Genomic DNA, 461,373 nt, shown 5'->3' with positions numbered 1-461,373 from the left:
CAGCGGCTGCGGGTCGGCGACGCGGTGACCATCGCGCCCGGCGTGGTGCACTGGCACGGCGCGGCCTCCGACAGCCTCTTTACCCACTTGGCCATCAACCCCAACGTCAGCCAAGGGGTAGCCAACTGGCTGGAACCCGTCACGGACGAAGAATACCAAGCCGCGCACGGCTAACAGACGCTCGCCTCTGCTGCTGGTCATCTTTTGTGCTTACTCACCTTGGCTTTATGAGGCGTACCCTTCTTCGGGCAGTAGCTTTCACCGCCGTCGAGCCGATGCTATAGGGGAATATGGGCATGGGCCTGCACATCGGGCTGACGGAGGCGCAGCTTCGGCAGATCGTGGCGCTGGACGAGGCAGGCGTCGGGAAGAAGGAGGCGGGCGCAGCTCGCGCCGTGCTGGCGAAGGCACTGGATACAAGAGGGAAGTAACCGTAAATATTTGTGTATGAACAACTTATGTTATGATTATTGGCGCTCGCGTATAGGTTTCGATAAGAAGCAAATTGGCCTTGCCACAGTCCGCAGCATCCGCCGTGGCATAGTGCTGCTGATTGGCGTGGTTGTATTAATCCTTCTGGCGGGCGCGCCCGCGGCGGCCCAGACCAACGGCCAAGTTGTGCGGTTGGCAAAACTCGACATCTATCCGGCGCAGCTCGAAAGCTACAAAGCCGCTTTGCGGGAAGGCATTACCACGGCGTTGCGCGTCGAGCCGGGCGTTTTGACACTGTACGCGGTGGTTGAGAAAGACCATCCTACCCGCATCACAATTCTGGAAATATACGCGAGCGAAGAGGCGTACCGAGCGCACGTGCAAACGCCTCACTTTCTCAAGTATAAAACCAGCACCCAGAGCATGATCAAATCCCTGGAGCTCATCGATACCGTTCCCTTGGTGCCGGGCGTGAAGGTAAAGTAGCGCTGCTTCCGCTGTCTGCCCACAATGTACTGTGCCACCAAGCATGCGGTGCACGTCATCTCCAGAGGCCTGCGCCAGCATGAGGGCGTGGACTTCAACGAAATCCTGTGCCGCCCTACCGGTCAGGTCCTGTAAAGCGACCCTTCTACAATTCAGTAAAAGTATTCATGGAGCCTCAACCCAGAACCATATTTGAGCGGGAATTGGCCGGCGAAGTCATTTCACTCGACGACCCGGACTACCCGCAGATTTACGCCATCATCCGCAAGGCCATTCGCATCACTTCGGAGCTGAACGCCATGCGAGTAGACGACAACGAGCAGGTGAACCGCGTGTTCAGCGAGCTGATCAACAAGCCCGTCGACGACACGTTTTTCATGATTCCGCCCTTTTACACCGACTTCGGCCACAACATCCACATCGGCAAGAACGTGTTCGTGAACCACGCCTGCACCTTTATGGATCGGGGTGGTATTGTATTGGAAGACAATGTATTAGTGGGGCCAAAGGTGAACCTCATCACGTCCAACCACCCTACTGAGGCCGGGCAGCGCCGCAGCACCATTTCTAAGCCCATCATCGTGAAGCGGGGCGCGTGGCTGGGGGCCAACGCAACGGTGATGCCCGGCGTCACCATTGGGGAAAATGCCATCGTGGGAGCTGGCGCGGTCGTGACCAAAGACGTACCCGCCAACAGCATTGTGGCGGGCGTACCGGCGCGGGTAGTGAAACACCTATAGTTCTGTGCAAGTCTCCTTGTGTGAGTGTAATTACTTAACCTTCAAGTACTTGACATGACGCGCTTTGCTCTGCTTACCGCTACGCTAGCCGTTGGAGTTGGCTTGGCCAGCTTTGCCCAGACCACTCCGAAAGCATTGCCTGTTGCTAAAACTGCTTCGGCGCCAGGCGCCATCTTTCCGAAGGGTGACCGGGCGCCGTCCCAGAATTTTACCGGCGAGGTGTACGGCTACTTGTTGGTGAAGGATGATCCGGCCTTCAACTGCGTGAGTGGCAACGTGACGTTTGCACCGGGGGCGCGCTCAAACTGGCACACCCACGCCGCCGGCCAGATTCTGATGGTGACGGCGGGCCTGGGCTATTACCAAGAAAAAGGCCAACCCATCCGGCTGCTGCGCAAGGGCGAAGTGGTGAAAGCGTTGCCCGGCGTGGAGCATTGGCACGGTGCCTCGCCCAAGCAAGGCATGACGCACATCTCACTCAACGTCAACACTGAGAAGGGCATTGTGACCTGGGGCCGGCCCGTGACCGACCAAGAATACAACAGCTATAAGTGACTGCCCGACCCCAATAAGCGATCGATGGAAGCAGCGAAACCTTACACAGTCCATTCGCCTTTATGTCTGCAACAAAACTCCGGCTCCCCGCGTCTGTTATAGGCTTACAGCAGCGCCGCCTCTTGGCCAAAGCGCTGAGCAACCCGATGACTAGCTCACGTGCCTTTTCCCAGCCTGTCACGGACTTTCCCGACGGAGACGTCGAAGTGATGACCATGCTGGAAGCCCGGTGCGGTATGGGCAACTTCGACCGCCGCGACCTGTTTAAGGTGGTGCTGGTGGTGGAAGGGGCCAATGAGTTGCACTACACCACCCGCAGCTACGCCGTCAACCAGCCCGCGTTGGTATTCACCAACCGGCTGATTCCTTACGCTTAGGAAGTGGTCGAGGGCTCCGGCGAACAGTAAGGGTACCTGTGCTGCTTTTCCGAGTCGTTTCTGCACTCGGCTATGCGGGGCGTCAGCCTGAAAGATACGGTGCTCTACAAGGTAGAAGGCAACCCCGTGTACTTCCTTGACCCGGAGCAGGTCCGCTACTTCACCGACGCCTTCACCCGGATGCGGCGGGATTTGGAGTCGGATTACGCCCACAAGGACGATTTGCTGCGCAACCAGCTTTCCATTATCATCCACGAAGCCGCCCGCCTGCAGCCGGCTTCGGCCCAACACGCGCCTGCTAACGCGGCCGAGCGCATCACGTCGTTGTTTCTGAACTTGCTGGAGGTGCAGTTTCCCGTCACGGCGCAGCTACGGGAGCCCGTGCTGAAATCGGCGAGTGACTACGCCGACCACATGGCTATCCATGTCAACCACCTGAATGCCATGGTGAAGGAAGTAACCGGCAAGTCTACCACGGCCCACATCAACGAGCGACTGGTGACGGAAGCCAAGTTGCTGCTAGCTCACACCGACTGGAGTGTAGGCGAAGTGGCCTACAGCTTGGGGTTTGAGTATCCCACGTATTTCAACAACTCCTTCAAGAAGCACACCGGCACTACGCCGCTAACCTTCCGCCGCGCGCATGTAGCGGTTGCATAGCGAGTTAGGAGGAAGGTAACGGTGAGCATAACGGCTGCTTAGCAAGCCAGCCAGCAACAGTCGTCGTCATGGTCAAGCCGGTGAGCAGACCAAACCACGCTTGATGGATAATCTCCTTTGCTAAAAGCGCTACTCAAGTGAGTAGCGCTTTCTATTTTAAAGGAAGTTGAACAAAAGCAAGCTTACCAAGGGGGGTTTTATACATCCCATATTATCACTTTGTTAACATAGATTATTCGCATAAACATTATCACTATTGCCGAAAATCTCATTGCATTCAGTGTAGGGAGGACTTTTGCCGTTTGGCAGAAGATGTCGTTCGGCTAGTAATAATTATAGTTTAGATAGAACCTGGAAACCGGGTTTTCTTCGTGCGGTAAGTTTGAAGGATAGTTGAGCTAGGGTATAGTTCAAACTATCCTTTTCAGCACATACTTCACGACACACTTAGTACATGAGAACACGCTTACGATTAGCAAGCTTCTTGCTGGTTTGGTTAGCAGTCGGAACGGCGACTGTGCACGCCGCAACGGCCCCAGCGATTATTACGCCTACTATTACCAACCCCAACCTGCCCGGCAATAACGGCATCACGTTGCTGGTTTCGTCCGTCACGGCTACGCTGTTTAACGATGCCGACGGCAACACAAGCCTATCATCTTATCGTTTTACCACTTTGCCTACGGCAGGGGTATTGTATGCTTACAACATCTCAAGTGGCGAAAAGGTAGCCGTTACGTCTACTGCTCAGACGTTCAGCCCTTTTCAGTATCCTAGCATCGCCTACGACCCAGCGACAGTAGCCGCCACTACTACCTATTCCTTTCAGTATCAGGCAACTGACGAAACGGGGCTGACTTCGGCCACGGGCACGTACAACATTCCGGTAACTACCGCGGCACGCGTCAACCAAGTACCCGCCACCCGCGAGGTGACCAACCAAGTGGTAGCCAAAGGCTTCGGCGCCAGCACTTTGGCGCCGGGTCTGTTTGGCGTGGATACCGACGGCAGCGTTGATAGCTACCTGATCACTGCAGTGCCGAATGCTGCCACCGTCGGCGTGCTTCGCATTGGTGCCACCGGAACGCAGCTTGCGGCCAACGCAACGGTTACCGCTGCCGAAGCGGCCCAGCTTACTTTCGATCCGGTGGCTTCGTTCTTTGGTACGGCTATCATTCAATACAAAGCAGTCGACAACAACGGGATCGCGGATGCTACTGCGGCTAACTATGCTATTCCGGTATCCAACGTAGGAAGTACCTTCGGCTCCGTGCTGGATTTCACTACCCGGCCGATAATGGAAGACTGGAGCAGTACTTCGCAGTCGCTCGTGGTCAATGGCACCACCGTTTCGATCAGCAACTACACAGGCAGCGGCCCCGAAACTAACCTGCACATCGAAGACAACCCGACTATGCCCGGCCGGGCGCTCACTTGGACCGCTGACTACATCAACGGCAAAGCCGCCGCGGCGCAAACGGCTAGCGTTACTTTTTCTTTCAGCAAAGCCGTCAGTGGGTTCAGCGCCAGTTTCGGCGATATCGACTTGAGCGCCGGCGCCTGGACCGACCAGCTCATCGTGACCGGGAAGCGGGCCGACGGAACAACCGTGGCTCTTACCGCCGCCAACTTCGCCTTGGGTACGGTGGTTACGTTCAGTGGCAACAATACCCTGACCGGCAATGCGGGCTCTTCGACGGCCGATGATAACACTGTGGTTACGTTTCCCGAGCCAATTGTCAGCGTAACCTTTGCATACGCCAACGTTGCGGGAGCGGCCAATCCGGCTCAGCAGCTGATGACTTTTGAGTCATTTGCCTGGTATACGCCAGACGTAGTGACGACGCTTACGGGCCCCGCGCGCGTAAATCCTAACACCGCAGTGACGTACGTTGCCAGCGTCAACAACAACGGTCCTTACACCGCCACCAGCGTCGCCCCGACGGTCCAGCTTATCGCGGGACTGACCAACGTGACCGTCAACGGTGCGGCCGCAGGCACAAGTTATAGCTCGGCCAGTGGCCTCCTGACGCTGCCCGTCTCGGCTAATATTGCCAGTGGTGCCACCGTCACCTACAACGTAGGTTTCACGATCGGCACGAGTACCGTAACCGGTACTGCCCGTAGCACAGCGACCTCCTCGGACGAAGTGCCAAGCAATAACAACGGCACGCAAAGCGACGCGCAAGTAACCACGGTGGTCAATCAAGTGCCCGTAGCGCAGAATGTTACGGCCCCCACGATGAGCAATACCAATAATGCTACTGCTATTCCGGCGCTGGTTGCTTCTGACCCCGACGGCGACAACACGATTGCCAGCTTTCTGCTGACCAACCTGCCCGCGACCACCCAAGGTGTAGTCACCTACACGCGGGCTGGCGCCACCATAACGCTCGCTGCCGGCAACACTTCCTCCGTTACCAACCGGACGCTGACGCCCGCGGAAATGGCGACTCTGCAATTTGACCCGGCTGCCACCGCCGTAGCAGGCAGCACCCCGTCATTCAACTACGCTGCTACGGATGATCTGGGCTTGTCCTCTGCGGCTGCTACCTACAAGCTTCCGATTGCGGCTACGGGCCTTACGGCTACAGATCTGTCTGTTACACAGCAGGTTAACCTAGGTCCCTACCAGGTTGGCGACCAAGTGACCTTCACCGTTACGGCCGGCAACACGGGCGTCGCGGCTACGGGGGTGCAAGTAACTGATGCGTTGCCCGCCGGCCTGACCTTCGTGAGCGCTACCCCGTCCACGGGCACCTACGATAACACCACCGGCATCTGGACGATTGTGTCGGGCGTCAACACCTTTGCTAGCGGCAGCAGTGCTACGCTTAGCATTACGGCCACGATCGCGAAGGAAGGCACGTTCACCAACGTTTCGACCATCACGGCAAGCAACCCCGACTCCAACCCTCTTAACAACGAAGCAAGCCAGAAGGTAAACCCCGGCACGGCTGCTTATGCACAGGACTTTGAAGGCCGCACCGCCACGGATTACTGCGAAATCTATACGGGCATGAGCCTGTCGAATACCAGCGTCCTGAGTGACAATAACTCATTGATCACCAACGCGGTACTTAGCACAACGGCCGCTGGTTACGCCACGCCCCTCCTGCGGATGAGCGGTTCGACTACGGTGACTTTTCTGGCCCGCGTAACTGCTACCACCAACACTGCACGCTACCGCCTCGCGCTGCTGGATGCGGCGGGTACCCGCACGGTACTCACGGCTTTTACCGCTTTTGGCAACACAGCTGCTACGAGCATCATGGCTACCATCAGCCAAGTAGGCGTGTACCGGGTAGAAATTTCTTTTGATGCTCAAACCAACGGCGGAAGCAACGGCACGGCCATTTTAGACGATTTGGCTGTCAGCAATGCTACGGTAGCCACGCAGTCGAAAAACGGCTCGGACTGCACCGCCAACACGTTGCCCGTCGCAAATGATGTGACGTTTCGCATCGCCAACGGCGCCGCTGCCACCACCATTCCTTCCCTTGCCGGCACAGATACTGCCCCCGGCGTAATCGACTCATACGTATTCGAGTCGGTACTGGACCCCAACACGCAAGGCTCGCTGACGCTGAATGGTGTGCTGGTGAAAATTGGCCAGATCGTAACGGTTGCCGAAGCGGCTGCGCTAAAGTTTGATCCGGTAGCTGGCTATGTGGGTTCGGCTGCCTTCCAGTTCAGCGCCCTCGACAACAGCAACGAACAGAGCGCCGCTCCGGCCACCTACACCATTTCGGTGGAAAACAGCACAACCATTGCCGGCCGCGTGTATGACGACGTAAACTATGGCGGCGGCGCAGGCCGTGACTATGCTACCGCCAATGCCGCGGCTACCGGTTCGGGCTTTACGGCCAACGCCATCAGCCGGAGTGGAGCAGTGCTCGAACTCTATGACCTTGACTCGGGTAAGCTCATCAACACCGTGGCTACCGGCACCGACGGGACCTATACTTTCCCACTTGTAGTAAGCGGCAATTACGACGTTCGTGTCGTCAACTCTACGGTAACTTCTGTGCGCAACGCCACTGCTGCTGGAGTAGTGCCGGTGCAGACGTATGTGAACGGCGACGTCAACCGGATTGGCGGGGAAAATCCTTTGCTAATCGATGCAGCCCAGAACACCGGAACGCAACTGCTGCCCGCTCTGACCTTGGGCAATCGCACGCCTCAATCGCTTGCCGGTGTTACCATATCCTCGGCGCTCGTTGCCGCCACCAACGTTGATTTCGGCTTTAACTTCGATGCAGTGGTCAATACCAACGACGCGGGCCAGGGATCTCTGCGACAGTTTATTGTCAACGCTAACGCATTGCCTAACAATAACTTAAACCAAGTGGCTTTCAACGGCACCGCGGCGAGTGGCACCACGGCCATCGACCCGGCCGCGGGCGTAGAAACGGCGATCTTCATGCTAAACGATAACCGCACCACGGGCGTCCCAGCAGGCTTGCGCACCGGCGTCACTGCCGCGGGCTATAGCGCCACCACGAAGCAGTTTACCATCACCCTGGCTTCGGCTTTGCCAACTCTGATCGATGCCAGTACGGCCATTGACGGCAAGGAGCAAACGGTCGTGACCGGCAACAACGTAGCCGCTGGCGCGGAAACTACTACCGGCCCGGAAGTAGTTATTGACTTCAATTCTTTCAAAGGCCTGGAGATCACGGGCGCTTCTACTCGCATTGCGTCGCTGGGTTTGACAAATGCCAAAGGTGACGGCAGCGTCACGCAAGGTGCGGCCGTGTACGTAAACGGCGCAGCCACGTCGGTAATCACCGACGTGACGGCCACGGGCAACGACACCGGAGGCATTCGCCTGAATGCTGCTACCACTGCTTCGGTGACCAACAACGTCATCTTAGGTACCGCCACGCAGAATGCTAGCGCCGACGGTATTCAAGTGTTGGGCGGCACAACTGGGGCCTCTATCACCGGCAATACCCTGAGCAGCAACCGCGGCTACGGCCTCGAATTCATCAGCGGTGCCAACACCAGCAACACGGTGAGCGGCAACATTATCCGGAGCAACGGCGCGGGCATTGCCATCGCAGCAGGCAGCGGTAATACGTTCAGCACCAACACGATAACCGGAAATGCCGGCGACGGCATCGTGGCCCTGAGCGGGACTTTCAACAACGTTTTCTCGCAAAATGCGATCAGCACCAACGGGGACTTGGGTATCGACTTATCCGCCACAACCACCGCAACCGGCGACGGCGTGAGCAAGAATGCCGACAGCAAAACGACGACCAGCGGCGCCAACAGCCTGCTCAACTTCCCGATAGTTACGCAAGCCGTAACGAACGCTACCAATCTGGAAATCGCGGGGTATGCCCCGGCTGGCTCGACCATCGAGCTTTTCGTTGCCTCTGCGGATGCTTCTAACTTTGGGGAAGGCTTCACATTTATTACGTCCCAAATCGAGGGCAGCACCAGCGATGGCGCCAAGAACGCCCGCTCGTACAGCGGCCTGATCAACGGCATCGACCAAGGTTCGGAAACCAACGCCAGCGCGTTCTATTTCGTCATTCCCCTGAGCACTCTCTCGGCAGCCCAGCGCGCCGCCCTGACCACAGGCAGCCCCAAAGTGACGGCCACGGCCACGAAATCCGGCACGGGTACTTCCGAATTCTCGGGGCTGACTACCGTCGGCGTAAACAAGCCTCTGCCCGTGGAACTGGCTCTGTTTGAGGTGAAAGCCGCTCGTTTCGATGCGCAGCTGAAGTGGCAAACGGCCACCGAGAAGAACAACGACCACTTCGAGGTAGAGCGCTCTTTCGACGGCATTACGTTTGAAAAAGTAGCCAACGTACGCGGCAACGGTACCACTTCGGAGGTCAGCACCTACGCCTTCACCGATGCCAACGTGGCCCAGAAGCACTTGGGCACGGTGTACTACCGCCTCAAGCAGGTAGAGGCCAGCGGCAGCGCGCAATACAGCCTCGTGCGTACGACCGCCTTCACGCAGCAGCCAGCAGCTTCGGCCGAATTATACCCTAACCCGGCTACTACCACCTCCACGCTTGACTTGGCCTTTTTGCCTGCCGGTACTTACCAGGTAGTGCTCGTCGACATGACTGGCCGCACCGTTAGCAGCAACTCAACGACTGCGAGCCTGCCTTATACCCTCAACGTGCAGGCGTTGCCCAAAGGCACGTACATGGTTATCATCCGCGGCGGCGCCATCAACCTCACCAAACGTCTGGTTAAAGAATAATACCGGATGCGCTTACTCAAAAAGCCTCTTTCGTCAGAAAGAGGCTTTTTGCGTTTAGTAGCAAACTGCCTTTTTTATAACGCGTTTATAATCAAATGATTGTAAAGTGATGGTCTTTTGATCTATTAAGAGCATGTGCTTGTAGTAAAGCTCACCAGTAACCCATCACGAGCCTAGTTGGGGGCGAGGTCTCCAGATTTAATTCAACCAGCTACGGCTTTTGGCGTTATAGAGAGGCTTACGCTGATTTACTTGCTTGCATGGCTTCTTCTACTTCCCGCCACCGTCCTCAAGACCAACCACTTACCGATTACGATGTGCTGATTGTGGGCGCCGGCAGCGCCGGCCTGAGCGCCGCGCTTACGTTGGGCCGTTGCCTGCGCCGGGTGCTGGTCTGCGACGGCGGCGACCCGCGCAATGCTCCTTCGCCCGCCGTGCACGGCTTCCTGAGCCGCGATGGCATCAAGCCGGCCGAACTGCTGCGCCTCGGCCGCGAGCAATTAGCGCCCTATCCTAGTGTGGAGCTGCGCACGGCGCGCGTGCTGGAAATCAAGCCGTTAGCTTACGGTTTTGAGATAATAGCCGAAACCGAAAACAGCCGCTCCTTTACCATTACTGCCCGTAAAGTGCTGCTGAGCACGGGCGTAGAAGACGAGTTGCCGCCCCTCGATGGCATGCGCGAACTGTGGGGCGTAGGCGTGCTGCATTGCCCGTACTGCCACGGCTGGGAAGTGCGCGACCAGCCGCTGGCCGTGTACGGTCGGGGCAAGGGCGTAACCGGACTGGCCTTGCTCGTCAGTCGGTGGTCGCCGGATGTGGTGGTGTGCACCGACGGCCCCGGTGGCCTCACCGACCACGCCCGGCAACGCTTGGCCCGGCAAAAAATCCAGGTGCGGGAAGAGGTGGTCAAGTGCTTGGAAGGCACCAAAAAGGGGGAGCTTCGGCACGTTGTCTTTGAAACGGGCGAGCCGCTGGCCCGCCACGCCTTGTTTGTGCATCCGCACCAACACCAGCGCACGCAGTTTGCCGAGCATCTGGGCTGCCGCATCACGGGCAAGGGTGCCATCTGGATCGATAAGAAGCAGCAAACCAGCCTGCCCGGTCTGTATGCTGCCGGCGACAATACTTCGGGGCTGCAACAAGCACTTTTGGCCGCCGCCGAAGGCGCCAAAGCCGCCATCAACATCAACGAAACCCTCACCCGCGAGGAGTGCCCTAAGTAGTACCAAGAACATAAAGGGCTACTGCTAGGGAAGTTGAGGGAAGTATAAATCTGGTTTGGATGGGAGTTCGTATTTTGCAGTAAAATTCAACTCCATGAAAAAAATCCTGTTTTTAGTTTCTCTGCTGGCTCTGTTCTGCACCGTTGCGTGCGACAAAATCGACAAGCTGCTAACTTTTTACATCGAGGACAGCCAAAGCATCAAAGTCGGGGCCAACTTCCCGGTCGGGCAGATGCCGGCTTTCCTCATCGACGTGCCCACGCGCTCCGACGAAACCTTCAGCAACAACCACACCCGCGCCGACTTGGTGAAGAACGTGACGCTGAACAAGTTAACGATCGACATCGCCGACCCCAAAGAGGAGAACTTCGATTTTCTCAAGTCCATTGAGATCTACATCAGCACCAACTCCAATGATCAGGTACTGTTGGCGGCCCTCGACAACGTGCCAACCGGCGTCAGCAGCATCGAGCTGAAACCCAGTGGCCAACAGCTGGACAGCTATATCAAAGCGGAAAAATACACGCTCACCACGAAAGCCGTCATCCGCAAAGTCATATCCCGCGACATCACCATGACGGCCAAGTCCCGTTTCAAAGTAACCGCCGACCCTTTGTAGCAACTAATTGACTATTAATTGATTATAAACAAAAAAGCCCGCGTTCGAGACGAACGCGGGCTTTTTTGTTTGTTGCTAATCTACAAATGATGAAAAAAGGCGGTCATGCAGAGCGGAAGCGAAGCATCTCTCCCGCTTCGATGAATTACTAACCAGTAGAGATGCTTCGCTTCCGCTCTGCATGACGGGAAGACACATTTCAGCTATTGCAACATCTCGTGCAGCACTGTTTGCATCGAAAACACGCGGTTGCCGGCTTCCTGCACCACCAACGAGTTAGGCGAATCGAGCACGGCATCTGCTACTTCCACATTGCGACGCACCGGCAGGCAATGGATGAATTTGCCGTTGTTGGTCAGGGCCATGTGCTGCGCATCCACCATCCAGCTAGGGTCTTGCGTGATTACCTGGCCGTAGTCGCGGTAGCTGCTCCAGTTTTTGGCGTACACAAAGTCGGCCCCTTCCAGGGCTTTCTTCTGGTCGTACTCGATGCGGGCGCCTTTGGTAAACCGCTCGGCCAGTTCGTAGCCCTCGGGGTGCGTAATGACAAAATCGACCCAATCGATTTCCGAGAACCAGTCGGCAAAGGAGTTGGGCACGCACTGCGGCAAGGCGCGTACGTGTGGTGCCCACGTCAGCACCACTTTTACGCGCTCGGTTTGCTTGGTCTCGGCCACCGTAATCAGGTCGGCGAAGGACTGCAACGGGTGCAGCGTCGCACTTTCCAGGCTAATAACCGGCACGGTAGCATACTTCAAGATCTTGTTGAATACCACCTCGTTGTAATCCTCATCGCGGTCTTTCAGGCCGGGAAAGGTGCGCACGCCCAGCACGTCGCAGTACTGGCTCATCACGGCAATGGCTTCCTTAATGTGCTCCTGCGTCGAGCCGTTCATCACGGCGCCGTCGTTCATTTCCAGCGTCCACGAGTCAGCACCGGCATTCAGCACCCAGGCCTGTGCGCCGAGGTTGTAGGCCGCCTTAATGGAGCTCAGGCGGGTACGTAGGCTAGGGTTAAAGAAAATCAGCCCGACGGTCTTGTTCTTGCCTAGGTGCTGGTAGCCAAACGGATTGGCTTTAATCTCTAAGGCCTTGTTGAGCAGCGCTTTGTAATCAGGAACGTCGGCGAAAGAGGTGAATTTGTTCATGTTTGGATTCTTCTGAGTTTCAGAACGTCATACCTAGTGAAGCGGGAGAGAGACTTCGACTTCGCTCAGCATGATGTTCTTTCGACCACCAGTTTATTGCGCCTTGTACTCGTTCCAGCTTTTAATCTTCAAGTCCTTCATTTCCAGCGTGCAGAACGCATGAATGTATGCCTTGGCCAGACGCGCGTTCGTGATCAGTGGAATGTTGAAATCGACGGCAGTGCGGCGGATCTTGTAGTCGTTGTCCAGCTCGCCTTTGGTCAGGTTTTTCGGGATGTTGATGACCAAATCGATTTTTTTCTCGCGCAAGTAAGTCAGGGCGTTAGGCTCCTGGTGATCGTCGGGCCAGAAGAGCAGGGAGCTGGGCACGTTGTTTTCGGCGAAGAAACGGTGCGTGCCCTGCGTAGCATAGATGGTGTAGCCCTTCAGTACCAGCTGGCGCGCCGCGTCCAGCAACGTCACTTTGGACGTAATCGGCCCACCCGAAATCAATATCGTTTTTTGTGGTATTCTATAACCAACTGATAATAAAGACTTTAGCAAAGCCTCTTCGGACGTGTCACCCAGACAGCCTACTTCGCCGGTCGAGGTCATATCGACGCGCAGCACGGGGTCGGCACCTTGTAGGCGGGTGAAAGAAAACTGCGAAGCCTTCACGCCCACGAAGGTTGAGTCGTACACCAGTTCGCTTGCATCACGCTCTACGTGCAGGCCAAGCAGCACTTTCGTGGCCTTCTTAATCAGGTTGTGCCCCGATACTTTCGACACAAACGGGAAGCTACGTGAAGCCCGCAGGTTGCACTCGATCACGCGGATTTCGCGGTTCTTTTCCAGAAACTGAATGTTGAACGGCCCGCTGATCTCGAAGCGTTTGGCAATCTTCTCGGCAATCACTTTAAGCTTGCGCACGGTGCCCACGTACACCCTCTGGGGCGGATAGTACATGGTAGCATCGCCGGAGTGCACGCCGGCAAATTCTACGTGCTCGGAAATGGCGTACGACACGATTTCGCCCTTGTCGGCTACCGCATCCAGCTCGATTTCCTTGGCTTCCTGAATAAACTCCGACACTACCACTGGGTATTCGGCGCTCACTTCCGAAGCCAGTTTCAGGTACTCCTCCAGTTCCTCGTGGTTGGAGACCACGTTCATTGCGGCGCCGGAGAGTACATAAGAAGGCCGAATCAAGACCGGAAACCCAACTTCCTGCACAAATTCCAGGATGGCATTCATGGTCGTGAGCTCGTTCCAGCGCGGCTGCGCAATGCCCAGCTCGTCCATGATGCTGGAGAACTTGTGGCGATTTTCGGCCTCGTCGATGCGGGCCGCGGCAGTACCCAAAATGGGCGCCTGGGCCTCGGCCAAACGGGTAGCAAGGTTGTTCGGAATCTGGCCGCCAGTGGACAGGATCACACCATCGGGCTGCTCAAAATCCAGAATGTCCATCACCCGCTCGTACGACAACTCCTCGAAATACAGCCGGTCGCTGACGTCGTAGTCGGTCGAGACGGTTTCGGGGTTGTAGTTGATAATGATGGACTTATAACCTTCTTCGGCCACGGTTTGCACCGCATTCACGCCGCACCAGTCAAACTCAACGGAGCTGCCGATGCGGTACACACCCGAGCCCAGCACCACAATAGATTTGTCGGTTTCGGGGGCCAGGTCGTTTTCGGTGCCGTGGTAAGTGGTGTAGAGGTAGTTGGTTTTGGCCGGAAATTCGGCCGCCAATGTGTCGATCTGCTTCACTACGGGCAGCACACCCAAGGCTTTGCGGCGGGCACGGATGAGTAGCTCATCGGCTTTCACATCGCCTTCGCCCAACAGTTTCACGGCCAGTTGTTGGTCGGAAAAGCCGGCTTTTTTGGCGTCGCGCAGCAGCTCGGTTTCCAGGGCATCTACGCCGGCACCGCGACGCGCGGCGATCTTGTTGCTCAGCTCATAAATGCTGTAGAGGCGCTGCAAAAACCACCGGTCGATCTTGGTTAGGTCGTGCACCCGCTCGATGTCGTAGCCAGACTCGAAGGCTAGGTTGATGGCGAAGATGCGCTCCTCGTTGGGTTCGCTCAGAAGTTTGTCAAGTGTTTGATTATCAAAATGTTCTGGGGTGTTGGCCACGAAGCCGCGCTTGCCGGTATCCAGCATGCGCAAGCCTTTCTGAATGGCTTCCTCGAATGATTTGCCAATGCTCATCACCTCGCCTACGCTCTTCATGGCGCTGCCAATCTGCCGCTGTACGCCCGAAAATTTGCCAAGGTCCCAACGCGGAAGCTTGCACACCACGTAATCCAGGGCCGGCTCAAAGAAGGCCGAAGTCGTCTGCGTTACGCTGTTTTTCAGCTCCGACAGCGAATAGCCCAAGCTCAGCTTGGCCGCCACAAACGCCAGTGGGTAGCCCGTAGCCTTAGAAGCCAGCGCCGAGGAACGCGACAAACGCGCATTCACCTCAATGACGCGGTAGTCCTCCGAAACGGGATCGAGGGCATACTGAATGTTGCACTCGCCCACGATGCCCAAGTGGCGAATAGTTTTGATGCCGATGCTGCGCAGCTTGTGGTACTCGCGGTTGCTCAAAGTCTGCGAAGGCGCTACCACGATGCTCTCCCCGGTGTGGATGCCGATGGGGTCGAAGTTCTCCATGTTGCAGACTGTGATGCAGTTATCGTACTGGTCGCGCACCACTTCGTACTCCACTTCCTTCCAGCCCTTCAGCGACTCCTCCACCAAGATCTGGTCGGAAGTTGTGAAGGCTTTCTGGGCCAGGGCCCGTAGCTCGTCCATGTTGTTGGCGAAACCGCTGCCCAAGCCACCCAGCGCAAACGCTGCCCGCACGATAATCGGGAACCCAATTCTCTCCGCGGCTTTCAGAGCCTCCTCGATGCTGGTCACGGCCTCGCTGCGGGCCGAGAGCACGCCAATCTGGTCGAGCTTCTCCTTGAAAATATCGCGGTCCTCGGTGTCGATAATGGACTGCACCGGCGTTCCCAGCACCTTAACGTTGTACTTCTCGAACACGCCGCCGCGGAACAAAGCCACGGCGCAGTTCAAAGCCGTTTGGCCGCCAAACGCCACCAGAATGCCATCGGGCTGCTCTTTCTTAATGACCTCCTCCACGAAAAAGGGCGTCACGGGCAGGAAATATACGTCGTCGGCAATGTTGTCCGACGTCTGCACGGTGGCAATGTTGGGGTTGATGAGGATGGTGCGGATGCCTTCCTCTTTCAGCGCCTTAAGGGCCTGCGAGCCGGAGTAATCGAACTCACCGGCCTCCCCAATTTTGAGCGCGCCGGAACCAAGGATGAGAACTTTGTTGGGTTTTTCCATTCTAAGGGTTGAGGTAACAGGCCGCTGGTGCGGTCATGTTAAAAGGCAGTCGTACAAAGCTGGCCACAGCCGATTGCTTACGTGGGCAGGGTAGTTTTTTACTTGGAGTAGAGGGTATCGCTTTTCACTATCTGCCATTCGCCCGACGGCCGCCGGGCCATTCGGAGGTGGATAGTTGCGTCAGCACGTTCGCCATCCAAGAAGAATCGAAAAGTGAGAGAATCTTTCTTCGCGTTAAGTCTCTCTACCTTAAAGTTTTTGGCGGATATCCTTCCCGTTCTACGGGTTATTCTGGGAGACACTCTGGCCGAACCCATGGCTTTCGCAATCAGATCGGCCGGTGCACCTAGCACTGCTTTCATGATCGTTCGTTGGCCCATGTTCTTGATGAAATAGAACCCTGCAAAAGCCAGAGCGCCCAACAACACATATCCCCAATTCGGAAAACCTCTACCTTTTTCTTGCATAGGAGTAATGCGTTAATGAGTGATGGATAAGCGAAGAAAGAGACGTCATGCAGAGCTTGCCGAAGAATATCTACTGGTTCATTGGAGATTAATGTTGCCAGTCACTCTAATGTTGTCGCCACTTTGTGTTTCAACAACTACCAAGTTTTCGGAAACTGTGATGGTATTTATTTGCTCACTTGGCCCCCATTCATAATTTCTGGTTACGTGAAGCGCAGTCACGTTGCTTACAATCAGAATGAAGGCAGGATCTAACCAAGTTCGCAGATGGATTTCCACTACCCCAGTTTCCCAAGTGAACTTCACTTGCACCAAAGTGGCGTCATGCAAATATTCAGGTGAGAATGCCATAGGGCCTGTTTCTGGTCTGATAAGCTTATTAGGGCGAAAAAGTGTGACTGCAATTTTACGATGTAGCAACGAAGCAGTAGAGATGCTCCGGCAAGCTGAGCATGACGAGCGGAGCAGCAGCGTTCTAGGCCAGTCTACTTCGCAGCCTTGTGCTCAGCCACAGCCTTCAAAAAGTCATCGAACAGGTACTCCGTATCCTCGGGGCCGCCGGCGGCTTCGGGGTGGAACTGGGTGGAGAAGAACGGCTTGGTCTTGTGCTTGATGCCTTCGCAGGTGCCGTCGTTGAGGTTTTCGAACAACATGGTCCACTCGGCGGGCAGCGTGTCAGTGTCTACCGCGAAGCCGTGGTTTTGGCTGGTGATGTAGCTGCGCTGGGTACCAGTGAGCTTTACCGGCTGGTTGTGACTGCGGTGGCCGTACTTCAGCTTGAACGTGTCGCCGCCCGCGGCCAGGCCCATAAGCTGGCTGCCCAGACAAATGCCGAAAATGGGCTTGTCTTGCTGCAACGCCGTTTGGAGGTGACCAATAGTTGCGGTGCACATCTTTGGGTCGCCGGGGCCGTTGCTCAGGAACAGGCCGTCGTAGTCGAGTGTGGTGAAGTCATAGTCCCAAGGCACCCGGATGAGCTCAACATCGCGCTCCAAGAAGCAGCGGATAATGTTGGTTTTGGTGCCGCAGTCGACGAGCACGATTCTGTGCTGACCCGTGCCGTAGTGCTGCACGCCGGGCTGGCTAACCTGGGCTACCAAGTTGTCCAGGTTAGGGTCGTGGAGGGATACATCTTCTTCGGCCACGATTTTGCCCAGCATGGCGCCTTTTTCCCGCAGCTTTTTGGTCAGCATGCGCGTATCCACGTCGAAGATGCCGGGGATATTGTACTCCGAAAGCCAGTCGCCGAGGCTTTTGGCCGCATTCCAATGGCTGTGTTCCTCGGAATAATAGTTGACCACCAAGCCGGCAATGTGAATCTTGTCCGACTCGAAAATCTGGGAAATCGACTCGTATAGCTCCTCGCCGGGCACACCGTAGTTGCCCACCATCGGGTAGGTGAGCACCAGAATCTGGCCGGCGAAAGAGGGGTCGGTGAGGTTTTCGGGGTAGCCGGTCATGGCCGTGCTAAACACTACTTCGCCCGCAGCAGAAGTAAACGCCCCGAAGGACTTGCCCACGATTTCGGTGCCGTCTTCCAGCACCAGTTTTACTTGCTTCAATTCACTCATTTCTCGACGAGGCTATCCTTCGTGATGGTATAAAGCGCCTGTAAAAACTGATCGACTTCTTCCTGCTTGATGCTCAGGGGCGGCAGCAAGCGCAACACGGTTGGGTCGGAGGCGTTGCCCACAAAAATATGATGTTCCATGAGCAACTGGTCGCGAATGTCTTTGATGGGGAAATCATATTTCACCCCAATCATCAGGCCGCGACCCCGTATTTCCTGCGCGCCAGCGTTGGCCAGCAAAGCAGTCCGGAGGTAATCGCCCATTTGGTGGGCGTGTTCTATAAGTGCTTCCTGCTCAATTACTTCCAAAACGGCCAATGCCGCAGCGCAAGCCAAGTGGTTGCCGCCGAAGGTGGTACCCAGCAACCCATAAGAAGCCTGAAACTCTGGCGAAATCAGGATGCCACCGATGGGAAAACCGTTGCCCATGCCCTTGGCCACCGAAATAACGCCCGGCCGAATGCCGGCGTGCTGGTGGGCGAAAAACTTGCCGCTGCGTCCGTAGCCGCTCTGCACTTCGTCGGCTATCAGCACCACGCCGTGCGCGCGGCACAATTCATCCAACCCTTGCAGAAATTCGTCGGAGGGCATAATGATGCCGCCCACGCCCTGAATCGGTTCGATAATGACCGCGCAAGTCGGTTTTTCCTGCAACACGCGCTCCACTTCCGCCAAATCGTAAGGTAGAAAGGAGATGGAGTGATTAGCGTTGAACGGCGCTACGATCTTCGCATTGTCGGTAGCGGCAACTGCGCCGGACGTGCGGCCGTGAAATGCGCCTTTAAACGCAATGACGTGGCTTTTGCCGGTGTGAAACGACGCCAGCTTCAGCGCGTTTTCGTTGGCTTCGGCACCCGAGTTGCACAGAAACAGCGTGTAGTCGGGATAGCCCGACACGTCGCCTAGCTTTTGCGCCAACTCGCGCTGAATCGGGATGTGCACCGAGTTAGAATAGAAACCAATTTTCTGCACCTGATCCGTGATGCGCTGCACGTAGTGCGGGTGGCTGTGGCCAATGGAAATCACGGCGTGGCCGCCGTAAAAGTCTAGGTATTGCTGGCCGTTTTCGTCCCACAGCTGCGCGCCCAAGGCCCGAACCGGCGTGATGTCGTTGAGCGGATAAACGTTGAAAAGCTCCATTACCAAAGCACAGATTTGAGGTTGAGTCCTTCCTGCTCGGGCCGCCCGAACAGCAGGTTCATGTTTTGGATCGCCTGCCCCGAAGCACCTTTTACCAGGTTATCAATGGCCGATGTGATAAGCAATTGATTATCAAATTTTTGCACGTACAGGAGGCATTTGTTGGTATTCACCACCTGCTTCAAGTGGATTTCTTTGTCCGATACCGTGGTGAACGGCGCGGCGGCGTAGAAATCCTTAAAGAGTTGCCGGGCCTCGTCCTGCGTCAGATCACTTTTGGTGTAGACGCTGGCGAAGATACCGCGGGCAAAATTTCCGCGGTAGGGGATGAAGTTAATGTCGCTGCTGAACCCTGCTTGCAACTGCTTTAAGCTCTCTCCAATTTCGCCTAAGTGCTGGTGTTTGAAGGGCTTGTAGATGGAAAGGTTGCCGGTGCGCCACGTAAAACCGGTTGTTTCCGTCAGCTCGCGGCCCGCGCCGGTCGAGCCGGTAACGGCCGACACGTGCACGTCGTTGGTGAGCCTGCCCGCAGCGGCCAGCGGCAAGAGCGCCAACTGAATGGCGGTGGCAAAACAACCGGGATTGGCCACGTTTTGCGCCTGCTGGATTGCGGCTTTGTTCAGTTCGGGTAGGCCGTACACGAAGGCGCGGCCGTCGAGTTGCTTGTCGGCGGTGAGGCGAAAATCATTGCTTAAGTCAATGATTTTGAACGAAGTAGGCAAATCGGTCTTCTCCAGGAATGCCTTTGAATTGCCGTGGCCCAAACACAGGAATACTACGTCTTCTATGCCGCTCAACGCCATGCTGAACGCCAGATCGGTGTCGCCCACCAAATCATCGTGCACCTGATACACCGGGTTGCCGGCGTTTGAGGAACTGACAACGGACGTGAGTTCGGCGCTCGGATGGTGCAGCAAAATGCGAATCAACTCGCCGGCTGTGTAGCCCGCGCCGCCCACGATGCCGACTTTAATTTTGTCCATCGAAGCTGCTGTGAATCCGAAGCTGATTGCTGAAGATCTTGATGAAGCCCTTGGCATCGCGCGAATCCCAAGCGTTGTTCTCCTCGCCGTACGTTGCGACTTTCGACTGCATCATATCATATTGAGATTCAATGCCTTGCAACTCAAATTGGTAGGGCTTCAGCGTCACGTACACCGTGCCCGACACGCGCTCCTGCGAAGACTTCAGGAAGGCTTCCATGTCGCGCATCACCGGGTCGAGGTACTGGGCTTCGTGCAGCAAGGTGCCGTACCAGTTGGCGATGTAGTCTTTGTGCAGCAGCTGCCAGCGCGAAGACGTGTGCTTCTCGAGCAAGTGATGGCCCTTGATCAGAATCAGCGGCGCAGGCGCTTCGAAACCCACGCGGCCTTTGATGCCCAAAATGGTGTCGCCGACGTGCGTATCGCGGCCGATGGCGTATTTGCCGGCAATCTCGTTGAGCGTCTGAATCAGGAGCACGGGCGCCATTTTCTCGCCGTTTAAGGCCACTGGCTCACCCTTTTCGAAGGTGATAGAAATGTCGCGCGGCTCGGTTTCCTGAAGTTGCGTAGGCCAAGCGGTTTCTGGCAGACCTTGGCGCGAAGTCAGCGTTTCGACGCCGCCTACGCTAGTGCCCCAAATGCCCTTGTTAATCGAGTATTTGGCTTTTTCCCAGCTCATTTCCACGCCGTTCTGCTGGAGGTATTCAATCTCGGCTTGGCGCGAAAGGCTTAGGTCGCGAATGGGCGTAATGATCTCTGTATTAGGGGAAATTACCGAGAAAGCCACGTCAAAACGCACTTGGTCGTTGCCGGCGCCGGTGCTGCCGTGGGCAATGTAGTCGGCTTGGTTTTCGCGCGCATATTCGGCCAGAGCCAGCGACTGAAACATGCGCTCCGCGCTAACGCTCAGCGGGTAAGTGTCGTTCTTCAGAATGTTGCCGGCCAGCAGGTAGCGTAAGCACTCCTGGTAGAATCGCTCCGTCACGTCGATGACTTCGTGGCGCGTGGAGCCCAGCTCGTAGGCGCGCTTTTCGATGGAAGCAAGCTCTTCTGGCGAAAAACCGCCCGAATTGACGATGACCGTATGGACTTCCAGGCCCAGTTCTTTCGTCAGATACACGACGCAGTAGGACGTATCCAAGCCGCCGCTATAGGCGAGAACTACCTTTTTCATTAGTGCTTTTGGGGTTCTTCGATGAAGTTGATGGTTTCTTGGGGATGCTGCTGGCTGTACTGATCGTTGAGCGTGTCGTACACCATGCCGGTGCACAGGCACATCTTGCGCTGATTTTCCATCAGGATGCCATAGTTTTTGCAGCTGCTACAGCCTTTCCAGAAGTCGTCGCTGCTGGTTAACTCCGTGAAGGTCACGGGTTTGTAGCCGAGCTCCGTGTTGATCTTCATGACCGCCAAACTGGTGGTAATGCCGAAGATCTTGGCCTCGGGGTATTTGGTGCGCGACAGCTTAAACACCTCATGCTTGATGGCGCGGCCCAGGCCTTCCTTACGCAGCTCGGTGTTGACGATCAGGCCGGAGTTGACGACAAACTTGTTGTCTTCAAAGGTTTCGATGTAGCAGAAACCGGCCAACTGATCGTCGACGAAAGCGATGATGGAATCGCCCCGTTCCATCTTCTTTTTCAGATAGTTGGGGTCGCGCTTGGCAATGCCGACGCCACGGGTTTTGGCGGATTCGGCGTACCATTGACAAAGGGTTTCCACATACTGCACATCGGCAGCATTGGCGACTCGTAAAATCATGGTCAAAGCTCGGTTGGTTGCCCTGTATACGGCAACAGACTCGGGAAGACGAATGGAAGCAAGAGAATCGTAGTCTGCGAATGAGGCTACGCAAGTACCGGGGTGGGAGCCGGAAGCCGGAAGAAAACCAGGAAGAAAGGCTTTTGCCGGGCAGGTTGCCAAACGTGGGTAGTTCGGCAATAGGTACACTGGGGCTTACACTCGTGTCAGTCAGTTATTCGTAAAATTTCTCTTCAGGCAGGGCTTTTCAGGAAGTCCCTTTGCCGGTTTTCAGTGCGCTAAAAACGCAGGCAGATATTGCAGCCAGCTTTTAAGCTGGCATTGTTCGCAGGGCCGACGCGGGCCGCTGTACAAGTGCAATGGAAGAGAAAAGAATCATGACTACTACCGCCAAGCGGAATGAGGTTTCTGCGGTTTAAATCATTTAGACCGCTAAATCGTTGCAAAACTAGATGTTTTTTTTTGGAAACTTTGACGGCCCGGCCGTAAAAATCCGCCGGGCCCGACTGGCTTCCGGCTGCTGAGCGCCAGGCCAACCACAGATTCCGGCCTTTTCTGAACTAGAGCGCCGCATTTTTACTTCGTACCCGAATGAGCGACGTACTGAAAATTTTTAAGATTGGGGGCGGCATCATCGACGATGCAAGCCAGCTGGGCTTGTTCCTGACCGAGCTGGCTCGTGTGCCGGGCCCAAAAATCTTGGTGCACGGCGGTGGCAAAGGCGCCAGTCAGATGTTGCAGGACTTGGGTATTGAGCCCAACATGGTGCAGGGCCGCCGCATCACCGACGCCGCCACTCTGGACATCGTAACCATGTTTTACGCCGGCAAAACCAACAAGCAGATCGTGGCTTTGCTCCAGCAGCGCGGCATAAACGCGCTGGGCCTGAGCGGCGCCGACGGCAACGTCATCCGGGCCACCAAGCGTCCGGTGAAGGACATTGATTACGGCTTTGTAGGAGATCTTAATGCGGAAAGTGTTAATAGTGAATTAGTTGTGCAATTGCTGCGCGCGAACGTAACGCCTGTGTTTTGCGCCATCACGCACGACGGCCAGGGCCAGTTGCTCAATACCAACGCCGATACCATCGCCAGTGTCTTAGCTTGCGCCTTGACCAGCGCCTACCGCGTAGAACTGCACTTTTGCTTCGAAAAAGACGGAGTTCTTTCAGATATCTCTGATAATCAATCGGTTATAAAAAACATTGTGCCGGAGCAGTATCAGCAGCTGAAAACTGCCGGAGTCATTGCCGCCGGCATGGTGCCCAAGCTCGACAACGCCTTTGCAGCTCTCGCCGCCGGCGTCGATAAAGTGGTGATTGAGAACGCGTTGAAGATCAACGAGCCCGTTAAAACGGTATTATGCCGGAGCTAATCGAACGCCTTACCGCGGCGGCCATTGACTTGCTGATAGCACTGATCAAAACGCCTTCGTTTTCGCGGGAAGAAGACCGTACCGCCACCCTGATTTTTGATTTTCTAGCGGCCCACGGCGCCCAGCCGCAGCGCGCGCAAAACAACGTGTGGGCCGTCGGTCGGCACTACGACGCGCAAAAACCCACCATCCTACTCAACTCGCACCACGATACCGTAAAGGCCGGCAGCACCTGGACGCACGATCCGTTTGGCGCGGTGCTGGAAGGCGATAAGCTCATCGGCTTGGGCAGCAACGACGCAGGCGCTTCGGCGGTGAGTTTGCTGGCAACGTTTCTGTATTTCCACGAATCAGAGCTGCCCTATAACCTCATTTGCGCCATCACAGCCGAGGAGGAAATTTCGGGTGCCAACGGCATACGCAGCATTCTGCCGGAGCTAGGCCGCCTCGACCTCGGCATCGTCGGCGAACCGACTCAGATGGACATGGCCATCGCCGAAAAAGGCCTTGTGGTGCTCGACTGCGTGGCGCACGGCAAAACCGGCCATGCCGCCCGCGACGAAGGCGAAAATGCTCTGTATAAAGCAGTTGCCGATATCCAGTGGTTCCAGAAATACCGCTTCCCCGACGTGTCGCCGCTGCTCGGACCAGTAAAGATGACCGTGACGCAGGTGCAGGCCGGCTCGCAGCACAACGTGGTGCCCGACCGCTGCCATTTTGTGGTGGATGTACGCACCAACGAGCTTTACTCCAACCAAGAAGTGGTACAAGTGGTACAGCAACACGTTGGGGCAGAGGTAACTGCGCGTTCGGTTCACCTCAATTCTTCTCGCATCGAGTTGCAGCATCCTTTTGTGCAGCGGGGGCTGTCGTTGGGGCGCAAAGCGTTCGGCTCCGCTACCCTTTCCGATCAGGCCGTTATGAACTTTAACACGGTAAAAATCGGTCCCGGCGACTCGGCCCGTTCCCACACTCCCGACGAATTCATCTACTTGAGCGAGATTCGGGCCGGCATCAACACTTACATCCAACTTCTAGAAGGCTTTCGCTTTGACTAATATTAGAACTGGAAAGGTAGCTCCCCTCCTTTTTTAAGGAGGGGTTGGGGGTGGTAAAAGCCGTTGAACAACTAGTTCTAGCTTTCTAATTCTAGCCGAACCACCCCGGCCTTTGGCCACCCCTCCTTGAAAAAAGGAGGGGAGCTACCTTTCCAGTTCTAGCAACCATTCGCAACGACGACGACACAACAACATGAAAATCTGGGAGAAAGGCATTGCAGTTGATCAAAAGATCGAACGGTTTACCGTCGGAAAAGATCGGGAACTGGATCTGTATCTGGCTCACTTTGACGTGCTTGCTTCCAAAGCGCAGGCCAACATGCTGGCCAAAGTGGGCCTGCTGACCGAAGCTGAGAATCAGCAATTGCAACAAGGCCTCTCGGAACTAGCGGCCGCCATCGAAGCCGGCGACTTCACCATTGAAGAAGAGTTCGAGGACGTGCACTCCAAGATCGAGTATTACCTCACCAACAAGTTTGGCGATGCCGGCAAGAAAATCCATACGGCTCGCTCGCGCAACGACCAGGTACTCACGTCGATACAGTTATTCCTAAAGGATTATACAGAAAGAGCGGCGGCCAAAACGATGGAACTCGTGCAGGTACTACTGCAAAAAGCTCAGGCCCACCAAGCCGATCTGATGCCGGGCTATACGCATTTTCAGGCGGCCATGCCGAGCAGTTTTGGGCTGTGGTTTTCGGCGTATGCCGAGCATTTGCTGCTCGATTTGGCCTTGTTTGAAGCTGCTCACACCGTTGCCGACCAAAACCCGCTGGGCTCAGGCGCGGGGTTTGGCAGTAGCTTCCCGGTAGATAGGGTGCAGACCACCAACGAGTTAGGTTTTGGCGCGTTGGCTGTTAGTTCGGTAGGAGCCCAAATGCTGCGCGGCAAAACCGAGAAAACGGTGGCTTTCGCCCTGGCCGGCATGGCCGCTACGCTCGCCAAAATGGCCTACGATCTGGTGCTGTACAACAGCCAGGATCTGGCTTTTGTGGAACTCCCGGCGGCCTTCACCACGGGGTCGAGCATTATGCCGCACAAAAAGAACCCCGATGTGTTTGAATTGATCCGCGCGCGCTGCAATGCCCTGCAAGCCTTGCCTAATACAATCATCTTGACCATCAGTAACTTGCCCAGCGGCTACCACCGCGATTTTCAGATATTGAAAGAGCTGCTGTTCGAGCCGATGACGCAGTTTATGGACATCTTGGACATTGTGCTGTTTGCGCTGCCCCAACTGAAAATCAAGCCCAATCTATTGGCCCAAGACAAATACGACGGCGTATTTTCGGTCGAAAACATCAACCAACTCATCCAAACGGGCACGCCGTTTCGCGAGGCCTATCAGCAGGTTGGGCGTGCGGTGAACGAAGGTAACTACGTGCCTCACAAGCAGTTCCAGACTACACATTTAGGCAGCGTGCACAACTTGGGGCTGGAAGAAATAGCGGCAAAAGTGGCACGTATGCAATCTGAAAGCCGGGTGCTGGGCAAGAAGAAGTAGCGCTTCGGCTAGCGGCTGGCCTGGGCGGGTTTGGTAATCGGCACTACCAACCGCACATCCACTGGCTCGCCGTGTTGTATACCGGGTTGAAAATCACCGATTTGCTCAAAAACACGCGTGAGCTTTTGTTCGAAGCTGGCGGGAACGGTTACGCTTTCTGAAAAAAATTCCGGGTTTCGGGCCTTGCCATACTTGTCGACCACAAACGACACTGCCAGCGAAGTGCTGCCCGCTAGCGGCAAATCCTGAAAATTTTTGTTCAGAAAAGCCTGTAAGCCAGCCCTTCCACCGTTTTTGTACACGGGCATTCGCTCCACATACGTATACAGAGCCCGACCGTCGATGGCTTGGCTGAGCGGTTTTTTAGGGCGAGCGGCAGCCTGGTTTTCATCCGTAAGCGCTGCGATTGACTTCTGTGCCTGTACGGGCATAAGGCACAGCGTCAACCCACCGATGAGCATAAGCAGTAGGTAGAGCGGTTTCATAAGTAATGGGTGTATAGCGCTGATTGTTAGATAATTATAAGATAACAAAAAACGGGCTGTTATCCTGCTCATTTGCAAGACAACAGCCCGTTTTCGAGTGTTTGCGTTTTCTACCGGTTGCGGCCGTATTGCTCGTGGCTGCTCACCCAGTCGGAGGAGGAGATGGCCGAGGCCAGGCTGAGTTCGCCGGCCAGCACCACGCCCGCCACGATTTCGGCGAACTTGTTCACGGTACCGCGCCCAACGCAACCCAGCATGCGCAGGCATTCGTTTTGGGTGGCAAGGCCCGTGCCGCCGCCGTGGGTTGCTACAATCAGCGACGGGATGGTCATGCTTAAATACAGATCACGCTCGGCGGTTACTTCCGAATAAATCACGCCCGCCGACGATTCCGACACGTTGGCCACGTCCTGACCAGTGGCAATGAACATGGCCGTGATGCCGTTGGCTGAGTGCGCACCGTTGTTGTTAGCGCCTGACAGAAAGGCACCTACGTTGCTCACCTGTCCATGATAGGCAAGCTGTTCGGGCGTCACGCGCATGCGTTGCTGCAATACGTCGCGCTTAATCACGGCCTCGGCTACCACGCGCTTGCCGCGGGTACGCATCACGTTAATCTGAGAGGCTTTTTTGTCGGTAGCGAAGTTCGATTCAAGGTAGAAATGCCGAACCGGCGCGCCTTTGTAATTCTCTAATATCCAAGAACATGCGGCAAAAGTAGCCCGGCCTACCATGTTCTGGCCCGCCGCGTCGCCGGTGCTGTAGTTGAAGCGCAGATACGCAAATTTATTGGCCAAATACGTGTCGATGTATTGCAGTTTGGCAATGCGCGAAGTGCTCTCGGCCTCTGCCCCAATGGCGGCTTTCTCGGCCTCCACCCACTTGGCAAAATCGCGGGCGCCGCGGGCATCGTCAAACACAAACACAGGTGCCCGTTGCATGGCATCGCCGATTACGGTGCATTTGACGCCGCCACACAGGTTAAGGGCTTGAATTCCACGGTTATAGCTTGCTACTAAAGTGCCTTCGGTAGTCGCCAGCGGGATCAGGAAGTCGCCCTGCGCGTGCTCGCCATTGACGCGCAACGGGCCGGCCAAGCCAATCGGGATTTGGGCCACGCCGGTAAAATGCTCGCAGTTGCCTTGCAGCGTGTGTGCGTCGAAGGAGTATTGCTTTAAGTGCTTGAATTCCTGGCCGGTAAACTGTTCGGCGAAGCGCTGCCGCGCCTGAATAGCAGCCTCGGAATAATCGTCCTGGTCTTGGCGCGGAATCCGGGGCCGGTCGTCGGGCAAGTTGACGATGGAGTCTTCCACTTCCACGCTCAACTCGCCGAAGGGTTCGGCGGCAAACTGCACCTGCACGGCGTGAATGCCCTCGGGCAGGGCTGGGGTCGTGAGGTGAAACATGATGCTGTGGCCCACCGGAAACTCCAGCCCGTCGGGGGCGCTGCCCAGCACTTCCGGCGCCGGCCGCACCTCGCCGTTGCCAAAATCGAGGCCAATGTGCTCAGGCGTAATCCGTTGCTCCCCAATCTGCACAAAGTCGAGGCGCGTAAGTCGCACTGTATCAAGTCGGTTCTTGAGGCTGAAAGCAACGCCGGTGGGCGTATTGTGCAGGCTGCCGCGCGTATAGAGCAGCTTCAGCAGCATGGGGCTGGGCGTGAAGATCATAGTGGGAAGGGCAGGAGCGGTTGAGATTCAGCACTTAATGTGCGAATTTTTCGGCAAGAAGCCCCCTGAGAGGCCGGTCATTCTTAAGGCTGTTTACCAGTGAAAGTGACTGGAACCATAAATTCCATATCCACGGGGTGGCCAGCGTGTTGAGCGGGTAGGAAGTCGCCAAGCAACCGAACTACGCGTAATGCTTCTGCATCACAATGTTCCTCCAAGCTTTGGCGAATACACGGATTCTGCACCTTGCCTACTTTGTCGATGATAAAATAGACAAATACCCGGCCGCTGGGTCTGGACTGGTCCTTGGGCAAAGCAGCCGGCTGACGCACATTTTGACGAACAAACTTTAGCATTCCTTCCATCCCACCGTCTTTGTACTTGGGCATTTGGTCAATATAACCGATGGGGTGCGGACGCGACGGAGGACAATAAATAGGCTTCTGAGCCAACGCCTCCGATTCCGTTAAGCTTAAGCCCCATATCAGCAGCATCAAGGCTTTGCAGTACATACGTGATTTACAGATGCTTACTTAGCACTCTTGTCAAACGCCACAGGCACCGTTAAGGCAACATCAACAGCTCGGCCGTTTTGTCTGCCCGGGGTGAAATCGGCCAGACTGCTTACTACACGGGCGGCTTCGGCATCTAGCAGTGGCTCGAGGCCTTTCTGGATCTTCACATTTCCAACCTTGCCCAAGCTATTGACGACGAAGCTTACATATACTTTCCCCGATTGGGTGGCACCTTCGGGATAATGCGTGTTTTGCTGGAGGTCATTCAGCAACTTGTTCATGCTGCCTTCCTTAGGAACGGGCATGCGCTCAACGTAGGTGTAAATAGGGCTTTGCCTTGTTGGTGAACCGGTTTTGTTCGGCGTTTGAGCCAGCGCCGCTTGCTTTGCCACTCCGAACCCGCACACTACAACCAAGGCTACGAAGAACCGAAGCAGCTGTGAGCGCAACTGCCGTTGCGCAGCGAGCAGCGCTTGGCAGTGGCGGCCTTGCGCCTGAGGCGTCGTTAGCTGCCAGTTTTCCTGGAAAGGTTGTAGGCAAACGTTGAGAACTGGGATGTAGATCATAATTTATTGTATATGAGTTAATTATGAATCGAGGCAAATTCGTTCAGGCGTAAGTATAATTGCTTGAATATAGAAAAATCGCGCTAGTAGACGCGTCACGAGCCGTGGCTTGCGAAAGCTACTGGGCCGGCTGATTAGTCTTCAAAAAACTCCGTGCCGTGGGCGTCGATGTAGCCGACTTTACCGGCCCGCGTTACGACGCGGGCCGCATTGCCGACGAACGGCTCGGCCGCGCGGTATTGCGGCTCAACCAACAGACCGCCTTTCTCGTCGAGGTAGCCAAAGAGGCCGTCGCGCTCCACGACGGGCAGCAGAAAGCCGGTTTTTTCATCGGCCCGGATGGCGTCGAACGTGAGGGGCTGTACCACCTTGCCTTTGCCGTTGATGACGCCCCACTTCGCGCCTTGCCGCACGAAGAGCAGGCCGCTGTAATTTTCTCTGATCTCGTCGTATTCAGCTGGTATAGAGGCCGTTCCGACGGTAAAGCGAAAGCCGACTTTGCCGTTGCGGCGTACCACATCGCCTTGCGACAGGTAATCTTCGTCGGGGGCAGCGGGCGCGGGCTCGGTGAGGCGCACGCCGCTGGTCGAGATGTCGAATGTTTCGCTGTTGAGCGTGACGGTTGCGCGTTCGCCCTGAAAAGTAGAGGCTTGCGTGTACTGCACCGGCGTGAGGGCATGGCCGCTGCCGTCGATGTAGCCGTAGCGGTCGCCTTGACGCACCCAGGCTACCTCGCCTACAAACGGGCCGGCCTCGTCGTATTGGAGCGGCAACACCAAGTGCCGGCTCCGGTCGGCGTATCCCCATTTGTCGCCGCGCCGAAACGGAATCAGCCGCGAGGCTGCGGTTTGGGCATACGATAACTCGCTGATTAGCAGCAATACGCTAAGCAAAAAAGCAGTTACTTGGCCAAACGGAAAGGCGAATCGGAACCCAGGCATTGAGGCCAAGTTACACAACTCTCAAAACACGCGGCACGGTCTGGCGGTTGATTCACGCGATCTTCACCAGGTGGCAGCAAAACTTGCTTTTTGCAAGGCCAATCGGATCGATTTGTGCAGGGATAGTATCCGGTGGGGTAGCTTGCTTATCTTTGCCCGCCGCTTGGATAGGCGTTTACGAGAGTTCTATCATGTCATCACTCCAGCAATATCCGCGCTTTACGTTAGGCAATAGCTTGACTCCCGAGCAATTGGCCTTCTTTAATCAATACGGTTTTCTACACTTCCGGGCTTTTATCTCCCCCGAAACGGTGCAGCAACTGCTGCGCGCCTCCCAGGAAGTGCAACAGCAGTGGCTGGCACAAGGTGTGGTGAAAGTCAACGGCGTGCCCATCAAATACGGAAAAGATGTCGATGGCGCGCGCATCGTACAGCGCTTCGCTTTTGCCTCGCACTACAGCCCCGTGCTGCACGAATTTTTGCAAGATCCGCGCTTCCAATCGTTGTTTCCGCTGCTCGAAGCCCCCGGCGGTCGGGTAGGTGAAAACGAAAAAGACGGCCTCGTCATCAATCACTACGTGAACGTAACGGGCAGCGAGTTTTCACAGATGGGCTGGCACACCGATTCGCTGCGCGACGTGTTTTACGGCAAGCGCATCGGGCCGATGCTCAACGTAGGCGTGCACCTCGACGGCACTCCGGCCACCAACGGCGGCTTGCGCCTGCTGGCCGGCACGCACCACCAAAGCCTGCGCGACCTGCTCTTCCGCAAGAAGTATTACAAAGACGTGGGTTCCGACCCCAACGAAGTTGCCGTCGAAACCGAGCCCGGCGACCTGACCGTGCACGACGGCCGGATGTGGCACCGCGTGGCCCGGTCGCCGCTAGTAGGCGAAGCGTCGCGCCGCCGCGTGATGTACGTGCCCATCATCGCGGGCAAGTACGAGCCCAAAACCCAAGACAGCCCCACGCCTTTTTACCTGCGCTTTCTGCACTTAGTGAAATAAGGTGGCCTAGCTACAATCTTGAATGCTTGATTATCGATTATTTTAAGTAATTGATAATCAAGCATTTGTATTAATGTCTTTTCAAGCATTCAACGTTCAAATCTCGACATGGCATATGCTCTTGTAACCGGTGCTTCTCGCGGAATTGGGCAGGCCATTGCTACCGAGCTGGCGCGGCGCGGCTACAGCCTGTTGCTCACAGCCCGCTCCGAAGATGCCCTGGAGAAAGTAGCGGCCCAGCTGCGCCAACAGCACGGCGTGCAAGCGCACGTACTAGCCCTGGACCTCGCTGCGCCGGACGCTGCTGCGCGCCTTGCCGCTTGGGCTACCTCGCAAGCCCAGGATCTGGCGGTGTTGGTGAACAATGCCGGGTATGGCTTGTGGGGCCGTTTTGAAGAGCTGTCGTTGGAAGAGCAGCAGAACATGCTGCAAATCAACATGATGGTGCCCGTAGCCCTGACGCATGCTTTGTTGCCGAGCCTGCGCCGTCAGCCTAAGGCATATGTCTTGAACGTGGCCAGTACGGCCGCCTACCAAGCCGTGCCCACCCTGACGCTGTACGCGGCCAGCAAGGCATTTCTGTTGTCCTTCACCCGCGGACTGCGCTACGAGCTGCGCGATTCGCCGGTGTCGGTTACGTGCCTGAGCCCCGGCGCTACCACCACCGATTTTGCCAACCGGGCTGGCATGAGCGCTGGCTTGCAGGAAGTCTCAAACAAAGTATCCATGACGCCGGAGCAAGTGGCCAAAGCCGCTGTAACGGCCCTGTTTGCCGGCGAAGCGGAGCTAATACCGGGGGCTTTGAACAAGATATCGGCCACGCTCACCGGCTTCGTCCCGAAAGCCGTTACCGAGAAAATTGCGGCCGGCATTTACGAGAAGCACCTCAAGTAGATGTTCTTGAGTATCAACTGGTAAGCTTTCCGGCCAGCCAAAAGCTGAACCAAGTAAACGGCACCGCCGCCAGCACATCGTAGGTGTAATGCACGTGCTGCACCAACACCAAAAAGCCGACGGCCACTGTGGCTAGCAGCAGCCAGCGTTGCAGCGACCGCTGCCGCACGCCTAGGGTCAGCAGCACTGCGGTGGCCGTGTGGCCCGAGAAAAACAAATCTTTGGTAATCGGCGCGGGCGAGGAATAAAAAAAGTAATCTACCAACGGATCGTGGAGCAGCACCAGGCCTGTAGGTGGGTCGAGGGGAAGCAGCCAGAGCGTGCCGATGCGGATCAGGTGCAGCAGCAGGTAAGCCCACATCACCCGTAGCAAAGCCTGCGGGCGCGTAATCAGATGGGCAAGGCCGGCCGTGATGCTCAAGTAAATCACGGCAAAGGTCACTTCCGATACATCGTGGGCAGGCAGCCGGGCCAGCACCGGATCGGGGAGCACTACGCCCGGCCGTGCTTGGATCAAAGCAAAGAAATAGGGGATGGTAACGGCCAGCACCACCAGCAGCACGGAAACCACAAGGAAACGAACCCGAAAGTCAGGCAGGGCCCAAGCCTGGGTCCAGGCCGCCGAAGAAGAAACCGATTGAGTGGAAGTGGGCATGTAGTGGTAATCCGGGCCGAAAAGTAAGCCGCCCTGCAAAAGTAGGGCGCTAATTTCGGGTTGTGGTCAAGTGCGACCGTCATTGTACCTTGCCCGTTGCCTCAACGCTCTCCAGACCTTATGAAACCATTCTCTATTGCTGTGGCCACCACTTTGCTGGCCAGCACGTTAGCACCCCAGGCGCACGCCCAAAATGCCGCCCTCGACGCCCGTATTGCCAAGCTGGCTACGCAGGAAGAAGCCAAAGTAATCGGGTGGCGCCGCGATATTCACGAGCATCCGGAGCTGGGTAACCAGGAAACCCGTACGGCTGGCATCATTGCGGCCCACCTCAAAAGCCTGGGCTTCGAAGTGCAAACCGGCGTGGCGCGCACGGGGGTGATCGGCATTCTGAAGGGCGGCAAGCCCGGCCCCGTGGTGGCCCTACGCGCCGACATGGACGGCTTGCCGGTCAAGGAAAGCGCCGCGCTGCCGTTCGCCTCCAAGGTGATGACCACCTACAACGGGCAGCAAGTGGGCGTGATGCATGCCTGCGGCCATGACACGCACGTGGCCATGCTCATGGGCGCGGCCGAAGTGCTCAACCAAGTAAAGAAGGATTTGCCGGGCACGGTCAAGTTTATTTTTCAGCCGGCCGAAGAAGGCTCGCTGCCCGGAGTAGAAGGCGGCGCACGCCTGATGACCAAGGAAGGTGCGCTGGACAACCCCAAAGTTGACGCCATTTTTGGGGTGCACATCAACGCTCAGACGGAGGTCGGGACGCTGAAATACCGGTCCGGCGGCGAAATGGCCAGCTCCGACGTCTTTAATATTACGGTGAAAGGCAAATCGGCTCACGGCGCGTATCCGTGGCTGAGCGTGGACCCTGTGGTAACTGCTGCCCAAATCATCATGGGCCTGCAAACCATCGTCAGCCGCCAGACCGAACTTACGCAGGATGCGGCCGTCATCACGGTGGGCATGGTGCACGGCGGTGTGCGCAACAACATCATTCCGGAGCAGGTGGAGCTGACTGGCACCATCCGAACGCTGAGCAAGGATATGCAGCAGAAAATCTGGGCCAACATCCGCCGCACGGCCACCAACATTGCCGAAAGTGCCGGTGCCACGGCCGAAGTCAGCATTGAAAACTACGCCCCCGTTACCTACAACGATCCGCGCCTGATGGAGCGCATGCTGCCTACGCTGCGCACCGTGGCCGGCGCCGAACACGTAGTGGAGCAGAAAGCCGTCACCGGCGCCGAAGATTTTGCCTTCTTTCAGGAGAAAGTACCGGGCTTGTTTGTGTTTGTGGGTGGCATGACCAAAGGAAAAAATCCGGCGGAAACCGCGCCGCACCACACCGCTGGCTTCTTCATCGACGAAAGCGGCCTGACGCTGGGCGTCAAAACGCTGGCAACTATGGCGGCTGATTATTTGGCGCTCAAAAAATAACCCTTATGCAACTATCTGCAAATCTGATGTTTATGAAAAATTTCGATAAGCATCAGATTTGCAAATAGTTAGTCATTGCATTTTCAACTCAGTTGCCAACCGTGAACGTCGCTTTAGTTACCTACGAACCCGTAACGCTTTACACCGCTGCCCACGTCGAGGACGAAGATGCGCTGCTGGCCAATTTTCTGCGGGCCAAAGGCCACGCGGTAACCTTTGAGATCTGGACGGACGCGGCCGTCGACTGGCGCCACTACGACGCGGTGGTGCTCAAGTCGCCGTGGGATTATTTCGATCGGGTGCAGGAATTTTATGCGTGGCTCGATCGGTTGCGGCACTTGGGCGTGCAGTTGCTCAACCCCGTAGAGGTCGTGCGCTGGAATTCCGACAAGAAGTATCTGCTTGATTTAGAGCGCGCTGGCGTCCGCATTGTGCCCACGCGTTGGCTGGAGCGAGGTACTTCCTTCGAGCCCGATACCTTGTTCAATGCCTTCCAAACCGAGCAGTTGATCGTAAAACCTGCCGTGAGCGGCGGCTCCAAAAACACGTTCGCCTTCAACCCCGAAGAAGCCGCCAATCAAGCCGCGCACATCACGGCGCTGCTGGCCGCCGAGGACTTTTTGGCGCAGCCGTTTCTGCCCGAAATTCAGAGCGAAGGCGAATGGTCGTTTATTTATTTGGGAGGCCGGTATAGCCATTGTGTACTCAAAACGCCCAAATCCGGCGATTTTCGAGTGCAGCACTATTTGGGCGGTGGCATTGAGCCGCAGGAGGCGCCGGAATCCTTGCGCCGCGTGGCCGACGACATTGTGGCGCGTTTCGCTCTAGGCTGCCTCTACGCCCGCGTCGATGGCGTACAAGCCGGTGGAGAGTTTTTCCTGATGGAGCTGGAGCTTATCGAACCTTTCCTCTACCTCGATTCTGCCAAAGGTGCCTTGGAGCGATACGAAGCTGGATTATTAGAGCTTGTGAGTTAATTATCTGATAATCAAAGTATTATAAAAAAACCGCTGCGGCATCACTTCTGGTAAAGGAGTAATGCCGCAGCGGTTTTTCTTGCATAGAGGCAGATCAGAACGGGCCGGGGTGAAACCCGTTGACCGTGAAGCCGCCGTCGATGCTCAGGTTTTGGCCGGTGATGTAGCTGGCAGCGGGCAGACACAAAAAAGCCACGGCGGCGGCTACTTCTTCGGGTTCGCCTACGCGGTTGAGCGGGGTACGATCGAGCACGCTTTGTAGAAATTCGGGGTTTTTAAGCACGCTTTCGGCCAGCGGCGTACGGATGTACCAAGGCGCAATCGTGTTGACGCGAATGCCATCCGGAGCCCATTCCACGGCTAGGTTGCGGGTGAGCTGCAACATGGCAGCTTTGGTCATGCCATAAATAGCGCCGGTGCGCACGTGCTGCAACCCAGCCACCGAGGCAATATTGACAATGCTGCTGCTGCCAGCGGCTTTCAGCAACGAATGCGCGTCCTGGCACAGCGTAAAAGCCGATTCCAGGTTAGTGGCCATCAGCATCCGGTATTCGTCGGGGCTGTAATCGGTGGTGCGCTTGCGGACGTTGGTGCCCACGTTGTTGATGAGTATATGCAAGTGCGGCCAGCGGCTGCGCACAAATGCTATCAACTCCCTACGAGCTTCTGCTTGGCTTACGTCGGCTGCAAACGAATGAGCATCAAGGCCTTGTGCTTGCCATTGGGCTACTTGCGTGTTCAAAGCTTCCGGCGTGCGAGCGACGGCTATCACCGTGGCCCCGAAATGCAGTAATTCCTCGGCAACGGCCGCCCCAATGCCCTTAGAAGCGCCAGTTACAAGAGCCACTTGGCCTTGCAAACTCCAGCGTTTGTTCAAAAATTCAGAAAATGCCATGTATGGGACGTTCTAAGTATTGTATAAAATTTTGTCCGTTTTTTACTGCTGTATGTACAGCGTTTATTGAAAGAAACGCAGAATAAGTAGATATATGCGTTGATAATGAGCAATATATAATAACGTATTTTCTATATATAATTTTCGGTATTCACAGTTATCAGGACTTTATATTGAAAAATTTGCAATCGAAAAGCTTTGCGGATTAAAAAATTATTAATTTGGTCACCCCCAGAGCAATCTGGGTTCCGTACCATCCCTTTCCAAAACCAAACCAATCCGTATGACAAAAAAGTACTCTGCCGTAGCTTTATTGATGCTCGGTGGTCTGGCCCAATTTGGGGCACAGGCACAAAACGCCAAACACGCGGCCCAACGCGAGCTGGCCGAGGATGGATCGCTCGTTTTGGTGCAGTATCGCGGCGATACGAATCCTTATAAGCAAAGTGAAGGTAAAAAAGCCCTGACCGACGAGCTGGAACTCTCCGCGGACGACCAGATGCTGCAAGCCAAAACGGAAACCGACGGTCTGGGTTTCGTTCATGAGAAATACAACCAATATTATCGGGGCATCAAAGTCGAACACGCGGCCTACTCGGTACACGCCCGCAAAGGAACTGTAGAAGGGCTGAGCGGCAAGTACGAGCGCATCAAAAAGCTCGACACTACGCCTTCGCTCGATCAGGCCGCGGCGCTCCAACGGGCGCTGAGCTTTGTAGGCGCGAAAAAGTATATGTGGCAGGATGCCGCCGAAGAAGCCGGCCTGAAAGAGCAGGAAAGCAACCCTTCCGCGACCTATAAGCCCCAGGGTGAACTGGTGATTGTGCGCAGCCAAGCCGCCAAAAACGGCAAGGACAAAGGCGATGTAGTGCTGGCCTGGAAATTTAACATCTACGCACAGCAGCCCGTGAGCCGCGCCTACATTTACGTAGATGCGCACACCGGCGAAGTAGTGCTGCAAGATGATATCATCAAGCATACCGCCGCAACCGCCACATTTGCGACGGCTTACAGCGGCACTCGTTCGCTGGCCAACGAAACTACCACCGGGGGCTACCGCTTGCGCGAATACACCCGTGGCCTGGGCGTAGAAACCTACAACTGCAAGAAGGGCAGCAGCTATACTTCCGCAACCGACTTCATCGACGCCGATAACAACTGGACCGAATACAACAACGCCAACTACGACAACGTGGCCGGCGACGCGCACTTTGGTGCCCAAGCGACCTATGATTATTGGAAGGATGTATTTGCCCGCAACAGCTACGACAACGCCGGCGCTAAAATCAAGAGCTATGTGCACTTCGACGACACGCCCGGCGACGGAAAAGGCTACGAAAACGCGTACTGGAACGGCTCGGTAATGACCTACGGCGACGGAGCCGCTACCTTCAAGCCGCTGACAGCATTGGACGTGTGCGGTCACGAAATCGGCCACGCGGTGTGCGAAAAAACAGCTAACCTAACCTATGCCAATGAGTCGGGGGCGCTGAACGAAGGCTTCTCGGATATCTGGGGTGCCTGCGTCGAGCAGTACAATGCCGCTCGCTACGGCCTTACCAAGAGCACTTGGCTCATCGGCGAAGACATCATGAAAGCCGGTGGCGCGTTGCGCTCCATGAGCGATCCGAAGTCGGAAGGACAACCAGCTTACTACAAAGGGCAGTACTGGGCACCGCTGGCGACTACGCCATCCAACGCCAACGACCAAGGGGGCGTGCACACCAACAGCGGCGTACTCAATCACTGGTTCTACATTCTGTCGGTAGGTAAAAGCGGTACCAACGAAGGCGGCGGCACCTACAGCGTAACCGGCCAAGGCATCACCGATGCCGCTAAAATCGCGTTCCGCGCTGAAAGCGTATACCTCACAGCATCAAGCAATTATGCTTCGGCTCGCACGTATACCATTCAGGCCGCTACCGACTTGTTTGGTGCAGGCTCGGCGCAAGTAATCGCTACTACCAATGCCTGGTATGCCGTTGGGGTAGGGGCTGCTTACAGCAGTGGCGGCACCACACCTCCGCCTACTGTTACGTATTGCACCTCGAAAGGCAACAGCACGGCCTACGAATGGATCGACTATGTGAAGCTGGGTACCATTGCCCGCACCTCGGGGGCTGATGCCGGCTACTACAACGGCACGGCCACCAGCACTTCGGTAGCCGCTGGCTCTTCGCAGACCATCAACTTCAGCGCGGGCTTTGCTTCTACGGCCTACACCGAATACTGGAAAGTGTACATCGACTACAACCAAAACGGCCTCTTCACCGACTCGGGTGAACTGGTGGTGTCGGGTTCGTCGTCGAGTAGCGGTACGTTGGCAGCAACTTTCACCGTGCCTACCACGGCCAAAACCGGCAATACCCGCATGCGCATCATCATGAGCGATGCCTCGGCTACTGCGAGCTGCAACGCCTACAGCTACGGCGAAACGGAAGACTACACGCTCGCCATCACGGGCGGTGCAGCCCTTACCGGCAACGTAGCGGCCCTGCGCGTTACGAGCGACGCGCAATTGAGCAACGAAATCGCCAAATCGCTGGAAGTGTATCCGAACCCCGCCACCGACCAACTGTACCTGACGCTGCCCAACAACGGCGCGGCCGTATCGGTGCAGGTAACCGACGTGCGCGGTGCCAAAGCCGCCGGCTTCAGCTACGATGGCAAAGGCAGCCTGAACATCTCGGGTCTGGCAAAAGGATTGTACACGCTCACCGTCAGCGACGGACAGAAGGTGTTCCACCAGCGCTTCGTAAAACAATAGCACCCACCCTTCCTCCCTTCCACCCACGAAAAAGGCCCGTCGTATGACGGGCCTTTTTTATTATAGATAAGTATTTAATAATCAAAAAACTTATGAAAGCAGAGTGCTTTTGCTGCTTAGCTTAATGCCAGGGCGCGTATTCCAGCTTCACCTGCAAGAGGCCATAGCCGTCCTTGTGCTTGGAATAGCCTTCCGTTTTCGAGCTGATGTCGTCGAGGAAGTCCGTTGAGGTAAAGTAGTAAGTGGCTTCTGGCGTGATGTTTATCTTGGGCGAAACCCGGAACGCGATACCAAAGCCCACGGGCACAACCCAGGCCGTGGCCGGATAATCGTTGCGCTCCGGCGAGCGGAAGTTGGTGTTTGCGTCGGCTCGCTTCGGCCCGATGTACGACTTAGGGTCGTAAAAGATGAAGCCGCCGCCGGCCGTTACGTACGGTTTTATGAGGGAAATAGGGGAGCGCGGCGAAGCGTACTCACCCTCGTCGCGGAACAGCTCGTAGCGCAGGAAGCCCACGGCTGAACCGTTCTTGCTTGTAAAAGCCAAGTTGCGCTCCGTTGCTTTATCCTTGGAGCCAAGCTTGAAATAAGAAAATTCGCCGCCTACTGCCAGTTGCGGACGAATTAGGTACAAGCCGCCCAACGAAACGGCCGGGCCGGGGAAGCTATAGCTCGGGCCGCCTAAATCGCCGTTGTACAGCCCCACGCCACCCCCGAGGGTGATGCGGAACGGACCACGGTGGTAGGGCCGGCCAGAGTTGCTGAAATAGCGCTTGCGGCGCTCAGGACTAGTTTGGGCAGAGGCAGAATAAGAAACCAGCAGACTCACAAAGAGCAAAGCCGGAAGGAGATGACGTCTGATCACAGGTAGAAGCATTAGGTGGAAGCCTAAGAATACGCCTGTTAAGGCGCAGCTGTTACCAAACGTTCACTTCGCGATTTTTATTTGAAAGTGCCCTGCGGATCGGGTTGCTTGGCCAGCAACTCCCCGATAAACGCAAAATCGATGCTGCTCATGCTCAGGCTCTGGCCTTTGTGCACGGCTTCCCAAGCCTTGGCATAATCCTCTTGCAAGTAGTAGCCCCGCGCCAGCTGCTGCCAGCTCAGGGCGTTGGATGGGTCGGCAGCCAACGACTTTTGCAGAAACTCCACCCCCGTAGTCAGGTCCTTTTTCTTCTTGGTTTGCTCAAAGCGAATGAGGTAGCTGGCGCCCAAATCGCCGAGCAAGGCCGCATCGTTGGGCGCCAGCGCCAGCCCCTGCGTCAGCAGGGCAATAGACTGGTCGGGCGTGGTGCCACGGCTCGCCACAATGCCCAAGCCGCGGTACGCCGCCGCGTTTTTCTGATCGAGCAGCCACGCGAGGTTAAAACGATACGCCGCCGTATCTATCTTTCCCTCAGCGAGATACTCAAAGCCTTTGTCGGCAAAGAACTTGCTGGCTTCGGGGCGGGAAGCAAAGCTGCGCTCGATGTCGGTCAAGAAAGCCGTCCCGACGAGTTGTTCGGCCTGCGCTACGGTGGCCCCGCCAAACAAGGGTTGCAGGCGGCTGGCCGCGTCCAGGGTGGCGCCCGACTTGACTTTTACTTTGCTTTTGCGTTGGGCGTGAGCCGGAGGTGCCAGCAGCAGTAGGCAAGCCAGAAAGGGGAGCAGCAACAGTTTTTTCATGGAGCAATAAGCGGAAAAGAGACCAATAAAAGAGGGCTGAGCAAACAAGAGAAAGCGTCCTAAGCAAAGATAGGGCGCGCAAGGCAACTCCGGCGAACCCCACCCGTTCTGGGCAAACGTTGTGGCAAGGAGCAACGCAATCCGTTTGCCCATTCTGCCAGTATATCCCGTGCCGTTCGCTTCGGGCGCTGCCTTTTTACACAAGTTGCTAATGTTTTCTTTCCGCTTTTTGGTTCTGTCTGTGGCGTCGTTGCTTGGGGCATTTCTGCTGCTTGCCTCTGGTGAATATGCCACTGCGCGGCCTAGCCGCCGCACCCGCGACATCGCGTACCTCGCCACCACTGCACCCGAGTTCGATGCCGAGCGCCACCGGCTCGATGTGTACGCTCCGCGCAAGTCGGCGGTGCCCCGTCCGGTGATCGTATTTATTCACGGCGGCAGCTGGAACAGCGGCGACAAAAACACGTATTCTTTCATTGGACGACGCTTAGCCAAGCAAGGCGTGGTAGCAGTGATCATCAATTATCGGCTGGCCCCAACTGTTGAAGTGCCGGCCATGGCCACCGACTGCGCCCACGCGGTGCAATGGACGCAGCAGCACATCGGCGAATACGGCGGTGACCCAAGCCGCTTGTTTGTGATGGGCCATTCGGCAGGTGCCGGCTTGGCGGCATTGCTGGCTACTGACAATGAGCTATTTGCCAAGCTGGGGCTGGCAACAAACCCCGTCCGCGGTGCCATTCTCGACGACCCAGCGGGTCTGAACATGTACACGTATCTTCAGAAAATGGAATACCCCGGCGACGCACAATACCTCGTCCCCTTCGGCCACAACCAGCAGGTATGGCGCTCGGTATCACCGTATTATCATCTGACTGCCAGTAGCCCACCGTTTCTGATGTTCGTGGGCGGCGACACGTATCCGTCTATTAAAAACAGCAGCGCCGAGTTCCGCAAACGCCTACAAGAGTTGGGGTTTCAACCGGACTTCACAGTGCTACCCGGTAAAAAACACATTCCGATGGTGTTGCAGTTGTATTGGCAGAACAATGTGATCTATAGGCAATTACTGCCTTTTGTCGGGGCTGCCAGCCAGTAGAGATCAGAACAACTGGCCCTGCATCGGCGGGTTTTCCAAATCGAGCAGCCAGCGCTTGCGCGCCAAGCCACCGGCATACCCCGTAAGCTGGCCGTTGGCGCCTACCACCCGATGGCAAGGCAGGACAATCGTCAGCGGATTCTGGCCGTTGGCCGCCCCCACCGCCCGCACAGCCGCCGAATTGCCCAGCAGTTTGGCCACGTCCAGATAAGATGCCGTGTGCCCATACCCAATGCCTGGCAGCGCAGCCCACACGCGGCGCTGAAAATCAGTGCCTTGCATGAGGTTGTAAGTCAGCTGAAAGTCGCGCAGTTCACGTCCGAAGTAGGCCCGCAACTGGCGGGCCGCCTCCCGCAAGCACGTGGGTAAGTCACGGTCGGGCGTGACAGCAGCATGGCCTTCTTCCCGAAACAGCACCGCCGACAAGCCTGCTTCGGAGCCCCGCAGTTCCAGCAACCCAACCGGCGAAGACAGAAATGCAGTAGCGAGCGAAGTCATAGTGAAGCTATTTAGTAATTCGCTAGGACGTCCTGAGCAACTTTTGAGTTTATGAATCTGGCATACTATAAGTGATTGATAATCAATCACTTATAGTATGCCAGATTCGTTGCTGCCTTCATAATCGGCCATGCTTTCCCACAGGCGGGCAAATTCGCTGGCGTAGCGTTGCACAATGGCAGAGTCGTCGGTGATGAGCAGGTTTTCCTGGTTGACGGCGGCGGCCGAGCGCGTCCAGTTGTAGCTGCCCGTCAGGATGGTGCGGTTGTCGGCTACTGCAAATTTGTGGTGCATGTGGTTGTCGGTCCGGTCAATGCGCACCGTAATCCCGGCCGCCTGTAATTGCTGCACATCGGAGCCGCAGTCGTGCAGCTTATCATTGTCGGTGAGCAGGCGCAGGGCCACACCACGACGGTGTGCGCTGCGCAGCGCGTCGGTGATGCGGTCGTCGGAAATGGTAAACACGCACACATCTAGCCGGTGCGCCGCCTGTCCAATAAACCGTTGAATAGCTTCCACACACGCCGTGCCGGGACTGAAATAGACTTCAGAATGAGCAGGTTGCGGTGGACTCGAAGGCAAAAGCAGCGCACTGGCTGCCTCCAGCCATTCGATCACGGCTTTGTCCTGAAACGTATTGAAGCGGTCGCGGGCCAGCCGAAATACTTGGTGCCGCAGCTCCGCCGGATCGGTGCCTTGCTGGCCGTGCGCCGCCAACCGCTGCCGAAGATCTTGGGCTTCGGCAGCGGTAAGGGTGCTGTCGGCAAAAGCCTGCTGAAACCGACGAAGAAGATCGTCGGCAAGGGAAACGGCCGGAAGCTTGCTCATGCGACCTAAGATACGGAAAGCGGACGCTTCGACGGCCGGTCGCGGCGAGTGGCCGCCTCCAAAGCCGCCGCCATTTGCTGTTGCCCCAGCAGCAAGGCCTCGGCGTAGGGCTGATGCAGCACGCGGTGGGGCGGTCCGTCGGGCCGCAACTCAGCGTCCCACAGGCCCGAACGATGCCAGTTATCCAGAAAATCCCAGTCGGGACGGTCGATGATGGGGTAGAGGCACACGCCTTGCAACGGCACGCCTTGCTGCACCGCCGCCGCGCATTCTTGCACCACGTAATTGAGCCACTTGGGCCGGTCGACGCCGGGGTGGCTGGTTTCCGACAACACAATGGGGCTGCTGTAGCGCTGGTGCGCCATCAAAAGCAATTGGCGCAAGGGCTTCCATTGCGGATGAGCGGGCTGATCGGCCCACCCAATACGCTCGTAGGGGTCGAGCATCCACTGGTTGTCGTAATAGAAGTTAAAGCCCAGAATATCAATGTATTCCAACTTGCCACCAAGCTCAGGGCAAAGCCGTCCGGCCAAGATATCGATCGACTGAAACTGGTGGTCGGTGTACTCGGCCATGCGCTGCCGGGTAGTGCGGCTGGCACCGGGCCGGGCCGCGATGTGGATGAGCGGCTCGGTGGTCATGATGCGAATGCTAGGATCAGTTTCGCGCAACGCGGCCACCCCTTCGATGTAGGCACGCATCAGGCCGTACTTCACTTCCCAGCCTTGGCCCACGCAGTACGGCGAGGTGCCGCGCACGTCGCCCCCGAGCCACGACATAAAGCTGACTTCGTTGATGGGCGTCACAATTAGCACATCGTCAGGCCGTTGCGAGCGGTAAAAATCGACGAAAGCCCGGCACAATGCGCCAAAGCGACGGGCAAACATGGGGTGCAGCGGCGTCAGGTCGTCGGGGTAGCCAAAGTGGCACAGGTCCCAAACTTGCTGAACGCCAAGGGCTTGCCCGGCGTCAAGTAGGGTTTGTACGGTACTCCAGTCGTACTGATACGGCTGCTTTTCTACTTGGCTCCAGCGAATGCCTTCGCGTACCGTACGGATGTGAAACTGGTTGAGGCGCTGGTAGTCTTCGTGTAACAGTTGCAGGTGGCCGGTAAGCGTCAGAAAATCAACGCGATTGCCAAAAGCATTTAGTTGGTCGGTGCATTCAAAACCGGCCATCCAGAACGAATGAAAAGGGCTTTGATGCGTAGTCAGATTTGCCATAGGGAAATAACATTTGGGAGGCCCAACAACTACCCCACGGTTGTAGCTCCGGCGCGCTCCTTTTGTGATAAGGCCTTGGCCTCTATGAAGATACGTTTAAACTCGGGGTAACGGGCCCGGATGGCATCCTGTAAGTCGTCGACGGCTTTTTCCACCTCCTGCGCCGAAAGGTTGCGGCGGAACTGCACATCGAGGGCGAGCACGACGTCTTTCGGGCCCAAATAGGAAGTAAGCGGGGGGCGAACTTGCTCTACAGCGGGCTGCGCATGCGCAATCGCCTGCAGGGCATTGAGCGTTTCTTCGTCCACACCTTCCCCAATCAACAAGGCTTTTGTCTTGTAAATCAGAAAGATAGCTACTGCTACCAACAATACGCCGATGCAGATGGAAGCGCCACCGTCGAAGTAAGGGTTGTTGAGTAAGTGCCCAAAAAACACGCCGGCCAGCGCAATGACCAAGCCCAGGAGAGCGGCCAGATCTTCCATCAGGATAGCAAATACCGAAGGATCTTTGCTGCGGCCCAAGGTTTCCCAGAAGCCCGCGTCGCCGCGGTCTTGGTTGAAGGCCTTGAACGCCAGAAAACACGAAATGCCTTCAAACACCATTGACAGGCCCAGTACTACGTAATTCCAGGTGGGATCGGTGATGGGAGCGGGGTGACGTAAGTGTTCGATGCCTTCGTAAAAGGACATGCCGCCGCCCACCGAAAACACCAGAATGGCCACTATCAACGACCAGAAATACAACTCTTTGCTGCGGCCGAAGGGGTGGCGCGTGTCGGCGGGTTTTTCGCTTTGGTTGACACCCAATAGGATCAGCAAGCCGTTTCCGCTGTCGACCAACGAGTGAATGCCTTCGGAAAGCATTGCCGAACTGCCCGTAATGAACGCTGCCACAAATTTGGAAATTGCGATTGCCACATTGGCTCCGATGGCCCCGTAAATGGCAAGTTTTGATGAGTGTTCTCCAGCCATAACTTCTTTGATCCAACGTTTCCGTACGCAGCCACGCGGCCAGGGGTTGGAACTGCCGAGCTTTTGCCGTCCTTTCGCTGGGTTTCTCGATCGAACAATTGCGGGGCAGGCGCGCTTTAAGCACCTCAGCCCGACTAGGTCGGGAGTTTTGTTCTTTTGCCTTTCTGCTGCGTTACCTTTCCTCGCCTATGACCGACCTCAACGCCTCGTCACACCCAACCTTACGCCGCAACCTGGGCCTGGTGCAGGCCACGGCCCTCAACATGATCGACATGGTGGGCATTGGGCCCTTCGTGACCCTACCGTTGGTGATGGGATTTATGGGGCCTTATTTTCTGCTGGCGTGGCTGGTAGGCGCCGGCCTTTCCATCGTCGACGGCCTGATCTGGTCGGAGTTGGGGGCGGCATATCCCGAAGCCGGTGGCAGCTACCGCTTTCTGAAGCTGGCCTACGGTGAGCATAAATGGGGGCGGCTGATGTCGTTTCTGTATGTGTGGCAAACGCTGGTGCAGGCGCCGCTGGTGGTGGCCTCCGGGGCCATTGGCTTTGCCCAATACTTCGGCTACCTCGTGCCGCTTACCCAATGGTGGCAGCCCAAGCTGGTTTCGGGGGTGGTGGTGCTGTCGCTGATTGCGCTGCTTTACCGCCGCATCGAGGCCATCGGGCGCCTAGGGGTGATGCTGTGGCTGGGGGTGCTGGGCCTGATGGGCTGGCTGATTGTGGGCGGCGTCACCCATGCAACGCAACCGGTGGCGTGGCTGCCGGCGGGCGGCTTTTCGGCGCTACCCGGCGTGTTGCTCTCCGCTGCGATGGGGCAAGCGGCAGTCAAAACCATCTACAGTTATCTGGGCTACTATAATGTGTGTCACTTGGGGGCAGAAGTACGTGATCCTCAAAGGCTTATACCGCGTAGTATTTTGCTGAGCATTCTGGGGATAATGACCTTGTATCTGTTGCTCAATTGGAGCGTGGGCAGCGTCATTCCGTGGCAGGAAGCCATGCACTCAAAGTTTATCGTCAGCACGTTTGTGGAGCGGCTTTATGGCGCTACCGCGGCCAAAGTGGCCACCGGCTTGGTACTGTGGGTAGCGTTTGCCTCTCTGTTTGCGGTGTTGCTGGGGTATTCGCGCATCCCGTATGCCGCGGCCGCCGACGGCGAGTTTCTGCCGATTTTTGCTAAAGTGCACCCCACCAAGCAGTTCCCGCACGTGTCGTTGCTGATCTTGGGCGGCATTGGCTTTGTCTTCAGCCTGCTGTTCAAGCTCTCGGAGGTGATCAGCGCCATCTTAGCTATGCGCATTTTAGTCCAGTTTGTGGGCCAAGCAGTCGGGCTGCTATTGCTGCGGCGCCGACTAGGAGCAGCCCAATTACCCTTCCGAATGCCGCTCTACCCGGCGCCGGTGCTCATTGCCATCACCGTCTGGCTTCTGATTTTCTGGAGTACGGGCTTGCAATTTATGGCATCGGGGCTCGTGGTGATTGCCTTCGGGGTGCTGGCTTTTCTTTTGTGGAGCCGTAGCCGGCGCCAGTGGCCGTTTTAGGGCTCTTGGCAATAATAATTATAAAATTCCAAGTGTTATTTTGTTCTTTTGCCAGACTATGCCGTGGTTTTACCCTGTCCCGCGCACCTGCAATTGTAACGTGAATGATTAACGCTTTTGATCGCGAGATCTTACTCTTTCTTAACCGCTTTGTAGAACCCCTCGGAGAATTTAACAAAACCCTAGACTTTATCATGTACTGCAAACCTCTGAAGGGCGGGGTGCTGATGGTGTTGGTCTGGTGGTTGTGGTTTCGCCGGACTGAAGTGAGCAAGGTGCGGGTGCGTCAGGTATTGTTGGCCACGTTGGTGGGCAGCCTGCTGGCCATGTTCTCTACGCGCGTACTTGTCAATGTAATGCCCGAGCGCCAGCGGCCCATCTACAATACGGAGTTGAATATGAAAATTCATCCGTCTTTATATAATCCTGGTTTTAAAGATGTTACCTCTTTCCCCAGCGATCATGCCACCCTTTTCCTGGCCTTGAGCACTGGGTTTTTCTTCTTATCGCGACGGCTGGGGTTTGCGGTGCTCGCTTACGTACTGATTGTGATTTGCCTGCCGCGCATGTATTTCGGGCTGCACTATCCCAGCGATATTGTAGTAGGCGGGCTCATTGGGGCCTCTGCCGTTACGATTGCAAATCTGGCGTGGGTGCGGCGCCACCTTTTTCAGCCCTTGTTGCAGTGGAGCGAGCCCCGCCCCGAGTTTCTTTACTCAGTTTTATTCCTTCTGACTTACCAGATTACGGATATGTTCGAAAGTACTCGCTCTATCCTGAGCTTCTTGTTTCATCGGCACTGAGCACATCCTGCTGCCCGGCCCTCCTTTTAGCAGCCGATTTTCGCCATTTAAATGGACGAAGATCGGCTGTTTTGCATTGAGCGTCAAGGTTATAGAACTCTGATCAAGAAGTAGTTAGTTTGGAGCGCTGCACATTAGTTTTATGCAAAAGGATAGAGACTTCCGTAACCATATCGAGTATTAAATTAATGTTAATTGCTTGTGTAAAAATGTGAATATAATTGTATAGATTTGGTCTTTTACAATACAACATGCGCTTATCTCCATGGTTAATGCCTTTGACCGCGAAATCATTCTGGGGGTGAACCGGCTGGTAAATCAGTCGAAGCACCTTGATGAATTTATAAATTTCCTTAGCTACTCCGATTTGGTCAAGGGCGGTGTGCTTATGGCCTTGGTGTGGTGGGTATGGTTCCAGTGCAAAGACGCTGCTGCGGGCTGCGCGCCTGCGCAGCGCGTACTATTAGCTACCTTGACGGGGTGCCTGCTGGGTATGGCCGTCACGCGTACCATCACGCACGTAGCGCCCTACCGCGACCGGCCTTTGCACGTGGCCGAACTGCACCTGAAAACGGTACGCGGTGAGATTCCTGCCGACTCCAACGACACCAATTCCTTTCCCAGCGACCACGCCACGCTGTTTTGGGCGCTGGCAACGGGTTTTTTCTTCATTTCCCGTCGCTTGGGCTGGGCAGTCGCGGCCTATGTGCTACTGTTCATTAGCTTTCCTCGCCTGTACCTAGGCGTGCACTTTCCCTCTGATTTGCTGGTGGGCGGCCTAATTGGGGTGGTGGCTGTGTGGATCACCAACCGTCCTTGGCTGCACGAACACGTATTTGCGCGCGTGCTGGTATGGGGCGAGCGTTACCCAAGCCCGTTTTACATGGGTTTGTTCCTGTTTACCTACCAAGTGGGGGCCATGTTTAACGACGTACGCGTGCTGCTACATGCCGTGTTTGGTACCCATTAGTTTTTCTTTTCTGATCCGCGACGCACTTGCCTATGCTACCACTTTTTACGTTTGATAGAGTTATTCTGGAATCGGTTAACACATTGGTTCACAAATCATTAAAGTTTGATTCTTTTGTAGCCTTCCTAAGCGGCAGTCATCTGCTGAAGGGAGGCGTGCTAGCTTTCTTTATGTGGTGGCTATGGTTTCGGCCTCAGCCGGATGTTGCCCGCACCCGCAACGTGATCGTGGCGCTGCTGGTCGGCTGTCTGCTGTCGATGGCCGTTACGAAGGTGTTGATTCGGGTGTTTCCGGGCCGCCCGCGCCCCATGGACAACACCGAGATGCATCTGGTCACCCCCTACACCGTCGACAGAAAAACCACTTCTAACGACGCCAGTTCCTTCCCGAGCGACCACGCGACCATGTTTTTTGCGCTGGTGGCAGGCTTCTGGGCGATTTCGCGGCGCTACGGGCTGCTGGCACTGCTTTATGTGCTGGTAGTGGTGTGCTTGCCGCGCCTGTTTATGTCGCTGCATTACCCTTCCGATATGTTGGCGGGCGGTGTAGTCGGCTTCGGAGTGACCAGCCTGGTAATTTGGCTGACCCTGCACAAGCACCTGCTCGACCCGCTCCTGCGCTGGGGACAACGTTATCCGGGGCCGTTTTACGCCGGTATTTTCCTGCTTACCTACCAGCTCGGCGAAACATTCGATGGAATAAAAAGTATTCTGTCATACGTTCTTCACGGAAATTAAAAATAGGTAATTGCTTGATAATTAGATTGCTACAAAAAAAGCCCCACCTGCTACAGCAACTGTAGCAGATGGGGCTTTTTGTAACCTGTTTCTTAGCCGCGCCGCAATACCTGTGCGGCTTCCTTCGCGAAATAGGTTAGGATGGCGTCGGCGCCGGCGCGCTTGATGCTCATGAGTACCTCCATCATCGTGCGTTCGCCGTCGACCCAACCGTTGAGGGCAGCGGCTTTCACCATTGCATACTCCCCCGATACGTTGTAGGCCGTCACGGGTAAGGTGGTGTTATCGCGCACTTCTCGAATGATATCCAAATAGCTTAGGGCAGGTTTAATCATCACCATATCAGCACCTTCTGCTTCGTCGAGGCGTAGCTCACGCAGGGCTTCGCGGCGGTTGGCGGGGTTCATCTGGTAGGTTTTCTTGTCGCCTTTCTTGGGGGCCGAACCCAGCGCATCGCGGAAAGGACCATAGAATGCCGAGGCGTATTTGGCCGTGTAACTCATGATGCTCACATGCGAAAACGCGTTGCGGTCGAGCACATCACGAATCCAGGCGACGCGGCCGTCCATCATGTCGGATGGCGCAATTACGTCGGCGCCGGCGCGGGCCTGCGCCAGGGCCATTTGGCCCAGCACTTCCAGCGACGCATCGTTCAGAATTTCACCACTTTCTGCATCCACTACGCCGTCGTGGCCGTCGGAGCTATAGGGATCCATGGCCACATCGGTCATGAGCACCACTTCCGGAAAGTGACGCTTGATCTCCGAGACCGTGCGCAAATACAAGCCGTCGGGGTTGGCGCTTTCGCGGGCCAGCCGATCTTTTAATTCGTCGTTGATTTGGGGAAATGGTGCAAAAGACTTGATCCCCAGCTCTACGCAGGCTCCCACTTCGTCAATGATGCGGTCGAGCGAGTAGCGGAAAATGCCCGGCATCGACTTCACTTCTACCAGTTGATTCTGGCCTTCGGTGACAAAAATGGGGTAAATAAAATCGTGCACGGTGAGGTTCGTTTCCTGCACCATGTTGCGAATAACTTCAGACTTACGATTGCGCCGGGGGCGATGGGTTGGAATAATGGACATCAGCTATCTCAAAAATGGACCGGAAAGAACAACGGAGGCAAAGATAAAGTTGCGGCCCTGCCAAGGTTGGATTCCGACCAGCAAGCCGCCGGAATCACGGAGTCAGTGAGGTTAGAGGTTGAAAATTTCCTGAAATATTTCCTGCCACGCGTGCGAACCGCCAAACGCAAGACCCAGAAAGTAATACCCCAGCCCCACAATCAGCACCCCCACGACCAACCCGGCCCAGCCGCCGAGCAACAACCCGAGTACAATTCCGGCGGCCGTCAGTCCCAAACCTAGCAGCAGGTGAAGCTTCTCGTGTTTGGCAGCGCTAGCAGCACTGTGGTGCTCTGTAGCCGCGGAGTATTTGCGGGGAAGACTAGGAGCGGTGATGGAATTAAGCGCGAATCTTTTTTGCGAAACGCGAGTTGGCAAATTTCTGACTATTAATGTTTTATGTCTTGATCTGGTTGCATGGTTTCTGGTAGTAAGGTGAGGCTTAGCGGCCGCCGCCTCTGGCAAGGCCGGCGGCGCACGTTTTAGAGCTATCGGTACGTGGGCCACCGCGCCCGCTTGCGGAAGCGGCTGCCGGAAAAAGAAGGCTGATTTTTCGCTTCGGCAGCCAGTCAGCAGTAGCACCAGTAGTGTTCCGCATAAGCGCCAGTATAGCAAGCTCATAGACTGAAATTCAAAAAAGAAGCGGACCGCCCAATCTTGGGGAATCCGCTTCTTATAAAGCTTAAAAAGAGAGGTTAGAACTCCAAGATGGTTTGCTCGATGATGTCGCACGCCTCGTGCAATTGCTCTTCGGTGATGACCAGCGGCGGGGCAAACCGAATGATGTCGCCGTGGGTGGGCTTGGCCAATACCCCGCGTTCCATCAGGGTCACGCATACGTCCCAAGCCGTCCGCCCATCATCCGAAGGCCTGATAACCACGGCGTTGAGCAAGCCTTTGCCGCGTACTAGGTCTACGGTTTCGGGACATTTTTCCTGCACCCGGCGCATTCGTTCGCGGAATACTTCGCCGAGGATACGGGCATTTTCGGCCAAATGCTCTTCCTGCAACACATCGAGCGCAGCGCGCATTACGGCGCAAGCCAGCGGGTTGCCGCCGAAAGTAGAGCCGTGCTGACCAGGCTGAATGGTCAGCATCACTTCGTCGCGGGCTAGCACTGCCGACACCGGCATCACGCCACCCGACAGCGCTTTGCCCAATACCAAAATATCGGCGTGAACGCCCTCATAACAAGACGCCAGCAGCTGCCCCGTCCGCCCAAGGCCCGTCTGGATTTCATCGACGATGAGCAACACTTTATGCGCCTTGCAAAGTGCCTGTGCTTTAGCTAGATACCCTTCCGAAGGCACCACCACGCCTGCTTCCCCCTGAATGGGCTCGACCAAGAAGGCACAGACGTGCGGGTCGAGCAAGGCTTCTTCCAATGCTTTTAAATCGTCGTAAGGAACTACTTGGTAACCAGGCGAATATGGCCCGAAGCCGCCGGTGCTGTCGGGGTCGGTGCTGAACGAAATAATGCCCGTGGTCCGGCCGTGAAAATTGTGCTCGGCGACCACAATGCGCGCTTGGTTTGGCGCAATCCCTTTCTCCTGATATCCCCATTTGCGGGCCAGCTTAAGCGCTGTTTCCACCGCTTCGGCCCCGGAGTTCATCAGCAGAGCTTTGTCGTAATTGAATAACTCACACAAATATTTTTCGGCCTTTCCCAGTTGGTCATTAAAGAAAGCCCGTGAAGTAAGCGTGAGTCGCTGCGCCTGCTCAGTCATGGCAGCGATTATGCGCGGATGGCAATGCCCCTGATTAACAGCCGAATAGGCCGAGAGAAAATCAAAATAATGCTTGCCTTCCACGTCCCATACGTGTACACCCTCGCCGCGGCTTAGCACCACCGGCAAGGGGTGGTAATTGTGAGCGCCGTAGCGCTCTTCTAGTGCCATCAGCTCTTGGCTGCGGCGGGCGGTGGCAGAGGTAGTTTCCATATGCGGCGGGTGGATTAAGGGGAAAAGACGGAGGGTACGGCCAGATTCAAAACTACGTAAAAAGGCTGGGAAGCAGTTACAAACACACGTTACGAATGAGCGCGCCGAGCACGGAAAATCTTACGGAATAAGTTTTGAATAATTCATTGATTATTAACGCTTTATATTTTTAACTTTCAGCAGTTTCGTTAGTGCAAGAGGGAAAGATCTTATCTTCGCCGCCGATGGAAACCTTGCACCACGAACAAGCACCTAAGGCCGTTGGGCCTTATGCTCAGGCTATTGTCGCCGGCAATCTGGTCTTTTGCTCCGGCCAAACCCCGCTGAATCCGGCAACAATGCAGATTGAAGCCACCACAATCGAAGACCAGACTAGGCAAGTGTTGCATAACCTCGGTATTGTATTGTCTGTCAAAGGTTTATCGCTGCAGAATGTAGTGAAGACTACGGTTTTCCTGAAGAATTTCGCCGATTTCGCCCGGATGAATGCGGTGTATGCTGACGTGTTTGGCACTCATCGCCCTGCCCGGACTACCGTGGAAGTATCGCGGTTGCCACTCGATGCCTTGGTAGAGATTGAATGTATTGCCGCGTTGCAGGGTTGAGGGCAACATGAGTGCTGATACTCCCCAAACACTCCGTCCCGGCGATTATTACTTTACCCCCGAAGGCCTGATGGTGTTCACTGAGCAATACCATCGGCGGCGTGGCTCGTGCTGCAAAAATGCCTGCCGCCATTGCCCGTGGGGTTTCGGTAGTAAGAAGAAAACTGCATCACAAGGCTTGAAAACAAGCTAATGCGCTATTTTTCAAGCGCCCGGTTTGTTACTACCGAACTTATGCCGATATTTGCGTCCCTTTTTCTAGCACTGAAACCCATAAGTCCCTCGATATCATGGCACGAGTTTGTGATCTGACCGGCAAGCGTACCCGCGTAGGCAACAACGTTTCGCACGCCAACAACAAAACCAAGCGTAAATTCTACCCCAACTTGCAGAAGAAGCGCTTCTACATTCCGGAGGAAGATGCTTGGGTAACGCTGAAAGTGGCTGCCTCCACGATCCGCACTATCAATAAGAACGGCATCATGTCGGTGCTGAAGAAAGCCAAAGAGCAAGGCTTCATCGTTTACTAGAGCAACCTGAGTTCAGGAACAGGCGATTGGCAAACGGTTAAGCTTCATTTGTTGCTCGTTGGTTTGCCGGCGCTGTAGTCTAAGTACATTAGGTGGCATCTTGATTCGATGCTAGTGCTTAGCATCTACTTGCAGGTTTCCCTACTTCTGACTTGAATAGCAGAGAGCGCGCCCCATTATCGCAAGAAACGGGGCGCGCTCTCTGCGTGTTGTTTATTGAGTAGAGATCAATTACTGCTTAAAGGGTTGTCGGCACCGAGGTGTCTGTCAATCTCAGTAAGCAACCCGTTGTCAATGCGGTAACTTATTAACCAGCACTGCTCTAAATTGAGGAAGCAGGCAGAATGCCAAGCAACGTTTACAACACTTTCTGCAACTGAGTGTTTGGCATTTTCGAAAACCCTCGTACCTTTGCAGTCCTTAATCCAAAAACCCAAGTCGAGATGGCTAAGAAAGGAAACCGGGTGCAGGTAATCCTCGAGTGCACTGAGCACAAGAACTCGGGTCAGCCGGGCACCTCGCGCTACATTACCACCAAGAATCGCAAAAATACTCCTGAGCGCATTGAGTTGAAAAAATACAACTCTGTTCTCAAGAAAATGACCGTCCACAAGGAAATCAAGTAATTGAGAGATGGCTAAGAAAGTAGTAGCAACCCTGAAAACAACAGGCGGTAAAGACTGGGCTAAGGTCATCCGCGCTGTCAAGTCTGAAAAAACCGGTGCTTATACCTTCCGTGAGGAAATGGTGCCAGTTGACAAAGTGCAAGATTACCTGGCCACCGGCGTCAAGTAATTTCGGCCTTTCGTGGCAACCCAAACGAAGTGAAGAAGTCCCGCCAGCGTGGGACTTTTTTGCGTTGATAGGGCAAGCTTACCGTCCGTCGTTGAACAAGAACTGCTTAGGCTTCTGAATCTGGTTGGCTTCAACGATTACCGTTCAATGGCGGGTGGGAATAAGCCCCACCCCTATATCCTTACCCACCATGGGACTTTTCGATTTCTTCAAGAAGGACAAAGAGAGCAAAGAGCAGCAGGAGTCGTTGGACAAGGGTCTGGAAAAGACCAAAACCAGCTTTTTCGATCAACTCAGCAAAGCGGTAGTCGGTAAGTCAAAGGTCGACGAAGAAGTACTCGACGACTTGGAAAGTCTGCTTGTGCATGCCGATGTGGGCATTGACACGACCGTAAAAGTCATCGACCGCATTGAGAAGCGTGTAGCCCGCGACAAATACGTGGGCACCGGTGATCTTGACCGCATTCTGCGCGAGGAAATTGCGGCGCTTCTGGAAGAAAATAATACGGGCAGCGCCATTCTCGACCGTCCCGACAACGGCGAGTACACCGGACCCTTTGTGGTGATGGTAGTGGGCGTAAACGGGGTTGGCAAAACGACAACTATCGGCAAGTTGGCGCATCGCTTCCATTCGGCTGGTAAAAAAGTAGTATTGGGCGCGGCTGATACGTTCCGCGCGGCGGCCGTCGATCAGCTTATTGTTTGGGGGCAGCGCGTGGGCGTGCAGGTTATTTCGCACGGCATGAACACCGACCCTGCTTCGGTAGCTTATGATGCTGTGAAACGAGGCGTGGAAATGCAAGCTGACGTAGTAATTATCGATACGGCCGGCCGCCTGCATAACAAGGTGAACTTGATGAACGAGCTGACCAAGATCAAGCGCGTGATGCAGAAGGTAATCCCGGATGCGCCGCACGAGGTACTTTTGGTGCTCGACGGCAGCACCGGCCAAAATGCATTCCTGCAGGCCAAAGAATTTACCAAAGCCACCGAAGTATCGGCACTGGCCATTACCAAGCTCGACGGTACAGCCAAGGGCGGCGTGGTAATCGGCATTTCCGATCAATTTAACATTCCGGTGCGCTACATCGGGGTGGGAGAGAAGATGACCGACTTGCAGTTATTTGATCGGCATACTTACGTTAACTCGCTCTTTTCGAAGTAGATCTACGTTTTACTTCGCCTGGTAGCGTTGCTTGAACTTTACCGGCGGCGATTGCCGTTCAACGATTCGCGAGCTACAACCTCGCGGCACAATACAGTATGAAAGTCAGAAACCAGCAGGCCAACAAAGTCAACGTCATTACGCTCGGGTGCTCCAAAAACGTGGTTGACTCCGAAGTGCTGATGGGCCAGCTCAAAGCCAATAACTTCGACGTAACGCACGAAGCCGAGAAGTCCGATGCAAACATCGTCATCATCAATACCTGCGGCTTCATCGACAACGCCAAGCAGGAGAGCATTGATACCATCCTGCGCTATGCCGACGAGAAGGAAGCAGGCAAGTTAAACAAGCTTTATGTAACCGGTTGTCTATCACAGCGTTATAAAGACGACTTGGAGGCAGAGATTCCGCAGGTTGATGCGTATTTCGGAACGCTTGAGTTGCCACAGCTGCTCAAGACGCTCGAAGCCGACTACATGCACGAGCTGGTTGGCGAGCGCATCCTGACTACGCCAAAGCATTTCGCTTATTTCAAAATTGCGGAGGGTTGCAACCGGCCCTGCTCCTTTTGCGCCATTCCGCTGATGCGCGGCAAGCACATCGACCGGCCAATTGAGGACCTTGTGAAAGAAGCCAAGCGTCTGGCATCGATGGGTACGAAAGAGCTGATTCTGATTGCGCAAGACCTGACATATTACGGTTTGCAACACTACGGCGAGCGCAAGTTGGCCGATCTGCTCCGCAACTTGTCGGATGTGAATGGCATCGACTGGATTCGACTGCAATATGCCTATCCGTCGCAGTTTCCATTGGAAGCCTTGGACGTGATGGCTGAGCGCTCGAATATCTGCAACTACTTGGACATGCCGTTGCAGCATATTTCGGATAACATGCTGAAAACCATGCGCCGCGGCATCACGAAGCGCCGCACGGTAGAGTTGGTTGATACCATCCGGCAACGTGTGCCCGACATTGCGTTGCGCACTACGCTCATCGCGGGACACCCCGGCGAAACGCAGCAGGATTTCGAAGACCTATACGAATTTGTCGAGCAGACGCGCTTTGATCGCTTGGGCATTTTCACGTATTCGCACGAAGAAAATACGCATTCGTATTCACTAGCCGACGACGTGCCCGCCGAAGTGAAGCAAGACCGCGCCGACCAGATCATGGAGTTGCAACAAGGCATTTCGTTGGAACTCAACGAGCAGAAAATCGGCAACGTGTACAAAGTGCTTTTCGACCGCAAGGAAAGCGGGTACTTCGTGGGCCGTACCGAGTTCGATTCGCCTGAAGTGGATAACGAAGTGCTGGTACCTGCCACCCCCGATACGTTCGTCCGGCTCGGCGACTTCGCTACCGTGCAGATCAACGACGCTTCCGACTTCGACTTGTACGGCAAGCTAGTGCAATAGCCCACTTGTGTCTTACCAAATACGCTTTTAACAGCAGCGGCGGCCCCAGTAGGCCGCCGCTGCTGTTAAAAGCGTTTTACAACCATTGATAAGTACTTGATTGTCAATTAATTATATTATTCATCTTGTTATGGTCGCTCTATTTAAGGCAGCGCCGTAAAAACTTGTACCGAACCTGCGGGTTGTGCTGAGAACCTGCGCGTGCGCAGGTTTGGGCGCAGGTCGGCTTTTTTGTGAACTTGCGCCCGCAAATCCCACAGACTTATCATGCCCCTGCATACGCTTTCTTACGCTGCCACCGGCGCGTTTTCCCCGCTGCTAACCGATTATTTGGCTCAAAAACCAGCTGTAAAGCAGTTTTATCATCGCTTTCCGGTGCTAGAAGAGTTTGGGGCTCAGATAGAAGAGAAACGGGCGGCTTACTCGCCCGAAGCCCGGCAACGGCTAGTAAAGTCGCTTCAAACGCAGTATGCTCGGCTGGGCGATGTGCGTCCGGAAGTACGTGCCAACCTGGATCTGCTGGCCAAAGACACCACCTTTACTGTCGTCACGGGGCACCAGCTTAATCTTTTTACCGGACCTCTGTACTTCTTGTATAAGGTGGTGACTACCATTAAGTTGTGTAGGCAGTTGAAAGAAGCTTACCCGCAATACGATTTTGTGCCGGTGTATTGGATGGCAACCGAAGACCACGATTTTGCCGAGATCAACCACTTCAATCTTTTTGGAAAGCGTTACGAATGGCAGTCGGCGCAAGTAGGTGGGCCGGTAGGCCGGCTTGCGCTCGATGGCTTGGTTGATCAGGTGCTGGATCAGCTGCCCGCCGAGGTGCCTGCATCTTTTCAGGCTGCTTACCGCGAATCAGGTACGCTGGCTGAAGCCATGCAACGCCTTGTGTATGAGTTGTTTGGTGAATATGGATTAGTGAGCCTAGATGCCGACGACCCGGATTTAAAGCAGGCCTTGGTGCCGGTGCTGGAGCGCGAAATCACGGAGCAGGTTTCCAACCGGGCCGTGCAGGCCGCCAGTGAGCAGCTTGCCGCCGCGGGCTACAAGCCACAAGTATACTCTCGGCCGCTCAACCTGTTTTTCCTAACGGACGACGGTCGCCGCGAGCGCCTTGAGTTTGATGCGGAACTGGATTGCGTACAAGTCCGGATTCGGAATACCAGCCGCTGCCATAGCCAACAAGAGTTGTTGGAGCTAGCGCGCCAGCATCCCGAATATTTTAGCCCAAATGTAGTCTTAAGGCCTCTGTATCAAGAGCTTCTGCTGCCAAACCTGTGTTACGTTGGGGGTGGTGCTGAAGTAGCGTATTGGTTTCAGTTCAAAAAAGTATTCGACGAGTTTCAGGTGCCGTTTCCTATCCTGTTGCCGCGCAATTCGGCCTTATACTTGGGCAAAGCGAACGCAGGCAAACTACGCAAGTTGGGGGTGACACCAACCGAGGTTTTCAAGCCGTTGCCGGAGCTTAAGAAACAAGTAGGCGCCTTGCTGGGGCAGGAAGAAGTGAGCTTGTCGGAACAGCAAAAAGCTCTGGCCGAGACATTTAAGCAAATAACAGAGCTAGCTCAGCGCCTCGACCCGACCTTGGTAAAAACCGTCGCTGCCGAAGCCCAAAAAACAGCCGGCAGCTTAGCCGGCCTAGAAAAGCGTCTGAGCAAAGCTGCCGAATCGAAACACGAAACAGCGTATTCGCAACTGACGGCACTGAAGGACAAGCTCTTCCCCGGCGGCGAGCTCCAGGAGCGCGTCGATAACATGCTGTCGATTTTGATTAATAACCCGCAGTTTATCAAACAGTTGCTCGAGGCTTTCGATCCGCTGGCGTTGGACTTTGTAATTGTAGAAGAAGAGTAAGCGAGCCGCCGCACCCCAGCTTCCTATGGTAAAAGCTGAACTTCGACGCCAAATGCTGGCCCGTCGCCGGGCGCTGGCTGAGTCCGAGCTGGAAGACCGCAGCAATCGGCTAAGCGAGCACTTATTCCGGGAGTTTGCAATAACCAAGTGGCGGTGGTTGCACGTATTTCTGCCGGCCGTCGGCCAACATGAGCCCGATACCTGGAAGATTATCTCTCGGATCTGGGCTGAGCAGCTACGTTTGCAAATTGCGGTACCCGTTGTGCAACCGGATGGCAAAACCCTGCGCCATTACCATCTCACCCCCACGGCGCAACTGGCCGAGAGCCACTGGCATATTCCTGAGCCTCAGGGGGCTACTGAAGTGGCTCCTGCAGCCTTCGATGCAGTATTGGTGCCGCTTTTAGCCTTTGACAAAGCAGGGCATCGGGTGGGCTACGGCAAAGGCTTCTACGACCGATTTTTGCAGGAATGCCGGCCGGACGCGCTGCGAATTGGGCTGAGCTTGGAGCCGCCTGTGGAGCGCATCAGTGATGCTTGGGAAGGCGACATGCCGCTACACGCTTGCCTGACACCAGAGCAAGTGTATTGGTTTGAAGAGTAATAGAGTCGCTGGTAAAAAATCGGGTACCGAGACTAGGCATTATTATAAAAGGCAATAAACCAATTACTTACTTTATCACCTGTGCTTCGGTGATTCGGGCTTGGCCCCAGGGGGCGATGCTGATGTGCACGAGCATGGGGTGGCGGGTGGCTTGCTTTTCGAGTTGCTTGCCAACGCCCTCTGGTACATAATATTTCTCTAGGCCATAGCGCAGGCGCAGGCCGCGCCGCCAGTTATCAGCCATCCAGCCGCGCAAGACTACTTGCTCGGCAGGCACGGCAGGCTCTTTCGCAACTACCCGCACGGCTTCATACGCCTCCCCGACCGGCCGCAACACAACATACACCGGCGTGCCTCGGCGGGGCCTAGTAGGTTCGCTCCAGAGGTTGAGGGGGAGTTGGCTGATGGTATAGTTCAGCACCAAATGATCGCCGTACATCAAGTCACGCGGATCGACGGGCGTGGTGCGCAAGGTAATGGTGCGGCCGTAGGCCATAGTGGCATAGCCAGCGCCAGCAACGGCCACAATGAACAGGACTTGCGCCAGAAGCGTCAGCAACAGCCAGCGTTGGCGATGAGGAAGCGGTTGCGGTTCGGGCATGAGTAAATGCTTGATTTACTGATTCTTATCTGTGGGAAATGCTTGGGCGTTGCGACGACGCAAATACCAGCTCAGCCCTAGCAACAGTACGCCCCCAATCAGGAAAAACAACGATTTATCCATAAACTCCCAGGTCAGCTTGAAGTAAGCAACCATGGTGGTCAGGATGAACAGGGCGGTTCCGAGGGTAACGCGTTCCTCGTTTTGCTCGCGGTGCGCCCGCCACAGCATCGAACCGGTATAAGCATAGAGCACCACCAAGGCCGCTACTGCCAGCGGCAACCCACCCGGTAGATAAAATCCCGGCAGTAGCAACAGCCAGTCGGTAGCACTTTCGAGCCGGCCGCGGGCGCGTTTGCCCGCCAACGAAATCAACAAGACTACCACTAAGGCCGCTAAATATGCCAGCAGCGGTGGCCGGAGCAGATTGGTATAGCTGCCCGCTTCTCCGTACAGGGCCAACCCCAGCATAAATAGAAACGCTGCCGCCAGTGGCGGACCCTGCATGGCCCGGCCCGCAGGGCGGTCAGATTGCCAGTCACCGAAGGCATAGATCAGCATGGCCGGCACGAAAAACCAGGTGATTTTGATGTGTAAGAAGTTAATTAGTAAGCCCGTCTGCCAGAGCAAGCCCGCCGCAAAAACGCCGCCTAGCAGCGAATCGGGGTGGCGCCACCAGTAATACCCTAGCCCCAGGGCCGTAAGACCGGCCGTGGCGTAGCTGAAAGCCCCCAGCGCGCCAGTGTTGTAGCCCTGCACGATGCCGCCGATGCACACGGTCAGCACGAACAGAAAGCGGCTACCGTACAGATACGTCAGTGCTGTGCCGGCAACGGCCCACGCCACCAGGCCCGTCACGTCGTAGCCGATGAGCTGGTACATCTGGCTGGTCAGGATAATGGCCGCGCCAAACAATAGCAGTCCCAGCCCTACCAACCCGATGCCCACTGAATGGTTGCCGCGCCGCAGGAAATATTCGCCTGTACTATAAGCCGCTAGCAACGCGCTGATTAGCAGCGTCATACGAACAAACTCCGGAAGGCCCTGCCAATTGGCAGCCACCAAGCTTAGGGCGCTCAGTCCCACCAGCAGGCTGCCCAGCAAAGGCAGCAAGCCGATGGCCTTCGCATCCGGCGGGTACAGCTTCAGCAATTGCTGCTGCTGCTCGGCGCTGATGATGCCCTGCTCCACCCATTTGGGGCTTTCGGTTTCGAGAAAATTACGACTCATAGCTTCTGCAACTTACGCAGAATGCGGCAGGGCGATGGGCCACAACGCCCGCAAGCTGGTTGGCATCGGGTGCCTGTTTCCTCATGCTTCCGTAGCCACCGGCCGGCCGCTATTCGACCATTCGCTCCAAGAGCCTACGTATAATTTGGGCACTTCGAAGCCCGCGTGCGCCATCGCCAGCAGCGTATGGCACGCCGTAACGCCTGAGCCGCAATGCACAATGACGTCGGTCGGCTGGCGGTCGGCGAGCGCTTGGTCATATTGGGCCTTAAGCAGCGCCGGCGATAAGAAGAAGCCTTCGGCATCGAGGTTGCTGCTGAACGGGATATTCACAGCCCCCGGAATGTGCCCGGCGATCAGGTCGATGGGCTCTTGCTCACCGCGATAACGAAAGGCATCGCGCACGTCAATCACCAGTTCGCTTTCGTGCTGCACGGCGCGTTCTACATCTTGCACAGTTGCGGTTGGCAAGCTCCAAGTATGCTGCGGATAAGGCGCGCCACCGGGCCGCTTGGGCGCGGTCGCGCTGGTCGGGAAACCGACTGCCAGAGCCGCGTTCAGGCCGCCATCCAGCACTTGCACGGCGCGGTGGCCCAAGGCCGAAAGCATCCACCAGAAGCGGGCCGCGGCGTTAGCGCCACTTTTGTCGTCGTACACAACCACATGGGAAGCAGGCGTGATACCAAGCTGGCCCAGCAACTCGCTGAAAGCCTGGGCACTAGGCAGCGGGTGGCGTCCGCCATCGGCCGGGTTAGCGGTTTTGTGCGCCAGCTCCTGCTCCAGATCCACCCAAAAGGCGCCTGACAAATGCTGTGCTTCGTACCGCGCCTGTGCGTCGGCACCCGCTCGTGCGTCGATCAGCACCAGCTCAGGGGCATCCTTGAGTTTAACCAACTCCTGCGGACGAATGATTGGGGCGAAATGCTCGGCTTCTTTTTCAGAATTGCTCATATTGTGTATTTGTAATGCATTGGTTATGTGATATTTATGAGATAGGCTCTGCCGACTTTCGGGCTCGCGTCATCTCGCGCTTGCCGGGCGGGCCGGGCAGCTTTTCAATCAGCCAGCCTGCTGCTTTCAGGCTGCGCCGGAAGCTGCCTTTGGCGCAGTAGCTGGTAAGCAGTGCGCCGGGAGCCGCTGCTGCATACAGTTGCTCAAACACGGCTTCGGTCCACATATCGGGCTGTTTTTCGGGCGCAAAGGCGTCAAAATAAATAACATCATAAGAAACCGCTGGCAAAGCAAAATCCTGGAGCGCGGCGTGCAGCTTGCGTACCGTAAAATGCGGCGTGAGTGCCACGGCTTCGTTCCAGGGTGCGGCGTGCAGCTGCTCATGAAACTCTAGCAATTCCGGATTAAGCACGTAGCGCTCAATGCCTAAGCTGCGGATGATAGTCGGCGGCAGCGGATATTTTTCCAGCGTATCGTACGCAATAGGCTGGGCGGCTGTGAGGCTGCGCTGAAGTGTCAGCAGGGCATTCAGGCCCGTGCCAAAGCCGATTTCCAGCACCCGCACCGGGCCGGTTGTCGCGGCCAGCGCCGGTTCGAGCGCGGCACCTAAGTACACGTGCAATGCCTCCTGCACCGCGCCGTGCGTAGAATGATAATGCTCATCCAGCGCGTGCACGTACAGCGTACTCGACCCATCTTCCGTTACCCTAACTTCTACCTGCATTGCTCCGCTAGTTGTATTTTTTCGTTAGTACCCGTAAAGTCCATTTGCAACTGCTTTCCGAAACTACTTCCCCGGCAACCGATACCGCACGCCATGGCCCGCATAAAAGTAAATCTGCCCGCTAAGTTTTCCTTTGCCGTCCAGATTCCCATTCGCATCACCGATCTCAACTACGGCGCGCACCTCGGCAACGATGCCTTGCTGAGCATTCTGCACGAAGCCCGCGTGCAGTTTTTGCAACATTGCGGGCTGGTCGAGTTCGACCCCACCACGCATTCCGGCTTTATCATGTCGGATGTGGCGGTCGAATACAAAGGCGAAGGCTTCCACGGCGACGTGCTCCAGATTGAGATGGCAGCTACCGACCTGCATCCGTACGGCTTTGATGTGGTGTATTGGGTGAAAAATCAACTCGACCGCGAAATCGCGCGGGCCAAAACCGGCATGCTGCGCTTCGACTACACCGTCCGAAAACTACAGCACCTCACCCCGGAGGTGCTAGCGCATCTTCAGGCGATGCATCAGTAGCAGAGAAGATTGCGGGAGTTGGTAACGCGTACATATTCAACTACTTACATCGGCATGAAAAGTCTGCGTTGGTTGCTGTTCTGTTTGCTGGCTTCTTGCTCGGTTTCCAATCAGGAAGAAGCCGAGGAGCAGCAATCTGCGGCTACCGATACCGTGGCTTGGGCCGAACGGCCTGAGCTTCCGAAAGAGCGGGTAATCAAGAAGATAACCCGCACGCACTTTTTCTCCAATCGGATTTCGCCCGACTTGTTTCGCCTGCAACTCGTCGGCGATTCGGTGTTGTCGGGCACGTTTCATCTGTCCATCGTGTCGGCGGCCGGTACCCGACTCTGGGACGACGAATTTCCTGCGGCGGCTTTCCTCGATGATAAGCTATCGGCGGCCGCCGCCGACCCGCCGACCGTGGCACAGCGCGAAGCATATGTTCTGCGCCGGATGAGCAAAGTATTTGATAAACAGCATTTTAAAGATCCGGGCGTTCGGAAGCACGATACCTTTGAGCCTGGCCTCGACAGCAACGAAGCCGTCTGGCTGGAAGTCCAGAGCCAGCATCTGATCAGCTTCACATATTGCCAGTATGCCGAGGTGTGCAAAACCATTGCCTACATACCCCAGCGGCGCAAAGTGATGCTATTTGAAGCGTGCTGCGAATAATACGATAGGTGTGCTTTCTTTCCCAATCGGTTGGCAGCCAGAGCGTAGCGCAGGACGGCAGCGGGTGAAAGTGAAGCGAGCCGGCGAGCGGCTTACTCACTGGCCGGCCTTGCCGAAAATAGGCGTTCTGGTACTTTTCAGGAACCCAACCGCCTGCTACTTTGTATCTTTGCGGTTATGATAGCCCTGCCCGTAGTCACCAAGCGCGACATTCGCAAACTCACCCTCGACGAGCTCAAAGCCTTTATGGTAGAGCACGGCGAAAAACCCTTCCGCGCCAAACAGGTGATGGAGTGGCTGTGGAAAAATACTGCTTCGTCGTTTGAAGATATGAACAATATCTCACTGACTACCAGGGAGTTGCTGGCGCAGTATTTTGCCATCAACGGCGTGAAGGTGCAAAACCAGCAGCTCAGCAACGACGGCACCATCAAGTCGGCTTTCCGGTTGTTCGACGGAAACATTGTGGAAGGCGTACTCATCCCGCACGACACCCGCATGACGGCCTGCATCTCGTCGCAGGTGGGCTGCTCGCTGACGTGTAAGTTTTGCGCTACCGGCTACATGGAACGCAAGCGCAACCTTGACGCGGCCGAGATCTACGATCAGGTGGTGCGCATTAAGGAACAGTGTGAGTCTCAGTACGGTACGCCCCTTACCAACATCGTGTACATGGGCATGGGCGAGCCGCTGCTCAACTATGCCAACGTGGTAAAAAGCGTGGAGCGCATTACCGCCCCCGATGGCCTGAACATGGCTCCGCGCCGCATCACCATCAGCACAGCCGGCATCGCCAAGATGATCAAGAAGCTGGCTGACGACGACGTGAAGGCCAACCTAGCGCTCTCGTTGCACGCGCCCAACGACACGAAGCGCAACGAGATCATGCCCATCAACGAGGCCAACTCCTTGGCGTCGCTGAAGGAAGCGTTGCAGTATTACCACAAGCTTACGGGCCGCAAAGTCACCTACGAATACATTGTGTTTGAGAACTTTAACGACACCTTGCAGGATGCCGAGGAGTTGTTCCAGATCACGAAATGGCTGCCCTGCAAAGTCAACCTGATCGAGTACAACCCCATCGAAAACGCCGATTACCGCAACACCGGCGAAGACAAACTGCTCACTTTTATGAAGTATCTCGCCGACCGCGGCGTGCAAACCAACCTGCGTCGTTCGCGCGGCAAAGACATTGACGCGGCTTGCGGACAGTTGGCAGTAAAAGAAAATCCCGTAGAGGCTTGATTACCAAGCGGTTGTAGAGATCTCAATAAAACAGAAAGCCCCGGCTACTTTTCAGTAGCCGGGGCTTTTGCTGTGCGGTAATCAGTCGCTAAAACCTACTATTCGACCTTACCAAACCGGTAAGCGACTTCCAAATAAGCCGGGTAAATTCCGCCAACTCCGGTGCCGTACACAATGCCCAAGCTGCCACTCAGGCGCGAAGCCGCTACCCGTACGCCGGCCAGTCCGCCAAAGCCGCCGTCAAAAATATACGTTTCGTTGAGCAGCGAAAGGCGACGGGCCACGCGGGTGGCACCCCCCACCAAGATCACCGGGCTGCTCTCAATATCGCCTTCAGCGAACAGGTAGCCGACGCCCAGCGTAGCGTTGCTGTCGGCGGTGCCGTAGGTGCCCACGCCGTAGGCAATGCCGCCGGAGCCCCCGAAGCCGCTGGCAAACAAGACGCCCGCCGCGGCCTTCACCTTATCGGTAACAGAAAAGCCCACCTTGGGCGTCAGGGCAAAAACATTCAGGCCTACTCCCGGCACCACGGGTACCAGCGCCCCGATGCTAATGTTGTCGGTGATGCCGTAGTTGGCCCCCAGAAAAATGATGTCGATATCCTGCACGTAGCCTTCGCCCTTGCGCAACGAGCGGGCCGTAGGGGCGAAAAAAATGCGCGTACCGTTGCCAACGGGCTCCCAGCCTTTGCCGGCCTGCCCAGATGTCAGCGGCTGCATGCTCTTGATGTTGGCCTTCTGTACCGTAACCCGCCCCAGATCCTTGGTCTGAAAATCGAGTTCTGTAAGCCGCCTCGTGATTAGCATGCCGATAAAGGAAGTGCCTGTATACAGCTCCACTGAATACGTTTGGCCAAGTGAATCAGCCAAGGTAACGCCTTGATTCAAAGCTGTTTGCTTTGTGTTCAGAAGCTGCTGGCGCTCGGCGATGCTGGCGCGGACGGCCTGAAACTCGGCGGCGGTAAATGGCCGCTGCTTGGTGCTGCCGTCGCGGAAGCTCGCCTGCAATGTGATGGTGCTATCGGGCGTGAGGCTTTGCACGAAGCGCGCTTCCCGAAAGTCGTTGGCCCCATAGTATGGAAACAGCCCGTACGTAGCCTTTTCCTTAGCATCGATGGTTTCGCCTACCACCGGGCTGACTACTAAGACTTTGACAGGGTTGCTGCTAACTGCCGGCTGCCTTTGGGCGACAGAAACCACCGACACAGAAAGAAAGCCTAGGAGCAGAGTAACTGCATACAGGAAGTGCATCTTATTGGTATATAGCTCGTTGCCATTGCGGGGTTGCCATGGCTTAACCGCTTGTTAGACCAAGGATAAAGCTATATAGAATAAGCTGTATTTACAGACTCATTTTTAGCCGCGCCACCGACCCGTGGCGCGCGGTCGGCCAGTCGAGAGCTCTTCTTTGGTTTCGCCTTCGGGTACTTCGCGGGTTTGAATGCGGACGGCGTGTGCTTTGGGCTGCACTTTCTGGCCGAAGGCGTCGGCAAACTCCTGGGTAAACTCGGCCCCGAAAAAGATGATGAGCGACGAGTAGTTGACCCACAGCAACAGCAGAATTGCCGATCCGGCGGCTCCAAAGGCCGATCCTGGGTTGGAATACGCGATGTAGGCGGCAATCAGATACTTACCGATGATAAACAGCACGGCCGTAATGAAAGCCCCAATGCCCACGTCGCGCCACCGGATGACGGCGTCGGGCAGGAACCGGTAGATCAGCGCAAAGAGCAGGGACGTAACGCTCAAGGACAGAATGAAATCCACCGCCCGGATCACGATCACTCCAATTTCGGGAAACCATTGTTCGAGCTTGCCCGTGAAGGCGCTAAGCACCGCGCTTACCACAAAGGAAATCAGCAGCAGCAGGGCCACGCTCAGAATGAGGCCGAAGGAGAGCAGGCGGTCTTTTACGAAGGCCCAGAGGCCGTTGCGGGGCTTTGCTTTCAGGTTCCAGATGTCGTTGATGCTTTCCTGAAGCGTGACGAAAAACGTGGTAGCCGCAAAAATCAGCGTGGCCACGCCGATAGCGCCTGCCAAGCCACCCTTCTGCTGCTTGGTAAACTGAGCGATGGAATCTTGCAGGAACTTGGCCGTATCGGATCCAACAAACCCTTTGAGCTGTCCGTAAATGCTGCCCGTGACCGCTTCTTGCCCATAAACCGCACTGGCTGTGGTAATTACGATGAGCAGCAGCGGCGGCAGCGAAAAAACCGTGTAATACGACAGAGCCGCCGCGTGACGGAACGAGTTATTGGCCATGAATTCACCGGCCGACGACTTCAGAATGGTCCAAATATTAGAAAGCGAATAGTGCGAGGCCATAGCCGAAGGAAATCAGGTGTGGAAGTGTACTTGCCAAATAGTACGGCGAGGTTGCGGCTCACGTTCCGAATGCGTACTATCACTGAGCAATTTGCCCGGGTTAGTGTGGCGCTTGCCAGCAAGCCCCAACTGCCCACCAGGAGCCCGCCTACCTCAGTTTTCACCTCACCATTTCTCGCGTCGTCATGCCACACTTTTTATTTTCGCTCCGCCCGCTGAGTGCGGTTTGCCTGCTTGTGTTCGCCGTAGCGTGCGAGGCCCCGAAAAAGGATAAAGCCGCAACCGCTGCTCCTGACAACAGCGCGTATCCGGCGGCCGAAGGTTTCAATAAGGCCGGTTCCGATGCCAAAGCCATTGCCATCGCCGACCGCGTGATGGAGAAAATGGGCGGCTACCCAAACTGGCAGAAAGCGCACTTTCTGGGGTGGAGCTTTTTCGGCGGGCAATACCAGATCTGGGACAAATACACCGGCGATTTTCACTGGCAGAAAGACGACCTAGTAGCCAACTACAACCTCAACAAAAAAACGGGCCACGCCTACAAAGCTGGGCAGGATATCTCGAATACCGAAGAAGGCAAACAACTGCTGGACAAGATGTACCCTACGTGGGTCAACAATTCGTGGTGGCTCGTGATGCCCTTTAAGCTGAAGGATTCGGGTGTGACGCTCAAATACAAAGGCCCCGCCAAAACGCGGCAAGGCGCCGACGCCGACATGCTGGAAATGACCTTTCAGAACGTGGGCGTCACGCCCGACAACCGCTACGAGGTGCTCGTAAACAAAGCGACCGGCCTCGTGGATGAGTGGGCATATTTTCCGAAAGCTACCGATGCCAAACCCGCTTTTCGGCGCCGCTGGAGCGACTACAGCCGCCACGATGGCATCATGCTCGCCGCCGACCGCAGCGACTCCACCAAAACTACCCGCCTCGACGACATCGCCGCCGTTCAGACCCTGCCCGCAGGCATCATGACTAGCCCGACGCCCGTTACGAAGATTAAATAGAAAAAGGCAGCTATATAAATAATTGACAATCAATTACTTATATAGCTGCCAACGCAACGTTTCTACCGGCGCTTCGCGCAGCGCGGCGGCAAGCTCTTCGTCGTCGCGGAATTGCAACTGCCGCAATGTGCGCGCTTCAATACTGACCTCCACCTGCTTGGCTGCAAATGGCCACGGCGTTACCTGCACCCGCGTGGGGTCGTGGGGTGCGACTACTTCGTAACGCTGGCCGTCGGGGCCCTTGCTGATTTCCAGCGTGCGGCCCATATCGGGTATCTCCTGCCGACACAGAATCAGTGAGAGACGGTCGCACCATTGCATAAGGTCGTAGGCTTGTTGGGCGTCGTTCTTGTTGACTTTCAGGTTTTTACGCCATAGCTTTTGCTGGCTGAGTTGCTCATCCAGAAACGCATCGATTTCCTTTTGCTTGCCCCGCAGGCTTTCGTAGAGGAAGCTCATGTGCATGCTGGTAAGCAAGCTGCGCCACTGCCCCTGAAACCGCGCCGCCCGCATCACACCTGTGGCCTGCTCCAACGAAAACTCCTTGAGCGTAAAATTAGCCGGCGCCCCAGCCGGCGTCAGACCGTAGTGCCCGTCCCAGCGCTGCTGTTCGTCGTCGTGTTGGGCCACGGCCGCAATCAGACCCACCCAGCGGTCGGTGGGCCCAAAAGGGTGCCAATGCCACGCCAACTGCGCCGCCAACAGCGCATGCGACTGCTGGTAAATAATTCGCCAGCCGTCGGCAGTGTAGTTCACAATCATCGGGGTGCGAGCGTTGGGTTCCCGCAGAAGTACGCGAAGGTTACGCGGAGGTTTGCGGAGCAGAGCTACCAGCACGCCCCATCTGCTTTGACTGGGCGTATGCTTGTGACTCTGCTCCGCTATAAAGTCACAGAGGATCCGGAAGATGTTATCCGATGCAGGATTTGCTTAGCCCAATGGGCCTTTACCTGTATCTCCACTCCACCAGCGAGAAATATTCCGGGAGTGAAAAATGGATTGCTGAACCGCGTAATAAGTATCGGCTCAGGGGCTCGGACTACGACAAACTGTTTATATGGAATGCGAACAAGAGAACTGGAAATCATTGTTTTGCGGATAACCAGATCTTCTACATCGAAGCCAAATTCCAGTAGGTCATTATAACTCCATACTCCGATTCGGGCCGAGGCGGTATGCATTGGTCGCATGTTCTGCATGCTACCGTATTGATTGTGCAACTGGCTCCAGCCCGGCTGAAAAGGGTTCGGAAATCGGAATCCGCCATTGAGGCGGATTATAAGTCTTGCAAACTTGAAAAAAAGGTACAGTACCCCTATCTGCGCTAGCAATCGCAGAATCATCATAAAGACACTGCTAATGCTAACTAATAACATGTGTGGCAGAATGTTAAAAGATCCTCTTTATAGTATTGCTGCCACCGGCTGGTGCAAATGCAACAGCATGTCGTCGGTCATCTTATCCAAGTTGTACTGTGGCTGCCAACCCCAATCGCGCTCGGCTTGCGAGTCGTCGATGCTTTTGGGCCAAGAGTCGGCAATCTGCTGGCGCGAATCGGGCCGGTACGTGACCTCAAAATCGGGGAAATGCCGCTGAATCGAAGCCGTGATTTCGGCCGGCGAAAAGCTCATCGCGCCCAAGTTATACGACGAGCGCACCTTAATCTGATCGGCCGGAGCGTGCATCAGATCGATGGTCGCTTTGAGGGCGTCGGGCATGTACATCATCGGCAGGTACGTGTCTTCCTTCAGGAAGCATTCATACGACTGGCCCGCGATGGCTTTGTGGTAAATGTCTACGGCATAGTCGGTTGTGCCTCCGCCGGGCAACGACTTGTAGCCAATCAGGCCGGGATAGCGCAGTGAGCGCACGTCGAGGCCGTACTTTTTGTGGTACCACTCGCACCACTGTTCACCAGCCAGTTTGCTGATGCCATACACCGTGTTAGGATTCATGATGGTCAGCTGCGGCGTGTGGTCGCGAGGCGTATCAGGACCGAACACGGCGATGGAGCTGGGCCAGTACACCTGCGCCACCTTGTACTCCACAGCGGCATCGAGCACGTTGAGGAGGCCGTCCATGTTGAGCTTCCACCCAAACTTCGGGTCCTTTTCGGCCGTGGCCGACAGCAGCGCCGCAAGGTGATAAATCTGTTTCGGGCGGTACTGTTGCACCAAGGCGTAGAGGCGGTCGCGGTCGAGTACGTCGAGCAGCTCAAACGGGCCTTCCTGCTGAAGCTCAGCTTGTTTGGGCGGGCGTACATCGGCGGCAATCACGTTGGCAGGGCCATAGAGCTGGCGTAGTTCGTGGGTGAGTTCGAAGCCAAGCTGGCCGCAAGCGCCAATGACAAGCACGGTGCCGGTTGTGTCGCTGGGGGTGGTTTGCATATGGGTAAAGCAAAGTTGGGTGGTGACGAGGGCTACAAAGATACCGGGTAGGGGTGATTATCTTTGGCGCAACTCAACAAAGGAACTACGGAAGCGGCGGGCCGGCGGTCCGGTTATGTGCAATTTCCGTGCTTATCGTGTATGCGTCAGGTTGTGCTTGTACTCGCAATGCTTCTGTGGCCAATCGTACCCGGCTGGGGGCAAGTTCGGCCTCCCGGAAAGTATCGCAACCTTGTGCTGGAAGGCGGAGGCATTCGCGGCATCGCGTATGGCGGGGCGCTGCAAGAGCTTGAGCAACAAGGGGTTTTGGCGGAGATTCAGCGGGTGGGCGGCACTTCGGCAGGCGCAATTCAGGCGGCATTGCTGGCCGTAGGCTATTCGCCCCAGGAGATTATCGAGATCATCGATCGCACACCGGTGCAGCGCCTCAACGATGGCCGCCTGATCTTTTTTGGCGGCAGCACGCGCCTACTCAAACAATATGGCTGGTACCGCGGCGATCAGTTTACGAAGTACATGAGCGAGCTGGTGGGGCGCCGCACCGGCAACGCCAACCTGACACTGGGCCAACTCCACGAACGCGCCCAGCAGGGCCAAGCCCGCGACCTCTACGTGACCGGCACCAACCTTACCACCCAGCGCACGCAGGTGTTTAGCTACGAAACTAGCCCCAACCTGCGCGTCGCCGATGCCGTCCGGATTTCCATGAGCATTCCGCTGTATTTTCGGGCGGTGCTGCTGGATGAAGCCAGCAACGTGATAGTGAAACCGAAGAAAGATCAGAAAGTCAATGTGTTAGTAGATGGTGGCTTGCTGGCAAACTACCCAATCTGGCTGTTTGACGATGTCAGGTATTTACTTGATAGTCAAAGTGTTATAAATAATGCTTCTAAACCATTTTCCAACCCCGAAACGCTGGGCCTGCGCTTAGATCGGGCGGAGCAGATTGCCTACGATACACTACGCAACGGGCGGCAGCAATTAGCGCCGTACGATATTCAGAACTTCGGCAGCTACGTGGGCGCGCTCTACACCCTGGCCATTGAAAACCTGAATCCTGCCCAACCCACCGATTGGAAACGAACGATAAGCATCAGCACATTAGGGTTCAACCCCAAAATCAAACGTGTTTCCGCGCAGCAAAAACAGGCGCTCATGGCTAGCGGCCGTGAAGGAGTGCGCGCATTTATGACGCGCCGAGGTTTATAGCGTAAGAGTGGCAAGGAGCCGGCGCCAAATGCCAGCATTCCCGCCGATCCCGTAGCTTTGGTTATTCCCACGGCCCTGCCGAAAGCCCGATTCAGAATCCATTATTCAGCATTTCAAGAAGATGTACACCACCCTCCAGCCCGACCTCGAAAAACAACTGGCCGAAATCAAAGAAAACGGCCTGTTTAAGAAAGAACGCATCATCACGTCGCCTCAGGGCGCCGAAATCGAAACCGACGAAGCCGGCGAGGTGCTGAATTTCTGCGCCAATAATTACTTGGGCTTATCCTCTCATCCTGAGGTAATTAAAGCGGCCAAGGAAGCCATCGATACGCACGGCTACGGCATGTCGTCGGTGCGCTTCATCTGCGGCACCCAGGACATACATAAGGAGCTGGAGCGCAAGCTGGCCGAGTTTCTGGGCACCGAGGATACCATTCTGTACGCGGCGGCTTTCGATGCCAACGGTGGCGTATTTGAGCCGCTGTTCAACGAGCAAGATGCCATCATTTCCGACGCGCTCAACCACGCCAGCATCATCGACGGCGTGCGTTTGTGCAAAGCCCAGCGCTACCGCTACGCCCACAACGACATGGCGGACCTGGAAAAGCAGCTCCAGGATGCCGTAGCCAAAGGCACGCGCCATCGCATCGTCGTGACCGATGGTTCATTTTCCATGGACGGTACGATTGCCCAACTCGACAAAATCTGTGATCTAGCCGAACAGTACGAGGCGCTGGTCATGATTGATGAGTGCCACTCGATGGGCTTTCTGGGCAAAACCGGCCGTGGCACCCACGAGTACCGCAACGTAATGGGCCGCGTCGATATCATCACGGGCACCTTGGGCAAAGCCCTCGGCGGCGCGATGGGCGGCTTCACTTCGGGCCGCAAGGAAATCATCGAGATGTTGCGCCAGCGCTCGCGTCCGTATCTGTTTTCCAACACGTTAGCACCCGCCATTGTGGGGGCCAGCATCCGCGTGCTCGACCTGCTCACGGAAAGTACCGAACTCCGCGACCGCTTGGAAGAAAATACGAAGTACTTCCGCCAGCAGATGACCGAAGCCGGTTTCGACATCAAGCCGGGCGAGCACCCCATCGTGCCGGTGATGTTGTACGACGCGAAACTCAGCCAGGAATTTGCGGCGAAAATGCTGGAGAAAGGCATCTACGTGATCGGGTTCTATTTCCCGGTAGTGCCTAAGGGGCAGGCTCGTATCCGCGTGCAAATGTCGGCGGCCCATACCCGCGCCCATCTGGACAAGGCCATTCAGGCGTTCATCGAAGTAGGCAAGGAACTAGGGACGCTCAAAGACCGCTCATCTGCCCAGCCCGAAGCGGGTCAAGTGGTGACGAACACGCCATAAAAAGCGAGTTTATAGTGCAACTCCCCTCCTTGAAAAAAGGAGGGGAGTTTTCTAGCCTAGTTCTGCTTATGGATTTAAGCTGCCACTTCCGTAGCCGCCGAAGAGGTGGCGGCGCCTTTTGGCTGCATATCGAACAAGAACTCGTTGAGCCGGGCCCGCAAGTCCGCCGATGACAAGTTGCGGAATACTTCGCCGCCACGTACCAGCGAAATTTGGCCGGTTTCTTCGCTTACCACAAGTACCACGCTATCAGTTACTTCTGTAAGGCCGATGGCGGCGCGGTGCCGTAGGCCCATTGAAGCGGGCACGTCGGGGTTTTCGCTGACGGGCAGAATGCAGCGCGCCGCTTTGATGCGGTTGCTGGCGATGATGACCGCGCCGTCGTGCAAGGGACTGGTTTTATTGAAAATGCTCATGAGCAGGCGTTTGCTCACGGTGGCATCAATCAAATCGCCGGATTCGGCGTAGAATTTCAGCTCCGACGACATCGTAAAGGCGATGAGTGCGCCGGTGTTTTTGCCCGCCAAGCTTTTGGCGGCCTCCACAAACGGCGTCACGCTCATGCGCTCGGAGGGCGTATCGCGGCGCCACGGAAACACCCGCACCCGGTCGAAGGCCGTAACCTTACCAATGTTGAGCAGGAAGCGGCGAATTTCCTGCTGAAACAGGATGATGCCGGCCAACACTCCTACGCTCATAAATTGGCCTAAGATGCTGGTTAAGAGTTCCATGCCGGCCGCTTTCACCACCAGATAGAACAGGTAAATGGACATGAAGCCCAGGAAAATCTTCAGCGCAACGCTTCCCGTCAGCAGCTTATACAGCTGATAAAATAGCACCGTGACGAGCAGCACGTCTGCCACGTCAATCCAGCCAATGCGCAGGAAGCCGATGGAGAAGGAGCCGATCACGAGGAAGAGGGACTGAAAGTGTTGGAAACAAGCCGGATAGTTTGCACCGCTTCGGCTACATCATGTACGCGCAACAAGCGGGCCCCGTTGAGCAAGGCCATGGTATTGACGGCGATGGTACCCGTCAGGGCTGCATCCGGCGCCAGCCCTAAAGGCTTGTATACCATCGATTTGCGCGAAAGTCCGGCCAGAATGGGCCAGCCCAGCACTTGCAACTCATCGAGGCGCCGCAAAATTTCGTGGCCCTGAGTTGGCGTTTTGGCAAAGCCAAAGCCGGGGTCGAGTACCACGTCGGTGATGCCGGCTCGGTGCAGGGCAGTGATTTTGTCGCGGAAGTAACGCACGAGCTCCGTAACGATGTCGCCTTCGTACTTCGTGTGTTGCGTCATGGTTTGGGGCGTGCCGCGCATGTGCATGAGCACATACGGCACCCTTAGGCGGCCCACCGTCTCAAACATATCGGCATCCAGTTCGCCACCACCGATGTCGTTGATGATGTCGGCACCTGCCGCTACTGTTTCGGCAGCCACGCCAGCCCGGAAGGTATCAATGGAGAGGAATGCTTCCGGAAACGTTTGCCGCACTGCAGCCACAGCGGGCAGCAAGCGGCGCTTTTCTTCCGCTTCGGAGATGTGCTCGGCGCCGGGGCGCGACGAGTAGCCGCCCAAGTCCAGCACGGCGGCACCCGCCGCGAGCATCACTTCGGCGCGGCGCAGCAACTCGGCCGTATCGGTGCCCAAGCGGCTATCGGCGTAGAAGGAGTCGGGGGTAAGATTGAGGATGCCCATCACCTGCGGCCGGCGCAAATCCAGCACGCGGCCACCGGGGCAAAGCAGCGTTTGCCTCGGAGAAAAACACGTATCTTTCGCGGCCTGGGTTACCATGGGAGTTGGGGGCTTAAGGACTCGGGAACCTGGTTTTTCCACCCTGAAACAGCCCTGCTGACGCAAGCCAAATGAAGGAGCAACAGGCTGCTCTAGCAGCGCCAATTCCCTACGTTCCCACGTTTCTAAGTCCTCAACAAAGTAGGCTGAAAATTTTGAGTAACCAAACCCAGCACGAGTACAACCGGGTTATCCAGCACTGCCGGACGCTGTTTCTGGCCAAAACCCACGACTACGGCACGGCCTGGCGCATCATGCGGCTGCCCTCGGTCACCGACCAGATTTACATCAAAGCCCAGCGCATTCGCTCCATTCAGGAGAAAGGCACGCAGCTCGTCGCCGACGGGATCAACGAAGAGTTTGTGGCCATCATTAATTACTGTGTTATCGCATTGATGCAGAGTAGGTTAGCTGCGGATGCTCCGCATGATCTTCCTGCCGACGAAGTGGCCGCTGCCTACGACCGTGAGATCGAGGAAAACCGCCAGCTACTCTTTGCCAAAAACCACGATTACGGCGAAGCTTGGCGGCAAATGCGCGTGGAGAGCATCACCGACATCATCCTGATGAAGCTGCACCGCACCAAGCAAATCGAAGACCTGGCCGGCCAGACCTACGTATCGGAAGGCGTGGAAGCCAATTACCGCGATATGCTCAATTACGCCGTATTTGCCCTGATTAAGCGAGGCCTTGCCAACGAGCCCGTGGCCGCGCAACCCGATTCAGAATCAGCTGTTTAAGGCACTATGAAACTCGTTACCCGTATCTGCTGGGCGCTGCTTGGCATCTTGTTTATCTTTTCGGGGCTAATCAAGCTCAACGATCCCGTCGGGACGGCCCTGAAGCTGGAAGAATACTTCGAAGTATTTGCCACCGATTTTGGGAGTTTCTTTCTGTATTTCAAGGGAATAGCCCGTACGCTTTCCATTGTACTAAGCTCTCTGGAAGTGATATTGGGCGTAGCGCTGCTGCTGCGCTGGCACCTGCGCAAAACGCTCTGGACGCTGCTGGCGCTGCTCATCTTCTTCACCTTCCTGACGTTCTACTCCGCGGCATTCAACAAAGTAACCGACTGCGGTTGCTTCGGCGATTTTATCAAGCTCAACCCTTGGACGTCTTTCGCTAAAGATCTGTTTCTGTTGGGGTTATGGGGTGTGGTATTCACCAATCAACGCTACCTGCGGCGGGTATTTGCCAAAGGCCAACTGGGCGTGATGTACATCACGGTGGCGGCAGCCGTAGCCATTGGCATCGGGGTGTACGCGCTGGGGCACTTGCCGTACTTCGACTTCCTGCCTTACAAAGTCGGTAATGACATTGGCAAGCTCATGAAGCCCTCAGAACCACTGCGTTACAAATACATCATGGAGCGTAACGGCACGAGCCAAGAGTTTACCCAATACCCCACGGATACTACCTGGAAGTTCAAACAGATGGTGCCGCTCAATCCCAACGCCGGGCCCAAAATCACCGATTTCAAGGTCTGGAACGACGAGGGCGACTACACGCAGCAACTCCTGCAAGGCAACAAGCTGGTACTCATTATCCAGAACACCGACAAGGCTGATCGCGACCGTTTCACGCAGATTAACAGCCTGTTGCAGTCGGCCGATTCGTCGCAAAAGAAGATTATGCCGTTGGTCATTACGAGCACTAGCCCGGCCGAATTCGATGCATTTCGGCACGAGGTAAACCTGTCGGCACCTTTCTATTACGCCGACGCAACGGTGCTCAAATCCATGATCCGTTCCAATCCCGGCTTTATTCTGCTCAAAGACGGCGTGGTGAAGGGCAAGTTTCATTACCACGACATCCCAACCCGCGCCACCATCGAGGAATTGCTATAAAGGCACGTTTCCCACGCCGGCACCTAGTCGGCATGCCGGACTACGGAGAGGCTTAAAGTGCTGTACCTTGATTCTGGAGCGGCAGCAAGCTGTTTCTAACTTCCAATGATTCAATTCGTTCTGCGCCGTTTGTTGCAAGGCCTGCTCATTTTGGTGGGCGTTGCGCTCACGGTTTTCTTTCTGTTCAACGTGCTGCCAGGCGACCCGGTGGCGCTGCTCGCCGGGCAGCGCAGCGATCTGGCCACCCGTGCCGCCATCGCCGCCGATCTGGGACTCGATCAGCCGGTACCACTGCAACTCGTTGGCTATCTGAATGATGTGTCGCCGCTGGGTGTGCACGGTCGCGACTCGGCTAGTGTGGCCAAATACGGCGGCATCGCCCTGCTGCCCTTGGGGCAAAAGGCACTGGTGCTCAAAAAGCCCTACCTGCGCCGCTCGTTTCAGACGAACAAAGACGTGCTCAGCATCCTCTCCGATCATTTCACCGGCACGCTGTGGCTGGCCTTGGCGGCGATGCTGCTGGCGGCGGTATTTGGCATTTTGTTTGGCATCGTGGCGGCGCTGCGCCCGCATTCGTGGCTCGACAGAAGCTTGATAACTATCTCAGTATTAGGTATTTCGGTGCCTTCTTTTGTGGCGGGTATTCTCATTGCCATCACGTTCGGCTTTTACTGGAGCTCCTGGACCGGTCTGAACCTGACGGGGCAGCTCTACGAAACCGACCCGTTTACGGGCACCCATTTGGTCCTGCGCAACCTGCTGTTGCCGGCTTTCGCGCTGGGCATCCGGCCGCTGGCCATCATTACCCAGCTCACCCGCAGCTCCATGCTCGACGTGATGAGCCAAGATTACATTCGCACGGCGCGGGCCAAGGGATTATCTGGGTATGATACGGTGATGGGGCACGCGCTCAAAAACGCGCTCAATCCGGTTATCACTGCTGTTTCGGGCTGGCTGGCTTCGCTGATGGCAGGGGCATTTTTCATCGAGTATATTTTCAACTGGAAAGGCCTGGGCACCGTGACGCTGCGGGCCGTGGAAACCTTGGATTTCCCGGTGGTGATGGGAGCCACCATCTTCATCGCCTTCCTGTTTGTGGTCATCAACATTGCGGTCGATGTGCTGTACGCCGTGCTCGACCCGCGGGTAAAGCTGTCCTAGATAGTTATTGTTTTTATATAAGTATTTGATATATAGCTATTTATAAATTATGTCGGAATTACTTTATAGGCTTTTGTAAACCGTACTTCAGCTTCCTCAATTTCTCAATCAGCTCGAATGCGTCTTTATCTCATTGGCATGCCCGGAGCCGGCAAAACCACTCTGGGTCGGGCCTTGGCTACGGCTTATCAGGTGCCATTTTTCGATCTGGATACCGAGATTGTGCGCCGCGAACGGCGTAGCATTACCGATATTTTTGCCGCTGAGGGTGAGGCGTATTTTCGGGAGCAGGAAGCGGCCATGTTGCGAGAGGTGGTGCAGGCCCAACCGGAAATGGTGCTGGCTACCGGCGGCGGTACGCCCTGCTTTCACCAAAACCTTGACATTCTGCTCTCTACCGGGCTTACTCTGTATCTGGAAGTGCCCCTTGACGAGCTGGTGCAACGACTACAGCGCTCCGCCGCCAACCGGCCGCTGTTGGCGCAACTCTCCGACCCGGCTGCGCTGGCTGTGCGCATGCACGAAACCTTCGCGACCCGGCAACAGTTTTACGAGCGCGCGCCGCTGCGCACGCCACCGACCAATTCGGTTGAGGCCGTGCGCCGGCTGATAGATCGCTACCAAACTACCAGTTAGGCTGATTGCCTACAGTTTGGTGCGTGATTTGCGCGCTGCTGCGTACTTTTGCTCCTTGAATCTGACGCCTGTTCATATGAATTCTGCTCCCGTACCCGACGTAAAACCCACGCCGGCCAAAACGCCCGATGCAATAAAACCCAAGCACAAAGGGTCGGCCCGGTTGTTTGAAAACCCTATGCTTGAGCGCTTGTCGCACACGCATATCGCCCTGCCTGTGGGTATTTTTCTGATCACGGCCGTCGTGAGCCTGTATTATGGCCTGACCCGTGGCTTGGTGACGGGGCTTTCGGCTTTCGGCCTGTTTCTGGTAGGGTGGTTTTTGTTCACGTTCGTCGAGTACTTGGTGCACCGCTACGTGTACCACATTCCGGCTACATCGCCCGGCCGGGCCAAGTTTCAATACACCATGCACGGCGTGCACCACGAGTACCCCAAAGACAAGACGCGCCTAGCCATGCCGCCCATCATCACGGTGTTTGTGGCGTCGCTGTTGTTCTTTATTTTCCGCTTCACGTTTGGCAATGCTTCTTTCGGCATTCTGGCGGGCTTCGTGTTTGGCTACGCGCTGTATCTGTTTGTGCACTACGCTATTCACGTGTATGCGCCGCCGAAGAACTTTTTGAAAGTATGGTGGCATCACCATGCGCAGCACCACTATCGGCAAGATGAGATTGCCTTCGGTGTGTCGTCTACGCTTTGGGACCATATCATCGGCACCATGCCTGATCGCGTCGCCAAGAAGTAAACGACCTTATTTCCTATCAAACACAAAGCCCGACCTGTTGCAGGTCGGGCTTTGTGTTTGATGGGCCTGATAAGCGCAGGCTCAGCGCAGCATATGGAAAAGGCAGGAGCGCAGGCTAGCGACGCATTTTGCCCACGATCCACCACAGCAGCAGAACCACCAGGAAAATGCCAACGACGGCCGTCCAGGCGCCAGCTTTGAAAATATCAGCAATGGCCGCGCAGCTGCTCATGGAAAACGTCAGCAGCAACAGGCAAAAAAACAGAGGTAAACGGAAGGTTTTCATGGTGAGGTCGGCATGAGATGGGAGAGAGAAACGCCGCCAAGCAGCGCCATTGCTTGTTGATACTTGCCTAATTGAAAAAAGGTTGGCTTTGTGGGTCTCAGGTCAGGCGCCCCCTAAACGCGGCGTTCTGTAGACTGCGCTTGTGCGGCGTCGGGCCGGAAGCTGCGTATAGGTAACTTTTGCTCGACTCATGATTATTCGGGACAAGAATAACTGGCTGCGGTTGCTGTTTGTGTGGCAAGGTTCGGTGCTGCCCCAGATTCTGCCGCGGCTGGTGGTATTGGTGCTGTTGTCGGTGGGTGTGGTATATGCCCACGACAACCTGCTGAGCTACAAAGTCCCGCTGAATGCGGCGCCATTTACATTGTTTGGGGTTACGCTGGCCATCTTTTTGGGCTTTTACAACAACGCCAGCTACGACCGTTTCTGGGAAGGCCGTAAGCTGTGGGGTGCTTTGCTAAACACCACGCGCTCGCTGGCACGCCAAGCCCTTACCATGAACAGCCACTCAGTTGATGCCCAACGGACCGCGTATTTCGTGCGGTTGCTGATCGCGTTTACGTACGCGCTCAAACACCAACTTCGGCGTACCGATGCCGCTCCGGATCTGGTGCGGCTGCTGCCGGCAGCAGTGGCGCAGACCGTGCAAAAGGGTACTTACAAACCCATGTTGCTGCTGCTGGAAATGGGGCGCTGGGTGCAGCAAAGCAAAGAGGCGGCGCAGCTCGACACGACTACGCAACTGGCTTTCGACCACAACTTCAACCAACTTTCCGACATCGTGGGTGGCTGCGAGCGCCTGGCCGGCACCCCGATTCCGTACACCTACAGCGTGATGCTGCACCGCACGGTGTACCTCTACTGCTTTCTGCTGCCGTTCGGACTCGTCGATAGCATTGGCTGGATGACGCCGCTGATTGTGGCTTTCATCGGCTACACGTTTATGGCTCTCGATGCCATCGTGCGCGAGTTGGAAGCGCCTTTTGGGCTGGAACCCAACGATTTGGCGCTGAACACTATGAGCCATATGATCGAATCTACGTTGCTGGAAATGATCGGCGAACCGGTGCCCGAAGCGCCCCCGCGCCGCAGCCGCTACCTTCTCGATTAGGGGGCGACACAAGCCGTGTGATGTTTCTGTTTCAACATGGTTCTTGTTAAGTAGTTGATAGTCAATAAATTATAGTATATGAAAAACTGGCCATACCAGCTCAGCACGTCAAAAGTCAATTTTTGCCGCTAATTGGTAATAATTCGATAACTAGTAGCACTGTACAAGCCAAGTACTTTTAGGCAAACGCAATTCGTGTATGAGTACTGAACCAGATGAAAGGGCATTGCTTCAGGCCGTAGCGGCAGGCAATCGGGTGGCTTTCACGTGTTTGTACAGCGCCCACCTGAACGATTTGTTTCGCTACGCTACTTTGTTTGTCGGCTCGACGGAAGAAGCCGAAGAGATAATCCAGGAGGTTTTTGTGCGCATCTGGGACCGGCGCGAGACGTTGCCGCACTTGGCTTCCTTCAAAGCGTATGCCTATCAGGTGGCCAAAAACTTGGTAGTCGATTACTGGCGCCAGCAAAAAAGACAGGCCACGGCCCACAAACGGTTGCAGGCGTTCACAACCGCCCCGGAATTTGCCGATGCCGCCCTGATTTACCAGCAAGATTACCAGATGGCGCAGCAGGCCATTGCACAACTGCCCCTCAAGCGCAAGCAGATTTTTTTGATGCGGACGCAGGAGGAGCTTTCGCTGGATGAGATTGCCCAGCAGCTTTCCATTTCGAAGTCCGTAGTCAAAAAGCAATTGTACGCCGCCACCGCCTTCGTAAAAGCCTACCTGCACCAGCACAGCGACTTGTCTGTCGGCGCCTTGTGCGTACTAACGCTGCTGGAAACGGTGAATCTGAACTAAGCCTTTATTTATAAATAACTGTACGTAAATCAGTTATAAATAAATTAATTTTCAGAGGGGTCCTTTCCCGCGGCGAGTGCGTCATAGGCGCGAACTCCCCGTTATGACACCCTCCGAGCGCCGCCTGTTTCTGGAAAAATTCGCTGCCGAACAGCACACGGCGGCCGAGCACTGGGCGTTTGTGCAGTGGCTCCGGCAGGCATCGGACCAGGAAATGACGGCGGCGCTGGAAGACTACGAGCGGCTGTACAGTCCGAAGCGCCCGGCCGCGCCGACGCCGCAGCTGATGGCCAAAATCGAAGCCCGGCTCGACCAGTCTGCGCCCCGTGCTGCCGCTTCGTTGCCCGTAACAAGGCCGCTCTGGCCGCGGATTTTTGCAGCCGCAGCCGCCGTTGTAGCGGTTTTGGTGTTGCTGGGAGGTGATTTTCTCATCCGAACCAAGCCGTTTAAGGCGGTGCCGCTGGTGTATTTGCACAAGCGCGTGCCGGCGGGCCACACCGATTCGCTCACCCTGGCCGATGGCAGCGTCGTGGTGCTCAACGAGCGCAGCACGTTTACGTATCCGGCGCAGTTTGCGGCCCACCGCCGCGATGTGTACCTCGAAGGCGAAGCCTATTTTCGGGTTACTAAGAACCCCAGGCGGCCCTTCGTGATCCATAGCGGCTCGTTGCAAACGCGCGTGGTGGGCACCAGCTTCAACGTGTACGCTTACCCGCGGGCCGCGCGGCAGGAGGTGACGGTACTGACCGGCAAAGTAGTAGTTTCGCATCCTTTTGATAGCCAAAAGGTTAACTTGCTGCCTGCGCAACACGCCGTCTTCGATCGGGCCAGCCGATCCCTGCGTGCTGCCGTCGTAGGCAATCCGGCCCTGAGCCTGGCTTGGCGCCGGGGGCAGCTGCGGTTTGAAGACGCCCCTTTGGATGAAGTGCTCGACAAGCTCTCGATTCGCTACGGCGTGGCGATTCGGGCGCGGGCGCCGCGGCTGCACCGATGCCGCGTCACCGTACGCTTCGGCACGGAGTCGGTGGCGGAAGTGGTGCAGGTGCTGGCCGCCCTCACGCACAGCCGCCCCCGCACCGATTCGCAACACACCATCTGGCTCGAAGGTCCTGGTAGTTCTTGAAATCTGCTGTACTGCAGATACTTAGCTTATCAATAATCCGGTGGCGCCCACTTGTCGGGCGCTCATTTAGTACCTGAAAGAAGTCGGACGCGCACCGGCGTACCCGGTCGCTCAGGCTTCACCGCATCCGCCTAACCCACTCATCCTCAACTGTATGCAAAACAAGTATTCTCCTTTTGCACAGGTGGTCCGTTGCCTGCGCCGGCCCGTGCCGGGCCTGCTGCTGACTACGCTGCTCACAGCCGCCTGGATTTCGCCCGATCTGCCGCAAGGTGCTCTGCAGAAACGCATTAGCTTTCAGGCAGAAAACGCAACGCTCCGACAGGTACTCCAAGACCTCAGCACGAAAGCTGCCGTGCCCATCGCGTTCACCAGCGATTTGCCTTTGGACGAAAAAACCAGTGTGCGGGCCAGCCACGAGGCGCTCGACGACGTGCTGTTGCGCCTGTTACGCCCTCTGGGCCTGAATTACCGGGTAGTGGCCGGGCAGGTGATCATCGAAAAACAGGCCCCGACTTCTACCCTCAGCAGCCCCACGAGCAACGTGGCAATCGAGGTGAAAGGCGTGGTGCGCGATGCCGCCACGGGCGAGCCGCTGCCCGGCGCCACGGTTCTGGTCAAGGGCACGACTACCGGCACCAGCACCAGCGATGCGGGCGCGTTTACGCTGCAAGTGCCTGACGAAGATGCAGTTTTGGTGGTTAACTTTATCGGTTACGATGCTCAGGAAATTCGCGTCGGCAGCCAGCGTACGCTCAACATCGCCCTGAAAACCAACGCTACCTCGCTCGACCAGGTGGTGGTAGTGGGCTACACCACCCAGGAAGCCAAGGACGTGACCGGCGCCGTGGGCATTCTGCCGCTGGATCGGGTGAAAAACTTCCCGGTTGCCAGTGTCGATAAGCTGCTGCAAGGGCAGGTAGCGGGTGTGCAGGTCAGCAACGACGGCGCTCCGGGCGGCAACAGCGTGGTGCGGGTGCGCGGCCTGGGTACGCTCGGCGACAACGATCCGCTCTACATCATCGACGGCGTGCCGACCAAGGCAGGCCTTAACCAGCTCAACCCCAACGACATCGAGTCGATGCAGGTGTTGAAGGACGCTTCCTCGACGGCCATTTACGGCGCGCGGGCCTCCAACGGCGTCGTGGTGATCACAACCAAGCAGGGCAAGGCGGGCAAAACCCAGCTGAGCTTCGACTCTTACTACGGCGTGCAGTCGGTGTATAACCTGCCACATATGGTGTCGCCGGCACAACTCGCTCAGGTTGAGTTTGATGCGCAGCGCAACAGCGGCCAGACACCCAGTCACCCGCAGTACGGTAACGGCGCGCAGCCGGTGCTGCCGGAGTTTTTGCAACGCAACCCCGATGTGCGCGCTAATCAGTCGGGCACCAACTGGTTCAAAACGATTTTCCGGCCGGCTCCAATCCAGAACTACTCCCTGGGGTTGTCGGGAGGCAGCGAAAGCAGCCGCCACGCCATCAACCTGACCTATTTTAACCAAGACGGCATCTTGAAATACACGGGGTTCAAGCGCGTTTCGCTGCGCGCCAACACCGAGTACACGATATTAAAACGCCTGAAAGTAGGGGAGAACTTCACGGCTAGCTACGGCCGCTCGACGCAGGCTTCTTCCAATGCCGTAAACGGCGGCGTGGTGTTCGATGCCTTCCGGATGCCTTCCATTGTGCCCGTGCGCGATGAAGCGGGCAACTTTGCCGGTCCGGCCGCCGGTCTGGGCGACGCCAGCAACCCGCTTCGGGTGCTTTACAACGCGCGCGACAACCCCACCCGAACCATCCGGGCTTTGGGTAATGCTTATGCCGAACTAGAACTGGTTGATAATCTGTTTGTTAGGTCATCCATTGGCGTCGATTATCTTTCGACCAATTTTCGGGGGTTCTCGCCAAGTTTCACCGAAGGCATTGCCACCAACCCTACGGCCAGCCTCACCAACAACAACGCTTACACCATCAACTGGACCTGGACCAACATTGCGCGCTACAGCCGCGATTTTGGGCAGCACAACGTGGCGGCGGTGATCGGTACGGAAGCCATTCAGAACACCGACGAAGGCTTCACGGCCTACCGGGAAAACTTCCTGATCAATAACCTCGATTTCCGCTATCTCGACGCCGGGCAGGGCCTGCAAACCAACGGCGGCACCGGGTCGGCCTGGGCGCTGTTTTCGCTGTTTGGTCGCCTCGACTACAACTACGCCGGCAAGTATCTGTTCTCGGCCTCGGTACGCCGCGACGGGTCCAGCCGCTTCCCCAGCGACAACCGCTACGCCGTGTTTCCGGCTTTCTCGGCGGGCTGGCGGCTTTCGGAAGAGTCTTTCTTTAAGGAGATTAGCTGGCTGAGCAACCTGAAGCTGCGGGCTTCGTGGGGACAAAGCGGCAACCAGGAAATCGGTAACTACCCGGCATTCGATATCTACGGCATCAGCCCCACGAACACCAACTACCCCATCACCGGCAGCAACGGTACCGTCCAGACGGGCTACACGGCCCGGGCCATCGGCAACCCTAAGCTGAAGTGGGAAACCACTACCCAAACCGACATCGGCATTGACTTTGGCGTGATCCGCAACCGCCTGAACCTCAGCGTGGATGTGTTCGACAAAACGACCAAAGACGTGCTGGTGCGCGTGCCGCGCCCGGCCTTGGCGGGCGAAGTGCTGGTGCCCTACGAAAACGCCGGTCGCATCCGCAACCGCGGGCTGGAGTTTTTAATCAATTACCAGAGCGACGCCGCCAAAGATTTCCACTGGGGCGTGTCGGCCAACGGATCGATTGTGCGCAACAAGGTCTTGTCGTTGGGCGGAGGAAGTTTGTATATCCCTGGTTATGTGAGCAATAACCTCACGCGCGGTCTGTCGCTTTCGCGCACCGAAGTTGGTAAGCCGGTGGCGTATTTCTACGGCTACGTCGTGGACGGCATCTTCCAAAACCAAAACGAAGTAGACGCGGCCGCCGCCCAGAAAGGAAAGGCCGTGGGCCGGTGGCGCTACAAAGACCTGAACGGCGACGGCACCGTCAACGAGCAGGACCAGCAGCAGATTGGCAAGCCCGAACCCGACTTCACGTACGGCGTGAACCTGAATGTGGCTTACAAAAACTTCGACCTCAGCGGCTTTATCCAAGGGGTGCAGGGGATCAGCATCTACAACTTCAGCAAGTACCACACGGACTTCGCCTTCGACCCCTTCAACAAGAGCACGCGCATTCTGGACTCCTGGACGCCTCAGAATACGGACGCCAAGCTGCCCCAGCTCAGCAAGACCAACGTCAACGACGAGCTGCGGCCTTCGACGTACTTCGTGGAAAACGGCTCCTATGCCCGCCTGAAAAACCTTCAGTTGGGGTATACGCTGCCACTGGCCTGGACCTCAGCCATTAAAGCCAGCAGCTTGCGGGTGTATGTACAGGCCCAAAACCTGTTTACGATCACCAAATACTCGGGCATGGACCCGGAGGTGAACCTGCAAAACTACAACTCCGCTGACCGCAACCTCGACCAGAACATCGACCGCGGCTACTATCCGCAGCCGCGGGCCGTGCTCTTTGGCGTCAACGCCCGGTTTTAACTTCCAACGCTCTTTCGCATCATGAAAAATAAGATTCTGCTGTTGGTTCTGGCCGCTACGTTTGCCAGCTGCAACAAAGACTTTCTCGACGAACAACCCAAAGCCAGCCTCTCGTCGACGGACCTAAACAACCTGGCGGCGGTGGAAGCCCTCATCACGGCTGCGTACGCCCCGCTGGGTGGCCAGATCGACGATGCCAACAACGCCTTCAACTCGCCCGGTACCAACTGGACGTTTGGCGATGTCGTGTCGGACGACGCGTACAAAGGCGGTGGCGGCGTGGGTGACCAGAACGGCATGCACCTGATGGAAATCTTTCTCACCAACGCCAACATCATCGATGTAGAGCGGAAGTGGCGGGCCTGCTACGAAGGCATTGCCCGCGTGAACCGCGCCATCCAGGCCGTCAACGGCTTTGCGGGCATGACCGACGCGCAGCGCACGACGCGGCTAGGCGAGCTGCACTTGCTGCGTGGCCACTATTACTTCGACCTCAAAAAGATCTACAACCACATTCCGTGGGTGGACGAAACGCCGCGCGCCGTCACCGAGTACGACATCCCCAACAACCTGTCGGATGCGGAATTGTGGAAAAACATTGAAAACGAGTTTCTGCTGGCGCAGGCCAACCTGCCGGCCAAGCAAACTGACCTAGGGCGCGTCACCAAAGGTTCTGCCACGGCTTACCTGGCCAAGCTGTACCTCTACACCAAGGATTATCCGAAGGTGATCACGACCGTGGATGCCTTGCTGGCTACGGGCCTCTACCGCCTCAACGATAACTACCACGACAACTTCGACCCGACTAAGGAACACGGCCCGGAGAGCCTGTTTGCCATCGAGCGCTCGATCCGCGACGGTACGCCCAACAACTTCCGCGGTAGCCTCGACGAGCGCCTCCTGAACCCTGGCGGGCCTTACTACCCCGTTTACGGCTTCGATATGCCCAGCCAGGATTTGGTGAATGCTTTCAAAACGACGGCCGCTGGCCTGCCTCAAACCGACAAATCGGACGTGGGCGCCACGGATTTTGTCGATCCGCGGCTCGACCATACGGTGGGCCGGCCGGGGGTTCAGTTTTTGGATCTGGCACCGTACGCCGCTACCTGGGCCCGCGATGCCGGCACTTACGGCGTATTTGCCTTCAAGAAGCGCATGGTTAGCTCTCGTTCGGCGCTCTATCTCAACCAGTTTCCGTGGGTAAGTGCCCTGAACTACGACATTATTCGGCTGGCCGATGTGTTGTTGTTCAAAGCCGAAGCCCAAGCCGAAACCGGCAACCTGGAAGGCGCCCGCACCATCGTCAACCAGATTCGGCGTCGGGCGGCTAACGATCAGGTACTCAATGCCAACGGCACGCCCGCGGCCAACTACAAAGTGGCCGAGTACGCCGCGCCTTTTGCCAACCAAGAAGCTGCTCGGCAAGCCGTGCGCACCGAGCGTCGCCTCGAAATGGCCCTGGAAGGCCAGCGCTTCTTCGACCTGGTGCGCTGGGGCATCGCCGACCAAGTGATGAACGAGCACTTCGCCCGCGAAAAAACCAAGCGCACGTACCTCGCTACGGCCCGCTTCGTCAAAGGCACCCACGAGTATTTTCCCATTCCGCAGTCGCAGCTCAACCTGAGCAAAGGCCTGTTGAAGCAAAACGCAGGGTATTAATTAGTTAACAACCAGCGCCGTGGTAAGTAGCCCTCGACCGAGGGTGTTGCCACGGCGCTGTTGTGTGGGTACTGCTGCCCCGCGCTTTCTTCCCGGCGAATGGGAAGTCACTGTCTGCACCTTTCTTTCCCACTTATGTCTTGGCGATATCTTTTCAGGCTGACGGCGCTCCTGTGTAGCGGGCCGCTTTTGGGTTCGGCGCAACCGGTGCTTCCCCGGCTGTCGGCCGCGCGTACCGATTCGGTGATCGTCGCCAAAACATTTCCGCTGCTGTCGCTCTTCGAAACGCACCCCGCGCTTCGCCGCGCCTTGCAAACCGATCCGGAATTGCAGCGCATCAGCCGCCGACAGGCCGAACGCACGTACCAAGCGTTGCGCAAAGGCCCACCCGAGCCGCAGCGCTACGCCGATTCGTTGGCGTGGAAACCGCAGGAAATACAAGTTGTAGGTAAGTATTTGGTTAATAAATACTTACATAACAATGAATTGCATGCCGCGCTAGCTCCCGTATTGGCCAAAACTGGCCGCTACCCCGTGTATGCCGATAGGCCCGATACGGCGGTGCTGCGGTTGGCTTGGCGCGATGCAGCGCTTGGCCTCAACCGAATTGTGCGGGTGTATTTTGGCAATGCTGTGCCACGCTACCCGGCCATTGATTCCAGTAGCTTCCGGCGCCACGATGCAGCCTTTGCGAAGCAGGTGCGCGCTGGTTTACGGCCGCTCAGCCGCAAAGCCCGGCGCCATTCAGATGGCTATTATACCTTGCCTCTGCAAGCTGCGCTGCTGGCCCTGCGCCTCAACCAGCGCGACGAAGCCGCCCGTTACGAGCCGCTGGAAGCGGGTCTGAATCAGGCCCCGCGTGCGGCTGTGGCCACCACAACGTGGTCGCGTTATCCTTACAGCCTGATTCTGGTGCCGGGGCACGGGCCCGAAGAAACCGGGGTGGCCCTCGACACGCTGGGTGCTTACCGTTGCCGGCTGGCGGCGGCCAGCTTCCGAAAAGGGCAGGCGCCGTTTATCATGGTTTCGGGCGGCCATGTGCATCCTAACAAGACGCCGTACTGCGAAGCGGTCGAAATGAAAAGATACTTGGTCGAAAAGCTCGGCTTGCCCGATGCAGCGATATTCATCGAGCCTCATGCCCGCCACACAACCACCAACCTGCGCAACGCCGTCCGGATGCTCTACAACTTCGGCATGCCCACCGACCGGCCTGTGCTCACTGTCACCGACGCGGCGCAGAGCCGCAGCATTGTAGCCATGGCCGAGCGCTGCAAACAGGAGTTTGGTTACGTGCCGTATCGCGACATGCAACGGCTGTCGGACGAAGAAAGCGCCTGCTTTCCCGTTCCCGAAGCCCGTCAGCCTGACCCCTACGATCCGCTTGATCCATAGAGAGTTATAAACGCATGAAATACTTTTGGTGGGTATGGCTGGTTTTGCTGCCGCGGCTTGGCGGCGCTCAGTCCCTGACACCCGCGGAGCAGGTTAATGTGTTTTTGGGCTCCTCCGGCGACCACGGCCAGCTGTCGCCGGCCGCTTCGTACCCATTCAGCATGGTCAGCCTGGGGCCGCAAACCTATCCGAATACGCACACGGGCTACGAGCACTTGGCGCGTAAATTCTTGGGTTTCACGCACAACCGTTTCGAGGGCGTAGGGTGCCAAGGCAGCGGCGGCAACTTGTTGGTGAAGCCATTTATGGGCACCAACCCCTCTCAGACCGAACTGCTGAAAACCGCCGAACAAGCCGAACCGGGCTATTATAGCGTCGCATTCAAAAATGGCCAAAAGGCCGAGCTAACCGTCGCCCAGAAGGTTGGCCTGCACCGTTATTACTTTCCGGCCGGGGAGCGCGGCCTGTTTTTCGACCTGAGCCACTCCTTCGTCAACCGATTTAGGCAGGAGCAGCATACCACACAAGGCGCGACGCTGAGTGGCTGGATAGAGGCGGCAACTACTTGTGATGCAGGGGTTTATAAAATATATTATTGTCTCGAAGTCACGCAGTCGGTGCAGTGGGAAACCACGGGCCTGCACCAGTTGATTGCTCGGTTGCCGGCTGGTGCAGCCGGCAAGGTGGAGATGCGGGTGGTTTTTTCTTCTGTCAGCGTCGAGCATGCCCGCGCGGCGCTGGCGGCCCGGCGCACGGCTACTTTTGAGGCCCTTCGGCAGGAGAGCCGGCAAGCCTGGAATGCGTTACTGACTCGCGTGCAGGTGAAAGGCGAGCCGGCGCGCGAAAAACTCTTTTACTCGTTGCTCTACCGCACGCTGCAGTCGCCCTACGTGGTGTCGGAGCCGGATGGTACTTACCGGGCAATCGATGGCTCTTTGCAGAAAGCGCCGCGTCCCGTGTACAACGGCTGGGCCGTGTGGGATAACTACCATACCCAGCTGCCCTTGTTATCGTTGGTGTATCCTTCTGAATATCAAAATATTGCGTTTTCGCTTGCTAATCTGTACCGCTTTGGCAAGAAAGACTTTGCAACGGCCCACGAGCCTTCGCCCACGGTCCGGACCGAGCACACCATCGTGGTGTTGCTCGACGCTTACCGAAAGGGTTACGCCGTAGATCTGCGCGGCATCCGCGATTCGCTCCTCAGCGAAGTTAATCGGCTGGACTACTCGCACCCCGACAAGGCGCTGGAATCGTCCTACGATGCCTGGGCCTTGGCTGAAATTCTGGGGGAGTTGAAAGAGAAAAAACTGAGTGCGCAGTATCGTCGGAAGGCCTTGCAGTACAAAGAGTTATGGCAAAAGGATTTTCAGGATTTGACCAAGCCCGATGTCGATAAGCTGCCGGCGCGGGGCATGTACCAAGGCACGATTTGGCAATACCGGTGGGCCGTTCCCTTCGACGTGAAAGGCCTGATGGAATTGATGGGTGGCGAGCCGGTTTTTCGGACCCAGCTCGATGCATTTTTTGGCGGCGATTATTATAACCACGCCAACGAAACCGATTTGCAGGCTCCTGCGCTCTACAACGCTACCCGCGAGCCCTGGAAATCGCAGGCCCTAATGCACCAGCTGGCCGTCGATACGGTGGTGCAGCACTACTTCAACGACAACAGCCGGGGCATCGACCCTTACATCGGCCGTATTTACCAGAACCAGCCGCAAGCCTACGTGCGCACCATGGACGACGATGCTGGCGCCATGTCGGCGTGGTACGTATGGTCGGCTTGTGGGCTAATGCCGGCCTGCGTGGGCGCGCCGGTGTACTACCTCACGTTGCCGCTTTTTCAGGAACTTACGCTCCAGGTCGCCGCGAAAAAACGTTTGGTCATACGGGTGAAAAACTATGCTCCGGCGCGGCGCTACATCCAGGCGGCGCGCCTGAACGGAAAAGCCATTGATCGCAATTGGCTTACCCACAAAGAGTTATCAGCTGGCGGTGAGCTTGTACTTTTGGCATCCGATACGCCCAACACCCAGTGGGGCCTGCAACACCCTTGGGTTTCGGATGGGCAGGGAGCCAACTAGTGAGAAGGTGTAGTTGCAAAAAAACTGATAACCAGCACTTTAATGCTTCATGCCATCCATCGCGGGCATGGTGCGGGGCTTACCTAGCTGGTCTAGCGCCGCCCGAAATCCGGTAGCCAGCTGCGCAGCAGGCCCTTGCCCATAGTAGTGCAGAAACATCATGTGCGGCTGGTCGAAGAGCATGTGGTTGTGCACGGCCACGACTTCGAGGTTGTGGGCACGAAGCGCCTTGATGACGGGGTTTACCTCGTGCTCCAGCATGGCAATGTCGCCGGCAATGTGAGCCGCCGCTGCCGCGCCCGCAAACGAAGCCCACGAGTTCAGACCGATGGCGGCCGTCATCTCCGTATTCATCATTACTACCTGCAAATCATCGCGGCCGATGGTGTATTTGTAGGTAGGTCCGTTTACGGTGCCTGAGTAGCCTACTATCTTATCCAAGGCAGGCAAGTCGAAAAGCTCTTTGCCCGTGGGCGCTGCTCCGGCCGCCGAGGTTGCCGTGTTGCCCGCTTGGGCAGCCGGGGCTGCTGGGCTCGGCGGTTGGTTGGCGGGCAACAGCTTGGAGTCTTTGAGGGTGGTGGCAAATTTGCGGGCCAGGTCGGCTGGAGTGCCCATGCCGTGAAGATGCATATAGAAGATGCGGGGCTCCTCGTAGAAGAAATGGTTGTGTACCACTCCGATTTCCAGCCCATTAGCCAGCGCAGCCGACATTAGAGGCGCAACTTCTTCTTGCAGCAGCACCGTGTCGCTCATGAGCATGGCCGATTTGCCGTCCAGCGTGTGCTTAATGGCTACCCAGCCCCCAAAGCCAAACGGAATGGGTACGGGCTCACCTTTGATGCGCATCTTCAAATCGTTGCGCGGCAACGCGGTGTTGTGGGTTGCCTGTGCCTCGGCGTAAGTGCCTTTCTTGCCCAGAGCGGCCTCAATGCTGGCAATTTCGGCGGTCGTCAAGGCAGGCGTCTTGCCCTTGGCAAAGCCAGCGCTGGTGGCCGCCTCAATGGAACCGACGCGAAGCAGGGAAGACGCCCCCACAAGCGCCGTAGCCCGCAGAGCGTCGCGCCGGGAAATACAATGACTCATAAACCCAGAATTTACAAGAATGGAATGCTTATGTAATATACTTATAATCAAATGTTTATAGAGGCGACCAGATAATAAAGCAACCCAACCAGCGCGCTCACGCCAATCTAGAGGATCCTGTTTACCTTCTGCGACATAATGCCACTAGGGAAAGCAAAATCCACAGCAAGCTGGGCCAGTGCAGCGCACCGAGGCGCAACAACCCTGATGGAAAGAGCACGGCCTGCCCCAAGTACACCGCCAAATTCAATATCACCCCAACTACGGCGGCAGTAATGATGCTCAGTACGGCCTTCAGGGGTAGGTTGTGCTGGGTGCGCTCGATGAGCGGTGTGTCGCAACGGACGTCGAGAAAAACCCGCGGGCCAGTAGGGCAATCACGCCGGCTCCGATGATGAGCAGCGGAAACGGCACATTCAGCCAGAAGATGCCTACGAAGCTGGCCGCCGCAACCACATAGTGCAATGGGCTCAGCAGCGACTTTTGCCCAATCTTCACCATCCGAGATGGCCCAAAGCCCAGCGGCCTGCTGCGCCAGCGCATGGTTATCTGTATCTGCTCCCCGCACGATAGAGGCCAATGCATGCAAGGCCGGGTCGGTGAGCTGGTATTTGCGCAGGAAGTAATCGAAAGCGCAGTCAGTGCCGTAATGCGTAAATTCTGCCTCCGGTACATCGAAGGGGATAGCCCCTGTTTGGGCGGCCGTGGGCAAAACCTCAGCAGCCGGTACATACAGGATTTGCGCAGCCGGGTCGATAAACCGCAGAATCAGCCACGGACAAGCCAGCCGATCAATCTTGGGACGTTCGCGGGTGATTCACTGCATCGTTCAAGTTGGGGTTTAACCTTTGTCACCGACAATCAGGCACATCTGGCTCAATACCGTGGACAAAGAGAAAGCCCGCTAACATACTAATAAATAGTGCGTTAGCGGGCTTGTCTGCGCTCCCTCCTGGGCTCGAACCAGGGACCCTCTGATTAACAGTCAGATGCTCTAACCGGCTGAGCTAAGGAAGCGGTTATGGCGGCGTTTTTATGCCGTTGCGGGTGCAATATTAGGGCAAAGACTCGCGATGTGCAAGAACTTTTCTGAAAATTTGCTGCAAAAACTGTTAGTTGATGATTGTCAGGATGTTGCCAGAAAGAGAAGTAGTGTACTGCCGCAGCGGCCTGTTAGCAGGGCCGCCTTGCACCTGGCCCTGCAAATTGAACACCGATCCGCAGCAAGAATCCGCCAAAAATAGCCGTGAAGCATCGATGTGAACGCGGGCGCAAGCGTCGTAGGGCTTGTAAGAGCAGTTGCGGTCGAAAGCAAGGTAACTAGACGCATTCTGGCGCACAATGACCAAGCCACGCACCCCGCCAGCGTGGTAGGCAACGCCGTTGTTGAAGCGTAGCGCCGAGTATTCCTGGTTCGTTAGGTTAAGCTGCTCATTGAAGGCGACAAACGGGATCGCGGGCTCGGCATTGTTGTCGGAGCCGCAACCAGCCAACCCAAGCTGGCTGCCGAACAAAGTAAGAATGACGAAAGCGCGCAGCGTATTAAGAGTAGTCATAAAAGCCTTTGCCGGTTTTGCGGCCGTGGTGGCCGGCGTCTACCTTTTGCTGTTGAATACGACTGGGCCGAAACTTTGGGTCGTAATGAAACGCCTCAAACATGGCGCTGGTGACCGAAAAGTTTGTGTCGACGCCAATCAAATCCATCAACCGGAACGGACCCATTTTAAATCCGGTGGCCTCCAGCAATTCGTCCACGACAGTGAACGGCGCCACCTGCTCTTCCACAATTTTGAGGCTCTCGACGTAAAAATGCCGGGCCACACGATTCACAATGAACCCGGGGGCATCGGCCGCGCGCACGGGTTTTTTGCCCAATTGCACGGCCAAATTAAAGACGGCCTCAGCCACTGCCGGAGCAGTTGCGGCCCCACTAATCACCTCCACCAGAGCCATAACGGGCGCCGGATTGAAAAAATGCATCCCTACCACTCGCTCTGGATGCGGCACGGGCGCGGCCAAGCGGGTGATGGGCAACGAAGAGGTGTTAGAGGCCAGAATGGTAGTGGCGGAGTTTAGGCCCGCCAATTCCTGAAACAGCTGGTGCTTCACGGTAAGCTTTTCCACCACAGCCTCAATAATCAGGTCGGCTTGTACCATCACTAGGTCTGTGGTGGGGTGCAAGAGGGCCAAAGCGGCATCTCGTGCTTCGGCCGTGAGCTTGCCTTTTTCGACCCCTTTCGCCAACCCGGCAGCTATGGCCTGCTGCGCTTTTTCGAGGATAGTAGGGTTGAGGTCGAACAGAATCGTTGGAAACCCGTGCTGCACGCAAATCTGAGCGATACCCAAGCCCATCGTGCCCGCCCCCACCACGGCAATGGTTCGGATGTCGATGACCGGGGGCTGGGTGGTTTTCATGGATTGTTTTGTAAATATTTGATTATAAGGAATTTAGCAGAAATACTTTTGTCATCAGGAACGCAGTGAAGTATGTCGACCGCTTTGCTGCTACGCTACTTACTTAAAAGGAGTTAGCGCTCATGTAGCGTTCTTCCCTTCGTTCGTGCTGACGGGCGCAGGGATAAAGAAATATATTTCCTTACTGCACGCTCTCAAACTGGCGCAGGAAGCGCATGTCGTTTTCGGTGAACAAGCGCAGGTCTTTGATCTGGTATTTGAGCATTGTGATGCGCTCGATGCCCATGCCCCAAGCGTAACCCGAATAGCGTTCGGGGTCGATACCGCTCTTCTCCAGCACGTTGGGGTCGACCATGCCGCAGCCGCCAATTTCTACCCACCCCGTGTATTTGCAGATGTTGCAACCCGTGCCTTTGCAAATCAGGCAGGTGATGTCGATTTCGGCGCTGGGCTCGGTGAAGGGGAAGAACGACGGCCGGAAACGAATCTGGATATCCTGTCCAAACATCTCCTGCACGAAGTAATACACGGTTTGCTTCAGGTCGGCGAAGCTGACGCCTTCGTCAATGAAAATGCCTTCCACCTGATGAAACATCATGTGGGCGCGGGCCGAAATAGCTTCGTTGCGGAACACGCGGCCAGGCATAATGCTGCGGATCGGCGGCTTCTGCGATTCCATCACCCGCACCTGCACGGTGCTGGTGTGCGTGCGCAGCAGGTGGTCGTTGCCGGGATTGGCGGGGTCGCGTGTCACGAAGAACGTATCCTGCATGTCGCGGGCCGGGTGGTTTTCGGGGAAGTTGAGGGCCGTGAAGTTGTGCCAATCGTCCTCAATCTCAGGCCCTTCGGCGACGTTGAAGCCGATGCGGGAGAATATCCGCACCATCTCCTCGCGCACCAGCGACAGCGGGTGGCGCGTGCCCAAGGCATTAGGCACAACGGGCAGCGTATAGTCGAAATACGGGTCGGCGGGGGCATTTTGCGCGGCGGCTTCCAACGCCTGCTGGCGGGCGTTGAACTTGTCCAGCGCTTGCTGCTTGAGCTGGTTAAGCTCCTGACCCACAGCGCGGCGCTGCTCCTGCGGCACCGTCTTGAGCTGGTCGAACAAATCGGCTAGCTGGCCTTTGCGGCCGGTGAAGGCGATGCGGAACTGGTCGAGCTGTTCCGGGGAAGTAACATCGTAGGCTTCGATTTCGGCCCGTAGTTGCGTGATATTCTCCTGCATAGTAAGGCAAAGGTACGGTTCGTAGGCCAACAAAACGCACGCCAGCCGGCCCAGAAGCGGTAACGAGCCCGGAATAGGAAATTGGTACGATTGCTGTATTAAGTAGCACTACCAGCCGCGAAACAGATGGAAAGAGGAGGCGCCCCACACTCTATCGGAAGCACGTCGGCATGCTTAGTTCCTTTCTATCACGTTGATTTACTTCTTGTTATGAATCGCCTTCTTTCTTCCTTGTTCATAGTGGCCGCGCTGTTTGTAAGTGCTGGCGCCAAAGCGCAGTCTGCTTCTTCAACGGTTGCTCAACCCGCCGCGGTTGACCCATGGGCCACGGCTGCACCTGCCTCCGAAGAGGCTTCTAAAGACTACAACACGGGTTGGATGAGTGCGCCCGGCATGAGCCTAAGCCTGCACGACAAACCCAGCACCGATTACAATGGCCGCCCCATCAAAGCGAAAGCTAAGGCGCGGCGCGCCAGAACTAACGTTGGAGAAATGCCCACCGAGGAAATGCCTGCTTATTACTCGGGCATCATGGTTGCGCCGGGCATGAGCATGACGGCCAATGAGCGCCCCAGCACCGATTACTGGGGGCGTCCGCTGCACCAGCCGGTGCGCCGCAGCAACTCCACGCTGGGCACCCAGCCTACCTCCCTGGAGCCAGTCGGAGCATCTGCCAGCGCCGATTCTTGGTAGGCTAAATCGCCTCTGTAACCGAAGCCGGGCCACCTTTCGTGGCCCGGCTTCGGTTGGAATAATCCATGGGCTGCGTTTCGCCGTATACCCCCTTACCGAGCGTCATTGTATTTCCTCTAGTCCGTCTTCTTCCCATGAGAAAGTTCCTCTTACTTGCGTCGTGTGCCTGCCTACTGGTTGGACTTAGTGAAACCCAAGCCCTGGCTCAACAAACCAAGACCAAGGTAAAGGGCGGTTACCACGGCACCAGCGCTTCGGGTACGCGCCGGGCGCGGTCGGGGGCGTATATGGCGTATAATCGGGCTAACCGCCGCAACGAAGAAGACATGAAGCTTGCTCCGGGAATGCGCATCAACATGCCAGCGCCTCCCACCACCGACTACATGGGCCGTCCGCTGAAGAAGAAAACAAAACCAGTATTGGGCGCAACGTCTATCTCTTCGGAAGTGCCGACCAAAACGTCTACTACTACCTCAAAACGCCGCTAACAGCTGTTTTCTGAGTTTTTCGAAACTCATCTTAATTTGCACTGATCGGAGAATCGGTTTGCAGAAGGCACTTTTAAAGACGCTCGTGCGTATAAAGCAGTAACGACCTCTCACTGCTAATGCACACCTTCTATATGTCACGTTTCTTCTTTCCGTGTTTATTAGCGGTAGCTACCCTCAGCAGCTCGGCTGCGCTGGCCCAGCAAACCACTACCACCGCGCCGGCTCAGCCTGCCGCCGCACCGGCAACTACTTCTGCTAAGCCCGATGCCGCTTCTCAGTGGGCAACGCCTGCTGCAACGGATAACGATTCTGACCCCATGTGGCGGTCAGAAGGTCAGATAACCGCACCCGGTTTCACGTCGTCGCCTCCGATGCGCGTGCGCTACGACTATCGGGGCCGCCCTATGGGTGGTCGTCCGGTAAATCGGCCTACGGTAAGATCAACTGCGCCTGCGCTATCGCCCGTGCAAAACGCTGCTGCCGCTACGGCTACTACGCCTGCTGCCGGGGCCGTGGCTCCTGAGGCAACTCCGGCTGCTGCGCCCGCAACTGCTGCTCCGGTAGCGGCACCTCAACCTACATCTACTGCTTCTAGCTTAAAGGCAACGCCCGCCACGCGCAAGCCAGCAGCTGCGCCGGCTAAAAAACCAGCACCAAAAAAGGTGGCCAACGATGGTTGGGGCAATAGCAACAGCGGCTGGTAATCTGGCTTCCAGTATTCTAATTACCCCAACAAAAAGCCCCCCTGCTCAGCAGGGGGGCTTTTTGTTGGGGTAAAATTTGAGTTACTCGGCCTCCGCAGCCAGCAATAAGGTTTCAGCGGGAGCCTTAGGCTCGGCCCGGTAATACAGCGTACTGCTATTCTCGGGTCGCAATACCTCCTGCGCAGCGGCTAATATCGCCTCTGGGGTAACTGCTTGAATATTAGCACTTTCCTGATTTACGAGATTGGCGTCGCCCATCAGCTTGCAGTAAGCGAGGTTCATGGCTCGGTTGAGCAGCTCAATCTCTCCGAAAACGATGCTGGACTCTGCCTGATTCTTGACCTTTTCCAGTTCTTCGGCTGGCACCAGCTCCGAGCGCAGCTCTTCTATTACTTCCTGCACGGCAGCATCGGCCTGCTCAAGCGTTACGCCAGCGTTGGGTTTGCCGCTGATGACCACCAAACCCGGCTCCAGCGAGCCCGTTACGGAAGCCGAAATGGAGTTGAACAAGGGCCGATCTTTCACCAAACGTTGGTACAGCCGCGACGATTTGCCCCGACCCAATACATCGCTGAGCAGGTCTACGGTGTAGTAGTTGGGATCTTGGCGGCTGGGCATGTGGTACACTTTGTAGAGCGCGCTCAGCGGCACATCGGCAGTTGTTTCGAGGAAGCGCGGCTCGGTCTGGCGCGGCTCTGCGGGGAGCTGGCGCTCGTACTTGGTGCCCCCTGGAATCGGGCCGAACCACTTCTCGGCCAAGCGCTTAGCATCGGCCAGCGTAACCGCGCCGGCCACCACCAAAATCGCGTTGGCCGGTGAGTAATGCTTTGCAAAAAACGCCCGTACGTCGTCCATCACGGCGTTCTCGATGTGGCTGACTTCTTTGCCGATGGTGGCCCAGTTGTAGGGGTGTTTTTGATACGCGAGCGGCCGCAGCTTCAGCCACACATCGCCATAAGGCTGGTTGAGGTAGTTCTGCTTAAACTCTTCGACCACCACTTTGCGCTGCACTTCGAGGCCATTCTCAGAGAAAGCCAGGCTCAGCATCCGGTCCGACTCCAGCCAGAAGCCGGTTTCGATGTTGTTGGCGGGCAGCGTGAGGTAATAGTTGGTAATGTCGGGGGAGGTGAAGGCATTGTTCTCGCCGCCCACCATCTGCAACGGTTCATCGTAGCTCGGAATATTAACCGAGCCGCTAAACATCAGATGCTCAAATAGATGCGCGAAGCCCGTGTGTTCCGGGTCTTCGTCGCGCGAGCCGACGTTGTAAAGCACGTTGAGCACGGCAATGGGCGTAGTATGGTCTTCGTGCACAATGCAGCGCAGGCCGTTAGCGAGGGTGAATTCTTCGAAATGAATCATGAGGGCAATAGGAAATCAGACGAGGCCGCATTCTAGTAACCTGAGAAACAGGGTACAGGTTTAAGTGCAATATAAGACACGCTACAAACCAAGCAGCTCCCGCAGCAACGCATCAATGGCCGTAAGTTGGGGGCGCAACAGCGTTTGGCGCACATAGAGGCGTACTTTGCCCACGTTATAATCTTGACTACCAAGTTGTTGCTGATCGATGTAGCGGGCAACTTCTACTGCGCAGGCGCGGGCTTGTTCGGCGAGGCCCATATGCAGCGGGTTGGACGCGTCGAAGCGGGGCAGAGGCACGTCCAGGATTTTGCGCGACACATCGCGGGCACCAAACAGGCCACTGGATTGAAACGGCTTCATGGCTTCGTTGGCTGCATCGGAATTCAGGAATGCAGCTAGGTAAGCGGCCTCATTGGCATCGTGAGTATAATACGCGTAAGCTGCTTTATCTACCACAAACTCCAGATCTAAAGTACCGCGCTCGTATACCACAGCATTGGCGTCTTTGGCAGAACCCGAATACATAACTATAAAGGGAGCATCAAAATCTTGTTGCACAAGACCTTTTTGAAAATCTAGGCGCTTCAGCAGCGTCATAGAGGCGCCTCGTTCTGTCTTGTTCGCCTCCCATACGTCTGAGGATTTAGTAAACCAAGAACTCATTTCGAGATGGCCCTTGTTTAGTAAATCTGGGGGAGGTAGCAGCTTCACAAAAGTTTTGGAAATGTCCTGCTCAACTTTTTGTTCAAACTCGATTGGAAGCAATATCAAAGGCGGGGGCAATTAGACCGAATGGAATTAAGTGACGAGCCAGCGCCGTTCGAAATAGAAAGTTAGTATTGATTCGTCCGTGTTGCATCAAGCCTTTCCATCGGGCGTCACCAAATTTCTCATTCTCCTCATCTGAGTGAACATGAATAATGCGGTTCTTCCAATCTGGCGGTTGTTTTCCTTCAGTTACTACGAAGTAAAAGCTTCGGGGCAGAATTGAAGCTCCTTGACGGAACAAAGACCTATAGTAATTCTCGCCTTGTTTGTGGTCAGCTGCGGAGGTTGTAAACGCCGACCCTGTTTTCTTCTTAGTCAGAAACCATTGGGTATCAGTAGATACGAGCCGATGCTTGACCTGCTCCCAAGTGGCATTGGGGCGGCCCGAAGGTACGCGCCCTTTCCAGCTGAGGCCCGGCAGCCCTTCGGCTGGCGGCTGGCGTAGCACCGGCCAAGCCTGAGCAAACAGTACGCAGGCCGGCACCGGAAACAGCGGCTGAACGCCCTGCAAGTCCCAGATGCCGGTGAGGCGGAATCCCTGGGCTACGCCCCCGCGTGTGGCTTCGTGCTGGTCGGACGACAGGAAGCTACGCGGCAGTACAAAGGCCAGTTGCCCACCCTGCCGCAGCAAATAGCTACTGATGTGGCTCAGAAAAATGGCTGCAATTTCGAGTTGAGGCATCAAGGCCTTGCGCTTGGGTTCGAGACCGTGGGCCTTCGCTAGTTGGAGCAGCAGCTTCTGGTAGTCGGCGTTCCTTACCGAATTATAAGTAAACCACGGCGGGTTGCCGAGCACGTAGTCGAACTGTTGGCGCAGGAAGAACGGCCGGTACGTATTAAGCAGCATAAACTGCCAAATAGAGTCGTGGCGCTTTTCCTTGGCGCGCTTCAACTCGCGATATACATCGTAAAACTTGTCGTGCAGCTGCGCGGGCGTATTGGGGTTGCGCTGGGCAATGGCCTGGGTGAGAGTAGCTTCCGATACCGGGTCGCTGCCCTGGGTTTCGACGGCAAAGTACTCGGCCACTCTCACTGCTCTATCGAAAAGCTCGGGATGGTTGAGCGTTTCGTTCGGCAGAAATACCGGTTTGCGGTCGATGTACAGCCTGAATTCTTCCTGAAACATGGCGAGGTCGGCTCGCTTGAGCGGCATCAGCAAAGAGTTGGAGAGGTATACACGCAGGTGTACCGGCTGGCGGGCTTGGCTTACGCGCTCCTGACCCAGCGCCAGCAGTAAAGTGGTTTTAGCAATCTGGACCGACAAGGGGTGAATATCAATGCCTGCCACCTGTTGGCACAGTTCCTCCACCGTGAGGTCGGGGTGAAGCTGGGTCAGGCGCCGCACCGTTGCCAGCAAAAACGAGCCGCTGCCGCAGGCTGGGTCCAGCACACGAGCCGTGCGCTCGAAGTCAAAATGCTCTGCTACCTGTCGGCACAGCCAATCGGGCGTGTAGTACTCGCCCAATGCCTGCCGGGTACCCACGTCGATGAGGTGCTGGTATACTCCCTTCAGAATATCGGCTTCGGTGCGGGCAAAGTCGTAGTCGGAAATTTGCGCCGCAATGCGCTGAAATGCAGGCAACAGCCGGCGAAAATATCGAGGTATGGTCACCCACTGGTAAAAATCGGCCTCCACGAAGTTGGCGACTTGAAACTGCTCAAACATGGAGCCGTCGAGCACGCGGCGCATCTCCTCATCGTCAATGTGCGGATCGCGGGTTAGTAGCTCGTAAGCAATAAGCTTGGCAAACACACTCAGGTAAGTATGCACCACAAATACATCGCCGGAGCCCTCGAATGAGCCGTACGCCACACTCATGAATTTCTGCCATTCTTTGTAAGCAGTAGCCAACTCAGGTTCGTGCCGGACCTCCTCATAGAGGGCTTTCAGTTGCCCATAGGCCTGCATAAACAATACAGAAGTGTCGCCGAAATCGAGCAGAATATTGTCGAGAGTCGGCGTCTGCTTTTCGAGTCGGAACAGGTGCCGGTCGATGAAGGCCTGAAACCCGTCGAGTGTGGCCGTGCTGAGCGTAAATGCCTCAGTTTCCTTTAGCTTCACGTCCTCAGGTGCCAAATAGGTTTTGTTGAGGTAGCTATCGGGCGCTACGCCATACACTTTCCATCGTATGCCGTCGGTGGCTAGCAGCCGGAAATCCTCGGTTTGGTGGGAGTTGAAATTGCCGGCGAAGTATTCCTGCAACTGAAACTCGGCGTGCCGCAACTTTGCCGGAGCCTTAATGTCACTTTCAAACTCGATGATGACTTTCCGGTACTGCGTATCGGCAAAGCCTGTCTTAGTTACTACCCCCCCCTATGTTTTTTGCTGATATTCAATACTTTACGCTCTGCGCCAGCCGCAAAGTCATTGATAATGGCACGAGCGTCTTCGCTTTTTCCGAAGGCTTGATTGAGGTAATTGCTGAAGTATTCCTTCCGTACGGTTTCATTATTGGCGCTGGAAATACGGTTAAGATAGTTTTGTACGATAGACAAAGAATTCATTTTTCCGGAATGAGATGTCGGATATAGGTTAGTTTCAAAGGTACATAGTAAGCTTGGGGCGGAATACAATTGATGCGACATGCAGTCGCGAATTCTGCAAAGGCGGCTCTATAATTTTCCTTCCCGGCCAAACCCGTACTTTTGGCACCGCCAATCTTTCCACCCGCCCGCTATGGTCTTCAACCGTAAAGAGTACTCCCAGGATGTGCTGCTGCACCTCTACCAAAACCTGCTCAAACCGCGCCTGATTGAGGAAAAAATGCTCATTCTGCTTCGGCAGGGGAAGGTAAGTAAGTGGTTTTCAGGCATTGGGCAGGAAGCCATCTCGGTAGGCAGCACGCTGGCCTTGGAAGCCGATGAATACATTTTGCCGCTGCACCGCAACTTGGGCGTGTTTACGGGCCGCAACGTACCGCTCGACCGGCTGTTTGCGCAGTGGCAGGGCAAAACCCACGGTTTTACCAAAGGCCGCGACCGCTCCTTTCATTTCGGTACCAACGAGCACCACATCGTGGGCATGATCTCGCACCTGGGGCCGCAACTCGCTGTAGCTGACGGCATTGCGCTGGCTGATCTGCTGGATAAAAAGCATAAAGTGACGCTGGTGTACAGCGGCGACGGCGGCGCTTCGGAAGGCGATTTCCACGAGGCGCTGAACGTGGCAGCCGTGTGGCAGCTGCCGGTCATCTTCATGATCGAAAACAACGGGTACGGCCTGAGTACGCCCAGCAACGAGCAGTTCCGGTTCAAGTCGTTTACCGACAAAGGTCCCGCTTACGGCATGGAGGCCGTGCAGATTGACGGCAATAATGTGCTGGAAGTGTACGACACGGTGCGCCGCCTCGCCGAAGACCTCCGCCAAAACCCGCGGCCTATCCTGCTCGAAGCCCTGACTTTCCGGATGCGCGGCCACGAGGAGGCCTCCGGTACCAAGTACGTACCGCAGGAGCTGTTTGAGGAATGGGCTCAGAAAGACCCGGTCGAAACCTACGAAAAGTGGCTGCTCGACGAAAATCTGCTGGATCAGGAAGCCCGCATGCGCTTCCGCGAAACCATCAAGCGCGAAATTGAGGAAGGCCTGAAGGTGGCAGATGCACTGCCTATGCCGGTAGCCGATGTGGCCACCGAAATAGCTGACATGTACCAGCCCTTCGAGCCAGCTAGCTCGGAACAACCCGCTGCCGACGCACCCAGCACCGAAAAACGCTACGTAGACGCCATTTCCGACGGCCTGCGCCAGAGCATGGAGCGCTACCCCGAACTGGTGCTCATGGGCCAAGACATTGCCGAGTATGGTGGCGTGTTCAAAATTACGGACGGCTTCGTAGCGCAGTTTGGCAAGGAGCGCGTGCGCAATACCCCACTGTGCGAATCGGCCATTCTGGGCGTAGGCCTGGGGCTGAGCATCCGGGGCAAAAAGGCGATGGTCGAGATGCAGTTTGCCGACTTCGTAACCTGTGGCTTCAATCAGATTGTCAACAACTTAGCCAAGAGCTATTACCGTTGGGGACAACACGCCGACGTGGTAGTGCGCATGCCTACCGGTGCTGGCTCGGCGGCGGGGCCGTTTCACTCGCAAAGCAACGAAGCGTGGTTTACCCACACGCCGGGCCTGAAGGTGGTGTTCCCCTCTAACCCTCACGATGCCAAGGGGTTATTGAACGCTGCCATCGAAGATCCCAACCCCGTCATGTACTTCGAGCACAAGCTGCTCTACCGCTCCATTAGTGGCCCCGTGCCGGATGCTTATTATACCACGCCCATCGGCAAAGCGGCCCTGGTGCGCGAAGGGGAGGAGATGAGCATCATTACCTACGGAATGGGCGTGCATTGGGCCACACAACTGGCCGACGAACTCAACCTTTCGGCGGATATCTTGGATTTGCGCACCCTCTTGCCCTGGGACGAAGAGGCTGTGCGAAAGACAGTTAGAAAAACTGGTCGCGTAATCCTGCTGCACGAAGACACGCTCACGGGCGGCCTTGGCGGCGAAATCGCGGCCTGGATTGCGGAGCATTGTTTTCAGCACCTAGATGCGCCGGTGCAGCGCGTGGCCTCGCTGGATACCGCCGTGCCGTTTGCGCCGCCGCTGGAAAAGATTTTCCTACCACAGCAGCGCCTGCGCGAGCGCGTCGAGAAGCTATTGGCTTATTAAGAAGTGATATCTATTAACTATCTGACTTACAAGTATTTGTGAATTATTGTTTAGGATTCTTCCGGAGTCGTTATCTTTCTGCTTGATTTCGTGCTTACTAACGTGCCAGTTGGCGTCATGAGTTTGAGTATTTCGCGTGTGTTGCGCCGGAGCGTAGGGTTTGTTTTGTTGAGCGTGTTGCTCCTCGGGGCGTGCCGGCCCTATCGGCTGCCTACTCCCACCGGGCCTCCTCAACCCAAAGTGAAGGCCAGCAAAGCTCCGGCTGACCAAGCCGCCGACGGCCGAACTCTAGGCGGCCCGGCCACCGAAATCAAGCCCCAGAAAAACAGCTACGACAAGCACGGGCTATTGAAAAAAAGCAAGTACGAGCGGCGGCGTCTGAAGCACAAAGTCGGGCAGCGCAAATTCCTGGGTATCACGCTGCCTTTCTAGTTATCGCGTTAGCCTGGTGGTGTCGTTTTGCGTACAACGAAAGGCTGCTACCCTCTCAATCCCCGTTTTTTTAGTGTATCCGTCTATGCGTCTGTTCTTGGTTGCGGCTGTGTTGTTCTGTGGTATGTCGGCTGCGGCGGCTCAAACAAAATCCATTTCGCCGGGCAAGCAACGGTCCGAAAACCGCAAGGCGCTGCGCGATGCTCGCCGTTCGTCTGCCGAATACAAAGACTCACATTTGGCCGTCAACAAAGCCACCTTCAAGCGGGGCGCCAGCGGCCGGCAAATCACCCAGAGCGACGGCCGCGATAAGTTTAAGTTCGATAACAGCGGTATGCCGCGCGTAAGCGAACCATCGCACGTGAGTTTGCGTCTTCGTAAGAAGAAATCCACGCCACAAAACTGACTTTCCCCATGATATCCTGGCAACCACTCACCCAGCCCGAACAACTAACCGATATCGTACGCGAGTCGCACGAGCAGCCGGTCATGATTTTTAAGCACAGCACGAGTTGCTCCATCAGCGCGGCGGCCAAAAGCAAATTGGAGCGCCAGTGGGACGAAGCGGGCCTGCAAGAAGCAAAAATCTACTACCTCGACCTGCTCCGCTACCGCCCGATTTCGGCCGAAATCGCGCAGCAGTTTGGCGTTCGGCACGAATCGCCGCAACTGCTGCTGATCCAAGACGGCGAGTGCCGCTACGATGCTTCCCACATGGGAATTCGGTTGAGCGACATAAAAAACCAACTAGCGCAATAATCAGCCAATCAGTTAGTTATACATCGTAGCTGCCATGCTTCGCCGAATCCTTTTTCGCGCCGCATGGCAGCTATTTTATTCGGTTTGCAGCCGGCAGGAAAACTGAACCTGCTGCCGGCTTTGCGGGTTCAGAATAAGCGCCAGCGGGCACGTCCGGGCGATGTTTTCAAGCAAAGCCTGGTCTTACTCTAGCCAGCCATCGGGCCTGGGCACGGCTTTGGGGCGCCGACTGGCCGCTATAGCGAGCAGCAGTGCAATTTGTAGTTCAAAATATGACGATACGATGGCTATAAATTTACGTACTTTCGATAGCGTTGGACCTAACACGCCGCGCCCTTATTGGTTCTATTCCTTTCAAGCTTCGTTGTTAGCTGTGCGCACTTATCTCACTTCCGGATTCTTCCTGCTTGCTACCTTGGGCGCCGGTACGGTGGCGCGGGCGCAGGGTACTACTTCTTCCGACGAGCCCTCGTACCGGAAGGAATTCACGTACGGTGTGAATTTCAATACGCAAGGCGGCCTCATCGGTGGCGTAGCGGTGCGCTCGACCCACGTTCTGTCGCAGGACTGGGCGCGGTTCTGGAGCATTGAAGGCGTGGAGGTGAAGCACCCCAAGGAGCAGAAAGTGGTGAACCCCAACACCGGCGGCACCTTCGTGATCGGCAAGAGCAACTACCTGTTTGTGTTGCGGCCTTCCTTTGGTGCTCAGCGGGTTATCTTCCGCAAAGCTCCCGAATCGGGCGTGCAGGTGAATGCGCTGGCGGGGGCGGGCCCTTCCATTGGCTTGCTGATGCCTTATTACATCTACTACGATTATACCCAGCGCGACCCCAACGGGCGGCCCCTTACCTCCGAAGACATCCGGGCCGAGCAGTACGATCCGTTTAAGCATTCCAATGGCAGCCTGATCGTTGATCGTGCGCCGTTGTTTTCGGGGGCGGGCGAGTTCAAGGCCAACATTGGGGCGCATGTGCGCGGCGCGCTCAGCTTCGAGTACGGCCGCTACCGCGACGCTGTGGCGGGTATCGAAACGGGCTTTTTGTTTGAGATGTATCCTAACCGTCTCACCATTCTGCGCGCTAACACCGTGCCCGATAGCAAGCTCAATAACCGTTTCTTCCCTTCTGTATACCTGACCTTATATTTGGGTCACAGGAGTTAACTACATGATGTACAGATAAATATAAAATAATCTGTATTGTGCTGGCCTTGTCACGCTGAACAGAGCTTTGGCTCTTGGTTCGCGACGGACGAGGCCTTTTGCTTTTCTACACGAAGACGACGAACGCTCAATAGTGAAAACCGCAGCACAAAACGGCGGCTCTCTTTGTTGAGGGGAAACTAACTTCTCCCCGGACCGGGTAACTGGCAACCGGCAACTGATAACTACCTTTGCAGCATGGACGAATTGTTGCTGACCCTGCCCATCATTCAGCCCGAAGCGGCTGCTCCGGCCGCTCCTGCCAAACCACGCAAGCCCGACTGGCTCCGCGTGAAGCTCCCCGTAGGCCCAGCCTACGCCAACGTTCGCCGCCTAGTGGACGAACACAAACTGCATACCATCTGCGAAAGCGGAAATTGTCCTAATATGGGCGAGTGCTGGGGTGCCGGCACGGCCACCTTTATGATTCTGGGTAACGTGTGCACGCGTTCGTGCTCGTTTTGTGCTGTGGCCACGGGCCGCCCCAACGAATACGATACCGACGAGCCCCGCCGCGTAGCCGAAGCCATCCAACTCATGGGTGTGAAGCACGCCGTGATTACTTCCGTTAACCGCGACGAGCTCAAAGACCGCGGGGCTAGCATCTGGCTCGAAACGGTGGTGCGCGTGAAGGAACTTTCGCCTTCTACGACCATTGAAACGCTCATTCCCGACGTGAAAGCCAACTGGGAGGCGCTGGACACAATGATCGCTGGCGGACAAGAAGTCGTGTCGCACAACATCGAAACGGTGGGCAGCCTCTATCGTTTGGTGCGTCCGCAGGCCAAATACGATCGCTCGCTGGAGCAAATCCGGCGCACGAAAGCGGCTGGCAAGCGCACCAAATCGGGTATCATGCTGGGCTTGGGCGAGCAGAAAGACGAGCTGTATAAAGCCATGGACGACTTAGTCGAAAACGGCCTCGACATCCTGACGCTTGGCCAGTACCTGCAACCTACCAAGCGCCACCTGGAGGTAGCCGAATTTATTCATCCTGATCTCTTTGCCCATTACCGCGAAGAAGGCTTGCGCCGCGGCCTGAAGTACGTAGAGTCCGGTCCGTTGGTACGCAGCAGCTATCACGCTGAGCGCCACGTAAACGTGCCGATTTAGCGCAGTGAAGCTTATCAAAACAAAAGCCCGATTGCACTGCAATCGGGCTTTTGTTTTGATAAGCAGATCGTTGTATTAGCGACGAGCTTGGTTGTCTTGGGGCGGGTACGTGCCCAAGATGCCACCGACAATGCGGTACACTTCTTCCTGCGAAATGGTCTGGTTGTCTACCTGCGCCTGCCCTTGGCCGCGCCATGCTAGTTCTTTGCGCTTAGCATCCACCAAATCAATGATCACAGTGCCGGCTCGGTAGTTGGTAACCGGCGTGTAGCCACGGTAGCCATAGCCATATCCGTAATAAGGATAGCCTAAGCCATTGTAGTAAGGCGAGATTTGTTGCTTGTCTTCTACTTTGGCATTGTAAGCGACGTACAAATCAGGGTTCGAATCGACGCGCGTCAGGCCTTTGCGCGACATCTCGGCCTCCACGGCAGAGCGCAGGCGCTGATCCAAGAACGATTGGTAGCCTTTGGCAGGGCCGCCTTCTGCGTCCGTGACTTGTTGCGGATACCAAGCCCAGGTTTTGTAGTTCCGGAAGTTCACGCTGTGGTCAAAATCCGAGGTAACGCCAACGCGCGACGAAGTGCAACTGGAGGCGCCCAACAACAACGACAGACCAACCGCAGCCAAAGCGGCCGGGCGGGCAAAGAAACGGGTGAGACGGTTCATATAAGCTGGTTGCATGATTAGGTGAGGGGCTTACTTTGGCCGCTTCCGAAACTCGGAAAAAGGTGGCTTTTCGGCTTGTCTTATAAACGTTGCAGTATAGACCAACGTTCCCAGAATGCAAAAGTCGGCTGCTCTATTACACGTTAAATTTTCCTGAATATTGCTGGCTGAGCTTGATATTTTGCTATCTTACCCGCATAAACCTATCATATGACTTCACGCCTACTACTCCTGTTATCTCTTGCTGCACTTGCTTCGTGCAGCGCCGCCAACAACGAAAGCAGCAGCAACCGCAAAAATCAAGGTCCGGTGGCCCACAACACGGTAGTCGAGTGTATACTATACGACGGTATGACCAAGCAGTCGGCCCAACTCTCCACCATTGATTCTGGAGCAGAAGTGCAGGTTATGGATACGGTAGATGCGTATTTTGTCAAAGCCCGCGTCTCAAAAGACGGCAAGGTGCTGAACGGGTACATGTACCGCACTTGCTTCCCGCAGCGCTAGCCCGTTTGGGAGCAGTTCTCGGCAAGGTTTCTTTCTGAAAGTTGAGCTTCGCCTAACTGCTTATAATACAATAACATAGAAAGCGCCCGGCTTGTATAAGCCGGGCGCTTTCTATGTAGGATACTCAACTGCTGTTTGGCAGCCAAACCTTGCTGCTAGTACGAAGGGCCTTTGTCGGTAGCGACCAGTTGCTCCTCCTGATCAACGTAGTCTTCCAACGGCGTGCAAGAGCAGATGAGGTTGCGGTCGCCGTAAGCCGAGTCAATGCGGCTCACCGAAGGCCAGAACTTGGCGCTGCGGGTATACTCGGTTGGGTACACCGCCTGTTCGCGGGAATACGGCCGGGTCCATTCGTGCGTGAGGGCGGTAGCTGCTGTGTGGGGCGCGTGCTTCAACACGTTTTCCTTGGCATCGGCACGGCCTTCTTCGACGTCGCGGATCTCTTTGCGAATCGAAATCATCGCCTCGCAGAAACGGTCAAGCTCTTCTTTGCTTTCGCTTTCGGTCGGCTCAATCATCAGCGTGCCCGCCACCGGAAACGATACGGTCGGGGCATGAAATCCGTAGTCCATTAGGCGCTTGGCAATGTCCTCGACTTCAATACCGGCCTTTTTGAATTGACGGCAGTCCAAGATCATCTCGTGGGCACAACGGCCTTTAGAGCCCGTGTACAGCACCGGATAATGCTCTTCCAAGCGAGCCTTGATGTAGTTTGCATTAAGGATAGCCGTTTGCGTGGCCGCTTTCAAGCCCTCACCGCCCATCATGGAGATGTAAGCGTAGGAGATAGGCAGAATGCTGGCCGAGCCCCAAGGTGCTGCCGAAACCGCACCCGTTGCTTTCTCATGGCCTACTTCGATCACTACGTGGCCGGGCAGGTACGGCGCTAAGTCGGCGACTACACCGATCGGGCCTACGCCCGGACCGCCGCCGCCATGCGGAATGCAGAAGGTTTTGTGCAGGTTCAGGTGGCACACATCGGCACCGATGGTGGCGGGCGACGTCAGGCCAACCTGCGCATTCATGTTGGCGCCGTCCATGTACACGCGGCCGCCGTGCTGGTGAATGGTCTGGCAGATGTCGATGATCGTTTCCTCGTACACGCCATGCGTGCTGGGGTAAGTCACCATCAGGCACGAAAGGTTAGCAGCGTGCTGCTCAGCCTTTTGCTTGAGGTCGGCGACGTCGATGTTGCCGTCTTCGGTGCTCTTTACCACCACTACCTGCATGCCGGCCATCACGGCCGAAGCCGGGTTGGTGCCGTGCGCCGAAGCCGGAATCAGGGCGATGTTGCGGTGCAGATCACCGCGCGATTCGTGATACGCCCGGATTACGAGCAGACCAGCGTATTCGCCCTGCGCACCGGAGTTGGGCTGCAAGCTAACGGCTGCAAAGCCGGTTACTTCGCACAACCAAGCCTCTAAGTCATTGAAAATCTGGGTGTAACCCTTGGCTTGCTCACGTGGAGCGAAAGGATGCAGGCTTCCGATTTCAGGCCACGTTACCGGAATCATCTCGGCGGTGGCGTTGAGCTTCATGGTACACGAACCCAAAGCAATCATGGAGTGCGCAAGGCTCAAGTCCTTGTTTTCCAGCTGCTTCATGTAGCGCAGCATCTCGTGCTCGCTGTGGTGCATGTTGAAGACGGGGTGCGTGAGGTATTCGCTTTCCCGCACCAGGCCGGCTGGCCACGTCAACTCTACCTCTTCGGGCAATTCCACGCTTCCGGATGCCGTTTTGCCCAATACTTTGGCAAACACCGCCACGATCTCGGCCACGTCGCTGGCTTCCGTATTCTGGTGCAGCGAAATGCCGACGCGGGCGTCGTCGAAATAGCGGAAGTTGATGCCAGCAGCTTCGGCTTCCCGCTTCACGGCTTGTTGCAGCTCCGCGCTTTCCAGACGAATATTGAGCGTGTCGAAATACGCTTCGTTGGTTTGCTCTGCGCCTAAGCTGGCAAGTTGCTTTTCCAGCAACTGCGTGTGCGCGTGAATGTTAGTGGCAAATTGCTTAAGGCGCTGTGGCCCATGGTATACGGCGTACATGCCCGCCAGCACCGACAGCAGTACCTGCGCCGTGCAGATGTTGCTTGTGGCCTTTTCGCGGCGGATGTGCTGCTCGCGGGTTTGCAGGGCCATGCGGTAGGCTTTGTTGCCCGCCGCGTCCACGCTTTGACCAATGATGCGGCCCGGAATAACGCGCTTGAAGGCGTCCTTCGTGGCAAAGAAGCCGGCGTGCGGTCCGCCGTAGCCCATTGGCACCCCGAAGCGCTGCGAGTTGCCTACGCAGGCATCGGCGCCCATTTCGCCGGGCGAAGTGAGCAGCGTCAGCGACAAAAGATCGGTTGCCACGACCACAAACAGGTTGTGGCCGTGTGCTTCTTTTATAAAATCTTGATAATCAAATACTTGGCCGTCAGCGGCTGGGTATTGCAGGATGGCGCCAAACAGCGCTTCATCCGACAGATCAGCGGTGCGGTGGTCGCCGACTACCAGTTCGATGCCGAGCGGCGTGGCGCGCGTGCGCAGCACGTCGATGGTTTGGGGCAACACCAAGTCCGATACGAAGAACTTGGTCGCGTTCTTCTTTTTCGACTGGCTGTGAAACATGTGCATTGCCTCGGCCGCCGCCGTGCCCTCGTCGAGCAGGGAGGCGTTAGCGATTTCAAGGCCCGTCAGATCAATAATGACCGTCTGGAAGTTGATCAGCGCTTCGAGGCGACCTTGGGCAATCTCGGCCTGGTAAGGCGTGTAGGCCGTGTACCAACCCGGATTTTCCAGAATGTTGCGCTGGATCACGGCCGGCATCTGGGTGTCGTGGTAGCCCAGACCGATATAGTTTTTGAAAATGCGGTTCTGACCGGCAATCTGCTTGAACTTGGCCAGGAACGCGCGCTCGGTAAGCGCAGTCGGGAGGTTGAGTTCGCGCTTGAGGCGGATGGCCGCCGGCACAGTTTCGTCGATAAGCTGATCCAGCGAGTCCACGCCGATGGTACGCAGCATGTCGGCTACCGCCGCAGCATCGGGTCCGTTATGACGGTCCACAAACACGTCGGCGGGCTTGGTCTTCAAAAGCATAAAAAGAAGCTAGAGGGTGGCGACAGAAAGAGGCCTACGGGGCCGAGTCCTAGACAAAGGTAAGGCGAAAACCCGACGCGGCATTGCCGTGAGAACGTGTAGTTTTGCCCACCACCCTCCCAACCCATAACCGATGCAAAAAGTTAAAATCGGCCTGATTCGCGAAGGAAAAATTCCCGCCGATCGCCGCGTGCCGCTTACTCCCAAAAAGTGCGTCGAAGTGCAAACCACCTTTCCCAACGTGCAGATTGTGGTGCAGGAAAGCCCGATTCGGAGCTATTCCGACCAAGAGTACCGCGACCTCGGCATCGAAGTGCGGGCCGATATTTCCGATTGCGACATTCTGATGGGTGTGAAGGAAGTGCCTGTAAATCAGCTGATTGCCAATAAAACCTATTTGTTCTTTTCGCACACTGTCAAGAAGCAGCCGGCCAACCGGGAACTGCTGCGGCAGGTATTGAAAAAGAACATTACGCTGGTCGACTACGAGTTGCTCACCAACGACCGCGAGGAGCGCATCGTGGCGTTTGGGCGCTACGCCGGCATCGTGGGGGCGTACAACGGCTTGCTCACGTACGGCCGCAAATTCAACCTCTACGAGCTCAAGCCCGCTTGGCAATGCGTGGACATGGACGACATGCAGGAAGAGTTTTTCAAGGTGAAAAAGCTGCCGCCTATCAAGATGGCCGTGACGGGTTCGGGGCGGGTGGCGCAGGGCGCGCTCGAAGTGCTCGACCGCATGGGCATTCGGCGGGTGAGCGTATACGATTATCTGTACCTGGATTTTCGGGAGCCGGTGTACGCGCAGCTACGCTCTTCTGACTACAACGCCCGCCTCGACGGCCGCGTGTGGGATACGCCGGACTTTCACCACAACCCTCACCTCTACAAATCGACGTTCGATAAGTTCTTGCCCGTCACGGACTTGCTGATTGCCTGCGCCTACTGGCACCCAACGGCGCCGAAGCTTTTTACGGAAGAAGACACGCGTCGGCCCGACTTCCGCATCACCACCATCGCCGACGTGACCTGCGACGTAAATGGCTCGATTCCGTGCACCAAGCGGGCCAGCAGCATTGCCGATCCGGCCTTCGACTACAACCCCCAGACCGGCCAGCTCGAAGCGCCTTATTCGCGACCCGATAACATCACGGTGATGGCCGTCGACAACCTGCCGTGCGAGCTGCCGCGCAATGCTTCGCGCGATTTTGGCCGGCAGCTTATCGACAATGTATTTCCGCATCTGGTTGGCAGCCAATCGGATGAGGTTATTGAGCGGGCAACCATCGCCCGCAACGGCAAGCTGACGGAGCGCTATCAGTACTTAAGCGATTACGTCGCTGATTGATAGTTTAGCTGTATATATAACCAATTGATAGTAAAGTGTTTATAAGAATGCATTGCTCAATAATTCGGCTTGTATGCGTCGCGGCCGAAGACGCCGTTAGGCTGCAAGGCTAGGAACGCGCCGCTGCGCAGGCGATCGCGGTTTTCGGGAATGTTGAGGGTGTAGACGGGCTTGTTCTGGGCGCTTGGGCTGAGCAGGAGGTGCTCCAGCGTACCGCCGGGGGTGACGTAGGGCACAAAGAATTTATCGGCTAGCTGCGCAATAAGTTGGTTGCGGATGTCGGCGGTTTCGGGGGTTACGGTCGTGGTATCGGGCTCGAAGGGCGACACGAATAGCAGGCGTCCGGCGTCAATTTCAGGACCGTATTCAAACCGCAGCTTGGGCTGAATGCCCCGCCCCAACACGTACACAATTGGTTGGGCGGCGCCTTGCAGCAGATACCGAAATACCGACTGCTCGAGCTGCGAATGAAAGCCCGAAATGATGCAGTGGCCGCGGTAGCGCTGCTCCAACGCCCACAAATACGTGCCGCGCTCGGCGCAGGTAGGGTAAACGCGCGAACAGAAAAAAGCTGTTTTAGGCAGCTGAAGCAAGGCAGTGTTGCCCAAAGTGCGCAGTTCCTCCGGAGCAATGGTCATGCACAAATCTCAGTAACTCCCCATGCTGGCTGAAGCCAAGCACAAGTACAAAACAAACCTGACGTAAAAAAGCCCCGGGCTGGCGCAGGGCGCACGGCTCGGGGCTTTTTTAACCCGGAGTTATACTTAACTCCTTGAGGATTTAGAAGTTGCGGTGAAACCAATCTTTGATTTCGTCCACAGTATGACCGGTTTTCTGTTGTAGGCGGCCGAACCATTCGTCCTGCTGACCTTCCTTATATTCAAGGTCATCGTCGGTGAGGTTGCCCCACTGTTGTTTGGCTTTGCCTTTTACTTCGTTCCAGCCGCCGCGGGCGCGCAATTCCGTTTGGTCATTGACATTATTGTTATTCAAGTCCATGGCAGTAAGGGTTTGGGTGGAAAGAAATGTATTTCTACCCCATACGTTAAGCCCGGCGGTAAGGTTGAGGTAAGCAGTCCTTAAAGGCGACGCTATTGCCCCGGAATATCTCAACTAAAGCCGTCGCGAAGCAGATAAGCGATGATGGCCACTGCCACTGCCCCCGTTCCAAGTGCAGCGCCAAAGCCGCCAATGGCGCTCCCAGCCTTCTTGCGGCGTGCCTGCTTTCGGTAGGCAGCCATGTAGCTAGGATTAGCGCGCAGTTCGGGCGAGAGGATTTCAAAGTTTTTTTCGCTGGGCCGCACGCTGGCCAAGGTGGCGACCACGCCCACGCCAAGCACCGGGCCGATTACCGGAGCCCGGGAGCGCAGGGCTAGCAGAGGCACTGCAATTGTGGCGCCGTAAGCCCCCCAAAAGGTGCCGACGGTAGAGTAGTTGCGTTTAGCGTCCTCGCGGCCTTTGGTAGCCAGCTCGGCATCGGTGAGCGCAGGGGCCACTGTGCTATTGCCGGGCAGGGCGGGGTTGTGCAGAATGCGCTTTTTGCCGTCGGCGTACCGGATAAGGAAAACTACATCTGTATTCAAGTGCAGGGTGTCGGTGCTGCCCGCGGGCGTTTCAGGGAGGTACACTACTTCGGCCGGAGTCACCCGTACCACCTTGCCCAGCACCTCCACGCCGTCGGTGCGCGTAATGCGGTCCTGGGCGGAGGCGGTGGAAAGTGAAAACAAGCAAAGCAGGGCGGTTAGAAAAGCAATAAGCCGAGAGGAGACCATGTATTGAGTTGTGATAGAGTTAGTTATAGGATAATCAAATCAATGTGCGCTGAACAAGGCGGCTATAAATATCATTGTCACGAGCACGCCCGCCCCCATACCCGCACCGTAGCCGGCGGCGGCTTGGCCCAGCTTTTTGTTTTGGGCCTGCTTGCGGTAGCCGCTTACATAATCGGCATTGGTCAGCAGCCGAGCATCGGGCACCACGAATCGGGTCGCTGGAGGAGCGGTAGAGCCCACCACGGCCCCGGTCACGATGCCGCCTAGGCCGTAAGCCGGCAGCGTGACGAGCGTAGTGCCAAACGTGCCCCAGAACGCGGCCGGTGATTTGTAATATTTGCGGGCATCGAGGCGGCCCTGCTCGTATGCCTGGGCGCTTGTCAGAGTTGGCCCTTCCGAAGCAGTGGGCGCGGCCGGGTCGTGCAACACTTCCTTCGTGCCGTTGGCGTAGCGAATCAGAAATACTGAAGCGGCCGCCAGCTGAAGCGTATCGGTTTTGCCGGCTTCGCCGGAAACGTAGGTTACTTGCTCAGGGCTGATAGCCAGGACTTTGCCCTTGGTTTCTTCACCGTTGGTCTGCAAAATTACGTCCTGCGCTTGGCTTAGCAGCGGCACAAAAAACAAAATCAGAAAATAGAAGTGTCGCATGGGGATTAAGTTAATCAATTGATAATCAAATGGTTAATTGCGCTTCGAGTTGAAGCCGAAAAGCAGGCTGAAGCGGGCCCCGCCGTTGCCCGGAACCACAGCAAAGTTGACCGGAAAGTTGACCCCGTTGGCGTGGAAAGAAGTGCCCACGGCCAAGGCAATGTTGGCCGACACCGGCGTCAGGTTGGGGCCCAGGCCAAACTCAAAGCCTTTGGGCCCGCGTATGCCAATCAAGCCGTTGATGCTCGGAATAAACTTACCTTGCTCAAGTCCGCCAATCAGCGGTACGATCTCAAACAAGCCCGCCGTGCCGTTGGGCATTCGAAAAATGCGGGTTTCAAATTGCCAGCCAAACTGCGTCAGAAACGGGTTGAGGTTGTGGTAGCCATCAATTCCCCGCGCTTTATTCAGCATGCCGCCCGTGAGCACGGTGAAGCCCAGGCGCGGCCCGCCCAGCTTGATGTGCTCGAAAGCCGGCTCTTCGTCGCCGGGCACTACCGGGCCGGTGATAGGCGTGGGGGCGCTACCCACGGAAGGCTGCGCGCCGGCGGGAAGCTGGCTCAGGATTTCCTTCGTGCCATTGGCGTAGCGAATCATAAACACCTCCGACTTGCGCACCGAAATCAGGGGGCCGTCGGGGTTGTCGGTGCGCTTATACTTGACTTCAGTGGGCGAAATCTCCAGCACTTTCACTTGGAGTTCGTCGCCGTTTTGTTTGGTCAGTACGTCCTGCGCCCACGCCGGGGCCGTCAGCAGGAAGGTCAACAGGAAGAGTAATGCGTGTCGCATGGGGGGAGGGGGTTAAGAACGACACGAAGATGCAGAACCGGGACGGCGAAAATCTAACGGATATTTTGTTTATTTAGACATTGGAATCCAATACTATGTATTGATAACTGGCTTATAATAAGACAGTTATTTGAATAATATTAGACTTTTTAAATTGTTTTTTAGCCTGATTAATATTTCTTAGCCCCAATGGATGATTTGCGAACTACGCTCGCTACTTTTTCGCCCGACGACCGCAAGGATTTTGGGCGCTTCATCCAGCGGCAGGGCAAAAAGCAAAAGGATCGGCTAGACCTGCAACTCTATGAGCTGCTGCTCCAGCAGCGTGCCTACACCACCGAGCAACTCGTGAGCCGCCTCTACCCCGACGAGGCTAATGCCGTGGCTTACTATGCGTTACGCAAGCGGCTCATGCGCCACCTTACCGATTTTCTGCTGCTGCGCCAGCGCCAACAAGACCCTACGGCGGCCTCTTCGGTGCGCGGCTTTTTGTCGCTGGCGCAGTATCTGTTCGACGTAGGCGTACCGCGGTTGGCTTGGGGCATGCTGCGCAAAGCCGAAAAACTGGCCAGCCAAAACGAACAATACGAGCTGCTGAACACCGTCTACAACCTCCAGATTGCGCAGGCCAACAGCGAGCACGCCGACGAGCTGGCCGACATCATCCGTCGGCGCAACCAAAACAAGAAAGCCGCCGACGAAGAGGAGCGCGCCGGCATTGCCGACAGCCTCATCCGCCAGCGCCTGCGGCAAGCACGAATAAAGGGCCGCGCCGGCGAGTCATTCGACGCCATTTTGCAGGAAGTGCTGCGCGAGTACGATTTGCAGGAAGCCTTTGCCCGCCGTCCGGCGCTGCTGTACCGGCTCATGTCCATCACGCGCAGCGCCATGCTCGTGCGCCGCGATTTTGCTTCGTTTGCGCCCTTTGTGATGCGCTGCTACCACCTCATGGAAAAGCGCCACGGCTTCCAGCCCGCCCACCGCTACTACCAGCTAGGCCTGCTTTACATGGTGGCGCACGCCCTGTACCGCCTGCGTCGCTTCGACGAATCGGTGGCGTATCTGGAAAAACTTCGGGTGGTTCTGCACTCGGGGCCGCGCAGCAACTACGCCGAGTTTCTGCCCAAGCACACGTTTCTGCTGGCAGCTAACTACGCTTTTCAAAGACGCAATGGTGAGAGTATCAAGCTGTTAGTAGAAGTGATCAAGGGCGCCGAAGGTACGCTTTCACCCCGCGACCAACTCACGGCACGCCTCGGCTTGGGCTTTCATTATTTTGCCGAAGGACAGTTTGCCAAAACCAACCAAGTGCTTATTGGCATCGGCCGCTCCGACCATTGGTGCGAGCAGCAGATGGGCATCGAGTGGGTGCTCAACAAAAACCTGGGCGAAATGCTGACCCAACTCGAAATGGGCAACCCCGACCTTGCCTACAACCGGCTGCGGGCCATTGAGCGGGTGCTTCGCGAGCAGTTTGCCGAAGGTGGCCCGTATCGTTATGTGCTGAGTTACTTGGGGTTGGTGCGCGAAATCATCGACGACCCTGCCGCCGCCACGCGACCCGATTTTGCCGAGCGCGTCGATCAGCTGCCTTCGTTTCAGCCCCTGGAGCGCGAAGATATCCACGCTATCAGTTTCTATGCCTGGTTACGGGCCCGCATGTTGCAGCGCCCCTATTACGACGTACTAATGGAGCTTGCAAGTTAAGTGTTTGACAGTAAGATGATTGTGTATAAAAAAAGACCCGCTCCTGATTCAGGAGCGGGTCTTTTTTATAAGCAGCAAGCAGAAATTACTTCTTCTCAGGAGTTTCTTCTACCAACTTATCAGCTTCCTTGTTCTGAACCACAGCCGTGTCGCCGGGCTCGGTTGCCATGTCAGCTTTCGCGCTATCAACGACGTTGCCAGCGGCATCAGCCGTGTTGTTAGCGGCGTTTTCGGTAGCATTAGCAGCTTTGTTAGCATCACCACACGAAGTCATAGCAAACGTAGAGAAAGCAGCAGCAACGAACAGGGTCTTGAAGGAGATTTTCATGGCAGAAATAAAATGATGGAAATTCAACTTTAACTTTCCTTAATACCAGAATTCGGAAAAGGTAACCCGCGTTTCTTCGTACGCTTAGGTTGTGGTGCAGTTTCTGTACGCCATTGCCTTTCCTAATTTCCTTCTGTAAATATGGTTTTATATCGTATGCGCCTGATTGTCATCGTATTGTTGCTTGTGGCGTACGGTCAGCGCGCGGCGGCCCAAAAAACCGCCAACGACGGTTTTCTGCGGCTCAACGGGACCATGTACATCCTGCGCAACGGCGACAAGCTGCCCATGGAACACGATGTGCACCTGCCCAACGGACGCACTGTCACCCACGACGGCTTTGTGATAGCCGCCGACGGCAACCGTACAGAATTATCTGAGGGACAAGGCTGTACGCTGTCAGGCTTGCCTTCTCGCGTGGTCACGAGCAGCGACGGGCAACTGGTGTTGCAGGCCAGTGGCGCAGGCACTCCGCAGATGCTGGCATTTCCGGCCGGCACGGGTCAAGTTCCCGAGTACGAGGTTCGGCAAGGGCACCGGGGCCGCGGCTACTACAAAAAGCACGGCAAACAAAAGCACAAAAAACACGACGACTAAGTTGCAACGCGCAGTTAGTCAATGCGTTTGCCGTGGGTGTCGATGAAAAACGTGCGGCCTTTTTGCGTAACGCGGGCGCGGTGGTCAGCAAAATCGCTGGCATGGGCATAGCGGCCGAACGGGACCGTTCTTTCGCTGGGGTCGTCCAGATAATCTTCCGTGATGAAGGTGTAGGCGCCCGCAAGTTTCACGCGGGCCAGCCCCTCATGGAAAGAGTAAGCTTCCTGAAAAAGGATCGGCTCAGCAGTGGTCTCGTCGTTGCCGGAAATATAAAACCAGCCCCGTCGATCGAGTACGGCGGCATGGCCTTCGGAAAAGTCTAACGCGTTGTAATAGTACGAGTTAAACTCCTTCCCGTCTTCGTCGATAAAGGTGTATAGGTTGCCGATACGAGCGCGCGCATAGCCCTCCACATAGGGGTTGAGCGCATCGTAGCGCGGCGGAATAACTTCGTTGCCCTTCCGATCGACGAATCCGAAGGCATGGTCTTTTTCCACCACCGCCAGCGCACCTTTAAAGTCGCTCACTGAGGCGTAGCGGGCCGGGATCACGGGGGTGCCGTCAGCGGCTGCGAAACCCCATTTGCCATCTTGCTCAAACCGCTTCAGCGGCTTGTCTTGGCGGGCCGCGATCACCCAGATTACCACAACCAGCAGCCCCAGTCCACCCGCGGCCAAGCGCAGCCGGGGTACCTGCCACCACGCCCGCAACTGTTTCGTGGCTAGGGGTAAATATTTGTTAGACAGTGACTTGTATCGTGAGCCGGCTGGCGCGTTCTGGATGCGCCGCAGCAGGTTTTCCAAGCGCTGGATCTTGGAGTCGAGCGCCTGGTTTCGGACCGCCGATTCGGCTTTGGAAGCCTGAATAGCTTGTTCAATGGCCGTTTTTTCCTGTTGCTCAGCGCTGAGCTGCTGTTGCAGCACCACGGCTTCTGGCGCTACGGGCGGGGCCTGCGCCAATTGCTCGCGTAGCTGATTAATGCTGCGCTCGCGTTCGGCCTCGCGGGCTTCCATGGCCCGCAGTTTCTCGTCGAGTTCGGCTTGCAAACTGGCGCGGAGCTGTTCGAGCTCGGCTTTTTCTTGGCTGCGGGCCGCAAAGCTGCGCTCATCTTCGCTGTAGGAGCGGTCTACTTCTTCCAGGTCGGCGGCACCCAACCAGCGCCATAGCTGCGAAACTTTTTGCCGGATAAAATCGCCGGAAGATTCCGGGTCAGCCGCCGCCACATGTTGTGTTGGCAGCCCAATGTCGGCTGGCACTTCAAAAGCCGGCGCTATGTCAGTCAACAGCTGCCATAAGTCGGCTTCCGTCAAGTCGATTTCGGGTGTGGCGACCTGCGCCAAAAGGCGGGTAAAACGCGCCGGGTTGGCCAACAGGTGGAAGCTGCTGGCCGCAGGTACGGCTGCCATCTGCGGCTCCACTTCGGGCCCAAATTCCACAGTTTCGCCGAACAGCAACATGCCCGTAATAAAATTGAAGTTAACGGCGCCCGTTTCTAATAATGGTTGTAAGTAATTGGTTAACTGAGACTTATGATTTAAGAATTGCTGAAAAGGATTTACTGCCTGCTCCTTGGTTCTAACTGGCTCGTTATCAAGGCTCCAGGCGCCGTTGGCAAAGTCGGTGATGCGCAGGCGGCCCCCACGCGGCTCCAGTACCAAAATGGTGATGCTGTGCGGGCGCACCACTACGGCATCGAGTTGAGCACGGGCGTGCAGGCTCAGATTGCCGAGCAGCAGGCTGGTGGGGCCGTTGGGCTCCGCGGCCAACGCCGCGCGCACGGCCTCAAATTGAAGCTGCTGCGCGGAATCGGAAAAAGGTGCGGGCAAATAAACGTGGAGCATGGGGCGCAAAACGAGTTCCCTGGCTACAAGCAAGAAGAACGGGCAACTTCTACGAACTTTTCGGCGGTCCGGTCGCCTTAACTTTTCAAGGGAGAAGCAAGTATACGAGGTACTTCTCTTTGCCTAATGACTTTTGATCATGGATTCGACTGCCCCCACGCCCCAAACTCCCGTTACGCCCACAGTGCCCTTGGATGTAACTGATCAGCAGAACACCGCCTTGCTCGACGATACCGTCGCGCTGCTCAACGACGGCGTTCCCGAACCGGGTAACAAGCACGGACTAGCCGAAATTGATCGGTGGGAAGCCGTGTTGCGGGCCTCCGAGCGGCCGGGCCTGGCCAAGATCATTCAGGAACTAGGAACGCTGCGCGAGCAGATTACGGCCGAAACAACCGAAGCCCACGCCATCGCCGAAACGCTGGCTACGCTGGGTGCCGAAACTACCAAAATTGCCGAAGAAGCCGATAATGGCTACACCGGACCGCTGAAGAACCTAGGCAAATTGCTGATTAAGCTTGGCAATGCTTTGTCGCGCTAATAGTTGTAACTAGCTGTTAGCCAATAAAGTAAAAGGCCTCCGCTCAGACGAGCGAAGGCCTTTTACTTTATTACTTCCGGACGTTGCATCAGAAATGGCACTACACGTCAGGGTTTGGCGCAGTACTTTTGCGCCTTACTTTTTCCCGCGCGCTCATGCCTACTTCAGCCGACGACCTCACGATTTATTATCCGTTCGAAGGGATGCGCTTTGGGCCGGAGCAGTGCTTCTTGTGCGGCCGGCCCACCACACCGCCCACAGATTCGGTGCCGGTGTTTGCGCCGTGGTTGCAGGAACGCTACCAACTAGCCAACCGGCAAATCCTGTTGCTTGATCAGAGTGTGGTCACGTACAGTGACTTACGAATTCCGTGCTGCCCCCGCTGCCACACCCAGCACGTTGCGCCGCTGGAAGCGACGGTAGAGAAGGCTGCTGCGCAAGGACTCGACGCCATACGGGCGCTCGACGAGAAAACGCTGTTTTTGTGGCTCGGCAAAATGTTTTACGGCGTGCTGGTCACGGAACTCTTGACCGAGCTCGATCCCTTGGTAAAGCCCCGCTACCCGCTAGCCGAAAATGCTCAGATGTTGCGGCGATTTCAGGCGTTCTTCCAAACGTTTCAGGCGCTTCGCGTCCCGATTGTATTCGAAGATTTCAGCCCGGCTTCGGTGTTTGTATTAGAGGTTGACCCTCAGCAAGATACAGTGCCGTTCGAATACGACGACGATCTGACTACGATGACATTCAGCATCAAGCTCGACAACGTAGTCATCATGGCTTGCTTGTTTGATAACGGCATTATCCGGCAGGCGATGCGCCGTGTGTATGCCGATGCGCAGCGGCCGTTGCACCCGATTCAGGTAGCCGAATTCAAAGCGCGCGTATATTACGCGGCCTACTTGTTTAATGTGGTGCCCGATTATTTTCCGCGCCCGGTGCAGGCCGGCGACGACCACATCGTGTACGACACGCTTATCGACGACATCACCAGCGAAGTGTTTAACCCGTGGGAAAACTCGGCTTACGGGCAGTCGCTTTTGGAAATGTGGAAACGGTGGCAGATTCCGCTCAGCGAAATTTTGCGCGATCCTGCGCAGCCACTCAGCTTTCTCTATGACGCCGACGGTGTGTCGCGGAACATAGAAAAATACCCTGTTTAATTCAATATATTGGTAATCAGATGGTTAGCTGGCTTGCCAAACTGCAGGCTTTGCCGGATTTACCTTGCTGATTTTTACTTTGTCCCACTTGCCGAAGCGCACCCACTCGTCATACAAGGCCTCGTGCCGGTTGACGAGGAGGTCGATGCGGTGGCGGTAGCGGCGGTTCATCGTATCGTGCACGACGTAGTTGCCGTCGAGAGCGGGCGAAATACCGCTTACTGTGATGGAATCGCCGTAATCAAATTTGCCTCCGTGCGACTTAAGCATGTCGCGTGAGAGAGCCATCCAGCGGTTTTTGCTGGTGTGATGCCGCGAAATTCGCGAGTTGTCGGCCGTAACAAAGGGCTCGGCGTCGGTCTGGCTGGGTTCGGCATTATATACCGTAGCCGTAACGGTATAGCTTGGTAAAGTCGAAGGAAGATGCGTGGGGGCCGCGACGCGCCGTTCGAAAGAAACGCTGCGTGCGCTCATGTGTGCAACTACCGGAGGAACAACGGCAACAGAGGTGGTAAGGGGGCGGGGCGGAAACAAAAAAGTCAGTAAGAATAGGGCAATGGACATGAGAATAAGGTTGGTGGACCCTTCTTTAGACCCGAAGAGGATGGGCGGCCAGCGAGTCTGGCAAATGAGAGCAAGGTTAACCTGATTAGTAGAAAAAAGGTTGCAGACGAAAAATCAGAAGTAGACGAAAAAGGCCTTGAGAGCCCTTTAAAAGCCCATTAAACTAGATAAAAAGAATAAAATGTTGTATTAATGAGGGTAAAAATAGCCAATAAATACCAATCGCCAACTTTTCGGAAAAAATCACGGGTGAGTTCAGACATTAAAATTGGACTTTCAAAGCTTTCGGCTGATTTGTTTGTGCTAATAATATTAGTAGAAAAATGAGGGAAATTTTTGCCTTTTGAGGCAAAAAATCGAGCTGACCTGAAAGGCTGAAGTGACGGTGCAGCACTCGTCAGAACTCCTTCGTACGGGTTGTTAGGAGAAAATTTTCAGAAGTGGTTTTAGTAGCTGACACGTAGGCAATTAGCAAACTCAAGGGCAAAGCGAACGCAGTAAGTAATTGTGCGTAAAGAATAAGCTATAAACTCTGAGAGCCAAGCTGTTCCGTATCCACACAACCAAACCCAATCCGCTGATGCTATTTCCTGCTCTTCCTTCTGCCGCGGGGCCCCTGCGCGTAGCTACTTTCGCCAGCCTGCTGGCGCTTCTTGCAGCCCAAGGTTGTTCTTCGCCTTCTCAGCCCACTTCTCCAACGGACGCTGCCAGTGCTACCGGTGCCGCTGCCGACTCGAGTGCCAACAAAGGCAGTTCGGCATTGCAACTCGTGGCCGAATTGCGTGGTCCGCAGTTTGTGGGCGTAGCCGTTACGCACGACGGGCGCGTACTAGCCGATTTCCCGCGCTGGGATTACAACCCGGTGTACCCGATTGCGCTCGTTGGCAGCGATAATTCGGTGAAGCCTTACCCAGATGCCAGCTGGTGCATGTGGAATGACTCGGTGAAGAACGAGCCACAGAAGCACTGGATTTGCCCACAGAGCGTTCACGTTGATCAGAAAGGCACAATTTGGGTACTCGACCCAGCGGCACCCGGCTTGAAATACACGGTGGTAGGCGGACCGAAGCTGGTCAAAATTGACCCGAAGACAAACAAGGTGGTGCAAACCATTTCTTTTCCCGAATCGGTGGTGCCGCGCAAAGCCTACCTCAACGACGTGCGCATCGATACGCAGCGCAACATTGCCTACATCACCGAGTCAGGCATCGGGAGCCTGATAGTCGTTGATTTGGCCTCCGGAAAAGCCCGTAAGGCCTTGAGCAACCATCCGTCGGTAAAGGCCGACAAATCGTTGCAACTCAAAGCCGACGGCCACCTCATGGTGGATGCGAAAGGCAAACCCATGCAGCTGAATGCTGACGGCATTGCCTTGAGCCGCGACTTTCAGTATCTCTATTATATGCCCCTGACCAGCCACAAGCTCTACCGCATCAAGACCGAAGCACTGCGTAACGCCGCCCTTTCGGATGCGCAAGTTGGGCAACAAGTGGAAGACCTGGGAACGGTTCCGGCCTCCGACGGACTGGAAATTGATGCCAGCAACAATGTGTACCTGACCAGCTTCGAAACTAACTCGCTCGTGCGACGCACACCAGCTGGCAAAATCGAAACTCTTGTCCAGGACAAACGTTTGCAATGGCCTGATACATACAGTCTTACGCCAAATAACGAGCTGTACGTAACTACGTCGGCTATTCACAAAACTCCCAATTGGAACAAGGGTGTAAGCATGCAGGATCAGCCTTTTCACATCTTCAAAATGGCGCTGCCGAAGTAATGACGCCGGTGCGTTGTAGAAAAGCCTTTCTATTTTCGGAAGGCTTTTCCTTTTATTTTGGATAGATTGGCAAATGAAACTTAGCGCCTGAGTAATCGGTTCAAACCTAAAGCGTTTGAAATAGAGGCATATTTGAGTAATCGAATTTAGGTTTTTGCCTTTAGCCGAAGCGCTATACATTTACCGCTGACTCACCTAGCTCCGCACTAAATGGACGCTTACTCTTACATCGCCAACGCCCACGGCGACTACATCGACCAACTGTACCAGGCTTACAAGCAGAATCCGGAATCGGTTGATTTTGGCTGGCGCAAATTTTTTGAAGGCTTTGATTTTTCGCAGCAATACCCTGCCGAAGGTCAGCCTGTCTCAAATGGTAAAGCCGCTACTGCCCAACCCGCAAGTCGCCCTGCTGTAGGCAGCGCCGGCGTAGCTACCCAGGAGCAGCCTCAGGACTTCGGGGTGCTCAGTACCGTTGCGTCTACCAACAACGCCGGGGCTATCGAGCCACTTGACACGCACGCTACCGATAAGGAAACGGCCGTCCGCAACCTGATTCATGCGTATCGGAGCCGCGGTCACTTGCGCGCCCGCACCAACCCGGTGCGCGAACGCAAAGACCGCAAAGCCCGCCTCGAGATCGCGGATTTTGGTTTGTCGGAGGCAGATTTGGATACCAAATTTCATAACGGTGATCTGCTGGGCTTGGGCAAAGAAGCAAGCCTGCGCGAAATCGTGGCGGCGTTGGATAAGATCTACACCGGCACCATCGGCTTCGAGTACATGTACATCCGCGATCCCCAGGTTCTGGATTGGTTCCGGGACAAAGTGGAGAAGGATTCGCTGAGCTTTAATCCCGGACCTGAGTACAAGAAGCGCATTCTCAGCAAGCTGAACGAAGCCGTTGTCTTTGAGAACTTCCTGCATACCAAGTTTTTAGGGCAGAAGCGCTTTTCACTGGAAGGCGGCGAAACCACCATTCCGGCCCTCGATGCCATCATTGAAAGGAGCTCGGAACTCGGCGTGCGCGAAGTCATGATCGGGATGGCCCACCGGGGTCGCCTGAACGTGCTGGCCAACATCATGGGCAAAACCTACGAGCAGATCTTCTCCGAATTTGAGGGAACTGCTGTACCGGACCTGACCATGGGCGACGGCGACGTAAAATACCACATGGGCTACAGCTCGGAAGTAGAAACGTCTGCTGGGCAGAAGGTTAACTTGAAATTGGCGCCGAATCCTTCGCACCTCGAAGCAGTAAACCCGGTAGTTGAAGGCTTTGTGCGGGCTAAAATCGAGCACCAGTACGGCGACGACTACCACCAGATTCTGCCCATCCTCATCCACGGCGATGCGGCGCTGGCAGGGCAGGGCATTGGCTACGAAGTGACGCAGATGTCGCAGCTGGAAGGCTACAAAACGGGCGGCACAATTCACTTTGTGATCAACAACCAAGTAGGCTTCACCACCGACTTCGAAGATGCGCGTTCCTCGATTTACAGCACCGACCTAGCCAAGATTATTGACGCGCCGGTGCTGCACGTGAACGGCGACGACCCGGAAGCGGTAGTGTTTGCCGTACGTCTGGCTACCGAATACCGCCAGCAGTTCCACGCCGATATCTTCATTGATATGGTGTGCTACCGTCGGCACGGCCACAACGAGTCGGACGAGCCAAAGTTCACGCAGCCAACGCTTTACAACCTCATCTCGAAGCACAAAAATCCGCGCGAGGTGTACAACGAGATTCTGGTGCAGCGTGGCGATGTTGATGCCGAGCTAGCCAACCAGATGGACCGTGAGTTTCGCGAGATGCTCCAGGCCCGCCTCGACATGGTGAAGCAAAAGCCATTGCCTTATAAGTATCAGGCGCTCGAAAACGAGTGGCGCAGCCTGCGTCGCGCTACGCCCGAGGACTTCGACCAGTCGCCGGAAACGGGGGTGAGCGCAGAAGTGCTTGATAAAGTAGGCAAAGCGTTGACGACCTTGCCACAGGGCTTCCGCCCGCTCAAGCAAATCGAGAAGCTGCTGGAAGAGCGTCGCAAGATGTTTTTTGAAACGCGCATGCTCAACTGGGCAGCCGGCGAATTGCTGGCGTATGGCTCGCTCCTGCAGGAAAATCACATTGTGCGCGTCAGCGGGCAGGACTGCCAGCGCGGCACGTTTTCGCACCGCCACGCCGTGCTGCACGATGCCGAAACGTCGGCCCCGTACAACTCGCTCAATTACATGGAAGGCGAGCACGAAAACCTGCGCATCTATAACTCGCTGCTGAGTGAATACGGTGTGCTAGGCTTCGAATTTGGTTATGCCATGGCTAACCCAACGGCGCTCGTCGTATGGGAAGCCCAGTTCGGCGACTTCGCCAACGGTGCTCAGACCATGATCGACCAGTTCATCGTGTCGTCGGAGAGCAAGTGGCAGCGCATGAACGGCATGGTGATGCTCTTGCCGCACGGCTACGAAGGCCAAGGCCCCGAGCACTCCAATGCTCGCCCCGAGCGCTTCCTGCAACTTTCGGCCGAAAACAACATCGTGGTAGCCAACATCACGACGCCGGCTAACTTCTTCCACTTGCTGCGCCGCCAGCTGACGTGGAGCTTCCGCAAGCCGTGTGTGGTGATGTCGCCCAAATCGCTATTGCGTCATCCGCTGTGCGTGTCGCCAGCAGAGGAGTTCACGAGCGGCAGCTTCCGCGAAGTGCTCGGCGATGTGTATGCCGAGGCCAAGAAAGTAAAGCGCGTGCTATTGTGCTCAGGCAAAGTGTATTACGATCTGTTGGAAGAGCAGCAGAAGTCCCAGCGCACCGACATGGCCATTGTGCGTCTGGAGCAATTGCATCCTTTCCCGCAAAAGCAGCTTAACGCCGAACTCGCCAAGTACCCGAAAGCGAAAGTATTCTGGGTGCAAGAAGAGCCCGAGAACATGGGCTACTGGAACTACATGCTGCGCTTCTTGCGCCGCGAATTGGAAGATGTGATCGCACGTAAGCCAAGTGCTTCACCAGCAACGGGTTACAACAAAGTGCACGTAAAAGAGCAGAAAGAAATTGTAGCGCGTGCTTTCGAAACGGCAACCCCCGCCATCGAAAACGTAAAGGCTACTGTGGAGCAGGCCGATAAAAAGGTGACTGATTAATTCTTGAACCGAACAAACTTCCCAACCACGCACCGTATGGGTCTGGAAATCAAAATCCCCGCTGTCGGCGAGTCCATCACCGAAGTTACCATAGCCAAATGGCTCAAGAAAGACGGCGACGCCGTGAAGCGCGATGAGGTAATTGCCGAGCTCGAATCGGACAAAGCCACGTTTGAGCTGCCCGCTGAAGCCGATGGCACCCTGAGCATCCGCGTAGCGGAAGGCGAAACCATTGGCATCGGTACCGTCATCGCCGAGATCGGTGCAGATGGCGTTGAGGGTGCCGCCGCTCCCGCTGAGAGTGCAGCCCCGGCGCCGGCACAAGCTACACCAAGCAAAACCAGTGCACCCGCCAGCGCTGATCCCGTACAACAAGGCGAGCAAAATCCGCAAGCCAGCAACCAGTCGGGCTACGGTGGCTCGCAAGCCGGCTCAGCTAACACACCTACTCCGGCCGCTGCCCCTGCAGTTGCTGAAGCAGGAAGCAGCAGCGTGAAGGAAATGATCATCCCGACCGTTGGCGAATCTATTACGGAAGTAACGGTCGCGAAATGGCTGAAACCCGACGGAGCACAAGTGGCTCAGGATGAAATCATTGCAGAGCTAGAGTCGGACAAAGCTACGTTCGAGTTGCCAGCTGAGGCCAGCGGCACGTTGCGGCACGCCGTAGCCGAAGGACAGACGATTGCCATCGGCTCCGTGATTGCCCGAATCGAAGGAGGTAGCGGCGCTGCCAGCGCGGCACCGGCTGTGCCAGCAGCGGCTCCCGCCGCTTCGGCTCCGCAAACGGCATCGGCCAGCGCGAGCACCTCTACCAGTTATGCTACCGGCACGCCTTCGCCGGCCGCCGGCAAAATTCTCGACGAGAAAGGCATTGCGGCAAGCAACGTACAAGGCTCCGGCCGCGACGGTCGCATCACGAAAGAAGATGCGCTGAATGCCCAGGCTCGCCCAGCGGCTCCGGCGGCTCCTGCCCCGGCAGCAGTTCCTGCGGCCCAAGCGGCACCTGCCCCCGCAGCCAGTGGCAACCGCAACCAGCGCCGCGAGCGCATGAGCAACCTGCGCAAAACCGTAGCGCGTCGCTTGGTATCGGTGAAGAATGAAACGGCCATGCTCACCACCTTCAACGAGGTGAACATGCAGCCGATCATGGACTTGCGTAACAAGTTCAAAGACAAGTTTAAGGAGAAGCATCAGGTCGGCCTTGGCTTCATGTCCTTCTTCACGAAAGCCGTGTGCGTGGCCCTGAAAGAATGGCCCGCCGTGAATGCCCAGATCGACGGCGACAGCATGGTGTTCAACGACTTCTGCGACATCAGCATCGCGGTATCAGCTCCGAAAGGCTTGGTGGTGCCCGTGATTCGTAACGCCGAGGAAATGTCGTTCGACCAGATCGAGAAGGAGATTGTGCGCCTCGCCGGACTCGCCCGCGAAAACAAGCTGACCATCGAGCAAATGACGGGCGGCACGTTCACCATCACCAACGGCGGCATCTTCGGCTCGATGATGAGCACCCCGATTATCAACGCGCCTCAATCGGCTATTCTGGGTATGCACAACATCGTGCAGCGCCCCATCGCCGAAAACGGCCAAGTCGTAATCCGGCCAATGATGTACTTGGCCCTGAGCTATGATCACCGCATCATCGACGGACGCGAGTCGGTATCGTTCTTGGTACGCGTGAAGGAATTGCTCGAAGATCCGACGCGTCTGCTGCTGGGCGTGTAAATCGCTTGGCAAAGACAACAAAAAGGCGGCCCCGGAAACGGAGTCGCCTTTTTTATTTAGTAGAACATCTAGCGCTAACTTGTGCGCCAGGCAACTACAAGATAGACAAGGCGTTGTGCTTGCGAATGCGGTATTCAAACATGGTGGCGATGTTTAACGCCCGCACTTTGGCTTCTTCGGCAACCGGACCGGCAAAGTTCTCATGGACAGTAGCATAGAACAATTCCAGCCACCGCTGGAAGTGGGCGGCATCGACGGGTAAAGGCAAGTGCTTGGGAAAAGGCCGGCCGCGGTAGCGCGAGGTGCCCAGCAGCAGGCTGCTCCAGAAATCGTACATCGCCGGCAGGTGGCTGGGCCAGTTGACGTGCGCAAACCCGTTGAACACCGGCGCCAGCAAGTCGTCCTGATTGACCTTGTCGTAGAAAGAATCGACCAATATTTTAATGTCGGCTTCGGTGTGAATGTCCGGAAGTAATGCCATCACTGAGTATTGTAAGTGATTGATGGGTAATTAGTTATGCTGGTTGCCGAACGACGCTTTCTGGACTTGCCCAACTGCGTTGGCGGGCTACCTGTAAGGCCCAGCTTAGCGCGCCTGTACCCGTGCTCAACAACGTAAGGAGCTTAATTATTTCCAAACCGATGTAAATCGGGTGCAGGGCATTGGCAGGCGGCGTGTGACCTGCCAGCAACGCAAGGGCGCGGACGTCGAGGGCAGGGAGCAGCCAGAAAGTTTGCAGCAGCAGAATGATGCTTACCGTCAGCAGGCCCACCCAAGTACGCAGCGGCACACGCAGAAAAAAAGCGCTAACCAAGGCCACGGTGCCCAACATCAACTCGGCTTTGTTGAGGGCCGCAAACACGATGCGGCCAATGCCCAACCCCAGCGGCACGGTGATATGGGGCGCTGTGAATTTGAGAGGGGCTTCTAAAAAAGAAATGCCCGCCACCATTCCGGCCCAGACGAACAGGGCCAGAATCAGGAGCAGCGAACCTACCGTGTGGGAACGTCGCATGGGAAAGCAATCGAAGTGAGGCAAAGCAGCAGGGCCAGGAGCAGCTCTGGCCCCGCAACCGGAACAACAACTCAAAGATGCGGCCCTTTTGGCGCGGCTGCGCTGAAATCAATCAGCGGCCCGCCTGACATTCGTCAGCTTTTATTGGTTTCCAGTGCTTCGGGTGTCCTCAGGGCCGCACTAGGAAGATTTGGCCGTTTTCGGTGGTCTAGGGCCTTTCGCAGGCTTATTTTTGTATTTTTTGTGCGCCCAGGCCAACGCAGAAAGCTCGGCGTAGGCGTTGGCTCCGTACGGGTCGCTCGAATCGAACAAGGCCGACAAGTTATTGGAGCCCACTACCAGCGGCCCGATGCGCAGCATGGCTCCATATGTAAAGGTTTGGTAACTGTTGGTCATCGAGAAAGGCATGGCCACCTCCAGCCACCGGGTCTCGAAGCGGGGCGTGAGCGCAACGTACGAAAACTGCCGCATGCCGGTCGCGTAGTGGGTACGCAGGCCCTGGCTTAGGGCCAAGTTGGCGTAGATCTTGTTGCTGAGGTGGTAATCCACATCAACATTTAACGCCGTCGGGAGGCCTACCCGGAAGTGGTTTTGCCGATTGAGCGCATTGGTGCGCAGAATACGATTGATTTTCTCGTCGAAGTTATCGCCGCTGAGGTTGCCCAAGTCGGCTTCGCTCACGCCCACGTTGCGCGCTCGCACGTCATTGTACACCACGGCATTGTCGCGATAACGAATTGAGCCAATGTCGGTTACGGAAATGGATGCCCGGTACAAATACTTGTTGCGGCCCCGGTCGGCTTGGGCTACGCCGCGCGTATCGGTGTGCTGATACTGCGCAGCATCGGGCCGGTACTCGTACACAATGCCCAGATCGGCGCCCCAGCCGGAGCCGGGCGCGTTGCGGGGCGTAAGCCATTTGGTGGCCTTTTCTACATCGACATCCTCGAAAGCCTGGGTGTTGGAATAAGCAAAAGCGCCATCTAGGTTATAAATCCGAACGATGGTGTCGCCGGTCGCCGCTTGTTTCTTACTTACTTCAAAATCAATGTTTTTGCCCTGTAAGTACCCCGAGCCTATGCCCATCAGGCGTTTGAGCGTAACGCCTGCTTTCAGGAAATGCAACCCGTCGTCCAGCATTACCCGGCCGTAGGTAGCGTCCCATTCGGCAAAGGCATTCATGTTGAGATTGAAGGAGTTGCCCTGCACGCGGTTGCCGATTTTGAACTCGTCGACGGCATTTTGGATGGTTTCCGGCGACACATTGTTTCCCTGAAACGCCGCCCGTACGCGCGTGCTTACGGCAAGGCTTTGCTTGGGCCCGAGGCCAATGAGCACGCCCGGCCCGCGTACGTTCAGGCCCGCACTGAAGAGCTTGGCCTTATCGCTGTCGTTGCGCGTGAGGTACTGGCTCGATAAGTCCAGCGGCTCGTTTAAGTGCCGTAGGCTCCAGGGGTCAGTGTAGCGATACGCTGTGTTGGTGGCATGGCCGTCGACGGCAAAGAGCTGTATTTGAAGCGCATAGCGATTGTCGGCAATGGTAGCCGGGTTCCAGGCAACGGCAGTAAGGCCTGAATAATTGCTGCGGGAGATATTGAATAGCTGCTGGGCTGCCGCGCTGCCCGGCAACAAAGCCAGCGCAAGACCGCAAGTGGGTAGAATTCTCATCAAATAGTGAAGGGCTAGTTATAGGACGCGCTAATATCGGATAAGGAATATATATTTTATGTATAAAGTGAATATTTATCTATGAATAATTCAATGGTTTTGCATTGTCAATCAGGCGGTGCAGGCGGGGTATTGAGTGGCCTGAATAACTGCAGAAGCGGGTGTTCAGTGTTATGCTAAGCAGAAACAGGAAATATTGGTTGTATAAGGCATTGATAGTCAATAATATATAGATAGGCGTAGTTGCCGGAGAAGTTAGGCTTTCCAGCGGGGTTCAGTATCTTGCCTGTTGCAAACTACCCTTGCCAAGAAGGCAAGGACGGACAGCCATTCAGAATGGAAGCGATTCAAACACAAGTAGATATGAAAAGGCCCGCCCAGCGCATCGCGATTTTGGGCAGCGGCAACATTGGCCTGTCGTTGGCCAAAGGATTGGTAAAAGCGGGCATTTTTGAGCGCAGCCACATCACGCTTACCCGCCGCACCAAAACGGCGCTGGCTTCGCTGGCCGACGCGGGCTTCCTGACCAGCACCGACAACCTGGCGGCCGTAAAACAAGCCGATATCGTGGTGCTGGCCGTGCTGCCGCAGCAGTTTAATAAGCTGCTGGAGGAAATCAAGAGTGGTTTTGACCCAGAGAAGCACTTAGTCATCTCGGTTATTTCGGGTGTGTGCTGTTCCGATATCCGGGAGCAGGCGGGCTCGGAGCTGCGCGTAGTGCGGGCCATGCCCAACACGGCCATTGGCATCGGTCAATCGATGACCTGCATTGCCACCGACCGGGCCACTGACGAAGATTTGGCCTTGGTGGAGGCGTTGTTTAACACCGTCGGGGTAAGCATTCAGATCAACGAAGACCTCATGACGTCGGCGACGGCCTTGTGTGCCTGCGGCATTGCGTTTTTCCTGCGCTCGATTCGGGCGGCCTCACAGGGCGGCACTGAAATTGGTTTTCACGCCCACGATGCCCTCAAAATGGCCGCCCAAACTGCCAAAGGCGCAGCCGACTTACTCCTGCAATTATCCTCGCACCCCGAGCAGGAGATTGACAAAGTAACTTCGCCGAAAGGCTGCACCATCGCCGGCCTCAATGAAATGGAGCACAACGGCTTCAGCTCCGCCATGATCAAAGGCATCAAGCTCTCCGCCGAAAAAGCCGGCCAACTCTACAAAGACGAGTAAGCCCAACACTCCCCTCCTCAGCCGAGGAGGGGACGCGGCAGCGAAGCTGTCGCTGGGGTGGTTGGTCCGTTGCTGATGTTGTTTGTAATGAACAGCTTACAACGGGCGGTCATGCAGAGCGAGAGCGAAGCATCTCTCCCGCTTCGCTGCGCTCTGCATGACCGCCCGTTGTATATTCTGTAATAAATTGATTATGAGAACGTTGTAAAATATCTATTTGCTTTTCACCAACTCTTCTTCTGCAACAGGCTCCGCTTTTTTCGCGCCGCCCAGCACCACCAGCACCACGGCCGTTACAATCAGAGCGGCCCCGCCCAGCATTTGCACGTTGAGGGCTTCACCGGCAAAAGCCCAACCCAACAGGACGGCTACCACCGGATTGACAAATGCATAGGTGCCTGCCAGCGCCGGCTCGACGGCCCGCAGCAGCCAGATATAAGCTGTAAACGCCACGATCGAGCCGAAAGTAACCAGGTACGCGTACGCCATCCAGGATTTGGCCGTGATAGCGGCAAAGTCGAAAGCAGAAGCTTCACCGCGCAACAGGCCCAGCAGCACCATCAGCAGACCGCCGCAGATCATCTGCATGCCACCCCCGACAAAAGGCGAGGGCGAAGCTTGCTTCTTTTTGGAATACAGTGAGCCAATCGCCCACAAAAACGCCGCCCCAAGCACCAACCCAATGCCAATAATCCGGTGCCCCGGCAAGGCCACGTGACTGGCCCCAGGGTTACGAGCCAGCAAATACACTCCGGCCATTCCGAAAAGCAAACCCACGGATACGCGCAGCGTAGGCCGGGCGGCTAAGCCACTCAGCCAGCCCAATAAGGCCAGAAATAACGGCACCGTAGCAACCAGCAGCGAGGCCATTCCTGAGGGTATGTATTGCTCACCGAGCGTAACGCCGCCATTGCCACACGTCAGCAGGCAGCTGCCGATGATCAGGGCAGTAAGCCAGCCGCTAAGCGGTGGCCGTGGTGCCCCGCGCAGGCGCATAAACCCGTACAGCAGCACGCCCGCCAAGCTATAGCGCGTACCCGCCATCAGTAGGGGTGGGATGCTCTCGATGGCGAAGCGAATGCCCAGATACGTGGAGCCCCAGATGAGGTAGACGATAGCAAACGCAAGCACAATGGCCGCGCGGGTAGGCTTAGGTTGAGACATGAGGGCAGCGCTTCAGGCAGAATTGACGCTGCAAACGTACAGCAGAATTCTGGGGCAACTATTCGAATCCTTGCGCTTTGTCTTGGTTGGTAGGGGCGCTGGCTCTACTTTTTGCTAACGGTCAGGCCCGGCCACTGATCGGTGCGGAAAGGGTAAGCAGGCAGGCCTTCCTTATTGTACAGATTCGGAAAAGGGTTGTTGCTCCAATCGTAGCGCACGGCGGTGGGCGCCGGTACCTGGTCGCTCGACAGGACCAGCGTGTTGCCTTGCAACTCGCCTTTGGCCCACACAAACTTGTGGTCGGCGCCCGCAATGGCGAAGCCTTTCAGATAGTCGCCGCTCTTGTCTTTCAGGATGAGGCCACCGCCCACGTTGTCGAAGGTGAGCCGCACCTGTTTGCCCTGCACTTGCATGCTCTTGAAGGTGGGGCCAGAAGCCACGATTTTGGTATCACCGTACGCTACTTTTTGGGCGGCCAATGCCAGCCTTTTTCCCACATCCTGCTTGTTGAGCGGGTGAATGTCGTCGGGGCTGCCAATATCAATGGTCGTCGCCATGCCCGTTTTGGGCAAGCTCAGGGTCATGGCTTGGGCCTCGCGCAGCTCCGCCCATTCATATTCGGCAGGCTGCGGCTGATCGTGCTGGTAATTAGCTAATTGCACGAACAGGAAAGGCAAGTCGCCCTGTTCCCAGCGCGTGCGCCAGTCCTTGATCATGGTGGGAAACAGGGTGCGGTACTGATAGGCGCGATCGGAGTTGCTTTCGCCCTGATACCAGATAAAGCCCTTCAGCGCATACGGAATCAGCGGCGCGATCATGCCGTTGTACAGCACCGTGGGGTTATTCGGTAGTCCTTTGGGAAAAGGCGTTTTCGGCACGCTGGCCGGATCGTAAGCGGGCTTGTACTGCCAAGCGCCCGCCAACGGAACAGGCGTGCTGCCCGCCCCGGCAATCAGCTGAAAATCAGCTGTTAGGCCCCAGAGCCCGCCGCCTCCACCGTTGTCGACCACCCGCACCGCAACAACGTTGCGGCCTTCTTTGACCAGCGTTGCGGGCACGGTGTAGCGGCGCTTTTCGCTGTAGCCGGAAGTAGTGCCTACCAGCACGCCGTTGAACCAAGTGCTGTCGTTGTCATCAATCTGACCCAGTGCGAGTTGCAGCGGCTTGCCCGCGTTGGCTGCGGGCAGCGTTACTTCCTTGCGAAACCACACCACGCCGTCGAAAGTGCTCAGTTCGGGTTGTTGCTCCCAGAGGCCGGGGACGTTCATGGTCTTCCAATCCTGAGCGTTGAAATCGGGGTCGGCCCAGCTTTTGCTATCGGGCAAGCGGCCGTGATCCTTACCAGCCGGACTATTTTGCCACGCCTTGAGGCTGTTTATGTAGTCGGTTTGAATCTGGTTGATGTCGCGCTTTTCCTGTTGCATCGCCGCGATTCGGCTCCGAAAGTCGGGCAGCACTTTCAAGGCCTCGGCGCTGGTCCACGATTCCACTTCCGTGCCGCCCCACGTCGAGGAAATCAAGCCAATCGGGACGTGGTAGCGCTGGTACAAGTCGCGGCCAAAGAAGTACGCCACCGCCGAAAATTCAGCTACCGTTTGGGGGCTACATACTTGCCAGCCAGTACTTTCGATATCGCGCTGGGGCTTGGAAGCCACCGTATTTTTGACATCCAAAAAATGGATCTGCGGAAAATTAGCGCCTGCCACTTCCTGATCAGCATTGCGCACCGCGGAGTAGCCTCCGGGCTGGTCTTTGACCGGCATTTCCATGTTCGACTGGCCCGAAGCCAGCCACACGTCGCCTATTAGTATATTCTTGATTTGCAACGTGTTACTGCCCTTAATCGTCATGTCGTAAGGGCCGCCGCTGGGCGTAGCGGGCAGCATGACGGTCCACTTTCCCTCGGAGCCGCCGGGCTTGGCAGTATAGGATTTGCCCCGGAATGTGACCGTTACCGTTTCGCCGGCATCGGCCCAACCCCAAATCGGCAGTTTGGCATCGCGCTGGAGCACCATGTTATCGCCTACCAGCTTGGGCAAGCGAACAGTGGCTTGGGCAATGCGACCACTCAGGCAGCCGACGGACAGAAGCAACAGCGTTTTCGAAAGGCTCATGGGTGGGGGGAAGATCGGTTGAGGAAGCAAGCCTTAAGGTATGCTACTCAGCACGATAAAGGAAATGACTTCGCTGCCTACCTGTCGGTTTGCGTTGCCGGAGGCCGTGCAACGAGTGCGTAGCAACAGAGTCTGTAAAGCGCCTTAACTTCTCGCCCGGTTTTCACCCCATCCTTGCTGCATGATCCGCGCCTTCCTGCTTGCCTCCGCACTTCTTTGCTTGCCCCTGCTCTCGACGGCGCAGCTGCTCCAGCCCAAAACCGCTTTCACGCGGGCCGACTCGCTGCGGGGCAACCTGACGCCCTTGCGCACTTGCTACGACATCAACTATTACCACCTCGACGTTCGGCTGGACATCGACAAGAAGTCGATTAGCGGCTCGAACCTGTTTCGCTTCACGGCCACGCAGGACTTCACGAAGCTGCAATTTGACCTGTTTGCTAACTTGCAGGTAGACAAGGTATTATATAAAGGCCAGGCTCTTCCATTCACCCGTGAGGCCAACGCGGTGTTCGTCACGTTTCCGCAGCCAATCCGCAAAGGCAGCCGCGAGGAGTTTACGGTGCAGTACTCCGGCAAGCCTACCATCGCCGAGCGCGCACCCTGGGACGGCGGCCTAGTGTTCGCCAAAGACGCCAAAGGCAAGCCCTGGGTCGCCACCGCCTGTCAGGGAGTGGGCGCCAGCATCTGGTGGCCGACCAAAGATCATCAGGCCGACGAGGTAGACAGCATGATGATAAGCATCAGTGTACCAAAGGGTTTGAAAGACGTGTCGAACGGGCGGCTGCGCAAAACTACGGCCGTGAAAGGGGGCTACACGCGCTACGACTGGTTTGTGAGCAACCCCATCAACAACTACGACGTGGCAATGAACGTGGGGGATTTCCAGCACTTCGGCGACACCTACGACGGCGAAAATGGCAAGCTCACCCTGGATTATTGGGTGCTGCCCGAAAACGTTGAGAAGGCCAAAAAACAGTTCGGCGACAACGTAAAACCCATGCTCAAGTCGATGGAGCATTGGTTCGGGCCCTATCCCTTTTACAAAGACGGCTATAAGCTCGTGGATGCGCCACACCTGGGCATGGAGCACCAAAGCGCCGTGGCGTACGGCAACAAATACCTCAACGGTTACCTCGGCCACGACCGCTCGGCCACGGGCTGGGGCCTGAAGTGGGACTTCATCATCATTCACGAAAGCGGCCACGAGTGGTTTGGTAACAACATAACCAGCAAGGACATAGCCGATATGTGGATTCATGAGGGCTTTACCACGTACTCCGAAGCGCTGTTCGTGGAAAGCCAGTTTGGCAAGCCTGCCGGCCAGGAATACATCCACGGGCAGCGCCGCAACATCCGCAACGACGAGCCCATTATCGGCCCCTACAACGTCAACAAAGAGGGCTCCGGCGACATGTACGACAAGGGCAGCGTCTTGCTCAACATGGTGCGTACCATCGTCAACGACGACGAGAAGTGGCGCGACATGCTCCGCGGTCTTTCGCACACCTATTACCACCAGACCGTCACGACGCCGCAAGTGGTTGGCTACCTCAACCAGCAAAGCGGCCGCGACCTGACCAAGATCTTCTCGCAGTACCTGCTTTACAAAAACATCCCGACGCTGGAGTTTCGCTTCGAAGATGGCCAAACGCTTTGCCGCTGGGTGGCCGACGTCGATGGTTTCTCGATGCCTGTGCGCGTCCGCACCAAAGGCGGCGAATACCGCTTCATTGAGCCCGAAACCACGTTCCGCCCCGTCAATCTGCCCGGCGCCACCAAGGAAAATCTGGAAGTAGACACGCTCAATTATTACATCGGCTTACTCACAGATTAAAAACAAACTAGAAACTAAAGGTTAGTTCCCCTCCTCAGCTGAGGAGGGGCTAGGGGTGGTTGGCAATCGTTGTTTAGTATATAGTTAAAACTACCAAAGGTGGCAGATCAAGTACACAACCTAATTTACCAAAAGTCCATCCGCCGCACGTTGCGCAACCACCTCACCCCCGCCGAAGCTTTACTGTGGCGGGCGCTGCAACGCAGCCAGCTAGGTGGGCGCAAGTTTAGGCGTCAGCACGGCATTGGGGCTTACGTCGTAGATTTTTACTGCCCCGCTGAAAAATTGGTAATCGAGTTGGATGGCGCCGGACACTTCACAACTAGCGGCGAAGCTACTGACGTGGTGCGCACAGAGTACCTGACTGGGCTAGGCCTGCGGATAATGCGTTTTGAAAATAAACTGGTGCTCAAGCAACTTGACAGTGTATTAGCGGCTATTGAGGCCGCCTTTCTGCCGGAGATCGGCTCCTGACCTTTGGCCAACGATTATCAACCACCCCTAACCCCTCCTCCGCTGAGGAGGGGAACTAGCTCTTAGCTCTAGTTCTAGCCTTGGTTTTAACGCCAAATTTTGGAGATACCAGCCTAGGCTTTCTTGCCTACCTTTGCCCCGCTGATTTTCACTGAATTCATCTGAATATGAATCAATACGACGTTACCGTCATCGGCTCGGGTCCGGGCGGGTATGTAGCTGCCATTCGTTGCGCGCAATTAGGCCTCAAGACGGCCATTATCGAGAAGTACGACACCCTCGGCGGCACCTGCCTCAACGTAGGCTGCATTCCCAGCAAGGCCCTGCTCGACAGCACCGAGCACTACCACAACGCCCACACCACTTTCAAAGAGCACGGTATAGAACTGTCTGATCTTCAGATAAATATGAACCAGCTCATCGACCGCAAAAACGGCGTGGTGAAAGCCAACGTGGACGGTATCGCGTTTCTGATGAAGAAGAACAAGATCGACGTCCTCAAAGGCGTGGGCTCGTTCGTGGATAAGAATCACATCAAAATTGTGCCGCTGGGTGGCGGCGAAGAGCAGCAGATCGAAACCAAAAACACGATCATCGCGACGGGCTCCAAGCCTACCGTGCTGCCCTTCATCAAGCAGGACAAGCAACGCATCATCACCAGCACCGAGGCCCTCAACATTCGCGAAGTGCCTAAGCACATGATCGTGATTGGCGGCGGCGTAATCGGGCTGGAAATGGCTTCGGTCTATGCCCGTTTGGGTGCCAAAGTATCCGTAATCGAATTCTTGGATTCGCTGATCCCGACCATGGACCGCGCCCTGGGCAAAGAGCTCAAGCGCATCCTGGGCAAAATCGGCATTGAGTTTTTCCTGAGCCACAAAGTAACCGGCGCCACCCGCGAAGGTGACACCGTGACCGTAACCGCGACCAACCCCAAAGGCGAGGAAGTGAAGTTTGAAGGCGACTACTGCCTCGTCGCCGTGGGCCGCGTGCCCTACACCGCCGGCCTCAACCTGGAAGCCGCTGGCGTGGAGATGGAAGAGCGCGGCCGCGTCAAGGTCGATGAGCACCTTCAGACCAACGTGCCCGGCATCTACGCCATCGGCGACGTGATTCGGGGCGCTATGCTGGCCCACAAAGCCGAAGAAGAAGGCGTGTACGTGGCCGAAACCATCGTGGGCCAGAAGCCGCACATCAACTACTTGCTCATCCCCGGCGTGGTGTACACCTGGCCCGAAGTGGCCGGCGTGGGCTACACCGAAGAGCAGCTCAAAGAAACGGGTCGCGCCTACAAAACCGGCTCGTTCCCGTTCCGCGCCTCGGGCCGCGCCCGCGCCTCCATGGACCTCGACGGCTTCGTGAAAGTGCTGGCCGACAAGGAAACCGACGAAATCCTAGGCATGCACATGATCGGTCCGCGCATCGCCGACCTCATCGCCGAAGGCGTAACCGCCATGGAATTCCGCGCCTCCGCCGAGGACGTAGCCCGCATGAGCCACGCCCACCCGACCTATGCGGAAGCGGTGAAAGAAGCGTGCTTAGCGGCTACTGAGAACCGCGCTATTCATATGTAATTCCGCGCTTGCTAGAAATGAGAAGAGGCGGTAGCTCCTACTTGGAGCTACCGCCTCTTCTCATTTCTGTTAAAAAATGATACTTATGATTTCGGAATGAAAACTTGGGGTGGACTGATAGCAGAATTGCCATTAGCCAATTCTACTAATGCATTAGCAGTATTGCACTCTGTTATAAGTTCGTCCCTCTCTAATTTAAGCTTCGCATCAATAAAACTGTGCTTTAACTCAAATTCTGTGAAAATTTGACGCCAAGTCTTGACATAAAATTTTATTTTCCCTGAATTATTTGATAGAACTAAAGATGCTTCGCCATGATTTTTATTTGATTCTATTTGTCTTTCTATAAAACCCGAAGTATCAAACTTGTTCCCAATGAGGTAGAACCTCCACTCCATGTTAGATGCGTTGAACTGAGGCTGACTAGTAATAACACTCATGTATTTATCAACTTGCATATATTCTGCTTGTCCAAGCGCAACAAGAGGATGTTTGAGTTCAACCATTATATTCTGAATAATATTATCTTTTTTATTCTGTCTACAGGCGAATATATCCATCTCTTTCAATTTGAATTGATGGTCAATATCTGCCTTGATTTTATTTCCCTTTGTATGATATATGTATTTCTCTAATGCTTCGTTGAATTTAGGCTCGGCGGCTGTAACAAGGTGATACTCTTCTCCAAAAAGCCAATAATGGTTTTCAATAAGAGATTGCAGATGTGGTACCTCTGCTGCCTCTAATTCGGCTTTAAAGACAAGGTCCTGGAGTGCATAGTAGGTCTTGTACCGATCTTCAATCAATTTGATTGTTGAAATAACTCGGTCGAGTTTAGTGGTTTTAAATAGCCTAGAGAGCTGCTCCCTCTCATCAGTATCAAGATTTACTATTTCTTCTAAGATATCAAATATATGTTCACGTTCGTTAGAATCTAACAAGAGATTTAAAAATCTTACAAATGTCTTTTTTTGTTCAGTGTTTAGGCTAACAAATATTTTGGGTTGTGCTTCGTATAAACCAATTATAGTGTCCTTTAATTCTCTGAGACGCGGTTGTTCCCAATCGTTCTTTATCTCCGGAAATATATTTTGGGTTTCATAATCATTTATGAGCTTTTCTGCATAAGCTCTTAGGAAAGGTTTTCTTTTTGATTGTAAGTATTCTCCTAGTTTGCTAATTAACTGTTTGTGCTCAGGGGCAGACTTTGCTTTGGCAAACAAATTTATTTGAGATTCAGATTGCTTTTTTTGAAAGTCGAAGTTGTTGAAAAAGTCGCTCTTTATGTATATGCTATGATAGAAGTTGTCTGATTTTCTATTAAGAGTTGTGAAATCTTTGTATACTTCGATGTTATCATCGTTGATATAATAAAATTTAGATTGTTCAGTGTTTAAAGATTTCTTCCACTGTACATATTTTATCTCGAAAGTAGTATTATTTTCGTCTATAACAAATTCTTCATTATCCAAAAGTAGTTCTGAATAATCTAAAATTACATCGTTAATTATTATTTTAAATCCTTTATTCTTATTTAATTCCAAAAACCAGCAAAATTCTTCTTTGATAAAGGGGATTATTTCTAATTCAAGTTGAGGTTTAGATATTTTTACGTTATTAAAAGTTACGATTGTTCCAGTGGCAGGCAATGGGGGTCTATAGGTATAGAATTAGAAGACTTTAAATTACTGGCACTTATATTTATTCGTACCCCTTTAAGCTTTGATCCTTCTTTGTAGCAACTTTTCCATTCTGCATCATGGGCAAATGTGAAAAATGTTAGTCTTCCGACTCCATTCTTTCCATGTAAAACAGAGGTGTGCTTAGGGGATTGAATTTCAATGCTCTTTTCAGAATCATAAAACTTGTCGAATTTGTCCTCTAGTTTGGATGTGTTTATTCCAAATCCGTTGTCTGTAATACAGATTTGATCTATATTTTCTAATTCATCGTAAGTATAATTTATTTCTACTTGAGATGATTTTGCATCGAAACCATTCCATATATATTCTGCTAACGCACTTGTGTGTTTGTAATTTTTTAGAACTTTTTTGATTCCAGACGAGGTAATATTAGTGTCGCGTTTCATTTATAGTTTTGATGAGATTGTGATGCACTGTTAGTAAAAAATATACTGCAGAAAGCATAAGGATTGTAGAAATCACTATGTTTTCTGCACCAATTTAAACCCATCCTTGGTTACTTAGTACTGCTGGACCTGGATGGTGATAGTTTCGCCTTCCAGTAGCTTGCTTAGGTCCGCAATGTTGCCCTCGATGGTATGCAGGGTGAAGCCGTGCTTGCGGGCCAGGGCGAGGTAGCGCGGGTTGATGTAGGCGCGGACCCCGCACTGGATGATGCGGACGTGGGCCGGGGTGTTTTTGAGGCGCTTAGCGTCGTGGAAAGATTTGATTACCACTCTCGCCATTCGGATGCTAGTCCTTCCCCGTCGCCATAATCAGCAGGGTTAAGTCCGCAGGCCACGGTCATGCTATTGGTTAATTCGCATATTTCCTCTCGCTCGCCGGTTTCGATGAGTTCTTCATCTAGTTCGTTGGTAGCCTCAATGGCTTTTTGGAATGCTGCTATTTTCTTAGCTTCAGTTGCATTCTCTCCAAGTGCTATAAGGTCAGTGATAAGGGTATTGAAGATCGCTTCAACCTCAGCACAATTCTCCTCGGTGTATTGCTCAAGCCCATCATCATAATACTCTCTCCATCCAGCAAAAGGATATTCCTGTTTTGTTGCGTTAAGCTTATCGGCGTAAGGGCTCATGTGATTTTTGAAAGATTATAAGGGGTCAAGATAGAAAAAGAGGCCGCTGCTACTAGAGCGGCGGCCTCTTTTTCTAGGATTATACTATACCTGCGGACAGATACGTTGGAGATCGAATATAGACAGTTTTCTATGCTTAGCCGTTCCTGATTGCCTGTACTGGCGTCTGCATAGGTGCGCGTGAGACTGATCGCTCTGAATATCCGGGGGTAAAAATGTATTAATCAGTAGTTTATATAAGCCTTGAAATCCATGAACCTCTTCCGTTTCAAGCGCAACAGCGCTTCACCCCAGAAGTCCAAAAGCAAAGCCCGCGAATGGCGCGATGCCGTGGTGTTTGCCATTGTGGCGGCCACGCTTATCCGCTGGTCGGCGGTGGAGGCATACACCATCCCGACGCCCAGCATGGAGCACACGCTGCTGGTGGGCGACTACCTGTTTGTGAGTCGGTTGCACTACGGCCCAATCACGCCGCAAACGCCGCTGCAAATCCCGTTGACGCACCAGAAGGTGTTGGGCCTGAAAAGCTACTCCGACCTGATTCAACTGCCGACGTACCGTTTTCCCGGCTTCAGCTCCGTTCAGCGCAACGACGTGGTGGTGTTTCATGTGCCGCACGAGCAGCAACGGCCGGCCGACCTGCGCACCCACCTGATCAAGCGCTGCATCGCGGTAGCCGGCGACACCATGGAGATACGCAACGGACAGGTGTGGCTGAATGGGCAGCCCGGCCCCGTAGCGGGTCAGTTGCAGAATACGTACTTCATGGAGATCGATACCCCCGATGATGCCATTCGGCAGGCGCTGCATGCCCAAGGCATAGTCGATTACGACGAGCCCGATGGAATTCCGAGAGCGAGCACCGACCCCACAACGGGCAAGCCGGGCTTTTACATCAGTTGCCCGGCCAGCGTAGCAGAGTATTTTCGTCGGCAGCCCTATGTGAAGGCCCTGACGGTGCCCAAGTTTCAGACGGATCTCTTCCCCGACGTAGCCGATTTCCACAATTCCGGGGCCGCTAGCACCGTGCCCCACCACTGGCAGCTCGATACTTATGGCCCGCTGCCCGTGCCCAAGAAAGGCCAGACCATCGCGTTAACGCCCGCCAACGCCGCGATCTACTACAAAATCGTGGCCCAATACGAGCACAACACGGGCATCAGTTGGAAGGATGGCATGATTCAGCAAAATGGCCGCCCGCTGACGCTTTATACCATCAAGCAGAACTATTACTTCATGATGGGCGACAACCGCCACAACTCGGAAGACTCGCGCTTTTGGGGCTTCGTCCCCGAAGATCATATCGTCGGGAAAGCGGTTTTCGTCTGGCTATCCATCGACCCGAACGCCGACTGGCTGCACAAAATCCGTTGGGATCGCCTGTTTCAGCCTATTAGCTAAATTATTGATAGATAAATAGTTGTCGAATGGGCTTGGCTTCGGCTTCGATCATACTGGGATCAAGGTGAATCGCGAAATCACTATTTAGCTGACCGATAGTAGCGAGCGGCACCAATCGCAATTGGCAGGCCAATGCAAACGAGTATAATCAGCCATTCCAAAGCCGCTTTAGCCGGGTCGGAAGGCAGGCGCCCAATGCGCGAAGCCGGCACGACGACCAGGTTCATGACGAGCCACACGAAGCTGCCGTAGAGCACGCCCCGCACGACGGGGTGCGACCAGCGTTGGCCCAAACGGGGAAAAAGCCAGAAATAAAAGGCCGTAAAAAGAAAGGCAAACCCGTAGTGAAACACGAAACCCCAGCCCGCCGCTGCCAGGCCGCCGGTGAGCGCCTCTTTCCCCAGCAAGCCGCTAGCCACGTAGCGCGGCACGCCGAGCGGATCTCGCCCCGTGGTGAGGGCGTATTTCGTCATTGCCACGCTGATGTCCAGCGTCCCGGCTACCAAGGCGGTCAGCACTACTGCCCGGGTGCGGCCCAGCCGAACAGTTGGGGCGGAAGCAGGCATTGAATAAGACATGGCAAAAGGCAGTGAGTTGTGGAGGAACTTGCCTTAAGGTAAGATTTTCAGGGCTAATTGAGCAACAGAGATCACTGCGTAACTAGTTAATAGCTTGGGCCTTAAGCGGCAGATCTGTTGCCAAGTGCTCCGCGTGCATAAACCCAGTTTTCAACAAGCAAATGCCCAAAGCCGTGCAGCTCTAGGCAGTGGGGGCCGGCTTATTCAGCCACCGCTTCGCGCGCCAAGCCTGCTGTTGCTCCGCGTCCAGAAACGTCCAGGCTACGATGCGGCTGGTTTTCTGGCCCTGCGACATGTTGATGGTGCGCACTTCTACGGCTCCCAGCTTTTGCAGCGACTTATACAGGCCCGGAAGGGTTTCCTTCTTGGAAACCAGCGCCGTAAACCAAAAGCACGTTTCCCGCACCAGATGGGCGCTTTCTTCGGCCATGCGCCACAGGAAAGTAGCCTCGCCGCCGGGGTACCACAGCTCCGCCGACTGGCCGCCGAAGTTGGGTTCGGGTTTTGGGCCTTTGCTGGTGCCCAGGTTGTGCTCCTTGCGGCGGCTGGCGGCTTCAGCTTCGGCCTGCGACCCGTGAAACGGCGGGTTGCACATCGTCAGGTCGAAGACCTCCTTGGGCTTGACCATGCCGCTGAAAATATTACTGGAAGCGGGTTGTAGCCGTAGCTCCACCGCACCCGAGAGGCCCGTATTGCTGGCCACAATTTGCTTGGCAACCCGAATGGCGACCGGGTCTACGTCGGTGCCGACGAAGCGCCAGCCGTATTCGTGGCGCCCAATGATGGGGTAGATGCAGTTGGCACCCACGCCTACATCGAGCACCCGGATGCCCTTGCCCGTCGGGGTTACGCCTTCGTTGACGGAGGCGATGAGGTCGGCCAGGTAGTGAATGTAATCGGCGCGGCCGGGGATGGGCGGACTTAGGTAACCCGCCGGAATATCCCACATCTGAATGTTGTAAAACTGCTTCAGCAACGCTTTGTTGAGCGCTTTCACCGCCTGCGGGTTGGCAAAATCGATGCTGGCGTCGCCATACGGGTTGTCGGCCACAAATTGCGCCAGCTCCGGCGAGGTGCGAATCAACTGCGGGAAATCGTAACGGCCGCGGTGGCGGTTGCGCGGGTGCAGTTGGTCTTTGTCGGCAGTGAAATCCTTGGGCGGCTGAGTCATCGGGCAATGGGTTTAGGGGAAGCGGCTTTGGTGCTAAACAGCAGGCGGGCCGCCATCAAAGCTAACGAGAGTTGCGGCAACGGAAGTTTGAGGTAGTTCACGCAGCCAGATTCGAAAGTGTTAAAAACGTAGTTTCAGTCAGTGCAGCGAAGTCCATTGCCCTCTACGTCCGTCATCCTTCGCTATGCTCTGGATGACCCGATAAACAAGTTTTAAGTAGGGTAGTCGGAGCTGGCTGGGTTGAGGCTGCTGTGGTCAGGATAAATATGGATTTAGTATAATATATTGATAATCAATATATTATGCGGTATGCGCGTGTTTCCCCTATACGTAACTCCTTACTTCACAGAATCATACAGCCGTGCCATTTCTATCAGCGGGTTGTGGCCGAGGTAATCGCGGCAGGGCGTATTGTACTTAGTGTTGGGCTTGCGCTTTAAGTCTTCGGGTTTGCCACCCAACGGGTTGTAGAACTCCCAGATAGTGCCAGTTCTTTTAAACTGCTTCGCCGAATCATCCAGCGCTTTCTCCAAGATGATTTTGGCAGCGTCTTTCCGACCGTAGTTCAGGCACCCACGGGCGGCCCAATAGGCCATGCTGTTCCAAGCGGGGCCACGCCACATGCGCAGTTCAAATTTGGGGTCGCGGCGGCCTACCGTCGCAATCGGGTGGTTGGTCAGAAAGACTGATTTGTTCAGCAGGTAAGTGTCAATGTAGCGGTCGGCTTGCTCCTGGGTCGCGGCGCCGGTTACCAAAGGCCACATGCTTTCGAAAGGGAGGTTGCGCAGCTTGGCGTCTTTTACGGCCCAGCTATCATAAAACATGCCGTCGGCCGGCACATACAAACCCGTCTGAATAAACGACCGCAATTCCTGGGTGCGCTTTTCGTAATAGTCGGCGTTGAGGCCAAGCTGCCGGGCCCACTGCGCGGCAATCTGGTAGAGCGCGTATACGTGGCTGGTCGCATCGACGCAGGCCAGAGCACCCTTCGCCACTTCGTCGAAGCGAATGCCTTCGTCGACGCCGCTTTCCCACTTTTTCAGCAGAATGTCGTTGTAAAAAAAGCCTTCATTTTCGGCTTTTCGGTTGTTCTCAAACCAAGCAATCTGTCGGATCAGCGGCGTGTAGAAAGTCCTGACTACGCTGCTGTCGTGGGTGACTTTCACGTATTCCTGCACGGCCAAAGGCCACAGCGGCGGGTGGCCCTGCGTGTTTTTATTCCAGGTAATAGAGTCCCGCTTTGACAGCCCGCCGGGCATATAAATGGAGCCCGGCAGCAAGCCAGAGGGCTCCTGGTTCTTGATGTCGTTAAGAAGCTGGTGGAGAGCATGTTCTGGGTAGGAAGGCAGTACATCCAAAATCTCGTGTACCACGTCCCAGTGCCCAAACGCGTTGCCGTACACGTAGCCGGGGCCTAGGTCTTCCCATTCGTAATCGAAGGGCCAGGTAGCCGGATGCGTGGCTTGTTGGTGCAACCTGGCCACGTAGCCAAGCATGGGCCACCAAGCGGGTTTCCCAACACGGGCAGCGTCGGTGGCGAGCTTCGCCCAGCTACCGCTTTGTGCCGCCTTGCTTTCGGCAGGCCGGGTGGTCTGGGCGGCCAGCGGAGGCGAAAGTGTGACCAGGAAAAGTGCGATGGCCAGACGGGGTAACCAAGTTGTTTTCACAGAATAGAATAAGGCTGATGAGTAAGGCGGTACCCTGGTAAGTGTAAGCAAAAAGCCGCGGAGTTGCCCCACGCTTATCAGGCCACCTATAGACTCTCATCTCAAAAGCTGCGTACTTGCCGGTTATGCTTTCCGAACCTACCTACCTGGCGGCGCGCGTGGTGGCGCCCATGATTGAATCGCACTTTGCCCGGCACCGGGAGGCTGCTACCGCCCACGACCCAGCCACTTTTGCGCCTATGCCATCGGCTAGCTTGGTAGAAGTCGTCATCGACGCGGCATTTTGGGCTAGTCTGCGACGCGAGGAGGGGCATCCGCCTAAGATTTCGCTGGCCCTGCTCCAGCCCCACCAAGCCACGCAGCCGGTAGTGTTCACGAAGCGCCGCCTCATCCCGTACAACCTGCTCAAGCTGGCTCCGGCCGTCGAGCAGCCCGGCATTCACCTGGGGGTGTGGCACGACGACGAAGGACTGTATGTGTGGGGCACGGCCACTGGCATTCCGCCGCTGTGCTTTGTGCTGGAAGTGGTGGAGCCGGGCTTGTTGGTGGTGAAGCACCGCCGCGCCGACGGCTTTGGCAAGTTTGTGAACGTGGCCATCCTGCGCGGCGACCAACTCCAGCTCGTAGACGCCGAAAACGCCGCCGTCGACGACTGTCCGGCGCTGCAAATGTTTCTGCCGGGCCAAAGCCTGCCCGCTTCCGGCACTGGCGAAGTCGATAACGTGCTCGTGGAGCTGGCCGCCGTTATGCGTGCCCACGGCCGCGGCGGCTTGGTGCTGGTCGTGCCTTCCGGCTCGACGCAGTGGCAAAATTCTATTGTTCAGCCTATTACGTATCCGGTGCTTCCGGCTTACACCGGCATTGCCGAAGGCCGGCACCTGGAACAGGCCAAGTGGAAGTGGCGGGAAGAAATTCAGCAAGCCATCGGGATTGTGGGGGGCTTCACGGCCGTCGATGGGGCTACCGTTATCACCCGCGACTACCATTTGCTGGCCTTCGGGGCGAAGGTGGCGCGGGCCGAATCCAGCACCCCCGTCGACAGGATGGTGCTCACCGAACCCGTGCTCGACAGCGTGGCGCGCTACCTGCACCCGGCCCAGAACGGCGGCACGCGCCACCTGGCCGCTGCCCAATTTGTGTACGACCAACGCGATGCCCTCGCTCTGGTAGCCTCACAGGATGGCTTCTTCACGGTCTTTGCCTGGTCGGAGTCGTTGCAAATGGTGCACGCCCATCGTATTGATGTGCTGCTTTTGTAACTATCTGATTGTTAAACAATTATACAAGATGGATTCTAATCGATGGCCAGCGGTGGGCCGACTACCTGCATCTCGTGGGCGGCAAATATTTTGGCTATTTCTTCGTTTGTTGGCGTGGCTTTTAAGGCAGCCATCGCCATAAAGAATTCCTCGAGCTTGCCGGCGGGTTGCAGCGTTACGGTCATCTTGCCTGTGTCACTGACCTGCGTCCAGGCGTGCGGCACTTTGCGGGGCAGAAAAATACTGTCGCCGGCGTGGAGGCGGTACTTGTCGTCGCCGACCTGGAAGTAATACTCACCGGCCTGCACAAAAAAAACCTCATCCTGAAAATGGTGCAGGTGCAAAGGCGTGCCGCGCTTGGGCGATACGCTGGTTTGCTCAAAAATCGCCAGCAACCCGCCCGTATCCTTGCCCGATACCTTCACATCCAGAATGTTGGAATTGACGCCCTTGAGCTGAATATGGCCGTGAAAGCGGCCTTCTCCGGCCTTCGCCACAAAGCCCTTACTGGGAGAGGGCAAACCGGCTTGTGCAGTCGTAATAAATGGCACCGCGGCCACGGCCGAGAAAACGAATTGGCGTCTTTGCATAGGAATTTGGACTTAGGTAGGAGTGAAATCCGAAGGCACAAAGTGCGACTATTGTTATAGTAAGCGCTTTGTAATATTCTGATTATTAATACTTTGCATAAAACGAAATCTGCTCAGAATTTCGATTATTCCCAGGCTGGTCCTGCCAAAAAAATAGGCCCAAACTTCGAGCGAAGCTTGGGCCAGTCAGTATTCAGGTGGTAAGTCGGTTTATGCTTTCTTCAGGAACGCCGCTTTCAGCACCATCACGGTCCGGTCGACGCGGCCCTCAACCTCGTCGGGGCTGGAGGTGAGGCGGATGTTTTTCACGACCGTGCCGCGTTTCAGTACCGTCGAAGAGCCCTTGACTTTCAGGTCTTTGATGATCGTGACCGAATCGCCTTCGCTGAGCAGTGTGCCGTTGCTATCCTTTACGTCCATGAGGTTGTGAGTAAGTATTATGCCTCAAAGGTAAGTACTTGGCGTTTTGCCAATGGGGCCTTATACAGCAAAAGGCTGAAGACGCAAGCGCTTCAGCCTTTCATATGTGTGATGAGGGTAGGGAAGGGGCCGGCTTGGGCTCCGGCGCTGTAATGCAAACGGCCTACGGCAAGCGAAATACGCTACCCGCAGCGTGCTGGCCGAAGCCGGCGCTCAGGCCCATAAGCAACACAGACTACCGAAAAGAAAAACCTTAAACGTCCAGCTTAACCGAGATTGCGTTGAGGCCTTTCTGCCCCATTTCCACCTCAAAGATCACCTTGTCGTTCTCCTTGATTTGGTTGATCAGGCCGTTGGCGTGCACAAAAATGCTTTCCTGGCTCTGCGAATCTTTGATGAAGCCGTAGCCCTTGGAGTCGTTGAAGAACGTGACCGTGCCTTTGCGGATGGCGTCGCCGGGCTCCGCCTCTTCGCGCTTGGCCGCGCCCAACTGAATGTCCTCGGTCTTGATCTCCCGCTTCTTCTTCGGGTCCGGAGGCGTCGACGAGATGTTGCCGTTTTCGTCCACGTACGCGAGCAAGTCCTCTAGGCTCTGGCCCTTCTTGGCGTTGGCCTGGCGCTCTTCCTTGCGCTCCTCTTTCTCTTTCTTCTTCTTTTGTCTGTTTTTCTCGTTTTCCTTTTTACCAAAGGTTTCTTGCGACCTACCCATATTGTTTTTTGAAGGTTATTCCTGTTGGCGTATCCGAAGCCGGACGTGACACAGGAGACTTATTTAAGACAGCGAAGGAAAGATTAAAGTTCATGAATATTATTCACTCGCCCTGCTTCTTTCCCAACGCCCCGCCGAGCTCTGCAAGCGCTCGCCAGACGTACTTTGCCGCGTGGGGCGCGCAAAGCGGCGAGCCGGATGCATCTAAAAGCCGCCCGCGCCGCGCCGGTTTTAGTAAAGATATGGCAAAAGCGCACAGGTTGTAGGCCCACCGCGCTGGCGCGGCCTTTCGGGCACGCGCCGGTTTCGTCAGTCGGCTTCCGAAAAGCTGGCCATCGCGCGCACTTCGCCCGGCTGCAAGTCGCTCAGCCCAATCGCGCCGACGCGCACCCGGATGAGGCGCAAGGTCGGGAAGCCCACGGCCGCCGTCATCTTCCGGATCTGCCGAAACTTGCCTTCCGTGAGCGTAATCGAAACCCAGCTGGTGGGCCCATGGCGGTCGTCGCGGATCTTGCGGCCCCGCGCCGGAAAGTCCGGCACGTTTTCTACCCGGAAGGCCACGCACGGCTTCGTTTGGTACTTGGCGTTTCGGATGCCGATTTCCACGCCTTGCCGCATCTGTTCCAGGGCCTCGTCGGTAATCAGGCCATCAACCTGCGCGTAGTATTCCTTCTCGATGTGGCGGCTACGGATGTGTTCGCTCACCAGCCCGTCGGTGGTCAGCAACAGCAGGCCTTCGCTGTGCTCGTCGAGGCGGCCGATGGCCATCGTACCCTCCGGAAACGCGTACAGCTCACCGAGCAGCTTCTTCTTTTTCAGTTCGCACACAAACTGGCTAAGGTAGCCGTAGGGCTTGTAAATAAGGAAGTGCTGATGGTTGGTTTCGATCTGCAAGTGTTTGAGGATGAGATATTTAGGAGTTTATATAAGTCTCTGGTAATCAAGTGCTTGCTCTTGATGCTGGGCGTCTCGTCAACTCAGCACATTACTAGGTAGCGGCTAAAGTAAGGAGGAATATCTGCTTGCTGAGGGCTGTACCTGCTTCGGCCGTTGCTCAGGCGAAGCCGGCTACGGGGTGGGGCACATACGCTTCTTCCAACAACTTAACTTCCTCAGCAGTAAGCTTTACGCCCAAGGCCGCCACCGCGTCGTCGATGTGGTGCGGTTTGGTGGCGCCTATTATCGGCGAAGTCACCATTGGTTTTTGTAGCAGCCAAGCCAGCGCGATCTGGGCGTAGGGCACGCCGCGAGCGGCGGCCAGCTCGCCTACCCGCTCCACTACTTTGCGGTCGGCTTCCTCGGTGGCGCTGTATAGGGTTTTGGCAAACTTGTCGGTTTCGGCGCGCTTGGTGCTCGGCTCAGTTTCCCAGGGGCGGGTAAGGCGACCGCGGGCCAGAGGGCTCCAGGGCAGCACCCCGATGTTTTCGGCCTCGCACAGCCCCATCATTTCGCGTTCTTCTTCGCGATAGAGCAGGTTGAGGTGGTTTTGCATGGTCACGAAGCGCGTCCAGCCGTGTAAGTCGGCCAAGTACAGGGCTTTGGTAAACTGCCAGGCGTACATCGACGAGGCCCCGATGTAGCGCACCTTGCCCATTTTGACCAAGTCATGAAGGGCTTCGAGGGTTTCTTCAATGGGCGTTTCGTAGTCCCAGCGGTGAATTTGGTAGAGATCGACGTAGTCGGTGCAAAGGCGGCGCAGGCTGTTGTCGATTTCCTGCAGGATGGCCCGGCGCGACAAGCCGCGGCCGTTTGGGTCGTCGGGGCGCATCACGCCGTGCACTTTGGTGGCAATCACCACTTCGTCGCGCTTGGCAAAATCGCGCAACGCCCGCCCCACTACTTCCTCACTGGCACCCACCGAATACACGTTGGCCGTGTCGAAAAAGTTGATGCCCGCTTCGAGCGCTTGCTTAATAAACGGCCGACTCTGCTCTTCGTTAAGCGCCCAAGAGTGAGTGCCTTTTTCCGGCGAGCCATACGTCATGCACCCCAAACAGATGCGCGAAACCTTAAGGCCAGTTTTTCCTAGTCTGATATAATCCATTGTGTAATAAGTAGTTGTGAAGACAGGTCTTCTTTCTGCATGCCTTGGCCGTAAGCCGTGTGTCTGTGGCCTCGTCTTCTTACGCTCTGAAAGCGGCTAAGGATAAAAGTTAACCGTACCGGCTGCTCGAAGCCCTGAGTTGCCGCAGCCTAGGGAAAGCGCTGCCTGGATAACCGCACCGCAAGCGCGTCCGTATAGCGCCCGGTACCTAGTTTGGGTCTCACAGTTCCTATTGCACTTCGCTTTCCTTTGTCATGCAAAAAATTATTCTGTTGTTCTCCTGCGCTGCTGCGCTGAACCTTGCTTCCTGCACCCCGGACAAAACCACCGATACGTCGACGACTACGGTCGTGACGGATTCTACCACCACTGCTGCTACCGACACTGCGGCGGCTGGCACTACCACCACCACGACAACTCAATACGATACCACCACGCAAGTCATTGATCCGGCCACGATAAAGGACCCGGCCAAGGCGGCGCAGGTGCGCGCGGCATATCAGAAACGCGACCGCCGCATTCAGGACGTGCGCACCCGCTACACCACCGACACCGTGGGCCAACACGCCGCCGTGCGCAATGTCACGCTGGAAACCAACTCGGAGGTTCGCAACATTCTCGACGGCTCGGCGCAGCCGCAGGCCTACACTGCCGAGGGCTCGGGCACCGCAACGCAAGCAGCACCTGCACACCGCCGCGGCCCGGCCATCGTGAAATACGAGCGCGACGGCGGCAAAGTGAAAATTGAATACGCCAACGGCACCAAAGTCAAAATAGACAAAGACGGCGAACGCAAGACCAAGCGTGCCAACGGCACCAAGATCAAAGTCGATGAAGACGGCGAGCGTAAGGTAAAAGATTAATAATCAATAAATTGAATACGTGGTTTTCGAGCAGCTTGAGCATCTAGCTCAAGCTGCTTGGGGACTTCGGCAAGCAACCTGCCTTGCGGGGCTGCGTTAGCAAAAGGTATGAGCCGAGCTTTTGCCAAAGAAGATGATTCGCTGGAGGCGCCGATTATTCCGCCGCGAGCCGCGTTGCCACCGGGCACACCAAACTACGTTACCCCACGGGGGCTGGAGCAGCTTCGCGCCGAACTGACGGCCTTAGAAGTGGAGCGCTCGCAAGTCGAAGCCAACCGCGACAACGAATCGGACCGCACGCGGCAGCTCACCGTTCTCAACGCGCGCATGAGCGCGCTCACGGCTCGCATCGCCAGCGCCAAAGTGGTCGATTTGCATACCCAACCTGCCGACGAAGTGCGCTTTGGCGCTACGGTTACGCTGCGCACGCGTAGCAGCGGCAAGCCCGGACCAGAGCGGCACTTCACCATCGTGGGCGTCGACGAGGCAGCGGTGGCCGAAGGGCGTGTGGCGTTTGTGGCACCCATTGCCCGCGCCGTGCAGGGCGCTAAGTTGGGCCAAATGGTTGCGTTACGCCTCGGCCCGAAAGAGGAAATGGTTGAGGTCGCAGCCATTGCCTACGCCAACGATCACCTTTAGAACTTCCTGATTCCCTTCCGCTTGGCGCAATCAACTGGGTTCCCAGAGTTCGATCTTGTTGCCTTCGGGGTCCAGAATATGGACGAATTTCCCGTAGTCGTAGCTCGCAATGTCATCAAGGATGGTTACCCCGTTTTCCTGGAGTTTGGTTACCAGTGCTTCGATATTCTGAACGCGGTAGTTGATCATAAACTCCTTAGTGGAAGGGGCGAAATAGTCACTTCCTTTTTCGAAAGGGCTCCATTGCAGAGAGGTTATCTGGTCTGGGCGGTTCGCGTCCCTGGATTCAAAACTCGCACCCCATTCGTTGATTTCCATTCCTAAATGCTGGGCATACCAATCTTTCGTTTGCTGCAGGTTCTCTGCAAAAAAGAAGATTCCTCCAATGCCGGTCACTTTAGGGTTGGTGTCGTTGGCAGACGGGGTCTTCGCCGTTTCATCCTGTTCTTCCATTCTTTGGTTCTTTATCGAGTTGCTACTTGCCAGAATTGTTACGCTCGAGCATTGTCATCGTAGTCTACTCATTTTGTCCTTCTGTTTTTTACTGCCGCATCATCTTTTAGAGCCTGTTGGAGAACGGCAGCCAAAACAAAGCAAAACGAGTCAGTAAGTGACGGGCAGAGTTCCTAGGCTCCGATCCGCATTATAGTTGACCGCTATCCACCTCTTGTGGACTCACAATCGCAAGCCCGCGCCAATCTTGGTGCGGGCTTTTGTCGTTTCAGGAGGCCGCGCCGAAAAAGCAACCCGCGTCGGCAACGTTCCCGACATCGATTGCACAAATAAAAGCGGGAGGCAAGCGTACTTTCTGCGACGGAAGGCGCTACTTATGAGCTTGAAGCAGCATGCCCAACCCTGCTTTGCCACCCACCGATCAGCTTCCACCCATGCAAAACCCCGCCACGTTTAAGGCTTTTATAACTGGTTTACTGTCAATTGTTTACGTAGCAGGTGCCTGGCCGGCATCTGCTCAGCAGGTAGCTTTCCCCGGCGCTGAGGGGGCCGGACGGTTCACGTCTGGTGGGCGGGGCACAGCCAGCTCACCGACTACGGTTTTTGAAGTCACCAATCTCGCCGACGACACCAAGCCCGGCAGCTTGCGCTACGCCCTGACGCAGCCCGCCGAGCACCGCACGGTGGTCTTTCGCGTATCGGGCACGATTCACCTGAACTCGCCCCTGACCATCAGCAAATCTAACACCACCATCGCGGGCCAGACGGCGCCCGGCGATGGCATTTGCCTGGCCGATTATCCGGTTAGCATAAAAGCTAATAATCTGATTGTGAGGTTTATGCGCTTTCGTATGGGCGACAAAAACCAAAATCAGGGCCAGGTAGACGGAGCCGGCGGCGACGATGCTTTCGGGGGCTTGCACAACTCCCGCCTGATCGTGGACCATTGCACCATGAGCTGGTCGACGGACGAAGCCTTTTCGGTGTACGAAGGCGACAGCACCACGCTGCAATGGAACCTGATGAGCGAGCCGCTGAATTATTCGTACCATTTCGAAACCGGCGACAAGGACTTTGAACATCACGGCTTCGGCGGCATCTGGGGCGGGCAGCACGCCACGATGCACCATAATTTATTTGCGAGCTGCAACAACCGTACGCCGCGCTTCAACGGCAGCCGCTACACGCATCCGGCCGGGTATGAAAACGTCGATTTTCGCAACAACGTCATCTACAACTGGGGCGAAAACAACGTGTATGCGGGCGAGGGCGGCAATTACAACATCGTCAACAACTACTACAAATACGGCCCATCGACCAAAGAATCGGTGCGGGCGCGGGTGCTGAACCCTTATAAAGTAGCGATGGGCAAAAATCCGCTGCCTTACGGAAAGTTCTATCTGACAGGCAATTACGTGGATGCCAGCGCCGATGTCACGCGCCACAACTGGCAGGGCGTAACCATGAATGGCGGCGCCCCCGCCGACACGGTACTCTCCAAAGTAGACCGGCCTTTTGACATTGCTCCAATTGCTACCCAGACGGCGCAGGAGGCTTACGCCGCCGTGCTGCAAAGTGTAGGGGCCAGCCTGCCCAAGCGCGACACCTTAGACCAACGCATCATCCGCAATGTGGTGACACGTACGGGCCGCCTTATTGATGTGCAGGGCGGCTACCCGCATGGCACGCCGTACAGCATCTCGCAAAAAGCTTGGCCGGTGCTGCATTCTGCGCCCGCACCCGCCGACACCGACCACGACGGCATGCCTGACAAATGGGAAAGCAGCCACGGCCTAAACCCCAAAGACGCCAAGGACCGCGGCACCGTGACCAGCAATGGCTACACCGCGCTCGAAAATTACCTTAATAGCCTCGCTGCCGTTGCGGCTCCTGCGCCTGGTAAATCGGGGGCGCCAGCTACGCAGAAGAAGTAATTGATTTTCAACTGATCAGTCTAGTTTGCTGACCAGCCACACCATCACGGCACCCAGCGTGGCCATGATGGCAAACGACCAGCGCAGGTTGGCGGCGTTGGCGATAAAACCGACTACCGGCGGCACAATCAGAAAGCCGAAATAGCCCACCGTCGATACGGCCGCAATGGCCGAGCCGCTGCCCATTTTGGGCGATTTGCCCGCCATGCTGAACACCAGAGGAATCACGCACGACACGCCAAAGCCCACCATGATAAAGCCCAGCCCGGCTGCAACGGGCGTGGGCAGCAGGGCCGCCAGCAACAGCCCGGCCGCTATCAAAAGGCCGCTGCTGCGGAGCATTCGCTTGATGCCCAAGCGCCCCACCAGCCAGTCGCCGGTGAAGCGGCCTACCGTCATGGCTACCATGTAAATGGCAAAGCCGGCGGTGGCAATGGCCTTGGGCGCGTGCACGGCTTTTTGAAAATAAATGCCGCTCCAATCGTACATGGTGCCTTCGCAAGCCATGGAGGCAAAAGCAATGAAGCCAAACTTGAGCAAGGTTTTGTCGGGGAGCGTGAAACCGGACTTCTGGGTTTGCGGGGTAGGCAATATGTCGAGGGTGCGCGGAAAAAAGGCGAGTGCCAGCCCCGTCAGCAGCATCCCGACCCCTACAAAATGATAGGCTGTGGGCACCGATGCCCCTACTACTACGGCCCCCACGGCTGCCGCCGCAAAGCCGGCCACGCTCCACATGCCGTGAAACGTGGCGATAATCGAGCGATTGTATAATGCCTGTACGCCCACCGATTGGGCATTGACGGAGATGTTGAGCAGGTTGCGCGACGAGCCAAAGCAAAACAGCAACACCACCAGTTGCCACGTGTGAGCCGCAAAGCCCAGCAGCGCCAGCGCCAAATTGTAGAGCACGGCCCCTACCACCATCACCTGCCGGCTGCTGAAGCGCTGCAACAACAAACTCGTTACGGGCAGCGTGAGCATCAGGCCAATGGGCAAAGCCAGCAATACGCCTCCGAGCTGCGCATCGTTGAGGCCGAGTTGGTGCTGAATGGTCGGAATACGCGACGCCCATGTCGAAAAGCCAAACCCCGATACCAAGAAAAACACCGTGATGGCGATGCGGGCCTGCGTGGGGGAAGTAGCAAGCGTAACTGTAGAAGTAGAGGCCATAACTGTTGGAAAAGCCGCGTCCGCGCCGGGCGCATAACGGCAAAACTAGGCGTTGGCCGCTGGATACTCGTTACCAAAAAGCAGGTAATTCTCGCTGTGCGACGGTATAGTTCGGCTTGAATAAAGTATGGCCGAAGCTAACATCGACAGCTATAAAAGCCTAATAAGCGGTTTATAAAACAAAGACGCTGAAGTATTTACTGCTTCAGCGTCTTTGCGAAGGGCATTATCAACATCAGAAAAACTCTGCTCGGTAAGGCAGGAGTGGCACTAGCGCATTGCTCCCGACTTGCTCTTGTTATGGATATCGCTGGAGCCCGACGTGTGCGAAGAAACCAGCTCGTCGGTGGCGAGGTAGGCATCACTGGAGCCGGAGGCCTGTACGCTGGCTCGTTTGCTTTGCAGGTTGGAAGCCCGGTAGTCGCTGCTGCCGCTGATGGCAACGTCTTGGCGCTCAGTCTTTCCGGAAAGCGTAACGTCACTGGCGCCGCTGGCGCGAACCGATAAAGATTTGGCCTGCAAAGCCATCGTTACATCGCTAGCGCCACTGGCGCGGATGGCAAAGCTTTCGGCCTCAAACGTCGATTCGCTTTTTAAGTCGCTGGCGCCGCCAACTTCCACGCCGCGCAGGCGAGGGCAAGTGATGTACACGGTCACTTTTTGTCCCTTGTCCGACCAATTTATGAGCTTGTCGTAGTCCCGATAGATTTTCAGCACGCCGTCCTGCACCTCCGTTTTGAGATGGGCCAGCACCTCGGGCGAGGCTTCTGCTTTCACAGTCGTCTCGGAACCTTGCTTGAGCAATACGTTGATGGCGCCGCTGGCCTTTATTTGATCAAAAGAACCCACCGAGCGGGTTTCCTGTTTTTGGGCGTACGCTGTTGGGCCAAACAATGCCAGCAAAGAGGCTACCGCCGTGATTTTGAGTACGATTGGAAGTTTCATGACATGAGCAATTGGGTTGAAACACTGGGATAGATGAAGTTGCCGCCTCAAGCGTTGTCCACAACCGAAAGTATTTCCTGGGGCTCCTCAACCGCGATCCGCAGGCTGTTTAATATATGCGTTCTAGTCGATATACTTTCCTGGTTCATCCCACGATGTGTCTGTAAATCAACTGCTTCGTCTTGGAAGCTGCGCTCTGATTGCTGAGTAGGAGTTTAAATAAAAAGGTCCGGCGCGTAAATCGCACCGGACCTTTTTTAACTAGTATTTGATAATAGATTGATTATCAAATACTTATATGCATACTAGTTTGGGCCGAAAAGTCGGTTGGTATCAATAGCAAAGCCGGCATGGAGAAGCTCCTTGAGCAAATCAACTTTCCAGTTGCCACCCAACGGGATATACACCACGCCGCTGATGTCGCTGGGCAGTTCGAGCTGGCTGTTGTCGACGAGGCAACACACGTTTCCGCGGCCCAAAATGCCGGCGAAATATCCGAGTTCCAGTACCACATTTTGGCGAGCCCGCGGGCGGGTTTTCTTTTCGGCCAGTGCCTTGCCCTGGTCGTCGGCAGTGAGCAGGATGATGGCGTACTGCACCCTGGAGTAACGCTCGATTTTTTCGATGATGGTTTTGCCTTCGCTGGCTTGCTCGTGCAGAATAATAGGCTGCAGATCAAGTTGTTCTACAAAACGCGCTACCTCATTCTTAACCGCGTTGTTGTGCCCGTGCACGATAAAAATGCTGCGGTTTTCCAACTTGGGCGGTGCGCTTTCCAAGGCCGAGTCGGGGCGAAGCGTTTGCAGGAATTCTGCCACGCGAGCCAACCGATCTAGGTAAACAGGCACCAGCAAGGCGGCATCTTTTTGCAGCAGGTCGGCATCGTGCGGCTCGTAGAAAGACAGCGACAAGCGTCCGCTGACGGGCGTAATAATGTGGGCGTCGCCGCGGGGCTCGCGGGGGCGTAGGCGCCGACTTTTGGCCAGCACATCGATCACTTGATTTTCTACTTCGGCCTCGGGATAGCGATCTATCTTCTCGCGCAGAATGCGAAGAAAGTGCTGTTTTACTTCTGGTTCGTAAACAAGTAAGTGGTTGTAAACGTGATTTTTAAGTGCATTAATATCTTCAAGAGTGGCGCGAATATCGTGCAAGTCGTCCTCGGTGAGGCCGGTGGCCATCAGGTAGTGCCGACGAATCGGAGTGAAATCGAAAACGTGATGATCGAGGATATTATAGACGTGCTCGGTTACTAAATCCAGCATAAGAGGGTAAGCGATAGAAGAAAAGCGGAGGCCAGACGAGGTTCGCGGCTCCCTCTTTTACGACAAAGGCCCTTGGGTTGAAGTTCCGCTCGCAAAGACCCGCGAATTGTAACTAGCAACTCCAAACAAAAAGCCCCGTTTTAGGCGGGGCTTTTTGAAAATAGAAGCAAGAGTTTACGCTGTTGCTTTTTGCTTGCGCCGACCTTCCAGAATCCGGAAGAAGGAGCGGGTATGAATTTCCTCGACCGTCAGGCCGGTGGCCGTGATTTCCTCTTCCGTGATGGCGCCGCAGTTTAGGGCTTTCAGGAAGAAGTTGAGCAAGCCCTGGCCCGTAGCCGCGTCGTCGAAAATATCGCCTGTGAGGGTTGAGATCGCGGCCCGCTCCACGAAGGTTTTCAGGCGGTGCAGCGCATCGTCGTAGCTGCTCAGGAAAAAGTTGTACGTGGCCGCGTAGCGCATCGGCAGCTGCGCCGGGTTTAGGTCCCAGCCTTGGTACAGGCCGTTGATCAGCGAGTGCGTGGTATGATGAAAACCTTGGCGCCAAGCATTATGAACCGATTCGCGGTTTTCCTGCTGCTGCGCAAACGTCAGATTATCACCCCGATGCGGCCCAATGGGCATGACGTTGGTAGCGCCATCGGAGAGGAAAATGCCGGTGCCGCCGAGCGCTACTTTGGTCATGTGGTGGGCAAAATCGCAGACCGGGTGCGCCATCGTCTGGTATTTGGCCGTGATGCCCGCCGAAGCCGTGTAGTCGTAAGTGCCGAAGTGAGCCGCAATGCACCGTCCTTCGCTGGCCCGAATGATGCGCATCAGGGGGTTGCGGCCTTCCTCGTCCATGATGATTTGGGTGGCCTCCACCATCGTCTCCATTTTCAGGGTGCCGGAGGCGAGTTTGTTCGCTTTTTCCAGAATCTCGAACAGCCGTACCATCGTCGTCATCTGCTCCGGAATGGTCACTTTAGGCAGCATCACTACGAAGTTGGGGGGCAACTGGCCGCCGGTTTTTTCGAGCAGCGTCGTCAGAAAGATGTCGAGCGTGCGCACGCCGCGCGCTTTCAAATCTTCCGTGAACGGCTTGATGCGAATGCCAATGAACGGCGACAGCGTGCCATTTTGCATGCCCACGGCCACTTCGCCCGCAGCTTGCACTGCGGTCGCGTCTTCTTCCGCGTCGGGCCGGTTGCCGAAGCCATCTTCAAAGTCAATGCGGAAATCCTCGACGGGCTCAGACTTCAGCTTGTTAACAATCTTATTATAAACCGAATACGCCAGCCACGCGTGCTCCCGTTTGCGGTCTTCCGGCGACATAGCATCGAGCCGAGTGGTTATCTCCGCGATGTCTTTCTCCAAGGTTGGCAAATGCTCGTAGCCCTTGAGCTGCAATACCTTAGCCAGCTCCACGAAATTGGGCGCGTAGGTCCGCAGGTTGTTCAGGGCAATGTCGCCCATGCGCACGCAGGTATCGGACTTAAACAGGTTGGCGCCGCCGTATACCGTATGCACCGGCTGGCGGTCAGGCTTGTCGCCGGGGTACGTCTGCTGGAATTGGCGGTTCGCCACGCCAAGCTGATTTAGAAGTTGCTCTTTATCAGAGTCTTGTATGCTGAGCTTCATGTGATATTGTACTGAGTGGGAAACAGAGGTGAGCGCTACAAATTTAGAGCTAAGGCTAGTTGCCCTCCTCAGCTGAGGAGGGGCTAGGGGTGGTTGAAAGGTTAGAATTAGAAAAGTTAGAAGAGCTAGTACTTGTGCAACGCGCGGGCCAACCACCCCTAACCCCTCCTCAGCTGAGGAGGGCAACTAGCCTTAGCTCTAATTCTATATTTTAATCAGGAGCCGCGATAAGTGGAATAACTGAAGGGGTTGAGCAGCAATGGGATATGATAATGTTCTGGTGTGGCAATGTTGAAGACGATCTCCACGAAGGGATAAAACGTCGGCGTTTGCTGCTGCTCGAAGTAGCTCTTGACCAAGAATTTCATCTTGTAAATGCCCAGCGCCAATGGCTTTGAGTCCGGCAGCAAATTGGCGATGCGGCCATCTTGGTTAGTCACGCCGCGCGCGATTTCCTGCCAATCGTCGGCCTGCTGCGCATATAACACGATGGTCACGCCCGGCGCGGGCTTGCCTTTGGTTGTGTCCAGGATGTGGGTCGTGATCTGACTCATGCGGCTAGCAGTTTTTCCAGGCGGATTTTGGTGATTTTGTCTTGCTCGCCCATGGCGATATGGATCTCAGTTTCAGGTGAGTTGGTCAGCCGCGCTTGCAATAGCGCCAGCATTTCCTCCGCCGATTTGCCCGTCGCGCAGACGATAAAAATGTACCCGAACTTTTCCTCGTAGCGCCAGTTTCCTTCGGCCAAGTCTTCCAAAACTTGCTGCGAGGCCTGCTTCACAGCCCCTTGTTCGCCCGCAGCCCACGCGCTGGTACTGGCAAATTTTTCCTTCAGCGCACTGGCATCGCCGATCTTGGGATGATGCGTAAACGCCTCTCGCCAATCGCTTTCCTGCAAGCCATACCAAATGTCGTGGGCCCGCGAAAACAGCGTTGCGGCGTCTGTCACGGGGAAAATCTCGCTCATCGCCTGCACCCACGCCGTGGCACCACAGCACTTGCTCAGCGCTTCGGCTAGTGCAGGTTGGTCGAGGGTGTTTAACTCGGTTAATGTCATTATAATCAAGTAGTTAGCAAAAGACACCAGAAAGCGGTCATGCTGAGCGTAGCCGAAGCATCTCTACTACTGCGGCTACGCTCAGTATGTGACGTTCTTTGCAGAGGCTAAACCACTGTTGGAAAGCGGTTTACGTTTTTATAATAGATGTACACTGAGGACTCCTTGCCCATGGTCGTAGCCCATTGCTGACAGTATGGCGCCATCCAGATCGAATCGCCTTTTTTAACTGGATACCATTGCTGGTCAAGCATATACACCGCCTGGCCTTGCAAGTACAGCAGGCCGTGCTCCATGATGTGCGTTTCGACCATCGGTAGGTGCCCGCCCAAGTCATAAGTGAATATATTGACGGCCATATCGAAGGCTAACTCGTTGGGCAGCAGCTCCTGAATGCGCAGCGCGGGATCATTCATGTACACCGGCGCTTTGCTGTCGTCCTTCTCCCCAAACACCACGCCGGGCGTTGGCTGGCCCTCCAGCGGCTCGTACACCTTATGAAAAGTCAGGAGTTGTGTGCCTTCCGTAGGGTTTTGAAACAGATATTCCTGCCCGACGGGTACGTACACAAATTGGCCCGTAGCCAGTGTGCGTTCTGCTCCGTCTATCGTCACTTGGCACTGTCCTTCCACAACGTAGAAGAAGATCTGGGAAGCCTGGGTTTTTCCAACCAATTGACCATCAGCGCGTAGCGTAATGATCGTTTGGCACAGGCGAGCACCCATCTGCTCGTTGATGATGACGTTGACCGTGCAATTGGTCCACCCCGGTACGTTGCTGTTGATGTAGCCATCGGGGGCAATGACAGCGTGGTTGCGCTTGACGACGGACCGGGTGAGGGCTGATATTTCCATCTAATGGGTTTGGTATTGGGTAAAAAGAAGGGTCAGAAAACGGTCGGCTACAGCAAGGGCGGCGGCCAGATCATCCACTTCCACGTCTTCCAACGGGTTGTGGCTGATGCCTTTAAAGCACCTGATAAAGAGCATAGTAGCCGGCGAAACCGCCGAAATCGGGACGGCATCATGGCCCGCCCCGCTAACCAGCGACACGACCTCGTAGCCGGATGCGGCAATGGCTTCGGCGAGCAATTTATTCATTTCGGCATCGCAGGCAACGGGCGCGGTTTGCTGAATCAGGTTCCAGCTTAGACCAAGATTTCGCCGGTGCGCAATGGCCTCGGCTTGTTCGCGCAATGCCTCGTAAGCTGCGGCCAGCTGCCCGGCGTCTGCGCTGCGCAGGTCGAGGCTGCACGTTACCTCGCCCGGAATCACATTGCTAGCGGAGTTGCTGACGCCAATCTTGCCCACAGTGGCGACGATCTCGGTTTTGCGAGCCAAAGCAAACTGCTCCGCCGCCAGCACAAACTCCGCGGCGCCGGCCAGCGCGTCCTGGCGCATGTCCATCGGCACGGTTCCGGCGTGGCCCGCCATGCCTTGCCACGTCAGTTCCACGCGCTGCTGCCCCGCAATGGCCGTCACCAGCGCCACCGGGATGTTGCGCTCGTACAGCACCGGCCCCTGCTCGATGTGCGCTTCGAAGTAGCCCATCCAGTCGTGGGATGCAATTGCTTCATTAGCAAGTGATTGCGTATTGCCGCCCATCGCCGCGATGGCTTGCGCCAAGGAAACGCCGGCCGCATCCTTCTTTTCCAGCAGGCTCCGATCGAAAGAACCAGCAACTACTTTACTGCCCAAGTAGGTGGTGTGAAAGCGCACGCCTTCCTCGTCGCTGAAGCCAATCAATTCAACGTGAAATGGTAGGTTAACTTGTTGCTTGACAAGTGTTTCTAACAGATCAAGTCCTAGCAATACGCCCAGCGGCCCGTCGAATTTGCCGGCGTTCACGACGGTATCGATGTGCGAGGCCAGCACGAAGGTTTTGGCCTGTGGGTTCTGGCTCACCAACCGGGCACGCAGGTTGCTGATGCCGTCGGTGCGCACCGCCAAGCCGGCTGCTTCCATCCATGTTTGCACCAAGTCGCGACCAGCCAAAAATGCCGCCGTGCCGAACGTGCGCGTGACGCCGTGCGCGTCCTCGCTAATGCCTGCTAATGCATTGATACGCTGCATGATACGGGCAGCGCGGGTTTGGTATGTTTCCACCCAGCTATCGGGTTAAGATTTCGCCTTGATTGAGGTGCGTAAACGTTGGGCGTTGGTACACAAGCTGTCCTTGCAGAAAGGTTTGTTCGACTACGCCCAGCAGCTCCCGGCCAAGATAAGGCGACACTTTGTGTTTGTGCTGGATCAGGTCCTCGCTCACGCGGAAGGACTTTTCCAGATCTACCATCACCAAATCGGCGTCGTAGCCTTTCGCGATCTGACCCTTCTTGTGCGCCTGCCCGATTAGCTTGGCGGGGTTGGTACTCAGCCACTTGGCTAAGTCCTGCACGGTAGCGCCCCGCGGCTGCGCCGCCGTCCAGAGCACCGGCAAGGCCAGCTGCAACGACGCGATGCCGCCCCAGGCCGTGGTAAAATCACCGGTTTCAATTTGCTTGAGTGCGGGCGGCGCCGGCGAGTGGTCGGTGGCCACGAAGTCAATAATTCCCTCTTGCAGCGCGGCCCACAGCTGGTCGTTGTTGGCCTTTTCGCGGATGGGCGGGGCGCACTTAAACTGCGTCTGGCCGTCCTTGATTTCTTCGGCGGTGAAAAACAGGTAATGCTGGCCGGTTTCTACCGTCAAGGGCAGGCCTTTCGCCTTGGCCGCCGCAAGGGGCGCAATGGAGTTGGCCGACGACAAATGCACAATGTGCGTCGGGCAATTGTACTCCTCGCACAGCCGAATCATGAGCGCCACGGCTTCGTCTTCCCAGCTTTTGGGCCGCGAGGCAAGGTAATTCTGGTACGAGCGCCGGTCGTGTTTTTTCCATTCGGCGTCGTCGGTGGTCAGCTCGCAGTGCACCAGAAGCGGCAGTTGGTGCCGCGCCAGAATGGGCATTACCTGGCGCAGATCGGCTTCAGTGGCGTTCGGAAATTCGTCGATGCCAGAGTGCGTCAGGAAAGCTTTGAAGCCCAGCACGCCCCGCGCAATCAGCCCTTCGACCTCGGCCGCGTTGCCGGGCACAATACCGCCCCAAAACCCACAATTGGTATGTAGTTGATTATGAGTTGCTTGTAGTTTGGCTTCGAAATTCGCCACCGATGTCGTAACGGGCGACGAGTTCAGCGGCATGTCCACGAGCGTGGTGAGGCCACCGGCCAAGGCGGCTTTGGTGGCCGTGTCAAATCCCTCCCAGTCGGTGCGGCCGGGCTCGTTGATGTGCACGTGCGGGTCGGTCACGCCGGGCAGCAGCGTCAGGTCGTGCGCGTCGATCACGGGGCAGTCGACGGCGGTATCGGGCGGCGCTACGTCGGCAATTTGCCCGTTTTTCAGCAGCACCAGCGCCGGCCGAACGCCTTGTGGCGTGACGGTTTTATTACTTTTTATTGCTAAATCGAACATGGGGCATTCGCATTTTGCCCCAAATTCAGAATCTTTCCCCGACAACCAACTACGCGCACATGAATATGAAATTGGGCCTCAACGCCTACGGCAAAAACGCGGTCAACTTGTCGAAAATCATCCGCCACGCCAATCACCACGAATTCCGCCAGATTTCGGTAAATGTGCAGCTAGAAGGTGATTTTGAAACGGCCTATACCCTCGGCGACAACACCAAGATATTACCTACCGATACCCAAAAAAACACCGTTTACGCGCTGGCCAAACAGCATTTTACCGGCACCATCGAAGAATTTGGCTTGCAGCTGGCGCACCATTTTTTCTCGCGCAACCCGCAGGTTTCGAAGGTGAAAATTGAGATTACGGAGCATGGCTGGCAGCGCATGGCGTTCGATGAGCAAGCACACCAACACGCTTTTACGGGCGGCGGCGCCGAAAAGCGCACCACGGTGGTCACTCAGACCGCAGGCGGCGCCACCGTTTCGTCGGGCCTGAAGGATTTATTGATTCTGAAAACCACCGATTCGGCTTTCGAAAACTACATCAAGGACGAATACACGGTGCTGAAAGAAACCTCCGACCGCATTCTGGCTACGCAATGCGAGGCCGTTTGGGATTACACCGCCACCGACCTCGATTTCGAAGCGACGTACCAGAAAATCCGGACGACGCTGCTGCGCACGTTCGCGTTTCACAAGAGCCTGTCGGTGCAACAGACTTTGTTTGCCATCGGCGAGCAAATATTGCGGGAAAACGACGTAGTGCGGGAAATCCGCCTCATCATGCCCAACAAGCACCACATCCCCTTTAATCTGGAGCAATTCGGGCTGGACAACAACAACGAGATCTTTATCGCCACCGACGAGCCATTTGGCTACATTACCGGAACGGTAAGCCGCTAGTAGACAAGATATTAGTATTGTGCTAAAGCTAAATACTAGTTCCCCTCCTCAGCTGAGGAGGGGCTAGGGGTGGTTGAAAGGCTAGAGTTAGAAGCTAGAACTAATAATCATCTGGGCGCTCCGACCAACCACCCCTAACCCCTCCTCAGCTGAGGAGGGGAACTAGCTTGTAGCTCTAGTCTTAGCTAGCTCTTGTGGTTCTTTACCGAAATAAGCTGAGCCGCAATGCTGATGGCGATTTCCTCGGGCGTTTGGCTGTGGATGGGCAAGCCAACCGGCGCGCACAGCTTTGCCAGATATGCGGGCGAAATTCCTTCGGCGCGGTAATCGCCCAGCAGCTTTTCAATCTTTTTCTGGCTGCCCAGCACGCCCAGAAAGCGCAGGTTTTTGGGTAGCAACGCCCGCACGGCAATATCGTCGGTGCGGTAGCCGACGGTCATGATGACCACGTACTGGTTGGCGCCGTCGGGGATATGGGCGGCCATTTCGTGGTAGGTTTCGACTACTGTTTTCCGGTGCGCCGCGTCGTTTTCCAGAAAAGTATTTAGCTGCGGCCGGTCTTCGTACAGCGAAATGCGAAAATCAAGCGTGCGCATCAGCCGCGAAAGCGCCAGCGAGCAGTGCCCACCGCCAACGATGTGCAGGTGCTGCTTATAGCCAAGCTGCTCCTGGTATAGCCAGTCCGTTTCCGATTGTTGGCGAAACGCAAATCCTTCCGCTAGTCCCTGGTCCGGTGCGAAGGCAAGGCCTGCTGGCGAAAGCGTCAGAACACCTTGCTGTTCGTGCTGTAAGCAAGAGATGATATCCGTAATCAATTCATAATCAGGTGATTGCAAAGGATAGAGCAGGATGGTTTGCTCCCCGGAGCAGATCATGCCGCTCTGGTCTTTGGGGGCGGTTTTGTTGTGGATTTGTTTGCGGACTGCGCTTTCGGCCACGCCACTCGCCAACTGTTCGCGGGCCAGCTGCACGAATTTGTGCTCCATAATGCCGCCGCCAATGGAGCCTTGCATGGCCCCGTTGGCATTTACTCCCATCACAAACCCTTGCCGACCGGGGCTGCTGCCGTGGCTTTCCAACACGTACAGCAGCATGGTCGGCAGGCCGGCGCCTACGCTTTCGCTAAGAAACTGCCACGTGGCTAACGCTCTGTGCATGTGTTACTTTCACGCCGGTAGCCGGCTGCGGATACAGGGCCAGTAACACCTTTTCGGGCGTCATGGGCGCGTTGAAACCGATGGGCGAATCGGGGTTGAAGGCTTTGATGGCGTTGCGCAGGGCGAAGTACGTGCCGATGCCGTACATAAACGGCGGCTCGCCCACAGCCTTCGAGCGGAAGATCGCCAAGTTGTCGTTGTCGGTTTGCAGCGCCTCAATCGCGATTTCCTTGGGCACCGAATAGATGTCGGGCACTTTGTAGGTCGAAAGCGTATTGGAGCGCAGGCGGCCAGTTTGGTCATAGAGCAATTCCTCCATTGTCATCCAGCCGATGCCCTGCACGATGCCGCCCTCAATCTGGCCGCGGTCGATGTTGGGGTTCATGCTCCGGCCGAAATCGTGGACGACTTTTACGGCGTCCACGGTGTAAGTGCCTCGTATGCAGTCGATTGTGGCTATCGTAATGGCCGTGCCGTAAACGTGGTAAGCAAACGGATGGCCCTTCTCGGTAGCCTTATTGAAGTGCACTTCGGGCGTGGCATAGTGCGCGTGTTCCGAGAGACTTACGCGCTTGAGGAAAGCCGCGGTCACCAGTTTCTTCCAGTCCAAAGCCGATTCCTCGCCGTGGGCGAGCACTTTCTCGTCGTGCAGTTCCACGCCTGCTTCGGGTACCTGCAACTCTTGCGCGGCCACTTCTTTGAGGCGCTGCACGATGGCCTGGCAGGCAAGCTGCACGGCTTTGCCGTTCAAATCGGCGGTGGCGCTGGCGGCGGAAGGCGAGGTGTTGGCGATGCGGTTGGTGCTGGTGGTCTGGAGGCGAACGCGGCTCGGGTTGATCGAGAACGTCTGGGCTGCTACCTGCAACAGCTTGGTATTCACTCCTTGGCCCATTTCTACGGCGCCGGTGCTCACCTTCACGCTGCCGTCGTAGTAGACGTGCACCAAGGCACGGGCCTGGTTCATGGAAGTGTTGGTGAAAGAAATGCCGAAGCAAATCGGCATAAACGCCAAGCCTTTTTTGCGCACTGTGTTCGTGGCATTGAAATCCTGCACTTGCTGGCGCAGCGCTTCTACGTCGTAAAGCGTTTCCGCTTTGTGCCAACACGCATGGGCCTCACTCACAGCCTTTTGGCCGTACGGAAACTCGTCGCCGGTTTTGTTGAGGTTCTGCTTCTGAATCACGCAGGCGTCGATGCCCAACTGCTCGGCGGCTTTGGCGATGGCGGCTTCCATTACAAACTTCGCCTGGGGCCCACCAAACCCGCGGAAGGCCGTATTGGGCGGCAAGTGCGTGCGGCAGCTGAAAGCAGTGGCCTTGACGTTGGGGATGAAATACGTGCCCGTCGCGTGAAACAACGTCCGCTCCATAATGGCCGGCGACAAATCGGCGGCCGCTCCAGCGTTTTGGTAATACGTTGATTCGTAAGCGATTATATTCAGGTCTTTGCCCAGACCCAGCTTGAAATCGGAAGAATACGGGTGCCGCTTGCCGGTCATTTGCATGTCTTCGAGGCGGTGCAGCACGTACTTGACCGGCTTGCGCAAATGGTGCGCCGCCAGCGCGCACAAAGCCACCCAGGCATTGGCCTGATCTTCTTTGCCGCCAAAGCCGCCGCCCAACCGAATCACATCAACTTCCAGCTGGTGCATGGGCACGCCCAGCACCCGCGCCGCCGCCCGCTGACTGGCCGTGGGGCTTTGGGTAGAAGAGTAGATTTTGAGGCCTTCGTTTTCCTCCGGAATCGCGTAGGCGCACTGCGTTTCGATGTACAGATGCTCCTGCCCGTTGGTGTCGGCACTGCCTTCCACCACGTAGGCGCATTGGTCCCAAGCGCGCTCAGGATCACCAAGTTGGAAGGTGCGCGGCGGCACAATCAGTTCGCCTTGGGCCTGGGCTACGCGCGGGTCGGTGATGATGGGCAACGGCGTGATGTCCACCGTGATTTTGCGCACGGCGGCGCGGGCGGCTTCGTCGGTTTCGGCTACCACGAAGGCAATGGGCATGCCGCAAAAATCAACTTCGTACTCGGCCAGCAGCGGCTCGTCGGGGATGATGCCGCCAATCTGGTTTTCGCCGGTGATGTCGCGGTGCGTGAAGATGCGCACAACGCCTGGATGTTGCGCGGCTTCTGCGAGATCGAGGCGCTCAATATGTCCGTGCGCCACGGGCGAGATAAAGGCCGCCCCAAACAAGGTTCCGGCCACGAGCGGAATATCGTCGAGGTACAGAGACTTGCCCGTGGTATGATTGCCGGAATCTATGTTTTTCATGGTTGGTAATGTCCTCGGTATAAAGTGCTTATCAATTCGTGTGTCAGGCAGAGCGGGAGCGCAGCATCTCGCGTGCTGGGACTGGATTACTGACCAGTAAAGATGCTTCGCTCCCGCTCTGCATGACGCCTATAGTATACTGGCAGCTATGATCTCGGCCTATTGCAACAGCTCCTGCGGACTTAGATGTGGGAAAAGCGTTAGAAAATGCGCTTTTAGTAACTGACTCAATAACAAGCGTTTATACGTTTCGGTGCCGCGGGCGTCGCTAATGGGCGAGATCTCAGTTTGGGCCAGTTCGGCGGCTTCCTGGACGAGTTCCTCGGAAATCGCTTTGCCGGTTAAAAACGCCGAAGTTTTGGCCAGAAACATCGGCGTTGGGCCCACACCGCCGGCCGACACACTGGCCGCCGTAATCAGGTCGCCGCGGGTGCTGAGGCAGCAGGCCGAATTCACGCTGGCAATGTCGAGGTGCGTGCGTTTGCTGACTTTCTCGAAGTTGAATTGCGTGCGCTCGTCGGGAAGCGCAAAGCGGATGCTGGCAATGGTTTCGTTGGGCGTTTTGGCCAGCAGCTTGTAGCCCTGGTAAAACTGCCGCAGCGGGATTTCGCGGCTCGTGTGGCCGTCGCTCAAGGTCAGGGTGGCGTCGAGGGCCAGAAACATGATAGTCAGGTCGCCGATGGGCGAAGCGTTGACGAAGTTGCCCGCCACCGTCGCCATGTTCCGGATGGGCGTGGACGACACCAACCGCAGATACGGCCGAAACTCCGGGAAAAATTCCTGCATCACCGCCGATTCGGCCAAGTCGGTAACCGTAGCCGCGCCGCCAATAACGCAGCGATTGCCTTCCCTGGTAACGCCTTGTAAATCAGGATTATATAGTAAAAAGTGATTCGCGGTTTCCACCATTTCCGTGTGCTTTTGCACGTACAGATCGGTGCCGCCGCCAACACGCTGCACCGTCTGGGGGCTGGCGTGGCCGTTGGGGCTGGTTGTGGCCGCTAGTGCGTGCAAGCGCTCTTGGATGGAGGCAAAATACCGCGGCAGAATCTGCTGTTGGGCCACAAACTCGGCGGGCTCCGTGCCGTTGCGGTCTTCGAGCAATTGGGCCACGCGGGCGGTGGCCCGCTCAATGGATTTGTAGCCGGTGCAGCGGCAAATGTTGCCGTCGATGGCCGCGATGGCATTTTGCTGGGTGGGTAATTTATCGCTGAGGCAGAAGCCCGCCAGCGACATCACAAAGCCCGGCGTGCAAAATCCGCACTGCGTAGCCGACTCATCGACCATCGCTTGCTGAATTGGGTTAAGTCCTTCTGTATTAATGCCTTCTACGGTCACTACGTGCTTGCCTTGCACGTTGCCCAACGGCGTCAGGCACGACGTGAAAGAGCGGTAGCGGAGCCGGTCGTGGCAGGAGTCGCCGACCAGCACCGTGCAGGCGCCGCAGTCGCCCTCGCGGCAGCCGATTTTGGTGCCGGTCAGGTTCTTTTCGTAGCGGATATAATCGAGCAGCACCGTGCCGGGCGGCAACGCAGTGCTTACTTCCCGATCATTCAGAATAAACTTAATCAAGGCTAAAAATCTTCAGGTTGACAGGTAAGATATTGATTTGGCCGCGAATAAAAAAGAGCCCGCTATTGCACTCTAAACCTGGGTACGAGTTGCCGTTCTGCGCAAAACAGCCCAACCACGCCAGGGATCAGAAACCACAACGCCGCCGCCATTGGTGCAGGACCAATAGCCCGGCTTGGAGCAAGGCCGTGCGACGGATTCCGGGTTTCGGAAGAAGCTGCCCAAAGCCCAATGGTGACAAAGCCGTGGATAAAAAAACATTTTGTTAATAAGTATCTGATTAACAAGAATTTATGAGAAGAGCGCGCGGAAGAAGTGTGCGCTTCGTATTGCTTACAGGCAAAGCTGGGTGCCACATTGGGTTTTCGCTGTGGGGTTTCCGAACTTGATTGCCATTCCCACTTGTTGCTGCTCCGCTATGGAAAATCCCGCCGTTGAAATTTCCGCGTTGCCTACTGTAGATGAGGCCGCCATCCAACAACTTTTTCGAGCGCAAAAGGGCAGGAGCGAAGCGTTGCGGCGCGAAGCAATTAGCGAGCGCTCGGCACGACTACGCAAGCTCGGCAACTGGATCGAGCAGAACCGTCCCGCTATTCAGGCGGCCCTCCAAGCCGATTTTCGCAAGCCCGCCGAGGAAACCGACCTCACCGAAATCTGGCCTAGCCAAATTGAGATCAAGCACGCACTCAAGCACTTACAGCAATGGGCCAAGCCGCGCAAAGTTGGTACGCCGATGGCCTTGTTGGGCACCAAATCGTGGGTGCAGTGCGAGCCCAAAGGAGTTTGCCTCATCATCGCCCCCTGGAACTATCCCTTCTACCTCGCCCTCGATCCGTTGGTGTCGGCGTTGGCGGCCGGCAATTGCTGCATAGTGAAGCCTTCCGAGATTACGCCTCACGTGGCGGCCCTGCTCCGGCGCATGGCCGAAGAGCTGTTTGATCCGGCCGAAGTGGTTGTGGTAGAAGGCGATAAGAAAGTGGCTACCGTGCTGCTGCGGCTGCCTTTCGATCATATTTTCTTTACCGGCAGCCCCGCCATTGGCAAAGTGGTGATGCGTGCCGCCGCCGAACACCTTACCAGCGTCACGCTGGAGCTGGGCGGCAAGTCGCCGGTGATCGTTGACGAAACCGCCGACCTGCGCGATGCCGCCGAGAAAATCGTGTGGGGCAAGTGCATCAACGCCGGCCAGACCTGCGTGGCTCCCGACTACCTGCTTGTGCACGAAAACGTGAAAAGCGACCTGGTGCAGCACATTCGGGAGGCCATACACCGTTTCTACGACCCCGCTGGCGAAGGAGTGGCCGCCTCGGCGTCATATGCACGCATCGTCAACAAGTATCATTTCGAGCGCTTGGCAAGCCTGCTGGAAGAAGCTCAGTACCAAGGTGCTACCGTAGAGATAGGCGGCATTGTCGAGGCCAGCCAATGCTTCATCGAGCCAACCTTACTGATTGGTGCGGCCCCTAACAGCCGTCTGATGCAAGAGGAAATATTTGGGCCGCTGCTGCCCGTCCAAACCTTTAGCACCCTTATGCAGGCCACCTCCTTCGTAAACGAGCGACCCCGACCGCTGGCATTGTACGTATTCTCGGGTAGCCGCGAAAACCAGAAATATCTTCTGCAAAACATACCGGCCGGCGGCTCCTGCGTCAACGAAACCATCCTTCACTTGGCGCACCCCGAGCTGCCCTTCGGCGGCATCGGCAACAGTGGCATCGGTCGGGCGCACGGTTATTCTGGCTTTCTGGCCTTCTCCAATGAAAAATCCGTGTTGAAGCAACGCACGGGGCAAACGGGAATCAAAACTATGTATCCGCCTTATAATGAAAAGGTTAAGCGGATGATCGGCTGGCTGTTGGCTTGGTTTTGATGGAGCGCCAAGGCTAGCGTTAAAAGCGAGCTCCCCTCCTTTTTTTCAAGGAGGGGTGGCCGGAGGCCGGGGTGGTCAGCTAGAATTAGAAGACTAAATGCCAGTCTTCGTTCAACGGGTTTTACCACCCCCAACCCACGCCGCTTGATGCGCAGAATTTAAAAAAGGAGGGAAGCTTAGTTCTGGTTTTAATTTTTAAATGCCCTTCCTTCCCTCCCAAAAAGTTGAGGAAAGTGAAGCAGTGTAAAGCGCTGCATGACGACTATCTGGAAGAAAATGCCGATATTTTGAAGCGGCTTTACGATGGGTAAAGCGCCTGTTTCTGACCTTTCCATGCTCCTTCCTGCTGCCCACCGCGAAATTCTCCAGGCCCTTGCCGATACTTTTATTCCGAGCTTCATAGGCAAGCCCGATCACCCCGAATATTGGGCGCGGCACGGCTCCGAAGGCGTGGATCTAGACAAGGTGGCTGAGGTATTGTCGGCGCAACCCGTTGGCGCGCAGCAGGAGTTTCAGCAATTGCTGGGGCTGCTGGGTAGCCCGATGCTGGGCCTGACGTGGTTTGGTAGTCTGAAGCCCTTTGTGCGGCTCGATGCAGCGCAGCGACAGCAAATGCTGCAAAGCTGGGCCCAAAGCAACGTGCCGCAGCTCCGGAAAGGCTTTCATGCGTTGCGTAAACTCCTGACGTTCTTGTACTACGGTAGCTCCTCGGAGCAGGCCGGCAATCCCGTGTGGGAAGCCATCGGCTATCCGGGGCCGTTGCCGCAAGAGGAAATCGTAGACACTGAAAAGCCCATTCGCACCCTGCATCCGTCCTCCGACGTCACCTACGAATGCGATGTGCTCGTGATCGGGAGCGGCGCGGGCGGCGGCGTGGTAGCTGGTGAGCTGGCTGCGGCTGGCTACGATGTACTGGTGCTGGAAAAAGGCCCGTACTGCCACGGCTGCGACTTTACCCAGCGGGAAGTTGACATGATGGGCAAGCTCTACGATGCCAAGGGCGCGCTCACCACCCAAGATGGGAGCATCGCGCTGCTGGCCGGCAGCTGCCTCGGCGGGGGCACTACCGTCAACTGGGCCGGCGCTTTCCGCACCCCCGATTACATATTGCAGGAATGGGCCCGCGAGCACCAAGTGCCGTATTTTACATCCTTGGAGTTTAAGCGCAGTCTCGATGCCGTGTCGCGCGCTTTAAGCGTAAACATTGACTACGCGCGCCACAACGGCCAGAACCAAGCCTTATGGGACGGCTCCAAAAAGCTAGGCCAGGAGGTAAAGCTCATTCCCCGCAACGAAAAAGGCCTCACCGACTCCGATACGCATTTTCAGGGCCTTGGCTACAGCACCCTCGGCGACCGCTTTGGCGTGAAGCAGGGCACCCTGAACACGTACCTACTGCAAGCCTTCGAGCACGGCGCCCGCATTCTCTCTGATACTTACGTGGAACGCGTAACCGTACAGGACGGCCGCGCTACCGGGGCCGAAGCCGTTCACACCACCTCCGCCGGCCAGAAGGTGCGGGTGACCGTGCGGGCCCGGCGCGTGGTAGCTGCCGGGGGCTCCATCCAGACGCCGGCTTTGCTTTTGCGCAGCGGCCTGAAACATCCGCACCTGGGCCGACACCTGCACTTACACCCTACGGTGGCCGTATCGGCCTTGTACCCGCACCGTATCGATGCCTGGCACGGACCCAGCATGTCGGTCGTGAACGATTGCTTCTCGATGCTCGACGGCACCAACTTCGGCGCCAAGCTCGAAACGCCGCCCGCCCACGCCGGCCTGATGGCCATGGTGCTGCCGTGGCTTTCGGGCGAGCAGCATAAGCAATTGATGCTCAATGCGTCGCACTTAGGGAGCTTTATTGTGCTCACCCGCGACCGCGATGGCGGCCGCGTGACCATCGATAAAAACGGCGCGCCGCTGGTTGATTACTCCCTCAGCGATTTCGACCGCAGCCACCTGTTGCAAGGCGTGCGGGCAGCTGCCGAAATTCACGTAGCCGCCGGGGCTACCACCGTGTATCTGCCGCACGGCACCTTGCCTACTCTGCACGCCCAAGACGGCGTGCTGCAAAACCCGGAAGTGCTTGACCGACTGCCGCATCTGAGTTGGAAACCCAACCAGTTTGGCCTGTATAGTGCCCACCAGATGAGCACCTGCCGCATGGGCGGCGACGCGGCCACGCACCCGGTCGCACCCAATGGCGAAACTTACGAGGTCAAGAACCTGTTCGTGGCCGACGCTTCTGCTTTCCCGGCGTGCAGCGGCGTCAATCCCATGCTCACCATCATGGCGTTGGCGCACCACACAGCGCAAGGCATGAAGGCCGCCGGGGTTTCGTCAGCCGCGGCCGGTAGCTATTCGAGCAAGTTAGTGTAGGTGTTTGTAAATACTTGATAGTCAAATATTTACCTATAAAAAGCGGATTAGCATACATTGCTGAGCTGCTTTGAACCGTTAGGCGACGTAGTCCGCTTGTATAAAAGCTTGTGGGCTAGGGAGTTGCTTCAAGATCTGGCAATAAATAACCACGCACAGGCATTTTCGCGTATGTAGGGCGCACTCCACCTCCTGCTAACGCTTCCTATGCGCCCTACTCGTCCTCTTCTCGCTCTTTTTCTGCTTGTTCTGTTGACTTTCGGCTGTGCCCGCCACAAGAAAGGCAAAAACGCAACGGCTACTGCCGAGCCTGTTCGGACTGAGGCGGCGGCGCCCGCCGTGGCCCCAACGGCCGCCCGCGACCTCACCGACGTCATGACCGACGAGCTACAGCTCCGCCCCGATCAGCAGGTGAAAGTGCGGGCCATCCTGAGCAGTACCGTAACGCAGGTAAACGACGCACAGAAGCAATTTGCCGGCAACCGCACCGGCCTCATGACCGAGCTCAAGCGCATCAATGCTTCTTCCGAAGGCCAGCTACGCCAGGTTCTGACGCCTACGCAATACAAAAACTACCAAGTAAAGAAGCGCGCTATGCAAGCCGAAATGCAAGCCCGCAAATCCAATCAATAAGCTGATAGACAACTTGTTATCATATTAGCGCACTTTGGCGCGGCCGATAAATTTGGCAAAAAGCCCGGGGGCAAAACGCTTCAGCAGGACGCCCCACGTTTCGCGCCCGCCGATATAGACTTCGTTGCGACCCTGCGCAATGGCGCGCACGGCGCGCCTGGCAAATACGGCGGGCGGCAGGCCTTTGGCCGTCGCCTCGTCCATGGTGCGCAGGGGCGTGCCATCGCCGGTAAGCGCATTCACCGAAATCCCGGTCCGGACAAAGCCTGGACACAAGATGCTGACGCCCACGCCCGTAGCCTCCAGCTCGGTGCGGAGCGAATCGAAGAATCCGTGCAGCGCGTGCTTCGAGGCGGCGTAGGCACTGCGATAGGGCGTGCCGAATTTGCCCACCAAGCTGCTCACGACTACCACTCGGCCGCGGCCTTGGCTGATCATTGTCGGCACTACGGCTTTGGTTAGGGCTACCGTACCAAAATAATTGATTTCTATCAGCCGCCGGTCTACGTCGAGCGCGGTTTCGAGGGCTAGCGAGCGTTGGCTGATGCCGCCGTTGTTCACCAGAATATCGATGCGGCCGTAGCGCGCCAGCACTTCCGCAACCTTGCCCGGAAAGCTGGGCGCATCTCCCAAATCTAGGGGTAGTGCCAGCGTCTCGGCCGGGGCGCAGGCGGCGCTGACGCGCTCCAATTCGGCCGTGTTACGGCCCGAAAGCACGAGGCGTGCGCCGTTGCGGGCAAATTCGCGGGCCAGCGCTTCGCCAATGCCCGACGAGGCTCCCGTTATCCAGACAACTTGCTTCGAAAACTTCATGCTTTGGGACAAAGGGTGAGAGCACTAGCGCAGAAGTTTAAGCTGCGTAAAGTGCTAGCTTCTAGTACTTAAGAGTTAAATTAGATACTTGCAATAGTCTTTATCAGTTTTGAGGCAACCCTTGCTTCTCGGATGACATCTATTCCGATACTTCCCGGCGCTGGCGCTCAGCTTGGGCGAATGGTAACAAAAAAATATCCCGTTTTCTTTTGGAATAAGATAAAAGAAAGCGTAGTTTGTATTGCCTACTACTAGGTGACACCCTAAAGCGCAGCCGAGGGCTTAGCGGTTATGATAAAGCTGAGAAATATTCAGAAGAGTTACGAGGTGGGCACCAACCGCCTGCGGGTACTAAAAGGCATTGACTTGCACGTACGCGAAGGCGAATTGGTGAGCATTATGGGCTCGTCGGGGTCGGGCAAAAGCACGCTGCTCAACATCTTGGGCATTCTCGACGACTTCGACCACGGCGAGTATTACCTGGCCGGCACGCGCATCGACCGCAGCCTCTCGCAGACGCGGGCGGCACAGTACCGCAATCAGTTTTTGGGCTTTGTGTTCCAGTCGTTCAACCTGCTGAACTTCAAGAACGCCATGGAAAACGTGGCCCTGCCGCTCTATTACCAGAAAATGAGTCGCAAGGAGCGCAACCGCATGGCCCTCGAATACCTCGACCGCGTGGGCCTGCGCGAGCGCGCCGATCACTTGCCTTCGGAGCTTTCGGGCGGGCAAAAGCAGCGTGTGGCCATTGCCCGCGCCCTGATCAGCCGGCCCAAGCTTATTCTGGCCGACGAACCTACCGGCGCCCTCGATACCCAGACGACCCAGGAGGTGATGGACATCTTCAAGCAGGTGAACCGCGAGGGCATGACCGTCGTGATCGTGACCCACGAAAACGACATCGCTGCCCAAACCGACCGCTGCATCCGCATCCGCGATGGCTTGATTGTAAACGAAGAGCACGAATACGTTATTTATAAATAGTTAATAATCAGCTACTTGAATTATTGATTTGGTGTGATGCTACGTCGTGAAAACAAGGCCGTTTGAGCTGGTTCGTGGTAGCATTTGAGCTTTCGTTTTCCACCTCTTTTTGCTGGTTACAATGAAAAAGCTAGTTTTTATTCTTGCCCTAGTTGGCAGTGTGAGCACGGGCCGCGTGGTCTTGGCCCAAACCACCGGCACCGATATGCAAGCGCTGCAAAAGCGCATGAATCAATTGATGCGCAACCCCGCCAAGCCCAAGCAGGACGTGCGTATTTCCTTGACTAACTGCCACTTAGAGCAAATTATTAGCGACCGCGACGCCGATGTGAAATCTTCCACTCCCATCTCGGTGAGCTACAACAAGGGCAACGCCGGCTGGGCCGCCAAAGTGGCCGACGGCATGTTTGAGCTGAAGATGGGTTTTGACTGGGATGAGGTTACGGCCATCACCTACCAGCCCACCACCGACGACGGGCAGAAGCACTACGAACTCAAGATCAAGCGCCACAAGAAAGACAGCGACACCTCGCTGGAAATGCCACTTTACACCACCGACGAAAATGCCGTGCGCGAAGTGGTGCGCCGCCTAAATGCCGTGCGTCAAAATTGCACGGGTGCAAAAGGCTGATATACTGTATGTTATCGAATAATCTGGTAAAGTCCCTATTCCATGTTTGACCTCGATAAATGGCAGGAAATTCTGGGCACCATGCGGCGCAACAAGCTCCGCACCTTCCTGACCGCGTTTGGGGTGTTCTGGGGTATTTTCATGCTGGTGCTGCTGTTGGGCGCGGGCAAGGGGATGGAAAACGGCATCTTCAACGAGTTTGGGGCGGGCGCGCAGAACAGCTTGTTTATCAGCGGGGGCCGCACGGCTATGCCCTGGGCCGGCCTGAAACCCGGCCGCGACATTAAGCTTTCCAACACCGACATGGAGGCCATTCGCCAGCAGATTGAGGGTGTGGAATTGCTGGCTCCGCGCAACCGCCTAACGGGCGAGTACACCATTATGCGAGGCACCAAAAACGGCTCGTATCAGGTGTTCGGGGCCAACGGCGAGTTCTTCAAAATCAACGGGGAAACTTTGCTCAAAGGCCGTTTTCTGAGCCCTCTGGACATAGGCGAGCAGCGCAAAGTGATGATCATGGGCGAGAAAGTACGCAAAGTGCTTTTCGGTGATGAAGAAGCCCTGGGCCAATATGTGCAGGTAAAAGGCGTGTTTTTCAAGGTGGTAGGCATCTTTACCACTACCCAAAACCAGGGCCGCAACGAGGAGCGAGCATACGTGCCGTTCAGCACTTTCCAAACCACGTTCAACCAATACAACCAGGTGCAGCTGCTGGGGCTGACCACGACCAACGGCACGCCGGTAAAAGAGATCGAGGGCCAAGTACGAATCCTGCTGGCCCGTCGGCACCAGTTCGACCCGGCCGATAAACAGGCTCTCGAACTCAACAACAACGAGGAAGAAGTAGCCCGCTTTCAGGGGCTGTTTCGGGGCATCAAGCTGTTTGTATCCATCATTGGCGGGCTCACGCTGGTAGCGGGCGTGGTGGGTGTTAGCAACATCATGCTCATTATCGTGCAAGAGCGTACCCGCGAAATCGGGGTGCGCAAAGCGCTGGGTGCCACGCCCTGGAGCATCATCAGCATGATCGTGCAGGAGTCAATCGTGATCACCGGCTTGTCGGGTTACCTGGGGCTGCTGGCCGGCGTGGGACTGCTCGATAGCATTCGTTACGCCATCCAATCGACCGGGGCCAAGCTGCCTTACTTCGACCGGCCCGGCGTGGACGTGACCGTGGCCGTGAGCGCCGTGCTGCTACTGGTAGTCGCCGGCGCCATCGCCGGCCTGATACCCGCTACGAAAGCTGCGAACATCAAACCTATTGAAGCTTTACGAGCTGACTAAGATGTCTGATAACGGGCTAGAACCCCCCCAAGACCCTAAGACCCAACAACATGTTTGACCTCGATAAATGGAGTGAAATCTGGGGGACGGTGCGGCGGCACAAGCTGCGCACGGGGCTCACGGCATTTGGCGTGTTCTGGGGTATTTTCATGCTCGCTGTGTTGTTGGGCGCGGGCAAAGGCTTCCGCAACGGCGTCGAAAAAGAGTTTAACGTCGCCAAAAACGCCATTTTCGTCTGGACGCAGCGCACCAGCGTTCCTTACATGGGCCTGAAGGCCGGGCGTTTTGTGCAGCTCACCAACGACGACGTAACCGCCCTCGAGCGCCAAGTGCCGGAGGCGGCGCTGGTGCTGCCGCGCACCTCGCTGCACGGCACGTTTACGGTGCAGAACGGCCCGAAAAGCTCTTCGTTTTCGGTAAACGGCGAGTACCCTGGTTACCCCGCCGTGCGGGCCGTGGACATGCAGCAGGGCCGTTTCATCAACGAGCCCGACATCACGGGCCGCCGCAAGATTGCCGTCATCGGCAACCGCGTGGTCGACATTCTTTTTGGAACTACTAACCCAATGGGTAAGTACATCAATATCAAGGGGATATACTTTCAGGTGGTGGGCGTGTTCAAGGGCTCGGGCAAGGCAGAAGAAGCCCAGCAGGACGGCCAGACTATTTATATCCCGCTGACTACGCTGCAAGTGGCTTTTAACCAGACCAATAAGATTGACTACTTCTCTTTTATTCCTAAAACCGGCATTCCGGCCGCTGTTGTGGAAACGAAAGCGAAGGAAGTGCTGCGCCGCCAGCACAAAGTAGCGCCCAATGACGACCGCGCTTTCGGCTCGGCCAACGTCGAGGAGGAATACGCCCGCGTGCAGGGCCTATTTATGGGCATCGCGGGCTTTAGCTGGCTGGTGAGCATCGGTACCATCTTGGCCGGCATCATTGGGGTGAGCAACATCATGCTCATCGTGGTGAAGGAGCGCACCAAGGAAATCGGGATTCGTAAGGCGCTGGGCGCTACGCCTTGGAGCATCATCAGCCTGATCGTGCAGGAAAGCATCGTGCTCACGGCCGTGGCCGGCCTGATCGGGCTGCTGTTTGGCACGGCCCTGATGGCGGGCATCGCGTCCATGATCGAGGGCAAAGACGTGGGCTTTTTTGCCAGTCCGCAAGTTGATTTGGGCGTGGCCGGCATGGCTGTGGCGCTCCTAGTAATTGCCGGCGCGCTAGCCGGACTAGTGCCCGCCACCATCGCGGCCCGCGTGCAGCCGGTAGTGGCGCTGAAGGATGAATAAATACCTGTAAATCAGCTAGTAAACGATAACCACCAGCCAGAAAATTTGCCATGAACAACGACATACTGCCCGACGAACAAGTGGCCGTCCCGCGTACCAGCTTGCAGGACAACCACCGGCACCCAGACGAGGAACAGTACATCGCGCCGAAGAAACCCGCAATCACGATCAAGCGGATTTTTCTGGGCTTGCTGGTGCTCATGCTGCTAGCGGGCTTCGGCTGGCTGGCCCGCTATTTCTACAGGCAGGCTCACGCCGACCCGATCACCTACAAAACCGAGCAGCCCATCGTGACGGATATCGTCAAGAAAACGGTGGCCACGGGCAGCATTGTGCCCCGCCGCGAAGTACTGATCAAGCCGCAGGTATCGGGTATTGTAGAGGAGCTGTATGTAGAAGCTGGTCAGCCGATTAAGGAAGGCGAGCTGATTGCCCGCATCCGGACGGTGGCGAATGCTGCCAGCGTCAACAGCGCCCAAACGGGCATTCAGGCAGCTCGCATTGCCCTGGAAACTAGTAAGGTAGCTCTGGATCGGCAGAAAGCGCTCTTCGACCAGAAAGTAATCGCGGAGCAGGAGTACCTCAACTACCTGTCTGATTATCGGGCCAAAAAGCAAGCCCTGGACGCTGCCGAAAGCAACCTGCAAATCGCGCAGAAAGGCGCCTCCCGCAACACCGGCGGCTCGCTCAACCTGATTCGCTCCACCATCACCGGTTTGCTGCTGGATGTGCCCGTGAAAGTAGGTTCGTCGGTAGTAGAGCGTAACAATTTCAACGAGGGTACCACCGTAGCCAGCATCGCCGACATGAAAAGCCTCGTTTTCGAAGGCAAAGTCGACGAAAGCGAAGTGGGCAAAGTGCGCGAAGGCATGGACCTGAACCTGAGCGTGGGCGCGCTAGAAAACCAAACCTTCCCGGCCCAACTCGAATACATCGCTCCGAAAGGCGTGGTGGAAGAAGGCGCCACGAAGTTTTTGGTGCGCGCCAAAGTTGATTTGAAGCCCGGGCAGTTTCTGCGGGCCAACTACTCGGCTAACGGCGACATTGTGCTGGGCCGGCGCGAGAAGGTGCTGGCCATTCGCGAAAGCCTGTTGCAGTTCGGCAAAGTCAACAAGGACAGCGTGTTTGTAGAAGTAGAAACCGGCCCGCAGCAGTTTCGCAAGCAATTGGTAAAGACGGGGTTATCTGACGGCATCAACGTTGAAATCCTCTCCGGCGTCAAGAAGGGCGACAAGATCAAAGTGCTTGGCCCGCCCGCCGATGCGGAGAAGAAAAGCTAGCGCAGGACGTAGAATAGAAATGCCAAGGCGATCATCCAGAGCGCCGCGAAGGATCTCTACACGAGCAATAATTACGCACGGTAGAGATCCTTCGCGGCGCTCTGGATGACAGTCTGATCGGAGGCTTACTGCTGGAAAAATCAAACATCCCACGCGCTTTGCAGTTCTTGCGGGCACACTCACCTCCTGCACCATGTCCTCCTCCCACACTCCGTTGGTCCAGACGCCTGAAACCACCTACCGCGTGCATTTTCAGGACTGCGACATGATGGGCCACCTCAACAACGCCCGTTACCTCGATTATTTTTTGAACGCCCGCGAAGATCACACCACCGAACACTACGCCCTCAACCTCGGCCAAGTGGCCAGCACGCTCGGCGCCTCGTGGGTGATTACGAAGCATCATATTTCGTATCTGCGGCCGGCCTTGCACAGCGAAACCGTGCGTATCAAGTCGCAACTTATTCACTTCGACAACTCTAACCTCGTGGTAGAGATGCAAATGCTGAGCGAAGACGGCACCCGTCTGAAGGCCTTGTTGTGGTCGGAAATGACGTTTGTGAAGGTCAGTACGGGTACCCGCACCGACCACTCCGACGACCTGATGGACATGCTCGGCGAGGTGGACGTGGAAGATGTAAGCTACGACCCCGACGGCTTCGACGACCGCGTGCGTAGCCTGCGCAAGCAACTCAAGCGCGAGCGCGCCGGCCACGACGATTGATAACCCCTCCGTCCAGCCTTACGTTAAAGAAAAGCCGGAGCCGCTACACGCGGTTTCGGCTTTTTTATTTCCAATATCCCATAACCACAACACCCACAACAAGATGAGCATTTTTGGTAGTGATAAATTGAAAGGCAAAAAGATCGCCATTGTAGCGACCGATGGTTTTGAGCAGGTAGAGCTTACCAAACCCAAAAAGTTTCTGGAAGACGAAGGCGCCGAGGTCGATGTGATCTCGCTGAAAAGCGGCTCGATCAAAGGCTGGGACCAAACCGACTGGGGCGACAAGGTCGATGTTGACAAAGTAATTACGGACGTGAAAGCCTCGGATTACGACGCGCTGGTGTTGCCCGGCGGCCAGATCAACCCCGACAAACTGCGCATCAACAAGGACGTAGTGAACTTTGCCACCGAATTTATGCGCTCGGGCAAGGTGGTGGCCGCCATTTGCCACGGCCCCTGGACGCTGATCGAAACGGGTTTGGTAAAAGGCAAGAAAATGACCAGCTGGCCCAGCCTCCAAACCGACCTGCGCAACGCCGGCGCTCACTGGGAAGACAGCGAAGTAGTGGTAGATAAAGGCCTGATTACCAGCCGCAAGCCCGAAGATATCCCGGCATTCAACAAAAAGATTGTGGAGGAGATTCTGGAAGGCAGCCATGCGCCCAGGGTAAATGTCTAATATTCAAGTTGTTGCACAAAAAAAGGCCCGCACTTTATTGCGGGCCTTTTTTGTGCTCAAAGTTTCGTTTTACAGCAGTGCTAACAGCGCACCCGCGTAGCGGTGGTACACAAAGTAAAAACCGGTATCGAAAAGCAGCAGAAAGCCGCCTTGCAGCCACAGCGAGCGCCCAAAGCCGAAAAGCCGCTCGGGGCGCAGGGGCGCCGACGCTGCCCGGGCCCGTAACCAGCTCCCAACGGCCAGATAGGCTACGTCGAGGCCCGCATTTATCAGCAGGATTTTCTCAAAATTAAACTGCGCTTCCAGGCTGTCGGCGAGCGTGAGACCGGCTACTTGGTTGGGGTGCGCCCGCAACATGCCCACCACGGCCAGCACCGCATTGACGATGTTCCAGCCCACGTTCATCTGGTGGAAGTAATGTGCTTCCGTACGCGGATCGGTGCGGGCGACGTAATAGCCGCTCACCAGCAGGTTGAGCAACGCCCAGGCACCCAACACACTCATGCCACGCTCAGCCAACAGCTCGCGGGCATGGTTTAAGGCGGGCAACATGTCGAGCGCAGTCGAAGTGGCGGGCAGAAAGAGAAATGGCACAGGCAGAACGAAAAGCTGTAGATGCAAAAAAGGAAGCCCGGCCTGGGCTTCCTTTTTGAGACAGGGGCAAACGCAAAATGTTAATTATTGCGCAAACCCAATGCCGACGTACACTTGGAATACGCCATTCTTAATATTGGTAATCGATTGATTGACAGTTGATTTGGGGTCTTTGAGAATGTCGGCAAAGCCAGCCGTATAGCGAGCACCCACGCGGCCCGGACCTACACGTGCTTCGAGACCAGCGGCTAGGCCGTAGTCGAGGCTGCTGTAATTGTAGTTGTACTGGCTGTCGTTGATTTTGCGTTCCACCGAGCCTTCTTTCACTTTGGTGAGCAACGAAACCTGCGGGCCTACGTGCACGCTCACGTTGTCGAGAAAGTTATACACCAGCAGCACTGGCACTTGCAGGTAGTCGAGGCGGGTGGTGTAGGGGCTGGTCATGGTGGTATTGCCGGGGTTAGAAGCCTTAAAACCCTGGCGGCTGTACAGGAACTCGGGTTGTATGGAAAACTTGTCGTTTAAGCCAATCTGAGCATAAACGCCGGCGTGAAATGACTTGTAGTTGCTGTTGTCGCCGAAATTTTTCTTGTCGTCGCCGCGGAAATCAGCCGCGTTGAAGCCGCCTTTGATACCGAAGCCGGAGTTGCGAGAATCGCTGCCGCCTGATGGATAATCTGTGGATTTGCGCTCGCCGATGTGGCCATCCTGCGCCTGAACTGCCGTGAAGGAAGCCGCGCAAAAAGTGAGAAGGAGAATAATCTTTTTCATACTACTGTAAATTCGGTGGTGAGGGAAAAGGAGCGTGATTGGAGTGCGTATGTAAGCCGCTATACTTCTGGCTGGCCGGAAAGTTGCACAAGGCGGCGTGTCACCGATAAAAAAAATCCCCCTCTCGATCCAACCAATACCCTTCGCGTGTATATTTGATTTTTTACGGCCGCCGCCAGTACGAGTGGTAGGTTTGCGGGGTGTTAGCTCAGTTGGTTCAGAGCGCTACCTTGACAGGGTAGAGGTCACTGGTTCGAGCCCAGTACGCCTCACGGAAACCTATTTTTACCGCCTGATTTTGGGGCCTTCCCAAATCTGCCAACGGTTTTGCAACTGAAAACCGACCTAAACAGGCACCAGAAAGCCCGGCCCCGCAGCCGGGCTTTTCTTATGTATAATCTTGATTGTGAAGCAGTTGTCTGCAACAAATGCAAAAGCCCCAACCGATCCGATCGGTTGGGGCTTTTGCTCGGGCTCCGTGCGCTTCGTGGGCCTTATAGCGTAGAGCGCGTTGGCAGGACGGCCCGGATGGTGGAGCCCTTCTTTTTGCGTTTTGTGTGGCGATGCGCTTTCCGGAAAGCGCGCATCTTGAGCCGGCTTTCGTGTCGGTTTTTCTTGGCGTAGAAGCGCCGAGCCCGCGAATCGCGGCGTGCGGTTACGCGTTGCTCATGGTGAGAGTAGCGGCGCATAAAGCGCGGCGAAGGTTTGGAGTATGCCGACAACCAACTGCTCAATAGCAGCAGAAACGACAAGCACAGAACGCGCAACCACATGATGTTTAGTATTTAAATTGTACTAAAATATTATCAAATTGCATTTGCATTCAAAAGCGGAAAAATGAAATGAATGATTTGATAACTTATTGTAAAACAAGCTATTAACACGAAAGTTCAATTTGTGTCTGACAATTTTGCTGTTTCGATGATTATTGATCAGACCCTAATTTATTTAAAAAATACAATAGTGCAATATTTCAGAAAAAATTATGTGCGAGTCAGTCAATGGGGCGGTTGGATTGTTAGGCGTAAGCAAATTCGGTGCTGCCTCCTATCTGGGCCCAGCCTGATTCCGTAGGTTCGCATTCCCAGATTATTTCTATGCTTTCTATCGCTTGGGCACCGCTGTACGCCCACCCATTGCCGGCCGGCCACCGTTTTCCTATGCTCAAGTATGAGTTGCTGCCCGAGCAGTTGCTGCGCGAAGGTGTGGTGGCGGAAAGCAATTTTTTCGTGCCCTCGCCCCCGCCCGCGGCCGAAATTCTGCGCACCCACGATGCCGGTTACTATCAGCGGCTGTGCCAGGGAGAGCTGACGCGGCACGAAGAACGTGCAACAGGCTTCCCTTGGTCGGAGCAACTTGTTGAGCGTGAGGTAACTATCCTGGGCGGCACGATTGCGTGCGCTGAGCGAGCGCTTCGGCATGGAGTTTCGCTCAACATTGCCGGCGGCACGCACCACGCATTTGCCGATCGGGGCGAGGGCTTTTGCTTGCTCAACGACCAAGCCGCGGCGGCCAACTACTTGCTGGCCCATCAGCCAAGCGTTCAAAAAATTCTGATCGTGGACTTGGATGTGCACCAAGGCAACGGCACGGCCGCAATTTTCAGGCACGAACCACGGGTGTTCACTTTCTCGATGCACGGCGCCCGCAACTATCCGCACCGCAAGGAGCAATCGGACCTGGATCTGCCGCTAGCCGACGGCACCGACGACGCGGCGTATCTGAGCTTGCTGCGCGACACCCTGCCACGTCTGCTCGACGAAGTACAGCCCGATTTCGTTTTTTACCTCAGCGGCGTCGATGTGCTGGCAACCGATAAGCTAGGGCATTTGGCTCTTACGCGCGAAGGCTGCCGGCAGCGCGACCGCTTTGTGCTGGAACTGTGCCGCCAGCATGCCCTGCCGGTGGTCGTGTGTATGGGCGGCGGCTACTCCGAGCGCATCGCCGACATTGTGGAGGCGCATGCCAATACCTTTCGGGCGGCAGCGGAGATTTTTAGCTAATACCTGTCAAGCAGCTGAGATAACCACCTGCCACCGAAATGCCCATTGCCACCGCAGGGTATAATGCTCTATATGAGCACGTTGTAGAATGCGCTTCCAGTCACTGCGCGTAAAGGCCCGCGCAACCGACAGCGGCGCGTCGTTTTGCACCAGATAAGAGCCTCGAAAAATCTGGGTAAGCGCCTTGATGCTGTAGTAAGCCAGTGGATTGCGGTGCAAGTCGTTGATAATGATCGCAGTGCGGGCTTGGTGTTGCAGTTGCTGCAATAGGTCCGATAGGGATTCGTCGCTGAAATGGTGGCAAAACAAGCTGCAAGTGACTACATCAAACTGCTGTTGTCGGAACTCGGGGGAGAAGATATCCTGCTGCTCGAAGCTGATTTCGGGGTAGCCTTGGCACTTGCTGGCGGCATAGTCCAGCATAAAGGCATTGGCGTCGATGCCAACGAGTTGCACCGCAATCTGGTGGCGACGGGCCCAGCGGGCAATGTAGCACAACGTGTCGCCGCCGCCGCTGCCAAGGTCAGCTAGCCGCAACGGCCGATTGGTGGGTAACCGGGGGCGCAGGCGCTGCAAGGCATCCAGCACCACGCGGTAGCCGCCTAACCACTTATTGATAACTTCCAGCTCGTCGAGGTTTTGGCGCAGGGCATCGGAGGCCAGCGTCAGGTCGTCCATCAACTCTTCCTCGGTGGCGCGCTGGCTAAAGTTCATCAACTAATTGATTGTGAGATGCTTACAGGGTATTCTTTTCTATTCCTTACTCAGCGCGATTGCTTCGCTGGTGTGCTTGGCGTACCCATTGCTCCGAACAATAGGTTGCGGGGCCACGGCCACTTTCATCAGCATGGCTTCCAGCGTCAGGCCCGGCCCGAAAGCAAAGCTCAACACAGGCGCCCCGGCATCGGCGGCCGTAAGGGTGCGCAGCAATTCGCGCAGCACAAAAAGCACCGTCGCCGACGACATATTGCCGTAATCGCGCAGCACTTGGTAGGCAAAACGATTGTCGTGGGTGGTCAGGCCAAGCTCTGCTTCGATAGTTTCCAGGATTTTGCGTCCACCCGGATGGATGGCAAACGCATGAATATCAGCTAGTTTGATGGGGAGGTTCTCCAGCAAGCGGTCGGTAAGCTGCCGAATGCCTTTCTGGATCATGCGGGGCACGTAGGAGGAGAGCGTCATCTCAAAGCCCAGATCGTTGATGTGCCACGCCATGTCCTGACGGCCGTCGGGCTCGAGGCCGCAATGAAATGCGTCGAGCGCCAAGCTGGGCTGTTGCTGCGCCGGGTGGCCCTGCACCAACACCGCCGCCGACCCGTCGCCAAACAGCGCATTCGACACCAAGTGATCGTCTTCGGGGCGTTTCTGGAAGTGAATGGTACACAGCTCGGTACACACAATCAGTACGCGGGCTTTGGCATCGGCGCGGCAGAAGGCATCGGCCAGCTTCAGGGCATTGAAGGCGGCGTAGCAGCCCATAAAATTGACGCAGGTACGCTGCACGCTCAGGTTCAGTCCCAAGGCTTCGACCAACTCAATATCCAGTCCCGGCGCGTACATGCCCGTGCAGCTGACCGTAACCAAGTGCGTAATGCTGCCGATTGCTACTTCCGGCAATTGCTCCAGACAATCGCGCACAGCCTCCACCGACAACGGCAACGCGTGCTGGCGGTACACGCTCATGCGCTGCCCAACCGTAGGAAAAGGCTCTAAATCAGGCGTGTTTGGGAAAAACTCGAATTCGCCGTTGGCGCGGCCGTAGTCCGGCAGCACGGTGTAGCGCTGGCCAATGCCCGATACGCGGTACAAGGCCCGCAGCCGGCGGGTATCGGATTCGTCAAATTGCAATGCCCCGGCCATGAAGCTGGCGATTTGGGGTTGCGGAATGCGGTGCGGTGGATTAGCGGTGCCGATAGCACACAGATAGCTGGTCATTGAGCGAAGTATACGCAATTTAGGGCCGCGCGGCTTGCCCTAAATGTGCATAATATCGGCGTTAGAATGCGGTGCCGTGGGTGCGTTGCATCAGGGCCCGCACGGCCCCCGGCAGGTAGCGCAACCCACTGACTACCATCTCACTCAGCAGCGGCTGCCCAAACAGATGCTGTACCGCCCGGCCCACCCGCAGGCGCTGCCCGAAATGCGCCTGCCAAGTAGCGTGGTAGCCGCTTTCCAGAGTGGCGCGGTCTGTATGACCGGTGAGGAATGCATGTATTTGATTAGAAGCCAGTTGCGCGCCATGAATGGCCATGGCCATGCCATTGCCACAGAGCGGCGTAATCAGGCCAGCGGCGTCGCCGCACATCAGCACGTGCTGTTCTACGCACTGTTTGGGGGCGAAGGAAATTTCGTTGATGACTTCCGGCTGATCGTACAAAAACTCGGCCTCACGGAAAATGCGCGCCAAGTGAGGGTTTCGCGCCAGCACGTGTTGTTCCATCTGCCCGATGGTGCCGTGCTGCTTGAGGTTTTGGCGCGTGGTGAGGTAGCAAAAGCAATACTTGCCGTCTTCGATGGCCGAAATGCCTGCGTAGCCATCGGCAAAGTTGTGCAGAGCAATGAGGTCGCGCGGAAAATCCAGGCGCAGGTGGTACTTCACGCCGAGGTAAGGCGAGCGCTGGGTGAAAAACGTGCGCTGTAGCTGGCGGTCGAGGTTGGTGCGCTTGCCGTATGCGCCCAGCACGACACGCGCCCGCAACGTTCGGCCATCGGCCAGCGAAACGTCGTGCAGGTTGGCGCTTTCGTCGAAGGCTACCTGCGTGACGGTGGCCTGTTGGTAAAACTCCACGCCCCGCGCCACGGCTTGCTTGTACAGAAACTGATCGAGCGTGTAGCGACTCACGCCAAAGCCGCCCAAGTCGAGTGGCACCGTGAGGGTGCGGCCCGCCGGAGAACTCAATAAAAATCGGGAAACATCGGCGGGCCCAAGCGGTGCCGGATCAACGCCCAGCCGCCGCAGGTACGGCAACACTTCATTGGAAACGTACTCACCGCAAACCTTATGAAAGGGGTAGCTGCGGCGCTCAATAACCGTCACGTGGTGGCCCCGGCCGCACAAATCGAGCGCAGCCGTAAGTCCTCCTAGTCCTCCACCAATAACGATAACGTCCAACTTTTTTTGTGGGTTAAATGCGTGAGTGCGAGATGCAAAGTGATATATTTATAGAGGTTTCGTTATATTGTATTGTCCTTTGTCAAATTAGGCGCGTATTTTTGTAAACCTAATTGAGTGCCAGACGTTAACGAAGTTATTGTGGTTGTGCACTTTATCACCCCTACACGACGCTATGATGAGACTCCTACGTACTTTATTTTTAATCATCGTATTTGGTGTGGGGCCAATGCACAGTAGTTTTCCGCAAGCGAAAGCATTGTCCATTCCATCCGCAGCAAGTGCCCGGCCCGCCGAAGACAAAGCAGTGGTCGTGTACCCCAACCCCAGCACTGGAATTGTGCACATTGCCATCAACGGCTTCGAAGGCCGCAAGATGGAACTGCGAATCCTGAACGTGATCGGCTCCGTGATTTACCGCGAAACCCTCACCGAACTCAACGACCGCTACACCAAAACCCTTGACCTGAGCAAGTTCGCTACGGGTTTGTATTACGTAAAGCTCGAATCGGAGAATGCCAGCGAGATGCGAAAGCTCGTCATTCGCTAGTACTCCAAAAGGGATATTTTAAACAGCGTTGCGCAAGCAAGGCTGTTTTTTTATGTGCTTGCTAATCAAAAGGTTATAAAAAAGCCGCTTTCTACACAGAAAGCGGCTTTTTTATTTCCAATAAAGGCAGATTAGCCGTTGTTCCGCACCGGAATAGGCTCAGGAGTAACCATTGCCTTGATGTTGTCGACGGTGTTGAGAGCCAATAGCGCTGTGGCTATGATGAGCCCAAAGAAAATCAGTAAAAGCATGGGAATTAGGTTAAAGACGAAAGAAAACAGGCCGGAGGCCCCGCACGCATTCGTATGGCTCCGCTTGTTGTGACTTCTTATTCAACCTGAAATCAGGCCGTTGGGTTTCAGCATAATTATGGCCTTTTCAACAACTGCTCCACCACGTAGCGGGCGTCGCGCCCCGCGCCACCCATCAGGGCTGAGCTGCGGCTGTTGAGCCACGGCAAACCAAGGAAAGCCAAGCCGGGAACGGAGGTGAGGCCGCGATAGTGTTTGGGAGAGCCTTTCGCGTCGAAGATGGGCGCTTCAATCCAGTCATAATCAGGAGCATAGCCCGTAGCCCAAACCACAGCTTCCAGCGGCGGGGTAGTAGCCTGACGTCCGTGCAGCCTTGTTTCATTCGCAACGCCCAATGCTCGCCCGATAAACTGCGCGTTCGAGAATTGCCGCAACCGCGTCAGGTCGCTGCTTACGACAGGATCGGGCCGGCTCAACATGCGTCGACCCAAGGCTGTATGGCGTGAAACGTTCATCAGGCCCGTTATCTTGAGCAGCGCCCACATCAGGTTGTTGTTGGGAAGCGTAGGGGTGTTTTCGTCGTAAGCCACAAACACCGGCCGGCCGGTTGCCGCCACATCAGCAGCAATCTGCAAGGCCGAGTTGCCGCTCCCCACTACGGCTACGGCCCCTGTACCGGGCAGTTGAGATGGTCGGCGATACGCTTGGCTGTGGAGCTGTACCACAGTCGGCGCTAGTTCCGCGGCAAACATGGGCATGTGTGGGGCCGTGTACGCTCCGGTGCAGATGATGACGTTTTTGCAGATATATGTCTGATTGTCAGATGTATATATATGAAAGCCTTCGTCGCTGTCTGAGGTAGGTAGCAGGCGGGTAACGCGTTGGCGCAGCCGAACCGGAAGCTTAAAATGCGCGGCATACTGCTGCAAGTACTGGGCGGCTTCGTCTTTGCTGGGGTAGCGCAGCGGACTACCCGGCGGCCAGCTCAGGCCCGGCAGGTTGCTGGCCCAAGGCGGCGAAAACAATCGCAGCGCGTCGAAGCGGGTTGCCCACACGTCGCCCACCGTTTCGCGCTCGTCGAGCACGACAAACGAAACGCCGTGCTGCTGCAAATAATAGGCGGCGGCCAGCCCCGCCTGTCCGGCGCCGATGACCACGGTATGGAAAGCTTCGATAGGCATAGGAACTGTAGCACAAGCTAAAGGTTGCGCCGCAGTTTTCGGACTGCCGGAAATCTGCGCTTCAGCCTAGATCTCTTGTGGTTTGAATGCTTAAATTCGTAATCAACCGTATTACGGCTATCTTAACTTGAACCGACCGCTGCTAGTAAGTGCAAGTAGCAGTGCCTGCTGCTCGGTTCAGGGTTATTTCTTTTTCTGGAAGCTGCCCCTATGACGCCTACTTTTCGACGCTACTTAAGCTGGTGCTTGCTGAGCCTGCTGGCTTTTTCCTGCTCACACGATGAGTTGGTGGCGCCCGGCAGTGGTACTGCCACAGGCGGTAACGGAGCCGCTACCCGCGACCCCAACCTCGCCTTTGGCAACCCCAGCGGTGCCACCGCCGACGCCAGCAACTACACCAACTACCTGTTGGTCAAAGCTCAATACACCATGTCGTACCACCGCGACCGGGGCACGCCCAACTGGGTCAGCTGGCACTTGAGCCGCGCGTGGCTAGGCAGCGCTTCGCGACAGGATGATTTTCTGGCTGACAACAGCTTGCCCGCTAACTGGTACCACGTCACGGCCGGGAGCTACGTCGGCTCGGGTTTTGACCGGGGCCACCAGTGCCCCTCGGCCGACCGCACCGGGTCGGTGGCCGACAACTCGGCCACGTTTCTGATGAGCAACATGGTGCCCCAGGCCCCGCGCAACAACCAGCAAACCTGGGCCGGGCTGGAAAACTACTGCCGCACGCTCGTGGACGCGGGCAACGAACTCTACCTCATCTGCGGCAGCTACGGCAAAGGCGGCACCGGCTCGGCCGGCCCGCTCAGCACCCTCGACAACGGCCACGTGACCGTGCCCAACCGCCTCTGGAAGGTCATTGTCGTACTGCCCAACGGCACCGACGATGTACGGCGGGTTACGAGCGACACGCGCATCATCGCCGTCAATACCCCCAACGACAACGGCCTGCTCTCAACCTGGAAAAGTTATCGCACCACAGTCGATGCTATTGAGCGGGCCACCGGCTACGATTTGCTTTCGGCCCTGCCAACCGCTGTGCAGGCCGTGGTTGAGGCGCGAGTTGACGACGGTCCGACAAGCTAAAAGGGGGTTGTAACAACACTTTGTGCATTACTCAAAAAAAGTCTGTTGGGCTGTTGATGCTAGCCAGACTTTTTGCATATTGTTAGGCTAATTGGCAGATTAATATTTTGTTATCTGCTACGCGAGGCTAACCTAGGCTTCTCCGAAATCGTACCTTTGACAGTGAGTGATGGGAGTGAAAAGTGAAGAAGAAAGGAAAGCCGTGCTGCAACGCGGCTTTCTGCTTTTTTTAGAAGTCTCCCCGATACAAACGCGTTTTAGCTGAATCGCCTTGCCTACCCATCGGTAGTCTCAACACCAAGTTGGGCGTGAGTGAAACAGCCATTTTAGAAATTTACAAAATCCTATAAAAGCAACAGCGCCGCTGACTCAGTCAGCGGCGCTGTTGCTGTGGCACCAACGAAACGCCAAAATTAATTTTCGCCGGCCGCGTTCAGGCCTACGACAGCTTCTTGGGGACTGGGCATGCTGTTCATATACGAACGGAAGCCGAGGGCAATTTCGCTGGCCAGAGAGTTGGCCATGGCCGTGGTGCGGCGGTCGTTGTGCGTGCGGTCGTTGCCTTTCTCAGCAGCCAACTGGGTTACAAACTCATCCAAAGGCATCGACTCTTCCACCTTCTTCGGATCGGGGATGATGCGGAAAGAGCCTACGCTGTATACATAGCCGTTGTCGGTGGACTGAAATACAAAATCAAAGCGCAAGGTGCGCTCGGAGGCGGGAGCATTTCCTTGGGCCACCTTCATCTTGGCCGTGCCGGTAAGGCGAATGGAACTGGTGCCCGCATCGGCTTTGATCCCTGTTTTGGGGCCGTAAGCAAAATGATTTTCGGTCCAGTCGAGGGCGCGGCGGTAGAGTTCGGTGCGGCCGGCTCCTTCCGACGGAACACGCTCGCTGTACTCAATGGGTTCGGGAGCGCTGGTTTGGGCCAGCAGGGGCGAGGTAGTGGCCAAAAGCCCGCCAAACAGGAAACAAAGTATCAGTCTTTTCATAATTGCAGTGAAAATGAAGAAGCGTGAAGACAAAGGTACGATCAACAGCTAAATTGAACTTTGTAGAGTATGTTATGATTATTTTAAGAAATACACGTCATCCTGCCTAAAATCATCGAAGTCAGGCATGGAGCACTGAGCTTTTGGTATTATGAAAGAGCTAATACCCATTCTAATTGTCTAAGCTAGTATACAAAATTGTATTTTACAAGGTCAGTGTGCTGAGGCTATATGTCTTGTTGCTCAGAGATGAGCTTTGACAACGAGGAAATACGACATCTTAGCTTTACATCAAGCATATAAGTGTTTATTCACAAGTAATTGATATTCAATAATTTATATATTATTTAAAAGAATCATTTATATACTATGGGCTTCGAAAATTCTCTGAAGAGGTAACGTTTTGGTAACATAAACTTAACACACGCCTTAGTACGACTTCAATAAGAATTAGTACTTTTGCGACATGCTTCACTTCAGCCATCAGAACTAATGAAGTGCAGAACGTCCCATAACGCCGTTCTGCGAGAAGACCGGAAGGTCTTTTCTTCCATTGGTTCTTCTGTTTTTCTCGTTTTTATCCCGTTCACCGCTCCGGTTTCCGAAGCGGTTTTTTTATGTCCTGCCGGCTGGGCAGGATGCGGGGAAGTTGTGCGCCCGGCTTAACTCAACCTTCTTTCATATAAACCGACTAACCCAACGGTAACATGCAAGACACGACCACCCTCGCCCAACAAATTTCGGCCGTCGCTCCCGCCGCCGTCCGCAACGTGAACCTGAGCACTGACCCCAAGCACATGACCTACACCGACGCGGTAGAGCTCCTGAAAGGCGAAGGCTTCCCCGAACTGCAGTGGGGCGACGACCTCGAAGCCCCGCACGAAGGCCGCCTGACCGAGCTGATGGGCCCGATGTTCGTGACGCACTACCCCGCCGACATCAAGTTCTTCAACATGCGCAACAACGACGACGACCCCCGCGTAGTAAACTCGTCGGACCTGTTGCTGCCGCTGGCCGGCGAAAGCGCTGGCTCGGCCGAGCGTGAGTTCGACGCCGGTAAGTTGCGCTACAAGCTCGAAACCAGCTCGATGCTCGAGGGCCTCATCCGCCAGGGCATGAAGCTGTCGGACTTCGACTGGTATCTTGACTTCCACAAGGAGAACGAAGTAAAGCTGCACTCGGGTGCCAGCTTAGGCATGGCACGGGTGGCGCAGTTCATCCTCGGCCAGACCGACATCCGCGACTGCGTGCCGTTCCTGATCAACCGCAAGAACGTTATCTAACTTGCAGCCAGACAAAGCGCCCGGTGTAAGCCGGGCGCTTTCGCTTTTAGGACAGGTTCATTTCCCTTTGATGTTGATTGTAAGAGAGTTACTAAAGACAGAAACATGCAACTCGGCTCACTCACTCTTAAAAACCCCGTCTGTGTGGCGTCGTGCCCGTGGCACCTTGATGGGTCCGGCTATGAGCAGCTGGGTGCCATATTTACCCGTACCGTTACGATGGAGCCCAAACCGGGCCGTTACGAAGAAGGCATCTGGCAGGTCGCGGATCAGACCTTGCTGAATGCCACCAACATGCGCACCGAGAACGCCGAAATTTTGGTCAGTGAGTACCTGCCCAATCTGCTGCGCTACGGCGTGCCGGTACTGGTGAGCATCACGGCGCCGGGCATTCCGGGCTTTCGCAAAATTGCCCGTTTCCTCAAGCGTGAAGTGGGCCACCTGATCGCGGGCGTGGAAGTCTACATCGCCGCGTTCGATTCGGCTAAAGGCGCCGACATCACGCCGCGCTTCGTGCGCGAAGCCACCGAGGCTGTGCGCAACGAGCTGGGCGAAGACGCGGCTGTGGTGGTGAAACTACCGCCGTGGCCCGAGCACATTCGCGGTCTGGCTTTGGGCGCCCAGGAAGGCGGTGCTTCGGCATTGGCCGCCACCAACATCATGAAAGGCTTGCACCTGCCCGACGACGCCACAGCCGGCCCCGTAATCGGAGGGTTGTCGGGCGAAGCGTTGCGGCCGGTGGCGCTGCGCTGCGTGTACGAACTAGCGCATGATGAACGTATTACTTTGCCTATCTTCGGGACGGGCGGCGTATTTGCGGCGAGTCATGTGGTTGATTACTTGAGGGTTGGCGCCAGTGCCGTGCAAATTGCCAGCGGCGAATGGCTGGAACCCGGTGTATCGGCGCGGCTGGCCGCCGAGTGTGCAAACTTCCAACCCGAAACCACCTTATGGAGAAACTAACCCAACGCGTCAGCAAGTCGCACTCGCTGCTGTGCATCGGCCTCGACCCAACCGGCGACGACCAATCCGTTGCAGCTCGCCTGCGGGAAGTCGTGGCCCAAACGGCCGAGTACGCCGCTGCCTACAAACCGAATCTGGCCTTTTTCCTTTCCCGCGAAGGCGGTGTAGAATTGCTGCGCCAAACGGTTGCCTCCGTCCCTGATGGCATTCCGGTTATTCTGGATGGTAAATTTGGCGACATTGCCAATACTGCCGAGCACTACGCGCGCTTCGCCTACGACGTAATCGGGGCCGACGGCGTAACGGTGAATCCCTATATGGGCGACGACGCCATTGTGCCTTTTGCCCGGCCCGGTAAAATGGTGTTTGTGCTGGCCAAAACGTCCAACAAGCCTGCGCATTCTCTTCAGGATGTGGCCCTTACGCGCGGCGGCTACCTCAGCGATCTGGCCGCCGGCGTCTGCCGAAAACTGGACGAAGAGCACCACAACATCGGGTTGGTAGTGGGAGCAACCCACGCCGATGCCATGGCCCGGATGCGCGAAATCAGCCCAGAGCAGTGGTTTCTGGTGCCCGGAATCGGCGCCCAAGGCGGCGATTTGCAGGCCACGTTGCGCGCCGGGCTGCGCGCCGATGGGTCCGGACTCCTCATTAATGCATCGCGCAGCATCTGGCAAGCCGCCGATGCCGGGGTAGCTGCCCGAGAACTGTTTCAGCAGATTAATGAACAGCGCTCCGTGCTTGCGTAACGGACTTTATCCTTTTGTAGTAAATGATTGACAGTCAGATAGATATGAATTCAACTAAAGAGCTGTTAGAAAGCCAGTTGCAGCAGGAAGATGCGTTATTACGTGGCCATTTCCGGCTGTCGTCGGGCTTGCACTCCGACACGTATGTGCAGTGCGCCCGCTTTCTGCGCCGCCCCGATCTGGCCGAACCGGCTTTAGCGGAGCTTGCCACGCAGATTCAAGCGGCTGGCTTACAGCCCGATGTGGTAGTTGGCCCCGCTATGGGCGGCGTGGTGGTGAGCTACGAGTTGGCCCGCCAGCTGAAAGTACCGGCCATTTTCACCGAGCGTGACGACACCGGCGCGATGACTTTGCGGCGCGGCTTCAGCATCCGGCCCGGCGAACGCATTATCATCGCCGAAGACGTGGTGACCACCGGCAAGAGCACCAAAGAGGTAGCCAAAGTGCTGGAAGCGCTGGGCGGTAAAATTTTGGCCGTTGCCAGTTTAATTGACCGAACAAATGGGGAAGCTGAATTATCTTTCCCGACCTTTGCCCTGCTGCCCGTAACGGCAGCCACCTACGCACCCGATGATTGCCCGCTGTGCCGGGCAGGTATTCCGGTGGTGAAGCCCGGCAGTCGGCCGGAGAAAGCGTTTTCTTAAACCTACCCACTCGGCAGACGGCCATTGGGCAAGGCATTTTCGGCGTACTCCGTGCGGGTATGCTTCCTCATGTAGGTATTTTGCCTAAGCGTGGGAAACCCGAAAAATAGATAACCACCTCCCTTTTGGAATCTACCCAAAGAACCATTCAGCTCCTGCTCAAGCCCGGCCAACACGATGGCGAGGGCCAACGTGTAGCCGAAGCTGCCCAACGCCACCTGGGCCTGCATACGGGCCGGGTGCAAAGCACGGCACTCTACACCGTGAGCTACCCGGTGTCAGGCGAACAACTGCACCGCTTCGCTACTAGCTGCCTGCAAGATCCTGTGTTACACGATGTTGCGCTGGACGAAATTCGGCACGATCCGCAATTCAGGAGTTATATCTTAGTCGCCAAGCTGCCCGGCGTAACCGACGACGAGGGCACCTCCGCCCAAAATGCGCTCGGCGATTTCCTCAACCAGCCCCTCGACACGCGCACGCAGCACATCTTCAGTAAGAGGCTGTACCTGCTCGAAGAAGCCCTCCCGGAAGCTAGTTTGCGCCGCCTCGCCGAAGAACTGCTCGGCAACAAACTCATCAACCGCTTCGAACTCGGCCCCCTCACCGACCTCCGCGACTTCACGCCGCGGCCCGGTGGCGGGGCCGAAATCATTACCGACCAAGTCCCGCTGACCGGCCTCTCCGACGAGCAGCTCGTGCAGTTATCGAAAGACAACCTCTATGCCCTGAACCTAGAGGAGATGCGGGCCATCCGGGACTACTACACCCAGCGCGAAACCCAGCAGCACCGCCGCGTCGCGGGGCTGCCCGCCGAGCCTACCGATTGCGAGCTGGAGATTCTGGGCCAGACGTGGTCGGAGCACTGCAAGCACAAGGAGTTCAGCGCCATCATCAACTTTCGCGACGCCGACACCGGCGAGGAGCGTCAGGTTGATTCGCTGTTTAAGACCTATATAAAGGATGCGACTGCCGAAGTCGATCGGCAGCTGCGCGCCAACGGCAACGACTGGCTGATCAAGGTTTTTTCGGACAACGCCGGCGCCGTGCGCATCAACCCGGAGTCGTTGTTTGTCTGGAAGGTCGAAACGCATAACTCGCCTTCCGCCATCGACCCGTACGGCGGAGCAATTACCGGCATTCTAGGCAACAACCGCGACCCCTTGGCTACTGGCATTGGCGGTGCGCAGTTGTTGTTCAATACCAATGTGTTATGCTTTGGTAATCCGGATTACGATGGCCCGCTGCTGACCAACCAGCTGCACCCGCGCCGCATCTTTGAAGGCGTGCGCAAGGGCATCGAGGACGGCGGCAACAAGTCGGGCGTGCCGACGGTGAATGGGGCAATCATTTTCGACGATCGCTACCGCGGCAAGCCGCTCGTGTACTGCGGCACCGGCGCCGTAATGCCGATGCAGCTCGCGGGCGAAGATTCGTGGGAGAAGAAAATAGACGCCGGCGACCGCATCATCATGGCCGGTGGCCGGGTGGGCAAAGACGGCATCCACGGCGCCACGTTCAGCAGCATCGAGCTCGACGAATCGTCGCCGGCTACGGCCGTGCAGATCGGTTCGCCAATCACGCAGAAGTTGGCGATGGATTTTCTGATCATCGCCACGCGCCGCGGCCTCATCAAGTGCAGCACCGACAACGGCGCGGGCGGCCTGTCGTCGTCCGTAGGCGAGCTGGCCGGCATCAGCGGCGGCGCGGTGGTCGATCTGGAAAAGGTGCCGCTGAAGTATAGCGGTCTGCGGCCGTGGGAGATTTTCCTGAGCGAGTCGCAGGAGCGCTTCACCTTGGTAGTAGAGCCTGATAAACTCGATCAACTGCTGGCGTTGGGCGAAGAAATGGAAGTTGAACTAACCGACATCGGCCATTTCACCGACGAGGGTTTCCTCGACGTGCGCTTTGCCGGTGGGCCGGTGGCGCAGCTTTCGCTCGACTTCCTTCACGACGGTGTGCCTCGCAAAATCATGGAGGCCGAGTGGCATAAGCCCGTTTCGCAGGAGCCACAACTGCCTGCTAATCTGGATTATAACGACGTGCTACGCAAGCTGCTCGGCAGCCTGAATATCTGCTCGCGCGAGTCGGTAATCCGGCAGTACGACCACGAAGTAAAAGGCCGCACCATCATCAAGCCCTTGATGGGTGCGACCGGCCAAGCTCCGCAGGACGCGGCTGTCGTACGTTTTAATTTTGAGTCGTGGGAAGGCGTGGCCGTGAGCAACGGCATCCTGCCCCGCTTCGGCGATCTGGACGCGTACCATATGTCGGCGGGCGCCTTTGACGAAGCCGTGCGGCAGATCATTTCGGTGGGTGGCAAGCTGCCCAACCTCACGCCCGGCGACAACATCTTCTGGTCGGTCAACGACAACTTCTGCGTGCCTGATTCGCTCTACGATCCCGTAGTAAATCCCGACGGTAAGCTCAAGCTGGCCAAGCTGGTACGCATGTGCGAAGCCCTCCGCGACGCCACAGCTGCCTATTGCATTCCGCTCACCAGCGGCAAGGATTCTATGAAGAACGACTTCAAAGCCGACGGCGTGAAAATCTCCGTTCCGCCCACCGTTCTGTATTCGATGACTGCCAAAATCGAGGACGTGCGCCGCACCATCACCAGCGACTTCAAAGCCGAAGGCGACGTGGTGTACCAGCTGGGCACGACTTACGACGAGCTGGGCGGCTCGGAGTTCTATCAGCTCTATAATGAGCTGGGTGCCAATGTGCCACAGGTTCGTTTTGCCGAAGCCAAGGAGCTCTACACGCTGATGGGCCAAGCCAACGACCAGCACCTTATCCAGTCCTGCCACGACTTGTCGGACGGCGGCCTAGCCGTGGCGCTGGCGGAGGCGACGTTTGGCAACGGTCTGGGGGCTTATGTGCAAGTGTCTGAACGACAATCAGTTGAAGTTCAGCTATTTTCTGAATCCCACTCCCGATTTGTGGCCACGGTGGCGCCGGAAGACGTAGTAGCATTTGAGAAGCTGCTCGGTACCAAGGCCACTCGCCTGGGCGTCGTTTCCGGCGATGGCGAGTTGACGGTGCTGCACGGCCAGCGCGTCGTGATCAAGGCCAACACCGCCGAGCTGCGCGAAGTATGGACGAACGGGCCTGTGAATCAGACCATTGGCTTTGGCCAGCAGGCCGTAGCGGAGTAGGGGAGATGACACACGAAACCATGAATCAATCAGCCGCTCCGGCCGCTTCCAATAAGGTACAGGCCCTCATCCTGACGGGTTTTGGCATCAACTGCGAAGAGGAAATGGCCGCCGCTTACCGCTTGGCCGGCGCCGATGCGACCATCGTGCACCTCAACCAGGTGCTGCACGGCCACGTCAGCATCCACGACTACGACGTGCTCAATTTTCCCGGCGGCTTCTCGTTCGGCGATGATTTGGGCTCGGGCGTGGTGCTGGCCAACAAGCTGCGCTATCGTCAAAACCCCAACGGCCGTACCCTGCTTGACGACCTGCGCGAGTTCATCGCCAACGGCAAGTTCGTGCTGGGCATCTGCAACGGCTTTCAAGTGCTGGTAAAACTCGGTTTGCTGCCCAACCTGGGCGGTGATTTCAACCCCGAAGTCACGCTCACGCACAACGCTTCCGGCCGCTACGAAGACCGCTGGGTGCGCCTGAAAGTCAACTCGGCCACGCGTACGCCTTTTTTGAAAGGCATTGATAGTCTGGAAGTTCCGGTGCGCCACGGCGAAGGCCGTTTGGTAATTCCGGATGCTGCGACCCGCGAGCGCATCCTGGCCGAAGGCCTGAACTGCCTGACCTATTGCGACGCCGACGGCTGCGAAGTCACCCAATACCCGCACAACCCCAACGGCGCCGATCTCAACTGCGCCGGCCTCACCGACACGACCGGCCAAGTGTTCGGCCTGATGCCCCACCCCGAGGCGTATCTGGCCCTCTACAACCACCCCGACTGGGCGCGTCGCAAGCGGGCTAACCCCGGCATTTCGGAGGAAGGCGACGGCTTGCGCTTGTTTCAGAACATTGTGGAACATATTGAGCAGCAACGTCATGCGGCTGTACTGCTAGAAACCAATCAGTATTCATCCTGACTTCAGCGCGCTTTCTTACTCAACCTAAGGAAGAGAACATTACGAAGCATGAACACCCTCAACCACTTCGCTACCCCGCAACTCGAGCTGCTGCACCGCGGCAAAGTCCGTGACTCGTACCGCGCCCCTTCCGGCGAGCGCCTCATCGTGGTAACTGATCGGTTGTCGGCCTTCGACTCGGTGCTGGAAACGCCCGTGGCCCACAAAGGCGCGGTGCTGAACGGGCTGGCCGCTTTCTGGTTCGACAAAACCCAGCATATCATCCCGAACCACGTGATTGCGCTGCTCGACCCGAACGTGACGCTGGCCAAGGAAGCCGAGCCGATTCGGGTGGAAATGGTCGTGCGCAATTACATCACCGGCTCCATGCTGCGCGGCTACCAGAAAGGCCAGCGCACTTTCTCGGGCGTAACGGTGCCCGACGGCCTTACCAAGCACCAGCAGTTCCCCGAGCCCATCGTGACCCCGACGACGAAAGAAGAGTCGGACCGCGAAATCACGCCGGAAAACCTGGTGTCGGAAGGCTGGGTGTCGGCTGAGCTGTACGAGAAGATGCGGGTGAAGGCGCTGGAGCTGTTCAACTTCGCTTCGGCGTGGATGGCCGAGCGCGGCATTATTCTGGTTGATACCAAGTATGAGTTTGGCTTGCTGAACGGGGAGCTAATCCTGATTGACGAAATCCATACGCCCGATTCGTCGCGGTTCTGGAGCGCGGAAGACTACGCCCGCAACCCCGAAACGGCCGAGCAGATGGACAAGGAATACGTGCGTCAGTGGCTGATTGCCAACAAGATAGATGGCCAGTATCCGCGCTCGCTTACACCCGAAGTTTCGGCCGAAGCCAGCCGCCGCTACCTCGATATCTTCGAGCGCATCACCGGCGCCCCGCTTCCTATCGGCACCGAAATGACCACCGGCGGCGACGTCCAGACGCGCCTCGTGGGTAACCTCGTGCGAGCTGGCGTTATGAAGGATGCCTGGGTGAACATCGTGATGGATTCGCCGGCTGACCGGGAGCACTGCCAGAAAATTCGCCAGAACTTTGAGGGCTACAACCTCTTCACCCAGCTACGCGTGACCTCGGCCCACAAAAACGGCGAGGAAATCGCGGGCATGGCCGAGGTGTGGAACGACTCGGTAGAGCCCGGCGTAATCATCGCCGTAGCTGGTCTGTCGAATGGCCTGGGTGGCGCGTTGGCCGCCAACGTGAACGTGCCTGTCATCAGTTGCCCGCCTTGGAAAGACTTTGCCGAACTGGCCGCCAACCTGAACTCCTCGATGATCATGCCCTCGGCCACCCCGAACCTCACTGTAGTTCGTCCTGACAACGCGGCCCAAGCGGCAGTGCGCGCCCTGAACCTGCCTCGCTTGCGTGAGCAATTGTCCAAAGAAATTGCCGCTACCAAAGCCAAGCTGCGCGCCGCTGACGCCGAGCTGCGCGTACTGTAACCAAGAAAATTAGTGCAAACCTCTGACCTAAAACAAGTTGTGGAAGCCTACGTCGAAGCGTACAACCGCTTCGACGTAGACGGGATGGTAGCCCATCTCCATGATGATGTGGTGTTCAGGAACATTTCCAATGGGGAAGTAAACCTAACCACCACTGGCAAAGAGCGCTTTCGGCAGCAGGCCGAGCAGGCCACGCAGTATTTCTCCCAGCGCGAGCAGCGCGTTACTGATTGGGAAATGGCTGATAATCAAGTAGAAGTGTCGATTGACTACACCGCAGTCGTAGCCATCGGCTTGCCGAATGGCTTGAAACCCGGCGATACGTTGCACCTGCAGGGCACTTCCATTTTTCAAGTTGAAGACGGAAGAATTATTTTAATCGAAGACATCAGTTGAACCACGTTCCTCGCCTAAGCACCTATTCCCTTGACCACCAATAAAATAGTAGTTCTTCTTGGCTCCGGCGCCCGCGAACACGCCCTGTCGTGGAAACTGACCCGCGACGGCGCCACTGTGCACGTACTGCCCGGCAACGGCGGCATCCCCAGCAGCCATCCGGAAATCAATCCGCTGGACTTTCCGGCGGTGCAGCGCTTCTGTGACGAAGTGGGCTCCAAGCTCATCGTGGTCGGGCCGGAGGCGCCACTGGCGGCGGGCGTTTCAGATTACTTCGCCGCTACCGACATCAAGGTATTCGGGCCTTCGCGAGCGGCGGCGGTGCTCGAAAGCTCCAAAGTATGGTCGAAGAGCTTCATGCGGCGGCACGGGGTAGCCACGGCCAAATCATGGCAATACCGCAGCGACAAATTCGCGGACGCTCGTGCTAAAGCACAAGATCTTGATGGTCAAGTAGTTGTGAAGTACGATGGATTGGCGGCCGGCAAAGGCGTGTACGTCTGCTCGTCGGTGCAAGAAGCCGAAGCGGCGCTCGACGACTTGCAGGCGCAGTACACCGGCTGGTTTTCGTTTTTGCTCGAAGAAAAGCTCTCCGGCCCCGAAATCAGCATCATCGGCGTGACCGATGGGTACCGCATTCGCTTACTGGCGCCTTCGCAGGACCACAAGCAACTGCTGGCTGGCGACCAAGGCCCCAACACCGGCGGCATGGGCGCGTACTGCCCCGTGCCCTTCGCCGACGACAACGTATTGGCTGCCATCCGCCGCGATATCATCGACCCTACGCTACAAGGCATTCAGGTCGAACAGTTTGATTTTAAGGGCTTTCTGTATTTCGGCATCATGCTCTCGCCTGAGGGGCCTAAGCTGCTCGAATACAACGTGCGCCTCGGCGACCCCGAAGCCGAAGTACTGCTGCCGGCCCTGGACAGCAGCCTGCTGGAGCTGATCGAGTCGACGCTCAACGGATCGCTGGCCCGGGTAGGGGTGCGCCACCGCCCCGGATTTTATGTGGGCGTGGTGTTGGCGTCGGGTGGCTATCCGGCCGCCAATTTTCCAACGGGTTTTCCCATCCACGGCCTCGACCAAGTTCATCCGAGCACGCTGGTTTTCCACGGGGCGACGCGCCGGCAAGACGACGGCCAGGTGGCAACCAACGGCGGCCGCGTGCTGGTGCTGGTTGCCCACGGCAGGGAGTTGGAAGATGCTGTCGCTCAGGTGTATAAAGAGTGTGAAAAGGTCACGTTTCAGGATGCGTATTTCCGAACCGATATCGGCCAACGGCCGGCTCCCGTCCTTGCAGGCATTCGCTAATCCGTCGTCGCCGGCTGGTCGTAAGCAGCGACTGGCCATCTTGTTGTCGGGGCGCGGCTCCAACATGGTGGCGCTGGTGCAGGCGGTGCAAAAAGGCAAGCTGCGCGAACTAGCGGAGGTAGCGCTGGTGTTCAGCAATATTCCGGAGGCACCGGGGCTGGCAACAGCCGCGGCGCTGGGTTGCCAAACCGCAAGCTTGCCTTCGAAAGGCCGCAAGCGAGCGGAGTATGATGCAGAAGTGGTTGAACTATTGAATTCGTATCGGGTTGATTATGTAGTGCTTGCGGGATTTATGCGAATCCTCTCGCCCACCCTGATTCGTGCTTATGCCGGTCGCATTCTCAACATTCACCCTGCCGATACGCACCAGCACCAAGGCTTGCACGCCTACGAATGGGCTTTCGACAAGCACCTGCCGGAAACCAAAATCACCGTTCATCTCGTCGACGAAGGCCTCGACACCGGGCCCATCTTGGCCCAGTGTTCCGTCGATTTGCGCGGCGCAACCACCCTGGCAGAAGTAGAGCGCCGCGGCTTGGCCGTGGAGCACGAACTGTATGCCGATACCCTGGCCCGCTTGCTGGCAGGCCAGCTTCACCCCACCCCGAATCCTTAATCCCACGACTTATGTGCGGAATAGTTGGTTTTTTTGGTCCCGATGATGTTGTGCACGATATCGTCTTTGGCCTCACCGCTTTGCAGCATCGCGGGCAGGATGCCGCCGGCATCGCCACCTTCGATACAAACTTCCATCTGCGCAAAGGGCAGGGCCTGATCAACGATGTGTTCCGGCCGAAGCACGTCAAGAAATTGCCCGGCAACATTGGCATCGGGCACGTGCGCTACACCACGCAAGGCTCCAACGAAACGGCTCTGGCTCAGCCGTTTACATCTAGCTATCCGTTTGGCTTGGCGATGGTGCACAACGGCAACGTGATCAACTTCCGCGAGCTGGCCAAGCGTCTGCACGACAAGTACCACGTGCTGCCCAAAACCAGCAACGACCTGGAGCTGATCATGTACACCTTCGCGTCGGAGCTGCGCACCAAAGATCTTGATCATCTGTCGGTTATCGATATTTTCGACGCCGTCGAGACGACGCAGGAGCTGGCCAAAGGTGCCTACGCAACTGTTACCGTGATCGCGGGCCACGGCCTGCTGGCCTTCAACGACCCGAATGGCATCCGGCCGCTGGTCATGGGCCGCCGCGATACGCCAGAAGGGCCCGTTTACGCATTTGCCTCAGAATCAACGTGTTTCGATTATCTGGGCTATGAATTTATCAAGGACATTGGTCCCGGGCAGGCTGTGTTCATTGACCAGAATTTCAAAGTCCATTACAAGAACGCCTACGCCAAGCCCAAATCTTTCTGCGCGTTCGAGTACATCTACTTCGCTCGCGAAGACTCCTCGATTCACGGCCGGTTGGTGGCCCGCGAGCGTGTGCGCCTGGGTAAGTTATTGGCTCGCAAGGTATTAGCCGCAGGTATCGCGCCGGATATGGTGATTGATGTGCCGTCGTCGGGGTACTTTGCGGCTTCTGGCTTGGCGGAAGCCATTGGGGTGCCGTACCGCCGCGCCTTGGTGAAAAACAACCACATCGGCCGCAGCTTCATTGTCAGCAGCCAGGTGGGGCGCGAAGACATCGTCAAGAAAAAGCTCAACCCGATTCGGGCGTTTGTGGAAGGCAAAAAAGTAGCCGTTGTCGACGACAGCATTGTGCGCGGCACCACATCCCGCCGCATCGTGAGCATCCTGCGCGAAGCCGGTGCCGCCGAAGTCTACTTCATCTCGTCGGCGCCGCCCATCATTGCCCCCTGCATCTACGGCATCGACATGGCCATGAGCACGGAGCTGATCGCGTCCAACTATACCGAGGAGGAAATCTGCAATTACATCGGTGCTGATAAAGTTATCTATCAGGATTTGAGCGACTTGCAGGATCTGTTCAGCGAAGACCGCGGCCACGGCGGCGGCTGCTTCGCCTGTTTCTCGGGCAAGTATCCGACGGGCGACGTGACTCCTTACCTGCGGCACATTCAGGAAGAACGCCAGAGCCAGCGCCGCGATAAAACCTTGTCTGTCAGCCCCAAAGCTCCAGCTCCTACTGAGCACTAAGTACTATGCGCGGCGGAAGGGTAGAAATTAGCAGCTAGTTCCCCTCCTCAGCTGAGGAGGGGCTAGGGGTGGTTGACCGGAGCGCCCGGACCATTACTAGCCCTAGCTTCTACCTCTAGCCTTTCAACCACCCCCAGCCCCTCCTCAGCTGAGGAGGGGAGCTAGAATCTAGAATACATCACTACTTCCTACCATGTCCGATTCTTCCTCAAAACCTGCCGGTTACGACATCGACCTTGGCAACGAATGCTCCCGCAACGCTTACGGTTGGGCCAAAAAAACCTTCGCCAACCGCCAAGGCAAGCCCGGCGAACCAGCGCAGGACCTCGACGGCGGCTTTTCGAATGAAATCCGGTTTGGGCAAGAGCGGTTGGGCATTTCTTCTGATGGCATCGGCACCAAAATCGAGGTGGCCGAGCGTGTAGGCAAATTCGATACGCTGGGGTACGACCTCATCGCGATGGTGGCCGACGACCTGATCGCGGGCGGTTTCGTGCCTACCAATCTGTCGAATATCATCGACGTGCATACGCTTGATTATGAGGTAATTGACGAGCTAATGCGCGGCCTGCACGATGCGGCCAACTTCAGTCACCTTGCCGTCACGGGGGGTGAAATTGCGGAGCTTGGCAACCGCATCGGCGGCTGGCCCGGTGCCCGCATGAACTTCAACTGGTGCTCGACGGCCGTGGGCGCGCTGCACCCCAGCCTTCGGCGCCCGATTAGTGGCGCAACCGTGCAGCCGGGGCAAGTGGTTGTGAGTCTGAAGTCGCCTTCTTTCCGCTCCAACGGCTTTTCGCTGGCTCGTCGCACGCTACAAAACTTATTCGGAGATAACTGGCACACAGCCCCTTACGACGGCCTCGATGCTACACCACATGGCTCAGCAGGCCACACTTGGGGCGAAGTGCTCTTGATGCCCTCCCTCATTTATGCGCCCGCCGTGGCCCGGCTACTTGATAGCGGCTTGTCGTTGCACGGCGTGGCCCACATCACCGGCGGCGGCATCGCCGACAACTTCAAGCGCGTGCTGAAAAACGGAGTAGGCGCGGAGCTTGACTCACTGTTTGAACCGCTGCCCGCGATGCAGCGCCTCACCGAACTGGCCGGCATCGCGCCCGCCGACGCGTACCTTTACTGGAATATGGGCAACGGCATGTTGCTCGTAACAGAAGAATCTGATGCTGAATCTGTTGTAAAACAGCTTCAAGCCGATGGCTACGAAGCAAAGGTTGCGGGTCGTATCACGACCGAACCGGGCATTGTGCTGAAAGTGGGCGCTGGGGAGTTGACGTACGAATCCTAACTGAAGTAAAGCATACCCACAACAAAACGCCTGTCCTCCTGAGCTTTGCTCAAGAAGACAGGCGTTTTGTTGTGTAGTAACTGATCTTCTGGTTACGCAGGCTCAATTTCAAACCCGGCTTCCTGCACGGCCCTGATGACCTGTTCGGGCTGCACTTGCTCGCCTTCCACCGTGAGGATTTTGGCGGGGTTATCGGTATCGACTTGCCAACGGGTTATTTCTTTTTCCTCGTTTAGCAGAGGCGTCACGGCACGCACGCAGCCGCCGCAATTGATGTTGGTTTTGAATTGTAGGGTAGGCATGGAGGGCAAAAGCTTAAGCCGCTGAAGCAAATAAAGAATGGGCTCGCGGCAGGTGAATTGTTGGTATAACAACGTATGCACCGCAAAAGTACCCATGCGAACCGGCCTACATCGTATAGACTTTGGCTGGTGAAGTATAGAGTTTTGGGGCTATCAACTGAGAAGGGTTAGTATTGTATTATGTAAATATTTGATATAAAGTATGTTGTGGTTTGGCTATGCGGGCAGACAAATCAATATTTCTGTGCCTTTGCCTTCCTCGCTGCTCACCGTTAGGGTTCCGTTGTGGCCTTTGGTGATGATGTCATAGCTCAGAGACAGCCCCAAGCCTGTTCCTTCCCCCGGTGGCTTAGTCGTGAAAAACGGCTGGAATACCTTTTGCTGAACTTCAGGGCTCATCCCACTGCCGTTGTCGCGCACGCTGATCTGGATTTGGTTGGCCAGCCTTTTCGTGCTTACGCTTAATTCGGGTGTGTACCCTGCTTCGCCGCGCTGTTGCCGTTGCCGGAGCGCATAAAAAGCATTCGTATACAGATTGAGCAGCACTCGCCCGATGTCCTGCGGAACCACGGTCACTTGTGCGACCTGAGCGTTGAAATCACAGTTGAGTGTGGCCGTAAACGTTTTGTTCTTTGCCCGAAAGCTCTGATAGGCCAATGACAAGTGCTCGGCTACCAAGGCGTTGAAGTCGGTGGGCTCACTTTGGCCGGGGGCACCATGCGAGTGCTGCAACATGCCCTTGACGATGTTGTCGGCCCGGCGCCCGTGGTGGGTGATTTTCTGCAGATTCTGCGTTAGGGCGTCCAGCAACTCCGTCGCGTACAGCTTTTCGGCTTCGGGTAGCTGCTGCCAAGGGCCGTCCATAAACTCATCAACCAGCTCCACGCTCACCTCGGAAAAATTATTGACGAAGTTGAGCGGATTTTGAATTTCGTGAGCAATACCCGCCGTCAGCTCGCCCAGGCTGGCCATCTTTTCGCGCTGAATCAACTGAGCCTGGGTTGTCTTTAGCTCGGCCAAGGTGCGCGTAAGGTCGTCGCGCTGCAGGGCAATCTGTTCGTTCTTCTCGTTGAGATGACGGTTGGCGCGCTGCTTGATATAGACGTTGCGCCAGAGCAGGCCGGCCAGCGCCACCAGTCCGCCCAAGCCGGTCAGCAGCCACAAGAGCTGCGCGCGCTGACGAGCGGCGGTCTGGGTTTGCAGCTGGCGCGTTTTGTCGAGCAAGGCAATCTGGGTTCGTTGCTTATCCAGTTCGTAGCTGTTGCGCATGTCACTGGTTTTGCGCTGCGTTTCCGCGCCGGCCAGCGTATCCTGGTAGGCCACAAACAGGCGCTCGTACCGATACGCATCCTGAAATTTACCTACCGCCGCATACGCTTGGGCCAGTATGTCACTGGCCTTGCTGATGTTGCCGTTGGTGCGGGTTTTTTGACTGAGCTGCAAGGCGTGCTGGGCCAAGGCAATGGCGCTGTCGGGGCGCTGCGTAAGCAAGAAGGAATTGGCCAGCAGCAATTCTACGGAAGGCAGATTGAAGGCGTCGTGGTTCTGGCGCACCAGCGTGCGGGCATAGGAGCCGTGTTGCAATGCCTGCGTCTGGTCGCCTTGCTGGCTGTACACCTCGGCTTGGCCAATTTCGTTTACGGTCTCGTTTTGCACGTCGCCCATGCGGCGGCTGACCTGCGCGGCTTGGCGAAAGTAGCGCAAAGCCTGAGGCCATTTTTTTTGCTCCTGATAGGCCTTGGCCAGGCTGTTCAGGGTGGCCGACACTACTTGTAGGTCGCCCATTTTCTGACCGTTATGCAACGCTATCCGCAAGGTCCGGGTGGCGTTTTTGTAGTCGCCCAGTTCGGAATAGACGCCGCCCAGGGTAGTGCTTAGCTGGGTTTGCAGCGGCAGATTCTGGATGTTTTCTGCCAGTTTTAGGCCTTGTAACGCCCACTTCTGCGCCGAGGCAAGGTTGCCCTGCATCTGGTCAATCAGGCTTAGCTCTAGGTACGATTGAGCCTCCCGGCGGCGGTCGTGGCGACGGACGGCTAGCTGCTGGGCAAACCGAATGTAGTACCGGGCTGAATCGTAGTTGGATTGGCGGCGGTGTAAGATGCTGAGCCACAAATAGCTACGAACTATGCCTGTGGAGTCAGAAATCTTCTGGGCCATCGCTAGCGCTTGCCGGCTCAGCAAGCAAGCCTGCGGCGCATCGTTGGCGGCCAGTTCGATGATTAATGCAAAAAGCCATCGCACATGCAGGGTGTCAGCCTGCGGATGCGTGCGCAACAGGTTGCGCAGGCTATCTGCTGCCCGACTTTGCGCCGTGGCTGGGCTTACACTCAGGCCAAGGCTCAACACCAACAGGAATGCACAGAGGCTTTTCATGGCGGTAACGCATTATAATGGCACGAGCGAGCGCAAGCCCAAGCAACGGCTATTTCTTTTTGCCAGGCGGATAGATTGGGTTGTTGGCTACGCCTACCTCGTTGCCGTCGGGGTCTTCGGCAACGAACCTAAGCGCCTCAGGCTCCGATCGGTGCAGCTCCTTAGACGACGCGTCAGTTGGCTTGTGCCTGTCGAGCCTTTTCGGCTTTTTGAAAAATAGAAACCCTTTGAAATGCGTGCCGATCGAAGCCAGCTCGCGGTACTTGCTCTGTACGGCGTCGGGGTTAGGCACCGACCAGTAAAATACAGCCCGCTTGAGTTGCACCTGTTCCGGATTGGTGTCCAAGATGACGGTCGTCGTACCGATTTTGTACACGGCGTACGCATACGAACCCCCACCGTTAACCACCCGATCGGGTTCGCGGCCGAAGAAACTGTTGTACCATTTTATCGCCCTGTCTATGTCCTTAACGGGGTAGATGATCGTGTCCTGCTCCTGCGGCTTGATAACGATGGGGGGCGGATTGCCTCCACTTACCTTAGACGGGCGGCACCCGCTGCCTAACAAAACACCAAGAAGTATTACTGCGATAAGTAGAATATTCTTCATCTACCTGACAATGAGCAAGATATGTGAATAAGAATTTTGAAGGGGCTTCTTAGCAGGGTATCTTCTTATTCCTCAGTGATCAGTGAAGGAACGTAGATTGGGTTGTTGACGACACCCGCCCGGTTGCCGTAGGGATCCACCACGATAAAAGCCTGTACCTCGGTTGGTTTTTGTGTCACTTCTCGCACTCCCAATATGCCTTTGGGCTTTTTAATACTGTGAGGCTTCTTGTCAAATTCGCTGCCCTTGTCCTTCAGCTTTTTATATTTTATATCTACATCCTTCACGTCGGGCAGAACCCAATAGAAGACGGGTTCATTTAGCTGTAGGTATACAGGATCTGTGGAAAGCAGCACTGCAATAAACGATTTGCTGCCGTTCGTGGTCTCAATCTTGAAACTCCGGTAGGGTTTCTCACCGGGACCGAGCACGGGTTTATCCTCCGCTTTTGTCAGAAAGAAATCTTCATACCACTCCACAGCTTTATCAAGCTTACTTGGATCGGCAATGAAATAGACAACTGTGTCTTGTGAGGCAACAGGCTTATCTTGCCCACCAAACCCGTGATAGTGATGGCGCTTGCGCTTGCGGCGCCCTAGTACCAAGGCAGCTCCCGCCAGCAGCAGGGTTGCAACTAGGAAATTGTTTTTCATGGATACCTGTAATCTACTTCAATAACCAACCAGATAGTACCCTGCAACTCACCGAGAAGGAACCCTTGTCAGGACGTCGTCACACGAAGGCCACTGCCGAATAAGCGCAATAGGATCAAGATAATAAAAAATATACTATATAAAATATACAAATGTGCACCTTCATTATCTCATGAAGGGCACAGAACGCTGAGAATAAAGTGCTTGCGTTAAGCCGGTCGCAACGGTCGCTTCTCCAGAATCAGGTCGGTGCGGAAGTGGTGCAGAGAAGCTTCCAGGCCCACCGGATACGTGTGAGGATTGAGAAAGCGCCGGATGCTAGGGTCGAGGCTATGTACTTCGCGCTGAGCATATTGCCGGATCTCCTCCAAGGTCGGCAACTCACAGACGCGTTGGCCCGCGCGGAAGATGGGCTCCAGCAATTCGCGGTAGTCGGAGTTGGCGCGTACCGCCCGGCGACGGGTAATGTCCTGGGGGTCAATTATTTCTAATTTATCAGGAAGGGGCGCGGCAGTGTTGTAGAGCATGTCGGCGCGGGGCTGGCCTTTTTCGCTGACAAAGCGCCGCACTTGCAGGATGCCGGGGATGCTGGTTTTGGCCAACTGCTCGGAGAGCTTGATGGTGAATTCCCAATCCGAATCATCGGCTTTGCGTAGCGCGGCCAGCTTGTACACACCACCTAAAGCGGGCTGGTCGTAAGCCGTAACAAGCTTGGTGCCGATGCCCCAAGTATCGATCTGGGCGCCTTGCAGCTTTAAGCTGGTAATCAGGTTTTCGTCGAGGTCGTTGCTTGCGACGATGCGAGTATTCGGGAAGCCAGCTTCGTTGAGCAGGGCACGGGCCTCGCGGCTGAGGTAGGCCAAGTCGCCCGAGTCAAGGCGAATGCCGGCCAGCTCGTGGCCTTGCTCGCGCATCCGGCGTGCCACGGCAATGGCGTGCCGCACGCCCTCCAGCGTGTCGTAGGTGTCGACCAGAAAAACCGAATCGTCGGGGAAGGCATCGGCGTAAGCAGCGAAAGCAGCCTCTTCGTCCTCAAACGACATCACCCAGCTGTGCGCGTGCGTGCCCCGCACCGGAATGCCGAATTTCTGTCCGGCCAGCACGTTGGATGTTCCATCAGCCCCGCCCAGATACGCCGCGCGGCTGGCCGACAGGCCACCGTCGATGCCTTGTGCCCGGCGCAGGCCAAACTCCAGAATCTGGTCGCTGGGACCGGCGGCCTCGCGGATGCGGGCGGCTTTGGTGGCAATTAGGGTCTGGAAATTGACCAACGTCAGCAAGGCCGTTTCCAGCAGCTGTGCTTGCAGCAGCGGTCCTTTCACCCGGATGAGCGGCTCGTTGGCAAACACCACGGTGCCTTCGGCAATGGCATCGACGTCGCAGGTAAACTTGAGCTGCCGCAGATATTCCAGAAAGCCCGGCTCGAACAAAACAGCGCCTTTGCTGCCGCGCAGGCTGCCCAAATACGCAAGGTCTTCTTCGGTAAAATGCAGTGTCTCAAGCCAATCGGCAACGTACGCCAGGCCAGCGCATACCGCATAGCCACCCTCAAAAGGGGGGCGCCGAAAGTACAGGTGAAACACGGCTTCCCGGTCTTGTAGGCCCTGCTTCCAGTAGCCATACGCCATGGTGAGCTGGTACAGATCGGTGAGGAGGCTGAGTGAAGACGCGTAAACGTCGGCGAGCGGGCGCGTAGAAGAGGCTGAAGTCATAAAAAGCAACTGAGTCCGAGGCCTCATACGTAAGTCATCGGAATGGGCTCACGAAGGACGTAAATCCACGCTAATTCCGCACCTTGAGCTGCCTTCCTTCTGTTTATGCCTCGTTCTTCTTCCTCTTTGCTTCAACTGGTGCACCGTGCGGGCATGCTGTCGGCCACCGTGCGGTTTCTGGCCGCCACGGCACCGGGCATACTCGTTTTTTTGCTGACGGCCGCTATTCTGCCGCTTCTGGGTCGGGCCATAGCCGGCTGGGACGCTTTCGTCCTGAGCTGCTTAGTGCTGATGTGGGCCTCCATTCTGACCGCCGAGCCCCGTCACATCCGCAGCGTGGCAACTGCCGAAGACCCTGGGCGGGTGTTTACGTTTGTGCTGGTGTTGGTGGGGGCCGGCGCCAGTTTGCTGGCTGTTATTTTTATGTTGGGTGCCTTGCACGGCATGGCGGCTGGCCCTCGCAATCTGCACGTTACGCTGGCGGCTGTGGCAGTGCTTGGCACTTGGCTGCTGCTGCACACCATTTTTACGCTGCGGTACGCTCACCTCTACTACGATCCGCATACCGACGGGGCCGAAGGCGGCCTGGAATTTCCCGGCACCAGCATCGAGCCCGATTACCTCGATTTTGCCTATTTCTCCTTCGTCGTCGGCATGACGGCCCAAACCGCTGACATCGGCATTAGCGGCCGCACGCTACGCCGCATCGCGTTGCTGCACGGCATTTTGTCGTTCGGTTTTAATACGGCCGTGATTGCCCTGAGCATCAGCGGCTTAAGCAGCATTCTCTAGCCCGGATGCTCCGGCGGGGCTTGCTTTTTAGCGAAGCATTGCCTAGCTAATGACTAGTGTAAATATCTGATAATCAAATATTTGTGCTTATGCACTGGCGCGTGGCGCACCAGCCAAATGGGCATGGCAGTACAGGTCCGCATCGAGCAGGGTTGGCACCACGGGTACTTGCGTAGCCGCCGAAGTCTGGCTGAAGGCGTGTTGTAGGCTGTCGTCGAGGTGGCAAAGCACCAGCTGTACGTTGCGCTGTTGCAAGCGCCTATAATAGCCTACCAGCAACGAAATAGTAGGAGCCGGCAGGCGGTGCAACTGGCTGCAATCGACCCAAATGCTGGGCTTGCCGCTGCGCACGGCGCTTCGCAGCGCCAAGGCCAACGCTTCTTGGTCCAGTAACGAATTTTCCTCATCGGTGAGGATCAGCAAATAGCTTTCAGGTAAAATTTCGCGTTGAATTTCCATTATCACCAAAGCAGCAGGTTAGTTACTTCTGCAGACCCGCTCCAAGGCTGAAAGGACGGCTCTACTAGTAAGTCGGTTGCTTGCAGAAACTCCGCGCAACCCAGAAGGCAGAAGTGGTAAAGTCAGGTAGTAGCTACTTCCTTGAAGTACTGGCAGGAAAGATAGCGATCTGATTTACAGAACATTCAGGTGTGACAGCTGATAATCAAAGCTACAGAATTGTATGCAAAAACGAAACGCGTGAAATACGGCTTTTGGTCTTGCACTTTCACATTTTCAGAGCCAAGCGTTCCAAACATGCCTTTCCTGCAATTTAAACCTTGAATTTTTGTATAATACTCAGTATCAAGGCTTAATGAAAATGCATGCAGTTGTGAATTTTAGAGCATCGGATTTGGATATTTGTGAATAATTCAATATCATTTAGGACAAAAATATAGCCACTAATTATTCTGCTCTTGAAATATTCGCCTTTGCTCCGAGCGGTGCGGGTTTGTTCTCGAACGAAAATACGTAGTTACCGAAGCGAAAACCGGTATCTATCCCGCCATAAAATCGTGAATCTTGCTTGGCCTAGTAGCCGGATCACCTGCCACTGGGGTGGTAAGCAACCGGAACCGGCGGCCTACCAGCGGCCCAAGCCGCATGCTACTGCTCTTCTGCGCTATGAAAATGCCGTGTCGTTCTTCTTTCAGCGGAAGAACGCCCCCAACCGGACCCTGGCTGAACAGTTGCGGCAGTTGGCCAGCTGGAATTTGTGCTTTCTTGATACCCTTCGACTTTCCGCTGTAAGCTCACCCTTTTCGTGGCGCCATACCGTATTTAGCAGCCCCGCTTCAGAAAGCGGTGGTGGCTGGGTATAGTATTGATTATCAAAGTGATGCTTATTCAAGCAAGCCGTTGCTCACGGCGAACTTGATGAGGGCGGCCGTGTTCTTGGCCTGGGTTTTCTCGATGATGTTCTGGCGGTGGGTTTCCACCGTGCGCTTGCTGGTGAAGAGCTTGTCGGCGATCTCGGCGTTGGTCAGGCCCTCGGCGATGAGCTTGAGCACCTCCAGCTCCCGCTTCGACAGGTCGTTGGGGCGCTGCGAGGAACCCGCGTTGCCGGTCTGATAAGCGCTAAGCGACGTGGAGCTTTGCATAATGCGCTGCAACAAGCTCAGACCCAGGTGGGTACAGATAAAAGGCCGACCCGCAGCTACCATCCGGATGCCAAAGCTGATCTCCGAAATGTCGGCGCTTTTCAGCACGTAGCCCAGTGCCCCGGCTTCCAGCATGCGGTTGACGTAATTCTCGTGGTCCAGCATCGACAGGATCAGGATGCGCACCTCGGGATGCAGCGCGCGCAGCTCGGTCACCGTTGCAAATCCATCCATGACGGGCATATGGATGTCCATGACTACCACATCAGTGGGCGTGTCGGCCAGCAGTTCGAGGAGTTCGCGTCCGTGGTTTGCTTCACCAACTGTCTGTAAATCAGGTTCTTCGTTGAGTAAGGCTTTTACGCCATCGCGCAGAATGGTGTGGTCGTCGGCGAGAACTACCCGAATCATGGAAAACAAACTCCTTTGTTAAAGCTCTAAAAGAGAACGGATTACAGCTGGATTACTATAAGCTGTAACCGGGCAAAATGTTTGGTGGCCGGCTAATTACTTTGCCCAAACGCGGCTGACTTGTGGCGATGCGAGAGCGCCCGCCGCCCCTGCGGTTAGTTGCGCCGACGGTTGGGTTTGTACTGAGGTAGCTTCCGTAAAAAGCGGTATTTTAGCCATTGAAGTCGGTTTTTCGACGAAATGGAGTGCTCGTTTGCCAGCGCTATACGTTTACTAAACGGTACTCTTTTTCTCACCCTAATCCCCATAGCTCTATGACCGACACCTCATTGAAGTAGGGTAGGAGCGGGGCCCGCCAGCCGGCTCACAGGCGGCAATAGCCACCCGCGGCTATCGGCCCTTCTTGTACTTGCTTTCTTGTTTCTACCGACTCGCAGCTAGGTAGCCTAAGCCCTCGGAAGATGCTTTCGAGGGTTTGGTGTTTAAAGCCGTTAACTTGCCGACGTCAGAAACCAGCTGGCCGGCCGTGTTTGTCTTTTGCCCCCAATGCCGTATCTTAAGATAAATAGGTCCGGAACCCAACCTCGGCCAACTGGTTATCCCACAGTACTTTCAGCTCTGTTGTCATGATCCGACTTGTTCTCACCGATGACCATGCCATTATTCGCGATGGCATCCGGTCTTTGCTCCGTGACCAACCCGACCTGGAAGTAGTGGGCGAAGCATCCAACGGCCTGGAATTGTTGGAACTGCTGCCTTCCACCCCCGCTGATGTAGTGGTGCTCGATCTGAACATGCCGGGCATGGACGGCTTCGAAACCCTTACGCACTTGCAGCGCGACTTCCCCGAGGTACGCGTGCTGGTGCTTTCAATGCTCGACCACGAGCGCTACGTGGCCCAGGCGCTGAACGCGGGCGCTTCCGGCTACGCGCTCAAAAACTCGCGCCGCGCCGAGCTGGTGTTCGCCATTCATTCGGTGGCCGAAGGGCAGCAATACCTGTGCTCGGCCATCGGGCTGAACCTGCTCAACAAAATGCAGAATTCCGACGGTGTCAGCAGTGATGGCCCTCGCACCAACGGCAACCTGTCGAAGCGGGAGCTGGAGGTGCTCAAGCTCATCGCCGAGGGCCTGACCAACGCCGAGATCGCCGACAAGCTCTTCACCAGCAAGCGCACGGTGGAAACCCACCGCCAGAACATCATCGAGAAAACCCAGGCCAAGAACACGGCCGCCCTCATCAAGTTCGCCATGAGCAACGGCCTGTTAGGGTAAGATAACGCAGGAAAAAGACGCGGATCAGAGCTGTTGCGGAGAGGTGATTTTATAAAACATTGTATATCAATTGGTTATGAGATTAAACAATTTTAATGGATATTGTATTTTACTATCTCCCATCCGAACGCTTTCCGATTAAGAAGCGCCGAAGGTCAGGAAGCTTTCGGCCGCCTTCGTTTTGCTCTTCTGCTCACCCCGTTGCATGCTTTCTTCACCCCGCCTCCACGAGACTCTTTACTTTCGAAATCCTGCCGGCACCATCCTTTACCACAGCGCTGGCTACGTGCGCCTGTCTTGGAACGCCAGCAGCCCGCAAAGCGCTGAAGTGATGGGGCTGTACGAACACGCGCTCACGTTGCTGCAACGCACGGCCGCCACCAAGATTTTGTCGCACCACGGCCAGCGCCAATCCCTGTCGCTGGAGTTGCAGCAGGCCCTCACGCAAGATTGGATTCCGCGGGCCGTGCGCCAGGCTGGCTTGTCGTATTGCGCCATCGTGGAGGGCGAAAATCCGGTGCAGCGCCTTTCGGTGCAAGCCATCGTTGCGCAGTCTGCTACTGCTCCGGTATTTAAGCGCTTCCGCACGCTGGAAGAGGCCGATTTGTGGCTTAAAACGCTGTAGCTGACAGCCTTTGCCCGGATTCTTTGCTCCGGCCGGGACCTTTTTTGCCGAAATATTCCTTTTGCTTTGCGGCGCCCGTCCGGCAGTGGGCGGCTCAGAAAAAATATCCTTGTTAATTCTGCGTAACTTACAGAATGACAGAGAAATATTTAAGGAGTTTGGGTTTTAACAAGATCACCGACGGCAGCGGCGCAAAGCAGGAGAAACTTTTTTTAGACTCTTGGGTGTATCAACACAGCCGGGATGCGCAGGACGGTAGCCACTTGTTTGTAGCCCATCCGTTCGGAATCCCGACTTGCCGCGTGAGTGCTTTGCAAAGCCCCCTCGATAGCAAGGACGTGTTTGCCGACCTCGGTCTGGATGATACGGTTGGTTTGCAAAACGCTGTCAATCAGTTTTTTGTGTTGCATGGTGGCATGGGCCGCGAAGTTGTTCCTGCGCCTGGCAATACGTTTCGGCCTTACCGTCGGCAGCTCTAACCTGCTGGCAACGAGGCCTTCACATTCGATAACTTAGTTAGAAAATACCCTTGTAATATGGAGTACGAAGTTGGGAATCTGAGTCTGCAAGAAGCCACGCGCCACGCCCCCGTAGTCGACTACGCCCGGTGCATCGACGTGAGCAAACGACCCGCCAACCACGCCGGCGATTGGCCCGAAGAGGGCAAGCTGTACCCCGTGCGCGTAGTCAACTCGCTGCTCGAAGGCATGCCCCTGATTCACATCCTGGGTTTTCAGGCCGAAGCTCCTTATTACAATGCCTACGCGCCGCATCGGTTTCAGATGCTGTATACCATGTGGCTTAATTAAATACTTGTAAATCAGATATTTGCAAACAAAAAGTGACCGCCTCGGCTACAAGCCGAGGCGGTCTCTTTTTGTTTGAGCGGAAAGGAGTTCGAGGAAGTACTACAGGGGTTATTGGGCGCTCTCCAGAGCACTCTCGGCGAGTTGCTCTTCCGCGGCCGCATCGGTTAGTTCGGCGGAGGTTTTGCGACCGTGGCGACGGTCCAGCCAGTTCATAACCGGCGTGGCCAGCGTACCGTGCAGCACCACCGACACCAAAACGGTAAACCCCAAGATCGACCAGAGCTGGCGGGCATCTGCGAAATCGGCTTTGTCGAGGGCGAAGGCCAAGTAAAAAATAGAGCCAATGCCGCGAATGCCGAAAAACGAGATGACGCCGCGCTCAGCCCACGTTACCCGCTTCGAGCGGGCCAGGGTGAGCATTCCGCCCACGGGGCGCAGCACCAAAATCAGCAGCAGCGACAGCCCGACGCCGGCCCAGGTAAGCGACGACAGCAAGCCGCTGACAATGGCGCCGCCTAGCAGGATCAGAATCACGACGATGAGCAGCCGCTCGAGTTGGTCGGTGAAGGCGTGCATTTGCTTGTGGTACTCGTGCTTGCGCTCGTAGCTGCGCAGCGTTACCGCCGCAATAAACACGGCCAGAAACCCATAGCCGTGCAGCAGTTCCGTTACGCCATACGTGGTCAGGGTAACCGCCAGCGCGATAAATCCATACGCCGCGGCCTTGATGCTCACGCGCTTGGGCAAGCTAAAGATCAGGTAAGCCAGCAGCTTGCCCGACAGCCACCCCAGAAACAAGGCAGCCACGGTCCGGTACAGAATATCCATCCAGAGCCAGTGGATAATCCGGTCGGCGAGGGGCGCGGCGGCCACCGGCAGTAACGCCAGAGCCAGGTACACAAACGGAAAGGCAAGGCCGTCGTTCAGCCCGGCCTCACCGGTAAGAGAAAAGCGCACGTTGTCTTCCTGGCCCTCGCCCGGATCGCCCACCTGCACGTCGCCGGCCAGCACCGGATCGGTGGGAGCCAACGAGGCCGCCAGCAGCACCGCCGACGCCGGCGCCAGCCCCAGCAGCCAACCCGCCACTGTAAACCCGGCAATGGTCAGCACCATCAGCACCAGCACGAGCAGCAGCGGCGTGCGCCACGTGCGCAGGGAAAACGGCCTGTCGATTTTGAGGCCGGTGCCCGTGAGCGCCACAATCACGCACAGCTCGGAGAGGTGCGTCACCAGTTTGGGGTGTTGAAACGGATCGGCGGCGGGCATGCCCAGCGGTAGCCAATACACCAACATGCCCAGCCCAATGTAGAAAATGGGGTATGACAACGGGTATTTTTCCAGCAGCGAGGGCAGCCAAGCCACCCCCAAAATAGCGATCCCCATCAGGACCATCACGATATTGTAAACTGACATAGATCGTCGTTAACGCATTAAAAGTCAGTTGATTGCGGCGCATTTAATTTTGCCATCCCTTGGCATGCCGCTATAAACCGGTCGCCGCTGTAGTGTAGGCGAGCGCCGCAGTAGGGCCGTATACGGCGAGTCGGCACAAAAGCACAACAATTGCTCTTGGGCCGACTGTGCGTACCGCGTGGCTTGCGGGGCCGGCGCTTAGTGCAGCGGCCGCTTTTTTACCAGGCCGCCTTTGGTATCGCGCACGCTGTGCATTACCACGAAGGCCTGATTGTCAATCTTGTTGATCTCGTCGGTGAGCTGGGTTACCTCCAAGCGCGTGACTACCGTAAAGATGACGTCGATGGCTTCGTGGTTGTGACCCCGGGAGCCGTAGCCGCGCTTGCCGGAGTAGATGGTGGCCCCGCGACCGAGCTTTTCCGTGACCATCAGGCGGATGGCCTCGCTCTGCGAGGAGATAATCGTGACGCCGGTGTATTCCTCGATGCCTTCGATGATGAAATCCATCGTTTTGGCCGCCGCCAGATACGCCAAGATCGAGTACAAGGCCGTTTCGACGGACAGCAGCAAGGCCGCCGCCCCAAAAATCAGGATGTTGATGACCAGCACCACATCGCCCACCGACAGGGCCGTGCGCTTGCTCACGTACACGGCCAGCACCTCGCTGCCGTCCAGCACGGCCCCGCCGCGCACCGTCAGCCCGATGCCTGCTCCCAAGAAGAAGCCGCCAAACACGGCAATCAGCAGTTTGTCCTGCGTGAGTGTAGGAAACGACACCACCAGCAGCACCAAGGCCAGCGCCAGAATGGTGGCTAAGGTCTTGAAGGCAAACCATTTGCCCAGCTGAAAATACCCCAGAATGATGAATGGGATGTTAATCAGTACAATCAGAATGGATAGCGATATGCCTGTTAACTGGCTTACTAACAAAGAGATACCCGTAACACCGCCGTCGATAAACCCGTTGGGCAACAGGAACGCTTTCAGGCCGAGCGCGGCCGAGAAAATGCCGGCAACCAGCATCGCAACCTGAATCAGCTGGCGCTTGATCCACCAGCCGGCGAAGGGAAATACCCAGTTTTCCGGGGTGGGCGGAGCAGAAGGAACAGGCAAACGGCTGGACGCACCGACCGCCCGTTTTTTTTCCGTCAGGCGGTGCATCAAAAGTTGTTGAAGAAACATGTAACTATTGGTAGGTCAAGGTCGGTGTTCTTGTCGGACCATGCTTTGTGGCTTAATGGCTTGTTGCAAAGCATTGATCGACAAGAAGATACCCCGTAATGAAACAAACACGAAAAGGTAGCCGCCACATCCGCTGATCTTGGTAAGAGGACGCTGGGAGCGCGGCACCTACAAGAGGTGGTTTGTAGTTTGTAGTTAGGGGGCGTTCGGCGAAAGGGCCGTCAGCAGCAGCCGGACCCGAAAATAGTTGGGCAGGGCCGTGGGGCGCGGCGCCAGTACCAGTGCCGCGACTACCCATGTGGGGGCAAACCCCGGTAGCAAGGGCACAAGCGCCGGACCAGGCCCGCCGAGCGGCAGCGGTCCGGGCTCGGGCGGGGCGACGGCCTCGCGGTTGAGCTCCGAGCCGCTAGTTAGTTGAGCCGGCTGAGCAGAATTCTGCTCATGGGCACGTACAACCGTTGCCGGTACGGTAGCCTTGCCAGCCGCCAGCACCCGTTGCTGACTCAGCCCGGCCGCCCACAGCAAAACGGCGAGCAGCGGGAGGCGCAAACGAGGCAGTATGGAGGCGAAGTGTAGCAAGCGAAACCGGATAGCGGAATATGTATATACGCAGATTCTCTGAATTTTAACCACCAGTTGTGCTGCGCTGGTTCCCTGCTTCGGCATCTTGACGAAGCGTTACTAAAGAAGCCAAATTACGGCCGGAACAAAAAAACCTTCCTTACGAAGCGTAAAGAAGGTTTTAGTAGCCCCGGCGGGAATCGAACCCACATCAAAAGTTTAGGAAACTTCTATTCTATCCGTTGAACTACGGGGCCAGCAGCGGGAAGTAATACAAAGGTAGCCCGAAAGCCGCCTCTCTCCCAAACCCCGCGGCTTGCCGACCGCGTATAGCGACCTAACTTGCGGCTTGCTTTCCCCTCCTCTATTACTGTCGACCTTCCGTTTTTTATGGGCTTACTCGACGATTTGCGCGCCTCGCGCCGTGCTGCGGGTGGCCGCTGGAAAACGCCGAACCCAGGCACCGACTACATGGTGCCGGCCCTGCTGTTCATTCCGGATATCAGTGGTTTTACGCGCTTCATCGAGGCTTCCGGGAGCCGCTTGGCGCCGTATCTGATTGCCGATTTGCTCGAGATCCTGATCGAAGCCAACTTGCTGGATATGCAAGTGAGTGAAATTCAGGGCGATGCGATTTTGTTTTATCGTCTGGGGCCGCCGCCGTCCATCGCGGATATGGTGATGCAGTGCCGCCGGATTTTTCTGGATTTCCAGAATTATTTGCGCCTCGTGGAGCGCGACACCGATTCTGACCTGGGCGCCGCCCTGCGCAACAACGACCTCACGCTCAAGATCATCGTGCACTACGGACGCGTGAGCATCGCTCAGATTCGGGAGCATACCAAACTCATGGGCCGCGACCTGATTGTGGTGCATCGCCTGCTCAAAAACGATGTGACGGGTAGCGAATACGCCCTATTTTCCGAAGACTACCTCCAGACCCAAACGCCCGCCGACATCGCCCGCAGCTTCACCTGGACGCGGCTGTTGCGCGGCAGCACCGTCTACGAGCACCTTGGGCGCATCGAGTATCGCTACGCCCACCTCACGCCGCTGCGCCAACTGCTCGAAAGTGCCGATGCCGGCCCTTCGCCCAGCGGCCAGCAGAGCAACGCGTTGCAGGTGCGGCGGGCCATTCGGGTGCCGGCTTCCTATGCGCTGCGTGTCATCAGCAACTTTCGGCTGCGCTCCCGCTGGCTGCAGGGTGCTACCGGCGTGCTCTACGACCTGACCAAAGCCGGCCGCCTCGGCACCAGCTACAAAGTCAATCTCAACCGGGGCCAGATCGACTTTCAGGCCGTGCAACTATTTGAGGATGAGGAAGAACGCACGGAGTACGTCGAGAAGATTTCGCTGTTTCGGGTGTTTCCCAACTCGCTGCTGTTCTATTTCATTCAGCCCGTCGATGCCCGTTCCTGCCTCGTAACCTTGGAGTTTCGCTACGGCCATGTGGTAGGCAGCCGGGTAGTGCAGTTTGGGCAGCTTCGGCGGATGCACCGGTTTTTGGGCGCCTCCATCCGACAGTTGGCCGCCCTCTGCGAACGCATGAACAGGAAAACAGTAGACAAGTAATTATTTGATAATCAACCAGTTATCAAGAGGCCAAAATCCGGGCTTTACAGCAGGCTGCGTAACAAGTTGCGGACTTCGGTGACGCTAGTCACGTGGAAGCGGGCCAGTGAACGCGGCATGATGCCCACCTTCACGGTATAGGCCTCCGGTGGCATGGCCCCGAAGGTATCTTCGTCGGTGCGGTCGTCGCCGATGGCCAAGATGAAATCGGGCTGGTAGGTGCTGAGCCAGCGCGCCGCGGCCGTGCCTTTGTGAATGCCCGCATTCTTAATTTCAACGACTTTATTGCCCTCCATGACCTGCAAATCGGTGTTGGCGGCCAGAAATGTGAGGTGACTCATTAATTCCCGCGTCCGGATGGCGGCTAGGCCTGGGTCGGCGCGGCGGTAGTGCCAGGCCAGCGAATAGTCTTTCTCCTCGATGAAGGCGCCGGCCGTGCGGTTGACGTACAACTCCAGCACCGCACGCATGCTGTCCTTCCAGTCGGCTTTCAGATCCTGAAACATGGTCCAGTCCTGGCCGGCCGTGCGCAGCCACACGCCGTGTTCCGCAATGATGTCGAGCGGCAGATGCCCCAGCCACGCGGCCAAAGTCTCGCGGTCGCGCCCACTGATCAGCACCACCCGGTTCTGCGGAATGTCGGTCAGGGCGCGCAATAGCAGGCGCAGTTCCTGGTCGGGCTGGGCACGCTTCGGGTCGCGGTGAAAAGGAGCCAGCGTGCCATCGTAATCGAGCAGGAGCAAGCGCTGCGAGGCCTGCTCATACGCCTGCACCAACTCCTGGCTAATCTTGGCATCGAGCAAGGTAGTGGAAAGGGTGAATTGCTGGCTTTTGCTTTGCGTTAACTGGTTCATAAACAGATCAGTCCAGGCAAAAACGTCGTATTGGCGTACCAGTGCCTGCATCATCCGCATGCGTTGCACTTGCTCTTCTTCGGGCATGACCAACGCCTCGTGCATGGCCTCGGCCAGTTGGCCCATGTCCGTCGGGTTGATGATGAGAGCATCCGATAGCTCACGGGCGGCGCCGGCTCGCTCACTCAAGATCAGGACGCCGCGCTGGTCGGCTTTACTGGCAATGAACTCCTTGGCTACCAGGTTCATACCGTCGCGCATGGGCGTCACCAAGGCCACGTCGGCCATGCGGTAGAGCGTGGCCAGCTCATGCAACGGCAGCGAGCGGTAGAAGTACTGAATAGGATTCCAGGAAATGGTACGGTACTGCGCATTAATGCGGCCGACCAATTCATCAATTTCTTCTTTAAGTGATTGATATTGAGGAACTTGATCGCGAGAGGGTACCACTACCATAATCAGGCAGACTTGCCCGCGCCACTCGGGATAGCGCGTCAGGAGCAGCTCAAACGCCCGCAGCCGCTGGGCAATGCCCTTGCTGTAGTCGAGGCGGTCGATGGACAGAATCACGCGGGCGTCCTGCAAGGCTTGCCGGTATTCTTGCTCGTGCTGCCGGGCCTCTTCCGACGCCGCAGCTTGGGCATAGCGCTCGTAGTCAATGCCCATCGGGAAGGCATCGACCAGCACCGTGCGGGTAGCCGTTTCGATCCGGCCGTTCTGGCTGGAAAGCCCCAGTAGCTGCGACACCGAGCTCAGAAAATGGCGCATGTAGCCGAAGGTGTGGAACCCGATGAGGTCGGCGCCCAGCATGCCCTGCAACAGCTCGGCCCGCCACGGCAGCGCCCGCAACAGCTCATAAGAAGGAAAGGGGATGTGCAGGAAAAAGCCGATGGTGGCCTGGGGCCGCGCCTGGCGCAGCATCTGCGGCAGCAAGAGCAATTGGTAGTCGTGCACCCAGATGGTGTCGTCGGGGCCGGCCAGCTCCAGCACGGCCCGGCAGAATTTCTCGTTTACGGCCACGTAGGCCGCCCAGAAAGTGTCGTCGTAGACGGTGTATTGCGGGAAGTAATGGAAAGTGGGCCAGAGCGTCTCGTTGCTGAAGCCCTCGTAGTAATCCCGGATTTCGGTTTCGGTCAGAAAGACCGGGGCCATGCTGTCGGTGCGCAGCTGCTCGGTCACGAATTCCTGTTCGGCCACGTCCTCCACAAACAAGCCTGGCCAGCCCACCCACACATTGTTGTCGGCGCGGTAAATTGAGCCCAGGCCCGTGGCCAGCCCGCCTTCGCTGGGCTGAAACGTGAGGCCTTCTTCGGTGCGTAGTACTTTGGTAGGCAGGCGGTTAGAGACGATAATCGTTCGGGTCATAACGTACTTTACGGATGATACTCCCTAATACCTACGGAAGAAAATCCGATTCCGCCGTAAATCCGCCGGCCGCCGGTGCGGGTCCATGCCCGCAGAATCTGCCCGCAAATGCCGCGAAAAGGCCGGCCGATTCCAAGGCTCAGCGCGCCTCGCTGCGGATTGTCATCGCGCGGAGCGAGTGCAAGAGCCGTCTTTTGGCTTATTCATAAGTAATTGATAATAAGATAATTATAAAATATAAATTATTGCGCTGTAATCAGCCGAGCGGTTAACCAGCCCCCAACTGCTGCTTACCGATTACGCCTTCGGCAGTTGGCGCGCGAAATGCTTGCGCAGAATGCTGTCAATTTTTTCCTCGGTGAGCGGTTTGTTGACGAAGTCCGAGATGTTGAGGTGTTCCAGCCGTTGCACGTCTTGGGGGTGCAGCGACGTGGTAAGCATCACAATGACAATGGTTTGCCCCTGCGCAAACGGAAGCTGCGCGTACGCTTCCAGAAACTCGAAGCCGTTCATGATGGGCATTTTCACGTCCAGCAGAATCAGCACGGGGCAATCGGGGGTGGCAGTGTGGCAGTGCTGCTGGAGCAGGTCCAGCGCCTCCTGGCCATTGTTGGCGATCAGGAGCTTTTCGGTTACGGCTAAGCGCTTCAGTAGTAACTGATTAAGATAATTGGTGGTCTGATCGTCGTCAACCAGCAGCGCGCAAGTCAGCTTTTGCATGAAACGGAAAGTTGGGCGTAAACTATTGATTAATAAGGTTTTAATTTCAAGGCCAGCTTTAACGCCGGAAGTACACCGAGAACGTGGAGCCGATGTCGAGCTGGCTGGATACCTCGATCTTGCCGCCGGCATTTTCTACCATTTTCTTCACCATGTATAGCCCAATGCCGCTGCCATCGACGTGCGAATGAAAGCGTTGGAACATCGAGAACAGCTTGAGCTGATTGGATGGCGTCAGGCCCAGGCCGTTGTCGTGGACTTCCAGCACCACGTAGTCGGCTTTGGTCTGGCAGAACAGGCGCACTTCGGGCACGCGGCCGGGGGCGCGGTACTTGAGGGCATTGCTGAGCAGGTTGTAGATGACGCTGCGCAGATTTTTCTCGCTAAACGCAATGGCCGGGCAGGCTTCCACGTCCACGATGAGTTGCGCGCCGGAGGCTTGCACCAGGGGCGCCAGATCGAGGGTAACTTCCTGAATAACATCGGCTAGCCGCATCCAGGCGGTGGGCTGCGCATGCTCCTTTTGCAGCTTCGACACTTCGGTCAGGTGCTCGATGGTGCGCTTGAAGCGGTCCACCGAATCCTGAATCATGTTCATAATGGGCTCTACTTCCCCCGAGCGCTTCTCCTTGGGAAGCTCCCACAGCAAGGCATGCAGCAACCCTTCGATGTTGCTGATCGGCGCTTTCAGGTCGTGGGAGGCCGTATAGATGAAGTTATCGAGGTCGACGTTGGCGCGGCGCAGTTGCTCGTTGTTGTCCTGAAGCTGCCGTTGGGCCTGGTCGATGCGTTCGAGAGCCAGCTTGTGCTCGTGAATGTCGGTGCAGGTGCCTATCCACTCGATGATGTGGCCCTGCTCATCGTAGGAAGGCAGGGCGCGGCCCAGCATCCAGCGGTAGTCGCCGTCTTTGTTGCGGAAGCGGTATTCCATTTCAAAGGTGGCGCCCGTGCGCAAGCAGGTTCGCCAGCGCACATCGGCCGGGCCGTGGTCGTCGGGGTGCAGGTGTTCCAGCCAGCGGATGTCGTTTGTTTCGGCCGATTCCCGACCGATAAAGCTAAACCAGCGCCGGTTCAGCGATGTGTTCACGCCTTCGGGGCTGGCCGTCCAGGCGATGTGCGGAATGCCTTCCAGCATGCGGTTGGCTTCGGCCGCGGCTTGCTCACTCACTAGGCGCGCGGCTTCCTGCCGTTTTAGCTCCTCGTTTTTGCGGTCGATGACGGCATTCTGCTCCGCTACCTGGGCCTGGATGGTGTTGATCTTGCGCTGCGCCGATAAGTCCGTGACAATCACGGCCAATACGGAAGCACTGTTGAAGGTGAGCACGTTCATCGAGAGCGCAAACGGCACCAACACACCGGCATACGTCATGAGTGGCAACTCGCCTTTGGCCTTACCCACGGCCCAGCCGCTTTCACACAGGGTAGTCCAGTAAGTCCGAAATTCGGCGGGCACAAAGCGGTCGAAGGTACCGCCAATCATTTCTTCCAGCGCCCGATCCAGCAACTCGGCCATGCAGGCGTTGCAGTACAGCACGGTGGCGTCTTCGCCGAGTAGCAGCGCGCCTTCGTTCATCTGCTCAATGAGCGTGCGGTAGCTTTGGTCGGCGCCTTCCAAAGTGAAGATGCGCGGACCATCGGCACCCTGCACGGCCAAGGCATCTACCGCTCCCGTCCGAATGGCAGTAATCAGCTCTTCGGCTTCCAGAAGTTGCAGGCGCAGCTCCTCGTTTTCGCGGGCTAGCGCAGCGGCAGTAGACACAGAAGCTTCATTCATTGGCACCATCGGGGTTGGGTAGTAAGGGCAGCTGCAAGGCCGCCAATACCTGTTCGCGCTGCGAAAGATCGCCAACCAAGCGGCGCACCGGCAGGGGGTGCCGCTTGATGAGCGTAGGCGCCGCGATGATTTGCTCTCGCTGGGCCAAGTTGGGTTGCTGGTAAATATCTACGATCAGCAGCTCGTAGCGGCCTTTCAGGTACTGCTCACAGATTTCCTTGATGTTGCGGACCGCCCGAGTGGAATTGGGCGTGGCGCCGGTGATGTACAGGTGAAGCACGTAATCGGGCTCTGCTGAAATAGGGGATTCTTCTGATTCCGTGGCTTCCATTCGGGCGGGTTATTTGAGATCAATCGGCCGGATATCCAGCCCAACCAGCACCCGTTCTTGGTTGGACAAGTCGCCGATGATCTTCCGGATGGGCACGGGTACTTTCCGCACCAAGGTCGGGATGGCCAAGATCTGATCGCCCTCCGCTAATTGTGGATGTTGCAGTAAATCAATTACTTCCAGTTTATAACGTCCCTTCAGATACGTCTCGCAGTATTTTCTCAGATTGGCCAGGGCGGTCACTGATTTGGTAGTTTGGCCGGCTACGTATAGCCGTAGCTCCCAGGTTTCGTCTTCCATTACGGGCGAGGTGTCGGTTAAGGTGTTCTTTTGCAAGGGATTACGAATTGGGCTTCTTGTCGCCTGATTGGAAATTCTTTTCGTTGGAGGAAGCGCCCAAGATGTGTTCGCGGCCGGCCGCGAGCGCCTGCTGGCGTAGCAGCTCCTGATGGTTGATCTGGCGCAGTTCCTCTTCCACCGACTCAAACTCGGTACGCAGGTTGGCAATCGTCGATTCCAGCACGCGGCGCTTGCGGTCGAGCTCGCGGTCCTTGCGGTCCATCTCCGCCTTGGCGGCCAAGGCTTCGGCCTGCTCCTGCATCTGCTGGGTCAGGCGGCCGGCGCCGGTCACGATGCCTGCTGGCCCAATTACCACATCGAGGAGCTGCACGCCGTGCTCGGTCACCAGGAACTCGCGCACCTGGTTGGAGTGTGCCATGCCCCGCGACTTCAGAATACTGATGCCCCGGTTTCGTTCCCCGATACCTTCCAGATCGCGGACGCTCAGCCACGTATCTACTAACGAAGAAACGCCCTCTTCGGTCATCTCTTGCTGAATGTTGCGTCCGCTGAGCAGCGACGTAAACAGCGCCGTGATGTTATTGACTTTCAGGTAGTCGATCAGCCGCGTGAGCATGCTGCGCACCTCCGAGATGTTGCCGACAGTAATCAGGTTGCTGATCGGGTCGATCACGACGGCGTCGGGGCGAAACTCGCTCACCTGCTTGTGCAGCGTGACGAGGTGCTGCTCCAGCCCATTGAGGGTCGGGCGCGACGCTTCGATGCGCAGCAAGTCTTTGTCTAGCCAAGGCCCCAAATCCATGCCCACCGAGCGCATGTTGCGCACCAGCTGCTGCGGCGACTCCTCGAAGGCGAAATACAGGCAGCGCTGGTTATGCTGACAGATAGCGTTGGCAAATGATGCCGCCAGCGTGGTTTTGGCCGTGCCCGCCGTGCCGGTGATCAGGATGCTGCTGCCTTGGAAAAAACCACCGCGTCCAAACATCTTATCCAGAGCAGGTACGCCCGACGAAACAATTTTGTCGGATACGTCGTGGTCCAGTTTCAGCGAGGTCACGGGCAGCACCGAAATGCCGTCCTGCGTAATCAGGTACGGATATTCGTTGGTGCCGTGGGTGCTGCCGCGGTACTTCACGATGCGCAGCCGCCGCGTCGTAATTTGGTCGATCACACGGTTGTCTAGCAGAATCACGCAGTCCGAAACGTATTCTTCCAGGCCTTGGCGCGTGAGGGTGCCGTCGCCGCGCTCGGCCGTGATGATGGTCGTGACGCCCTTGTCCTTCAGCCAGCGAAACAGCCGCCGCACCTCGGAGCGCAACACCGCTTCGTTGGGGAAACCCGAAAAAAGCGATTCGATGGTATCCAGCACCACGCGCTTGGCCCCAATGGAGTCGATGGCGTATCCGAGCCGGATAAACAGGCCTTCTAGGTCGTACTCTCCGGTTTCTTCGATCTCCGACCGATCGACGTGCACGTGGTCGACCTTGAGCTTCTTTTGGGCCTGCAAGCCCGCCAAATCGAAGCCCAGCGACGTGACGTTGGCCGTCAGCTCTTCCGCGGTTTCCTCGAAGGCCATCAGCACGCCGGGCTCGTCGTAATCCAAGATGCCGCGCACCAGAAACTCGATGCCCATCAGGGTTTTGCCGCAGCCCGCGCTGCCGCATACTAGGGTAGGGCGCCCCGCGGGCAAGCCCCCTTCCGTGATCTCATCCAGCCCTTCGATACCCGTCATCACCTTGGGCAACCGGGGCAAAACAGCGGCGGAAGAAGTTTTTTCTTCTTGCATGAAGTAGTAGTTTAAGCTAAAGATAAGCCTTTCTGCAGGGAGTGCTGCCGAAAGCAGCGGCAATCAGGGTGCGCAACGCCGCTTGCTAGGCATTGCGTTCGGGATTCGTCAGAAAAATAAAAATGAGCGGCACCGTACCAGCGCCGCTCAACAAGAAGGCTGCCCAAACGCAACCGTTTTCGCTGCCCTAAAAGCAAAAATCAGAAATTTAGCTCTCTATATAAATACTTGATTATTAATTAGTTGTGTAGAAGGTATTATGCCTTATACAGCAAGGCGATGCCAAACGAAAGCGCCGTCAGAATCAGGCCGACCATGAAGATGGTGTAGCTGATGCGCAGCAGACGGTACTTGCGCGTGAGCACCTCGCCGAGGTAGTAGATGTCGGTCACCATGTTGGTGTAAAGCTTGTCTTTCTGGCGCATGATCTCAGTCATGCCACTTTGGAAGTCGTCGAGGCTGAGCTTGCTGAAGTTGCCGAAAAACAGCAGGTTGACGCGGCGGTTGGTCGCAATTTGGGGGCTGCGTTCCAGCCACTTGAAGCTCGTGACGTCGGGTTGGGCGCACAAAATGGCCGATACCACCGAGCCCAAGGCCGTGGCCAGCAGCAAGCCCATTGGGATGGTCAGGATGGGGTTGCGGATGAAAGCCGGATTGATGACCGTCGACTTGCCGCCGATCTTGGCGCCTAAATAGGTGATGATCAACGAAATAAGCACCGCGTTGAGGCTGATCATCATGTTGGCCTTTTTGTCGGCCATGTCCGAAAGCTTCATGTGGTTGCTGTACATCGTCCGAAACATCGTTTCGATGCCCCGCTTGGGCTCGGCGAAGGTTTCGGTTTCGGCTTCCTCTTTCTTCTTGTGCTTCTTCTCGATCTTCTTGAGCGCCTTACGCTGCTCCTTGATATTCTCTTTGAATTGCTCTTTGTAACGGTCGGCGGCCACTTCGGTGAGGAAGTTGGTAGTCATCAGAAAATCGAGCTGACTTTCGGCCCACTCCACGTTCGAGTACGTTTTGCCCAGCATCGACTCCCATTCCACGCGCAGCAGCTCGGCATTGGCAAAAAATTCCGGCGTGCCCAGGTTGCTCATGTCGGCATCCACGAGCAACTTTTGCAGCTCGGTTTCGCGCGAGCCGTCGCGGTGCGTGGCCGCAATGGTGTCTTTTATTACGGCAATGCGGTCGGCGGGGTAGCCCTGTTCAGTCAGCCACTGCTCGGCCAGTTCCATGCTGCGGTATTCGTGGCCGTCGTAGGCGTCGATGTAGCCCGAATCGTGAAACCAGGCGGCCAGCACTAGTGCTTCGAGGTCGGCTTCCGACAGGCCGGCCGCCTGCCCCAGGGCCCGCGCTTCTTTTACGGTTAAGCTAGTGTGTTTCAGCGTGTGATATACGAGCTGACGCGGTAGCTTTTCTTCGAAAAGCGTTGTAATATATGCCTTGGCTTGCTTGATGATCTCGGCCTTAGCGGGTTTGAGTGTGGCAATGGTTTCCATAGGGCGGAACGAGTAGGGAGCAGCCGGGAAAGTGTAGCAACAGCTCCTGATTCGCTTAGAACGCGAACTGTGCGCTGAAGTTTTTTACGGGCCGAAGCTGAACCGACGCGCGAATGTTTGCGTAGGGCAGCGCACCACAGCCCGCAACGGCTGCAAATGAATGATGGAGACGAGAAGGTAAGTTATACAATCTTTTACCCCAACATTTTCGTTTCCTTGCTAACACGTAGTGCGAGCCGAAAGCTCCGTCTGTATTTTGATTCCTGCTTCTGTATGAGAAGATTTTTCCTGTCCTGCTGCCTGCTGCTACTTGCTGGTTGGGGTGCACCGTCCGCCTGGGCCCAGAAGAGTACCCAAACGCCGCACCCCACCCGCCCCAACTACCGCCGCGGCGGCGAAAAGTGGGAGTCGAAAACACCACCCGACAGCAGCCACATCCGCTACTCGGTCTTTCTGATCGGAGATGTGGGCAAGCCCATTGCCGAAGCCGACGGCGGAGAGCCCTCCCTCAACTTTCTGCGCAAGCAGATGCTGGCCGCCGGCGATAAGAGCACCGTGGTGTACCTCGGCGACAACGTATACGAGTACGGCATGCCCCCCGAAGGCGCCCTCGACCGCAAAGTGTCGGAGGAGCGCATGACGCGGCAGCTCGATATTCTGCGCGATTACAAGGGCGAGAAATACATGATCCCGGGCAACCACGACTGGAAGCAGGGCCTCAACGGCGCCGTTGATCAGGTAAACCGCGAGCAGCGCTTCGTGGAAGACTACCTGACCAAAGATTCGGCGGCTTTCGAGTATACCGGCGACTTTTTCATCCCGCAGAACGCCTGCCCCGGCCCGTTTGAGGTGCGCTTGCAGGACGACATCGTGATGATCGCCATCAACTCACAGTGGTTTTTGCAAACCCAAGAGCGGCCTTACGGCTCGAACAGCGGCTGCGGCGTGGCCAACGAAACTGACTTTTTCACGCAGCTCGAAGATATTATTCAGCGCAACGCCGGCAAAAACATTGTGGTGGTGGGCCACCACCCGCTGTTTTCCGACGGCATTCACGGCGGCTACTTCACCCTCGCCGACCACTTTTTCCCGCTTTCCATCGTCTTCAAATACGCATTTTTGCCCCTGCCCATCATCGGGTCGGTGTATCCGTTTGCGCGCAAATACGGTGGGGTTAGCCAAGACATTCCGCACCCGCTCTACCAGGCTTACCGCAAGGGGTTGCTGGATATCTTCAACAAGTACCCCAACATCGTGTATGCGGCCGGGCACGAGCATAACCTGCAGTTCTTCAAGGAAGGCAACCTGAGCTGCATCGTGAGCGGCTCGGGCTGCAAAACCCAGCACGTAAAGCCAGGCCCCGGCGGCGAGGCGCTGTTTTCGGACAAAGAGAAAGGCTTTGCCCGCGTCAACTATTACGACAACGGCGAGGCCTGGACCGAATTCTGGATTCCGAACGACAAAGGCGAAAACGGCCGGCTCGTTTTCCGGACGCCGTTGTACGCGCAGCAGGCTGCACAAGTGGCTGAAATACAAGGCAATAAGAATGTAAAGCGCCCCAACTTCCGCGACAGTACCGTGACGGTGGCCGTGAACCCCGAATACAACGAACACGGCAAGTTTCACCGCTTCCTGTTCGGCGAGCATTACCGCAAGGAGTGGAGCACGCCCGTTACCTTTCCGGTACTCGACATGGCTACCGAGAAAGGTGGCCTGATGCCCTACAAAGTGGGCGGCGGCAAGCAAACAGCTTCGCTGAAAGTGCGCAACGAAGAGGGCCGCAACTATACGTTGCGCGGCATCAACAAAGACCCGGCGGCCGTGTTGCCGGAAGCCCTGCGCAAGGGTGCCGCCAAGGACATTTTGCAGGATCAGATTTCGGCGCAGCACCCGTTCGGCGCCATCGTGATTCCGCCGCTGGCTACGGCGGCGGGCATTCTGCACACCAACCCCGAAATCCGCTACATCCCGCAAGATCCCTTGCTGGAACAGTACTACGACCGCTTTGCCAACACGACGGGCTTTTTGGAGGAAGACGCCAAGGATAACCAAAGTGACGTTGCGTCGCTGGGCAATGCCACCAACCTCGTGGGCACCGACAAGGTGCTGGAACGCCTGCGCGACGACAACGACAACCGCGTGAACGAGAAAGCATTTGCCCGCTCGCGCCTCTTCGACATGTGGATCGGCGACTGGGACCGCCACGAAGACCAATGGCGCTGGGCGGAGAAGAAAGATGATGACGGCGACCGCAAGTTTACGGCCGTGCCCGAAGACCGCGACATTGCCTTTTTCAAGGGCGACGGCCTGTTTCCGTACCTGGCCTCGCGCAAGTGGGCCATTCGCAACTTCCAGAACTTTGGCTACGACTACGCTGATTATAAAGGCCTGAACCTCACGGCGTTAGCAAATGACCGGGTTTTCTTGGCTTCCGTGACGAAGGAAGACTGGGTGAAGATTGCGGAGAAGATGAAGGCCAGCCTCACCAACGAGGTGATTGACAAAGCCCTGCGCGACAACTGGCCCAAGCAGATCTACGACGAGCACGGCCCCGAAATCGCGGCCAAGCTCAAGAGCCGCCGCGACTTGCTGCCCCAACTGGCGGCCAATTATTACGACGTGCTCAACCGCGTGGTGGAAGTAAAAGGCAGCTCGAAGCGCGAAAAGTTTGAGGTGCGCCGCCTGGATGGCAACAAAACGCAGGTAGTCGTTACCAAAATCAACAAGGAAGGGGAACTCAGCAAAACCCTGTTCGACAAGACGTTCGACGGCAATGTAACCAAGGACATTCGCCTGTATGGCTTCTCGGGCAAGGATATTTACACCGTGTCGGGCAGTGCACCGAGCGGGCCGTTGGTGCGCATTATCGGGGGCACCGAGCGCGACTCCATTGTGGATACGTCGCACGTCGGCGGCTTTCTGCGGCGCCACAAAACGCAGGTTTTTGACGCCGATACCAACAATGTGATCATCCCTGGCCGCGAAACGCGCCTGCGCTTGGAGCCCGGCATCGACGTGAGCCGCTACGATTACCCCAACCGTACCGACCGCAAAGACTATCAGCTCAATTACTTCGGTCCGACGGCTTACTTCGGCTACAACATCGACGACGGCCTGTTTATCGGCGGCGGCGCCACCTACCGCACCTACGGCTTCCGCAAAACGCCGTTTGCCACCGAGCAGTCGCTGGCCGCCAACTGGGCGCCCTCGCGCGATGCCTACAACGTGCGCTACCTCGGGGCCTTCACCGACCTCATCGGCAAGTTCGACCTGAAGGTAACGGCCCAACTCTACGGCCCGCAGCTGCTCTATAACTATTTCGGCGAAGGCAATGATACACGCAACGTGCTGGCTGACAACGGCGAAGAACGCGTGCGCAACCGCGACATCAACGATACGTACCGCATCCGCTTTTCGCGGTTCTACTTCTCGCCGGTGCTCGAAAAGGATGTGTTCAGCTTCCTGAAAATCGGCATTGGGCCGCAGTACGACCAATTCCGGGTATCAAGCCAAGACTTGGGTAGCGAAATTCAGAAAGGGCTGGACGCCGACGGCAACGGCGTAAGCGGCGCAGCCATCGGCGTGCGGGCGTCCGATTTTCAGCTCAACCGCTACCTCGGCGGCCGGGCCTACATTAACATCGACGCGGCCAGTTCGCCCAAAAACCCGCGCATTGGCTTGCGCTGGTACAACGAAGCCCAGTACAACCGCCAGCTCAACGGCGATAAGCTCAACTACGGCCGCCTCACTTCCGAATTCCGCTTCTACATCAGCCCCAATTTCCCCTTCCAGCTGACGTGGGCAGGGCGCTTGGGCGGCGCGCACAACTTCGGCGACTACCGCTTCTACCAAGCCAACACGTTGGGCGGCACCACCAACTTACGCGGCTATCGGCGCACGCGCTACGCCGGCCAAAGCTCGCTGTACGGCAACTTAGAGGCTCGCATTCAGCTCTTTACGTTCAATGCGTACCTGCTGCCCGGTAAGTTTGGCATTCTGGGGCTGGCCGATGCGGCGCGCGTATACAGCAACAACGACGAGCGCACCGGCCTAAAATCCCTACACACAGCGCTGGGCGGCGGCGTCTGGGTCGACATCCTCAAACAAGCCGTGGTCAACGCCACGTATTCAGTGGGCGAAGAAAAGCTCGTGTTCATCGGTTTCGATTTTCTGTTCTAGGTAAATAATTGATTCATAATCAATTGTAAAAATGGTATAGTGAAGCAAAGCCGTCGGTTTTTAGCCCGAAATGGCGGCTTAGCTCACTGACTCAGTACCGGACCCAACTTTTCCTTCGCAGGCTACACCCGCTGTTTTATGAGTATTTCTACCGCTTTCCGCCGCTCTGCTTTCCTGTTGCTGACTGCCTTGGCTTTCGGGGCGGCTTGTCCGGCCTACGCCCAGGTAACCCGCCCCACGACGCCCGTGTACCCGCCGCCGGCACCGCTGGCTACTGATACCGCTGCCGTTGATCAAGTGGGTAGTAATAAGGAATTTGCAACCCCAACCGTCGTGGGCATGGGCCCTAGCAAAGGCGTGGTGGCGCACTTGGAAGGACTGGCGAATTTCTCCGTTAAAACCGACCTGCGCGACCGCGACCCGGCGGCCAAAACGAGCACCACAGCCGTCAAAAACCGGCGGGCGTTTATCAAAGGCTATATCCCGGTCTGGAACCACCCGCATCTGAAGGTGATTTTGGGCTTCAACTATGACCGGGAAGAATTTCAGTTCGCGGCCCCCGATAATTCGGCGTTCTATCGCAACCTCGAAGACAAGGGCCTGAAAACGCTCGGCACGCAGCTGGCCGTTATCCGCCCCATCGACGAGGTGCATTGGTTTCTGGGCCGCGTAAAAGGCGAACTCAACGGCGACTACACCTCCTCGGAGCTAACCATTCCGGATTATCTGAAGGTATCAGGCGAGTTTTTCTACGGCTGGAAGCGGAGCGCGACGTTTTCGTGGGGCGTGGGTCTGCAGCTGGGCTACACATTTGGCCGGCAAAGCATTTATCCGGCCGTAATCTACAACCGCACTTTCAACGACCGCTGGGGCGTGGAAGCGTTGTTTCCGGCCCGCGTGACCGTGCGCCGCAACCTGAGCCCCCGCACGCTGCTGCTGGCGGGCTACACCGTCGATGGCCTTAACTACAACATCAACCTGCGCGAAAAGCTGGCCAACGGCCTCCAGACCCTGATCGTGCGCGAAACAGAAGTGAAAGGGCGGTTACGGCTGGAGCGCGAAATCTATGATTTCATCTGGTTTGGCCTAGAAGGTGGCTACCGCTACAACTACTCGTTCAACGCGTTCGACAAGGAGGGCAACAAGAGCAGCCTCTTCAGCTTAGGCGGCGGTACCCGGCCTAAGATTATTTCCAACTCGCTGGGCGGTGCCCCCTACGCTGCCGTTGAGCTGTTTTTGGTACCCCCGAGAAAATTTCTGAAAAAGACGGCGAGCGAGTAACAATTCGACGAAAAATTACAAACGTTTGAAATGCCCCGCACAGCATCCGTACGGGGTTTTTCAGACCTTTACGGTTGCGTTTAGTTACTGAATACAGGTTTGTTATTAATAATATTCAATTATATATTGCAATTATTATACGCTCTGACCTTACTGAACTATAAACACTTATTTGCATGAGCAACGGACTTCAAGCCTCCGCTCCCTTCGCACCCCCTAAAAGCACAAAAAGTTACCCGATAAAATCAGTCCGTTCCAAAGGGTGGCCCAATAGCCGGTACTTTGCCATAGGGTTTGCGTTGCAGGGCATCCTGATCGTGGGGGCATTAGTAGCACTCTATCTGTCACTGGGCCAGCAGCATACAAGCTTGGTAGAATGGGATGCCAAATGGTACGATTCGATCCGGGCCAATGGCTACGAATTCAAGCCGCGCGGCATGAGCAACGCGGGCTTTTTTCCGCTGCTTCCGGTGGTATGGCGTATGCTCTCGCTTAACGCCTTGGGAATGAGCCTCTTGAATATGGGGCTTGCCATAACGGCTATGTGGTTGTTGCGGCGGTATCTGCAGATACGCCTCACCACGCTATGGCTGTATTCGGCGCTGCCGTCGGTTATGTTTTTGTATCTGCCTTATACTGAGGCACTTTTCTTTCTAAGCTCTTCTCTGGTCCTGATTTCGCTGGCTTATTCGCAACGGGTAGGGCAGGGAGCCGCAATGCTGATGGGGGCGCTCACCCGCGTTACGGCCATCTTCTACCTGCCGGCTCTGGTTGTGGTAGAAGCCGTGGCGGCCTGGCAGGAGCCGCGCTCGTTTTGGGTGCGGGCGCGGCGCATAGTCCCGTACGGCGCCCTGACCGGCCTGGGTTTGGTGAGCGTAATGGTGTACCAGTGGTCTCAGACCGGGGTGTGGTTTGCGTACAGCAAAGCGCAGTCGCTGGGCTGGGACCATCACTTGCGCCTGACCAAAGTGCCCTTTATCAGTGCCAGCAACAGCATCCTGTGGCTCGACGGGCTGGCCTTCCTGACGGGCATCTCGGCCGGCCTGTGGGCCTGCTGGAAGCTGTTGCTGGTGGTACTACGCGACAAACAGGAAGCCCCCACGCCGGCCGAGCTGTTTTCGGCGGTCTTTTTGGGTACGGCTACGGTGCATGCCGTGCTGTTTGCCTCAGTTGGGCCGGAGGGCAATACCTCCCTGATTAGCATGCACCGCTACGTCTTTGGCACTCCATTCTTCCTGGTTCTGCTGAATAAGTTTCTGCCAACGCAGGCTCCCAGCTGGCGCTCGGCGCTGCGGTTGCTCGTGCCGATAGCGATCATAACGGGCCTGCTGGGCATGCTTAGCAAGCGCGAATTCGTGATTCAGCTATCGCCGGTTGGGCCGGTACCAGGCTTGCTGTACGCCTTGTTTGTGCTCGTGTATGGCTCGATGTGGGTGGTAGCGGGCACGCGCTGGGGGCGCGTACTGCTTTACGGCTGCAGCCTGCTGATGCAAATGGCGTATCTGTGGTCGTTTTCGGTGGGCCGCTGGGTGGGCTAGCGCAGCAAGGCGAAATTCGGAACCTAGAATACGGGTTACTCTCAGTTTCTTTTGGGTAGCATAACTAAGTGTCAGATTATTAGAGGATTACGAAAAGGGCTACCTAAGTTAATTGGGTAGCCCTTTTCGTCTTCTAACCTACCATCGGCTATCGAGTCGGTGCTAAATGCTCAGCGTCGCCGGTCCGAATTCCTCAAAATGGATGGCCGCCCGCGGGACGCCCAGTGCGTCCAGGTCCTGCACCTGCTTGCGGATGAAAGGGGCCGGGCCACACACGTAATAGTCGGCTTCCCGGAGGAGTGTGCCGCCGTTGAGCTGTTGCAGGTCTACGATGCCTTCGTAGTGGCCCTCGACCTGCAGGTCGGGCTCCAGCGAATCATAGAAAATGTGCTTGTGCACGTTGCCGTGGCGGGCGGCCAACTGTGCCACCGGCTCGCGGAAGGCATGCACTTTGGTGTTGCGGCTGCCGTGCACCCACACGATTTCGCGGTTGCTGTCCGTCGTGACGAGATATTCCAGCATGCTCAGCAGGGGCGTCTGGCCCACGCCGCCGCTGACGAACACCACGGGCGTCTGCTTGTCGGTTTCCAGCGTAAAATCGCCGGCCGGCGGGGCTACCTCCACGATGTCGCCCTCCTGTACGTGTTGGTGCAAGCGGTTGCTAATCATGCCGCTAGGATGGCTGGGGTTGCCGGCTTCCTTTTTCACAGAGATGCGGTAGTATTCTTCGTTTGGGGCACTGGAAAGGCTGTACTGTCGCGGCTGAAACAGGTTCAGCTCGGGCAGAAACAGCCGCAGGCTTACGTACTGACCCGGCTGGAAACCGGCCACTTTGCCCCCGTCGGTGGGGTAGAGGTAGAAGGACGTGATTTCGGCTGACTCTTCCACCTTGCGCTTCACCGTGAAAGGGCGCCAGCCCGTCCAGCCGCCATCCTGGCTGACGGCTTTCTGGTAAAGGCCGCTTTCCAAGCCACTCATCAGCGCGGCCAGCTCGCCGTAAGCGGTCCCCCAGGCATCGAGTAGGGCCGGTGTGGCTGCTTCGCCCAGCACTTCCGCAATGGAGGCCAGCAGGTGCTTGCCCACGATGGCATAGTGCTCGGGCCGAATGTCGAGGCTGACGTGCTTGTGCCCGATTTTGGTCACGGCTGGCACCAGCACCGACGGATCTTCGATGTGCTCGGCGTAGGCCAGCACGGCCAGCGCCAAGGCCATTTGCTGCTTGCCGTTCTGTTGGTTGCCCATGTTGAAGACGTTTTTCAACTCGGGGTTGTGCTCAAACATGCGGCGGTAAAAATGGGTGGTTAGGGCCACGCCGTGCTCTTTCAGGGTATCTACGGTAGCCGTAACGAGGGCTTTCTGGTCGGGAGTCATAAGGGGCAATTCAGGTCGTACTGTTCAATGACGCCGCAAAGGTCGGGGCGCCGCCCAGGCCGGAACCTGACAAAAATCATCCTCCTGCCTGATCTTCCACAGGGAAACGGAAAACCGGAGGGGCCACCTTCGCAGCGCTTTTCTACCTAACGCATTCTGCTATGACCTCCGCCTCCGAAGCTTCACCTCGTCTTAACGACGCCCCGCAAAGCGTCTCGCAGCCTATTTTGGCTGCCGACCTCACCGTACTGGATCTGGTGGCGGCCAAGCTCCAGCTCCTGCAAGCGCCGGCCTGGCAAACCAGCGACCGCAGTTCTTCCGTGTTGTTTAAATCGGAAGGTGTGAGGCTGGTAATGATGGCCTTACGCGAAGGAGCGGAGTTGAAGACGCACACCGCACCGGGCACCCTCAGCGTACAGGTGCTCGAAGGCCACATCAGCTTTTACACCGAGCAGCAGTCAGCTGACCTGCAGACGGGCCACGTGCTGACGCTGCCACCGGGCGTTCCGCACAGAGTGGTGGCCCGGCAGGAATCCGTGTTTCTACTGACCATAGCCATACCCGTAAAAGCAATGTAATTACCTGCTAGCACTGGCTGGCAGGGCCGTGGCGGTGCTTTTTCCGGGGCAGCATTTAAACAGTCAAGCCCCGAACCTACTAGGTTCGGGGCTTGACAAAAGCGGGGGCGTTACTTGGCTTTATGACTGCGTTTCGGGGTCTCAGGCGCTGGCAGGGCCGCTTTGGGCTTGGGAGCCGGTTTGCTGCCTAGCTTTTTTAGATAGTCGTAGGTGGCAAACTGGGCCCGCACCTGCGGCGCATTAGGGTCTTCCTGACCCAGAAAGTTGTTGTGGCAATCGCGCGACTTGACGTTGTCTTGGCGCTGTAAATCGAGGAGGTGGCGGACTTCGGCGCGCAGCTTGGGGTCGAGAATGGGGAAGGCGACCTCCACGCGGCGGTCGAGGTTGCGCGACATCCAGTCCGACGAGGCTACGTACACTTTCTCCTCGCCGCCGTTGCCAAACACGTACACGCGGGCGTGCTCCAAGTAGCGGTCTACGAGGCCACGCTGCTGAATATTAGCGCTTTGGCCTTCCAACCCCGGCACCAAGCACGAAATGCCCCGGATGAGCAGCTCCACCCGCACGCCAGCTTGGTCGGCTTCGTAGAGCTTCAGAATCATTTGCTCATCCTGTAACGCATTGAGCTTCAAGATGATATAAGCATCTTTGCCGGCCTTGGCTAGTTTTATCTCCTTGTCAATCAAAGAGTTGAGTTTTTTGCGTAGCTCAAAAGGCGCAACCAGCAATTGCTCGAAGCCGGTTTTGGGCTGGTGGTCGTGGAAGTAACGGAACACCTCGCCCATTTCGCGGGTAAGGCGCTGATCGGCTGTGAACAGGCCGTGGTCGGCGTATATTTGGCTGGTGACTTCGTTGAAATTGCCCGTGCTCAGGTAGGCATACTGCTTGGGGCGGTCGTGCTCGTTGCGCGTGACGAGGCACAGCTTGGAATGGACCTTCAGCTCAGGCATCCCAAAAATGACGTAAGCCCCGGCTTTTTGCAGCTTTTCGGCCCAAAACATGTTCGATTCTTCGTCGAAACGCGCTTTCAGCTCCACGACTACCGTTACCTGCTTGCCATTTTTGACGGCTTTGAGCAGGGCCTTGGCAACTTCGCTCTTGGCCGCTACGCGGTAGAGCGTGATCTGGATGCTACTGACGTGCGGGTCGACGGCGGCTTCCTGCAAAAACCGCGTTACGTACTCAAACGACTGGTAGGGCAGGTTCAGCAGGTGGTCGCGCTCGGCAATGGCAGTCAGCATCTGGCCTTTGCCTTTTGGCAGCGTGGGGTGGGGCAGGGGTGGATGCGCCGGGTATTTGAGGTGCGACAAGCCTAGGTCGGGGAACCCAAAAAAGTCGCGGAAGTTGTGGTAGCGGCTGCCTTCCACCAGTTCGTCTTTGCCGATGCCGGTTTTCTGCATCACGGCCCGCAGCACTTCTTTGGGCATGGTGGGGTCATAGAGCAGGCGGGCGGGGTAGCCGGTTTCGCGCTTCTGCAAGCTGCTCTTGATTTTGGCCATCAGGTTGCCCGATACCTCCTCCTGAATGTCCAGTTCGGCGTCGCGCGAGAGCTTGATGGCGTGCACCTGTACGCGCTCGTATTTCGGAAACAGCTCGTGGGCACCGCACCGGATTACGTCGTCCAGAAACATCACGTAGCGCTCCTCGCCCTCGCTGGGCAGTTGCACAAAGCGGCTGCCATGGCGCTTGGTGGGCAGTTCCATCACCAGCACCCGCTCGTCATCGTCGTGCTTGCGGCGCTCGATGGGGTGCGTGAGGTAGAAGGTGAGGTACACGGTCTGGTCTTTCAGAAACAGGTGGTGCAACAAGTCGTCGAGCACCACGGGCGAGAGCAGGTCGCGCACGTTGTCGCGGAAATACTGCCGCACCCATTCGCGTTGCGGCTCGCTCAGGTCGTGCTCCGAAACCAGGTGAATGTGCTGCTGCTGCAAAGCGGGCAGGATGCTGTTGCGAAACGTATCGCCAAAAGCCTGTTGCTGCCGCTTTACTTCTTCCAGCAAATGGTCGAGTTGCTCGGCCGGGTCTTCGCCCAGCTTGGCGCGGGTTTTCTTCTTGAGCTTTACCAAGCGCCGCAGCGTGGCCACGCGCACCTTGAAATACTCGTCGAGGTTGGACGAGAAAATGGCCATGAACTTGATGCGTTCCAGCAGCGGCACGTTGGCGTCCTGCGCCTCCTGAAGCACGCGGTAGTTAAAGGCAAGCCAACTCAGCTCACGGTTGAGCAGCACGGGAGAATTCATAGGAAACTCAAAAAATGGAATGGCACATGAGTAATTATAAGTTATTGTATATTAATGCGTTATATTGATAGTGTTCCGTCCAGACGAGGTTTAATTCTGGTTGCGCGGATAGTCGTAGAAATAGAATTCGGTGTTTTCCGGTGCCACGTCGGCCCAGCGATCGACGGCAAATTTCAAGCACACTACCGCGGCCGTCGGCATTTCGGGTATCTGGTTGGGCGAGAGTGAGTTGGCAAAATTTGTAATAATGGGGTTGTGCCCCACCAGCAGCACCGAATCCGCGTCGTCGGGGCATTGGCGCACGATGTCCAGCAGGTCGTCTACTTCGGCCTGGTAGATGCGGTCCAGCACCTCAATGCGGGCGTGCGGATAGTGCAGCTCGCGGGCGACCAGCGCCGCCGTACTCATGGCCCGCACCGCCGACGAGCTGATCAGTAAGTCGAGTTGAATGTCGCGCTTGGCCAGCGCCTGGCCCATGCACGGGGCGTCGTCGCGGCCCCGGTCGTTGAGCGGACGTTCTTGGTCGCTCAGGTCGTCAAAACTCCAGCTCGATTTGGCGTGGCGCATCAGATACAAGGTTTTCATGCGGCAGTAGGTAGGTGCGGGCAGGCCTCTTTACTCCTGCCTCCCGCAAATGGTTATGATGAGGGTGGGAGTTAGCACAAATTAGAATAGGAACGCAAAAGACCCGCCCCATGGGGCGGGTCTTTTGCAAAAAAGCAGAAGCGGATCGTCCAACACAACGGCTCTACAGCTGAGCTTATTCCTTCTGGAACCGCTGCCGAATGCTCTGCTGGCCGTTGGTCAGGGTAAGGTAATACAGGCCTTTGGGTAAAGCGCTCACTTGCAATTGCTTACCATCGAAGGCGATGTTCTTTACCTCGTAGCCGCGCAGGTCATACACTTTCACGGTGTAATCCTGGCCGTTTTTTAGGGGCAGGTTTAGCACGTCGCTGGTAGGATTAGGATACGCATCGAGGCGCGTAGTGCCGGCCACAAGCGGGGCCGTATCGCCGGGCGAATTCACGAGCGAAGCACGCGCCCCACCACTGGCAAACAGGGCATTCATGCGCGCCGCCTGGCCGGTCGTGAACATATACATGCACTTGTCGTCGGTGTAGTCCATGTAGTTCATCGACATATCGCCGGAGTTGGAGCAGGTCACGTGCGGATATGTGGGGCAGCCGTAGTTGGCGGTTTGCTGAGTAGGTGTGTCGCTTACCAGATCGTCGCCGCAGCTGGCATCGCCCCAGATGTGGCGCAGGTTCAGCCAGTGGCCCACTTCGTGTGTGGCTGTCCGACCCAAGTTGTATGTCTGGATGAGGTTGCCCGTGCGGCCGAATGCCGAATACAGAATCACGACGCCGTCGGTAGCAGCTTTGCCGCCCGGAAACTGCGCGTAGCCCAACAGATTTTGCCCCAGATTGCAGGCCCAAATGTTTAGGTACTGCGCGGCCGGCCACGCGTCGTCGCCGCCGCGCTTGGCATTTTTCACCGCGTCGTTGGTACCCCACGAAGCGGTTTTGGTGGCCGTCCGCACGATGCCGGTGCTGGGCTTGCCGGTGGGGTCCTGCTTAGCCAGCACAAACTGCACGCCGGCGCTCGCCGCCACGCCCGCAAATGCCGTTGGCGTCTTGTTGGCATCGCGGTTGAGCTTCTGGAAGTCTTCGTTGAGCACGTCAATCTGCGACTGCACCTGCGCATCCGAAATGTTCTGTGCCGCCGTGTTGTACACCACGTGCACCACTACCGGAATAATGATGGGCCCCGTAGGGGTTCCCGCAGGCTTGCCGCTCAGCGAGGCAGCCCTGAGCATGCGCTGGGCATGCGCCTCGATGGCTTCCATGCGCTTGGCCTGATCGGGGTCGGCCTTTAGCTGCGCCTCCAATACCTCCATCGTGGCGCATTGGCGGCCCGGCAAACTGGGTTGTGGTGGGGTATAGTGCCGGTCTTGGGCATGTCCCGACACGGCTAGGCCGAGTCCACAGAAAGTCAAGAAAACTGAGTAAAACGCTTTTTTCATAATATCAAGAACAACTGGATTGGAAGTGAAATGAAAAATAGGGCAGAAGCGTGATAGCATTGTAATATAAATAATGATATCTGTACTATTTGTCATTTTACCAATTAATCATGCTTATAAAACATAAATATTACAAACCTCGTATTAAGCTGATTTGAGCTATAATTGTACTTAATAAATATATATTGCATTATGCCATTAGCTGTCTAGTGGATTGTTGAACTAGCAGAAAACGTTTGCTGAAGTGCATAAAAAAGCCTCCCGATAATGGGAGGCTTTTTTATGGGTGGTGAGTGAAAGATAAGGCGAAGGCAGTGCTGCAACACTGGCCATGCCTGGGAGCGGAAAGCTGGGTTATCTGGAGTGGTAGAGTAACGGATAATCAGCGCAGAGGCCGCGCATACACAAGGGGGAAATTATAAGGAGCATAGCTTGCCGGGGTGCTGCCAAGAGCAAAAAACGAACGACCGTTCGCAGCAGGCCTTGCAATCTACAAAAAAAGTTAACTCTGCAATTCTCTATGCAAGCAGTTAGGCGAAAAATAGCATTTTTAGTACTTGTGATTTGATCTAATCTAGTTTGCTGAGATGAGTACCGGCTACGAATCTAAATGTACATAATTTTGAGCATAATATTTTGATATATAGGTAGATATAAAAAAAGCCCACTATTTAAGCGGGCTTTTGTCAAGGAGATTAATCTAGGTCGGGAACGGGTTGATTGGGGTAGCGCTTTTCGTGGATGGCTTGCACATGGCGCACGAGCAAGGCCCGCAACTCGTCGATATTCTGCCGCTCCTGGGCCGAAATAAAGATAACCGGGTCGTGCATTTTGGCCATGTACGTGGCTTGCAGCTGCTCCAACGTAGGCCGAGGCACGTGATCTTCGTCGGGGTTCATGCCCTCAAAGTTGCTGTGGTAGTCGGCGGAATTTTCGTGGTTGTATTGGTCGATCTTGTTGAATACCAGTAACATAGGCTTATCGGCAGCCCCAATATCCTTGAGGGTATCGTTCACCACTTCGATTTGTTCTTCGAACGTGGGGTGCGAAATGTCCACGACGTGCACCAGCAAGTCGGCCTCCCGGATCTCGTCCAGCGTCGATTTGAAGCTCTCGATCAGGCGCGTAGGCAGCTTGCGGATAAATCCAACCGTGTCGGAGAGCAAGAAAGGAATGTTCTCCAGCACCACTTTGCGCACCGTCGAGTCGACAGTCGCGAAGAGCTTATTTTCGGCAAACACGTCGGAGCGCGACAGCAGGTTCATGATTGTGCTCTTGCCCACGTTGGTGTAGCCTACCAAGGCCACCCGCACGATGCCCGAGCGCGACTTGCGCTGGGTGTTACTCTGTTTCTCAAAGTCTTCGAGCTTCTCTTTCAGCAGCGCAATGCGGTCGCGCACCACGCGGCGGTCGGTTTCGATCTCGGTTTCACCCGGTCCGCGCTGAGCGACGCCACCCCCACGTTGCCGGCCTAAGTGCGTCCAGAGGCCAGTGAGTCGTGGCAGAAGGTATTGATACTGAGCCAGTTCTACTTGAGTGCGAGCCGTAGCTGATTTTGCCCGTCGGGCAAAAATATCGATGATCAGCAGCGAACGGTCCACGATCTTAACCTGCAATTCGGCCTCAAGGTTACGCAGCTGCGAAGGCGACAGGTCGTCGTCGAAAATAACCATGCTGGCCTTCGTGTGCCGCACATACGCCTTGATTTCGGCCAGCTTGCCTTCGCCCACAAACGTGCGGGTATCGGGCTTTTCGAGGCGTTGCACGAAACGTTTGGTGACGATAGCGCCTGCAGTTTCGGTCAGGAAAGCTAGCTCGTCGAGGTACTCTTGGGTTTTGGTATCGGCCTGGCGCTTATCCGGAACGGCCACCAGCACCGCAGTTTCCTGCTCGGTAGAAGTTTCGTAAGTGCCCTTCGTGGGGTCTTTGGTAGGAAGGTAAGCGCCTGCTTTGGCATCGTCGGCGTTAGGGTGCCGGGTGCTGTTGGTGGGGCTCCAGTTATGTGACTTGGTCTTTTTTGCCATTAGATTTAGATAAAAGGATAAGCTCCGTCGCCGGAAAATGCGTGCGGCGGAGACCAGGCAGCCATTTAGCGAAGCGTCAGAGAATAAGCAACGACCTGCTCAATCTCCTGTTCGCTGAGGCGGCCTTTGAAGGGCGGCATCTTGCCCAAGCCGTTGGTAACAAGGTACACGCGACCGGCGGCCGTTAGGTTGCTTTTGCTGAGGTCGTGGGCACCGTTGAGACCTTTTCGGCCGTCGTCGCCGTGGCACACAGCGCAGTTGCTCGCGTATAGCGTCTGGCCCGCCGCTAGGGCATCGTTTTCCAGCGTATTGACGATGGCCGCCGGGGCGGCGGGGTCAGGGGCGGCGGGCTCGGCGCGGGTAGTGTCGGTAGAGCTACAGCCCCAAAAGGCAACGGAGGCTATGCCCAAGGGCAGTAAGCCACGCAGCAAGGCTGGAAAGAAGCATTTCATAAGGGCTGATCGCAACGTTCAAACAGACTGCAAAGTAACCAAAGCGCCGCGGCCCGCGCATTCTTCGGCGGGGTACGCCGTGGCTTGAGTTGCTGACCGTTACCTTTGCCGACTGAAATACCCTGTTGCATGCGCGTCGCTATCGTCATTAATACCTCCTGGAATATCTGGAATTTTCGTCGCAGTCTGGTTAAAGCCTTGCAGGCGGCCGGACATGAGGTGCTGGCCATTGCGCCGCCCGATGCCTATTCCGCCCGCCTTGAAACAGAACTTGGGTGCCGTTACGTGCCCATTGTGATGGAAAATAAAGGGACTAATCCCGTAAAAGATGCGCTGCTCACGCGGCGCTTCTACCAGATTTACCGGCGCGAGCGGCCCGACGTAGTGTTGCAGTACACCATCAAGCCCAATATTTACGGTACGCTGGCGGCCCGGATTGCGGGTATCCCCAGCATCAACAACGTATCGGGGTTGGGTACAGTGTTCATTATCAAGAACTTGGTGAGCCGCGTGGCCTTGGGGCTGTATCGCTTTGCGTTTCAGTTTCCGTATCGCGTGTTTTTTCAGAACGACGACGACCGACAGCTTTTCCTGCAAAATGGACTGGTGAGGCCCGGTATTACCGATCTGCTGCCCGGTTCGGGCATCGACACCGAGCGGTTTCAACCAGCTGCGCAATTCGTTCGCAATGAGCCATTTACGTTTCTGATGATTGCGCGCGTCCTTTACGAAAAGGGCGTGGAAGAATATTTTGAAGCCGCCCGGCTGGTGCGCGCCGCCGTGCCCGGTACGCGGGTGCAGCTTCTGGGCGGCATCGACGAATCGGGTAACATTGGCGTGAAGCAGGCTGTGCTGGAAGAATGGCTGCAGGCCGGCAACGTCGAATACCTTGGCACTTCCGACAACGTGGCCGAGCACATCCGGCGCGCCGACTGCGTGGTGCTGCCGTCATACCGCGAGGGCACGCCCAAAACCTTGCTCGAAGCCGCCGCCATGGGCAAGCCCATCGTGACGACCGACGTGCCCGGCTGCCGCGAAACCGTAGTCAATGGCCTGAACGGTCTGCTCTGCAAAGTCCGTAACGCCGCCGATCTGGCCGAAAAGATGCAGCAGGTTTTGCACCTCGCACCCACTCAGCTAGCCGCTATGGGCAAAGCCAGCCGGCAGCTGGCCGAGCAAAAATTCGACGAGCGAATTGTGCTTGAGAAGTACCTTCGTCTCGTCAGCGAAGTCGGTACAAAAGCCAAACCAGCCGCGGCAGCAGTGTCGTAGAGATTTGTAAAAAACTGATTGATAATAACTTAGAATAACGTAGCTACATGCAAGTCATCCAACACGCACTGGCAGGTGTCGTAGAGTTTATTCCGCGCGTCTTCGGCGATGCCCGTGGCGCTTTTTTCGAATCGTTTAGCGACCGCCTGATGCGTGAAGCCGGCGTCGTAGGCAATTGGGTGCAAGACAACCAGTCGAAGTCGGCGCGGGGTGTGTTGCGAGGCCTGCATTTTCAGCGGCCGCCGCACGCGCAAGCCAAGCTGGTGCGCGTAGCCGCCGGTCGGGCTCTGGACGTGGTGGTGGACATTCGGCGCGATTCGCCTACGTATGGGCAGCACGTGGCCGTGGAGCTGGATGCTTCCCGCTATAACATGCTGTACGTACCCGTAGGCTTTGCGCACGGCTTTGCCTCGTTGGAAGATGACACGCTTTTCTTATACAAATGCACTGATTATTACCAGCCTAGCGCCGAAGGTGGTCTGCGTTGGGACGATCCGGCGTTGGGCATCAACTGGGATCTCAACAACGCCACCGTTTCCGATAAAGACCGTATCCTGCCTCTGTTGGCTGATTTCGACTCTCCTTTCTAAACCACGGATTGCGGCGGAGGCGCCGAATTCCGCGGATTTTGTGGGCCGCGCAATTTATTGTTAATAAAAAAGTCCCCGCTGCACATGCAGCGGGGACTTTTTTGCAACTACCTGATTTGACAAATGTCTAATTATCAGATGCTTGTAAATTATGTCAGGCTGTCCACCAAATCCGTGAAATCCGACGACTCCGCCCAAATCCGTGGTTTAGACAAGCTCAAGGAGCGTTTCTAAGCCCATGCCTCGTGAGCCTTTTATTAAAATGAGCTTGTTTGTAAGTTTCTGATTAACAAGGTGTTGCGCAGCTTCGGCTTTCGTGGGGAAATATTGAAAATCGGGGCGTAAGGCAGCATAGCGCATATCGGAGCCGCAGAGTAATACGGTGCCAAATTGCTGATTAGCAAGTAGTTCGCCAAGGGCGCGGTGTTCAGCTTCGCTTTCCTGGCCCAACTCAAACATATCGCCCAGAATCACAACCTTATCCGCGGCGGCCGCGCCGGGGCGGCTGGCAAAGCTGGTGATGGCTGCCGCCATCGACGATGGGTTGGCATTGTAGGCGTCCAGTACTACTTCGTTGCGAGCCGTGCGCACAAGCTGCGAGCGGTTGTTGGTAGGGGCGTAACTGGCTAACGCTGAGGCAATATCGGCGGGAGTAACCCCAAAATAGGCTCCCACGGCAGCGGCGGCCGCCAGATTCAGAAAGTTGTAGCCACCGGTGATTTGCGCTTCTACTTCGGTGCCGTCGAAGAGGCGAAATACGACGTGCGGAGCCGCCGCCAGCAGTTCCGCGGGGTACGTATCGCCGGGGTTTGGGTACGTGATGCGTTCGGCCACCGCGGCCGCGAGGGCGGGCAGCTTCGCATCGGCGGTATTGACGAAGGCTGTCCCGCCCATATCAGCCAAGTAGCGCAGCAGTTCGCCTTTGCCTTTTGCCACGCCCTCTTCGCCTCCGAAGCCTTCCAGATGCGCTTTGCCGATGTTGGTAATCAGGCCGTGTGTGGGCTCGGCGATCGAGCAAAGCAGCGCGATTTCGCCCTGGTGGTTGGCGCCCATTTCCACAATCGCCAACTCGTGTTCGTAGGGGCGAATGCTGAGCAGCGTCAGCGGCACGCCGATGTGGTTGTTGAGGTTGCCTTTGGTGTATTGTACCTGAAATTTGCGACACAATACGCTGTAAACCAGTTCTTTGGTGGTTGTCTTGCCGTTGGAGCCCGTAATGCCCAACACCGGAATCCGGAGTTGCTGGCGGTGGTGGCGGGCCAGCTGTTGCAAGGCCGCCAAGGGGTCGGGGGCGTAGGTGTAATGCGCCGGGTCAGTAGCCACCAAATCGGCATCGTCGACGACGGCGTAGCGAGCCCCTTTGGCCAGGGCTTGCGGCGCAAAATCACGGCCCCGAAACGAAGGTCCGTTTAAGGCAAAAAACAGGGTATTCGACTGCTCTTGACGCGAATCGGTGCTGACGGCGGAGCATTCCTGGAACCGGGCGTAGAGCGCCGCTGTATCTTCCATACTGATTCTGGTACTTTAGGCTTTAGTTGTTGTTACGAAGAATAATCTTGTTGTCAATGCTGCGGTGCCAACTATTTGTATTTCAATTATTTATGGCGATGCTGCCTAGCATGGCCGCCGCGCAGTCGGTGCCAGCGTTTGGCTTTGAGCCGCAACCGCAACTGGCAAAAGTAGTGCACGGCACCGAGACGCTGCGCAACCCCTGGGCCGGCGGCCTCAACTCGCCGCAGTTTTCCAGCATCGACCTGAACGGCGATGCCCAGCCCGATCTCTACGCCTTCGACCGTGCGACCAACCGTTCGCTTACGTTTCTGAGTGTGGCCGATGCCACCGGTGCGCGCACTTGGCAGTACGCCCCCCAATACGCCGGCTTGTTTCCGGCCGACCTGCGCGGGTGGGTGCTGCTGCGCGACTACGATTGCGACAACCGCCCCGATATCTTCACCTTCGCCAACGGCGGCGACATTCGGGTGTTTCGGAACGTAGCCGGAACCGGCGGTGCACCTACTTTTCAGTTGGTTTCCGATCAACTGCTGTTTTATAATAACTCGGTCAACCAAGGCAACATCAACACGGGCGGCTACAACATGCCCGCGGTGCAAGACATCAACGGCGACGGCAAGCTCGATATTCTGACTTTCGACTTCGTCAACAGCGTGTACGTGGAGCTGTATCTAAATACTTCACCAGCAAGCACTTGCGGAGGACTGCAATTTGCGCAGGAAAGCACGTATTGGGGCAATATTTCAAATTGCTTTACGTCGTGCACGTCGTTTTCTTTCAACGGTGCCTGCAAGCTGGCCGCCAAGCCCCAGCATACGGGCGGCCACAACCTGCTCACCTTGGACCTCGACGGCGACGGCGACCAAGATATTCTGACCGGCCGCGACAACTGCGCCGAACTTGTGAGCCTGACCAACCAGGGCACCCGCACGCTGGCCGCCATGAGCAGCAGTAGCCTAAATACCAGTTTTCCCTCAAACACTACCCCGGCGCGCGTGCCCAATTTTCCGGCGGCATATTCGCTGGACGTGACGTTTGATGGCCGCCCCGATCTGTTGGTGGCGCCTAATCTGGTCGACAATACCGATACCGTCAGCACCGTGCAATCAGTGTGGCTGTACGAAAACACGAGCGCGAGCAACGTGCCCAACTTCGTCTACCGCCAGCCCGATTTTTTGCAGCGCGACATGCTGGATTTCAGCGAGGGCGCAGTTCCCACCTTCGGCGACCTCGACGGCGATGGCCTGCAAGACATGCTGGTGGGCAGCACCAACCGTACCAATGCCGGCGGGTTTTACCGGGCTGCGCTAGCGTTTTACCGGAATACGGGCACAGCAACCACGCCTGTGTTTCAGCGTCAATCAACTGACTACCTGGGGTTTGTGGCAAGAAAATACGCAGCCTTGAAACCCGTATTAGTTGATTTGAACGGCGACGGGGCGCTCGATCTGGTCTTTTCAGGACTGCGACTGGGCGCGGCTTCTAACCAGATTGGCTACCTGCTCAACAAAGCGGCGGCGGGCCAAGCAGCGGTATTCGATGCCGCTGCGCCCGAATATTTTACCACAATAACTACCGCCACGCCCAACGATTCGCCCTGCTTCACCGACGTAAACGGTGACGGGAAACCGGATATGTTGCTGGGAACCAATGCGGTAGACGTTACCAATTCGGGGCTGCGTTATTACCGCAACACGGGCACCGGCCCGCTCAGCCAAGCCTTTGTGTTGGCGGATGTCGACTACGGCAAAATCCGCTCGACGACGGGCGCGCAGCCGTACAATCTGGCCCCGGCAGTAGCTGATTTCGACGGCGACGGCACCCCCGACTTGCTGATTGCCGACGGCGAAGGGCAGGTAAAGCTGTACGCCAACTACCGGGCGCAAGCGCCACCCTTTGTAGCCCGTACCGATTTGTTTTACAATGCCTTAACCGATCAATACCAAGCCGCTCGTTTGGGTCAGGGCTTCAAAAATCGCTTGGTGCCGGTAGTTGCTGACCTGAACGGCGACCGGGCACCGGAGCTGTTTGTGGGGCTGGAAAGCGGCGGAATTTCGGCCTTCAGCATCCGCGGGCGGGTGCTGAGCTCCCCAACGGCGGCCGCGCTGGCGCTGGCGTTGCGCATTTACCCGAACCCCGCGAGCACGTCTTTTACCGCCGAAACGGCCCAGCCTACCCGCCTGACGCTACTCGATGTTACGGGCCGCACCGTGCGCTCCGTGCCGGCGCTGGCGCGCACGCACTCAGTGGACCTAATGGGTTTGGCGGCCGGCGTATACTTGCTCCGGGCCGAATCAGCTAGCGGCGTGCCGGTCGTGCAACGCGTTGTGGTGCAATGAGTTGTGTTTCTTGTAAACGCCTTTAGCTCCGTGGCTTAGGCTGTAGCGCCAAGTCGTGCAGCTCGAAGGCGTCGGCGTCGAGGAAGGCGGCGAAGCGCTCGCGGAAAGAATCCAGATCGGTGCGGCGCAGGGTGCGCGTGATGCAGGTTTCCTGATTGCCAACTTCCACGAGGTATTCGCCGCGCATGTCGATGAGGGCCGAATCACCGGTGTACACCAAGCTGTTGCCATCAACGCCTACGCAATTGACGCCGACCGTATACGCCAGGTTTTCGATGGCGCGGGCCCGCAGCAGCGTCATCCAGGCCGTGCGGCGGGCAGCGGGCCAGTTGGCCACGTAAATCAGCAGATCGTAAGGCTCCTGGGCCGGATTGCGGCTCCACACCGGAAAACGCAAATCGTAGCACACCAGGGGGCAGATGCGCCAACCCCGCCATTCTTCAATCAGGCGTTCTGAACCCGGCGTGTACACGGCAGTTTCGCCGCCCATCCGGAACAAATGGCGCTTGTTGTAGTAGCTGAGTGTGCCATCGGGGCGCACCCACAGCAGGCGGTTGTAGTAAGAATCGCCTTCGCGCACCACGATGCTACCCGTGACCACGGCGTCGCGCTCGGCGGCCCATTGGCGCATCCAGGCGATGGTGGGGCCATCCATGGTTTCGGCCACGGCGGGCGCTTCCATAGTAAAGCCCGTCGTAAACATTTCCGGTAGTACGATCAGGTCGGTGGGCACGGAAATACCGCTGATGCGACGGCCTAACTCGGTCCGGTTGGCTTCCGGGTCATGCCACTGCAAGGCCAATTGCACGAAGGAAACAGTAAGATCAGACAAGGGAAGGGAAACTAATAAGTGGACGGATTGCTGAATATTAGCGAAAAATAACGTCAAGTTCGGCTATGGGCGGCCAGCTATTTTGCCGGCTCGGGCTGCTGCCGCTGTTAGAGGTTGCGCAGCCGTTCGGCGGCGGCGCGCAGGGTTTCGTCTTTTTTGGCGAAGCAAAAGCGCACCAGCCCGTGGTCGGTGCCGTCGTGGTAAAAGGCTGACATGGGCACCACGGCCACGCCGGCTTCCTGCGTCAGACGGCGTGCAAAGGTAACGTCGTCTTCGTTGGGCGCAATAGCTTGATAACGAGCTAATTGGAAATAAGACCCCGGCGAAGGCAGCAACTCAAACCGGGTATCGCGCATCAGCTCGCCGAATAAGTCCCGCTTCTGCTGATAGAAACCGGGCAGCGACTGGTAATGGTCGGCGTTGGCGAGCACATCGGCAAGGGCGTGCTGCGTAGGCGTGCTCACGGCAAACGTCAGGAATTGGTGCACCCGCCGCACCTCGGCTGTGAGCAGTGGCGGTGCAATGCAATAGCCTACTTTCCAGCCCGTTGCATGGTAAGTTTTGCCAAACGACGACAGCACAAAGCCCCGCACAGCCAGCTTGGGGTGCTGCAACACGCTGCGGTGCTGCTGCCCATCAAACACCATGTGTTCGTACACTTCGTCGCTGAGCACGAAGGCCTCGGTTGGGGCGAGCAGGGTCGCCAGCGCATTCAGGTCGTCGTCGGTAAGCACGGCGCCGCTGGGGTTGTGGGGCGAGTTCACCATGATCAGGCGGGTGCGTGGGCTAATGGCGGCGGCTACTCGCTCCCAGTCGGGGCGAAAATCGGGGAGCGCGAGCGGCACGTACACCGGCACGCCGCCTTGCAGCCGAATGGCGGGCCCGTAGAGGTCGTAAGCCGGTTCGAGCACAATGACTTCATCGCCGGGGCGCACTACGGCGGCCAGCACGGCATACAGGGCTTCGGTGGCGCCGCTGGTAACGGTGATTTCGGTATCGGGGTTAGGAGCCGACACGCCGTAGGTAAGGGCGGTTTTCTCGCTGATCAGGGCGCGCAACCGCGGCAGGCCCGGCATGGGCGCGTACTGGTGATGGCCAGGCGTTTGGGCGTGGCGAGCCAGCGCGTCGGTGAGCGCCTGCGGCGGATCATAATCCGGAAAACCCTGCGCCAGATTGATCGCGCCGCATTCGGCCGCCAATTGCGACATCACCGAAAAAATGCTGGTGCCCACGTCGGGCAGTTTGGAAGCAAGAGAAGGCAAAACCATGTTCAGAAGCTAAATGCGGGTATGATGGCTTTTGTTTGTAATATATTGTATATCAATAGGTTATAAAGAGTGCAGAATAGGCTCGCGGGGCGCGGCAAGGGCGGCTCCGGCGGCGGCAAAGTGCACCCGAAACGCGGTGCCTTCGCCTACCTTGCTGTGTACCTCGAGCCGGCCGCCGTGGCTTTGCACAATACGATTGACCAAGTACAAACCCATGCCGCTGCCTTCGACGTGCACGTGAAAGCGCCGGAACATCTGAAACAGTTGGCTTCCGTAGCGTTTCAGGTCGATGCCCAGGCCGTTGTCTTGCACCACCAGCACCGCGTGGTCTTCTTGCCACAGGCTCTGAATGGTGATGCGCGACGTGCGGTCGGTGGCAGCATACTTTACGGCATTGCTGAGCAAGTTGTAGAGGATGCTGCGCAGGTTGGGGCGCACAAATTCGAGCACGGGCACCTGGGCCACGTCCAGCTCGATGATGGCCCCGATGGCAGCTGTCTGATCGCGAATGCTGTCGAGCACTTCGTAGGTGAGGCCGGCCAGGGGGATGGGTTCGGCCAGAATTTCCTGCCGCAGCTTCTGCACCTGCACCAGGTCGGAGAGGTTATGAATGGTGTCGAAAATCTGCTGCAAGGCCCGCTCAAACATCGAAATTAGCTTCCCGGCGTCGGGGTCGCTGAAGTGGGCGCTCCCAACGAGTTCGTGGAAGATGCCGGCCATGTTGTTGATGGGCTGCTTGAGGTCGTGCGAGGCGGTGTACACGAAGTTGTCGAGGTCCTGATTGGTGCGCGTCAGTTCCTGGTTCTGCTGCTCGAGGCGCTGCTGAAGCTGGCGCAATTCCGTAATGTCGGTGTTGGTGCCAAACCAGCGCACGATATTTCCCCGCACATCCAGCTCAGGCATCGTTTGATTCAGAAACCAGCGGTACTCGCCATCGTAACGGCGGAAACGTATTTCGAAGCTCCAGCCCCGCTTTTCTTTGCGGGCCCTGGCGTATTCTTCCTCCGTTCGGACCAAGTCGTCGGGGTGAATGACCAAGCGCCACTGCTCGTCGATGCCCGCCGTGCCGGGCAGGCCGGTGTAGGCGTACCACTGCGGGCTCACGTAATGGCCCACCCCCGACGCTTCGTTGATGTAGCTGATGTTGGGCAGCGCCTCCATCATGCGCCGCAGCCGCTCGTCGCGGCGGCTGATTTCCGCGCCCAGGTGCTCGGCCTCGCGGCGGGCCAGCACACGTTCGGTGGCTTCCACGGCAAACATCAGCACGGCCTGCGATTGGCTTTCTTCGTCGAGCAGCGGCTGGTACGTAAAATCGTAATAGTGCAGCTCCGGCTCCTGCGTGTCGGGGTTCAGAATGGTGAAGGGCGCTTCCAAGACCGAAAAAGTCTCCTTGGTAACTATCAGGTTATCAAGTATTTGTAATAATCCGCTTTGGGCTATATCGGGCACTACCTGCGTAACGGGCAAGCCCGGCCGGCCGTGACCGCCCAGCAGCTTGTTCAGGTTGTCGTTGATAAAGCTCAGCACGTGGCCGGGGCCCGTCATGAGGGCGATGTAGGCCGGCATCGTGTCGATGATGCGTTGCAGCTGCTGGTCTTTTTTCTGCAAAAGCGCCAGTGCCTCCCGCCGGTCGTGGATGTCGGTGGCCGTCCCGACCCACTGGGTAATAAGCCCGTTGGCGTCCCGAACGGGATAGGAGCGGGCCAGAAACCAGCGGTAACCAGCTGAGGTAGTGTTGCGCAGCCGTAGCTCGGTCTCGAAAAGCTCGCCTGTGCGCAAGGTTCGTTCGCGCTCCTGGCGCACACGTTCCAGGTCGTCGGGGTGGGCGTGGGCGCCCCAGCCCCAGTTGCGGGCTTCTGCCAACGACACGCCCATGTACTGCTTCCAGTACGGGTTGATGTAGTCGAGCACTCCTTCGGGCGTGGTCGTCCAGACCATGTGCTGCTGGGCTTCCGTCAGCGCCCGGAAGCGGGCCGCGCTCTGCTCCAGTTCGCGCTCGGCTTGGCGCTGGTCGGTAATGTCCTGCATGGCGCCCACCAGCCGGGTGGCCGCGCCTTCGGCATCCCGCACTATAAAGGCCCGGTCAGCCACATACGCCCAGGTGCCGTCGGCTTTTCGCAGACGATATTCCACGTTCAGTAGGTTATCTTTTCCGGTCAAAGCTTCGTTCATCCGGGCTTCGAGCTGTGCAAGATCGTCGGGGTGTACGCAGCTGCGCCAGAACTCTATGGTCGCTTGTTCGGGCCCCAACGGATAGCCAAAGCGCTCGGTAAACAGCTCGTTGCGCCAGATGCTGCCGCGGCGCAGGTCCACATCCCACACCGTGTCGTGAGTGGCACGGGTCAGCAGTTCGTAGCTTTCTTTGCTAAAGGCCCCTTCTTGCTCCATGCGCAGGCGGGCGGTCACGTCCTCGGCCCGGCACAGCAAGTAGCGCAACGCCCGATCGGCACCGAGCACGGGGCGCACCGTGGTTTGCCAGTAGCGCACCTCCGTCCGGCCGTTGGTCCGTGGCAAGTTGTAGCGCTGCACGGGCATCGTGACGGGGCGCAAGCGCGCGCGTACTTCCTCGAGGGTAAGCTCCCATTGTTGCAGCACGGCGTCCGGGTCGGAGAGCGGATTGGTGGGAAACACCTCGTGAAAATGCCGGCCCAGCAACGCTTCCCGCGGCTGATCTACGGCCCGGCACATCATCTCGTTGACCGCCACCAGTACGAACTCTAGGTCGAGCGCCAGGTAAGGGACAGGCAGCGCATCAAATAAGAGTTGGAAATCAACGGGTTCGGTGGGGGTAGGGTGCTGCATAGAATGGAACGCTAACCTTGGGAAGCCCAGCCGCGGTGCAAAACGGCTCTGCGCACCCAAGCAAAGATAGCCGCCCAGAGCGGCGTTTGCGGCACTCCTTGCGCAAAAGTTGCCGCTCGTTACGCCTACCTGGTTATAAGTAGTATAATCGTGTTTTTTTAATATATAACTATATGATTGTCAATTGATTGAAAAATAAAATGCTTATGATGGGAGTGGGACTTTTCAATTCGAAACCGGATGTGGCTCACTTTTCTTTTGACAGGGAAAGCATTTCGACGGGTAGCACGCGAGGGCATTGGCGCCCACGCTGCCTACGGCTATCTAAGCGTATTTCGGTACTCAACCTGTTACAAAGGCTTCTTCAGAAGCTGCGGATAGGCCTCGCGGAACTTCAGAATCTTGGGCGTCGAAACGCTTTGCACATAAGGGTTGTCGGGGTTCAGGCGGAAGTAGCCTTGGTGGTAGTCTTCGGCGGGCCAGAACTCGGTGAAGGGCAGCACCTGCGTTACGATGGGGTCGGAGTAATGCTTTGAGGCATTCACTTTCTGAATGGTGGCCTCGATTTGCTGCTTTTCCTGGGGCGTGCGGTAGAAGGCGATGGAGCGGTACTGCGTGCCGGCATCGGGGCCTTGGCGGTTGAGCGTAGTCGGGTCGTGGCCAGCCAGGAAAAATACATCAAGCAGCTGTTGGTAGCTGATTTCTTTCGGATCGTAATACACCTGAATCGATTCGGCGTGGCCGGTTTGGCCGCTGCCCACTTGCTCGTAGGTCGGGTTCTGTTCTTTGCCGCCGGCGTAGCCCGATACCACTTCGCGCACGCCGCGTATTTCCTCAAAAATCTCTTCCGTGCACCAAAAACAGCCTCCGGCAAACGTGGCCACCGCCAAGCCCGTCAGGTTGGTGGGCGCCTTGCCCGCCGTGGAACGCATGGCCGTCTGCTTTTCAGAATGACTTTGCGAGCAGGCCACTGCTAGCAGCAACAGGCCCACCCAATAGAGTTTCAACTTGATCATCATGGCGGGATATACGAAGTAAAAGCACGCTCGGAGTAGCCGCTATAAGGCCGTGCCCAAACTGCTCACGCACACCCTAACAGGTGAGGTGGCCGATTGGTGGCCTTCTCAGAATCGGGCGGTACAAGATTCAACGAAATAGCAGTGTGTGTTTTTTATAAGATATTGATAATAAAAATGTTATAAAAAGCACAGGCTCGGCTGCATGCAGCCGAGCCTGTGCTTAAAATTCATTACGGACGATGCGCTAAGCCGCGACTGTATGCAACTCGTTGAGGTTCTGAGAGATAAAATGCGTCTCTTCTGGGGAGAGATTTACGTCGGCGGCTTTGGCGTTTTGGGTGGCTTGTTCCGGGTTGCGGGCCCCGACTAGCGCCACCGTGATGCCGGGCTGCTTCAGCGTCCAGGCAATGACGAGCTGCGCCAGAGTGGCGTTTTTGCTTTCGGCCAGCGGGCGGATCTTGTTGAGAAAGGCGTTGGTGCGGTTGATGTTTTCGTCGGTGTAAAGCGGGTGCGTGTTGCGCAAATCGCCTTCGCCAAAATGCTGTCCCGGCTTGATTTTGCCCGTAAGCAAGCCCAGCTGCAAGGGGCTGTAGGCCAGAATGCTCTTGTGGTGGGCCAAGCAATACGGCACTACATCTTGCTCGATGTTACGGCGCAACATGCTGTACGGCACTTGGTTAGAAGCCAGCGTGAGCGTTTTTTCGGCTTCTTCCATTTGCGCGACGGAATAGTTGGAAACCCCCGCGGCGCGTACTTTGCCTTGCTCAATCAGCCGCGACACGGCCTCCATGGTTTCGGCGATGGGCGTGGTCACGTCGGGCCAGTGCTGCTGGTAGAGGTCGATGTAGTCGGTGCCGAGGCGGCGCAGGCTGTCTTCGCACTCCTTGATGATGCTGTCGCGGCCGCCGTATTTGTATACATCGAGGTCGTGGCCGTTGTTGTCTTTGCTTTTAAAGCCAAAGTCGCCCTTTTTCTCATCCCAGCGCATGCCGAACTTGGTGAGAATCTGCACTTTGTCGCGCGGCAACCCTTTGATGGCTTCGCCCACAATTTCCTCACTCAGTCCTTGCCCGTAAATAGGCGCTGTGTCGATGGATGTGATGCCCAGGTCGTAAGAGGCCCGAATGGCGCCCACGGCGTCGTTCTGTTCGGTGCCGCCCCACATCCAGCCACCCGCTGCCCAGCTGCCAAATGCAATCCGCGACACCTGTACGTCGGTGGTGCCTAGTTTTTGATATTCCATGTAAGTGTTTGATTTGTAAGTATTTGCGAAAGCATGCTATCCAGCCGTGAACGAGCAGTTGCCCTTCTCCGGCTGGCCTCGGCCTTGTTACATCCTGTGAATACCCCAAAAAGGCCCCGTAGGTTTGTACGGTTGAGCCTGGATAACTGCCGCGTCACCTTGTTTTCGGGGCCGCGCTTGGATTACTTAGCCAACCCAAACCTGCCGTTTATTCTGCTCTCGATGCGTAAAGCTCTGTTAATAAGTTTATTGGCCTGTGTAGGCGTTGTGCCAGCGATGGCACAACCCACGTTGCCGTTGCTCAATCAGGCGCCGGGCAACCTGCATTGGTATCGCTTGCGCACGGCGCATTTTCAGGTGCTGTATCCGCAAGGGTTCGAGCAGGCGGCCCAGCGCACGGCCCGCCGCCTGGAGCAGGTGTATCTGCCGGTGAGCGCCTCGCTGGAGCGGCCGCCGCGCCGCCTGTCGGTGGTGCTGCAAAACCAAACGACCAACAGCAACGGCTTCGCGACGCTCACGCCACGCCGCACGGAGTTCTACACCACGCCGCCCCAAGATCCGTCGCTGGCCGGCACCCTCGATTGGCTTGATTTGCTGTCGGTGCATGAGTTTCGACATATCGTGCAGTACGAGAAGGCGTTGCAAGGCCTCTCAAAACTGGCGTACGGCGTGGCGGGCTACGGCGGGCTGAGCCTGATGACGCTGGGCGTGCCCGACTGGTTTTTCGAAGGCGACGCCGTGGGCACCGAAACTGTACTCACGCGCAACGGCCGCGGGCGCATCCCCAACTTCGACCTTGGCATGCGGGCCAACTTGCTGGCCGGGCGGCGCTTCAGCTACTCCAAAGCCGTGGCCGGCTCCTACCGCGACAACGTGCCCAATCATTATGTATTGGGCTATTTCTTAACGACTTACGCCAAGCGCCACACCGACCCCAACGTGTGGAGTGGGGTGCTGAACCGCTACTACAACTTCCCGGTATATCCGTTTTCGTTTTCCAACGGCCTAAAGCAGGGAACCGGCCTTACGGTTGAAGAGCTCTACCAACGCACGCTCAACGACCTCGACTCGACGTGGCACCAGCAGCAACAGCGCCTGACGCTCACGCCAGCCACAGCTTTTCGGGTAGCGGCCAACCCGAAGATTTTTACCGAATATCAATATCCTCAGTATGTGAACGATAGCACAGTGTTGGCCGTCAAAACTGGCCTCGGCGATATCTCGCAGCTGGTGCTGCTGAGCCGAGGCGGGCAGGAGCGACGGGCATTTGTGCAGGGCTTGGTCAATGATCCGGGCATGCTGTCGGTGGGTGGCGGCAAAGTGTGCTGGCCCGAATACGGGTTGCACCCGCGCTGGAGCCAGAAAATCTATTCGGAGCTGCGGGTGCTGGATTTGACTACAGGCCACCTGACGCGCCTGACCACCAAGAGTCGCTACACGGCCGCCGCCCTTTCGCCCGATGGCACCAAGCTCATTGCCGTGCGCAGCGACTCAGCTTACCACAACCAACTGGTGGTGCTGGATGCGCGCAACGGGCAAACGCAGCGGGTACTGCCCAACCCCGCGGGCGATTTTTATCAACAGCCCCGCTGGAGCGCCGATCAGCGGACAGTGGCCGTGGTGACTTTGAAACCAGCCGGTAAAACCATTGAGCTTGTTAATGTTGAAACCGGCCAGCGGCGCGCCGTGCTGCCCGTTACCAACACCAACCTAAGCCAGCCGCAGCCGTGGGGCAACTATGTGCTGTATAGTTCGCCGCAGTCGGGCATCGATAACCTGTATGCTGTGGAAATCAGCTCCGGCCGCGCATTTCAGGTGAGTTCGCGGCCCTTGGCAGCCTATCACGCCGCCGTTTCGCCCGACGGCCAACGACTTGCTTTTCAGGATTTTCAGGTGGAAGGCTCGCGCGTGGCCGAGATGCCGCTGGTGCCAGCCCAGTGGCAGCCCGCCACCAACCAACCCGCCGCGCCGGTTGGCTATGCCGAGCCCTTGGTAAACCAAGACGAAGGCGCCCGCCTGGTCGGGGCCGTGTTGCCCGATTCGATTCCGGGTACGCAGCCGTTGCCCGCCGAGCGCTACCGGCGCCTGCCGCACGCACTTAATGCCTTTGGCTGGGGCCTGGTGCAAACGCCTTCTGGACAAGGGGTTACGCTGGGCGTGCGGTCGCAGGACTTGTTGAGCACTACGCAGGCGGTAGCCGGGGTGAGCTACGATCAAGTGGAGCGCACCACCGGCTACTCCGCCGACGTCAGCTACCAAGGCTGGTTTCCGGTGCTGGATGCAGGCTTCAGCGGCGGGCAGCGCCGCACCAACATCCCCACCGCCGACGGCTTTATTAATGATAAATGGTCGTACAACCGCTTCACGGCCGGCGTGCGGCTGCCGTTGGCACTCACGCGCTCCAAGTACCAGCAGACGCTTTCGCTCGGCGCCTACTACAGCGGTGAGCAAGTGCGGGGCTACGATTCGCGCCTGCGCTACCGCGACCAGATCGGCAACAATTCGCTGCATGCGCTCAACTACACCCTGAGCTACTACCACGTGCTGAAGCAAAGCTACCGCGACGTGGCCCCCCGGTGGGGGCAAGTGCTGAGCGCCTCGTTTCGCAATACTCCTTTCAGCACGGGGTTGCAGGCACAGCAGTGGGCCGTCACGGGCGGGATGTACTTTCCAGGCCTGTTGAAGCACCACAGCATCCGGGTGCGCGGCGGCTACCAGCGCCAGCAGCAAAACAGCTACAATTTCAGCACGGCCACGATTTACCCGCGCGGCGAAGGGTACGTCAGTTACGATCGGCTGCGGGCCGGCAGCTTCGAGTACCGAATGCCCATTGCCGACATGCACCTGGCGCTCGGGCGGTGGCTCTACATCCAGCGCCTGAAAGGAGCGGGGTTCTTCGATCTGGCCACCGGCCAAAGCAAAGTCATTCGGCCCACCGACGGCCAGCAATTCAACGTGCAGCGCTACTCCCGCACCACCGGCCTGGATCTGTCTTTTGTGTTCAACGTGCTGCGGCTGCGCACGCCTTTCGAGGCTGGCGCCCGCACCATCTATAACGTGCGCACCGGCAGCTGGGAAGTGCAGCCGCTGGTGCTGGACATTGGCTTTTAGTCGTTTCGACCAGGCCGTAGGCGAATACCTTGCCGTCGGGCCCTCAAACTTGGTGCTCAGCCGGACACAACAACAATTACGGCTTATACGCATTAAACTCCCGATTTATACTTAAACTGCCTCAGAATCAGATGCCTACATTTGAAGGATACTGACTGAGCATGGCAATTCTTTCTACCACTCCTTTTCTGCGCATTCATCTGCACGAACCAACGGCCTTGCTGGAAGTGGAGTGGCTTGACTTTGTCCAGGGGGAGCCGCTGCGCGAAGCCCTGTTGGATGCCCTGCGCCTGGCACATCTGCACCACGTTCGGGCAGGGCTGTGCGACACCAAACTCATGCGCACCATTCGCCCCACCGATCAGGACTGGATTGTGCAGCGTTTCATTCCGGAACTGGCCACGCTGCCCCTAAAACGCCTGGCGCTGGTCTGGTCGAGCGATGCGCTCAACCGCATGGGCGTCAGCCACGTCATGCAGCGGTGCAGCCACCTGCTCACCTGCGAAACCGAGGCCTTCGATACCCGCTCGGAGGCGTTCTTGTGGGTAACGACTGGTAGCGCTGCCCCCCAAAGCGCCGTTTTATCAGAAATCTGATTGATATATAAGTATTTGTAAGTCAATTAGTTATAACAAAAATACCCGACTTGCGGTCGGGTATTTTTGTTATAACGAACTACTCGAACGACGCAAGATTAGTGCTGGCCGCTCGGCTTCGACTTCGACGTGTTTTTGGTGCCAGCGGCATTTTTGCTCATGGTTTCCTGATTGGTTGAGCCAGTAGCTGAGGCGTGGTTGGAAGGCGTCGTGGGCGCCATCTTGATTTTGTTCGGCGAGGAATGGGAGTTGTGTCCCTGTCCGCCCTGCTGAACGGTTTGAGCCGTGTTGGTCGTGGTTTTCTTCGCCGACTCCGACTTGCTCATCTTGGTAGTCGTGTTGGGAGCAGTGGTTTGGGGCGACCCCGTGCCGCTCGATTGAGGCGACGATGTTTGGGCCGCGGCCGTCGAAAGGGCTGCGGCAAATACGGCCACAAGGGCAAAAACAATTTTCATAGCGAGTGGGGTTGGGTGGGGAAGTCGCGAAACTTGGTTCCGCGCAAAAGCTTCTTTGCTTACGGCCAAACAAGCACCGGTGTTCGGGCTAATGAAGCGTAAAGAGTCGCACGAGTGTTGTTTCGCTGTAAATTTTGATAGGGAGTTGTGCGTTTATAATATATTGATAATCATATACTTGCAAATGGCCATTTCTGATATGAGTCGAGCCTGACTTGCGCTTGTGACGCGTTGGGGCTGGCTGGCGTAACATTCTGACGGCGTTTTACGGTTTAAACCCCCAGGCGTACCTTCGTCCGCGTGAGGCGCTCACAACAGCGTGGCTTGTATTGAATGAAAACTGACTTTCGGCGCCCAGACGGGTACGTGTATTTGAGCGTGGAGCGCAACCGCGAGCACAATTGGGTGCACGCGCAATGGTCGGGGCGACAGACGCTGGAAACCATCATGGCCGGTGGCATGACCTACGTCGAGATGTTGCAGCAGGAGCCTTGCCCCAAGCTGCTCAACGACCACCGCGAGCTGGTGGGGCGCTTTACCGAAGCCAACGACTGGATCGCGCAGGTCTGGACGCCGCTGATTATCGGGGCGGGGCTACGGTATTTTGCGCAAGTGCTGGCGCCCGGCATCTACGGGCAGCTCTCGATGCAGGAGCTGCACCAGCGCATCGGCGATCAGTTCGAAATCAAGCTTTTCGAAGATCTCGACTTGGCCAAGCGCTGACGCGACGAACAACCCAACAACCTGTAAGCCGCGGTTAGCGCAAAAACGGCGCAGCCCGTGCGGCGTTCATGCGGCCTACATCCAACGAGTTGTAATCTAGGGTCATACCGCTTTCCGTATGATCTGTCAGTTCGCTTCCGATGTTTTGCGCATTCACCTTCATCAGCAGGAAGGAGTATTGGAAACCGAATGGCTGGGCAGCGCCAAAGGCGAAGCCTTGCGGCAGGGGCTTAGCGAAACGCTGCGGCTGGCGCGGCTTTACCGCGTACACGGCTGGATTGCGAACCACCGGCAGCTCGGCCCCATTACCCCCGCCGACCAAGACTGGATTCAGGAGCAGTATATGCCCGTGTTTCGCATGCTGCCGCTCCAACGGTTTGGGCTGGTGTATTCGGGCGATCCGTTTGGCCGGCTGTCCATCCACAACATCATGGCCCGCGCGCAAGGGCAGCTGGGGTGTGAAGTGCAGCAGTTTGCGCTCGTAGAAGAGGCGCGTCGGTGGGTGCTGGAAGCAGTCGCGGTTCGCTAACTAGTTATTAGTCAATTGATAAGGAAAGCCGTGAGCTGAGTTGTGTACCAGCGCTTTGGCCAGCGTACCGGGTTTGGCCCCGAGGTTACCGACCACCTGCTGATCAAATTTCCAGACCAGCTTGCCGTTGTTGCAATCGTGAATGGTAAGGTTGGCTGCGATGTGGCTCGGCGGTATCCCAACGTTGGTCATCACGCTCATGGCAGCGGCGATGGGTTTGGGAAGTGATTGATAGAGTGTGACTTGCCCCGAGAAAATGGCGTCGACGCCCAGCGCCGATTGCAACTCCTGCATGGTGTGGTCGGGGAGGTTGTCGTAGGTGATGCCGGCCTTTTGCAAGCGGCGGTTGGTTTCGAGCACCTCCTGAAACGCGACCGAATAGCGGTGCCCGCGCTGGCGCTGCAACTGCTCCTGTACGGCCTGTTGCATCTGATACGAAATCAGGCGCTGGCGCAGCTCGCGGCTGGCAATTGCTGCCTGCTTGCGTTGCTCGATCTGGGCGGCTGTGAGGTCGGTGCCGGCGTACGCATCGTTCACCATCCGCTCGACTTCCTCAGGCGTTGGCACAACGCCACCGATGGTCAGATCCGCCATTTTTACGGTTTCGATGCGCACGTCAAAGGGCAGAATGGCGACGGTTTTGTGCTGGTGAAGCGCCTGTGCGTCCAAGGCCTGCGAAGTGTATAAGCTCCGGCCGCAGCCCGAAACAAGCAGCGCCAGCAGCGGCAGCAAAACAGAAAAGCGCATCACAACACCGTAGAAAATACTTCCAATTACTATCCTAATACGTTCGGCCGGAAGCCCCACGCCTCACGCGTCGCCCCTGCCGATAAGTAAAAGTAACCGAAAGCACTTCACTAGGAACTGCCACTGTGCCGATGCCAAACCTCGGGGAGCCAGTTAGGCTACGGCTCCAACCGAAATACCAGTCGCGGGGCTGTCTGCTGGTCGTCGTAGAGGCGCAGCACATTGCCTTCTATCTCGTAGCGTGTTACCTGAGGAAGCGCCGATAAGTAGTTGTTTTCTAGTGCATTGGCGGGGCAGCCAATTTTGGTAGCCGCCTGTGCACTGATCGAGATTTGGTTGCTGCCGGCCTTCAGCGCAAAAGTGCCATTGTAGGAGTTGCAAGGTGCTAGGCCGCGCGTCGTATTGTTACTAGACACAAATTCGATGTAGGATTTGGCCGACTCGGAGTAGCTGGAGGCAAGCACCGGAAAATCACCCACCTGCTCTACCTTCCAGCGCCGGTCCAGCAAGCCCGGCGCGGTTGCCACGTCTTTATCTTTCTGGCAACACAGCAAGCCCAGTCCACAGCTTATCCACAGCGAAAGCAAAATAAGTAGCGATCTCATTCGCGATTCCTTCGGTTTGAAAGCAAGAGGCATAGGTGGCAAAAAAGGTTGCAACATCACAAAGTAGTAACAGGGTGTTTTTATATAAATATTTAATAATCAAGTGATTATATAAAAAAAGAGGCGGCCAGTATTTGGCCGCCTCTTCAACTTTATCTATTAACTGAAAGCCGGAGCTTACACGCGCGAATTCTGATTGGGGTCGTCGGTGCGAGGCGTGGTGCCGCCGTCGAGTTTTTCCACGTCTACTTCGGTTTTGCGGACGGTGTCGCGGATGGTTTCTTCGCGCTCCGTCACCTCTTTGCCGAGCGAAACTTCCTCCACTACGCGGGCTTCTTTACCCACAACTGCCCGTTCGGCGCTTTCCGTAATCTCCACGTCGCCTTCTTTGAAGGCGGCAAAATCGGCATCCGTAGCGGGGCGGTCAACGGGGTTGCGCTGCACGGTTACGTGCTCTTCGCGAAGGCGCACGTTGGCTTCCACGGGGCGCTCCACGATGCGGCTGCGCAGGCGGGCACCGCCGGTTTGCTCCACGCGCTTGCCTACTTGCAGGTTTTCTTCAATGACCTGCGCCTTCATGCCGCCTTCGGCATTGCCAGCTTGGGCGGTGGTGTTCAGGCTGTTGCCTTGCGACTGGTACCCGTACTGCGCGGCCCGTTCGTCCACGTCCACGGCACCGGCATCGTCCATTATTTTGGCTGCTTGGTGCGCGCGCTCAGCCGAGTCAGCGTGTACCGTCACAATGGAACCGGCCCGACGGGCTACCTGAGAGTAGCGCTTGGTGTCGTCGTTGTCGTCGCCGCCAAACAAGTTGCTGAAAAAGTTGCTGATGCTGTCGCCCGTACGGCCGGCTGCATCGGCTACGCCTTCGGTAGCGGTGCCGCTAGTATTCTGATAATCAGAAGGATCACGGTCGGGGCGCAGGGCATTGCTGGCGGCGTTGCCAGTACGGTCGGCGGTGCGGCCCACGGCGTCGGCGGCCCCTTCTACGGCCGTGCCGCTGCTATTGCGGTAATCCGAAGCGTCGCCGCCCACCCCGCTGCCACTGCCGCTGGTGCTGTTTGCACCGTAGCGATTGCCGCTCTGCGAAGCCACATCAATATTATCGAGGCTGAAACCAGCCGCTTGCAGTTGTTGTGCTGCCTGCTGCGCCTCGGCAGCCGAATCGAACATTCCTACTACTGTGTGTGCCATGGTTGTTAGGTTTGGTTAAGGGGTGGGTAAAAATGGTAAATAATTGATAGTAAGAATATTATCATAATATAGGCGGCGTTGGGTTGGGGTTCGTTGCACGATTTACGGTCACTTCTTCCTTGCGCAGCGTGACCTGTTCGGTCTGCGTCGTCTGGACTTGCAGCTTGGTCACGTGCAACTCTTCCACGAGCACGAGCCGCTTTTGCACCACCACTTCCTCTCGCAAAATCGGGATGACCATAGTCGTGCCTTCGTAGCGCACGGCGGGCGCCGTATCCACGTATTGGTTGATCACCACGCGCTCGACTTTCACCTCTTCGTGGACGAGCGGAATGTTAAGGGTCTGGTCCTGAGAACTTACGCTCTTGGAAATGTGCACCGTGCCCGATTCCACCACCTGCTTGCCGACGCGCGCCTGCTCCTCAATCACCGGGATGGTGCCAAGCGGGGTGAGCGGTTGGGGTTCGAGCGGCGGTTGCGGCGCAGCTAGGGGCTGATTGGGGTCGGGTGGGTAGTTCATCGGGCGGGTTGTCCATCAGGACTTTATGCTTAAAACTTTACGATGGCTACCCCATTACGTTATGGTTGAGCTTGGCGCAAAAGTCGCTGCCAACGGGTGCCAAAAGCTGGGTTAGATGTCGTTAAAAAGCCAGCGTCACGGCGTGCGTTTGCAAGGTCATTGGAAGCAGGAAGAATCCAGTATCTTCCTGCGGTTTTAGGTAATCAGAAGATACTAGCTGCGTTTTTTATGTCGCGTTCGCGCTTGGTTGTTACCCTGTTAGGCAGTGTATTGATCCTGGCTTTGGCCTCCGCTTTCCGCCCCTCCGACGACGAAAGTTTTCTTCGGAAGATCGCGGCGCAATTGACAAAGTTCTACACCGGGGTCTTCCCCGAAAAGAGCTACCTGCACCTCGACAAACCGCTCTACGCTACTGGCGAAACCATCTGGTTTAAGGCCTATGTGGTCGATGCCTCGCGGCACCGCCCCGATACGCTGAGCCGCGTAGTCTACGTCGATCTGCTGTCGCCAACTCAGAAAGTGGTGATGCAGCGCGTGTTACGCCTCACCAACGGCACCGCTCACGGCGACTTTGCCCTCCCCGACACGCTGACGCAGGGCCTTTATACCGTGCGCGCTTACACCAACTGGATGCGCAACCAAGGCCCCGAGTATTTCTTCACCAAGCAGATTCCGATCTGGTTGTCGGGGCTAGGAGCCACGGCGGTGCCTACCCGCCGCCTGCCCAACGCCAAGTCGGCCAAGCCCGGCGCGGTCGCGAAACCCGATGTGCAGTTTTTCCCGGAGGGCGGCAATTTGGTGGCCGGGCTGGAAAGCATCGTGGGCTTCAAGGCTACTGACGGCAGTGGGCACGGCCTCGACGTGGAAGGCTTCGTGGAAGACGAGCAGGGCACCAAAGTGGCCGTGTTTAGGAGCAAACACTTGGGCATGGGCCGCTTTGCCTTCCGACCTGAAGCCGGCAAACGCTACAAAGCCAAAGCCAGTTGGCCCGGCGGAGCGGTGCAGGAATACTCACTCCCAGAAGCGCGCCCCACGGGCTTTGTGCTGAGCGCCGGCGAAGCCTTGGGGTACATAAACGTTTCCATTCGGCGCAAGTCGGGAGCCGGAGTGCCGGCCGAACAGGTGGCGCTGGTGGCCCAAGTTCGGGGCCAGCTCGTCTACGCCGGGCGGGGGCAGCTCGACGACGAAGCCGGGTTTGTGGCACGGATCCCCAAAAGCAAATTCCCGGACGGCGTCGTGCATTTCACCTTGTTCGATGGGCAGCAAGCTGCGCAATGCGAGCGCTTGCTGTTTGTGCAAAGCGCTCAGAATATGCATGTTACCATTACGCCGGATAAGTCCGTCTACGCAACCCGCGAGAAAGTAGACCTGAGCGTAGAAGTGGCCGATGCGCAGGGCAAGCCCGTAGCAGCGCAGCTTTCGCTGGCCGTAAACAATACCCAATTGGTGGCCATCAACCCCGGCCAGGCCGACATCCGTACGCACCTGCTGCTCACATCCGACCTGAAAGGCTACGTTGAAGATCCGGGCTATTATTTCGCTTCCTCCAACTTTGAAACCAGTCAAGTACTTGATAATCTGTTGCTTACCCAAGGATGGCGCCGTTTCGTCTGGAAAGAACTGCTGGCCGATCAATTCCAGCCTTATGATTTTGCGCTGGAGCAAAGTCTGAGCATCGGTGGTCAGGTGCTACGGGCTGCCAACAAGCCCGCGCCTGCTACCCAAGTGGTGCTGTTTCGCTCCAAGCCGACGGCCAGCATCTTGTTGACCGAAACCGACCCAACGGGCCGGTTTATTTTTGGCGGCTTCGATGGCAAAGACACTGCCCGGATTGTGGTGTCGACCAAGCCGGGTAAAGGCATTCGCAACCCGGTCATCCGGCTCGACGGCCGTTGGCCGGCCGCGGCACCTTTGCTGGGAGCGCGGGCATTGGAAACAGACCTTCAGGCCATCGACTACCTCCAGCAAAGCCGCAAACAGCAAGTCGCTGACCAGCAGTATCATCCCGACCCAACCCGCCGCATTATGCTGGGCAACGTGACGGTGCAGGGCCGCAAAGTGGTACCGCCCGATGCCCGACGCATTTATGGTACGCCCGATGCGGCGATCAGAGTGAGCGAACTGCCCTTTGCAACAAGGAATTTCAGCGTATTTCAGATGTTGCAGGGGCGGGTACCGGGCGTGGTCGTGAGTGGGTCGCCACCTTTTATGCGGGCCGAAATTCGGGGCGCGACTTCCATCATGGGCAGCAACGAACCGCTGTATCTGCTCGACGGTGTTACCGTCGATGCGGATGCCATCAATTCGCTCACCGTGGCCGAAGTGGAGAGCATTGAAGTGCTGAAAGGCCCTTCGGCTGCCATTTTCGGCAGTCGTGGCGCGGGCGGTGTCATTGCCGTCCTGACCAAGCGCGGCTCGTCGGACGACCTGCCGCGGGAATCGCAGCTGGCCCAAACCGTGACGGCCATCATTCCGAAGTACTACCAAGCCCGCGAGTTTTACGCTCCCAAATACGATGGCTCGGCCAAATCGCCCCGCGATTCGGATTTTCGCAGCGCCACTTTGTACTGGAATCCCAACGTCGCTACCGATGCCACGGGCAAAGCACGCGTGTCGTTTTACTGCTCCGATGCGGGCGGCACCTTCCGGGTTTCGGTCGAAGGAATAGCCGCCACTGGCACGCCGCTTATCGGCCACAGTGAATTTAAAGTAGTATTAAGTAATTGATAATTAAGCAATTGCAAACAGCTTGACTCTTGCTAATCAATCTGAGAACGACACAGGCCTGATTATATCCGACCAAGATGTGCGCCTAGACGGCGTGGCGCTTCGGGTACGCAGTATCCGGCACGAACCGGAAACGCCCCGGTCGGTGCTTGTCTTTCTGCACGACTCACTGGGCTGCATCGCGTTGTGGCGCGATTTTCCGGTACGCCTGGCCAAGGCTACCGGCTGTAATGCACTCGTCTACGACCGGCGCGGGTACGGGCAGTTGGCGCCATTTGGGGAGACCAAGCGCACGATCCATTACCTCGAAGACGAAGCCCAAGTGTTGGGTAACGTGCTGTCGCAGTGCGGCGTCGAGCGCGCTATTCTCTTTGGCCACAGCGACGGCGGCTCCATTGCCTTGGTTGCGGCCGCCGAGTTTCCGGACCGCATCGCCGGCGTTATTACGGAAGGGGCGCACGTATTTGTAGAGGAGCTTACGCTGGCCGGCATCCGGGCGGCGCAAGCGCAATACCGCACCACCGACCTCGGCGCGAAGCTGGCTAAGTATCACGGCATCAAGACCGAAGCTGTATTTCGTGCCTGGGCCGACACTTGGCTCGCGCCAGAATTCCGGGCCTGGAACATCGAGCCCTACCTCCCTCAGATTCAGTGCCCGGTGCTAGTGCTGCAGGGCGAGCGCGACGAGTACGGTACTGCCGAGCAGGTAGCGGCGGTGGTGAGTCAAGTCCAAGATGCACGGCCAAGCAAGCCGCTGCCGGGCTTGGGACACACGCCGCATAAAGAAGCCGCGGAGCTGGTGCTCGAACTCGCCGCCGCTTTTGTAGCCGCTATTCAATAGCCGCGTTTTTTGCAGGAATGTTACTTCGTTTCGGCTTCGAAAGTAAGCCGCGCCTCGGTGTGCTCGTCGTCGTAGAGGCGGAGGGTACGGCCCGTGATTTCGTAATGCGTGGTCAGCGGCAGCGTCAGCAAGAAAGTAGCCTCCAAGTTCTGGTTAGGGCAATTTATGTAAGTCGAGCCCTGTTCACTGATGGTGAGGCGCTGCGTACCCTCGGCCAACGCGTACGAGCCGCCAAACCAGTTGCAGGTGCCTTGGCCGCGGGTGTGGTTGGCCGCGGCAAGCAGTGTCAGGTCGGGCATGTGCGCGCCTTTTTCGGTGAGCAGCGCCGTTTTGCCATCAACCTGACGCAGTACCCAATGGGTATCCAGCAGGGGCAAATCGTCGGGTTCGGTGGCGTCTTCCTGGCAGCTCGCCGTAAGTATTAGAGTAGCAGCAACTAATAACGAGGGTAGAATACCATGCATAGAGTATGGCTAAAAGGATAGAACTACACAACCAGATGATCTGTCGGGTCTTACGATAGTTGCACAATAACAGTAAAAGTTTTTAGAAAAAACTAGGCGCGGGGGCCGGTAAGTGGTTCGGGATGAGAGTATTAGGAAAGTTATAAAAGGCCGCGAAGCCAAAGGCAATAGTAATAGAATAGAAAGGCCGCCGGGGTGCGTATATACAGTAGTGCGCCCCGTGAAGGGCTGCACTACTGTTGAAACACGTGGGAATTGTTTTGCTCCTAGGAGGGGGAGCTGGTGGGGCGGGGTGCGTCTCTAAAACGCCGGTTCAAGTTTCTGAAATTCTGATGACATTACCCAGAAATCGTTTGATTTTTTTATGCAAACGTTTCCAAAAGCGATTTTTTACTGCTTTTCGCTGTGTTTTTATTTTCTGGAGCTCTGGAGGTAGCAGGTCGGTGCGGGAGAGTTGCCAGGGTGCTTTTGTAGTACTTACTCCCTTCAACGGCTGGCAATTGCAAAGGCAAATAGCTGGAATATACTTCTGTAATGATGTTAAATATCAGATTAACAATTAGTTGTCTATTGATTATGTTGGGCTGCCTGAGCCTGTCGGGGATGGCGCAACGGGCGACGCAGCCGGTGCTGGTTTTTTCCTATTTCAAAGGCAACGGCGACGGCTTGCATTTGGCCTACAGCCGCGATGGCTACAACTGGACGGCCCTGCGGCACGATAGCACGTTTCTGCGACCAACGGTGTCAAAAGACAAGCTTATGCGTGACCCGTGCATCATCCGGGGAGCCGATGGAAAGTTTCATATGGTCTGGACAGTGAGCTGGAACGACAAAGGCATTGGCTACGCCAGCTCGCCGGATTTGGTGCACTGGTCGGAGCAGCAGTTTGTGCCCGTAATGCAGCAGGAGCCCAACGCCCGCAACTGCTGGGCACCCGAAATCACGTACGACGCCAAGCGCAAGGAATACCTCATTTACTGGGCGACCACCATCACGGGCCAGTTTCCGGAAAGCCAGCAGCCGGGCGATAGCGGCTACAACCACCGCATCTACTACGTCACGACCAAGGATTTTAAAAAATACAGTCCTGCGAAACTGCTTTATAACCAAGGGTTTAATGTGATCGATGCCACGATTCAGCCGGATGGCAAGCGCTACGTCATGTTTCTGAAAGACGAAACCCGCGAGCCCGCCCAAAAAAACCTGCGGGTGGCCTTCAGCGACCAGTTGCTAGGCCCGTACAGCAAGCCTTCGGCCCCGATCACCGGGAAATATTGGGCGGAAGGCCCCACGGCCACGCGCTTGGGCAACCAATGGATTGTGTACTTCGACAAATACACCGAGCACCATTACGGCGCCGTCACGTCGCCGGACTTGCAGACGTGGACCGATGTTTCGGATAAAGTGCACTTCCCCGACGGCATACGGCACGGAACCGTGTTTCCGGTGACGGAAAAGGAGTTGCAGGTATTGCTGAAGGAAGAGAAGTAAGAACCTAAGGGTTGGTGCGCTAAACTTTTTTCGGGCTAAAAAGCTTATTGCGCCAAATCCTAAGAATATGAAAGTAGAAATCTGGTCCGATATCATGTGCCCGTTTTGCTACATCGGCAAACGGCGCTTCGAGCAAGCTCTGCAACAGTTTGACCATCAAGAAGCTGTAGAAGTGCAGTGGCGAAGCTTCGAGCTAGACCCCAACATGCAGACGGTGCCCGGCCAAAGCATTCATGAGTTGTTGGCCGCTCGTAAAGGCGTGTCGGTGGCGCAAGGCAAGCAAATGAACGATCACATGGCTGGCATTGCGAAGGAAGTGGGCCTCGACTACGACTTCGACCGCGTCATCCCGACCAATACCTTTTTGGCACACCGCTTCATTCATTTGGCGGGTGAGCATAACCTCCAAGACGCAGCCAAAGAGCGCGTGCTGGCGGCTTATTTCACGGAAGGCCGGAATGTTGGCGACCTCGACACGCTGGCTAAGCTCGGCGCCGAACTCGGCCTGGATGCGGCGCAGGTACGCGCTACGCTCGAAACCGACGACTACACCAACCAAGTCCGACTCGACGAGTACGTGGCCCAGCAAGTAGGCGTGCGCGGGGTGCCGTTCTTCGTTTTCGACGAAAAATATGCCGTGTCCGGCGCGCAGCCCAGCGAGCTGTTTTTGGAAGTACTGGAAAAGGTATGGAGCGAAACTCAACCTATTGCACAAGACATGGAAGGAGCTTCCTGCGAAGTCGACGGTGACTGCTAACCGCAGTTGAAATTTGCCTAACTACAAAAAGGCCTTTCTCTTGCGGGAGAAAGGCCTTTTGTATGGTGCTGATAATCAGAACCTTGTGATGATTATCTAGTTAAGTCTAAAGTACGCCAAGCGCTTGCAATTCTGCACGTAACTGCTCCGGCGACTCGAAGTGAATGGTTTGCAAGCCCAAGGCTTGCGCGGCGTGGATGTTGCGCAGGTTGTCGTCGATAAACAGGGCTTGTTGCGGCGCCACGTTGTAGCGGGTGAGCAGCAGGTGGTAAAACTCGGGAAATGGCTTGCGCGATTTCTCTGTGCCCGATACGACAATGCCCTCGAACCAATGCAGAAACTCAAACTGCTCCAGTGCCACCGGAAACGTCTCCGCCGACCAGTTGGTGAGCGCGTACAGATGGTAGCGCTGGCTGTTTTTGAGCTCCGTCAGAATATCGACGGTGCCCTGGATAGCGCCGCCGAGCATTTCCGACCACCGGCCGTAAAAGTGCTCGATTAGCTCTTTGTGCTGCGGATGCTGGGCCACGAGCAACGCCGTACCCTCGGCCAGCGAGCGGCCGGCGTCTTGCTCTTCGTTCCAGTCGGGCGAGGCGACGTCGGTGAGAAACGCGGTCATTGCCTGCTCGTCCGGAATGAGTTTCTGGTACAGGTAGCGCGGGTTCCAGTCGATGAGCACGCCACCCAGGTCGAAGATGATGGCTGTGATGGGAGATGACAACATATTGTTAGCGAATGACTTGTGTGATCTGTTTGCCCAGCGTCCACTTGTTGTTTTTCTCGTCGGCATCCATGAAGATACCGCCGGTTAGCTCCACCGACTGAATGGTTTTCTTGGTCGGCACCACGACGGTAGCGCGGCGTTGGTCGGCGCGCCAGATGGCCGGCGACTGATGCAGTACCTCGTTGCTGCCGTCGGCGTACGTCACTTTCACATCGAAAGGCACCGCAAAACCCCCGATGTTATTGATGGTAATGCCCTGGCCTTTCTTGGCCTTGCCGACTTTTTCCACGGCCAGATCGATGTAGTTGTTGGTGAAGAACCAGTTGTTGAAAAACCAGTTCAGATCTTGGCCCGACGCGCTGGTGAACGAATTGAAAAAGTCCCACGGAATGGGGTGCTTGCCGTGCCAGCGGTCCATGTATTCGTGCAAGCTTTTCTTGAATAGCTCGTCGCCTAGCATGTCCTTGAGGGCCAAGTAGCTCAACGATGGCTTGCCATAGGCGTTGTTGCCGTAGCCCCGGCGCAGCTCGCTGGCCGGCGTGATGATGGGTAAATCCTGACTGGAAGAAGGGTCATGGATCCAGCCTTTTACCCGGAACTGCTTGTAGAATTTGTCGGCTGCCTCCACCGATTTTTCGGTGCGCCCGATCAGCAATTCCCAAGTCGTGGCCCAGCCTTCGTCCATAAAGGCGTAACGGCTCTCGTTGATGCCCATATAGAATGGAAACCAGGTGTGTGCAATCTCATGATCCTCAACTAGTTGCGCAAATCCCAAATCGCTCTGCGGACTGTCGTTGACCATCATCGGGTATTCCATGTCGGCAAAGCCCTGAAACACGGTCATTTTCTCGAAGGGGTAGGGCACGCCGGGCCAGTTGCGCGAAAACCAGCCGAGCGAGTATTGCGCGTTTTTCACCGCCTGCCGAAAATCGACGGTAGAGTCGGCGTAGGCAGCCTGCACGCTGGCGCGGCGCTTGGTGGCATCATCGACGACTACGCTGGCGGCGTCCCACACGTAATGATCGCTGAGGCCGACGGTCATGTCGGAGATGTTGTTGGCCCGCCATTTCCAGGTGTTGACTTTCTGCTGGGCCGTGACGCGGTGCTTGGCCAAGTCGTCGGCGGTGGCAATGTGCATCACGGCATCGCTGGTCATGGACTGTGCCAGCCGCTGCGCGAAAGGCGCCTGCAACACTTCCTGCGGATTCAGCAGCGTGCCCGTCGACCACACCACGTAGTTGGCCGGGACTTTTACCTGGAGCGTGTAGTCGTTGAAGTCGTTGTAAAACTCCTGCGCATCCGTGAAATCGAGGCGGTCCCAGCCGTTGTAGTCATCATAGACCGAGACTCTGGGGTAGAAATAGGCCAAGAAGAATGTGGTCTTGTCGATCATGCCCTCGCGGCCGCTTTCAACGGAAAGCGGAAAGTGCCAGGCTACCGACATCCGCACCGAGTCGTGCGGCATCAGGGGCTTGGGCAGCGAAATCGTCTTCCAGGTAGCCTGCCCGGTATTGTTGGGGAAAGGCAGTGTTTTGCCCGCCACGGTAAACGTATCGACTTGCAGGCCGGAAGTCAAGTACTGCTCCGAGGCGTCGCCGTTGCGCGTTACACCGGGCTTGTGAATATTCTGTATGACCCTGATTACAATGCGTTTGAGCGTATCCGGGCTGTTGTTGAAGTACGTAATTTGCTCGCTGCCTTTGATGTTGCGGTCGGGCGGCAGCGCCTGTACTTTGATGCTGTAGCGAGCCGTGTTTTGCCAGTACTTTTTGCCGGGCCGTCCGTCCGGCGACCGGGTTTCTTTTTTGAATGCCTGCTGAATATCCCGCGGCATGTACAGCGATTGGGCCTGTGCACTCAGGCAAGCAGCCGACAGCAAAAGCGCTGCCGATAACGAACGAATCATATAAACGGGGTTAGAAACAAACTTGTGTGTTAGGCAAAGGCAGCAATAACCGGCGGACGTTGCATTGGCGGCCAAAGGAAGCAGTTGGCTGCCATTTTGTGCCCTCACCAACTGCCGGTTTTACGCTCAACCTTCATCCGCAGGCTTTCGGAACGGGTGACCGCCCGTAGCCAACTGCTTCAGTATCTGCATGCTACGTTCAAGCCGGGTTTCGGTGCGCTTGGCTCCACCAACGTGCTGGGCGATAGCTCGTTTCATGCTGGGCCGAAGTTTCTGAAAGCTGGCGTCCGCTTCCGGCCACGCGTCCAGCCCTTCCGCCAGCTCCTCGGGCAACTCAATGTAGTCGGGATCAGGATCGGGGGCCAGTGTAAGGGTGATTTCTTGGCCCATCTCTACGCCCGAAGCTTGACGCAACTCTTTGCTAATCATGAGGTAGCGCTCGCCAGTGCGCATGGGTTGCAGGCCCAGCCGAAACGGATGTCCGTTGAGTGTGCCCATTACCCGCCGCACCGATTTGCCACCCAGCGCTTCCACAATTTCCAGCGGCACGATGGCAATGGTCATGGGCATGAAGCTCGGCCCGCCCGGCTCGAGGCGGGCGCGAAAGGTAAGCGTGCCTTCCATGCGCTAAAGCGTTGAGGGTTTGAGGTTTACTGCTTTGCTTTTGCCGTGCTCCACGGCCCGCATTACCCGGAACAGGTTGCCACCCCAGATCTTTTCAATGTCTTTGCGCGAATAGCCCCGGCGTACCAGTTCGCGGGTCAGGTTAGGGAACTCACCCACGTCGCGCAGGTCGGCCAATTCGGTGCCGCCGTCGAAGTCGGAGCCAATGCCTACGTGGTCGATGCCGGCAATTTTTACGGCGTGATCTATTTGATTGACAGCATCTTGCACGGTAGCCAGCGGCACCGGAAACTGCTCCTTAATCGTGTTGAACTCGGCTAGTGCTTGCTGCTGGCTGGCTTCGGGCAGGCCATAAATGTTTAGGAAGCTTTTGATGTTCCATTTCGCAAAAAACGCCTGCTCGGCGGCTTGCCGCTCGGGACTTTTGCTTTCCGTCTTGACGTAAGGACTAAACAGGTTCATCTGGATGACGCCGCCGTTTTTGGCTAAGGCCCGCAACATGTCGTCGCTGAGGTTGCGGGGCACGTTGCTGAGGGCTTTGCAAGCCGAATGGGAGGCAATAACCGGCACCTTCGAACGGCGAACCACATCGTAAAACGTGGAATCGGAAGTGTGCGAAATATCGACCATCATGCCCAGGCGGTTCATTTCATCGACCACCTGCTCGCCAAACGGACTCAGACCTTGGTATTCCGGGCCGTTGGGATCAGTGGAGGAGTCGCAGATTTCGTTGTTGGACGAATGGCACAGCGTCATGTAGCGCGCCCCCAAGTCGTAATAGGTTTTCAGCAGCGACAAGTCCTTGCCCACCGGATAGCCGTTCTCGATGCCGATGAAGATGGCGTGCTTGCCGGTTTTGCCGATGCGCAACGCCTCGTCGGGCGTGGTAGCGAGCGCCAACTGCTCAGGGTGATTTCTGACGGCAGACCGGATGCTCTCGAAAATGGCTAGCGCTTTCTGTTTCGCGGCCTCGTGGCCAGCAGCCGTGCGCGGGCCCTGGCCCATGTACACGGCCCAGAAAGCTGCATCGAGGCCGCCGCGCTGCATTTTGGGCAAATCTACCTGCGCCACCTTGGAGTCGTGGTCGACGGTAAGGTCGAAGCTGGGGTTGACTAAGTTTTCCGGGGTGTCCTCGTGGGTATCCACCGTAAAGGCGCGCTCGTGAATTTTCCGGGCCTTGGCCTCCAATGCGGGGTCGGAGGTCTGGGCAGTGGTGGTAAATGCCAACATAGACAGCAAGCCAAGCGCGGCAATTTGTTTCATCGGGAACAAAAGCTAGGTAATGCGCTTAAGGTAGCGAACGCCGCGCTCGCGACGGAAGCCCACGGGCCGTATTCTTGAGAAAATGCCTTACTTTGAAATAGGCTTGTTTCATAAACGTCTTATAATCAAATAGATAGTACATGGCTGATCCTGCTGATCTCTTTGCCTACGTTCGGGGCGAAATTGTGCCGCTCGACCGCGCCTTTCTGCATGTGAGCGATTTGGCCATCCAGCGCGGCTACGGCGTGTTCGATTTCTTTAAAGTGGTGGATGGGCAGCCGCTATTTCTGGAGCAGCACCTCGATCGCTTTGAGGCGTCGGCGCGGCAGATGGAGTTAGCAGTGCCCCTTTCGCGGGCGGCCCTCGAAAGCGCGATTCGGGAGTTGATTACGCGGCACGATTTACCGGTTTCGGGCGTGAAAGTGCTGCTTACGGGCGGCTACTCAACCGACGGCTACACGCCCGCCGAGGCCAATTTGGTCATGCTCCAACAGCCTTTTGCCTTCCCGACGCCGGCTCAAGTAGCGCAAGGAATCAGCATCATTTCCCACGACTACGTGCGGGAAATGCCCCCGGTCAAAACCATCAACTACACCATGGGCATCCGGCTGATCAAAGAAATAAAAGCCCGCCGTGCCGACGACGTACTCTATCACAAAAACGGCTTGGTAACGGAGTTTCCGCGCTCCAATTTTTTCATTGTCAAGCACGACAACACCGTAGCGACGCCCGCGCAGGATGTGCTGTGGGGCATTACGCGCCAAAACCTGCTGGGCCTGTCGGGTACGCCGTATCGCATAACGGAAGCGCCTGTGACTCTGCAAGATGTGCGCGAGGCCAAAGAAGCCTTCCTGACCAGCACCACCAAGCGCGTGCTGCCCGTCGTGCAGCTCGACGGTGCCCCCATCGGGTCGGGCAAGCCCGGTGCCGTTACGCTGGCGTTGCTGGACGCGCTGGTGGAGCTGGAAGAAAGGCAGCTCAAAACCCTGCTGGAGAAACAATAAAACGGCAAAACTCACCCGAAAATCACCCGAAAAGCCGACCTTTAACGCCAAAGCACAACAGGGAAGTACGCTCAGCCGACCACGGCATCGGAGCGTTGGCGGACGGGAAGGTGATTTTGCAAAGACTTGATAAGTAAGTAGATATGGCTCAAAGAATTTCCACCTTCGTCGAAGTAGACACGACCGAGCCGCACCGCATTCGCACGCGGCAAATCGTGAAGGCTCATCCGGAGGTAAAGCAGCTGATGACGCGCAACCCCACCACCTTTCTGATTGGGGTGGCCTGCGTAAGCGCGCAGGTGCTGCTGGCGTACTTGCTGCGCAACCAAGCCTGGTACTGGACGCTGCCGGTGGCGTATCTGGTGGGCGCCTTCTTCTCGCACACGCTCTTTGTGGTGATTCACGAAGCGGCTCATAATCTGGTGTTTAAGAAGCTGTGGCAAAACGTGGCGGTGGGCATTATTGCCAACTTTCCTTCGGTAGTGCCCACGGCGATTTCTTTTAAAAACTTCCACATCAAGCACCATGTGTTTCAGGGCGTGCACGAACTCGACGCCGACCTGCCCGACTGGTACGAGGCCCGATTGATTCGCAACTACTCCTTGGGCAAAGCGATCTGGCTGTTTTTCTTCCCCCTGTTTCAGGTAATCCGCACGGTGCGGTGTCGCGAGGTGGCCGCCGTCGACCGCTACGTGGTGGCCAACTTTGTGGCGCAAGTAGCTTTTGATGTGGCCATTGTGTATTTCTTCGGCTGGACGGCCATGCTGTATCTGTTCCTGAGCTTCTGGTTTTCGGTGGGACTGCACCCGCTGGGCGCCCGCTGGATTCAGGAGCACTACCTCACCCTCGACCCCCGGCAGGAAACCTACAGCTACTATGGCCCGCTCAACGGCATCAACCTCAACGTAGGCTTTCACAACGAGCACCACGACATGCCCTCCATTCCGTGGAACAACCTGCCTAAGCTCAAGGCGGTAGCGCCTGAGTTCTACGAGCCGCTCCTGCACCACACGTCTTACACCAAGCTGTTTTTCCGTTTCCTTTTCGACCAAGAAATCAGCCTGTTTTCGCGCATTACCCGCAAAGCCCGCGGTCGCGCCACCCTTCAGGACAACTCCACCCCGGATTTACAGCTGGTGAAGTAAGCCCCACGCGTAGCATAAGTATAGCAAAGGCGCTGTTTCGCAAGAAGCAGCGCCTTTATATTTATATGATTACCAACTAGTTATGTAGAAAGGATAATGCTGCTACGCACATCCTGTTTTGGCAGTGTCGGCTAATCCGCATTCCGGCTTATCTTACCTGATCCCATCGGCTTGCCGCTCTTTCCACTCAACCCCATTCCCACCATGCGCGATCGCTACCTTAATTTGCTGAAACAGTGCCTTTTGTGGCTCCATCTTTCCGCAGCTTTTCCGCTGGCCGGCCTGTTGCCATTGACCGTGGCGGCACAAGGAACGCCAGCCATTCAGCGCGTGAACCCAACCAACTGGTGGGTGGGCATGAAGAAAAACAACGTGCAATTGCTCGTCTATGGTCCGGGCGCTGGTACGCTGAGTTATGCAGTGGCCTATCCGGGTGTAAAACTGGTGAAAGCCAGCACCGTTGAAAATCCCAACTACGCGTTTCTGGACCTTACCATTGCCGCGACGGCCAAACCCGGTACGGTGCGCCTCGTGGGCAAAAAAGGCGGCCAAACCATCACGCGCAATTGGGAGCTAAAGGCCCGCGATACCTCGGTGAAGGCCCAGGGCGTGACGGATGCCGACTTTATCTACTTGGCGATGCCCGATCGGTTTGCCAACGGCGATCCCAGCAACGACAAGTTTGCCGACATGGCCGACCCCAGCTCCGACCGCACCAATCCCTTCCTGCGCCACGGCGGCGACCTGATTGGGGCGGCGCAGCGCATTGGCTACCTGAAAGACCTCGGGGTGACGGCGGTGTGGTTTACGCCCGTCATCGAAAACAACCAGCCCTTGACCGACGAAGGCGGCGCCAAACGAGCTTCGTACCACGGCTACGGCTTCACCGATCATTATAATGTAGACCGCCGTTTGGGCGGCAACGAGGCGTACAAAGCCTACGTGAAGCAGGCGCACGCGGCCGGCCTGAAGGTGGTGCAAGATGCTGTGTATAACCACGTTGGCAACAACCACTGGTTTATCAAGGACCTGCCCATGAAAAGCTGGCTGCACCAGTGGCCCACCTACACCAACACCACCTACCGCTACCAGCCCATCACCGATCCGCACGCCGCCCCCAGCGACCGCAAGGTGACGCTTGATGGCTGGTTTGTGCCGTTTCTGCCCGATCTGAACCAGCAGAACCCCTATGTGGCCAACTTCCTGATTCAGCACGCCATCTGGTCGGTGGAGACGTTCGGCATCGACGCTTGGCGCATCGATACGTATCTGTATAACGATCAGCCATTTATGAATCGGTGCAACCAAGTCCTGCTCACCGAGTATCCGCGCATCCACATCTTCGGCGAGTCGTCGGTGAATAACGTGATTGATCAGGCGTATTACGTTCGCAACAACATCAACTTTCCCTTCAAGTCCAACCAGCCGGGCGGCCTCGATTTCGTCTTGGAAAGCGCCCTTCTGGATGGCTTGAAGCAGCCCGTAAGCTACGATGGTGGGGTGCAGCGCGTCTACCAAACGTTAGCGCAAGACGCTGTGTATCAAGACCCTGATAAGTTGGTCACGTTTGTCGACAACCACGACCACGACCGCTACCTCTCCGTGATTGGCGAAGACATCGCCAAGTACAAGATGGGCCTAATCTGGCTGCTGACGACCCGCGGCATTCCGTCGATGTACTACGGCACCGAAATTTTGATGAAGAACTTCAAAAACCCTTCCGATGCCGAAGTGCGCCGCGACTTTCCCGGCGGCTGGCCCGACGACAAGGAAAACAAATTTACGGCCGCCGGCCGCAACGCCGCCGAAAACGACGCCTTTCAATTTGTGCGCACACTGGCTACCTACCGCCGCGACCATGCGGTGCTGCACTCCGGCAAGCTCATGCAATACCTGCCGCAAGATGGCCTGTACGTCTATTTTCGCTACACCCCCGCCGGCACAGTAATGGTTGCCACCAACTCAACCGACAAGCCGGCTTCGCTGCCCACCGCCCGCTTTGCTGAGCGTACCGCCGGTTTTACCAAAGCTCGAAATGTGCTTACCAACGAAGCGCTAAACGATATTTCCACGATTTCGCTCCCCGCCAAGACAGCCGTTGTGCTGGAGTTGCTCCGGTAAGGCAAGCGGGGCAGTCACACATGGCAGCGAGTGTGGCATCCGTGCTTGCACAGATAAGCTTGCTGGGTTAGAAAACCGGCGCAGAAGCACAACCGTTACGGCGACAAGGCAGCACAATTTGGATTCCGCGCCCGCCTGTAACATTTTCTTAATGTCACAATTTTAGCTTTCTGATACGGTCATTTGAGCGACCTAATGAAGTTGTAAGTCGAAAAATCTAATGATATAATGAAAAGACAATATTTGTAACTTCTGCAAAAACGTGTCACTGGTTTGGAGAAGGCTTCCTGTTTAAAGCTGATTTTAATAGGAATCTTGGCAGCCTCAAAAGTTAAAAGGAATAGCAGAAAGCAATTTCAGCACGTTCCGGACTAGCTCAACTTGAGAATACACGCCTCCCTTTCCATCCTCCAATCCAAACCAACCCTCATGAAGTTAAACCACTTCACACTCCCCACCAAGTCGTTGTTTGCGGCCAGCTTGATTTCTGCTTTCGCCTTAGGTGGTTGCGACACCAGCTTCGACAAAACCGAAGCCGACGCTGTCAGCACCCAAAGCCAATCGGCAGATGCTTTCGGCGAGTCGGGCAAAGACTATGTTGCCAACGAACTGCTGGTGAAGTTTAAGCCCGGTCTTTCGGAAACGGCCAAAGCCAACGCGCTGGCTCGCATTAGCGGTAAAGTGTCTGAGAAAATCTTGACCAAAGCCATGGCAAGAGCCGGCGAAAAAGAAGGATTGCTTGTGGTACACACGCCTTTAGCTGCTCTCGAAGCCATTTCTAAAGCAAAAGGCGGCCCCGAAGTAGAGTTTGCCGAGCCTAACTACATCTACACCCACACGGCGGCTACCAACGATACGTACGTGGCCAACGGCTCGCTGTGGGGCATGGATGCTGCCAATGCATACGGTAGCCAAGCGTCCAAAGCTTGGGCAGTGGGCCACACCGGCTCGGCCAGCGTGGTAGTCGGCGTTATCGACGAAGGCATTCAGTTCGACCACCCCGATTTGGCGGGTCAGATCTGGACGAATCCGTACGACCCGGCCGACGGCGTCGACAACGATGGCAACGGCTACATCGACGACATCCACGGCTGGGATTTCGACGGCAACAACAACTCTGTGTATGACGGCACCACGCGCGGCAGCTCCGACGATCACGGTACGCACGTATCAGGCACCATTGGCGCCAAAGCCAACAATAACGCAGGCGTAGCCGGCATGAACTGGAACATCACCATCATCTCGACCAAGTTTTTGGGCAAACGCGGTGGTACTACGGCAAACGCGGTGAAAGCCGTTGATTATCTGAACGATCTGAAAACGCGCCACAACATGAATATCGTGGCCAGCAACAACTCCTGGGGCGGTGGCGGCTTCTCGCAAGCCCTGTACGACGCCGTGAGCCGGGCCAACGCCAAAAATATCCTGTTTGTGGCCGCAGCCGGCAACGGCGGAAGCGACGGCGTGGGCGACAACAACGATGCGGTAGCCAGCTACCCTTCTAACATGGACCTGCCCAACGTAATTGCGGTAGCCGCCATCACGTCGACGGGTGCTCTGTCGAGCTTCTCCAACTACGGCGCTACGACTGTTGATTTGGGCGCTCCGGGTCAGGCCATCTGGTCGAGCACCGCTTACAACATCTACGAGTCGTACAGCGGCACTTCCATGGCTACGCCGCACGTAACGGGTGCCGTAGCGTTGTACGCGGCTTCTCACCCCGGTTCGGACGCTGCCACCATCAAAGCTGCTATCCTAAACAGCGTAACACCAACTACCTCGCTGGCTGGCAAATGCAGCACGGGTGGTCGTCTGAACGTGAGTGGTTTCTAACCGCTTTCGGGTAAGAAAAGGCTTTCCAGCCAACTATCCTTCAACAAAAAAGCCCCGCCAATTCGGCGGGGCTTTTTTGTTAAGAATTCATTTTGGAGCAAGCAAACAGGGCATCTGTTACGCGCGAACAGGAGCGTAAATGAGTCCAACTACGCCTTTGTCAAGTGGCTTACTGTCAAGAAGTTGCAAAGTTGTCTGAACGCCTTCCTGAAACAGCCGCTTGCCGCTGCCCAGCACCAGCGGATACACCATGAGGTGGTATTCGTCGATGAGGTCGTGCTGCATGAGGGTGCGGATAAGCTCGCCGCTGCCGTATATCAGCAGGTTTTGGTCGGGTTGCTGCTTCAGGCGCCCTACTTCTTCCGGGATGTTTTGCTTAATCAGGCTAGCGTTCCATTCGGCTGTATCCAGGGTGGTGGAGGCTACGAATTTGGGCAGGCTGTTCATGCGGTCGGCACCAGGCTGACCTTCCATCTTAGGCCACGCAGCAGCAAACCCTTGGTAAGTCACCCGGCCCAGCAGCAGCGCGTCGCACCCGTACATCAGATCAGACTGAAACTTGGCGATACTATCGTTCCAGTAAGGGGCGGTCCAGGCGGGGTTTCCCATGACGCCATCCAGCGACAGATACATGGCAACGGTTATTTTTCCCACGATGCTTGTCTGATTACAATACAGCTAGCATAGCAAATCCCTGGTACAGACGAAATTTAGTGAGCAGCAACCGCTTGATTTTCTGCGGATTGTGTGGCGGGCTCTTTGTCGTAGTTGAGCATCCAACTCATGCCGTAGCGGTCGGTAAACATGCCGAACGTCGCGCCCCAGAAGGTGTCGGCCAGGGCCATGGTTACGGTGCCGCCTTCGGAAAGCTTGGCAAACAACGTTGCAATTTCCTCCGCGCTGGGGCAATCGAGGCTCAGCGAAACGGAATTGCCGTTGGTGACCTGTCCCATGCCAGAATCCGAAGCCATCAGCACGAGGTCGCCGCTCTTCAGGATGGCGTGCATCACGCCTTGCTGTGCTTCGGCGGGCATTTGATCGGCCACTGCCGGCGTGTCGGCAAACGACTGGATCTGCAAATCACCGCCCAGGCAGTCGCGGTAGAACGTCATGGCTTCCCGGCAGTTGCCGTTGAACGTCAGGTAGGGGATGAGTTGAAGGGTTTTCATGGTATTGGAATATAAAAGGTGAAAAATTGCTCGTAAGCAGCGCAGACTTTGTGCTAATAAAATTAGTTAAAAGCTGCTATATTTCAAACTATATATCCAATTATATTAGTAGTTATTTTTCGCGATGTTCCTTTCTGTATTCGACAGAGAGAATCCGCTCCAAGGGCTTGCCGAACGCGGCTAGGGTAGCACCCGCACCAGCGACTTGTCGTAGAGTTGCAGCCAATCGCGGCGCAGAATGGCGTAGAGGTATTCGTCTTCAAACTCACCGCGTTCGTTGATGCCGGATTCGCGCATGATGCCCTCAAACTGGAAGCCCCGCGTTTTTTCAATAGAGCGCTTCGACGACAGGTTGGATACCCGGTGTCCGGTTGCTACTCGGTTCAGGCCCAACAGCTCGAAAGCCAGATAAAACAGGTGCGGTTTGCTACGCGGCGTCACGCCCCGGCCGCGCATGTGCTTAAAAATATCAGCTCCCGTCGAGGCGTATTGTTCCTCCCAGCTGTCCACCGTCAGCACCGTCATGCCGGCCAGCTCCGGGCCCAGCATGGAATAGAAGCCAAAGTTGGTGCGCCGGCCCTGCTCGTAGCGGGGCAAGTAGTTGCGGAACAGTTCCTCCAGCATTTCCCGCGAATCGGGGTGGCCTTGAAACAGCTCGTACACCTCGGCCAGATTGTTCTCATTGATGAGATGCAGCGTGATGGAGTCGGAATAGAGTGCTTTAAACATACGATTTATAATATCTTGATAGTCAAATGATTACTGTCGGGAAATATATCGCTTTTCGGGCAGGTGGCAAAGCTTGCGCGCCGCAAAACGATGCCTGACCGCCTACTAAGCAAGCCGCCCTTGGCTCAGCAAATACAGGTAGTAAATGCCGTACTATTTCGCTATATTCATATATGTTTTTCTGGTGTAATCAATTGATAATCAATGAATTGTATTATGGAAAACAACACAAAAAAAGCAGTCGAAAAATCCATCACTGGGTATGCGATGTTTCGGCGAGCCCTATTGGCAGCGGTCCTGCTGATTTTGCCTGCCTCCCTAACAATGGCCCAAACCAATGAGGATGAGGTCCTTAAATCGGTTATTCGCAACGAAACCAGTGCTTATTTCAAGCGCGATGCGAAAGCCTGGCAGGCCACCTGGCTTCAGGAGCAAAAGGCAACCCGCACAATCATCGGCAACGGCCGTTATTTCACCGTAACGGGCGGCGACAAGATCAGGGACGACATACTGAAAGACATCAAGGACAACCCCAAAAACATTCCGGTGCAGGTGACTTCCCGCAACTTCCTGATCTCCAACGACGGCAACATGGCGTGGGTCGAGTACGACCAGACGCTGATGCTGCCCACGCTCGACCCCAAATACAAGTCGGAGACCAGGGAGCAACGCTTGCTGCTGAAGCGCGGCAACCAATGGAAAATTGCCAACCAGATCACAACGGACAAGAGCCTAGGCGGCTCCGACCCGAAAGCCATTGAGGCCAGCCTGAGCTCCGTGGGGTACCGGCTGATGGCGGCCAAGCGCATGAAGGAAGCGATCGACGTTTTCAAAATGAACGCCTCGCTCAATCCGCAGTCCGCCGACGCCTTCGACAGCCTAGCCGAAGCCTACATGAAAGCCGGCAACAAGACGCTGGCCGTGCAGAACTACGAAAGGTCGCTCCGCATCAACCCCGCCAGCGAAAGTGGCAAAGAAGCCTTGGCTAAGCTCAAGCAGAAGTAAGCGGGAATTTCGGTTATAACTATTTAGCGTATAAGTAGTTAGCGGTCGTGGTGACGATACCGATCGTGGTGGTCGTCATCGCCGCGGGTTCTGCCAGTATGAGCCCATCTCCCGTCGCGATCGTGGTGCCGGTGGCGACCGTTGTAGCCGTAGGTGCGATGATGGCCGCGGTTTCCGTACCCATAGCCCCGGTCGCGGTACACGCCGAAGCAGTTGGCAAGCAGGAAACACATTGCGATAAACAAAAATAAGCGGGTGGTTTTCATAGCGCCGAAATGTGTGGAATGCGTTGACGGATAAGGTATTATATCGCTAAACGCTTGCGCAAACGGCGTGGTGCACAGCAAGCCTTTTTATTTTGTGGCCCGTGGTCGGGCAGCGCGTTTTTGAAAATCCGGCGAGGTAGCAGGCAGGCCTCGGGCCGAAATACTTCGGGCCGAGGCGCGGTTTATTGACCGCAATGTGCTAACTTATATTAGTCTATCTCTATATGCGCGCCCACAGCCCGCTATGGCCCGATTGCGCAGCAGCGGAGGCTGCCGGAAATAGACGTGGTCCGCTTTCGTTACCGGTCAATTCCGGTTTTCGCCCGAGGTAGTACTGTCCCGCCGCGACCTGATTTGATTTTCATTCTGAAATACCGCCCACCAGAACCGGGGAAGCCCCCGGTGGAGCAATTCCTTTCATTCTGACCAAGCCTGTTGCCAAGGCCCGGAAGCGCGGGCCGGCGACGGCTGCCTGCTGCATTTCCTTTTTCACCTAAGAATGCGCCATGTTAACAGAAGAACTCATTGCGGAACCCCACCTGAACCTGCGGGGCAAACTGATTCGGCGCCGCGATGCTGACTATGATACGGCCCGCAAGGTCTACAACGGCATGATCGACAAATACCCCGATCTGATTGCCCGCTGCGCCGACGTAGCCGACGTCATTGAGGCCGTGAATTTTGCCCGCGAATACGACGTGCTCGTGGCTGTGCGGGGCGGGGGCCACAGCGGCGCCGGCCTCGGCATGTGCGACAAGGGGCTGGTAATTGACCTGAGCATGATGAAAGGCATCCACGTCGACCCCGTGGAGCGCACGGCTTTGGTAGACGGCGGCTGCACCCTCGGCGACGTTGACCATGCCACGCACGCGTTTGGGCTGGCCCTGCCCAGCGGCATCATCTCGACTACGGGCGTGGGCGGCATTACGCTGGGCGGCGGCTTGGGCCACCTCACGCGCCAGTGCGGCCTCACCATCGACAACCTGCTGGAAGCCGACGTGGTGCTGGCCGACGGCCGCTTTGTAAAAGCCTCGGCCTCGCAAAACCCCGATCTGTTCTGGGCGCTGCGCGGGGGTGGGGGCAATTTCGGGGTGGTTACGTCCTTCCTATTCCGCCTGCACCCCATCAACAACGTGTACGCCGGCCCGATGCTCTGGCACGTGAGCGAAACCAAAGCGATGATGCAATGGTATCGCGAATTCATCAAGAGTGCCCCGGAAACGATCAACGGGTTCTTTGCCTTCCTGTCGGTGCCGCCTGGCGCGCCGTTCCCCGAAGACCTGTGGAACAAAATCATGTGCGGCGTGGTGTGGTGCTACACCGGCCCCATGGAGCAGGCCGAAAAAGTATTCGAACCCATCCGGGCCGTCCGCAAGCCGGCTCTGGATTTTGTCGGGCCGCTGCCGCTACCGGCGTTGCAGAGCATGTTTGATGGGGTGTATCCGCCCGGCCATCAATGGTATTGGAAAGCCGATTTCGTCAACGAACTCAGCGATGAAGCCATCGACATCCACGTCAAGTATGGCACTAGCTTGCCAACGCCGCTTTCGAGCATGCACCTCTACCCGATCAACGGCGCGGCTTCGCGCATGGGCAAGAACGACACCGCCTGGAACTACCGCCACTCGACGTGGTCGATGGTGATTGTGGGCGTCGACCCTGACCCGGCTAACAAGGGACTCATAACCGACTGGGCCAAAGCCTATTGGAATGCCCTGCATCCGTACTCGGCGGGTGGGGCCTACATCAATTTTATGATGGAAGAAGGCGAAGACCGCATCAAGGCCACGTACGGCGAAAACTACGACCGGCTGGTCGCCGTCAAAAACAAATACGATCCCGAAAACCTGTTTCGCATCAACCAAAACATCCGGCCCAGCAAACAGGGACATGTTTTTACCTAGTAGGTAAGTATCAGATTGTGAGATACTTATAATATTCGTACGAAAAGCCGTCTGTTTCCGCTGGGGCAGGCGGCTTTTCATTGGGTGGGTTGTGGTCTGAGAGTGCGCCGCAGCGCCAAACAACCAACGGCGGCTTGGCTGGTTGTTACCCTTACGCGTGAAGCAAGCGGCCTAATGCCGGCCCGTGCGCCGCGGACTGTCGCTGCTTTGCTCATCTCACAACCTCTATTCCTATGAAGTACAATCTGTTAGGCAATACCGGCCTGAAAGTATCGGAACTCTGCCTGGGCACCATGACTTTTGGCGGCAAAGGCTGGGCCGAAGCCATTGGCTCGCTGGCCCAGCCTGCCGTCGATGCGCTGGTAAAACGCTCCGTAGAAGCGGGCATTAACTTCATCGACACGGCCAACGTGTATTCGGAAGGCTTGTCGGAAGAAATGACTGGCCAGGCCATTCGCAACCTGGGCTTGCAGCGCGACGACCTGATCGTGGCCACCAAAGTGCGCGGTAAAATGGGCGAAGGCCCCAACGATTCGGGCCTGACGCGCAAGCACATCATGCAGCAGGCCGAAGCCAGCCTGCGCCGCCTCGGCACCGATTACATCGATCTCTACCAAATCCACAGCTACGACCCGCTGACGCCGCTGGAAGAAACCCTGCGCGCCCTCGACGACCTGGTGCGCAGCGGCAAGGTGCGCTACATCGGGGCCAGCAATATGGCCGCTTGGCAATTGATGAAGGCGCTGGCGTACTCTACCTACAATCACAAAGAGAAGTTTGTGTCGTTGCAGGCGTATTATACCATTGCCGGTCGCGATTTGGAGCGCGAGTTGGGCCCCTTGCTGCTCGACCAAAAGCTGGGCCTGATGGTCTGGAGCCCGTTGGCGGGTGGCTTGCTGAGCGGCAAATACACCCGCGAACAGCACCAGGAGGAAGGCCGCCGCGGCCGCTTCGACTTCCCACCTGTCGATAAGGATCGCGCTTTCACCATTGTGGATAAGCTGCGCCCAATGGCCGAGGCAAAAGGCGCCACAGTGGCCCAGTTGGCGCTGGCTTGGTTGCTGCAACAGCCCGTCGTAAGCAGCGTCATCATCGGAGCCAACAAGCCCGAACAGCTGGAAGACAACCTGAAAGCCGTAGACATCAGCTTCAGCGCCGAGGAGCTACAGCAACTCGACGAAGTAAGCAAGCTCGCCCCCGAATATCCCGGCTGGATGCTGGACTTCACCGGCGGCGACCGTAAGGCTAATTAAGGCCATTTCCCAGACTGTTTTTTAGTTCAACCGCTCCTGGTCGCCTGATCGGGAGCGGTTATTTATTTAGGGCAAGAGTAAAAGAAATATGCTTACCCTATTAGCAAGAAGTATGTATTTCGCACACAATATTTCAAACCCGCGTACTTTGTAGCAAACCCCATTTGCATCATGTCCGAACCTGCTACGGCTTCTGGTTTCCCTCGCCTCACATACTTGCGCATCAAAAACTACCGCGCCCTGCGCGACGTGGAGTTACGCGATCTGACGCCATTAACGGTGTTCATCGGCCCCAACAGCAGTGGCAAATCTACCGTCTTGGATGCGCTGGCATTTCTGGCCGAAGCAGTGAGCGGTAACCTGCAACAAGCCTGGGAAAAGCGGAATCGGTTTGCGGGAATGCGCACGCGCGGCAGTGACGGGCCGATAGAGTTTGAGGTGAAGATTACGGATGATTTTCGTGGATTAACACTAAGATATATCTTAGCTATTGGTGAAATAAACCAGAGGCCATTTATTGTCAATGAAGAACTTGGCAATTCTAAAGAGTTGCTATTTATATCATTTTATCAAGCAGAAAATAACACCACACTGGCTAGCATTCCTAGCATGGCAGAAACCCATGAACATCAAATATTTTATAATAACCAACCAGCTTGGCGTAAAACCGGAGAATATCAATTTGACGGCTGGAAGGAATCGGTAGTTCCTTTATTAACAGGCTTAGCTTTACCTTTCGCACAAGAATTAACAGTTCTTAAAAGTACACTTACTTCCTACCGTTATATCCACCTCACCGACGACCACCTGAAAGGCTACTCCGATGCTGGGCCTCGTGAAAAGCTATCGGCCAACGGTGACAACCTGCCCAACGTGCTCTACTACCTGCACACCAAGCACCCGGAAGCGTTGGCACGCATTACGGCGCAGTTACGGCGTTGGGTGCCTGGGCTGGCAGATGTAGTGACGGAAATAACCTCCGACGAGCGGTTGCTGTTGCGCTTCAGGGATGCCCCGTTTGAGAAGCCACTGCCGGCTCAGTATATGTCGGATGGCACGATGCGACTCGCGGCACTGCTCACGCTGCTCTATGAGCCTAATGCTACTGGGCTCTTAGGCTTAGAAGAGCCTGAAAATGAGTTGCATCCGCGCCTATTGCCGCGCTTGGCCGAGGAATTGATCAAAGCCACCGAAACGCGGCAGCTATTGATAGCGACCCATTCGCCGGCTCTGCTGGATGCCTTGGAGCCGGAGCAAGTCTGGATTCTGCACCGCGGCGAAGACGGCTATACCCAAGCCACGCGCATAGCGGATATACCCGAGGTAGTAGCAATGGTGGAGGAAGGCTCCAAACTGGGATACCTTTGGGCGCGCAACTTCTTTGATGTAGGCGACCCCCTAGCGCCACGTTCTTCGCAATCTGCTCAGGAATAGTATGCAGGTTGAATTTCTGCTCGAAGAGGAATCGGCGGAGGATGCATTACGCCAGTTGTTACCCCGTGTGCTGCCCGCCCATTACGTACCACGTTTTCGGGTATTTGCCGGCTGGCAAGATCTGATGGGACAATTACCTGCGCTTATGCGAGGCTATCAGCGCCGCATTGGGCAGCCCGCCCAGCACGAATTGCGCATCGTAGTCTTATTGGACGCCGACGGGGTTGCTGAAGCACGCGCTGCCAAGCAAGAAGAAGCCGCCATAGCAGCCGGGTTGCTGACCTATGTCCAAGCCAAAGAAGGACAACACTTCCATGTCTTCAACGCGCTAGCCGTGCAGGAGTTAGAAGCGTGGTTTCTTGGCGACCGTGACGCTATTATGTCCGCTTATCCAAAGGTTAAAACCCATCATTTTAAGGGTATCGACCGGGAGCCGGATAATCCACCAAAACCAAATGAGGTGCTGTGGCGGATTCTAAAAGAAGCAGGGCTCTTTGCTTCTGGCAAGCGCAAAAGAGAATGGGCTGAGACTATTGCTCCGCACCTTAATCCCGAACAAAACACTTCTCTTAGTTTCCAATACTTCCGGGAAGGTCTAAGACGCCTATAAGTAAAGAGCCCCGTTTCCAAGGAGATGGGGCTCTTTTGTAAAAATTTGACTGTCAATTGGTTACACGCCTATCTTCTCCTCACTCCCCAACTCCGCCAGAATCTTCTTCGCGGCCTGCACGTTCTTCACCTCCTCAATGCTGACGATAAGCTGGTCTTTGCGCTCCTTGACTTTGGCGGTGCGCGGGTGCGTCTGCACGTAGTTGAGGATGTGGCCGAAGGTCTCGCCCTGGAAGTAAGCCTCGTTGTTTTCGGCCGGAATGTAGCCTTTGAGCAGGTTTTTCTTCAGCGTAAGCTTCTCGAATCCTGCCTGGCAACCCTGCCACCGCAGCTTCACGATGTCCACAAGTTGCCCTACTTCGTCCGGCAGCGGCCCGAAGCGGTCCACGATGCCGGCTACCAATTTGCGCAGCTCAGCAGGGTCTTTCACGCGGTCGAGCTTCGAGTAAAGCTGCAAGCGCTCCGACACGCTGCTCACATATTGCTCAGGGATAAGGATTTGCAAATCGGTTTCGATGTTGCACTCCTTGGGGCGGGCCGTGCCAGCAGCGTCCTGCAAGCGGCCCGTTTGGTCGCCGATAAACAGGTCGCGGAACTCGGTTTCCTTCAGTTCCTGCACCGCGTCGTCCAGAATCTGGTGGTAGGTCTCAAAGCCCAAATCGTTGATAAAGCCCGATTGTTCACCGCCCAACAGGTTGCCGGCTCCGCGGATGTCGAGGTCGCGCATGGCCACGTTGAAGCCCGCGCCCAGGTCCGAAAACTCTTCCAGCGTGCTCAAGCGTTTGCGGGCGTCGGAGGGCAGCCCCGCCACGGGCGGCGTAAGCAGGTAGCAATACGCTTTCTTATTGGAGCGGCCCACGCGGCCGCGCATCTGGTGCAGGTCGCTCAAACCAAAAAGGTGAGCGCGGTTGATGATGATGGTGTTGGCGTTCGGAATATCCAACCCGCTCTCAATCAGGTTGGTAGAAACCAGCACGTCGTATTCGCCGTCCACGAACTTCATCATGCGCTTTTCGAGCAAGTCGCCTTCCATCTGGCCGTGGATGTAAGTTACGCGGGCGTCGGGCACGAGGCGCAGCACCATGTTGGCCATTTCTTCGATGTCCTTGACACGGTTGTGCACCAAAAACACCTGCCCGCCGCGCTTGATTTCGCGGGCAATGGCATCGCGAATCAGCAGCTCGTCAAAGACGTGCAATTCCGTCTGAACGGGTTGGCGGTTCGGCGGCGGCGTGGCGATCACCGACAGGTCGCGGGCGCCCATGAGCGAGAAGTGCAGCGTGCGCGGAATCGGCGTGGCCGACAGCGTGAGCGTATCCACGTTCACCTTCAATTCCTTGAGCTTGTCTTTGGTCTTGACCCCGAACTTTTGCTCTTCGTCAATTACCAGCAAGCCTAAGTCCTTGAATTTGATGTCTTTATTGGTAAGCCGATGCGTCCCGATCAGAATATCGGTTTTGCCCTCGGCTACGCGGCCCAGCGTCTCCTTGATCTGCTTGGTGCTCTTGAAGCGGTTGACGTATTCCACGTTCACCGGCAGGTTGGAAAGCCGATCGCGGAAGGTTTTGTAGTGCTGCATCGCCAGAATGGTCGTCGGGACGAGCACGGCCACCTGCTTGCCGTCGGCCACGGCTTTGAAGGCCGCCCGAATAGCAATTTCGGTCTTGCCAAAGCCAACGTCGCCGCAGATGAGGCGGTCCATGGGGTGCGGCACTTCCATGTCGCGCTTCACGTCCTCGGTGGCCTTGCCCTGGTCGGGCGTGTCTTCATAAATGAACGACGATTCCAGCTCGGCCTGCATAAACGAGTCCTTGGCAAAGGCGTAGCCCGGCGCCGTTTTGCGCTTGGCGTACAGCCGAATCAGCTCGGCCGCAATGTCCTTAACCTTCTTCTTAACCGACTTTTTCTTGTTTTCCCATTCCGGCGAGCCCAGCTTGCTCATGGTGGGCGGCGTGCCCTCGGCGCCCGAGTACTTCGCAATCTTGTGCAGGGCGTGAATGCTGACTGTCAGCACGTCATCGTCGCGGTACACCAGCCGAATGGCCTCTTGTAGCTTGTCGTTGATCTCGATCTGCATCAAGCCCGCAAAGCGCGCAATGCCGTAATCTTGATGCACCACGTAGTCGCCGGGCTTGAGGGTGCGTAACTCTTTGAGGGTGAGGGCTTTATTCTTAGAGAATTTTCGCGTTTCCTGCGCCCGATAAAACCGCTCAAACAGTTGGTGATCCGTGTATACCGTCAGCTTTAGTGTTTCGTCGATGTAGCCTTCGCGCAGGGCCAGCAGAATGTGATCGAAGCGGACGTTGTTGTCGAGCTCGTCGAAAATGGTGCGCAGCCGGTCGGCCTGCCGCACCGAGTCGGCGCTGATGATGCACGTAAAACCTGCCTGCTGGTGCTTGTGCAAGTCCTTGACAATGCGGTTGAAGTCTTTGTTGAAGCTGGGCTGCGGCTTGCTGGAGAAGTGAAATTCCTCGGCGTTTTTGAAGTGAAAGCGCTTGCCAAACTCCACCACTGCGAAGTTGTCGAGCAGCTTTTTGAACGAGCGTCCGGTCTCGAACAAATCCGCTGGCTTGCTCACAATCTGGGTGCCGCCAGCCGCTTCCAGCACCAGTTGAAACCGTTCTTCGGCCTTGTCGTACGACTCGCCCACGATGTCGATGGTCTGGCGCACGTCCTTGGCCCAAACGGTCGTGTTGCGCGGAATGAAATCCAGGAACGCCTCGCGGGTTTCCTGCAACAGCTTGGTTTGTACGTTCGGAATGATGCTCACCTGCGGCCGCTGCTCCACCGAAAGCTGGGTCTCGGGGTTGAACGTCCGGATCGTTTCGACCTCATCGCCAAAGAGTTCGATGCGATACGGTAGCTCGTTGGCATAGCTAAAAATGTCCACGATGCCGCCGCGCACCGCAAACTGTCCCGCCTCATACACAAAGTCCGTCCGCTCGAAGTCGTATTCGGCCAGCATCTCACTGATAAAGTTGACGTCTAGCTTCTCGCCTACCTTTACCAGGAACGTATTGGCTACCAAAGACTTGCGGTTAATAACTTTTTCGAATAGCGCTTCGGGATAAGTCACGATCAGCTCGCCGCGCGTAGGTTTCGAGTTTAGGCGGTTGAGGACCTCGGCCCGCATCAACACATTGGCATTTTCCGTTTCGTCGAACTCGTAGGGCCGCTTGTAGGAACTTGGGAACAACAAAGGTTCGTGCTCATTACCAAGCAGATGCCGCAGGTCGGCCTGGAAATAATTAGCTTCATCCTTGTCGTGCAAAATGAACAAGTGATGCTGCTCCGGATACAATCCATGCAGGGCCGCCGCAATCACCGCATCCTGACTACCCACGAGGCCACGCAGATGCAAACGCAGCTGAAGGGCTTCCTCCGTCGGTTTCGGTTCGGGGGCCCGCAACGAGTGGCGAGTGGCAGGATTCAGGCGGGCTCCCACCGTCATGACGGTGGGGTCGAGGCGGTAGAGCTGGAGAAAATCAGTGACTTTCAAAATGTATCGGCTAGGAGGGAGGACAAAGGTAGAAGCCCGGCCGGAGGATTTTCCGGTCGGGCAGCGCTATGTCAATACCACCGGAAGCAGGTGAAAGTTTCCATCCGGGCCTATGTATGCCCATACGAGCTGATTTAGATCTCTGACTCGGTATAAATGCTGACCATGTAATACCTCAACAGCTGCTAAAAAGCCTCGGTGCTCGTCGCCAAAGCTGAGCACTAGATAGGTATCTTCGTGCTTTGTAGTACTTGCTTGTTTAATTCGTGCGCGGCTCTTCTCATCTTGCCATTGGTCTCATTACCGGGGTGGCCGTAGGCGGTCTGGTTACCGGAATCCCCTTTTCTCCTGCGGGCATTGCGCTGGCGGGGTTTTCGGCCCTCGCTCCCGACCTCGATCATCCGGAGTCGCGGCTGAGCCAGCGCTTAGGGTTCTCGCGCAACTATGTTCGTTTGGCGTTTGTGGTAGCGGCAGGCGGGTTGGCGGCGTACACGCACTTCATGCTGCCACAAGGCCCTGATCGCCGCATGGGCTTCACGGCGGCCCTGTCGTTTGGGTTGATCGGGATTGCGATGCAGGGCGGTTCGGCCCGGCGTTTGGCGTTGGCTTTCACGGGCATCCTGACGGTGCTGGCCGGACTATATTTCGAGTTTTTATGGTTGAGCTTGCTAGGCGCTTTTGTAGCTTTGGCTCCCTTCACCTCTCATCGGACATGGACGCACACGCTCTGGGCTGCCGGCCTCTGGACGTATATTGGGTATCTGGCCAACCAATCGCTGGGGTGGCACGGGGTAGCCCAGTTTGCTGGCGCGGGTTACGTATCGCATCTCATCGCCGATTCGCTGACCAAAGCGGGAGTAAAATGGCTGATGCCGTTCTCCGAAACGGCATTCAAAATTCCGCTTATCCGCACCGGCTCCACTTCAGGGAACGTCTTGGAAGTAGGAATTTGTACTATATACGCAGCGCTGGTACTAAGCTTAGTTGTCGCGCGAATGTCGTTTTAAGTTAGTTAAACAAGTAAGAACGCGTTTTACTCAAATCTATTGCTAGTAGAGGTAGCATTCACATAACCGTTTTAGTAGCCCCAACTTTGGATAAATCAATTATTGCGTTGTAGTTGTATCTACACTATGAAGCGGTTAGCTTTGTTCAGGGCTGTATAATTATGGGATTTAGTATTCGTATTATTGGCTATTTATAAATATATTTCATTTAATATTGCTGCCTAGTTATATGTAGGATGCGACAATAGAAAAGAGCTACAGGGCCTTGCGTTAATTGATGGTTTGCAGGTGTTGGTACCGAGTTTTAGTTCATAAAGAGTTCATTTCTATTCCGCCACTTTACGCTGCTCAGCAAGGGAAATCCACCGTCATTAGCACGTTTCAGCCTAGGTTGCTAATCGGGACAAGTATTTGGTGCTACTGTTGCCTTTCAATGATTTGTATCTTTGCCAAGTCATGTTTGGCCGCACCGCCCCGAACCTGTTAGTACCGAATACCCGCTCTCTGTTTACCTGCTCTTTAGTACACCCTTTGCGCACAACTCTTAGTCTCTTTGTATGAACCAGATGAATAGCCCCCTGATCAGGATAGGTGTCTTCTACGACGGCAATTATTTCCTTAAAATCAGTGATTACTACTACTTCCAGCACGACCGTAAGGCTCGCATTAGCTTGGAGGGCTTGCATGAATTTATTCGCCACCAAGTGGCTGAAGAAGAAGATGTTGACGCTCGCTTAAGTCAAATTACGGATGCTCACTTCTTCCGAGGCCGCTTGAGTGCTACCGAAGCCCGTGACAAAGACCGTCTGTTTCACGACCGTCTGCTCGACGATATTTTGATGAATCTGGGTGTCACGACCCACTACATGCCTCTGAAAACCCGCGACGGTCGGTTGCAGGAAAAAGGCATCGACGTGTGGCTGTCACTCGAAGCCTTGGAACTTGCCCTGCACAAAAGCTTCGACGTTGTCGTGCTCATCGCTGGCGACAGCGATTACGCTCCCCTGATCAAAAAGCTTAACACTATCGGTACCCGGGTGATGCTGCTGAACTGGGACTTCAAGTACACCGATTTCAAAGGTGAGAATCGCGTTACGCGCGCTTCGCAACAGCTGCTCGAGTTCGCTACCTACCCCATCTCGATGCACGACATCATCGATCAGGGTTTAGCTAACGGTGAAGAACTTATTGATAATCTGTTTGTTAGCCAGTCTGACAGCACGCCTTATACTCCCACCGCTCCCAAGTCGACGGTCGTGCGCCCAGTGGGCCCAACGGCGGCTGGCCCGGTAGGTACGGTAGGCATCAGCACCATCAAAAATCTCAAGAACGGCTTTGGCTTCGTCGTGATGCCGCCAAACAACCTGTTCTTCAGCTACGCCGATATGTCGGAGGGCGACTTCAACGACCTGCGCGAAGGCGACTGGGTGGAGTTTACGGTGGGCCGCAACCACCGCGACGAAGATTGTGCCCGCAACGTGCGCAAAGTGCAGCCCCCGCAGATGGAGGACGGCGATGAGTACGAAGAGGAGCACGAGCACGAGTCGATCGACTCGCCCGACCACTTGTAATACCGCTTTCGCCCTTCGTTCTAGGATCTCGGGTTTGAATGACGCCGCCGGATGTGCTCCCCAGCCATCCGGCGGTCTTTTTTTGTGGCTGCCGGAAGCAGCAAAAGCCGTTATTCTTCGCTTTTCGTTTTCAGCATGTGGTAGAAGTCGCGCTTGTCGGCGGGGTAGCGGTTGAAGGTGCCCAAGGCGCGCGCAACGACTAGGTCGCGGGCGGGGCAGATGATATCGGCACTGGCCACAATGAGCGTTTTGCCAGAATGTTCGACGTGGCCGCGCGCCTCCAGATAGTCGTGCAGGCGCACGGGATGCAGGTAGTTGATCTTAAACTCGACGGTAGAAACCAGATCGCCGGCCGTAAACGACATCGTGAGCGCGGCCGCTCCCAGGGCGGCGTCCATGAGGCCCGCGATCACACCGCCGTGGCAAGTGCCCGGCGAAGAAAGGTGTTCCTCCCGCACCGTCATGCTATATACTACTTCGCCGGGGGCGCTTACGGTCAGCTCCATGCCGTTGGCGCGTCCGTACTGATTAATCTGGTTGTAAATCGCCACGAGGGTGGCAACTTCGGGTACTTGTTCCATGAAGTGAGGAAAACGCAACTGCGGCGATGAACTGGATATTGGCTGAAAAGTTAGGTTTCTTTACCTGAACTGTCCCAACCTATGGCTACATCTTCCGCCCATCCCACTTTCGCCGAATTCTACCCCCGTTACCTGCGCGAGCACAGCCGCCGGGGTACACGGGTGCTGCATTTCATCGGCACCACCCTCTTTTTCGTCGCGTTGGTATTGGCTGCGGTGTGGCAACGCCCCTTGCTGATCTTGGCGGGGGTGGTAGCGGCCTATGGCTTTGCTTGGGTGGGCCATTTCTTCGTCGAGCACAACCGGCCTGCTACTTTTCAGCATCCGTGGCTTTCGCTGCGCGGCGATTTCCGCCTGTACTTCGACCTGCTACGCGGCCGCGAACATTTCTGAACCACGGATTCTTACGGATTGGGCGGATTGCTCGAATTTTGATAACATATAAATAATTGATTATCAAAACTTTATAAATATTTCTGCATTAAAAAGTGCGGGATAGTTCCGAAGAGCGTATGCGAAGGCGCCACTACCGAGTAGCCCGCGCGTTCGTAAAACGGCACCGCTGCCTGCCGGGCGTGCAGAATGCTTTCGGTGAGGCCGCGCCGGCGGGCCTCGGCTTCTAAGTAAGTAAGTAGTTGTTGGCCAATTCCTTGTCCTTGCCAATCGGGGTGTACGGCCATGTAGCGCATTTGCCCCTGCTGCGGCCCGGAAGCGTGCAAGCGGCCCACCCCGACTACGGTGCCGTCATCGGCCACGAGCATGGCGTGAAAAGTGGCCGGATCAGGGTCGTCGTCGGCGCGCTCCGAGCCTTCGGGCTGGTTCCACGGCTGGCGCAACACCTGGTAGCGCAACTGATAATACGCCGCGAAATCGGCGGGGGTATGGGGCTGGGTGAGGTGCATACAGCAGAAAAGAAGCTTAAAAACATTGGCAAACAAATCAAAGCCACGCAGTTACGTACTGCATACTGTTGACCTTTTGCGACCGCTTTGGAGTTAAACATGCAAAGTCGGGTCAGTTTGCATCCGTAAATTATCAGAAATCCTACCTTTGGCGCCCGCCCGAAGCCTAAGGCGGCCCCATCTGTTTTCTCGTTCCCCAACGATTCATCTCCCATGGCATCCTTCGACATTGTAAGCAAAGTTGATCCGCAAACCCTTGAGAATGCGGTCAATACGGCCAAAAAAGAACTCCAGACCCGCTACGATCTGCGCGATACCAAAGGCGGCATCGAACTCGACAAGAAAGCCAATACCATTCAGCTTAGCTCCGAAAACTCCATGCGCGTGAAGGCGCTGGAAGATATTTTGCTTACCCGCGTGGTCAAGCAAGGCATCGACGGCACCTCCCTCGACTTCTCGGCGGAAGAGCAGCCTAGCGGGGCGCTGGTCAAAAAAACGGTGAAAGTGCGGGCCGGCGTCGATAAGGAGGCGGGCCGCAAGATCATCAAGGCCATCAAAGACGCCAAGCTGAAAGTCGAGGCGCAGATGCAGGACGATCAGGTGCGGGTGTCGGCCAAGAAAATCGACGATTTGCAGGCCGTAATTGCGCTGCTGCGTCGCACCGACATCGGGCAACCACTGCAATTCGTGAACATGAAATCGTAGAAATGTTGAGTTCTGAACGCTCGATACTTCATACGTAAGTGATTTATAGTCAATTGCTTGCGTATTCGACATCCAGCACATCCTGTCTAACATCCAACATTCAACATTCTCCTTCTGTGTTTGATATTTCTGCCTTTTCCAGCGTCCATACTTGGGTCAGCCTGCTTACGCTGACGTTTATGGAAATCGTGCTGGGCATCGACAACATCATTTTCATTTCCATCGTCGTCAACCGGCTGCCACGCGAGCAGCAGAAGCGCGGCCGTTCCATCGGCTTGCTGTTGGCGCTGCTGTTTCGCATCGGCTTGCTGCTGAGCATCACTTGGATTGTGGGCTTGAAAGAGCCACTTTTTACTCTGAATTTGCCTTTTGAAAGTGGGCCATTTGGGGTATCTGGCCGCGACCTGATTCTGCTGGCCGGGGGCTTGTTTTTGCTGGCCAAAAGCACCACCGAGATTCATACCAAGCTGCAAGGCGAGGAAGAGGAAGTGGGCGCCGGCAAGTTCGACAGCCTCACCCGCGTGATCATTCAGATCGTCATCATCGACATCGTTTTCTCTTTCGACTCGATTCTGACGGCTGTAGGACTCGTTGATAATGTGTTGGTTATGATTCTGGCCGTGATCTTTGCCATGGGCATCATGCTGGCCTTCTCGGGCTACATCGCCGATTTCGTCAACAACAACCCCACCATCAAGATTCTGGCGCTGTCCTTCCTGATTATGATCGGCATCATGCTCGTGATGGAAGCGTTCCATAAGGAAATCGAGAAGGGTTACGTGTATTTTGCTATGGCCTTCTCGTTGGTGGTGGAACTGCTGAACATGCGCTTGCGCAAGAAAACACAGCCGGTGCACCTGCGCGATTCGCAGTACGATTAAGTAATTGATAATCAATATGTTGCAAACAAGGCCCGTTTCTCACTGAGAAACGGGCCTTGTTTGTTTTACTTGCACTTCAGCGTAAGCTAACGGTAGAAGAATAGCATGATGAGCGTCAGGAGGGCCAGCAGCACGGCCACCACGCACGCATCGACGCGCCGTTGGTTGGTGCTGGTCGGCAACACTCCGAGCGCCGCTGTCAGAGCCATGGCAAGCGGCAACGGCGCAAAAAGATTATAGATGCTGGGCGGGTGCAAGCGCGCCTGCGGCGCCGCAGAATCGGCGTCGGCCACGCTCGTGACAATGCCGAAAACGGGCGTTCGGGCAACGGCAATATGCTGATCAACGGCCGGCCACCCGATGGTGTCGTCGTAGATGCGAAAGGTAGCGTGCGGCGTTCGGATGGAATGCCAAACCTGCGTAAAGTTGCGCCCTGCAAAGGAATGAAATTCCCGGCTCTGCACCACTTCGTTGGGATAGCGTTGTACGGCCAGCCGGTCGAGCGCCATTAGGGCAAACCAAGTAAGCAACACTAGGCACACAAGCCGAGCCTTAGGTGCGTAGCGGGCATATTCGGCCGCGTAGGGAGCCGGTCGCGGGCCGGGCCGCGTAATAATTGGGCGGGCCGCACGGCGGGTGCCGTAACGCCGGTCGCGGGGATGAGGGGGCTGAGCAACAGGCGCCGGCGCCGCCACTGGCGGATTGCGCCAGGCCCAAAGCTGGGCATCGTAGTATTGCCGCCGCGTCGGGTCTATTAATACGTCATATGCTTGATTAATAGATAGATAGCGTGCGTGGGCGGCAGGGTCGGGGGTGCGGTCGGGGTGGGTGAGAAGTACCAAGCGGCGATATGCCCGCCGAATTTCGTCGGGGGTGGCCTGCTCGCTTACTTCCAGCGTCTGGTAATGCGTCATCCTACTCAGATAGCTTCGGTGAGCATGCCGACTAGGCGGTCTGCCTGATCCTGGGCGCGGCGGGTTGCCAATTCCAGAATACGCCTGTTAAGTTCGGCGCGCTGGCGGCGGTAAAAGGTAGTTTCGCCGCTCGTAAAGAGGCCGGTTATCAAGCCGATCACGGTGTAGCGCAGCTTTACGTTGCGCGTCAGCAACTCGTCCAGCCGCCGCTCCCGATCGGTGGGGCTGGCAGTGGCCAGAGGGATATGGTGGTCGCGTACAAAATCGGCTACGGCCATCAGCAGCAGTTCGTTTTGCATCTTCAGCACGGGGCGCAGCGTGCGGTGCAGAAAATCACCGACGGTATCATTGGCAGGCGCAGGCAATTCGGCTAGCGAAGGGCGCAAAGCCAGCAAAGCAAGATCGTGGGCGGAAACGGTGGGAGTGGAAGGGGACATAGGGCACAAACAATACGTAAAAATGAATCAGTAAGAAAAAACCCGCTCAGCTGAATGCCAAGCGGGTTTTGTGAGCAACCAACAACGGAACAGGTATTAGTGTTGAACGACCAGCTTCCGCGTCACGCTACCTTCGGAGGTCGTCAGGCGAACGATGTACACGCCCGCCGCCAGATCCTGCGTGTTAACCCGGACGCCATCTTGGCTAGCCTTGGTCGCCGATACGGTGGTAGAGCTTACGGTGCGGCCCATCGCCGTGAGTACGGTGATCTGGACCGGGCTGGCGCTACGCGCAAACGAACGGATCGTGAGCTCGTTGTTGGCGGGGTTAGGGTACAGCTCCAACGACGACTCGTCGAGGGCAGTTTTGGTCGCGAGGGCTGCGGGCTCCGCAAAGCCTGCTTTGTTGTCGTTGAGGTCGTCGCTACTGCCTTGTACGGCATCGGAGCCCATGCCGCGGCGGGCAAATACGCGCCAGATCAGGGCTTGATTAGCCCCGCCGTAATCGGCTTGATCGGCCTTCAGAATAGCATCGCGCCCGTCCAGGAAACCGGGTTTGCACGGTTGCAGCTTCATGCCATCGATGACGAGCTGCATGGTTTTGTTGTTGCCGCCCGTGCCTTTGTACAGGTCGGCATCGTAGCCGTAGCGCCCGATCATAGCCCAGTTCAGATCCCACAGCACGCTGGCCCATACTTCGCCGACGTCGTGCGTTTCGGTATAAACCGGACCGACTTCTGCATAGGTGTGGTTGTTGATGCTGAAATCGGTGCTGTAGAGCTTGTTGCGAATGCCTGTACCCGTAGTAGGCGCCGCCAGCACGTAGTTGCCCACGGCGCGGCCCGTTTCGCCTTTGTCGGTGGGGCGGGTCGTCATCCAGAGGCCCACAAAATCGCTCCAGCCTTCGCCCATCTGCTCTTTGTTGTTGAGGCAGCTGGAGTTGGCAGGGCCGCCGGTCAGGCGAATGGAGATGCCATGGGTGTACTCATGGGCCATGATGCCGTTGTCGAGGTCGCCGTCGCGGGCCGCCGCTTGCGACCGAAACAATACCGAGCCTTTGACAGGCGTGCCCGCCGTAAGCTGATTTTTAATCTTCTGACCATCAGCCTGATAGATCATCATTGAGGGGATCTTGATACCAGCCGTATCGGTGCGGGCACCGGTGACATAGTAGAGCACGTCGGGCTCGTTGCAGACGATGATGACCGCCGTAGCGCCGGCTGCCTGTGCGTTCTTTACCTGATCAGTGTACTTGCACGAAGACGTGCGATCGACTACCGCAATGTTGCCCGTGATTTCAGCCACGTTGGTGAACGTCGCGCAGCCGCTATTGGGGGTGTTGGTACCGTCGTTGGCCAGCACCAGGTTTCCGGCGATGGGCGTTGTGGTGGGAAAGGATTTACCAAATTCTGCCTGCACCCCCACGTACGACCCGGCAATCGTGCTGGGCTGCGTGACCGTGAGATCAGCAATAGCCGGCCGCGGCCAGATGTACATCTGCATCACGGGGTTGTAGTTGTCGGGCGGGGCCGAGAAGTTGGCGTTACGCACGCCGCCGCCGTCCTGCGCTTCGGCCTGCACGTCGTCGTCGGCCAAGCCTTTGTCGGTGTAGTTCTTAAACTGGAAGTTGCCGCTTACTTCATCAAACCCGTACTGAAAACTAACATCGTGCATGATGTTGTTGATATAGAACAGGTTAGTGATGTTGGCATCTTGGTTTATCAGCGGCGACTTGGTGTTGTCGAGCGCAAAATTGAAATTCAGAGATGCGCCGCCATCAGGCGAATATCCTGCCTTGTTCTGCCCCGCACGGTCTTCGTAGGCATACACGTTGTTGCCGCGCGTGATGGTGTATTTGGGCCCCGAGCCGCCGTCGATGTCGTGCCAGCCAAAGGGCGAAGCCGCAGCACTGGCTGGGCTGGTCAGGACGCTACGGGCACCGTAAGTGGGGCTCTCCACCGGAATAGGATACACGTTGTACGTCGCGGTGGCCGCGGGTTTGGCCGGCGTATCGTCGCCCAGTGCCGCTGGAGCGCCTTGTAGCCACGGGGTGCCGTTGTAGGCCGCTTTTAAGGAAAGCGTAGGGGCTTTTTCCTGGGTAGTCCAGTCGTTTTTGTTCAGAACGGCGCCTGTGCCCGCATCGACCTGCATATTCCAGTAGTGGTCGCCGCCGGGCGGCATAAAGGCCACGTCCCAAGCCAGCTTCACTTGTCCATTGGGCTGCAGAATGTATACCTGCTTAGTCGGAATCTCGCGCGCCGAAATCGTGGGGTCGCTCAGCACCGGGCCGCGGTTGGCCGTGGCAGGCTGGGCCTGCCGCAGTGCGCTAGGAGCCAAGCCCACAGAACGGGCCGCTGAAGCGGTAGCATCTTGGGCCGTAAGGGCAGCTGACGTGCTCCGAACGGCTTGAGCGAGGTTAGGCTGAAACTTGCCGCCCTGGCTGAGCAGGTTGCCGTTGCGGTCGAAGTTCAGGTTCATCTCGGTCCCGATTACCTCCAAGCCCTGGTAGCGTTGGCGCAGGTACACGTGCGACACACCGTTGTGCGCATCGGTGTAGGAGTCGGTCACGAACGGGTCGCGCACGTCGGCTTCGGTCAGGCCCAAAGCAGCCCGCTTCGATTCGAGGTAGCGTATCGCCCGCTGAACCGAGGCATCCTGGGCCTGTGTGGCCAGCGGCCAAGAAAGGAGCATGGCCAACGCCAACGCCCGGTACCGGGCAGTGGTAAAATTTAGGGGCATAAAAGTGAGGAAGATGGGTGTAAGAGTGGCCACCAAACAACGAGGACTCTATTTCCAAATCTACTAACAAAACCGATAAATTCGGCGGGCAATCGGCTAAAAGCAGAAGCTAATCGACAAAGCCTGCCAGTGCCCCGACTAGACGGGTGCCGCTCCCTTGTCTCAGGACTTTGCGAAGCCCATTTTCACCAGAAAGTCCCACAGCACAACCCCAGCCGCCACCGACACATTCAGCGAGTGCTTGGTGCCAAATTGCGGGATTTCGACGGCCGCGTCGCACAAGGCCAGCACGTCGTCTTCGACCCCAAAAACCTCATTGCCCATGACCAAGGCATAAGGACGCCCAATTTCTGGAGTGAACTTAGTAAGTAATTGACTATCAATAGTTTGCTCAACGGCTACTATGGCGTAGCCTGCGGCTTTAAGCTGCCGAATAGCGTCAACAGTAGTAGCTGCGTACTCCCACGCTACCGACTCGGTGCTGCCCAGCGCGGTCTTGGTGATTTCGCGTTGCGGCGGCCGGCCGGTAATGCCGCACAGCCAGATTTTCTCGACTGCAAAAGCGTCGGCGGTGCGGAAGGCGGCGCCTACATTATGCAGGCTCCGCACGTTGTCCAGAACGAGGGTTAGGGGGAATTTTTGCGTACTTTTGAAGTCTGCCACTGAGAGCCGGTTCAGCTCTTCCATCGTTCGTTTGCGCATCGTGGGGAGGGGTTATTTTGCGCAAAGGTAGGAACGCGCTCCGGCGCGTTCGTTGTTTGACCTGAACTCCGCAAACCGTCTGCTCGGGCTGGCACTCACCGTTCAACGATTGAATGCGCTTCGGAGCATTACTACAGCTTGCACTTTGTCTAACAAACCTAAGTTCGTCATCAAGTCGGTCGGTCCCGACCACATCACGCCCGCGCCCGTAGCCGATACGCCGCTGATGAAGCAGTATTATCAGCTCAAGCAGCAGCATCCGGGCGCGTTGCTCCTGTTTCGGGTCGGTGATTTTTACGAAACCTTCGGCGAAGATGCCGTCACCAGCTCGCGCATCCTCGACATCACGCTCACCAAGCGCGGCGCCGGCACCTCGTCGGAAGTGGCGCTGGCGGGTTTCCCGCACCATTCCCTCGATACGTACTTGCCGAAGCTCGTGCGGGCCGGGCAGCGCGTAGCCATCTGCGACCAGCTCGAAGATCCGAAGCAGGCCAAAGGATTGGTGAAACGTGGTGTTACAGAGCTAGTTACGCCCGGCGTGTCATTCAACGACAACGTGCTCGAGCGCAAGAGCAACAACTACCTCGCGGCCGTCCATTTCGGCAAGCAGGAAGCCGGCATTGCCTTCCTCGACATCAGCACCGGCGAATTTTTGGTGGCCCAAGGTGACCTTGCGTACCTGGGTAAGCTGCTCCAGAATTTCTCGCCCGCCGAGGTGCTGTTCTGCAAAAAAAGCCGGCACGAGTTTGAGCAGCATTTTGGCCCCGATTTCTGCCATTATGCCCTCGACGAGTGGGTTTTCGGCTTCGACTACGCCCACGATTCGCTCACGCGCCACTTCAAAACCACCTCGCTCAAAGGCTACGGCATCGACACGCTACGGGAGGGCATCACGGCGGCCGGCTGCATCCTGCATTACCTCGCCGAAACCAAGCACACCGACATTGGCCACATCGCCAACATCGCCCGCTTGGAAGAGGACAAGTACGTGTGGCTCGACCGCTTTACGGTGCGCAATCTGGAGTTGGTGCATCCGCAGCACATGGGCGGCGTGCCGCTCATCGACATCCTCGACCAAACCGTCACGCCAATGGGCGCGCGCCTGCTGCGCAAATGGGTAGTGCTCCCGCTGAAGGAAGTCGGCCAGATTCAGCGCCGCCTGGATACGGTAGACGCGCTTTTGCAGAACCCCGAGCTGCTGGGTGAGCTAAATCAACATCTTAAGCAAATATTTGATTTAGAACGACTTATATCGAAAGTGGCCGTGCGGCGCATCAACCCGCGGGAGCTGATTCAGCTTAGCCGCGCGCTGGATGCCATCGGCCCGATCCGGGAGTCGCTGGCTGGTTCGGGCATTCGGGCTTTGCAGAAATTGGCCGATCAGCTGAACCCGTGCGTGACGCTCCGGGAAGAGATCAAAACCAAAATTCGGCCCGATGCCCCCGTGCTCACCAACCAAGGCAATGTGCTCAACGACGGCGTGGATGCCGAGCTGGACGAGTTGCGCAAAATCGCATTTTCGGGCAAAGATTACTTGCTGAAACTCCAGCAGGAAGAAAGCCGCAAAACCGGCATCTCATCGCTGAAAGTGGCTTATAATAAGGTGTTTGGCTACTACCTCGAAGTCACCAACGCCCACAAGGACAAGGTGCCCACCACCTGGATCCGGAAGCAAACCCTAGTAAACGCCGAGCGCTACATCACCGAGGAGCTGAAAACCTACGAAGAGAAAATCCTGCACGCCGAGGACCGGCTGTTTGTGATCGAGCAACAGCTTTATAATGAGCTGGTTCTGTCGGCAATGGATTACGTGCCACAGATTCAGCAGAATGCCCGCGCCGTAGCCATTCTCGACTGCCTGGCCTCGTTTGCCACCACGGCGCGCCAGCACCGCTACGTTAAGCCCGTCGTGAACGACACCACCGAGCTGGACATTCGCCAAGGCCGTCACCCGGTGATTGAGCGTCAGCTGCCGCCCGGCGAGTTTTATATTCCCAACGACATTAGGCTCGATCAGGAAGAGCAGCAAATCGTGGTAATTACGGGGCCAAACATGGCCGGTAAATCGGCTTTGTTGCGCCAAACCGCGCTGATTGTACTGTTGGCTCAGATCGGCTCGTTCGTGCCCGCCGACGCGGCCACCATCGGCGTCATCGATAAGATCTTCACCCGCGTAGGCGCTTCCGACAACCTTTCGAAGGGCGAAAGCACGTTCATGGTGGAAATGACCGAAACGGCCAGTATTCTGAACAACCTGTCGGACAGAAGTTTAGTATTGATGGATGAAATCGGGCGTGGCACCAGCACCTACGACGGCATCAGCATTGCGTGGGCCATCGTGGAGCACTTGCACAACAACCCGAAAGCCAAGGCCAAAACGCTGTTTGCCACCCATTACCACGAGCTCAACCAACTGGCCGACGACTGCCCGCGGGTGCGCAACTACAACGTGGCCGTGAAGGAAGCCGACGGGCGCATCCTATTCATGCGCAAGCTGGTGGAAGGCGGTTCGGAGCACAGCTTTGGCATTCATGTGGCCCGTATGGCCGGCATGCCGACGGCTGTGGTGCTGCGCGCCAACGAAATCATGCATCACCTCGAGCAGGAGCGAACCAGCGCCGGCGCCGAAGACAACACCCTTCTCGACGAAGTGTTGGCTGGGCTTGAAGTAAACACTCCGGATAACGCAACGCCAATCGGAGGCGAAACCGCCCAGCGCGGCCCAGCAGCCCGGCCGGTAGCCGTAGCTTCGGCGCCACGTCCGAGCCTGCAACTCAGCATGTTCGAGCCTTCCGACCCGGCCTTGGAGCGCATTCGGGAGCTGCTGCAAGCCTTGGATGTGAACACGCTTACGCCCATCGAGGCCCTGCTCAAGCTCAACGAATTAAAGCTCGTATTGAAATAAGATTGAAGAAAAAGCCCCTGAGAATGAGCTAGAACCATTTTTTTTCGGGTAAATCAGGAAGAAAAATTGCGCTAGGACTTGACACAATAAAAATCAGTTGTACCTTTGTCGCACCATTCGCCACTTGGTGAACGACATGCGAGAGTAGCTCAGTTGGTAGAGCGCGACCTTGCCAAGGTCGAGGTCGCGGGTTCGAACCCCGTCTCCCGCTCCAATAAAAAACTAAAAAGACGTTGCCAACCCGCAACGTCTTTTTAGTTTTGTAGCGAGTCTGCATTTAAGCCGGAGTGGTGGAACTGGTAGACACGAGGGACTTAAAATCCCTTGCCGAATAGGCGTACGGGTTCGATTCCCGTCTCTGGTACGAAAAGCCCCTTTACACAAGCTGTGAAGGGGCTTTTGGCGTTTTAAGGGTTTTAGGGCGGTCGAGGGTGAATTATGTAAATATCGAATAACCAAATGATTATATGTATTTTGTGTATTGGCAAGCTTGAAAATAAAATAGGATGTAACCATTATGATTTTTGCACGTAACCGGATGCGGACTTGTTGGAATATAAAAATTTTTCAATTAAATAGGCTTATACTTGTATAAACAGCAGGTTTTGGAGCCTATTTTGCTTGGATGACCCCACGGTAAGTTCGTGCAATTGTACAACAGCCTCTTTCCTCTAGTTTTCCACCTTCAGCATATAGTCACTTTGAAAACCTTCTCTACTTCTGCCCTAGTTCTCGCCACCGCTTGTTTATTGGTTGGTTGCAAGAAAGAATCTGTGACCACGAAAGGTGACGTCAAAACGCAACTGCTGACTGCCAAGAACTGGCGGGTTAGCTCCGACGTGATTGAAACGACGCGCAATGGTGTGGCCGACGCGCCGTACGACAAGTATGCAAACTTGGCTCCCTGTGGGAAAGACGATTTTATCCGCTTCCGCGATGACATGAGCATGCTGGTGGACGAAGGCCCCACCAAATGCGCGCCCAACGACCCCCAAACGCAGGGCGGAAAGTGGAGTTGGAACAGCGGCCAGACTGAAATTACCATGACTGACCCTACGTTTGCGGGGCGCGATAAATACAGCGGCCCCGTTGACCTAACAACGGACACGATCACGATTGTGCTTACTGATACCAAGGGCACGACTGTTACCAAAGAAACCATCGTGTACAAAGGTTTCTAGAAACATGCCACGCGCTAGGCCGCAGAAATAGTGCAGGTCTTCACAAGTTCAGGGGCGCCAAAGCAGGATAAAATCTCTGTTTTGGCGCCCCTGAGTGCGTATCGAAGGCAGGTTGTTCCATACTTCTTAATGAGGGTCAGGCTATTACAGCTATGCCATTGCCCTTATAGTGGCGTTTGGCTTACTTTCTGAAAGGAGACAGTTGGCGACGAGATGTACCATTGCAGCGGCGGTACGAGGAGGAGAATGGGCACCGGCGACACAATGAAGTCAATGAGACGCCGGCCAATTTAGCAGTTATGGACGTGCAGAGAAGTTGGAGTTAATGCTATGGCATTGGCACACAAGCCGTTGGCGGGTGGTGGGCCAAGATTATTGATGCAAATCGAAAAGGCACCGGTAGCCGCTGTGGTAGGTCTTGCGCTGTACGAATATACCCATACATAATAAGAAGAGCCATCAGTCAGGCCGTTGACTACCATCACCTCAGGGTCAGATGCTTGAAGCGAAGTCAAGACACGGCAGGAGCCCGAAAAAATCTCTTGCACCAGGTCCGTGCTGATCAGCAGCAGCAAAAACAGCAAAAGTCACGGCCAAAGCCCGCCATGAGCAGGCAAGCGTGGGTGGCCGGAGGGCGCAGCAAAGCCACCCTCCGTACCGGATAGTAAGGCTTGTTTCATAGGAAGTTAGTGTGAAGTGGAACGGAAGCTCAAGCCACGGCCTTGTCTCCGGTCCGCGGTTGGAGGCAATAGCAGTAGAAAAAATGCGTTGTTAGGCCCGGCCCAAATGCCGGCATATAAAGGAGAGTAGGTAGTGATTTTGGTTTAACCTATTAATAGACAGGTCATTATAATGAGCGCCGCCTTTTATAGGCCCTGCATTGAGCCACTTTCTAACCCACACAGTTTGCAGGAGCGCAAGGCAGCGCCAGCCTCCAAGGCGGGAAGGTCTGGAAGTTGATGCTGTGTTTCGATGAATAATTGGCAGGACAAACCTATGGTACTAAAACAAGGTTTGTTATCACATAATCATGCGAATGGGCGGCATCTCGCTCAAACTAAACAGTAAACAGGTTTCTGTTGTGCCTGCTGCTTGGCTGGTATTCACTACTTTTAAGACCCTTCCTCGCTTTTTGTTTCTACATGGCTGCTTCCGCTATCCCACTTTCTCCCGACGAATACCAGCAAAAAATCAGGCAGGCTTTTGCCGAGGTGGGCAAGGTGGTAGTGGGCCAGCATTACATGGTCAATCGGCTGCTTATTGGCCTATTTACGGGTGGGCATATACTTCTGGAAGGCGTGCCTGGGCTAGCTAAGACTCTGACTATTAGCACCTTGTCTAAGGTGCTGCATCTTAACTTTCAGCGGGTGCAGTTTACGCCCGACCTGCTGCCTTCGGACTTGGTAGGGACCATGATTTATAACCAGAACCAGTCGGTGTTCGAGGTGAAAAAGGGTCCGATCTTTTCCAATCTGGTGCTTGCCGACGAGGTCAATCGTTCGCCCGCCAAGGTGCAGAGTGCGCTGCTCGAAGCCATGCAGGAAAAACAGGTGACCATTGGCGAAACCACCTATCCGCTGGATTTACCGTTTCTGGTGTTGGCCACGCAAAACCCTGTGGAACAAGAAGGTACGTATCCGTTGCCTGAGGCGCAGGTCGATCGGTTTATGATGAAAGTGTACGTCGATTACCTCAAGAAAACCGACGAACTGGAAGTCATGCGGCGCATGGCCAACATGGCCTACGTGGGCGACGTGAACCCCGTGCTCACCAAGGAAGACATTTTCGGGGTGCGCGATCTGATTAACCAGGTACAGATTTCGGAAACCCTGGAGAAATACATCATCGAACTGGTTTTTGCCACGCGCAAGCCCGCCGATTACGATTTGGCGGAATTTGCTCAGTATGTGCAGTTTGGCGTAAGCCCAAGGGCCAGCATTGCCTTGCACCGCGCGGCCAAAGCGGTCGCCTTTTTCGACGAGCGCGACTATGTGCTACCCGAAGACATCAAGGATGTAGCCAGCGACGTGCTCAACCACCGCATCCTGCTCAACTACGAGGCCGAGGCCGACGGCATCCGCACCCAGGACCTTATCGAAGCAATCTTGCGCAAAGTGCCCATTAGCTAAGTATTTGATATTCAGATACTTGTGAATGTGGCTTAATTCGCTTTAGCCAACAGTTCGCGCAGGCGTGTCAGCTCTTGCGGGCGGGGTACAAAGTCGGATACGGATGTACCGGTTGCGCGCAAAAATTGGCGCAGCAAGTAAGCCGTGCAGGCAAAGTACGAAAGCGAGGTGGCACAAGCCGCGCCAATGATCCCCCAGCGGGGAATCAGCAGCCAACACGCGGGCACCGTAACCAAAATGCCCACGACGGTACACACATTGTTGACCCAATACCGGCCGATGCCAGCAAAATAAGAGCTGCATATCATGTTGATAGACATGATGATAACTCCCGGCGCCAGCACCAAAATGACTGGCCGAGCCGCTCCGAACTCAGGCCCGAACACCGTGGTTAGCACAACGGGCGGTAGCGCACAAAGCACCAGCACCGCGGCCAGCGTGCCCAGCACCGTGAGGCGCGCCACGCCCAACGTGGAGCCGAGGCCAGCGTGCTTGTCGGTAGCATGCACCAGATCAACGTATTGGATCAGGGCGGTGCTGCGCGGAATGATCCAGATGGCTTCGGCCAGCGCTACGCCCACCGACAGCACTCCCACGGCGCGGGCGTCGGCGTAGTGTGCCACGAAATAGTAACTCAGGCGATAGTTGACGAAGGCCAGAATGTTGGAGAGGTGCGAACTGCGGCTGTTGCGGGCCAGCTCGCGCACGGTATGACCAAATCCTGATCGGATGTTTTTGGGGTCGGGAAGTTGGAGTAAGTACCTGAATGTGAGAAGCAAGGGCAGCCCGTAGGCTACGTACGTAGCATAGTAATACACGGGCACCTTCCGCCACGCCAACCCCAGAAAAGCCACTAGCAACACGCCCGCCAGCAAGGCTACTTGCAACACCGTCAGGAAGTTATAGCTCGCTTCCCTTTTGCGGCCCAACAAAAGCGACGTGTTGATCGAGAAAAAGGCCTGCACCAGCGATAGTGCCCACAAATGCCACAGATACGTTTCGGGAACGGCTCGCAGGGCGCCCACGGTGACTGTGCCCGCCGTGCACACCACCAAAGTCCAGCCATAAGCCGGCGCAAGCAGGTGCCAGACGTTGTGCGTGGGAGCCAAAAAAATGAGCGACGAGCCGCCCAACAATCCGATAAACAGCAGCAATACCGCGCAATCGGTCACGAACAGGCTGACGTCGCCGCGGCCGGCAGCGCCGAGGTAATGCGCCGTGAGCCACACCACAGCAAAGCTGAGCAAGGCAGTTGCCAGCCGGGTTGCGAAGTTGTGGAGGATGCGGCGAATCATGCGTGCGGAACAGGAGCCCAGTCCAACAGGCTATGATAAAGCGAGTTAAAATCTTGCCCGACGTGCGCCGGACTGCTGCGGGCCACTGCATCGGCGTGCAGACGGGTAGCATCCGGCCGAACTTCGCCCGCCAGCACTGAGGTTAGCGCGGCGGCCAGGGCTTCTTCATCGTCCACGGGTACTAGTTGGCCAAAGGCACCTTCGGGGCGAAACAGCTCCGGCACGGCGGCCGTGTGGGTCGCGACTACGGGGCAGCCGCAGGCCCGCGCTTCCAGCAATACGCAACCGAAAGTTTCCAGTCGGCTAAACGAAACCAAGGCCGCGGCCTGCTGCATTTCGGTGGCCACAGCCGATTGCGGCAGCTTGCCCAGAAAGACCACGGTGCCGTCGGCAAGCAAGTTTAACTCCTGAGCCAGTTGGCGTAGCAGCGCTTCATCGGGTCCGTAGCCAGCAATGCGCAAACGCAGGTTGGGCCAAGTGGGCCGCAGTCGAGTCACCACCCGCAAGATCCCTGAGATGTTTTTTACGGCATCATCAAAAGCCGAAACGTTGAGCAGCGTTTGCGTACGCGGCCGTACTAGTGCGGGCCGGAACAGATGTGTATCCACCACATTACCAATTACAACCGAATGGGCATTGCGAAAGCCCAGCGCGTGCATCGCGTCGCGCAGGGCTTCCGAAACGGTATGCAGCGCCGCCGCCTGCCGCACCACCGCCCGCGTCAGGATGCGACGAAGCCAACTAATGCCCGCGGCGCGTTCGGGGAGGTACAGTGACCAATGCTCTGTGACAAGGTAAGGTACTCGATGGCAAACCTTTAGCCACCACGCAAACAAGCCGGTGCGCAACAACACATGCACGTGCACCAGTTGCGGCCGGCCCCAAGTGCGGCGGAGGTGCCAGTAACCGTGGCCGAGGCAGCCAAAATACAGAATCAGTTTGAGCAGCTTGTCCAGAGGCCCAAAACCCGTAATGCGGTCTTGATAGTAGTAGCGGTAGATAGGAAAAGATAATTCTGTATCTATTTTATAATCAATGAGTTGTGGTAATGGCTTGCGTGCTACTGTGGCGAACAGAATGGCTATATCGGCGTGCGGCGCGATGGTTGCAACGTGGCGGGCCACAAAGTCGCCGGCTTGGTCGTCGTAGCGGTTGGGGTACCACTTGGGCAGCATGAGTACGCGAGGCTTCATTACGAGCGCAAGCTACAGGTTTTGGGGTGGCGGCAAGGGGCGAAGTAAGGCCAACTTACGCAACAAAAAAGGAGCCTTCTCAGAAGGCTCCTTTCGACTAACCGGCATTTCAGGATGCTTATACCTGAAATGTATAGACAGTTAAAATATTAATAATCAGCATTTTGTGGGTCGAAGTTGGTCCAGCCAGCCAGCCAGTTGTCTGCGGAAGTACCCGAGCCGGAGAAGGCACCGATGTAGCTTACTTTGGTGAAGAAAGCGTCTGTGACCTTGGTGCTCGTAAAGTCGGCGGGCGCCGTGGGCGGGGTAGTGGCAGAAGCAGCTACGATGGGCGAAGCACTGCGAGGCAAAAAGCTCGGAGCCGTCAGGTTGAAGGGGTTGAGCAGCTGCACGTTATCCGAAGTAGCATAGCGCTTGTTGCCATTCGCTTTCAGCCACGTGACCGGGCCCACGGCCGTGCCCCAGGCTGCCGAATCGGAGCTCATCACGTTGTTAACGGTCAGGCTGCCCGCCCCGCCATTTGGCCCAATATACACGATGCTGCGCTGGCCGTTGGTTGAGTTCGACCCAACTAGCGAGCCAGCCACGATGTTGTTTTTGAATTGCAGATCGCTGCGGCCGGCGTTGGCGGCCGTTAAGCTGTTATCAATCAGCACGCCTGTCGGGAAGCCCATGATCACGGAGTTCAGAATGCTGAGCGCCGAGTTGCGGCGAATATGCACGCCGGCCGTGTACTGCGGGCTGTAATTGGCCGCGCTAGGGTTCAGGATCGGCCCTACGGCCGTCACGTTGGAGAATACCGCCGAGGTGATCGGGCCTTTGGTGGTGCCGTTGGCGTCGTTGTCCGATTCGAAGGCCTTGGAACCCGACTGGTCGGCCTGCTGCGGATCGCGCAGAGAAACAGCGAATTGTACCTTGCCCGAGAAGCCGTTGTCGGTATCAAAATCGTCGTCGAAGCCGCGGTGGGCCACTAGGTATTTGGCGTTGACGGTGCCTCCGAACCATTCGTACGAGTCGTCGCCGCTGTACGAAACCTGAATGTGATCGACGGTTGTGCCGCTGCCCACGCCGTCGAAGGTCAAGCCGTTCAGCTCATTATTGGGCGTAAGCGCAATGCCCGCAAACTCAATGCGAATGTATTGGAGCGTGCCGGAGTTGTCGGCGGCGTTGGCGCCGCCGTATTTGGTTGTGATGCCGCCTTCGGCCGTGGGTAGGTTGGTGCCGTCGATGGAGTTTACCGGCGCGTTGCCAGCGATTACCACGCCGCCCCAGTCGCCGTAGTTGCGCGAGCCTTTGGCTTGGTTAGAAGTGAAAATGATGGGCTTTTCGGCCGTGCCGGCGGCTATGATCTTTGCGCCGGGCTCAATAATCAGGGTGCCTTTCGTGTCCTTATCGCCTTTGATGATGGTGCCAGGCTCGATGGTAAGGGTCGCGCCGGTGCGTACGTATACAAAGCCTTTCAGCAAATACCGGTTGGCCGCCGACCAGGTGGTGTTGGTCGTGATAGCGGTTTCTTTGCCATCGCCGACCACAATTACCGACCCCGAAGCTGGTGGGGGCGTGGTGCCGCCGGTGGTCGTTCCGCTAGGTACGGGGGCGTTCGGAGCGGGGGTGGTATCCTTTTTATCGCAGGAGGCAAGACCCAGCAGTAGCGTTGCAACGAGCGCCAGGGATAGGGGATTCTTTTTCATGAGGGCGTGAAATGAGAATTAGGTCTTGAGGGTTGGAAAGGATGCGACTCGAAAAACTCAGTAATTAAGGCAGGGGCGTTGTCGGAGTAGCGCGCGGCTCCAAGTTGAAGCGCATGCCCACGGTGTAGTAGGTGCCGCGGCGGTAGCCGGCCAGCGACTGGTCGCTGTTCGTGTACTTTTTGTCGCGGTTGTAGTCCTGCACCAGGTTCACTTTCTGGTTGAGCAGATCCTGCACGCCGGCATTCAGCGACATGCGCTTCGATACCGTTTTGGTCACCGACAAGTCGATGGTGTGGCGGGGCATTTCCACTACGTCGGGGTAATCGTTGCTGCCCGCAAACAGAATGCGCGGCCCAAATACGTTGTAGAGCGCCGCGATCTGCCAAGTGTTTTCGGGCGTCTGGTAGTAAAGGCCGCCGTTGTACACGTAAGGCGACTGGCCCTGGAGGGCGCGCTTCTTGTTCCAGGCTACGTTGTCGCCCAGTGAAACCTGGCTTTTGATCAGGGAGCCGTTGAAGACTACCGAGAGGTTTTTGAAGCCCGACGTGCCGAACGCATCGTCCAAGAGAGTCAGGTTCTTCTTCAGGTCAAGCTCGACGCCGTACGCGTAGGCGCTAGGGGCGTTCACGAAGGTGTAGGCTAAGTTGGTCGTCAGCACCACCACGTTTTCAATGGGGTTCTTAAACTTCTTGTAGAAAGCCCCCACATGGATCAGCTCGCCGTCGGAAGGGTAGAGTTCGTAGCGCAAATCGAAGTTGTCAATGCTGGCCACCTTTAGGGGCGTTTCGGGATTGAGGTACAACGAGCCGAAATTCAGCACGTTGAAGTCGAAGTCGTAGTAGAAGAATGGCGCCGACTCGCGGAACTCGGGGCGGTTGAGGCTACGGCCGTAGGAGGCGCGCACTAGGTTTTTGTCGTTGAAATTATAGCTCAGATTGGCCGAGGGCAGCAGGAAATTGGTGGTCACATCCTGGGAAACCGGCTGGCCGTTGATGCCTGTGTTGATCGACTGCACGTTGCGCTCGTAGCGGGCGCCTGTCAGCAGCTTGATCTTGGGCGTGACCGGAATGTTGAAGGATAAGTATCCGGCTTCCAGTTCGTTAGACGCGCCGTAGCGGTACGTTGAGTTGATGTCCTCGTCCATGCGGAAGCCGCCAGAAGCGATATTGCGCGGGTCGAAGATGTTGCCCACGGCCTCGTTGCGCAGCCGCGGATCGCCGTTGGCATTGAGCGAGTAGCCAAAGGCCCGTGCCTGGAAGTGGCGCCGACGGTATTCGAGGTACGTTCCGGCCCCGATTTCCACCTCCCGCTCAGCCACCGATACCTTGTGCTTCAGGTTGGCATTGACGGTGAAAATGTGCTCGCTGAGCGCCTGATACAGCCGTCCTGCATTGTTAACGTCCACACCGCCGGTTGCCGGCGTGAGCACGGTTTCCATATTCGCCGCTCCTTCCGTTGTCGAAGGCGTTACTTGGTACGACACGCGGCGCAGATCCGGCTCGTTGCGGTTGGAGTAGCCGTAGCCTGCCACCCAATCGAGGCTAGTCTTGTCTTTGTTAAAGCTGTGTGTACCAGCTAGTTGGCCAGTATAAGTGGTGCGGCCTTGGTAGCCTAGCTGGTAACTGCGGCGTGTCAGTACGCCGTTATCGTCAAGACCGGCGCGCGTAGTTTGCTGATTACGAGCCTGTTGGTTGAACAGGTTGCGGAACTCTAGCCGGCTGCCATCGTTGAGCACGACGCTAAAATTCTGGATGGCACCCAGCCGGACGTTGTTTGTCGATTGGTCGTCCTTCAGTTGATCGGTGCGCTGGCCGGCTCCGTCGAACAGGTTGCGATCGATGTGAAAGCGCGAATAGGTATTGGTGTAGTTGACCGACGATACGCTGCCGATTTCCAAGCCTTTGATTTTGATCTGGTCGATGTAGGCCGCGTTAAACCGCAGATCGGGCATGGCCTTCATCTTATAAATTGGGAAAGTATTCTCGATCTGTTTGGCGTAGAAATCGCGCTCGTACTGCTGATAAGCCGTGCCCAGCACCGGAAAACCGCCCGGCAGCTCGCGCATCCGCGCACCAAACCCGAAAGCGTCGCCTGCTTGCGTTTTATCCGTGAAGAAGTCGTTGCCCGTAGTGCCGTTGCGGTAGCCCAGCGAGTAGTTGGCCGTAAAGAGGCGCTCGTTGAACGTGGGCTTGCGCAAATACACCTTCACCAAGCCGCCTGCAAAATCGCCGGGCAGTTCGGGCGACGGATCTTTGAATACCAGCACCCGATCGAGCAGGGAACTGGGCACCACATCGAAGGAAAACGATTTGCGGTCGGTTTCGGAGCTGGGCGCGTTCACGTCGTTGAGCCACACCGTATTGTAGCGGTCGCTGAGGCCGCGCACCTGAATAAACCGGTTGTCGACAATGGTCACGCCCGGAATACGGCGCACGACTTCGGCCGCGTCGCGGTCCTGGGTTTTCACAATCTGCTCCGACGAAACGCCGCTGACCACCACGTTGGCCTGCTTGATTTCGCTGATCACCGATACTTCGGTGTTGGTGCGGCGCACGCCGGTCACCACTACTTCGTTGAGTTGCTTGGTATCTTCCTCCAGCGTCGAATTGATGACAGTCGGCTTGCCGGAGGCCACCGCCACCTGCGGAATGCTGCGGTTTTTATAAGAAACGGAGGTGATAAGGAGCGTGTACTGGCCCGGCGGTACGTTGCTGATTGTGAAGTTGCCGTTGGCATCGGTCTGGTCGGCTAGCATAGTGCCGTCCAGCCGGACGGTACCCCCCACAATGCCCTCTTTTGAGCGGGCATCCGTAACCACTCCTTTGACACTTCCGGTCTGGGCGAAGCCCGTAGTTAGGGTCAGAAGAAGGAGGAAAAACGTGAAAAAACCAGGCTTGAAGTCGATGTTTCCCATATCGGCAGCAAAAGTACCGGCAGGGTATTAGCCCAATATTTCCCATATATTATCTAATCGTTACTTGTATATAAATATCTTATTATCAAGTATTTATATAATATTTAGGCTTGCCTGCCTCGCTACTTGCTGCTTCGGGTACGGCAAGATGTGTAGCCTACCTGCCCTGGCTTATCGTAGCTACCTTTGTTTTACTCATATCCACACCTCACCGCACGTTCATCATGCTTCAATCCATGACTGGTTACGGTATTGCCCATCGCGAAACCGACCGTTATTCCGCAACCGTAGAAATTAAGTCGCTCAACTCCAAAAGCCTCGACCTGACATTGCGGCTCCCGCGCTTTCTGCAAGATCGCGAGTTGGAACTCCGCAACTTGGTCACCAAAAGCCTGATCCGCGGGAAAGTCAACCTCAACTTCGACTTCGTGCGCCCGCGCGCGGCTGCGCGTGTAGGCGCAGTGCTTAATCAGGAGGTGTTGCTGGCCGCCTACGAAGAACTACGTCAGGCCGCTGCCCAAAGCGGCGCCTCACTGGAGCAGCTTACCGCCATCGCGACGGCCCTGCCAGGCATCCTGCGCATGCCCGCCGATATAACTGCTGCTACAGAAGACGAAGAAGAAGTGGCTTGGGAAGATTTGCTGCCCTTGGTACACGAAGCATTAGAGCGCGTCAACCAATTCCGGACGGACGAAGGGCAAGCGCTTAGCGTGGAGCTACTGGGCTATACCGAACGCATCCGGATTCTGCTTTCGGATGTGGAGCGTCACGATCCGATGCGCATTGAGCAAGTACGGCAACGCCTACAGGCACACTTGGGCGAGCTCGTCACAAATGAACAATTCAGTGATGCCCGCTTCGAGCAAGAGCTATTGTACTACATAGAAAAGCTGGATATCGCCGAGGAAAAAGTGCGTTTAGTCAGCCATTTACGCTACTTCAACGAAACGGTCTACTTGCCCGAGCCTACGGGAAAGAAACTTGCATTTATTTCGCAGGAGATTGGTCGCGAAATCAACACCATCGGTTCAAAAGCCAACGACTCCACTCTGCAGCATTTAGTAGTCGAAATGAAAGAAGAGCTCGAGAAGATCAAGGAGCAAGTCAATAATATTCTCTAAGTTCAAACCAACGTGTACAAACCCCGTTGCCATCGAAATAGGAATTTTATTATGAATTTTAGTATATGATAAAGTAAATGTAGGATTGGTTTTTTAGCAGATAGCGAAGAATCTGTTAAAACAAATATAAAATCTAAAAACGTGCTTTTCTTGCTATTAAACGCATTTTATGGCGATTTTTAGGATCTTATTAGTAGAAGTAAAAAATTATTTTTTACCGGTCTATTGCGATAAGAAATTTTCCTCGTAAATTGTGTTATCCAAACAGAGCGTCCTGATATCTTTCGGCACTCAACTCACTTTGATTCAACCCTTTTTTCAGTTAGAAGCTATGAAAAAAGCATTACTCCTACCATTTTTATGCCTGTCGATCCTGTTGATGGCAGCTCGACCATTCGCAGAAGTCGAAATGATCAAAAAGCGCGTGCTGAGCGAGCGAGTTGAGATTTTGATTCCCAAAGGTTTCGAAGTTATGAGCGAGCAGCAGATGGACTTCAACTATGCCAAAGCTCAGAGCCGACCAAGTGTGATTTACACAAATAGCAAAGAGGCCAGCATCGCTTTCACCTACACCGACAACACCGCTGATCAGGACATGATCGACATGTACGCGGCCAACTTCTACAAGATGTATTCCAAGCAATACAAAGAGGCGAAGTGGTTCAACAACGGCGTTAAGGAAGTAAATGGTCGCAAAGTTGGCTACATGGAACTGATGAAGCCTGAGCTTGGCCATGAGGTTTACAACCTGGTTTTCTTCACCGACGTGGAAGGCAAATTGTTGATGTGCAACTTTACCTGTGCTGACCGTCAGAAGCCCGAGTGGGAGAACGTTGCTAAGCAGATCATGAGCTCTTTCAGAACCAATGGCTAACGCTAGGTTCTAATCTGAGACCTTATAAAACAATAATCTCGGAATAATCAGATGAGTATCTGATTATTCCGAGATTATTGTTTTATAACAATGTTTACCCCGTGCCTCTAAGGCAAGAGCCAATCCGGTCCGATAGAGCTAAATCGTAAGCCAGAGTTAAGCGCTACAGCGGTGGAATGTAATTTTGTTTATATAGTTGAAACGCTTACTTAGTCTTTAAGTAACTTATCAACGAACTCTACTAATAGCTTGAAAACTCCAGAAAATGCTGTTAGTGGCAATGTTTCAGCTCGGTCATCTACATCGTGATAGGCAGCTATGCCACCACGAGTATAGATAAAGAAGGCCGGTACTCCGCGTTCCGAGAAGTAAAAATGATCGGAATTGGCTGCCCGTCCCCGTGCAGCTATTGAATTTACAAAGTGTTGACTATCATTTAGTTGCTGCAACAGGTGATAAGGTGCTGCCAGCTGTCGGCCATTTACGACGGTAATGCCGTCGCTGCCAGTACCTAGCAAGTCCAGATTAATCAGAAAGCGGATGCGGTCGAGCGGAAATAATGGATGGTCCACGAAATAGTGAGAACCAATCAGCCCTGCTTCCTCGGCACCGAAAGCCATGAATACGATTGACATGGTTGGGCGCTCCTGACGCTGCGCGTAATACGCAGCTAGCTCCAAAAGCATAGCGGTGCCGCTGGCGTTATCGTTCGCACCCGGAAAGTATGTTCGCCTGCCCATATGACCCAAGTGGTCGTAGTGAGCTGTTACGACAATGAATGAGTCGGGAGAAACGCTGCCCGGCAAGTAGCCTATAATATTTTTGGTCGGGTAATTTGGGCGCAAAATAGCTTGCACGACTGTGCTGGCATATTGCGTTGGGGCGGGCCAGCTGCTGGCGAGCACGTGCAGGCGCGGCTGGTGGGCTTGCTGCTCCGAAAGCGAAGCCGTTAATTTTGACACTAGCGTAATGCGCGCAGCGGCCTCGTCCAAGTGTTGAGCAAAAGAATCGGGGAGGGTGCGAATGCGTTCGGCATCGCGCTGGCGCAAAACGACAATACGGTGCCGCAACTCCTGTCGCAGGAACCGAGTGCCGGCGGTTTCGTTGGTAAAGATGAGCGTATCGAGATACAGCACAGCACCTTTTGCTTTCCCGCCGCCGGAATTGGGCTCAGCAATGAAATCCTTGCCGGGGCGAAGCATTTTGCTGCCTGCCCTCAACGCCATTCTGCCCGGAAAGGTATTGACAGTCAGTGAGAAAGGTTGCTGGTAGTTGGGTGTAAAAGGCTGCAACCCCAGCATTTCGAAGCGTTGCCTAATATACGCGGCCGCTTTGTGTTCACCCTGCTGCACATAGCCCCGCCCGTGCATAGCCGGTGCTGTAAGATCGCTGATGGTTTGGCGCACCCGAGGCATATTCTGCGCAACGCCAGGGTCAATGGTCAGCAGGGCAAAGTTGACCAGTAGCAACACCGGGCGCCAAGGCAAGCCACAACGATACATGCGTTGCGAAGCTTGCGCGTACATTATTTCCGAAAGCGCTGGAGAGCCCAGACCGTGAGCAGTCCGGTGGCAGAACCCAACGAATCGCTGATCAGGTCGGACCACTCGCCGTGACGGCCTAGCGCCATGGTCATTTGCAACACTTCAATGATGGCTCCAAAGACAACGCTACCCAGAAATACGCTCGGCCACGCATATTCGCGCAGGTTGGCAAACCGGTACTGATAACGCACGGCCAAATACGTCAGGATGGCCAGCACCAAAAACACAAAGGCGTGGGCGGCAGTGTCGAAGGAAAGCAGTTGCCACTCTGGCACTTCCGGCATCTGCTTGGCTGGCGTGAGAGTAAGCACTAACACCAGCACCGCCCACATGCCGGCCAGTAAGGGATAGAGGCGGGCAAGGGGCGGTGCTGTAAGTGTCACGTTATGAAGAGATTAGGCGCCTACTAGTTCGCCGTATGCTTCGGCTGATAACAGGCCTTCGAGTTCGGCTGGGTTAGCTACCGAGATCTTCACCATCCAGCCTTCGCCGTACGGATCGGAGTTTACAGTTTCGGGGCTGCCGTCCAGAGCGCTGTTGACTTCCAACACAGTGCCGGAGATGGGGCTGAACAGATCCGAAACCGTCTTGACGGCTTCTACCGTGCCAAACACCTCATTCTGAGCGATCTCCTTGTCCAAGGTGTCAATGTCGACATAGACGATGTCGCCGAGTTCCTTTTGGGCATGGTCGGTGATGCCGATGAAAGCTACATCGCCTTCAATGCGGATCCACTCGTGCTCTTTTGTGTACTTCAGGTTGGCAGGCAGGTTCATAAGGGCAGGTTTAATAATCTGAAATGGGTAGCGTAGCGGGGCTACGAAATCAAAAGTAAGATTTAAAAGGCGGATGGGTCAACCATCGCCCGGTTAAATTCCTAACTACCTGCTGCTTACTATGTTAATTGTTACTTGGTTTTGTATTTACAACTGATTGACAATCAGTTAATTGTAAATATACTACTGCGAAAGGCTGTAGCGCAATTGGATGCCGCCTTCGGTCGCAGCGTTTTTAAACGAGTTGCTTACGCGTGGCTCCGTCACGGTGCGAGTGAAGAAGAATTGCAAGTTGAGGCGCTGGTTCAGGATGTAGTCGATGGTAGGGCGAATCTGGACTTGGCGCGAGCCGTTGGTGGTTTGGCTGGCTGCCCGGCCGGGACTGGCCTGCGCCGTGCCACCCGGATCAACGACGTCCTGAATGGTGCGCTGGATGATGGTGTTGTCGCGGATGGAAAGATCGAGGCGGGCGTTGAGCTCGTTGCGCAGAATGCGCTGCTCACCGCCAATTTTGAACGGCAGCTGCAACCGGTTGGTCGCGTAGCCAAAACCAATCACCAGCTCCTGCGTGTGCAATTCCGTCACTTGGGCGTTGGTGGTGTTGAGGGCCACATTGCGCTCAGTGCGATATTCCACGCGTCCGGTCGTCTTTTCGAGCGTAGTGAAGTTGATGCCAATCAACGGTGCCAAACGCTCTACAATACTCACTTGCCCGATGATGTAATACGGGATAAACTGATTGGACGTATTCACCAGCTCCGACAGGCCTTGTGGCTCCCGGTTATACACCGTAGCTGTGTTGTAACTGGCTATGTTGTAAGTGGATGAGTACGCGTGAGTAAGGGCGATGCTCCGGAAATAACGCTTAACAAAAGGCAACTCTGCCAACCCGTTATAGGTGATGTTCCAGTTGGGAACGGGCAGAAGCGCAAACGGCTTAAACTTCTCTGATTTGTAGCCGCTCGACGACCTGCCGCGATACGCATCGAGGAAGGCGGGAAGCAGCACATCCTGCGAATTGTATCCGTACGTGCCAGGATTTGGGTTATCCGCGGCAATGCGGTCGCGGATAAGGGCCCGGTTCTGCACGAAGCGGTCGAAGGATTTGGAGATGTTGCCGTTGGCGCTACGGTCGCCGAAAAGCGTTTGAATGGAAACGAACGAAGTGCTAAACGATCCCGAGCCCAAAGGCTGTCGTGGCGCCAGTCGGCCGTCGGGATAAGGTTCCAGCGTTTCCAGATTTACTTCGCGGCGGTAAAACACTTCACGGTTGCGCACCAACTGGCGGCGTCCGTCAAGCTGAATGTTGAAGTCGCGGAAGGGCTGCAAAGCTGTGCGCAGCGCCAGGTTTTCGGTCAGCAACGAGCTAATGGGCGTATTCAGCAGGTCGCTGCGTTGCGTATACCAGCCCCGGCCAGCCGCGCGATCGTAGAGGGCATCTAGGTCATACTGCCGGCCCAAGATGAATGGCACACCCGGTGCGCTGAAATTATCGCTCAAGCCAAAGAATTGAGTGACAGGCAGATAGCCCGGAAGCAGCGTGCCGTTGCTGCGGGTGTAAGTAAAGTCCAGGGAGCGCGCTGTCATTAGAGAGCGCAGGATGGCTTTCAGCACGCGCAGCTGCGGGCCTTTGGTGGTATCGGCAGGGGCGACAGGCTGCCCGTTGACGAGATCGGGAGGGCCTTTTTGACCGTCTTTGAGCTTGGGAGCGGGCGGCGGAGCGTTGTTGATGATGTTGAGGAAGCGCACTTTGTTGTAAAGCTTCACCAAATCAATCTTTCCGTTGGCGCTCAACTCACCGTTATTCTGAATGGTGTTGCCCAGCTTCACGTCCACGGTAGTGGAGTCGTTGAGGTCAGCACGCAACGCTGTGGAAGCCGCCTGCCAGCTGTAATTGGCTTGGTAGCGCGTATCGGCTGATAGCCAATCCGTTAGCGGAAACTTGTCCAAGGGCAGACGATACGTGATGCCAATGGTCTGGTTGAAATTGGTGGTACGGCCGCCGCGGCCGAGGTTGTGGCGCAGCTGCTGGCGGTTGTTGCGCGCAATGGCATCGCTGCCAATGGTGCGGCCGGGGCCTTCGTCCACCACTCCGCGGTTGGTAGCCGTGTAGTCCAAACGCAGGTTCTTGGTCAGATCCCACTGCATGTCGTAGATGCGGTTGATAAAGAAGCTCTTCTGAAATACACCCGCAATGCCGTCGGTCACAGGCACCTGACCAGGTTCGAGCGTGCGCTGCAAGAACAACTCGTTATAGCGCCGGTCAAGGTCGGCCCGGAACGAGAACCGGCTGGGCAGCGGCGTGAAGTTGATCTCTTGCAGGAACTTGAGATAAGGCGAATCCAGCGCTTTCAGGTTGGCCAGCGGGGTATAGTTTTTCGGCGTCGTCTGGTAGATGTAGGCCAGCGCACCCGTATACGTTCGGGTGTAGTCGCGGTCCGTGCGGATGTCGGTATGCAGGCGTTCGGTGAGCGCATAGCTGAGCGCAAAGTTCTCAATATCGTAAGGCCGCACTTTCTTTTCGGGGTTGGTGCGCTCCTTCCGAACATTCAACACGCTGATGCTGCGCTGACTGGTCTGGTCGATGACTTCCTTGCGGTAGTTTGATTTCTCGGTCTCGGAATCAAACTTTTGCAGCGACTGGGTAAGCTTCGTATCCGGGTCGAGCGGGTCGTACTTGGGCGCGCGGCTCTCGATGCCCGCTTGCACCAACACCGGTACGCGCAGACCCAATTTTTCGGGGAAAAACTTCTCGGCCGCCACCGTCGCATTGAGATCGCCGCGGGCCACGTTGTCGAGTGAACGCTGCTGCAAGCGGTCTTGCAGGCCGCCGAAGCCCGTGGAAATGTAGCTGCCCGTCGCCGTTACGTTAGCTAGGTCAGCGAGCTTAGCATTGAAGCGAGCCGTGGCGGCCCAACCCGTCTCGCGGTCAAAATCAAACACCCGGAATTCATCCGACCACAGGCAAAGCGACTTCTCCACGCCGTCGTCGGATGGGTTGAAAACACCAATCATCACGCCCTGAACGGCGCTAAAGTCGGGGTTGCCGAGGATGGTAATCGTGGCCTTTACGCCGTTCTGCGCCGTGATGGTTTTGATATACGGCACGTTGAGCGGCCAGTGTGCTTGGTTGCGTTCGGCCTTCGCGTCGATAAAATCCTGAAACTTTACGTCTACTTGGTTTTGCGTGGGCCATACTTCCTCCACGGCCCGCACGCCACCGCCGGGCGCCGTAATCTGGAGGGGGAGGGAGTATTCGTAGTAGTTCTGAGTATAGTCAGTACCGATGCGGATAAAGCCGTTTACCTGCCCATCGCGCACGCTCCGGTCTTCGCTTTCGGCGTGCAAGAACATTCGTAGTTGCTTGTAGCGCAACATATTGATAGTCAAGTTCTTATAGGCGGCCTTGCCGTAGCCGTCGCGCAGCCCCTGCACGCACATGCGCAGCGATTGCTCGTTTTGCTGGCGGTTGATGGTGCTGGAGCCGTATTCGCGGTCGCGCTCGATGTTGGGTGGCAGCACATACGGGATGGCTGACGAGCCAGACGCTGTAGCCCCGTTTTCTTCGATGCTGACCGTCGAAATGTCGAAGGCTTCGGCATCGGTATCGGTGTTGACGTTGGGCTTGTTGGGCTCCGCGATGGTGCTCAGGAAACGGCGCCACTGGTTGGCCACAAACTGCGGCTGCACAATGCGCAGCACCACCGGCTCCTGCCACTGCGTGAGGTACATGCGCACAAACCGTATCGACTTGAAGCCAAACGGTTGGCCGTCGGGAGTGCCGCGCACCGCCGAGTATTGCCGAATCGGAATGCGGAACTGGTACCACGAAACTTGGTCACCATTTACCGATTTCGTGACTTTATCCACAATGTAGTTTTGCCCAACGGCCAATTGGCCAGGGCGGAGCTGCACGCGGTATTCGTAATAGCGCTCGGTGTCGGTGATTACGTTGTCGCGGTTGAGGTCTTCTTTGTCGGGGAAAGCGGACGAGCTCTGCTGGCTGTTCTCTTGTGAGTTGCCTTCCATGCCGTTGTACTGTTTATAACGGCCCAAAATCTTGACGTTGCGCTGCGTGTAGCCCGCGTCGAGGTGGTGCACGAAGTCATCGGCAGAAGGGTCCGCGCCGTAAATCGCGCCGAAAAACTGGGTTTCCGCATTATCATCAATGCCGTCGAGGCCAATGTCTTGCAGTGCCCGGCCGCCGGGCGCGGTGCTGAAAGCGTCGGTCAAAAACTGTTGTTTGGTAGCACGGCCCCACACGGTTGGCCGCACATCATCGGGGTCGCGGATGCTGGCACCGTCGGGCAGGCCGTTTTCAAACTCGTGCACGTTGGCATCCTTCAGCACGTCTTCCGACACGTTGCCGAGGTTGAAGTACAAGTCGCCACCCGTGGTGTTGGGCTTAACCGGCTGCGTCGCGTCCGGATCTTCAATAGCACCCCGCGGCGAGTTGATGAACGGGTCCATCATCCAGAACTCGATGTACTCGACGTTGGCATTGTCGAAGTCCGTATCGAAGCTGATTTCACGGCTGATGCCACCGTAGTGCCGGGCATTCTCGGCGGGCGTGTTCAGCTGAAAATGCTTGCCGTCGTTTTGCAGCTGCGGGTTGTAGTTGTACTGCCCGCGTTCGTTGGGGAAGTATGCCAGATCAAGCGGAAACTCAAAGCTGTTGCCAGTCGCACCTAAATCGCGGTTCGGGAAAATCTCGTCGCGCTTGATGCCCCGCGTGTAGTGATTCAGCAGGTCGTTGGCGTTGATGTTGGACGGCTTGCTTGGGCCGTTGGTGTAGTAGGTCTGATCGACAGTGTACCAAGCCAGTTTCGCCCGGTTGTAGCCATAGGGGCGGCCGTCGGTGGTGCTGCCGGCAATGGGCAACGGCGTGGAGGCCAAGCGCCAAGTGGTAGCCGAATTGGTGCCGCCTAGCGAGTACGGCGTGCGGGAGTTTTCAAAGTCGTCGATGTACGACACGCCATTTTCTCCGCGGCTGCCCAGCTTCGACCGGCCTGGCACCAGCTGCGCAAACTCTCCGCTGAATGCCACCGACGACGGCTCTTTGGTAGAAATAAGTGGCAAGGCATCCAGATACTTGGTGATAGCCCGCGACTCGCGACGCATGTTCACGTCGAAGCCATAAATCGTGTTATTACCCGGCTCGTCGCCGATGTTGACGCGGTTTATGCCAGGTGCTTGATTCTCAAGCAGATGTAAATAAGTGGCCCCAATGTTGATGTCTTCGTTAAGACGATAATCTAAGCGAGTGCCCACCAGGCGGCGAGGTTGCACCTGCACCACGGCGTTTTTCTCGAACGTGACGCGTAGTTCGTTGGCTGAATTTAAGTAGCTGGGATTGAGCACTTTAACTTTTGCCTGGTCATAGAAGACCTGGTAGTCGCGGCCTTCTTCCAGCAACGTACTCCCCGACATAACCCGCACCGAGCCTTGGGCAATGCCAAAGCCGGGCAGCGTAATCTCGTCGGTGGCCGTGGCCTGGTAGCGCCCCCGCAGGAAAAACTTGTCCTTTTCTTGTCGCTGCTGGGCGTCGCTTTGCGTTTGGTTGTAGAGCTCTTGGTAAACGTACTTATCGATGAGGCTTTGCTCGGTGCCGGCTACAAACTGCTGTTGAAGGTAATTGCCAAAGGGCTGCACCACCGGAAAAATGATCCTGCCCAGCTCCGGATCGATCGTAATGCCCGAGAAAAAGTCAAAGTTGCCGTCGGGGTTCCGGTCGTTGTTGGGGTTTACGTTATCCAGGTTCAAGACCTGAACAAGCGGAATGTTCTTAACCTTTTGGCCTTCCTTCAGCGAAATCAAATCTACGCCCGTTGCGTCGTCTTTGTAGAGCAGCTGGAGCTGGAAGTTGTTGCGGTTGATCTGGTTGGCGTTGAGGGAATAGATGTTTTTCATCATCAAATCCCAGGTCGGCAAGTTGCGGGTCAGCAGGTTTTCGTTCTGCTTGTTCACGCTTGGGTCGTTCAAATCAGCCAACCCCACGCCGGGGTTGGTGGCCTTCAGCATCTTCAGGAAGATTACCTGATCCTGCTGCACGTTGGCGTAATCGTCTACCGTTTCGCCCACCTTGTACACTTGCCCGTTGTACAAATACTCGTACGACACGCCTAGCACCTGTTCCGGCAGTAGCTGCGTATTCAGCGACAGGTAGCCTAGCTGCGCATTAAAGGTGTACTCGCGCGGGTCGAGCTTGCGGGCCCGTACCCGCTCGAAGTCCACGTTCTTAACCAGCTTCAGGTTGTTGGCCAAGTACCCATCGACGGTTTGGTCGCCGCGGGCAGTTGCGCCGCCGGCCAAGATGGCCGAAAGCTCGGAGTTGGCCGCGTTGGTAGCCGCCGCGTTACGTCCGGACGGCAGCAGAAACTGCGAGCGGTACAAGCGCGTCGGTTCGGCTACGTCCGTGAGTGTCACCACATTGCGCAGGTTCTCAGTCGTGCGGTTGTCATTCGTGACGTATACCTCCAAGCGCCGAATTTCCACGCCCGATTGTACGGTAGGCAAGTTGCGCAGCACCGTGTTGTAGCGGTCGCGGAAGAACTGCGATAGGAAGAAGTGGCGGTCGCGTTCGTATTGGCTGGCTTTTATTTCAAACTGCCGGCTTTGGGCGCCGTTTTGTACGCGCACTTCGTCGGAAGTACCGCGCAGAGTGCTGGCCACCGCCGTGACGGCCAAGCGGCCAAATTGCAGTTGTGTTTTGACGCCGAACAAGTTCTGCCCACCCTGAATCAGCGAATTATTGAGTGGTAAGCTGACGTTGCCTAGCTCAATTTTGCGGATGATATCAGTGTCGAAGCCCGTGTAATCGAACTTCATGTTGTTTTCGAAGTCGAATGCGGCTTTGGTGTCGTAGTTGAAGGTGAGCCGCAGTTTCTCGCCCACCTGGCCCGTAAGGTTGACGTTCATGTTCTGGTCGAACTGAAAATCACCTACTTTCTGCTGGCGCAGTGTGAGGGTAGGGTTGTAGTTGCGGTTGAAGCGCGCGCCCATCCGAATCGTGACCGCGCCCTGGGGGCGAATGTCCACGTAGCTGCCCCCGAAAATCCGGTCGGCCATCGGGCCTAAATAAATCTTCGGAATCAGGCGCTGTGCGGCTGGCGTGTTGGCGTCGCCGGCCACGCCGCCTTCCGATTTGGCACGGAAGTAATTGCGAATGGCCTGTTGTTGCTGCCACCGCGAATACTCCTCAAACGTCATCAAACTCGGGTTGCGGTAGTCCAGATCCGTCCCGATTTTTTCCTCGATGTTGAAGTTCGCCAGACTATCGTCGGGCGTTACGTCGAGGTGCACGTTCGAGGGCAAACCCAGAATAAGCGGCGAGCGTCGGCGCTGAGGCGCAAACGGACTGCCCACGCGGTCGGCTGGGTTTACTTTTGGACGGCGGCTGGGCCGGTATTTGGTCGTGTCGGCTGGTGCAGTACGGGGCGTGTCGGCCGCAACTTGTAGCGCGGTCCCTTTACCGGGCACAGGTAGCCACTTCCATAGTTGCTGAAAAGCAAATGGATGAGCTCCCGCTGCGGCTGTAGCCTGCGACCACCACGCCAGCAACGACGCGACAATAACGACTGAGGCGGTGAGGGACTTCTTACCGGAGTTCAAGGGTAACAATACAGCGCTAGGCAGCGAAAAATGCTAATGAGACTTCAGAGCAAATTTAATTAATCCCTCCACGCTCAGGTCATTACCATGGCGTTGTTGGATAGCGTCCAGGGTTTTTTCCGCGGCAGCGCGGGCAAAACCCAAGGTCACTAAAGCGGCTAACGCTTCGGCGCGGTTGGTATTGTGCGCCCGCGCCAACGGGACGGTGTCTACGCCCGCTTTGGCCAGCAATTCATCCTTGCGCATCTTGTCGCGCAGTTCCAGAATCACACGTTGCGCGGTCTTCGGGCCTACGCCTTTGATGCTCTGAATAGAGCGAACGTCCTCTTGCACAATGGCTTGGCGAATCTCGCCGACCGACATGGAGGAAACCATCATGATCCCCGTGCCCGGCCCGATGCCCGAAACCGAAATCAGCTGCATAAACAGCGCTTTTTCGTTTGGGTCTAGAAAGCCGTAGAGCGTGTGCGCATCTTCCTTAATGTGCTGATAGGTAAAGAGTTTTATTTTTTCTTCCTCCACCGGCAACTTCGAATAGGTGGCCAACGAAATCTTGATTTCGTAGCCAATTCCATTCACGTCCACGATGGCGAGGGTCGGATCTTTGTAAGCTAGTTTGCCGTCGATGTATGCGATCATAGAAACCAAAATAGGAGCGTGCAAGACACGCCCGTCATGACACGATCAAAAGGCAGATCGTTGGGATGGAAGAAGAACGTCAGCCGTTGGTATTTTATCCCAAAAATACTGGCATTCTTGGCTAAAAAATCTGGCTTTTATAAAGTTCGCCTTTTTGCGCGTCGTCTACAATGGTGGCGGAAGATAATCCCTACAGCGGCTTATTATAAGTCTGCGCATCGACCACGGCAATAGCGGCCATGTTCACGATTTCACGGACGGAAGCCCCCAACTGCAGAATATGTACGGGCTTGCGCATGCCCATCAGTACAGGGCCAATTACCTCAGCACCACCTATTTCTTGCAGAACTTTGTAGGCAATGTTGCCGGTCGCTACGTTCGGGAAAATCAAGGTGTTGGCACCTTTCTCCGCTAGCTCGCTAAAAGGGTAATGCTCGCGCAAGAGCTGCGGATTGAGGGCCGTGTTGGCTTGCATCTCCCCATCAAGTAGCAGGTCGGGGTAGCGCTTTTTGGCTAGCTCGGTAGCGCGCCGGGCTTTGTCGGGCAGGGCGCCGGGGTTGGAGCCGAAGTTCGAATAGCTCAACACGGCAATGCGAGGCTCGGTATCGAAAAAGCGCACGCCCCGCGCTGTCAAGCCAATGATGTCTACCATCTCCTCGGCCGTAGGGTCGATGTTGACGGTGGTATCGGCAAAAAAGTACGGCCCTTTTTTGTGTTGGATGATGTACATACCCGCCACGCGGTGCACGCCTTCTTCTACGCCAATCACCTGCAACGACGGGATGATGGATTTGCCGTAATCTTTGCTCAAACCCGTGATAAAGGCGTCAGCCTCACCGGTTTCCAGCATCATCGAGCCGTAGTAATTGCGTTCTCGCAACAACCGCCGGCCTTCGTAGCGCGTGATGCCACGGCGTTGGCGCTTTTGATACAGCAGCTCGGCGTATTCCTCGCGTTTCTCGTTTTCCTGCAGAATGTCAATAATTGTGCATCCTTCCAAGTCGAGGCTATTAGCGCGGACAATTGTGTTGATTTTCTCCTGATTGCCGAGCAGAATCGGGTGCGCAATGCCTTCGTCGCGCAGAATCTGGGCGGCTTTGAGAATCTTGTAGTTGTCGCCTTCGGCAAACACCACGCGCTTGGGGTTCGATTTGGCAGCGCTGGTGATGCGGTTCATCAGCTTCTGGTTGACGCCCAGGCGGCTGCGCAATTCATCTTCGTAAGCCGCCCAATCGGTGATCACCTGTCGCGCTACCCCGCTCTCGATGGCAGCCTGCGCGACGGCCGGCGAAATGGTGGTGATAAGCCTTGGATCTAAAGGCTTGGGTATCAAATAGTTACGTCCAAAGGCCAGCGTGTTGTCGCTGTAAGCCTTGTTTACCATGTCTGGCACCGGGTCCTTGGCCAGTTCAGCCAATGCCTTCACCGCCGCCAGTTTCATGGCTTCGTTGATCTCGGTGGCGCGCACATCCAAGGCCCCACGGAAGATGTAGGGAAAGCCCAGCACGTTATTGACCTGGTTAGGATGGTCGGAGCGGCCCGTGGCCATGATCAGGTCGGGGCGAGTCGCCATGGCAACTTCGTACACAATCTCCGGATCGGGGTTAGCCAGGGCAAACACGATTGGGTTGTCGGCCATGCGCAGCAGCAATTCGGCCGGCAGCACGTTGGCCGCCGAAAGGCCCACAAATACGTCGGCGCCTTCCATGGCTTCGGCCAATGTGGTGACGGTGCGGTCGGTGGCAAACTGCATCTGCAACGGCGCCAAATCGGTGCGGTGCTGGTTGATGACGCCGTCCTTGTCGAAGACCACGACGTTCTCAATTTTCAGGCCCAGCTCTACATATAGCCGCAGGCACGAAATGGCCGCCGCGCCCGCACCGCTTACTACCACCTTCACCGCGTCGATATTCTTCTCGACGATCTCCAGCGCATTCAGCAACGCCGCCGACGAAATAATGGCTGTGCCGTGCTGATCGTCGTGCATCAGCGGAATGTTCATCTGCTCGCGCAGCGCCGTTTCGATGCGGAAGCATTCGGGGGCTTTGATGTCTTCTAAGTTGATGCCGCCAAACGTTGGTTCCAGCGACTTCACAATGCGAATGAATTCGTCGGGGTCCGTCGCGTCGATCTCGATGTCGAAGCAATCAATGCCCGCGAACTTCTTGAACAATACGCCTTTGCCTTCCATTACCGGCTTCGACGCGTCGGGACCGATATTGCCCAGTCCCAGTACGGCGGTGCCGTTTGAAATCACGCCCACCAGGTTGCCCTTAGCGGTGTATTTGTAGACGTCGTCTTTGTTGGCCGCGATGGCTTTGCAAGGCTCGGCCACGCCGGGCGAGTAGGCAAGGGCCAAATCGAGTTGGGTACTGACGGGTTTGGTCGGTACTACCTCAATTTTGCCAGCGGGGTTTTGCGAGTGGTAATTGAGGGCGTCTTCTTTGTTTATTTTAAGCATAGAAGTGAGGGCGGAAGAACGGAGCGCTGGGGCGCTGTAATAAGCAAGGTGGCGCGAATTTGAGCGGGATCAAAGGTACGCTTCATTTAATGGGCAGAAAAAAGCCCCGCATCCTTGGGGCGCGGGGCAGGAAAGCGGCTCTTTTTAGAACAGAAAAAAATAGGGGCTTACCCTTGCACAATCACCAGTTTCTGGCCCGGTTTGACGTTGTCGGACTTGAGGTTGTTAAGCTTACGCAACTGCTCTACCGTCACGCCTTGGTAGCGACGAGAGATGTTGTAAAGCGTATCGCCAGGCTGAACCAAGTGCACTTTGCGGATAACTGGCGGCGCGGCGGGCGCCGGCTTTTTGGGGGTTGCGCTAGCTACTTTCGCGTGGGTCGTCCGGCGTGGCGTAACCTCACTAACTTGCGCTATTGCGGTTTCCTCGTCGCTGCTGGCAGCGTAGAATGTTAGGTGCTGGCCGGGTGCTACTTTCTCCGTTTCCAACTTATTCCAGGCCATGATCTGCGCAACGGTTACGCCGTGCTCACGCGCAATTTTGGTTAGGATGTCGCCCTTACGAACCACATAGCTTTTGGGCAGTGTGTCGTCGGTAGCCGCGGCAGTGTCGGTGTCTGCTTCAGCAACTTCCACCGATTTGGCTATTTCTTTGGGCGCTTTGTTAGAAGGTTTAGCTGAAGCAGTTGTCTTTATTATAACTGGCTCATTACCAAACGATTCTGTATTGCGGCCAGCGCTAGTTTCTGCTTCCTGTTTTTCGGCTACCGGAGCCGCGGCCATGGCAACAGAAGGCTTGGCAGTTGGGAGCGGTAGCTTGGCCGGAACATAAATTTTACGAGCTGATGCGACGGCCGTCCGAGGAGCTTCTGCTTCGCGAATGGGAAGTAGTACAAGCAGTTGCTGGCGTGGAACGAGGGCCTTGCCGCGCCGCAACTCGTTCCAGCGCAAGATTTGCGCGGGCGTCACGTCGTAGCGCTCGGCCACGGCGGCTACGGTCTCCCCGCGTTTTACGGTATGCCGTACGCGGCGATAGCGGGGCTTGTCGCTTTCTGGCCTAGGCTTGTCGGTAACTGCAACGCCCGTCTGGACCGAATTGAAATCCGTCATCCAAGGAAGGCGCGGGGCAATAGGAGCGGGTGGCGGCACGCTCACTTTGCAGAAATCAAGAAGCGTAGAGCGGTCGAAAACGACCATTTCGCTCCGAACGCAGGCCGGAACTTTCAGCGCATAATTGCGAATGGATTCCGGCAGGAAGGGCTTGCGGATTTCCGGATTCTGGCGTTGAATTTCGGCAGAGTCCAGGCCAAACTGCGCCGAAAACTTGCGCAAGTCTAAGGAGCGGCCCGAAACGACAAGCGTATCCATGGGCTCGGGGTACAAGTAGCGCATCGTTTCGGTGTGCAAACCGTGCTCGTGCGAATACTTGATCGCGTACATGGCCGCCGTGAAGGTGGGCACGTAGTTGCGGGTTTCTTTGGGCAGGTACGGATAGATCGCCCAGAAATTGCGCTGGCCCCCCGCCTTCCGGATGGCTTTCATGATGTTGCCGGAGCCGTAGTTGTACGCGGCCATTACCAGCTCCCAGTCGCCAAACATGCGATACAGGTCGCGCAGATACTTGCAGGCGGCTTCCGTCGACTTCTCGGGGTTCATGCGCTCGTCGATGTACTCATCGCGGCGCAACCGTAGGTCGCTGGCAGTTGGCCCCATAAATTGCCACAACCCCACAGCACCCACGCGCGAGCGTGCTTGTGGTACCAGGGCTGATTCTACAACTGCCAGATACTTAAGGTCTTGTGGGAGCTTGTATTTAGCTAAATACGTTTCGAATAGCGGGAAGTACAGGTGTTCACGTTCCAGAATGCGCTGCGTATACGCCCGGTTGCGATTCGTGAAATACTCCACAAAGCTCATTACGGTGCCGTTGAATAGGTGCGGCACGTCGGTCTCGAAGCAGCTGATGCGGTCACCGACCAAGTCGCGCAGTTCCGGGGGCGTATGTGCCCAACGTATCTTTAACGAATCGATGGTGGGGGCAGCCACCAGTGTATCGGGTAGCAGCTCCAACTGTACGTGGGTGGTATCGTCATTGAGGCGGCTACCGTTCGGATTCAGTTCGGGAAGCACCTGCGCCTGCGCAAGAGGCGACAAGATGCTCACAAGCAGAAAAGAAGCGGCGACACGCCACAATAACTTTTTCATCAGGGAATAGCTAGTGTAAGTGATTCCGTGACTGATTTTGCAAAAGCCAACAGATGCTCCTCGCGGAAGGCTCCGCTCAATACTTGTAAACCAATGGGCAATCCTTTCGAATCGGCACCCGCAGGAATCGAAATAGCCGGAACACCCGCCAACGAAGCCTGCACCGTGAAAATGTCAGCCAAGTAAATAGCCAATGAATCTTTTTCGTTTTCGCCAATGCGAAACGCAGTGGTAGGCGTGGTGGGCAACACCAGAAAATCGTATTGCCGTAGGAGTTCGTCGGTTTTCTCTTTAATCAAACGACGAACTTGCTGAGCTTTAGTATAATAAGCGTCATAATAATCTGCCGACAGTACAAAAGTGCCCAGCAATATGCGCTTCTGTACCTCGGGTCCAAAGCCCTGCGCTCGTGTCTTTTTATACAAAGACTCAAGGTCGGTGGCATCGGGAGCCCGGTAGCCAAACTTCACCCCATCGTAGCGGCTCAGGTTGGAGCTGGCTTCCGCAGTGGTAAGAATGTAATACGTCGGGACGATGTAGTCGAGGTGATGGAAGTCGACGGCTTCTACTACGTGGCCTTGGCTGCGTAGCAAATCGAGCGCTCTTTCAGTCGCTTCTTTGATCTCCGGATTTAAGCCGGGCCGCTCCAGACAATCGCTGATGTAGCCGATGCGGTAGTGTGGGGCAGGTGTTAGCAGCTCGCTGTAAGCCGGCACGGGGTGCTGGCTGGCCGTGCTGTCGAAATCGTCAGCGCCCGCCATTACTTCCAGCAGCAAAGCCGCATCTTCCACCGAGCGCGTCAGCGTACCTATCTGATCAAAAGAAGAAGCGTACGCGATCAAGCCGTAGCGCGAAATGCGCGAATAAGTAGGCTTGAAGCCAACAATGCCGCAAAATGCTGCCGGCTGACGCACCGAGCCGCCCGTATCGGAGCCGATAGAAGCTAGGCACAGATCGGCTTGCACGGCTACTGCCGACCCACCCGATGACCCACCGGGAACGCGGTCGGGATCTATCTCGTTGCGGGCTGGTCCGAAGTAGGAGGTTTCATTGGAAGCCCCCATGGCGAATTCGTCGCAGTTCTGGCGCCCAATGATGATAGCGTCTTCGTCTAGCAAGCGCTGCACAGCCGTACCCGTGTACAACGACTTAAACCCGTCGAGGATGTGGCTGCTGCTTTGCAGAGAGTGGTCTTTGTAAGCCAGCACGTCCTTGAGGCCAACTACCATACCCGCAAGCTTGCCAGCGGTACCGGCAGCCAACTTGGCATCTACGGCATCGGCCTGCATAAGTGCCTCATCAGCAAATACTTCCAGAAAAGCGTTCAGATGGCTTTTCTTCTGGATGTTATCCAGATAATACTCCACGAGCTGACGACAGGTCACGGTGCCTGCCGTCAGCTCGTTACGAACTTCGGTGAGAGAATTAAAGCGTCTCAAATCACAGAATTAGTTGGTCGTTTGATCAAGGCGAGGGCTATCGGCCACGGGAGGCGTGATGCCACCATCCATGGGCGGTGCAATAGGAGTTACAGGCGCGTGCGTGCCTTCTGGCTGGGCTACAGGAGCTTGATAAACAGGCTGCTGCGGCGCTTGATAACCCGTATTGTTGTTGAATTGGTTTTGATATTGGGTTGGCTGGGGCTGGCCTGAGTTTTCGATTTCACTGCGGATTTCCCGCGACGCATCTTTAAACTCCCGAATGCCTTTGCCTAAGCCGCGCGCTAGTTCCGGGATTTTATTGGCGCCAAAAAACATCAGGATGACGACCATAATCAGCAGCAACTCGCTGCCACCAATGTCGCCGAGGAAAAGCAGAACGGGCATGTTCATGATTACAGGCGGGGTTGGGTAGGATCGTTTGGATTAACTGGGCGGTCGCGGTACTCAGGCTTTTCTTCCTTCGTAGCATCTTTGAACTCCCGAATGCCCTTTCCCAGGCCTTTGGCAAGTTCCGGGATGCGCTTGGCACCGAACAGTAAGATGATGGCAATAACAATCAGCAGAATTTCGGTGCCACCAAAATTGCCGATGCCTAGAAACAGGGAAAGCAGTGTCATGATGAGAGGCCTGAAGCCGGTTTGGGGTGCAAAGCTAGGTATACGCTGTTTAGCGTGATTCAGGATTGGTAAAGGTACCCTATAATTTTCAAAACAGTTTTACAGGACTCTATCTTTCCTGTTGCGCCGGTCAATCCGTTTCGGCAAACGGCTCGTACATATTCGGAAGCCTTGACTGGTAAAAAAGGAAGTTCAGCGTCTAAATACTTATATTCACCGTCGTAAGATTGTTATTTGAGCTCATTTTTCGAAGCAAATGATGCTTAGGCACCGCTGATGCCGTTTGCTCCGCTTTGATTCGCAGCTGCCTCTCCCCGAAGATTTAACGTTCTTAAAAAGTTGGCTCGTAACTCCAGCACAACCCGTTCCGCCCTTCCCGACCTGCACAGCAGTGACGAAGCACAGCGGCTCGAGGTTTTACGTAATTATCAGATTTTAGACACGCCACCCGAGCAAGTGTTTGATGATCTGACGCGCTTAGCGGCTTTTATTTGCAATACGCCGGTTTCGCTTGTGTCCCTGATTGACTCTGATCGGCAATGGTTTAAGGCCAAAACCGGCTTTGATAACATTGAGGGATCTAAACGCGAATTTGCGTTCTGCAACTACGCGATGTACTCCGACGACGTATTCGAAGTAGAAGACGCGAGCTGCGATCCTGCTTTTCAGATGAACCCGATGGTGACCGCTTCACCTAGCATTCGCTTCTATGCTGGTGCGCCGCTGGTAACGCCGGAAGGGCATCCGTTGGGAACGCTTTGCGCCATCGATACGGTGCCGCATCGCCTGAGCGATAGCCAACGCGAGGCCCTGCGGATTTTGGCACGTGAGGTGGTTTCGCACTTGGAGCTGCGTCGCGCCCGCCTGCAACTAGAGCAGGAGCAGCAAAAACTGGACGGGCTGTTGCGCATGGCCAACAACGCGGCCGATTCATTGTATTTTGATAACCGCTGCGAGATTTTTATCAAGCAGGATCATAAACTGGTGCGCGTCAACACGGGCGATATCCGGTATGTCGAAGCCCTTGGCGATTACGTGAACATCCACACGGCCCGCGAGCGCTTCACGGTGTACAGCACCATGAAAGACCTAGAAACCAAGTTGCCGCCCCGCGACTTTGCACGCGTTCACCGCAAATACATCGTGCGCCTCGATCGGATAGTCGCGATTGAAGCCGATTCCGCTTTGGTGGAAACGGAACGCGCCGGGCAGCCGGTGCCAGTGCCCATTGGCAATTCCTATAAAGCGGTGCTGCTCAACAGGCTAAACTTGGTATAAGCTGCTGCTGAGCTGCGATGCAAGACAGCACAGCAAAACAAGCCTTTCACCGAGAAAAATTATACTTTTAGCGAAATAGGTTAGCGTCTGAGCCGTAAGCTATCTATCTTTCGTCATGTTATCGGGGCTTCTGCTATGCCGACGAGCCAGTTTGGCTTTATTTGGCAACTGCATGACGCGCTGATAGCTAAGTTTGTTTTCATAGCTCAGAAAGGCACCGTGCGATGTACGGTGTTTTTTTTGCCCATGCAGGCGCCTGTCTTGTGACTTGTAAATAATTGGTAATCAAGTATTTATACGGAAAAAGGCCGCGCTAGATGTAGCGCGGCCTTTTTCTTTGTAGCGAATCGTTCCCATAAGAGCCGTGTTGAGTTGCTACTTGTGGCCTATCCAATTCTGAGGATTAAGGTTAGCGCTGTTTCGCCACACCTGAAACTGTAGCTCGGTAGTGCCGTCGGAACTGGTATAGACGGTGCCGATTGGCTGGCGCATCTTCACTTGCTGGCCTTCGCTGACGCTGACACTGCGCAGCTTGGCGTACACCGTGAAGTACTCGCCGTGCTGAATCATCACGATGTTGTTCATGCCCGCGATGCTAGCTACGGTGAGCACTTTCCCGTCGAAAACGGCGCGGGCAGGCTCACCGGCGCTGGTTTGAATATCAATGCCGCGGTTTTCTACCATCACGTTTTTGAGCACCGGGTGCGGGTGCCGCCCAAAAGGCTGGGAGATAAAGCCCCGGCTCACGGGCCACAGCAGCCGGCCGCGGTTCTCGGCAAACGACGACGACAACACGGCCGTTTCGGGCGTCAGGGTTACGCGGTCGGTGCGGGCGGGCTCCGGTTCGGCTTCACTAGAGCTAGAACGGGAAGTAGCACCCGGACTGCGGCTAGGCGCATTGGCGGCTCTTTCGCGGTTCGCGGCGGCTCGGGCCGCGGCACGTGCCGCGGCTACGCGGGCTGCCCGCGCGATTTCTTCGCGGACGCGTTCGGCAATGAGGTTATCGAGGCGGCTGACGGCTTGCTGACGTTCGGCCAACTCCTGCCGCAACCCTTCTTCCTGCCGGCTGAGCTTCGTCACCACTTGGTCCTGCTGCGTTTTGAGCGTAATCAGGTTGCGGTTTTCGTTGAGCTGGGTGCTGAGCAAGCTGCTTTTTTCCTGCTTCTTTTCAGTGAGTCCCGTAAGCTGCTGACTCAGATGCTGTTGCGTATTGCTAATTTGGGCGGCCTGCGCCCGGCGCACCTCCGAGTATTGCCGGATGTAGCGCAATCGTAGCATAAACTGATTGAACGACTCGGCCGCAAACAGGAACATGATCCGGTTGTAGCTGTTGGCTGTTTTGGACGACGCATAGATCAGCCGTGCGTACTCTGCCTTCAGCTGCTCAAGGCTTTGCCGGGTTCGTTGCACCTGCGTTTCTGTCTGCTGCACATCCGACTCGATGTATTTCAGCTCCGACGAAATGTTTTTGATGACGCCCTGCTGCACATTCAGCTTTTCCTTGAGCGCATTGAGCTGCCCAATAGAAGCCTGTTTCTGCTGCTGCGTTTGGGCCAGAATGCGGCTGGTTTCTCGGATGCGGCGCAGGGTGGCCCGGCGCTCACGCTCCAATTGGGCTTTCGTTTTCTTGCCGTTGGTTGATGGCCGGCTGCCCGAAGAAGTTCGGCGCTGCGCCAAAGGTGAATTGCTCAGCGCCATGAATAGCGCCGCGATCAACAGCCCATAGAATGCGTAACTGCGACTATTTTTTCCGCGCATAACCCGAAGGTACCGAGAACGGGAATGCCAGACGCTCCTTGTCTACATCCACGTTGCGGTAATTAATCGAAACCGTAGAAACGGGCAGCTTGGCCTGTTGGGCTTTCACCAGCACCGAGTAGGCAAATTGCTGCGTCGTTGCTTCCAGCGGTCGGAAATCTGAGTAGTCTACTTTGAAGTTGTTGTCGGTTTCGCGGTCGCGCACGGTAAGTTGCTGCATACGCGCCCGACTCAACGCAATAAGCTGTTCTATAATCAAATTAACTTGCTCATAATGAACAGTTTGTAAATCGCCGCTGGTGTTGATAGCAGGCGTTACACCGGGTGCTGCCGGCAGGTAATTGCCCAGCAACAAGGCCTGCACCTGCTCGAAGGTAACGGGCACGTTGAACCGCTTGCTCAGGTATGAGAAGTTGCCGGAGTAATATTCCTTCTGCAAGCGGTTGAGCAGCTTCACGGAGTCGCGGGTGATAAAGACCCGGCCAACTTCGCCGATGGGCGAAACCGAAGCGGAAATCCAGATAATGCTGTCTTTGCGCATCCGCAACGTAATGTTGACGGTGGGCGGCTTTTCACCGTTGGCTTCGATCTGGGCTTTGCCCTTGGCTGTTAAGTAGCGAAAATCGACGTTGCTGGCGCCTACTTCGGGAGCGACTTTGCCCGAAGTTGATTTGGTCGGAACGGCCTTGCGGGCACAGCCTCCTAACAGGAACAGGGCCAGCAACAGTACCAGCTCAATGCGTCTACTCATACAGTTTTTTCTCTTTGATCTTGCGGTCAATCAGGGCCGATGCTTCGCCCGTTTTCTTAGCGCGCTGCCATTCGGTCAGGGCTTGCTCTTTCTGGCCCAGTTGAAACAGCACGTCGCCGTAGTGCTCAATGACGTTGCCGTCGGTGCTGGTTTTCAGGGCTTTTTCTAAGTATTGCCGCGCTCCGTTGTAATCTTTTAGTTTGTACAACACCCACGCGTAGGTGTCGAGGTAAGTATCGTTGTCGGGAAACTGCTTGACCAATTTTCCCGACATTTCTTTCGCCTTGTCGAGCTTCTCGCCCCGCAACGACAGGTAATAGCTGTAGTTATTCAGCGCTTGGGCATTGTTGGCGTCGAAAGCCAAAGCTGCCTCGTAGGCCGCGTCGGATTTGGGGTAGTCCTTTAGCTCATGGTAAGCGTCGCCGAGTTGGGTATCAAATTGGGCCAGCAACTCCGGGTTATCAGTGGCGAGCTTGCGACCATATTCCAACGATTTCACACCTTTTGTCGGCTCTTTCTTCAGCAGGTGCGCTACGCCGTTATAAAACCACAGCGACGCCTGATTGGGAAATAGCTCCAGCGCTTGATCGGTGTGCCGCTGCAACGAGTCGATTTGGTTTAGTTCCGCATCAATCAGCACCACCTGCTGCCAAATCTGAAACTTGGAGTTGTCGAGGTGAATGGCTTTGAGGTAGGAGTCGCGAGCGTCCTTTTTATTTTCGGTAATGATCTGAATATCACCGGCTACTGCAAAGGCCTTGGCTTCTTTGGGATGCACGCGCATCGTGATGCCCGCGAGATCCAGCGCCGTGGCGTTCAGCTTGGGGTTGGGAAGTTGCCGAATGTAATCGACCAGAATGCGCACCTTGTCGTCGATGTCGAGCGCGGGGCTTTCAAACGCCAGCTTGATCTGTTTTTCCGACTCAGCCGCATTGCCCTGTTGCCGGTACACATCAGCCAGAATCATGCGGGCCTGTGGGTTGTCGGGGTCCTGCTTCAGCGCTTGGTTTGCCACTCGAATGGCATCAGCCGACCGATTGTTGGACGCGTACAGCTCGGCTTGCGCCAGCACGTACCGCACTTCTTCCGGGTTGGCTTTGATCAGGGACTCTCCTTCTTGCAGTGCTTTATCTAACTTGTTCTGTTTCAAGTAGATCTGTTGCTTCTTGAAAGAGACTTCGTCGATGGGCCCAAACTGCTTTTCGGCTTGGTCAAACGTCGCGAGCGCTTCGTCCAGCTTACCCTGCGCCATGTACAGATCGGCGAGGTTGAAAAGGTAATAGTTCGATCCCGGGACGTCGTGAATCAGGCTAGTGTACACCTTCGCCGCGTCGTCGTACTGTTTCTGCGACGTATAAATTTGGGCCAATAGCAGATAGTAGTACGCGTTCTTCGGATCAAGCTTAACGGCTGACTGCGCAAAGTTGGTAGCGTCTTTTAGATTGCCGCTCAACAGGTTGGTCTCGGCTATCTTGTAGTTAATGGCGGCGTTGGTTGGGTTGAGGGCATAGGCTTTGAGCAACCGCTCCAGTGCCTTGTTGTAGTCCTCGAGCAACACATACTTCACGCCATCGACGAAAAACGACTCGCTCATTTCCCGGTCGCGCTCCGAGAGCGGCCGGGCTTGCTGCCCGGCCGTTTCTATTTCGGCGCGCTTAGCCAGCTCCTTGCGCTCGCGGCGCGTGAGCTTGCGCGGCTTTTTCTCAGCCGAGGAGGCTGCCTTATCGGGCGCAGGCTTCTGCTGAGCAGCACTCTGTTCCGCCAACAGCAGGCTTAGGAAGAGAAAGAAAAAAGCAACAATTCGACGCATAGACGCAGTAGCGCGGACGGCCGCCCGCCGGTCAGAAGGAAGGAGTTATGCGAGATAAACAAATCTGCGAACGGAAGTTCGCGCTACTGCTAACGTCAAAAGCTTGAAAATCATCACACCCGCAGGGTGTTATAGTCGCCCACGCTTAGGTCGTGGGGCTTGCTGGTAACGCTGGCGTGGTTGCCAATCATGGAGTTAGTCACGCTGGCATTGAGGATCGTGGCCGACTGCTGCACGATGGAATTGGTCACCACCGAATCGCGCACGTTGGAGTTGTCGCCCAAAGATACGTGCGGACCAACTACGGAATTGGTAATGATCACATTTTCACCGATATACACCGGCTGAATGACTACAGCATTTGTAAGCTTGGCCGAGGCAGCTACCAATTTCTCGCCGCGCTCTTGCAGGTATTCTAAGTAGCGTTGGTTGGTGAAAACCGTGGCGTCTTTGTTGCCGCAATCGAGCCACTCGGTAACGCGGCCGGGCACGAACACCGTGCCTTTGTTTTTCATGTTTTCAAGGGCGTTGGTGAGCTGGTATTCACCTTTGTCCTTGATATCGTTGTCGAGCAAATACTGCAACTCGTTGCGCAGGTAGTCGCCGTCCTTGAAGTAATAGATGCCGATGATGGCCAAATCCGAAACGAACTGCTCAGGCTTTTCTACCAGTTCGGTGATGCGGCCTTGGTCGTCGAGCTTTACCACGCCAAACGGCCGTGGGTCGTCTACGCGCTGCACCCAAATGGTGCCGTCGGCAGAAGTGTCAAGCGTGAAATCCGCTTTAAACAACGTGTCGGCGAAAGCTACCACCAACGGTCCGGTCAGCGAATCCTTGGCGCACAAAATGGCGTGGGCTGTGCCCAGGGGCTCGTCTTGGTAGTAAATCGTGCCCTTGGCACCTACCGATTCCGCAATTTTTACCAGGCTCTTCTCTACTGTTTCGCCAAAACGACCTACAATGAAAGCCACTTCGTCGACGGGCTCGCCGCAGACCTTGGCGATATCTTCCACGAGGCGCTGTACAATGGGTTTTCCGGCAATCGGAATCAGAGGCTTGGGAACGGTGAGCGTGTGGGGGCGCATGCGTTTGCCCATGCCGGCCATCGGGACGATGATTTTCATAGCGAAAGAGTACTGGTTTAGGGTTGGAAGAAGGAGTAGGTATTGTGAGAAACGAGAAACTGCTGCGATTGGATGTGTGCTATTTGGTGCCGGTGCTGCCGTAGCCGCCGGCGCCGCGCCCGGTTTCGGTAAGCTCTTCAACGGCCTGCCATTCAACGGTTTCGTGGCGGGCTACCACAAGCTGGGCAATGCGCTCGCCGTCTTGCACTACAAATTCATCCGCAGAAAGATTGACCAACAGTACTTTGAGTTCGCCACGGTAATCGGCGTCGATGGTGCCGGGGCTATTGACGAGCCCAATGCCGTGCTTGTAAGCTAAGCCGCTACGCGGCCGTACCTGCGCCTCATAACCCACCGGAATTTCCAGGAAAAGACCCGTTGGAATAAGTGCTCGTTGCAGGGGCTTCAACGTAACGGCCTCTTCGAGGTTGGCCCGCACGTCCATTCCGGCAGCATGTGCGGTTTGGTAAGAAGGCAGTTCGTGACGCGAGCGGTTAATAATAGGAACTTGCATGAGCAGAAACTGAGACACTGAGCTTGGAAGGGCAAAGATAGTAGCTGGCGCGGGCCTCCAATAAGCGAGCAGAACTTACTGATCTTTGGGCAAATACCGGCAAGCTTAGCTACGCTATTACGCGCCGCGGCCGCTCGGCCAGAAAAAGCAAGCCCGCAAACCCCGCACAGATCAGCAGGTGCACAGCGTGGCGCAGCCAGAAATCTGCGATGGGCAAATACCACGACACAGCCACCAGCCCGATGGCAAACAACAGCCATACGCTGAGGCGCGCGACCGGATAAGGGATCGGGAAATGCCTTTCGCCGAGCCACCAGCACACCGCGGCCATCGTAAAGTAGCAGGCCAGCGTGGTGATGGCGCTGCCCATGTAGCCCAGCAGCGGAATCAGCAGGAAGTTGAGCGCAATGGTCAGGATGGCCCCGCCGAAAGCGATGTAGGTGCCGAAATACGTTTTGTCGGTTAGCTTAAACCACACCGACAGGTTGTAATAGACCCCCAAGAACAGGTTGGCTAACAGCAAGATGGGCACGACGCCAATGCCTTCGCGGTATTCAGGACGGCGCAGAAAAATTGGGGCCAAATCTTCCAGATTGACGCTGATAACCACAAAAATCAGGGCACAGCACAGCGTAAACCACTTCAGAACCAGCGCAAAAGTCGTGGGCGAGTTCTTTTCGGTGCTTTGGGCAAAGAAAAACGGCTCGGCCGCGTAGCGAAACGCCTGAATCACGAGGGACATGAAGATGCTCAGCTTGTAGCAAGCGCCGTAAATACCCACCGCCGCCAAGTTGCTTTTGCCCGGATAGAAGCCCTGCGGCAGCCACGAGCCCAGCAGAATCCGGTCGAGGGTTTCGTTTACCATGCCCGCTAATCCCATCAGCATCAAGGGGTAAGCGTAGCGCAGCATGGGCCGCAGGGGCTCCAGATTTAGCTGGAACCGGAAGTCGGTCAGCTCGCGCCACAGCAGCACCAAGGTGAGGCCGCTGGCAAACAGATTCGACAGAAATACATACCCTACGCCCAACGTCGGATCGTATAGTCGCTCGATCAGGGGGCGCAGTCCCGTCAGATATTTGCCCGCTACCACATCCGGGCACAGTACGATAAAGAACAGATTAAGAAGCACATACGTCAAAATATTCGCCAGCTTGATGGCCGCAAATTTTCGCGCTTTGTTCTCCAATCGAAGCCGGGCAAAAGGAATCGCAGCTACGGCATCCATTCCCAAAATCAGGGCCACCCATATGGCGTAGCGCTCGTTGCCAGGTGGCAAGCTCATCAGGCGCATTAGCGGGGCCGCCAGCAGGGCCAGCAGAAGCGTGAGCAGCACACTGCTGGCCAGCAGCATACTCAACACCCGGTCGTAGAGCAGTTTTCGGTCGGTGCCGGGGCGGTTGGCAAACCGGAAATACGTCGTTTCCATGCCGTAGGTAAACACGACGTTTAGAAACGACACGTACGCGTACAGTCCCGTCACGATCCCGTATTGAGCCGCCACAAACCGACCCGTGTACATGGGCACCAGCAAATAGGAGAGCACACGGCCCACGATGCTGCTAATGCCGTACACGGCCGTCTGCCCGGCCAAGCGCTTGGCTATTGAACTCACTATGAACTACTTACGGATTTAAAATAAATATTTTGTATCTGTCTGTATATCAAATAGATACAAATGGGGCTGCCGAGGCGAAACATCGCCCAACCCTAAGTACGGCTTATGCGCCTTTGAATGCGGCCGGCCGCTTTTCGAGGAACGCCTGCGTGCCCTCGCGAAAATCTTCGGACCCAAAGCAGCGGCTGAACGAATTGGCTTCCGTCTGATAACCGTGTTTTTCTTCATCGTAATACGCATTCACACAGTCGATTACCATGCCGATGGCCAACGGTGCTTTGCTGAGAATGCGCTTGAGCAACTGTTCGCAGAAGGGCAACAGCTCGGCAGCCGGCACTACATGGTTGGCGAGCCCCAGGCGGTGCGCTTCGTCGGCCTTGATCTGGTCGCCGGTCATCATCAGTTCTAGGGCTTTGGCTTTGCCCACTAGCTGCGTCAGACGCTGCGTACCGCCATAGCCCGGAATCAGGCCCAGATTTACTTCGGGCTGGCCAAAACGGGCATTTTCGGAAGCCACGCGCAGGTGACAGGCCATTGCTAGCTCGCAGCCACCGCCCAGCGCAAACCCATTAACGGCCGCAATGACGGGCTTAGTGCTCTCCTCGATCATGCAGAACGCTTCTTGGCCTCGTTCGGCCACGCGCCGGCCCGCAATCTCGTTCAAGTCGGCGAGCTCGGCAATGTCGGCACCGGCCACGAACGCCTTTTCGCCGCTGCCCGTCAAGATGATGCCCCGCACGGCAGCATCGTCGAGGGCTTCCTGAAAGCTTTGCCGGATTTCCTCGATGGTGGCCGCATTCAGGGCGTTGAGTTTGGTAGGGCGGTTGAGGGTGATGGTCAGAATGCCCGTGGCAGAATCCAGAGCGAGCAGCAGATTTTCGTAGGAGGCCATGCAGAAGCGGAAGGTTGTGGAAAGGCCGCAAAGATAGCGCAAAACGCGTTGGCCTGTCCGAAGCGCTCCCCCCAGACGAAAGCCCCTGTGAGCGCCGGGGCAGCCTTTTTGCTTTAGCAAGCAGCGATTTTCGGGAGAATTATTGTCCGCCAAGTCTCAATATTTACGACTCAAGCAGTTAACTCTGCTAAACCGGTGAGCCAAGTCGTAAGAATTGATATATTTTTTATTATATATTGACCCATTGATTTCTCCTTTTTCCACATTTAAAAACCGTTCGAATTATGGGTCTTTTTTCCGAATTCAAAGAGTTCGTTTCGCGCGGCAACGTGCTGGATTTAGCTGTCGGCGTGATTATTGGAGCGGCCTTCGGCAAGATCGTGACTTCGTTGGTCGACGATATCCTGATGCCGATTCTGGGTAAAATCAGCGGAGGGCATGATTTCTCCGATTTATTCGTTTCGCTGGACGGCACCACGTACGCCTCTTTGAAACAAGCCAAAGATGCGGGTGCAGCTACCTTGAACTACGGCCTGTTTCTGAACGCAGTGCTCAACTTCCTCATTATTGCGTTCTGTATCTTCCTGATCGTGCAGGCGGCCAATAAGCTGCGCCGCAAACCCGATCCGGCACCGGAAGCCGAACCAGCGCCAACAAAAGACCAGATTCTGCTCATGGAAATCCGGGATTCTTTGCGCACCCGGGTTTAGCAGAAGGCCGCTAAATTAAGCCTCTGTGCGTCACTGGCTTAGTATTTGAACTAACTTCAAGGCCAAGTCGTTTCGCCCGCGAACCCGTACTGGTTGCCAAACTGCTGGCCCAGGCCAGCAGTTTGGCTTCTACTTTGCCTGATCTCGTTTATGAAAAAATTGTTGGCGACTGCTCTTCTGGTTGTTTCGGCTTTGTTGGCGCAGCAAGCGCATGCCCAAACGGCGATGGCGCCTGAGTTTGGTACGCCGCCCGGCAGCCAGCCGAAAGAAACCAGTGCCCGAAAAAACAAGAAAGCTTCCGGCTCGGATATCGCGCGCATGCAGCGCCGCATGAGCATGAATCCTGATGAGGCCAAGCGCGATCAGCAACTCGAAATCTTGGAGGCGCGTTCGGGTGGGGGTACCGCCAACACGAGTTTTGGTCGGGGCTCGGGGCCTGCTCGGCAGTACGAAAAGAACTCCGGCGGCTTTGTGCTACGCAAGTTCAAAGACAAGCGGCGGGGCACGGCCCGCCAGAAGCGCGGCCAGTTGCATGCGGCTCCCGGCATCGACCCGAAAGGCAAGCCCTTAAAGCACAAAGTCAAATCCAAGAGCCACTTTCTATTCTTCTAGACCAGCAAGTGATTCTTAATCAAGCTGTTATAAAAAAAAGCCCCGGTGCAACGCTCCGGGGCTTTTTGCTTCTTCAGTGCAGTCGAGGCCACCGTTCGCCCCCGATGCCTGAAGAGAGGAGGTAGCCATTACGGCAATAATTTAAGTGGCTAAATCAAGTGAGTGTAGTGCGTAAAACATGGGTCTGTACGTAACAAACTGTCTTGGTCGACAAGCTGTAAGCAAATAAAATGCGGCCATGACGCTTCCTTATTAAATATAAGGAAGCGTCATGGCCAAGACTGGTAACGCATCGCAACTGCCTGCGGCATAAATCGCTGTTTCAGTACCTCGTCGTAATCACTTACAATTTTATATAAAATTATTCATAGTTTAACAAATTCTACCCGTTGATTTAATTGATTCATCTCCTCGGAGTCGTCTGTACTGAGCGGTTGGGCCTCGCCGATGCCTCTGGCTTTCAGCCGAGTCGCCGCAATTCCGTTCTTAACCAAGGCTGCCCGCACGACATCGGCTCGTTGTTGCGCAAGAGCCAAGCTAGCGGTAGCATTGCCGGTCCGGAGCGTATGGGCTTCGATGCTCAGGCGCAAGTTGGGCTGTTGTTGCAGCAAGCGCGTTAGCTCAGTGAGCATCGAATAGCTGTCGGGCAACAGCGTTGCGGTATTTGGCTCAAACTGAATACGATAGGAGACTAGGCGTCCTTCAGTCAGAAGCGCGCGGTGGTAGTCATCGGTTTTTTCGGCCACTTTGCGATCGATGGCCTCGTCAATCTTGCGCGCCGCCACCCGGTTAGCCGCCCGATCGACGGCCGCATTCAAAAGGCCAAACTGTGCCGAACTGTTCAAAGGCAAGGCCAGCAACGCCAGAATTGCAAACAGAAGCTTTTTCATGCACGTAGAATTTTGTTCAATTGCTTGATTCTAAAATGGTTATGCGTTAGGCAGCCCAATGGGCTACAGGCTCGCAAACAGGCTTTGCGCTTTCAGGCCCAGTATCGGGATGGGTTTTTCTTGGCCATTGATGGCCCCTAACAGCCCCAGCAACCAAAAGGCAAACAGTACCAGATACAGCGGCAGCATACACAGGCTGATTAGCCAGCCGATGAGTGGCACAAACATAAGTACTTGCAAACCAACGTACAGTGCGAACCCGGTGAGCAGAAGCAGCGCATTTTGCCGCAAGTGAAAAGCTGCAAGAGGCGAGCGTTCTTCTTTGTTGAGAAAATAGCTTACCAGCCACCCGACCACCGTGAGATAGCTGACAATGGCGAGCAAGCGCCCCTGATCGGAAGCAGTTGAGGAAGAAGGTGTTGGCGTTGGTTCCATGGGAGTAACGTGTGGGCTATAGGATACAGGAAAAGTGAGTAGCCAAGCTTCAACTACAGCTTGGCTAATGCATTGAGGTTGATGTTCTTGGCTACTGCCTTCACAAAATCTGTATTGTCCTGACCAGTTGACTCGACGGCGACGAAAAAACGGTCGCCCACGCCGAGGGCTACAGAAGCCTTTTTGTCCTTTTTCTGCAGCGTTTCCCAACCCTTCACCTCAGGAATGCCGAGGTCGCAGCCACGCATCATTTCGTCGTCGTTATCCTGCGAGAAGCCCGCCGACATCATGGCCGTAGCGCCCGCATACAGCGCGTTGGCGCCGTTGTAATCCACGAGTTGTACCTTCAGCTGCTGATCGCCTTTCCGGTATATCTGCTCGCAGGTGGAGTAGCTCAGCCCACCCATATTCACCGATTCGCCCTTAGGTGCTCCATCAGGCGTGAAGCCCTCAATGCTGCCGGGGAGATATTTTTCTAACTCTTTGTAATGCAATGAGATAGTGTCGCCATGTGCAGCACGGAGCTTGCGTTTGGCTTCGGCTTTGTTCATTGCCTCGCCCATTTTCTCGGCAGCTTTGGTGGTCGTTGCTACGGCAGAGTAGGCATTTTTGGCTTCTTGCATCCGCTCGCCGCAGCTTGCTAGCAGCGGCAGCAAGGCAAGGGCCATGCCCCAAAAAGCAAATGAGTTTTTCATGGCTGTGATGGTAAGAGTTAGTAGGTAAATATTTGATTATCAAGCATTTAAAATTTTGCGGTAAGGCCCAGTTTCAAATAGCTCATGTCGTAGCCGAGCTCGGCAAAGCCCCCGATGTTGTCGGTAAAGAAGTAGCGGCCGCCCACGAAAATGCCCGAGGTCAGGTAGGCACCGCCATACGAATTGTTGCGGCTGTTGAGCACGTCGTTGTAATAAGTGTCTTTGTAATGCTCCAAGCGCATGCCCAGCGTCACGCCTGCGTAGGTGTCGAGTTTAGGATTGGTCGTGAAATTGTAGTGATAGGTGCCGCGCGCGGCCACAATAATGTTGCTCCAAGTGGCTTTATAGCTGGTGCCCGGATAGTCGTAGTGATAGCCTTTGTAGCCGATGAGTCCGCCCACCCCGATGGTGCCAGGCCCTATTCCTTCCAAAAGGCCCCGCTCGGCCGATACGCTAATGGCCGGGGTTGACTTCAGCGAGCCGCCGTAGTATCCATACCCTAATCCCAGGCCTACGCCCAAGTTGACCATGGTAGTACCCTTGCGGAACATCGACTCGCCGCCTTCCATGGCTTGTGTAGAAGGGTGAACAGCCGAGGTCAAAACACGGGTTGTTACCGTCGACGAGGAAGCCGTAGTAGAGGCAGGAGTTGAGGTTACAGCGATAGATTTGGTAGCGGGAGCTGGCTGAGTACTTGTTAGCGGCCGCGCAGCAGAAGTAGCTTTGGCTGGCGTAGTAGCCGTTTTGATAGGCGATTTATTGATAGTTTTAGTTTGTGCCAACGCGGGTGCGCTAGCCAGTGTAGCAAGTACCAGAAACGAAATGCTAAGTGTTTTCATAGAGGGAATGAGGTTGGAGGAAAGCAGGTTAGGGTTGCTCAGGTGCAATTTGTTCCTGATTTGATACAAAACTAGCTTGAGTGCGGCGCCGGATGCAATAGCATGATGATGTGATCGTACTGCCGAAAAGAAAGCCTACAGAACGCAAAAAGCCCCGACCATTACTGGCCGGGGCTTTTGCCCTTACAAAAGATGTGAGGTTTATAGAGTACGCTTCACTTCTTTTTCTTCGAAACCTTCGATGTTGTCGCCTTCGCGCAAGTCGTTGAAATTCTTCACCGAAATACCGCACTCGTAGCCTTGGCGTACTTCCGACACGTCGTCTTTGTAGCGCTTCAGAGCCTGGATTTCGCCGGAGTAAACCACGATGCCGTCGCGCACCACGCGCACTTTGGTATTGCGCGTAAACGAGCCCTCCGTTACCATACAGCCTGCAATGCTGCCGACTTTGGTAATGTTGAACACCTGGCGAACCTCGGCGTTGGCTACCACTACTTCCTGCACCGTTGGGGCCAGCATGCCTTCCATGGCATCCTTCACCTCGTTGATGGCATTGTAGATAATCGAGTAGAGGCGGATGTCAATCTGCTCTTGCTCAGCCAGTTTGCGTGCGCTTTGCGAAGGACGTACCTGGAAACCAATGATGATTGCGTCGGAAGCCGAAGCCAGCAACACGTCCGATTCGGAGATGGCGCCAACCCCTTTGGAGAGGATGTTGACTTTCACTTCCGGCGTTGACAGCTTGAGCAGCGAGTCGGAGAGTGCTTCTACCGAGCCGTCCACGTCGCCTTTCACAATTACGTTCAGCTCTTTGAACGAGCCAATAGCCAAACGACGGCCAATTTCGTCCAGTGTGATGTGCTTCTTGGTGCGCATGCTCTGCTCACGCGACAGTTGCTGACGTTGCGTGGCAAGTTCGCGGGCTTCGCGCTCTGTTTCCATTACCACGATTTTGTCACCCGCCTGCGGTGCACCCGTCAAGCCCAGCACCTGCACCGGAGTGGAAGGACCCGCAACTTTCATCTTCTTACCGCGATGATCGGTCATGGCCTTTACGCGGCCGTAGTGCGGACCAGCCAGCACGATGTCGCCCACGTTTAGGGTGCCGGTTTGCACCAGCACTGTGGTTACATAACCCCGGCCTTTGTCAAGCGAAGCCTCAACTACGGTGCCTATCGCATTGCGCTCAGGGTTAGCTTTCAACTCAAGGAGTTCAGCTTCCAGCAGTACCTTTTCGAGTAGGTCTTCGACGCCAAGGCCCGATTTAGCCGACACTTCCTGTGACTGATATTTACCACCCCATTCTTCTACCAGAATGTTAATTTGGGAAAGCTCCTCGCGGATCTTTTCGGGGTTGGCGGCAGGCTTGTCAATCTTGTTGAGCGCAATAATTATCGGAACACCAGCCGCTTGTGCGTGGTTGATGGCTTCCTTGGTTTGCGGCATTACCGAATCGTCGGCAGCTACCACAATGATGGCAATGTCCGTAACCTTGGCACCGCGAGCACGCATGGCCGTGAAGGCCTCGTGACCAGGCGTATCCAGGAAAGTAACTCGTTTGCCGGAAGAGGTTTTAACCTCGTAGGCACCGATGTGCTGCGTAATACCGCCGGCTTCGCCTTTGGCAACCGTGGCATTGCGGATATAGTCAAGCAACGATGTTTTGCCGTGGTCAACGTGGCCCATGATGGTCACGATTGGAGCGCGAGGTTGAAGATCCTCTTCAGCATCTTCAAGCCCTAAATCTACTTCCTCTTCTTCTGCAGAAAGGAATTCGACATCATAGCCAAACTCGTCGGCAATGACCGTAATGGCTTCCGCATCAAGGCGCTGGTTGATGGACACGAACATGCCCATATTCAGACAAACCTTAATTACCTCATTCACAGATACATCCATCAGAGAAGCCAAGTCATTGGCCGAGATGAACTCTGTTACTTTAAGTGTCTTAGAGGCTAGCTCGCTTTGCTGACGAGCTAATTCGCTCGCTTCGGCAACACCGGCCCGCTTGTCGCGACGGTACTTGGCGCGGTTGGCTTGGCTGCCGCCGCGACCGCCGCTGAGTTTTGCCAGCGTAGCCTTGATTTGTTCTTGTATCTGCTTGTCGTTTTGCTCTGGCGTAGGCGCCACGCGCGGCGGAACGGGCTGACCACCGTGGGTGAGTGGGCGATTACCCTGTTGGCCTGGCCCACCGGGGCGCGGTTGGCCACCGCGGTTTGGCTGATCCGGACGACCACCACTAGGGCGATTGCCTGGTTGCTGGCCGCCGCCTTGCTGCTGACCACCGCCTTGTCCTGAAGGGCTAGCTCCAGGAGTAGGAATACGCTGCCGTTTCTTCTTGGCATCAGGGCTAAGACCGCTTTTGCGCACATCCGAAGAGGCTACTGGCCGGCGGTTGTTACCACCTCCGCCGCCGCGACGAGACGAATCTACAGGAAGCTCAATCTTGCCAAGAACTGTTAAGCCTTTCAGCTGATCAGCTTTCGCAACGATTGTGGCTTCTTCAGCTTGCGGAGCCGGAGTAGGCTCAGGTGCAACGGGAGCCGTTGCTTGCGGAGCGGGGGCTGGCTGCGGTTGCGGAGTGACTGGGGGTTGAGGTGCTGCTACAACTGGCTCAACTGGAGCTGCAGGAGTAGGTGCAGCTACTGGCTTGGCTTCTGCTACCGGTGCCACAACTTGTGGGGCAGGTGCAGGAGTAGGAGCCTGCTCAGGAACTGGTGTGGGCGCTGGGGCTGGCTTAGTTTCCGCAACAGGAACTGGTTGAGGAGCAGGGGCTGGCGCCGATGGAACTGCCTCTTGCACTGCTGCTGGAGCCGCTGGAGCGGGAGCAGCAGTTGGGCGAGGCGCTACGGGGCGGCCTTTGGCATCCAACTCAATTTTACCTAAAACCTTCAGGCCCGGCACTTTGGGTGCTTCCACTACGGGAGCAGGCGCCGCTGGCACCGGGGCAGAAGGAATTTCAGCGGCTGGTGCCGGCTGAGGAGCAGCGGTCTTGGCTTCCTCTACAGGCTTCGGAGTAGCCGGCGCAGGCGCGGCTACGCTTCCGTTAGCTTTAGTAGCTACCGGTTCCGGACGGGGAGGAGTGGCTTCTGCCTCATTCTGGCGCTTGGCCTGGCTGAGTTTCGAGGCCTCCATCTTGTCATGCGCCGACGACTCGAATGCTTTATTGAGCAGCGAAACCTGCTCCGCAGTCAACTTGGTTGTCGGTTTATTTTCGACTTGGTGCCCTTTACCCGCCAGAAAATCCACAATTGTAGAGGTTCCAACGTTCAGGTCTTTGGCCGCCTGATTCAGCCGTTTGGTTGCTGCTTCCGCCATTCTATGCTCGCGAACGATACTCGTATTCAGTTGCAAAGGTACTATTTTAAATCTTGCCGAACGGCGTGTGGTCGCGCCGTTTAGCACGATTTAACGCCCTTGCTGGACCGGCCGCCGCGCACTCATTGCGCGGCGCCGGAATTTGTTTCTTCCTGTTCTTCGTCAGTTTCGAATTCCTGGCGGATAATTCGGAAGACGTCCTCAACGGTTTCTTCTTCCAATTCTGTCCGCCGGACGATATCTTCCTTGCTGACAGCCAATACGGAACGCCCGGTATCGAGGCCGATTTTCTTCAGCTCATCGAGTACCCAACCTTCAATTTCGTCTTGGAATTCGTCGAGGGCGATATCTTCCTCATAGTCACCGGCTTCCCGGAATACGTCGATTTCCATACCCACCAACCGGCTCGCCAGTTTAATGTTGGCACCGCCGCGGCCGATGGCCAGACTGACTTGGTCCGGCTTTAAGAACACCGAAACCCGACCAGTTTGTTCGTTTATTTTAATTGAACCGATTTTAGCCGGCGACAAAGCGCGCTGAATATAGAGCTCGAGGTTATCGGTGTAGTTGATTACGTCAATGTTCTCGTTCTCCAGTTCCCGCACTACTGCATGAATACGCGAGCCTTTCATGCCCACGCAAGCGCCTACTGGGTCGATGCGGTCGTCATAGCTCTCAACGGCTACCTTGGCCCGCTCGCCGGGTTCGCGCACGATGTTCTTGATCGTGATCAAGCCGTCGTAGATTTCCGGTACTTCTTGTTCGAATAAACGCTCAAGAAAAGCCGGTGCTGCACGCGACAGGATGATTTTTGGGGTGCCGTTGATGATTTCTACGCGGTGTACGACGGCCCGGACAGTATCTCCCTTACGGTAGCGGTCCTTCGGGATCTGCTCCGCTTTGGGCAATACCAACTCGTTTTCTTCCTTGTCTAAAATCAAAGCCTCGCGGCTCCATACCTGATATACTTCGCCGGTGACCACTTCGCCGACCATGTCCTTGTATTGCTGATAGAGATGGTCGCGCTCCAGATCCTTCACGCGCTGAATCAGCGTTTGACGAGCCATCAGCACGGCCCGACGACCGAAGTCTTCCAGCTTAACTTCCTCGGCCACCTGCTCACCTACTTCGAAGTCGGCTTCAATTTTTTGGGCCTCGGCCAACGGAATTTTGTCGAAATCCCAAATGTCCTCGGAGTTGTCGTCCACGATTTCGCGGTTACGCCAGATCTCGAGGTCGCCTTTGTCTACGTTGATGATGACGTCAAAATTCTCATCAGTCGTGTACTTTTTCCGAATCATCGTGCGGAACACGTCCTCCAAGATGCTCATCATCGTGGGGCGGTCAATGTTCTTCGACCGAGCGAACTCGGCAAACGATTCGATTAAGACGTGGCTGTTCATGTTGTTGTGAAAGTGTTGACTGCAAGCAAAGAGCAAAGGCCGCTGCGGCTAACTGCTCCCCGGCTGACAGCCAGTGGTAAAATGAACATTATTAGAAAGTTAGTCAATAGATAAACTATTGACTAACAATAGATTACTTAAATGAGATAACGACTTTAGCTTCCTTAATATCCGCGAACGGTACGAAGGCAGCGGGCAGCGTTTTACTCTTCTTTTTGTCCTTCACTACTTCGGCCAGCTGAATGCCTTCTGCTTCAGTGGCTTCCAGAGCGCCCGTTTTTTCGGTGCCATCGTTTAGCTTGAGGCTAAGTGAGCGGCCGACGTGGCGGGTGTATTGACGCGGATCGGTTAGGGGCTGGTCGGCGCCGGGCGAAGTCACTTCCAATGTGTAGCTGGCTTCCTCGCCGTAAGCCTCGTCGATGCGACGTGCTAACCGGCGGCTGACCTGCGCGCACTCGTCAATGCCTACGCCTTGCTCGCCGTCCAAGATGGCCGTTACCTTGGGCCGAATTGCGTCGGATACGGTAAGCCCCACGACAAATAGCTCCGGGCCAGGCAGGCTGTCCTGAAGCATTTCGGCGATGTGGTTGCGGTCAAATTTCATAAGCTCGAACTAGGCGACAAAAGAAAGAGGGGACTACTCGTCCCCTCTTCTGTACTCATTGCTGGCGCAAAGATAGTGCAAAATCCGGCCATTTGCAAGCCGGTGGTTCACCGAAGCTTAGGAGCTACTAGCGTCGGATTTCCACCCATCCTTTGCTGGTGCGGCCGTCGGGAGTGTGCATCAAATAGTAATACACGCCATCGGGCTGGTTGATTCCATTCCAGTCATTTTGGTAGCTAGCCGATTCAAACACTTTGCTGCCCCAACGCGAAAATATTTGGACGCGGGGTGGGCAGTTTTCCGTTAGAACGAAGTAATCATTCTTGCCGTCGCTGTTGGGCGTGATAATATTAGGCGGCGTAAACGCTTCCTTCACTTCGATGATTGGCAGACTGATCGTTACGCTACAACGCGTGTCATTGTACGGAAGCGTCACCTTGGGCTGGTAACGGCCGGCTTTTGTGTACATGTGATCGGCGCTGGAGCCGTTGGCCGCAGAGGTATTGTCGCCAAAATCCCAAGAAGCGCCGGCGATGGCATCCCTAAAGAGCACATGCAGCGGCGCCTCGCGGTTTTGTGGGCAGTAGTCGGGGGACCAGGTAGGGCGAGCCGTAGGCGGAGTTGCTACGCTGATGCGGCGCGTGACCGAGCCGGTACACGCCTCATTGGACGCGGTATAGGTAAGCGTGACCGATCCGGTGAAACCTGCGGGCGGGGTAAACTGTCCGTCCGCCGTGACGTACGAACCGCTCCACTTGCCGCCCACGGGCGTGGCCCTGACGCGAAAAGGCTGTGTAGTGCCGGGGCACAGCACCGTGTCGGGTGCCGTTTGGGCCGTGACGTTACCTACTACCGTGATTTCGTAAGTGCCTTGTACATTGCAACTTCCGTAATCGTAAGTGCTGTAGCTGAGGCTGTGTTTGCCTACGCCTGCCGTGGCTGGCACAAACGTGAAGCTATCGTAATAGCCGCTCACGCCTCGGCCGCTCCAGTACATTCCTTTCGGAAGGACTACAGCCGAAGTATTGGTCACGCAGTAAACTGGCAGCGTGGGCAGCGTAATCTGTGGACTTCGTTGCACTGTGGCCGTCAGCAAACTGCTGGACGTACAGCCGTCTGGGCCTTCCAAGGTGTACGTCAGCTTTTGACTACCGACTAGGGTAGTGGTTGGGGTGAAGACATAACCATCAGTTATAGAGCCGCTTACGCCAGGGCCGCTCCATTTGCCGCCCGCTGGATTTCCTTTTAGGCGCACAGCTGCTGCCCCCGAACAAATGCTGAAGTCGGGACCAGCAATGGCGTTGACGACCGTAACCACCTGCGTGGCCCGTGCCTGGCAGCCGTTTGCCTGGTACGTATAAGTAAGCGTGTGCGTGCCGGAGCCAGCCCCCGCCGGATAAAATACATTGCCTGATACGCCCGGTCCGCTGAAGGTGCCGCCCGCCGGCATAGCCGTCAGCGTGACAGATGGGTTGCTGAACCCGTTCAGGCAGAAAGAGGTCTGCGGAAATTGGGTGAAAGCAGCCGTGAGGGCCGGTACAACATTTACTTTCAGAACCGATTCGCCACCGCAAAGGCCAGTGCCGAGCACCGTGTACGTGAGCAATTGCTGGCCCAGCAAATTGGCATTGGGTACAAATTTATAACCTGTTGCTAATGAACCAGTTACTCCAGGGCCGCTCCAGGATCCACCGGCGGGCGTTCCGACGAGTGGCAACCCATCAGAATCTACACAGACCGTTGCGTCCGGACCGGCCAAGATGGCGCTGGGCTCGAAGTTAAATTTGAAAGCAGCGTTGTTGCAGTTGGTGCTGCCGTTGGTGCTGGAGAAAGTGCTGACACCAGCCGGAATGGGAAAATTCGAAAGCCCCCCGCAGCCCCCGCACACGGCCTGGTACACAATGCCGCGCTTGTCGAAGCGAGAAGTGCCGCCATCGACGTGCTCTCCGTATCCGCCAGCACCGCCGAAAAATGTGGCGTATTCGAGCTTAGTGCCGCCTGCGGAAAGCTGCATTAAATAGAAGTCGGAGCCATCGGTAATAGTTTGAAAAGCGGTAGGCGTTACAGGCAAGCCCTGCGTATTGCCGCCCGTGTAATTTTCACCGCCGTAGCCACTCACAAAAATGCGGTCGCATTGGTCCACCAGAAAGGCCGTGGGTGATATGTCGATGATCGAGCGGCCACTGCCGAATACGGTCGAAAAGTCGGTGGTGCTGAGGTCGGCCGTGAGCTTATGAATAAACTGATGGCTGCCGCTGTTGGCATAATGCCCGGGGGTAACGGGGTAATTGCCAAGGGTTTGTCCCAGTACATACACGTTGCCGCTGTTGTCGAGCTGCACAAAATACCCTTGGTCGTAAAAGGACGTGCCCAGAAAAGTAGATTTCTCGATGGTGCTGCCGTTGCTGCTGATCCGGCTCACAAACCCATCGATATCGCCGCGCCGGGAAGGGTAAAGACTGCCGGCCGTAGTCGGGAAGTTGCCGCTGGCGGTGCCGCCGCACACGTACATATTATTACTTGCATCCAATTGTAGGGAATAAGCCGCGTCGGGGCCGGTGCCGCCTAAGTAGCTGCTCCACAACAAGTTACTTAATGAGCTGTTCAGCTTGCAGACTACTGCATCGCTGGTGCCGCCGCCGTAAGCGCTGGCAAAGCCGTTGGTCACCGGAAAGTTGGTCGAAGAAGTGCAGGAGGCGATGTATACGTTGTCGGCGGCATCGACGAGAATATCGCCGCGAAAGGCGTCGCCGTAGTTGCGCACGAGGCTGGCGCCGGTGTTGCGCGGGTCCAGAATACCGTCGTTGCCGCTGCCACCCAGGAAGGTCGAGCCAATCAAGCTGGCACCGTTGGCGCTGAGGCGGGTAATAAACAAATCGGAGCCAGAAGGCAGGGTAGGCGAAGTGCTCGCGCCGTAAGGTTCGACGTAGCTGCCTCCGTTAAAACTCCGGTCGTAAGCGCCGCCCGTAACGGGAAAGTCACGGGAGGAAGTAGTACCAAGGATCAACAAATCACCCTGGTTGTTAACAATCAGACTATGAGGGAATTCTGTGCTGGAACCGCCCAGATACGTGGCCCAGACCTGGGCCGCTGGCCCTGTGGCCGTCGTGTTGTATTTGATAATGCCAATGTCAACGGCGCCGCCAAACGAGGTATCGTAGGCGCCCAAAGAAGTCGGGTATTGCGGGCCGAACACGATGCCACCGGAGTAGAGATTGCCCTGCGCGTCGTAAGTCGCCGTGAAGCCCCAGTTATCGGATTTGGAGCCGGTGAAGGACGAAAAAACAATCGTCGGGTCGATGGTCAGGGGGCGCCGCCGGTCGTAGGTCCCGAGGCGAAAATGCACTGCCCGGCCCTCAACGATATAGCGACAGGCTACGGCCTGACGCTGGCCTGTGGCGTCGAGCTGCCATGCGTGTGGGACCAGTTCAGTAATGCTGCCTACCGACGTACGAATCTCCAAGGCACCGTCGGGGCGGAGAGCGAGCGCATCGGCTCCTTCATACTGAAGCTGTACTAAGTCGGGGTTGGCTTTGGCGGCCACGTCAAAATCATACTCAAGCTGCTGATTCTGATTCTCATACAGCCGGGCGTCGATGCCGGGCCACAACTCTTTGTAATGGAGTTGCCGATAGCTCGGTACGTTGCTCGCCCACTGCGCCGGGTCGTTGCCGCGGGCGTAGTTGCGCACTTCAGCAGTTTGATCTAAGGGCGAAAGCGTAGCTTGCTCGGAGGCGCCTGCAAACCGTACCCGCAGCGCGTGCGCCTGCAACTTTTCGGTCGCTTGCCGCGCGGTCTCTTTTTCGGAAAAATGATGCTGTAGCGGATTGCCGGCAAATAGCGCGTAGGTAAAGCCCCCACTTTCGACAAACAGGCGGCCGTTGTTCAGATCAGCCGCGTAGCGAACCCGGTTGTCCCACTGCCCGCGATTTTCAACAAACTCCAACGTGCGCGAATCGGTCGAAGCCAGCGCCGCTTGGGATAATACCATACTACAGCAGCCCACGAGCAGGCAGCTCATACTTCTCCAAAAAGACATCGGGTAGAGATTGCGGAATAGATACAGCGTTACAAATAGCCCCGCAAAGTACTCAACGTTTTATCTCTACCCAACCTTTCACCCAGCGGCCTTCTGTGTCGCGCAGGTGGTAATAGTAGACGCCATCGGCCAAATTATCCCCGCGCCAGTCGTTGCGGTAGTTATCGGTTTCGTACACTTTCGCGCCCCAGCGCGAAAAAACTTTCAACGTGGCCGGTTGGCAGCTGAAAGTAGGCATAAACTGGTCGTTTTTGCCGTCGCCATTGGGCGTGATGATGTTGGGAACGAATACTGCCCCAACCTCGACGGGCGCAAACTGCGTGACCACCACGCAGCCCGCGTACCGCGCAGTAAGCTGGACTTTGTAGGTGCCCGGCTTGGTGAATTCGTGCGTCGGGGCGGCTTCGGTGGCGATCGGCGTGTTGTCGCCAAAATCCCAACTGTAGGTGCCGCCCATCAAGCTGGGCTGAAACTGAATCGTAAGCGGCGCTAACCCCGTGTATTGAGGGGCCGCCGTGCATTCGGGCACGTTGAGGCTGACGCTAGAGCTGGAAACCGGCGCCAGGGTAATCGTCTTGGTAGCCGACATATCGCAGCCAGTTTTGCCGTAGGTGTATTTCAAGCTGATGACAGCACCGCGGCCGTTGGTGTTGGGCGGCGTAAACAAGCCGTCGGCCGACACGCCCGTGCCGCTCCAAGTGCCGCCCGCCGGCGTGGCGCCCCGCAGCCGGAATGCCTTGATCTGATCGGCGCACAAGGTAGAGTCCGGACCGGCCGCGACAACAGGCGGCGCGCTGACAATAATAGTGCGGCTCACAGCGCCGCAGCCGAGCGTATCGGTGAGGGAGTAGGTGATCGTGTGTTGCCCGACGCCGGCTCTTGCCGGATCAAAAATATTTCCGGTAACCCCAGGTCCGCTGAAGGTTCCGCCAGGGCTGGGCGTGGCAGTTAGTGTAAGGGCTGCGCTATTCCGGCACACTTCAGGAGGTAGGGCAAATGTCATAACCGGCTCAGGCATAACTATATAGCGTACCGACCTGGTTGTGAGGCAAGTACCCGTCGCCGCGGCCGTATAGGTAAGAATGCTCGAACCGACTTTCGCCACAGCGGGCGTAAACAGGTAACCGCCACCCGGCGCTGCCGTCACGCCAGGGCCTTGCCATACGCCACCCGCCGGAGTGCCGCCCAACGTTACCGGCCCGGCGCTGAGGCAGATGTAGCGGCGCGGGCCGGGATCGGCGATGCGGGCCCCGAAGTCGAACTTGAAGGCAGCGTTGTTGCAGTTGGTGCTGCCGTTTCGGGTGGAGTAAGTATTCACGCCGGGCGGAAACGGAAAAGCCTGCCGGCCTTGGCAGCCGCCGCACACGGCATGATACACATAGCCCCGCTTGTCGAAGCGAGAGGTGCCGCCATCGACGTGCTCGTTTACACCCGAACCGCCCAGGAAAGTGGCGTATTCGAGGGTAGCTGCCCCCGGCGAAAGCTCGGCCAGGTAAAAATCCTCGCCGTCGGTGGTACGCTGCAGGCCGTCGGAGGTCGTTGCCAGCCCGTCGGTGGTGCCGTTGTAATAGGGGCCAATGGTATTAGGCCCGCCGCCCCAGCCGCACACATAAATGCGCTCGCAATCGTCTACCAGAAAGGCAGTTGGCGAAAAGCTAATGGCGCTTTCGCTGTTGGTACTGCGCACGCCAATGGTAGTGCCCAGCAACACGTTTTTTAGCTCGGCATCAAACTTCAGAATGTATTGTCCGCTGGTCCGGACGTTGTAAGTGCCTGCGGTAATGGGCATTACGCCTTTGCTTTGGCCCAGCAAGTACACATCGCCGTCGCCGTCGAGCTGAATAAAATACGCTTGGTCGGATTTGCTGGTGCCCACGTAGCTGGCTCTTATCAAGCCTTGGCCATCGGGGCGGATGCGCGCCACGTAGCCGTCTACATCGCCCTGGGCCTTAGGCTGATAGCCATCAGTAGAGAAAGCAAAGTTGGTGCTGGTGGTGCCGCCACATACAAATACTTCCCCGTTGGCCGCCAATTGCAGCGAATACGTGGCATCGTATTGATTGCCACCTAGATAAGTGCTCCAGACCAGTTGGCTCAGATTCGGGGTGAGCTTGCACACTACGCCATCGGTAAGGCCCCCCAACGTGCGCTGGAACCCATTGACTATGGGGAAGTTAGCAGAAGCCGTTGCCGAGGCAATGTATACGTTGTTGTTAGCGTCGGTGAGGATGTCGCCGCGAAACTGATCGCCGTAGTTGCGCACCAGCGGGCTAGAGGTGGTCGCCGAAGCCTGCACCAGCCCGTCGTTGTTGCTACCACCGAGGTAGGTAGAGCTCAGCAGCTTTTGCCCATCGGAGCTAAGGCACGTAACTACCAAGTCGGAGCCGTTGGTGTAGGGGATACCGTTCAGAAAACTACCCGATACGGCGATGCCGCCGCCAAATGCACTTTGGTAGGCCGAGCTGGTAACGGGGTAATCGCGCGAGCTGGTGCTGCCCAGAATCAGGAGTTCGTTGCGTGCGTTCACCACCATGCTGTGGGGTGCATCTGCCTGATTGCCACCCAAATACGTCGCGTAAAGCCGGGAAGTCGCGCCGTTTACGCTAGGGTTGTACTTGATGATGGCCATGTCGATGATGCCGTTGAATGACACATCGTAAGCGCCGGTGGTAGCCGGATAGCCAATGCCGAACACGATGCCGCCGGAATAAAGATTGCCCTGCGCGTCGTAAGTCGCCGTGAAGCCCCAGTTGTCGGCCGTAGAGCCAGTAAAAGACGAAAAGACGATCGTCGGGTCGATGACCAGCGGAAGCTTTTGATTGTAAGTGCCTAATTTAAAGGAGATTACATTTTTACTTAATACGAACTCACAAGGCACTGCCACGCGCCGCTCCCCGACCTGCTGCCAAGCCAGCGGCGCCTGTTCGGTAACCGTGCCCACCGAAGTCCGGATAACGAGCCGGCCGTTGTCGAGGCTGAGCTGGTCGGCGCCGGTGTAGCGCAGCCGAATGGCCGAAGGTTTGGCGCCCGCCGCTACCGTAAAGTCGTATTCCAGCTTCTCTTGGTTTTCATACAAGCGCACGCCTACGCCCGGGTACACGTCTCCGTACGTAACCTCGTGAAAACCCTGTGCGCCGTCGGCCCACTGCTTTGCGTCGGAGCCGCGGAAGTAGTTGCGCGTGCCGGGCGTGGCCTCCACACCCGTAAGCTTGGGTTTGGCGTTGGCGCCTTCGAAAGTCACGGAATAGGCATGGGCGCGCAGCTTGTCGGGCAGTGCGCTGCCGGTAGCGTTCGTATGGCTCTGCTCGTAGTGGGCGTGCAGTGCCTGCGGATCGACGAGCGCGAAGGTGAAGCCGGTGTTGGTCAGGAACAGCCGGCCGCTCGGCAATTCGGCCATGTAGCGGGCATGGGCGTCCCATTGGCCACGGTTTTCAACAAACTCCAGCGTGCGCGCTTCGGGCAGCGGCGTAGCTACCTTACCAGACGCGCCGAAAGCACCCGCCAACAACAATAAAAGACATAAAAAACGAAGGGTAGAGTATAGCATAAATAGAGGTTCTATCTTGTCGCAAACTACAAGGAAAATAGGGTAATCTGGCGGGGGAACAACCGCTCCGCAGGGCTTTCCCGTAGCTGGGCTACCTTTGTCAACCCTCATCCGGGTTTTTCTACTACCGTGCGTCGCTCCTTTGCATTCAAATTCACGCTGCTGATCCTCCTGTGGGTGCTGGCAGCCATCGCCTGTGTTCAAATTCCGGCTCATACCTTTTGGCCCGCTGCTTTTGGCGCGCTCACGCTGCCTATTGCGCTCGCCGTCAATGTGTTGCTGGTGGTGTATTGGCTGCTGCGCGACTGGCGGGTGGCCGCTTTGCCTATTGTGGTAGCCGTGCTGACGTGGCCGCATTTTCAGCGCGGCTTGGCTCTGCATCCGCTGCACACTAGCTCACCCACCGGCTCACCAGGGCAGCGCGTGCGGATGCTGAGCTCCAACGTGCGCATCTTCAACGTGTACCCGCAGCTGCGCGACAAGAACCTGCATTCGTCGAAGGCCATGATCGCGTGGCTGGCCGATAACCAAGCTGATATCCTGTGTTTGCAGGAGTTTTACAACGAGCCGATTCGGACGCAGGACGGAAGCGTATTCAACGCCGTGCGGCAAATTGGGGCGGACAAAGACCGGCACGTATTTCTGTCCAAAACGCTCACCAACAGCGTAGGCGCGGAGTTTGGGATGGCCATTTTTACGCGGTTTCCCATTTTGCAGCGCGGTACCATCAACTTCGGGCGTCTGACGCAGAACCACGCCATGTTCGTGGATCTGCTGCTGCCTTCCCGCGATACCATCCGCGTCTATAATGTGCATTTGCAGAGCATGAGCATGGACGAGCGCGACATCGTCGACAGCTATTCCAGCAAGGACGGTTTCAAGCGCAAGGCCCGCGGCCTGCTTGCGCGTTACAAGCGCGGCCTGGTGGCACGTAGCACGCAGGTCGATACGCTGGTGCAGCGCTTCGAGCGGTGCCGCTACCCAATGCTGCTCTGCGCCGACCTCAACGACGTGCCCTACAGTTACGCCTACGATCAGTTGGCCGACCATTTTCAGAACGCGTGGGCGACCGTCGGCAACGGCATCGGCAGCACTTACAACGGCGCCTTGCCCTTCGTGCGCATCGACAACCAGTTTGCGAGTTCCCAATGGGCCGTCGATGATTTCGAGATTCACCGTGAGATCCCGTTTTCTGACCACTTCCCGACTACGGGCGTCTATCAATTAAATAAAACGCAGAGTAAAACTAGCAAGTAATTGATTATCAGAAATTTACATTTAAATATATTTGTGCTAGCACAATAAATTATAAACTACAGTATGAACCTTATGTACCATACACTTTGACTTTTGTGCCATACATACTTCACCTAGGACTTTGTTGTGGATAAAAACCCCGTTTAAAGGCGTTGAGAGGGCATTTGGTTATTTCTCCTGCTAAATGTAACGGCAGCCAACTAGGCACGTTCAACCCCAACCCACGTCATGATTTTGCGCCGGGTCACCCGTCAAATCTTCCTACTTTTGCCAGATGCAGCACTCGCTTTCGCTTTACAATACCCTTACTCGTCGCAAAGAAGCTTTCCAACCCTTGCATCCGCCTTTCGTGGGCGTTTATTTGTGTGGCCCAACCGTTTACAACGACGCGCATTTAGGCAATGCCCGCGGTCCCGTCGTGTTTGACGTGCTGGTGCGCTACCTGCGGCACCTCGGCTACACGGTGCGCTATGTGCGCAACATCACCGACGTTGGCCACCTCGAAAGCGACGCCGACGAAGGCGAGGACAAGATCTCGAAAATGGCGCGCGCCGCCCAGTTGGAGCCCATGCAAGTGGCTGAATACTACGCCAATCGCTACCATCGCTACATGGAGGTCTTGGGTTGCGTACCACCCGACATTGAGCCCCGCGCCAGTGGCCACATCACTGAGCAGATCGGCTTGATTCAGGAAATCTTGGACAATGGGTTTGCCTACGAAGTCAACGGGTCGGTATATTTCGATGTGCCGCGCTACAACGAGCAGCACCGCTACGGTAAGCTTTCGAACCGCGTGACTGAGGAGCTGCTCGCCGGCACCCGCGACAACCTCGCCGGCCAAGACGAAAAGCGCTCGCCGCTCGACTTTGCGCTCTGGAAAAAGGCTTCGCCGGCCCATCTTATGCACTGGCCTTCGCCGTGGAGCGAAGGCTTCCCCGGCTGGCACCTTGAGTGCTCGGCCATGAGCCGCAAATACTTAGGCGCCGAGTTCGACATTCACGGCGGCGGTTTGGACCTGATGTTTCCGCACCACGAGTGCGAAATTGCTCAGAGCCAGGCCAGTCACTCGCATTCCGACGAAGCCCGCGTGTGGATGCACAACAACATGATCACGGTGAACGGGCAGAAGATGAGCAAGTCGTTGGGTAACTTCATTACCATCAATGAGTTATTCGACGGCTCCAACGCCACGCTCAGCCAAGCTTACTCACCCATGACGGCGCGCTTTTTCCTGCTGCAAGCCCAATACCGCAGCCCCGTCGACGTGAGCGACGAGGCTTTGCAAGCAGCGCGCAAGGGCTACCGCAAGCTGATGAATGGTCTGCGGCTACTCGAAAAACTGCGTTTGCCAGAAGGCGTTGAGAGACAGGTAGATACCTCAGCAGCCGATGCAGAGTTGCGCAAGCTCATCAGCGACTGCTTCGCCGGTCTCAACGACGACCTGAACACGGCGCGTGCCATTGCCAGCTTGTTTAACCTGCTACGCAAGCTCAACGGCTACAATGCCAATCTGGCTTCGCTAGCGGCCGTAAGCGAAGCGGCTTTGCAAGAAGCGATGACTACGTATTCGACGCTGGTGACGGATATTCTGGGTCTTGTAGATGAGCCTCGCGCCAATGCCGAGCAATTGCTGGGCCTGACGTTGCAGTTTTACCAGGAAGCCAAGACCGTAAAAGATTATGGCAAAGTCGATGAAATCAGGGCCGCGTTGAAAGAGCAAGGCATTGTGATCAAAGACACCAAAGCCGGCGTCGACTGGGCTTACAGCGAGGAATAGCTTGCCGTGCAGAGTAAGCTACAGTATCGAAGGGCATGCGAAACAAAGTCGAAGCACCTTTTCTGGTTAGTAATTTCTCTTTTTGATCAGCACCACAACGAAGCGGGAGAGATGCTTCGACAAGCTCAGCCTAACGAGCGATTTTAAAACCTCTATGAACTCGAAAACCCTTTGGCTGGCACCTGTGCTGGCGGCGCTGGTATCGCTTGCGGGCTGTACGGACAACAAAACGAAATCGGTAGAAACCGAGGCTTCCGCAGAGGCGAAGGTGCCCGCGGCTCCTAGCTTCAGCGCCGATTCGGCGTTTGCGTTTACAGCCAAGCAGGTAGCTTTCGGGCCGCGCGTGCCCAACTCCAAGGCACACGTTGCCACCGGCGATTGGATTGTTAAGAAGTTTAGAAGCTACGGGCTGACGGTGCAAGAACAGCCTTTTGAGGCCATGGCGTTTGATGGTAAAATGCTGCGCTCGCGCAACATTGTGGCCCAGTTTCAGCCGAAAGCAACCCGCCGCGTAGCCGTATTCACGCACTGGGACACGCGCCCCTTCGCCGACAAAGACAAGCAGAAGAAAAACGCGCCCCTCGACGGGGCCAGCGACGGGGCCAGCGGTGTGGGCATTGCGCTCGAAATGGCGCGCGTGCTGGCCGCCCAGCCCGATAGCTTGGCTCCGAATGTGGGCATCGACTTCATCCTGTTCGACTCCGAGGACTACGGCTACGATTCCAGCACGCAGAGCGAACTAAAGGATCAGCTCGGGGTGCAAGGCAAGGACAGTTGGTGCTTGGGCTCCCAGTATTGGGCCGAGCATTTGCTGCCGGCCAACTACAAGCCCAGCTACGGTATTCTGCTCGACATGGTAGGTGCTAAAGACGCCAAATTCAGTCGGGAAGAGCAGTCGCGGCAATACGCGCGCGACGTAGTTGACAAGGTCTGGAACACGGCAGCGCGCATCGGCTACTCCGACTTTTTCCTGTTTCAGGACTCACCCGGCATCACCGACGACCACGTGTACACCAACAAAGCTGGCGTGCGCACCATCGACATCATCGACCATTTGCCCGTTGGCGATGAGTACTTTCCGGCGTATCACCACACCACGCAGGACAATATGGCCATCATCGACCGCCGCACGCTGAAAGCCGTAGGGCAAACGGTTCTGCAAACCATCTACCAAGAGTAGACGATTGATAATCAGTTGATTATATAAAAAGGCCTCGGTTGGATAAGCGAGGCCTTTTTCGTGATTAAGTTGCTGATACATTATTGAAAGTACTCGACTTTCGTGCCTGCGTGGCTCACCGTCAATCGCGTTCGCCGCCCGCAGATTAAGGCCAGATTGTGCGGTTCGTGGCCTACTGGAAAGCCGTAGGCAACCGGAAAATTGTACTTGCGGGCATACGTGTCGATGATTTCGTAGGGCGTCTGGCCAAACGGCACGGCATTGTCCTGCGGATTGGTGAAGTGGCCCACGATCAGACCGGCAAGCTGACGGAGTTTGCCAGTGCGTTCGAGGTGCACCATCATGCGGTCGATGCTGTAGAGGTATTCCTCGATGTCCTCCAAAAACAGAATGCGGCCGGCGTAGGAGCAATCGGAGGCGGTGCCCGTAATGGTTTGGAGCAGGCTGAGGTTGCCGCCAAAAAGCTCGCCTTCGGCCGTGCCTACTTGGTTGAGTGGGTGCGCCGCAACCTCGTACGCTACCGATTCGCCAAACAAGGCCCGTCGCAAGCTTTCAAGCGCTTCTTCGCCGCCGGATTGGTGAAAAATAAAGGGCATTACCCCGTGAATGCTTTCGTGGCCCAGCTTCAGCAGATGGCAGTTGAGCACGGTGATGTCGCTGAACCCGGCAATCCACTTGGGGCTTGCGGCAAAACGCGAAAAGTCGATTGCGTCGATGATGCGGGTGGTGCCGTAGCCGCCGCGGGCACACAGAATTGCCCGGATTTCGGGCGCGTCGAGCATGCGCTGAAAATCGCGGGTGCGCAGCTCATCCGAACCGCCAAACTGATGGTGCTCAGCCGATACGCTTTCCCCCAACACCACTTTCAAGCCCCAACCCTGGAGAATATCGACGGCGGCAGCAACTTCTTCGTGCGACACTTTGCGGGCCGTACAAACAATGGCAACGTGGTCGCCAGGACGAAGCGAGGGGGGCATGGTAGGCATAAGAAACGGTAGAATGACGGCCGCAAACCTACGCAACAATCAGCCTTGGCGGGACACACAAAACCGCCAAAACGCAACTATTTGTTAATCAATAAGTTGTGATTAAGCGGTCAAGACAGTCGTTTCTGAAATAACATTGGCCTTCGCCTGAAGCAGCCTGATCTTGCCGGTGCGCGCCACAAAGGTCCCGGAACGCCGCAACGCGTCGCGGTGACGGAGGAACTGCGCCAAGGATACGTAACCAACTGCGTAGCCTTCGGCTGGGTTATCCTGCGATATCTCACTGAATGTTACTAGGTTACTGGCATCTTCATCGGGCCGACGTATATATACTTCCACTTCAAGATCAGTGGTGTACGTGGGCTTTTCAGTGGTTGTGAGCTTGGCGTAGGAATAGCGCAGCCCCGCCCTTAGCGCCACCAAGTCGGCCAGCACAGCCGAGCCTGTTGGGTGCCCACCGGCCCCGCGACCGCTCAGAAACTGCGTGCCGGCGTACGTAGCTTCAAGAACAACGCCGTTGAACTCGCGCTCGACCGCGTAAAGCGGCGCTGTAGGCGCCACAAATTGCGGCGTTACAAATGCGGTTATGCGCCCATCGGGCAGCTTTTGCAAGCTGGCCACCACCTTGATTTTCTGGCCCAAAGCAGCGGCGTAACGGATATCCTGTGCGGTAATGTTCTCGATGCCAAGGTTTAATACTTGTTCCGGCTCTAGGAGCAAGCCGTAGGCGTGCGCGGCCAAAATGGTGGCTTTGCTGCGCGGGTCAAATGCAGCCATGTCGAGCGTCGGGTCGGTTTCGGCGAAACCCAGTGCTTGCGCTTCAGCCAAGGCCGGCGTGTAGTCGGAGCCTTCTTCGGTCATGCGGCTGAGCACGTAATTCGAAGAGCCGTTGAAAATGCCGCTTACCGATTCGAGCGGTTCGTGGCTGAAATACGCATCCAGGGTCCGGACGATGGGAATGCTGCCGCACACTGCCGCCTCATACAGCAACGTACCGCCAAATTCGCGCTGCAATGCCACCAACTCCGTCAGATGGCGCGCCACCATCGCCTTGTTGGCCGTCACGATGCGGCGGCCTTGGCGCAGGGCCGTGCTTACCAGCCGAAACGCTTCGGTTGGGTCGTCGATGACCTCTACCAGAATGTCCAACTCAGGGTCCTGCAAGAGATCGTCGGCGTGAAAATCGAAACGATCGTGCGGAAGCGGCCGCGCCTTGGTTGGGTTTTTGACGGCAATGCGCCGGATGTGAGCGTTCAGTTCCGGCAGCTTTTCCAGGATATCGTATAAGCCCTGCCCGACGCAACCAAAGCCAATGAGACCAATTTGAAGAGGGCGGTCAGCAGATTTAGTAGTTGGCATAGATGAAGAAAGAGTAATCCGATTAAATTGTTAAATAATTTATAATCAATATGTTATAAACTGTCAATGGGCGAAGGTATGCGCGTAAAAGCGCTCCAGAAAATGCGTGATTTGGTCGGTTTCGATCAAGAAGCCGTCGTGGCCATACTGCGAATCCATTTCGGCATACACCGCACCCGGAATGTGGCGAGCCAGTAGCTGCTGCTCGCTGGGTGGAAAAAGCACATCCGACGTGATGCCCAGCACCAGCGTACGGGCCCGAATCTGGCCCAGCGCCGCGGCAATGCCGCCCCGGCTGCGGCCTACGTTGTGCGTGTCCATGGTTTTGGAGAGCGCAACGTAAGTGTAAGCATTGAAGCGAGCCACGAGCTTGTCGCCCTGGTACTGCTGATACGAGTTGGCCCGAAAGCCATCGATGGTATCGTCCACCGTTTCGGCTTGGGTGAGCCCGTAGGCTTCGTAGCTGCGGTAGCTAAGGAGCGCAATGGCGCGCGCGGCGCGCAGCCCCTGCTGACCACCGGTGGGCGTATTTTGGTTGTAAGTGCTATCTGCTTGAATAGCAAGTCGTTGTGCTTCGTTAAAAGCAATGCCCCAGGGCGAATGCTGGGCGTTGGTCGCTAGCACTACCAAGTTGCCAAAAAGGTCGGGTTGCTGAATCGCCCATTCCAGTGCCTGTTGGCCGCCGAGCGAGCCGCCGATTAGGGTATGAATTTTTCGGACCCTCAAATGCTGCCGCAACTGCTCGTGCGCCGTCACCATATCGCGAACGGTGAGCAGCGGAAACCGACTGAAAAGCACCTCGCCAGTCGCCGGATCGGGCGTTAGGGGGCCTGTAGAGCCGTAACACGAACCCAGAATATTGGCGCAAACAATAAAGTACTCGGCCGGATCAAAGTGACAATTCTCCCCAAACAACCCCGGCCACCACTCCAAAACGTTGGAGTTGGCGGTGAGCGCGTGGCATACCCACACCACATTGTCGTGGTTGGCATTGAGCGTGCCATACGTATGGTACGCCACCTGTACATGCGGCAGCGTGGCGCCACTTTCGAGCGCTAGAGGATGGGATAAGGTGAAAAATTGACTATCGACCATAAAGTAAATGCGTGTTGCAGAAGCTCAAGGGGTAAGCTTTGCAAGGATTTTCAATAGCCCGCGGGCTGAACCTGCTGGATCGGAGGCAGTCGGTCCCACCCAAAAAGATCCCTCGATCCGGTTCAGCCCGGGCTACTAAAGGATGGTCAAAACGGCTCCCTCTCTCACAAAAAAACCGTTCTACCGTCCGCAATGCGGCAACTCCCGAAAGAAGGCGGTGACCGTTGCGACTCGTCGCCGCGTCCACCGCCCAACCTCTCACTTACACTTCCAGGGGTTGCGCATGTTCTTTTTCGGGCTGCAACAACGTGCTGCCCACTTCTTCCGCTTGCAGCGGCGCTTCATTGCGAACGGCTTCGAAGGCCTGCGCCAGATCGGCACGGATGTCTTCAAAATGCTCGATGCCAACCGACAGGCGCAGTTGCGTAGGCGCTACACCAGCGGCGCGCTGTTCGTTGTCGGAGAGTTGTTGGTGCGTGGTAGCCGATGGCTGAATGATGAGCGTCTTGGCATCGCCTACGTTGGCTAAGTGGCTCACCAACTTTAGGTTATCAATAAATTTGGTGGCCGTTTCCTTGCTGCCTTTGATGGTGAAGGTGAGCACGCCGCCGAAGCCGCGCTTTAAGTACTTCTGCGCCAAGGCGTTATAGGGGCTGCTCTTTAGGCCAGGATAGTTCACGCTCTCGACCTGCGGATGCTGCTCCAGCCAAGTGGCCACCCGCAGTGCATTTTCTACGGTGCGGTCGACGCGCAACGACAGGGTTTCGAGGCCTTGCAACAGCTGGAAGGAGTTGAAAGGGCTGATAGACGGCCCAAAGTCGCGCAAGCCCTCTACCCGCGCCCGGATGATGAAGGCAATGTTGCCAAACGGGCCGTTTTTGCCGAATACGTCATTGAAAACCAAGCCATGATAACCTTCGGAAGGCTCCGTAAACTGCGGAAATTTGCCGTTGCCGAAGTCGTATTTGCCGCCGTCCACGATCACGCCGCCGATGCTGGTACCGTGGCCGCCGATCCATTTGGTAGCCGACTCCACTACGATGTGCGCGCCGTGCTCCAGGGGGCGGAACAAGTAGCCGCCAGCGCCAAACGTATTGTCTACAACCAGCGGCAGGTCGTGCTTCTCGGCAATGGCGGCAATGCGCTCAAAATCAGGCACGCTGAAGCTGGGGTTGCCGATGGTTTCGAGGTAAATCGCCTTGGTTTTGTCGTCGATCAACTGCTCGAAATGATCGGGATTATCGCCGTCGGCAAAGCGAACCTCAATGCCCAAGCGCTTGAAAGCCACTTTGAACTGGTTGTAAGTGCCGCCGTAGAGGAACGACGAGCTAACAAAATTGTCGCCGGCCTGGAGGATATTGTTAAGGGAAATGAACTGAGCAGCCTGACCCGAACTGGTTGCTAGCGCTGCTACGCCGCCTTCGAGGGCAGCTACACGCTGCTCAAACACGTCGGTAGTTGGGTTCATCAAACGGGTGTAGATGTTGCCGAACTCCTTCAGGGCGAAGAGGTTAGCGCCATGTTCTGCGCTTTTGAAGACGTAGGAGGTTGTCTGATAAATCGGAACTGCGCGGGAGCCGGTAGTCGGATCGGGTTGTTGGCCGGCGTGTACTTGGAGGGTTTCGAAGTGCAGGTTTTGCGTAGACATAAAGATGCTGTGATTAGGAAGTGTCAGAAGGAGGAAGATGCTGTAAATCAGGGCGTAAGCGACGGACGGCTTAGGCGAAGCTCCTCAAGAGCGCAAGGCTGCGCTGAGGCAGGAAAAACCCGTCGGAGAGCGTACCAAGACGCTGCAAGACGCAGTTTTACGGTAAGTACAGAGGGGAAGGAAAGGAGGCTAGACTCGACTTAGCGAGTTAGCAACAACAGGTGCAACAGCGGCACATTCGCATTCGCATGACTACACCTTCGGGGCGGCTAAGAGCAGCGGCAACCGAAACACGAATACCCATTGGCAAACCGGCGTGCAGAAAAGCAGCCGTGGCAGATGGGTACGAGGGGGCGAAAGCGAAAGAGTTTTGCATGGCACTCAACTTATATTCCCCGTCGGCGGATGCCGGGCCGGGCAGGAATTGGCACCTTTCGCGCGGTCGAAGGTTGCCAGCGGGTCACGGAGCCTGATCTCTCGCCGCTTCTGTATAAATTTTGAAAACTACCCCGCCGCGAGCGGGGGAGTACCGGGTTGGTAGCTGCAAATGTACAACCGGATTTGACATACGCAAATCCAGGACAATATTTTTTGCGCGGCCTAGTCGGCAGTTTATGAGATACTTAGCTAAAAAAGAACGGAAGCACAGGAAAAATATTTTGCTTAATGACCCGAATAACGGTTTCAGTAAGCTGCTGATTTGGCTTCCGAATCGCTGTTATTCTTCAAGTGTTACTAAGCAATTCTGCGTGGCTTCGTACTTCTTGCCCGAAACCTTTACACACAGGGTGTCTTATAAAGAAGAATCATTCTAAATATCTAAAAATCAATAGCTTATATGTAAAAAGGCTGCCTCCAGTTGGAAGCAGCCTTTTTGCCTGGTTATGTAAGAGAATAAGAGCTTAGCTCTTAGGCAACGTAAGCACTTGGCCTACCTCAATGTGATCGGGATTGCTGCCGATAATACCTTTGTTGGCTTCGTAGATCTGGTGCCATTTGGCCGCATCGCCATAATGATTTTTGGCAATTTTCGACAGCGAGTCACCACTTACGACAGTGTACGTGTCGCCTTGCGTAGTAGCAGAGGCAGGTTGGGCGCTGTTGCCACCAAAGAAATCGGTGTTACCCGCATTCTGGTTGGGCTGATTAGCCGGTTGAGCAGGTTTTTCTTCGCCTTTATTCAGAAAATCAAACAGTCCCATAGTGTGTAAAGCTTTAGATTAGAGAGTAGGGAAAAACTTCGGCAGTGGGCAAGTGCACCATTGCCACGACATCAGGGGAGCTTACGCGTTTAGGATGAATAAGTTGTAGTGCCGGAAGCTCAAGTGTTGGGTGCTAACTCTTTTGGCGGGTCTGCCGTAATAGGCGCTATGTCTGATGCCGCACAGTTCCACCCAGCGGCTATCAACAAGCCTACTGCTCACCTTCCTAACCCTTACAACGTACCCATGAAAACCTCCCTTTCTCCCTTCCGGTATTTGGCCAGCTTGCTGGTGTTAGTCGCTTTGCTGACCGCAAGCTGTAGCCAAGAAAATAAAGTTGGCGAAACCAACCTGCTTTACGGTACCGATAGCAAAGTCTGGAAAACCGACAAAGAAACCTCTGCCACCGGCGATAAAGTGGCGCAAACCAGCGCCGACAAGAAGACCGAGCTCCGCTTCTATGCCAACGGCAACTTCAACATGTCGTCGCCCACCCAAACAATGCAGGGTACTTACACCTTTGACCAAGCCGCTAAAAAGATCACGTTGACGCCTGCGGGTGGCCCCAATTCCATGAGCTTTGACGTAGTTAATCTGACCAAAAATGAGATTACTCTCAAAGCCCCAGATGGCTCGCAGATGATGCTGGAAGCTGACTAACAGCATTGAAAATACAATTTTCTAACCCTAAAAAAGCCCTTCTGCGCTATGCAGAAGGGCTTTTTTAATGGCTAAGTGATCTGAAAAATAACTTGCAACTTATTTATAATCAAATAATTGTGAACTAGGGTGCTGGTTGCTTGACGAACACCCGTGAAATCCAGCGGGGCAGGAAGATGGCCCCGAGCACGAGGTACATGTAATACGTCACGATGCGGTACAGGAGCACAATAAAGTTGGTCATCGTGGGCGTACCGATGAACTTGCCGAAAAACGTCGGGAAAGCCCCTTCGGCAATGCCCGCCCCGCCCGGCGTGATGGCAATGAGCAGAATAACTTTGTACGTAAGGTTGCGCCCGAAAATGAGCGCAAACTCGTTGGCGTTGACATCAACGAAAGCCGCTATTATACAGCCGATTACGGCATAGCGAGCCGTCCAGACAAAGGCTGTGGAAAGTGCAGCTCGAAGCCAGTAGCCTGCACCGTTGCCGCGGAGCTGCGCCGAAGCCCATACCATCTCGTTGCCGTGCTGGTACGCTTTGGCCCGCCAGCGCCGCAGCCCCCGAATTGAAAAGAAACGGACCAAGAAGCGCTTGACAGACAAGGGATTAATAAAAATCGCATAGAGCATTAGGCCGGCGTACAGCGTGACCGAAACGTAGCTCACCACAAACGCTACCCGCAACGTAGCCACCAACCCGCCTTGCAGTGCCTCGTGCGGATACAGGGCGTCGCCGGCTACCCACACCACCAGCGGTACCATGATGACATAATACAAATTGTCGAGCATGGCCGTTGCCATCACGTATGCCAATGATTTGCCGAGCGTAATGCCTTCTTTATTAAGTAGAAAGGGTGCTATGGCCGTGCCACCCACTGCCGAAGGCAGCACGCAGGACGCAAATTCCCAAATCATGATTACGTCCAAGCTAGCCCGCCAGCTCAGGGCCCGCTCTGACATGTGCCGGATACGGTACACGTAACCTAAGTCGCGGGCTAGCAGCACCACCAGCATAATGGCCAGCCAGTGCAATTTCGCATTGGCCAGCGGTGCCAGATCGCCGGGTTTATAACTGCGCCAAAACATAAAGCCCACCACGCTCAGGCCAATCAGGACGGGCAGCACGATGCGCGAAGGCCGGAGCTTATCGAGCAGCTGCTGGTCTTCCTGATTGTTCTGCGTGAGCGGCATAGGCGAGGGGGTGAGGTGGAGCGTAAAAGTAGAGAATCTTGGGTGGCGGCGCTGTTAAATCCAGATTAAGAGGCCCTAACGATATGGCGATGGCAACAACCGGTAGCTTGGAAAAATCGTAACTTTGTCTGTTGTACGTAGCAGAATACTCAGGTTACAGCCTAACCTTTTAAAGCACGTGCCTGTTGCCTTGCTGAATTCTACTTTTGCCTTATAGAATATGATTGTCGAACCTGGTGAATTGCTGGCGGCTATAAACTCGCCCAACGACCTAAAAAAGCTCAGCCAAGATCAGCTGGTACAACTCAGCCAGGAGCTCCGGCAGTTCATTATCGACTCGGTTTCGATTTACGGAGGCCACTTTGGGGCCTCACTAGGGGTAGTAGAACTAACGGTGGCGCTGCACTACGTTTTCAACACTCCTTACGATCAGCTGGTGTGGGATGTAGGCCACCAAGCTTACGGCCACAAAATCCTGACCGGACGCCGCGACCAGTTCCCCACCAACCGTCGCTATGGCGGCATGTCGGGCTTTCCGAAGCGCAAAGAGAGTGAGTATGATGCCTTCGGCGTAGGCCACAGCAGCACCAGCATAGGCGCGGCTCTGGGTATGGCTGTTGCCTCTGATTACAAGAAAGAGTTTGACCGTCAGCACATTGCCGTAATCGGCGACGGTGCCATGACGGCCGGAATGGCTTTTGAGGCGCTCAACCATGCCGGCGTAACCAACACCAATCTGCTGGTTATCCTCAACGATAACTGCATGAGCATCGACCCCAATGTGGGTGCACTCAAAGAATATCTGACCGATATCACTACGTCGCGCACCTACAACAAAGTGCGCGACGAGCTCTGGAATGTGCTGGGTAAGCTGAGCAAATTCGGCCCCAACCCCCAGCAGATTGCCCGCAAGGTAGAGCAAGCTATGAAAGCTACTTTGTTGAAACAGAGTAACTTATTTGAAGCCCTGAAATTCCGCTATTTCGGTCCGGTCGATGGGCACGACGTCGACCATCTGGTTACGATTCTGCGCGATCTCAAGAGCATTCCGGGCCCCAAGCTGCTGCACTGCGTTACGGTGAAAGGCAAAGGCTACGCCTTGGCCGAAAAGGACCAGACGCTGTGGCACGCGCCGGGCTTATTCGACAAAATCACGGGCGAGATTTACAAGAAAGTCCCCGACAAGCCCCAACCGCCCAAGTACCAGGATGTATTCGGGCATACGCTGGTAGAGCTGGCCGAGCAAAACGATAAGATCATGGGCGTGACGCCGGCGATGCCTTCGGGCTCGTCGTTGAACATCATGATGAAAGCCATGCCCGACCGCGCCTTCGACGTGGGCATTGCTGAGCAACACGCGGTTACCTTTTCGGCAGGCTTGGCCACGCAGGGGTTGGTGCCGTTCTGCAATATCTACTCATCGTTCATGCAACGGGCTTATGATCAAGTAGTTCACGATGTGGCGTTGCAAAATCTGCACGTCGTATTCTGCCTCGACCGGGCCGGTTTTGCCGGCGCCGACGGCCCTACGCACCACGGCTGCTACGATATTGCCTATATGCGCTGCATCCCGAACATGGTGGTTTCGGCCCCAATGAACGAGGAGGAGCTGCGCAACCTGATGTACACCGCCACGCTGCCCGAAAATGCCGGCCCCTTCAGCATCCGTTACCCGCGCGGCGAAGGTGTGATGCCGGAGTGGCGCAAGCCTCTCAAGAAACTTACCATCGGTACCGGCCGCGTGGTGCGCGATGGAGAAGGCGTAGCCATTCTGAGTATTGGGCACATTGGCAACTATGCGCAAAAGGCTGCTAATCAATTGGTTGCAGAAGGGCTAAACCCTGGCCACTACGACATGCGCTTCTGCAAACCGTTGGACGAGGAAATGCTCCATAATGTGCTGCGGCAGTACAAAGCCATCGTAACCGTAGAAGACGGTTGCCTGCAAGGCGGCTTTGGCGCGGCCGTGCTGGAGTTTATGGCCGATCATGGGTACTCGCTGCCCGTGAAGCGCCTGGGCATCCCCGACCGCGTGGTAGAACACGGCTCTCAGGATGAGCTTTATAAGGAATGCGGCTTCGACGCGAATGGCATTGCTGAGGCAGTTCGCTCCTTAACTGCCAAAGCCACAGTGGCTTCAGTAGTAGAAGTGACTTTGTAGAACTACAATTCTTTCATCCAAAATTATTGCGAAGCCGAGGTAGCTACTGCTGCTTCGGCTTCGCTGCGTTTGCGAATTACTTGCAAGACGCTGGATCATAAGCCAAAATTTGGCTTGAGCTATCGAAAGAAAGTACAAGTAAAGCGATCACCATTCGCCGTATATCCATCCTATGCCTCAACGCCCCGCACTCGTTTTCCTGCATGGCTTTGCCGAAAGCCGCGAAGTCTGGGCGGAATTCGTTCAAGGCTTCCCCAAACAATACAAGCTGCTTTTACTTGACTTGTTAGGCTTTGGTGATAACTATTTCAGTAGCAATGACTTATCGATGGAAGCGCAGGCAGAACACGTGGCCGAGCAACTTCACATAGCCGGCGTAGAAAAAGCCGTACTCATCGGGCACTCGATGGGCGGCTACGTGGCCTTAGCGTTTGCGGAAAAGTATCCGGCGCAGGTCGCGGGTCTCTGCCTATTCCATTCCTCTGCCCAAGCCGATACCGGCGCAAAGAGGGCCAATCGCGATAAAAACATCCATTTCGTGGAACGCCACGGCGTCGAGAAGTTTATGGGTTCCTTTATCCGTCCGCTGCTGGCCCCCGCCAACCGCGATCGGCTAGCCCATCGCGTTGCTTTCCTGGAAGATATTGCCAAGTCGGCGTCGAAGGAAACCATCGTCAACGGTATGCGCGCCATGCGCGACCGCCCCGATCGCACGCATGTGTTGCGTGAGGCGACGTTTCCGGTGCTGTTTATCGTGGGCAAAGAAGATGTAGCTGTATCGCTGGAAGCCTCGCTAGAGCAAGTCGCGCTGCCGCCTAATAGCACGGCCCTGTTTCTGGCTGATGTAGGCCACATGGGGTACTTTGAGCAGCCAGATGAAACGCGGCGCGCTGTGCTGGAGCTAGCGAAAGCCAGCTGGGGTCTTTAGTTCTTGACAACCCATATGGACCTGGCTTTAGGGCGGCTTGTGATGTAAGCAATAATTGAATAATTTGTATTATATAAATAATGACTAAATAGTGATAATAAAGCAAACAGTATTTTTAGTGGATAAAATTTGCTTAAAATGGTGAAATTGAAGATGTTGCTTGGGATGTAGTTTAAACCTGTAAATTTGATTTTTGTATAAAACAAAGTTGTTCGCATCATACAAAAATCAACATATGAAAAAACTTTACACGCTTTTAAGCTGCTTCGGCCTGCTTCTGTTTTTGCTGCCATTTGTAAGCAATGGCCAGGGTTGCAACAATGATGTGAGCATCAATTATCCAGGAGGCGTAATCACGGGAAATAGTGGAACGTCTAAAACTGTAGCTACTTGTCCTACCGGTAACGCCTTTCAGATTCAAGGAACATCTGGCACGATAGGAGCTGTTCTGACTTGGACCGTACAGGTTGGTAACGGAGTTGCACAACCCATCTCTGGAACAGATTCCAAAGATGCTGCAGGCTTATCCTATAGTACCCTACAAATCAATCCTACGGTTCAGACGACTTACAAACTGACTAGTATTGTTACAAAAGGTCAAAATGGAGCAACGTGCCCTGATAAGACCTCAAACATTACTATTGTTGTAAACCCGACACTAAAGGTTGGTGCTGCTAACGATGTTACGCTTATTTGTTCCGGTAGCACCACTACCCTTACGGCGACGGGTGCCAGTAGTGGCACGTACACTTGGTCAGCTCCTGGCATGACGACGGTATCAAATGCAGGTGCACTGAATGTGACTCCTGTCGTCACCACTACCTACACCGTTAGTGCTACTACCTCTTGCGGTACCAGCACCCAACAAATTACTCTTACGGTTCCGGGGCTCACAGTTGCGCCAGCTGCGCCTACCATTAACTTGGGTAGCTCTGTTACTCTTACCGCTTCGCCCAATATTTCGGACGTTAGTAATTATAACTGGTCACCTTCAACTGGGCTGAACACAACCACAGGAACCACTGTTACTGCCAGCCCCGCTGTTACGACTACCTACACCGTTACCGCTGCCACAACAACTTCGTGTGGCCTAATTTCCAAAACCGTCACGGTAACTGTGGCGAAACCTATGCCAGTAGAGCTAGCAAGTTTTGCGGCTACCTGGACCGGCAAAAATCCTTTCCTGACCTGGACTACCGCTTCTGAAAAAAACAGCGCTTATTTTGATGTCGAGCGCAGCTTTGACGGAAAAACCTTCCAAGCCATCGGTCAGCGCCCCGGTGCTGGCACAACGTCCAATCGCACCAACTACCAGTTCTCGGATCTGGGCCTGACGGAAACTGTTGCCAACACTGTGTATTATCGTCTGCGTCAAGTAGATGCCTCAGGTGAAGCAGCATACTCTCCGGTGCGTACAGTACAGGTGCCGGCGGTAGCGCGAGCTTTCAAAGCGGATGTTTTCCCCAACCCTTACCAAGACGTCGTAACCGTGCGATTTACCCCCGCCGGTACCGGGGCAGTTACACTAACTGCGCACGATATGTTGGGTCATATTCTGTTTACCAAAACCATAGCAGTAGGCGAAGGCACGCAGGATATTCCATTGCCGCAAGCTACAGTGTTGCAGGCGGGCGTGTACTACCTAACAGTACAGCAAGGCAACCAGCAGCAAGTGCTGAAAATGAGCCACCAATAAGAGTTAAGCCTCGCGCCCACTAAAAAGGCCAGAACCGTAAATGGATCTGGCCTTTTTAGTAGCTTATAAGGTAAAGCGGAGTAAGCAGGTAGAAGGTATTAGCTTACCGCTACTGCTTCTTTCAGCAATCCAAGCTTAATCATATGCTCCGCGATCTGTACGGCGTTGGTTGCAGCGCCTTTACGCAGGTTATCGGCTACCACCCACATATTCAATGTGTTGGCTTGCGATTCATCGCGGCGAAGACGGCCAACCAGCACGGCATCTTTGCCGTGGGCATCTTTGGGCATCGGGTATTGGTTGTTGGCCACGTCGTCGACAACTTCTACGCCATCGGTTTCGCGTAGCAGCCGGTATACGTCTTGTAGGTCAAAATCACGCTCAAACTCCACGTTTATTGCTTCCGAGTGGCCGCCCATCACGGGAATGCGAACGGCGGTAGCAGTTACTTTGATGGAATCATCGCCCATGATTTTCTTGGTTTCCTTCACCATTTTCATCTCCTCCTTGGTGTAGCCATTGTCTTCGAACACGTCGATGTGAGGCAGCACGTTCAGGTCGATGGGGTGGGGATAGGCTTTCGGCGCAGCATCGGGCGTGCCGGCGCGCTCGGCCATGAGTTGGTCTACCGCTTTTTTGCCGGTACCGGTTACGCTTTGGTAAGTGCTTACTACAATGCGCTTTATCTTATACGCCTCGTGCAGCTTGTGCACTGCCAAGACCATTTGAATGGTCGAGCAGTTAGGATTAGCAATGATCTTGTCGTCCGGAGTGAGCTCTTTGGCATTGATCTCGGGCACCACCAGCTTCTTGGTGGGGTCCATGCGCCAAGCCGAGGAGTTGTCGATCACGACGGTGCCCACTTCGGCAAAGCGGGGCGCTTGCTCCTTCGAGACCGAGCCGCCCGCCGAAAAAATAGCCACGTCGGGCCGGGCGGCAATAGCCGCATCCATGCTCACGACCGGATACTTTTTGCCTTGAAAATCAATGAGTTGTCCTACCGATTTTTCGGAGGCAACGGGCAGAAGTTCTGTGACCGGGAAATTCCGCTCGGCCAGTACCTTCAACATTTCGCCCCCGACCAGGCCGGTGGCGCCTACTACAGCTACTTTCATGATTGGGGTGAATAAAAGAACAAGCCAACTGGCTCTAATCGTAAATATCGGCAAAACCTGCTTATTCAGCAGGGAGTGATTTTTGGTGAGTGGGCAGCTTTCTGGCAATAATTATATTTATCTTGCTGCCCCTAAGCCTGCATTCGAGTCATTAGCTAGCTTTTACGCTTTAGGAGCAGGAGAATCTATTTTAGTGCTATTATATAAATAATTGATTGTGAATAAGTTGTGTATTTGCCTGATCTGGGCAGGGGTATGCATTTTGTGCTTTCCTGGTTTTGTAAGGGCTCAATTTGTGGAATCCTTTGCCGACGGTGATTTTGCTCAAAATCCTACTTGGACGGGTGATGTAACTAGTTTTCAGGTTAATGCGCTGAAGCAGCTACAAAGCAACGGTCCGGCCGTTACCGGCACGACGCTGCAACTGGCGACACCCAGCCAAGTAGCAACGGGCGCGACTTGGGAGTTCTATGCCAACCTGAAGCTGGCTACGTCGGGCAGCAACTATGCCGACGTATGGCTAACCGCTGATCGGGCCGAACTGAAAACGGCGGGCACCAAGGGCTACTTCGTGCGCTTGGGTGGCACAGCCGATGAAATAGCGCTCTTCCGCCAAGACGCTACGGGCAGCCCGGCCTATGTCATCAACGGGAAAGATGCGACCCTCACTTCGGCCAATAACAACGCCGTGCGAGTGCGTGTAACACGTTCAGTAGCAAACGAATGGACGCTGGAGCGGGACTTTACGGCCACCAGCCAGGGCTACGTGAGCGAAGGCACCGCTACGGACGCTACCTATCGGAGCAGCGCCTATTTTGGCATAAAGCTCGTGTATTCCGCGGCTAACAGCCGCAACTTTTACTTCGACGATTTTCGTGTTTCGGACACCACGCCGCCTGCTCTGATAGGTGCCAAAACGACCGCCAGCCGCCAGCTGGATGTGACTTTTTCGGAAGCCGTAGCAGAAGTGCAAAGTGCCGTGAATTACCGGCTTGCTTCCGGCGCCACCGCGCTCACCGCCCAGCGCGACGCCACCGATCCTACGCTAGTGCACCTAACGTTCAGAGCCGATCTGCCGCTCGGAAACCTGGTGCTGGAAGTGCTCAATGCCACAGATTTGTTCGGAAATGCCGTAGCAGGGCCGCTTTCAATAAGCTTTGTAAATCAGGGCTTTGCGGTAGCGCCCACCGTCAACCAAGTGCTGATCACCGAGATTATGGCCGACGAAACGCCCGTCGTTGGCCTGCCCGCCTCAGAATATTTAGAAATCCATAACCCGAGTGCTACCGCTTTGCTGGACTTGGCCGGCGTGCGGCTGCTCAAGCAGGGCAGCAGCACGGCCGCTGTGTTTCCGGCTGGCGCGGTGCTGTTGCCGGGCGAATACGCGGTGGTGTGCAGCAGCACTCGGATCAGCCAGTTTGCCGCGTATGGGAAGGTATTGGGGCTGAGCAACTTCCCGAGCTTAACCAACGCCGGCGATCAGGTGGTGTTGCGCGGGCGCGATGGCCGCACGCTGTTTGAAGTCTCATACTCAGACACTTGGTACAAGGACAGCCGTAAGAAAGACGGCGGCTGGGCGCTGGAAATGGTCGACGTAACGAACCCTTGCGCCGGTATCACCAACTGGACGGCCAGCACCGATGCTAGCGGCGGTACGCCCGGCCGCCTCAACTCCGTGCGCGCCACCAACCCCGATACTACGCCGCCCGCGCTGCTGCGCGTCGTAACGCTTTCTCCGACTTCGCTGCGGCTGTTTTTCGGTGAAAAGCTCGACAGCACAGCCATGCTTTTGCCGGCTTTATACTCGCTGGGCTCCGCGAACACAGTCATCAAAGCAGTGCCGCAAGGGCCTGATTTTAAGATTGTTGATCTGACTCTGGCTACGGCTCTGCAAGCTAATCAGCCCCAAACCGTAACCGTGCAGCACGCTACCGATTGCGTGGGCAATGCGGCCGGTCCGGCGGCTTCTGCTACGTTTGCGTTGCCCAGTGCTCCTGCTAGTAACGATGTGGTAATCAACGAGATATTGTTTAACCCGCGCACGGGCGGCGTTGACTTTGTTGAGTTGCTGAATCGCTCGGGCAAGTACCTGGACGTGCAGGGGTGGCAGCTCATCAATGCCCGTACCGACAGCTCAGCCGACGCCCAGCCCGTGAGCGCAGCTTCCTATGTGCTGGCGCCGGGGCAGTTGGTGGTACTCACCACGCGCCCCGATATCGTGATCAGTCACTACCCTACCAACGATCCGGCGGCTTTCCTGGTCATGCCGCGCTTGCCTTCGTTGCCCGACGATGCCGCTGTGTTGGTACTCGCCGATGCCGTCGGCCGCACACTCGACCGGTATGCGTACGACAAGAAGCAGCATCTGGCCTTGCTCAACGATCTCAACGGTGTGTCGATCGAACGCATTCGCGCCGATGGGCCGAGTCAGCCAAGTAACTTTCATTCAGCAGCCAGCACAGTTGGGTATGCTACGCCGGGTCGGCAAAACTCACAGTATCAAGGTGATATAGCCGGGGATAAAGTCTTTCGGGTAGAGCCCGAAGTGTTCACTCCCGATGGAGATGGCCAGCAGGATTTTACCACGCTCAATTACCAACTGGACCAAGGCGGTTTTGCCGCCAGCGTAACCATTTACGATGCCCAGGGTCGCCTCATGCGCCGCCTCGTCCGCAACGAAACGCTGGCTACGAGCGGCTTTTTCCAATGGGATGGCCTCACCGATCGGGGCACGAAAGCGCCGATTGGCTACTACGTTCTGTTCGTTGAGCTCTTTCAGGCCAGCACTGGGCAGAAGCAGGAATACAAGAAAAATGTAGTGGTCGGGGCGCATTTTTAAGCGGCAACCGGCTTAGTCTATTAAACCCAGCCGGCCAAAACGCGTCCAAACAGCGAACCTTTGTAGCTCGCAATGACGACGACGCAACAGCATTTGCAGCATTTATACTGGCGAGCCGGTTTCGGTCCGTTGCCGGAGGAGGTAACAAAGACGGGCTCGATCAGGAAGGCGGTGCACGCGCTGTTCCGAGCCTCTGATAAAGTCGAACCGCTCGATAGCCCGGCCATGCACTTCGCCGAAGCAAAGGCCACAATGGCCGCTTCCGCGCCTGTGCCAACGATGGATTCGCAGGTGGCCGGCATGCGGACTACGCCAGAAGCTTCGCTGATGCGGCGCGGCCTGACTCCTGAGCAGCGCAAGCTCGATAATGAGCAACGACGCGACGCTTTTTATGCCATGAACGTGGGCTGGCTTGACCGTATGGCCACGTCGCCGGCGCAGCTGCGCGAGAAAATGACCTTCTTCTGGCACGGCCACTTTGCCTGTCGGGTGCGGCAGCCGGAGGCCGCGTTGCAACTCAATAACACCATTCGGCGGCTGGCGTTGGGCAAGTTTGGTGATTTGCTGCTGGCCGTTTCGCAAGAACCGGCGATGCTGCAATTCCTTAATAATCAACAAAATAGAAAACAGCATCCCAACGAGAACTTCGCGCGGGAAGTGATGGAGCTGTTTACGATTGGGCGCGGGCACTACACCGAGCAAGATGTAAAAGAGGCAGCCCGCGCCTTCACCGGCTGGTCGGCCGACGAAAACCACCAGTTTGTGTTTCGGGCCCGGCAACACGATGATGGGCCCAAAACATTCATGGGCCGCACAGGCAATTGGGGCGGCGAAGATGTGCTCAAAACCCTTTTGGAGCAGTCCCAAACGGCCGAATTTATCACGACGAAGCTCTACCGCTTTTTCGTCAACGACGTGCCCAATCCGGCGCACATTCTGCCGCTGGCCAAGTCATTTTACCAGAGTCAGTACGACATCAGCTTGTTGTTGGAGCGCTTGTTTACGGCCGAATGGTTTTATGACGCTGCCAATATGGGCAACCGCATCAAGTCGCCGATTGAGCTGCTGGCTGGCATCAAGCGTACGTTTGGTTTGCAACTAGATGATAACAAGCTGTTTGTGACTTTTGAAAAAGCGTTGGGCCAAACCTTATTCGAGCCGCCCAACGTGGCCGGCTGGCCCGGCGGCCGCAGTTGGATTGACAGCTCATCGTTGGCGATTCGGCTGCAATTGCCTCAGGTATTGTTTCGAAATGCCGAGTTTCGGATCGCGCTCAAGGAAGATGAAAACGATATTGCGCCCACGGTGCCGCGCGCGGAGCGCACCTTCCGCCAGCCTGTGAAAGCCCATGTTCGGCTGGCGCCGCTCACGCAGCTATTGGCTGGCACAGCGCCGGCCGAGCAGCCGGCTAAGCTGAGTGCTTTTCTGCTGCAAACGCCAATTCGGCCCGAAAATCTGGTTTTGATACAGCGACAGGCCGACCGCGCGCCGGCCGACGACCGCTTGCGTGCGGTGATTACCAGCCTGCTGGCTTTGCCGGAATACCAGCTGATGTAGGAACGCGTTGCGCGCCCTGACTTTCCTGTAATTCCTCAACTTGGGGCGGTAAGCCGCTTCTCATGTCGTTGGTTATGCCTACTTCCCGTCGCAATTTTCTGAAAACTTCGGTGCTGGCCAGCTCGCTGCTGTTCGTGCCTAAATTCCTGCATGCACTTGATCGTCAAGGGCTAACACGAATGCGCGACTCCAACGGGCGGCGCTTGGTGGTAGTGCAGCTGGGAGGGGGCAACGACGGCCTGAATACGATCATTCCGTACCGCAACGACCTGTATTACAACGCGCGCCCTACGCTCGGCATCAAGCCGCAGAGTGGCATTCTGATGCTGGAGAAGGACCTGGGTTTCAATCCGTCCATGACGCGCCTGAAAGCGCTCTACGACGAAGGGCACGTGGCTGTGCTCAACAGCGTGGGCTACCCCAACCCGGATCGCTCGCACTTTCGCTCGATGGATATCTGGCAAAGTGGCTCAGCATCAGATCAATATGTGACTACCGGTTGGCTGGGGCGCTATCTAGATTCGAACTGCCCCGGCTGCGAGCTCCCTTACAACGGCCTGGAAGTAGACGACACGCTGAGCTTGGCGATGAAGGGTAATGTGCGCAAAGGCTTAGCACTCAAAAACCCCGAGAAATTTCACCAGATAACTCAGAATCAGTTGATTGCTAAAATTAGTGGGGAGAAGGCCAACACGGGCGGCTCGGAGCTGGATTACCTCTACAAGACCCTGACCGAAACGGCCTCGTCGGCCGAATACTTGTACCAGACTTCCAAAGTGTACAAATCCGGCGTGTCGTATCCCAACACGGAATTTGCGAAGAGCCTGAAAACCACCGCCGAACTGATCAACAGCGGCATCGAATCGCGGGTGTTTTACGTGTCGCTTTCGGGCTTCGACACGCACGTGCGCCAGCAGGAACAACAGGCGAAGCTATTGGGCAATCTGTCGGATAGCCTCGGAGCTTTTGCCGAGGATCTGCAAAAAAGTGGCGAGTTTGAGAATACGCTCGTGCTGGTGTTTTCGGAGTTTGGCCGGCGCGTGTCGCAAAACGCCAGCAACGGCACCGACCACGGCACAGCCAACAACGTGCTGCTGCTGGGCGGCGGATTGCGGCAAAAAGGCGTGCTCAACGATGCGCCAGACCTGCAAAACCTCGACCAAGGCGACCTCAACTATCAGGTGGATTTCCGCAGCGTTTATGCCACCGTGCTCCGCGACTGGCTGCGCGCCGACGATACAGTCATTCTGGGCCAGGAATTTGCGCGACTCAGGGGTTTAGTGTAATTATATAACTAACTGATTGTAAATTAGTTATATTCTGAAGCTTAGGCCTAAGAAGTACTCGCGGTCGATTTCGCGGGTAAGGGCAAGGTGAGCGCCGCCGTCGAGAATTACGTTGTCGCTGATGTTGAACTGCGGGCCCAAGTTGACGGACGCCTGCCACGACGATTGGCGCGTATCCCACTGCCCCACGATTTCGACGAAGCTGGAAAATTTCTTCGAAAACTCGTAGTCGATGGCCGAGCTGGGGGAGACGCGCACGAAGCGCTCCCCGGCTTCTGAGTCATAGCGCAGGTCGTTTTCTAGCTGCACTTGCAGGTTGAGCTTCTTACTAAAATCGTAGCTGTAGGGTATGATAAGCCCGTATTCTGCCTTTTCGTTGCCGACGTTGCGCCCAGCCGGCAGGCGCACGTAGCCGACTACCGCCAACGCGCCGGGCTTGCCGTGCTCGCCCAAGATGCTGCGCTTCAGCCGCAACGTGACGTCGCCGAAGCCTTGGTTGCGTTCGGGTTCCTGGTGTTCGTCCCATTGTTTTTCCCACGAATACGAGTCGATACCGACCTGAAAATCCATGCGCTGGGTAAGGCCCAGCTTGATCAGCGCGTGGTTGACGTTGAAATCGCGCTCGCGGTGCTGCTTGTCCCGGCTGTTAATCAGCCGAAACAAGTCCGTCTCCAGCTGAAAATGCCCGGCATCGACGGTATAAGGGCTTTCGGTAACGCCCGGCCGGTCGGGGCGCAGCTCCTGCAACGAGTCGCGCGGCACGGGCCGGAAAAGCGTGTAAAACTTGCCTTTGGCCGGAGTCGAGCCTACTTCCTGCGCCTGGCTGCTTTGGGGCAAACCCATGAGCAAGAGTACGAGCAAGAGCAACAGCGGAGTACAACGTGCTTTCATAGCGGGGGAGGGGAGAGGTGCTGCCGCCTCTTACGCGCCCCGCCCAATTCTGTTAGAAAGGCACAATCACTTTCAGGCTGAAATTGCGGCCCGGATTATAAATCCCGCGCCGACCGGAGGCAGAAACCGCATAGTATTCGAAGTATTTCAGCCGGTTTAGGTGCGACTGATAAGCGGTGTCCAGTATGTTGTCCAATTGGATAAATAATTGACATACAGACACTTGCTGTCGATTTGTAAAGGTAGTGCCTGCGCCGGCATTCAGCAGCACATAACCCGGGGTGCGGGTTTCGGTGTTATCGACGGCGTAAAAGTGATTTTGGGCCGCATAGTACTCAGCACCGGCCCGGAAATACATTTTGTCGAGGCCTTTGACGGGCTGCGCGAGCGTAATGCGCACCTCTGAGCGCGTGTGCAGCGGCGGAATCAGGGGCAGATATTTGGCGGCGCGCCCGTTGGTTTCGAGCAAGTGGCGGTCTTTGTTGAGGCCATTCACCAGGGCAAGGCTGTTTTCAAACGCCAGCCACCGCGTGCTTTGCGGATGCAGATTGATCGTGGCTTCCAGACCATACAGCCGCGCCGCCGACTGTTTGTACTGGTACGTCGTGTTGCCCGGCACAATCACTACCGGCTGGCCGTCAGCATCATAGAGCTTGGCTTGGTAGATGTAATTGCGAATGTGATTGTTGAACAGCTCCAGACTGGCATCCAGGTTGGGCCGGTAAGTGGTCAGGCCCAGGTCTTCCTGAAGGCTGAACTCGGGGGTAAAACCACGATTGCCGAGGTACACAATATGCGCACCCGGGTCGAGACCGTTGGATCCGACCTCGGTAATGTTGGGCGCCCGGTAGCCACGCGCGATATTGGCCTTCAGCAGCAGTTGCTCCGAAAGATTATAGGTAGCGCCGAGGCTGGCCGAAGCTCCGCGGTACAGCTTTCGAAAAGCTGGAAACTGCGGTGCGAGGTCGGTGCGGGCTCCGACGCGCTGGGCGAACCCCGTAGCTGGGTTCGGGCCGACAAAAAACGCGTCCCAGCGCAACGTGCGGGCATCGTAGCGCAGGCCGCCCGACAAATCGAGCTTTCCGAACGTTCTTTTGAGGAAGACGTAGCCGCCGGCGTCGAACAGGGCGTAGCTTGGAATCGGGAAATCGGTGGCGTCGCGGGTGCGGTTGCGCTGGTACATGCCGTTGGCACCCAGCGTCGTTTCGAGGCCCTGCCAACTGGGCAAGCTGTAGCGTAAGTCGTAGTTGAAAGTCGTAAGTGCCACATACAGACCGGCTTGCTGTGGGGCGGTGGGGTGGTTGAACTCGCGCCGCACGTTTTGCTGGGCGCCCAGCAAAGCCGTCAATTCCTGCTGGCCGAGCCGTACTTGGCTGCGCGTAAAGAGCCGATAATGCTGGATGCGTTGGTGCAGCGCGCCAATGGAATAAGAGTGTAAACCGTCCTCCGTGACCACAGGCCGCTGGGTGAGGTTATCACGATCTAGCTCGAAAATCTGCTTGGTGAAGCGGCGCGAAAGCGAATCGCGGCTGCCATCCGGTATTTCCTGACGGTTGTCGTAAAGCGTTGTGTACCAATGCGAAAACCACCTGTCTTTCGTAATGCCCGCCATACCCGAAAGCATCAGCTCGCGAAATGCTGTGCCGTACACACGCCCATCAACGCGGTTTTGGTAGTTGGCCGCAGTCTTCTGAGAAGCCCGAAAAGCATATTGCCAGTCGCGTTTGCGGTATGAAAGTCCAGCCGACGTGCCTACCATGCCGTTGTTGGAATGGTATTCGGCCACGGCATCGCCTACTACTGCGCCTTCCGGGCCGTTGGGCATAGCCGGCAGCAGGTTGATCACTCCCGCTACGGCATCGGAGCCATAAATCAGGCTAGCGGGCCCTTTTACCACTTCCACCCGGTCGATGTCGTACTGATCCACTTCCAGTCCGTGCTCGTCGCCCCACTGCTGGCCTTCCTGCCGTAGGCCGTTGTAGAGCGTTAGCACACGATTGTAGCCGAGGCCCCGGATGAAAGGCTTGGAAATATTCGGCCCCGTCGTGACGGCGCTCAGGCCGGGCACGCCCTTCACGGCTGCATCCACGATGTTGCTGTTGCTGTTCAGGTTCATTTGCCGCTTGCTGAGTACAGCAATTGGCACGGGGCTTTTCCGAATCTCGGTGCTGCGCGAAACTCCCGTAACGACCACTTCCCTGAGCCTGGAAGTGGTAGGTTGCAGTTTCACATTCGCCTCTGCGGTCTGCCCGTCGGCAACGGTTAGGGAGAGCCGACTGGTTTCGTAACCCAGAAACGAAAATACCAACTCGTGCGAACCAGCCGGAATGCCGGCCAAAGCGAATTCACCGTTGCGGGCCGTCGTGACGCCCAAGGTGCTGCCTGGCACCACCACCGTCACGAATTCCAGCGGCTGCCCCGCGGCTGTTACCCGGCCTTTGATTGCACCAGTTTGGGCAACTGCCTCTAGTTGACTGATTATCAGCATGAACGCAGTCAAGAAAGGGAAGTAGACCGTTTGCATTGCTGAATTGGATTTTAAGCTGGGTTTAAAATAATATTTAGATGAGTCTAAACATTACAGCAAAAAAGAAGCGCAATAGCCATCTTGGCTATTGCGCTCAGCTACTTAACCCGTAAAAGTTTTAAGCAGCAAATAGGCGTTCAGCAGGATAATGATGCCCGACACAATCCAGGCCAATACCTGCACGACGGGCTTGTTGGCAAACACGCCCATTTTGGCCTTGCTGCCCGTAAAAACCACCAAGGGTACCACAGCAAAGCTAAGTTGCAGTGAGAGAATGACTTGGCTCAGAACCAATAGTTCGCCCGTGCCTTTTTCGCCGTACAGCAGCGTCACGATAAAAGCCGGAATCACGGCAATGCTGCGCGTAATCAGGCGGCGCATCCACGGCTTGAGTTTTAAGTCCAGAAAGCCTTCCATCACGATCTGGCCGGCTAGGGTACCCGTAAGAGTGGAGTTTTGGCCCGATGCCAACAAGGCAACGGCAAACACAGCGCCCGCCGCCCCGGCCCCCAACACCGGCGCCAGCAGCTTGTGCGCAACGCTGATATCCGCCACGTCGTGGTAGCCGTTGCGATTGAAGGCGGCAGCGGCCAAAATCAGAATAGCAGCATTGACAAAAAAGGCCAGAAACAGCGCCACCGTCGAATCGATGGTGGCAAACTTGATGGCCATGCGCCGGCCGGTTTCGGTTTGTTCGATGGCACGCGTCTGCACGATGCTGGAGTGGAGGTATAGGTTGTGCGGCATCACGGTAGCGCCCAAAATGCCGATGGCAATGTAGAGCATTCCCGGATTTGTGACTACTGCGGGTTGCGGAACCAAGCCTTTCGCAATGCCCAGATAATCAGGGTGCGATACAATGATCTCGTATAGGAAGCAGCCAAAAATGATCACAATAAAGCCGGCGACAATGCTTTCCAGCACCCGAAACCCCTTGCTTTGAAATAACAGCACCACCAGCACATCCAAGATGGTAAGCACTACGCCCCACGTAAGCGGCAGCCCAAACAGCAGGTTCAGGGCGATAGCCGATCCGATGACTTCGGCCAGGTCACAGGCCGCGATGGCTACTTCGCAGAGCACCCACAGCGTCATGGCTACAGGCTTGGAGTAATGGTCGCGGCAGGCCTGGGCCAGGTCGCGGCCCGTGACAATGCCGAGCTTGGCCGCCAGATGCTGCAAGAGCATGGCAAACAAGTTGGAAATCAGAATAACCGAAAGCAGCGTATAGCCAAAACGGGCGCCACCGGCAATATCCGTCGCCCAGTTGCCGGGGTCCATGTACCCGACGGCCACCATCAGACCCGGTCCCCAAAAAGCCATCAGCTTGCGCCAAAAGGAGGCATCTGCCGCCGGCACCTTAATACTGGCATACACCTCCGACAGCGAATTGGCGCGGCGAGCATGACGCCAACCCGCCTTCGACTCAGCAACGGGGACAGCAGGTGGAGTTTGTATAGCTGGAGGCATTGACTCAGAAGTATTGGAAGCCACTAAGTTCGCAAATTTAGATGAGCCTAAAATATTTTTTAAGCTACTTTAAATACAGGATTTTGACAAAAAAGTTTCGATTTCGGGACGATTCAGTTTTTTACCGGATTTTTGTCGGCCCGTTTGGGGTTTAGTCCTCCACTATGTCATTGAACAAAACCAAAAACCGGCTTGGCCTTCTCTCATTGGTCGTAAGCGCCGTGCTGGTCGCCATTAAGTTTTACGCCTACTACCTGACCAAGTCGCAGGCCGTGCTCACCGATGCGTTGGAGTCGATTATCAACGTGTTTACCAGTGGGTTTGCGCTGTACAGCCTGTACCTGGCCGGGCTGCCCAAGGATGAAAATCACCCCTACGGCCACGGCAAAATCGAGTATCTGTCGGTAGGGTTTGAGGGCGCTCTGATTCTGATTGCGGGCGTGTATATATTTTACAGCGCCACCGTGGCGCTGCTGCATCCGCACCCTGTCGCTCGCCCCGATTCGGGCATTGCCTTGCTTGGCGCGACCGCACTTATAAATCTGGGCGTGGGCTTCGTGCTGGTAAAATCGGGCAAAAAGCTCAGCTCGGTGGCACTGGTAGGCGATGGACAGCACTTATACCTCGATGCCGTGAGCACTTTGGTGTCGTGCGTGGCACTGGTATTGGTGGCTGCTACTGGCAACGTGCTGTTCGACTCCGGTGCGGCCTTGCTGTTGGGATTGTTTATCGTGGTAAACGGATTTCGCATGGTGCGCCGCTCGGTATCGGGGCTCATGGACGAATCGGACGTGGACATTGTAGATCAGGTGATTGCCGAATTGCAGCGTTACCGCCAGCCGTCCTGGATTGATGTGCACAACCTGCGCGTGCTGCGGTACGGCGCCAATCTGCACATCGATTGCCACATCCAGATGCCGTATTACTTCAGCCTCGAAGAAACGCACAACGAGCTGAACAAGATCGAAGATCTAATCAAGCAGCGTTTTGATGTAGAGGTCGAAATGTTCGTGCACGCCGACCCGTGCACGTTTGCAGCCTGTTCGCTCTGCCACATGACCGAGTGCCCCGTTCGCCAGCACGCCTTCCGTCACGAAATCACTTGGACGCTGAGCAACGCCGTGAAAAACGAACGTCATCATCTCGGCGAACCAGTTGAGGGCTAGCTAGCTTCTCCTCTACTTCCTATCTAGCCGTTATTCAGAGGGTAGAATGCAACTATATGATTATAAGGTAGTTACTGAATTACCACTCGATGCGAGTATTGACGTTGGCCGTCGCGTAAGCGGAAAGCATAAACGCCTGACTGTAAATCATTTGTTGGAATGCTGAGCTCGGTTTGGCCTTTGGGCCAAGGGAGCGTGCGCACCACCCGACCCAGCGCGTCGCTTAGCTCCGCAGTGCCGCTGCTGGCAGATGGGGAAGGAAGGCGCACAAAAACCGTTTGCCGCGCAGGATTGGGCCATATCTGAAACGCAGTGGCTTTGGCTGCAACCGTAGATAACGCCACGTAAGACCGGTTTTCCAAGACAAGAATGCGGTCGTCGGTAGCGGCTGGGGTGCCGCGGCCGTCGCGGTTGCTGGTGCTCACGTACACGCGCCCTTGCGGCGACACGCAAATGGCCCGTAAACGGCCAAAGGTGTTCAAGAAATCAGTGGCAGCGCCAACTGCACTGCCGTTGGCAGTAAGGGGCAACTGCACTAGTTTAGAGGCTTTTAGCGCTACCGCCAGCAAGTTATTGCGCCACTCCGGAATCGCTGGCGAATCGTAATACGCAAGGCCTGCGACCGCTATAGTCGGGCCCCAGCTATAGAGCGGCGCGCGTACGTTGTTGGCCGTACAGAAAGCCTGTTCCTCCGGCAAGTTGCAGTTGCCTTCCACCGTCGGCCAGCCATAGTTGCGGTTCGGCTCGATGAGGTTGAGCTCATCTTCGGCATCCTGGCCGTGTTCGGTGCTGTAGATCAGGCCGTTGCCAGCCCTGACAAGCCCTTGCGGGTTGCGGTGGCCGTAGGAGTAAGTAGGGCTGCCGGCGATGGGGTTGTTAGCCGGAATGCTGCCGTCGAGGTTTAAGCGCAACACTTTGCCATTCAAAGAGTTGACGTTTTGGGCTTCGGGCCGTAGCTGGGCGTCGCCGGTAGTCATCAGAATGGTACGGTCGGGAAGGATGAGAAGCCGCGAGCCGCTGTGCGTGGTCGTGGCCGTGATGTTGCCGAGCAACACCTGCGGATTGCTCAGCGAACCCGTGCCCGCCGCCGAATACGTGTAACGCACCAGCTTTTCCTTGTAGCCGTTGTCGTTGTAATTATACACGATGTACAGGTAGGGCAAAGTCGCAAAGTCGGGGTGCAGCGCCATTCCGAGCAGGCCACCTTCGCTGCTAGTGGCCACGTCGGGCACGGTTAGCAGCGGAATCACCTCGCCGGAGGTAGGATTGACGCGGCTGATGCGTCCGCCGCGCTCGGTCATCCAGATGAAGTTATCGGGCCCCCAAACCAGTTCCCAAGGTACTGCCAGGTTGGTGGCCAGGGTAGAAACGGTAATGGTAGTAGCTCCTACAGGAAAGGTAGTGGTCTGAGCCTGAACAGGTAGCGCTAGGATGGAGGCGACTATAAACAAAAAGGCGGCGAAACATTTCATAGGTAAATCGCTGATAGTGAACGGAAAGGTTAGCTTAAGAAACTAACGCAAGAATCCGCTTTCCGGATGGGCTTGGATACAACCTTGTGCGGGTTAGATTTGCTATTCTTCGTTTTGCTTTCCCACGCTGCTCATGAAAAAATTATTACCCTTGCTTGGGGTCGGTGCCATCTGCTTCGGGGCAGGCGCTTTGGTACCCCGCCCCGCCGACGTACCAGCCATTACGATACCTATGGTGCGTGCCGCACAAGAGCTTATCGGACTGAGTTTTACGGATGCTCAGATCGATTCGGCGCAACGCAACCTCACCCAGTATCGGCAGAGCTACGAGGCCTTGAGCAAGCTGAACATGCCCAACAGCGTGGCGCCGGCCGAAGTGTTCAATCCGCAGCCGCTACGCCTGCGCCAGTCGTTGGCCGGCACCCCAACCGTCAGCGCCGGCAAGCTGCCCGACGCGCCCAAAGTGAAGCTGCCCGCTAACCGCGATGACTTGGCGTTCTTCACGGTGCGGCAGCTGGGCGAATTGCTGCGTACTAAGCAGATTTCTTCGGAAGAACTGACGCAGTTTTTTATCGCGAGGCTGAAGAAGTATGATCCTAAGCTGCTGTGCGTCATTACCGTGACCGAGGACTTGGCATTGCAGCAAGCCCGGCAGGCCGACCAAGAAATAAAGGCTGGCAAATACCGCGGGCCTCTGCACGGGATTCCGTTCGGTGTCAAGGATTTATTCAGCGCCAAAGGTTACAAAACTACCTGGGGTGCAACGCCTTACAAAGACCAGATCCTCGACGAAGACGCCGCCGTTGTGGAGCGTTTGCGCAATGCCGGCGGCGTGTTGGTGGCCAAGCTCACGCTAGGCGCGCTGGCACAGGGCGACGTATGGTTTGGCGGCAAAACCAAAACTCCCTGGGACATCACGCGGGGCAGCAGCGGCTCGTCGGCGGGCTCGGCGTCGGCTGTGGCGGCGGGGTTGTTGCCGTATGCCATTGGTACCGAAACACTTGGCTCGATCGTGAGCCCGAGTACAGCGTGCGGCGTAACGGGCTTGCGGCCTACGTACGGACGCGTCAGCCGGGCAGGCGCCATGGCTTTGAGTTGGACGATGGACAAAGCCGGCCCCATCACACGCTCGGCTCAAGATTGCGCCATTGTATTTGCTGCCTTGGCTGGCCCCGACGCGCGCGACCCAGCCACCATGCAGGCCCCGACGCCTTTCAAATACGCTTTCGATACCAACATCAAAAAGCTGCGTGTTGGCTACCTCAAGTCTGCTTTTGAAGCCAATTATCCCACCAAAGTCAACGACCAAGCGACGCTGGACATGCTGCGCAAGCTGGGCGTAGAGTTGGTGCCGCTGGAGCTGCCCACGCTGCCTGCCTCCGCCATGCGCCTGGGTCTCACGGTGGAAGGCGCGGCGGCGTTTGATGAACTCACCCGCTCTGGCCGCGATGCGCTCTTGGTAGGGCAGAACCGCAACGACTGGCCCAATACGTTTCGCTCCTCGCGCTTCATCCCGGCCGTTGAGTACATCCAGTCGCAACGAGCCCGAACGCTGCTCATCGAGCAAATGGACGAAAAACTGCGCAACCTCGACCTGTACATCGCGCCGTCGTTCAGTGCTAGTCTAACCATCACCAACCTCACCGGGCATCCGGCGGTGGCGGTGCCTAATGGTCTCACTGACAAAGGCCTACCCACGACCATTACCTTCACCGGCCAGCTTTACGAAGAAGGCAAGTTGTTGGCTCTGGTGAAAGCTTATCAGGATGCTACGGACTTCGACGAAAAGCACCCGCCGCTGAACTTCTGAGTATGCCTGTCCCTTACACCTGTGTGCACCCCGATGGTGGGTTTGTAGTTGATACCAGCCGTGAGCGGCTGGACGTGCCCGTCATCCATCGGTATTTGGCCCAAGAATCGTACTGGGCCCAGAACATCCCGCTCGAAACCGTGGAGCGAGCGCTTGATAATTCGCTCAACTTTGGTTTGTATACTGCTGATGATCAATTAGTTGGATTTAGTAGAATTGTGACCGATCGTGCGACCTTTGCGTGGCTTTGCGACGTATTTGTACTGCCGGAATTTCGCGGCCAAGGTCTGTCGAAATGGTTGATGGAGTGCGTGTGGGCGCACCCGCAGTTGCAGGGAATCCGACGCCGGATGCTGGCCACCCTCGATGCCCACGGCCTGTACACGCAGTTTGGTTTCGTTCCGCTGGCAAATCCCGAACGGTATCTGGAAGCCCGGCTGCCTAACCCTTATGGGGTACCGACTGCGAATTAATACATTGATAGTCTACTCTTTATATAATTTCTGTGATCGCTACTACTACCACCCTTCCTGCCCGCTGGAGCCGCCTTACCACGCCGTTGGTGAGCGACGTGGCCGTTCGGCAGGCCATGCTTCGGCAGCTAACAGAAGCGTACGACTCATCGAGCCGCCACTACCATACATTTACGCATATCCGCAACGTGCTCGATGACTTGGAGCGCCACGCTGCTCAGCTCCAAGATCCGGTGGTGGTACAGTTGGCCGTGTGGTTTCACGATGCCTTGTACAACCCCATGCGCGACGACAACGAAGCCCGGAGTGCCAGCATGGCTCAGGAGTTTCTGGCGCATACCAACCTGACCGCTGCCCGCCGCGAGCGGGTGAGCTACCTCATTGAGCGCACCAAAGACCATACGGCCCCTCAGCCTGCCGCCGATACCGATCTGCACCTGCTGCTGGACGCCGACCTGGGAATCTTGGGCGTTTCGGAGGCTGATTACTGGCAATATGCCCGCCAGGTGCGGCAGGAATACCGGCTGGTTCCCGATTTTATGTACCGCCGCGGCCGTCGCAAAGTGCTCGAAAAGCTGTTGGCCGCGCCGATTATTTATCATACCGCCGATTTCCGGAATAAACTGGAAGTACCAGCTCGTCGCAACCTCAAAGCCGAATTGCGTGCTTGGGAGCAGGGTGGGATTTAGCTACCAAGGCTACCAGGCATGTAGTTGACTGTGTGTGCCAGTCCTTGCCGGAAGCTGTGTACTTTGCACCTCTCGTACATTTTCTTCTCTGATGCGCCTTACTTCTATTGCCTGGCTGTGGCCTTGGTTGCTGCCAGCCGCCGTCGTTGCTCAATCTCAGCCAACGCCTGCTCCCACCTCCCTTGCCCCGCTGACGGTGGAGAAAATCATGCGCGATCCGGCGCAGTGGATAGGTACTTCGCCTTCCAACGTGTCGTGGGGCGAAGATGGTAAGCACATCTATTTCAACTGGAACCCCGAAAAAGCCCGCCGCGATTCGCTGTATTCGGCCACGCCCGACGGCAAAACCATTCGCAAAGTAAGTCTGCGCGAACAACGTGCTCTCCCGGCCAACAACGGCGCATACGATCGGAAATACGCTCGAAAGGTTTACGAAAAGGAGGGCGATATTTACCTGCTGGAGCTGAAATCCAACAAAATCCGGCGCGTGACCAACACCGCCGAGCGCGAGTTTGCACCGGCGTTTGCCCTGCAAGACCAGCTTATTAGCTACACGCGCGGCGGCAACCTCTTTACTTGGGACCCGGCTACTGGCGAAACCGTGCAGCGCACCGATTTCCGCAAGGGCTCAAAGCCCGGCAACGGACAGTCGGGCGAGAAAGCAGACAAATTCCTGCGTGATCAGCAACTATCTCTCTTTCAAATAATTAAGAAAAAAGACCAGGATCAAAAAGATCGGTTGCGGGCGCAGAAGGCCTTGGCGCGCTTGCGGCCCAAGTCAATATACATAGGTGGCCAAAGCGCAGATAATCTGCAACTTAGCCCCGATGGTCGGTATGTGACTTACACATTGGTGCAGGAGGCCAGCGGCGATCGGGTGGCCGTAGTGCCCAACTTCGTGACTTCTTCGGGCTTCACGGAGGAAATTCAGGCTCGCACTAAAGTTGGCTCTCCACAGGCCACTTATCAGTTGGGTCTATATGATATCGGGCGCGATACCACCTTCACGGTAGGCTATACGGGCCTTAAAGGGCTAGATGAGCAACCGGCGTATCGTAAAGAGTATCAGGTTAAAAGCAAGCCGCAAACTGCCACTGACACAAGCAAAACAGCCGCTAAGAAACCAGAAAAAGCCGGCGAGCTGCGCCGGCTGGCCCCATTTGGGCCGTTCTGGTCGGACAACGGGCAGCGGGCCTTTCTGGTGTTGCGCTCGGCTGATAACAAAGACCGCTGGCTGGTTTCCCTCGATCCGGCAACGCAGAAGCTCACTTTGCTCGACCGCCAGCGCGACGAAGCCTGGATCAACGGCCCTGGTATTGGCTATGAAGCAGGTAACGTTGGGTGGATGCCTGATAATCAACGCATTTGGTTTCAAAGCGAGGAAAGTGGCTATTCGCACCTCTACACCGTCGATGTGGCCAACGGCCAAAAGAAAGCCCTGACCAGCGGCAAATTTGAAATCCAGAGAGCCCAGCTCAGCCGCGACAAAAAGACGTGGTACCTCACGGCCAACAAAACGCACCCGGGTGAGCAGCACTTCTACAGCATGCCTGCCAACGGCGGGCCCCTGACGCAAATCACGACGCTGCCGGGAGCCAGCGAAGTCACGCTGTCGCCCGACGAGAAAACGCTGGCCGTGCGCTATAGCTACAGCACCAAGCCGTGGGAACTATACGTTATGCCCAACAAAGCCGGGGCCAAAGCCAAACAGATCACCAGCTCGCTCACCAGTGAGTTCAAAAGCTATGCGTGGCGCGAACCGGAAGTCATCAGTTTTAAAGCCCGCGATGGCGCCGACGTGTACGCTCGCTTGTACCGGCCCGCTACGCCGCAGGCGCAAGGCCCGGCGGTGATTTTTGTGCACGGCGCGGGCTATTTGCAGAACGCCCACAAATGGTGGAGCCAGTATTTTCGCGAATACATGTTCAACAACCTGCTGGTGGAGCACGGCTACACGGTCCTTGACATCGATTACCGTGGCTCGTCAGGTTACGGGCGGGAGGTGCGCACGGGTATTTACCGTTACATGGGCGGCAAAGACCTGAATGATCATGTAGACGGGGCAAAGCTGCTCGTTGAGAAATACAGTGTCAGTCCCCAACGCATTGGTCTTTACGGTGGTAGCTACGGCGGCTTTATTACGCTGATGGCAATGTTTACCCAGCCCGATGTATTCAAGGCCGGTGCTGCGCTACGCTCTGTCACCGATTGGGCGCACTACAACCACGACTACACCGACAACATTCTCAACGAGCCTTATAACGACAGCATCGCCTACCGGCGCTCTTCGCCCATCTACCATGCCGAAGGTCTGAAAGGCGCCTTGCTGATGTGCCACGGCATGGTCGATACCAATGTGCATTTTCAGGATATCGTACGCCTAACGCAGCGCCTCATTGAGTTACACAAGGAAAACTGGGAACTGGCCGTATATCCTGTTGAAAACCACGGGTTTGAAGAGCCCAGCTCCTGGACCGACGAATACAAACGCATTCTGAAGCTGTTTGAAACGAATCTGAAACCGGGCGCCAGTGGCCCGGCCGGCGGTAGCGGCACAGGGCAATAGCATACCAAAAGATTACCAAGAACAGGATTTGTATAAGTATCTCGCTGTGAGGTGATTATGTAAATGCAATGTTATGTCTTTGGTTCTTTTTGCGTACCCAAATCGGCATTCTCGCTACAACCTTAAGCTGGAAGCAAGTTTACCAGCACGAATGCATACTTAGAGGTATAACGATAGGTTTACTAAATCAATACGATCTAAGTAACAAGTGAAAAGCGTAGCTTTGCGATCCGCAGTGCGCTCAAGCGCCTCAGCGGCTAGGCTTTATTTCACCGATAACGAACCAAATGCCTTATCTCTTCACTTCCGAGTCTGTATCGGAAGGCCATCCCGATAAAGTAGCCGATCAAATTTCTGACGCCATTCTCGACGAGTTTCTGCGTTTGGATCCGGAAGCCAAAGTAGCTTGCGAAACCATGGTTACCACTGGTTTAGTGGTAGTGGCCGGCGAAGTAAAATCAAAAGCGTACGTCGATGTGCAAACCATCGCTCGCAACGTGATTCGTCGCATTGGCTATACCAAAGCCGAATATAAGTTTGAAGCCGAATCATGCGGTATTCTGTCGGCCCTGCACGAGCAGTCACCGGATATCAACCAAGGCGTTGAACGCCAAAGCCCTGAGGATCAAGGGGCTGGTGATCAAGGTATGATGTTTGGCTACGCCACTCGCGAGACCGAGAACTACATGCCGTTGGCGCTGGATTTGTCGCACCGCCTGCTACGGGAGCTTTCGGCTATCCGCAAGGAAGGCCAAAGCATGACGTATTTGCGGCCCGACGCGAAATCGCAGGTGACGATTCGCTACACCGACGACAATAAGCCTGAAGCCATTGATACCATCGTGGTAAGTACCCAGCACGATGATTTCGATGGTTCGGAAGAAGCCATGCTGCAGCGCATTTCCGATGATATCAAAACCATCCTGATTCCTCGGGTGAAAGCCGGTCTTGGGCAGGAAGTATTGAAGTTATTTAACGATCAGATTACTTACCACATCAACCCAACCGGGAAGTTTGTAATCGGTGGCCCGCACGGTGACTCTGGCCTCACGGGCCGGAAGATCATTGTGGATACTTACGGTGGCAAAGGAGCCCACGGCGGCGGTGCTTTCTCGGGTAAAGACTCGTCGAAAGTCGACCGTTCGGCCGCGTATGCTGCCCGCCACATCGCTAAAAATTTGGTAGCGGCCGGCGTTGCCGACCAAGTGCTTGTGCAGGTCGCTTACGCTATCGGTGTTGCGAAGCCTGTAGGGCTTTACGTGACCACCTACGGCACCACCAAAGCAAAAGGTGCTGACGGAGAACTGCTTACAGACGGTGCAATTGCTGAAAAGGTAAACGCGCTGTTCGATATGCGCCCTTATGCCATCGTGAAGCGCTTCGGTTTACAGAACCCCATCTTCGGCGAAACGGCCGCCTACGGTCACATGGGACGCCAGCCAGGTACAAAAGAAGTAAAATCCACTAACGGCGGTTCTAACACCTACGAAACCTTCACTTGGGAGAAGCTCGATTACGTCGACCAGATCAAAGCAGAGTTTGCCTTGTAACGTTAGCAAGTAGTTACCCATAAAAAGAGCGGCTGCCCAGTTGGGCAGCCGCTCTTTTTATGGGTAACTACTTGCTAATAAGACATTTAGTGGCTTACGGATTTCTCTTTGTATTTCGTGATCTGGCGGCGCAGACCGTCGGTAGCAGCATCGGTGGCAGCTTCGAAGGAAGCCGCATCTTCTTGCGTAAAGAGGGTAGTGCCCGGAACGAAGAGTTTCACTTCGACCGTTTTGTTGGCTACACCGTCTTTGTTGTTCAGCTTCAGGATAACCTCGGCTTCCGTAACGCGGTCATAGAAGGTCTCAAGTTTGTCGAGGCGCTTCTGGATGAAATCGAGCAGTTTTTGGTCGGCGTCAAAATGCACCGAATGCATCTGTACTTTCATCATTCGTAGGGTTTTGGTAAAAAGAAAGAAATAAACTAAGCCTTAGGATGGGCCTTTTCGAATACAGCTTTGAGCTTGTCTATTGACAAATGCGTGTAGACCTGAGTCGCAGCTAGGTTGGCGTGCCCCAATAACTCCTTAATTGCATTGAGATCAGCCCCTTTGCTCAGTAAATGAGTAGCAAAAGAGTGCCGCAGTACGTGCGGATGCTGCTGCGAAGAAGCAGTTGTAATCTGGCTCAAATAGTGCTTCACGGTACGGTACACGAACTTTTCGTAAAGAGGTTCTAGCTTATCCGTAACGAGGAGCGCCCGGCAGACGTTGTCTCCTGAGCCAAATTCTAGACGCTTCCGCGCTATATAGCGTTCGAGCACTATTAGGAGGTTGGGATTGAGTGGCACGACCCGTTGTTTGTTGCCTTTGCCGGTTACGCGCACTGATCGCCCAGCTAAGCTTATGTCATCGTGTTGAATGCCAATAAGTTCTGAAAGGCGAATTCCCGTTCCATAGAGCAACTCTAGGATCAGTTGATCGCGTACGCCTGCGAACGTATCCGGGAACTCAAAGGAATTGAGCAAGCCGTTGAGAGAATTCTCCGGTACAAAATCAGGAAGTTTTTTTGCGGCTTTGGGCGACTTAATCCGGAGCATCGGGTTGCGCTGAATGACTCCCGTACTCAGTAAAAATTTAAAATAGGAGCGCAAGCAGGCGATCTTGCGGTTGACCGTGCGTGGGTCGTGCTGCTGTTGCATTAGCTCAACTACCCAGGAGCGTATCAGGGTATGGTCAGCTTGTGCGGGCTCCTCTAGCTCAAAAGTTACTTTGAGGTAGCTCATAAACTGCCGAAGATCAGTTTGATAGGAGAGGAGAGTGTGAGGACTGTACCTGCGCTCAAACCGGAGGTAGTCAAAAAATAATTCCATACGCTGGGCGCCGGCCGCTGAGGCCGAATACCTAATGTATGGAATTAAACTGAAAAGTAAGAACGCGAAAAAACCGGCTGATTTGCCTATTGAGGCGAATCAGCCGGTTTTTCAGCAATGGCTGAAAACTACTGCTTAGTAGTTTTCAGTAGCGTACATCGTTTGCTTGTAGATCGCCTTTTCTTTCTGCTTACGCGAGGTAACAGAAGGCTTCTGGAAGAACGTGCGGCGACGCAGCTCTTTCAGCACACCGGTGCGCTCAAACTTCTTCTTGAACCGCTTCAGCGCGCGGTCAACCGACTCGTTCTCCTTAATTTGGACGATGATCATATGCTAAGTGGAATTGAAAACTTTCTTTTGAGGGTTGCAAAGGTAACAGGCTCTTTCTTACTACGCAAGTCCTTACGAAGTTGCTCTTTACTTCAGCAAGTTACGAGCAATAACTAGCTTTTGTATTTCGGAGGTGCCTTCGCCGATGGTGCAAAGCTTGGCATCTCGGTAAAATTTCTCAGCAGGGTAATCTTTTGTATAGCCGTAGCCCCCAAATATTTGCACGCCTTCATTGGCAGCCCGCACCGCTACTTCCGAAGCATACAGTTTGGCCATCGCTGATTCTTGTGTAACATTCAGGCCCCGGTCTTTCATGTCAGCAGCTCGATAAGTGAGCAGGGAAGCGGCTTCAATTTCGGTAGCCATATCAGCTAGCTTGAAAGAGATGCCCTGAAAGTTGGAGATCGGCTGGTTGAACTGGTGCCGCTCCTTTGAATATTGCACTGCGGCTTCATAAGCTCCTTTGGCAATTCCCAGCGACAAAGCCGCAATGGAGATTCGACCGCCGTCCAACACCTTCATGGATTGGATAAAGCCGTCGCCGACTTTTCCTAGGATATTTTCTTTGGGCACGCGGCAGTCGGTGAAAATAAGCTCCGTAGTTTCTGATGCCCGCATCCCCAGTTTATCAGCTTTCAGGCCGTGAGTAAAACCTTCGGTGGGTTTCTCAATCACAAAGGCGGTCATGCCGTGCGAATCACCGACTTCACCGGTCCGCGCAATGACTACGGCAATCTGACTGCTTTTGCCATGCGTAATAAAATTCTTAGCTCCGTTAAGTACATAGTAGTCGCCGTCTTCTACAGCCACCGTGCGCATGTTGCCGGCATCTGAACCGGTATTAGGTTCCGTGAGGCCCCAGGCGCCTATCCATTCGGCAGAAGCCAGCTTCGGCAGCCATTTGTGTTTCTGTTCTTCGGAGCCAAACTGTAGAATATGGCCCGTGCAGAGCGAATTATGCGCAGCCATAGACAAGCCGATGCTCCCATCTATTTTGGCCAGTTCAGAAATCGCAGTTACATATTCGGTGTAGCCAAACCCCGAGCCGCCATATTCTTGAGGCACCAAGACACCCATCAGGCCTAACTCGCCTAGTTGGTGGAAGATATGGATAGGAAACTCCTGGCTTTCATCCCACTTCATCATGTTGGGTTTGATGTGAGTGGCGCCAAAGTCGCGCACCATTTGGGCAATCATTGTTTGGTTCTCGGTAGCTACCAATTCCATGGGTGGAGGTAATTTGGGTGGGTGGTAAGGGTATAACCGGATGAGTCCGGTTTTGGGTTCGCGAAGGTACCATTTTGATTATACCGAAGCCAGCCGCGACACCGCCTCTGTTGGCCCGTATTTTGAAAGGGCGTGCTAATTCGGTTACTTTGAAGGTTTTTCAGGGTAAATCTGCTCTTGGAATGGGACGGGCCCTAGTACTTCACAACTAAATAATCGGCTTCTCAGCCTGCATGCAACAACCTGATTTTCGCCGCCTCCTGCGCTTCTGGCTGCTGTGCCTGCCTGCGATCGTATTATTAGCTTCCTGCACAGCATCCCGTGTCCGGCAGCAGAATACCATGTTCCGAACAGATGGGGGCGTTGCTGATACAGCCCGACTCCGTACAGCGGTCAATCGCTTGGAGCGCAACTATGTCATCCAACCGAACGACTACCTCGACGTTAGGGTATTCACGAACAAAGGTGAGCGCATCTTGGACCCTAATGGGGAACTTCAGTTTGGCGCCCCCGCCGGGTTGGGCACGGGCACTGCTAAACCAAGCGGACAACAAGGTTCCACAAGCAGTGGCGCGCAGTTTCTTGTTCAAAACGACGGGATTGTGAAACTGCCTATGGTGGATTACGTGAAAATATCTGGGCTGACCCTCCTGCAGGCGGACAGCCTTCTGCAGATTAAATACAGCGAGTTCTACCGCGACGTGTTCGTGATCACACGCGTTTCCAACAACCGCATTATTGTACTAGGAGCAGTAGCGGGCTCATCTGGCCAAGTGATTCCATTGGCCAACGACAATATGAACCTGCTTGAAGTGCTAGCCTTGGCAGGCGGTATCGAAGGCGGGGCAGTAGTCGGTACGGGTGGGCGCGTCGGTCGCGCCGACAATATCCGGCTTATACGAGGGGACCTTAAGAACCCGCAGGTTCAGGTAATTAATCTTACCACGTTTGAGGGCATGCGCAGAGCCAACCTGCAAGTGGAACCCAACGATATAATATATGTTGAGCCTATACGCCGGCCTTTCTTTGAGGCAATAAGCGATGTTGCCCCTTTGTTTGGGATAGTTAGTGGCCTTACCGGTCTGGTTTCAACCATTTTGTTTGTAGCTATAAATCTTAGATAGTAGGTGCTAACTATTCTATTTTACTAGTCAACCCCGGAGTAGTCCATGGCCTTAAAAGAAGAAGCTGAACTCGAAGAGTTAATTCGAAATTCTAGCGGAGTAGATGCAGAAGCTGCCGACGAAGACAGCGAAGGCTTTGATATAACCACGTTGCTTACGGTAGCTCGCAAGAGCCTGCCTTGGATTGTGTTGCTGATCGCCTTGGGGCTTACGGGTTCTTGGCTGTTCCTGCGCTACACGAAACCCGTCTATAAGTCGTCGTCGCTATTAAAGATTGATGAAAGGACAGAAGCTGGAGCTTTAGGATTAGGAGCCTTAGGCCAGGGTGATGGTCGGCAAAATATAAACAAGCTTTCTGGTGAAGTTGAATTAATTAAATCTAATATTATTTATCGTCGGCTCAAAGAATCGTTGGCGCTTGATGTAAATTATTATGCAGAAGGCGCAGTTCTGGAAAGTGAACTGTATGGCAACTCTCCTTTTAAGGTAGAATATAACATCAAGAATGGAGCATTTTATAATACCCCAATAAATATACAATTCGTTGATAATAAGCACTTTAAGATATCTTATAATTTTCAAGGGCAGGAAGTAAATCGCGAATATTCGGTTGGTCAGACGATTTCAACCCCGGATATGGTATTGGATATTACAACTACTCCGGCTTTCAATGACCAAATAATCAATAAAAAATATTATTTCATTATTAATGATGAAGGAACGCTCAACTCGTATTTCGAGAAAAATATAAGTGTAGATATCATAAACCCCAACGCTAATACGATTCAAATATCTTTTCAGGATTTTAATCCGCTTAAGGCGCGCGATATCGTTAACAAGATTGATAGCGTTTATTTAGAAGAAAAGCTTGCGCAAAAGCAACAAGCTACTGCCCAAACGTTACAATTTCTGGACAAAACTTTAACGGAAAACCAGAATAAATTAGAGGCGGCCGAAAATAATTTGCAAGGGTTTGTCCGGCGCAATAAAACGTACGATGTTCGTTCGGATGTATCAACGGTTATTGCCAAGCTGGCCCAGCTAGAAGAAGACCGGCGTAAGCTGGATGAGAAATCGAGGTTGCTGGAAGAAGTTTCCCGTTTAGTTGAGCAAGAGCGCTTAACGACCAGCGAGGACTTAACCGTTGAGAAAAGCATTCCGGGTTTGGCCTTGCTCGAAGACCCAGGGCTGACCGAACAGTTGACGGAGCTTAACAACCAGCAATACAATTTGCAACGCCTGCTGCGTTCTTATAAAGAAACGACGGAGGCCGTGAAGCAGCAGGAATCCATGCTGGTGTTTATCAAGCAGAACATCCGGCGCTCATTGCAGCAAAGCCGCATTTTGCTACAGCGCCAGATTACTAAGATGCAGCAGCAATATGCCGAGCTCAACGCTAAGTTACAGGCTTTGCCAGAGAAGGAAACCGAGTTGGCACGCCTTCGTCGTCCAATGGAATTGTATGAGAAGTACAATTTAATGCTTTTGGACAAAAGGACCGAGTTCAACATCTCCAAAGCAGGCACAACAGCAGACTTTCAAATTCTTTCTCCCGCCAGCTATCCTTACTTGCCGATTTCGCCCATCAAGCTAATGGTTTATGCTATTGGCTTGGCCAGTGGCATTGTGTTAGGGCTAGGCTTGATTGCCGTTCGCTTCCTTATGCACAATACCGTAACCAATGTGCGGGAGTTGGAAAGAGCAACTTCGGCCTCAGTGTTGGGTGTTGTGCCTACCTACGATAAGGAGAAAATGACCGTTTCGAAGCTGGTTGTAGATAAGAACCCTAAGTCAGCAATTTCTGAATCCATTCGCTCTATTCGTACTAATCTTGATTTTATCAGCTCTTCCAAAAAGAAAAGATTAATCTCGATTACTTCTACAATTTCAGGCGAAGGCAAAACTTTTGTCACAGTAAATCTGGGTGGAATTATTGCTTTGTCGGAGCAGCGCGTCGTGATTCTGGACTTGGACATGCGCAAACCAAAAGTGAATTTGGCTTTTGGAACAGAAAACCTGAAAGGCGTAAGCACTATTTTAATAGAAAGGCATTCGGTTGAAGAATGCATTCAGCATACACCAATTCCTACGCTTGACTTCATTTCTGCTGGGCCAACTCCGCCAAATCCTTCGGAATTAATTTTAAGTCCGAAATTTGACGCCATGCTGGCTGAACTGTATCAAACGTATGACGTGGTCATTATTGATACACCGCCCGTTGGTCTTGTGACGGATGGTATATTAATTATGCGCAAAGCTGATATTCCACTTTATATTGTTCGGGCTGATTATTCAAAAAAATCATTTCTGAAAAATATAAACAAGCTTATCCGCGCTAATAATTTTACCCGGATGTGCACCATTCTAAATGATGCGCGGGCCACGGGTATGTACGGATATGGCTACGGCTACGGCTATGGTTACGGGCAGGGCTATTACGAGGAAAGCAAACCGGATGAAGGTTTCTTTACTCGCCTACGCAAACGCTTCTCATAGCTTATTAGAAGTCGTTTTATGGCGTCTTTCTTCCAGAAATTTTTTGGCTCTGCGGCCGCGCATCCGGTTGACGACGTTTCCTTGGCGACTTTGGTGGCGGATATGCATTCCCACCTGCTTCCTGGGCTAGATGACGGTGCCGAGACAATAGAGCAATCGCTTGATTTGCTGCGGGCGTTGCAATCCTTAGGTTTCCGCAAGCTCATTATGACGCCCCATATCATGGGCGATTTCTACAAAAATACCCCCGATGGTATCAGATTGGCACTCAATAAGTTGCAAAGTGCAGCTGCTGTCAATGACCTCGGCGAGATGGAGTTGGAATGCGCGGCCGAATATTACTTGGACGAATGGTTTGGCCGGAAATTACACGCCGGAGAAGATCTGCTGAGCTTTGGTGGCGCTAAGAAGTACGTGTTGTTTGAGACCTCGTACATCAACGAGCCCTTCAACTTCAACGAAGTAGTGTTTCAATTGCAATCTTCTGGTTATCAGCCAGTTCTGGCGCATCCCGAGCGCTATACTTATTTTCACGGCCGGTTTTCGGATTTGGAGAGAGTGCGGGAAAATGGCGTACTGCTACAGCTTAACCTCAATTCCTTGGCGGGCTACTATTCGCCTAGTGCAAAGCGGGTGGCTGAGAAGATGGTTGATGCAGGTATGGTCGACTTGGTTGGAACCGATACCCACAATCTGAAACATACCGAGACACTACGCACCAAAACCCTGCAAAGCGAGTACCTGCGTAAGGTGCTGGCGTTGCCTCTGCTGAATAGTTCGCTCTAACGTGTGAGCGTTACCTTTGCGCATGATCTTCGTCACCGGTGGTAGCGGCCTAGTAGGCAGTTTTCTTATTCCAGCCCTGATAGCGCGTGGCCATCAGGTGCGTGCCCTCTATCGGAAGACGATTCCACAGCTAGAGAATACCGGTGAGATAGAGTGGCTGGAAGGCGACATTCGCGATACTGGCCTGTTGCGGACTGCCTTGCAAAACGTCACGCATGTGTTTCACTGCGCCGGGCTCGTTTCGTACGCGCCGCAGGATGAAGAAGCGCTTCAGCAGGTAAATGTTGAAGGAACAGCCACGATTGTCGACGCTTGCCTAGAACATCCCGGTGTTCGTCTTTGCCACGTTTCATCAGTGGCTGCTTTGGGTGGAGCTCAGACGCCAGAAAGTGTTGCCGGTCAGAAGGTTAAAGTACTGGATGAGAATGCTAAATGGGACTTGGGTGCCGAACACCCGGCTTATGCCACTTCCAAATACCTAGGGGAGTTGGAAGTTTGGCGTGGCATTTCGGAAGGCCTGTCCGCAGTTATGGTCAATCCGTCGGTGATTTTAGGCCCTGCCGATTGGGATCGCAGCAGCACCCGTTTGTTTCGCTACGCTTATAACGAACACGCCTTTTATACGCCCGGCTTCGTCAATGCCGTGGATGTGCGCGACGTGGTGGATGCAATGCTCCGGCTGACTTTCGATACTGCCATTTCCGGAGAGCGGTTTATTCTTAGCGCCGAAGTCATCTCGTTGTGGGAATTACTGGGGCAGGCGGCCGCTTGCTTTGGTAAAAAGCCGCCCACAACGTCCGTACCGAATTGGGCGGCCGAGATTATCTGGCGGCTTGAGCACGCTCGCGCCATGTTGACCGGTGCGCGGCCCCTCATCACAAAAGACACGGCCCGGGCCGGCCGCCGAGCCGTAGAATACCGAGCCGATAAGGTGCAGCAAGCAATTGATTTTCGGTTCCGGCCGCTCAGCGAAACAATCAAATGGTGTTGCGCTCATTTGCGAACGAACCCTGCGGCCTCCGGTGCGGTTGTTGTATCTTAGGCCTGTTGCCTCTTCTTAGAGCAAAGCCATAATTAAATTCGCGTAACCTGTCTTTTTGGCGGTTTGCGTAGCTTGTATCAGAATGAGAATGAACGAAAATTTTGAGGATCGGGATGAAGTACTGGACACGGTGCGCCGCTTTGAGCGCATGGTGGCCCATAACGAGCCCGTCTTTTTTGATTTGGCCGATTTTGAAAACATTATTGACCATTATACTAGTAACACCTTGTACGACAAGGCTTTGCAGGCATGCGAAGCTGCCATTGCCCAATACCCTTTCTCTACCGAATTATTAATTGATCGCTCGCAGGTGCTGGCCATGAAGGGCGAGTACATCGCGGCGGCCCAGCAGATTGAAGACGTCGCGCAACTAGACCCCGACAACCCCGACGTGGCCGTAACCCGTGGCATCATTGCCACGCAAAAAGGTCAGTTTTCGGAAGCCGTAGCCTTCTTTCAGCAAGCCGTGGAGCGCGCGCCCGACCGCGACGACATTTACTTTAATCTGGGGTTGGCTTACCAAAGCTGGCAGAAGTTCAAGAGCGCCGCTAAGTATTATAAGCAGAGCTTGCGCCTGAACCCCGACAACGACATTGCGGTGCAGGAACTCCTGTACTGCTTGGAGGTGTCGGAGCGGTTGGAGAAAAACCTCGATTTTTTCCGTCATTTCACCGATCAGGACCCGTATTCGGCGCTGGCTTGGTACAATCTGGGCCAAGCTTATTACCGGGCCGGCAAGTACGACGAGGCCGTCGTCGCTTTCGAGTACGCCATCCTGATTGATGCCAAGTTCTATGATGCGCACGGCTTTCTGGCCAGCACTTACGTCAGCCAACTCAAGTACCGGGAAGGCATCGAGGAGTTCAAGCTGAGCTACGCCGAGGGTGAGCCAACTGCGGAAGCACTGTGCAACATCGGGGAGTGCCACGAGAAACTGGCCGAGTGGGACCAAGCCCGGCGCAATTACCAGCGCGCCATCGATCTGGAGCCGGACATGGACGAGGCTTGGTTTGGCATTGGCATTGTGCTGAACGCGCAGGAGCGATGGTTTGAGGCCATTCATTTCTTCCGCAAGGCCGTGTCTTTGTACGAAGAAAGCGTGGAATACTGGCTTGCGCTGGCTGCTGCCGAATACCAGGTGGGCAACGTCGTGAGCGCCATTGAGGCGTACGAACGTGCCTCGCAGGTTGCCCCCGACAGCAAAGATGCCTGGCTCAACTGGAGCATTATCCTGTACGAACAGGGCAATTTTGAGGGCGCCATCGACTTGATGCGCAATGCCGTCGAAATTCAGCCAGGCGAAGCGGAACTGCATTATCGCCTGTGCGCGTATTTGCTGGCTGCGGGCCGCTACCGTGAAGCGTATCAATACCTCGAGAACGCGCTGGTGCTGGACTTCGATAAGCATCGGTTGCTGTTCGAGTTCTTTCCCGAACTAGAGTCGCAACGTGCGCTCACCCGCCTGATCGAACAATACCGAAAGTAAAAGCCGAGTGCTTCGCAACAGAGGGTCTTGGCAACTGGGTTTTCATGCCAGTTGCCGAGGCCCTTTTCCTTTTTCGGAGCAGTTATAGAATTCGGGCGTACTTTTGGCCCCGTCAATTCATTTTCGCAGGTGCACCCCGTTCTTGCGATCATAAAATTCCAACGATGAACTACAACCTGACGCAACTACCCGAACGCACCAGCAAACCCCGCGAACAAGGCTTTACGATGGTAATGGACAAGGGCCTGAGCATCCGGGAAGTCGAAGACTTTCTGGAAGTCGGCGCTCCTTACACGGACATTGTGAAGCTCGGCTGGGCTACTTCTTATGTAGTACCCAACCTGAAGCGAAAGCTGGAAGTGTACAAGGAGGCAGGCATTCCGGTGTATTTTGGGGGTACGCTGTTTGAAGCATTCATCATCCGCAACCAATTCGATGACTACCGCCGCCTGCTTTCCGAGTATGGGATGGAGTATGCAGAAGTGTCGGACGGGTCGTTGGAGCTTGACCACGATCGCAAGCTCGACTACATCCGGCTGCTGGCCAAGGATGTGCAGGTGCTGTCGGAAGTAGGTTCGAAAGACGCTGAGAAAATCATTCCGCCCTACAAGTGGATTTCGCAGATGCAGACCGAGTTGGAAGCCGGCGCCGTGAAGGTGATCGGTGAGGCCCGCGAGGCCGGCAACGTAGGCCTGTTTCGGAGCACCGGCGAGGTACGTTCGGGCTTGGTAGAAGAGATTTTGACTAAGATTCCTTTCGAGAAAATCATTTGGGAAGCCCCGCAAAAGGCTCAGCAAGTGTGGTTTATCAAAATGTTGGGTGCCAACGTAAACCTAGGCAACATTGCCCCGAACGAGATCGTGTCGCTCGAAACCATTCGCTTAGGCTTGCGCGGCGATACATTCACGCACTTCCTCGACATGGACAACGTCGATCCGATGTTTAAGCCCGAAGTAAAAACCGGCCGGCCCGGTACTTCTATGCCACGCGGATAAGTACTTGATTATTAATATTTTGTATATAAGTAAAAGCGGCCGGCAACGCAAGTTTTCGGTCGCTTTTGCTTTGGCTGACACACCGCATCGCTACTGACTCGAATAGAGGACAGCCGGCAGCCATATTCAACCCAATCGCTGTCTGCGGGGTATGGTAAATATCCTGCGCCTCTGAATTGTTACTGCTCATGCCTGAAGTAAAATCTCAAGTTGATCCATCGGACGCAAGTCCTTTCACCCGCGTCCGGCAGCTGGCCCAACGCGCCGGGCTCGACGGCTTCTTGTTGGCGCTGCTTGGCGCTATTTTGTTGGCGTATCTGTGGCCGCACTTCGGCAGCGACGACGGGCCCTTGCCGCTCAACCAAATCGCCAATTACGGCGTCTCAATCATCTTTTTTTTCTACGGTCTGCGTCTGAGTCCCGAGAAGCTAAAAGCGGGTCTGTCGAACTGGCGGCTGCATTTGGTCGTCCAGACGACGACGTTTCTGGTGTTTCCGCTGCTGCTGATTGCGGCCCGGCCCTTCTTCGATACCGGCAACCAGAAGCTGCTGTGGCTGGGCGGCTTTTATCTGGCAGCGCTGCCTTCCACTGTGTCTTCTTCGGTCGTGATGGTGTCGATTGCGGGCGGAAACCTGCCGGCAGCCATCTTCAACGCCAGCATTTCCAGCCTGTTAGGCGTTTTTGTTACGCCCATCTGGATGGCCCTATATCTGCCTAACGGAGGCCACAACTCCAGCCTGTGGGGTACGATTGGCAACTTGGCCCTGCAAGTGTTGCTACCCGTAGTGGTAGGCGTACTGCTGCATCGGTGGCTATCGGCGTGGGCCAAGCGCTACGACAAGCAGACGCGCTACCTTGATCAGTCCATCATCCTGCTGATCGTTTACACTTCGTTTTGCGAATCCTTTTACCGTGGCATTTTCCAAGGGTACCAACTGACCAGTATTCTGCTGCTGGGCGTGCTGCTGCTCGCTTTGTTTTTCGGGGTGTACGCCTGGATCTTGTTGGTAAGTAAGGTGTTAGGTTTTGAAAAAGGCGACACCATTACGGCGCTTTTCTGCGGTTCCAAGAAGTCGTTGGTGCAAGGCACTGTGATGTCGAAGGTATTGTTTCCCGACGCCCGCCTTGCCGGCATTGTGCTCCTGCCGCTGATGATGTATCACGCGCTCCAAATCCTGATTGCCAGCATCATTGCGCAAGCCATAGGCCGCCGTGCTGCGCCGGAAGTGCCTGTTCCCGAGCCTGTTGCAGGCACGTAGCTGGGCGGCTGGCGCTTGCAAGCAGTAAAATCGTGCGGCACGTAGAAGCAAAGCGCTAACTGTTTGCCTATCAATTGCTTATATAAAATGACTTCCCGGCTTGAGCGGGCTCTGCTTATGTAAGCAAGGCCCGCTTTTTTATGCTCGCCTACTGGGAAAACAGATGGTTTTTAACAGCCGAGTATTTGCATTTTATACTGCTCAAAACAGCTTCAATTAGCTATCTTGCTGTACTATTCCGCTTATGCCTACTGCCTTTATGAAGCAACTCTACGCATTGTTAGCTCTCTGTTTATTATCGGCCACCTCGCTGGCCCAGACGGTGCCCGAAGCCCCCCGCTTATTGGTTCGGTTGAAAGAAGACACCAAGCCTGCGTACAGGCAAACTGTTGATTATAAAGGCATTGTAACTCTAGGAATACAGGCTGTTGATGCCCTGAATGTTGCCTATAAGTGTCAGTCTATCAGTAGGTTAGCGCAAGGCAATGGTCCTGGGGTCTATAGCCTCACGCTGCCTGCTGGCACCAGCGTCGAGCAGGCAGTGCAGGCGTACCGGGCCTCAGGGCAGTTTGAGTACGTCGAGCCGGATCAGCAGGGCAGCGGCGGCGGGGTGCAGGCCGTTACGCCTTCCGATCAGCTCTACAATCGGCAGTGGGGGCTGAAAAACAACGGCTCTTTCTCGCTTAGCACAGCCAAAGCCGGGGCCGACATCAAGATGGAAGACGCCTGGGCCATTCAGCAAGGCGATTCGACGGTTGTGGTGGCCATCATCGACACCGGCTGCAAGCTCGATCATCCGGAGTTTGCGGGGCGCATCTGGAAAAACCGCAAAGAAATTCCGAACAACGGCCTCGACGACGACCGCAACGGCTACGTCGACGATGTGCAGGGGTGGAATTTCGTTTCGGCTTCCAACAACCCCACCGACGACTACGGCCACGGCACCAACGTCACCGGCATCCTCGGCGCTACGGGCAACAACGCCATCGGCTACGCCGGCGTCGACTGGAATTGCAAGTTGATGATTTGCAAAGGGTTAGATGATAAGAACAACGGCTATTATTCGTGGTGGATAAGTGCCATCTACTACGCCGTGGACAACGGCGCCCGCGTCATCAATATGTCGTTGGGGGGCGTTTCCAACTCGCAGGCCATGCAGGACGCCGTGAATTATGCCTACGCCCACAACGTAACCGTGGTCGCGTGCATGATGAACACCAACACCAGTTCGCCCTACTATCCGGCGGCACTCGATCATGTGCTGGCCGTCGGCTCGACCAATCCGGATGACACCCGCACGGCGCCTTTTTTCTGGGATAGCAGCAGCGGCAGCAACTACGGCAAGCACATTTCGGTGGTGGCTCCCGGCAATTATGTCTACGGGTTGAATCACCTGAATAACACCAGCTACAACACCTATTGGGGCGGTACTTCGCAGGCTACGCCGCACGTTGCGGGACTGGTTTCCTTGCTATTGGCACAAAACAAAACCCGTACGCCGGCCCAGCTCAAGGCTCTTATTGAGCAAACGGCCGACGACCGCGTGGGTGCAGCTGCGCAAGATGTAACCGGCTGGGATCAGTATTACGGCTACGGGCGCATCAACGCGGCCCGAGCCTTGGGCTACGCCGTAGTGACGGCCGCTACCGCCCGGCGCGATGCCGGCGAGCTGAAGCTTTACCCTAACCCCGCCCACCAAATGCTCACCATTCAGGTTGGCGAAGCACAACAGTTTCGGCGCGAGTATAACCTCACCAACGCCACGGGCCAAACCGTTTTGCGGGGCCAGCTTGCGGGGCCGGAAACAACCATCCCGCTGCTGCTGGCGCCCGGCCTATACCAACTCCTGCTCCCAACGGAGGCCGGAGTGCTGGTCCGCAAACTTATTGTGTATTAACCAGCGCCGTTACCGGCCTACTCGTCAGCTACTTCGTGTGCGCAGGCCGCCTTTCTTCTCGGCTTTAGTGCTTTCTTTGTAGCCCAATCTCTACTCAACCTGCTTATGGCGCTTATTCAACAATTTTTTGATTTGGTGTTGCACCTCGACAAAACGCTCATCAACGTGGTGCAGGAGTATGGAGGCTGGACGTATCTGATTCTGTTTCTGATTGTTTTCACCGAAACGGGCGTGGTGATTTTCCCGTTTCTACCCGGCGATTCGCTGTTGTTTGTGGCCGGCACGCTCGCAGCGCAGCCAGTTGCACCCGGCTCTGAGCAGACGCTGCTGCACCTAACCTACCTGATTCCGCTGCTGTTCTTCGCCGCTTTCCTCGGCGACAACCTCAACTATTTCATCGGCGACTATTTGGGGCCACGGGTGTTTCGTGAAGATTTTAAACTATTGAAACGCAAATACTTAGAGCAGACCCAGGCTTTCTACGCCAAGCACGGCGGCAAAACCATCATCATGGCGCGCTTCATCCCGATTGTGCGGACTTTTGCGCCTTTCGTGGCCGGCGTAGGCACCATGAAATACGCGTATTTTATCAGCTACAGCGTCGGGGGGGCTTTGTTGTGGGTGATTTCGTTGGTAATGGCGGGCTACCTGTTTGGCAATATTCCGGTGGTGAAAAACAACTTCACCATCGTGATCTATGCCATCATCCTGATTTCGGTGATGCCGCCGATCTTCCAGTTTCTGAAACAAAAATTCAGCGGGCGGCCCTCGCAGGCGTAACCACTCGCCAGTATGTTTTGATAAAAACCGCCCCGAAATTATTGTTCGGGGCGGTTTTTTTGTTTTTTCGGGATCGTTATCTATTCGCTCGTTTGTATGCGCCAATTCGGTCTTATCGGCAAATCGCTTAGTCACTCATTTTCGCAGACCTATTTCACCCAGAAATTTCATAATCTCGATATCACAGATTGCCGCTACGATCTCTTCGAGATTCCATCTATCAGCGAGTTGCCCGATTTAGTGCGCGCCAACCCCGATCTGGTCGGGCTCAATGTCACGATTCCGTACAAAGAGCAAGTCTGGCCTTACCTCGACGAAGTATCGCCGACGGCCGCGCGCATTGGGGCAGTCAACACCATTGAGTTTGCCGAGGATGGGCGTCTGATTGGCCACAACACAGATTATCTGGGCTTTCGGGAGTCGCTGCGCAGCTTTTATCCCCATACGGGCGAGCAGGCCGGAGCATTGGTGTTGGGCACCGGTGGCTCTTCCAAAGCCGTAGAGGCCGCGCTACGCGAGTTGGACATTCGGTATTTGCTTGTTTCGCGCAGTCCGCTCAATTTGGCCCTCACCTACGAGGAACTTTCGCTGGAAATTATAAAAGCCCATAGCTTAATCATAAATACCACACCCTTAGGGACTTACCCGAATGTGGCCGAGTGCCCGCCCATTCCCTACGAGTTTCTTACGCCCCAGCACTACCTCTTCGACCTGATTTATAACCCGCGCGAAACCCTGTTTCTGGAAAAAGGTCGCGAAGCCGGTGCTCAAATCAAGAATGGCTTCGAGATGTTGGGTTTTCAGGCAGAGGCAGCCTGGGAAATCTGGAATAGATAAAGCATCCCGCCGCGCCTGTGCCTCAGGTGCTGTATGCAACTATTTGCTATACAAGTAGTTGTGATTTGATTTTCTTGGCGCTACTACTTGCGATTGTAGGTGCCCGGCACAAGGCGGTTGCGGGCCGGGCAATCGTCGTTTTGGGTGGAAAGCGTAAGCGTGTAAGAGTCGGCGGCAAAAATGTAGAAGCCTTTTTGGGAGGCATCGCAGGCTTTGGCTTGGCCAGTTGCCGATAAGTCGCTTAGCATAAGCATGTTGCCTCGAACGCTGTACGTGCCCGAAATCGAAGCTTTGCCATCGGCCATCGACATGGTGTAGCTTCGGTCGGCGCGAAACTCCCATACGGCGTTGGGGTCCTTGCTCCATTTGCCTACCAAAGCCGCGTTGGTACCTTGCTTTTCGGGTGGCGCGAAGTTGGTCAGCAGGCCGAAGCCGGTTAGCAAGAGAAGACGGAATAAAGTGTTCTTCATGGCGCGCGCAAACCGCAGTTGAGATAATGCTGTATTCGGTTTAATAAATATAATCAATTTCCGAAGCCATTGTGCGCGCTTAGTGGCAGTAATTATGCACAAGGCGGAAGCGGTTCTGCTGATTCAGCGATGGCATAAAAAAGCCATCGCTGGCCACCCCACTAAGGTAACCAGCGATGACTTATGATATTTTGTAAATAATTGATTGTTAATTACTTATGAAGCAAGCTTCTTGGCTATCTGGGCGGTGTGGCGACCTTGGTAGCGGGCACCTTCTAGCTCGTTGGCACTAGGCTGGCGCTCACCTTGGCCGCCGGCCACGGTGCTGGCACCGTAGGGCGTGCCACCGGTCACTTCTTCGTGCCCCATCTGGCCCTGCCAGGCGTAGGGCAAGCCCACAATCACGAAGCCATGGTGCAGCAATTCGGTGTGGAAGCTGCGGATGGTGGTTTCCTGGCCGCCGTGCTGTGTGGCCGTACTCACGAACACGCCGCCCACTTTGCCCACCAAGGCACCCTTGGCCCACAGGCCGCCGGTGCTGTCTAAGTAGGCCTGCATCTGGCCGCACAGGTTACCATAGCGGGTCGGCGTGCCGAAGATAATGGCATCGTACTCCGTCAATTCATTCGGCGTAGCCACCGGGATATGCGAAAATGCCTGCTGCGCCTGCGTAGCGCCGATCTGGTCGAGGACGGATTGGGGCAGCGTTTCGGGCACCCGCTTGATGACTACTTCGTTGCCTTCTACTTCGCGGGCACCCTCGGCCATGGCTTCGGCCATTTTGTATATGTGACCATAAGTAGAGTAAAACAAGACAAGCGTTTTCATGGGCCTTGGGCTTTAGAAATGGAGTAATAGCTGAAAATCAGCCGGAAATATCTATTCCTGTCTTACCGCAAACAGTTGAGCTAGGTTGCGGAGAGAGCCCGCACAAAGCGCTGAAGGAGTGACTGGGAACAAGTACCTTGGTTCGTATTTTGTTGCCTGTCGGCTACGGGTTTGTGAAAAAATTACGCAAAAGCGCATCGCCCATGCAACCGCTACCGCCCCTGCTAACCTCTAGTGGGTAGAAGGCCCGCCAGCGACGGTGCCTTTGTATATACTTAGTTACTTCTATCGGTCACTTATGCGGCAATCGTACCTCCAGGGCAACTGCTTTCGCCCCCGGATCTGCACCTTCGCACTGCTTACCACCGACCGCGCAGGTCGGCAAAAACGATGAGTGCGTTGTCACCGGCTTTTGGCGGAGCCAGTGGGCTGCGCAGATTGCTGGGCGGCGAAAAATCTGCTTCGCCTACGGCGTCTACCTCTGCTATATATCCTAGCCCTGCTGCCGTGCGCCAGCTTACTCCGCCTTCTCAGCTCAGCGAAGCCGAGCTGATTGACGGTTGCCTTGCCGGCAGCCGCTTGATGCAAAAGCACCTCTACGACCGGTTTTCTGCCCGCATGATGGCCGTGTGTTTGCGCTACGCTCAGACGACTTTCGAGGCCGAAGACGTGTTGCAAGAGGGCTTCATCACGGTGTTCAACAACCTGCGCAACTTCCGCCGCGAGTGCCCGCTGGAGTTCTGGATTCGTCGCATCATGGTGAACGCCGCTCTCCGCCAACACCGTCGCAACGCGCCGCTGGTGGCCGTCAGCGATGGCGGCGATTACCCCGAAGACCTTGCTGGCGAGGAGTTTACGCTGGCCAACTACGGCTTCGAAGAGCTCCTCGGCCTGATTCAGGAGTTGGCGCCGCGCTACCGCATGGTATTCAACCTGTTTGCCATCGAAGGCTACGGACACAAAGAAATAGGGGAGATGCTCGGCATCTCAGAAGGAACCAGCAAATCGCAGTATTCCCGCGCCCGCGTCATTTTAAAGTCAAAAGTAGAGCGTCTCGACGCTCACCGCACCAATGGGACTTTCCGCAAATAACAATACACCCGACCCCCAGTCGACCGGCGACCTGGAGCATCTGTTTCGGCAGAAGTTCGCGGATGCCGAAGTGGCGCCGCGCTTCCAACTCTGGGAGCAGCTCGACCACGAACTGCTGGTTCGCCAGAACGAAACGTATCGTCGCCGTCTGTTGCTGCACCGCTGGCTGGCGGCCGCCTGCGTGTTGTTTATGCTAAGCGTTGGCGGCTGGCTTGGCTTGCGTTCCGGTAAGTCGCTGGCACCGCAGGGCGAGTTGGCAAGCCAACGGACACCGCTTGAGGCCACAACGGCTGCTGGTACCCTTGAGGCCAAAACGGATGCCGCGACTGCCCATGTGGCTGACCGCACTCCGGCCGGTGATTCTTACGCCGTTTCTGCTCCGGAACCAGGCGTCCAAACGGATTTGGATGCTGCTAATGCCTTGGCTATGCAAGCTGGCAGCCCAGCCGGAACTACTTTCTTGAGCCCTGCGATGGGAGAGGAAACTAATATTTTGCAAGCATTTGATAGTCAATCATTTATATCAGGTCGTAAAGCGCGTGCTGTTGGCGGAAATTCTGCCTCTACGTCGGCGTTTGCTTCCGATGCGGCATCGGTGAACGGAAACGGGGCTTCGCTGCTGGCGCGCAAAGTGAACGCGCTGCTGTCGGATTTTGCGACTGCTTCGGTTGCTTTCCTGCGCCCCGACACGCTCAAACCCGCTTTGCAGACTACGCCGCCGGCTGTGGCCAAATCGGCAACGGATTGGGCTAGTGTTGAAGAAGAGGAAAAACCCCGCAGCAAAACCGGCCGGTGGCGCGTTGGAGGTTCGTATGGTGCTGCGTCTTACAACCCCAACATCAACTTCTCGGGCGGCGCGGTGGCCAGCTCCAACCTTTCGTATTCGGCCGCTCCAACCGTTGCTGCCGACTACCGAAACGCCTCCAACCTGTACGAAGCGGGCGCTCAGGAGTACCGCCGAAACCTGCGGCCTGGCCCGGCCCAGCGGGCGGCGCTATCGGTGAGCTATGCGCTCAACAAGCGCTGGGTGCTCCTGACGGGCATGGAAGCCGCCCGGCAGGAGGCTTCGTCCAAAACATCGTACGCCTTTGCCAACAACACCACGGCCGCTTTTGCCGGAAAGAGTGCTACCGTTAGCAACCAAGCAGCGGTGCCGTATATGGCTTATAATCAAGTATCTATGCCTTACGGGCAGCAGCGCACCACGCGCTATCGCTACCAGACGGCTAGCGTACCGGTGGCTGTTCGCTACGGTTCACCCAAAACCGGCATCTCGTTGTACGCCAAAGTGGGTGCCGTGGTCGGGGTGTTGCTGAGCAGCCGCACGGAGGTAGAAGGCGCTCCCAGCCTCACCCGCGAAGACACGTTCAAGTCCTCCGATTCCCCCTATCGGAAAGTGCTGGCGGCGGTGCGCGGCGGCGCCGGCATGCAGTACCGCCCGGCCGATGCTACCTGGACGTTGGCCGTCGGCCCGAGCGCCGAAAGCGGCCTGAATTCACTCAATGCCAATCCTATGCATGCTTCGCGGCCCTATTCCGTAGGTATGGAAGCCAGTGTAGAGTTTGGCAACACCAAAGCGGCGCCGATAGCCCGGTAAACGCGTTACGGTAAAACGTTGTTAGATAAGTAGTTACTAGCTGCAAACACATGAAGCGCTTTCTAACTTTCCTGCTCCTGACCAGCACCCTGATGGCTTTTCAGTGCGACGACGATAACGCCAAACCGTGCTCCAGCGACGCGGTAGAGCGTAAAATCGAAGAATTGAAGGCCAAGCCCAAGCAAAATCCTGCGGCCGAAGTCTACGAGTACACCTACAAAGGGCAGAAAGTATACCTGATTTCCAGCGACTGCTGCGACCAGTACAACTTGCTTTATGACCAGTGCATGACCACTATTTGCGCGCCCAGCGGCGGCTTTTCGGGCGCGGGCGATGGCCGTTGCACTGATTTTTACGACAAAGCCACCGAAAAACGCCTCGTCTGGCGCGACAATCGCTGACGAATTCAGTTTTGCTAACGAAAAACCTTGCGGCCGCGGTCGGAAGGTTTTTCTTTTTTGAGGAAACCCAAACTCCCTTGGTAGGGTTATCCTAGGCTGCCATTTCTGCCTTATATTTCCCTGGATGGAATATCAACTGACTTCTGAATTTAAGCCAACCGGCGACCAACCCAAAGCCATTGCCCAACTTGTGCAAGGCGTGGAAAGCGGCGAACCGGCGCAAGTATTGCTGGGTGCTACGGGTACTGGTAAAACCTTCACGATGGCCAACGTCATCGCCCAAACCGGCAAACCTGCTCTCGTGCTATGCCACAACAAAACCCTGGCTGCTCAGCTGTACGGCGAGTTTAAGGCGTTCTTCCCCAATAACGCCGTCGAGTATTACATCAGCTACTACGATTACTACCAGCCGGAAGCCTACATCGCCAGCACCGACGTGTTTATCGAGAAGGATTTGGCCATCAACGAGGAGATTGAGAAGCTGCGCCTGCACTGCACTTCTACCTTGCTCAGCGGTCGGCGCGACGTAATTGTAGTGGCCTCAGTATCATGTATTTATGGTATTGGCAACCCCGAGGAGTTCAGCAAGAACGTGATCTTCTTGGCGCCGGGCCTGCGGTATTCGCGCAACAACCTGCTCTACCAATTCGTCCAGATTCTGTATTCGCGGACGGAAGTTGAGTTTACGCGCGGCACGTTCCGGGTGAAAGGCGACACCGTGGACGTATTTCCGGCCTACGCCGACTTTGCCTACCGCATCTTCTTCTACGGCGACGAAATCGAGGCCATTCACCGCATCGAGCCGCAGAGTGGCAAGAAGCTGAGCGAAGAGAAGAGTATTTCGCTGTACCCCGCCAACCTGTTTGTGACGGGAAAAGACACACTGAATCAGGCGATTAAGGAGATTCAGTTTGACATGATGGCGCAGCACGCCTACTTCGAGAAAGAAGGCCGCGACTCGGAAGCCAAGCGCATCATGGAGCGCACCGAGTTTGACCTCGAAATGATTCGGGAACTGGGGTACTGCTCCGGCATCGAGAACTACTCACGCTACTTCGACGGTCGCGAGCCGGGCGGACGTCCTTTCTGTCTGCTCGATTACTTTCCCAACGATTACCTGATGGTCATCGACGAGAGCCACGTAACCGTACCGCAGGTGCGCGCCATGTGGGGCGGCGACCGCAGCCGCAAAACCGCGCTCGTCGAATACGGCTTCCGCTTGCCCTCGGCAATGGACAACCGGCCCTTAACTTTCAACGAGTTCGAGAGCATGTTCCGGCAAGCCGTGTTTGTTTCGGCAACGCCCTCTGACTATGAGTTGACCCGTGCCGCAGGTGTGGTGGTAGAGCAGATTATCCGTCCGACAGGCCTATTGGACCCCGAAATTGACATTCGGCCGAGCAGCAACCAAATCGACGACTTGCTCGACGAGGTGGACAACCGCGTGAAAATGGGCGACCGCGTACTCGTTACTACCCTGACCAAACGCATGGCCGAAGAGCTCCAGAAATACATGGAGCGCTTGGGCATCAAGTCGTCGTATGTGCACTCCGACGTAAAATCGCTGGACCGCGTGGAGATCCTGCGGCAGCTTCGCCTAGGGGTAATCGACGTGTTGATTGGGGTAAACTTGCTGCGGGAAGGTCTTGATTTGCCGGAAGTTAGCTTAGTGGCTATTCTCGATGCCGATAAAGAAGGCTTCCTGCGCGACCAACGCAGCCTGATCCAGACGATGGGCCGCGCGGCGCGTAACGATCACGGCAAAGTTATCATGTACGCCGACCGCATGACTGGCTCTATGCAGCGGGCCATCGACGAAACCAACCGGCGGCGTGCTGTGCAAATGGCTTATAATGAGGAGAATGGCATCACGCCACAAACCGTTCGAAAATCGCACGACGAGATTCGGAGCCAGACTTCGCTGTCGGATATGCGCCGCATTGAACCCGTGGCCTATACCGGCCCCGATTCGGATACGCTGACGCTGGCCGCCGAGCCCGTAATCGCAATGATGACGCGCGTCGACCTCGAAAAGCTCATCAAGCAAACCGAAAAGCAAATGGAGGCCGCCGCCAAAGACCTCGACTTCCTGCAAGCTGCCAAATACCGCGACGAGTTGGCCCAGCTCCGGCAGATGCTGAAGACGAAGCGCGAGTAGAAATCGGCACGGAAGTAGAAAAGCGGCCGGCTCGGCCGGGCTGGAGAATCTCTCCGGCCCGTGTCGAGCCGGCCGCTTTTCCTTCCACCGCAACTTGCTCTTCTTATGTCTGCTCTGGTACTCTTGTTGTCTCTTTGCCGAGCCTTTGCGAGTCTTGTTTTAAATAGGAATTGCTACGGGGTCAGCACTGGCTCAGGCGCAGCACCGACCCCCTTCCAAGCTTGGTCTCAGCGCCACATCTACGTCTACTACTTTGGCTCCCGCGTTAGGGAAATTGTACCGTTGTCGTCGCACCATTGCGGCGCTGGAAGACGTGCAGTCGAGCACTGGGCCTTCTTTCATTTGCGCCGGCTTGGCAGGGCAACTCGAGCTAGAGTTTAAGAGAGTTCACTAAAAATGAGCGCTTAACGCAAACTGAGCAACTCGAAGGCGGCGCTACCCGGATGCTGGTGCTGAACGATTTGGCTAGCGATGATTGGTAAATTATTGAAATACAGGCTCTTGGCAAGCATCTGTCGATGAAGCAATTCATAGAATCCAGCAATGCCTTCAACGATCCTACACGGCCTGTTACGACGAACATTATATCTTCTTATACGCTCATTCGCACGCGCTATCTGCTGCGGAAGGCGCAGTAAGACGAGTTATTCCTTCTTCTTCACTACGGTTATCTTGCCGTTGCGCTCCAGTTGCACGATGTCCGTTTCACTGATCGAGTCGACGTTGGCGGCTTCGCGAAGTCCTTCGTGGAGGTCTCGGTCAGTGATGTTAGCCCGGCGCAGGTTGTCAGTCAGTAGCTTACCGTCCTGGGCCAGTTTCTTCGGCGCGCCCTTGATGACTTTACCAACTGCATTGCTGTAGAACGACGCGATGGCCAGCAGCCGGTGTAGCACCACCAATACCATGCTGGCCAACAACGTAGACCCAAACGGCGAGGCCGCTACAATAGCCCGGCTCAGCACTGCCCCCAAAATAATCTTGAGTACCATGTCGAATGCCGTGCCGCTGCCAAAGGTGCGCATGCCCGCAAAGCGTAGTAGTGCCAAGCCCACGGCAAACACAACCACGGCCCGTACACACATCTGAGCCGTTGTGATGGTGTGCGCATCAGCTTGTAAACCAAGAAGTTGATCTAACCAAGCAGGAGCCATATCGGAGGTGCGGTAATTTGTTTTTCAGATTTCTGCTGTAGATGCTGACGTTATCGTGGGCAGGAAATGAGTGGGCGCCATAACCATCCAGAGCAGAAGTTAACAATTTGGTAATACTGCTTCATACCCCGGATATCGCTTGGAAGTTGCTATAGCCGAGGTTCGCAGGGGCTATGGGCTGGCTTTGCTCAAAGGCACAGATGCTTGGTTGCTTCCGTAAAAATTGCGTCCGATCATCCCTGAACAAACCGCTCGCGGCTCCAAGAATTGGCCGTTTGGAGCATAGGTTTTGCTGATTTAAGCATAAGCTATACAATATTGTACTTTCAAAAGAGAACATGACTTTCTGACGAATATTTGATTAGCAATAGATTATATTGGAATTGTGCTGATTGATCGGTACTTTAAACTTCCTTAAGGCTAACCGGAACGTCATGCAACAGCTTCTTACCCTTCCTCTCGGCCAAACTTCACATAAAGGGCCCCATCTAACGACGCTACTGCTCGTATCCATTTTTTTTCTCGTTTTTTCGCCCTTTATTCTGGCTTTTGTGCTGGTGCTGAGCGGCATACGGCTGGTGCAAAGCTGTTGCGCCCTTTGGTTTCATCCGGCGCACAAGGGGCAGCTGGAAGCTTCGTAACTTGTTTTTGTAACGAATTGGTATTCAAAACTTTGCATTAATGAAGCCTTGTTGGCTTTGCTGTTGTCCGCTATAGGCACCGGGCGGGCAAGATTGTGTTTGCTGGCTCTCTGATAATAGCGTAGCCGATGAGGCCAAAACGCCCGAGCCAGACCATCAGCGCAGGCTCTTATGATAAACCTACTTGCGCCCGTAGCAAGCTGGACCAGAAAGGCGATTAAAATTCCTATAGCTCAGCCATATGCGGACAGGCGTCTACCGAAATAGCCTGCTGGCTATATTGCTATGCTTGCTGTTGTTGAGAAAGCTTACTAACACTGTATAAAAATGAAGCTTGAAAAAATATAACTTTATACTGAATACAAGCCAGAACAGATACATAATCAAGGCATTCACGATATAACCAATAGTATTTTCGTTATTTTGCTATGCTATATCCGTTATCAATTTTATATGTCGACTATTCCTTCCTTCTTGATTCCATCAAGCGAGGCCGAACGGCTTCATTCCATCCGCGATCATGATTTAATCCATTCGCTGCGCGAACCGGTTTTCAACGAGTTTGTCGCTCTGACGGCGCGCATCTTTAGCCTCCCGGTTTCTCTGATTGCCCTCGTTGAGGAAACCGACGTCTATTACCCTGCCAACTACGGCATGCCAGGCCACAACGGCCAGCCTCGTGAAGAAGCACTTTGTGCCAGCGCTATTCTGCACGAAACTCCGGTGGTATACACGGACTTGACTTTTGAACAAGATCCTCTGATTACGGTGCAAGCCGCTCAGGCCGCCCGAAACAACAAATTTCAGTTTTACGCAGCAGCACCCTTGCGCATGCCCAACCAGCACCGCATCGGTACCCTCTGCATCATCGATCGCCATCCGCGGGTTTTCAGCGACGGCGAACGGCACTTACTCGAAAACTTAGCTGCGTTGGTCAGCCAAACGCTGGTCGTGCGCCATGCCTGCCTCCGTCAGCCGCGATCAGGAGCCGCACGTTGGAATGACCTGCACACGCAGTTGCAGGAGGAGGTACAGGCTCTGACGGCTCTGGTACGCTACATGTTTACGCGCCACGGCACCCAAATTCCGGTGCCCGCCGATATCCTCACCCAAGTCGGCCGTCGCCTCCACGACTTGCAGGAAATCCTGGATCAGTCTTAAGACAATTGCCGTTGCCTGCTGGCTTATGTTAAAAAGCAAAGGACTACTATCCGGCCTCAAGACCGCCGAACCAAGTGCACAAGCGAAATAGTATAGCCTGTGCCTTGTGTGGAGGCGCGTTTATCTTGCAGAACGAGATCGGTCTGGGTTAAGGTGACGATGGTCCGTATGAAAGGGATCGTCAGCGAGGGATCTGTCGGCCGAAGCGTTAGCGCGTCGCCTTCGCGGGTGTAATTGTAAGTAATGACAAAGGGAGTGACCGTCAGTGTAGTAGTCGTGAACTTGTAGAGTTCGGAATTGGGCACTGCTACCAGTCCGCTTTGGGAAAGTAGAGTGTTATTCGCCGTGTACTGATTTGTTTCGGTGAAAGTGGCAAGCCAAGTACCTTCTAAAGAAGGGGCCGGCGTTGGGCTATGCTTCTGACAAGCTGATGTAAGCAGGTACAACCATAAAAAGAGGATGATTCTGATCATAAGCAATTGATTATAAATTAATTATCTATTGCAGGAAACGTGTGATAGGAGCTACCGGCTTTGGCGCTTTAAATGCTTAAAGACCAAATATATTGCTACCGGCTTAAGTCTAGACCCGAACTACCCAATAGAATCCAAAAAAGAAGGAGGTTGGGCGCAACTGTCCAGAGTCCGATTGTTGCCGGCGCGCCTGCGCTTTTAAAATGTCAGCGCCGAGTAAATAAGTAACGCTCCATAGCCGGCGAAAAGCGGGCCGTACTCTCGGGGTGCCGACGGTAGAGGGGACATGTGCCCGAAAGAATGCCTCTGCTGGCCTAGAGGAGGAATGGCTTAACGCGGCCCGGCCACATTTTTAATACCCGCTAGGTATCCATAAGAAAGTGCGGTCGCTTAGGTGAGGTACTTTACTTTCCGCAACCGTGTCCTGCCTTTTCTGCAGAACATGTACAGCAAGTAGCCTGTTGCAAGCCTGCCGTTATAGCGTGCGGTTCTCCCCGAAGCGTGTTACACATCCTCCGGGTTAAGGACGACTGAACGCGGCAACGGCGACGTTTCCTCAACAACGGCAACACGACCAACTGGTGGCTTCAATGTCCAGCTTGAGTGGTTTACCCTAAAAAAGGGCCGATATTTTGGTAGCAATAACTTAGTGTTTAATTGTACATTCGCTGTTAGCCTTTCCTTATCAGCTGCTATTCTGTGACTTATTCTTCTTTTCGCATGTATGTTTCCTTCACGGATGCCGAGCTGCTGAATGCTTTACAAGCAGAAGATGAAGCTGCCTTCGCAGAGATTTACAAGCGCTACTGCTTTCGCCTTTTTACCGTCGCATACCAGAAGCTCAGGAGTAGGGAAGTAGCGGAAGAGCTCGTGCAGGAGTTGTTCGCCACCCTCTGGAGTCGCCGCGCTACCCACCACATTGAGGAGCTGCAACCCTATCTGTTCTCAGCGATTCGGTACCGAATTATCAACTACATCAAGGCGGAAAAACTGAAGGCGGGTTATGAGCTTTATTGCCGCCTTAGCACACCCGAGACTACCACCGATACGGAAGATTTGTTGGCTCTGCATGATTTGCAGGAGGCCCTGATGGCCGGCGTGCGGAAGCTGCCCGAAAAATCGCGTGAGGTGTTTGAGCTTAGCCGATTGGAACACCACTCCGTGCAAGAGATTTCAGTGCTCGTAAACTTATCGGAAAAGACCGTTGAGTACCATTTGACCAAGGCCCTCAAATTGCTGAAGAACTATCTGCGTGACTTTCTGCTGATTGTCATACCTTTCCTTTTGTTTTTAAAATAGTACAACGCGTTATTAATCAGCATGTTAGTAAATTGATAACATGCTGCTGATTTTACATTTCGAAAAAAAGTTGCGGTGAGTTTAGGGGTAGGGGCAAGTTCGTTGACTTGTACAGTAGCCCCCAAATACTCTTGCCGTGACGGAAGCCGAATTCCACAATTTACTCCAACGCTACCTCGATGGCCGCTGTACGCCCGAAGAGCGGGTGTTGGTAGAGCACTGGTACGACCGTCTCGATGACTTCGAGGGAAAAGCGTTGCAGAGCCAAAACCAGGAGGCCGTGGAAGACGCCATTTGGCAGCGACTCAAGCAAACCCAAGTGGATGCCGAAGCCAAGCCCCGGCTGTTGCGGCATCCGGCGGCTTTCTGGCAAACTGCTGGTTTTCAATGGGCTGCTGCCTTGGTGCTGTTTGCGTTAGGCCTTGGTGTGTTGCTGCCTTACGCAAAGCGTTTGCAAGCCCCATCTTCCGGCTCGGCAGTAGCCTCGCATCACGGCTGGACGCGCCGCTACAATACGACGCAGCAAGTACAAGCCTTCCAATTGCCCGATGGAAGCCACATTACGCTGCATCCCGGCAGCAGCCTGCGCTACGCCACGGCTTTTGGGGGGCCCAGAAGAGAAGTGTACTTGGAAGGCGAAGCCTTCTTCAAGGTCAGTAAGAATCGTGCCCGGCCATTTCTGGTATTCACAAAGCAAGTGGTCACAACGGTATTGGGCACCAGTTTCAGGGTGAAAGCCTACAGCGGAAGCAAAGAAGCCTCCGTAGCGGTGCAAGAAGGAAAGGTGGCCGTGCAGCCCCGCAAAAACGCTCGGCTAGATGCCACGCCTGCTAATCCGGCCGCTGCTGGCGTGCTGTTGCTGCCCAATCAGCAAGTGGTGTATTCGGTTGCTAAGCATCACTTAAAGAAGGAGTTAGTCGACAAGCCGGTGGTGCTAGCCCCCCAATCTTTCGAGTTTGAGGAACGGCCCGTAGCCGAAGTGCTCACAGCGCTGGAGAAGGCTTATGGCGTCGACATCGTCTACGACCAGGCAAAGCTCGCGGGCTGCACGGTCAGCATCACCTTCTACGATGAGCCTTTGTTCGAGAAGCTGGGCTTGTTGTGCAAGTCGTTAGGTGCCTATTACAGCCTTTCGGAAGCGCAGATAATCATCCACAGCAACGGTTGCCAGCCAGAACCGGGTAGCTAAGCTGCTGCAGGCAGTTTAACCTCAACGGTCTGATGGATCAAACAAAGATTTCTTAAATATAAGTATCTGGATATCAGTTAGTTGCATTTAAATAGTAGTGATTCTTTTGCCTTTAGTCCCCACCACAACTTCCAAACCTCCCATGAAAAACTTGGTACACCTCACCCCCACACTAAGGCATCCCATCCGGGTGTTTTTGCTGCAAGCCCTCATGTTTTGCTTGCTGGCCAGTGTGGCCACAGCACATCCGGGTCTGGCTCAGAACGTATTGGATCGAAAAATTACGCTCCAGGTTGAAGCGAAGACCATCAAGGAAACGCTGGCTCAAATTGCCAAACAAGCCGATATCCGCTTCGTGTACAGCCAACAGCTTGTTGGCGCCGAGCGCAAAGTATCGTTGCACGCCCAAGAAGAATCTTTATCGGCGGTATTGGATGAAGTTTTATCGCCGCTAAAAATTCAATACGAGGTAAACAACGACCGCGTCGTATTGCGTGCCCCTTCTAAGTCCGCTTCCGCAATCGATTCCGATGCAAACGATTCCGATAGGCAGGATATCCCTGTTTCAGGGCGGGTAGTGGACGCAAAAGGCACTGGGTTACCAGGGGTAACCGTAGTAGTGAAAGGCACTTCAAACGGGACGGGGACGGCTGCTGACGGCAGCTTCTCGCTGCAAGCCCCCGAGAATAGCGTGTTGGTATTCAGCTACGTAGGCTTCGTGCGCAAAGAAGTGCCCGTGACCGGAGCCGCCGGCAACCTGACCGTAACGCTGGCAGAAGATGTACAGGCCCTAAACGAGGTAGTGGTCATTGGCTACGGCACGGCCCGCAAAAGCGACCTCACGGGTGCCGTCGCCTCGGTGAGCTCAGCCCAACTGACGCAGGTTGCAACTGCCGACCCCGTGCAAGCCTTGCAGGGCCGTGTTGCCGGCGTAGAGGTTACTGCCAATAGCGGTCAGCCCGGCTCGGGTACGCGCATCCGGGTGCGCGGGGTGGGCACGATCAACAACAGCGATCCGCTGTACGTGGTGGACGGCGTTCAGACCGGGGACATCAGCTTTCTGCTGCCCACCGACATCGAGTCGACGGAGATACTGAAAGATGCCTCCGCCACAGCCATTTACGGCTCTCGTGGTGCCAACGGCGTAGTGCTCATCACCACCAAGCACGGGAAAGCTGGCAAAACCCAATTTAACCTGACCGGCTACACGGGCTTCCAAGAGATTCAGCGTACGCTGGACCTGGCCAACGCCTCGCAATACGCGACGCTGGTTACAGAAGCGTATGCCAACGGCGGTACTCCGGTGCCTGCCAACTACGCTGCCCGGCTACAAAGCGCCATCCAAAGTGGGGCGACCGGCACCAACTTCCAAGATTTGGTCACGCAGCGGGGCCTGATTACCAACTATAGCCTCTCCGCCTCGGGCGGCACCGAGCAGAACCGGTACTTGGTGAGCGGCAACTACTTTCAGCAGGACGGTATCATCTTGAATTCGGGCCTGAAAAAGTACAGCATCCGCCTCAACGACGACGTAGTGCTGACCGACCGCATCAAGGCGGGCTTCTCGGGCACCTTCACCCATTCCGATCTGACGGGCGGGGCTGACGGCGCCAGCACGGGCCTTTTTACGGCGCTGCAATATGCCACCCAAGCCAACCCGATTTGGACGCCCGTGTTGCCATCGGGCGATTTTACCTACGACGACATTACGCCCAACACGCCCAACGTAGCACGCTACCTCGACGAGCAGAAATACAACAAGACGCAGAACAACAACCTTTTCTCTACGGGGTATCTCGATATTACTTTGGCAAAAGGCCTGTCGTTCCGTTCAACGTTTGGCATCAACTACAACAACGGCCACCCGAAGGCGTACCAGCCGCAGTATTACCTGGGGCCAGTAGACCAGCGCGCGCAAAGTGCCCTGCTCGAAACCCGCAGCGAAAACGTCTCGTGGGTGTGGTCGAACTACGCCAACTACACCAAAACCTTCGGCGACAACAGTTCTATCTCGGCTACCCTAGGCCAGGAGGCACAGCGGGGCTACGGCAACAGCATCGGGGTCACAGCCTATAACGTTCCGGCGGAAGCCACTTTGCAGTTCATCTCTGCCAATCGCAGTGCCAACAACGCGGTGCGCAGCTCGCAGTTCGATTCGGGTCTGTTGTCGTACTTCGGCCGGGCTAACTATAACTTCCGCGACAAATACCTGGTGACGGGTACCCTGCGCTTTGACCAAACCTCGAAGTTCTTGAAGGATGTTCGCACGGGCGTATTTCCTTCCGTGGGAGCCGCCTGGAACGTCTCCAACGAGGAGTTTCTTAAAGGCTTGACTGCCATATCGTTACTGAAACTCCGGGGCAGCTATGGCGCTGTGGGCAACCAGAACGCGGCGCCTAATTACGGGTACGCTTCGGTGGCCCGCGGCAACCAGATCTATGTGTTCAACGAAACGGCGGCTCCGGGACTGGCCATCACGCAGATCAACAACCCAGACCTGAAGTGGGAAACCGCGGTTACCACGGACATTGGCATTGACGCGGAATTGTTCAACAGCAAGGTGTCCTTGACTGCCGATTACTTCGTGCGGAAAACCAAAGACATGATTGCCCTGCTGCCCGTCCCCGACTACGTTGGCCAGGCACCGGCCAGCGCCAACGTAGGCTCGCTCCGCAACCGGGGCTTGGAGTTGGCTTTAAACTATCGCAATCAGGTCGGTAAGCTTCAGTATAACCTCGGGGTGAACTTCACCAAAATCAGCAATGAAGTTACGGATCTGGGCGGAGCTACCCCCATTTCCAGCGGCAACGTGCTGGTGCAAACCGGCAACACCACCCTTACAGACGTGGGCCATGAAATTGCCTACTTCTACGGTTTGCAGGCTCAGGGCGTCTTCCACACCCAACAGGAGATCGATGCTTACAAAGGCGCTTCGGGCACGCCAATTCAGCCAGGGGCCAAACTCGGCGACGTGAAGTATCAGGACGTGAACGGGGACGGCGCCATTACCTCCCTCGACCGCAAGTACTTGGGCAGCGCCACCCCGAACTTTAGCTACGGGGCGTCGGTAAACCTATCGTACAGCAACTTCGACTTCAAGCTCTTGCTCTACGGTGTACAGGGAGTAGAAGCCGTGAACGGGGTGGCATTCAACCTGTTGAAGTCCAGTAATTTCGTGGGTGCCTGGAGCAATTTCTACGCCTCGCGCATGGACCGCTGGACGCCCAGCAACCCCAACAGCAACGAGCCCCGCGTAACGTCGAACGATACCAACGGCAACGACCAGTTCAGCAGCCGGTATGTGGAGAACGCCAGCTACCTGCGTGCGCGCAACATGGAATTGGGCTACTCGCTGTCAAAAGACCTACTGTCGAGGTTCTCGATCAACGGATTCCGGATTTTTGCTTCCGTGGACAACCTGTTTACCATTACCAAATACCGTGGTTTTGACCCCGAAATTTCCTCGGCTGGCTACTACAACAACCCCTTGGCCTACGGCGTCGACTACGGCAACTACCCCCAAGCCCGCACGTACCGCCTGGGCTTCAACGTTCAATTTTAATACTCCTTCATAACCGCGTAAGATGAAAACTGCCCACGCAGCTCGCCTCATAGCCTTTACAGTGCTGGCCACCCTTTCGCAAGGATGCAAAAGCTTTCTGGATAAAGAGCCCCTAGGGACCACCACCCAAGATACCCTGTTCCGGGACCCCCTGAATGCCGTGCAAGCGGTAAACGCCATTTATGACGTCGCCTCTTGGGACCAGGGTCCGAAGTGGGGCGACCCGAACGGTCAATTTGTGCCCCAAACGTATGAGTGGATGTTCGGCGACGTGATGAGCGACGACGCCGCGAAGGGCAGCTCACCCAGCGACTTCCCCACCCTTACGGAGCTCAAAACCTGGAACATTCCTCCCTCTAACCCGCCTGTTACGACGCTGTGGGTGCATAGCTTTACCGGAATTGCCCGTGCCAACTCCGTGATCAACAACATCGATGCCGGCACGATCGACGCAGCCCTGAAAACGCGCCTGAAAGGCGAAGCCTTATTTTTGCGGGCGTATTTCTACTTCAATTTGGTAAAGTCCTTTGGCGGGGTGCCGCTGTTTGACAAAACGGTTTCGCCGAAGGATGCTGCTAACGTCACCCGCGCCAGCATTGCGGAAACGTATGCCTTCCTGGAGAAAGATCTGAAAGCGGCCGCCACGATGCTGCCCGAAAAAGACGGCTACGCCGCCGCCGACTTAGGGCGCGCAACCAAGGGGGCAGCCAATGGCTATCTGGCCCGGGCAATTATGTACCAGCTCGGTACGGTCAATGGCAACAACCATACGTGGCAGGAGGTGTACGATCTGACCAATACCGTTATCACTTCGGGGAAGTATAGCTTGTTGCCCAACTACGCCCAGATTCACCAGACGATTGGCGAAAACAGCAGCGAATCCATCTTTGAGATTCAGTTTGCTACGTCCAATGATGGCTATGGCCCCATCATGACGGGCACGACAAACAACATTTTTCAGAACAACCGCAAAACCTTTGGGTACGGCTTCAACAACCCTACCCAGAACCTGGTAAATGAATTTGAACCCAACGATCCACGCCTAGAATGTACGGTCATCAAAAACGGCGACGTTGTATTGGGCATTAAGAACGTGATCGACATGACGGAGAATGAGACGGGATATCTGAGCCGTAAAGTGGCGATTATTGCTCCCAACAACACTGCGTCCGGACCGCAGAATATCCGCAAGATGCGCTACGCCGACATCCTGCTGATGAAAGCCGAAGCCGCTGCGCAGACCAGCAAAAATGCCGAAGCCGTTGCCTTGGTCAATCAGGTGCGGCAGCGCGCCCGTACCTCCACGCGGCCTCCGGGCACCACGGTGGGGTCCTTGGCGTACGAGCCGGCCAATACCCCAGCCGGCACCTTGCCCGACCTTTCCACCAGCCTCTCGGGCCCTGCTTTGCTGAACGCCATCTGGCACGAGCGCCGGGTGGAGTTTGGCGAAGAGTCGCTGCGCCTCTGGGATTTGATTCGGACCGGACGGTACATGACGCTATTGCCTGCTGAAGTCCGGACTCGAGCGCTTGCACGCGTAACGAAAGAAACATCGGTGAACCCTACGCCGCTGCTGCCCATCCCGCTGACCGAGGTGCAGGCCTGGAACCTGCCGCAGAATCCTGGGTATTAATTCCTGATGCCTTCGTTGCCGCTCTGGGTAGCCTGGCAATCTTGAGTTATTTGATGCAAACGCCCCGCTTTATTAGCTGTAAAGCGGGGCGTTTTGCTAATTAACGGGGAAGAAAAGCAAGGCTATGAGTACAAGAAACAATTACGTTGGCGCCCCCTGGCGCGTCCGCAGCCTGGTAGTCGATAGGTCAGGCAAGTCATTGATGGTGAAGGGTTTATCTTGTGTAAGGATGCGCCCATTTACTTGGAGAACGGGTGCCGAACCGGTTTGTCAGACAGTGAACAGGCAAGTGATTTATGCAGCGTAGTAGCCATTCCGCGTTACGCTCACGGGGTGAAAACTACCGGGTAGCCTTGCGTTTCCCACTTATGCGCCTTGTTGCCAAGCTTGGTTTCTTCTTCTGGTTTGGCGTTTTATCGGGGCCGCTGAAGGCCGCCGACGTGCTGCCGCTGGCGGGCGAGTGGCACTGCCGGCTCGACCCCGAGGATGCGGGAATTACGGCCCGCTGGTTTGCCACTAGCCTGCCCCAAACCGTGCGCTTGCCGGGTTCGCTGGCCGAGAATGGCTTGGGCGACCCGGTCTCGTTGCGAACTAAGTGGACGGCCACCATCTACGACAGCTCGTGGTTCTACAATCCGCGCATGGCCAAGTACCGTCGGCCCGACAACTTCAAGGTTCCATTCTGGCTCACCCCCAACACGTACTACGTCGGGCCGGCCTGGTATCAGAAAACAGTCGACATTCCCGCCGCCTGGCGCGGGCGGCGGCTTCTGCTGTTCCTAGAGCGCGCCCACTACGCCACCCGCGTGTGGGTGGACAACGCCGAGGTGGGGCAGCAGGTGTCGCTGGTGGCTCCGCACCTGTACGAGCTGACCAAGGTCTTGTCACCAGGCCCGCACACGCTTACCGTGCGCGTCGATAACCGCCTGGAAACCTTGAACGTAGGTCCCGACTCGCACAGCGTATCCGACCACATCCAAGGCAACTGGAACGGGCTGATTGGCCGGTTGGAGCTGCAGGCCGGACCGCCGGTCTTCTTGCAAAGCGTGCAGGTGTACCCGGATGTAGCCCACCGCGCGGCGCGGGTGAAGCTAGTAGTGCAAAACACCACTGCCAAGTCGCTCCGGAGTAGCGTGCAGCTCGCCGCGCAGGCGTACAACAGCGCCACGGCTCACCAAGTAGCTCCAGTGCAGACAGATTTCGTAGCCAAGCCCGGCGAAACAAGCCTAGGACTCACGCTGCCCATGGGTGAGGCGGTACAGCTCTGGGATGAGTTTCACCCGGCTCTCTACCGACTCACCGCCGCGCTCCGGCCGAAAAAAGGTACAGCCGACGAGCAGCAGGTTTCTTTCGGGATGCGCGAAATCAAGGCCGTGGGCAACCGGTTGGTGGTCAATGGCCGGCCCATATTCCTGCGCGGCGACTTGCACAACGGTGAGTTCCCGCTGACGGGCTATCCGGCCATGGACGTGCCCGCCTGGACGCGGGTGCTGCAAGTGCTGAAAAACTACGGTTTCAACCACGTCCGCTTTCATTCGTGGTGCCCACCCGAAGCGGCATTCACTGCGGCTGACCAGCTGGGGTTTTATCTGCAGCCCGAGGGGCCGAGCTGGCCTAACCACGGCACCTCCCTGGGCGACGGACGCCCCGTCGACCAATTTATCTACGACGAGACCACGCGCATGGCGGCGGCCTACGGCAATCATGCTTCGTACTGCATGCTGTCGGCGGGCAACGAGCCGGCCGGCCGTAACCAGGCCAAGTACCTGGCTGATTTCGTAAAGTTTTGGCAGTCACGCGATTCGCGCCGCGTTTATACGGGGGCATCCGTGGCCATGAGTTGGCCCTTGGTCCCCGAAAACGAATACATGATCAAGTCGGGGGCGCGGGGGCTGCCTTGGGCCAAAGACCGTCCCAACAGCACCTTCGACTACCGCGCCGCTATTGAGAAGTTCCCGATGCCCTACGTGACCCACGAGATGGGCCAATGGTGCGTGTTCCCCGATTTCAAGGAAATAAGCCAGTACACCGGCGTGTACAAAGCCCGCAACCTGGAGCTGTTCCGCGAAGACCTCGCCGACCGCGGCATGGGCGACCAAGCCGAGGCATTTTTGCAGGCATCGGGCAAGCTGCAGCTGTTATGCTATAAAAGCGAAATTGAGGCGACCCTGCGCACGCCGGGCTTAGCGGGGTTTCAACTGCTTGGGCTTCAAGATTTTCCGGGGCAGGGCACGGCGCTGGTTGGCGTGCTCAACCCGTTCTTTCGGGAGAAAGGCTACGCGGCGGCGGCGCAGTACCGGCGCTTCTGCCAGCCCACGGTGCCGCTGGCCCGGTTGCCTAAGTTTGTATTTACCAGCGACGAAACGTTTGAGGCGGCCACCGAACTCTACCACTACGGCCCTGAAGATTTGCCCCAAACCACGTTCACTTGGACAGTGAAGGCGCCCGATGGCTCCTTCGTAGCCCAAGGTCAATTCGCGCCGGCTGCCGTGCCCACGGGCACCAACACGCCGCTGGGCACCGTGCGCTTGCCGCTGGGCCGCATCACGAAAGCCACCCAGCTTACGCTGGCAATTGCCGCCCCCGGTACCGCCATTGCCAATGACTGGAACTTCTGGGTGTACCCGGCCCGGCTGCCGGCGCTCCTTCCAAGCGAGGTGTACTGTTGCACCCGCCTCGACGCCAAAGCCCAGCAAGTGCTGGCCCAAGGCGGCCGGGTGCTGCTCAATGCTGCGGGTCAGGTGGTGAAGGGCAAGGAGGTAGCGATGAGCTTCACGCCCGTGTTCTGGAACACGTCGTGGTTTAAGATGCGCCCGCCCCATGTCACCGGTTTTGTGGTCGATCCGGCGCACCCCGCCCTGGCGGACTTCCCCACGGAGGCGCACAGCGACTTACAGTGGTGGGAAATCGTCAACCAAGCCCAGGTGATGCACTTGGAAGACTTTCCTGCGGGCTTTCGGCCCATTGTGCAGCCCATTGACACTTGGTTTTTGAACCGCCGCCTCGCCCTGGTGCTGGAGGCTAGGGTAGGCCCTGGTCGCCTGCTTGTGTCCAGCGCCAACCTCGCCCCAACAGACGATGCCCAGCGCCCGGCGGCCCGTCAGCTATACTACAGCCTGCTGCGCTACGCACAGTCGGCACGCTTCAACCCGGCAGCAGCCGTTGACCTGCAAGTGGTGAAAGACCTGTTCGAAACGCCCTCGCGGGAGCAGTTCAGCACCTTCACCAAAGGCAGTCCCGACGAACTAAAACCGCAGCATAAATAACCCGCGAGGTATCTAATTGCTTGGAAATGAAAAGCTTACGTTTTCCACCGCACCAAAACGCTAGCACACCAAAAGTATGCAAGTGATTGACTATTAGGTGTTTACGAATTAACTCTTTTCTTGCTTACCCAGTCTTGGGTGGCACAAGCCACTTCTTTGAAAAAATTACAGAATCTTACAGCCCCACCAGCCTCCTCCTGCACATGAGACCATTCCGCTTCCTGGTAATCTTCTTGCTACAATGCTTTGTAGTACGCGCACAATCGATTGAGTTAGTCAATCCGATTCTAACAGGTTTCTACCCAGACCCTAGCATTGTGAAGGTCGGCGCGGACTACTACCTGGTGAATTCCACCTTTTCTTACTTTCCGGGCATTCCGGTCATGCACAGCAAAGACCTGAAAAACTGGAAGCAGATTGGCAACGTCATCAGCCGACCCTCGCAGATGAACTTCCTGGGCGACCGCATGACGCGGGGCCTGTTTGCCCCAGCCATTGAGCATCACAACGGCACTTTCTACGTCACGTGCACACTCATCGACCACAAAGGCAACTTCGTGGTAACGGCCAAAAACCCCGCGGGCCCGTGGAGCGACCCGATTTTCTTGCCGGAGGTAAAAGGCATCGATCCCTCGCTGTATTTTGAGGGCACCAAGGCCTACGTCATCTACAACAGCGACCCGCCCGACAACAAGCCGCTCTACGACGGCCACCGCTCCATCAAGATCATCGAGCTGAATCCGCAAACGCTGCAGACCGTGGGCGAGGCCAAGATCGTGGTGAACGGGGGAGTAGACCTGAGCAAAAAACCCGTTTGGATCGAGGGGCCGCACCTGATGAAGCGAGGCGATTGGTACTACCTCTACGCGGCCGAAGGCGGCACCTCGGTCAACCACACCGAAGTGGTGTTCCGCAGCAAGGCGCCCTTGGGGCCGTTTGTGCCCTACGAGAAAAACCCCATTCTCTCGCAGCGCGAGTTGCCTAAAGACCGCCAAGACCCCATCACCTCAGCCGGGCACGCGCAGTTTGTGGAAGGGCCTGATGATAAGACCTACGCCATTTTTCTGGCTGTGCGGCCCTACGAGGGCAACTACTACAATACCGGGCGCGAAACCTTCATTGTGCCCGTGGTGTGGAAAGATGAGTGGCCCATCACGGATCCCGGAGCCAACGGCGTGCAGTACCGTTATAAGGCCAACTACGCCGAGGTAAAGCAGCCCGGCGCCCGGCCGCAGAGCGGCAACTTCAGCTACACGCTCACTTTTGAGAAGCAGCTAGACCCCGCGCTGCTCTTCATGCGCACGGTCGACAGCGCCAACTTCTCCTTGAGCAGCGCCAACGGCCTCACCCTGAAGCTGAAGCCGGAAACGTGCGCAGAGCTCGGCAACCCTGCCTTCGTTGGCAAGCGCCAGCAGCATATGTATGGCAGCGCTGAAACGGAGCTGGCCTTTTCGGCCAAGGCAGAAAACGAAACCGCGGGCCTGGTGGTATTTCAAGACGAAAAGCACTTCTACTACCTCTGCAAGTCAGTGGAAAAAGGGAAGCCCGTGCTACAGCTGTGGAAAAGCACGCCCGAGCCCAAGAACCTGGAACTATTGGCCAAAGCGCCGCTAAAAGCGGCCGCCGCCAAGGTGCGGCTGCGCATCAATGCCGACGGCGACACGTACAGCTTCCGCTTTTCGGAAGATGGCAAAACCTATGCTGTGTTGAAAGACAAAGTAGACGCGCGTTTTCTGAGCACGCAGACCGCGGGCGGGTTTATCGGGTGCATGTTCGGGCTGTACGGCACGTCGGCGGGGCAGCCAACCACCAACACCGCTTCCTTCAAGTGGCTCAAATACGAGGGGCACGACCCCATGTACAAGCAATAACACGCGGCCTGCACCGCTTCCTTTCTTTTGCCTGCTATGCGCTTACTTCCACTGCTTTGCCTCTTGGCGTTACCGCTCGCCGCAGCCCAAGCGGCCGCCCAGCCCATGCGCATCAGCAGCCCCGACGGGGCCGTGTTGGTGACGGTTGCCGTAACGGTCCAGGGCCAGCCCACCTACGCCGTGCATTACCGTCAAGACAAGCTGCTGCGGCCCTCGAATCTGGGCCTGCAAGGCAGCACGCTCATCACCGACGGGGCCACCAACCGTAGCTTTAGCACACTGCCCTGCGCGGGCCGCACCGTCAGCGTGATGCTGCCCGCGCAGGGCGGCTTCGTGGTGCAGCCTTAAACCCGGCTGGCAAAACTCTGACCAAATAGGCGGCCCATGCGACGGGCCGCCCAGTGCCAATTACCATCCTATGAATACATTCTCCACCTTCGTTTACCGCGGTCGGGTTGGCCTGCTGCTCCTCGGCCTGCTGTATGCCGGCTTGGGCTGCGTGGACGCCCAGCGCGCGCTCAAGCCAGCTGCTACCAGCCAGAAAGGAGCTTTCTACACAGGCAAGTACCCTAACCTGCTGCGGGAGGCCGGCTACTCCCAAACTGCCATCGACCAGAAAATAGCCCAGACTTACCAGGCGCTGTTTGAAGGGCCCAACCGAATTTACTTCGAGGTAGGCGACTCGATGGCCTACGTATCGGACTTGAAAAACCACGACGCCCGCACCGAAGGCCTGTCGTACGGGATGATGGTGGCGGTGCAGCTCAACAAAAAAGCGGTGTTTGACCGCATCTGGCGCTGGTCGAAGAAATACTTGCAGCACCAGGAAGGACCCCTGGCGGGCTATTTCGCCTGGAGCGTCAACCCGGCCACGCTCAAGCGAAATTCTGAGGGCCCTGCCTCCGATGGAGAACTGTATTTCGTTACTAGTCTGCTGTTTGCGTCCAACCGTTGGGGCAACAACACTGGCATCAATTACTACCAAGAAGCCCGCCGGATCTTGGATGCCATGTGGAAGAAAGACGGCACCGGCGACGTATTCAACCTGATAAACACCCAACACAAGCAGATATCCTTCGTGCCGGTGGGCGACATGTACAACTGGACGGACCCGTCGTACCACGTGCCGGCGTTTCTGGAAGTGTGGGCTGCCTACGCCAAAGACGGCCACGAGCCATTTTATAAAGCGTGCGCCGATACGTCGCGGGCCTTTTTGCACCGCGCGTGCAGCGCCGCCACCGGTCTCAACTACGACTACACCGAGTTTAGCGGGAAGCCCCACGCGACCAAATGGGCGCCGCCGGCTTTTCGCTACGATTCGTGGCGGGTGCCCATGAACATTGCCATGGACTACGTGTGGTTTGGTCAGGACAAAGCCTGGCAGCAGCAGTATGCGCGGCGTTTGCAGGGGGTTCTGCGCGGCAAAGGCTTGAACACGTTCGAAGACCAGTTTAACGTCGATGGCTCGCGGCCCGACTTCATTCTGCCGGCGGGCAACGTCAAGAAGCTACGGCACTCGCTGGGGCTGGTCGCCACCAGTGCCTCGGCCTCGCTCATGGGGCAAGACCCCAAGCTGGACTTTGTGCACGCGCTCTGGGACGCCAAGCTGGCGCCCTACGAAGATGCTTACTTCGACCCATACTACGACGGCCTGTTGTACCTGTTCAGCTTGCTGCACTTAAGCGGCAAGTACCAGGCGATCAAGCCCGGGTAACCCTAATTCCCTTTCAATCAGACACTTGTTTGCCCAAGCCTTCTTCTATGAAGCGATATATTTTACTTGTTGGAATCCTCCTTGCGTCGGCCGTTGCTTCTTCGCTGCTGGCGCAGGGGAAGCAGGCGCAAAACCCCATCATTTTTGCCGACGTGCCCGACATGTCGATGATTCGGGTGGGGGGCACTTACTACATGAGCAGCACGACCATGCACATGAGCCCGGGCGTACCCATCATGAAGTCTAATGACTTGGTTAACTGGCACTTAGTAAATTATGCCTACGACACGCTAGCGAGCCTGGATGAGCTGACGCTCACCAACGGAAAAAGCACCTACGGCCGCGGCTCGTGGGCAAGTAGCTTGCGGTTTCACCAGGGCACGTATTACGTCACGACGTTCGCCCAGACGACCGGCAAGACCTACGTTTATTCCACCAAAAACATTGAGAAAGGCCCTTGGAAAGTTTCTTCGTTTAAGCCCAGCTACCACGACCATTCCTTGTTTTTCGACGACGATGGCCGGGTGTACTTGGTGTATGGCGCGGGCAAGCTGCGGCTGATTGAGCTCACGGCGGATGCCTCCGGCGTGAAGCCCGGCGCCACGGAGCAGGTGCTAATCGAAAACGCCAGTGCCCCCGCCGGCCCTAACCTCGGCCTGCCCGCGGAAGGCTCGCAATTATTCAAAATCAAGGGCCGCTACTACCTCTTTAACATTACGTGGCCAAAGGGCGGCATGCGCACCGTGGTGGTACACCGGGCCGACAAGCTCACGGGGCCTTACGAAGGCCGGCTGGCGCTGCAAGACCTCGGGGTCGCGCAGGGCGGCCTCATCGACACACCCGGCGGGCAGTGGTATTCTTACCTGTTCCGCGATTACGGTGCCGTGGGCCGCATTCCGTACCTGGTGCCCGTAACCTGGGCCGATGGCTGGCCGGTGCTGGGCGCAGCCGGCAAGGTGCCCCAAACGCTGGCGCTGCCTCCTAGCAAGGGTCTGATTCCCGGCCTAGTCGCGTCCGATGAGTTTGGGCGGCGCAAGGGCGAGCCCGCCCTGACGCTGGTGTGGCAGTGGAACCACAACCCCGAAAACGCCCTCTGGTCGCTCACCGACCGCCCCGGCTACCTGCGCCTGAAAACCGGCCGCGTGGATACAACCTTCCTGCTGGCCAGAAACACGCTCACTCAGCGCACCATCGGCCCGACCTGCACCGGGACCACGGCCCTGGATGTGTCGCACCTGAAAGACGGCGATTTTGCCGGCCTGGCTCTCTTGCAAAAGCGGTACGGCCTGGTGGGGGTAAACTATCGCAACGGCGCTAAATCCATTGTTATGGTGAGCGCGGAATCGGAAAAGCCGGTGGAGCTGCAACGCCTGCCCCTGACGCAGTCCACCGTCTACTTTAAGGCTGAATGCGACTTTACGGAGCGCAAGGACGTGGCGAACTTCTTTTATAGCCTCGACGGCAAAGCGTGGAAAGCCATTGGTGCCCCGCTCAAAATGGCGTACACGCTGCCGCATTTTATGGGCTACCGGTTTGGGCTGTTTGCTTACGCCACCAAAAACCCCGGCGGCTACGCCGATTTCGATTATTTCCGAATTGCAGATACGACAGCCGGGCCCAAGTAAGAGAATGCTTGAAATACTCTTTAATCGGCAAGCTCAGCATGACGCTCTTTCTAACCTCAAACCTATCCGAAACTCCTGACCCGATGCTGAATTGTAGACTGTCATCTATCCTGAGCGTGCTGGCCTGCCTGTTGGGAGTTGCCGCCCAGGCGCAGAACCCGTTGATTACCAATCAGTTCACGGCCGACCCATCGGCGCGCGTGTTCAACGACCGGGTGTACGTGTACCCCTCGCACGATATTCGGGCCACTCCCGGACATGGGCGCGTCGGCTGGTTTGTGATGGAGGATTACCACGTGTTTTCCTCCGCCAACCTCACGGACTGGACCGACCACGGCGTGATTGTAACCCAGAACAAAGTGCCCTGGGTGAAGCCCGACAGCTACAGCATGTGGGCCCCCGACTGCATGTACCGCAACGGCAAGTACTATTTCTACTTCCCGACCACCCCCCGGGATACGACCATTAGCAAGGGCTTTACGGTGGGGGTAGCCGTGTCCGATAAACCCACCGGCCCGTTTGTGCCGCAGCCGCTGCCCATTAAGGGGGTGCGCGGCATCGACCCCAACGTGTTTATCGACAAGGACGGCCAAGCGTATCTGTATTGGTCGCAGGGCAACATTTATGGGGCCAAGCTCAAGGAAAACATGCTGGAGCTCGCCTCCGAGCCCCAGACGCTGGGCGAGTTGCCGACCCAGGGATTGAAAGAAGGCCCCTACCTGTTTGAGCGCAACGGCACGTACTACCTGACTTATCCGCACGTGGCCAACAAAACCGAGCGCCTCGAATACGCCACCAGCACCAGCCCGCTCGGGCCGTTTACCGTCAAGGGCGTTATCATGGACGAGTCGCCTACCGGCTGCTGGACGAATCACCATTCTATTCTGGCGTTCAAGAACCAATGGTACCTGTTTTACCACCACAACGACTTGTCGCCTAGCTTCGACAAAAACCGGTCTATCCGAATGGACAGCCTGTTTTTCGAGCCCACGGGCGCCATCCGGAAGGTCGTGCCGACCCTGCGCGGCGTGGGCCTGACCGACGCTAAGCAGAAAATCCAGCTCGACCGCTACAGCCGCCTGAGCAGCAGCGGCGCGTCCATCGCCTTCCTGGATACCGCCAGCAAGTTCCAGGGCTGGAAAACCGTGTTTACGGGCAGCCAAGGCTGGGTGCAATACAACGGGGTGGCCTTCGGCAAACAGGCGCTGAAGACGGTGAGGCTGCGCGCGCAGGCGGCGGCCGGCGCCACACTGCAGCTGCGGGCCGACGGGGCTGCCGGCCCGGTGCTGGCCCAGGTAACTGTGCCGAAGGGCAGCCAGTGGCAGGAGGTGAAAGCGCCCTTGTCCGCCTTCAAGCCCGGCACGCACGCGCTGGTTGTTTCCTCTAAAACGAACGCGCCCGTTGCCATCGACTGGGTCCGGTTCGAGTAAGCGGCAAAGAAGCTGATCGCTTGCAAACACTTGATTTTAAGCAACTTACATAAGCACGCAAAGCTTTTTCCGAGTTATGAGAAACATACTTCCTGTCGTTCTGGGCGTAATCCTGCTGAGCGTAAGCAGCGCTTTCGCCCAAAAAACAGCGATGGAGGCCCCTAAGGGCTTCGACCAGCCTACCGCGGGTATTGCCACCGGGCGAATCGACAGCCTCAGCTACCCCTCGAAAACGGTGGGCACGGTGCGCAAGGCGCTGGTGTACACGCCGCCGGGGTATTCGAAGAAGAAAAAGTACCCGGTGCTCTACCTGCTGCACGGCATCGGGGGCGACGAAAAGGAATGGCTCAAGGGAGGGCGCCCGCAGGTGATTCTGGATAATCTGTACGCGGCGGGCAAGCTCAAGCCGATGCTGGTGGTGATGCCCAACGGCCGGGCCATGAAAGACGACCGACCCATTGGCAATATCTACGGTCCGGATAAGGTCGCCGCTTTTGCCAACTTCGAAAAAGACCTGCTGACCGACCTGATTCCCTACATCGAAAAGCACTACCCAACCCTCACCAACCGCGAGAATCGGGCCATTGCAGGGCTGTCGATGGGAGGGGGGCAGTCGCTGAATTTCGGGCTGGGCAACCTGGATAGATTTGCCTGGGTAGGAGGCTTTTCGTCGGCCCCCAACACCAAGATGCCCGAGCAGCTGGTGCCCGACCCCGCGAAAGCCAAAAAGCAGCTCAAGCTCCTCTGGATTTCGTGCGGCGACGCCGACGGCCTGCTGCCCATCAGCCAGCGCACGCACGATTACCTCTACGAGCACCGCGTGCCCCACGTGTACTACCTCGAAGCGGGTGGGCACGACTTTAAAGTCTGGAAAAATGGGCTGTACATGTTCTCGCAGCTTCTGTTCAAACCCGTGGATGTGGCGGCGCTGCCGACATACACCGTGCTGGGCGCGCCGGCCGCCACCAACGTGCGCAACGCCAAATACCCCCAGATTTTACCCGATAACCGCGCCGTGTTTCGTCTGAAAGCCCCGGGCGTACAGCACGCGCAGCTGGACCTAGGCCACAAATACGACATGGTGAAAGACAGCAGCGGCACCTGGACGGTGACAACTGACACGCTGAGCCGGGGCCTGCACTACTACTCGCTACTGCTCGACGGCCTGCCCGTAGCTGACCCCGCCAGCGACACTTTTTACGGGATGGGGCGCATGGCCAGCGGCATCGAGGTTCCCGGCCGCGGGACTGGCTTTTACGCCTTGAGAGACGTGCCCCACGGCGAAGTGCGGGTGAGGCGGTTTTACTCGAAGGTGACCAACTCGTGGCGGCAATTCTACGTGTACACGCCGCCGGGCTACGAGGCCAACACCGCCGTCAAGTACCCGGTGCTGTACCTGCTGCACGGCGGTGGCGAAGACGAAACCGGCTGGGCCAAGCAAGGCAAAACCGACTTGATTCTGGACAACCTGCTGGCCGAGAAAAAGGCCAAGCCCATGCTCGTGGTGATGCTGGACGGCAACATGGGCGGCCCCGGCGGCTTAGCCAGCTTTGGCGAAAACACGCTGAAGCGTTTTGAAGACGAACTAAAGCAAACCGTGCTGCCGGTGGTGGAAAGCAACTACCGGGTAGCTCCGGGGGCCAATAACCGGGCGCTGGCGGGCTTGTCGCTGGGGGGACTGCAAACGCTCTATGCCGGCCTGCGCAACACCGACATGTTCCAGTATCTGGGCGTGTTCAGTTCGGGCTTTTTTGCCAACAACCCCCAGCTGTCCGACCCTCAGTATGCCTTTATGAAAGCCAATGCCAGCGCCATCAACACCAACCTAAAGCAGCTGTGGCTCTCGATGGGTGGGCCAGAAGACATTGCTTACGCCAACAACAAGGTGATGCGGGCCAAGATGGATGAGTTGGGTATCAAGTACGTGTACAGCGAGTACCCCGGCGGCCACACGTGGCCCGTCTGGCGGCACGATCTGTACCTGTTTGCCCAAGGCCTGTTTTAGGCTCCCCGCGGCGCTTGCCGCCGCGCAGGGTCGTCAAACGCGGCAGTGCCTGGCCTAGTGGCTTGAATCATAACGTTGTGTTTATTAGATAGATACCGCCTATCTCTGTCACATATGAAGCAACTTCCTTGGCCAGCTAAAACCACTTTACTGCTGTTTTGGTGGGCCGCCGCCCTTGGAGCCGCGGCAGCCAAACCGGTGCCTACCCCCTTGCGCCTGTGGTACACGCAGCCGGCCGCCAACTGGAACGAGGCCCTGCCCCTCGGCAACGGCCGCTTGGGGGCCATGGTGTTTGGCGCGCCCCAACGCGAGCGACTCCAGTTGAACGAGGAAACTATTTGGGCCGGCGGGCCCAACAACAACGTGAAGCCCGACGCGTTGCCGGTGGTGCGGCAGTTGCGCGAGCAGCTGCTGGCCGAGCAGCTGCTGGCCGGGCAGCTGGTGGAGGCGCAAGCGCTTGCGCAGGCCCAAATGCAGCCCGCCGGCAACAGCGGCATGCCCTACCAAACGGCGTCGAACGTGTACCTCGACTTTCCGGGCCACGAGAGCGCCACCCACTACCAGCGCGACCTCGACATTGGCCGAGCCGTGGCTTCGGTCAGCTACCAAGTAGGGCGAGTGCGCTATCGCCGTGAGGTATTCAGCTCCCTGCCCGACCAAGTGGTGGTGGTGCGCCTCACAGCCCGCAAACCAGGCCAAATCAGCTGCCAGCTGAGCGAGGAAAGCCTGCTGCCGTTCACCCGGCACGCCGAAAAAGATCAGCTGGTGCTGGATGGCCACGGCAGCGCCCACGAAGGCCAAGAAGGGCAGATCCGCTTCCAAACGCGCCTGAAGGCCGTCGTCGAGGGCGGCACCGTGCAAACCACCGACGCCGGCATCCGCATCCAGCGCGCTAACAGCGCCACGCTCTACCTTTCCATCGGCACCAATTTCAACAACTACCACGACGTGAGCGGCGATGCAGCCGCGCGGGCCTCGGCCTACCTCGCCGCTGCCGTGCGCAAGCCCTACAAGCAGGCGCTTGCCGACCACGTAGCCGCTTACCAGCGCTACTTCAACCGCGTGACCCTGAACCTGGGCGTGACGCCCGCCGTGCAGCGTCCTACCCCCCAGCGCCTCGCCGACTTTGCCCAAGGCCACGACCCGGCTTTGGCCGCCCTGTATTTTCAGTACGGCCGCTACCTGCTCATCAGCTCTTCGCAGCCGGGTGGGCAGCCGGCCAACCTGCAAGGCATCTGGAACGACCAGCTCAAGGGGCCCTGGGACAGCAAGTATACGGTGAACATCAACACCGAAATGAACTACTGGCCGGCGGAAGTCACGAACCTGACGGAGCTGCACGAGCCCTTGTTCAGCCTGATACAGGACCTGAGCGTGACCGGGCAGCAGAGCGCCCGCCAGATGTACGGGGCCCGCGGCTGGATGCTGCACCACAACACCGACATCTGGCGCATTACGGGGCAGGTTGACCCGCCACAGTACGGCCTCTGGCCCATGGGCGGGGCCTGGCTTTCGCAGCACCTCTGGGACCACTACCAATTCACCGGCGACCAGCAGTTTCTGCGCACCTACTACCCTGTACTGAAGGGTGCGGCCACCTACTACGTCGATGCCTTGCAGGAAGAGCCCACCCACCACTGGTTGGTAGTGGCGCCCTCGGTGTCACCCGAAAACACGTATTCGTTGCAAGGCAAGCAAATTGCTCTGGTGGCCGGCACCACCATGGACAATCAGCTGGTGTTCGACCTATTCTCGAAAACCATCCGGGCCGCCGAGCTGCTTCAGCTCGACCAGTCTTTCGCCGACACGCTGCGCACACTGCGCGAGCGGCTGCCGCCCATGCAGATTGGCCAGTACGGGCAGGTGCAGGAGTGGCTGCAGGACGTGGACAACCCCCGCGATACGCACCGCCACATTTCCCACCTCTACGCGCTGTATCCCGGTGGGCAGATATCGCCCTACCGCACGCCCGCCCTGTTTGAAGCCGCACGCGTGACGCTCACCCAGCGCGGCGACGTGTCCACGGGGTGGTCGATGGGCTGGAAGGTGAACTTCTGGGCGCGCATGCAGGACGGCAACCACGCCTACAAGCTGCTCACTGAGCAGCTGCGGCTCCGGGCCAGCGAGCCCGGCGGTGTGAGCGAGGGCGGGGGCACGTATCCCAATCTGCTCGATGCGCACCCCCCGTTTCAGATTGACGGCAACTTTGGCTGTACGGCGGGTCTGGCCGAGCTATTCGTGCAGAGCTACGACGGCACCCTGGACCTGCTCCCCGCCTTGCCCGACGCTTGGCCCACGGGCGAGGTGACGGGCCTCGTAGCCCGCGGGGGCTACGTTGTGGACCTGGCCTGGGATAAGGGACGCCTCACGCGAGCGCGCATCACTTCGCGGCTAGGAGGCAACTGCCGCGTGCGGGTGCACCGCCCCATAGCAGCTACGGGCGGCTTGAAGCTGCAGGCTGCCCAGGGCCCTAACTCCAACCCATTTTACCAGACTTTCCCAGTCAAGCCGCCGCTGGTATCCGCCAAAACCACGCCGCGGCAGCCCACCCTGGCGCCGTCGTTTGTGTACGATTTCCCCACCCAAGCCGGCCAAGCCTATTCGCTGCGAGCCCGCTAGCCTTGCTTCCCATTTTTTGCTTTGCTTCTGCTTACCACGTAGCTCCATGAAAAGTACCTTGCTCGTCGTCGCCCTGCTGGCCTTGGTGGCCTACCTGCCCGTGCGGGCGCAAAACCCGATCATCCGAGATGTGTTTACGGCCGACCCGGCGCCGCTGGTGTACCGCGACACGCTGTTTCTATACACCGGACACGACACGGCTTCCGTGCAGGAAACCAACTACAAGATGCCCGACTGGCGCATCTACTCCACCACCGACATGGTGCACTGGAAGTCCTACGGCAAATGCCTTTCGCCCAAAACCTTTGCCTGGGCCACCGGCGATGCGTACGCGGCGCAGTGCGTCTACCACAACGGCAAGTTCTACTGGTTTGTGTCCACGTTTCATAAAAAAGACGACTACAGCCAGGGCGGCGCGGCCATTGGCGTAGCCGTGTCGGACCGCCCTACCGGGCCGTTCCGGGATGCTATTGGCAAGGCCCTGATTGTCAATGAGATGACTAAAGACAAGCCGCACGCCTGGGATGATATCGACCCCACCGTTTTCATCGACCATGACAAGCAGGCTTACCTGTACTGGGGCAACGGCAGCTGCAAGTGGGTGAAGCTCAAGGACAACCTGATCGAGTTGGCCAGCCCCATCACCACCTTTACGCCCAAAAACTACATCGAAGGGCCTTGGGTGTACAAGCGCAAAAAGCTGTACTACCTCGTGTATGCCAGCGCTGGCACCAAGCCCGAAATGATAGAGTATTGCACGGCTCCTAGCGCCACCGGGCCCTGGACGTACCGGGGCATCATTCAGGAAAACGTGCCCAACAGCTTCACGACCCACCCCGGCATCATCGACTACAAGGGCAAGAGCTACTTTTTCTACCACAACGGCGCCCTGCCTACCGGCGGCAGCTACCGGCGCTCCATCTGCGTGGATGACTTGCACTACAACCCGGACGGTACCATCCAGAAAATAGTGCAGACCACTAACGGGGTAGTACCAGCTAAGTAACGCATATCACTTCCCAAGGCCTAGTTGCAGATCTAGGACTCCTGCTGGCAACAATACTTCCGCCTAAACCTTACTTGCTCAAGATTGATAATTCAAATCAACAGGATACACTTATAAAGCAACCACATTAAGGATCAAACCTGCAGTAGGCAGGTTTGATCCTTAATGTGGTTGTATAAACCAAAAACAAATCGGCCACCCAGCATTGCTGTTAAGTGGCCGATTTTAAATGAGCGAGAAACGAGGCTCGAACTCGCGACCCTCAGCTTGGGAAGCTGATGCTCTACCAACTGAGCTACTCTCGCGAAATGCTTGGTAAGACAAAAATACACGGCTTAAATCAATTTGCAACTGGTGCGCGTATCGCATGCGGTCGGCTTCGGCATCGGGCCGTCAGATTTTCGTACTAAGTTTGGTACGTCAAGCGGCCCCGGCCGCTGTTGTTTTCCAATCAGTAAGCGCGCTTCCCATGGCTACACCTCCTTACAGTCGCAATCGCGGCATTTTATACTTGGCGGCAGGCTTGTTGCTGCTCATCGTGCAGGGGCTGCGCATCCCACAGTATTACACCGACTGGGAAACCGGTGCGCTGGATACACCACGTTTCGTGCTGAGCCTAGTTTTTATCGTATTTGCCTTGTACATGCTGCGGGCGGGCTGGCAAATGTTGCGGCACAAAGATGATCTGATTGATTAAATAATCATTTGATTATCAATAGTATACAAAGCATCTGTAATGTCTTCGCCACTCCGTATCTCGGTGCCCAAACGCAGTGCTGCCACTGCGGCCGTGTTGGCAAACTTGGGTCGCCAAACCTTTCACGAAACCTTTATCTCCGACAACAACCCCGAAGACATGGCTGCTTACCTAGCCGAGAATTTTGGGGAAGAACAGCAACTCGCCGAACTTCAGAATCCCGATACGCTGTTTTTGCTGGTTCAGATGCAGCAGCAACCCATCGGCTACGCCAAGTTGCGCTTCAACTCTCCTTTGGGCTTGGAACCGGGCAAAACGCCCGACAATCGCTTGGAGGTTGAGCGGTTGTATGTGTTGCAGGACTGGATCGGGACGGGCTTGGGCGCCACTCTGATGCGCCGCATTCTGGACGAGGCACGCGCCAAGGGCTGCCGCTCGGTGGTGCTCGGTGTGTGGGAGCGCAACGTGCGCGCCATCGAGTTCTATAAGCGCTTTGGCTTTCGGCAGATCGGCAGTCACGAATTCCGGCTAGGCAACGATATACAGACCGATCTTATTCTTCGTAAGGGTCTGTAAATCAATATATTGTATTTATAGATAATTATAGGATTCTGCCCTTGCCGCAGCGCCTGCCGCAGACGTGGCGCCGGCTCGCTACCTTTGCCTATTGTCCATCAACCCGCTTCTTGTGAGAAAAGACAGGCTCGCTTGTACGCTTTCCTCGTTCCGGCCAGCGGCTGGGCTCCTTTGGTTACCAATATTGGCATTGCTCGCTGCCAGCGGCTGTACCCCCGATCGGCCCAAGCTGCCGCTGCCCACCGGGCACTACGAAGGCACGCTCACCTACCAAGGCACGGAGGCGCGGGTCGCGTTGGACATGCGCGAACCGACGCCGGATCACTTGCAGGCCGATTTTCGTTTTTTGGAAATGGGCCTGAGCTTTCCGGCTCAGAATCTGCGCTTTAACGCGCCGCTGCTGCACTTCGAGCAGCGACCCGGCCAGAAACAAGGCAACATGGTGGTGGAAGCCGTGCAGGAAGGCGATTTCTGGCGTGGCAATTTCAAAATCGATACGCTGAAAGCCGACCTGTTGCTGGTGCGCCGCGGCAAAGCCGATCCGCGCCCGTACCGCGAGCAGCCCGTGCGCTTTCGCAGCGGCAACCTGACGCTGCGGGGTACCCTGTTGCTGCCCAACGACACTTCCTTTCAGCATGCGGCCGTGGTGCTGCTGCATGGTAGCAGTACGCCCCACCAGCGCGACCTGTATTCGTATGCCGATTTGCTGGCTCGCCGCGGGTTCGCGGCCCTCGTTTATGATCGTCGTGACGCCGATCTGCCAGCTGGCCGATTGCCCGAATACAGCCAAGAAGATTTGGCTACCGATGCTTTGGCCGCTGTGCAAGCCCTTAAAAAACAACCCGATATCGATTCTACTCATGTTGGCCTGTGGGGCATCAGTCAAGGCGCGCATGTGGCAGCCATTGCCGCGTCTCGTCCGGGCCGGCCAGTGGCTTTTGTAGTCGCTTTATCGGGGCCGGGCGTACCCTATGCCGACGTTGAGCGTTTTCAAAATGCCAGCCGGTTGCGCGAACATGATGTGTCGGCCAAGGATATGAAGCAGGCTGCGAAAGCATTCGACCAGTTGGTGGGCTTCGTGCACGGCGGTGGCGAAAGTGATACCACGCAGCTGCACGAAACGCTCACTGAAGCTTGGCAACAGCCGTGGGCCCAGTACACCACACTGCCCCGGCGGGTACCGACTCCTGCCGAAATTAAAACGCAGCTGCGGTGGCGCCAACTCGATCTAGACCCCAGAGCAGCCTGGCAGCAAGTCAAAGTGCCGGCACTATTAGTTTACGGCAGCGCCGACGAGCGTTTCGACGCCAGTGAAAGCGCCCGCCGGCTGCGAAACGTAGTCGGCTACAAGCGGGGCTCGACAGTAAAAGTCTACTCAGGCGCAAACCACGAACTCATGCTGCCCGGCGGCTTAACCAAAGAAGACAAATGGGAGTGGCCCCGCCCCGCGCCCGGCTTCGTGGACGATATGCTGGGTTGGATGCGTGCCCGCACAGCTCAGTAGCGATGAAAACATAATTTATTGATAGTCAATAAATTATGTTTATGGATTGATCGGCCCTCTGGAAATCGGCTCTACAGAATCAGCAAGCCTTTTTCGCGGAGCAACAGCCAGGCAGGTGACGTCAAAAAAGCCTCGAACGACATGCCGGCGGCGCTCACAGGGAAGGAGGCGGCTGCTTCTTTCAACAACAGCTTGGTTTCGTAATCGTGGGCAAGTTTGGTAAGCAACTCCAGCAGCCATTGCCCGACGGCCTCCGATGTTTTCACCTCAAAATCTTCGGCTTGCTCATAGAATGTGAGTGTGGCGCGTGCTCCTTTTTTGCCTTCCGTAATCTCTAAATCGG

Annotated in this window: 385 protein-coding genes, 6 tRNA genes and 1 riboswitch (2 of these 392 cut by a window edge); of the genes, 196 read left to right on the top strand and 195 right to left on the bottom strand. The window is 56.1% G+C overall.

What is annotated here, in order from left to right:
- The 10 genes from H9I52_RS16490 to H9I52_RS16450 form a co-directional block, all read left to right on the top strand.
- Window positions 1-174: the 3' portion of a cupin domain-containing protein gene (locus tag H9I52_RS16490; RefSeq protein ID WP_187454742.1), read on the top strand. The gene continues 237 nt to the left of window position 1, outside the view; 174 of the gene's 411 nt are visible here — the last part of the coding sequence; its start codon lies off the left edge, out of view; its stop codon occupies window positions 172-174.
- A gap of 122 nt (window positions 175-296) precedes the next feature.
- Window positions 297-431: a hypothetical protein gene (locus H9I52_RS23085; RefSeq protein ID WP_262386090.1), complete on the top strand. Its 135-nt coding sequence runs from the start codon at window positions 297-299 to the stop codon at window positions 429-431.
- A 16-nt stretch (window positions 432-447) separates the two neighbouring features.
- Window positions 448-918 (top strand): putative quinol monooxygenase, encoded by a 471-nt coding sequence (locus H9I52_RS16485; protein ID WP_187454741.1) that lies wholly within the window; start codon window positions 448-450, stop codon window positions 916-918.
- Between the two features lie 167 nt (window positions 919-1,085).
- A complete protein-coding gene (locus H9I52_RS16480) occupies window positions 1,086-1,658 on the top strand; it encodes a sugar O-acetyltransferase (RefSeq protein ID WP_187454740.1) in 573 nt (190 codons plus the stop codon).
- A 54-nt stretch (window positions 1,659-1,712) separates the two neighbouring features.
- Window positions 1,713-2,213 (top strand): cupin domain-containing protein, encoded by a 501-nt coding sequence (locus H9I52_RS16475; protein ID WP_262386089.1) that lies wholly within the window; start codon window positions 1,713-1,715, stop codon window positions 2,211-2,213.
- Window positions 2,214-2,359: 146 nt separating this feature from the next.
- A complete protein-coding gene (locus H9I52_RS16470) occupies window positions 2,360-2,590 on the top strand; it encodes a hypothetical protein (protein WP_187454739.1) in 231 nt (76 codons plus the stop codon).
- Window positions 2,591-2,662: 72 nt separating this feature from the next.
- Window positions 2,663-3,250, top strand: a complete 588-nt coding sequence (locus H9I52_RS16465; protein WP_187454738.1) for a helix-turn-helix domain-containing protein — start codon at window positions 2,663-2,665, stop codon at window positions 3,248-3,250.
- Window positions 3,251-3,704: 454 nt separating this feature from the next.
- Complete coding sequence (locus H9I52_RS16460; RefSeq protein WP_187454737.1) at window positions 3,705-9,482, top strand: right-handed parallel beta-helix repeat-containing protein; 5,778 nt, start codon at window positions 3,705-3,707, stop codon at window positions 9,480-9,482.
- A gap of 260 nt (window positions 9,483-9,742) precedes the next feature.
- Window positions 9,743-10,705, top strand: coding sequence for an NAD(P)/FAD-dependent oxidoreductase (locus tag H9I52_RS16455; protein WP_187454736.1), 963 nt, complete (start codon window positions 9,743-9,745; stop codon window positions 10,703-10,705).
- 94 nt (window positions 10,706-10,799) lie between these two features.
- A complete protein-coding gene (locus H9I52_RS16450; RefSeq protein WP_187454735.1) occupies window positions 10,800-11,324 on the top strand; it encodes a hypothetical protein in 525 nt (174 codons plus the stop codon).
- A 203-nt stretch (window positions 11,325-11,527) separates the two neighbouring features.
- Here the strand turns inward: H9I52_RS16450 and H9I52_RS16445 are convergent, their stop codons facing one another.
- The 8 genes from H9I52_RS16445 to H9I52_RS16415 all read right to left on the bottom strand — a co-directional run bounded on the left by H9I52_RS16445 (window position 11,528) and on the right by H9I52_RS16415 (window position 21,717).
- Window positions 11,528-12,472, bottom strand: coding sequence for an N-acetylornithine carbamoyltransferase (locus H9I52_RS16445; protein WP_187454734.1), 945 nt, complete (start codon window positions 12,470-12,472; stop codon window positions 11,528-11,530).
- Between the two features lie 93 nt (window positions 12,473-12,565).
- Window positions 12,566-15,796 carry a carbamoyl-phosphate synthase (glutamine-hydrolyzing) large subunit gene (gene carB / locus H9I52_RS16440; RefSeq protein ID WP_187454733.1) on the bottom strand — a complete coding sequence of 1,077 codons (3,231 nt, stop codon included), beginning with the start codon at window positions 15,794-15,796 and terminating at the stop codon, window positions 12,566-12,568.
- 98 nt (window positions 15,797-15,894) lie between these two features.
- Window positions 15,895-16,263 (bottom strand): hypothetical protein, encoded by a 369-nt coding sequence (locus tag H9I52_RS22875; RefSeq protein ID WP_222940525.1) that lies wholly within the window; start codon window positions 16,261-16,263, stop codon window positions 15,895-15,897.
- A gap of 485 nt (window positions 16,264-16,748) precedes the next feature.
- Complete coding sequence (gene carA / locus H9I52_RS16435; protein ID WP_187454732.1) at window positions 16,749-17,834, bottom strand: glutamine-hydrolyzing carbamoyl-phosphate synthase small subunit; 1,086 nt, start codon at window positions 17,832-17,834, stop codon at window positions 16,749-16,751.
- Window positions 17,831-18,973 (bottom strand): aspartate aminotransferase family protein, encoded by a 1,143-nt coding sequence (locus tag H9I52_RS16430; protein ID WP_187454731.1) that lies wholly within the window; start codon window positions 18,971-18,973, stop codon window positions 17,831-17,833. The genes carA and H9I52_RS16430 overlap by 4 nt, the downstream gene beginning before the upstream one ends.
- Window positions 18,973-19,956 carry an N-acetyl-gamma-glutamyl-phosphate reductase gene (gene argC / locus H9I52_RS16425; protein WP_187454730.1) on the bottom strand — a complete coding sequence of 328 codons (984 nt, stop codon included), beginning with the start codon at window positions 19,954-19,956 and terminating at the stop codon, window positions 18,973-18,975. Before argC ends, H9I52_RS16430 begins: the two co-directional genes overlap by 1 nt.
- Window positions 19,943-21,130 (bottom strand): argininosuccinate synthase, encoded by a 1,188-nt coding sequence (gene argG, locus H9I52_RS16420; protein ID WP_187454729.1) that lies wholly within the window; start codon window positions 21,128-21,130, stop codon window positions 19,943-19,945. The genes argC and argG overlap by 14 nt, the downstream gene beginning before the upstream one ends.
- Window positions 21,130-21,717 (bottom strand): GNAT family N-acetyltransferase, encoded by a 588-nt coding sequence (locus H9I52_RS16415; RefSeq protein WP_139515533.1) that lies wholly within the window; start codon window positions 21,715-21,717, stop codon window positions 21,130-21,132. The genes argG and H9I52_RS16415 overlap by 1 nt, the downstream gene beginning before the upstream one ends.
- Window positions 21,718-22,308: 591 nt before the next feature.
- On the opposite strand from H9I52_RS16415, the gene argB reads away from it, so the two are divergent.
- The 3 genes from argB to argH all read left to right on the top strand — a co-directional run bounded on the left by argB (window position 22,309) and on the right by argH (window position 25,653).
- Window positions 22,309-23,091, top strand: coding sequence for an acetylglutamate kinase (argB, locus tag H9I52_RS16410; protein WP_187454728.1), 783 nt, complete (start codon window positions 22,309-22,311; stop codon window positions 23,089-23,091).
- Window positions 23,079-24,149, top strand: a complete 1,071-nt coding sequence (locus H9I52_RS16405) for a M20 family metallo-hydrolase (protein ID WP_187454727.1) — start codon at window positions 23,079-23,081, stop codon at window positions 24,147-24,149. The genes argB and H9I52_RS16405 overlap by 13 nt, the downstream gene beginning before the upstream one ends.
- A 193-nt stretch (window positions 24,150-24,342) precedes the next feature.
- Window positions 24,343-25,653 carry an argininosuccinate lyase gene (gene argH / locus H9I52_RS16400; RefSeq protein WP_187454726.1) on the top strand — a complete coding sequence of 437 codons (1,311 nt, stop codon included), beginning with the start codon at window positions 24,343-24,345 and terminating at the stop codon, window positions 25,651-25,653.
- Between the two features lie 8 nt (window positions 25,654-25,661).
- Here the strand turns inward: argH and H9I52_RS16395 are convergent, their stop codons facing one another.
- The 5 genes from H9I52_RS16395 to H9I52_RS16375 form a co-directional block, all read right to left on the bottom strand.
- Complete coding sequence (locus H9I52_RS16395; protein WP_187454725.1) at window positions 25,662-26,138, bottom strand: hypothetical protein; 477 nt, start codon at window positions 26,136-26,138, stop codon at window positions 25,662-25,664.
- A gap of 110 nt (window positions 26,139-26,248) precedes the next feature.
- On the bottom strand, window positions 26,249-27,808 hold the full coding sequence (locus H9I52_RS16390) for a hydroxymethylglutaryl-CoA reductase (protein WP_187454724.1): 1,560 nt from the start codon (window positions 27,806-27,808) through the stop codon (window positions 26,249-26,251).
- Between the two features lie 83 nt (window positions 27,809-27,891).
- Window positions 27,892-28,320, bottom strand: a complete 429-nt coding sequence (locus tag H9I52_RS16385; protein ID WP_187454723.1) for an energy transducer TonB — start codon at window positions 28,318-28,320, stop codon at window positions 27,892-27,894.
- 17 nt (window positions 28,321-28,337) lie between these two features.
- Window positions 28,338-28,889 (bottom strand): energy transducer TonB, encoded by a 552-nt coding sequence (locus H9I52_RS16380; protein WP_187454722.1) that lies wholly within the window; start codon window positions 28,887-28,889, stop codon window positions 28,338-28,340.
- Window positions 28,890-29,023: 134 nt separating this feature from the next.
- Complete coding sequence (locus H9I52_RS16375; protein ID WP_187454721.1) at window positions 29,024-29,830, bottom strand: WG repeat-containing protein; 807 nt, start codon at window positions 29,828-29,830, stop codon at window positions 29,024-29,026.
- A 191-nt stretch (window positions 29,831-30,021) separates the two neighbouring features.
- On the opposite strand from H9I52_RS16375, the gene H9I52_RS16370 reads away from it, so the two are divergent.
- Together H9I52_RS16370 and H9I52_RS16365 are read left to right on the top strand one after the other, a co-directional pair.
- Window positions 30,022-30,837 carry a phytanoyl-CoA dioxygenase family protein gene (locus H9I52_RS16370; protein ID WP_139515540.1) on the top strand — a complete coding sequence of 272 codons (816 nt, stop codon included), beginning with the start codon at window positions 30,022-30,024 and terminating at the stop codon, window positions 30,835-30,837.
- A gap of 108 nt (window positions 30,838-30,945) precedes the next feature.
- Window positions 30,946-31,731: an SDR family NAD(P)-dependent oxidoreductase gene (locus H9I52_RS16365; RefSeq protein ID WP_187454720.1), complete on the top strand. Its 786-nt coding sequence runs from the start codon at window positions 30,946-30,948 to the stop codon at window positions 31,729-31,731.
- 13 nt (window positions 31,732-31,744) lie between these two features.
- Here H9I52_RS16365 and H9I52_RS16360 read toward each other — a convergent pair whose 3' ends face one another.
- Window positions 31,745-32,386 (bottom strand): phosphatase PAP2-related protein, encoded by a 642-nt coding sequence (locus H9I52_RS16360; RefSeq protein WP_187454719.1) that lies wholly within the window; start codon window positions 32,384-32,386, stop codon window positions 31,745-31,747.
- Between the two features lie 120 nt (window positions 32,387-32,506).
- Here H9I52_RS16360 and H9I52_RS16355 point away from each other — a divergent pair, with 120 nt between their 5' ends.
- On the top strand, window positions 32,507-33,820 hold the full coding sequence (locus tag H9I52_RS16355) for an amidohydrolase (protein ID WP_187454718.1): 1,314 nt from the start codon (window positions 32,507-32,509) through the stop codon (window positions 33,818-33,820).
- Window positions 33,821-33,921: 101 nt separating this feature from the next.
- Window positions 33,922-34,797 carry a RimK family alpha-L-glutamate ligase gene (locus H9I52_RS16350; RefSeq protein WP_187454717.1) on the top strand — a complete coding sequence of 292 codons (876 nt, stop codon included), beginning with the start codon at window positions 33,922-33,924 and terminating at the stop codon, window positions 34,795-34,797.
- Between the two features lie 94 nt (window positions 34,798-34,891).
- Here the strand turns inward: H9I52_RS16350 and H9I52_RS16345 are convergent, their stop codons facing one another.
- A complete protein-coding gene (locus tag H9I52_RS16345; RefSeq protein ID WP_187454716.1) occupies window positions 34,892-35,692 on the bottom strand; it encodes an SDR family oxidoreductase in 801 nt (266 codons plus the stop codon).
- A 283-nt stretch (window positions 35,693-35,975) separates the two neighbouring features.
- Between H9I52_RS16345 and H9I52_RS16340 the strand changes: the two genes are divergently transcribed.
- Window positions 35,976-38,459, top strand: coding sequence for a M4 family metallopeptidase (locus tag H9I52_RS16340; protein WP_187454715.1), 2,484 nt, complete (start codon window positions 35,976-35,978; stop codon window positions 38,457-38,459).
- A 121-nt stretch (window positions 38,460-38,580) separates the two neighbouring features.
- On the opposite strand, the gene H9I52_RS16335 is transcribed toward H9I52_RS16340, so the two are convergent.
- On the bottom strand, window positions 38,581-39,321 hold the full coding sequence (locus H9I52_RS16335) for an outer membrane beta-barrel protein (protein ID WP_187454714.1): 741 nt from the start codon (window positions 39,319-39,321) through the stop codon (window positions 38,581-38,583).
- A gap of 77 nt (window positions 39,322-39,398) precedes the next feature.
- Entirely contained in the window at window positions 39,399-40,121 is a 723-nt protein-coding gene (locus H9I52_RS16330; protein ID WP_187454713.1) for a tetratricopeptide repeat protein, read from the bottom strand.
- Window positions 40,122-40,332: 211 nt separating this feature from the next.
- Here H9I52_RS16330 and H9I52_RS16325 point away from each other — a divergent pair, with 211 nt between their 5' ends.
- Window positions 40,333-41,220 (top strand): alpha/beta hydrolase, encoded by an 888-nt coding sequence (locus H9I52_RS16325; RefSeq protein ID WP_187454712.1) that lies wholly within the window; start codon window positions 40,333-40,335, stop codon window positions 41,218-41,220.
- Window positions 41,221-41,223: 3 nt separating this feature from the next.
- Here H9I52_RS16325 and H9I52_RS16320 read toward each other — a convergent pair whose 3' ends face one another.
- From H9I52_RS16320 to H9I52_RS16305, 4 genes are all read right to left on the bottom strand, one after another.
- The gene (locus H9I52_RS16320; RefSeq protein ID WP_187454711.1) at window positions 41,224-41,718 is read right to left on the bottom strand and encodes a methylated-DNA--[protein]-cysteine S-methyltransferase; all 495 of its coding nucleotides are present in this window, start codon (window positions 41,716-41,718) and stop codon (window positions 41,224-41,226) included.
- Between the two features lie 90 nt (window positions 41,719-41,808).
- Window positions 41,809-42,546, bottom strand: a complete 738-nt coding sequence (locus H9I52_RS16315; protein ID WP_187454710.1) for a phospholipase D-like domain-containing protein — start codon at window positions 42,544-42,546, stop codon at window positions 41,809-41,811.
- Between the two features lie 5 nt (window positions 42,547-42,551).
- A complete protein-coding gene (locus H9I52_RS16310; protein ID WP_187454709.1) occupies window positions 42,552-43,769 on the bottom strand; it encodes an amine oxidase in 1,218 nt (405 codons plus the stop codon).
- Window positions 43,770-43,798: 29 nt separating this feature from the next.
- Window positions 43,799-44,743, bottom strand: coding sequence for a cation diffusion facilitator family transporter (locus H9I52_RS16305; protein ID WP_187454708.1), 945 nt, complete (start codon window positions 44,741-44,743; stop codon window positions 43,799-43,801).
- Between the two features lie 188 nt (window positions 44,744-44,931).
- Here H9I52_RS16305 and H9I52_RS16300 point away from each other — a divergent pair, with 188 nt between their 5' ends.
- The 4 genes from H9I52_RS16300 (at window position 44,932) to H9I52_RS16285 (ending at window position 48,794) form a co-directional block, all read left to right on the top strand.
- Window positions 44,932-46,284, top strand: coding sequence for an APC family permease (locus tag H9I52_RS16300; RefSeq protein ID WP_187454707.1), 1,353 nt, complete (start codon window positions 44,932-44,934; stop codon window positions 46,282-46,284).
- Between the two features lie 194 nt (window positions 46,285-46,478).
- A complete protein-coding gene (locus H9I52_RS16295) occupies window positions 46,479-47,087 on the top strand; it encodes a phosphatase PAP2 family protein (RefSeq protein WP_222940523.1) in 609 nt (202 codons plus the stop codon).
- Window positions 47,088-47,352: 265 nt separating this feature from the next.
- Window positions 47,353-48,057 (top strand): phosphatase PAP2 family protein, encoded by a 705-nt coding sequence (locus H9I52_RS16290; protein WP_139515556.1) that lies wholly within the window; start codon window positions 47,353-47,355, stop codon window positions 48,055-48,057.
- A 155-nt stretch (window positions 48,058-48,212) separates the two neighbouring features.
- Complete coding sequence (locus H9I52_RS16285) at window positions 48,213-48,794, top strand: phosphatase PAP2 family protein (RefSeq protein WP_222940522.1); 582 nt, start codon at window positions 48,213-48,215, stop codon at window positions 48,792-48,794.
- Between the two features lie 92 nt (window positions 48,795-48,886).
- On the opposite strand, the gene hemB is transcribed toward H9I52_RS16285, so the two are convergent.
- From hemB to rocD, 3 genes are all read right to left on the bottom strand, one after another.
- Window positions 48,887-49,879, bottom strand: coding sequence for a porphobilinogen synthase (gene hemB / locus H9I52_RS16280; protein ID WP_187454704.1), 993 nt, complete (start codon window positions 49,877-49,879; stop codon window positions 48,887-48,889).
- Between the two features lie 111 nt (window positions 49,880-49,990).
- A complete protein-coding gene (locus H9I52_RS22870; RefSeq protein ID WP_222940521.1) occupies window positions 49,991-50,155 on the bottom strand; it encodes a hypothetical protein in 165 nt (54 codons plus the stop codon).
- Window positions 50,156-50,613: 458 nt separating this feature from the next.
- Window positions 50,614-51,858, bottom strand: coding sequence for an ornithine--oxo-acid transaminase (gene rocD / locus H9I52_RS16270; protein ID WP_187454702.1), 1,245 nt, complete (start codon window positions 51,856-51,858; stop codon window positions 50,614-50,616).
- Between the two features lie 224 nt (window positions 51,859-52,082).
- Between rocD and H9I52_RS16265 the strand changes: the two genes are divergently transcribed.
- From H9I52_RS16265 to H9I52_RS16225, 9 genes are all read left to right on the top strand, one after another.
- Window positions 52,083-52,463: a RidA family protein gene (locus tag H9I52_RS16265; protein WP_187454701.1), complete on the top strand. Its 381-nt coding sequence runs from the start codon at window positions 52,083-52,085 to the stop codon at window positions 52,461-52,463.
- Window positions 52,464-52,470: 7 nt separating this feature from the next.
- The gene (locus H9I52_RS16260; protein WP_187454700.1) at window positions 52,471-52,656 is read left to right on the top strand and encodes a DUF5522 domain-containing protein; all 186 of its coding nucleotides are present in this window, start codon (window positions 52,471-52,473) and stop codon (window positions 52,654-52,656) included.
- A 97-nt stretch (window positions 52,657-52,753) separates the two neighbouring features.
- Window positions 52,754-52,993, top strand: a complete 240-nt coding sequence (gene rpmB / locus H9I52_RS16255; protein ID WP_045689230.1) for a 50S ribosomal protein L28 — start codon at window positions 52,754-52,756, stop codon at window positions 52,991-52,993.
- A gap of 443 nt (window positions 52,994-53,436) precedes the next feature.
- Entirely contained in the window at window positions 53,437-53,619 is a 183-nt protein-coding gene (gene rpmG / locus H9I52_RS16250) for a 50S ribosomal protein L33 (protein WP_059068866.1), read from the top strand.
- A 7-nt stretch (window positions 53,620-53,626) separates the two neighbouring features.
- Window positions 53,627-53,788 (top strand): DUF4295 domain-containing protein, encoded by a 162-nt coding sequence (locus H9I52_RS16245; RefSeq protein WP_139515563.1) that lies wholly within the window; start codon window positions 53,627-53,629, stop codon window positions 53,786-53,788.
- Window positions 53,789-53,978: 190 nt separating this feature from the next.
- Entirely contained in the window at window positions 53,979-54,953 is a 975-nt protein-coding gene (ftsY, locus tag H9I52_RS16240; protein ID WP_139515564.1) for a signal recognition particle-docking protein FtsY, read from the top strand.
- 98 nt (window positions 54,954-55,051) lie between these two features.
- Window positions 55,052-56,368: a 30S ribosomal protein S12 methylthiotransferase RimO gene (gene rimO, locus H9I52_RS16235; protein ID WP_187454699.1), complete on the top strand. Its 1,317-nt coding sequence runs from the start codon at window positions 55,052-55,054 to the stop codon at window positions 56,366-56,368.
- A 267-nt stretch (window positions 56,369-56,635) separates the two neighbouring features.
- The gene (gene bshC / locus H9I52_RS16230) at window positions 56,636-58,228 is read left to right on the top strand and encodes a bacillithiol biosynthesis cysteine-adding enzyme BshC (protein ID WP_187454698.1); all 1,593 of its coding nucleotides are present in this window, start codon (window positions 56,636-56,638) and stop codon (window positions 58,226-58,228) included.
- 25 nt (window positions 58,229-58,253) lie between these two features.
- Complete coding sequence (locus tag H9I52_RS16225; protein ID WP_187454697.1) at window positions 58,254-58,832, top strand: 5-formyltetrahydrofolate cyclo-ligase; 579 nt, start codon at window positions 58,254-58,256, stop codon at window positions 58,830-58,832.
- 67 nt (window positions 58,833-58,899) lie between these two features.
- Here the strand turns inward: H9I52_RS16225 and H9I52_RS16220 are convergent, their stop codons facing one another.
- The 4 genes from H9I52_RS16220 to mnmD form a co-directional block, all read right to left on the bottom strand.
- Window positions 58,900-59,433 carry a GDYXXLXY domain-containing protein gene (locus H9I52_RS16220; RefSeq protein ID WP_187454696.1) on the bottom strand — a complete coding sequence of 178 codons (534 nt, stop codon included), beginning with the start codon at window positions 59,431-59,433 and terminating at the stop codon, window positions 58,900-58,902.
- Between the two features lie 15 nt (window positions 59,434-59,448).
- Complete coding sequence (locus H9I52_RS16215) at window positions 59,449-60,663, bottom strand: DUF2157 domain-containing protein (protein WP_187454695.1); 1,215 nt, start codon at window positions 60,661-60,663, stop codon at window positions 59,449-59,451.
- Between the two features lie 81 nt (window positions 60,664-60,744).
- Window positions 60,745-61,614, bottom strand: coding sequence for a sulfurtransferase (locus H9I52_RS16210; protein WP_187454694.1), 870 nt, complete (start codon window positions 61,612-61,614; stop codon window positions 60,745-60,747).
- Between the two features lie 34 nt (window positions 61,615-61,648).
- Window positions 61,649-62,338, bottom strand: coding sequence for a tRNA (5-methylaminomethyl-2-thiouridine)(34)-methyltransferase MnmD (mnmD, locus tag H9I52_RS16205; protein WP_187454693.1), 690 nt, complete (start codon window positions 62,336-62,338; stop codon window positions 61,649-61,651).
- Window positions 62,339-62,431: 93 nt separating this feature from the next.
- Between mnmD and H9I52_RS16200 the strand changes: the two genes are divergently transcribed.
- From H9I52_RS16200 to rlmN, 3 genes are all read left to right on the top strand, one after another.
- A complete protein-coding gene (locus H9I52_RS16200; protein ID WP_187454692.1) occupies window positions 62,432-62,866 on the top strand; it encodes a thioesterase family protein in 435 nt (144 codons plus the stop codon).
- Window positions 62,867-62,920: 54 nt separating this feature from the next.
- Window positions 62,921-63,520, top strand: a complete 600-nt coding sequence (locus tag H9I52_RS16195; protein ID WP_187454691.1) for a hypothetical protein — start codon at window positions 62,921-62,923, stop codon at window positions 63,518-63,520.
- A gap of 177 nt (window positions 63,521-63,697) precedes the next feature.
- Complete coding sequence (gene rlmN, locus H9I52_RS16190) at window positions 63,698-64,765, top strand: 23S rRNA (adenine(2503)-C(2))-methyltransferase RlmN (RefSeq protein WP_187454690.1); 1,068 nt, start codon at window positions 63,698-63,700, stop codon at window positions 64,763-64,765.
- A 98-nt stretch (window positions 64,766-64,863) separates the two neighbouring features.
- On the opposite strand, the gene H9I52_RS16185 is transcribed toward rlmN, so the two are convergent.
- A complete protein-coding gene (locus H9I52_RS16185) occupies window positions 64,864-66,015 on the bottom strand; it encodes a hypothetical protein (protein WP_187454689.1) in 1,152 nt (383 codons plus the stop codon).
- Window positions 66,016-66,120: 105 nt separating this feature from the next.
- Complete coding sequence (locus H9I52_RS16180; RefSeq protein ID WP_187454688.1) at window positions 66,121-67,089, bottom strand: YihY/virulence factor BrkB family protein; 969 nt, start codon at window positions 67,087-67,089, stop codon at window positions 66,121-66,123.
- Between the two features lie 185 nt (window positions 67,090-67,274).
- Here H9I52_RS16180 and H9I52_RS16175 point away from each other — a divergent pair, with 185 nt between their 5' ends.
- On the top strand, window positions 67,275-68,096 hold the full coding sequence (locus H9I52_RS16175) for a hypothetical protein (protein ID WP_187454687.1): 822 nt from the start codon (window positions 67,275-67,277) through the stop codon (window positions 68,094-68,096).
- Between the two features lie 33 nt (window positions 68,097-68,129).
- Here the strand turns inward: H9I52_RS16175 and H9I52_RS16170 are convergent, their stop codons facing one another.
- The gene (locus H9I52_RS16170; protein WP_222940520.1) at window positions 68,130-68,852 is read right to left on the bottom strand and encodes a DUF3891 family protein; all 723 of its coding nucleotides are present in this window, start codon (window positions 68,850-68,852) and stop codon (window positions 68,130-68,132) included.
- A 647-nt stretch (window positions 68,853-69,499) separates the two neighbouring features.
- Window positions 69,500-70,483, bottom strand: coding sequence for an NAD-dependent epimerase/dehydratase family protein (locus tag H9I52_RS16165; RefSeq protein WP_187454685.1), 984 nt, complete (start codon window positions 70,481-70,483; stop codon window positions 69,500-69,502).
- Between the two features lie 141 nt (window positions 70,484-70,624).
- Here H9I52_RS16165 and H9I52_RS16160 point away from each other — a divergent pair, with 141 nt between their 5' ends.
- Both H9I52_RS16160 and kbl read left to right on the top strand, forming a co-directional pair.
- A complete protein-coding gene (locus tag H9I52_RS16160) occupies window positions 70,625-71,692 on the top strand; it encodes a patatin-like phospholipase family protein (RefSeq protein WP_410403031.1) in 1,068 nt (355 codons plus the stop codon).
- 121 nt (window positions 71,693-71,813) lie between these two features.
- Window positions 71,814-73,061: a glycine C-acetyltransferase gene (gene kbl / locus H9I52_RS16155; protein ID WP_187454683.1), complete on the top strand. Its 1,248-nt coding sequence runs from the start codon at window positions 71,814-71,816 to the stop codon at window positions 73,059-73,061.
- 74 nt (window positions 73,062-73,135) lie between these two features.
- Here kbl and cdaA read toward each other — a convergent pair whose 3' ends face one another.
- Complete coding sequence (gene cdaA / locus H9I52_RS16150) at window positions 73,136-73,972, bottom strand: diadenylate cyclase CdaA (RefSeq protein ID WP_187454682.1); 837 nt, start codon at window positions 73,970-73,972, stop codon at window positions 73,136-73,138.
- On the bottom strand, window positions 73,969-74,856 hold the full coding sequence (folP, locus tag H9I52_RS16145; RefSeq protein WP_187454681.1) for a dihydropteroate synthase: 888 nt from the start codon (window positions 74,854-74,856) through the stop codon (window positions 73,969-73,971). The genes cdaA and folP overlap by 4 nt, the downstream gene beginning before the upstream one ends.
- 155 nt (window positions 74,857-75,011) lie before the next feature.
- Between folP and H9I52_RS16140 the strand changes: the two genes are divergently transcribed.
- The 5 genes from H9I52_RS16140 (at window position 75,012) to H9I52_RS16120 (ending at window position 79,248) form a co-directional block, all read left to right on the top strand.
- Window positions 75,012-75,596, top strand: a complete 585-nt coding sequence (locus H9I52_RS16140) for a DUF1599 domain-containing protein (RefSeq protein WP_139515585.1) — start codon at window positions 75,012-75,014, stop codon at window positions 75,594-75,596.
- 6 nt (window positions 75,597-75,602) lie between these two features.
- Window positions 75,603-76,703, top strand: a complete 1,101-nt coding sequence (locus H9I52_RS16135) for a BT_3928 family protein (RefSeq protein ID WP_187454680.1) — start codon at window positions 75,603-75,605, stop codon at window positions 76,701-76,703.
- A gap of 105 nt (window positions 76,704-76,808) precedes the next feature.
- The gene (locus tag H9I52_RS16130) at window positions 76,809-77,864 is read left to right on the top strand and encodes an ABC transporter permease (RefSeq protein WP_139515587.1); all 1,056 of its coding nucleotides are present in this window, start codon (window positions 76,809-76,811) and stop codon (window positions 77,862-77,864) included.
- 117 nt (window positions 77,865-77,981) lie between these two features.
- Window positions 77,982-78,500, top strand: a complete 519-nt coding sequence (locus H9I52_RS16125; protein WP_187454679.1) for a shikimate kinase — start codon at window positions 77,982-77,984, stop codon at window positions 78,498-78,500.
- Between the two features lie 76 nt (window positions 78,501-78,576).
- On the top strand, window positions 78,577-79,248 hold the full coding sequence (locus tag H9I52_RS16120) for a sterol desaturase family protein (protein ID WP_187454678.1): 672 nt from the start codon (window positions 78,577-78,579) through the stop codon (window positions 79,246-79,248).
- Window positions 79,249-79,363: 115 nt separating this feature from the next.
- On the opposite strand, the gene H9I52_RS16115 is transcribed toward H9I52_RS16120, so the two are convergent.
- Window positions 79,364-79,534, bottom strand: a complete 171-nt coding sequence (locus tag H9I52_RS16115; RefSeq protein WP_187454677.1) for a hypothetical protein — start codon at window positions 79,532-79,534, stop codon at window positions 79,364-79,366.
- Between the two features lie 190 nt (window positions 79,535-79,724).
- Here H9I52_RS16115 and H9I52_RS16110 point away from each other — a divergent pair, with 190 nt between their 5' ends.
- From H9I52_RS16110 to H9I52_RS16080, 7 genes are all read left to right on the top strand, one after another.
- Complete coding sequence (locus tag H9I52_RS16110; protein ID WP_187454676.1) at window positions 79,725-80,645, top strand: bestrophin family protein; 921 nt, start codon at window positions 79,725-79,727, stop codon at window positions 80,643-80,645.
- Window positions 80,646-80,844: 199 nt separating this feature from the next.
- On the top strand, window positions 80,845-81,447 hold the full coding sequence (locus H9I52_RS16105) for an RNA polymerase sigma factor (RefSeq protein ID WP_187454675.1): 603 nt from the start codon (window positions 80,845-80,847) through the stop codon (window positions 81,445-81,447).
- Between the two features lie 103 nt (window positions 81,448-81,550).
- Entirely contained in the window at window positions 81,551-82,570 is a 1,020-nt protein-coding gene (locus H9I52_RS16100; RefSeq protein WP_187454674.1) for a FecR family protein, read from the top strand.
- 154 nt (window positions 82,571-82,724) lie between these two features.
- Window positions 82,725-86,159 carry a SusC/RagA family TonB-linked outer membrane protein gene (locus tag H9I52_RS16095; RefSeq protein ID WP_187454673.1) on the top strand — a complete coding sequence of 1,145 codons (3,435 nt, stop codon included), beginning with the start codon at window positions 82,725-82,727 and terminating at the stop codon, window positions 86,157-86,159.
- A 21-nt stretch (window positions 86,160-86,180) separates the two neighbouring features.
- Window positions 86,181-87,818 (top strand): RagB/SusD family nutrient uptake outer membrane protein, encoded by a 1,638-nt coding sequence (locus H9I52_RS16090; protein ID WP_187454672.1) that lies wholly within the window; start codon window positions 86,181-86,183, stop codon window positions 87,816-87,818.
- Window positions 87,819-87,953: 135 nt separating this feature from the next.
- Window positions 87,954-89,213 carry a YdcF family protein gene (locus H9I52_RS16085; protein WP_187454671.1) on the top strand — a complete coding sequence of 420 codons (1,260 nt, stop codon included), beginning with the start codon at window positions 87,954-87,956 and terminating at the stop codon, window positions 89,211-89,213.
- Window positions 89,214-89,227: 14 nt separating this feature from the next.
- A complete protein-coding gene (locus H9I52_RS16080; RefSeq protein ID WP_187454670.1) occupies window positions 89,228-91,300 on the top strand; it encodes a glycoside hydrolase domain-containing protein in 2,073 nt (690 codons plus the stop codon).
- Between the two features lie 39 nt (window positions 91,301-91,339).
- On the opposite strand, the gene H9I52_RS16075 is transcribed toward H9I52_RS16080, so the two are convergent.
- The 6 genes from H9I52_RS16075 to pheS all read right to left on the bottom strand — a co-directional run bounded on the left by H9I52_RS16075 (window position 91,340) and on the right by pheS (window position 96,023).
- Complete coding sequence (locus H9I52_RS16075) at window positions 91,340-92,383, bottom strand: DUF1259 domain-containing protein (RefSeq protein WP_187454669.1); 1,044 nt, start codon at window positions 92,381-92,383, stop codon at window positions 91,340-91,342.
- Window positions 92,384-92,504: 121 nt separating this feature from the next.
- Window positions 92,505-93,200 (bottom strand): chromate resistance protein ChrB domain-containing protein, encoded by a 696-nt coding sequence (locus H9I52_RS22865; RefSeq protein WP_316248046.1) that lies wholly within the window; start codon window positions 93,198-93,200, stop codon window positions 92,505-92,507.
- Between the two features lie 126 nt (window positions 93,201-93,326).
- Window positions 93,327-93,400: transfer RNA gene (locus H9I52_RS16065), tRNA-Asn, on the bottom strand.
- A gap of 95 nt (window positions 93,401-93,495) precedes the next feature.
- On the bottom strand, window positions 93,496-93,939 hold the full coding sequence (locus H9I52_RS16060; RefSeq protein ID WP_187454668.1) for a hypothetical protein: 444 nt from the start codon (window positions 93,937-93,939) through the stop codon (window positions 93,496-93,498).
- The gene (locus H9I52_RS16055) at window positions 93,926-94,798 is read right to left on the bottom strand and encodes a 3-hydroxyacyl-CoA dehydrogenase NAD-binding domain-containing protein (protein WP_187454667.1); all 873 of its coding nucleotides are present in this window, start codon (window positions 94,796-94,798) and stop codon (window positions 93,926-93,928) included. The genes H9I52_RS16060 and H9I52_RS16055 overlap by 14 nt, the downstream gene beginning before the upstream one ends.
- 181 nt (window positions 94,799-94,979) lie before the next feature.
- Window positions 94,980-96,023 carry a phenylalanine--tRNA ligase subunit alpha gene (gene pheS / locus H9I52_RS16050; protein WP_187454666.1) on the bottom strand — a complete coding sequence of 348 codons (1,044 nt, stop codon included), beginning with the start codon at window positions 96,021-96,023 and terminating at the stop codon, window positions 94,980-94,982.
- A gap of 210 nt (window positions 96,024-96,233) precedes the next feature.
- Between pheS and H9I52_RS16045 the strand changes: the two genes are divergently transcribed.
- The 3 genes from H9I52_RS16045 (at window position 96,234) to H9I52_RS16035 (ending at window position 97,911) form a co-directional block, all read left to right on the top strand.
- Window positions 96,234-96,716, top strand: a complete 483-nt coding sequence (locus H9I52_RS16045; protein ID WP_187454665.1) for a hypothetical protein — start codon at window positions 96,234-96,236, stop codon at window positions 96,714-96,716.
- 134 nt (window positions 96,717-96,850) lie between these two features.
- Window positions 96,851-97,204, top strand: coding sequence for a hypothetical protein (locus tag H9I52_RS16040; protein ID WP_139515603.1), 354 nt, complete (start codon window positions 96,851-96,853; stop codon window positions 97,202-97,204).
- 134 nt (window positions 97,205-97,338) lie between these two features.
- Window positions 97,339-97,911, top strand: coding sequence for a hypothetical protein (locus H9I52_RS16035; protein ID WP_187454664.1), 573 nt, complete (start codon window positions 97,339-97,341; stop codon window positions 97,909-97,911).
- Between the two features lie 81 nt (window positions 97,912-97,992).
- Here the strand turns inward: H9I52_RS16035 and H9I52_RS16030 are convergent, their stop codons facing one another.
- The 4 genes from H9I52_RS16030 to H9I52_RS16015 form a co-directional block, all read right to left on the bottom strand.
- Complete coding sequence (locus H9I52_RS16030; RefSeq protein WP_187454663.1) at window positions 97,993-99,273, bottom strand: M16 family metallopeptidase; 1,281 nt, start codon at window positions 99,271-99,273, stop codon at window positions 97,993-97,995.
- Between the two features lie 81 nt (window positions 99,274-99,354).
- Window positions 99,355-99,801, bottom strand: coding sequence for a hypothetical protein (locus H9I52_RS16025; protein ID WP_187454662.1), 447 nt, complete (start codon window positions 99,799-99,801; stop codon window positions 99,355-99,357).
- Between the two features lie 220 nt (window positions 99,802-100,021).
- On the bottom strand, window positions 100,022-102,268 hold the full coding sequence (locus H9I52_RS16020; protein WP_187454661.1) for an N-6 DNA methylase: 2,247 nt from the start codon (window positions 102,266-102,268) through the stop codon (window positions 100,022-100,024).
- 80 nt (window positions 102,269-102,348) lie between these two features.
- A complete protein-coding gene (locus H9I52_RS16015; RefSeq protein ID WP_187454660.1) occupies window positions 102,349-102,549 on the bottom strand; it encodes a hypothetical protein in 201 nt (66 codons plus the stop codon).
- Between the two features lie 172 nt (window positions 102,550-102,721).
- Here H9I52_RS16015 and H9I52_RS16010 point away from each other — a divergent pair, with 172 nt between their 5' ends.
- The 6 genes from H9I52_RS16010 (at window position 102,722) to lipA (ending at window position 108,209) form a co-directional block, all read left to right on the top strand.
- Window positions 102,722-104,704: a thiamine pyrophosphate-dependent enzyme gene (locus H9I52_RS16010; RefSeq protein ID WP_187454659.1), complete on the top strand. Its 1,983-nt coding sequence runs from the start codon at window positions 102,722-102,724 to the stop codon at window positions 104,702-104,704.
- Window positions 104,705-104,794: 90 nt separating this feature from the next.
- Window positions 104,795-105,136 (top strand): hypothetical protein, encoded by a 342-nt coding sequence (locus tag H9I52_RS16005; RefSeq protein ID WP_222940519.1) that lies wholly within the window; start codon window positions 104,795-104,797, stop codon window positions 105,134-105,136.
- An 85-nt stretch (window positions 105,137-105,221) separates the two neighbouring features.
- Window positions 105,222-105,542, top strand: coding sequence for a hypothetical protein (locus H9I52_RS16000; protein ID WP_187454657.1), 321 nt, complete (start codon window positions 105,222-105,224; stop codon window positions 105,540-105,542).
- Window positions 105,543-105,550: 8 nt separating this feature from the next.
- Complete coding sequence (gene ytxJ / locus H9I52_RS15995) at window positions 105,551-105,895, top strand: bacillithiol system redox-active protein YtxJ (protein WP_139515609.1); 345 nt, start codon at window positions 105,551-105,553, stop codon at window positions 105,893-105,895.
- Window positions 105,896-106,268: 373 nt separating this feature from the next.
- Window positions 106,269-107,057 (top strand): hypothetical protein, encoded by a 789-nt coding sequence (locus H9I52_RS15990; protein ID WP_139515610.1) that lies wholly within the window; start codon window positions 106,269-106,271, stop codon window positions 107,055-107,057.
- Window positions 107,058-107,306: 249 nt separating this feature from the next.
- Window positions 107,307-108,209 (top strand): lipoyl synthase, encoded by a 903-nt coding sequence (lipA, locus tag H9I52_RS15985; RefSeq protein WP_222940546.1) that lies wholly within the window; start codon window positions 107,307-107,309, stop codon window positions 108,207-108,209.
- A 75-nt stretch (window positions 108,210-108,284) separates the two neighbouring features.
- Here the strand turns inward: lipA and H9I52_RS15980 are convergent, their stop codons facing one another.
- Window positions 108,285-108,878, bottom strand: a complete 594-nt coding sequence (locus H9I52_RS15980) for a DUF4136 domain-containing protein (RefSeq protein WP_165699366.1) — start codon at window positions 108,876-108,878, stop codon at window positions 108,285-108,287.
- Between the two features lie 210 nt (window positions 108,879-109,088).
- Between H9I52_RS15980 and H9I52_RS15975 the strand changes: the two genes are divergently transcribed.
- The gene (locus tag H9I52_RS15975) at window positions 109,089-109,385 is read left to right on the top strand and encodes a hypothetical protein (RefSeq protein WP_187454656.1); all 297 of its coding nucleotides are present in this window, start codon (window positions 109,089-109,091) and stop codon (window positions 109,383-109,385) included.
- Window positions 109,386-109,540: 155 nt separating this feature from the next.
- Here H9I52_RS15975 and gcvP read toward each other — a convergent pair whose 3' ends face one another.
- Window positions 109,541-112,462: an aminomethyl-transferring glycine dehydrogenase gene (gene gcvP, locus H9I52_RS15970; RefSeq protein WP_187454655.1), complete on the bottom strand. Its 2,922-nt coding sequence runs from the start codon at window positions 112,460-112,462 to the stop codon at window positions 109,541-109,543.
- Between the two features lie 133 nt (window positions 112,463-112,595).
- Between gcvP and H9I52_RS15965 the strand changes: the two genes are divergently transcribed.
- Window positions 112,596-113,810: an NAD(P)-dependent oxidoreductase gene (locus H9I52_RS15965; protein ID WP_187454654.1), complete on the top strand. Its 1,215-nt coding sequence runs from the start codon at window positions 112,596-112,598 to the stop codon at window positions 113,808-113,810.
- A 56-nt stretch (window positions 113,811-113,866) separates the two neighbouring features.
- Here H9I52_RS15965 and H9I52_RS15960 read toward each other — a convergent pair whose 3' ends face one another.
- From H9I52_RS15960 to H9I52_RS15940, 5 genes are all read right to left on the bottom strand, one after another.
- Window positions 113,867-114,448: a DNA-binding protein gene (locus tag H9I52_RS15960; protein WP_187454653.1), complete on the bottom strand. Its 582-nt coding sequence runs from the start codon at window positions 114,446-114,448 to the stop codon at window positions 113,867-113,869.
- Window positions 114,449-114,590: 142 nt separating this feature from the next.
- Window positions 114,591-114,809: a CsbD family protein gene (locus tag H9I52_RS15955; RefSeq protein WP_139515616.1), complete on the bottom strand. Its 219-nt coding sequence runs from the start codon at window positions 114,807-114,809 to the stop codon at window positions 114,591-114,593.
- 110 nt (window positions 114,810-114,919) lie between these two features.
- Entirely contained in the window at window positions 114,920-115,537 is a 618-nt protein-coding gene (locus tag H9I52_RS15950) for a hypothetical protein (RefSeq protein ID WP_187454652.1), read from the bottom strand.
- Between the two features lie 84 nt (window positions 115,538-115,621).
- Window positions 115,622-116,230 carry a hypothetical protein gene (locus tag H9I52_RS15945; RefSeq protein WP_187454651.1) on the bottom strand — a complete coding sequence of 203 codons (609 nt, stop codon included), beginning with the start codon at window positions 116,228-116,230 and terminating at the stop codon, window positions 115,622-115,624.
- Between the two features lie 33 nt (window positions 116,231-116,263).
- Window positions 116,264-117,019 carry a hypothetical protein gene (locus H9I52_RS15940; protein ID WP_187454650.1) on the bottom strand — a complete coding sequence of 252 codons (756 nt, stop codon included), beginning with the start codon at window positions 117,017-117,019 and terminating at the stop codon, window positions 116,264-116,266.
- Window positions 117,020-117,208: 189 nt separating this feature from the next.
- Here H9I52_RS15940 and H9I52_RS15935 point away from each other — a divergent pair, with 189 nt between their 5' ends.
- The gene (locus tag H9I52_RS15935; protein WP_187454649.1) at window positions 117,209-118,726 is read left to right on the top strand and encodes a hypothetical protein; all 1,518 of its coding nucleotides are present in this window, start codon (window positions 117,209-117,211) and stop codon (window positions 118,724-118,726) included.
- A gap of 85 nt (window positions 118,727-118,811) precedes the next feature.
- Here H9I52_RS15935 and H9I52_RS15930 read toward each other — a convergent pair whose 3' ends face one another.
- Window positions 118,812-119,054 carry a hypothetical protein gene (locus H9I52_RS15930; RefSeq protein ID WP_187454648.1) on the bottom strand — a complete coding sequence of 81 codons (243 nt, stop codon included), beginning with the start codon at window positions 119,052-119,054 and terminating at the stop codon, window positions 118,812-118,814.
- 141 nt (window positions 119,055-119,195) lie between these two features.
- Here H9I52_RS15930 and H9I52_RS15925 point away from each other — a divergent pair, with 141 nt between their 5' ends.
- The gene (locus H9I52_RS15925; protein ID WP_187454647.1) at window positions 119,196-119,651 is read left to right on the top strand and encodes a DUF6799 domain-containing protein; all 456 of its coding nucleotides are present in this window, start codon (window positions 119,196-119,198) and stop codon (window positions 119,649-119,651) included.
- A gap of 14 nt (window positions 119,652-119,665) precedes the next feature.
- Here the strand turns inward: H9I52_RS15925 and H9I52_RS15920 are convergent, their stop codons facing one another.
- A complete protein-coding gene (locus tag H9I52_RS15920) occupies window positions 119,666-121,492 on the bottom strand; it encodes a WG repeat-containing protein (RefSeq protein ID WP_187454646.1) in 1,827 nt (608 codons plus the stop codon).
- Window positions 121,493-121,631: 139 nt separating this feature from the next.
- Between H9I52_RS15920 and H9I52_RS15915 the strand changes: the two genes are divergently transcribed.
- Window positions 121,632-122,033, top strand: a complete 402-nt coding sequence (locus H9I52_RS15915; RefSeq protein ID WP_139515624.1) for a hypothetical protein — start codon at window positions 121,632-121,634, stop codon at window positions 122,031-122,033.
- Between the two features lie 155 nt (window positions 122,034-122,188).
- Complete coding sequence (locus tag H9I52_RS15910) at window positions 122,189-123,193, top strand: hypothetical protein (protein WP_187454645.1); 1,005 nt, start codon at window positions 122,189-122,191, stop codon at window positions 123,191-123,193.
- A gap of 24 nt (window positions 123,194-123,217) precedes the next feature.
- Here H9I52_RS15910 and H9I52_RS15905 read toward each other — a convergent pair whose 3' ends face one another.
- Complete coding sequence (locus H9I52_RS15905; protein ID WP_139515625.1) at window positions 123,218-123,757, bottom strand: hypothetical protein; 540 nt, start codon at window positions 123,755-123,757, stop codon at window positions 123,218-123,220.
- A gap of 580 nt (window positions 123,758-124,337) precedes the next feature.
- Here H9I52_RS15905 and H9I52_RS15900 point away from each other — a divergent pair.
- From H9I52_RS15900 to odhB, 3 genes are all read left to right on the top strand, one after another.
- Window positions 124,338-125,537 (top strand): L-dopachrome tautomerase-related protein, encoded by a 1,200-nt coding sequence (locus tag H9I52_RS15900; RefSeq protein WP_187454644.1) that lies wholly within the window; start codon window positions 124,338-124,340, stop codon window positions 125,535-125,537.
- A gap of 210 nt (window positions 125,538-125,747) precedes the next feature.
- Window positions 125,748-128,675: a 2-oxoglutarate dehydrogenase E1 component gene (locus tag H9I52_RS15895; protein WP_187454643.1), complete on the top strand. Its 2,928-nt coding sequence runs from the start codon at window positions 125,748-125,750 to the stop codon at window positions 128,673-128,675.
- Between the two features lie 36 nt (window positions 128,676-128,711).
- Window positions 128,712-130,403, top strand: a complete 1,692-nt coding sequence (odhB, locus tag H9I52_RS15890) for a 2-oxoglutarate dehydrogenase complex dihydrolipoyllysine-residue succinyltransferase (protein WP_187454642.1) — start codon at window positions 128,712-128,714, stop codon at window positions 130,401-130,403.
- A gap of 94 nt (window positions 130,404-130,497) precedes the next feature.
- Here the strand turns inward: odhB and H9I52_RS15885 are convergent, their stop codons facing one another.
- The 3 genes from H9I52_RS15885 to H9I52_RS15875 all read right to left on the bottom strand — a co-directional run bounded on the left by H9I52_RS15885 (window position 130,498) and on the right by H9I52_RS15875 (window position 133,087).
- The gene (locus H9I52_RS15885; RefSeq protein ID WP_187454641.1) at window positions 130,498-130,884 is read right to left on the bottom strand and encodes a group III truncated hemoglobin; all 387 of its coding nucleotides are present in this window, start codon (window positions 130,882-130,884) and stop codon (window positions 130,498-130,500) included.
- 34 nt (window positions 130,885-130,918) lie between these two features.
- Window positions 130,919-131,419 (bottom strand): hypothetical protein, encoded by a 501-nt coding sequence (locus H9I52_RS15880; protein WP_187454640.1) that lies wholly within the window; start codon window positions 131,417-131,419, stop codon window positions 130,919-130,921.
- A 180-nt stretch (window positions 131,420-131,599) separates the two neighbouring features.
- On the bottom strand, window positions 131,600-133,087 hold the full coding sequence (locus H9I52_RS15875) for a DUF5723 family protein (RefSeq protein WP_187454639.1): 1,488 nt from the start codon (window positions 133,085-133,087) through the stop codon (window positions 131,600-131,602).
- A gap of 363 nt (window positions 133,088-133,450) precedes the next feature.
- Between H9I52_RS15875 and proC the strand changes: the two genes are divergently transcribed.
- The gene (gene proC, locus H9I52_RS15870; RefSeq protein WP_187454638.1) at window positions 133,451-134,269 is read left to right on the top strand and encodes a pyrroline-5-carboxylate reductase; all 819 of its coding nucleotides are present in this window, start codon (window positions 133,451-133,453) and stop codon (window positions 134,267-134,269) included.
- A gap of 213 nt (window positions 134,270-134,482) precedes the next feature.
- Here the strand turns inward: proC and H9I52_RS15865 are convergent, their stop codons facing one another.
- The gene (locus tag H9I52_RS15865) at window positions 134,483-135,433 is read right to left on the bottom strand and encodes an EamA family transporter (RefSeq protein ID WP_187454637.1); all 951 of its coding nucleotides are present in this window, start codon (window positions 135,431-135,433) and stop codon (window positions 134,483-134,485) included.
- Between the two features lie 104 nt (window positions 135,434-135,537).
- Complete coding sequence (locus H9I52_RS15860) at window positions 135,538-137,547, bottom strand: sialate O-acetylesterase (RefSeq protein WP_187454636.1); 2,010 nt, start codon at window positions 137,545-137,547, stop codon at window positions 135,538-135,540.
- Window positions 137,548-137,728: 181 nt separating this feature from the next.
- On the opposite strand from H9I52_RS15860, the gene H9I52_RS15855 reads away from it, so the two are divergent.
- The 3 genes from H9I52_RS15855 (at window position 137,729) to lpdA (ending at window position 141,432) form a co-directional block, all read left to right on the top strand.
- On the top strand, window positions 137,729-139,384 hold the full coding sequence (locus H9I52_RS15855; RefSeq protein ID WP_187454635.1) for a M1 family metallopeptidase: 1,656 nt from the start codon (window positions 137,729-137,731) through the stop codon (window positions 139,382-139,384).
- A gap of 99 nt (window positions 139,385-139,483) precedes the next feature.
- Complete coding sequence (locus H9I52_RS15850; RefSeq protein WP_187454634.1) at window positions 139,484-139,858, top strand: endonuclease domain-containing protein; 375 nt, start codon at window positions 139,484-139,486, stop codon at window positions 139,856-139,858.
- A 167-nt stretch (window positions 139,859-140,025) separates the two neighbouring features.
- Entirely contained in the window at window positions 140,026-141,432 is a 1,407-nt protein-coding gene (gene lpdA, locus H9I52_RS15845) for a dihydrolipoyl dehydrogenase (protein ID WP_187454633.1), read from the top strand.
- A gap of 83 nt (window positions 141,433-141,515) precedes the next feature.
- Here the strand turns inward: lpdA and H9I52_RS15840 are convergent, their stop codons facing one another.
- The 4 genes from H9I52_RS15840 to H9I52_RS15825 all read right to left on the bottom strand — a co-directional run bounded on the left by H9I52_RS15840 (window position 141,516) and on the right by H9I52_RS15825 (window position 144,207).
- Window positions 141,516-143,081: an ATP-binding protein gene (locus H9I52_RS15840; protein ID WP_187454632.1), complete on the bottom strand. Its 1,566-nt coding sequence runs from the start codon at window positions 143,079-143,081 to the stop codon at window positions 141,516-141,518.
- Window positions 143,057-143,521, bottom strand: a complete 465-nt coding sequence (locus H9I52_RS15835; RefSeq protein WP_187454631.1) for an ATP-binding protein — start codon at window positions 143,519-143,521, stop codon at window positions 143,057-143,059. Before H9I52_RS15835 ends, H9I52_RS15840 begins: the two co-directional genes overlap by 25 nt.
- 114 nt (window positions 143,522-143,635) lie before the next feature.
- On the bottom strand, window positions 143,636-143,851 hold the full coding sequence (locus H9I52_RS15830) for a hypothetical protein (protein ID WP_187454630.1): 216 nt from the start codon (window positions 143,849-143,851) through the stop codon (window positions 143,636-143,638).
- A complete protein-coding gene (locus H9I52_RS15825) occupies window positions 143,845-144,207 on the bottom strand; it encodes a hypothetical protein (RefSeq protein WP_187454629.1) in 363 nt (120 codons plus the stop codon). The genes H9I52_RS15830 and H9I52_RS15825 overlap by 7 nt, the downstream gene beginning before the upstream one ends.
- Before the next feature lie 252 nt (window positions 144,208-144,459).
- Between H9I52_RS15825 and lepB the strand changes: the two genes are divergently transcribed.
- Window positions 144,460-145,608, top strand: a complete 1,149-nt coding sequence (gene lepB, locus H9I52_RS15820) for a signal peptidase I (protein WP_187454628.1) — start codon at window positions 144,460-144,462, stop codon at window positions 145,606-145,608.
- A gap of 80 nt (window positions 145,609-145,688) precedes the next feature.
- On the opposite strand, the gene H9I52_RS15815 is transcribed toward lepB, so the two are convergent.
- The 3 genes from H9I52_RS15815 to H9I52_RS15805 form a co-directional block, all read right to left on the bottom strand.
- Window positions 145,689-146,186 (bottom strand): DUF1440 domain-containing protein, encoded by a 498-nt coding sequence (locus H9I52_RS15815; RefSeq protein WP_222940518.1) that lies wholly within the window; start codon window positions 146,184-146,186, stop codon window positions 145,689-145,691.
- A 181-nt stretch (window positions 146,187-146,367) separates the two neighbouring features.
- The gene (rlmF, locus tag H9I52_RS15810; protein ID WP_187454626.1) at window positions 146,368-147,357 is read right to left on the bottom strand and encodes a 23S rRNA (adenine(1618)-N(6))-methyltransferase RlmF; all 990 of its coding nucleotides are present in this window, start codon (window positions 147,355-147,357) and stop codon (window positions 146,368-146,370) included.
- Window positions 147,358-147,695: 338 nt separating this feature from the next.
- Window positions 147,696-149,024 carry an MGH1-like glycoside hydrolase domain-containing protein gene (locus tag H9I52_RS15805; RefSeq protein ID WP_187454625.1) on the bottom strand — a complete coding sequence of 443 codons (1,329 nt, stop codon included), beginning with the start codon at window positions 149,022-149,024 and terminating at the stop codon, window positions 147,696-147,698.
- Between the two features lie 125 nt (window positions 149,025-149,149).
- On the opposite strand from H9I52_RS15805, the gene H9I52_RS15800 reads away from it, so the two are divergent.
- Window positions 149,150-150,283, top strand: a complete 1,134-nt coding sequence (locus tag H9I52_RS15800) for a putative sensor domain DACNV-containing protein (protein WP_187454624.1) — start codon at window positions 149,150-149,152, stop codon at window positions 150,281-150,283.
- A gap of 35 nt (window positions 150,284-150,318) precedes the next feature.
- Here H9I52_RS15800 and H9I52_RS15795 read toward each other — a convergent pair whose 3' ends face one another.
- From H9I52_RS15795 to H9I52_RS15775, 5 genes are all read right to left on the bottom strand, one after another.
- The gene (locus H9I52_RS15795) at window positions 150,319-150,873 is read right to left on the bottom strand and encodes a cupin domain-containing protein (RefSeq protein WP_187454623.1); all 555 of its coding nucleotides are present in this window, start codon (window positions 150,871-150,873) and stop codon (window positions 150,319-150,321) included.
- A gap of 210 nt (window positions 150,874-151,083) precedes the next feature.
- On the bottom strand, window positions 151,084-151,293 hold the full coding sequence (locus H9I52_RS15790; RefSeq protein WP_187454622.1) for an alkylphosphonate utilization protein: 210 nt from the start codon (window positions 151,291-151,293) through the stop codon (window positions 151,084-151,086).
- Window positions 151,294-151,546: 253 nt separating this feature from the next.
- Window positions 151,547-152,002: a cold-shock protein gene (locus H9I52_RS15785; RefSeq protein ID WP_139515647.1), complete on the bottom strand. Its 456-nt coding sequence runs from the start codon at window positions 152,000-152,002 to the stop codon at window positions 151,547-151,549.
- A 309-nt stretch (window positions 152,003-152,311) separates the two neighbouring features.
- A complete protein-coding gene (locus H9I52_RS15780) occupies window positions 152,312-152,896 on the bottom strand; it encodes a pseudouridine synthase (RefSeq protein WP_222940517.1) in 585 nt (194 codons plus the stop codon).
- Window positions 152,897-153,056: 160 nt separating this feature from the next.
- Window positions 153,057-154,046: an aldo/keto reductase gene (locus H9I52_RS15775; RefSeq protein ID WP_187454621.1), complete on the bottom strand. Its 990-nt coding sequence runs from the start codon at window positions 154,044-154,046 to the stop codon at window positions 153,057-153,059.
- Window positions 154,047-154,300: 254 nt separating this feature from the next.
- On the opposite strand from H9I52_RS15775, the gene H9I52_RS15770 reads away from it, so the two are divergent.
- Both H9I52_RS15770 and H9I52_RS15765 read left to right on the top strand, forming a co-directional pair.
- Entirely contained in the window at window positions 154,301-154,909 is a 609-nt protein-coding gene (locus H9I52_RS15770; protein WP_187454620.1) for a T-complex 10 C-terminal domain-containing protein, read from the top strand.
- A 108-nt stretch (window positions 154,910-155,017) separates the two neighbouring features.
- Window positions 155,018-155,548, top strand: coding sequence for a GreA/GreB family elongation factor (locus H9I52_RS15765; RefSeq protein ID WP_187454619.1), 531 nt, complete (start codon window positions 155,018-155,020; stop codon window positions 155,546-155,548).
- 30 nt (window positions 155,549-155,578) lie between these two features.
- Here the strand turns inward: H9I52_RS15765 and H9I52_RS15760 are convergent, their stop codons facing one another.
- The gene (locus H9I52_RS15760; RefSeq protein WP_187454618.1) at window positions 155,579-156,001 is read right to left on the bottom strand and encodes a VOC family protein; all 423 of its coding nucleotides are present in this window, start codon (window positions 155,999-156,001) and stop codon (window positions 155,579-155,581) included.
- A gap of 392 nt (window positions 156,002-156,393) precedes the next feature.
- Between H9I52_RS15760 and H9I52_RS15755 the strand changes: the two genes are divergently transcribed.
- Window positions 156,394-157,935, top strand: a complete 1,542-nt coding sequence (locus H9I52_RS15755) for a polysaccharide lyase family 1 protein (protein WP_222940516.1) — start codon at window positions 156,394-156,396, stop codon at window positions 157,933-157,935.
- Between the two features lie 15 nt (window positions 157,936-157,950).
- Here H9I52_RS15755 and H9I52_RS15750 read toward each other — a convergent pair whose 3' ends face one another.
- The 9 genes from H9I52_RS15750 to allB all read right to left on the bottom strand — a co-directional run bounded on the left by H9I52_RS15750 (window position 157,951) and on the right by allB (window position 167,433).
- Window positions 157,951-159,105 (bottom strand): MFS transporter, encoded by a 1,155-nt coding sequence (locus H9I52_RS15750; protein ID WP_187454617.1) that lies wholly within the window; start codon window positions 159,103-159,105, stop codon window positions 157,951-157,953.
- 270 nt (window positions 159,106-159,375) lie between these two features.
- Window positions 159,376-160,050 (bottom strand): head GIN domain-containing protein, encoded by a 675-nt coding sequence (locus tag H9I52_RS15745; RefSeq protein WP_187454616.1) that lies wholly within the window; start codon window positions 160,048-160,050, stop codon window positions 159,376-159,378.
- Window positions 160,051-160,355: 305 nt separating this feature from the next.
- Window positions 160,356-161,315, bottom strand: a complete 960-nt coding sequence (locus tag H9I52_RS15740) for a nucleotide-binding protein (RefSeq protein WP_262386086.1) — start codon at window positions 161,313-161,315, stop codon at window positions 160,356-160,358.
- A gap of 174 nt (window positions 161,316-161,489) precedes the next feature.
- Window positions 161,490-162,932 carry a DUF6986 family protein gene (locus H9I52_RS15735; RefSeq protein WP_187454615.1) on the bottom strand — a complete coding sequence of 481 codons (1,443 nt, stop codon included), beginning with the start codon at window positions 162,930-162,932 and terminating at the stop codon, window positions 161,490-161,492.
- A 215-nt stretch (window positions 162,933-163,147) separates the two neighbouring features.
- Window positions 163,148-163,486 (bottom strand): hydroxyisourate hydrolase, encoded by a 339-nt coding sequence (uraH, locus tag H9I52_RS15730; protein WP_187454614.1) that lies wholly within the window; start codon window positions 163,484-163,486, stop codon window positions 163,148-163,150.
- Entirely contained in the window at window positions 163,483-163,989 is a 507-nt protein-coding gene (uraD, locus tag H9I52_RS15725; protein ID WP_187454613.1) for a 2-oxo-4-hydroxy-4-carboxy-5-ureidoimidazoline decarboxylase, read from the bottom strand. The genes uraH and uraD overlap by 4 nt, the downstream gene beginning before the upstream one ends.
- Before the next feature lie 107 nt (window positions 163,990-164,096).
- Entirely contained in the window at window positions 164,097-164,843 is a 747-nt protein-coding gene (gene allE, locus H9I52_RS15720) for a (S)-ureidoglycine aminohydrolase (protein ID WP_187454612.1), read from the bottom strand.
- Complete coding sequence (locus H9I52_RS15715; RefSeq protein ID WP_187454611.1) at window positions 164,844-166,094, bottom strand: allantoate amidohydrolase; 1,251 nt, start codon at window positions 166,092-166,094, stop codon at window positions 164,844-164,846.
- 4 nt (window positions 166,095-166,098) lie between these two features.
- Window positions 166,099-167,433: an allantoinase AllB gene (gene allB, locus H9I52_RS15710; protein ID WP_187454610.1), complete on the bottom strand. Its 1,335-nt coding sequence runs from the start codon at window positions 167,431-167,433 to the stop codon at window positions 166,099-166,101.
- Window positions 167,434-167,492: 59 nt separating this feature from the next.
- Between allB and pucL the strand changes: the two genes are divergently transcribed.
- Window positions 167,493-168,335, top strand: coding sequence for a factor-independent urate hydroxylase (gene pucL / locus H9I52_RS15705; protein WP_187454609.1), 843 nt, complete (start codon window positions 167,493-167,495; stop codon window positions 168,333-168,335).
- 185 nt (window positions 168,336-168,520) lie between these two features.
- Here pucL and H9I52_RS15700 read toward each other — a convergent pair whose 3' ends face one another.
- The 3 genes from H9I52_RS15700 to H9I52_RS15690 form a co-directional block, all read right to left on the bottom strand.
- The gene (locus H9I52_RS15700) at window positions 168,521-169,492 is read right to left on the bottom strand and encodes an XdhC family protein (RefSeq protein WP_187454608.1); all 972 of its coding nucleotides are present in this window, start codon (window positions 169,490-169,492) and stop codon (window positions 168,521-168,523) included.
- On the bottom strand, window positions 169,458-171,764 hold the full coding sequence (locus tag H9I52_RS15695) for a xanthine dehydrogenase molybdopterin binding subunit (protein ID WP_187454607.1): 2,307 nt from the start codon (window positions 171,762-171,764) through the stop codon (window positions 169,458-169,460). The genes H9I52_RS15700 and H9I52_RS15695 overlap by 35 nt, the downstream gene beginning before the upstream one ends.
- Before the next feature lie 159 nt (window positions 171,765-171,923).
- A complete protein-coding gene (locus H9I52_RS15690; RefSeq protein WP_187454606.1) occupies window positions 171,924-173,336 on the bottom strand; it encodes an FAD binding domain-containing protein in 1,413 nt (470 codons plus the stop codon).
- A 418-nt stretch (window positions 173,337-173,754) separates the two neighbouring features.
- Here H9I52_RS15690 and H9I52_RS15685 point away from each other — a divergent pair, with 418 nt between their 5' ends.
- From H9I52_RS15685 to H9I52_RS15675, 3 genes are all read left to right on the top strand, one after another.
- Window positions 173,755-175,206, top strand: coding sequence for an aldehyde dehydrogenase family protein (locus tag H9I52_RS15685; protein ID WP_187454605.1), 1,452 nt, complete (start codon window positions 173,755-173,757; stop codon window positions 175,204-175,206).
- Between the two features lie 333 nt (window positions 175,207-175,539).
- A complete protein-coding gene (locus H9I52_RS15680) occupies window positions 175,540-177,585 on the top strand; it encodes an FAD-dependent oxidoreductase (protein WP_187454604.1) in 2,046 nt (681 codons plus the stop codon).
- 207 nt (window positions 177,586-177,792) lie between these two features.
- Window positions 177,793-178,218 carry a hypothetical protein gene (locus tag H9I52_RS15675; protein ID WP_187454603.1) on the top strand — a complete coding sequence of 142 codons (426 nt, stop codon included), beginning with the start codon at window positions 177,793-177,795 and terminating at the stop codon, window positions 178,216-178,218.
- A gap of 24 nt (window positions 178,219-178,242) precedes the next feature.
- Here H9I52_RS15675 and H9I52_RS15670 read toward each other — a convergent pair whose 3' ends face one another.
- The gene (locus H9I52_RS15670; RefSeq protein WP_187454602.1) at window positions 178,243-179,031 is read right to left on the bottom strand and encodes an SDR family oxidoreductase; all 789 of its coding nucleotides are present in this window, start codon (window positions 179,029-179,031) and stop codon (window positions 178,243-178,245) included.
- 291 nt (window positions 179,032-179,322) lie between these two features.
- Between H9I52_RS15670 and H9I52_RS15665 the strand changes: the two genes are divergently transcribed.
- The 7 genes from H9I52_RS15665 to H9I52_RS15635 all read left to right on the top strand — a co-directional run bounded on the left by H9I52_RS15665 (window position 179,323) and on the right by H9I52_RS15635 (window position 185,908).
- A complete protein-coding gene (locus H9I52_RS15665) occupies window positions 179,323-180,015 on the top strand; it encodes an ABC transporter ATP-binding protein (protein ID WP_187454601.1) in 693 nt (230 codons plus the stop codon).
- Between the two features lie 121 nt (window positions 180,016-180,136).
- Window positions 180,137-180,646: a hypothetical protein gene (locus tag H9I52_RS15660; protein WP_187454600.1), complete on the top strand. Its 510-nt coding sequence runs from the start codon at window positions 180,137-180,139 to the stop codon at window positions 180,644-180,646.
- A 42-nt stretch (window positions 180,647-180,688) separates the two neighbouring features.
- A complete protein-coding gene (locus tag H9I52_RS15655) occupies window positions 180,689-181,930 on the top strand; it encodes an ABC transporter permease (protein WP_187454599.1) in 1,242 nt (413 codons plus the stop codon).
- A gap of 50 nt (window positions 181,931-181,980) precedes the next feature.
- A complete protein-coding gene (locus H9I52_RS15650; RefSeq protein ID WP_187454598.1) occupies window positions 181,981-183,222 on the top strand; it encodes an ABC transporter permease in 1,242 nt (413 codons plus the stop codon).
- A gap of 50 nt (window positions 183,223-183,272) precedes the next feature.
- Complete coding sequence (locus tag H9I52_RS15645) at window positions 183,273-184,502, top strand: efflux RND transporter periplasmic adaptor subunit (protein ID WP_222940514.1); 1,230 nt, start codon at window positions 183,273-183,275, stop codon at window positions 184,500-184,502.
- 193 nt (window positions 184,503-184,695) lie between these two features.
- Entirely contained in the window at window positions 184,696-185,226 is a 531-nt protein-coding gene (locus H9I52_RS15640; RefSeq protein WP_187454597.1) for an acyl-CoA thioesterase, read from the top strand.
- Window positions 185,227-185,329: 103 nt separating this feature from the next.
- Window positions 185,330-185,908: a type 1 glutamine amidotransferase domain-containing protein gene (locus H9I52_RS15635; protein WP_187454596.1), complete on the top strand. Its 579-nt coding sequence runs from the start codon at window positions 185,330-185,332 to the stop codon at window positions 185,906-185,908.
- A gap of 69 nt (window positions 185,909-185,977) precedes the next feature.
- Here H9I52_RS15635 and H9I52_RS15630 read toward each other — a convergent pair whose 3' ends face one another.
- Together H9I52_RS15630 and H9I52_RS15625 are read right to left on the bottom strand one after the other, a co-directional pair.
- Window positions 185,978-186,502: a DUF6992 family protein gene (locus tag H9I52_RS15630; protein ID WP_187454595.1), complete on the bottom strand. Its 525-nt coding sequence runs from the start codon at window positions 186,500-186,502 to the stop codon at window positions 185,978-185,980.
- An 84-nt stretch (window positions 186,503-186,586) separates the two neighbouring features.
- Complete coding sequence (locus H9I52_RS15625; RefSeq protein WP_187454594.1) at window positions 186,587-187,273, bottom strand: porin family protein; 687 nt, start codon at window positions 187,271-187,273, stop codon at window positions 186,587-186,589.
- A 197-nt stretch (window positions 187,274-187,470) separates the two neighbouring features.
- On the opposite strand from H9I52_RS15625, the gene H9I52_RS15620 reads away from it, so the two are divergent.
- Window positions 187,471-187,545, top strand: a tRNA-Val gene (locus H9I52_RS15620).
- 222 nt (window positions 187,546-187,767) lie between these two features.
- Here the strand turns inward: H9I52_RS15620 and H9I52_RS15615 are convergent.
- Entirely contained in the window at window positions 187,768-188,046 is a 279-nt protein-coding gene (locus tag H9I52_RS15615; protein ID WP_139515676.1) for a hypothetical protein, read from the bottom strand.
- Between the two features lie 324 nt (window positions 188,047-188,370).
- Between H9I52_RS15615 and H9I52_RS15610 the strand changes: the two genes are divergently transcribed.
- Window positions 188,371-189,276, top strand: coding sequence for a histone deacetylase (locus tag H9I52_RS15610; RefSeq protein ID WP_187454593.1), 906 nt, complete (start codon window positions 188,371-188,373; stop codon window positions 189,274-189,276).
- 6 nt (window positions 189,277-189,282) lie between these two features.
- Here the strand turns inward: H9I52_RS15610 and H9I52_RS15605 are convergent, their stop codons facing one another.
- The 3 genes from H9I52_RS15605 to H9I52_RS15595 form a co-directional block, all read right to left on the bottom strand.
- Window positions 189,283-189,990, bottom strand: coding sequence for a methyltransferase domain-containing protein (locus H9I52_RS15605; protein WP_262386085.1), 708 nt, complete (start codon window positions 189,988-189,990; stop codon window positions 189,283-189,285).
- A 39-nt stretch (window positions 189,991-190,029) separates the two neighbouring features.
- Window positions 190,030-191,211, bottom strand: a complete 1,182-nt coding sequence (locus H9I52_RS15600) for a type III polyketide synthase (RefSeq protein ID WP_187454592.1) — start codon at window positions 191,209-191,211, stop codon at window positions 190,030-190,032.
- A gap of 61 nt (window positions 191,212-191,272) precedes the next feature.
- The gene (locus H9I52_RS15595; RefSeq protein WP_410403032.1) at window positions 191,273-192,436 is read right to left on the bottom strand and encodes an NAD(P)/FAD-dependent oxidoreductase; all 1,164 of its coding nucleotides are present in this window, start codon (window positions 192,434-192,436) and stop codon (window positions 191,273-191,275) included.
- Between the two features lie 211 nt (window positions 192,437-192,647).
- Here H9I52_RS15595 and H9I52_RS15590 point away from each other — a divergent pair, with 211 nt between their 5' ends.
- On the top strand, window positions 192,648-192,938 hold the full coding sequence (locus H9I52_RS15590) for a T9SS type A sorting domain-containing protein (protein ID WP_165699368.1): 291 nt from the start codon (window positions 192,648-192,650) through the stop codon (window positions 192,936-192,938).
- A gap of 367 nt (window positions 192,939-193,305) precedes the next feature.
- Here H9I52_RS15590 and H9I52_RS15585 read toward each other — a convergent pair whose 3' ends face one another.
- The gene (locus H9I52_RS15585; RefSeq protein WP_187454590.1) at window positions 193,306-194,370 is read right to left on the bottom strand and encodes a flavin-containing monooxygenase; all 1,065 of its coding nucleotides are present in this window, start codon (window positions 194,368-194,370) and stop codon (window positions 193,306-193,308) included.
- 210 nt (window positions 194,371-194,580) lie between these two features.
- On the opposite strand from H9I52_RS15585, the gene H9I52_RS15580 reads away from it, so the two are divergent.
- Window positions 194,581-195,462 carry a DNA/RNA non-specific endonuclease gene (locus H9I52_RS15580; protein ID WP_187454589.1) on the top strand — a complete coding sequence of 294 codons (882 nt, stop codon included), beginning with the start codon at window positions 194,581-194,583 and terminating at the stop codon, window positions 195,460-195,462.
- Between the two features lie 413 nt (window positions 195,463-195,875).
- Here the strand turns inward: H9I52_RS15580 and H9I52_RS15575 are convergent, their stop codons facing one another.
- Window positions 195,876-196,454: a DUF4468 domain-containing protein gene (locus tag H9I52_RS15575; RefSeq protein WP_187454588.1), complete on the bottom strand. Its 579-nt coding sequence runs from the start codon at window positions 196,452-196,454 to the stop codon at window positions 195,876-195,878.
- Window positions 196,455-197,161: 707 nt separating this feature from the next.
- Here H9I52_RS15575 and H9I52_RS15570 point away from each other — a divergent pair.
- From H9I52_RS15570 to H9I52_RS15515, 12 genes are all read left to right on the top strand, one after another.
- Window positions 197,162-197,737, top strand: a complete 576-nt coding sequence (locus H9I52_RS15570) for an amino acid--tRNA ligase-related protein (RefSeq protein WP_187454587.1) — start codon at window positions 197,162-197,164, stop codon at window positions 197,735-197,737.
- A gap of 105 nt (window positions 197,738-197,842) precedes the next feature.
- Complete coding sequence (locus H9I52_RS15565; RefSeq protein ID WP_187454586.1) at window positions 197,843-198,700, top strand: dihydroorotate dehydrogenase; 858 nt, start codon at window positions 197,843-197,845, stop codon at window positions 198,698-198,700.
- The gene (gene pyrF / locus H9I52_RS15560; RefSeq protein WP_187454585.1) at window positions 198,688-199,449 is read left to right on the top strand and encodes an orotidine-5'-phosphate decarboxylase; all 762 of its coding nucleotides are present in this window, start codon (window positions 198,688-198,690) and stop codon (window positions 199,447-199,449) included. Before H9I52_RS15565 ends, pyrF begins: the two co-directional genes overlap by 13 nt.
- Window positions 199,450-199,493: 44 nt before the next feature.
- The gene (gene pyrE / locus H9I52_RS15555; RefSeq protein ID WP_187454584.1) at window positions 199,494-200,093 is read left to right on the top strand and encodes an orotate phosphoribosyltransferase; all 600 of its coding nucleotides are present in this window, start codon (window positions 199,494-199,496) and stop codon (window positions 200,091-200,093) included.
- A 125-nt stretch (window positions 200,094-200,218) separates the two neighbouring features.
- Window positions 200,219-203,251, top strand: a complete 3,033-nt coding sequence (locus H9I52_RS15550) for a phosphoribosylformylglycinamidine synthase subunit PurL (RefSeq protein WP_187454583.1) — start codon at window positions 200,219-200,221, stop codon at window positions 203,249-203,251.
- Between the two features lie 5 nt (window positions 203,252-203,256).
- Window positions 203,257-204,162, top strand: a complete 906-nt coding sequence (locus H9I52_RS15545; protein WP_222940513.1) for a phosphoribosylformylglycinamidine synthase subunit PurQ — start codon at window positions 203,257-203,259, stop codon at window positions 204,160-204,162.
- Between the two features lie 48 nt (window positions 204,163-204,210).
- A complete protein-coding gene (locus H9I52_RS15540; RefSeq protein WP_187454582.1) occupies window positions 204,211-205,611 on the top strand; it encodes a phosphoribosylaminoimidazolesuccinocarboxamide synthase in 1,401 nt (466 codons plus the stop codon).
- A gap of 12 nt (window positions 205,612-205,623) precedes the next feature.
- Window positions 205,624-206,007, top strand: a complete 384-nt coding sequence (locus tag H9I52_RS15535) for a nuclear transport factor 2 family protein (protein WP_187454581.1) — start codon at window positions 205,624-205,626, stop codon at window positions 206,005-206,007.
- Window positions 206,008-206,037: 30 nt separating this feature from the next.
- Window positions 206,038-207,321: a phosphoribosylamine--glycine ligase gene (gene purD, locus H9I52_RS15530; protein WP_222940512.1), complete on the top strand. Its 1,284-nt coding sequence runs from the start codon at window positions 206,038-206,040 to the stop codon at window positions 207,319-207,321.
- Window positions 207,260-207,937 carry a phosphoribosylglycinamide formyltransferase gene (purN, locus tag H9I52_RS15525; protein ID WP_187454580.1) on the top strand — a complete coding sequence of 226 codons (678 nt, stop codon included), beginning with the start codon at window positions 207,260-207,262 and terminating at the stop codon, window positions 207,935-207,937. Before purD ends, purN begins: the two co-directional genes overlap by 62 nt.
- A gap of 11 nt (window positions 207,938-207,948) precedes the next feature.
- On the top strand, window positions 207,949-209,439 hold the full coding sequence (purF, locus tag H9I52_RS15520; RefSeq protein WP_187454579.1) for an amidophosphoribosyltransferase: 1,491 nt from the start codon (window positions 207,949-207,951) through the stop codon (window positions 209,437-209,439).
- 193 nt (window positions 209,440-209,632) lie between these two features.
- Window positions 209,633-210,745 (top strand): AIR synthase-related protein, encoded by a 1,113-nt coding sequence (locus tag H9I52_RS15515; RefSeq protein ID WP_187454578.1) that lies wholly within the window; start codon window positions 209,633-209,635, stop codon window positions 210,743-210,745.
- Window positions 210,746-210,837: 92 nt separating this feature from the next.
- Here the strand turns inward: H9I52_RS15515 and H9I52_RS15510 are convergent, their stop codons facing one another.
- The 5 genes from H9I52_RS15510 to H9I52_RS15490 form a co-directional block, all read right to left on the bottom strand.
- Window positions 210,838-211,047, bottom strand: coding sequence for a heavy-metal-associated domain-containing protein (locus H9I52_RS15510; RefSeq protein WP_139515695.1), 210 nt, complete (start codon window positions 211,045-211,047; stop codon window positions 210,838-210,840).
- 216 nt (window positions 211,048-211,263) lie between these two features.
- Complete coding sequence (locus H9I52_RS15505; RefSeq protein WP_187454577.1) at window positions 211,264-213,420, bottom strand: ATP-binding protein; 2,157 nt, start codon at window positions 213,418-213,420, stop codon at window positions 211,264-211,266.
- A gap of 49 nt (window positions 213,421-213,469) precedes the next feature.
- The gene (locus tag H9I52_RS15500; protein ID WP_187454576.1) at window positions 213,470-214,030 is read right to left on the bottom strand and encodes a VOC family protein; all 561 of its coding nucleotides are present in this window, start codon (window positions 214,028-214,030) and stop codon (window positions 213,470-213,472) included.
- Between the two features lie 65 nt (window positions 214,031-214,095).
- Entirely contained in the window at window positions 214,096-214,683 is a 588-nt protein-coding gene (locus H9I52_RS15495) for a VOC family protein (RefSeq protein ID WP_187454575.1), read from the bottom strand.
- Window positions 214,684-214,892: 209 nt separating this feature from the next.
- Window positions 214,893-216,395, bottom strand: coding sequence for a nicotinate phosphoribosyltransferase (locus H9I52_RS15490; RefSeq protein ID WP_187454574.1), 1,503 nt, complete (start codon window positions 216,393-216,395; stop codon window positions 214,893-214,895).
- Between the two features lie 105 nt (window positions 216,396-216,500).
- Between H9I52_RS15490 and H9I52_RS15485 the strand changes: the two genes are divergently transcribed.
- The gene (locus H9I52_RS15485) at window positions 216,501-217,187 is read left to right on the top strand and encodes a DUF1345 domain-containing protein (RefSeq protein WP_187454573.1); all 687 of its coding nucleotides are present in this window, start codon (window positions 216,501-216,503) and stop codon (window positions 217,185-217,187) included.
- 87 nt (window positions 217,188-217,274) lie between these two features.
- Here H9I52_RS15485 and H9I52_RS15480 read toward each other — a convergent pair whose 3' ends face one another.
- Together H9I52_RS15480 and H9I52_RS15475 are read right to left on the bottom strand one after the other, a co-directional pair.
- Window positions 217,275-217,646, bottom strand: a complete 372-nt coding sequence (locus tag H9I52_RS15480; protein ID WP_187454572.1) for an STAS domain-containing protein — start codon at window positions 217,644-217,646, stop codon at window positions 217,275-217,277.
- A gap of 884 nt (window positions 217,647-218,530) precedes the next feature.
- Entirely contained in the window at window positions 218,531-219,199 is a 669-nt protein-coding gene (locus tag H9I52_RS15475; protein ID WP_187454571.1) for a response regulator, read from the bottom strand.
- Between the two features lie 626 nt (window positions 219,200-219,825).
- Between H9I52_RS15475 and H9I52_RS15470 the strand changes: the two genes are divergently transcribed.
- The 4 genes from H9I52_RS15470 (at window position 219,826) to H9I52_RS15455 (ending at window position 221,907) form a co-directional block, all read left to right on the top strand.
- Window positions 219,826-220,473 carry a response regulator gene (locus tag H9I52_RS15470; protein WP_187454570.1) on the top strand — a complete coding sequence of 216 codons (648 nt, stop codon included), beginning with the start codon at window positions 219,826-219,828 and terminating at the stop codon, window positions 220,471-220,473.
- Window positions 220,474-220,678: 205 nt separating this feature from the next.
- A complete protein-coding gene (locus H9I52_RS15465; RefSeq protein WP_187454569.1) occupies window positions 220,679-221,098 on the top strand; it encodes a hypothetical protein in 420 nt (139 codons plus the stop codon).
- A 134-nt stretch (window positions 221,099-221,232) separates the two neighbouring features.
- Window positions 221,233-221,577 carry a hypothetical protein gene (locus H9I52_RS15460; RefSeq protein ID WP_187454568.1) on the top strand — a complete coding sequence of 115 codons (345 nt, stop codon included), beginning with the start codon at window positions 221,233-221,235 and terminating at the stop codon, window positions 221,575-221,577.
- Between the two features lie 57 nt (window positions 221,578-221,634).
- Window positions 221,635-221,907 (top strand): hypothetical protein, encoded by a 273-nt coding sequence (locus H9I52_RS15455; protein WP_139515706.1) that lies wholly within the window; start codon window positions 221,635-221,637, stop codon window positions 221,905-221,907.
- A gap of 108 nt (window positions 221,908-222,015) precedes the next feature.
- Here the strand turns inward: H9I52_RS15455 and H9I52_RS15450 are convergent, their stop codons facing one another.
- The 4 genes from H9I52_RS15450 to H9I52_RS15435 all read right to left on the bottom strand — a co-directional run bounded on the left by H9I52_RS15450 (window position 222,016) and on the right by H9I52_RS15435 (window position 225,320).
- Complete coding sequence (locus H9I52_RS15450) at window positions 222,016-223,320, bottom strand: cation:proton antiporter (RefSeq protein WP_187454567.1); 1,305 nt, start codon at window positions 223,318-223,320, stop codon at window positions 222,016-222,018.
- A 198-nt stretch (window positions 223,321-223,518) separates the two neighbouring features.
- Window positions 223,519-224,502: a YitT family protein gene (locus H9I52_RS15445; RefSeq protein ID WP_187454566.1), complete on the bottom strand. Its 984-nt coding sequence runs from the start codon at window positions 224,500-224,502 to the stop codon at window positions 223,519-223,521.
- A gap of 195 nt (window positions 224,503-224,697) precedes the next feature.
- Window positions 224,698-225,051, bottom strand: coding sequence for a hypothetical protein (locus tag H9I52_RS15440; RefSeq protein WP_187454565.1), 354 nt, complete (start codon window positions 225,049-225,051; stop codon window positions 224,698-224,700).
- A 197-nt stretch (window positions 225,052-225,248) separates the two neighbouring features.
- Window positions 225,249-225,320: transfer RNA gene (locus tag H9I52_RS15435), tRNA-Arg, on the bottom strand.
- Window positions 225,321-225,453: 133 nt separating this feature from the next.
- On the opposite strand from H9I52_RS15435, the gene H9I52_RS15430 reads away from it, so the two are divergent.
- Window positions 225,454-226,635 (top strand): DUF2652 domain-containing protein, encoded by a 1,182-nt coding sequence (locus H9I52_RS15430; RefSeq protein WP_187454564.1) that lies wholly within the window; start codon window positions 225,454-225,456, stop codon window positions 226,633-226,635.
- Between the two features lie 44 nt (window positions 226,636-226,679).
- Here H9I52_RS15430 and H9I52_RS15425 read toward each other — a convergent pair whose 3' ends face one another.
- From H9I52_RS15425 to H9I52_RS15395, 7 genes are all read right to left on the bottom strand, one after another.
- On the bottom strand, window positions 226,680-228,854 hold the full coding sequence (locus H9I52_RS15425) for a bifunctional alpha,alpha-trehalose-phosphate synthase (UDP-forming)/trehalose-phosphatase (RefSeq protein ID WP_139515711.1): 2,175 nt from the start codon (window positions 228,852-228,854) through the stop codon (window positions 226,680-226,682).
- 297 nt (window positions 228,855-229,151) lie between these two features.
- A complete protein-coding gene (locus tag H9I52_RS15420) occupies window positions 229,152-229,574 on the bottom strand; it encodes a response regulator (protein WP_139515712.1) in 423 nt (140 codons plus the stop codon).
- A 58-nt stretch (window positions 229,575-229,632) separates the two neighbouring features.
- Window positions 229,633-231,348 (bottom strand): ATP-binding protein, encoded by a 1,716-nt coding sequence (locus H9I52_RS15415; RefSeq protein ID WP_187454563.1) that lies wholly within the window; start codon window positions 231,346-231,348, stop codon window positions 229,633-229,635.
- Window positions 231,341-231,679 carry a circadian clock KaiB family protein gene (locus H9I52_RS15410; protein WP_187454562.1) on the bottom strand — a complete coding sequence of 113 codons (339 nt, stop codon included), beginning with the start codon at window positions 231,677-231,679 and terminating at the stop codon, window positions 231,341-231,343. The genes H9I52_RS15415 and H9I52_RS15410 overlap by 8 nt, the downstream gene beginning before the upstream one ends.
- 9 nt (window positions 231,680-231,688) lie before the next feature.
- Window positions 231,689-231,979 (bottom strand): circadian clock KaiB family protein, encoded by a 291-nt coding sequence (locus tag H9I52_RS15405; RefSeq protein WP_139517765.1) that lies wholly within the window; start codon window positions 231,977-231,979, stop codon window positions 231,689-231,691.
- 40 nt (window positions 231,980-232,019) lie between these two features.
- Window positions 232,020-233,765, bottom strand: coding sequence for a circadian clock protein KaiC (gene kaiC, locus H9I52_RS15400; RefSeq protein ID WP_187454561.1), 1,746 nt, complete (start codon window positions 233,763-233,765; stop codon window positions 232,020-232,022).
- A gap of 257 nt (window positions 233,766-234,022) precedes the next feature.
- On the bottom strand, window positions 234,023-235,261 hold the full coding sequence (locus tag H9I52_RS15395) for a Pycsar system effector family protein (RefSeq protein ID WP_187454560.1): 1,239 nt from the start codon (window positions 235,259-235,261) through the stop codon (window positions 234,023-234,025).
- Window positions 235,262-235,534: 273 nt separating this feature from the next.
- Here H9I52_RS15395 and H9I52_RS15390 point away from each other — a divergent pair, with 273 nt between their 5' ends.
- From H9I52_RS15390 to H9I52_RS15380, 3 genes are all read left to right on the top strand, one after another.
- Window positions 235,535-239,440 (top strand): metallophosphoesterase, encoded by a 3,906-nt coding sequence (locus tag H9I52_RS15390; protein ID WP_187454559.1) that lies wholly within the window; start codon window positions 235,535-235,537, stop codon window positions 239,438-239,440.
- A gap of 138 nt (window positions 239,441-239,578) precedes the next feature.
- On the top strand, window positions 239,579-240,721 hold the full coding sequence (locus H9I52_RS15385; RefSeq protein WP_187454558.1) for a DUF6268 family outer membrane beta-barrel protein: 1,143 nt from the start codon (window positions 239,579-239,581) through the stop codon (window positions 240,719-240,721).
- Window positions 240,722-241,020: 299 nt separating this feature from the next.
- A complete protein-coding gene (locus H9I52_RS15380) occupies window positions 241,021-242,259 on the top strand; it encodes a hypothetical protein (protein WP_187454557.1) in 1,239 nt (412 codons plus the stop codon).
- A 162-nt stretch (window positions 242,260-242,421) separates the two neighbouring features.
- Here H9I52_RS15380 and hmpA read toward each other — a convergent pair whose 3' ends face one another.
- A complete protein-coding gene (gene hmpA / locus H9I52_RS15375) occupies window positions 242,422-243,630 on the bottom strand; it encodes an NO-inducible flavohemoprotein (protein ID WP_187454556.1) in 1,209 nt (402 codons plus the stop codon).
- 161 nt (window positions 243,631-243,791) lie between these two features.
- On the opposite strand from hmpA, the gene H9I52_RS15370 reads away from it, so the two are divergent.
- On the top strand, window positions 243,792-244,208 hold the full coding sequence (locus H9I52_RS15370; RefSeq protein ID WP_187454555.1) for a cupin domain-containing protein: 417 nt from the start codon (window positions 243,792-243,794) through the stop codon (window positions 244,206-244,208).
- A 110-nt stretch (window positions 244,209-244,318) separates the two neighbouring features.
- Here H9I52_RS15370 and ppk1 read toward each other — a convergent pair whose 3' ends face one another.
- From ppk1 to H9I52_RS15345, 5 genes are all read right to left on the bottom strand, one after another.
- On the bottom strand, window positions 244,319-246,448 hold the full coding sequence (gene ppk1 / locus H9I52_RS15365; RefSeq protein WP_187454554.1) for a polyphosphate kinase 1: 2,130 nt from the start codon (window positions 246,446-246,448) through the stop codon (window positions 244,319-244,321).
- 90 nt (window positions 246,449-246,538) lie between these two features.
- The gene (locus H9I52_RS15360; RefSeq protein WP_187454553.1) at window positions 246,539-247,033 is read right to left on the bottom strand and encodes a SixA phosphatase family protein; all 495 of its coding nucleotides are present in this window, start codon (window positions 247,031-247,033) and stop codon (window positions 246,539-246,541) included.
- Between the two features lie 175 nt (window positions 247,034-247,208).
- Window positions 247,209-248,471 (bottom strand): M43 family zinc metalloprotease, encoded by a 1,263-nt coding sequence (locus tag H9I52_RS15355; protein ID WP_187454552.1) that lies wholly within the window; start codon window positions 248,469-248,471, stop codon window positions 247,209-247,211.
- Between the two features lie 695 nt (window positions 248,472-249,166).
- Window positions 249,167-250,495 carry a GTPase HflX gene (gene hflX / locus H9I52_RS15350; protein ID WP_187454551.1) on the bottom strand — a complete coding sequence of 443 codons (1,329 nt, stop codon included), beginning with the start codon at window positions 250,493-250,495 and terminating at the stop codon, window positions 249,167-249,169.
- Window positions 250,496-250,560: 65 nt separating this feature from the next.
- Window positions 250,561-250,947, bottom strand: a complete 387-nt coding sequence (locus H9I52_RS15345; protein WP_187454550.1) for a c-type cytochrome — start codon at window positions 250,945-250,947, stop codon at window positions 250,561-250,563.
- 129 nt (window positions 250,948-251,076) lie between these two features.
- On the opposite strand from H9I52_RS15345, the gene H9I52_RS15340 reads away from it, so the two are divergent.
- Window positions 251,077-252,219 (top strand): glycosyltransferase family 4 protein, encoded by a 1,143-nt coding sequence (locus tag H9I52_RS15340; RefSeq protein ID WP_187454549.1) that lies wholly within the window; start codon window positions 251,077-251,079, stop codon window positions 252,217-252,219.
- A 47-nt stretch (window positions 252,220-252,266) separates the two neighbouring features.
- A complete protein-coding gene (rfbC, locus tag H9I52_RS15335; RefSeq protein ID WP_187454548.1) occupies window positions 252,267-252,809 on the top strand; it encodes a dTDP-4-dehydrorhamnose 3,5-epimerase in 543 nt (180 codons plus the stop codon).
- Window positions 252,810-253,016: 207 nt separating this feature from the next.
- Here rfbC and murF read toward each other — a convergent pair whose 3' ends face one another.
- On the bottom strand, window positions 253,017-254,318 hold the full coding sequence (murF, locus tag H9I52_RS15330) for a UDP-N-acetylmuramoyl-tripeptide--D-alanyl-D-alanine ligase (RefSeq protein WP_187454547.1): 1,302 nt from the start codon (window positions 254,316-254,318) through the stop codon (window positions 253,017-253,019).
- Between the two features lie 92 nt (window positions 254,319-254,410).
- On the opposite strand from murF, the gene H9I52_RS15325 reads away from it, so the two are divergent.
- Window positions 254,411-256,660, top strand: coding sequence for a T9SS type A sorting domain-containing protein (locus tag H9I52_RS15325; protein WP_187454546.1), 2,250 nt, complete (start codon window positions 254,411-254,413; stop codon window positions 256,658-256,660).
- Between the two features lie 22 nt (window positions 256,661-256,682).
- Here the strand turns inward: H9I52_RS15325 and H9I52_RS15320 are convergent, their stop codons facing one another.
- The 5 genes from H9I52_RS15320 to H9I52_RS15300 all read right to left on the bottom strand — a co-directional run bounded on the left by H9I52_RS15320 (window position 256,683) and on the right by H9I52_RS15300 (window position 263,824).
- A complete protein-coding gene (locus H9I52_RS15320; RefSeq protein WP_187454545.1) occupies window positions 256,683-257,492 on the bottom strand; it encodes an amidohydrolase in 810 nt (269 codons plus the stop codon).
- A gap of 107 nt (window positions 257,493-257,599) precedes the next feature.
- On the bottom strand, window positions 257,600-258,760 hold the full coding sequence (locus H9I52_RS15315) for a methionine aminotransferase (protein ID WP_187454544.1): 1,161 nt from the start codon (window positions 258,758-258,760) through the stop codon (window positions 257,600-257,602).
- A 60-nt stretch (window positions 258,761-258,820) separates the two neighbouring features.
- Entirely contained in the window at window positions 258,821-261,562 is a 2,742-nt protein-coding gene (locus tag H9I52_RS15310) for a PAS domain-containing protein (protein ID WP_187454543.1), read from the bottom strand.
- 350 nt (window positions 261,563-261,912) lie between these two features.
- The gene (gene msrA, locus H9I52_RS15305; protein ID WP_187454542.1) at window positions 261,913-262,578 is read right to left on the bottom strand and encodes a peptide-methionine (S)-S-oxide reductase MsrA; all 666 of its coding nucleotides are present in this window, start codon (window positions 262,576-262,578) and stop codon (window positions 261,913-261,915) included.
- Window positions 262,579-262,825: 247 nt separating this feature from the next.
- A complete protein-coding gene (locus tag H9I52_RS15300) occupies window positions 262,826-263,824 on the bottom strand; it encodes an aldo/keto reductase (protein ID WP_187454541.1) in 999 nt (332 codons plus the stop codon).
- 276 nt (window positions 263,825-264,100) lie between these two features.
- Between H9I52_RS15300 and H9I52_RS15295 the strand changes: the two genes are divergently transcribed.
- The gene (locus H9I52_RS15295; protein WP_262386084.1) at window positions 264,101-266,935 is read left to right on the top strand and encodes a TolB family protein; all 2,835 of its coding nucleotides are present in this window, start codon (window positions 264,101-264,103) and stop codon (window positions 266,933-266,935) included.
- Window positions 266,936-267,096: 161 nt separating this feature from the next.
- Window positions 267,097-267,531: a hypothetical protein gene (locus tag H9I52_RS15290; RefSeq protein WP_187454540.1), complete on the top strand. Its 435-nt coding sequence runs from the start codon at window positions 267,097-267,099 to the stop codon at window positions 267,529-267,531.
- A gap of 98 nt (window positions 267,532-267,629) precedes the next feature.
- On the opposite strand, the gene H9I52_RS15285 is transcribed toward H9I52_RS15290, so the two are convergent.
- A complete protein-coding gene (locus H9I52_RS15285) occupies window positions 267,630-267,986 on the bottom strand; it encodes a hypothetical protein (protein WP_187454539.1) in 357 nt (118 codons plus the stop codon).
- Window positions 267,987-268,319: 333 nt separating this feature from the next.
- On the opposite strand from H9I52_RS15285, the gene H9I52_RS15280 reads away from it, so the two are divergent.
- Both H9I52_RS15280 and H9I52_RS15275 read left to right on the top strand, forming a co-directional pair.
- Complete coding sequence (locus tag H9I52_RS15280; RefSeq protein WP_187454538.1) at window positions 268,320-268,709, top strand: hypothetical protein; 390 nt, start codon at window positions 268,320-268,322, stop codon at window positions 268,707-268,709.
- 118 nt (window positions 268,710-268,827) lie between these two features.
- Window positions 268,828-269,238, top strand: coding sequence for a hypothetical protein (locus H9I52_RS15275; RefSeq protein ID WP_187454537.1), 411 nt, complete (start codon window positions 268,828-268,830; stop codon window positions 269,236-269,238).
- Here H9I52_RS15275 and H9I52_RS15270 read toward each other — a convergent pair whose 3' ends face one another.
- The 4 genes from H9I52_RS15270 to H9I52_RS15255 all read right to left on the bottom strand — a co-directional run bounded on the left by H9I52_RS15270 (window position 269,239) and on the right by H9I52_RS15255 (window position 272,304).
- On the bottom strand, window positions 269,239-269,985 hold the full coding sequence (locus H9I52_RS15270) for a hypothetical protein (RefSeq protein ID WP_187454536.1): 747 nt from the start codon (window positions 269,983-269,985) through the stop codon (window positions 269,239-269,241).
- A gap of 158 nt (window positions 269,986-270,143) precedes the next feature.
- Window positions 270,144-270,590 (bottom strand): META domain-containing protein, encoded by a 447-nt coding sequence (locus tag H9I52_RS15265; RefSeq protein WP_165699373.1) that lies wholly within the window; start codon window positions 270,588-270,590, stop codon window positions 270,144-270,146.
- 177 nt (window positions 270,591-270,767) lie between these two features.
- A complete protein-coding gene (locus H9I52_RS15260) occupies window positions 270,768-271,784 on the bottom strand; it encodes a YsnF/AvaK domain-containing protein (RefSeq protein ID WP_187454535.1) in 1,017 nt (338 codons plus the stop codon).
- Between the two features lie 61 nt (window positions 271,785-271,845).
- Complete coding sequence (locus tag H9I52_RS15255) at window positions 271,846-272,304, bottom strand: YsnF/AvaK domain-containing protein (protein ID WP_187454534.1); 459 nt, start codon at window positions 272,302-272,304, stop codon at window positions 271,846-271,848.
- A 228-nt stretch (window positions 272,305-272,532) separates the two neighbouring features.
- On the opposite strand from H9I52_RS15255, the gene H9I52_RS15250 reads away from it, so the two are divergent.
- The gene (locus H9I52_RS15250) at window positions 272,533-275,031 is read left to right on the top strand and encodes a TonB-dependent receptor plug domain-containing protein (RefSeq protein ID WP_187454533.1); all 2,499 of its coding nucleotides are present in this window, start codon (window positions 272,533-272,535) and stop codon (window positions 275,029-275,031) included.
- 22 nt (window positions 275,032-275,053) lie between these two features.
- Window positions 275,054-275,872, top strand: coding sequence for an alpha/beta fold hydrolase (locus H9I52_RS15245; protein WP_222940511.1), 819 nt, complete (start codon window positions 275,054-275,056; stop codon window positions 275,870-275,872).
- Between the two features lie 20 nt (window positions 275,873-275,892).
- Here H9I52_RS15245 and H9I52_RS15240 read toward each other — a convergent pair whose 3' ends face one another.
- Window positions 275,893-276,336: an META domain-containing protein gene (locus tag H9I52_RS15240; protein WP_187454532.1), complete on the bottom strand. Its 444-nt coding sequence runs from the start codon at window positions 276,334-276,336 to the stop codon at window positions 275,893-275,895.
- 576 nt (window positions 276,337-276,912) lie between these two features.
- On the opposite strand from H9I52_RS15240, the gene H9I52_RS15235 reads away from it, so the two are divergent.
- Together H9I52_RS15235 and H9I52_RS15230 are read left to right on the top strand one after the other, a co-directional pair.
- A complete protein-coding gene (locus H9I52_RS15235) occupies window positions 276,913-277,827 on the top strand; it encodes a glycoside hydrolase family 43 protein (RefSeq protein ID WP_187454531.1) in 915 nt (304 codons plus the stop codon).
- Between the two features lie 67 nt (window positions 277,828-277,894).
- Window positions 277,895-278,584: a DsbA family oxidoreductase gene (locus tag H9I52_RS15230; protein WP_187454530.1), complete on the top strand. Its 690-nt coding sequence runs from the start codon at window positions 277,895-277,897 to the stop codon at window positions 278,582-278,584.
- A 106-nt stretch (window positions 278,585-278,690) separates the two neighbouring features.
- Here the strand turns inward: H9I52_RS15230 and H9I52_RS15225 are convergent, their stop codons facing one another.
- The 4 genes from H9I52_RS15225 to H9I52_RS15210 all read right to left on the bottom strand — a co-directional run bounded on the left by H9I52_RS15225 (window position 278,691) and on the right by H9I52_RS15210 (window position 283,101).
- On the bottom strand, window positions 278,691-279,308 hold the full coding sequence (locus H9I52_RS15225; protein ID WP_187454529.1) for an HAD family hydrolase: 618 nt from the start codon (window positions 279,306-279,308) through the stop codon (window positions 278,691-278,693).
- 4 nt (window positions 279,309-279,312) lie between these two features.
- Window positions 279,313-281,214: a M1 family metallopeptidase gene (locus H9I52_RS15220; protein WP_187454528.1), complete on the bottom strand. Its 1,902-nt coding sequence runs from the start codon at window positions 281,212-281,214 to the stop codon at window positions 279,313-279,315.
- 126 nt (window positions 281,215-281,340) lie between these two features.
- A complete protein-coding gene (locus H9I52_RS15215; RefSeq protein ID WP_187454527.1) occupies window positions 281,341-281,838 on the bottom strand; it encodes a YdeI/OmpD-associated family protein in 498 nt (165 codons plus the stop codon).
- 3 nt (window positions 281,839-281,841) lie between these two features.
- Entirely contained in the window at window positions 281,842-283,101 is a 1,260-nt protein-coding gene (locus tag H9I52_RS15210; RefSeq protein WP_187454526.1) for a dipeptidase, read from the bottom strand.
- 140 nt (window positions 283,102-283,241) lie between these two features.
- Between H9I52_RS15210 and H9I52_RS15205 the strand changes: the two genes are divergently transcribed.
- The 4 genes from H9I52_RS15205 to H9I52_RS15190 all read left to right on the top strand — a co-directional run bounded on the left by H9I52_RS15205 (window position 283,242) and on the right by H9I52_RS15190 (window position 289,204).
- Window positions 283,242-284,105: an aminotransferase class IV gene (locus tag H9I52_RS15205; RefSeq protein WP_187454525.1), complete on the top strand. Its 864-nt coding sequence runs from the start codon at window positions 283,242-283,244 to the stop codon at window positions 284,103-284,105.
- A gap of 143 nt (window positions 284,106-284,248) precedes the next feature.
- The gene (locus tag H9I52_RS15200; RefSeq protein WP_187454524.1) at window positions 284,249-285,250 is read left to right on the top strand and encodes a fatty acid desaturase; all 1,002 of its coding nucleotides are present in this window, start codon (window positions 284,249-284,251) and stop codon (window positions 285,248-285,250) included.
- A 204-nt stretch (window positions 285,251-285,454) separates the two neighbouring features.
- Window positions 285,455-287,371, top strand: a complete 1,917-nt coding sequence (locus H9I52_RS15195; RefSeq protein WP_187454523.1) for a glycoside hydrolase family 13 protein — start codon at window positions 285,455-285,457, stop codon at window positions 287,369-287,371.
- 429 nt (window positions 287,372-287,800) lie between these two features.
- Window positions 287,801-289,204, top strand: a complete 1,404-nt coding sequence (locus H9I52_RS15190) for a S8 family peptidase (protein ID WP_187454522.1) — start codon at window positions 287,801-287,803, stop codon at window positions 289,202-289,204.
- A gap of 117 nt (window positions 289,205-289,321) precedes the next feature.
- Here the strand turns inward: H9I52_RS15190 and H9I52_RS15185 are convergent, their stop codons facing one another.
- From H9I52_RS15185 to H9I52_RS15175, 3 genes are all read right to left on the bottom strand, one after another.
- Window positions 289,322-289,858: a dihydrofolate reductase family protein gene (locus H9I52_RS15185; RefSeq protein ID WP_187454521.1), complete on the bottom strand. Its 537-nt coding sequence runs from the start codon at window positions 289,856-289,858 to the stop codon at window positions 289,322-289,324.
- Between the two features lie 56 nt (window positions 289,859-289,914).
- A complete protein-coding gene (locus H9I52_RS15180) occupies window positions 289,915-290,373 on the bottom strand; it encodes a VOC family protein (RefSeq protein ID WP_187454520.1) in 459 nt (152 codons plus the stop codon).
- Window positions 290,374-290,553: 180 nt separating this feature from the next.
- Window positions 290,554-291,102 (bottom strand): GNAT family N-acetyltransferase, encoded by a 549-nt coding sequence (locus H9I52_RS15175; RefSeq protein WP_187454519.1) that lies wholly within the window; start codon window positions 291,100-291,102, stop codon window positions 290,554-290,556.
- Between the two features lie 216 nt (window positions 291,103-291,318).
- On the opposite strand from H9I52_RS15175, the gene H9I52_RS15170 reads away from it, so the two are divergent.
- Complete coding sequence (locus tag H9I52_RS15170) at window positions 291,319-292,107, top strand: nuclear transport factor 2 family protein (RefSeq protein ID WP_187454518.1); 789 nt, start codon at window positions 291,319-291,321, stop codon at window positions 292,105-292,107.
- A 38-nt stretch (window positions 292,108-292,145) separates the two neighbouring features.
- On the opposite strand, the gene H9I52_RS15165 is transcribed toward H9I52_RS15170, so the two are convergent.
- Complete coding sequence (locus H9I52_RS15165; protein WP_187454517.1) at window positions 292,146-292,373, bottom strand: hypothetical protein; 228 nt, start codon at window positions 292,371-292,373, stop codon at window positions 292,146-292,148.
- A 506-nt stretch (window positions 292,374-292,879) separates the two neighbouring features.
- Here H9I52_RS15165 and H9I52_RS15160 point away from each other — a divergent pair.
- The 4 genes from H9I52_RS15160 (at window position 292,880) to H9I52_RS15145 (ending at window position 297,574) form a co-directional block, all read left to right on the top strand.
- Window positions 292,880-294,277 (top strand): FAD-binding oxidoreductase, encoded by a 1,398-nt coding sequence (locus H9I52_RS15160; RefSeq protein WP_187454516.1) that lies wholly within the window; start codon window positions 292,880-292,882, stop codon window positions 294,275-294,277.
- Between the two features lie 233 nt (window positions 294,278-294,510).
- Window positions 294,511-295,530: an aldo/keto reductase gene (locus tag H9I52_RS15155; protein ID WP_187454515.1), complete on the top strand. Its 1,020-nt coding sequence runs from the start codon at window positions 294,511-294,513 to the stop codon at window positions 295,528-295,530.
- Window positions 295,531-295,701: 171 nt separating this feature from the next.
- Complete coding sequence (locus H9I52_RS15150; protein WP_187454514.1) at window positions 295,702-296,964, top strand: AAA family ATPase; 1,263 nt, start codon at window positions 295,702-295,704, stop codon at window positions 296,962-296,964.
- Window position 296,965: 1 nt separating this feature from the next.
- A complete protein-coding gene (locus H9I52_RS15145; protein WP_187454513.1) occupies window positions 296,966-297,574 on the top strand; it encodes a DUF4276 family protein in 609 nt (202 codons plus the stop codon).
- 60 nt (window positions 297,575-297,634) lie between these two features.
- Here the strand turns inward: H9I52_RS15145 and mfd are convergent, their stop codons facing one another.
- Window positions 297,635-301,072, bottom strand: a complete 3,438-nt coding sequence (gene mfd / locus H9I52_RS15140; RefSeq protein ID WP_187454512.1) for a transcription-repair coupling factor — start codon at window positions 301,070-301,072, stop codon at window positions 297,635-297,637.
- Between the two features lie 266 nt (window positions 301,073-301,338).
- On the opposite strand from mfd, the gene H9I52_RS15135 reads away from it, so the two are divergent.
- Window positions 301,339-302,079, top strand: coding sequence for a metal-dependent hydrolase (locus tag H9I52_RS15135; RefSeq protein WP_187454511.1), 741 nt, complete (start codon window positions 301,339-301,341; stop codon window positions 302,077-302,079).
- Window positions 302,080-302,636: 557 nt separating this feature from the next.
- The gene (locus H9I52_RS15130; RefSeq protein WP_187454510.1) at window positions 302,637-303,650 is read left to right on the top strand and encodes an NYN domain-containing protein; all 1,014 of its coding nucleotides are present in this window, start codon (window positions 302,637-302,639) and stop codon (window positions 303,648-303,650) included.
- A gap of 110 nt (window positions 303,651-303,760) precedes the next feature.
- Here H9I52_RS15130 and H9I52_RS15125 read toward each other — a convergent pair whose 3' ends face one another.
- A complete protein-coding gene (locus H9I52_RS15125; RefSeq protein ID WP_187454509.1) occupies window positions 303,761-304,231 on the bottom strand; it encodes a PaaI family thioesterase in 471 nt (156 codons plus the stop codon).
- 81 nt (window positions 304,232-304,312) lie between these two features.
- Here H9I52_RS15125 and H9I52_RS15120 point away from each other — a divergent pair, with 81 nt between their 5' ends.
- On the top strand, window positions 304,313-304,624 hold the full coding sequence (locus tag H9I52_RS15120) for a DUF962 domain-containing protein (protein ID WP_187454508.1): 312 nt from the start codon (window positions 304,313-304,315) through the stop codon (window positions 304,622-304,624).
- 71 nt (window positions 304,625-304,695) lie between these two features.
- Here the strand turns inward: H9I52_RS15120 and H9I52_RS15115 are convergent, their stop codons facing one another.
- Window positions 304,696-305,133: a GNAT family N-acetyltransferase gene (locus tag H9I52_RS15115; RefSeq protein ID WP_187454507.1), complete on the bottom strand. Its 438-nt coding sequence runs from the start codon at window positions 305,131-305,133 to the stop codon at window positions 304,696-304,698.
- Window positions 305,134-305,346: 213 nt separating this feature from the next.
- Here H9I52_RS15115 and H9I52_RS15110 point away from each other — a divergent pair, with 213 nt between their 5' ends.
- Window positions 305,347-305,838, top strand: coding sequence for a YajQ family cyclic di-GMP-binding protein (locus H9I52_RS15110; protein ID WP_139515764.1), 492 nt, complete (start codon window positions 305,347-305,349; stop codon window positions 305,836-305,838).
- A 116-nt stretch (window positions 305,839-305,954) separates the two neighbouring features.
- A complete protein-coding gene (locus tag H9I52_RS15105) occupies window positions 305,955-306,719 on the top strand; it encodes a TerC family protein (protein WP_316248043.1) in 765 nt (254 codons plus the stop codon).
- 86 nt (window positions 306,720-306,805) lie between these two features.
- Here the strand turns inward: H9I52_RS15105 and H9I52_RS15100 are convergent, their stop codons facing one another.
- The 4 genes from H9I52_RS15100 to H9I52_RS15085 form a co-directional block, all read right to left on the bottom strand.
- A complete protein-coding gene (locus tag H9I52_RS15100) occupies window positions 306,806-307,633 on the bottom strand; it encodes a J domain-containing protein (RefSeq protein ID WP_187454506.1) in 828 nt (275 codons plus the stop codon).
- Window positions 307,634-307,638: 5 nt separating this feature from the next.
- Window positions 307,639-308,070 (bottom strand): hypothetical protein, encoded by a 432-nt coding sequence (locus tag H9I52_RS15095; protein WP_187454505.1) that lies wholly within the window; start codon window positions 308,068-308,070, stop codon window positions 307,639-307,641.
- Between the two features lie 96 nt (window positions 308,071-308,166).
- The gene (locus H9I52_RS15090; RefSeq protein ID WP_187454504.1) at window positions 308,167-310,809 is read right to left on the bottom strand and encodes a T9SS-dependent M36 family metallopeptidase; all 2,643 of its coding nucleotides are present in this window, start codon (window positions 310,807-310,809) and stop codon (window positions 308,167-308,169) included.
- 162 nt (window positions 310,810-310,971) lie between these two features.
- A complete protein-coding gene (locus H9I52_RS15085; RefSeq protein ID WP_187454503.1) occupies window positions 310,972-311,511 on the bottom strand; it encodes an RNA methyltransferase in 540 nt (179 codons plus the stop codon).
- Between the two features lie 226 nt (window positions 311,512-311,737).
- On the opposite strand from H9I52_RS15085, the gene mutS reads away from it, so the two are divergent.
- From mutS to H9I52_RS15060, 5 genes are all read left to right on the top strand, one after another.
- Window positions 311,738-314,416, top strand: coding sequence for a DNA mismatch repair protein MutS (gene mutS / locus H9I52_RS15080; protein WP_187454809.1), 2,679 nt, complete (start codon window positions 311,738-311,740; stop codon window positions 314,414-314,416).
- 138 nt (window positions 314,417-314,554) lie between these two features.
- A tRNA-Gly gene (locus tag H9I52_RS15075) sits at window positions 314,555-314,630 on the top strand.
- Between the two features lie 67 nt (window positions 314,631-314,697).
- A tRNA-Leu gene (locus H9I52_RS15070) sits at window positions 314,698-314,780 on the top strand.
- Window positions 314,781-315,189: 409 nt separating this feature from the next.
- The gene (locus H9I52_RS15065) at window positions 315,190-315,597 is read left to right on the top strand and encodes a hypothetical protein (protein ID WP_187454502.1); all 408 of its coding nucleotides are present in this window, start codon (window positions 315,190-315,192) and stop codon (window positions 315,595-315,597) included.
- A 1,142-nt stretch (window positions 315,598-316,739) separates the two neighbouring features.
- Entirely contained in the window at window positions 316,740-317,726 is a 987-nt protein-coding gene (locus H9I52_RS15060) for an AAA family ATPase (RefSeq protein WP_139515770.1), read from the top strand.
- 32 nt (window positions 317,727-317,758) lie between these two features.
- On the opposite strand, the gene H9I52_RS15055 is transcribed toward H9I52_RS15060, so the two are convergent.
- The 4 genes from H9I52_RS15055 to H9I52_RS15040 form a co-directional block, all read right to left on the bottom strand.
- A complete protein-coding gene (locus tag H9I52_RS15055) occupies window positions 317,759-319,021 on the bottom strand; it encodes a lipopolysaccharide biosynthesis protein (protein WP_187454501.1) in 1,263 nt (420 codons plus the stop codon).
- Window positions 319,018-320,214 (bottom strand): glycosyltransferase, encoded by a 1,197-nt coding sequence (locus H9I52_RS15050; RefSeq protein WP_187454500.1) that lies wholly within the window; start codon window positions 320,212-320,214, stop codon window positions 319,018-319,020. The genes H9I52_RS15055 and H9I52_RS15050 overlap by 4 nt, the downstream gene beginning before the upstream one ends.
- A 149-nt stretch (window positions 320,215-320,363) precedes the next feature.
- The gene (locus tag H9I52_RS15045; RefSeq protein WP_187454499.1) at window positions 320,364-321,905 is read right to left on the bottom strand and encodes a hypothetical protein; all 1,542 of its coding nucleotides are present in this window, start codon (window positions 321,903-321,905) and stop codon (window positions 320,364-320,366) included.
- A gap of 64 nt (window positions 321,906-321,969) precedes the next feature.
- Complete coding sequence (locus H9I52_RS15040; protein ID WP_187454498.1) at window positions 321,970-324,819, bottom strand: TonB-dependent receptor; 2,850 nt, start codon at window positions 324,817-324,819, stop codon at window positions 321,970-321,972.
- A 236-nt stretch (window positions 324,820-325,055) separates the two neighbouring features.
- Between H9I52_RS15040 and H9I52_RS15035 the strand changes: the two genes are divergently transcribed.
- Window positions 325,056-325,940 carry a YicC/YloC family endoribonuclease gene (locus H9I52_RS15035; protein ID WP_262386083.1) on the top strand — a complete coding sequence of 295 codons (885 nt, stop codon included), beginning with the start codon at window positions 325,056-325,058 and terminating at the stop codon, window positions 325,938-325,940.
- A gap of 379 nt (window positions 325,941-326,319) precedes the next feature.
- Entirely contained in the window at window positions 326,320-326,814 is a 495-nt protein-coding gene (locus H9I52_RS15030; protein ID WP_139515776.1) for a hypothetical protein, read from the top strand.
- Window positions 326,815-327,023: 209 nt separating this feature from the next.
- Here H9I52_RS15030 and H9I52_RS15025 read toward each other — a convergent pair whose 3' ends face one another.
- The 10 genes from H9I52_RS15025 to tatA (H9I52_RS14980) all read right to left on the bottom strand — a co-directional run bounded on the left by H9I52_RS15025 (window position 327,024) and on the right by tatA (H9I52_RS14980) (window position 344,108).
- A complete protein-coding gene (locus tag H9I52_RS15025) occupies window positions 327,024-328,220 on the bottom strand; it encodes a M28 family metallopeptidase (protein WP_187454496.1) in 1,197 nt (398 codons plus the stop codon).
- A gap of 119 nt (window positions 328,221-328,339) precedes the next feature.
- A complete protein-coding gene (locus tag H9I52_RS15020; RefSeq protein WP_187454495.1) occupies window positions 328,340-328,741 on the bottom strand; it encodes a VanZ family protein in 402 nt (133 codons plus the stop codon).
- Window positions 328,742-328,753: 12 nt separating this feature from the next.
- Complete coding sequence (gene gcvH / locus H9I52_RS15015) at window positions 328,754-329,134, bottom strand: glycine cleavage system protein GcvH (protein ID WP_139515778.1); 381 nt, start codon at window positions 329,132-329,134, stop codon at window positions 328,754-328,756.
- A 183-nt stretch (window positions 329,135-329,317) separates the two neighbouring features.
- Window positions 329,318-336,745 (bottom strand): cell surface protein SprA, encoded by a 7,428-nt coding sequence (gene sprA, locus H9I52_RS15010; RefSeq protein WP_262386082.1) that lies wholly within the window; start codon window positions 336,743-336,745, stop codon window positions 329,318-329,320.
- A 33-nt stretch (window positions 336,746-336,778) separates the two neighbouring features.
- Entirely contained in the window at window positions 336,779-337,384 is a 606-nt protein-coding gene (gene ruvA / locus H9I52_RS15005; protein ID WP_139515779.1) for a Holliday junction branch migration protein RuvA, read from the bottom strand.
- Between the two features lie 190 nt (window positions 337,385-337,574).
- Window positions 337,575-339,845, bottom strand: a complete 2,271-nt coding sequence (locus H9I52_RS15000; protein WP_187454494.1) for an NADP-dependent malic enzyme — start codon at window positions 339,843-339,845, stop codon at window positions 337,575-337,577.
- Window positions 339,846-340,012: 167 nt separating this feature from the next.
- Window positions 340,013-342,049 carry a LysM peptidoglycan-binding domain-containing protein gene (locus H9I52_RS14995; RefSeq protein ID WP_187454493.1) on the bottom strand — a complete coding sequence of 679 codons (2,037 nt, stop codon included), beginning with the start codon at window positions 342,047-342,049 and terminating at the stop codon, window positions 340,013-340,015.
- Window positions 342,049-343,488 carry an Asp-tRNA(Asn)/Glu-tRNA(Gln) amidotransferase subunit GatA gene (gatA, locus tag H9I52_RS14990; RefSeq protein ID WP_187454492.1) on the bottom strand — a complete coding sequence of 480 codons (1,440 nt, stop codon included), beginning with the start codon at window positions 343,486-343,488 and terminating at the stop codon, window positions 342,049-342,051. The genes H9I52_RS14995 and gatA overlap by 1 nt, the downstream gene beginning before the upstream one ends.
- Before the next feature lie 9 nt (window positions 343,489-343,497).
- Window positions 343,498-343,881: a twin-arginine translocase TatA/TatE family subunit gene (gene tatA / locus H9I52_RS23270; protein WP_139515783.1), complete on the bottom strand. Its 384-nt coding sequence runs from the start codon at window positions 343,879-343,881 to the stop codon at window positions 343,498-343,500.
- A 2-nt stretch (window positions 343,882-343,883) separates the two neighbouring features.
- Window positions 343,884-344,108 carry a twin-arginine translocase TatA/TatE family subunit gene (gene tatA, locus H9I52_RS14980; protein ID WP_139515784.1) on the bottom strand — a complete coding sequence of 75 codons (225 nt, stop codon included), beginning with the start codon at window positions 344,106-344,108 and terminating at the stop codon, window positions 343,884-343,886.
- 339 nt (window positions 344,109-344,447) lie between these two features.
- Here tatA (H9I52_RS14980) and H9I52_RS14975 point away from each other — a divergent pair, with 339 nt between their 5' ends.
- Entirely contained in the window at window positions 344,448-345,386 is a 939-nt protein-coding gene (locus tag H9I52_RS14975) for a GAF domain-containing DNA-binding protein (protein WP_187454491.1), read from the top strand.
- 375 nt (window positions 345,387-345,761) lie between these two features.
- Here the strand turns inward: H9I52_RS14975 and H9I52_RS14970 are convergent, their stop codons facing one another.
- From H9I52_RS14970 to H9I52_RS14940, 7 genes are all read right to left on the bottom strand, one after another.
- Complete coding sequence (locus tag H9I52_RS14970) at window positions 345,762-347,144, bottom strand: murein hydrolase activator EnvC family protein (RefSeq protein ID WP_262386081.1); 1,383 nt, start codon at window positions 347,142-347,144, stop codon at window positions 345,762-345,764.
- Window positions 347,128-347,895, bottom strand: coding sequence for a DUF4292 domain-containing protein (locus H9I52_RS14965; RefSeq protein WP_187454490.1), 768 nt, complete (start codon window positions 347,893-347,895; stop codon window positions 347,128-347,130). Before H9I52_RS14965 ends, H9I52_RS14970 begins: the two co-directional genes overlap by 17 nt.
- Window positions 347,888-349,705: a tetratricopeptide repeat protein gene (locus tag H9I52_RS14960; RefSeq protein ID WP_187454489.1), complete on the bottom strand. Its 1,818-nt coding sequence runs from the start codon at window positions 349,703-349,705 to the stop codon at window positions 347,888-347,890. Before H9I52_RS14960 ends, H9I52_RS14965 begins: the two co-directional genes overlap by 8 nt.
- 113 nt (window positions 349,706-349,818) lie before the next feature.
- Entirely contained in the window at window positions 349,819-350,829 is a 1,011-nt protein-coding gene (locus tag H9I52_RS14955; protein ID WP_139515788.1) for a sugar phosphate nucleotidyltransferase, read from the bottom strand.
- Window positions 350,830-350,908: 79 nt separating this feature from the next.
- The gene (gene dut / locus H9I52_RS14950; RefSeq protein ID WP_139515789.1) at window positions 350,909-351,343 is read right to left on the bottom strand and encodes a dUTP diphosphatase; all 435 of its coding nucleotides are present in this window, start codon (window positions 351,341-351,343) and stop codon (window positions 350,909-350,911) included.
- Window positions 351,344-351,452: 109 nt separating this feature from the next.
- Window positions 351,453-352,955 carry a polysaccharide biosynthesis C-terminal domain-containing protein gene (locus H9I52_RS14945; protein WP_316248042.1) on the bottom strand — a complete coding sequence of 501 codons (1,503 nt, stop codon included), beginning with the start codon at window positions 352,953-352,955 and terminating at the stop codon, window positions 351,453-351,455.
- A 106-nt stretch (window positions 352,956-353,061) separates the two neighbouring features.
- Window positions 353,062-353,850, bottom strand: a complete 789-nt coding sequence (locus H9I52_RS14940; RefSeq protein WP_187454488.1) for an enoyl-CoA hydratase/isomerase family protein — start codon at window positions 353,848-353,850, stop codon at window positions 353,062-353,064.
- A 284-nt stretch (window positions 353,851-354,134) separates the two neighbouring features.
- On the opposite strand from H9I52_RS14940, the gene mscL reads away from it, so the two are divergent.
- On the top strand, window positions 354,135-354,560 hold the full coding sequence (gene mscL, locus H9I52_RS14935; protein WP_139515791.1) for a large conductance mechanosensitive channel protein MscL: 426 nt from the start codon (window positions 354,135-354,137) through the stop codon (window positions 354,558-354,560).
- 150 nt (window positions 354,561-354,710) lie between these two features.
- The gene (locus tag H9I52_RS14930) at window positions 354,711-355,172 is read left to right on the top strand and encodes a hypothetical protein (RefSeq protein WP_187454487.1); all 462 of its coding nucleotides are present in this window, start codon (window positions 354,711-354,713) and stop codon (window positions 355,170-355,172) included.
- Window positions 355,173-355,537: 365 nt separating this feature from the next.
- On the opposite strand, the gene H9I52_RS14925 is transcribed toward H9I52_RS14930, so the two are convergent.
- From H9I52_RS14925 to H9I52_RS14885, 9 genes are all read right to left on the bottom strand, one after another.
- Window positions 355,538-356,062, bottom strand: a complete 525-nt coding sequence (locus H9I52_RS14925; protein WP_187454486.1) for an OmpA family protein — start codon at window positions 356,060-356,062, stop codon at window positions 355,538-355,540.
- 63 nt (window positions 356,063-356,125) lie between these two features.
- Window positions 356,126-356,497 (bottom strand): DUF4870 domain-containing protein, encoded by a 372-nt coding sequence (locus tag H9I52_RS14920; protein ID WP_139515794.1) that lies wholly within the window; start codon window positions 356,495-356,497, stop codon window positions 356,126-356,128.
- Between the two features lie 53 nt (window positions 356,498-356,550).
- Complete coding sequence (locus H9I52_RS14915) at window positions 356,551-357,192, bottom strand: hypothetical protein (RefSeq protein ID WP_139515795.1); 642 nt, start codon at window positions 357,190-357,192, stop codon at window positions 356,551-356,553.
- A gap of 47 nt (window positions 357,193-357,239) precedes the next feature.
- Window positions 357,240-358,031: a hypothetical protein gene (locus H9I52_RS14910; RefSeq protein ID WP_187454485.1), complete on the bottom strand. Its 792-nt coding sequence runs from the start codon at window positions 358,029-358,031 to the stop codon at window positions 357,240-357,242.
- 201 nt (window positions 358,032-358,232) lie between these two features.
- Entirely contained in the window at window positions 358,233-361,349 is a 3,117-nt protein-coding gene (gene infB / locus H9I52_RS14905; protein ID WP_187454484.1) for a translation initiation factor IF-2, read from the bottom strand.
- Between the two features lie 122 nt (window positions 361,350-361,471).
- Window positions 361,472-362,752 (bottom strand): transcription termination factor NusA, encoded by a 1,281-nt coding sequence (nusA, locus tag H9I52_RS14900; RefSeq protein WP_139515798.1) that lies wholly within the window; start codon window positions 362,750-362,752, stop codon window positions 361,472-361,474.
- 133 nt (window positions 362,753-362,885) lie between these two features.
- A complete protein-coding gene (rimP, locus tag H9I52_RS14895) occupies window positions 362,886-363,356 on the bottom strand; it encodes a ribosome maturation factor RimP (protein ID WP_174805796.1) in 471 nt (156 codons plus the stop codon).
- 127 nt (window positions 363,357-363,483) lie between these two features.
- On the bottom strand, window positions 363,484-367,347 hold the full coding sequence (locus tag H9I52_RS14890) for a gliding motility-associated C-terminal domain-containing protein (protein WP_187454483.1): 3,864 nt from the start codon (window positions 367,345-367,347) through the stop codon (window positions 363,484-363,486).
- A 100-nt stretch (window positions 367,348-367,447) separates the two neighbouring features.
- A complete protein-coding gene (locus H9I52_RS14885; protein ID WP_187454482.1) occupies window positions 367,448-370,942 on the bottom strand; it encodes a gliding motility-associated C-terminal domain-containing protein in 3,495 nt (1,164 codons plus the stop codon).
- A 129-nt stretch (window positions 370,943-371,071) separates the two neighbouring features.
- On the opposite strand from H9I52_RS14885, the gene H9I52_RS14880 reads away from it, so the two are divergent.
- The 3 genes from H9I52_RS14880 (at window position 371,072) to H9I52_RS14870 (ending at window position 375,156) form a co-directional block, all read left to right on the top strand.
- Window positions 371,072-372,199 carry an endonuclease/exonuclease/phosphatase family protein gene (locus H9I52_RS14880; protein WP_187454481.1) on the top strand — a complete coding sequence of 376 codons (1,128 nt, stop codon included), beginning with the start codon at window positions 371,072-371,074 and terminating at the stop codon, window positions 372,197-372,199.
- Window positions 372,200-372,473: 274 nt separating this feature from the next.
- A complete protein-coding gene (gene cysS / locus H9I52_RS14875) occupies window positions 372,474-373,976 on the top strand; it encodes a cysteine--tRNA ligase (RefSeq protein ID WP_187454480.1) in 1,503 nt (500 codons plus the stop codon).
- A 154-nt stretch (window positions 373,977-374,130) separates the two neighbouring features.
- Window positions 374,131-375,156: a M28 family peptidase gene (locus H9I52_RS14870; protein WP_187454479.1), complete on the top strand. Its 1,026-nt coding sequence runs from the start codon at window positions 374,131-374,133 to the stop codon at window positions 375,154-375,156.
- 80 nt (window positions 375,157-375,236) lie between these two features.
- On the opposite strand, the gene H9I52_RS14865 is transcribed toward H9I52_RS14870, so the two are convergent.
- The 5 genes from H9I52_RS14865 to H9I52_RS14845 all read right to left on the bottom strand — a co-directional run bounded on the left by H9I52_RS14865 (window position 375,237) and on the right by H9I52_RS14845 (window position 381,446).
- The gene (locus tag H9I52_RS14865; protein WP_187454478.1) at window positions 375,237-376,142 is read right to left on the bottom strand and encodes an LD-carboxypeptidase; all 906 of its coding nucleotides are present in this window, start codon (window positions 376,140-376,142) and stop codon (window positions 375,237-375,239) included.
- A gap of 102 nt (window positions 376,143-376,244) precedes the next feature.
- Window positions 376,245-377,501 (bottom strand): homoserine dehydrogenase, encoded by a 1,257-nt coding sequence (locus tag H9I52_RS14860; protein WP_187454477.1) that lies wholly within the window; start codon window positions 377,499-377,501, stop codon window positions 376,245-376,247.
- A gap of 63 nt (window positions 377,502-377,564) precedes the next feature.
- The gene (gene metX / locus H9I52_RS14855) at window positions 377,565-378,596 is read right to left on the bottom strand and encodes a homoserine O-acetyltransferase MetX (protein ID WP_187454476.1); all 1,032 of its coding nucleotides are present in this window, start codon (window positions 378,594-378,596) and stop codon (window positions 377,565-377,567) included.
- 262 nt (window positions 378,597-378,858) lie between these two features.
- Window positions 378,859-380,244 carry an O-acetylhomoserine aminocarboxypropyltransferase/cysteine synthase family protein gene (locus H9I52_RS14850; protein ID WP_187454475.1) on the bottom strand — a complete coding sequence of 462 codons (1,386 nt, stop codon included), beginning with the start codon at window positions 380,242-380,244 and terminating at the stop codon, window positions 378,859-378,861.
- A 383-nt stretch (window positions 380,245-380,627) separates the two neighbouring features.
- Window positions 380,628-380,741: riboswitch (SAM riboswitch) on the bottom strand.
- 405 nt (window positions 380,742-381,146) lie between these two features.
- Window positions 381,147-381,446 carry a LysM peptidoglycan-binding domain-containing protein gene (locus tag H9I52_RS14845; protein ID WP_139515808.1) on the bottom strand — a complete coding sequence of 100 codons (300 nt, stop codon included), beginning with the start codon at window positions 381,444-381,446 and terminating at the stop codon, window positions 381,147-381,149.
- A gap of 168 nt (window positions 381,447-381,614) precedes the next feature.
- Here H9I52_RS14845 and H9I52_RS14840 point away from each other — a divergent pair, with 168 nt between their 5' ends.
- Window positions 381,615-382,106, top strand: a complete 492-nt coding sequence (locus H9I52_RS14840; RefSeq protein ID WP_222940509.1) for a copper resistance protein NlpE — start codon at window positions 381,615-381,617, stop codon at window positions 382,104-382,106.
- 124 nt (window positions 382,107-382,230) lie between these two features.
- Here the strand turns inward: H9I52_RS14840 and H9I52_RS14835 are convergent, their stop codons facing one another.
- Window positions 382,231-383,298 carry a lysylphosphatidylglycerol synthase transmembrane domain-containing protein gene (locus tag H9I52_RS14835; protein WP_187454473.1) on the bottom strand — a complete coding sequence of 356 codons (1,068 nt, stop codon included), beginning with the start codon at window positions 383,296-383,298 and terminating at the stop codon, window positions 382,231-382,233.
- A gap of 220 nt (window positions 383,299-383,518) precedes the next feature.
- Here H9I52_RS14835 and dxs point away from each other — a divergent pair, with 220 nt between their 5' ends.
- The 3 genes from dxs (at window position 383,519) to H9I52_RS14820 (ending at window position 388,083) form a co-directional block, all read left to right on the top strand.
- Window positions 383,519-385,459 (top strand): 1-deoxy-D-xylulose-5-phosphate synthase, encoded by a 1,941-nt coding sequence (dxs, locus tag H9I52_RS14830; protein ID WP_187454472.1) that lies wholly within the window; start codon window positions 383,519-383,521, stop codon window positions 385,457-385,459.
- 172 nt (window positions 385,460-385,631) lie between these two features.
- Window positions 385,632-386,387, top strand: coding sequence for an alpha/beta fold hydrolase (locus H9I52_RS14825; RefSeq protein ID WP_187454471.1), 756 nt, complete (start codon window positions 385,632-385,634; stop codon window positions 386,385-386,387).
- Window positions 386,388-387,153: 766 nt separating this feature from the next.
- Window positions 387,154-388,083: a T9SS type A sorting domain-containing protein gene (locus tag H9I52_RS14820; protein WP_187454470.1), complete on the top strand. Its 930-nt coding sequence runs from the start codon at window positions 387,154-387,156 to the stop codon at window positions 388,081-388,083.
- Window positions 388,084-388,181: 98 nt separating this feature from the next.
- Here the strand turns inward: H9I52_RS14820 and H9I52_RS14815 are convergent, their stop codons facing one another.
- Window positions 388,182-389,198, bottom strand: coding sequence for an aspartate-semialdehyde dehydrogenase (locus H9I52_RS14815; RefSeq protein WP_187454469.1), 1,017 nt, complete (start codon window positions 389,196-389,198; stop codon window positions 388,182-388,184).
- 295 nt (window positions 389,199-389,493) lie between these two features.
- On the opposite strand from H9I52_RS14815, the gene H9I52_RS14810 reads away from it, so the two are divergent.
- From H9I52_RS14810 to H9I52_RS14800, 3 genes are all read left to right on the top strand, one after another.
- Complete coding sequence (locus H9I52_RS14810) at window positions 389,494-392,037, top strand: lamin tail domain-containing protein (protein WP_187454468.1); 2,544 nt, start codon at window positions 389,494-389,496, stop codon at window positions 392,035-392,037.
- Window positions 392,038-392,109: 72 nt separating this feature from the next.
- Window positions 392,110-393,594: a DUF1800 family protein gene (locus tag H9I52_RS14805; protein ID WP_187454467.1), complete on the top strand. Its 1,485-nt coding sequence runs from the start codon at window positions 392,110-392,112 to the stop codon at window positions 393,592-393,594.
- Window positions 393,595-393,668: 74 nt separating this feature from the next.
- Window positions 393,669-394,880: a DUF1501 domain-containing protein gene (locus H9I52_RS14800; protein WP_187454466.1), complete on the top strand. Its 1,212-nt coding sequence runs from the start codon at window positions 393,669-393,671 to the stop codon at window positions 394,878-394,880.
- A gap of 27 nt (window positions 394,881-394,907) precedes the next feature.
- Here H9I52_RS14800 and H9I52_RS14795 read toward each other — a convergent pair whose 3' ends face one another.
- The 3 genes from H9I52_RS14795 to H9I52_RS14785 form a co-directional block, all read right to left on the bottom strand.
- Window positions 394,908-395,771, bottom strand: a complete 864-nt coding sequence (locus tag H9I52_RS14795; RefSeq protein ID WP_187454465.1) for a transporter — start codon at window positions 395,769-395,771, stop codon at window positions 394,908-394,910.
- Between the two features lie 52 nt (window positions 395,772-395,823).
- A complete protein-coding gene (locus H9I52_RS14790) occupies window positions 395,824-398,259 on the bottom strand; it encodes a TonB-dependent receptor (protein WP_222940508.1) in 2,436 nt (811 codons plus the stop codon).
- 141 nt (window positions 398,260-398,400) lie between these two features.
- A complete protein-coding gene (locus H9I52_RS14785) occupies window positions 398,401-399,768 on the bottom strand; it encodes an Nramp family divalent metal transporter (RefSeq protein ID WP_187454463.1) in 1,368 nt (455 codons plus the stop codon).
- A 164-nt stretch (window positions 399,769-399,932) separates the two neighbouring features.
- Between H9I52_RS14785 and H9I52_RS14780 the strand changes: the two genes are divergently transcribed.
- Window positions 399,933-400,934 (top strand): cation diffusion facilitator family transporter, encoded by a 1,002-nt coding sequence (locus tag H9I52_RS14780; RefSeq protein ID WP_139515821.1) that lies wholly within the window; start codon window positions 399,933-399,935, stop codon window positions 400,932-400,934.
- Between the two features lie 71 nt (window positions 400,935-401,005).
- Here the strand turns inward: H9I52_RS14780 and H9I52_RS14775 are convergent, their stop codons facing one another.
- Complete coding sequence (locus tag H9I52_RS14775; protein WP_187454462.1) at window positions 401,006-402,406, bottom strand: PQQ-dependent sugar dehydrogenase; 1,401 nt, start codon at window positions 402,404-402,406, stop codon at window positions 401,006-401,008.
- 133 nt (window positions 402,407-402,539) lie between these two features.
- Between H9I52_RS14775 and H9I52_RS14770 the strand changes: the two genes are divergently transcribed.
- The 5 genes from H9I52_RS14770 to metK all read left to right on the top strand — a co-directional run bounded on the left by H9I52_RS14770 (window position 402,540) and on the right by metK (window position 409,494).
- Window positions 402,540-404,216 carry an amidase gene (locus H9I52_RS14770; RefSeq protein ID WP_187454461.1) on the top strand — a complete coding sequence of 559 codons (1,677 nt, stop codon included), beginning with the start codon at window positions 402,540-402,542 and terminating at the stop codon, window positions 404,214-404,216.
- Between the two features lie 2 nt (window positions 404,217-404,218).
- Window positions 404,219-404,689, top strand: a complete 471-nt coding sequence (locus tag H9I52_RS14765; protein WP_187454460.1) for a GNAT family N-acetyltransferase — start codon at window positions 404,219-404,221, stop codon at window positions 404,687-404,689.
- A gap of 32 nt (window positions 404,690-404,721) precedes the next feature.
- Complete coding sequence (locus H9I52_RS14760; protein ID WP_187454459.1) at window positions 404,722-405,378, top strand: hypothetical protein; 657 nt, start codon at window positions 404,722-404,724, stop codon at window positions 405,376-405,378.
- Window positions 405,379-405,469: 91 nt separating this feature from the next.
- A complete protein-coding gene (locus H9I52_RS14755; protein WP_187454458.1) occupies window positions 405,470-407,944 on the top strand; it encodes a prolyl oligopeptidase family serine peptidase in 2,475 nt (824 codons plus the stop codon).
- Between the two features lie 287 nt (window positions 407,945-408,231).
- Window positions 408,232-409,494, top strand: coding sequence for a methionine adenosyltransferase (gene metK / locus H9I52_RS14750; protein WP_187454457.1), 1,263 nt, complete (start codon window positions 408,232-408,234; stop codon window positions 409,492-409,494).
- An 86-nt stretch (window positions 409,495-409,580) separates the two neighbouring features.
- Here the strand turns inward: metK and hpf are convergent, their stop codons facing one another.
- The 4 genes from hpf to H9I52_RS14730 form a co-directional block, all read right to left on the bottom strand.
- On the bottom strand, window positions 409,581-409,880 hold the full coding sequence (gene hpf / locus H9I52_RS14745) for a ribosome hibernation-promoting factor, HPF/YfiA family (protein ID WP_139517780.1): 300 nt from the start codon (window positions 409,878-409,880) through the stop codon (window positions 409,581-409,583).
- Between the two features lie 35 nt (window positions 409,881-409,915).
- Window positions 409,916-410,803, bottom strand: a complete 888-nt coding sequence (locus tag H9I52_RS14740; protein ID WP_187454456.1) for a tyrosine-type recombinase/integrase — start codon at window positions 410,801-410,803, stop codon at window positions 409,916-409,918.
- 135 nt (window positions 410,804-410,938) lie between these two features.
- Window positions 410,939-411,133: a 30S ribosomal protein S21 gene (gene rpsU, locus H9I52_RS14735; RefSeq protein ID WP_139515832.1), complete on the bottom strand. Its 195-nt coding sequence runs from the start codon at window positions 411,131-411,133 to the stop codon at window positions 410,939-410,941.
- An 87-nt stretch (window positions 411,134-411,220) separates the two neighbouring features.
- Window positions 411,221-412,360 carry an acyl-CoA dehydrogenase family protein gene (locus H9I52_RS14730; protein WP_139515833.1) on the bottom strand — a complete coding sequence of 380 codons (1,140 nt, stop codon included), beginning with the start codon at window positions 412,358-412,360 and terminating at the stop codon, window positions 411,221-411,223.
- 233 nt (window positions 412,361-412,593) lie between these two features.
- On the opposite strand from H9I52_RS14730, the gene H9I52_RS14725 reads away from it, so the two are divergent.
- The 10 genes from H9I52_RS14725 (at window position 412,594) to H9I52_RS14680 (ending at window position 425,062) form a co-directional block, all read left to right on the top strand.
- On the top strand, window positions 412,594-413,484 hold the full coding sequence (locus H9I52_RS14725; protein WP_187454455.1) for a polysaccharide biosynthesis/export family protein: 891 nt from the start codon (window positions 412,594-412,596) through the stop codon (window positions 413,482-413,484).
- Window positions 413,485-413,529: 45 nt separating this feature from the next.
- On the top strand, window positions 413,530-415,980 hold the full coding sequence (locus tag H9I52_RS14720) for a GumC family protein (protein ID WP_187454454.1): 2,451 nt from the start codon (window positions 413,530-413,532) through the stop codon (window positions 415,978-415,980).
- Window positions 415,981-415,998: 18 nt separating this feature from the next.
- Complete coding sequence (locus tag H9I52_RS14715) at window positions 415,999-416,766, top strand: tyrosine-protein phosphatase (protein WP_139515836.1); 768 nt, start codon at window positions 415,999-416,001, stop codon at window positions 416,764-416,766.
- Window positions 416,767-416,788: 22 nt separating this feature from the next.
- On the top strand, window positions 416,789-417,808 hold the full coding sequence (locus H9I52_RS14710) for an NAD-dependent epimerase/dehydratase family protein (RefSeq protein WP_187454453.1): 1,020 nt from the start codon (window positions 416,789-416,791) through the stop codon (window positions 417,806-417,808).
- Window positions 417,809-417,896: 88 nt separating this feature from the next.
- Window positions 417,897-419,294: a tetratricopeptide repeat protein gene (locus tag H9I52_RS14705; protein WP_139515838.1), complete on the top strand. Its 1,398-nt coding sequence runs from the start codon at window positions 417,897-417,899 to the stop codon at window positions 419,292-419,294.
- A 164-nt stretch (window positions 419,295-419,458) separates the two neighbouring features.
- Window positions 419,459-420,289 carry a phosphosulfolactate synthase gene (locus tag H9I52_RS14700; RefSeq protein WP_139515839.1) on the top strand — a complete coding sequence of 277 codons (831 nt, stop codon included), beginning with the start codon at window positions 419,459-419,461 and terminating at the stop codon, window positions 420,287-420,289.
- Between the two features lie 188 nt (window positions 420,290-420,477).
- On the top strand, window positions 420,478-421,548 hold the full coding sequence (locus H9I52_RS14695) for a bile acid:sodium symporter family protein (RefSeq protein WP_139515840.1): 1,071 nt from the start codon (window positions 420,478-420,480) through the stop codon (window positions 421,546-421,548).
- 244 nt (window positions 421,549-421,792) lie between these two features.
- Window positions 421,793-423,445 carry a S8 family serine peptidase gene (locus H9I52_RS14690; RefSeq protein WP_187454452.1) on the top strand — a complete coding sequence of 551 codons (1,653 nt, stop codon included), beginning with the start codon at window positions 421,793-421,795 and terminating at the stop codon, window positions 423,443-423,445.
- Window positions 423,446-423,550: 105 nt separating this feature from the next.
- On the top strand, window positions 423,551-424,225 hold the full coding sequence (locus H9I52_RS14685; RefSeq protein WP_139515842.1) for a DedA family protein: 675 nt from the start codon (window positions 423,551-423,553) through the stop codon (window positions 424,223-424,225).
- Window positions 424,226-424,321: 96 nt separating this feature from the next.
- The gene (locus tag H9I52_RS14680) at window positions 424,322-425,062 is read left to right on the top strand and encodes a shikimate dehydrogenase family protein (protein ID WP_187454451.1); all 741 of its coding nucleotides are present in this window, start codon (window positions 424,322-424,324) and stop codon (window positions 425,060-425,062) included.
- An 83-nt stretch (window positions 425,063-425,145) separates the two neighbouring features.
- On the opposite strand, the gene H9I52_RS14675 is transcribed toward H9I52_RS14680, so the two are convergent.
- Together H9I52_RS14675 and wrbA are read right to left on the bottom strand one after the other, a co-directional pair.
- Window positions 425,146-425,532 (bottom strand): hypothetical protein, encoded by a 387-nt coding sequence (locus tag H9I52_RS14675; protein WP_187454450.1) that lies wholly within the window; start codon window positions 425,530-425,532, stop codon window positions 425,146-425,148.
- A gap of 216 nt (window positions 425,533-425,748) precedes the next feature.
- Window positions 425,749-426,360, bottom strand: a complete 612-nt coding sequence (gene wrbA / locus H9I52_RS14670) for an NAD(P)H:quinone oxidoreductase (RefSeq protein ID WP_187454449.1) — start codon at window positions 426,358-426,360, stop codon at window positions 425,749-425,751.
- A 390-nt stretch (window positions 426,361-426,750) separates the two neighbouring features.
- On the opposite strand from wrbA, the gene H9I52_RS14665 reads away from it, so the two are divergent.
- The 4 genes from H9I52_RS14665 (at window position 426,751) to uvrB (ending at window position 431,608) form a co-directional block, all read left to right on the top strand.
- Window positions 426,751-427,452, top strand: coding sequence for an RNA polymerase sigma factor (locus tag H9I52_RS14665; RefSeq protein ID WP_139515846.1), 702 nt, complete (start codon window positions 426,751-426,753; stop codon window positions 427,450-427,452).
- Window positions 427,433-429,049, top strand: coding sequence for a hypothetical protein (locus H9I52_RS14660; RefSeq protein WP_187454448.1), 1,617 nt, complete (start codon window positions 427,433-427,435; stop codon window positions 429,047-429,049). The genes H9I52_RS14665 and H9I52_RS14660 overlap by 20 nt, the downstream gene beginning before the upstream one ends.
- Before the next feature lie 50 nt (window positions 429,050-429,099).
- On the top strand, window positions 429,100-429,450 hold the full coding sequence (locus H9I52_RS14655; protein WP_262386080.1) for a DUF6970 domain-containing protein: 351 nt from the start codon (window positions 429,100-429,102) through the stop codon (window positions 429,448-429,450).
- Window positions 429,451-429,574: 124 nt separating this feature from the next.
- Window positions 429,575-431,608: an excinuclease ABC subunit UvrB gene (gene uvrB / locus H9I52_RS14650; RefSeq protein ID WP_187454447.1), complete on the top strand. Its 2,034-nt coding sequence runs from the start codon at window positions 429,575-429,577 to the stop codon at window positions 431,606-431,608.
- 644 nt (window positions 431,609-432,252) lie between these two features.
- Here the strand turns inward: uvrB and H9I52_RS14645 are convergent.
- On the bottom strand, window positions 432,253-432,759 hold the full coding sequence (locus H9I52_RS14645) for a DUF421 domain-containing protein (RefSeq protein WP_187454446.1): 507 nt from the start codon (window positions 432,757-432,759) through the stop codon (window positions 432,253-432,255).
- 1,094 nt (window positions 432,760-433,853) lie between these two features.
- Between H9I52_RS14645 and H9I52_RS14640 the strand changes: the two genes are divergently transcribed.
- The 14 genes from H9I52_RS14640 to H9I52_RS14570 all read left to right on the top strand — a co-directional run bounded on the left by H9I52_RS14640 (window position 433,854) and on the right by H9I52_RS14570 (window position 458,253).
- Complete coding sequence (locus H9I52_RS14640; RefSeq protein WP_187454445.1) at window positions 433,854-434,561, top strand: GAF domain-containing protein; 708 nt, start codon at window positions 433,854-433,856, stop codon at window positions 434,559-434,561.
- Between the two features lie 1,172 nt (window positions 434,562-435,733).
- Window positions 435,734-436,333 (top strand): RNA polymerase sigma-70 factor, encoded by a 600-nt coding sequence (locus H9I52_RS14630; protein ID WP_187454443.1) that lies wholly within the window; start codon window positions 435,734-435,736, stop codon window positions 436,331-436,333.
- A 136-nt stretch (window positions 436,334-436,469) separates the two neighbouring features.
- Window positions 436,470-437,522: a FecR family protein gene (locus H9I52_RS14625; RefSeq protein WP_187454442.1), complete on the top strand. Its 1,053-nt coding sequence runs from the start codon at window positions 436,470-436,472 to the stop codon at window positions 437,520-437,522.
- 142 nt (window positions 437,523-437,664) lie between these two features.
- Window positions 437,665-441,084 carry a TonB-dependent receptor gene (locus tag H9I52_RS14620; RefSeq protein ID WP_187454441.1) on the top strand — a complete coding sequence of 1,140 codons (3,420 nt, stop codon included), beginning with the start codon at window positions 437,665-437,667 and terminating at the stop codon, window positions 441,082-441,084.
- 22 nt (window positions 441,085-441,106) lie between these two features.
- Window positions 441,107-442,717 carry a RagB/SusD family nutrient uptake outer membrane protein gene (locus H9I52_RS14615; protein ID WP_187454440.1) on the top strand — a complete coding sequence of 537 codons (1,611 nt, stop codon included), beginning with the start codon at window positions 441,107-441,109 and terminating at the stop codon, window positions 442,715-442,717.
- Between the two features lie 368 nt (window positions 442,718-443,085).
- Complete coding sequence (locus H9I52_RS14610) at window positions 443,086-445,983, top strand: sugar-binding domain-containing protein (RefSeq protein ID WP_187454439.1); 2,898 nt, start codon at window positions 443,086-443,088, stop codon at window positions 445,981-445,983.
- 203 nt (window positions 445,984-446,186) lie between these two features.
- A complete protein-coding gene (locus H9I52_RS14605) occupies window positions 446,187-447,854 on the top strand; it encodes a glycoside hydrolase family 43 protein (protein ID WP_187454438.1) in 1,668 nt (555 codons plus the stop codon).
- Between the two features lie 36 nt (window positions 447,855-447,890).
- Complete coding sequence (locus tag H9I52_RS14600; protein WP_187454437.1) at window positions 447,891-448,202, top strand: glycoside hydrolase family 97 N-terminal domain-containing protein; 312 nt, start codon at window positions 447,891-447,893, stop codon at window positions 448,200-448,202.
- Window positions 448,203-448,272: 70 nt separating this feature from the next.
- Entirely contained in the window at window positions 448,273-449,568 is a 1,296-nt protein-coding gene (locus H9I52_RS14595; RefSeq protein WP_187454436.1) for a glycosyl hydrolase family 8, read from the top strand.
- Between the two features lie 47 nt (window positions 449,569-449,615).
- Window positions 449,616-451,193: a glycoside hydrolase 43 family protein gene (locus tag H9I52_RS14590; protein ID WP_187454435.1), complete on the top strand. Its 1,578-nt coding sequence runs from the start codon at window positions 449,616-449,618 to the stop codon at window positions 451,191-451,193.
- Between the two features lie 83 nt (window positions 451,194-451,276).
- The gene (locus H9I52_RS14585) at window positions 451,277-452,623 is read left to right on the top strand and encodes a family 43 glycosylhydrolase (protein ID WP_187454434.1); all 1,347 of its coding nucleotides are present in this window, start codon (window positions 451,277-451,279) and stop codon (window positions 452,621-452,623) included.
- 76 nt (window positions 452,624-452,699) lie between these two features.
- Window positions 452,700-454,628: an alpha/beta hydrolase-fold protein gene (locus H9I52_RS14580; protein ID WP_187454433.1), complete on the top strand. Its 1,929-nt coding sequence runs from the start codon at window positions 452,700-452,702 to the stop codon at window positions 454,626-454,628.
- 114 nt (window positions 454,629-454,742) lie between these two features.
- Window positions 454,743-457,247, top strand: coding sequence for a glycosyl hydrolase family 95 catalytic domain-containing protein (locus H9I52_RS14575; RefSeq protein WP_187454432.1), 2,505 nt, complete (start codon window positions 454,743-454,745; stop codon window positions 457,245-457,247).
- A 46-nt stretch (window positions 457,248-457,293) separates the two neighbouring features.
- A complete protein-coding gene (locus H9I52_RS14570; RefSeq protein ID WP_187454431.1) occupies window positions 457,294-458,253 on the top strand; it encodes a glycoside hydrolase family 43 protein in 960 nt (319 codons plus the stop codon).
- A 232-nt stretch (window positions 458,254-458,485) separates the two neighbouring features.
- Here H9I52_RS14570 and H9I52_RS14565 read toward each other — a convergent pair.
- Window positions 458,486-458,558, bottom strand: a tRNA-Gly gene (locus H9I52_RS14565).
- Window positions 458,559-458,722: 164 nt separating this feature from the next.
- On the opposite strand from H9I52_RS14565, the gene H9I52_RS14560 reads away from it, so the two are divergent.
- From H9I52_RS14560 to H9I52_RS14550, 3 genes are all read left to right on the top strand, one after another.
- Entirely contained in the window at window positions 458,723-458,950 is a 228-nt protein-coding gene (locus tag H9I52_RS14560) for a hypothetical protein (RefSeq protein WP_139515863.1), read from the top strand.
- Between the two features lie 39 nt (window positions 458,951-458,989).
- Window positions 458,990-459,526 (top strand): GNAT family N-acetyltransferase, encoded by a 537-nt coding sequence (locus H9I52_RS14555; protein WP_187454430.1) that lies wholly within the window; start codon window positions 458,990-458,992, stop codon window positions 459,524-459,526.
- Between the two features lie 184 nt (window positions 459,527-459,710).
- On the top strand, window positions 459,711-461,030 hold the full coding sequence (locus H9I52_RS14550; RefSeq protein WP_187454429.1) for an alpha/beta hydrolase family protein: 1,320 nt from the start codon (window positions 459,711-459,713) through the stop codon (window positions 461,028-461,030).
- A gap of 71 nt (window positions 461,031-461,101) precedes the next feature.
- Here the strand turns inward: H9I52_RS14550 and H9I52_RS14545 are convergent, their stop codons facing one another.
- Window positions 461,102-461,373 carry the end of a B12-binding domain-containing radical SAM protein gene (locus tag H9I52_RS14545; RefSeq protein ID WP_187454428.1) on the bottom strand. The gene runs 1,927 nt beyond the window's last position, so 272 of the gene's 2,199 nt are visible here — the last part of the coding sequence; its start codon lies beyond the right edge, outside the window; it ends in the stop codon at window positions 461,102-461,104.

This window comes from Hymenobacter sp. BT491 (genome assembly GCF_014349165.1).
In the GTDB taxonomy this organism is placed as follows: Bacteria; Bacteroidota; Bacteroidia; order Cytophagales; family Hymenobacteraceae; genus Hymenobacter; species Hymenobacter jejuensis.
Note: the sequence above shows the minus strand (reverse complement) of the source record. Positions and strands in the feature narration are given on the sequence as shown.

Excerpts from the sequence above, each read along its gene's own strand:
- H9I52_RS15675 (WP_187454603.1), top strand. The coding sequence starts at position 177,793 with ATGCGCCCTACTCGTCCTCTTCTCGCTCTTTTTCTGCTTGTTCTGTTG.
- infB (WP_187454484.1), bottom strand. The coding sequence starts at position 361,349 with ATGGCGGAAGCAGCAACCAAACGGCTGAATCAGGCGGCCAAAGACCTG.
- H9I52_RS16295 (WP_222940523.1), top strand. The coding sequence starts at position 46,479 with ATGTACTGCAAACCTCTGAAGGGCGGGGTGCTGATGGTGTTGGTCTGG.
- H9I52_RS14680 (WP_187454451.1), top strand. The coding sequence starts at position 424,322 with ATGCGCCAATTCGGTCTTATCGGCAAATCGCTTAGTCACTCATTTTCG.
- H9I52_RS15430 (WP_187454564.1), top strand. The coding sequence starts at position 225,454 with ATGGGCTTACTCGACGATTTGCGCGCCTCGCGCCGTGCTGCGGGTGGC.
- H9I52_RS16475 (WP_262386089.1), top strand. The coding sequence starts at position 1,713 with ATGACGCGCTTTGCTCTGCTTACCGCTACGCTAGCCGTTGGAGTTGGC.
- H9I52_RS16060 (WP_187454668.1), bottom strand. The coding sequence starts at position 93,939 with ATGACTACTCTTAATACGCTGCGCGCTTTCGTCATTCTTACTTTGTTC.
- H9I52_RS15200 (WP_187454524.1), top strand. The coding sequence starts at position 284,249 with ATGGCTCAAAGAATTTCCACCTTCGTCGAAGTAGACACGACCGAGCCG.
- H9I52_RS14640 (WP_187454445.1), top strand. The coding sequence starts at position 433,854 with ATGTCGACTATTCCTTCCTTCTTGATTCCATCAAGCGAGGCCGAACGG.
- H9I52_RS16040 (WP_139515603.1), top strand. The coding sequence starts at position 96,851 with ATGAGAAAGTTCCTCTTACTTGCGTCGTGTGCCTGCCTACTGGTTGGA.
- H9I52_RS14835 (WP_187454473.1), bottom strand. The coding sequence starts at position 383,298 with ATGCCGCTCACGCAGAACAATCAGGAAGACCAGCAGCTGCTCGATAAG.
- tatA (WP_139515784.1), bottom strand. The coding sequence starts at position 344,108 with ATGACACTGCTTTCCCTGTTTCTAGGCATCGGCAATTTTGGTGGCACC.
- H9I52_RS15465 (WP_187454569.1), top strand. The coding sequence starts at position 220,679 with ATGCTTTCTTCACCCCGCCTCCACGAGACTCTTTACTTTCGAAATCCT.
- H9I52_RS15100 (WP_187454506.1), bottom strand. The coding sequence starts at position 307,633 with ATGACGCATTACCAGACGCTGGAAGTAAGCGAGCAGGCCACCCCCGAC.
- gcvP (WP_187454655.1), bottom strand. The coding sequence starts at position 112,462 with ATGCTTTTGAAGACCAAGCCCGCCGACGTGTTTGTGGACCGTCATAAC.
- H9I52_RS16180 (WP_187454688.1), bottom strand. The coding sequence starts at position 67,089 with ATGGCCTCGCACTATTCGCTTTCTAATATTTGGACCATTCTGAAGTCG.
- H9I52_RS15945 (WP_187454651.1), bottom strand. The coding sequence starts at position 116,230 with ATGCGACACTTCTATTTTCTGATTTTGTTTTTTGTGCCGCTGCTAAGC.
- H9I52_RS15790 (WP_187454622.1), bottom strand. The coding sequence starts at position 151,293 with ATGGACGTAAAGGATAGCAACGGCACACTGCTCAGCGAAGGCGATTCG.
- H9I52_RS15965 (WP_187454654.1), top strand. The coding sequence starts at position 112,596 with ATGCAAAAAGTTAAAATCGGCCTGATTCGCGAAGGAAAAATTCCCGCC.
- H9I52_RS15265 (WP_165699373.1), bottom strand. The coding sequence starts at position 270,590 with ATGAGATCGCTACTTATTTTGCTTTCGCTGTGGATAAGCTGTGGACTG.
- carA (WP_187454732.1), bottom strand. The coding sequence starts at position 17,834 with ATGAGTGAATTGAAGCAAGTAAAACTGGTGCTGGAAGACGGCACCGAA.
- H9I52_RS16365 (WP_187454720.1), top strand. The coding sequence starts at position 30,946 with ATGGCATATGCTCTTGTAACCGGTGCTTCTCGCGGAATTGGGCAGGCC.
- H9I52_RS15750 (WP_187454617.1), bottom strand. The coding sequence starts at position 159,105 with ATGGCCTCTACTTCTACAGTTACGCTTGCTACTTCCCCCACGCAGGCC.
- gcvH (WP_139515778.1), bottom strand. The coding sequence starts at position 329,134 with ATGAACCTGCCTGCCAACCTGAAGTACACAAAAGAGCACGAGTGGATC.
- allE (WP_187454612.1), bottom strand. The coding sequence starts at position 164,843 with ATGGAAATATCAGCCCTCACCCGGTCCGTCGTCAAGCGCAACCACGCT.
- H9I52_RS15000 (WP_187454494.1), bottom strand. The coding sequence starts at position 339,845 with ATGCTTAAAATAAACAAAGAAGACGCCCTCAATTACCACTCGCAAAAC.
- H9I52_RS16185 (WP_187454689.1), bottom strand. The coding sequence starts at position 66,015 with ATGCACTTCCTGTATGCAGTTACTCTGCTCCTAGGCTTTCTTTCTGTG.
- H9I52_RS16330 (WP_187454713.1), bottom strand. The coding sequence starts at position 40,121 with ATGAAAAAACTGTTGCTGCTCCCCTTTCTGGCTTGCCTACTGCTGCTG.
- H9I52_RS15915 (WP_139515624.1), top strand. The coding sequence starts at position 121,632 with ATGGATTCGACTGCCCCCACGCCCCAAACTCCCGTTACGCCCACAGTG.
- H9I52_RS15600 (WP_187454592.1), bottom strand. The coding sequence starts at position 191,211 with ATGACCAGCTATCTGTGTGCTATCGGCACCGCTAATCCACCGCACCGC.
- H9I52_RS15205 (WP_187454525.1), top strand. The coding sequence starts at position 283,242 with ATGGCTGATCCTGCTGATCTCTTTGCCTACGTTCGGGGCGAAATTGTG.
- H9I52_RS14605 (WP_187454438.1), top strand. The coding sequence starts at position 446,187 with ATGAGACCATTCCGCTTCCTGGTAATCTTCTTGCTACAATGCTTTGTA.
- H9I52_RS14790 (WP_222940508.1), bottom strand. The coding sequence starts at position 398,259 with ATGCTGATAATCAGTCAACTAGAGGCAGTTGCCCAAACTGGTGCAATC.
- H9I52_RS15760 (WP_187454618.1), bottom strand. The coding sequence starts at position 156,001 with ATGGAAGAACAGGATGAAACGGCGAAGACCCCGTCTGCCAACGACACC.
- metX (WP_187454476.1), bottom strand. The coding sequence starts at position 378,596 with ATGGTCGATAGTCAATTTTTCACCTTATCCCATCCTCTAGCGCTCGAA.
- H9I52_RS15270 (WP_187454536.1), bottom strand. The coding sequence starts at position 269,985 with ATGCGCTTTTCTGTTTTGCTGCCGCTGCTGGCGCTGCTTGTTTCGGGC.
- H9I52_RS15460 (WP_187454568.1), top strand. The coding sequence starts at position 221,233 with ATGACAGAGAAATATTTAAGGAGTTTGGGTTTTAACAAGATCACCGAC.
- H9I52_RS15220 (WP_187454528.1), bottom strand. The coding sequence starts at position 281,214 with ATGATTCGTTCGTTATCGGCAGCGCTTTTGCTGTCGGCTGCTTGCCTG.
- H9I52_RS15155 (WP_187454515.1), top strand. The coding sequence starts at position 294,511 with ATGAAGTACAATCTGTTAGGCAATACCGGCCTGAAAGTATCGGAACTC.
- H9I52_RS15545 (WP_222940513.1), top strand. The coding sequence starts at position 203,257 with ATGACACACGAAACCATGAATCAATCAGCCGCTCCGGCCGCTTCCAAT.
- H9I52_RS15900 (WP_187454644.1), top strand. The coding sequence starts at position 124,338 with ATGCTATTTCCTGCTCTTCCTTCTGCCGCGGGGCCCCTGCGCGTAGCT.
- H9I52_RS15570 (WP_187454587.1), top strand. The coding sequence starts at position 197,162 with ATGCAAGACACGACCACCCTCGCCCAACAAATTTCGGCCGTCGCTCCC.
- H9I52_RS16225 (WP_187454697.1), top strand. The coding sequence starts at position 58,254 with ATGGTAAAAGCTGAACTTCGACGCCAAATGCTGGCCCGTCGCCGGGCG.
- argC (WP_187454730.1), bottom strand. The coding sequence starts at position 19,956 with ATGGACAAAATTAAAGTCGGCATCGTGGGCGGCGCGGGCTACACAGCC.
- H9I52_RS16320 (WP_187454711.1), bottom strand. The coding sequence starts at position 41,718 with ATGACTTCGCTCGCTACTGCATTTCTGTCTTCGCCGGTTGGGTTGCTG.
- H9I52_RS16075 (WP_187454669.1), bottom strand. The coding sequence starts at position 92,383 with ATGAGTCATTGTATTTCCCGGCGCGACGCTCTGCGGGCTACGGCGCTT.
- H9I52_RS15935 (WP_187454649.1), top strand. The coding sequence starts at position 117,209 with ATGGATGATTTGCGAACTACGCTCGCTACTTTTTCGCCCGACGACCGC.
- H9I52_RS16095 (WP_187454673.1), top strand. The coding sequence starts at position 82,725 with ATGCAAAACAAGTATTCTCCTTTTGCACAGGTGGTCCGTTGCCTGCGC.
- H9I52_RS15700 (WP_187454608.1), bottom strand. The coding sequence starts at position 169,492 with ATGCACAGAGCGTTAGCCACGTGGCAGTTTCTTAGCGAAAGCGTAGGC.
- H9I52_RS15540 (WP_187454582.1), top strand. The coding sequence starts at position 204,211 with ATGAACACCCTCAACCACTTCGCTACCCCGCAACTCGAGCTGCTGCAC.
- H9I52_RS15905 (WP_139515625.1), bottom strand. The coding sequence starts at position 123,757 with ATGTCCATTGCCCTATTCTTACTGACTTTTTTGTTTCCGCCCCGCCCC.
- rimP (WP_174805796.1), bottom strand. The coding sequence starts at position 363,356 with ATGAAATTTGACCGCAACCACATCGCCGAAATGCTTCAGGACAGCCTG.
- H9I52_RS14955 (WP_139515788.1), bottom strand. The coding sequence starts at position 350,829 with ATGAAAATCATCGTCCCGATGGCCGGCATGGGCAAACGCATGCGCCCC.
- H9I52_RS15500 (WP_187454576.1), bottom strand. The coding sequence starts at position 214,030 with ATGAAGAATATTCTACTTATCGCAGTAATACTTCTTGGTGTTTTGTTA.
- H9I52_RS16210 (WP_187454694.1), bottom strand. The coding sequence starts at position 61,614 with ATGAGCAATTCTGAAAAAGAAGCCGAGCATTTCGCCCCAATCATTCGT.
- H9I52_RS15920 (WP_187454646.1), bottom strand. The coding sequence starts at position 121,492 with ATGCTCCACGTTTATTTGCCCGCACCTTTTTCCGATTCCGCGCAGCAG.
- H9I52_RS16100 (WP_187454674.1), top strand. The coding sequence starts at position 81,551 with ATGACACCCTCCGAGCGCCGCCTGTTTCTGGAAAAATTCGCTGCCGAA.
- H9I52_RS15210 (WP_187454526.1), bottom strand. The coding sequence starts at position 283,101 with ATGAAACAAATTGCCGCGCTTGGCTTGCTGTCTATGTTGGCATTTACC.
- H9I52_RS15170 (WP_187454518.1), top strand. The coding sequence starts at position 291,319 with ATGGAAAACAACACAAAAAAAGCAGTCGAAAAATCCATCACTGGGTAT.
- H9I52_RS16165 (WP_187454685.1), bottom strand. The coding sequence starts at position 70,483 with ATGCAAACCACCCCCAGCGACACAACCGGCACCGTGCTTGTCATTGGC.
- H9I52_RS16455 (WP_187454736.1), top strand. The coding sequence starts at position 9,743 with ATGGCTTCTTCTACTTCCCGCCACCGTCCTCAAGACCAACCACTTACC.
- H9I52_RS14725 (WP_187454455.1), top strand. The coding sequence starts at position 412,594 with ATGCAACAACCTGATTTTCGCCGCCTCCTGCGCTTCTGGCTGCTGTGC.
- bshC (WP_187454698.1), top strand. The coding sequence starts at position 56,636 with ATGCCCCTGCATACGCTTTCTTACGCTGCCACCGGCGCGTTTTCCCCG.
- H9I52_RS15405 (WP_139517765.1), bottom strand. The coding sequence starts at position 231,979 with ATGGAAGACGAAACCTGGGAGCTACGGCTATACGTAGCCGGCCAAACT.
- rlmN (WP_187454690.1), top strand. The coding sequence starts at position 63,698 with ATGATAGCCCTGCCCGTAGTCACCAAGCGCGACATTCGCAAACTCACC.
- hemB (WP_187454704.1), bottom strand. The coding sequence starts at position 49,879 with ATGTCCATTATTCCAACCCATCGCCCCCGGCGCAATCGTAAGTCTGAA.
- H9I52_RS15665 (WP_187454601.1), top strand. The coding sequence starts at position 179,323 with ATGATAAAGCTGAGAAATATTCAGAAGAGTTACGAGGTGGGCACCAAC.
- H9I52_RS15735 (WP_187454615.1), bottom strand. The coding sequence starts at position 162,932 with ATGAAGCTCAGCATACAAGACTCTGATAAAGAGCAACTTCTAAATCAG.
- metK (WP_187454457.1), top strand. The coding sequence starts at position 408,232 with ATGCCTTATCTCTTCACTTCCGAGTCTGTATCGGAAGGCCATCCCGAT.
- H9I52_RS14590 (WP_187454435.1), top strand. The coding sequence starts at position 449,616 with ATGAAGCGATATATTTTACTTGTTGGAATCCTCCTTGCGTCGGCCGTT.
- H9I52_RS15645 (WP_222940514.1), top strand. The coding sequence starts at position 183,273 with ATGAACAACGACATACTGCCCGACGAACAAGTGGCCGTCCCGCGTACC.
- H9I52_RS15785 (WP_139515647.1), bottom strand. The coding sequence starts at position 152,002 with ATGGGTAGGTCGCAAGAAACCTTTGGTAAAAAGGAAAACGAGAAAAAC.
- H9I52_RS16450 (WP_187454735.1), top strand. The coding sequence starts at position 10,800 with ATGAAAAAAATCCTGTTTTTAGTTTCTCTGCTGGCTCTGTTCTGCACC.
- H9I52_RS15090 (WP_187454504.1), bottom strand. The coding sequence starts at position 310,809 with ATGCCCCTAAATTTTACCACTGCCCGGTACCGGGCGTTGGCGTTGGCC.
- H9I52_RS15565 (WP_187454586.1), top strand. The coding sequence starts at position 197,843 with ATGCAACTCGGCTCACTCACTCTTAAAAACCCCGTCTGTGTGGCGTCG.
- H9I52_RS15250 (WP_187454533.1), top strand. The coding sequence starts at position 272,533 with ATGTCGCGTTCGCGCTTGGTTGTTACCCTGTTAGGCAGTGTATTGATC.
- H9I52_RS14595 (WP_187454436.1), top strand. The coding sequence starts at position 448,273 with ATGAATACATTCTCCACCTTCGTTTACCGCGGTCGGGTTGGCCTGCTG.
- H9I52_RS15325 (WP_187454546.1), top strand. The coding sequence starts at position 254,411 with ATGGCGATGCTGCCTAGCATGGCCGCCGCGCAGTCGGTGCCAGCGTTT.
- H9I52_RS16360 (WP_187454719.1), bottom strand. The coding sequence starts at position 32,386 with ATGCCCACTTCCACTCAATCGGTTTCTTCTTCGGCGGCCTGGACCCAG.
- H9I52_RS15030 (WP_139515776.1), top strand. The coding sequence starts at position 326,320 with ATGGCAGCTCGACCATTCGCAGAAGTCGAAATGATCAAAAAGCGCGTG.
- H9I52_RS14970 (WP_262386081.1), bottom strand. The coding sequence starts at position 347,144 with ATGCGCGGAAAAAATAGTCGCAGTTACGCATTCTATGGGCTGTTGATC.
- H9I52_RS16130 (WP_139515587.1), top strand. The coding sequence starts at position 76,809 with ATGATTCAATTCGTTCTGCGCCGTTTGTTGCAAGGCCTGCTCATTTTG.
- H9I52_RS14850 (WP_187454475.1), bottom strand. The coding sequence starts at position 380,244 with ATGTCTACGCAAAACCTGCACTTCGAAACCCTCCAAGTACACGCCGGC.
- H9I52_RS16290 (WP_139515556.1), top strand. The coding sequence starts at position 47,353 with ATGGTTAATGCCTTTGACCGCGAAATCATTCTGGGGGTGAACCGGCTG.
- H9I52_RS15635 (WP_187454596.1), top strand. The coding sequence starts at position 185,330 with ATGAGCATTTTTGGTAGTGATAAATTGAAAGGCAAAAAGATCGCCATT.
- pyrF (WP_187454585.1), top strand. The coding sequence starts at position 198,688 with ATGGAGAAACTAACCCAACGCGTCAGCAAGTCGCACTCGCTGCTGTGC.
- H9I52_RS16200 (WP_187454692.1), top strand. The coding sequence starts at position 62,432 with ATGGCCCGCATAAAAGTAAATCTGCCCGCTAAGTTTTCCTTTGCCGTC.
- H9I52_RS14715 (WP_139515836.1), top strand. The coding sequence starts at position 415,999 with ATGGCGTCTTTCTTCCAGAAATTTTTTGGCTCTGCGGCCGCGCATCCG.
- H9I52_RS15390 (WP_187454559.1), top strand. The coding sequence starts at position 235,535 with ATGAGAAGATTTTTCCTGTCCTGCTGCCTGCTGCTACTTGCTGGTTGG.
- H9I52_RS14785 (WP_187454463.1), bottom strand. The coding sequence starts at position 399,768 with ATGCCTCCAGCTATACAAACTCCACCTGCTGTCCCCGTTGCTGAGTCG.
- H9I52_RS16025 (WP_187454662.1), bottom strand. The coding sequence starts at position 99,801 with ATGTATTCGGGTTCTGCCAAAGACGCCAATGCTGTGGTATACGAGCGC.
- H9I52_RS15975 (WP_187454656.1), top strand. The coding sequence starts at position 109,089 with ATGACTTCACGCCTACTACTCCTGTTATCTCTTGCTGCACTTGCTTCG.
- H9I52_RS16175 (WP_187454687.1), top strand. The coding sequence starts at position 67,275 with ATGCCACACTTTTTATTTTCGCTCCGCCCGCTGAGTGCGGTTTGCCTG.
- argB (WP_187454728.1), top strand. The coding sequence starts at position 22,309 with ATGAGCGACGTACTGAAAATTTTTAAGATTGGGGGCGGCATCATCGAC.
- H9I52_RS15930 (WP_187454648.1), bottom strand. The coding sequence starts at position 119,054 with ATGAAAATCTCCTTCAAGACCCTGTTCGTTGCTGCTGCTTTCTCTACG.
- H9I52_RS15295 (WP_262386084.1), top strand. The coding sequence starts at position 264,101 with ATGGCACAACCCACGTTGCCGTTGCTCAATCAGGCGCCGGGCAACCTG.
- H9I52_RS14885 (WP_187454482.1), bottom strand. The coding sequence starts at position 370,942 with ATGCTATACTCTACCCTTCGTTTTTTATGTCTTTTATTGTTGTTGGCG.
- H9I52_RS14865 (WP_187454478.1), bottom strand. The coding sequence starts at position 376,142 with ATGCCTACCATGCCCCCCTCGCTTCGTCCTGGCGACCACGTTGCCATT.
- cysS (WP_187454480.1), top strand. The coding sequence starts at position 372,474 with ATGCAGCACTCGCTTTCGCTTTACAATACCCTTACTCGTCGCAAAGAA.
- H9I52_RS15125 (WP_187454509.1), bottom strand. The coding sequence starts at position 304,231 with ATGGAACAAGTACCCGAAGTTGCCACCCTCGTGGCGATTTACAACCAG.
- H9I52_RS16370 (WP_139515540.1), top strand. The coding sequence starts at position 30,022 with ATGTCATCACTCCAGCAATATCCGCGCTTTACGTTAGGCAATAGCTTG.
- H9I52_RS14815 (WP_187454469.1), bottom strand. The coding sequence starts at position 389,198 with ATGAAAGTAGCTGTAGTAGGCGCCACCGGCCTGGTCGGGGGCGAAATG.
- H9I52_RS15225 (WP_187454529.1), bottom strand. The coding sequence starts at position 279,308 with ATGTTGTCATCTCCCATCACAGCCATCATCTTCGACCTGGGTGGCGTG.
- H9I52_RS16465 (WP_187454738.1), top strand. The coding sequence starts at position 2,663 with ATGCGGGGCGTCAGCCTGAAAGATACGGTGCTCTACAAGGTAGAAGGC.
- hflX (WP_187454551.1), bottom strand. The coding sequence starts at position 250,495 with ATGGCAAAAAAGACCAAGTCACATAACTGGAGCCCCACCAACAGCACC.
- H9I52_RS15960 (WP_187454653.1), bottom strand. The coding sequence starts at position 114,448 with ATGACCATTGCTCCGGAGGAACTGCGCACTTTGGGCAACACTGCCTTG.
- H9I52_RS15875 (WP_187454639.1), bottom strand. The coding sequence starts at position 133,087 with ATGAGAATTCTACCCACTTGCGGTCTTGCGCTGGCTTTGTTGCCGGGC.
- H9I52_RS15515 (WP_187454578.1), top strand. The coding sequence starts at position 209,633 with ATGTCCGATTCTTCCTCAAAACCTGCCGGTTACGACATCGACCTTGGC.
- mnmD (WP_187454693.1), bottom strand. The coding sequence starts at position 62,338 with ATGCAGGTAGAAGTTAGGGTAACGGAAGATGGGTCGAGTACGCTGTAC.
- H9I52_RS15340 (WP_187454549.1), top strand. The coding sequence starts at position 251,077 with ATGCGCGTCGCTATCGTCATTAATACCTCCTGGAATATCTGGAATTTT.
- H9I52_RS15490 (WP_187454574.1), bottom strand. The coding sequence starts at position 216,395 with ATGACTTCAGCCTCTTCTACGCGCCCGCTCGCCGACGTTTACGCGTCT.
- H9I52_RS15110 (WP_139515764.1), top strand. The coding sequence starts at position 305,347 with ATGGCATCCTTCGACATTGTAAGCAAAGTTGATCCGCAAACCCTTGAG.
- H9I52_RS16030 (WP_187454663.1), bottom strand. The coding sequence starts at position 99,273 with ATGATTCATTTCGAAGAATTCACCCTCGCTAACGGCCTGCGCTGCATT.
- H9I52_RS15575 (WP_187454588.1), bottom strand. The coding sequence starts at position 196,454 with ATGAAAAGACTGATACTTTGTTTCCTGTTTGGCGGGCTTTTGGCCACT.
- H9I52_RS16115 (WP_187454677.1), bottom strand. The coding sequence starts at position 79,534 with ATGAAAACCTTCCGTTTACCTCTGTTTTTTTGCCTGTTGCTGCTGACG.
- H9I52_RS15795 (WP_187454623.1), bottom strand. The coding sequence starts at position 150,873 with ATGCAAAGACGCCAATTCGTTTTCTCGGCCGTGGCCGCGGTGCCATTT.
- H9I52_RS15865 (WP_187454637.1), bottom strand. The coding sequence starts at position 135,433 with ATGTCTCAACCTAAGCCTACCCGCGCGGCCATTGTGCTTGCGTTTGCT.
- H9I52_RS16195 (WP_187454691.1), top strand. The coding sequence starts at position 62,921 with ATGAAAAGTCTGCGTTGGTTGCTGTTCTGTTTGCTGGCTTCTTGCTCG.
- H9I52_RS15150 (WP_187454514.1), top strand. The coding sequence starts at position 295,702 with ATGTCCGAACCTGCTACGGCTTCTGGTTTCCCTCGCCTCACATACTTG.
- H9I52_RS15175 (WP_187454519.1), bottom strand. The coding sequence starts at position 291,102 with ATGTTTAAAGCACTCTATTCCGACTCCATCACGCTGCATCTCATCAAT.
- rlmF (WP_187454626.1), bottom strand. The coding sequence starts at position 147,357 with ATGACTCAGCCGCCCAAGGATTTCACTGCCGACAAAGACCAACTGCAC.
- H9I52_RS15410 (WP_187454562.1), bottom strand. The coding sequence starts at position 231,679 with ATGGAAGCCACGGAATCAGAAGAATCCCCTATTTCAGCAGAGCCCGAT.
- H9I52_RS14820 (WP_187454470.1), top strand. The coding sequence starts at position 387,154 with ATGACGACGGTATCAAATGCAGGTGCACTGAATGTGACTCCTGTCGTC.
- H9I52_RS14780 (WP_139515821.1), top strand. The coding sequence starts at position 399,933 with ATGTCATTGAACAAAACCAAAAACCGGCTTGGCCTTCTCTCATTGGTC.
- H9I52_RS14720 (WP_187454454.1), top strand. The coding sequence starts at position 413,530 with ATGGCCTTAAAAGAAGAAGCTGAACTCGAAGAGTTAATTCGAAATTCT.
- H9I52_RS14890 (WP_187454483.1), bottom strand. The coding sequence starts at position 367,347 with ATGGTATTATCCCAAGCGGCGCTGGCTTCGACCGATTCGCGCACGTTG.
- H9I52_RS15455 (WP_139515706.1), top strand. The coding sequence starts at position 221,635 with ATGGAGTACGAAGTTGGGAATCTGAGTCTGCAAGAAGCCACGCGCCAC.
- H9I52_RS14560 (WP_139515863.1), top strand. The coding sequence starts at position 458,723 with ATGGCTACACCTCCTTACAGTCGCAATCGCGGCATTTTATACTTGGCG.
- H9I52_RS15655 (WP_187454599.1), top strand. The coding sequence starts at position 180,689 with ATGTTTGACCTCGATAAATGGCAGGAAATTCTGGGCACCATGCGGCGC.
- H9I52_RS15770 (WP_187454620.1), top strand. The coding sequence starts at position 154,301 with ATGCAAAAAATTATTCTGTTGTTCTCCTGCGCTGCTGCGCTGAACCTT.
- H9I52_RS15040 (WP_187454498.1), bottom strand. The coding sequence starts at position 324,819 with ATGGGAAACATCGACTTCAAGCCTGGTTTTTTCACGTTTTTCCTCCTT.
- H9I52_RS14940 (WP_187454488.1), bottom strand. The coding sequence starts at position 353,850 with ATGGCCTCCTACGAAAATCTGCTGCTCGCTCTGGATTCTGCCACGGGC.
- H9I52_RS15695 (WP_187454607.1), bottom strand. The coding sequence starts at position 171,764 with ATGAAAAACATAGATTCCGGCAATCATACCACGGGCAAGTCTCTGTAC.
- kaiC (WP_187454561.1), bottom strand. The coding sequence starts at position 233,765 with ATGCAAGAAGAAAAAACTTCTTCCGCCGCTGTTTTGCCCCGGTTGCCC.
- H9I52_RS16010 (WP_187454659.1), top strand. The coding sequence starts at position 102,722 with ATGGTCTTCAACCGTAAAGAGTACTCCCAGGATGTGCTGCTGCACCTC.
- H9I52_RS16120 (WP_187454678.1), top strand. The coding sequence starts at position 78,577 with ATGAATTCTGCTCCCGTACCCGACGTAAAACCCACGCCGGCCAAAACG.
- rocD (WP_187454702.1), bottom strand. The coding sequence starts at position 51,858 with ATGGAAACTACCTCTGCCACCGCCCGCCGCAGCCAAGAGCTGATGGCA.
- H9I52_RS14740 (WP_187454456.1), bottom strand. The coding sequence starts at position 410,803 with ATGGAATTATTTTTTGACTACCTCCGGTTTGAGCGCAGGTACAGTCCT.
- H9I52_RS15290 (WP_187454540.1), top strand. The coding sequence starts at position 267,097 with ATGGCAATTCTTTCTACCACTCCTTTTCTGCGCATTCATCTGCACGAA.
- H9I52_RS15505 (WP_187454577.1), bottom strand. The coding sequence starts at position 213,420 with ATGAAAAGCCTCTGTGCATTCCTGTTGGTGTTGAGCCTTGGCCTGAGT.
- H9I52_RS15115 (WP_187454507.1), bottom strand. The coding sequence starts at position 305,133 with ATGCACCTCACCCAGCCCCATACCCCCGCCGATTTCGCGGCGTATTAT.
- H9I52_RS15475 (WP_187454571.1), bottom strand. The coding sequence starts at position 219,199 with ATGATTCGGGTAGTTCTCGCCGACGACCACACCATTCTGCGCGATGGC.
- H9I52_RS14930 (WP_187454487.1), top strand. The coding sequence starts at position 354,711 with ATGAAAAAATTGTTGGCGACTGCTCTTCTGGTTGTTTCGGCTTTGTTG.
- ftsY (WP_139515564.1), top strand. The coding sequence starts at position 53,979 with ATGGGACTTTTCGATTTCTTCAAGAAGGACAAAGAGAGCAAAGAGCAG.
- H9I52_RS14910 (WP_187454485.1), bottom strand. The coding sequence starts at position 358,031 with ATGAAAACACTTAGCATTTCGTTTCTGGTACTTGCTACACTGGCTAGC.
- H9I52_RS14870 (WP_187454479.1), top strand. The coding sequence starts at position 374,131 with ATGAACTCGAAAACCCTTTGGCTGGCACCTGTGCTGGCGGCGCTGGTA.
- H9I52_RS15130 (WP_187454510.1), top strand. The coding sequence starts at position 302,637 with ATGAACCAGATGAATAGCCCCCTGATCAGGATAGGTGTCTTCTACGAC.
- H9I52_RS15615 (WP_139515676.1), bottom strand. The coding sequence starts at position 188,046 with ATGTGGTTGCGCGTTCTGTGCTTGTCGTTTCTGCTGCTATTGAGCAGT.
- H9I52_RS16460 (WP_187454737.1), top strand. The coding sequence starts at position 3,705 with ATGAGAACACGCTTACGATTAGCAAGCTTCTTGCTGGTTTGGTTAGCA.
- H9I52_RS15060 (WP_139515770.1), top strand. The coding sequence starts at position 316,740 with ATGGCTGCTTCCGCTATCCCACTTTCTCCCGACGAATACCAGCAAAAA.
- H9I52_RS15485 (WP_187454573.1), top strand. The coding sequence starts at position 216,501 with ATGCCTCGTTCTTCTTCCTCTTTGCTTCAACTGGTGCACCGTGCGGGC.
- H9I52_RS15980 (WP_165699366.1), bottom strand. The coding sequence starts at position 108,878 with ATGAACCGTCTCACCCGTTTCTTTGCCCGCCCGGCCGCTTTGGCTGCG.
- H9I52_RS16080 (WP_187454670.1), top strand. The coding sequence starts at position 89,228 with ATGAAATACTTTTGGTGGGTATGGCTGGTTTTGCTGCCGCGGCTTGGC.
- purN (WP_187454580.1), top strand. The coding sequence starts at position 207,260 with ATGCGTATTTCCGAACCGATATCGGCCAACGGCCGGCTCCCGTCCTTG.
- H9I52_RS16310 (WP_187454709.1), bottom strand. The coding sequence starts at position 43,769 with ATGGCAAATCTGACTACGCATCAAAGCCCTTTTCATTCGTTCTGGATG.
- H9I52_RS14705 (WP_139515838.1), top strand. The coding sequence starts at position 417,897 with ATGAACGAAAATTTTGAGGATCGGGATGAAGTACTGGACACGGTGCGC.
- H9I52_RS15450 (WP_187454567.1), bottom strand. The coding sequence starts at position 223,320 with ATGTCAGTTTACAATATCGTGATGGTCCTGATGGGGATCGCTATTTTG.
- hpf (WP_139517780.1), bottom strand. The coding sequence starts at position 409,880 with ATGAAAGTACAGATGCATTCGGTGCATTTTGACGCCGACCAAAAACTG.
- lepB (WP_187454628.1), top strand. The coding sequence starts at position 144,460 with ATGAACCTCTTCCGTTTCAAGCGCAACAGCGCTTCACCCCAGAAGTCC.
- H9I52_RS15860 (WP_187454636.1), bottom strand. The coding sequence starts at position 137,547 with ATGAGCCTTTCGAAAACGCTGTTGCTTCTGTCCGTCGGCTGCCTGAGT.
- H9I52_RS14765 (WP_187454460.1), top strand. The coding sequence starts at position 404,219 with ATGCCTGTCCCTTACACCTGTGTGCACCCCGATGGTGGGTTTGTAGTT.
- H9I52_RS15285 (WP_187454539.1), bottom strand. The coding sequence starts at position 267,986 with ATGAAAATTGTTTTTGCCCTTGTGGCCGTATTTGCCGCAGCCCTTTCG.
- H9I52_RS14995 (WP_187454493.1), bottom strand. The coding sequence starts at position 342,049 with ATGAAAAAGTTATTGTGGCGTGTCGCCGCTTCTTTTCTGCTTGTGAGC.
- H9I52_RS16315 (WP_187454710.1), bottom strand. The coding sequence starts at position 42,546 with ATGAGCAAGCTTCCGGCCGTTTCCCTTGCCGACGATCTTCTTCGTCGG.
- H9I52_RS15815 (WP_222940518.1), bottom strand. The coding sequence starts at position 146,186 with ATGTCTTATTCAATGCCTGCTTCCGCCCCAACTGTTCGGCTGGGCCGC.
- H9I52_RS15035 (WP_262386083.1), top strand. The coding sequence starts at position 325,056 with ATGACTGGTTACGGTATTGCCCATCGCGAAACCGACCGTTATTCCGCA.
- H9I52_RS16015 (WP_187454660.1), bottom strand. The coding sequence starts at position 102,549 with ATGAATTCTTTGTCTATCGTACAAAACTATCTTAACCGTATTTCCAGC.
- H9I52_RS14685 (WP_139515842.1), top strand. The coding sequence starts at position 423,551 with ATGGCGCTTATTCAACAATTTTTTGATTTGGTGTTGCACCTCGACAAA.
- H9I52_RS14770 (WP_187454461.1), top strand. The coding sequence starts at position 402,540 with ATGAAAAAATTATTACCCTTGCTTGGGGTCGGTGCCATCTGCTTCGGG.
- H9I52_RS15480 (WP_187454572.1), bottom strand. The coding sequence starts at position 217,646 with ATGGAAATTCAACGCGAAATTTTACCTGAAAGCTATTTGCTGATCCTC.
- H9I52_RS15910 (WP_187454645.1), top strand. The coding sequence starts at position 122,189 with ATGCCTACTTCAGCCGACGACCTCACGATTTATTATCCGTTCGAAGGG.
- H9I52_RS15650 (WP_187454598.1), top strand. The coding sequence starts at position 181,981 with ATGTTTGACCTCGATAAATGGAGTGAAATCTGGGGGACGGTGCGGCGG.
- H9I52_RS15425 (WP_139515711.1), bottom strand. The coding sequence starts at position 228,854 with ATGACCCGAACGATTATCGTCTCTAACCGCCTGCCTACCAAAGTACTA.
- H9I52_RS16480 (WP_187454740.1), top strand. The coding sequence starts at position 1,086 with ATGGAGCCTCAACCCAGAACCATATTTGAGCGGGAATTGGCCGGCGAA.
- H9I52_RS14645 (WP_187454446.1), bottom strand. The coding sequence starts at position 432,759 with ATGGCTCCTGCTTGGTTAGATCAACTTCTTGGTTTACAAGCTGATGCG.
- H9I52_RS15940 (WP_187454650.1), bottom strand. The coding sequence starts at position 117,019 with ATGCGACACGCATTACTCTTCCTGTTGACCTTCCTGCTGACGGCCCCG.
- H9I52_RS16000 (WP_187454657.1), top strand. The coding sequence starts at position 105,222 with ATGCGTCTGTTCTTGGTTGCGGCTGTGTTGTTCTGTGGTATGTCGGCT.
- H9I52_RS14600 (WP_187454437.1), top strand. The coding sequence starts at position 447,891 with ATGCGCTTACTTCCACTGCTTTGCCTCTTGGCGTTACCGCTCGCCGCA.
- carB (WP_187454733.1), bottom strand. The coding sequence starts at position 15,796 with ATGGAAAAACCCAACAAAGTTCTCATCCTTGGTTCCGGCGCGCTCAAA.
- rimO (WP_187454699.1), top strand. The coding sequence starts at position 55,052 with ATGAAAGTCAGAAACCAGCAGGCCAACAAAGTCAACGTCATTACGCTC.
- H9I52_RS15835 (WP_187454631.1), bottom strand. The coding sequence starts at position 143,521 with ATGAAACGCGACACTAATATTACCTCGTCTGGAATCAAAAAAGTTCTA.
- H9I52_RS14660 (WP_187454448.1), top strand. The coding sequence starts at position 427,433 with ATGGGACTTTCCGCAAATAACAATACACCCGACCCCCAGTCGACCGGC.
- rpmB (WP_045689230.1), top strand. The coding sequence starts at position 52,754 with ATGGCACGAGTTTGTGATCTGACCGGCAAGCGTACCCGCGTAGGCAAC.
- H9I52_RS14960 (WP_187454489.1), bottom strand. The coding sequence starts at position 349,705 with ATGCGTCGAATTGTTGCTTTTTTCTTTCTCTTCCTAAGCCTGCTGTTG.
- tatA (WP_139515783.1), bottom strand. The coding sequence starts at position 343,881 with ATGAACATGCCCGTTCTGCTTTTCCTCGGCGACATTGGTGGCAGCGAG.
- H9I52_RS15160 (WP_187454516.1), top strand. The coding sequence starts at position 292,880 with ATGTTAACAGAAGAACTCATTGCGGAACCCCACCTGAACCTGCGGGGC.
- H9I52_RS16340 (WP_187454715.1), top strand. The coding sequence starts at position 35,976 with ATGACAAAAAAGTACTCTGCCGTAGCTTTATTGATGCTCGGTGGTCTG.
- ppk1 (WP_187454554.1), bottom strand. The coding sequence starts at position 246,448 with ATGAATTCTCCCGTGCTGCTCAACCGTGAGCTGAGTTGGCTTGCCTTT.
- H9I52_RS16245 (WP_139515563.1), top strand. The coding sequence starts at position 53,627 with ATGGCTAAGAAAGTAGTAGCAACCCTGAAAACAACAGGCGGTAAAGAC.
- H9I52_RS16135 (WP_187454680.1), top strand. The coding sequence starts at position 75,603 with ATGAAACTCGTTACCCGTATCTGCTGGGCGCTGCTTGGCATCTTGTTT.
- ytxJ (WP_139515609.1), top strand. The coding sequence starts at position 105,551 with ATGATATCCTGGCAACCACTCACCCAGCCCGAACAACTAACCGATATC.
- H9I52_RS16430 (WP_187454731.1), bottom strand. The coding sequence starts at position 18,973 with ATGGAGCTTTTCAACGTTTATCCGCTCAACGACATCACGCCGGTTCGG.
- uvrB (WP_187454447.1), top strand. The coding sequence starts at position 429,575 with ATGGAATATCAACTGACTTCTGAATTTAAGCCAACCGGCGACCAACCC.
- H9I52_RS15955 (WP_139515616.1), bottom strand. The coding sequence starts at position 114,809 with ATGGACTTGAATAACAATAATGTCAATGACCAAACGGAATTGCGCGCC.
- H9I52_RS16415 (WP_139515533.1), bottom strand. The coding sequence starts at position 21,717 with ATGATTTTACGAGTCGCCAATGCTGCCGATGTGCAGTATGTGGAAACC.
- H9I52_RS15165 (WP_187454517.1), bottom strand. The coding sequence starts at position 292,373 with ATGAAAACCACCCGCTTATTTTTGTTTATCGCAATGTGTTTCCTGCTT.
- H9I52_RS16085 (WP_187454671.1), top strand. The coding sequence starts at position 87,954 with ATGTCTTGGCGATATCTTTTCAGGCTGACGGCGCTCCTGTGTAGCGGG.
- H9I52_RS16105 (WP_187454675.1), top strand. The coding sequence starts at position 80,845 with ATGAGTACTGAACCAGATGAAAGGGCATTGCTTCAGGCCGTAGCGGCA.
- H9I52_RS15610 (WP_187454593.1), top strand. The coding sequence starts at position 188,371 with ATGCTTTCTATCGCTTGGGCACCGCTGTACGCCCACCCATTGCCGGCC.
- H9I52_RS14925 (WP_187454486.1), bottom strand. The coding sequence starts at position 356,062 with ATGAAAAAGCTTCTGTTTGCAATTCTGGCGTTGCTGGCCTTGCCTTTG.
- H9I52_RS15120 (WP_187454508.1), top strand. The coding sequence starts at position 304,313 with ATGGCTACATCTTCCGCCCATCCCACTTTCGCCGAATTCTACCCCCGT.
- H9I52_RS14965 (WP_187454490.1), bottom strand. The coding sequence starts at position 347,895 with ATGAGTAGACGCATTGAGCTGGTACTGTTGCTGGCCCTGTTCCTGTTA.
- uraH (WP_187454614.1), bottom strand. The coding sequence starts at position 163,486 with ATGAGTCAGATCACGACCCACATCCTGGACACAACCAAAGGCAAGCCC.
- H9I52_RS15825 (WP_187454629.1), bottom strand. The coding sequence starts at position 144,207 with ATGAGCCCTTACGCCGATAAGCTTAACGCAACAAAACAGGAATATCCT.
- H9I52_RS14710 (WP_187454453.1), top strand. The coding sequence starts at position 416,789 with ATGATCTTCGTCACCGGTGGTAGCGGCCTAGTAGGCAGTTTTCTTATT.
- dxs (WP_187454472.1), top strand. The coding sequence starts at position 383,519 with ATGATTGTCGAACCTGGTGAATTGCTGGCGGCTATAAACTCGCCCAAC.
- H9I52_RS14825 (WP_187454471.1), top strand. The coding sequence starts at position 385,632 with ATGCCTCAACGCCCCGCACTCGTTTTCCTGCATGGCTTTGCCGAAAGC.
- H9I52_RS15765 (WP_187454619.1), top strand. The coding sequence starts at position 155,018 with ATGAGCCGAGCTTTTGCCAAAGAAGATGATTCGCTGGAGGCGCCGATT.
- H9I52_RS14620 (WP_187454441.1), top strand. The coding sequence starts at position 437,665 with ATGAAAAACTTGGTACACCTCACCCCCACACTAAGGCATCCCATCCGG.
- H9I52_RS16300 (WP_187454707.1), top strand. The coding sequence starts at position 44,932 with ATGACCGACCTCAACGCCTCGTCACACCCAACCTTACGCCGCAACCTG.
- proC (WP_187454638.1), top strand. The coding sequence starts at position 133,451 with ATGAAAAGGCCCGCCCAGCGCATCGCGATTTTGGGCAGCGGCAACATT.
- allB (WP_187454610.1), bottom strand. The coding sequence starts at position 167,433 with ATGTTCGATTTAGCAATAAAAAGTAATAAAACCGTCACGCCACAAGGC.
- H9I52_RS14920 (WP_139515794.1), bottom strand. The coding sequence starts at position 356,497 with ATGGAACCAACGCCAACACCTTCTTCCTCAACTGCTTCCGATCAGGGG.
- uraD (WP_187454613.1), bottom strand. The coding sequence starts at position 163,989 with ATGACATTAACCGAGTTAAACACCCTCGACCAACCTGCACTAGCCGAA.
- H9I52_RS14840 (WP_222940509.1), top strand. The coding sequence starts at position 381,615 with ATGTCTGATGCCGCACAGTTCCACCCAGCGGCTATCAACAAGCCTACT.
- H9I52_RS16125 (WP_187454679.1), top strand. The coding sequence starts at position 77,982 with ATGCGTCTTTATCTCATTGGCATGCCCGGAGCCGGCAAAACCACTCTG.
- H9I52_RS22875 (WP_222940525.1), bottom strand. The coding sequence starts at position 16,263 with ATGCAAGAAAAAGGTAGAGGTTTTCCGAATTGGGGATATGTGTTGTTG.
- H9I52_RS16035 (WP_187454664.1), top strand. The coding sequence starts at position 97,339 with ATGTCACGTTTCTTCTTTCCGTGTTTATTAGCGGTAGCTACCCTCAGC.
- argG (WP_187454729.1), bottom strand. The coding sequence starts at position 21,130 with ATGAAAAAGGTAGTTCTCGCCTATAGCGGCGGCTTGGATACGTCCTAC.
- kbl (WP_187454683.1), top strand. The coding sequence starts at position 71,814 with ATGTACACCACCCTCCAGCCCGACCTCGAAAAACAACTGGCCGAAATC.
- H9I52_RS15580 (WP_187454589.1), top strand. The coding sequence starts at position 194,581 with ATGACGCCTACTTTTCGACGCTACTTAAGCTGGTGCTTGCTGAGCCTG.
- H9I52_RS14700 (WP_139515839.1), top strand. The coding sequence starts at position 419,459 with ATGAACTACAACCTGACGCAACTACCCGAACGCACCAGCAAACCCCGC.
- H9I52_RS15685 (WP_187454605.1), top strand. The coding sequence starts at position 173,755 with ATGGAAAATCCCGCCGTTGAAATTTCCGCGTTGCCTACTGTAGATGAG.
- H9I52_RS14570 (WP_187454431.1), top strand. The coding sequence starts at position 457,294 with ATGAAAAGTACCTTGCTCGTCGTCGCCCTGCTGGCCTTGGTGGCCTAC.
- lpdA (WP_187454633.1), top strand. The coding sequence starts at position 140,026 with ATGAATCAATACGACGTTACCGTCATCGGCTCGGGTCCGGGCGGGTAT.
- H9I52_RS15055 (WP_187454501.1), bottom strand. The coding sequence starts at position 319,021 with ATGATTCGCCGCATCCTCCACAACTTCGCAACCCGGCTGGCAACTGCC.
- msrA (WP_187454542.1), bottom strand. The coding sequence starts at position 262,578 with ATGATCAAGTTGAAACTCTATTGGGTGGGCCTGTTGCTGCTAGCAGTG.
- H9I52_RS15215 (WP_187454527.1), bottom strand. The coding sequence starts at position 281,838 with ATGGAAGGCACGCTTACCTTTCGCGCCCGCCTCGAGCCGGGCGGGCCG.
- H9I52_RS15195 (WP_187454523.1), top strand. The coding sequence starts at position 285,455 with ATGCGCGATCGCTACCTTAATTTGCTGAAACAGTGCCTTTTGTGGCTC.
- wrbA (WP_187454449.1), bottom strand. The coding sequence starts at position 426,360 with ATGAAAACGCTTGTCTTGTTTTACTCTACTTATGGTCACATATACAAA.
- H9I52_RS15740 (WP_262386086.1), bottom strand. The coding sequence starts at position 161,315 with ATGCTGGATTTAGTAACCGAGCACGTCTATAATATCCTCGATCATCAC.
- H9I52_RS16445 (WP_187454734.1), bottom strand. The coding sequence starts at position 12,472 with ATGAACAAATTCACCTCTTTCGCCGACGTTCCTGATTACAAAGCGCTG.
- folP (WP_187454681.1), bottom strand. The coding sequence starts at position 74,856 with ATGGTAACCCAGGCCGCGAAAGATACGTGTTTTTCTCCGAGGCAAACG.
- dut (WP_139515789.1), bottom strand. The coding sequence starts at position 351,343 with ATGCAAGTTCCTATTATTAACCGCTCGCGTCACGAACTGCCTTCTTAC.
- H9I52_RS14860 (WP_187454477.1), bottom strand. The coding sequence starts at position 377,501 with ATGCCAACTACTAAATCTGCTGACCGCCCTCTTCAAATTGGTCTCATT.
- H9I52_RS14730 (WP_139515833.1), bottom strand. The coding sequence starts at position 412,360 with ATGGAATTGGTAGCTACCGAGAACCAAACAATGATTGCCCAAATGGTG.
- H9I52_RS15680 (WP_187454604.1), top strand. The coding sequence starts at position 175,540 with ATGCTCCTTCCTGCTGCCCACCGCGAAATTCTCCAGGCCCTTGCCGAT.
- H9I52_RS16265 (WP_187454701.1), top strand. The coding sequence starts at position 52,083 with ATGGAAACCTTGCACCACGAACAAGCACCTAAGGCCGTTGGGCCTTAT.
- H9I52_RS15585 (WP_187454590.1), bottom strand. The coding sequence starts at position 194,370 with ATGCCTATCGAAGCTTTCCATACCGTGGTCATCGGCGCCGGACAGGCG.
- H9I52_RS14575 (WP_187454432.1), top strand. The coding sequence starts at position 454,743 with ATGAAGCAACTTCCTTGGCCAGCTAAAACCACTTTACTGCTGTTTTGG.
- H9I52_RS15755 (WP_222940516.1), top strand. The coding sequence starts at position 156,394 with ATGCCCAACCCTGCTTTGCCACCCACCGATCAGCTTCCACCCATGCAA.
- H9I52_RS15660 (WP_187454600.1), top strand. The coding sequence starts at position 180,137 with ATGAAAAAGCTAGTTTTTATTCTTGCCCTAGTTGGCAGTGTGAGCACG.
- H9I52_RS15355 (WP_187454552.1), bottom strand. The coding sequence starts at position 248,471 with ATGAAAAAAGCGTTTTACTCAGTTTTCTTGACTTTCTGTGGACTCGGC.
- H9I52_RS15470 (WP_187454570.1), top strand. The coding sequence starts at position 219,826 with ATGATCCGACTTGTTCTCACCGATGACCATGCCATTATTCGCGATGGC.
- rpmG (WP_059068866.1), top strand. The coding sequence starts at position 53,437 with ATGGCTAAGAAAGGAAACCGGGTGCAGGTAATCCTCGAGTGCACTGAG.
- H9I52_RS15235 (WP_187454531.1), top strand. The coding sequence starts at position 276,913 with ATGTTGGGCTGCCTGAGCCTGTCGGGGATGGCGCAACGGGCGACGCAG.
- H9I52_RS14755 (WP_187454458.1), top strand. The coding sequence starts at position 405,470 with ATGCGCCTTACTTCTATTGCCTGGCTGTGGCCTTGGTTGCTGCCAGCC.
- H9I52_RS16325 (WP_187454712.1), top strand. The coding sequence starts at position 40,333 with ATGTTTTCTTTCCGCTTTTTGGTTCTGTCTGTGGCGTCGTTGCTTGGG.
- pyrE (WP_187454584.1), top strand. The coding sequence starts at position 199,494 with ATGAATTCAACTAAAGAGCTGTTAGAAAGCCAGTTGCAGCAGGAAGAT.
- H9I52_RS15640 (WP_187454597.1), top strand. The coding sequence starts at position 184,696 with ATGTCCTCCTCCCACACTCCGTTGGTCCAGACGCCTGAAACCACCTAC.
- H9I52_RS14805 (WP_187454467.1), top strand. The coding sequence starts at position 392,110 with ATGACGACGACGCAACAGCATTTGCAGCATTTATACTGGCGAGCCGGT.
- H9I52_RS15775 (WP_187454621.1), bottom strand. The coding sequence starts at position 154,046 with ATGGATTATATCAGACTAGGAAAAACTGGCCTTAAGGTTTCGCGCATC.
- H9I52_RS15855 (WP_187454635.1), top strand. The coding sequence starts at position 137,729 with ATGATCCGCGCCTTCCTGCTTGCCTCCGCACTTCTTTGCTTGCCCCTG.
- H9I52_RS15050 (WP_187454500.1), bottom strand. The coding sequence starts at position 320,214 with ATGAAGCCTCGCGTACTCATGCTGCCCAAGTGGTACCCCAACCGCTAC.
- murF (WP_187454547.1), bottom strand. The coding sequence starts at position 254,318 with ATGGAAGATACAGCGGCGCTCTACGCCCGGTTCCAGGAATGCTCCGCC.
- H9I52_RS16055 (WP_187454667.1), bottom strand. The coding sequence starts at position 94,798 with ATGAAAACCACCCAGCCCCCGGTCATCGACATCCGAACCATTGCCGTG.
- H9I52_RS14615 (WP_187454440.1), top strand. The coding sequence starts at position 441,107 with ATGAAAACTGCCCACGCAGCTCGCCTCATAGCCTTTACAGTGCTGGCC.
- H9I52_RS14655 (WP_262386080.1), top strand. The coding sequence starts at position 429,100 with ATGAAGCGCTTTCTAACTTTCCTGCTCCTGACCAGCACCCTGATGGCT.
- H9I52_RS15895 (WP_187454643.1), top strand. The coding sequence starts at position 125,748 with ATGGACGCTTACTCTTACATCGCCAACGCCCACGGCGACTACATCGAC.
- purF (WP_187454579.1), top strand. The coding sequence starts at position 207,949 with ATGTGCGGAATAGTTGGTTTTTTTGGTCCCGATGATGTTGTGCACGAT.
- H9I52_RS14795 (WP_187454465.1), bottom strand. The coding sequence starts at position 395,771 with ATGAAAGCACGTTGTACTCCGCTGTTGCTCTTGCTCGTACTCTTGCTC.
- H9I52_RS15045 (WP_187454499.1), bottom strand. The coding sequence starts at position 321,905 with ATGAAAAAGAATCCCCTATCCCTGGCGCTCGTTGCAACGCTACTGCTG.
- H9I52_RS23085 (WP_262386090.1), top strand. The coding sequence starts at position 297 with ATGGGCCTGCACATCGGGCTGACGGAGGCGCAGCTTCGGCAGATCGTG.
- H9I52_RS15315 (WP_187454544.1), bottom strand. The coding sequence starts at position 258,760 with ATGGTTTTGCCTTCTCTTGCTTCCAAACTGCCCGACGTGGGCACCAGC.
- pheS (WP_187454666.1), bottom strand. The coding sequence starts at position 96,023 with ATGCAGGAGAATATCACGCAACTACGGGCCGAAATCGAAGCCTACGAT.
- H9I52_RS16485 (WP_187454741.1), top strand. The coding sequence starts at position 448 with ATGAACAACTTATGTTATGATTATTGGCGCTCGCGTATAGGTTTCGAT.
- H9I52_RS16355 (WP_187454718.1), top strand. The coding sequence starts at position 32,507 with ATGAAACCATTCTCTATTGCTGTGGCCACCACTTTGCTGGCCAGCACG.
- H9I52_RS15510 (WP_139515695.1), bottom strand. The coding sequence starts at position 211,047 with ATGCCTACCCTACAATTCAAAACCAACATCAATTGCGGCGGCTGCGTG.
- rpsU (WP_139515832.1), bottom strand. The coding sequence starts at position 411,133 with ATGATCATCGTCCAAATTAAGGAGAACGAGTCGGTTGACCGCGCGCTG.
- H9I52_RS16345 (WP_187454716.1), bottom strand. The coding sequence starts at position 35,692 with ATGGCATTTTCTGAATTTTTGAACAAACGCTGGAGTTTGCAAGGCCAA.
- H9I52_RS15925 (WP_187454647.1), top strand. The coding sequence starts at position 119,196 with ATGGTTTTATATCGTATGCGCCTGATTGTCATCGTATTGTTGCTTGTG.
- H9I52_RS15240 (WP_187454532.1), bottom strand. The coding sequence starts at position 276,336 with ATGCATGGTATTCTACCCTCGTTATTAGTTGCTGCTACTCTAATACTT.
- H9I52_RS15370 (WP_187454555.1), top strand. The coding sequence starts at position 243,792 with ATGACCTCCGCCTCCGAAGCTTCACCTCGTCTTAACGACGCCCCGCAA.
- H9I52_RS14585 (WP_187454434.1), top strand. The coding sequence starts at position 451,277 with ATGCTGAATTGTAGACTGTCATCTATCCTGAGCGTGCTGGCCTGCCTG.
- H9I52_RS14915 (WP_139515795.1), bottom strand. The coding sequence starts at position 357,192 with ATGAAAAACTCATTTGCTTTTTGGGGCATGGCCCTTGCCTTGCTGCCG.
- rfbC (WP_187454548.1), top strand. The coding sequence starts at position 252,267 with ATGCAAGTCATCCAACACGCACTGGCAGGTGTCGTAGAGTTTATTCCG.
- H9I52_RS15180 (WP_187454520.1), bottom strand. The coding sequence starts at position 290,373 with ATGAAAACCCTTCAACTCATCCCCTACCTGACGTTCAACGGCAACTGC.
- H9I52_RS14665 (WP_139515846.1), top strand. The coding sequence starts at position 426,751 with ATGAGTGCGTTGTCACCGGCTTTTGGCGGAGCCAGTGGGCTGCGCAGA.
- H9I52_RS15300 (WP_187454541.1), bottom strand. The coding sequence starts at position 263,824 with ATGGAATATCAAAAACTAGGCACCACCGACGTACAGGTGTCGCGGATT.
- H9I52_RS16405 (WP_187454727.1), top strand. The coding sequence starts at position 23,079 with ATGCCGGAGCTAATCGAACGCCTTACCGCGGCGGCCATTGACTTGCTG.
- H9I52_RS16160 (WP_410403031.1), top strand. The coding sequence starts at position 70,625 with ATGCGTCAGGTTGTGCTTGTACTCGCAATGCTTCTGTGGCCAATCGTA.
- mutS (WP_187454809.1), top strand. The coding sequence starts at position 311,738 with ATGAAGCAGTATTATCAGCTCAAGCAGCAGCATCCGGGCGCGTTGCTC.
- H9I52_RS16260 (WP_187454700.1), top strand. The coding sequence starts at position 52,471 with ATGAGTGCTGATACTCCCCAAACACTCCGTCCCGGCGATTATTACTTT.
- H9I52_RS16305 (WP_187454708.1), bottom strand. The coding sequence starts at position 44,743 with ATGGCTGGAGAACACTCATCAAAACTTGCCATTTACGGGGCCATCGGA.
- H9I52_RS16220 (WP_187454696.1), bottom strand. The coding sequence starts at position 59,433 with ATGCCCGAACCGCAACCGCTTCCTCATCGCCAACGCTGGCTGTTGCTG.
- H9I52_RS15085 (WP_187454503.1), bottom strand. The coding sequence starts at position 311,511 with ATGCGCAAACGAACGATGGAAGAGCTGAACCGGCTCTCAGTGGCAGAC.
- H9I52_RS15310 (WP_187454543.1), bottom strand. The coding sequence starts at position 261,562 with ATGCAGCACCCTACCCCCACCGAACCCGTTGATTTCCAACTCTTATTT.
- H9I52_RS16375 (WP_187454721.1), bottom strand. The coding sequence starts at position 29,830 with ATGCCTGGGTTCCGATTCGCCTTTCCGTTTGGCCAAGTAACTGCTTTT.
- H9I52_RS14555 (WP_187454430.1), top strand. The coding sequence starts at position 458,990 with ATGTCTTCGCCACTCCGTATCTCGGTGCCCAAACGCAGTGCTGCCACT.
- H9I52_RS15230 (WP_187454530.1), top strand. The coding sequence starts at position 277,895 with ATGAAAGTAGAAATCTGGTCCGATATCATGTGCCCGTTTTGCTACATC.
- H9I52_RS16045 (WP_187454665.1), top strand. The coding sequence starts at position 96,234 with ATGAATCGCCTTCTTTCTTCCTTGTTCATAGTGGCCGCGCTGTTTGTA.
- H9I52_RS16215 (WP_187454695.1), bottom strand. The coding sequence starts at position 60,663 with ATGAGTCGTAATTTTCTCGAAACCGAAAGCCCCAAATGGGTGGAGCAG.
- H9I52_RS15275 (WP_187454537.1), top strand. The coding sequence starts at position 268,828 with ATGATCTGTCAGTTCGCTTCCGATGTTTTGCGCATTCACCTTCATCAG.
- H9I52_RS15280 (WP_187454538.1), top strand. The coding sequence starts at position 268,320 with ATGAAAACTGACTTTCGGCGCCCAGACGGGTACGTGTATTTGAGCGTG.
- H9I52_RS14695 (WP_139515840.1), top strand. The coding sequence starts at position 420,478 with ATGCCTGAAGTAAAATCTCAAGTTGATCCATCGGACGCAAGTCCTTTC.
- H9I52_RS15415 (WP_187454563.1), bottom strand. The coding sequence starts at position 231,348 with ATGAATGAAGCTTCTGTGTCTACTGCCGCTGCGCTAGCCCGCGAAAAC.
- H9I52_RS15495 (WP_187454575.1), bottom strand. The coding sequence starts at position 214,683 with ATGAAAAACAATTTCCTAGTTGCAACCCTGCTGCTGGCGGGAGCTGCC.
- H9I52_RS14580 (WP_187454433.1), top strand. The coding sequence starts at position 452,700 with ATGAGAAACATACTTCCTGTCGTTCTGGGCGTAATCCTGCTGAGCGTA.
- H9I52_RS15360 (WP_187454553.1), bottom strand. The coding sequence starts at position 247,033 with ATGAAAACCTTGTATCTGATGCGCCACGCCAAATCGAGCTGGAGTTTT.
- H9I52_RS16385 (WP_187454723.1), bottom strand. The coding sequence starts at position 28,320 with ATGTACTGCAAAGCCTTGATGCTGCTGATATGGGGCTTAAGCTTAACG.
- H9I52_RS15880 (WP_187454640.1), bottom strand. The coding sequence starts at position 131,419 with ATGCGACGTTCCCACACGGTAGGTTCGCTGCTCCTGATTCTGGCCCTG.
- H9I52_RS16470 (WP_187454739.1), top strand. The coding sequence starts at position 2,360 with ATGACTAGCTCACGTGCCTTTTCCCAGCCTGTCACGGACTTTCCCGAC.
- pucL (WP_187454609.1), top strand. The coding sequence starts at position 167,493 with ATGAATATGAAATTGGGCCTCAACGCCTACGGCAAAAACGCGGTCAAC.
- H9I52_RS15145 (WP_187454513.1), top strand. The coding sequence starts at position 296,966 with ATGCAGGTTGAATTTCTGCTCGAAGAGGAATCGGCGGAGGATGCATTA.
- H9I52_RS15255 (WP_187454534.1), bottom strand. The coding sequence starts at position 272,304 with ATGAACTACCCACCCGACCCCAATCAGCCCCTAGCTGCGCCGCAACCG.
- H9I52_RS14675 (WP_187454450.1), bottom strand. The coding sequence starts at position 425,532 with ATGAAGAACACTTTATTCCGTCTTCTCTTGCTAACCGGCTTCGGCCTG.
- H9I52_RS14845 (WP_139515808.1), bottom strand. The coding sequence starts at position 381,446 with ATGGGACTGTTTGATTTTCTGAATAAAGGCGAAGAAAAACCTGCTCAA.
- H9I52_RS14775 (WP_187454462.1), bottom strand. The coding sequence starts at position 402,406 with ATGAAATGTTTCGCCGCCTTTTTGTTTATAGTCGCCTCCATCCTAGCG.
- H9I52_RS14690 (WP_187454452.1), top strand. The coding sequence starts at position 421,793 with ATGCCTACTGCCTTTATGAAGCAACTCTACGCATTGTTAGCTCTCTGT.
- H9I52_RS15095 (WP_187454505.1), bottom strand. The coding sequence starts at position 308,070 with ATGTCCCCTTCCACTCCCACCGTTTCCGCCCACGATCTTGCTTTGCTG.
- H9I52_RS15260 (WP_187454535.1), bottom strand. The coding sequence starts at position 271,784 with ATGGCACACACAGTAGTAGGAATGTTCGATTCGGCTGCCGAGGCGCAG.
- H9I52_RS15885 (WP_187454641.1), bottom strand. The coding sequence starts at position 130,884 with ATGGCATTACTTCCGGACATTCACACCGAAGCCGACATTAAAATATTG.
- H9I52_RS15800 (WP_187454624.1), top strand. The coding sequence starts at position 149,150 with ATGCTTTCCGAACCTACCTACCTGGCGGCGCGCGTGGTGGCGCCCATG.
- nusA (WP_139515798.1), bottom strand. The coding sequence starts at position 362,752 with ATGAACAGCCACGTCTTAATCGAATCGTTTGCCGAGTTCGCTCGGTCG.
- H9I52_RS15385 (WP_187454558.1), top strand. The coding sequence starts at position 239,579 with ATGAGTATTTCTACCGCTTTCCGCCGCTCTGCTTTCCTGTTGCTGACT.
- H9I52_RS15445 (WP_187454566.1), bottom strand. The coding sequence starts at position 224,502 with ATGTTTCTTCAACAACTTTTGATGCACCGCCTGACGGAAAAAAAACGG.
- argH (WP_187454726.1), top strand. The coding sequence starts at position 24,343 with ATGAAAATCTGGGAGAAAGGCATTGCAGTTGATCAAAAGATCGAACGG.
- H9I52_RS16395 (WP_187454725.1), bottom strand. The coding sequence starts at position 26,138 with ATGAAACCGCTCTACCTACTGCTTATGCTCATCGGTGGGTTGACGCTG.
- H9I52_RS15395 (WP_187454560.1), bottom strand. The coding sequence starts at position 235,261 with ATGGAAACCATTGCCACACTCAAACCCGCTAAGGCCGAGATCATCAAG.
- H9I52_RS16090 (WP_187454672.1), top strand. The coding sequence starts at position 86,181 with ATGAAAAATAAGATTCTGCTGTTGGTTCTGGCCGCTACGTTTGCCAGC.
- H9I52_RS14610 (WP_187454439.1), top strand. The coding sequence starts at position 443,086 with ATGCGCCTTGTTGCCAAGCTTGGTTTCTTCTTCTGGTTTGGCGTTTTA.
- hmpA (WP_187454556.1), bottom strand. The coding sequence starts at position 243,630 with ATGACTCCCGACCAGAAAGCCCTCGTTACGGCTACCGTAGATACCCTG.
- H9I52_RS15745 (WP_187454616.1), bottom strand. The coding sequence starts at position 160,050 with ATGAAACTTCCAATCGTACTCAAAATCACGGCGGTAGCCTCTTTGCTG.
- H9I52_RS14800 (WP_187454466.1), top strand. The coding sequence starts at position 393,669 with ATGCCTACTTCCCGTCGCAATTTTCTGAAAACTTCGGTGCTGGCCAGC.
- H9I52_RS15605 (WP_262386085.1), bottom strand. The coding sequence starts at position 189,990 with ATGAACTTTAGCCAGCGCGCCACCGAGGAAGAGTTGATGGACGACCTG.
- H9I52_RS15190 (WP_187454522.1), top strand. The coding sequence starts at position 287,801 with ATGAAGTTAAACCACTTCACACTCCCCACCAAGTCGTTGTTTGCGGCC.
- H9I52_RS15670 (WP_187454602.1), bottom strand. The coding sequence starts at position 179,031 with ATGAAGTTTTCGAAGCAAGTTGTCTGGATAACGGGAGCCTCGTCGGGC.
- odhB (WP_187454642.1), top strand. The coding sequence starts at position 128,712 with ATGGGTCTGGAAATCAAAATCCCCGCTGTCGGCGAGTCCATCACCGAA.
- H9I52_RS16110 (WP_187454676.1), top strand. The coding sequence starts at position 79,725 with ATGATTATTCGGGACAAGAATAACTGGCTGCGGTTGCTGTTTGTGTGG.
- H9I52_RS16390 (WP_187454724.1), bottom strand. The coding sequence starts at position 27,808 with ATGATCTTCACGCCCAGCCCCATGCTGCTGAAGCTGCTCTATACGCGC.
- mscL (WP_139515791.1), top strand. The coding sequence starts at position 354,135 with ATGGGTCTTTTTTCCGAATTCAAAGAGTTCGTTTCGCGCGGCAACGTG.
- H9I52_RS16380 (WP_187454722.1), bottom strand. The coding sequence starts at position 28,889 with ATGATCTACATCCCAGTTCTCAACGTTTGCCTACAACCTTTCCAGGAA.
- ruvA (WP_139515779.1), bottom strand. The coding sequence starts at position 337,384 with ATGATCGCATACATCGACGGCAAACTAGCTTACAAAGATCCGACCCTC.
- H9I52_RS15625 (WP_187454594.1), bottom strand. The coding sequence starts at position 187,273 with ATGAAAAAGATTATTCTCCTTCTCACTTTTTGCGCGGCTTCCTTCACG.
- H9I52_RS15420 (WP_139515712.1), bottom strand. The coding sequence starts at position 229,574 with ATGCAAAAGCTGACTTGCGCGCTGCTGGTTGACGACGATCAGACCACC.
- H9I52_RS15345 (WP_187454550.1), bottom strand. The coding sequence starts at position 250,947 with ATGAAATGCTTCTTTCCAGCCTTGCTGCGTGGCTTACTGCCCTTGGGC.